At 74.0% G+C, this 461,373-nt stretch carries 344 protein-coding genes, 1 tRNA gene and 8 pseudogenes (2 of these 353 only partly in view); 207 read left to right on the top strand and 146 right to left on the bottom strand.

The features are described from left to right. The 14 genes from VM636_RS05115 to VM636_RS05050 all read right to left on the bottom strand — a co-directional run. On the bottom strand, positions 1-1,050 hold the 5' portion of the coding sequence (locus VM636_RS05115) for a methyltransferase (protein WP_030421862.1). Its footprint begins 492 nt before the window's first position; the window shows 1,050 of its 1,542 coding nt (coding positions 1-1,050); it begins with the start codon at positions 1,048-1,050; the stop codon falls past the left edge of the window. A gap of 42 nt (positions 1,051-1,092) precedes the next feature. Beyond that, positions 1,093-2,478 carry an aldehyde dehydrogenase family protein gene (locus tag VM636_RS05110; protein WP_053913804.1) on the bottom strand — a complete coding sequence of 462 codons (1,386 nt, stop codon included), beginning with the start codon at positions 2,476-2,478 and terminating at the stop codon, positions 1,093-1,095. Continuing rightward, positions 2,478-3,584, bottom strand: coding sequence for a phenazine antibiotic biosynthesis protein (locus VM636_RS05105; RefSeq protein WP_030421864.1), 1,107 nt, complete (start codon positions 3,582-3,584; stop codon positions 2,478-2,480). Before VM636_RS05105 ends, VM636_RS05110 begins: the two co-directional genes overlap by 1 nt. Before the next feature lie 13 nt (positions 3,585-3,597). Beyond that, complete coding sequence (locus VM636_RS05100) at positions 3,598-4,626, bottom strand: 3-oxoacyl-[acyl-carrier-protein] synthase III C-terminal domain-containing protein (protein WP_030421865.1); 1,029 nt, start codon at positions 4,624-4,626, stop codon at positions 3,598-3,600. Further along, a complete protein-coding gene (locus tag VM636_RS05095) occupies positions 4,623-4,904 on the bottom strand; it encodes a phosphopantetheine-binding protein (protein ID WP_053913805.1) in 282 nt (93 codons plus the stop codon). Before VM636_RS05095 ends, VM636_RS05100 begins: the two co-directional genes overlap by 4 nt. Beyond that, complete coding sequence (locus tag VM636_RS05090; protein WP_053913806.1) at positions 4,901-6,484, bottom strand: amino acid adenylation domain-containing protein; 1,584 nt, start codon at positions 6,482-6,484, stop codon at positions 4,901-4,903. Before VM636_RS05090 ends, VM636_RS05095 begins: the two co-directional genes overlap by 4 nt. After that, positions 6,481-7,116 (bottom strand): flavodoxin family protein, encoded by a 636-nt coding sequence (locus tag VM636_RS05085; protein WP_053913807.1) that lies wholly within the window; start codon positions 7,114-7,116, stop codon positions 6,481-6,483. The genes VM636_RS05090 and VM636_RS05085 overlap by 4 nt, the downstream gene beginning before the upstream one ends. Positions 7,117-7,213: 97 nt before the next feature. Further along, positions 7,214-7,867: a phenazine biosynthesis FMN-dependent oxidase PhzG gene (gene phzG, locus VM636_RS05080; protein WP_030421869.1), complete on the bottom strand. Its 654-nt coding sequence runs from the start codon at positions 7,865-7,867 to the stop codon at positions 7,214-7,216. 14 nt (positions 7,868-7,881) lie between these two features. Next, positions 7,882-8,721: a PhzF family phenazine biosynthesis protein gene (locus tag VM636_RS05075; protein WP_030421870.1), complete on the bottom strand. Its 840-nt coding sequence runs from the start codon at positions 8,719-8,721 to the stop codon at positions 7,882-7,884. 62 nt (positions 8,722-8,783) lie between these two features. After that, positions 8,784-9,113 (bottom strand): hypothetical protein, encoded by a 330-nt coding sequence (locus VM636_RS05070; RefSeq protein WP_030421871.1) that lies wholly within the window; start codon positions 9,111-9,113, stop codon positions 8,784-8,786. Beyond that, the gene (locus VM636_RS05065) at positions 9,107-10,999 is read right to left on the bottom strand and encodes an anthranilate synthase family protein (protein ID WP_053913809.1); all 1,893 of its coding nucleotides are present in this window, start codon (positions 10,997-10,999) and stop codon (positions 9,107-9,109) included. The genes VM636_RS05070 and VM636_RS05065 overlap by 7 nt, the downstream gene beginning before the upstream one ends. Then, the gene (locus VM636_RS05060) at positions 10,996-11,619 is read right to left on the bottom strand and encodes an isochorismatase family protein (RefSeq protein ID WP_053913810.1); all 624 of its coding nucleotides are present in this window, start codon (positions 11,617-11,619) and stop codon (positions 10,996-10,998) included. Before VM636_RS05060 ends, VM636_RS05065 begins: the two co-directional genes overlap by 4 nt. 33 nt (positions 11,620-11,652) lie before the next feature. Continuing rightward, positions 11,653-12,861: an acyl-CoA dehydrogenase family protein gene (locus tag VM636_RS05055; RefSeq protein WP_199825485.1), complete on the bottom strand. Its 1,209-nt coding sequence runs from the start codon at positions 12,859-12,861 to the stop codon at positions 11,653-11,655. Between the two features lie 22 nt (positions 12,862-12,883). Then, complete coding sequence (locus VM636_RS05050; RefSeq protein WP_234340429.1) at positions 12,884-13,702, bottom strand: SDR family NAD(P)-dependent oxidoreductase; 819 nt, start codon at positions 13,700-13,702, stop codon at positions 12,884-12,886. Positions 13,703-13,982: 280 nt separating this feature from the next. On the opposite strand from VM636_RS05050, the gene VM636_RS05045 reads away from it, so the two are divergent. The 3 genes from VM636_RS05045 to VM636_RS05035 all read left to right on the top strand — a co-directional run bounded on the left by VM636_RS05045 (position 13,983) and on the right by VM636_RS05035 (position 16,280). Further along, positions 13,983-14,687, top strand: a complete 705-nt coding sequence (locus VM636_RS05045) for a class I SAM-dependent methyltransferase (RefSeq protein ID WP_030421876.1) — start codon at positions 13,983-13,985, stop codon at positions 14,685-14,687. After that, positions 14,684-15,058: a VOC family protein gene (locus tag VM636_RS05040; RefSeq protein ID WP_030421877.1), complete on the top strand. Its 375-nt coding sequence runs from the start codon at positions 14,684-14,686 to the stop codon at positions 15,056-15,058. Before VM636_RS05045 ends, VM636_RS05040 begins: the two co-directional genes overlap by 4 nt. Before the next feature lie 469 nt (positions 15,059-15,527). Then, positions 15,528-16,280 carry a hypothetical protein gene (locus tag VM636_RS05035; protein WP_051821472.1) on the top strand — a complete coding sequence of 251 codons (753 nt, stop codon included), beginning with the start codon at positions 15,528-15,530 and terminating at the stop codon, positions 16,278-16,280. Between the two features lie 53 nt (positions 16,281-16,333). On the opposite strand, the gene VM636_RS05030 is transcribed toward VM636_RS05035, so the two are convergent. The 3 genes from VM636_RS05030 to VM636_RS05020 all read right to left on the bottom strand — a co-directional run bounded on the left by VM636_RS05030 (position 16,334) and on the right by VM636_RS05020 (position 20,535). Continuing rightward, positions 16,334-17,713 (bottom strand): FAD-binding oxidoreductase, encoded by a 1,380-nt coding sequence (locus VM636_RS05030; protein ID WP_051821473.1) that lies wholly within the window; start codon positions 17,711-17,713, stop codon positions 16,334-16,336. A gap of 122 nt (positions 17,714-17,835) precedes the next feature. Continuing rightward, positions 17,836-19,371: an MFS transporter gene (locus VM636_RS05025; RefSeq protein ID WP_338483561.1), complete on the bottom strand. Its 1,536-nt coding sequence runs from the start codon at positions 19,369-19,371 to the stop codon at positions 17,836-17,838. 156 nt (positions 19,372-19,527) lie between these two features. Further along, positions 19,528-20,535 (bottom strand): LysR family transcriptional regulator, encoded by a 1,008-nt coding sequence (locus VM636_RS05020; RefSeq protein ID WP_338483559.1) that lies wholly within the window; start codon positions 20,533-20,535, stop codon positions 19,528-19,530. Positions 20,536-20,833: 298 nt separating this feature from the next. On the opposite strand from VM636_RS05020, the gene rsgA reads away from it, so the two are divergent. The 3 genes from rsgA (at position 20,834) to VM636_RS05005 (ending at position 24,195) form a co-directional block, all read left to right on the top strand. Then, positions 20,834-21,988: a ribosome small subunit-dependent GTPase A gene (gene rsgA, locus VM636_RS05015; protein ID WP_030421882.1), complete on the top strand. Its 1,155-nt coding sequence runs from the start codon at positions 20,834-20,836 to the stop codon at positions 21,986-21,988. 174 nt (positions 21,989-22,162) lie between these two features. Beyond that, complete coding sequence (locus tag VM636_RS05010; protein ID WP_338483557.1) at positions 22,163-23,572, top strand: AlkA N-terminal domain-containing protein; 1,410 nt, start codon at positions 22,163-22,165, stop codon at positions 23,570-23,572. Between the two features lie 77 nt (positions 23,573-23,649). Then, positions 23,650-24,195, top strand: a complete 546-nt coding sequence (locus tag VM636_RS05005) for a methylated-DNA--[protein]-cysteine S-methyltransferase (RefSeq protein WP_053913889.1) — start codon at positions 23,650-23,652, stop codon at positions 24,193-24,195. Here VM636_RS05005 and VM636_RS05000 read toward each other — a convergent pair. Next, positions 24,158-24,640 carry a DUF456 domain-containing protein gene (locus VM636_RS05000; protein WP_053913815.1) on the bottom strand — a complete coding sequence of 161 codons (483 nt, stop codon included), beginning with the start codon at positions 24,638-24,640 and terminating at the stop codon, positions 24,158-24,160. The genes VM636_RS05005 and VM636_RS05000 overlap by 38 nt on opposite strands. A 70-nt stretch (positions 24,641-24,710) precedes the next feature. Next, positions 24,711-25,694, bottom strand: coding sequence for a LuxR family transcriptional regulator (locus VM636_RS04995; protein WP_053913816.1), 984 nt, complete (start codon positions 25,692-25,694; stop codon positions 24,711-24,713). 258 nt (positions 25,695-25,952) lie between these two features. Here VM636_RS04995 and VM636_RS04990 point away from each other — a divergent pair, with 258 nt between their 5' ends. The 3 genes from VM636_RS04990 to VM636_RS04980 all read left to right on the top strand — a co-directional run bounded on the left by VM636_RS04990 (position 25,953) and on the right by VM636_RS04980 (position 30,611). Next, complete coding sequence (locus VM636_RS04990) at positions 25,953-28,160, top strand: protein phosphatase 2C domain-containing protein (RefSeq protein ID WP_338483552.1); 2,208 nt, start codon at positions 25,953-25,955, stop codon at positions 28,158-28,160. A 65-nt stretch (positions 28,161-28,225) separates the two neighbouring features. Beyond that, on the top strand, positions 28,226-29,968 hold the full coding sequence (locus tag VM636_RS04985) for a pyruvate dehydrogenase (protein ID WP_030422917.1): 1,743 nt from the start codon (positions 28,226-28,228) through the stop codon (positions 29,966-29,968). A 226-nt stretch (positions 29,969-30,194) separates the two neighbouring features. Continuing rightward, positions 30,195-30,611, top strand: coding sequence for an ATP-binding protein (locus VM636_RS04980; protein WP_030422916.1), 417 nt, complete (start codon positions 30,195-30,197; stop codon positions 30,609-30,611). An 87-nt stretch (positions 30,612-30,698) separates the two neighbouring features. Here the strand turns inward: VM636_RS04980 and VM636_RS04975 are convergent, their stop codons facing one another. Together VM636_RS04975 and VM636_RS04970 are read right to left on the bottom strand one after the other, a co-directional pair. After that, a complete protein-coding gene (locus VM636_RS04975) occupies positions 30,699-31,751 on the bottom strand; it encodes a DUF2637 domain-containing protein (protein WP_030422915.1) in 1,053 nt (350 codons plus the stop codon). Positions 31,752-32,033: 282 nt separating this feature from the next. Beyond that, positions 32,034-32,879: a (2Fe-2S)-binding protein gene (locus tag VM636_RS04970; RefSeq protein ID WP_053913817.1), complete on the bottom strand. Its 846-nt coding sequence runs from the start codon at positions 32,877-32,879 to the stop codon at positions 32,034-32,036. Positions 32,880-33,092: 213 nt separating this feature from the next. Here VM636_RS04970 and VM636_RS04965 point away from each other — a divergent pair, with 213 nt between their 5' ends. Further along, complete coding sequence (locus VM636_RS04965) at positions 33,093-33,923, top strand: GntR family transcriptional regulator (RefSeq protein ID WP_037859701.1); 831 nt, start codon at positions 33,093-33,095, stop codon at positions 33,921-33,923. 95 nt (positions 33,924-34,018) lie between these two features. Here VM636_RS04965 and secD read toward each other — a convergent pair whose 3' ends face one another. The 4 genes from secD to VM636_RS04945 all read right to left on the bottom strand — a co-directional run bounded on the left by secD (position 34,019) and on the right by VM636_RS04945 (position 39,152). Beyond that, complete coding sequence (secD, locus tag VM636_RS04960; protein ID WP_234312807.1) at positions 34,019-36,283, bottom strand: protein translocase subunit SecD; 2,265 nt, start codon at positions 36,281-36,283, stop codon at positions 34,019-34,021. Positions 36,284-36,462: 179 nt separating this feature from the next. Next, positions 36,463-37,236, bottom strand: a complete 774-nt coding sequence (locus VM636_RS04955; RefSeq protein ID WP_053913818.1) for a hypothetical protein — start codon at positions 37,234-37,236, stop codon at positions 36,463-36,465. Positions 37,237-37,458: 222 nt separating this feature from the next. After that, positions 37,459-38,196 (bottom strand): response regulator transcription factor, encoded by a 738-nt coding sequence (locus VM636_RS04950; protein ID WP_030422910.1) that lies wholly within the window; start codon positions 38,194-38,196, stop codon positions 37,459-37,461. 2 nt (positions 38,197-38,198) lie between these two features. Beyond that, positions 38,199-39,152, bottom strand: a complete 954-nt coding sequence (locus VM636_RS04945) for a HAMP domain-containing sensor histidine kinase (RefSeq protein WP_053913819.1) — start codon at positions 39,150-39,152, stop codon at positions 38,199-38,201. Positions 39,153-39,529: 377 nt separating this feature from the next. Between VM636_RS04945 and VM636_RS04940 the strand changes: the two genes are divergently transcribed. The 4 genes from VM636_RS04940 to VM636_RS04925 all read left to right on the top strand — a co-directional run bounded on the left by VM636_RS04940 (position 39,530) and on the right by VM636_RS04925 (position 41,889). Further along, positions 39,530-39,862, top strand: a complete 333-nt coding sequence (locus VM636_RS04940; protein ID WP_030422908.1) for a TraR/DksA C4-type zinc finger protein — start codon at positions 39,530-39,532, stop codon at positions 39,860-39,862. A gap of 46 nt (positions 39,863-39,908) precedes the next feature. Then, positions 39,909-40,280 (top strand): TraR/DksA C4-type zinc finger protein, encoded by a 372-nt coding sequence (locus VM636_RS04935; protein ID WP_030422907.1) that lies wholly within the window; start codon positions 39,909-39,911, stop codon positions 40,278-40,280. After that, positions 40,277-41,101, top strand: a complete 825-nt coding sequence (locus tag VM636_RS04930; protein ID WP_030422906.1) for a rod shape-determining protein — start codon at positions 40,277-40,279, stop codon at positions 41,099-41,101. Before VM636_RS04935 ends, VM636_RS04930 begins: the two co-directional genes overlap by 4 nt. Positions 41,102-41,256: 155 nt before the next feature. Next, entirely contained in the window at positions 41,257-41,889 is a 633-nt protein-coding gene (locus tag VM636_RS04925; RefSeq protein ID WP_053913820.1) for a hypothetical protein, read from the top strand. Between the two features lie 196 nt (positions 41,890-42,085). On the opposite strand, the gene VM636_RS04920 is transcribed toward VM636_RS04925, so the two are convergent. Next, entirely contained in the window at positions 42,086-42,874 is a 789-nt protein-coding gene (locus VM636_RS04920) for a hypothetical protein (protein WP_030422904.1), read from the bottom strand. A gap of 152 nt (positions 42,875-43,026) precedes the next feature. Beyond that, entirely contained in the window at positions 43,027-44,730 is a 1,704-nt protein-coding gene (locus tag VM636_RS04915; RefSeq protein WP_030422903.1) for a PucR family transcriptional regulator ligand-binding domain-containing protein, read from the bottom strand. A gap of 358 nt (positions 44,731-45,088) precedes the next feature. On the opposite strand from VM636_RS04915, the gene VM636_RS04910 reads away from it, so the two are divergent. From VM636_RS04910 to VM636_RS04890, 5 genes are all read left to right on the top strand, one after another. Next, a complete protein-coding gene (locus VM636_RS04910; protein WP_053913821.1) occupies positions 45,089-45,979 on the top strand; it encodes an FAD binding domain-containing protein in 891 nt (296 codons plus the stop codon). Continuing rightward, positions 45,979-46,566: a (2Fe-2S)-binding protein gene (locus VM636_RS04905; protein WP_030422901.1), complete on the top strand. Its 588-nt coding sequence runs from the start codon at positions 45,979-45,981 to the stop codon at positions 46,564-46,566. Before VM636_RS04910 ends, VM636_RS04905 begins: the two co-directional genes overlap by 1 nt. A 1-nt stretch (position 46,567) precedes the next feature. Then, positions 46,568-48,952 (top strand): xanthine dehydrogenase subunit D, encoded by a 2,385-nt coding sequence (gene pucD / locus VM636_RS04900; protein ID WP_030422900.1) that lies wholly within the window; start codon positions 46,568-46,570, stop codon positions 48,950-48,952. 195 nt (positions 48,953-49,147) lie between these two features. Beyond that, complete coding sequence (locus tag VM636_RS04895; RefSeq protein WP_053913822.1) at positions 49,148-50,605, top strand: NCS2 family permease; 1,458 nt, start codon at positions 49,148-49,150, stop codon at positions 50,603-50,605. A 227-nt stretch (positions 50,606-50,832) separates the two neighbouring features. After that, the gene (locus VM636_RS04890; protein WP_338483535.1) at positions 50,833-51,990 is read left to right on the top strand and encodes an XdhC/CoxI family protein; all 1,158 of its coding nucleotides are present in this window, start codon (positions 50,833-50,835) and stop codon (positions 51,988-51,990) included. Between the two features lie 177 nt (positions 51,991-52,167). Here VM636_RS04890 and VM636_RS04885 read toward each other — a convergent pair whose 3' ends face one another. After that, positions 52,168-52,608 carry an SRPBCC family protein gene (locus tag VM636_RS04885; RefSeq protein ID WP_053913824.1) on the bottom strand — a complete coding sequence of 147 codons (441 nt, stop codon included), beginning with the start codon at positions 52,606-52,608 and terminating at the stop codon, positions 52,168-52,170. Between the two features lie 73 nt (positions 52,609-52,681). After that, on the bottom strand, positions 52,682-53,494 hold the full coding sequence (locus VM636_RS04880) for a polysaccharide deacetylase family protein (RefSeq protein ID WP_051821559.1): 813 nt from the start codon (positions 53,492-53,494) through the stop codon (positions 52,682-52,684). A gap of 538 nt (positions 53,495-54,032) precedes the next feature. Here VM636_RS04880 and VM636_RS04875 point away from each other — a divergent pair. From VM636_RS04875 to VM636_RS04820, 12 genes and pseudogenes are all read left to right on the top strand, one after another. Next, positions 54,033-55,022, top strand: coding sequence for an NAD-dependent epimerase/dehydratase family protein (locus VM636_RS04875; protein ID WP_078856297.1), 990 nt, complete (start codon positions 54,033-54,035; stop codon positions 55,020-55,022). A 993-nt stretch (positions 55,023-56,015) separates the two neighbouring features. Beyond that, a complete protein-coding gene (locus VM636_RS04870) occupies positions 56,016-57,650 on the top strand; it encodes a carbamoyltransferase C-terminal domain-containing protein (RefSeq protein WP_030423250.1) in 1,635 nt (544 codons plus the stop codon). After that, positions 57,647-58,681 carry a glycosyltransferase gene (locus VM636_RS04865; protein ID WP_030423249.1) on the top strand — a complete coding sequence of 345 codons (1,035 nt, stop codon included), beginning with the start codon at positions 57,647-57,649 and terminating at the stop codon, positions 58,679-58,681. Before VM636_RS04870 ends, VM636_RS04865 begins: the two co-directional genes overlap by 4 nt. Beyond that, a pseudogene (locus tag VM636_RS04860) lies at positions 58,678-59,187 on the top strand (HAD family hydrolase); the annotation flags it as partial. The gene VM636_RS04865 and the pseudogene VM636_RS04860, both read left to right, overlap by 4 nt. A gap of 302 nt (positions 59,188-59,489) precedes the next feature. Then, complete coding sequence (locus VM636_RS04855; RefSeq protein WP_053913826.1) at positions 59,490-60,479, top strand: glycosyltransferase family 9 protein; 990 nt, start codon at positions 59,490-59,492, stop codon at positions 60,477-60,479. After that, positions 60,476-61,426, top strand: a complete 951-nt coding sequence (locus tag VM636_RS04850) for a glycosyltransferase (protein ID WP_338483527.1) — start codon at positions 60,476-60,478, stop codon at positions 61,424-61,426. The genes VM636_RS04855 and VM636_RS04850 overlap by 4 nt, the downstream gene beginning before the upstream one ends. Then, positions 61,423-62,640 (top strand): glycosyltransferase, encoded by a 1,218-nt coding sequence (locus VM636_RS04845; protein ID WP_053913828.1) that lies wholly within the window; start codon positions 61,423-61,425, stop codon positions 62,638-62,640. The genes VM636_RS04850 and VM636_RS04845 overlap by 4 nt, the downstream gene beginning before the upstream one ends. After that, positions 62,640-63,257: an SIS domain-containing protein gene (locus tag VM636_RS04840; RefSeq protein ID WP_051821601.1), complete on the top strand. Its 618-nt coding sequence runs from the start codon at positions 62,640-62,642 to the stop codon at positions 63,255-63,257. Before VM636_RS04845 ends, VM636_RS04840 begins: the two co-directional genes overlap by 1 nt. Further along, complete coding sequence (gene rfaE2 / locus VM636_RS04835; protein WP_338483524.1) at positions 63,250-64,626, top strand: D-glycero-beta-D-manno-heptose 1-phosphate adenylyltransferase; 1,377 nt, start codon at positions 63,250-63,252, stop codon at positions 64,624-64,626. The genes VM636_RS04840 and rfaE2 overlap by 8 nt, the downstream gene beginning before the upstream one ends. A gap of 143 nt (positions 64,627-64,769) precedes the next feature. Continuing rightward, positions 64,770-65,780 (top strand): glycosyltransferase family 9 protein, encoded by a 1,011-nt coding sequence (locus VM636_RS04830; RefSeq protein WP_338483522.1) that lies wholly within the window; start codon positions 64,770-64,772, stop codon positions 65,778-65,780. Beyond that, the gene (locus VM636_RS04825) at positions 65,777-66,697 is read left to right on the top strand and encodes a glycosyltransferase (RefSeq protein ID WP_078962687.1); all 921 of its coding nucleotides are present in this window, start codon (positions 65,777-65,779) and stop codon (positions 66,695-66,697) included. Before VM636_RS04830 ends, VM636_RS04825 begins: the two co-directional genes overlap by 4 nt. Then, positions 66,694-67,590: a glycosyltransferase gene (locus tag VM636_RS04820; protein ID WP_030422998.1), complete on the top strand. Its 897-nt coding sequence runs from the start codon at positions 66,694-66,696 to the stop codon at positions 67,588-67,590. Before VM636_RS04825 ends, VM636_RS04820 begins: the two co-directional genes overlap by 4 nt. A 100-nt stretch (positions 67,591-67,690) precedes the next feature. Here the strand turns inward: VM636_RS04820 and VM636_RS04815 are convergent, their stop codons facing one another. From VM636_RS04815 to VM636_RS04795, 5 genes are all read right to left on the bottom strand, one after another. After that, a complete protein-coding gene (locus tag VM636_RS04815; protein WP_030422997.1) occupies positions 67,691-68,011 on the bottom strand; it encodes a DUF3040 domain-containing protein in 321 nt (106 codons plus the stop codon). Positions 68,012-68,069: 58 nt separating this feature from the next. Next, a complete protein-coding gene (locus tag VM636_RS04810) occupies positions 68,070-68,990 on the bottom strand; it encodes a polysaccharide pyruvyl transferase family protein (RefSeq protein WP_338483516.1) in 921 nt (306 codons plus the stop codon). A 43-nt stretch (positions 68,991-69,033) separates the two neighbouring features. Next, complete coding sequence (locus VM636_RS04805; protein ID WP_053913831.1) at positions 69,034-69,762, bottom strand: MgtC/SapB family protein; 729 nt, start codon at positions 69,760-69,762, stop codon at positions 69,034-69,036. A gap of 914 nt (positions 69,763-70,676) precedes the next feature. After that, positions 70,677-73,481 (bottom strand): LuxR family transcriptional regulator, encoded by a 2,805-nt coding sequence (locus tag VM636_RS04800; protein ID WP_030422994.1) that lies wholly within the window; start codon positions 73,479-73,481, stop codon positions 70,677-70,679. A gap of 145 nt (positions 73,482-73,626) precedes the next feature. Beyond that, a complete protein-coding gene (locus tag VM636_RS04795; protein WP_030422993.1) occupies positions 73,627-74,454 on the bottom strand; it encodes a helix-turn-helix transcriptional regulator in 828 nt (275 codons plus the stop codon). Positions 74,455-74,571: 117 nt separating this feature from the next. Here VM636_RS04795 and VM636_RS04790 point away from each other — a divergent pair, with 117 nt between their 5' ends. Beyond that, positions 74,572-76,245 (top strand): AMP-binding protein, encoded by a 1,674-nt coding sequence (locus tag VM636_RS04790; protein ID WP_030422992.1) that lies wholly within the window; start codon positions 74,572-74,574, stop codon positions 76,243-76,245. Continuing rightward, the gene (locus VM636_RS04785; protein WP_338483511.1) at positions 76,242-77,846 is read left to right on the top strand and encodes an AMP-binding protein; all 1,605 of its coding nucleotides are present in this window, start codon (positions 76,242-76,244) and stop codon (positions 77,844-77,846) included. The genes VM636_RS04790 and VM636_RS04785 overlap by 4 nt, the downstream gene beginning before the upstream one ends. Positions 77,847-77,906: 60 nt before the next feature. Here the strand turns inward: VM636_RS04785 and VM636_RS04780 are convergent, their stop codons facing one another. Next, positions 77,907-78,587, bottom strand: coding sequence for a hypothetical protein (locus tag VM636_RS04780; protein WP_053913833.1), 681 nt, complete (start codon positions 78,585-78,587; stop codon positions 77,907-77,909). Positions 78,588-78,798: 211 nt separating this feature from the next. Here VM636_RS04780 and gcl point away from each other — a divergent pair, with 211 nt between their 5' ends. Beyond that, positions 78,799-80,583: a glyoxylate carboligase gene (gene gcl / locus VM636_RS04775; RefSeq protein WP_030422989.1), complete on the top strand. Its 1,785-nt coding sequence runs from the start codon at positions 78,799-78,801 to the stop codon at positions 80,581-80,583. A 915-nt stretch (positions 80,584-81,498) separates the two neighbouring features. On the opposite strand, the gene VM636_RS04770 is transcribed toward gcl, so the two are convergent. Both VM636_RS04770 and VM636_RS04765 read right to left on the bottom strand, forming a co-directional pair. Further along, positions 81,499-82,389, bottom strand: a complete 891-nt coding sequence (locus tag VM636_RS04770) for a 2-hydroxy-3-oxopropionate reductase (RefSeq protein WP_053913834.1) — start codon at positions 82,387-82,389, stop codon at positions 81,499-81,501. 36 nt (positions 82,390-82,425) lie between these two features. After that, complete coding sequence (locus VM636_RS04765; RefSeq protein ID WP_030422987.1) at positions 82,426-83,283, bottom strand: TIM barrel protein; 858 nt, start codon at positions 83,281-83,283, stop codon at positions 82,426-82,428. Positions 83,284-83,571: 288 nt separating this feature from the next. On the opposite strand from VM636_RS04765, the gene VM636_RS04760 reads away from it, so the two are divergent. The 11 genes from VM636_RS04760 (at position 83,572) to VM636_RS04710 (ending at position 93,987) form a co-directional block, all read left to right on the top strand. Beyond that, positions 83,572-84,201 carry an ABC transporter ATP-binding protein gene (locus tag VM636_RS04760; RefSeq protein WP_234340427.1) on the top strand — a complete coding sequence of 210 codons (630 nt, stop codon included), beginning with the start codon at positions 83,572-83,574 and terminating at the stop codon, positions 84,199-84,201. Continuing rightward, complete coding sequence (locus VM636_RS04755; protein WP_030422985.1) at positions 84,198-85,043, top strand: hypothetical protein; 846 nt, start codon at positions 84,198-84,200, stop codon at positions 85,041-85,043. The genes VM636_RS04760 and VM636_RS04755 overlap by 4 nt, the downstream gene beginning before the upstream one ends. A 155-nt stretch (positions 85,044-85,198) precedes the next feature. Beyond that, the gene (locus tag VM636_RS04750; protein WP_338483506.1) at positions 85,199-86,482 is read left to right on the top strand and encodes a polyprenyl synthetase family protein; all 1,284 of its coding nucleotides are present in this window, start codon (positions 85,199-85,201) and stop codon (positions 86,480-86,482) included. Between the two features lie 127 nt (positions 86,483-86,609). Continuing rightward, positions 86,610-87,836 carry an L-2-hydroxyglutarate oxidase gene (gene lhgO / locus VM636_RS04745; protein WP_030422983.1) on the top strand — a complete coding sequence of 409 codons (1,227 nt, stop codon included), beginning with the start codon at positions 86,610-86,612 and terminating at the stop codon, positions 87,834-87,836. A 179-nt stretch (positions 87,837-88,015) separates the two neighbouring features. After that, positions 88,016-88,267, top strand: a complete 252-nt coding sequence (locus VM636_RS04740; RefSeq protein ID WP_107091367.1) for a thiamine-binding protein — start codon at positions 88,016-88,018, stop codon at positions 88,265-88,267. Then, on the top strand, positions 88,264-88,632 hold the full coding sequence (locus VM636_RS04735) for a helix-turn-helix domain-containing protein (protein WP_030422981.1): 369 nt from the start codon (positions 88,264-88,266) through the stop codon (positions 88,630-88,632). The genes VM636_RS04740 and VM636_RS04735 overlap by 4 nt, the downstream gene beginning before the upstream one ends. Before the next feature lie 150 nt (positions 88,633-88,782). Then, positions 88,783-89,292, top strand: coding sequence for a 2-oxo-4-hydroxy-4-carboxy-5-ureidoimidazoline decarboxylase (gene uraD, locus VM636_RS04730; RefSeq protein ID WP_030422980.1), 510 nt, complete (start codon positions 88,783-88,785; stop codon positions 89,290-89,292). A 62-nt stretch (positions 89,293-89,354) separates the two neighbouring features. Further along, entirely contained in the window at positions 89,355-89,756 is a 402-nt protein-coding gene (gene uraH, locus VM636_RS04725; RefSeq protein ID WP_030423164.1) for a hydroxyisourate hydrolase, read from the top strand. A 4-nt stretch (positions 89,757-89,760) separates the two neighbouring features. Further along, positions 89,761-90,687 carry a factor-independent urate hydroxylase gene (gene pucL, locus VM636_RS04720; protein ID WP_338483502.1) on the top strand — a complete coding sequence of 309 codons (927 nt, stop codon included), beginning with the start codon at positions 89,761-89,763 and terminating at the stop codon, positions 90,685-90,687. 232 nt (positions 90,688-90,919) lie between these two features. Further along, entirely contained in the window at positions 90,920-92,305 is a 1,386-nt protein-coding gene (locus VM636_RS04715; protein ID WP_053913838.1) for an 8-oxoguanine deaminase, read from the top strand. Between the two features lie 296 nt (positions 92,306-92,601). Then, positions 92,602-93,987, top strand: coding sequence for a nucleobase:cation symporter-2 family protein (locus tag VM636_RS04710; RefSeq protein ID WP_338483498.1), 1,386 nt, complete (start codon positions 92,602-92,604; stop codon positions 93,985-93,987). Between the two features lie 241 nt (positions 93,988-94,228). Here VM636_RS04710 and VM636_RS04705 read toward each other — a convergent pair whose 3' ends face one another. The 4 genes from VM636_RS04705 to VM636_RS04690 all read right to left on the bottom strand — a co-directional run bounded on the left by VM636_RS04705 (position 94,229) and on the right by VM636_RS04690 (position 97,258). Next, the gene (locus VM636_RS04705; protein WP_338483495.1) at positions 94,229-94,873 is read right to left on the bottom strand and encodes a hypothetical protein; all 645 of its coding nucleotides are present in this window, start codon (positions 94,871-94,873) and stop codon (positions 94,229-94,231) included. Between the two features lie 47 nt (positions 94,874-94,920). Beyond that, complete coding sequence (locus tag VM636_RS04700) at positions 94,921-95,520, bottom strand: histidine phosphatase family protein (protein ID WP_338483493.1); 600 nt, start codon at positions 95,518-95,520, stop codon at positions 94,921-94,923. A 56-nt stretch (positions 95,521-95,576) separates the two neighbouring features. Beyond that, positions 95,577-95,987 (bottom strand): Scr1 family TA system antitoxin-like transcriptional regulator, encoded by a 411-nt coding sequence (locus VM636_RS04695; RefSeq protein ID WP_338483491.1) that lies wholly within the window; start codon positions 95,985-95,987, stop codon positions 95,577-95,579. Between the two features lie 62 nt (positions 95,988-96,049). After that, positions 96,050-97,258, bottom strand: a complete 1,209-nt coding sequence (locus VM636_RS04690; protein WP_030423171.1) for a pyridoxal phosphate-dependent aminotransferase — start codon at positions 97,256-97,258, stop codon at positions 96,050-96,052. 87 nt (positions 97,259-97,345) lie between these two features. Here VM636_RS04690 and VM636_RS04685 point away from each other — a divergent pair, with 87 nt between their 5' ends. After that, positions 97,346-97,984 carry a helix-turn-helix domain-containing protein gene (locus VM636_RS04685; RefSeq protein WP_338483488.1) on the top strand — a complete coding sequence of 213 codons (639 nt, stop codon included), beginning with the start codon at positions 97,346-97,348 and terminating at the stop codon, positions 97,982-97,984. A gap of 76 nt (positions 97,985-98,060) precedes the next feature. Here the strand turns inward: VM636_RS04685 and VM636_RS04680 are convergent, their stop codons facing one another. The 3 genes from VM636_RS04680 to VM636_RS04670 form a co-directional block, all read right to left on the bottom strand. Next, positions 98,061-98,897 (bottom strand): hypothetical protein, encoded by an 837-nt coding sequence (locus VM636_RS04680; protein WP_053913841.1) that lies wholly within the window; start codon positions 98,895-98,897, stop codon positions 98,061-98,063. Further along, positions 98,897-100,162 carry a VWA domain-containing protein gene (locus tag VM636_RS04675; RefSeq protein WP_030423174.1) on the bottom strand — a complete coding sequence of 422 codons (1,266 nt, stop codon included), beginning with the start codon at positions 100,160-100,162 and terminating at the stop codon, positions 98,897-98,899. Before VM636_RS04675 ends, VM636_RS04680 begins: the two co-directional genes overlap by 1 nt. Before the next feature lie 156 nt (positions 100,163-100,318). Next, complete coding sequence (locus tag VM636_RS04670) at positions 100,319-101,881, bottom strand: IucA/IucC family siderophore biosynthesis protein (RefSeq protein ID WP_338483484.1); 1,563 nt, start codon at positions 101,879-101,881, stop codon at positions 100,319-100,321. 96 nt (positions 101,882-101,977) lie between these two features. Here VM636_RS04670 and VM636_RS04665 point away from each other — a divergent pair, with 96 nt between their 5' ends. Beyond that, a complete protein-coding gene (locus VM636_RS04665; protein WP_338483481.1) occupies positions 101,978-103,492 on the top strand; it encodes an IucA/IucC family protein in 1,515 nt (504 codons plus the stop codon). 15 nt (positions 103,493-103,507) lie between these two features. Here the strand turns inward: VM636_RS04665 and VM636_RS04660 are convergent, their stop codons facing one another. Beyond that, a complete protein-coding gene (locus VM636_RS04660; protein ID WP_030423177.1) occupies positions 103,508-103,876 on the bottom strand; it encodes an SgcJ/EcaC family oxidoreductase in 369 nt (122 codons plus the stop codon). A gap of 397 nt (positions 103,877-104,273) precedes the next feature. After that, positions 104,274-105,452, bottom strand: a complete 1,179-nt coding sequence (thiI, locus tag VM636_RS04655; RefSeq protein ID WP_338483475.1) for a tRNA uracil 4-sulfurtransferase ThiI — start codon at positions 105,450-105,452, stop codon at positions 104,274-104,276. 633 nt (positions 105,453-106,085) lie between these two features. On the opposite strand from thiI, the gene VM636_RS04650 reads away from it, so the two are divergent. Continuing rightward, positions 106,086-107,021, top strand: a complete 936-nt coding sequence (locus tag VM636_RS04650) for a LysR family transcriptional regulator (RefSeq protein ID WP_030421506.1) — start codon at positions 106,086-106,088, stop codon at positions 107,019-107,021. Positions 107,022-107,314: 293 nt separating this feature from the next. Here the strand turns inward: VM636_RS04650 and VM636_RS04645 are convergent, their stop codons facing one another. Then, positions 107,315-109,174: an APC family permease gene (locus VM636_RS04645; RefSeq protein WP_234340430.1), complete on the bottom strand. Its 1,860-nt coding sequence runs from the start codon at positions 109,172-109,174 to the stop codon at positions 107,315-107,317. Positions 109,175-110,243: 1,069 nt separating this feature from the next. Here VM636_RS04645 and VM636_RS04640 point away from each other — a divergent pair. Continuing rightward, complete coding sequence (locus tag VM636_RS04640) at positions 110,244-111,059, top strand: hypothetical protein (protein WP_158786477.1); 816 nt, start codon at positions 110,244-110,246, stop codon at positions 111,057-111,059. Between the two features lie 47 nt (positions 111,060-111,106). Here the strand turns inward: VM636_RS04640 and VM636_RS04635 are convergent, their stop codons facing one another. Continuing rightward, positions 111,107-111,439, bottom strand: coding sequence for a helix-turn-helix transcriptional regulator (locus tag VM636_RS04635; RefSeq protein ID WP_051821441.1), 333 nt, complete (start codon positions 111,437-111,439; stop codon positions 111,107-111,109). Positions 111,440-111,500: 61 nt separating this feature from the next. Next, complete coding sequence (locus VM636_RS04630; protein WP_338483468.1) at positions 111,501-111,743, bottom strand: hypothetical protein; 243 nt, start codon at positions 111,741-111,743, stop codon at positions 111,501-111,503. 58 nt (positions 111,744-111,801) lie between these two features. Between VM636_RS04630 and cpt the strand changes: the two genes are divergently transcribed. After that, positions 111,802-112,335, top strand: coding sequence for a chloramphenicol phosphotransferase CPT (gene cpt, locus VM636_RS04625; protein WP_338483466.1), 534 nt, complete (start codon positions 111,802-111,804; stop codon positions 112,333-112,335). 261 nt (positions 112,336-112,596) lie between these two features. After that, complete coding sequence (locus VM636_RS04620; RefSeq protein WP_030421500.1) at positions 112,597-113,100, top strand: MarR family transcriptional regulator; 504 nt, start codon at positions 112,597-112,599, stop codon at positions 113,098-113,100. A 305-nt stretch (positions 113,101-113,405) separates the two neighbouring features. Here VM636_RS04620 and VM636_RS04615 read toward each other — a convergent pair whose 3' ends face one another. From VM636_RS04615 to VM636_RS04590, 6 genes are all read right to left on the bottom strand, one after another. Next, positions 113,406-114,674, bottom strand: a complete 1,269-nt coding sequence (locus tag VM636_RS04615; protein ID WP_030421499.1) for an FAD-dependent monooxygenase — start codon at positions 114,672-114,674, stop codon at positions 113,406-113,408. Between the two features lie 184 nt (positions 114,675-114,858). Continuing rightward, positions 114,859-115,785 carry an FAD binding domain-containing protein gene (locus VM636_RS04610; RefSeq protein WP_338483462.1) on the bottom strand — a complete coding sequence of 309 codons (927 nt, stop codon included), beginning with the start codon at positions 115,783-115,785 and terminating at the stop codon, positions 114,859-114,861. After that, a complete protein-coding gene (locus VM636_RS04605; protein ID WP_338483460.1) occupies positions 115,782-118,562 on the bottom strand; it encodes a molybdopterin cofactor-binding domain-containing protein in 2,781 nt (926 codons plus the stop codon). The genes VM636_RS04610 and VM636_RS04605 overlap by 4 nt, the downstream gene beginning before the upstream one ends. Next, the gene (locus tag VM636_RS04600) at positions 118,559-119,383 is read right to left on the bottom strand and encodes an aspartate/glutamate racemase family protein (protein ID WP_030421496.1); all 825 of its coding nucleotides are present in this window, start codon (positions 119,381-119,383) and stop codon (positions 118,559-118,561) included. Before VM636_RS04600 ends, VM636_RS04605 begins: the two co-directional genes overlap by 4 nt. A gap of 177 nt (positions 119,384-119,560) precedes the next feature. Then, positions 119,561-120,607, bottom strand: a complete 1,047-nt coding sequence (locus tag VM636_RS04595) for a leucyl aminopeptidase (protein ID WP_030421495.1) — start codon at positions 120,605-120,607, stop codon at positions 119,561-119,563. 115 nt (positions 120,608-120,722) lie between these two features. Then, complete coding sequence (locus VM636_RS04590; protein WP_051821439.1) at positions 120,723-121,883, bottom strand: XdhC/CoxI family protein; 1,161 nt, start codon at positions 121,881-121,883, stop codon at positions 120,723-120,725. Positions 121,884-122,424: 541 nt separating this feature from the next. On the opposite strand from VM636_RS04590, the gene VM636_RS04585 reads away from it, so the two are divergent. From VM636_RS04585 to VM636_RS04560, 6 genes are all read left to right on the top strand, one after another. Further along, positions 122,425-123,066: an isochorismatase family protein gene (locus VM636_RS04585; RefSeq protein WP_338483454.1), complete on the top strand. Its 642-nt coding sequence runs from the start codon at positions 122,425-122,427 to the stop codon at positions 123,064-123,066. Next, positions 123,063-123,998 (top strand): alpha/beta hydrolase, encoded by a 936-nt coding sequence (locus VM636_RS04580; protein WP_078856065.1) that lies wholly within the window; start codon positions 123,063-123,065, stop codon positions 123,996-123,998. Before VM636_RS04585 ends, VM636_RS04580 begins: the two co-directional genes overlap by 4 nt. After that, on the top strand, positions 123,995-124,546 hold the full coding sequence (locus VM636_RS04575; protein ID WP_030421491.1) for an isochorismatase family protein: 552 nt from the start codon (positions 123,995-123,997) through the stop codon (positions 124,544-124,546). The genes VM636_RS04580 and VM636_RS04575 overlap by 4 nt, the downstream gene beginning before the upstream one ends. Before the next feature lie 288 nt (positions 124,547-124,834). Then, complete coding sequence (locus VM636_RS04570) at positions 124,835-126,499, top strand: cytosine permease (protein WP_338483449.1); 1,665 nt, start codon at positions 124,835-124,837, stop codon at positions 126,497-126,499. A 228-nt stretch (positions 126,500-126,727) separates the two neighbouring features. After that, entirely contained in the window at positions 126,728-129,073 is a 2,346-nt protein-coding gene (locus VM636_RS04565) for a molybdopterin-dependent oxidoreductase (protein WP_338483446.1), read from the top strand. A 304-nt stretch (positions 129,074-129,377) separates the two neighbouring features. Next, the gene (locus tag VM636_RS04560; RefSeq protein WP_030421488.1) at positions 129,378-130,292 is read left to right on the top strand and encodes a HipA family kinase; all 915 of its coding nucleotides are present in this window, start codon (positions 129,378-129,380) and stop codon (positions 130,290-130,292) included. A 73-nt stretch (positions 130,293-130,365) separates the two neighbouring features. On the opposite strand, the gene aceB is transcribed toward VM636_RS04560, so the two are convergent. Together aceB and VM636_RS04550 are read right to left on the bottom strand one after the other, a co-directional pair. Continuing rightward, positions 130,366-131,988 carry a malate synthase A gene (gene aceB / locus VM636_RS04555; RefSeq protein WP_053913853.1) on the bottom strand — a complete coding sequence of 541 codons (1,623 nt, stop codon included), beginning with the start codon at positions 131,986-131,988 and terminating at the stop codon, positions 130,366-130,368. 231 nt (positions 131,989-132,219) lie between these two features. Next, complete coding sequence (locus tag VM636_RS04550; protein ID WP_030421486.1) at positions 132,220-132,819, bottom strand: nucleotidyltransferase family protein; 600 nt, start codon at positions 132,817-132,819, stop codon at positions 132,220-132,222. Between the two features lie 203 nt (positions 132,820-133,022). Here VM636_RS04550 and VM636_RS04545 point away from each other — a divergent pair, with 203 nt between their 5' ends. After that, complete coding sequence (locus VM636_RS04545) at positions 133,023-133,337, top strand: DUF5955 family protein (RefSeq protein ID WP_051821442.1); 315 nt, start codon at positions 133,023-133,025, stop codon at positions 133,335-133,337. Between the two features lie 112 nt (positions 133,338-133,449). On the opposite strand, the gene VM636_RS04540 is transcribed toward VM636_RS04545, so the two are convergent. The 4 genes from VM636_RS04540 to VM636_RS04525 form a co-directional block, all read right to left on the bottom strand. Further along, positions 133,450-134,832 carry an FAD-dependent oxidoreductase gene (locus VM636_RS04540; protein ID WP_338483439.1) on the bottom strand — a complete coding sequence of 461 codons (1,383 nt, stop codon included), beginning with the start codon at positions 134,830-134,832 and terminating at the stop codon, positions 133,450-133,452. A gap of 118 nt (positions 134,833-134,950) precedes the next feature. Continuing rightward, positions 134,951-136,294, bottom strand: coding sequence for an MFS transporter (locus VM636_RS04535; protein WP_053913855.1), 1,344 nt, complete (start codon positions 136,292-136,294; stop codon positions 134,951-134,953). 131 nt (positions 136,295-136,425) lie between these two features. Then, positions 136,426-138,030, bottom strand: coding sequence for a hydantoinase B/oxoprolinase family protein (locus tag VM636_RS04530; RefSeq protein WP_051821438.1), 1,605 nt, complete (start codon positions 138,028-138,030; stop codon positions 136,426-136,428). A 3-nt stretch (positions 138,031-138,033) separates the two neighbouring features. Beyond that, positions 138,034-140,040: a hydantoinase/oxoprolinase family protein gene (locus VM636_RS04525; RefSeq protein WP_338483434.1), complete on the bottom strand. Its 2,007-nt coding sequence runs from the start codon at positions 140,038-140,040 to the stop codon at positions 138,034-138,036. 179 nt (positions 140,041-140,219) lie between these two features. Here VM636_RS04525 and VM636_RS04520 point away from each other — a divergent pair, with 179 nt between their 5' ends. Then, positions 140,220-142,031, top strand: a complete 1,812-nt coding sequence (locus tag VM636_RS04520; protein WP_030421480.1) for an ABC transporter substrate-binding protein — start codon at positions 140,220-140,222, stop codon at positions 142,029-142,031. A 56-nt stretch (positions 142,032-142,087) separates the two neighbouring features. Here VM636_RS04520 and VM636_RS04515 read toward each other — a convergent pair whose 3' ends face one another. After that, entirely contained in the window at positions 142,088-142,891 is an 804-nt protein-coding gene (locus tag VM636_RS04515) for an IclR family transcriptional regulator (protein WP_030421479.1), read from the bottom strand. Positions 142,892-143,385: 494 nt separating this feature from the next. Between VM636_RS04515 and allB the strand changes: the two genes are divergently transcribed. From allB to VM636_RS04500, 3 genes are all read left to right on the top strand, one after another. Then, positions 143,386-144,726 carry an allantoinase AllB gene (gene allB / locus VM636_RS04510; protein ID WP_030421478.1) on the top strand — a complete coding sequence of 447 codons (1,341 nt, stop codon included), beginning with the start codon at positions 143,386-143,388 and terminating at the stop codon, positions 144,724-144,726. Positions 144,727-144,809: 83 nt separating this feature from the next. Beyond that, entirely contained in the window at positions 144,810-145,940 is a 1,131-nt protein-coding gene (gene alc / locus VM636_RS04505) for an allantoicase (RefSeq protein ID WP_053913857.1), read from the top strand. Between the two features lie 229 nt (positions 145,941-146,169). Beyond that, positions 146,170-146,778, top strand: coding sequence for a dihydrofolate reductase family protein (locus VM636_RS04500; RefSeq protein WP_030421476.1), 609 nt, complete (start codon positions 146,170-146,172; stop codon positions 146,776-146,778). 80 nt (positions 146,779-146,858) lie between these two features. Here the strand turns inward: VM636_RS04500 and VM636_RS04495 are convergent, their stop codons facing one another. After that, a complete protein-coding gene (locus VM636_RS04495) occupies positions 146,859-147,902 on the bottom strand; it encodes a Gfo/Idh/MocA family oxidoreductase (protein ID WP_051821437.1) in 1,044 nt (347 codons plus the stop codon). A 114-nt stretch (positions 147,903-148,016) separates the two neighbouring features. Between VM636_RS04495 and VM636_RS04490 the strand changes: the two genes are divergently transcribed. From VM636_RS04490 to VM636_RS04400, 19 genes and pseudogenes are all read left to right on the top strand, one after another. Continuing rightward, on the top strand, positions 148,017-148,766 hold the full coding sequence (locus tag VM636_RS04490) for a GntR family transcriptional regulator (RefSeq protein WP_338486295.1): 750 nt from the start codon (positions 148,017-148,019) through the stop codon (positions 148,764-148,766). 329 nt (positions 148,767-149,095) lie between these two features. Next, positions 149,096-150,100 (top strand): sugar ABC transporter substrate-binding protein, encoded by a 1,005-nt coding sequence (locus tag VM636_RS04485; protein ID WP_030421473.1) that lies wholly within the window; start codon positions 149,096-149,098, stop codon positions 150,098-150,100. Further along, positions 150,097-151,161 (top strand): ABC transporter permease, encoded by a 1,065-nt coding sequence (locus VM636_RS04480; RefSeq protein ID WP_051821436.1) that lies wholly within the window; start codon positions 150,097-150,099, stop codon positions 151,159-151,161. Before VM636_RS04485 ends, VM636_RS04480 begins: the two co-directional genes overlap by 4 nt. Beyond that, the gene (locus tag VM636_RS04475) at positions 151,158-152,039 is read left to right on the top strand and encodes an ATP-binding cassette domain-containing protein (RefSeq protein WP_078962690.1); all 882 of its coding nucleotides are present in this window, start codon (positions 151,158-151,160) and stop codon (positions 152,037-152,039) included. The genes VM636_RS04480 and VM636_RS04475 overlap by 4 nt, the downstream gene beginning before the upstream one ends. A 167-nt stretch (positions 152,040-152,206) precedes the next feature. Further along, positions 152,207-153,355 (top strand): ROK family glucokinase, encoded by a 1,149-nt coding sequence (locus VM636_RS04470; RefSeq protein ID WP_030421470.1) that lies wholly within the window; start codon positions 152,207-152,209, stop codon positions 153,353-153,355. Beyond that, a complete protein-coding gene (locus VM636_RS04465; protein WP_030421469.1) occupies positions 153,352-153,933 on the top strand; it encodes a hypothetical protein in 582 nt (193 codons plus the stop codon). Before VM636_RS04470 ends, VM636_RS04465 begins: the two co-directional genes overlap by 4 nt. Before the next feature lie 274 nt (positions 153,934-154,207). After that, positions 154,208-157,162: a DEAD/DEAH box helicase gene (locus tag VM636_RS04460; protein WP_338483421.1), complete on the top strand. Its 2,955-nt coding sequence runs from the start codon at positions 154,208-154,210 to the stop codon at positions 157,160-157,162. Next, entirely contained in the window at positions 157,159-159,702 is a 2,544-nt protein-coding gene (locus VM636_RS04455) for an SWIM zinc finger family protein (protein WP_338483418.1), read from the top strand. The genes VM636_RS04460 and VM636_RS04455 overlap by 4 nt, the downstream gene beginning before the upstream one ends. 114 nt (positions 159,703-159,816) lie before the next feature. Continuing rightward, positions 159,817-160,809, top strand: coding sequence for a hypothetical protein (locus tag VM636_RS04450; RefSeq protein WP_338483416.1), 993 nt, complete (start codon positions 159,817-159,819; stop codon positions 160,807-160,809). A gap of 272 nt (positions 160,810-161,081) precedes the next feature. Then, entirely contained in the window at positions 161,082-162,929 is a 1,848-nt protein-coding gene (locus tag VM636_RS04445; protein WP_030421465.1) for an HSP90 family protein, read from the top strand. Between the two features lie 2 nt (positions 162,930-162,931). Then, the gene (locus VM636_RS04440) at positions 162,932-165,865 is read left to right on the top strand and encodes a hypothetical protein (RefSeq protein WP_338483414.1); all 2,934 of its coding nucleotides are present in this window, start codon (positions 162,932-162,934) and stop codon (positions 165,863-165,865) included. Between the two features lie 252 nt (positions 165,866-166,117). Then, on the top strand, positions 166,118-167,035 hold the full coding sequence (locus tag VM636_RS04435; protein WP_030421463.1) for a ribokinase: 918 nt from the start codon (positions 166,118-166,120) through the stop codon (positions 167,033-167,035). Then, positions 167,032-168,069, top strand: a complete 1,038-nt coding sequence (locus VM636_RS04430) for an ABC transporter permease (RefSeq protein WP_338483411.1) — start codon at positions 167,032-167,034, stop codon at positions 168,067-168,069. Before VM636_RS04435 ends, VM636_RS04430 begins: the two co-directional genes overlap by 4 nt. A gap of 215 nt (positions 168,070-168,284) precedes the next feature. Next, positions 168,285-169,316, top strand: a complete 1,032-nt coding sequence (locus tag VM636_RS04425) for a substrate-binding domain-containing protein (RefSeq protein ID WP_338483409.1) — start codon at positions 168,285-168,287, stop codon at positions 169,314-169,316. Beyond that, the gene (locus VM636_RS04420) at positions 169,316-170,884 is read left to right on the top strand and encodes a sugar ABC transporter ATP-binding protein (protein ID WP_030421460.1); all 1,569 of its coding nucleotides are present in this window, start codon (positions 169,316-169,318) and stop codon (positions 170,882-170,884) included. The genes VM636_RS04425 and VM636_RS04420 overlap by 1 nt, the downstream gene beginning before the upstream one ends. Before the next feature lie 59 nt (positions 170,885-170,943). Then, complete coding sequence (rbsD, locus tag VM636_RS04415; RefSeq protein ID WP_030225626.1) at positions 170,944-171,399, top strand: D-ribose pyranase; 456 nt, start codon at positions 170,944-170,946, stop codon at positions 171,397-171,399. A 119-nt stretch (positions 171,400-171,518) separates the two neighbouring features. Then, positions 171,519-172,232, top strand: coding sequence for a deoxyribose-phosphate aldolase (deoC, locus tag VM636_RS04410; RefSeq protein ID WP_030421459.1), 714 nt, complete (start codon positions 171,519-171,521; stop codon positions 172,230-172,232). A 106-nt stretch (positions 172,233-172,338) separates the two neighbouring features. Beyond that, positions 172,339-173,097: a GntR family transcriptional regulator gene (locus tag VM636_RS04405; protein WP_338483402.1), complete on the top strand. Its 759-nt coding sequence runs from the start codon at positions 172,339-172,341 to the stop codon at positions 173,095-173,097. Positions 173,098-173,271: 174 nt separating this feature from the next. Next, positions 173,272-174,039, top strand: a pseudogene (locus VM636_RS04400) (hypothetical protein); the annotation flags it as partial. Positions 174,040-174,820: 781 nt separating this feature from the next. Here VM636_RS04400 and VM636_RS04395 read toward each other — a convergent pair. From VM636_RS04395 to VM636_RS04370, 6 genes are all read right to left on the bottom strand, one after another. Beyond that, on the bottom strand, positions 174,821-175,810 hold the full coding sequence (locus tag VM636_RS04395) for a UbiA family prenyltransferase (protein ID WP_030422211.1): 990 nt from the start codon (positions 175,808-175,810) through the stop codon (positions 174,821-174,823). A 5-nt stretch (positions 175,811-175,815) separates the two neighbouring features. Then, complete coding sequence (locus tag VM636_RS04390) at positions 175,816-176,751, bottom strand: methyltransferase (RefSeq protein ID WP_338483399.1); 936 nt, start codon at positions 176,749-176,751, stop codon at positions 175,816-175,818. Further along, a complete protein-coding gene (locus tag VM636_RS04385) occupies positions 176,742-178,352 on the bottom strand; it encodes a class I adenylate-forming enzyme family protein (RefSeq protein WP_338483397.1) in 1,611 nt (536 codons plus the stop codon). The genes VM636_RS04390 and VM636_RS04385 overlap by 10 nt, the downstream gene beginning before the upstream one ends. After that, positions 178,349-179,719 (bottom strand): NAD(P)/FAD-dependent oxidoreductase, encoded by a 1,371-nt coding sequence (locus tag VM636_RS04380; RefSeq protein WP_030422208.1) that lies wholly within the window; start codon positions 179,717-179,719, stop codon positions 178,349-178,351. Before VM636_RS04380 ends, VM636_RS04385 begins: the two co-directional genes overlap by 4 nt. A gap of 71 nt (positions 179,720-179,790) precedes the next feature. Continuing rightward, positions 179,791-180,948 carry a DegT/DnrJ/EryC1/StrS family aminotransferase gene (locus tag VM636_RS04375; RefSeq protein WP_053913866.1) on the bottom strand — a complete coding sequence of 386 codons (1,158 nt, stop codon included), beginning with the start codon at positions 180,946-180,948 and terminating at the stop codon, positions 179,791-179,793. After that, positions 180,945-182,102: a DegT/DnrJ/EryC1/StrS family aminotransferase gene (locus tag VM636_RS04370; protein ID WP_234312743.1), complete on the bottom strand. Its 1,158-nt coding sequence runs from the start codon at positions 182,100-182,102 to the stop codon at positions 180,945-180,947. The genes VM636_RS04375 and VM636_RS04370 overlap by 4 nt, the downstream gene beginning before the upstream one ends. Positions 182,103-182,496: 394 nt before the next feature. Between VM636_RS04370 and VM636_RS04365 the strand changes: the two genes are divergently transcribed. Genes VM636_RS04365 through VM636_RS04345 form a run of 5 tightly spaced genes read left to right on the top strand, consistent with a single transcriptional unit; the run spans position 182,497 to position 188,761 of the window. Next, on the top strand, positions 182,497-183,510 hold the full coding sequence (locus VM636_RS04365) for a Gfo/Idh/MocA family oxidoreductase (protein WP_053913867.1): 1,014 nt from the start codon (positions 182,497-182,499) through the stop codon (positions 183,508-183,510). Continuing rightward, a complete protein-coding gene (locus VM636_RS04360) occupies positions 183,497-186,172 on the top strand; it encodes a M20/M25/M40 family metallo-hydrolase (RefSeq protein ID WP_338483392.1) in 2,676 nt (891 codons plus the stop codon). The genes VM636_RS04365 and VM636_RS04360 overlap by 14 nt, the downstream gene beginning before the upstream one ends. Further along, complete coding sequence (locus VM636_RS04355) at positions 186,169-187,287, top strand: Ldh family oxidoreductase (RefSeq protein ID WP_030422203.1); 1,119 nt, start codon at positions 186,169-186,171, stop codon at positions 187,285-187,287. Before VM636_RS04360 ends, VM636_RS04355 begins: the two co-directional genes overlap by 4 nt. Further along, entirely contained in the window at positions 187,284-188,255 is a 972-nt protein-coding gene (locus VM636_RS04350; protein WP_030422202.1) for a Gfo/Idh/MocA family oxidoreductase, read from the top strand. The genes VM636_RS04355 and VM636_RS04350 overlap by 4 nt, the downstream gene beginning before the upstream one ends. Continuing rightward, complete coding sequence (locus tag VM636_RS04345) at positions 188,252-188,761, top strand: hypothetical protein (RefSeq protein ID WP_234312740.1); 510 nt, start codon at positions 188,252-188,254, stop codon at positions 188,759-188,761. Before VM636_RS04350 ends, VM636_RS04345 begins: the two co-directional genes overlap by 4 nt. A 65-nt stretch (positions 188,762-188,826) precedes the next feature. Here VM636_RS04345 and VM636_RS04340 read toward each other — a convergent pair whose 3' ends face one another. From VM636_RS04340 to VM636_RS04315, 6 genes are all read right to left on the bottom strand, one after another. Then, positions 188,827-189,369, bottom strand: a complete 543-nt coding sequence (locus tag VM636_RS04340) for an EF-hand domain-containing protein (protein ID WP_030422200.1) — start codon at positions 189,367-189,369, stop codon at positions 188,827-188,829. A gap of 112 nt (positions 189,370-189,481) precedes the next feature. Then, entirely contained in the window at positions 189,482-190,738 is a 1,257-nt protein-coding gene (locus tag VM636_RS04335; protein ID WP_338483385.1) for a nucleotide sugar dehydrogenase, read from the bottom strand. Positions 190,739-190,772: 34 nt separating this feature from the next. Next, a complete protein-coding gene (locus tag VM636_RS04330) occupies positions 190,773-191,078 on the bottom strand; it encodes a hypothetical protein (protein WP_030422198.1) in 306 nt (101 codons plus the stop codon). Positions 191,079-191,105: 27 nt separating this feature from the next. Then, positions 191,106-192,869 (bottom strand): class I adenylate-forming enzyme family protein, encoded by a 1,764-nt coding sequence (locus tag VM636_RS04325; RefSeq protein WP_338483383.1) that lies wholly within the window; start codon positions 192,867-192,869, stop codon positions 191,106-191,108. After that, on the bottom strand, positions 192,866-194,725 hold the full coding sequence (locus tag VM636_RS04320; protein ID WP_234312739.1) for a CoA transferase: 1,860 nt from the start codon (positions 194,723-194,725) through the stop codon (positions 192,866-192,868). Before VM636_RS04320 ends, VM636_RS04325 begins: the two co-directional genes overlap by 4 nt. Before the next feature lie 574 nt (positions 194,726-195,299). After that, positions 195,300-198,002 (bottom strand): LuxR family transcriptional regulator, encoded by a 2,703-nt coding sequence (locus tag VM636_RS04315; protein WP_078856154.1) that lies wholly within the window; start codon positions 198,000-198,002, stop codon positions 195,300-195,302. Positions 198,003-198,475: 473 nt separating this feature from the next. Here VM636_RS04315 and VM636_RS04310 point away from each other — a divergent pair, with 473 nt between their 5' ends. After that, entirely contained in the window at positions 198,476-199,090 is a 615-nt protein-coding gene (locus tag VM636_RS04310; RefSeq protein ID WP_030422194.1) for a TetR/AcrR family transcriptional regulator, read from the top strand. A 52-nt stretch (positions 199,091-199,142) separates the two neighbouring features. Here VM636_RS04310 and VM636_RS04305 read toward each other — a convergent pair whose 3' ends face one another. The 4 genes from VM636_RS04305 to VM636_RS04290 all read right to left on the bottom strand — a co-directional run bounded on the left by VM636_RS04305 (position 199,143) and on the right by VM636_RS04290 (position 202,480). Then, positions 199,143-199,412 (bottom strand): hypothetical protein, encoded by a 270-nt coding sequence (locus VM636_RS04305; protein ID WP_030422193.1) that lies wholly within the window; start codon positions 199,410-199,412, stop codon positions 199,143-199,145. Between the two features lie 325 nt (positions 199,413-199,737). Beyond that, positions 199,738-200,502: an alpha/beta fold hydrolase gene (locus VM636_RS04300; protein WP_030422192.1), complete on the bottom strand. Its 765-nt coding sequence runs from the start codon at positions 200,500-200,502 to the stop codon at positions 199,738-199,740. A gap of 75 nt (positions 200,503-200,577) precedes the next feature. Next, positions 200,578-200,808, bottom strand: coding sequence for an acyl-CoA carboxylase epsilon subunit (locus VM636_RS04295; protein ID WP_030422191.1), 231 nt, complete (start codon positions 200,806-200,808; stop codon positions 200,578-200,580). Between the two features lie 61 nt (positions 200,809-200,869). Beyond that, the gene (locus tag VM636_RS04290) at positions 200,870-202,480 is read right to left on the bottom strand and encodes an acyl-CoA carboxylase subunit beta (protein WP_030422190.1); all 1,611 of its coding nucleotides are present in this window, start codon (positions 202,478-202,480) and stop codon (positions 200,870-200,872) included. Between the two features lie 484 nt (positions 202,481-202,964). Here VM636_RS04290 and VM636_RS04285 point away from each other — a divergent pair, with 484 nt between their 5' ends. The 12 genes from VM636_RS04285 (at position 202,965) to VM636_RS04230 (ending at position 235,331) form a co-directional block, all read left to right on the top strand. After that, positions 202,965-203,831 carry an ACP S-malonyltransferase gene (locus VM636_RS04285; protein ID WP_078962700.1) on the top strand — a complete coding sequence of 289 codons (867 nt, stop codon included), beginning with the start codon at positions 202,965-202,967 and terminating at the stop codon, positions 203,829-203,831. Between the two features lie 115 nt (positions 203,832-203,946). After that, a complete protein-coding gene (locus tag VM636_RS04280; protein WP_030422188.1) occupies positions 203,947-204,810 on the top strand; it encodes a TIM barrel protein in 864 nt (287 codons plus the stop codon). Between the two features lie 46 nt (positions 204,811-204,856). Continuing rightward, a complete protein-coding gene (locus VM636_RS04275) occupies positions 204,857-206,086 on the top strand; it encodes a cytochrome P450 (protein WP_053913871.1) in 1,230 nt (409 codons plus the stop codon). A gap of 13 nt (positions 206,087-206,099) precedes the next feature. Continuing rightward, positions 206,100-206,294 carry a ferredoxin gene (locus VM636_RS04270; RefSeq protein WP_030422186.1) on the top strand — a complete coding sequence of 65 codons (195 nt, stop codon included), beginning with the start codon at positions 206,100-206,102 and terminating at the stop codon, positions 206,292-206,294. Between the two features lie 278 nt (positions 206,295-206,572). Next, positions 206,573-208,108 (top strand): AMP-binding protein, encoded by a 1,536-nt coding sequence (locus VM636_RS04265; protein ID WP_030422185.1) that lies wholly within the window; start codon positions 206,573-206,575, stop codon positions 208,106-208,108. Then, positions 208,105-209,367, top strand: a complete 1,263-nt coding sequence (locus VM636_RS04260) for a decarboxylase (protein ID WP_053913872.1) — start codon at positions 208,105-208,107, stop codon at positions 209,365-209,367. The genes VM636_RS04265 and VM636_RS04260 overlap by 4 nt, the downstream gene beginning before the upstream one ends. After that, positions 209,364-209,864, top strand: coding sequence for a cobalamin-dependent protein (locus tag VM636_RS04255; protein WP_030422183.1), 501 nt, complete (start codon positions 209,364-209,366; stop codon positions 209,862-209,864). Before VM636_RS04260 ends, VM636_RS04255 begins: the two co-directional genes overlap by 4 nt. Beyond that, on the top strand, positions 209,861-211,246 hold the full coding sequence (locus VM636_RS04250; protein ID WP_053913873.1) for a methylaspartate mutase: 1,386 nt from the start codon (positions 209,861-209,863) through the stop codon (positions 211,244-211,246). The genes VM636_RS04255 and VM636_RS04250 overlap by 4 nt, the downstream gene beginning before the upstream one ends. A gap of 111 nt (positions 211,247-211,357) precedes the next feature. Next, complete coding sequence (locus VM636_RS04245) at positions 211,358-227,716, top strand: type I polyketide synthase (protein WP_338483371.1); 16,359 nt, start codon at positions 211,358-211,360, stop codon at positions 227,714-227,716. A gap of 8 nt (positions 227,717-227,724) precedes the next feature. Further along, positions 227,725-233,025, top strand: a complete 5,301-nt coding sequence (locus tag VM636_RS04240) for a type I polyketide synthase (protein WP_338483368.1) — start codon at positions 227,725-227,727, stop codon at positions 233,023-233,025. 28 nt (positions 233,026-233,053) lie between these two features. Next, a complete protein-coding gene (locus tag VM636_RS04235; protein ID WP_053914805.1) occupies positions 233,054-234,256 on the top strand; it encodes an FAD-dependent oxidoreductase in 1,203 nt (400 codons plus the stop codon). 313 nt (positions 234,257-234,569) lie between these two features. Continuing rightward, positions 234,570-235,331, top strand: coding sequence for a TetR/AcrR family transcriptional regulator (locus VM636_RS04230; RefSeq protein ID WP_234312862.1), 762 nt, complete (start codon positions 234,570-234,572; stop codon positions 235,329-235,331). 84 nt (positions 235,332-235,415) lie between these two features. On the opposite strand, the gene VM636_RS04225 is transcribed toward VM636_RS04230, so the two are convergent. From VM636_RS04225 to VM636_RS04210, 4 genes are all read right to left on the bottom strand, one after another. Continuing rightward, entirely contained in the window at positions 235,416-237,008 is a 1,593-nt protein-coding gene (locus VM636_RS04225) for an MFS transporter (protein WP_030423362.1), read from the bottom strand. Between the two features lie 164 nt (positions 237,009-237,172). After that, positions 237,173-238,729, bottom strand: a complete 1,557-nt coding sequence (locus VM636_RS04220; RefSeq protein ID WP_338483363.1) for an AMP-binding protein — start codon at positions 238,727-238,729, stop codon at positions 237,173-237,175. Then, positions 238,698-239,693, bottom strand: a complete 996-nt coding sequence (locus tag VM636_RS04215) for a helix-turn-helix domain-containing protein (RefSeq protein ID WP_338483360.1) — start codon at positions 239,691-239,693, stop codon at positions 238,698-238,700. The genes VM636_RS04220 and VM636_RS04215 overlap by 32 nt, the downstream gene beginning before the upstream one ends. Before the next feature lie 77 nt (positions 239,694-239,770). Next, positions 239,771-240,007: a phosphopantetheine-binding protein gene (locus VM636_RS04210; RefSeq protein WP_030423365.1), complete on the bottom strand. Its 237-nt coding sequence runs from the start codon at positions 240,005-240,007 to the stop codon at positions 239,771-239,773. A 564-nt stretch (positions 240,008-240,571) separates the two neighbouring features. Between VM636_RS04210 and VM636_RS04205 the strand changes: the two genes are divergently transcribed. The 17 genes and pseudogenes from VM636_RS04205 to VM636_RS04125 all read left to right on the top strand — a co-directional run. Continuing rightward, on the top strand, positions 240,572-251,188 hold the full coding sequence (locus VM636_RS04205; protein WP_338483357.1) for a type I polyketide synthase: 10,617 nt from the start codon (positions 240,572-240,574) through the stop codon (positions 251,186-251,188). Positions 251,189-251,288: 100 nt separating this feature from the next. Beyond that, on the top strand, positions 251,289-256,139 hold the full coding sequence (locus VM636_RS04200; RefSeq protein ID WP_338483355.1) for an SDR family NAD(P)-dependent oxidoreductase: 4,851 nt from the start codon (positions 251,289-251,291) through the stop codon (positions 256,137-256,139). A 48-nt stretch (positions 256,140-256,187) separates the two neighbouring features. After that, complete coding sequence (locus tag VM636_RS04195; protein WP_338483352.1) at positions 256,188-266,942, top strand: type I polyketide synthase; 10,755 nt, start codon at positions 256,188-256,190, stop codon at positions 266,940-266,942. Between the two features lie 8 nt (positions 266,943-266,950). After that, positions 266,951-278,356: a type I polyketide synthase gene (locus tag VM636_RS04190; RefSeq protein ID WP_338483350.1), complete on the top strand. Its 11,406-nt coding sequence runs from the start codon at positions 266,951-266,953 to the stop codon at positions 278,354-278,356. 131 nt (positions 278,357-278,487) lie between these two features. Beyond that, a complete protein-coding gene (locus VM636_RS04185; protein WP_338483348.1) occupies positions 278,488-279,393 on the top strand; it encodes a proline iminopeptidase-family hydrolase in 906 nt (301 codons plus the stop codon). Positions 279,394-279,691: 298 nt separating this feature from the next. Further along, on the top strand, positions 279,692-280,474 hold the full coding sequence (locus VM636_RS04180; RefSeq protein WP_338483346.1) for a CoA transferase subunit A: 783 nt from the start codon (positions 279,692-279,694) through the stop codon (positions 280,472-280,474). Position 280,475: 1 nt separating this feature from the next. Beyond that, entirely contained in the window at positions 280,476-281,138 is a 663-nt protein-coding gene (locus VM636_RS04175) for a CoA transferase subunit B (protein WP_030420276.1), read from the top strand. A gap of 178 nt (positions 281,139-281,316) precedes the next feature. Further along, positions 281,317-282,855: a PHB depolymerase family esterase gene (locus VM636_RS04170; protein WP_107091405.1), complete on the top strand. Its 1,539-nt coding sequence runs from the start codon at positions 281,317-281,319 to the stop codon at positions 282,853-282,855. Between the two features lie 176 nt (positions 282,856-283,031). After that, positions 283,032-284,444 (top strand): tannase/feruloyl esterase family alpha/beta hydrolase, encoded by a 1,413-nt coding sequence (locus VM636_RS04165; protein ID WP_338483343.1) that lies wholly within the window; start codon positions 283,032-283,034, stop codon positions 284,442-284,444. 152 nt (positions 284,445-284,596) lie between these two features. Further along, positions 284,597-285,394: a 3-hydroxybutyrate dehydrogenase gene (locus VM636_RS04160; protein WP_338483341.1), complete on the top strand. Its 798-nt coding sequence runs from the start codon at positions 284,597-284,599 to the stop codon at positions 285,392-285,394. A gap of 101 nt (positions 285,395-285,495) precedes the next feature. After that, complete coding sequence (locus VM636_RS04155) at positions 285,496-286,884, top strand: MFS transporter (RefSeq protein ID WP_053914251.1); 1,389 nt, start codon at positions 285,496-285,498, stop codon at positions 286,882-286,884. A 133-nt stretch (positions 286,885-287,017) separates the two neighbouring features. Continuing rightward, entirely contained in the window at positions 287,018-288,961 is a 1,944-nt protein-coding gene (locus VM636_RS04150) for a GAF domain-containing protein (RefSeq protein WP_338483339.1), read from the top strand. A gap of 241 nt (positions 288,962-289,202) precedes the next feature. Beyond that, positions 289,203-290,600 (top strand): 4-carboxymuconolactone decarboxylase, encoded by a 1,398-nt coding sequence (gene pcaC / locus VM636_RS04145; protein ID WP_053914264.1) that lies wholly within the window; start codon positions 289,203-289,205, stop codon positions 290,598-290,600. 44 nt (positions 290,601-290,644) lie between these two features. Next, positions 290,645-291,283, top strand: coding sequence for an MBL fold metallo-hydrolase (locus VM636_RS04140; RefSeq protein ID WP_053914249.1), 639 nt, complete (start codon positions 290,645-290,647; stop codon positions 291,281-291,283). A gap of 60 nt (positions 291,284-291,343) precedes the next feature. Then, complete coding sequence (locus VM636_RS04135; protein ID WP_030418703.1) at positions 291,344-292,129, top strand: exodeoxyribonuclease III; 786 nt, start codon at positions 291,344-291,346, stop codon at positions 292,127-292,129. Between the two features lie 72 nt (positions 292,130-292,201). After that, on the top strand, positions 292,202-292,609 hold the full coding sequence (locus VM636_RS04130) for a DUF6278 family protein (RefSeq protein WP_338483335.1): 408 nt from the start codon (positions 292,202-292,204) through the stop codon (positions 292,607-292,609). Positions 292,610-292,760: 151 nt separating this feature from the next. Next, positions 292,761-292,914: pseudogene (locus VM636_RS04125) on the top strand (IS630 family transposase); the annotation flags it as partial. Positions 292,915-293,082: 168 nt separating this feature from the next. Here the strand turns inward: VM636_RS04125 and VM636_RS04120 are convergent. The 6 genes from VM636_RS04120 to VM636_RS04095 all read right to left on the bottom strand — a co-directional run bounded on the left by VM636_RS04120 (position 293,083) and on the right by VM636_RS04095 (position 298,551). After that, positions 293,083-294,057 carry an ABC transporter permease subunit gene (locus VM636_RS04120; RefSeq protein WP_053914247.1) on the bottom strand — a complete coding sequence of 325 codons (975 nt, stop codon included), beginning with the start codon at positions 294,055-294,057 and terminating at the stop codon, positions 293,083-293,085. Next, the gene (locus tag VM636_RS04115) at positions 294,054-294,983 is read right to left on the bottom strand and encodes an ABC transporter ATP-binding protein (RefSeq protein ID WP_338486293.1); all 930 of its coding nucleotides are present in this window, start codon (positions 294,981-294,983) and stop codon (positions 294,054-294,056) included. The genes VM636_RS04120 and VM636_RS04115 overlap by 4 nt, the downstream gene beginning before the upstream one ends. 4 nt (positions 294,984-294,987) lie before the next feature. Then, the gene (locus VM636_RS04110; RefSeq protein WP_030418707.1) at positions 294,988-295,425 is read right to left on the bottom strand and encodes a GntR family transcriptional regulator; all 438 of its coding nucleotides are present in this window, start codon (positions 295,423-295,425) and stop codon (positions 294,988-294,990) included. 421 nt (positions 295,426-295,846) lie between these two features. After that, positions 295,847-296,998, bottom strand: a complete 1,152-nt coding sequence (locus VM636_RS04105; RefSeq protein ID WP_338483330.1) for a hypothetical protein — start codon at positions 296,996-296,998, stop codon at positions 295,847-295,849. A gap of 444 nt (positions 296,999-297,442) precedes the next feature. Continuing rightward, a complete protein-coding gene (locus VM636_RS04100; protein ID WP_030418709.1) occupies positions 297,443-298,030 on the bottom strand; it encodes a TetR family transcriptional regulator in 588 nt (195 codons plus the stop codon). Further along, positions 298,027-298,551 carry an FBP domain-containing protein gene (locus VM636_RS04095; RefSeq protein ID WP_030418710.1) on the bottom strand — a complete coding sequence of 175 codons (525 nt, stop codon included), beginning with the start codon at positions 298,549-298,551 and terminating at the stop codon, positions 298,027-298,029. Before VM636_RS04095 ends, VM636_RS04100 begins: the two co-directional genes overlap by 4 nt. A gap of 359 nt (positions 298,552-298,910) precedes the next feature. Between VM636_RS04095 and VM636_RS04090 the strand changes: the two genes are divergently transcribed. Beyond that, positions 298,911-300,023 carry a hypothetical protein gene (locus tag VM636_RS04090; protein ID WP_338483327.1) on the top strand — a complete coding sequence of 371 codons (1,113 nt, stop codon included), beginning with the start codon at positions 298,911-298,913 and terminating at the stop codon, positions 300,021-300,023. Further along, positions 300,013-300,720 (top strand): hypothetical protein, encoded by a 708-nt coding sequence (locus VM636_RS04085; RefSeq protein ID WP_338483325.1) that lies wholly within the window; start codon positions 300,013-300,015, stop codon positions 300,718-300,720. Before VM636_RS04090 ends, VM636_RS04085 begins: the two co-directional genes overlap by 11 nt. A 503-nt stretch (positions 300,721-301,223) precedes the next feature. Here VM636_RS04085 and VM636_RS04080 read toward each other — a convergent pair. The 4 genes from VM636_RS04080 to VM636_RS04065 form a co-directional block, all read right to left on the bottom strand. Continuing rightward, positions 301,224-301,577: a cupin domain-containing protein gene (locus tag VM636_RS04080; RefSeq protein ID WP_030418713.1), complete on the bottom strand. Its 354-nt coding sequence runs from the start codon at positions 301,575-301,577 to the stop codon at positions 301,224-301,226. Continuing rightward, complete coding sequence (locus VM636_RS04075) at positions 301,574-303,193, bottom strand: N,N-dimethylformamidase beta subunit family domain-containing protein (RefSeq protein WP_234340461.1); 1,620 nt, start codon at positions 303,191-303,193, stop codon at positions 301,574-301,576. Before VM636_RS04075 ends, VM636_RS04080 begins: the two co-directional genes overlap by 4 nt. Positions 303,194-303,264: 71 nt before the next feature. After that, positions 303,265-305,775 carry a CehA/McbA family metallohydrolase gene (locus VM636_RS04070; protein ID WP_338483321.1) on the bottom strand — a complete coding sequence of 837 codons (2,511 nt, stop codon included), beginning with the start codon at positions 305,773-305,775 and terminating at the stop codon, positions 303,265-303,267. 6 nt (positions 305,776-305,781) lie between these two features. Next, positions 305,782-307,263 (bottom strand): APC family permease, encoded by a 1,482-nt coding sequence (locus tag VM636_RS04065; protein ID WP_158786383.1) that lies wholly within the window; start codon positions 307,261-307,263, stop codon positions 305,782-305,784. Between the two features lie 294 nt (positions 307,264-307,557). On the opposite strand from VM636_RS04065, the gene VM636_RS04060 reads away from it, so the two are divergent. Beyond that, positions 307,558-308,448 carry an Lrp/AsnC family transcriptional regulator gene (locus VM636_RS04060; protein ID WP_030418717.1) on the top strand — a complete coding sequence of 297 codons (891 nt, stop codon included), beginning with the start codon at positions 307,558-307,560 and terminating at the stop codon, positions 308,446-308,448. 88 nt (positions 308,449-308,536) lie between these two features. On the opposite strand, the gene VM636_RS04055 is transcribed toward VM636_RS04060, so the two are convergent. Beyond that, the gene (locus tag VM636_RS04055; RefSeq protein WP_051821205.1) at positions 308,537-308,965 is read right to left on the bottom strand and encodes a hypothetical protein; all 429 of its coding nucleotides are present in this window, start codon (positions 308,963-308,965) and stop codon (positions 308,537-308,539) included. Positions 308,966-309,922: 957 nt separating this feature from the next. Here VM636_RS04055 and ggt point away from each other — a divergent pair. Beyond that, positions 309,923-311,725 carry a gamma-glutamyltransferase gene (gene ggt / locus VM636_RS04050; protein WP_030418719.1) on the top strand — a complete coding sequence of 601 codons (1,803 nt, stop codon included), beginning with the start codon at positions 309,923-309,925 and terminating at the stop codon, positions 311,723-311,725. A 6-nt stretch (positions 311,726-311,731) separates the two neighbouring features. Here ggt and VM636_RS04045 read toward each other — a convergent pair whose 3' ends face one another. Both VM636_RS04045 and map read right to left on the bottom strand, forming a co-directional pair. Continuing rightward, the gene (locus VM636_RS04045) at positions 311,732-314,260 is read right to left on the bottom strand and encodes an ATP-dependent Clp protease ATP-binding subunit (RefSeq protein ID WP_053914242.1); all 2,529 of its coding nucleotides are present in this window, start codon (positions 314,258-314,260) and stop codon (positions 311,732-311,734) included. A gap of 132 nt (positions 314,261-314,392) precedes the next feature. Further along, positions 314,393-315,169, bottom strand: coding sequence for a type I methionyl aminopeptidase (gene map, locus VM636_RS04040; protein ID WP_338483314.1), 777 nt, complete (start codon positions 315,167-315,169; stop codon positions 314,393-314,395). 62 nt (positions 315,170-315,231) lie between these two features. On the opposite strand from map, the gene VM636_RS04035 reads away from it, so the two are divergent. The 5 genes from VM636_RS04035 (at position 315,232) to VM636_RS04015 (ending at position 320,434) form a co-directional block, all read left to right on the top strand. Then, entirely contained in the window at positions 315,232-315,498 is a 267-nt protein-coding gene (locus tag VM636_RS04035) for a helix-turn-helix transcriptional regulator (RefSeq protein ID WP_053914240.1), read from the top strand. Between the two features lie 341 nt (positions 315,499-315,839). Further along, positions 315,840-316,682 (top strand): nitrilase-related carbon-nitrogen hydrolase, encoded by an 843-nt coding sequence (locus tag VM636_RS04030; RefSeq protein ID WP_053914239.1) that lies wholly within the window; start codon positions 315,840-315,842, stop codon positions 316,680-316,682. After that, positions 316,679-317,962: an aspartate aminotransferase family protein gene (locus VM636_RS04025; protein WP_030418724.1), complete on the top strand. Its 1,284-nt coding sequence runs from the start codon at positions 316,679-316,681 to the stop codon at positions 317,960-317,962. The genes VM636_RS04030 and VM636_RS04025 overlap by 4 nt, the downstream gene beginning before the upstream one ends. 34 nt (positions 317,963-317,996) lie before the next feature. Beyond that, entirely contained in the window at positions 317,997-319,400 is a 1,404-nt protein-coding gene (hydA, locus tag VM636_RS04020; RefSeq protein WP_030418725.1) for a dihydropyrimidinase, read from the top strand. A gap of 11 nt (positions 319,401-319,411) precedes the next feature. Then, complete coding sequence (locus tag VM636_RS04015) at positions 319,412-320,434, top strand: TIGR03842 family LLM class F420-dependent oxidoreductase (RefSeq protein ID WP_030418726.1); 1,023 nt, start codon at positions 319,412-319,414, stop codon at positions 320,432-320,434. Between the two features lie 19 nt (positions 320,435-320,453). Here the strand turns inward: VM636_RS04015 and VM636_RS04010 are convergent, their stop codons facing one another. The 3 genes from VM636_RS04010 to VM636_RS04000 all read right to left on the bottom strand — a co-directional run bounded on the left by VM636_RS04010 (position 320,454) and on the right by VM636_RS04000 (position 323,400). Continuing rightward, positions 320,454-321,119 (bottom strand): hypothetical protein, encoded by a 666-nt coding sequence (locus tag VM636_RS04010; RefSeq protein WP_338483307.1) that lies wholly within the window; start codon positions 321,117-321,119, stop codon positions 320,454-320,456. Between the two features lie 208 nt (positions 321,120-321,327). Further along, positions 321,328-322,392: a biotin/lipoate A/B protein ligase family protein gene (locus VM636_RS04005; protein WP_030418728.1), complete on the bottom strand. Its 1,065-nt coding sequence runs from the start codon at positions 322,390-322,392 to the stop codon at positions 321,328-321,330. A gap of 42 nt (positions 322,393-322,434) precedes the next feature. Beyond that, positions 322,435-323,400, bottom strand: coding sequence for a HAMP domain-containing sensor histidine kinase (locus tag VM636_RS04000; protein ID WP_030418729.1), 966 nt, complete (start codon positions 323,398-323,400; stop codon positions 322,435-322,437). A 561-nt stretch (positions 323,401-323,961) separates the two neighbouring features. Here VM636_RS04000 and VM636_RS03995 point away from each other — a divergent pair. Together VM636_RS03995 and VM636_RS03990 are read left to right on the top strand one after the other, a co-directional pair. Next, positions 323,962-325,260 (top strand): ArsB/NhaD family transporter, encoded by a 1,299-nt coding sequence (locus VM636_RS03995; protein WP_030418730.1) that lies wholly within the window; start codon positions 323,962-323,964, stop codon positions 325,258-325,260. Between the two features lie 108 nt (positions 325,261-325,368). Further along, the gene (locus tag VM636_RS03990) at positions 325,369-325,659 is read left to right on the top strand and encodes a DUF3040 domain-containing protein (RefSeq protein ID WP_030418731.1); all 291 of its coding nucleotides are present in this window, start codon (positions 325,369-325,371) and stop codon (positions 325,657-325,659) included. A gap of 131 nt (positions 325,660-325,790) precedes the next feature. Here the strand turns inward: VM636_RS03990 and VM636_RS03985 are convergent, their stop codons facing one another. Then, a complete protein-coding gene (locus VM636_RS03985) occupies positions 325,791-326,102 on the bottom strand; it encodes a hypothetical protein (protein WP_053914237.1) in 312 nt (103 codons plus the stop codon). A gap of 209 nt (positions 326,103-326,311) precedes the next feature. Between VM636_RS03985 and VM636_RS03980 the strand changes: the two genes are divergently transcribed. The 3 genes from VM636_RS03980 to VM636_RS03970 all read left to right on the top strand — a co-directional run bounded on the left by VM636_RS03980 (position 326,312) and on the right by VM636_RS03970 (position 329,397). Then, positions 326,312-327,172 (top strand): inositol monophosphatase family protein, encoded by an 861-nt coding sequence (locus VM636_RS03980; RefSeq protein WP_030418733.1) that lies wholly within the window; start codon positions 326,312-326,314, stop codon positions 327,170-327,172. A gap of 306 nt (positions 327,173-327,478) precedes the next feature. Continuing rightward, positions 327,479-328,888, top strand: coding sequence for an NAD(P)/FAD-dependent oxidoreductase (locus VM636_RS03975; protein ID WP_030418734.1), 1,410 nt, complete (start codon positions 327,479-327,481; stop codon positions 328,886-328,888). Then, on the top strand, positions 328,885-329,397 hold the full coding sequence (locus VM636_RS03970) for an O-acetyl-ADP-ribose deacetylase (RefSeq protein WP_030418735.1): 513 nt from the start codon (positions 328,885-328,887) through the stop codon (positions 329,395-329,397). The genes VM636_RS03975 and VM636_RS03970 overlap by 4 nt, the downstream gene beginning before the upstream one ends. Positions 329,398-329,532: 135 nt before the next feature. On the opposite strand, the gene VM636_RS03965 is transcribed toward VM636_RS03970, so the two are convergent. After that, complete coding sequence (locus VM636_RS03965) at positions 329,533-330,372, bottom strand: MHYT domain-containing protein (protein ID WP_030418736.1); 840 nt, start codon at positions 330,370-330,372, stop codon at positions 329,533-329,535. 361 nt (positions 330,373-330,733) lie between these two features. On the opposite strand from VM636_RS03965, the gene VM636_RS03960 reads away from it, so the two are divergent. From VM636_RS03960 to VM636_RS03920, 9 genes are all read left to right on the top strand, one after another. Then, complete coding sequence (locus VM636_RS03960; protein WP_338483299.1) at positions 330,734-332,326, top strand: ABC transporter substrate-binding protein; 1,593 nt, start codon at positions 330,734-330,736, stop codon at positions 332,324-332,326. Between the two features lie 20 nt (positions 332,327-332,346). Next, a complete protein-coding gene (locus tag VM636_RS03955; protein WP_030418738.1) occupies positions 332,347-333,315 on the top strand; it encodes an ABC transporter permease in 969 nt (322 codons plus the stop codon). A 5-nt stretch (positions 333,316-333,320) separates the two neighbouring features. After that, positions 333,321-334,232: an ABC transporter permease gene (locus VM636_RS03950; protein ID WP_030418739.1), complete on the top strand. Its 912-nt coding sequence runs from the start codon at positions 333,321-333,323 to the stop codon at positions 334,230-334,232. Continuing rightward, on the top strand, positions 334,229-335,203 hold the full coding sequence (locus VM636_RS03945) for an ABC transporter ATP-binding protein (protein WP_030418740.1): 975 nt from the start codon (positions 334,229-334,231) through the stop codon (positions 335,201-335,203). Before VM636_RS03950 ends, VM636_RS03945 begins: the two co-directional genes overlap by 4 nt. Beyond that, entirely contained in the window at positions 335,196-335,876 is a 681-nt protein-coding gene (locus VM636_RS03940; protein ID WP_338483293.1) for an ATP-binding cassette domain-containing protein, read from the top strand. Before VM636_RS03945 ends, VM636_RS03940 begins: the two co-directional genes overlap by 8 nt. A 215-nt stretch (positions 335,877-336,091) precedes the next feature. Next, positions 336,092-337,687, top strand: coding sequence for an alkaline phosphatase D family protein (locus VM636_RS03935; protein WP_338483291.1), 1,596 nt, complete (start codon positions 336,092-336,094; stop codon positions 337,685-337,687). Between the two features lie 251 nt (positions 337,688-337,938). Continuing rightward, the gene (locus VM636_RS03930; RefSeq protein WP_053914236.1) at positions 337,939-341,856 is read left to right on the top strand and encodes a glycoside hydrolase family 2 TIM barrel-domain containing protein; all 3,918 of its coding nucleotides are present in this window, start codon (positions 337,939-337,941) and stop codon (positions 341,854-341,856) included. Positions 341,857-342,023: 167 nt separating this feature from the next. Continuing rightward, entirely contained in the window at positions 342,024-343,523 is a 1,500-nt protein-coding gene (locus VM636_RS03925; RefSeq protein ID WP_338483288.1) for an AlkA N-terminal domain-containing protein, read from the top strand. 13 nt (positions 343,524-343,536) lie between these two features. Continuing rightward, positions 343,537-344,025 carry a methylated-DNA--[protein]-cysteine S-methyltransferase gene (locus VM636_RS03920; RefSeq protein WP_030418745.1) on the top strand — a complete coding sequence of 163 codons (489 nt, stop codon included), beginning with the start codon at positions 343,537-343,539 and terminating at the stop codon, positions 344,023-344,025. 71 nt (positions 344,026-344,096) lie between these two features. Here VM636_RS03920 and VM636_RS03915 read toward each other — a convergent pair whose 3' ends face one another. Both VM636_RS03915 and VM636_RS03910 read right to left on the bottom strand, forming a co-directional pair. After that, positions 344,097-344,828, bottom strand: coding sequence for a Sir2 family NAD-dependent protein deacetylase (locus VM636_RS03915; RefSeq protein WP_030418746.1), 732 nt, complete (start codon positions 344,826-344,828; stop codon positions 344,097-344,099). 40 nt (positions 344,829-344,868) lie between these two features. Then, a complete protein-coding gene (locus tag VM636_RS03910) occupies positions 344,869-345,372 on the bottom strand; it encodes an NUDIX hydrolase (RefSeq protein ID WP_338483283.1) in 504 nt (167 codons plus the stop codon). Positions 345,373-345,542: 170 nt separating this feature from the next. On the opposite strand from VM636_RS03910, the gene VM636_RS03905 reads away from it, so the two are divergent. Beyond that, positions 345,543-346,694, top strand: coding sequence for a glycerate kinase (locus VM636_RS03905; RefSeq protein ID WP_338486290.1), 1,152 nt, complete (start codon positions 345,543-345,545; stop codon positions 346,692-346,694). Between the two features lie 159 nt (positions 346,695-346,853). Here the strand turns inward: VM636_RS03905 and pssA are convergent, their stop codons facing one another. From pssA to VM636_RS03860, 9 genes are all read right to left on the bottom strand, one after another. Further along, positions 346,854-347,672 carry a CDP-diacylglycerol--serine O-phosphatidyltransferase gene (gene pssA, locus VM636_RS03900; protein WP_030418749.1) on the bottom strand — a complete coding sequence of 273 codons (819 nt, stop codon included), beginning with the start codon at positions 347,670-347,672 and terminating at the stop codon, positions 346,854-346,856. A gap of 22 nt (positions 347,673-347,694) precedes the next feature. Continuing rightward, on the bottom strand, positions 347,695-348,351 hold the full coding sequence (locus tag VM636_RS03895; RefSeq protein WP_030418750.1) for a phosphatidylserine decarboxylase: 657 nt from the start codon (positions 348,349-348,351) through the stop codon (positions 347,695-347,697). 170 nt (positions 348,352-348,521) lie between these two features. Then, positions 348,522-349,727: an acyl-CoA dehydrogenase family protein gene (locus VM636_RS03890; protein ID WP_030418751.1), complete on the bottom strand. Its 1,206-nt coding sequence runs from the start codon at positions 349,725-349,727 to the stop codon at positions 348,522-348,524. After that, positions 349,728-350,240, bottom strand: a complete 513-nt coding sequence (locus VM636_RS03885; protein ID WP_030418752.1) for a MaoC family dehydratase — start codon at positions 350,238-350,240, stop codon at positions 349,728-349,730. Positions 350,241-350,245: 5 nt separating this feature from the next. Then, the gene (locus VM636_RS03880; protein WP_051821206.1) at positions 350,246-351,250 is read right to left on the bottom strand and encodes a CoA ester lyase; all 1,005 of its coding nucleotides are present in this window, start codon (positions 351,248-351,250) and stop codon (positions 350,246-350,248) included. Continuing rightward, the gene (locus VM636_RS03875) at positions 351,247-353,274 is read right to left on the bottom strand and encodes a protein meaA (RefSeq protein ID WP_030418754.1); all 2,028 of its coding nucleotides are present in this window, start codon (positions 353,272-353,274) and stop codon (positions 351,247-351,249) included. Before VM636_RS03875 ends, VM636_RS03880 begins: the two co-directional genes overlap by 4 nt. Positions 353,275-353,283: 9 nt before the next feature. After that, complete coding sequence (ccrA, locus tag VM636_RS03870) at positions 353,284-354,621, bottom strand: crotonyl-CoA carboxylase/reductase (RefSeq protein ID WP_030418755.1); 1,338 nt, start codon at positions 354,619-354,621, stop codon at positions 353,284-353,286. Between the two features lie 386 nt (positions 354,622-355,007). Beyond that, entirely contained in the window at positions 355,008-355,823 is an 816-nt protein-coding gene (locus tag VM636_RS03865) for a TetR family transcriptional regulator (protein ID WP_037857521.1), read from the bottom strand. A 136-nt stretch (positions 355,824-355,959) separates the two neighbouring features. Then, positions 355,960-357,765, bottom strand: coding sequence for a 3-hydroxybutyryl-CoA dehydrogenase (locus VM636_RS03860; protein WP_338483276.1), 1,806 nt, complete (start codon positions 357,763-357,765; stop codon positions 355,960-355,962). Between the two features lie 425 nt (positions 357,766-358,190). Between VM636_RS03860 and VM636_RS03855 the strand changes: the two genes are divergently transcribed. Beyond that, on the top strand, positions 358,191-358,775 hold the full coding sequence (locus VM636_RS03855; protein WP_030418758.1) for an adenylosuccinate lyase: 585 nt from the start codon (positions 358,191-358,193) through the stop codon (positions 358,773-358,775). A gap of 21 nt (positions 358,776-358,796) precedes the next feature. Here VM636_RS03855 and VM636_RS03850 read toward each other — a convergent pair whose 3' ends face one another. From VM636_RS03850 to VM636_RS03835, 4 genes are all read right to left on the bottom strand, one after another. Beyond that, on the bottom strand, positions 358,797-359,300 hold the full coding sequence (locus tag VM636_RS03850; protein ID WP_078855747.1) for a GNAT family N-acetyltransferase: 504 nt from the start codon (positions 359,298-359,300) through the stop codon (positions 358,797-358,799). Positions 359,301-359,320: 20 nt separating this feature from the next. Further along, positions 359,321-359,719 carry a RidA family protein gene (locus VM636_RS03845; RefSeq protein WP_338483272.1) on the bottom strand — a complete coding sequence of 133 codons (399 nt, stop codon included), beginning with the start codon at positions 359,717-359,719 and terminating at the stop codon, positions 359,321-359,323. 55 nt (positions 359,720-359,774) lie between these two features. Further along, positions 359,775-361,358, bottom strand: coding sequence for an alpha/beta hydrolase (locus VM636_RS03840; RefSeq protein ID WP_030418761.1), 1,584 nt, complete (start codon positions 361,356-361,358; stop codon positions 359,775-359,777). 296 nt (positions 361,359-361,654) lie between these two features. After that, positions 361,655-362,719: an Rv2578c family radical SAM protein gene (locus VM636_RS03835; RefSeq protein ID WP_030418762.1), complete on the bottom strand. Its 1,065-nt coding sequence runs from the start codon at positions 362,717-362,719 to the stop codon at positions 361,655-361,657. A 195-nt stretch (positions 362,720-362,914) separates the two neighbouring features. Here VM636_RS03835 and VM636_RS03830 point away from each other — a divergent pair, with 195 nt between their 5' ends. Then, positions 362,915-363,361 (top strand): SRPBCC family protein, encoded by a 447-nt coding sequence (locus VM636_RS03830; protein WP_030418763.1) that lies wholly within the window; start codon positions 362,915-362,917, stop codon positions 363,359-363,361. A 154-nt stretch (positions 363,362-363,515) separates the two neighbouring features. After that, positions 363,516-365,933, top strand: a complete 2,418-nt coding sequence (locus VM636_RS03825; protein ID WP_053914230.1) for an MFS transporter — start codon at positions 363,516-363,518, stop codon at positions 365,931-365,933. Positions 365,934-365,984: 51 nt separating this feature from the next. On the opposite strand, the gene VM636_RS03820 is transcribed toward VM636_RS03825, so the two are convergent. Further along, the gene (locus VM636_RS03820; RefSeq protein WP_338483268.1) at positions 365,985-366,914 is read right to left on the bottom strand and encodes a hypothetical protein; all 930 of its coding nucleotides are present in this window, start codon (positions 366,912-366,914) and stop codon (positions 365,985-365,987) included. 396 nt (positions 366,915-367,310) lie between these two features. Between VM636_RS03820 and VM636_RS03815 the strand changes: the two genes are divergently transcribed. The 5 genes from VM636_RS03815 to VM636_RS03795 all read left to right on the top strand — a co-directional run bounded on the left by VM636_RS03815 (position 367,311) and on the right by VM636_RS03795 (position 373,086). Then, positions 367,311-368,144 carry a M55 family metallopeptidase gene (locus VM636_RS03815; protein WP_030418766.1) on the top strand — a complete coding sequence of 278 codons (834 nt, stop codon included), beginning with the start codon at positions 367,311-367,313 and terminating at the stop codon, positions 368,142-368,144. After that, complete coding sequence (locus VM636_RS03810) at positions 368,137-369,507, top strand: M20/M25/M40 family metallo-hydrolase (RefSeq protein WP_338483265.1); 1,371 nt, start codon at positions 368,137-368,139, stop codon at positions 369,505-369,507. Before VM636_RS03815 ends, VM636_RS03810 begins: the two co-directional genes overlap by 8 nt. Positions 369,508-369,604: 97 nt before the next feature. Continuing rightward, positions 369,605-371,557, top strand: coding sequence for an LpqB family beta-propeller domain-containing protein (locus tag VM636_RS03805; RefSeq protein ID WP_234312514.1), 1,953 nt, complete (start codon positions 369,605-369,607; stop codon positions 371,555-371,557). Then, positions 371,554-372,474: an LD-carboxypeptidase gene (locus tag VM636_RS03800; RefSeq protein WP_030418769.1), complete on the top strand. Its 921-nt coding sequence runs from the start codon at positions 371,554-371,556 to the stop codon at positions 372,472-372,474. The genes VM636_RS03805 and VM636_RS03800 overlap by 4 nt, the downstream gene beginning before the upstream one ends. A gap of 66 nt (positions 372,475-372,540) precedes the next feature. After that, complete coding sequence (locus VM636_RS03795; protein ID WP_030418770.1) at positions 372,541-373,086, top strand: GNAT family N-acetyltransferase; 546 nt, start codon at positions 372,541-372,543, stop codon at positions 373,084-373,086. A gap of 49 nt (positions 373,087-373,135) precedes the next feature. Here VM636_RS03795 and VM636_RS03790 read toward each other — a convergent pair whose 3' ends face one another. Together VM636_RS03790 and VM636_RS03785 are read right to left on the bottom strand one after the other, a co-directional pair. Beyond that, positions 373,136-373,486, bottom strand: coding sequence for a glyoxalase/bleomycin resistance/dioxygenase family protein (locus tag VM636_RS03790; RefSeq protein ID WP_030418771.1), 351 nt, complete (start codon positions 373,484-373,486; stop codon positions 373,136-373,138). Positions 373,487-373,571: 85 nt separating this feature from the next. Continuing rightward, on the bottom strand, positions 373,572-374,534 hold the full coding sequence (locus tag VM636_RS03785; RefSeq protein WP_030418772.1) for an LLM class F420-dependent oxidoreductase: 963 nt from the start codon (positions 374,532-374,534) through the stop codon (positions 373,572-373,574). Positions 374,535-374,760: 226 nt separating this feature from the next. Between VM636_RS03785 and VM636_RS03780 the strand changes: the two genes are divergently transcribed. The 13 genes from VM636_RS03780 to VM636_RS03720 all read left to right on the top strand — a co-directional run bounded on the left by VM636_RS03780 (position 374,761) and on the right by VM636_RS03720 (position 384,873). After that, positions 374,761-376,272, top strand: coding sequence for an NAD(P)/FAD-dependent oxidoreductase (locus tag VM636_RS03780; RefSeq protein ID WP_053914227.1), 1,512 nt, complete (start codon positions 374,761-374,763; stop codon positions 376,270-376,272). Between the two features lie 53 nt (positions 376,273-376,325). Then, positions 376,326-378,173 (top strand): transketolase, encoded by a 1,848-nt coding sequence (locus tag VM636_RS03775; RefSeq protein WP_338483256.1) that lies wholly within the window; start codon positions 376,326-376,328, stop codon positions 378,171-378,173. Continuing rightward, positions 378,170-379,096, top strand: a complete 927-nt coding sequence (ligD, locus tag VM636_RS03770; RefSeq protein WP_338483254.1) for a non-homologous end-joining DNA ligase — start codon at positions 378,170-378,172, stop codon at positions 379,094-379,096. Before VM636_RS03775 ends, ligD begins: the two co-directional genes overlap by 4 nt. 228 nt (positions 379,097-379,324) lie before the next feature. Next, complete coding sequence (locus tag VM636_RS03765) at positions 379,325-379,690, top strand: gas vesicle protein (protein WP_234312516.1); 366 nt, start codon at positions 379,325-379,327, stop codon at positions 379,688-379,690. A 101-nt stretch (positions 379,691-379,791) separates the two neighbouring features. After that, positions 379,792-380,223 carry a gas vesicle structural protein GvpA gene (locus tag VM636_RS03760; protein WP_030418777.1) on the top strand — a complete coding sequence of 144 codons (432 nt, stop codon included), beginning with the start codon at positions 379,792-379,794 and terminating at the stop codon, positions 380,221-380,223. After that, positions 380,220-381,008 (top strand): GvpL/GvpF family gas vesicle protein, encoded by a 789-nt coding sequence (locus VM636_RS03755; protein WP_030418778.1) that lies wholly within the window; start codon positions 380,220-380,222, stop codon positions 381,006-381,008. The genes VM636_RS03760 and VM636_RS03755 overlap by 4 nt, the downstream gene beginning before the upstream one ends. Positions 381,009-381,012: 4 nt before the next feature. After that, positions 381,013-381,276, top strand: a complete 264-nt coding sequence (locus VM636_RS03750; protein ID WP_030418779.1) for a gas vesicle protein GvpG — start codon at positions 381,013-381,015, stop codon at positions 381,274-381,276. Then, complete coding sequence (locus VM636_RS03745; protein WP_338483251.1) at positions 381,273-382,061, top strand: DNA primase; 789 nt, start codon at positions 381,273-381,275, stop codon at positions 382,059-382,061. The genes VM636_RS03750 and VM636_RS03745 overlap by 4 nt, the downstream gene beginning before the upstream one ends. After that, complete coding sequence (locus VM636_RS03740; RefSeq protein WP_338483250.1) at positions 382,058-383,257, top strand: SRPBCC family protein; 1,200 nt, start codon at positions 382,058-382,060, stop codon at positions 383,255-383,257. Before VM636_RS03745 ends, VM636_RS03740 begins: the two co-directional genes overlap by 4 nt. Then, on the top strand, positions 383,254-383,586 hold the full coding sequence (locus tag VM636_RS03735; protein WP_030418782.1) for a gas vesicle protein: 333 nt from the start codon (positions 383,254-383,256) through the stop codon (positions 383,584-383,586). Before VM636_RS03740 ends, VM636_RS03735 begins: the two co-directional genes overlap by 4 nt. Beyond that, positions 383,583-384,383, top strand: coding sequence for a GvpL/GvpF family gas vesicle protein (locus tag VM636_RS03730; RefSeq protein WP_053914224.1), 801 nt, complete (start codon positions 383,583-383,585; stop codon positions 384,381-384,383). The genes VM636_RS03735 and VM636_RS03730 overlap by 4 nt, the downstream gene beginning before the upstream one ends. Continuing rightward, positions 384,380-384,568 carry a gas vesicle protein gene (locus tag VM636_RS03725; RefSeq protein ID WP_030418784.1) on the top strand — a complete coding sequence of 63 codons (189 nt, stop codon included), beginning with the start codon at positions 384,380-384,382 and terminating at the stop codon, positions 384,566-384,568. The genes VM636_RS03730 and VM636_RS03725 overlap by 4 nt, the downstream gene beginning before the upstream one ends. Then, positions 384,565-384,873 (top strand): gas vesicle protein K, encoded by a 309-nt coding sequence (locus VM636_RS03720; RefSeq protein WP_030418785.1) that lies wholly within the window; start codon positions 384,565-384,567, stop codon positions 384,871-384,873. Before VM636_RS03725 ends, VM636_RS03720 begins: the two co-directional genes overlap by 4 nt. A gap of 209 nt (positions 384,874-385,082) precedes the next feature. Here the strand turns inward: VM636_RS03720 and VM636_RS03715 are convergent, their stop codons facing one another. Then, positions 385,083-385,925 carry a class I SAM-dependent methyltransferase gene (locus VM636_RS03715; RefSeq protein WP_053914223.1) on the bottom strand — a complete coding sequence of 281 codons (843 nt, stop codon included), beginning with the start codon at positions 385,923-385,925 and terminating at the stop codon, positions 385,083-385,085. Between the two features lie 115 nt (positions 385,926-386,040). After that, positions 386,041-387,567 carry a phosphatase PAP2 family protein gene (locus VM636_RS03710; protein WP_338483242.1) on the bottom strand — a complete coding sequence of 509 codons (1,527 nt, stop codon included), beginning with the start codon at positions 387,565-387,567 and terminating at the stop codon, positions 386,041-386,043. Positions 387,568-387,691: 124 nt separating this feature from the next. Here VM636_RS03710 and VM636_RS03705 point away from each other — a divergent pair, with 124 nt between their 5' ends. Continuing rightward, positions 387,692-389,311, top strand: a complete 1,620-nt coding sequence (locus VM636_RS03705) for an ATP-binding cassette domain-containing protein (protein WP_053914221.1) — start codon at positions 387,692-387,694, stop codon at positions 389,309-389,311. A gap of 96 nt (positions 389,312-389,407) precedes the next feature. Here VM636_RS03705 and VM636_RS03700 read toward each other — a convergent pair whose 3' ends face one another. Then, positions 389,408-390,529: a Vms1/Ankzf1 family peptidyl-tRNA hydrolase gene (locus VM636_RS03700; RefSeq protein ID WP_030418789.1), complete on the bottom strand. Its 1,122-nt coding sequence runs from the start codon at positions 390,527-390,529 to the stop codon at positions 389,408-389,410. A gap of 59 nt (positions 390,530-390,588) precedes the next feature. Between VM636_RS03700 and VM636_RS03695 the strand changes: the two genes are divergently transcribed. After that, positions 390,589-390,870: a DUF6158 family protein gene (locus tag VM636_RS03695; RefSeq protein ID WP_030418790.1), complete on the top strand. Its 282-nt coding sequence runs from the start codon at positions 390,589-390,591 to the stop codon at positions 390,868-390,870. Between the two features lie 80 nt (positions 390,871-390,950). On the opposite strand, the gene VM636_RS03690 is transcribed toward VM636_RS03695, so the two are convergent. Together VM636_RS03690 and VM636_RS03685 are read right to left on the bottom strand one after the other, a co-directional pair. Continuing rightward, positions 390,951-391,499, bottom strand: a complete 549-nt coding sequence (locus VM636_RS03690) for a type 1 glutamine amidotransferase domain-containing protein (RefSeq protein ID WP_030418791.1) — start codon at positions 391,497-391,499, stop codon at positions 390,951-390,953. A gap of 212 nt (positions 391,500-391,711) precedes the next feature. Then, the gene (locus tag VM636_RS03685) at positions 391,712-392,119 is read right to left on the bottom strand and encodes a DUF2795 domain-containing protein (RefSeq protein ID WP_030418792.1); all 408 of its coding nucleotides are present in this window, start codon (positions 392,117-392,119) and stop codon (positions 391,712-391,714) included. A 193-nt stretch (positions 392,120-392,312) separates the two neighbouring features. Here VM636_RS03685 and VM636_RS03680 point away from each other — a divergent pair, with 193 nt between their 5' ends. From VM636_RS03680 to VM636_RS03660, 5 genes are all read left to right on the top strand, one after another. Beyond that, the gene (locus VM636_RS03680; RefSeq protein WP_338483235.1) at positions 392,313-392,609 is read left to right on the top strand and encodes a hypothetical protein; all 297 of its coding nucleotides are present in this window, start codon (positions 392,313-392,315) and stop codon (positions 392,607-392,609) included. A gap of 361 nt (positions 392,610-392,970) precedes the next feature. Further along, the gene (locus VM636_RS03675; protein ID WP_030418794.1) at positions 392,971-393,765 is read left to right on the top strand and encodes a SigB/SigF/SigG family RNA polymerase sigma factor; all 795 of its coding nucleotides are present in this window, start codon (positions 392,971-392,973) and stop codon (positions 393,763-393,765) included. A gap of 200 nt (positions 393,766-393,965) precedes the next feature. After that, positions 393,966-394,826 carry a hypothetical protein gene (locus VM636_RS03670; protein ID WP_338483233.1) on the top strand — a complete coding sequence of 287 codons (861 nt, stop codon included), beginning with the start codon at positions 393,966-393,968 and terminating at the stop codon, positions 394,824-394,826. Positions 394,827-394,979: 153 nt separating this feature from the next. After that, positions 394,980-396,224: an aminotransferase class I/II-fold pyridoxal phosphate-dependent enzyme gene (locus tag VM636_RS03665; RefSeq protein WP_338483231.1), complete on the top strand. Its 1,245-nt coding sequence runs from the start codon at positions 394,980-394,982 to the stop codon at positions 396,222-396,224. Further along, the gene (locus tag VM636_RS03660; RefSeq protein WP_030418797.1) at positions 396,221-397,267 is read left to right on the top strand and encodes an MBL fold metallo-hydrolase; all 1,047 of its coding nucleotides are present in this window, start codon (positions 396,221-396,223) and stop codon (positions 397,265-397,267) included. Before VM636_RS03665 ends, VM636_RS03660 begins: the two co-directional genes overlap by 4 nt. Before the next feature lie 139 nt (positions 397,268-397,406). On the opposite strand, the gene VM636_RS03655 is transcribed toward VM636_RS03660, so the two are convergent. Together VM636_RS03655 and VM636_RS03650 are read right to left on the bottom strand one after the other, a co-directional pair. Then, positions 397,407-398,033: a VTT domain-containing protein gene (locus tag VM636_RS03655; protein ID WP_030418798.1), complete on the bottom strand. Its 627-nt coding sequence runs from the start codon at positions 398,031-398,033 to the stop codon at positions 397,407-397,409. Next, positions 398,030-398,803: an MBL fold metallo-hydrolase gene (locus VM636_RS03650; protein ID WP_030418799.1), complete on the bottom strand. Its 774-nt coding sequence runs from the start codon at positions 398,801-398,803 to the stop codon at positions 398,030-398,032. Before VM636_RS03650 ends, VM636_RS03655 begins: the two co-directional genes overlap by 4 nt. Before the next feature lie 81 nt (positions 398,804-398,884). Between VM636_RS03650 and VM636_RS03645 the strand changes: the two genes are divergently transcribed. From VM636_RS03645 to VM636_RS03635, 3 genes are all read left to right on the top strand, one after another. Continuing rightward, complete coding sequence (locus VM636_RS03645) at positions 398,885-399,286, top strand: hypothetical protein (protein WP_030418800.1); 402 nt, start codon at positions 398,885-398,887, stop codon at positions 399,284-399,286. Between the two features lie 156 nt (positions 399,287-399,442). Beyond that, positions 399,443-401,668: an alkaline phosphatase family protein gene (locus VM636_RS03640; protein ID WP_338483227.1), complete on the top strand. Its 2,226-nt coding sequence runs from the start codon at positions 399,443-399,445 to the stop codon at positions 401,666-401,668. A 218-nt stretch (positions 401,669-401,886) separates the two neighbouring features. Further along, complete coding sequence (locus VM636_RS03635; RefSeq protein WP_030418802.1) at positions 401,887-402,312, top strand: OsmC family protein; 426 nt, start codon at positions 401,887-401,889, stop codon at positions 402,310-402,312. A 38-nt stretch (positions 402,313-402,350) separates the two neighbouring features. On the opposite strand, the pseudogene VM636_RS03630 reads toward VM636_RS03635, so the two are convergent. From VM636_RS03630 to VM636_RS03605, 6 genes and pseudogenes are all read right to left on the bottom strand, one after another. Next, positions 402,351-402,509 (bottom strand): annotated as a pseudogene (locus VM636_RS03630) (respiratory nitrate reductase subunit gamma); the annotation flags it as partial. A gap of 12 nt (positions 402,510-402,521) precedes the next feature. Beyond that, positions 402,522-403,019 carry a nitrate reductase molybdenum cofactor assembly chaperone gene (gene narJ, locus VM636_RS03625; protein WP_030418803.1) on the bottom strand — a complete coding sequence of 166 codons (498 nt, stop codon included), beginning with the start codon at positions 403,017-403,019 and terminating at the stop codon, positions 402,522-402,524. After that, positions 403,016-403,228: pseudogene (gene narY, locus VM636_RS03620) on the bottom strand (nitrate reductase subunit beta); the annotation flags it as partial. The gene narJ and the pseudogene narY, both read right to left, overlap by 4 nt. A gap of 11 nt (positions 403,229-403,239) precedes the next feature. Further along, positions 403,240-403,656 (bottom strand): annotated as a pseudogene (locus VM636_RS03615) (nitrate reductase subunit alpha); the annotation flags it as partial. 122 nt (positions 403,657-403,778) lie between these two features. After that, positions 403,779-404,642, bottom strand: coding sequence for a helix-turn-helix transcriptional regulator (locus tag VM636_RS03610; RefSeq protein ID WP_030418805.1), 864 nt, complete (start codon positions 404,640-404,642; stop codon positions 403,779-403,781). A gap of 97 nt (positions 404,643-404,739) precedes the next feature. Next, positions 404,740-405,579 carry a helix-turn-helix transcriptional regulator gene (locus tag VM636_RS03605; RefSeq protein ID WP_030418806.1) on the bottom strand — a complete coding sequence of 280 codons (840 nt, stop codon included), beginning with the start codon at positions 405,577-405,579 and terminating at the stop codon, positions 404,740-404,742. Positions 405,580-405,715: 136 nt separating this feature from the next. On the opposite strand from VM636_RS03605, the gene VM636_RS03600 reads away from it, so the two are divergent. Both VM636_RS03600 and VM636_RS03595 read left to right on the top strand, forming a co-directional pair. Further along, positions 405,716-406,021, top strand: a complete 306-nt coding sequence (locus VM636_RS03600) for a 4a-hydroxytetrahydrobiopterin dehydratase (RefSeq protein WP_030418807.1) — start codon at positions 405,716-405,718, stop codon at positions 406,019-406,021. 5 nt (positions 406,022-406,026) lie between these two features. After that, the gene (locus VM636_RS03595) at positions 406,027-406,797 is read left to right on the top strand and encodes a class I SAM-dependent methyltransferase (protein WP_030418808.1); all 771 of its coding nucleotides are present in this window, start codon (positions 406,027-406,029) and stop codon (positions 406,795-406,797) included. Positions 406,798-406,832: 35 nt separating this feature from the next. On the opposite strand, the gene VM636_RS03590 is transcribed toward VM636_RS03595, so the two are convergent. After that, entirely contained in the window at positions 406,833-407,453 is a 621-nt protein-coding gene (locus VM636_RS03590; RefSeq protein ID WP_338483206.1) for a PASTA domain-containing protein, read from the bottom strand. Between the two features lie 346 nt (positions 407,454-407,799). Between VM636_RS03590 and VM636_RS03585 the strand changes: the two genes are divergently transcribed. Then, positions 407,800-408,429, top strand: coding sequence for an antibiotic biosynthesis monooxygenase (locus VM636_RS03585; RefSeq protein ID WP_338483204.1), 630 nt, complete (start codon positions 407,800-407,802; stop codon positions 408,427-408,429). A 491-nt stretch (positions 408,430-408,920) separates the two neighbouring features. On the opposite strand, the gene VM636_RS03580 is transcribed toward VM636_RS03585, so the two are convergent. After that, on the bottom strand, positions 408,921-411,842 hold the full coding sequence (locus tag VM636_RS03580; RefSeq protein ID WP_338483201.1) for a glycoside hydrolase family 48 protein: 2,922 nt from the start codon (positions 411,840-411,842) through the stop codon (positions 408,921-408,923). A gap of 874 nt (positions 411,843-412,716) precedes the next feature. On the opposite strand from VM636_RS03580, the gene VM636_RS03575 reads away from it, so the two are divergent. Further along, a complete protein-coding gene (locus VM636_RS03575) occupies positions 412,717-414,453 on the top strand; it encodes a glycoside hydrolase family 6 protein (protein WP_030418812.1) in 1,737 nt (578 codons plus the stop codon). A gap of 197 nt (positions 414,454-414,650) precedes the next feature. Further along, positions 414,651-415,583 carry a class I SAM-dependent methyltransferase gene (locus VM636_RS03570; RefSeq protein ID WP_030418813.1) on the top strand — a complete coding sequence of 311 codons (933 nt, stop codon included), beginning with the start codon at positions 414,651-414,653 and terminating at the stop codon, positions 415,581-415,583. A gap of 144 nt (positions 415,584-415,727) precedes the next feature. Here the strand turns inward: VM636_RS03570 and VM636_RS03565 are convergent, their stop codons facing one another. The 3 genes from VM636_RS03565 to VM636_RS03555 form a co-directional block, all read right to left on the bottom strand. Then, complete coding sequence (locus VM636_RS03565; protein ID WP_030418814.1) at positions 415,728-416,567, bottom strand: aldo/keto reductase; 840 nt, start codon at positions 416,565-416,567, stop codon at positions 415,728-415,730. 102 nt (positions 416,568-416,669) lie between these two features. Beyond that, positions 416,670-418,496, bottom strand: coding sequence for an AMP-dependent synthetase/ligase (locus VM636_RS03560; protein WP_030418815.1), 1,827 nt, complete (start codon positions 418,494-418,496; stop codon positions 416,670-416,672). 444 nt (positions 418,497-418,940) lie between these two features. Next, positions 418,941-419,822, bottom strand: a complete 882-nt coding sequence (locus tag VM636_RS03555) for a LysR substrate-binding domain-containing protein (protein WP_053914259.1) — start codon at positions 419,820-419,822, stop codon at positions 418,941-418,943. Between the two features lie 185 nt (positions 419,823-420,007). On the opposite strand from VM636_RS03555, the gene VM636_RS03550 reads away from it, so the two are divergent. Next, positions 420,008-421,114: a bile acid:sodium symporter family protein gene (locus VM636_RS03550; RefSeq protein WP_030418817.1), complete on the top strand. Its 1,107-nt coding sequence runs from the start codon at positions 420,008-420,010 to the stop codon at positions 421,112-421,114. A gap of 138 nt (positions 421,115-421,252) precedes the next feature. On the opposite strand, the gene fdhD is transcribed toward VM636_RS03550, so the two are convergent. Beyond that, the gene (gene fdhD, locus VM636_RS03545) at positions 421,253-422,101 is read right to left on the bottom strand and encodes a formate dehydrogenase accessory sulfurtransferase FdhD (protein ID WP_030418818.1); all 849 of its coding nucleotides are present in this window, start codon (positions 422,099-422,101) and stop codon (positions 421,253-421,255) included. 269 nt (positions 422,102-422,370) lie between these two features. On the opposite strand from fdhD, the gene VM636_RS03540 reads away from it, so the two are divergent. From VM636_RS03540 to VM636_RS03445, 20 genes are all read left to right on the top strand, one after another. Beyond that, the gene (locus VM636_RS03540; RefSeq protein ID WP_030418819.1) at positions 422,371-423,687 is read left to right on the top strand and encodes an OFA family MFS transporter; all 1,317 of its coding nucleotides are present in this window, start codon (positions 422,371-422,373) and stop codon (positions 423,685-423,687) included. After that, positions 423,677-423,820, top strand: coding sequence for a hypothetical protein (locus VM636_RS03535; protein ID WP_199809338.1), 144 nt, complete (start codon positions 423,677-423,679; stop codon positions 423,818-423,820). Before VM636_RS03540 ends, VM636_RS03535 begins: the two co-directional genes overlap by 11 nt. Before the next feature lie 216 nt (positions 423,821-424,036). Continuing rightward, complete coding sequence (locus VM636_RS03530; RefSeq protein ID WP_030418820.1) at positions 424,037-424,984, top strand: beta-ketoacyl-ACP synthase III; 948 nt, start codon at positions 424,037-424,039, stop codon at positions 424,982-424,984. A gap of 218 nt (positions 424,985-425,202) precedes the next feature. Continuing rightward, positions 425,203-425,880: a GntR family transcriptional regulator gene (locus VM636_RS03525; protein WP_030418821.1), complete on the top strand. Its 678-nt coding sequence runs from the start codon at positions 425,203-425,205 to the stop codon at positions 425,878-425,880. 232 nt (positions 425,881-426,112) lie between these two features. After that, positions 426,113-427,294, top strand: coding sequence for an ROK family transcriptional regulator (locus VM636_RS03520; RefSeq protein ID WP_030418822.1), 1,182 nt, complete (start codon positions 426,113-426,115; stop codon positions 427,292-427,294). 376 nt (positions 427,295-427,670) lie between these two features. Next, complete coding sequence (locus tag VM636_RS03515; RefSeq protein ID WP_338483193.1) at positions 427,671-429,188, top strand: sugar ABC transporter ATP-binding protein; 1,518 nt, start codon at positions 427,671-427,673, stop codon at positions 429,186-429,188. After that, the gene (locus tag VM636_RS03510) at positions 429,185-430,204 is read left to right on the top strand and encodes an ABC transporter permease (RefSeq protein ID WP_338483191.1); all 1,020 of its coding nucleotides are present in this window, start codon (positions 429,185-429,187) and stop codon (positions 430,202-430,204) included. Before VM636_RS03515 ends, VM636_RS03510 begins: the two co-directional genes overlap by 4 nt. A gap of 17 nt (positions 430,205-430,221) precedes the next feature. Next, the gene (locus VM636_RS03505; RefSeq protein ID WP_030418825.1) at positions 430,222-431,265 is read left to right on the top strand and encodes a substrate-binding domain-containing protein; all 1,044 of its coding nucleotides are present in this window, start codon (positions 430,222-430,224) and stop codon (positions 431,263-431,265) included. Positions 431,266-431,348: 83 nt separating this feature from the next. Next, on the top strand, positions 431,349-432,605 hold the full coding sequence (locus VM636_RS03500) for a Gfo/Idh/MocA family oxidoreductase (RefSeq protein WP_030418826.1): 1,257 nt from the start codon (positions 431,349-431,351) through the stop codon (positions 432,603-432,605). 15 nt (positions 432,606-432,620) lie between these two features. Further along, positions 432,621-433,619 (top strand): sugar phosphate isomerase/epimerase family protein, encoded by a 999-nt coding sequence (locus VM636_RS03495; protein WP_338483185.1) that lies wholly within the window; start codon positions 432,621-432,623, stop codon positions 433,617-433,619. Positions 433,620-433,704: 85 nt separating this feature from the next. Beyond that, the gene (locus VM636_RS03490; RefSeq protein WP_030418828.1) at positions 433,705-436,215 is read left to right on the top strand and encodes a PQQ-dependent sugar dehydrogenase; all 2,511 of its coding nucleotides are present in this window, start codon (positions 433,705-433,707) and stop codon (positions 436,213-436,215) included. 17 nt (positions 436,216-436,232) lie between these two features. Further along, entirely contained in the window at positions 436,233-437,675 is a 1,443-nt protein-coding gene (locus VM636_RS03485; RefSeq protein WP_338483183.1) for a ThuA domain-containing protein, read from the top strand. Positions 437,676-437,782: 107 nt separating this feature from the next. After that, positions 437,783-439,228, top strand: a complete 1,446-nt coding sequence (locus VM636_RS03480; protein ID WP_338483181.1) for an inositol-3-phosphate synthase — start codon at positions 437,783-437,785, stop codon at positions 439,226-439,228. Beyond that, entirely contained in the window at positions 439,225-440,169 is a 945-nt protein-coding gene (locus VM636_RS03475; RefSeq protein WP_338483180.1) for a UbiA family prenyltransferase, read from the top strand. The genes VM636_RS03480 and VM636_RS03475 overlap by 4 nt, the downstream gene beginning before the upstream one ends. After that, complete coding sequence (locus VM636_RS03470; RefSeq protein ID WP_338483179.1) at positions 440,166-441,095, top strand: sugar phosphate isomerase/epimerase family protein; 930 nt, start codon at positions 440,166-440,168, stop codon at positions 441,093-441,095. The genes VM636_RS03475 and VM636_RS03470 overlap by 4 nt, the downstream gene beginning before the upstream one ends. Beyond that, a complete protein-coding gene (locus VM636_RS03465; protein WP_338483178.1) occupies positions 441,092-441,925 on the top strand; it encodes an EboA domain-containing protein in 834 nt (277 codons plus the stop codon). The genes VM636_RS03470 and VM636_RS03465 overlap by 4 nt, the downstream gene beginning before the upstream one ends. Then, the gene (locus VM636_RS03460) at positions 441,925-442,776 is read left to right on the top strand and encodes a TatD family hydrolase (protein ID WP_030418834.1); all 852 of its coding nucleotides are present in this window, start codon (positions 441,925-441,927) and stop codon (positions 442,774-442,776) included. The genes VM636_RS03465 and VM636_RS03460 overlap by 1 nt, the downstream gene beginning before the upstream one ends. A gap of 2 nt (positions 442,777-442,778) precedes the next feature. Continuing rightward, a complete protein-coding gene (gene eboE / locus VM636_RS03455) occupies positions 442,779-443,948 on the top strand; it encodes a metabolite traffic protein EboE (protein ID WP_030418835.1) in 1,170 nt (389 codons plus the stop codon). Further along, positions 443,945-445,333 (top strand): nucleotide pyrophosphatase/phosphodiesterase family protein, encoded by a 1,389-nt coding sequence (locus VM636_RS03450; RefSeq protein WP_030418836.1) that lies wholly within the window; start codon positions 443,945-443,947, stop codon positions 445,331-445,333. The genes eboE and VM636_RS03450 overlap by 4 nt, the downstream gene beginning before the upstream one ends. Before the next feature lie 239 nt (positions 445,334-445,572). Next, positions 445,573-446,742 carry a sugar phosphate isomerase/epimerase family protein gene (locus tag VM636_RS03445; RefSeq protein WP_030418837.1) on the top strand — a complete coding sequence of 390 codons (1,170 nt, stop codon included), beginning with the start codon at positions 445,573-445,575 and terminating at the stop codon, positions 446,740-446,742. Positions 446,743-447,069: 327 nt separating this feature from the next. On the opposite strand, the gene VM636_RS03440 is transcribed toward VM636_RS03445, so the two are convergent. Further along, the gene (locus VM636_RS03440; RefSeq protein ID WP_030418838.1) at positions 447,070-448,461 is read right to left on the bottom strand and encodes an OFA family MFS transporter; all 1,392 of its coding nucleotides are present in this window, start codon (positions 448,459-448,461) and stop codon (positions 447,070-447,072) included. 297 nt (positions 448,462-448,758) lie between these two features. On the opposite strand from VM636_RS03440, the pseudogene VM636_RS03435 reads away from it, so the two are divergent. Beyond that, a pseudogene (locus tag VM636_RS03435) lies at positions 448,759-449,382 on the top strand (ATP-grasp domain-containing protein); the annotation flags it as partial. A 237-nt stretch (positions 449,383-449,619) separates the two neighbouring features. Next, a tRNA-Leu gene (locus tag VM636_RS03430) sits at positions 449,620-449,704 on the top strand. A gap of 720 nt (positions 449,705-450,424) precedes the next feature. Here VM636_RS03430 and VM636_RS03425 read toward each other — a convergent pair. The 5 genes and pseudogenes from VM636_RS03425 to VM636_RS03405 all read right to left on the bottom strand — a co-directional run. After that, positions 450,425-451,480, bottom strand: coding sequence for an iron-siderophore ABC transporter substrate-binding protein (locus VM636_RS03425; RefSeq protein ID WP_338483175.1), 1,056 nt, complete (start codon positions 451,478-451,480; stop codon positions 450,425-450,427). Positions 451,481-451,671: 191 nt separating this feature from the next. Continuing rightward, entirely contained in the window at positions 451,672-452,553 is an 882-nt protein-coding gene (locus tag VM636_RS03420) for an ABC transporter ATP-binding protein (protein WP_051821209.1), read from the bottom strand. Further along, positions 452,550-453,704 (bottom strand): iron ABC transporter permease, encoded by a 1,155-nt coding sequence (locus tag VM636_RS03415; protein WP_078855745.1) that lies wholly within the window; start codon positions 453,702-453,704, stop codon positions 452,550-452,552. The genes VM636_RS03420 and VM636_RS03415 overlap by 4 nt, the downstream gene beginning before the upstream one ends. Continuing rightward, on the bottom strand, positions 453,701-454,702 hold the full coding sequence (locus tag VM636_RS03410; RefSeq protein WP_053914205.1) for an iron ABC transporter permease: 1,002 nt from the start codon (positions 454,700-454,702) through the stop codon (positions 453,701-453,703). Before VM636_RS03410 ends, VM636_RS03415 begins: the two co-directional genes overlap by 4 nt. 307 nt (positions 454,703-455,009) lie before the next feature. Continuing rightward, positions 455,010-455,290 (bottom strand): annotated as a pseudogene (locus VM636_RS03405) (transposase); the annotation flags it as partial. A gap of 93 nt (positions 455,291-455,383) precedes the next feature. On the opposite strand from VM636_RS03405, the gene VM636_RS03400 reads away from it, so the two are divergent. Continuing rightward, complete coding sequence (locus tag VM636_RS03400) at positions 455,384-455,989, top strand: class I SAM-dependent methyltransferase (protein WP_030418851.1); 606 nt, start codon at positions 455,384-455,386, stop codon at positions 455,987-455,989. 19 nt (positions 455,990-456,008) lie between these two features. On the opposite strand, the gene VM636_RS03395 is transcribed toward VM636_RS03400, so the two are convergent. Together VM636_RS03395 and VM636_RS03390 are read right to left on the bottom strand one after the other, a co-directional pair. Beyond that, positions 456,009-457,298 (bottom strand): MFS transporter, encoded by a 1,290-nt coding sequence (locus VM636_RS03395; RefSeq protein ID WP_078855746.1) that lies wholly within the window; start codon positions 457,296-457,298, stop codon positions 456,009-456,011. A 63-nt stretch (positions 457,299-457,361) separates the two neighbouring features. Beyond that, the gene (locus VM636_RS03390) at positions 457,362-457,853 is read right to left on the bottom strand and encodes a hypothetical protein (protein WP_338483172.1); all 492 of its coding nucleotides are present in this window, start codon (positions 457,851-457,853) and stop codon (positions 457,362-457,364) included. Between the two features lie 471 nt (positions 457,854-458,324). Here VM636_RS03390 and VM636_RS03385 point away from each other — a divergent pair, with 471 nt between their 5' ends. The 7 genes from VM636_RS03385 to VM636_RS03355 all read left to right on the top strand — a co-directional run. After that, complete coding sequence (locus tag VM636_RS03385) at positions 458,325-458,795, top strand: pyridoxamine 5'-phosphate oxidase family protein (protein ID WP_338483171.1); 471 nt, start codon at positions 458,325-458,327, stop codon at positions 458,793-458,795. Between the two features lie 87 nt (positions 458,796-458,882). Further along, positions 458,883-459,179: a helix-turn-helix domain-containing protein gene (locus VM636_RS03380; RefSeq protein ID WP_199809467.1), complete on the top strand. Its 297-nt coding sequence runs from the start codon at positions 458,883-458,885 to the stop codon at positions 459,177-459,179. Next, positions 459,158-459,364, top strand: a complete 207-nt coding sequence (locus VM636_RS03375) for a hypothetical protein (protein ID WP_199809468.1) — start codon at positions 459,158-459,160, stop codon at positions 459,362-459,364. Before VM636_RS03380 ends, VM636_RS03375 begins: the two co-directional genes overlap by 22 nt. 314 nt (positions 459,365-459,678) lie before the next feature. Beyond that, positions 459,679-459,981, top strand: a complete 303-nt coding sequence (locus VM636_RS03370; RefSeq protein ID WP_338483169.1) for a hypothetical protein — start codon at positions 459,679-459,681, stop codon at positions 459,979-459,981. Between the two features lie 90 nt (positions 459,982-460,071). Further along, positions 460,072-460,437 carry a hypothetical protein gene (locus tag VM636_RS03365; RefSeq protein WP_030423459.1) on the top strand — a complete coding sequence of 122 codons (366 nt, stop codon included), beginning with the start codon at positions 460,072-460,074 and terminating at the stop codon, positions 460,435-460,437. Positions 460,438-460,483: 46 nt separating this feature from the next. After that, complete coding sequence (locus tag VM636_RS03360) at positions 460,484-460,930, top strand: hypothetical protein (RefSeq protein WP_338483167.1); 447 nt, start codon at positions 460,484-460,486, stop codon at positions 460,928-460,930. Positions 460,931-461,037: 107 nt separating this feature from the next. Then, positions 461,038-461,373: the start of a DUF6571 family protein gene (locus VM636_RS03355; protein WP_338483165.1), read on the top strand. 1,923 nt of this gene lie beyond the right edge of the window; only the first 336 of its 2,259 coding nucleotides appear in the window; its start codon is at positions 461,038-461,040; its stop codon lies beyond the right edge, outside the window.

Here is a 461,373-nt window from a genome sequence, read left to right as displayed (position 1 = left end):
GCCGGTCACACGCAGCGGCAGTGAGGTCGTCCTGAGCCTGCCGGCCAGGTCGTCCGGGTCGGTGACGTCCTCGCCCCAGGCCGCTGTCGGGCAGCCGGACACGTCGGTGACCTCGGCGGGGGACTTGCGCAGGACCACGTCGTAGCGGTGCCGCGACATCTCGTTGTGGAAGGGGGTCTTCTGCAACTGGATGTCGACCGACGCGACGGCGGGTTCGGTCGCGGCCAGTGCGTCGAAGAAGCCGGGGTGGACGAGGAGTTCCTCGTCACGGAGGAGGCTCCTGCGCGCCGCCAGGGCCAAGGCGGCCGCGTCGTTGCCCTTGCGGCGGTGCAGGGTGACGGCCGTGTGGAGGTACTCGACGGTCCGCAGGTCGCGTACGTCCCCGAGGAAGAGGGCGCCCCCGGGGACGAGCAGTCCCAGGGCCCTGCGGACGACCTTGCGGAGGTACTCGCCGCTGGGGAAGCACTGGCTGACGGAGTTGAGGACGACGGTGTCGAAGTACCCCTCGGGCAGCCCGTCGACGACGTCGGCGGGCTGGGTGCGCAGCGTGACCCGTCCGCAGAGTCCGGGGCGCTCCTCGACGTGCCGGCCGAGTTCGTCGATGGCCGGACCGGAGAAATCCGTTCCCCAGTAGCTCTCGCAGTCGGCGGCGAGCCGGGCGAGGAGCAGCCCGCTGCCCACGCCGATCTCCAGGACACGGCGCGGCCCCAGTTCCCGGATGCGGTCGACGGTCGCGGCGCGCCACCGTTCCATCTGGCCGATGTCTATCGGCCGCCCGTCGTAACTGCTGTTCCAGCCGGAGAAGTTCTCGCCGAAGAGCCGGCCGGGTGCCGAGGTGTAGACCCGGTCGAAGATCTGTTGCCACTCCTCGACCTGGGCGGCCTCCCGCCCCTCCTCGCCGGACGAGGCCGGCACGACGTAGGCGACGAACTCGGTGTCCCCTGGACGGCCGGGGCGCGGCCGGACCACCACGGCCGCCCGGGCGACCGCCTCGTGCCGGGTGACGATGTCCTCGACCTGCCTGGGTGAGACGTGCGGTGTCGCGGTCATGCCTCTCGCTTTCCTGGTGCCGGAGTTGCGGACGTCCGGTGGTCAGTCGCGGATGACGGTCTTGCTGCGCATGAGGAACTCCCCGAGGTAGCCGTCGTGCGGAAGGCCGGGGTCCATGACGTAGGTGCGGTGGCCGCCCACGTAGACGTTGGCGATGCCGGGTTCCGCCAGCAGCCGGTCGACCAGCGAGGCGTCCCGGGTGAGCGCCGTGAGCGCCAGGCTGTCCCGCAGGGGGGCGATGCCGTCCCGGGGGGTCCACGGGGCGACCCAGACACAAGGGAAGGGCAGTTCCACGGCGGCCTGCGGGGCGTCGGGCCGGGCGAGCTGGTGGACCGCCGGGAGCAGGGCGGCGCTGCCGTCGCCCAGGTCCTGCACGATCCCCTCCCCTCCGAGCCACGGACGGGCGCCTACGGCCGTACGCAGCAGGTGGGCCTCGATCGCCCGGGCGGTCTCGACGGGCCGGACCGGCAACACCGCCTCGTCGTTCTCGGGCGGGAGACCGGTCAGGGCACCGAGCCGCTCGGCCAGAGCGGCGCACAGCCCGGAGGGGTCCCCCTCGACCAGGACGGTGGTGGCGTTGACGCACCCGGCGCCGCCGTGCGCGCTCACCGAGTCGACGATGACGTCGAGGTGTTCGCGCCAGTCCGTGTCGGCGGTCACCAGAATCTTCGTACGGCCGGGCCCCTGGAGGAGCGTGGCCGGATCACCCGCGTAGCGGCGAACGACGTCCGCCCCGCCGTACACCAGACTCCGGTCGGCGCCTTCCCGCAGGCTGCCCGCCAGGTCGTGCTCGGTCGGCAGCAGCGTGACCTGGTCGTGCCCGAACCCGGCCGTGTGCAAGGCGGTGATCAGCCGGTGCGGGGTGAAGGGGTCGCGGCGGGAGGGCCGCACGGCGACCCGGTAGCCGAGGGCCAGGGCCTGGGGCCACAGGCTGTGCGTCCCGGGGTGGTTGCCGGGCGCGTGGACGGCGAGGACCTCGCCCCGGCGGGCCCAGACGGCGGCTCCGGACCGCGCGCGGACGTCGCGCCAGTCGTCGACGGCACCGGCGGGCCGCGCCTGCCGGACGGACTCGTGCACACGGCTCAGCCGCTCGGCGGTGGAACGCAGTGCCGCGCGGACCACGCCGACCGGCGTGCCGCCCACCCGGCTGACCACCCGGGCGTAGGCGTCGGCCGGCAGTCCGGCGACGGTGTCCTCGGCGAAGACGCGGGCCGCCCGCACGATCGCGGCCGTCCGCTCGTCGGCGGGCAGCGGTTCGGCCCGACGCATGGCCCGCAGGGTGCGGCCGACGAACAGCCGTGGCACGAGGCTCAGTTCGGCCATCGGCCGGCCGCTGACGTCGGTGACCGCGGTGCGGGCCAGGGCCCGGTAGGGGCCTCGTGCGCCGAGCGCGTCGATCCGGATCGGCCCGTAGGGCGGAGCCGCCATCAGTAGACTCCTTCGATGACGGTCTCCTGTTCGAACACCCCGACGGGGGCGAGGTCCGCGACCGAGTCGCCGGCGGAGCCGTCCGGAGGGGCGACGCGGGTGGCCAGGTCGCGTTCGAGGTTGTTCGGGAGCAGGAACGACTTGCTGACGTGGTGGACGACGATGCGCCCTCGCCGGCCGTACTCGACCGGGGCCAGCGTGTCCGGGTCGACCACCGCGAAGGTCACCTCGGGCCCGGGGGGATCGAAGACGCAGGGCGTGTCGGGGGCCAGACCGGGACGTTCGCCGGCCGTTCCCAGCATCATCGTGCTGCCGTAGTTGCCGACGAAGACCACCCCCGGGAAGACCTCGGTGCGGTACAGCAGCCGGGAGTCGGGGTCGAGCCGGGTGCCGCCCCAGCGGATGGCGCGCACCTTCTCGTTGACCAGGTCCACCAGCTCGTCCCGCCGGGAGAGGCGTTCGAGCAGGGGCGGGGTGATGGTGAGCACTCCGACGTCCTGGGTGCGCAGCACGTGGGCGGCCTGGTCGACGAGGTGTTCGGCGTACGCGTCCGCCTCCTCGTGCGCCCCTCGGGCCACGAGCCGCTTCACCCAGCGGGGGTCCAGGTCGACGGCGAAGCCGTGGCGGCCGTGGGTGGTGGCCTGCCGGCGGAAGAGCTCGCCCACGAGGTGCGGGCCGCCGGGGACGACCCCCAGCCAGTCGGCGCCGCGCGGGAACCCGTGGGCGTCCAGTTCGGCGTTGCTCGCGGCGAGGGCGCGCTCCAGCCGGTCGCGCAGCAGCACCACCCGTTTGGGCAGCCCGGTGGTCCCCCCGCTCTCGAAGATCCCGACCACGTCCGGGCGGGGGCCGTAACCGCGCGGAACCAGGTCCTCGACGCGGACGTGCCTCAGTTCGGCGGCCACATTGGGGAAGAGGGCGAGGTCCCCGAGGGTGCGCACGTCCTTGCGCGGATCGAAGTCGAGCCTCCTGGCGCGGTCGAGCCAGAACGGACTCCCGGTCTCCTTGCCGAAGTGCCATTCCATCGCCGCCCTGACGAAGGTGTCGGGGTCGGGCCGCTCGTCGCCCGAGGCGTCCAGCGTGTGTGCGGCGTCCGTCGCCGTGGTCATGCCGTCCCTCTCCTCAGATGCGGATGATGGTGGCGCCCCAGCGGCCGGCGGAGATGCCGCAGAGGACGACCACGTCGCCGGCCTCCACCTCGCCCCGTTCGAGCTGGAGGCCCAGGGACAGCAACTGGTCCGCGGCCCCCATGTGCCCGTGGTCGGGCGCGAGCGCCGCGTTGGTGCGCTGCAGGGGGATGCCGAGCGGTTCCGCGATGGCGGAGATACTCGCCGCGCTGTCGTTGAGGTAGATCAGATGCGCGAGGTCCTCGCGTCCGACCCCGGCCCGTGCGCAGGCCGCGTCGATCGCCTCGGCGAGCAGGGCGTACCGGTCCTCGATGAACCGTTGCAGCTTCTCGGGCCGGTCGGCGAACTGCTCACGGATCCTGTCGTGCCCTCCCGGGGCCTTCCGGCTGGACCAGCCGGGAGGAGGCAGCGGGGACACCGCGCCGCCGAAGTCGACGCGCAGGATGTCGCAGTGCTCCGGGTCGGTGAACTGCGCGGTGGCCAGCCACCGGTTGGCGGGGTGCCCGCGTCTGACCACGGCGGCCACCGCGGCGTCGCTGAGCACGGTGTTGACCAGGTTCATGCGGTTCCGGTGGAACTCACTGGTCCGGTTGACCGCCACGAACAGCGCGGTGCGCGTCTCCGGCTGGAGCGCGAGGGTGGACGCCACGTAGTGCAGACCGTGCACGCCGGCCCCACAGCCCTCGTGCAGCACCAGCGTCTGGGTACGGCCGGTCCCCAGGGCGCGGGCGAGCGCCGCGGCGCCGTCCCAGGCCGGGTACTCGGGGATGTCCGGCCCGGCGAGGACGAGGACGTCGACGCTGCCGGGGGCCACGTCCGCCTGCTCCAGGGCCTGTCGGGCCGCGTCGGCGGCCAGGTCGGTGGCCTGGACGCCTTCCGGCGCCCGGTGGAAGGTCCGGTAGCCCCAGTGAAGGACACGCGAGGGGTTGTCGACGTACTCGTGGGCGACGGCCGCCACCTCGGTGTCCTCGCCGAACGCGTAGCCGAAGGCGGCGATGCCCATGTCGACGGCGGGCCCCGTCATCGTCCCCCCTCCTCGGCGCCGGCGGCGGACACACGGGAGGCCAGGTCCGCCGCCGCGGCACCGAGGTCCTTCTCGAAGAGGATCATCAGGTCGTAGTCGGCGCCGAACAGGTCCATGGCCTTGCGGGTGAGCCGGACGGCGAGGATGGAGTGCCCGCCGAGGTCGATGAAGTTGTCCTCCGGGGTGACGTCCGGCTCCTCCAGGAGCTCGGAGACCCATTGCAGGGTCATTTTCCGGACCACCTCGGTCATCCGGCCGGCGGTCTGTCGTCCGCTCATCGGGCACGCCCTCTCTTCTCTTCCCACAGCCGGGCGGTCTCCGCCCGGTCGACCTTTCCGTTGGTGGTCCGCGGCAGCCGCTCGACGGCCTCGAACCCGGTGGGCTGCATGTAGCTCGGCAACAAGCCCTTGACGTGCCGCCGCAGTGACCGGGCGTCGGGCGGGGGTCCTCCCGCGACCGGGACGAGGGCGCAGACCAGCCGGTCGTCGCCCGGCCCGTAGCCGCGCACCCACACCACCGCGTTCGCCACCAGGGGGTGCGACCGGACGGCCGCCTCGACGTCGCTGAGTTCGACGCGGTAGCCGCGCAGCTTGACCTGGAGGTCCGCCCGGCCGTGGGAGACCAGGTCGCCCGCCGCGTCCCGGCTCACCAGGTCGCCGGAGCGGTAGTAGCGCAGGGCGGGACCTCCGCCCGGAGCCGGTCCGTCGACGAACCGCTCCGCGGTCAGCTCGGGCCGGTTCAGGTAGCCCCGGCTGACCTGCGGGCCGGCCAGCCACAGTTCGCCCTGCTCCCCGGGCGGCACGTCACTCCCGTCGTCGGCGACGACGCGGAAGGCGAAGCCCGGCAGGGGGCGGCCGATGACGGACCGCCCGCCGTCCACGTCGTCCTGGGTCACCTCGTGGTAGGTGGAGTGCACGGTCGTCTCGGTGATCCCGTACATGTTGACCAGCGTGGGCCGGGCGAGGCCGTGCCGGTCGGTCCACGGCCCGAGGGAGGCCGGCAGGAGCTTCTCCCCGCCGAACACCACGTAGCGCAGCGCGGGCAGGGCCGCGCCCGTCGCGCAGGCCGCGGCGGACAGTTCGCTGAAGGCGGTGGGGGTCTGGCTGAGCACGGTGATGCCGTGACCGGCGACGAACCGCAGGCACTCCTCGGGCGAGCGCGCCGTCCAGTGCGGCATGACCACCAGCCGGGCGCCCGTGGACAGCGCGCCCCAGATCTCCCAGACGGACACGTCGAAGGCGAGCGAGTGGAACAACAGCCAGCGGTCGTCCGGGCGGAACGAGAACCGCTGCCCGGCACCCGCGAGCAGGGCCAGCACCGCCCCGTGGTGGATCGGGACCCCCTTGGGGCGGCCGGTGGTGCCGGAGGTGTAGATGACGTACGCCTCGTCGTCCCGCCCCGGGCGCGGCACGTCGGCCGGCGGCACGTCGGGCGCCGGTTCGTCGAGCAGCGCGGCGATCTCCTCCGCGCCGACGACCGGCATCCCCTCCCCGGCAGCGCCCTCGGGGTCGCCCACGAACGCCGTCGCCTCCGCGTCGCGCACCACGAACTCGTTGCGGGCCCGCGGGTTGCGGATGTCGAGGGGCACATAGGCGGCCCCCGCCCGCAGGATGCCGAGGACCGCCGCCACGGCCGCGGCGGTGGGGGGCATCCGCAGGGCGACACGGTCGCCGGGGCGCACTCCGCGCGACCGCAGCAGCGCGCCGACGGCCCGGGTCCACTGCTCCAGGCGGCGGTAGGTGAAGGTTCCGTCCTCGGCGACCAGGGCCGTCGCGTCGGCACGCCGGGCGGTGCTGCTCTCGAATGCCTCGGTGAGGCTCGCCCACGCTCCGCGGCCGGTGGCGTCCCGGCCCGTCACCGGACCTCCCGCGAGGCGCCGGCCCGCACGGCGGCGGCGAGCCGCACCACGCGCCGGGCCTGGACCCGCGCCGCGTTCCTGGTGACCGCGTCCACCGGCCGGGTGCGGCCCTCGGTGCTGTGGGCCGTCCCGTAGGGGTTTCCGTCGACGAACTTCTCCGGACTGGTGTAGCCCGGGGCCACGACGATCCCGCCGAAGTGGTGGAAGGACGTGATCAGGGCGAGCAGGGTGGCTTCCTGGCCGCCATGGCGGCTGCTCGTGGCGGTGAAGGCGCTGTACACCTTGTCGGCGAGCAGTCCCCTGCGCCAGGGATCCCCGAGGCCGTCGAGGAAGTGCTTGAGTTGCGCCGAGACGTTCCCGAACCGCGTCGGCGAGCCGAGGATGACCGCGTCGGCCCAGAGCACGTCGTCCACCGCCGCGGGAGGGTCGGCGAGAGCGGCCTTCGGGGGGCCGTCGGCCGTCGTCGCGGGGCGGGGGCCGTCGGGCACCGGGCCCTCCCCGATGCCGGCGACTCTCCGCAACCGGACCTCGGCACCGGCCTTCTCCGCCGACTCCGCGAGTTCGCGGGCCACTTCCGCCACGGTCCCGGTGGCCGAGTGGTACACGACCGCCAGGTGCACTGGCCTGCTCATGAGGTGACTCCGTTCGAGGGGACGGCGGGTCGAAGAGGCGGGCGGACGGGCGGTTTCCGAGGGCGGGAGGCGCCGGGTCGCGTCGGCCGGCCAGGCGTCAGGGCTGCAACCGTGTGACCTGCCACGCGCCCGCCTCCTTCCGGTAGCCGAGCCGGCGGTGCAGCCGGTCGGGGGAGGGCGCCCAGAACTCGGTCTCGGCCGGACGCAACAGGTATCCGGCGAAGCCGCTCGGGCGCGGCAGCGCGCCGCCCGCGCGGGCGAGCCGCAGCGCCTCCTGGCGGAGCACGGACACGTCGGAAAGCGGTTCGCTCTGGCGCGAAGCCGTGGACATGGCGTGCAGCGGTGCGGGCCGGGCGGCCCACAGCGCGTCGCACTCCTCGGCGGACAGCTCGGAGACCGGGCCGGCGAGGGACATCTGGCGGCCGGTCTCCCGCCAGTAGAAGAGCGCGGACGCCCAGTCGTTGACCGCCAGCTCGCGGCCCTTGCGGCTGCCCCGGTGGGTGGTGAACGTCAGCCCGCGGGCGGAGAGCCCGACGAAGGTGATGACGCGGGTGGAGGGCCGTCCTCCGGCGTCGGCGGTGGCCAGGGCCAGGGAACGGGGCTCGCGGGCACCGCTGCGAACGGCGTCGTCCATCCAGCGCAGCACCAGCCCCATGGGTTCCGGCGGAGGGGACAGGTACTCGGGGAAGCCGAGGTCGGTGTCGGCGGTCAGCGTCTCGAAGCGGGCGCTGCCGGCGTGGTCCTGCTGCATCGTGTCGCTGCTCCCTAGACCCGGAGGGTGCCGTGGGCGGTGACGACGCCGTGGCCGGTGACGTGCACCGTCTCCACGTGGTCGTCCGTGCCCTCGGCGGTGGCGGTCATCAGTGAGGGCCGGCCCATCTCGACGCCCTGCCGGATCTCGATGTCCTGGCCGTACTTCGCGTGGCCGTGCCGCGCCAGGTGGATCGCCAGGGGGCCCGCGGCCGACCCGGTGGCCGCGTCCTCCACCACGCCGTAGGCCGGGGAGAACATGCGGGCGCGCCAGGAGGCGCCCTCTCCCGCGAAGCAGTTGGCGGCCATGTCGGGGAACCGGGAGAGCGCCTTGTGGTCCGGGTGCAGGGCGGACAACGCGTCCACGCAGGGCAGGCCCACGAAGACGTGGCGCGGTCCGTTGCGGTAGATCTCCACGGGAGTCGTCGAGGACTCCACACCGAGCGCCCGCAGGAGTTCGCCGGCGTGCCGGTACGGCTCCCAGGTGGGCACGGGCTGGCGCATCCGCACCGCCACGGGACCGTCGTCGCGGGTGCCGTCGAGGTCGCAGGGGACGCTCCCCATGGCCGTCTCGACGGTGAGCCGGTTCCGCTTGCGCGTCACCCCGAGGGCGACCGCGGTGCCGAGCAGGGGGTGGCCGGCGAAGGGCAGTTCGTTGACCGGGGTGAAGATCCGGATCCGCGCGTCGCCGGACCCCTCCGGCGGCAGCACGAAGGTGCTCTCGGAGAGGTTCATCTCGCGGGCGATGGCCTGCATCGTCCTCGTGTCGAGGTCGGCGCAGTCGAAGAAGACGGCAACGGGATTGCCCTCGAGCGGTGTGCGCGCGAAGGCGTCGACGACGAGGTAGTCACGCATGGGTACTCCCGGTGGGGGAAGGGGAACGAGAGCCGCCGGTGAGCGGCGGGCCGGACCTGCCCTCAGATGAAGACCGGCCCGAGACCGTGCAGGGCGGGCAGCGAGTGCACCCCCTCCACCGTCGCCTCGACCGCGAACCGTTCGCGTCGCGTCGGAGGAGCGCCGATCAGTTCGGCGGCCCTGTTGGGCGGAAGCACCTCGGCCGGGCGATCCGTCTGCCAGAGCATCACGGCGCCCCAGCGGTTGCCCGCGCGGTCGGCCATCCACGTCTTCAGCAGCAGTCCGGGTACCTCCGCCCAGGCCGCGGTCGCCTCCTCGCGCAGGTGCGCGCGCAGCGAGTCGACGGTCTGGCCGGAGCCGTCCAGCTCCCACCACGCGATGTCGATCAACACGCTCCCAGCACCCCCCGGAGGGCCTCGGCGACGATGCGAGGGCCGTCGACGGTGAGTACGGACTCCGGGTGGAACTGCAGGGAGGCGAAACGCTCCGCCCGCAGAGCGTGCACCTCCCCGGTGGTCCGGTCCCGGCTCACCTCGACCGGGCCCACCCCGGCGGGATCGATCTTGTCCTCGGCGCTCCGCGCGGCGTAGGTGTTGTAGAAGCCGACCCGTTCCGTCCTGCCGAACAGATCGATCTCCCGCTGAACACCTTGGTCGGGACGGGCTCTGGCCACCACGTCGAGCCCCAGGCGCAGGCTGAGCACCTGGTGGCTGAGGCACACGGCGAGGAAGGGGCGTCGTCCGGCGAGCAGCGTGTCGACGGCGCGTCCCAGAGCGGCGATCCTCGGGTCCCGCGCCGAGCGCGGATCACCCGGGCCCGGTCCCAGCACGACCACGTCGGCAGCCAGGAGATCGCCGGCGTCCTCGCACCGCCGGACGCTCACCTCGAGGCCGAGCGCGGCGAGCTGCCGGGCCATCATGGCGGTGAAGGCGTCCTCGGCGTCCACCACCAGGACCTTCCGCCCGGCCAGGCCCTCGGTCCTCCAGCCCCTGCCGGGCGCGTCCCGCAGCCAGAAGTCCGCGATGCGCGCGTTGCGCCGGGCCAGTGCCTCGCGGACCCGCGGGTGGCCGGAGAAGCGCGCACCGGGCTCCGGTGTCCAGGCGGAGAGCAGACCGGCTGCCTTGGCGCGGGTCTCCGCGACCTCGGAGGCGGGGTCCGAGTGCCGCACGAGCGTGGCCCCCACGCCGATGCGCATCCCCCCGTCGGGGCCGATGTCGGCGGTGCGGATGAGGATGGCGGAGTCGAGTTCCCTCTCCCCGGCGGCATCGCGGCCGATGAGGGCCGCCACGCCCGCGTAGTAGCCGCGCCCGGCCGGCTCGTGGCGCCGGATCACGCGGGCCGCGTTCTCCAGCGGGCTGCCGGTCACGGTCGGGGCGAACAGGGTCTCGCGGAGGATCTCGCGGACGTCGCGCCGGGTCCGGCCCTCGATGAGATATTCGGTGTGCGCGAGCCGGGCCATCTCCTTCAGGTAGGGACCGACCACGCGCCCTCCGTCCTCGCAGATCCGGGCCATCATCTTGAGTTCCTCGTCGAGCACCATGTAGAGCTCCTCGGTCTCCTTCCGGTCGGCGAGGAACGCGGTGACGCCGTCCAGCGTGGGTCCCGTGTCGGGGTAGCGGTAGGTGCCGCTGACGGGGTTCATCACGGCGGTGCCCCCGGTCAGCGAGAGGTGCCGTTCGGGGGAGGCGCCCACCAGGGTCCTGTCCTCGGTGCGGACGACGAAGGTCCAGTAGGCGCCCTGTTCGTGGCTGAGCAACCGCCGGAACAGGGTGAGCGCGGTGCGCGGCGACGGGTCGTCGAGTTCGGCCACGAAGGAGCGGCGGATCACGAAGTTGGACCCGGCCCCGGTGCCGATCTCGTCGGCCAGGACCCGCCGGACGATGCCGGCGTACTCCTCGTCCGGCGGCTCGAAGCGTCCGCCGGTGATGCGCACCGGCTCCACCGGCAGACGCCTCAGCACCTCCCCGACCGGCAGGGTGTCCTGCCGGCCGACGGTGACGGCGACCAGGGGCACGCCGTCGTCGTGCGCGGCGTACCCCCTCTCGCCGATCTGCCGGTACGGAACGAGGACGAGCGCCTCGTGCCGGGGGCGGCCGGGAGCGGAGGGCTCCGGCAGGGGGATGTGCGCGAGGCTGCCGGGCGTGCTCGCCTCGCCGGTCAGGACGTCGACGGCCCCCGGTGTCCCCGACTCCGGCCGTCGCAGCAGGGCGAAGACCGGGGCCTCCTGAGCGAGGACGCGGTCGAGGAGGTCACCGCCGGCCGGGGAGGCCGCGCTCACCGGAACACCTCCTCGGTGAGCCGCAGCGCCCCGCAGCGCCGGGCGACGTAGTCCAGGGCGAGCCGGTGCCGGCCGGCGGAGAAGTCGCCCACCGCGTCGGCCGCCACGAAGACCTGGATGTCGTGGGTGAACGCCTCGAGCGCGGTGGCCAGGATCCCGACGTGGGCGTAGACACCGCACAGCACGAGCTGGTCGCGGCCCTTCCCCGCCATCCACTCCAGGAGGCCGGAGCGGTGGAAGGCGCTGTAACGCCACTTGACGAACCGCCGGTCCGCGGCGGCGGGGGCCAGCTCGGGCACCACGTCGCGGTCGGCGGCTTCGGAGCGCATGCCGGGGCCCCAGAAGTCCTTGAGGAGACCACGCTCCTCGTCGGTCATCCGCCCCGGCTGCGCGGTGTAGGCGACGGGCACGTCGAGCGAGGCGCAACGCCCGCGCAGCAGACCGGCGTTGGCGACGAGGCCGGAGCGCAGCGGCTCGGGGAAGGCTTCCAGGAAGTAGCCCTGCATGTCGTGGACGAGCAGCGCCGCCCGGCGCGGGTCGAGCGTCCAGTCCACGACGTTCGCCGGGAGGGTCTCCCGGGTGGGCAGGGCATAGGACTCGATGGGCGGAATACCGGGCACGCGGCCCTCCTTCGTCGGTCGTCGGCCGGTCGCTCAGACGAGGAGACTGATGTCACGGGGGTCCCGGCCGACCAGGGCACTGCCGTAGACCTGCTGCGGGATCCCCATGCCGAAGCCGGCGTGCCTGCTGCCGACGTTGACATCGCGCCAGATGCGCTGCAGCGGACTGGACTCGGCGAATGCGGAGGAACCGTAGGCCGTCATCAGGATGTCCACGGCCTCCCGGCACAGTTGTGTGACGTGGGTGGACTCCATCCGGGCGCGCGCCCGGGTCACCAGGTCGGGGTTCTTCCCGGCGGCGGCGTGGGCGTCGATCCGGTCGGTCACGGAGAGGGCCAGCAACCGGGCGGTCTCGATCTTCGCCGCGGCCTGGGCGAGATCGGCCTGGAAGGCCGGGGAGGCGGCCTGGCTGTCGTAGGAGGAACCGGCCACGGGCCGGTGGGGCGCACGCTCGCGCACGTGGCGGAATGCCTCGTCGGCCCCGCCCACGAGGGACCCGATCAGGCCGATGGAGAAGATGCCGGTCAGGCTGTTGCGGTAGGCGTGGCCCGGGTCCACCAGGCCGTCCGTCTCCCCGTGCAGGACCGGCAGGTACGGCAACAGGCGGTGCCGGGGCACGAAGACGCGGTCGGCCACCACGGTGTTGCTGCCGGTTCCGCGCATGCCGGTGAACCGCCAGTCGTCCTCGACGGTGAGTTCGCCCATGGGCATCAGGGCGAAGTGCGGGGCCGGCCGGCCGGAGCCGTCGTCGGCGAGAACCAGGCCGCCCATCCAGTCGGCGTGCAGGCAGCCGGAGGCGTAGCCCCACCGGCCGTCGACGACGATGCCGCCGGCGGCGTTCTCGACGGTGGTCACCGGCCGGCCGAGCACCAGGGCGGTGCGGGCGTCGGGGTTGTCGCTCCACACCTCTTCCCGGGTCCGCTCGGGGAACAACGACACGACGAAGTTGCCGGCGTTGACCACTCCGGTGATCCAGCCGGAGGCGCAGCATCCGCGGCCCACCTCGATCGAGACCTCGAGCAGCGTACGGGCGTCCCCCTGGTACCCGCCCAGTCGCCGTGGCGTCATGAGCCGCATCAGTCCCGCCTCGGTGAGGCCGAGGACGCTCTTCTCGGGCAGCCGGCCCTCGCGGTCGGCCTCCTCGGCGCCCTCCCGGAGCACGTCCCGCAAGGCGGCGGCGCGTGCGACCGGTCCCGCGCCGTCTCCGGACGGGGGCGCCAGGCTCTCTTCGTTGTTGCCCACGTTGCCCAACCCATTCTTCCCTTCACTCGCCCTGGGCGGCGCGCGCCAAGGAGCTCCAGCGTTCCCAGGTGCCGAGGCGGTCCTCGTACACCGATCTGACGGTCTGCAGCACCGTGCCGCCGAAGAGGACCCGCAACGGCGGGTTCGGCGCGTCGACGATGTCGAGCAGGGGCCCTGCGGTCGCCCCGGGGTCCCCGGGCAGGGAGCCGGCCGAAGGTGGCTTCGCCACGTCGGCGTAGACCGGACCCGGGTCGGCCCACACCGCCGAGTCCCCTCGCCAGTCGGTCCGGTAGGGACCGGGTTCCAGCAGGGTGACGCGGATGCCGAAACGCGCGACTTCCTGGGCGAGCGCCTCGGAAAGGCCCTCGATGGCCCACTTCGACGCGTGATAGAGGCCCAGCATGGGCCAGGAGGCGAGCCCCGCGATGCTCGAGACCTGCACGAGGTGACCGGAGCCCTGCCTCCTCATGACGGGCAGCGCGGCCTGGGTGGCCCAGAGGGTTCCGAAGAAGTTCGTGTCGAGCTGATCGCGCGCCTCCTCCTCGCCGATGGTCTCGACGGGGCCGAAGAGGCCGTATCCGGCATTGTTGACCAGGACGTCCAGCCGTCCGAAGTGTTCGACCGCCGCGGCGACCGCGTCCCTGACGGCCGCACGGTCGCGGACATCGAGCCGCAGAAGCAGCACGGCATCCCCGAAAGCCTCGGAGAGGCCGACGATGTCGTCGACGTTCCGGGCGGTGGCGGCGACCCGGTCACCGCGTTCCAGCGCGGCCTGCGCCCACACCCTGCCGAATCCGCGGGATGTCCCGGTAATGAACCACACCTTGCCGGACAAAGAAATCCTCCTGGGACGGGAACCGAATACGGATGTCTCCCGGCCTCGGGGCCGGCCGGAGGGGCAGCAGCCATTCAGCAGCATGGCCGCCGCCCTGTCCACATCGGCCTCGCAGTCGCCAAACACCGGGGTGCCGTCCGTGTCCGACTGGGGAAGTTCCCCAGTCGGACAGCGCACCCGCCTCTTTCCACGGGGGAGCGGAGGAGATATCCATGAGTGGGTGAAGGAATGTGTCCCCGTCCGGTACGGCGTCCTGTGGCATCCGTTTACCGAGAGGCTCTCGACCGTGAGTGGTTACGACTTCGCGAAGGCCGACTTCAACGCGGTCTACAGGGGCGGTGACCTGCTCCCCGGCGCCGCCATCAAGAGCGTCCCCTGGGACATCGGCGAGGTGCAGCCCGCCGTGGTGCGGCTGGAGGAGGCCGGCCGCTTCCGCGGTGAGGTCCTCGACGTGGGCTGCGGGCCCGGGGACAACGCGGCGTTCCTGGCCGGCCGGGGCCACCGGGTGACCGCCCTGGACGCCGCCTCGGCCGTCGTCGAGCAGGCACGGATCCGCACCAGGGGGTTCGACATCACGTTCGTCGTGGCGGACGCGACGGTGCTGGAGATGTTCGAGGGCCGTTTCGACAGCGTGCTGGACAGCGCGCTGTACCACACGCTGGACCCGGCGGGCCGGCGCGCCTACCTGGCGGCACTGCACCGGGCCACCCGGCCGGGAGCGCTGCTCGGCATGCTCTGCTTCGCGGACGTTCCGGGGGGCATGCCGACCCCGCTCGCGGTGTCCGAGGACGATCTGCGCGCGGGACTGCACGAGGCGGGTTGGGAGGTCACCCACCTGTCCCCCGACGTGTACGCGGGGGCCGCGGCGCCGATGACGACGTTCTTCGAGAAGACGGGCATGCGTCCGGAACTGGACGCGAAGGGCCGGACCCGGCTGCCGGTCTGGAGGGTGCACGCGCAGCGGTCGGCCGTGGCGGGCTCGGGCTCATGACCCTGCGCGCCTTCCCCGTCCTGCGCTCCACCCGTGTCGAGGCTCTCGCGGAGTTCTACGGACGCCTCGGCTTCGCCCCGCGTCACAGGCACCCGGCCGAGGGAACGCCGTCCTTCGTGGCGCTGCGGCGCGGCGAGGCCGAACTGGCGATCACCTCGGAGGCGGCGGACGGCCCCGCGGAGGTGGACGGTGCGCCCCGGTGGCACATGTTCGTCTTCGTCGAGGAGGTGGACGCGGTGGTCGAGAGCCTGGCCGCCGCCGGCGTGGCCGTCCTGCGCCGGCCGGCGGAGACGCCGTGGGGCGAGCGGGTGGCCCTGGTCGCCGACCCGGACGGCAACCCCGTCGCCCTCGCGTCGGCGACCGACGCCTGACACCGGCCGGCCGGCGGCGCCCGCGCCCGCCGCGGAGTGTGGGCGCGAGGCGCGGCGGCGGGCCGGAAGAGGTGGGCCGCTCCGTCGGCACGTCATCCAGCCAACGGTTTACCGCCCCCTTGACGCACTAGTTCGTGTTCGATGAAATGACCTCCGCGGGAAGCCAGGAAGACCTATTCGTAAGCGTCGGGAACTCTGCATGCCACCACTCATGCAGGGATAAGGAGTTCCGCACGTGCCTACCGAAGGAAGTCGAGTCGTTCGCTGTGTGAATCCTGATGAGATATTCGGAACGGTAGCCACTTCCCGCCGTAGAGGAACCGGCTACGGTCCGGTGTACCGCGTTCCCACGGAATCCCTCGTCAAAGGTGATTCCCCGCGTTCGGCCGGAATTGACCGGGAACACGTCCGGATCTTATCCACATCCGGGGAGGGAACGCTGCCCCCGCTACTCGTCCACCGTCCCACCATGACGGTGATCGACGGCCTTCACCGGCTGGAGGCGGCCAGGCTGCGGAGATCTCCGGTCATCGATGTCGAGTATTTCGACGGGTCCTTGCAGGAGGCGTTCCTCTTGGCCGTCGAGTCGAACGTGCGTCACGGCCTCCCGCTCTCCCTCCAGGACCGCAAGGCCGCGGCGGCGAGGATTCTCGGCATCTTCCCCGAATGGTCGGACCGTGCCGTCGCCCGACGGGTCGGCCTGGACCACAAGACGGTCGGTGCCCTGCGCGGCCGGCAGCCGGGTGGGGCGGCCGGGACGGGGGCCAGGATCGGCCTCGACGGGAAGTCCCGGCCCGTCGACGCGTCGGGGGGAAGGATCCGGGCACAGGAGATCATCGCGGAGAACCCGCAAGCCTCCCTCCGGGAGATAGCACAAGCCGCGGGGATCTCGGTGGAGACCGCCCGGGACGTCCGCAAGCGTATGCAGCAGGGTGACATGCGCCAGGCCGGCGGGCGGCGGACCACCCTGGGCCCGTCCTCGCAACTGGAGATCGGCATCGCGCTGAAGTCGCTGAAGAGGGACCCGGCGGTCCGCTACAGCAACGACGGCCGTGCGCTGGTCCGCTGGCTGGAGTCCCGGCTGGTCCACACAGAGGACGCCGATCGCTTCCTGCGGATCCCCACGCACCAGGTGGCGACGGTCGCGACCATGGCGAGGGCCGTCGCCGCCCGGTGGAGCGAGATCGCCCGCCGGCTGGAGGACCGTCACGACGCGTCGTGACCTGGGCGTGAGGCGGAGGTGCGGGAGTGCCGGGGCGATGGCGCCCCGGCTCCTCACGGGGCGGGTTCGATGTTCTGGTTGTGGCGGAAGACGTTGTCCGGGTCGTGCACCGCCTTCACGGCGGACAGCCTCGCCAGGACGGCGTCCTCGTACAGTTCGGACCGGAAGTCGCCGGCGGCCCTGGTGCCGTAGACGAAGTTCATGGACCGGCCCCTCGTCCACGGCGCGACCGCCTTGTCGATCCGTTCGTGCGCCGCCCGGACCTCGGCCAGTCCGATGCCGTCGGGCGAGGACAGGACGCGCAGGATGTACCGCGCGTCACGGAAGGACACCGCGTTCGGCGTCTCGGGCTCCCGGCTCAGCGCGCCGCCGAGGTGCCGGAGATCGACGATGCACGGCACCGGCGCGTCCGCGCCCGCGAGTTCCCGCACCACGTCGAGCACGTCGGGAGCGAGTTCGCCGAGCAGGACGCTGTTGCCGTCGTAGGCGTGGGAGAAGTTGGGCTCCCGGTAGATCGACCCCGCCTCGCTGTAGGGGAGTTCACCCAGGTGGTCCAGGAGGACGGGGGCGACCGTCCGCCACGGCTCGACGAGTTCCGGTCCGGCCGCGAGGTCGGTGGTGGCGAACCGGACGTGTACGACGTGCCGGCCGCGCAGCACCTCGGGGAAGGCGGGGATGGGCGGGTAGCCGATCATCCCCACGGAGGAGGTCATCGTGTCCGGCAGCCGCGCCGTCCACCTCCGGAAGAAGTCGAAGAGTTCTCCGGCGTGCTCCGAGCCGAAGAAGAGTCCGCCGCCGTAGATGCGGCGGACGGGCTGCAGGGCGATTTCCAGAGAGGTCACCACTCCGAAGTTGTCCCGGCCGCCGCGCACGGCCCAGAACAGGTCGGGGTCGCTGTCGGCGGTGACGTGGCGCAGTTCGCCGTCGGCCGTGACGATGTCGAACGCCCGGACATGGTCGGCCGCGTATCCGAACTCGCGGGCCAGCAGCCCCAGTCCGCCGGCCAGCGTGTAGCCGGCCACTCCGACGTGCCCCGCGGAACCGCTGGGCGGCACCAGACCGTGTGGCTCGGTCGCCTCGACGACCTGCTCCCATCGAGCGCCCGCCTGGATCAGGGCGCTGCCGCTCTCGGGGTCCACCGTCACCCGGTCCATCCGACCGGTGGAGATCACGACCCCGCCCTCGTTGACGACCGTGATCCCGTGCCCGGTGGCGCGGACGGCGACGGGCAGGCCGTGGGCCACGGCGAAGCGCACGGCCTCCTGGACGTCCTCGGCCGTCTCCGCCCCGACGACGACCCGCGGCCGGTGCCGGAACCCGGCCTGGAAGCCGCTGAGTTCCTCCTCGTAGCCCTCCTCGCCGGGGACCGACACCGGTCCCCTCACCCGCCGCGTCAGCCCGGAGACCTCGTGCCGCATCTCGTCAGTCGTCATTCCGGATTCCTCAGATCGATACCGTGCCGGTGCGCAGCGCAGCCGGCCTGCCCGCGTTCTCCTCGCCGGCACCAGGCCGCCGGCGGAACGAGGTCCTGTGGGGTGGCGGGGGGAACCGGTGACTACGCACCGGTCGTGTCCGACCCGCGATCGCCCCCCGGCCCGCCGCCCGCCCCCACCGGCGCTCCCTCCTCCCGGCCGGTCCCGGCCGGGGCCCCGGCCGCGACCCGCTCGGGCGACACCATCGCGAGGCAGGCCACCGCACCCGCCAGCAGGACCGCGGCCAGCATCAGGAGGGTCGCGGACGAGGCGTCCGCCAGGGCGGCTCGGAAGGCTCCCGCACCCGGACCGTCGGGCAGTCCTGTGGTCGCGTCCTCGGCGGAGGCGTACCCGGATGCCGACAACCGCGCTTGGAGCAGCACGCTGGCCGCCGCGCTGCCGATCACACAGCCCACCTGGCGGAGCGAGTTGTAGGCGCCGGAGGCCGCCCCGAGCAGGGCGGGCGGCGCCCCCCGCATGGCGACGTTGGCCAACGGGGCGAAGGCCGACCCGCTTCCCGTTCCGCAGACGAACAGCACGACGGCCAGGAGCCACGGTTCGACCCCCGCCTCGGACACGGCGGCGAGCATCCCGATGCCGGCCGCGAAGACCAGGAAGCCGCCGAGCACCACCCACTTGCCGCTGATCCGGTCGGAGAGGGTGCCGGCGAGTGGGCCGGCGACACCGCCGGCCACCGCCATCGGTACCAGCATGAGCCCGGCCTCGCGGGGCGACAGGCCGGCCACCGGCTGCAGGACCAGCGTCAACGGCAGGTAGAAACCGGTCAGCGAGAACCCGATGCAGGCGGTCGCGACGGCGGCGGCGGAGAAGTTCCGCACGCGGAACAACGAGAGCGGCAGCAACGGCTCCCGGCTGTTGTGCCGCTGCCACCACAGGAAGGCGGCCAGCAACACCACCGCAGCGACCAGGACACCGGTGACGGTCACCGGACCCCGGACGACACCCCAGTCGTAGTACTGGCCGTTCTGGAGGCCGAAGACGAGGGCCAGCAGGCCGAGACCGGACAGCAGGGTGCCCAGGACGTCGAAACGGCGGCTGTTCCTCGGCTGGCCGCCGGGCACCATCCGCACCGTCATCAGCAGTCCCGCGACGCCGATCGGCACGTTGAGCAGGAAGATCCACTGCCATCCGGCGGAGTCGACGAGCAGGCCGCCCAGCAGCGGGCCGACCACGGTGGCCACCCCGGCGACGGCGCCCCAGACGCCCAGCGCGGCGCCCCGGCGGTTCTCCGGGAACAAGGTGGTGATGAACGCCATGGACTGCGGCGCCATCAGCGCGGCGCCGACACCCTGCACGGCGCGTGCCGCGATCAGCATCTCGACGCTTCCCGACACACCGCACCAGAGGGAGGCGGCGGTGAAGACGGCCATGCCGGCCAGGAACACCGGCTTGCGCCCGAGGTGGTCCCCGAGCCGACCGGTGACCAGGAGCGGCGCCGCATAGGTCAGCAGATACACGCTGTTGACCCACGTGACCCGGTTCAGATCCGTGTCCAGGTCCGCCAGCATGCCGGGAATCGCGACACTCACGATGGTGGTGTCCATCATGATCAGGAAGAACCCGACGCACAGGGCGGACAGCGCCGCCCAGGGGTTCACCGGTCTTCCGGAGGAGAGCGCTCTGCGGTCCGAGGGCACGTAGCCAGCCTTTCTCGACGCCGGTCCCCACACACCGGTCCGGCCTTCGAGATCAACTCTTGGGGAGTACGGAACGAAAGTCCAAGAGCGGGCTCTGCTGACGTGCAGAAGCGGGAGTTATACCGCCGTCACGACCGCCCCAGGCCGTGCCGCCTCGGACCGCTGCGTCTCGGTTCGCGCCGCCTCGGACCGCTCCGTCTCGGACCGCTCCGTCTCGGACCGCTCCGTCTCGGACCGCTGCGGCGAGGGAAGGACCACACGGGCGTGCTCGACGAAGGCGCGGGCCGCCGGACTGACCGGCCCCTCCGAACGCCAGGCGAGCGCCATCCGGCCACGGAACCACGGGGAGGCGACGGCGACGGCGCGGAGCCGCGCGGCGTGCAGGGCTGCGAGCGACTCGGGCACGATGGCCGGACCGAGCCCGCGGAGGGCGAGCTGCGCGAGCACGTTGGGGTCGCTGGCCTCGAAGGCGACCCGGGGCTCGAACCCCCCCTCGGCGCAGGCCCGGTCGAGACAGGCGCGCATCCCGGTGCCGCGGGGAAGACTGATCAGCGGACGGTCGCGCAGTTCCGCGACGGGGACCACGTCCCGTTCGGCCAGGTCTCCGCCGGGCACGGTCACGACCACCAGCGACTCGTCGGCGATCACATGGAGGTCCACACCCGGTGGCGTCTCCGTCGTCAGCGCCACGACCGCCGCGTCGAGTTCACCGTCGAGCAGGCTCTTCACGAGCCGGTCGGTGTTCTCCTCGGTGAGGGTGATCTCCACCGCGGGGTGGGCCTTGTGGAAGTCCGCGAGCAGTTCGGGCAGGTCGAGAGAGGCGCAGGAACGCACCATGCCGACGGAGACCCGGCCGCGCATCAGCCCGGTGAACTCGTCGACCACCAGGCGCATATGGGACACCCGGTCCAGCGCGCTCCGGGCATGGGCGAGAACGGCGGCGCCCACCTCGGTGAGCCGCACCGTACGCCCCGATCTGTCGAGCAGCGGCTGACCGAGCTCCTGCTCCAGACGGCGGATCTGCGCGCTCACACCTGGCTGGGCCACGTATAACCGCGCTGCCGCCCTGGTGAAGCTCGCCTCTTCCGCCACGGCGACGAAGTACTCGAGTTGGCGCAGTTCCATGGCGTTCGATGCTAGCAAGCAGCCGGCCGGGGGAGCCCGCTGGGAAATGCGATGGCGTCCGGTCACCGGCGGCCCTAGGCTGTGCCGTGCCGGCGAAGCGCTCGGAGAGTCGCTCGGAGAGTGCTGTTCGTTCACGTCGTGGTGCTGGGGAGGTGTGACCGATGACTGTTCCTGTGACGGGCCTTGCCCGTGTCCAGCGGTTCGTTTCGTTCACCTCCGTGGCCTGCGGCTGACACTCCTCTCTTCCTCGCGCGTCGACGAACGCGCGCTGCCGGGGCCGCCCTTCGAAGGGTCTCCCTTGAATCTCTCTTCTCTTCCGGCTTCGTCGCACCCTCTTGCCCCTCTCGGTTGGGACGAGGGGTGGGAGGCCGAGTTCGCTCCGTTCGCCGTGCGGGGTCTGGTGCCGGGCCGGGTGGTCCGGGTCGACCGAGGACTGTGCGACGTCGCCACCCCGGACGGTGTGATCCGCGCGGACACCGAGTTCGTCGTTCCGCGTGACCCGCTGAAGGTCGTGTGCACGGGGGACTGGGTCGCCGTCGACCCGGGGAGCGCCGACCCCCGTTACGTACGGACGCTGCTGCCGCGGCGGACGGCGTACGTGCGGTCCACGTCCTCGAAGCGGTCCGAGGGCCAGGTGCTGGCCACCAACATCGATCACGTCGTGACCTGTGTGTCGCTCGCGGCCGAGCTGGACCGGTCGCGGATCGAGCGGTTCCTGGCGCTGGCCATGTCCTGCTCGACGGGTGAGGCACTGCTGCGCAAGGCACCGGATCCCCGGGAGTCCGGCGCCCGGCCCGTGGTCGTCCTCACCAAGGCCGACCTGGTCACCGACCCCGTCACCCTGGCGCACCTCGTGCGGGACGTGGAGACCAGCGCGCCCGGCGTGCCGGTGCTGCCCGTCAGCGCCGAACACGGGCAGGGCCTCGACGCCCTGTCCGCGGTCGTCACCGGCAGCAGCACCGTGCTGCTCGGCCAGTCCGGCGCCGGCAAGTCCACCCTCGCCAACGCGCTGCTCGGCACGGACACCCAGACCGTGCGGCGCGTCCGCGACGTCGACGGCAAGGGACGGCACACCACCACCACCCGGAACCTGCTGCCCCTGCCCGGCGGGGGAGTCCTCATCGACACGCCCGGACTGCGAGGCGTCGGCCTCTTCGACGCCGGCGCCGGCGTCGGGCAGGTCTTCGCCGAGATCGAGGAACTGGCCGGCCGCTGCCGGTTCCAGGACTGCGCCCACACCGGCGAACCCGGCTGCGCGGTGCTCGCCGCCGTCGACGCGGGCCGGCTGCCGCCGCGACGGCTGGACAGCTACCGCAAGCTGGTCCGGGAGAACCAGCGCATGGCCGCCAAGTCCGACGCCCGCACGCGGGCCGAGATCCGCAAGGAGGGCAAGCGCCGGCACGCCGAGGGCCGCGCCGCCCTCGCGGCCAAGAGGGGGCACCTCCGGTACTAGGGCCGCGACAGGCCCGGAGGCCGTCGGTCCGGCCCCGGCCGTCTCCGGGGTGCCCTGTGCCCCGCCGCTCGGTGCCGCCCCCGGGGCCACGACTGCGCCGGTCTCTCCGGGCCGGGGCAGTGTGATGTCCGAATTCCGCCAGCCGGGGGTTGCCGGCGGGCGGAGACTGGAGGGGTGACGCAGCACGAGGACACCAGGTACGAGGCCGTACGCAGCAGGGACGCCCGCTTCGACGGGGCGTTCTTCTTCGCCGTGCGGACGACCGGCATCTACTGCCGGCCGAGCTGCCCCGCGGTCACCCCGAAACGGGACAACGTACGGTTCTTCCGCACCGCCGCCGCCGCGCAGGGCTCGGGCTTCAGGGCCTGCCGGCGGTGCCGTCCGGACGCCGTGCCCGGCTCCGCCGAATGGGACGCCCGCGCCGACACCGTCGGCCGGGCCATGCGGCTCATCGGCGACGGCGTCGTCGACCGCGAGGGCGTCCCCGGTCTCGCCGCCCGCCTCGGCTACAGCGCCCGCCAGGTGCAGCGCCAGCTCACCGCCGAGGTCGGCGCCGGACCTGTCGCCCTCGCCCGTGCGCAGCGGGCCCACACCGCGCGCATCCTGCTCCAGACCACCACGCTGCCGGTCACCGAGATCGCCTTCGCCTCGGGCTTCGCCAGCGTCCGCCAGTTCAACGACACCGTCCGCGCCGTGTACGCGACCACCCCGAGCGGGCTGCGGGCCGGGGCCCCGGCCCGCGACCGGCGCCGGGCGGGCGCCCCCGCCGCCGGCATCCCGCTGCGGCTCGCCCACCGGGGCCCCTACCAGGCCGGACCCGTCTTCGACCTGCTCCAGCGCGAGGCCGTCCCCGGCATCGAGGAGGTCACCGGCCCGCCCGGCCGGCGCACCTACCGGCGCACCCTGCGCCTGCCCCACGGCACCGGCACCGCCGCCGTCGACGAACGCCACTCCGCCCCCGCCGCCCGGACCGGCGGCTGGCTCGACGCCCGCCTCCACCTCACCGACCCGCGCGATCTGACCGCCTCCGTCCGGCGGCTGCGACGCCTGTTCGACCTGGACGCCGACCCGTACGCCGTCGACGAGCGACTCGGCGCCGACCCCCGGCTCGCCCCGCTGGTCGCCGCCCGCCCCGGACTGCGCTCGCCCGGCACCGCCGACCCCGAGGAACTCGCCGTCCGCGCCCTCACCGGCCGGGCCGGCGCCGAACGCCTGGTCCGCCGCCACGGCAAGCGGCTCGACGCGCCCGACGGGACCCTCACCCACCTCTTCCCCGATCCGGTCGCCCTGGCTGGGGAGCGCGGCACCCTGGGCGCGCTCGCCGCCGCCCTCGCCGACGGCACCGTCCGCCTCGACCCCGGCGCCGACCGGGAGGAGAGCACCCGGGCCCTGCTCGTGCTGCCGGGGCTGGACGCCGCCACGGCCGCCGTCATCCGCACCCGCGCCCTCGGCGACCCGGACGTCGCCCCGCCCGGCGAGGACGTCCCCGACACCTGGCGCCCCTGGCGCTCCTACGCCGTCCGCCACCTGCGCACCGAACGGAACCGGCGGGACCCGCCCCCGGCACCGCGCCCCGCGCCATGAACCCGTCCCATCCGGCCCATCCGGCCCATCCGGCCCATCCGACCTACCCGACCCACCCGACCGGAGCGAACGAGACCATGACCCGCACCCCCGCCACCCCGGCCCCACCCGCACCCGGCACGGCGTACTGGACCGAGACCGACAGCCCCGTCGGCCGGCTCCTGCTCACCGCCGACCCCGACGGCGCCCTGACCGCGCTCGCCGTACCCGGCGGCAGGACCGTCCCCGACCTCACCGGCGCCCGCCGGGACCCCGGGCCCTTCCGGGAGGCCGAGGCCCAGCTCGCCGCGTACTTCGCGGGCGACCCGAAGCGGTTCCGGCTGCCGCTGCGCGGACGCGGCACCGCCTTCCGCGAACGCGTCTGGGCCGCCCTCGACGAGGTCCCGTACGGCACGACGACCACCTACGGCGAGATCGCGGCCCGCGTGGGCGCCTCCCGCGCCGCCGTACGGGCCGTCGGCGGCGCCATCGGCGCCAACCCGCTGCTCATCCTGCGCCCCTGCCACCGGGTGATCGGCGCCGACGGCTCCCTGACCGGCTACGCCGGCGGCCTCGACCGCAAGACCCGCCTCCTGGCGCTGGAGGCTAACCCGCCAGTACCGCCCCCAGCCACGCGCCGGTGACCAGCAGACACGCGAACAGCTCCGTGAGCAGCCGCAGGCCGCCGGAGCGCATCGCGGTCCGCAGCGCCGCCATCGCCTCGCCGTGCCCGCCCAGCCGCAGCCGCTCGGCGAGGTAGACGCCGCCCAGGAAGCCCGGCACGGCCCCGAGGACCGGCACGACCACGAAGCCGACCACCGCCCCCGCTCCCGCGTACGCCGAGACCCGGGGTGTCAGGCGGCGGCCGCGGGGCCGCCGGGGAGGCAGCGTCCAGCGCACCGCCTGGGCCAGCAGCAGCACCGCCGTCGAACCCATCAGCACCGTCCACGACAGCGTCCGGGGGTCCTTCAGCGCCCACCACAGGATCCCGGCCCACACCAGCCAGACCCCCGGCACGCCGGGCAGCAGCACGCCGCACAGGCCGAGCAGGATGACCAGGCCGGACAGCAGGAGGTCCCACGCTCCCATCCGTCCAGGGTGCCCGAGTCCGGCCCGCTCCGCAGAACTCGCCGCCGCCCCGGCGGGCACGGGGGGCGGGTCAGCGGCCCCGGGCCACCCAGCCCCGCTCGTAGGCGTGCCAGCCGAGCTGGAGCCGGGTGGTCACCCCGGTCAGCTCCATCAGCCGCTTCACCCGCCGCTGGACCGTCCGCAGTCCCAGGTCGAGCTGTTTGGCCACGCTCGCGTCCGTCAGCCCGGCCAGCAGCAGCGACAGGATCTCCAGATCCGTGCCGTCCGGCCCCTCGGGCCGCTGCTCGCGCAGGCCGGAGGCGCCCAGGCGCAGCGGCAGCGCGTCCCGCCACACCACCTCGAAGAGCCCCGACAGCAGCTCCAGCAGCCCGTCCGCGTGCACCACCAGTGCCGCCGGCTCCGCCGAGTGGGTGGTGAGCGGCACCAGGGCCAGCGCACGGTCGGCCATCACCAGCTTGGTCGGCACCCGGTCCGCCACCCGTACCTGCTCCTCGCGGTCGAGCGCCGCCGTCAGCTCCGCGATGCCCGCCGGCTGGTCCAGCACGTCCCGCTCCACCACCACCCGGTAGCGCACCCCGCGCCCCACGGCCTGCTCCTCGGCGTGGTTCTCCACCCCGGTCACGGCCACCGGGTCACCCGTGACCAGCGCGCACACCTCCTCGCTCGCGCCCAACTGGAGCTGGAGGAAACGCCGCGCCACCGCCGCCGTGCCGACCACGACCTCCACCAGGTCGTGCACCGCGGGCTCCGCCGCCACCGCCCGGTACTCCTCCGCCAGCAGGGCCGCCGCCAGCTCCGCCTTCTCCAGTTCGTGCCGCTGCTGGGTGAGGAGCGCGCCCAGCGCCACGCCCGGGGGAGCGGCCACCCAGCGGCCCGGCCGGGCCGGGGACTGCGCGGCGAGCCCGCTCTGCTCCAGCCGGCGCAGCGCCCGCTCGGTGTCCCGTTCGCCGAGCGCCAGGCGTCGCGCCAGGTCGGAGACGTCCGCCGCCCCCACGGACACCAGCGCCCGGTACGCCGACTCGTGCGCGTCCTCCAGCCCCAGCACTCCCAGCATCCGGCGACGTCCCTCCCGACAAGCCCATGATCCGTACGGGCGCGCCGGCCACCGTGGCGGAAAACGGCCACGGCGCAAACCCGCCCATGGACATCATCGCCGTACCGGTGGTCACTCTGCCAAGGTGGCGGGGCCGGGCGGTCCTCCCGTGGGGGGTGGGGCCGCCCGGCCCCCCGTGTACGACCGGCCGGCGGGGAAGTCCGGCCGGATTTCGCGATGCCGGTTTTCCGGACGCCTTCGCGGTGGACAATCAGGGACATGAGCCAGCAGGGGGGAAGGCCCACCGGTCCGGCGGACGACTGGTGGACGCGGTTGTACGACGACTCCACCGGTGACACGGGCCCCACGCCCGCGCCGGACACGCTCGACGACCGCTTCACCTCGGCGTCCCGCACGGTCCGCCCGGCCGGGGCAAGCTCCGGTACGGGGGCGGCCGCGCGGGGCGCCGGCCCGGCGGACGCGGACCCGAGCACACCGCCGGCGCCGTCGCCGAGGGGGACGCCGGGGGCGCGGCCACCCGTTCCGCCGGGCGGCGACGGCCCGGCCGGGCCGCCCGGCGACGCCCACCCCGACGCGGCGGCGCCCGCCGCCCACCCGGGCCCGGTGGCTCCGCCGGTCGACCGCCTTGGCGGGGACGCGGCTGTGGAGCGGGCCGGTGAGGTCGCGCCGTCCGGCGACGGGGCCGGCCCGGTGGCTCCCGGGGAGCGCCCCGGCGGGGCTCCGGCCGCCGACCGTCCCGGTGCGGCGGGGCCGTCCGCCGAGCGACAGGACGCCAGGCCGCTCCGCGTGAACGGGACGGCCGGGCCGCACTCACCCGGTGACGGCGGGGCGGCCGGTCCCCGGCCCGGCGGCGACCCCGACGACCCGGCTCCGCCCCGGCCGGCCGGGCGTGCCGCGGCCCCTTACCCGACGGACCGGCACGGCGCCGCGCCCTTGCCCACGGACCAGCGTGCCGCCGCCCCCGCACCGGACGGCCGCAGCGACGACGCCCCCTGCCCGCCGGACCCGCGCGGGCCGGTTCCGTCTCCCGGCGGGTCCCGGACCGGGCCGGTCCCGCCCGCCCCGGCCGCTGGGAACCCGGCCGGGCGCGGCGAGCCGCCGCACGCGCCGGGGGCGCCCGACAGCGCTCCGCCCTGGTGGGCGACGCCCGAACCGCCCGCCTTCACCGACCCGCGCCTCCCCGACGACGGCACCCGTCCACCGGCCCGCCCCACCCCGAAGCCCGCCGACGCGCCCCGCCCCGACGCGCCCCCGGCGGACGCCCGTCCCGCGGACGCACCCCGAAGCCCCGGGCCACCTCCCGAGACGCCCCCTGCGGACGCGCCTCCCGCGGACGCGCCCCCGCCCCCCGCGGACGCGCCCGCGCCGCGCGGTGCCGGGCCCACTCCGCCGCGGGCCTTCGGGGTGTGGGGCGGGCCGCCGGTGCCGCCGCCGGAGGCCGGGCCGCCGTTGCCGCCCCCGCCGCCCCCGTTCGTGCCCGCCCAGGCCCCCGCGCCCCCCGCCGCCGGCGGCCCGGCCTCCGTGCGGGGACGGGACCACGTGGGGTCCGGCCCGCCCACCTACGACCCCGAACCGACCGCGCTGCCGCCCGCCCACCCCGACCACCTGGACACCCTGGTGCCGGACACGGTGCTGGACGGCGCCCGGTACGGGCCCTGCACGCTGCGGGCCGTCTCGGTGCGCGGGGACTCCGCCCGCTACCGGGGCGTCCCGCGGCGCGACGCGCTGCTCGTCGCCCGGTTCGGCGCCGGCGAGCAGGGGCTGCTGCTCGTGGCGATGGCGAGCGGCACCCGCGCCTGCGGGGTCGCGCACCTCGCGGCGGCCGAGGCGTGCCGGTGGATCGGCCGGGCCGTGGGGCACAGCCAGGCCCGGCTCGCCGAGGACCTGCGCGCCGCGCGCCGCGGGGACCTGAAGTCGGGCCTGCACCGCCTCACCGACCGCAGCCTCGGCCGGCTCCGCGCGGGCGCCGCCGAACAGGGCCTGGACCCGGAGGAGTACACGGCGAGCCTGCGCTGTCTGCTGCTGTCCGCCGACCCGGCGTGCCGGACGCGGGTGTTCTTCGGCGTCGGCGACGGCGGGCTGTTCCGGCTGCGGGACGGCGCCTGGCGGGACCTGGAACCGTCCCCCGCCACTCCCGCCGGCACCCCCGGCGACGGCCGGCCGCGCAGCGACCCGCGTCTCGCCCCGCCCCCGCCCCCACCGCCACCGCCGGGCGGCCCCGCCGTACCCCCGCCCCGCGTGCCCTTCCGGTTCCGCGCCTCCGTAGCCCGCCCGGGTGACGTCCTGCTGATGTGCGGCGCGGGCCTCGCGGAGCCCCTGCGCGACGAGCCGGAACTTCGCGAACTCCTCGCCCGGCGATGGTCCGCGCCCACCCCGCCCGGCCTCGCCGGCTTCCTCGCCGACACCGGCGTACGGGTCAAGGGCCACGCCGACGACCGCACGGCAGCGGCGCTCTGGGAGGCGTGACGCCTGCCGCTGTGCCTCCATGGAGCCGGGGGATCGACGGCGACCGAAGGGGCACACGGACAGTCATGGCCAAACAGAACGTCGCGGAACAGTTCGTCGACATCCTCACCCGTGCCGGAGTCGAACGCCTCTACGGGGTGGTCGGCGACAGCCTCAACCCGGTGGTGGACGCCGTGCGCCGCAACCCCGCCATCGAATGGGTGCACGTGCGGCACGAGGAGACCGCCGCCTTCGCCGCCGGCGCGGAGGCCCAGATCACCGGGAAGCTGACCGCGTGCGCCGGCTCCTGCGGCCCCGGCAACCTGCACCTCATCAACGGGCTCTACGACGCCCACCGCTCCATGGCCCCGGTGCTCGCCCTCGCCTCCCAGATCCCCTCCAGCGAGATCGGCCTCGGCTACTTCCAGGAGACCCACCCCGACCAGCTCTTCCGCGAGTGCAGCCACTACAGCGAGCTGATCTCCAGCCCGCGGCAGATGCCCCGGCTGCTCCAGACCGCCATCCAGCACGCGGTCGGCCAGGGCGGCGTCAGCGTCGTCTCCCTGCCCGGCGACATCGCCGGGGAGCCCGCGCCGGAGAAGTCCGCCGAGACCGCGCTCGTCACCTCCCGGCCCACCGTCCGCCCCGGAGACGAGGAGATCGACCGGCTGGTGCGGCTCATCGACGATGCCGACAAGGTCACTCTGTTCTGCGGCAGCGGCACCGCGGGCGCGCACGCGGAGGTGATGGAGTTCGCCGGGAAGATCAAGTCCCCGGTGGGCCACGCCCTGCGCGGCAAGGAGTGGATCCAGTACGACAACCCGTATGACGTCGGCATGAGCGGACTGCTCGGCTACGGCGCCGCCTACGAGGCCACCCACGAGTGCGACCTGCTGCTCCTGATCGGCACCGACTTCCCGTACAACGCCTTCCTGCCCGACGACGTGAAGATCGCCCAGATCGACGTGCGGCCGGAGAACCTGGGGCGGCGGTCCAAGCTGGACCTCGCGGTGTGGGGCGACGCGAAGGAGACCCTGCGCTGTCTGATCCCGCGGGTGAGGGAGAAGAAGAACCGCCGCTTCCTCGACCGGATGCTGAAGAAGCACGCCGACGCGCTGGAGGGCGTGGTCAAGGCGTACACCCGCAAGGTCGACAAGCACGTGCCGATCCACCCGGAGTACGTGGCCGCCGTCCTCGACGAGGTCGCCGCCGACGACGCGGTGTTCACCGTGGACACCGGCATGTGCAACGTGTGGGCCGCCCGCTACATCTCGCCCAACGGGCGCCGCCGGGTGATCGGTTCCTTCTCGCACGGCTCGATGGCGAACGCGTTGCCGATGGCGATCGGCGCCCAGTTCACCGACCGGCACCGCCAGGTCGTCTCGATGTCCGGGGACGGCGGATTCACCATGCTGATGGGCGACTTCCTCACCCTCGTCCAGCACGACCTGCCGGTGAAGGTCGTCCTCTTCAACAACTCCTCCCTCAGCATGGTCGAGTTGGAGATGCTGGTCGCGGGCATGCCCTCGCACGGCGTGGTCAACAAGAACCCCGACTTCGCCGCCGTCGCCGAGGCGTGCGGCGCCTTCGGCGTGCGGGTGGAGAAGCCCAAGGAACTGGCCGGGGCGCTGAAGGCGGCGTTCAAGCACCGGGGCCCGGCCCTCGTGGACGTCGTCACCGACCCCAACGCGCTGTCCATCCCGCCGAAGATCCGCAGCGAGATGGTCACCGGGTTCGCCCTCTCCGCCTCGAAGATCGTGCTGGACGGCGGGGTCGGCCGGATGCTCCAGATGGCCCGCTCCAACCTCCGGCACGTACCGCGCCCGTAGCGGGGCCGGCACCGCACGGAACCGGCCACTTCGCCCCGGCCGTGGCCGAGCAAACGTGTGCCGCCGCCCCGGCAGGACTGCCGGGCGCCCGCTTCGGGCAGGGATCTCCCCGGGTACGCGTACGAGTTCGAGAAGGACCCGACGAACTCCGAGGGCGTCCGGGAGACCCCGGGGCCCGGGGAGGCCGACGAGAAGGGACACCGACATCGCCACGCGGACGGGGGACATGGAGAGGCAGGCGGTAGCACACCTCAGGCGCAGACTGGGCCGGGAGGACCCGCGGGCGGTGCCCGAGGCCCGCCGGGCGCTGCGCGAACTGCTGCGGCACTGGGGCAAGCCGGGCCGGTCGCAGACGGCGGAACTGCTCGCCAGCGAACTGGTCACCAACGCCCTGGTGCACACCGGCGACGACGCGGTGCTCACGGCCGCCGTCGGCCCGCGCGGACTGCGGGTGGAGGTACGGGACTTCGCCGGGGCGCCGCCCCGGCCCCGGCCCGCGGGACCCCACGAGGGCACGGGCGGACGGGGACTGGTGCTGGTGCGCTCCCTCGCCGGTTCCTGGGGGGTGCGGCGGCATCCGGTCGGCAAGTCGGTCTGGTTCGAACTGGACCCGGAGGAACCGGAGCCGGAACCGGCCCCGTGACCGGGGGCCGGGAACGCCGAAGGGGCGTGACAGGTGGTCACGCCCCCTCGTGGCGGCCGTGCGCGGCGACGTCGCCGCCGGGTCGTCCTAGCCGAACTGCTGTTCCAGGTCCTTGAGCTTGCGCTCCAGGGAGTCCAGGCGCGGCAGGGCCTGGGTGTCGTCCTCCGCGGTGAGGTCGACGGTCATGGCGTCAGCGGCTCCGCTGCGCACCGGCTGGAGGGAGGGACGCTGGGGTACGGGCGGAAGCTGTTCGGACGCCTGTATGGCAGGCTCCGCTGCGGTGCGGTCCGAGCCTCGCTCCACCGCCTGCACCTCCACCTCGACCTGGCGCCCGCCCCGGCCCGGCCAGCCCCGGTGGCCGCGGCTGATCGCCTTGATGCGGGCCCGCTCCAGACGCTCGTGGTCGCGCCGGCGCTGCCGGTCCTCGTCCTTGCGGCGCCGGTCGTCGCGCACCTCCTCGACCGCCTCGTCCAGACTGCGCACGCCCTCCAGCAGCATCAGCGACCAGGCGCGGTAGGTCTCGCGGGGGGCCCGCAGCCAGCGCACGATGCGGATCTGCGGCAGCGGGCGCGGCACCAGGCCCTGCTCGCGCAGCGCCGCCCGGCGGGTCTGCTTCAGGGCGCGGTCGAAGAGGACCGCCGCCGAGAGGGACATGCCCGCGAAGAAGTGCGGGGCGCCCGCGTGCCCGAGACCCCTGGGCGCGTGCACCCAGTTGAACCAGGCGGCGGCGAAGGCGAAGGTCCACACGAGTATGCGGGAACCGAGCGCCGCGTCACCGTGGCTGGCCTCGCGCACCGCGAGCACGGAGCAGAACATGGCCGCTCCGTCCAGCCCGAACGGCACCAGGTACTGCCAGCCGTCGCTCAGGCCGAGGTTCTGCTCGCCGAAGCCGACCAGACCGTGGAAGGAGAGCGCGGCGGCGACCGCCGCGCAGCAGAAGAGCAGGATGTAGGAGACGGTGCCGTAGAGCGCCTCCTTGCGCCGGCGCCGCTCCTCGGCGCGCTCCCACGAGTCTTCCGCGCCCGCGTCCTTGCCCGAGGATCGCTTGCCGCGCGCCAGCACCGCCACCGCCGCCAGCATGCCGAGGAGCAGCACGGCTCCCGGCAGCAGCCAGTTCAGCGATATGTCGGTCAATCTCATCTGGGGGTCCCTTGCATTGGGATAGGGCGTAACGCCCGCCATGGTGGCCCAAACCCACCGGCCCTCAGGGGGTTTCGGGACAAGAGGCCGCCAAGGGGGTGCGAGGGGGCGCCCAGGGCGGCGATCTGCTCGAACTGCCGCATGAGGGGCGGGAGTTGAGTTCGAATAAGACTACCCGTACGGGTGGTTCCGCAGAAAGTTCCCGCGACGCGTGGGAAAGTTGTGAAACAACCCGGACGGATCCTAGCGGACCCCGGTCCCGCCCGCGTACCCGAGGGTCCGTCAGCCGGTCGCGGCCGGCAGCTTGTTGACCCGGTCCGTGTCGCAGGTCCGCGGGCAGGTGGCGCACGTGTCCTCGGGGCGCACCGTGTAGAACATGCAGCAGCTCGCCCGGTCCCGCGTGTGCAGCGGTTCGCCGTCCGGCCCGGTCAGCTCCCGGAAGGCCGCCGTGCCGACGTACGGCGCGGTCGCCCCCGGCAGCAGCAGCTCCAGTTCCCGCCGGGCGCGCTCCTGCTCGCCGAGCAGGTGGGCGACGTACCAGAGCCCCTCGACCACCTCGTCGGTGGCCATGCCCCACAGGGCGCGTCCCCGCCGCCGCATCCGCGGGCCGAACCCGGCGAGCACCGGCTCCAGGTGCTCGGCGACCGCCGTGCGCACCTCGGCGCGCAGCGCCTCCTCGTCGGCGACCACCCGGGCGCCGGGCAGCGCGGCGGCCGGATCGCCGGGCAGGCAGGCGAAGCCGGACGGGCGCGCGGCCAGCCGGCCCAGCGCGAGGCCCGGGGCGGTGCGGTCGTAGGCCACGTCCGCGACCGGGTAGCGCGGGACCCTGCGGTGCAGGAACCATGGCACGGTGATCAGCAGACAGGCCGGCCAGGCGTACCGGTGCAGACCGAAGCTCGCGACGACGTCCGGCCGGGCCCGCCGCCCGTAGTCCCGCAGCACCTGGGCCTCGTCCCAGGCCAGGAAGGACTCCAGGACCGCCCCGCCCGCCGCGAGGTCCTCGGCCGCCGCCCAGCCGCCGCCCGCCGGGAGCGCGTCCCCGGCGGCCGGCTCCGTCACGGCCAGCCCCGGCAGCACCTGCGACAGGCGCGCGTACGACGCCGCGACGGCCGAACGGGGGAGAGGCATGCGGACCACCGATCCACGTCAGGGGCAACGGAGCAGACGGACACCACGACGGACGGTCGGCGACAGGCCCGACAGTCAGAGGTAAGCCTTACCTTACCGGTAATGCGTGCGAGGTGAAGAGTCGGGCGCCGTGCCCTTATCGTGCTTGACGCGGGAGAGACAACCCGCCGTAATGACCCCAAGTACCGAAACGTCCGTTCACAGGAGGACGCCGTGAAGCCGAGCACGCAGGTCCCCGCCCCGCCGGGGACCGAGCGGAGCCGTACCCCGGCACCGGTCCGGGTCCCGGCCCAGCCCGGCGCCACGGACCGCGGCCCGGTCCGCTGCCGCGACGAGGGCGGCGCCGAGGGCCCCACGGCCGGCGCCGCCCGCGGCGAACACGTCCACGCGGAACCGCCGCTGCCCGACCCGCGCCCCCCGGTCCGGCGCTCCTCCGTGCGCGGACAGGTCCTCGCGGCCCTGCGCACCGCGCTCACCGCCGGCGAACTGCGCCCCGGCGAGGTCTACTCGGCGCCCGCGCTCGGCGAACGGTTCGGCGTCTCGGCCACCCCCGTGCGCGAGGCGATGCAGCAACTCGCCCTGGAGGGCGCCGTCGAGGTGGTCCCCAACCGCGGCTTCCGCGTCGTGCTCCGCGGCGCCCGCGAACTGGCCGAACTCGCCGAGGTCCGCGCCCTGCTCGAGGTGCCCGTCCTGCTGCGGCTGGCCCGGACCGTGCCCGCCGAACGCTGGGCCGCACTGCGCCCCCTCGCCGAGGCCACCGTCCGGGCCGCCTCCGCCGGCTGCCCGGTCGCCTACGCCGAGTCCGACCGCGCCTTCCACCACGCCCTGCTCGCCCTGGCCGGCAACGACCAGCTCGTCCGCATCGCCGCCGACCTGCACCGTCGCGCCCAGTGGCCGCCCGCGGGCACCCCCACGGCCCGCGCCCGGGCCGAACTGGTCGCCGACGCCCACCAGCACACGGCCCTGCTGGACGCGCTCGTCGCCGGCGACCCGGACCTGGTGCGCACCCTGGCCGCAGACCACTTCGGCGCCCCGATGTCCTGACCCCGCGTCGCCGCGCCGGGACGCGGTGACCGCGAAGGCCGCGGCCGGCCCCCGAGGGGCGCGACCGCGGCCTTCGCGTCGTGGGTGCCGGTCCGCTACGACACCTCCTGCCGCTCCGCCCGGCGCGGCGGCGTCTTCGCCGCGGGCCGGTCCTTGCCCCCGCCCGAGGCGCGGCGGGCGGCCCGCTGGTCCAGCTCGACCGCGAGCGGCGCCGCCATGAACACGGAGGAGTACGTACCGACCACCACGCCGATGAGCAGCGCGAGGGCGAAGTCGGTGAGCGAGTCCTTCGCGAGCACCGCCAGCGAGGCGAGGATCAGGATCGCGCCCATACCGGTGTTGACCGTCCGGGGCAGGGTTTGCAGGATCGCCTGGTTCATCAGCCGGTCCATCGGCGTCTTGCGATGGGTCCCCAGAAACTCCCGGATGCGGTCGAAGAGGACCACGGAGTCGTTGACCGAGTAGCCGATGACGGTGAGCAGCGCGGCCAGGAACACGCCGTCGATCGGCTTGCCCAGCCACGCGAACACACCGACGAGGATCACCGCGTCGTGCGCGAGCGCGCTCACCGCCGCACCGCCGAACAGCCAGCGGAAGCGGAACGCGAGATACAGCAACTGCGCGCCGAGCGCCAGGCAGAGCGCGATGAGCGCGTCCCGGCGCAGCTCGTCACCGAGGCTCGGGCCGATCAGCTCGTCGCGGATCAGCTCGGCCTCGCCGCCCAGTTCGTTCACCGTCTTGGTGACGGTGGCCGCCTCCGCGTCGGAGAGCGGCTCGGTGCGTACGGTCAGGCCGTTGTCGCCGGAGGTCTGGACGACCGCCCGCGGGAAGCCCGCCTCGGTGAGGGCGTTGCGCGCCTTGCCCGGGTCGACCTGGGTGGACGTCGAGTACTCGATGAGCCGTCCGCCGGTGAACTCGATGCCCCAGTTGAGCCCGCGCACGAAGATGCCCGTACCGGCCACCACCAGGACCACCGCGGAGACGGCCAGCCAGCGCCGCGGGTACTTCATCATGAACGGGTTGCGGCGCAGCAGCCGCTCGCGGATCGGGCCGATCGAGGCGATGCCGGTGATCTTCGGGCGGCGGTAGACGATCGGCCGGCTCGCGGCGAAGTCGGCGAGCACCCGGGTGATGACCAGGGCGCTGACCATCGAGGCGAGGACACCGATGCCGAGCGTGACGCCGAAGCCCTTGACCGGGCCGGACGCCAGGAAGAACAGCAGCGCCGCGGCGATCAGGGTGGTGATGTTGGAGTCCGCGATCGCGCTGAGGGCGCTGCGGAAACCGGTGGTCAGCGCCGAGCGCGGGCTCGGACGGCTGCGGGCCGCGTGTTCCTCCCTGGCCCGTTCGAAGACGAGGACGTTGGCGTCGACCGCCATGCCGATGGCCAGCACGAAACCGGCGAGACCGGGCAGGGTCAGCGTGGCCCCGATGGCGGCCAGCGCGGCGTAGGAGATGACGCCGTAGCAGATCAGGGCCAGGGTCGCCAGGATGCCCATCAGCCGGTAGATCACGATGATGAAGATCGCGGTCAGCGCGGTGCCGATGATGCCGGCCAGGGCCGCGGCCTCGATGGCCTCCTCGCCCAGCGTGGCGCCGATGGTGCGCTGTTCCACCGTCTCGACCGGCACCGGCAGGGCGCCGCCCTTGACCAGCAGGGCCAGGTCACGGGCCTCGGTGTCGCTGAAGGAGCCGGTGATCTGCGTGGAACCGCCGGCGATGCCGGTGTTGCAGCCCACCGACGGGTCGACCTGCGGCGAAGAGATGATCTTGTTGTCGAGGACGATGGCGACACGGCGCTGCGGGTCGCCGGCCGGGAAGCAGGCGGCTGCGCCGGTCACCTTCGCCCAGCGGTCGCTGCCCTTGTCCTTGAAGTCGATCGTGACGAGCCAGCCGGCGCCGCCCTGCTGGTCGAAGACGGCGTCGGCGCCCTTGACGTCCTGTCCGGTCAGGTCGGCGGCCTTCAGCCGCAGGGCCAGCCCCGACTCGTCCTTGAGCACGCGCTCGGCGGCGGGGTCGGCCGGGTGCTTGGCCTCCTCCTTGCCGGACTCGTCCACGCCGACCACCGAGTGGACGGTGAGCTGCGCGGTGCGGCCCAGCACGTCGGCCGCCTTCTTCGGGTCCTGCACGCCGGGCAGTTCGACCACGACGCGGTTCTCGCCGGAGCGGACGATGGTCGGCTCGGCCACGCCGAGCGCGTCGATCCGGCCGCGCAGCACCTCCACGGTGCGGTCGGTGGCCTCGCGGTCCGCCTTGGCGGTGGGGGTGGAGCGGGTCTCCAGCACGATCTGGGTGCCGCCGCGCAGGTCGAGCCCGAGCCGGATGGGCGTGGTCAGGGCGATGGCCACCGAGGCGGCCATCACGGCGAGCGCGATCAGTGCGCGGATACGGTTCGCCCGGGTCTGGGCACGGGACTGCGTACGGGGTTGCGTACGCGACTGGTTACGGGAACGGGAGCGTGTCAACACGGCCTCCGACGGCCACGCCACGGCGGCGGCCTGCGCGGCCGCGGCGGAGTTGGGGGTAGGGACGGGTTCTCTCAGGTGCCGGAGGGGGCGGGAGGCGCGCGCCCGCGGTCGTGGGCGGACCGGCCGGGGGAGACCGGGACGGGCACCGGGGCGGCCGAACCGCGGCCGTGCACGGCGCGGGTGGCGCTGCCCGGGTGGCGGGCGACGGTCGCGTGGTGCTCGGGCGGGGCCGGGCGCTCCACGAGCTGGTCGTGGCGGGGCCGGGCCTGGGCACCGCAGGTGGCGGTGCAGCCGTCGTCGGGGTGGTAGCCGCTGTCCGGGCGCGGCACGGCGGTCGACGAGTGCGCGGGCAGCGGCCCGCCGGGGGCGACGCGCGCACCGGCCTGGGGCCACGAGGGAAGCAGGGTCAGCAGGACGGCGAGCAGCGTGCCGACGGCGGCCGATGGCGCCGCGGCCACGGCGAGCCCCCGGCCGCGCCGCCGCGCGCGCCCGGCCGCCGGGCGACGGCCCGGTACGGGTACGCGGGCGGCGGCGGTGCGGGCGCCGAGGCCGGTGTGGCCGGCCCGAACCCGGATCGGGTGACGGGTGGGGGCGCCTGACATGCCGGGCAGGTGAAGGGCGCGGGGGGCGCCGAGAGCGCCGGGCGCGCCGGCACCGTCCTGGGTGCCGGTGCCGGTGCCGGTGCCGGTGCCGGTGGCGGTGGCGGTGGTGGTGTCCCGGACGGGCGGTGTGCCGGTCTCGCCGGGCCGCCGTCCCGGGTCCGGTGGGCGGGCGGGCACCCCGCCGTGCCGCGGGCCCGGCAGGCCGGCGTACGCCAGGGGCCGGCCGACCGCGGCTTGGGGCACGGCCCCCGCCGCGCCCCGCTCCGGCCCGCCGGGGGCCGGAGGGAGCAGGACGCGCGCACCCGTCGCCGAGGGCCCCGGGCGTGCCGGGAGCGGGACCCTGGGTACGGGGCGCATGGTGCGTCCCCCTTCGTGGTGGGTGCGCGGACGGGTGGCGGACGGAGACCCGGGGCGCCGGCCGGGGAGTGGACGACCAGGGCCCCGGGCGCTTCGGGGCGGGTGGGGTCAGGGCTCGATCAGACCGGCCCGGATGGCGTAGCGGGTCAGCTCCAGCCGGTCCCGCAGCCCCAGCTTCTGCAGCAGGTTGGCGCGGTGCCGCTGGACGGTCTTGATGCTGATGAAGAGGATCTCCGCGATCTCCTTCGAGGAGTGGCCCTCCGCGACGAGCTTCAGGACTTCCTCCTCGCGGGGCGTCAGGATGTGGTCGGCGGTCTCCTCACCGTGGCGCACCCGGTCCAGGTAGTTGCGGATGAGCGCGGTGACCGCACCAGGGTAGAGGAAGGGTTCGTCGCGCATGGCGGCCCGGCAGGCGGCCACCAGGTCCCGGTCGGCCACCGATTTCAGGACGTATCCGCACGCGCCCGACTTCAGTGCCTGGAAGAGGTACTGCTCGTTGTCGTGCATCGTCAGCATCAGGATGCGCAGGTCCGGTTTGAGCGCGGACAGCTCCCGCGCCGCCTGCAGCCCCGTCAGCCGGGGCATGGCGATGTCCAGGACGGCGAGGTCCACGGTGTGGGCGCGCGCCATCTCGATGGCCTCCGCGCCGTCCCCGGCCTCGGCGACCACTTCGAGGTCCGGCTCACGGTCGAGGATGAGGCGCACGCCGCGGCGCACCAGCGCGTGGTCGTCGGCGAGCAGGATCCGGATGGGGGCCGGACCGGCCTCGGGCGGACCGGACGCGGACGCCTCGCAGGAGCCGGGCGGACCGGACGGGGACGGCTCGGACAGGGACGGGTCGGGCATGGTCAGGGCTGCTTCCTCGGTACGGGTGCGATGAGCCGGACCCGGGTGCCGGCGCCGGGTGCCGAAAGGATGTCGAGGGAGGCCCCGATGAGCAGGGCCCGCTCCCGCATGCCGCGGATGCCGGCGCCCTCGCACGCCACCTCGATGCCGCGGCCGTCGTCGGCGATGGACAGCTCCACCCCGCCCTCGGCACGGGTGAGGCTCACCTCCAGCCGTTCGGCGTCCGCGTGACGTGCGGCGTTGGTCAGGCCCTCCTGGGCCACACGGTAGAGGACCAGTTCGGTCTCGTGGTCCAGCGCGGGCAGGTCGGAGGCGAAGCGGCGGACCACCCGCAGCCCCGTGTGCGTGGCGAAGTCGTGCGTCAGCGAGGTCAGGGCGCTGATCAGACCGAGGTCGTCCAGCACCCCCGGACGCAGCCGGCGCACCAGGCGGCGGACGTCGTCCAGACTCTCCCGGGTGATCTCCTGCGCTTGGTGCAGTTCCCCCCGCAGCGGCTCCTCGGCGTCGTCCGCGGAGCGCCCCAGCACCAGCAGGATCGCGGTCATGCTCTGCCCGACCTCGTCGTGCAGCTCCTGCGCGATGCGGCGCCGCTCGGCCTCCTGCGCCAGCAGCACCCGGGCGCTGCTCGTGGCCCGCTCGTGCTCCAGCCGGTCCAGCATGGCGTTGAAGGTACGGATCAGCTCCGGCACCTCGCCGCCGCCCGCGACCGGCAGCCGCTGTCCCGGACGCAGCAGGTCGACCGTGGTCATCAGCTTCGTCAGCCGGTCCAGCGGGGACAGGCCCCAGCGCAGCAGGGCCGCGTTGGCCACCAGCATGATCCCCATGCCGACCACCAGGATCACGGCCTCGGTCAGCACCACCGGGACGGAGACGGTCACCGGCGCCCACAGCAGCAGCGCCGTGGCCGAGCCGAGCACCACCGCGTTGAGACCGAAGATCCGCCAGAACAGGGACACCGGGGGTACGCCTCCTTCCACGACCTGGTACGCCTCCACTGTCGGTCATCGCGCACCCCGGCGGGGAGCTGCGGTCCTCGATCACGACCGAGCCGACGACCACCCTGCATGTCCCCCCGCGCGAGGTCGATGGGGCACGGCCCCCATTTCGGGGGCGCCGCATACCCATACCACCTCGCCCTCCCGGGCGCAGTGGATGCTCCAGCCCCGCACAAATGGGGCCTGCGCCCGATGGGAATCCGCGCGGCCGGCGTCCATGGTTGAGGATGACCGGTCCTTATCGGCTCCGGCACCCCGACGCGTCCCCGGGCCCCCTCCCAGGAGCCCGGGGCCTGACGCGTACCCACTTTCCGTTTCTCCTGAGAGAAGGACTCACCGTGTCGCTCGACGCCTCCCGCATCGAACCCCGCCCCGAGCGGCTGACCGCCCACGAGGCCCGCCAGCGCCTCGAACACGCGCGGAACACCCGCATGACCCAGCTCCAGGCGCTGGGCGAGAACTCCGGCGCCCTGTCGGTGGACGACCAGCTCATGTCCGCCCAGCGGGACGCCATCCAGCGGGTGCTCAAGGAGATCGAGGAGGCGTTCGCGCGGGTGGAGGACGGCACCTACGGCACCTGTCTCGGCTGCGGCAAGCCGGTCCCGGGCGAGCGCCTGGAGATCCTGCCGTACACCCGGTACTGCGTCGGCTGCCAGCGCCGCGCCACCTGAGCGCGCTCCGTCCCGCCTTCCTCTCCCGCCCTGCCCAAGGGGTGACGTGGTGAACAACCAGACCATCGGCGACCGCGACACACACCTGTCGCCCGAGGACCTCGCCGCACTCCAGGAGAACCTGCACGAACAGCGGCTGTTCCGCCAGGAGCAACTGCGCCAGATCGCGAGCCTGCCGACCCGGGCCGACGAACTGATCCAGCGGCGCTCCGCCGCGCAGACCGAGGTCCGGGTCACACTCGCGGCCTCCGCGCGCATGGTCCTCGCCGACGTGGAAGCGGCCCTCGTCCGCCTGGCCGAGGGCCGCTACGGCACCTGCCACCTGTGCCGGCGCCCCATCGACCGCGACCGCCTGGCCATCGTGCCGCAGGCCCGCTACTGCGCCCGCTGCCAGCAGGTGCGGGAGGCCGGCCGATGACCGTGACCCGCGGGCCCCGCTCCGGCCGCGCCCGGCCCCGGCGCTGGCCCCTGCACCGCGCGTACACCGGTGTCGCCCTCGACATGGGCAGCGCCCGCACCCGCGCCTGGGTGGCCGGCCGCGGCATGATCCTCGACGTGCCGACGGTGACCTTCCCGGGCGCCGGGGCGGTCTACCCCATCCAGCGCGGCTCCATCGTCGACACCCAGGGCACCGCCCGCATGCTCGACCGGCTCCTCGGCCACCGCCTGCCCCGCTTCAGCCGGCCCCTGATCGTGGTGACCGCGCCCGTCCTGGACGGGTACGCCTACCGCACCGAGGCCCGTACGGCGGTGGAGGTGCTGCGCCCGCGCAGCGTGCTGACCGTGCCCAGCGCCCGCGCCGTCGCCCTCGCGGCGGGCGCGGACCTGTCCCGGCCCCTGCTCGTGGTCGACATCGGCGCCCACCTGAGCGAGGTGGTGCTGCTGGTGGACGGCGCCGTGTTCGACGCCCGCCGCACCGCGCTCGGCACCGGCGACCTCGACGACGCGACCACGGCCGCGCGGATCGCCGAGGCCGTCGTCGAGATGGTCACCTCGATGCTGCGCCAGGACGGCACCTCGCTCACCCTGGACGCGCTCGGCCGCGGTCCGCTGCTGGCCGGCGGGGGAGCGCTGCGGCCCGAGATCACCTGCCACCTCACCGACGGGCTGCACGCCCCGTTGCGCGCCGTGCCCGCGCCGCACACCGCCGCGGTGCGCGGGGCCGCCAAGCTCCTGGAGGCCGTGCACACCCGCGCCCTCCCCGCGGACCCGGACCCGCCGGACCCCGCCCGCCGCTGACCCGGCCCGCCCGGTACGGCACCGGCCGCCCGGCCCGCCGGACCGGCCCCCTACCGCCCCCGTCCCCCCGCTCCGCCGCCGGCGCCCCCCTGGTCACCGGCGGCGGAGCACCAGCCCCCGACCCTCCGGCTGCCCCGACCGAGAAGGAGGCGCACGTGGCCGGCGACACCCCGCACGCACCGCCGCCCCCCGGCCGCCGGGGAGCCCGCCCGCACCCCCTGCTGTGGCGCTGGCGGCGCAACCCCCTGCGCCGGCCCAGCGACCGGCTCCAGGCGTGGATCGCCCTCGGTCTCGCGCTGGCCGTGCTGGTGGTGGCGCCGTACGCCGGCCTCGCCGCCGGCGACGCCGCCCACCGGCACTACCGCGGCACCGCCGAGCGGCAGGAGCGGTCCCGCGCCCACGTGCCCGCGGTCCTCGTCCACGACGCGCCGAGCCACCCCGAGCCCGGCTCGCCCGAGGCGCGCGAGAGCCGCTATCCGGTGACCGTCCGCTTCACCGGCCCCGACGGCGTGCCCCGCACCGGCACCGCCCAGGTGGAGCCGGGGCTCACCGCCGGGAACACCGTCCACGTCTGGACCGACCGGAGCGGCGGCGTCACCGAACCGCCGCTGGACGCCGGTCAGATCCGCAGCCGCGCCATGGGCTGGGGGATCCTGGCCCTCCTGGCCGTCGTGCTCACCGGCCTCGCCGCGTACGGGATCACCGGGCGGACGCTGCACCGGCGCAACCTGACCGGCTGGGACACCGACTGGGCCTCCACCGAACCCCGCTGGAGCCGCTCCCCCTGACGAGCACCCCGGCCCCTCCGCGGCAAGCGCGGGCTGTGCCGGGTGTGCCGGCCGCGTGCCGGGTGCGGCCTCCGCGGGGTCGCGACCCGGGCCGTGCCCGCGTGCCGTGTGCCCCCGCTCGGGGGCGACCCGGGCCGTGCCCGCGTGCCGGGCATCGCTTCGGGGACGTGAGCCGGGCCGCGGCACCCGGCGTGGGTCACGCCGTCGCCGCGCCCGCGGCCGGCGGGGCGAGGTGGCGGGCCAGCCACGTCGGGACCCCGCCGAGCAGCCGGAACAGCCGGCGCGCCTCCTCCCGCAGCCGTGACGCCTCCGGCTCGGTCTCCGCGTCCGCGAGCGACACCAGCGCGGGCGCCGTGCCGACCAGGTATCCCAGTTCCTCGCGCAGCCGCAGCGACTCGGCGAAGCCGTGCCGGGCCTCGGCCAGTTCGCCCTCCCGCAGCGCCAGCCCGGCCAGGTGCCGCCAGGTGAAGGACTGCAGCAGCGGATCGCCCTGGGAGAGCGCCGCCGCGTGCGCCCGCCGGTACGCGGCCCGCGCCGCCTGCGGGGAACGCGTGACGTTCTCGGCGAGCAGCCCCCGCCGGAAGTCCAGCACCGCCCGCTCCCGCGCGCCCGGCGCGATCAGCGCCGCCGCCCGGCCCAGCGCGGCCCGCGCCTCGTCGGCCCGGTCCCGTACGCCGTGCACGGTGGCGGCGTAGGCAAGTTGCCCGCGTTCGCAGGCGGCGGCGCCGCGCTCGTCGTCGGTGTCGGCCAGCGCCTCGGCGGCGCGCAGCGCCTCCTCGGCCTCGGCCCAGCCCTGCTCGGTGTAGAGGCACCGCTCCACCAGGAGCGCGGTCCGCTGCAGCGCGGCGGCGGCGGTCGCGGGCCGCAGCAGTTCGGCGGCGTCGGCCCAGCAGGCGCGCGAGCGCAGCCGCCATACCGCGGTCTGGAGCGGATCGTCCCCACCGGTCGTTCCCGAACCAGCACCAGCCATGGCGGAATGCGCCACATCGCCCTCCCAAGCACGCCGTCGAGCCGTCGAGTGGTGGCGGCATCTCAGCATGGATCACCGGGCCCGGCCAAGAGGATGGGTGAAAAATTTCACAAAGTCGTGGGACTTCAGGCCACCCCCGGCGACGGCGAAACGGGCCGCCGCGCGGCTCAGCTCATCCGCAGCGCCAGGAAGAAGTCCAGTTTGTCCTCCAGGCGCGCGAGGTCACGGCCCGTCAACTGCTCGATCCGCCCGACGCGGTAGCGCAACGTGTTGACGTGCAGGTGGAGCCGGGCGGCGCACCGGGTCCAGGAGCCGTCGCAGTCGAGGAACGCCTCCAGGGTCGGGATCAGTTCCGCGCGGTGGCGCCGGTCGTAGTCGCGCAGCGGGTCCAGCAGCCGCGCGGTGAAGGCCCGCCGCACGTCGTCGGGGACGAAGGGGAGCAGCAGTACGTGCGAAGCCAGCTCCTGGTGGCCCGCCGCGCAGACCCGGCCCGGCCGGGCCGCGGCGACCCGGCGGGCGTGCCGGGCCTCCTCCAGGGCGCCGCGCAGCCCCTCCGCCGAGTGCACCGCCGCGCTGACGCCGAGGGTGACCCGCCCGTCGTCGCCGAGCCCGGCCGTGAGCGGTTCGCGGACGGACTCCAGCAGGGCGTCGGCCTGGACGCCGGTCGCGGAGCCGTCGTGCCCGGAGCCGACCGAGGGCAGCGGCACGAGGGCGACGGCCTCCTCGCCGGCGTGGGCCACCGCGATCCGGTCCCCGTGGCCGGGCCCCGCCGGGACGCCGGCGCGGGGCCGCCCGGCCGGCGCCGGGTCGACGAGGATCTCCTCCAGCAGCCGCTGCGCGGCCCGGCCCGGCTCGTCCCGCCCGCCGTCCGCCCACTCGACGCGGGCCACCACCACCTGCCAGTGCGGGGCCGCGCCCAGGCCGGGCAGCAGCACCGGCGCCGCGACCCGGAGCCGGGCGGCGATCTCGGCGGGCGGGGCGCCGGACTGCACCAGCTCCAGCACCTCCTGGGCGAGCCGGCGCCGCACGGTGCGGGCGGCGTCGCGCCGGTCCCGGTCGACGGCGATGAGCTGCGTGACGCCGTACAGCAGGTCGAGCCGTTCCCCGGGCCAGTCCCCGGCGTCCGCCTCCACGGCCAGCAGCCACTCGCTGAGCGCGGTCTCGCCCGCGTCCCGCCCGGTGCGCGGCGCCCGGCCGCCGCCGCGCACCGGGAAGAGGCTGTACGCCGTCGTGCCCACGGTCACCCGGTGCGGCGCCGGACGTCCGGCGCGGGAGGCGGCGAGGTGTTCGGCGGCGAGCCGCGTACGGACCTCGGCGGGCAGCGCGGGCCCCGCCGACCTGGCCCCGGCCACCAGGCGGCCGGTGGGGGAGAGGACCCAGGCCCGCAGGTCCAGGTCGGAGCCGAGCAGGTCGAGGACGACGTCGGGGCCGCCGCCCGCCGGTCCCGAGGTCATCATCCGGCGGTGCCGGTCGACCACGGCCGCCAGGTCCCCGGCGCGTTCCCCGGAGACCTGGCGCACCACGTGCTCGGTCACCGTGGCGAAGGCCACCGACTCGTTCACCGCGAACAGCGGCAGCCGGTGCCGTGCGCAGGCCACCACCAGGTCCTCCGGCACCTCGCCCAGTTCGGCCTCGCCGGCGGCGAGCGCGGCCACCCCCGACCGCACCAGGATGCGGACGAACGATTCGGAGTCGGCGGGGCCGCTGCGCCAGGCCAGCCCGGTGAGGACCAGCTCCCCGCCGTTCAGGTAGCGGCTGGGGTCCCGCAGGTCGGTGGTCATCACGCCCCGTACGGAACGCTCCAGCTCGCCCTCGCCGCCGAGCAGCCTGAGGCCCAGCGCATCGGTGTCCAGCAGTGCGCGCAGCCGCATTCTCGTCGCCGCCGTTCTGTGTCTCGAAATACCGTGTGATCGTGGAGGTCCGGTGCGGGAGCCCGTCCGGGGCCGGCGGACGGCACGCGCCCGCGGAGGGGCCGCGTTCCAGGTCACGCGGCCGGAACGCCCGTTTCCAGAGGAAGACGCGGAGGGAACCCCTGCCCTCCTTTCATACGAATCTACAAGATGTGCGCCCTGGCCAGCCAACTCCTTCATGGTTTCCGCGACTGACCCGGTTGGTGCACCGGGCGGTGTACTTGGCCCACTTCGTGAGAAGAGCACAGGAACGAGCCCTGCCCGCCGCACCCGGATTGGCTCGATCCGTACGCCCACGAGACGAAGAAGAGAGCCGGTCATGGACTTCCTTCGCCCCGCTACCTGGGAGGAGGCGCTCGCCGCCAAGGCGGAGCACCCCGACGCCGTCCCCCTCGCGGGCGGCACCGACGTGATGGTCGAGATCAACTTCGACCACCGCCGTCCCGCGTACCTCATGGACCTCACCCGCATCGGCGACCTCGCCGCCTGGGAGACCGGCGCGGACTCCGTCCGCCTCGGCGCCGGCGTGCCCTACACCCGCATCATGGAGAACCTGCGCACCGAACTCCCCGGGCTCGCCCTCGCCGCCCACACCGTCGCCTCCCCGCAGATCCGCAACCGCGGCGGCGTCGGCGGCAACCTCGGCACCGCCTCCCCGGCCGGCGACGCCCACCCCGCCCTCCTCGCCGCGGGCGGCGAGGTTGAGGCCGAGTCGGTGCGCGGGGTGCGCCGCATCCCCATCGACGCCTTCTACACCGGGGTGAAACGCAACGCGCTCGCCCCCGACGAACTGATCCGCGCCGTCCACGTCAAGAAGGCCACCGGACCCCAGCAGTTCTCCAAGGTCGGCACCCGCAACGCCATGGTCATCGCCGTCTGCGCCTTCGGCCTGGCCCTGCACCCCGACAGCCGCACCGTCCGCACCGGCATCGGCTCGGCGGCCCCCACCCCGATCCGGGCCCACACCGCCGAGGAGTTCCTCGGGGCGGCCCTCGACGAGGGCCGCCTCTGGGAGGGCGGACAGGACCTCCCGCCGTCCCTGGCCGCCGAGTTCGCCCGGCTGTGCGCCGGCGCCTGCCACCCGATCGACGACGTGCGGGGCACCGCGCGCTACCGCCGGCACGCCGTCGGCGTCATGGCCCGCCGGACGCTCACCTGGGTCTGGGACTCCTACCGCGGCGAGTGCCGCACCACGAAGGGAGCGGCGTGATGCGCGTCCACCTCACCGTCAACGGGCGCCCGTACGAGGCCGACGACGTGTGGGAGGGCGAGTCCCTCCTGTACGTGCTGCGCGAACGGCTCGGCCTGCCCGGCTCCAAGAACGCCTGCGAACAGGGCGAGTGCGGCTCCTGCACCGTCCGCCTGGACGGCGTCCCGGTCTGCTCCTGCCTGGTCGCCGCCGGCCAGGCCGAGGGCCGCGAGGTCGTCACCGTCGAGGGCCTGGCCGACCACGCCGCCCGCCGCGCGGCCGGACCGGGCGCCCGACCCGGCAACGCCCCGGGCACCCCGCCCGAGGAGGCCCGGCGATGGCAGCCGGGCGGCCCCGACTCCCGTACCGGCGAGGGCACCGGACTCGCCCCGATCCAGCAGGCGTTCATCGACGCCGGCGCCGTCCAGTGCGGCTTCTGCACCCCGGGACTGCTGGTCGCCGCCGACGAGATGCTGGAACGCAACCCCAGCCCCGGCGACGCCGACATCCGCGAGGCGCTCTCCGGCAACCTCTGCCGCTGCACCGGCTACGAGAAGATCATGGACGCGGTCCGCCTCGCGGCCGCCCGGCAGTCCGAGGGGGCCTGACATGACCGCCGACGGGGTACCCACCACCCTCACCCAGGGCACGCGCACCAAGGGCGGCATCGGCGAGTCCACGCTCCGCCCGGACGGCATCCTCAAGGTCACCGGGGAGTTCGCCTACTCCTCCGACATGTGGCACGAGGACATGCTGTGGGGCCAGATCCTGCGCTCCACCGTCGCCCACGCCGAGATCGTCTCCATCGACACCTCCGCCGCGCTCGCCCTGCCCGGCGTCCACGCCGTCCTCACCCACGACGACCTGCCGACCGACGTGCGCTCCTACGGACTGGAGATCCGCGACACCCCGGTCCTCGCCCACGGCAAGGTCCGCCACCACGGCGAACCCGTCGCCGTCGTCGCCGCCGACCACCCCGAGACCGCCCGCCGCGCCGCCGCCCTCATCGCCGTCGAGTACGCCGAACTGCCCCTCGTCACCGACGAGTCCTCCGCCACCGCACCCGGCGCCGTCCTCGTCCACGAGAACCGCGACGACCACCACGCCGGCCACGTCCCGCACCCCAACATCGTCCACCGCCAGCCCATCGTGCGCGGCGACGCCGACGCCGCCGCCCGCCGGGCCGACGTGATCGTGCGCGGCGAGTACCACTTCGGCATGCAGGACCAGGCCTTCCTCGGCCCCGAGTCCGGCCTCGCCGTCCCCGCCGACGACGGCGGCGTCGACCTGTACGTCGCCACCCAGTGGCTCCACTCCGACCTGCGCCAGATCGCGCCCGTCCTCGGCCTGCCCGAGGACAAGGTCCGCATGACCCTCTCCGGGGTCGGCGGCGCCTTCGGCGGACGCGAGGACCTGTCGATGCAGATCCACGCCTGCCTCCTCGCCCTGCGCACCGGAAAACCCGTCAAGATCGTCTACAACCGGTTCGAGTCCTTCTTCGGCCACGTCCACCGCCACCCCGCCCGCCTCACCTACGAGCACGGCGCCACCAAGGACGGCAGACTCACCCACATGCGGTGCCGCATCGTCCTGGACGGCGGCGCCTACGCCTCCGCCTCCCCGGCCGTCGTCGGCAACGCCGCCTCCCTCTCCGCCGGCCCCTACGTCATCGACGACGTCGACATCGAGGCCCTCGCCCTCTACACCAACAACCCGCCCTGCGGCGCCATGCGCGGCTTCGGTGCCGTCCAGGCGTGCTTCGCCTACGAGGCCCAGATGGACAAGCTCGCCGACCGGCTCGGCATGGACCCGGTCGAGTTCCGCCGGCTCAACGCCATGGAGGAGGGCACCCTCCTGCCGACCGGGCAGCGCGTCGACTCCCCGGCACCCGTCGCCGAACTGCTGCGCCGGGTCAAGGCGAGGCCGATGCCCCCCGAGCGCCAGTGGGAGTCCAGCGAGGGCGCCGACGTACGGCAGTTGCCCGGCGGCCTGTCCAACACCAGCCACGGCGAGGGCGTGGTGCGCGGGGTCGGCTACGCGGTCGGCATCAAGAACGTCGGCTTCTCCGAGGGCTTCGACGACTACTCGACCGCCCGGGTCCGCCTGGAGAGCGTCGGCGGCGAGGCCGTCGCCACCGTCCACACCGCCATGGCGGAGGTCGGCCAGGGCGGCGTCACCGTCCACGCCCAGATCGCCCGCACCGAACTCGGCGTCGCCCAGGTCACCCTGCACCCCGCCGACACCCGCGTCGGCAGCGCCGGCTCCACCTCGGCCTCCCGGCAGACGTACGTCACCGGCGGCGCCGTCCGCCACGCCTGCGCCCTCGTCCGGGAGAGGGTGCTGGAGCGGGGACGCCGTAAATTCGGCGCGGGGCACCCGGCCTGGGCCACCGCCGAACTCGTCCTGGAGGACGGCAAGGTCGCCACCGAGGGCGGCGAAGTCCTCGCCGCCCTCACGGACGTGCTCGGCGACGAGGCCGTCGAGGTCGAGGAGGAGTGGCGGCACCGCCCCACCGAACCCTTCGACCTGCGCACCGGCCAGGGCAACGGCCACGTCCAGTACTCCTTCGCCGCCCACCGCGCCGTCGTCGAGGTCGACACCGAACTCGGCCTGGTCAAGGTCATCGAACTGGCCTGCGCCCAGGACGTCGGCAAGGCCCTCAACCCGCTCTCCGTCGTCGGCCAGATCCAGGGCGGCACCACCCAGGGCCTCGGCATCGCCGTCATGGAGGAGATCGTCGTCGACCCGGCGACCGCCAAGGTCCGCAACCCCTCCTTCACCGACTACCTGATCCCGACCATCCTCGACACCCCGACCATCCCGGTCGACGTGCTCGAACTCGCCGACGAGCACGCCCCGTACGGGCTGCGCGGCATCGGCGAGGCCCCCACGCTGTCCTCGACACCGGCGGTCCTCGCGGCCATCCGCGACGCCACCGGACTGGTCCTCGACCGCACGCCGGTCCGCCCGGAGCACCTGACCGGAACGGCGTGAGACGCCCTCCGGACGGCGGGAGCGGCCCACCCGGCGCCCCGCCCGCCGCCCGGAGCGCACCACGGCGACCGCACCGCTCGCGGTCCCCCGCACCCCTCGTCTCGGGCCGTCCCCCGGGTCGTGCACATCCCTTCGCCCCCGCGCGCGCCGACGCGGCGCCCGCGGGTGCCCTCGTGACCCTTGGGAGACGGCACCATGACCCAGCAGTCGACGGGGCCACGGACCACCGCCGAGGACGCGGGCGCGGGCTCCCGCGTCCCGGCCGGACGGTCCTGGCTCGACCGGTACTTCCACCTCTCCGACCGGGGGAGCACCCTCGCGCGCGAAGTGCGCGGCGGCGTCACCACCTTCATGGCGATGGCGTACATCCTCCTGCTCAACCCCGTGATCCTCTCCGGCGCCGACGCCGCAGGGGACCGCCTCGACAGCCGCGCGCTGATCACGGCCACCGCGTTCGCCGCGGCCCTGACCACCCTGCTCATGGGCGTCGTCGGCAAGGTGCCCCTCGCCCTGGCCGCCGGACTCTCCGTCTCCGGCGTCCTCGCCTCCCAGGTCGCCCCGCAGATGACCTGGCCGCAGGCGATGGGCATGTGCGTCGTCTACGGCGTCGTGATCATGCTGCTCGTGGTCACCGGCCTCCGCGAGATGATCATGAACGCGATCCCGGTCGCCCTGAAACACGCCATCACCATGGGCATCGGCATGTTCATCGCCCTCATCGGCCTCTACAAATCCGGCTTCGTGCACCAGGGCGAGGCCACCCCGCTCACCCTCGGCCCCGCCGGACAACTCGCCGGCTGGCCGGTGCTGCTCTTCGCGGGCACCCTCCTGCTGATCGTCATGCTCCAGGCGCGGCGGGTCCCCGGCGCCCTCCTCATCGGCATCGTCGCCGGCACGGCCGCCGCCGCGCTGCTCCACGCCGCCGGGGTCGTCGACCCCCGCCAGTGGGCCGGCGGCGCCCCCGCGCTGCGCGGCTCGGCGCTCTCCCTGCCCGACTTCTCGCTCTTCGGCCGGGTCGAGTTCGGCGGCTGGGGCGAGGTCGGTGTGATGACCGTCGGCCTGATCGTCTTCACCCTCGTCCTCGCCGGCTTCTTCGACGCGATGGCCACCATCATCGGCGTCGGCACCGAGGCCGGACTCGCCGACCGCGAGGGCCGGATGCCGGGACTGTCCAAGGCCCTGTTCATCGACGGCGCCGGCGGCGCGGTCGGCGGACTCGCCGGCGGCTCCGGCCAGACCGTCTTCGTCGAGTCCGCGACCGGCGTCGGCGAGGGCGCCCGCACCGGCCTCGCCTCCGTGGTCACCGGTGTCCTCTTCGCCGCCTGCCTGTTCTTCACCCCGCTCACCGCGATCGTGCCCCAGGAGGTCGCGTCCGCGGCCCTCGTGGTGATCGGCGCCATGATGCTGCGGAACGCCCGGCACGTCGACTGGGCCGACACCGGCACCGCCGTGCCGGTCTTCCTCACCGTGGCCCTCATGCCGTTCACGTACACCATCACCACCGGGGTCGCCGCCGGTGTCGTGTCCCACGTCGCCATCCGCACCGCCCAGGGCCGGGCCCGGCAGGTCGGCGTGTTCCTGTGGGTGCTGACCGCCGTCTTCCTCGTCTACTTCGCCCTCGGCCCGATCGAGAGCGGGCTGGGCGTGCGTTAGCGGGGACGGGCGGCGCGGCGCGGCCGGGGGTGCGCGGTGCCGCCCCCGTGGAGCGAGTGCCGGGGGCGCGTGTGCCGCCCGGTGTGAGCGTGCCGGGCGTGCGTGTGCCGCCCGGCCCGGAGAGCCTGCGGGGCGTGCACGTGGCGCCCGGTCCGGAGAGCCTGCGGGGCGTGCACGTGGCGCCCGTGCGGGAACCCTTTTCCCATCACCGCCGTAAGGAGCGACAGATGCTGGACATCGCCGAAGAGCTGCACCGGTGGGTCGAGCAGGGCCGCGACGCCGCCGTGGCCACCGTGGCCGCCGTCTCGGGCAGCGCCCCGCGCCGCCCCGGCGCCGCCCTCGCCGTGGACGCCGACGGCACCGCCATCGGCTCGGTCTCCGGCGGCTGCGTCGAGGGCGCCGTCTACGAACTGTGCCGCCAGGCCCTCGACGACGGCGCGACCGTCCTGGAACGCTTCGGCTACAGCGACGAGGACGCCTTCGCCACCGGCCTGACCTGCGGCGGCGTCATCGACGTCCTCGTCACCCCGCTCCGGGCCGCCGACCCGGCCCGCCCCGTCCTCGCCGCCGCCCTGGCCGCCGCGGCGCGCGGGGAGGCCGCGGCGGTGGCCCGCGTCGTCACCGGACCCGCGGAACTGAGGGGGCGCGCGCTGCTCGTGGACGCCGCCGGCGCCCGCAGGGGCGGTTTCGGCGCCCACCCCGCACTGGACGCCACCGTCGCCGCGGAGGCCGCCGCCTTCCTCGCCGCCGGCCGTACCGGCATGCTGGAGATCGGTGAGCGGGGCTCACGCTGCGGGGCGCCGCTCACCCTCCTCGTGGAGTCCTCGGTGCCCCCGCCCCGCATGATCGTCTTCGGCGCGGTCGACTTCGCCCAGGCCCTCGCCCGCGTCGGCCGCTTCCTCGGCTACCACGTCACCGTGTGCGACGCCCGCCCCGTCTTCGCCACGCGCGAGCGCTTCCCCGAGGCCGACGAGATCGTCGTGGAGTGGCCCCACACCTACCTGCGCCGTACGCGGGTCGACCGGCGCACGGTGCTGTGCGTGCTCACGCACGACGCCAAGTTCGACGTCCCCCTGCTCACCCTCGCCCTGCGCCTCCCGGTCGCCTACGTCGGCGCGATGGGCTCCCGCCGGACCCACCTGGACCGCACCGCCCGGCTGCGCGAGGCCGGCCTCACCGACCGGGAACTGGACCGCCTCAGGTCCCCCATCGGCCTCGACCTCGGCGCCCGGACCCCCGAGGAGACGGCCCTGTCCATCGCCGCGGAGATCGTCGCCGCCCGGCACGGCGGCAGCGGGGCCGCGCTGACCGGCACGGGCGTCCCCATCCACCGCGACGGACCGGAGCCGGCCGGGATGGCGGGGGCGGCGGGCCGACCGGGGTGACGTCCGCGTGGGCGGAGCCGGCGGGCCGGTACGGGGTGAGGGCCGGTCGGCCGGCCGGCGTGCGGGCGGGCCTGAGGGGACGAGCCAGAGGGGCGGGCTTGAGGGGGCGGGCCGATCGTCAGCGGGGGTGGGCGGGCGTCAGGGGGTGCCGGAGGAGGTCAGGGGGCGCGGAGGGCGTCACGGGGTGCGGAGGAGGTGGTTGACGGCCCGGCCGAAGACGTGGCGTCCGGCGGCGCGCAGGGCCCCGTCGGCCGCCGGGGGCAGGAGGCGCACGCCCAGTTCCTCGGTCCACACCACGCGGGACCGGCCGCCGGGGCCCGGACGGACCTCGATCTCGGCCCATCCCCGGACCACCCGTCCCCGTTTCTCCAGCCGGCACCGTCCGCCCCCGCCGTCGCCCGGCGGTTCCCAGACGGTCACCTCCATCCGGTCGTCGAAACCGAACGGCCCGATCCCGGTACGCGCCACCACGACCGTCCCCCGGCCGGTGGGTGGCGGCGTGACCTCGTCGACCCGGGTCAGCGGCACGGTGTCGCCGTGGCGCCGCCAGCGGGTGAGCCGTCGCCACGCCTCGGCCGGGGGGAGCGGCGCCGTGCGTTCGATACGGAAGGTGACCACGCCCCGATCGTAGGGAACCGGTGCAGCACCCTGCCGCCCCCGCCCCGCCGGGCGCGGCCCCCGCGCGCGGTGTTCAGCGGTAGACCTCGCCCGGCTCGGCGGCGCCCGGCGCCAGCAACTGGGGCACGGTCACGAAGACGTAGCCGCGTTCCTTGAGCGCGTCGATGATCCCCGGCACGGCGGGCACGGTGCCGTCGTAGATGTCGTGCAGCAGGATGATCCCGTCGCGGGCCACCTGGTCCAGGACGCGTCGGGTGATCAGGTCGGAGTCGGTCGTCTTGTAGTCCTTGGCGGTCACGCTCCAGAGGACCTCCGCGAGGCCCAGTTCCCGGCAGATGTCGTGCACCGTGTCGTCGGTACGGCCCTGCGGCGGGCGCATCAGCGTCGGGCGGGTGCCGGTCAGGCGCTCTATCTCCTCGTTGGGCCGGGTCAGCTCCGCGCGTATCTCCTCCGGCGCGAGGTCCGTGAGGATCCTGTGCGTCCACGTGTGGCTGGCCACCTCGTGGCCCTCGTCGGCCATCCGCTTGACCAGCTCGGGGTACGTGTCGATGTGGCGTTTGCCGAGCAGGAAGAACGTCGCGGGCACCTGCTTCTCGCGGAGGATGTCCAGCAGCCGGGGGGAGTTCTCGCTGGGCCCGGCGTCGAAGGTCAGCGCCACGCACCGCGCCTTGCGGCAGTCGACGGTCCCGAAGCCGTGCCCCGAGGGACCGCCGCCGGCGGCACCTGCCTCGGCGCCCGCGGCCCGCACGGTACTGGGGGACGTGGTCTCCAGCCGTGTGCAGCCGGTCAGCGCCGGGAGCAGCGCCAATGCCGCTGCCAGCGCGAAAGCCGCGCTGCCACGCAACCCCGTACCCAGTGTGATCGTCTTCCTGCTCAGCGAAGGCATGCGGTGACTATACATACAGTGTATAGCGGCTTCGCGGGCGCCTCTCGAATGCCAGTTCGGGGATAGTGGGGGCCGTCTCCGGTTACTCAGCCGACACGCACCCGACGGCGAGAACAAGGAGGACGCCGTGAGCGAGAACCCCGTGAGCGAGAACCTCGTGAACGGACCGGCCGCGGGCCTGCGGGCCGGCAGCGGACCCCCGGAGACAGCACGGGCCGGGGGTGCGCGGGCCGGTGACGCTCGGGCCGGGGGAGGGGCGGTGGGGAGTGCGCGGGCCGGGGCTGGGGCGGCCGGGGCCCTGAGGGCCGGCGGAGGGGTGGCCGGAGAAGGGCGGGGCGGGGACCCGCGGGGCGGGGACGGGCGGGGCGAGGGCGAACGGGGCGGGTACGTGCCGGACCGGGGCTCGCGGTCATGGGGCGACGGCGCGCGGGACCGGGGCTCGCAACTCCGGGGTGGAGAGGGCCCGGACGGGTGGGGCGGAGGCTGGTGGGCGGGGGGCGGGCAGTCCAGGGAGGGGTGGCCGGGGCCCGAGAGCGCCGTGGGCTTGTTCGGGGGAGTGAACGGCGGTGGGAGGGCCTGGCGCCGGGCCCTGGTCACCGGCGGAGCCGGTTTCGTGGGCTCGCGGCTGTGCCGCCGGCTCCTCGACGCGGGGACCGACGTCGTCTGCCTGGACAACCTGGCCACCGGCGACCGCGCCAACATCGCCGCCCTCGAACCCGTCCGCGGCTTCCGTTTCATCCCGGCCGACGCCACCGACCCGGCCGCCCTGCGCCGGCTCTCCGGACGCTTCGACCTCGTCCTGCACTTCGCCTGCCCGGCGTCGCCCGCGGACTACCTCCGGCTGCCGCTGGAGACCCTCGACGTCGGCAGCACCGGCACCCGCAACGTCCTGGAACGCGCCCGCGCCGACGGTGCCCGCTGCGTCCTCGCCTCCACCTCCGAGGTCTACGGCGACCCCCTGGAGCACCCCCAGCGGGAGAGCTACTGGGGCAACGTCAACCCCGTCGGCCCGCGCAGCGTCTACGACGAGTCCAAGCGCTTCGCCGAGGCACTGGTCACCGCCGACCGCCAGGTGAACGGCACCGACACCGCCATCGTCCGCATCTTCAACACCTACGGCCCCCGCATGCGCACCGGCGACGGCCGCGCCGTCCCCACCTTCATCGCCCAGGCCCTCGACGGCATGCCGCTCACCGTGGCGGGTGACGGGAGCCAGACCCGCTCCCTGTGCTACGTCGACGACACGGTCGACGGCGTCCTCGCCCTCGCCGCCTCGGGCGAGCCGGGGCCGGTGAACATCGGCGGCGCGGACGAGATCACGGTGCTCGAACTGGCCCGGCACATCGTCGAACTGACCGGCTCCGCCTCCCGGATCACGTTCGTCGAGCGCCCCGTCGACGACCCCTGCCGACGCCGGCCCGACACGACGCTGGCCCGGGAGTTGCTGGGATGGGAGCCCAGGGTGCCCTGGCGGGAAGGACTGGAGCGCACGGTGGAGTGGTTCGCGAGGGAGGTCGCGGTCGCGTGACGGGCGGATGGTGGAGCGTGGGGGCTGGGGCGGGGCGGGGCGGGGTTTCGGGCGGGGCGGTGTTTCGGGCTGGCGGAGTGTGAACTCAGCCCCTGCTGTGAATCGGTGACGGAGTATTCACACTGAAAACACCCTGCCTCGCGGCTTGTTGTGTAACTGAGGTGATTGTGAACCCGCCGCTTCGCGTGAACTGAAGTGTCTGTGAACCTGTCGCTGCATGTGAACTCTGCCAGGTCTGCACGGCTGTGAACCCTCCGCGCTATGTGAACTGCTTCAGGCGTGCGCCGCCCGGTGTGAACCGGTCGCTTCGTGTGAACTCCTCGGGTTCGGTGCCGTCTGTGAATCGACCGGGTCGCTGTGAACTGCCGCGGCGGCGAGGCGTCGTACTCGGGTGACGTCACCCCGTCCCGCCGGGTGGCCCGCGCGCGGGGCCGGCGCGCGCGTCCTGTGAACTCCCCGGGGCGTGTGAACCGGCGGCACGGCGTTCACAAGCGGCCTACCGCGACCCCGCACCTTCTGTGAACCCGCAGCGGCCTCGTGAACCCCCAGCTCCTGTGAACCCGCGCGCCCGTGGGCCTCCGCCCCTCCCTGTGAACCCGCAGCCGCCGCTGTGAACTCGGGCCTCCTGTGAACTCACGCACGGCGCGTCCGTCTGCATCCCCGGCCACCCGCTGCGTCACCCGTGAACATCCACGGTCCATGCTGCCCAACGCCCTTGCCGTCCCACCCCGAACCCCTACGCACGGTCACAAGTCCTCTCATGTCCGGAACCAGGCTGGCTCCAAGTGTTTGAACCAGCCGCCCGTCGGCACCCGTCTCCCCGAGTCACCTGAAGCACTCGAACCGCATGAAGAACTCGAACCGCCTGAACCGCTCGAACGGCTTGAACCGCTGGCGGTACCCGCCCCCCACTCGCAGCGCCCGAACCCCCGCAGTACCAGCAGCAGCACCCGAACACCCGCAGGACCACGAACCGCCCGGGACGGAGCCTCCATGCGCATCCTTGGGATCAACGCCCTGTTCCACGACCCGGCCGCCGCGCTCGTCGTCGACGGACGAACCGTGGCGGCAGCCGAGGAAGAGCGTTTCAGCCGGCGCAAGCACGGCAAGCGCCCCGTGCCCTTCTCCGCGTGGGAGATGCCGGAGCTGTCGGCCCGGTGGTGCCTGGAGCACGCCGGGGTACGGCCCGGCGAACTGGACGCCGTCGCCTACTCCTTCGACCCGCGGCTCGCCCGGCCCGCCGAGGCCATGGGGCTGGACGACCCCTGGGACCCGCTGCGGCTGGAGTACGCCCGCCGCGCGCCCGAGTTCCTCGCCGAGGCACTGCCCGGACTCGACCCCGGCCAGGTCGTCTTCGTCCCGCACCATGTGGCGCACGCCGCCTCCGCCGGACCGGCCTCGCCCCATCCCGACAACGACGTCCTCGTCCTGGACGGCCGCGGCGAATGCGCCTCCCACCTCGCGGGCCGCTACCGCGACGGCAAACTCGACACCCTCGCCACGCAGGCGCTGCCGCACTCCCTCGGCCTGGTCTACGAGGAACTCACCGAACACCTCGGCTTCCTGCGCAGCAGCGACGAGTACAAGGTGATGGCCCTCGCCTCCTACGGCACCCCTCGCTTCCTGGACCGGGTGCGCGAGCACGTGCACGCCACCGGCGACGGAGGGTTCCGCGCCCACGGCGTCGACTGGGCCGCCCTCGCCCCGCCCCGCGCCCCCGGCGAGGACTGGACCCGCGACCACGCCGACCTGGCCGCCAGCACCCAGGCCGCCCTGGAGGAACTCCTCCTCGACCTCACGCACTGGCTGCACCGCGAGGCCGGCGGCGACGCCCTCACCATGGCCGGCGGCGTCGCCCTCAACTGCGTCGCCAACTCGGCGATCGCCGCCCGCGGCCCCTACCGGCACGTGTGGGTGCAGCCCGCCGCCGGCGACGCCGGCACCGCCCTCGGCGGCGCCCTGCACCTCGCCGCCGACGAGGCCGTCCCCGCCCCCATGCCCGGCGCCGACCTCGGGCGCGGCTGGAGCGACGACGAGATCCGCGCCCGGCTGGAGACGGCCGCCGTCCCCTACGAGGAACCGGACGACATCGCCGAGACGGTCGCCGAGGAACTCGCGCGGGACGGCGTCGTGGCCTGGTTCCAGGGGCGGAGCGAGTTCGGGCCGCGGGCGCTCGGCCACCGTTCCCTGCTGGCCCACCCGGGCCGGGCGGAGAACCTGGAACGCCTCAACCACGTCAAGGGACGCGAGGAGTTCCGGCCCGTCGCGCCCATGGTGCTCGCCGACCGCGCCGCCGACGTCTTCGCCGGTCCGGTGCCCAGCCCGTACATGCTCTTCGTGCACGAGGTGGCGGCCGCTTGGCGCGACCGCATCCCGGCCGTCGTGCACGTCGACGGCACCGCCCGCATCCAGACCGTGGCGGAACGCCGCGAACCGCTCGTCGCCCGCATGCTGCGCGGCTTCGAACGGCGCACCGGACTGCCCGTGGTGGTCAACACCAGCCTCAACACCGCCGGCCGGCCCGTGGTCGACAACCCGCGCGACGCGCTGGAGTGCTTCGGGTCCGCGCCCGTGGACCTGCTGGCGATCGGGCCGTTCGCGGTGCGCAGGGGGAGGGCGTTCGGATGACCGACCGCGCCCTGACCGATCCCGCCCTGACCGGGTACGCCGTGGTGATCCCCACCCTCGTACGGGACACGCTGGCCGACTGCCTGGCCGCGCTGGCCGCCTCGACCGGACCGGGACCGGACGAGATCGTGCTCGTCGACGACCGCCCCGGCCCCCACGAGGACCCCGCCGCGCTGGAGCACCCGATGAGTGTCCTCGGCGACCTGCGCGAGCGCACCGTGGTGCTGCGCAGCGGGGGCCGGGGGCCCGCCGCCGCCCGCAACACCGGGATGCGCGCGGTGATCGCGCCGTGGACCGCCTTCCTGGACGACGACGTGCAGGTCGGGCCGCACTGGCGCGCCCAGTTGGTGCAGGACCTCGCCGAGGTGGCCCCCGACACGGGCGCCGTCCAGGGCGTGATCGCCGTGCCGCTGCCCGGCGAGCGCCGGCCCACCGACTGGGAACGCGGCACCGCGGGCCTCGCGCGGGCCCGCTGGATCACCGCCGACATGGCCTACCGCACCGACGTCCTCAAACAGGTCGGCGGCTTCGACGAGCGGTTCACCCGGGCCTACCGGGAGGACGCCGACCTCGCGCTGCGCGTGCTCGACCAGGGCTGGCGCATCCGCCGTGGCCGGCGCACCACCCGGCACCCGGTCCGGCCCGCCTCCCGCTGGGTCTCCCTGCGGCAGCAGCGCGGCAACGCCGACGACGCCCTCATGCGGCGCCTGCACGGTCCCGACTGGTGGGCCAAGGCGGTCGCGCCCCGGGGCCGTATCCGCCGCCACGCCGCCGTCACCGCGGCGGGCCTCGCCGCGCTCGTGCTGGCCGCGGCCGGCCGGCCCCGGGCCGCGGCGGTCGCCGGGCTCGGCTGGGCGGCGGGCACCGGCGAGTTCGCCTGGGCCCGCATCGCGCCCGGACCGCGGAACCGGGAGGAGGTCGCCGCCATGGTCGTCACCAGCGTGCTCATCCCGCCGGCCGCCACCTGGCACCGGCTGAGCGGGCTGTGGCGGTACCGCGCCGCCCCGGCCTGGCGGGAGGTGGCCGCATGAGCCCCCTCAAGGCGGTGCTCTTCGACCGCGACGGCACCCTCGTCCACGACGTCCCCTACAACGGCGACCCGGACCGGGTGCGGCCCGTCGACGGCGCCCGCGAGGCGGTCGCGCTGCTGCGCGCGCACGGCATCCGCACCGGCGTGGTCACCAACCAGTCCGGCATCGCGCGCGGACTGGTCACCGACGCCGGGGTCCGGCACGTCAACCGTCGCGTCGACGACCTCCTCGGCCCCTTCGACGTGTGGGCCGTCTGCCCGCACGGCCCCGACGACGGCTGCCACTGCCGCAAGCCCCGGCCCGGCCTGGTGCTGTGGGCGGCGGGGCGGATCTGCGTCCACCCGGCCGACTGTGTGGTCATCGGCGACATCGGCGCCGACATCGAGGCGGCGGAACGGGCCGGCGCACGGGGCGTCCTCGTCCCGAACGACCGGACCCGTCCGGCGGAGACGTCGGCCGCGGACCACGTCGCCCCGGACCTGCCGACCGCCGTACGCGCCCTCCTCACCGCCGACACGCCGGGGCAGCCCGACACGCCGAGGCGCCCCGACCCCGGCACGCCGACGGCGCCCGACACGCGCGAGGTGCCCCGCTTCCGTCTGACCGCCGACACGCCGGGGCAGCCCGACACGCCGAGGCGCCCCGACCCCGGCACGCCGACGGCGCCCGACACGCCCGAGGCTCCCCGTTCCCGTCTCACTGCCGACACGCCGACGGCGCCCGGCGAGACGCCCTCCCACCCCTCGACCACCCTCCGCCCCTCGACCGCCCCCCAGACCCCGCCCCCGGCGACCTCCCGGAGGCTTCGATGAAGGCACTCGTCACGCGGCTCGACAGTTTCGGCGACGTCCTGCTCGCCGGGCCCGCCGTGCGCGCCGTCGCCGCCCGCGCCGACCACGTCACCCTGCTGTGCGGACCCCGGGGCGCCCCCGCCGCCCGCCTGCTGCCCGGCGTGGACGAGGTGCTGGTGTGGGACGCGCCCTGGGGCGGTTTCGACCCGCCCCTCGTCCGCCGCGAGGACATCGACGCGCTGGTCGGCCGGATCGACGCGGACACGGCGCTGATCCTCACCTCGTTCCACCAGTCCCCGCTGCCCACCGCCCTGGTGCTGCGCCTGGCCGGCGTCGGCCGCATCGCCGCGGACAGCGTCGACTACCCCGGCTCCCTGCTGGACGTGCGCCACCGGCGGGCCCCCGGCGCCCACGAGGCCGAGGCGGCGCTCGACCTCGCGGGAGCGGCGGGTTTCCCCCAGTCCGACGACGGGCGCCTGCGCGTCCATCCACCGCCCCGCACCGGTCGCTTGACGGGACCGGGACCGTACGTCGTGCTGCACCCCGGCGCCAGCGTGCCCGCGCGGGCCTGGAGCGCCGCGCGGGCGGCCGAGGCGGTGCGTGAACTGGCCGCCGCCGGGCACCGGGTGCTGGTCACCGGCGGCTCCGGCGAACGGGACCTGACCGCCCACGTCGCCGGCCGGCACGGCACCGACCTCGGCGGCCGTACGGGCGCCCCGGAACTGGCCGGCGTCCTCGCGGGCGCGGGGGCCGTCGTCACCGGCAACACGGCACCGGCGCACCTCGCCGCGGCGGTCGGCACCCCCGTCGTCTCGCTGTTCGCGCCGGTCGTGCCGGCCGGGCGCTGGCGGCCCTACGGCGTGCCGTCCGTGCTGCTCGGAGACCAGGACGCGCCCTGCGCGGGCAGCAGGGCCCGGGAGTGCCCCGTCCCCGGCCACCCCTGCCTGGACTCCGTCACCGGCCCCGACGTGGCGGCGGCCGTCGAGAAACTGCTGGGGGAGGCATGAGGATTCTCCTGTGGCACGTGCACGGCTCGTGGACCACGGCGTTCGTGCGGGGCCCGCACACCTACCTCGTCCCCGTCACCCCCGACCGCGGGCCCGACGGCCTCGGCCGCGCCCGCACCTGGCGCTGGCCCGACTCGGTCGTCGAGGTGCCCCCGGAACGGCTGCGGGACGCGGACGTCGACGTCGTCGTCCTGCAACGCCCGCACGAACTCGCCCTGGTCGACCGGTGGCTGGGCCGCCGACCGCCGCTGGTGTACCTGGAGCACAACGCGCCAGACGGCGACGTGCCCCGCACCCGTCACCCCGCCGCGGACATCCCCGGCGCCACCCTCGTCCACGTCACCCACTTCAACCGGCTGATGTGGGACGCCGGCCCCACGCCCGCCACCGTCGTCGAGCACGGCATCGTCGACCCGGGCCACCGCTGGACCGGCGAGCTGGAACGGGCCGCGGTCGTCGTCAACGAACCGGTGCGGCGCGGCCGGACCACCGGCACCGACCTGCTGCCCGAGTTCGCGCGGGCCGCCCCGCTCGACGTGTTCGGCATGCGCACCGACGGCCTCGCCGGCCACCTGGGCCTCGCCCCGGACCGCTGCCGCACCGAGGACGTCGTCCAGAGCCGGCTGCACACCGAACTGGCCCGGCGGCGCGTCTACGTCCACCCCGTGCGCTGGACCTCGCTGGGCCTGTCCCTGCTGGAGGCGATGCACCTGGGCATGCCCGTGGTCGCGCTCGCCACCACCGAGGTCCCCGAGGCGGTGCCCCCCGGCGCGGGGGTGGTCTCCCACCGCGTCGACGTCCTGACCGACGCCGTAGGGGACTTCCTGGCCGATCCCGGCCACGCGCGCGCCGTCGGCGAACGGGCCCGCGCCGCAGCCCTGTCCCGCTACGGGCTGCCCCGCTTCCTGGACGACTGGGAGCGGCTGCTCAAGGAGGTGGCCCGATGAGGATCGCCCTGGTGTCCGAACACGCGAGCCCGCTCGCCGCGCTCGGCGGGGTCGACGCGGGCGGCCAGAACGTCTACGTGGCCCGCCTCGGCGAGGAACTGGCCCGGCGCGGCCACGACGTCACCGTCTACACCCGCCGGGACGATCCGGACCTGCCGGACCGGGTGCCGCTGCCCGGCGGCGCGGTCGTCGAGCACGTGCCGGCCGGCCCGCCCGAGGGCGTGCCCAAGGACGACCTGTTCCCGTACATGCCCGCCTTCGGCGCCCGTCTGGCGCGCGCCTGGGCGGTGGAGCGGCCCGACGTGGCGCACGCCCACTTCTGGATGTCCGGCCTGGCCTGCGGGGTCGGGGTGCGCCCGCACGGCATCCCGCTCGTGCAGACCTTCCACGCCCTCGGCACCGTCAAGCGGCGCCACCAGGGCCCGCGCGACACCAGCCCCGCCGAGCGCGTCGGCGTCGAACGCCGCCTCGGCCGCGGCTGCGAACGCGTCCTGGCCACCTGCACCGACGAGGTCGTCGAACTCGCCGCCATGGGCGTGCCGGCCCACCGGGTCTCCGTGGTGCCCTGCGGTGTCGACGCGGCGCACTTCCGGCCCGGCGCCGTCGGCGCCCGCACCCCCGCGCGGCGGCGGCGCCACCGGCTGCTCGCCTGCGGCCGGCTCGTCCCGCGCAAGGGGTTCGACCAGGCCGTCCGCGCCCTCGCCGCGCTGCCCGACACCGAACTCCTCGTCGCCGGCGGGCCCCCGGCCGCCGACCTCGGCGCCGATCCCGAGGCCCGGCGGCTGACCGGCCTCGCGCACCGCGCCGGCGTCGCCGACCGGGTCCGGCTGCTCGGCGCGGTCGACCCCGGGGACATGCCGGCCCTGCTCGGCAGCGCCGACCTGGTGCTGTGCACCCCGGTCTACGAGCCGTTCGGCATCGTGCCGCTGGAGGCGATGGCCTGCGGCGTGCCCGTCGTCGCCACCGACGTCGGCGGCCACCGCGACTCCGTCGCCGACCGGGGCACCGGGCGCCTCGTCCCGCCCGGGGACCCGGCGGCGATCGCCGGCGCGGCCCGGGAACTCCTCGCCGACGGTGCCCTGCGCCGCCGCCACGGCGCGGCCGGCCGGGCCCGCGTCCTCGCCCACTACACCTGGCGGAGCGTCGCCGACAGAGCCGAAGAGGTCTACCGGCTGACCGTCGCCGACCACGCCCTGTCGAAGGAGGTGGCGTGATGACCGTCCACCCGCCCGTCCTCGGGCACTGCGACCGGCTCCAGGAGGCGCTGGGGGCCTTCCGCGCCCGCGCGCACCGCACCGAGGACTGGGGCCGCGGGCTCGCCGCCGTCCTCTCCGGCGGCGGACGGCTGCTCGCCGCGGGCAACGGCGGCAGCGCCGCCCAGGCCCAGCACCTCACCGCCGAACTCGTCGGCCGCTACCGCGACGACCGGCCGCCCTTCTCCGCCCTCGCCCTGCACGCCGACACCTCCAGCACCACGGCGATCGCCAACGACTACGGCGTGGACGAGGTGTTCGCCCGCCAGGTCCGCGCCCACGGGCGCCCCGGCGACGTGCTGATGCTGCTGTCCACCAGCGGTGCCAGCGCCAACCTGCTCTCCGCGGCCGACGCGGCCCGCGCCGCCGGGGTCCGCGTCTGGGCGCTCACCGGCCGCGCCCCCAACCCGCTCATGGCGGGCAGCGACGAGTCCCTGTGCGTCGAGGCCCTCTCGACGGCCACCGTCCAGGAACTCCACCTGGTCGCCGTGCACATGGTCTGCGCGGCCTTCGACGCGGCCCTGCACGAGGGGCCCGGGGCCGCCGGGCCCGGGGAGAGCGAGGGCACGCATGCCTGACCGCACCCCCCTGACCGTGGTCGGAGACGCCCTGCTGGACCGTGACGTGACCGGTTCGGCCGACCGGCTCGCGCCCGACGCGCCCGTGCCGGTGATCGCCGAGTGCGCGGAACACCTGCGCCCCGGGGGCGCCGCGCTCGCCGCCTGCCTCGCCGCCCGCGACGGCCGCGAGGTCACCCTCATCACCGGGGCCGGTGACGACGAGGCGGGCCGTGCGCTGCGCGAACTGCTCCCTCCCCGGGTGCGGTTGGTGGCGCTCCCGCTGGACGGACCGCTGCCCGAGAAGACCCGGGTACTGGCGAGCGGCCGGCCCGTCGTCCGCCTCGACCGGGGCGGCGGCCGGGCCCGCGAGGCCACCGCCGAGGCCCGCGCCGCGCTCCGCTCCGCCCGCGCCGTCCTCGTCTCCGACTACGGGCGGGGCGCCGCCGAAACCCTGCGGGACCTGCTGGCCGAACGGCCCCCGCTCGTCTGGGACCCGCACCCGCGCGGCGGACCGCCGGTGCCCGGCACCCGCCTGGTCACCCCCGCCGAGAAGGAGGCGCACGGCTTCGCCCCGCCCGAGGGCCGCCCCGACGGCGGCCTGCGCGCCGCCGCGCACGACGCCGCCGCGCTGGTGCGGCGGTGGCGGACCGCCGCGGTCGCGGTGACCCTCGGCCCGCGCGGCGCGCTGCTGTCGTACGGGGAACACCCGCTGCTCTTTCCCGCGTCCGCCGCCCACGCGGGCGACGCCTGCGGTGCCGGGGACCGGTTCGCGGCGACGGCGGCCGGGCTGCTCGCCGACGGGGCGCTGGTCGGGGAGGCCGTCGAGGGCGCGGTGGGCGCGGCGGGGGCCTTCGTCGCCGCGGGCGGTGCCGGGGCGCTGCCCCGCGCCGACGCCGCACCGGCGGCGCCCCCGCCGGACGGGCCCGGCCCGGACGACCCGTACGCGGTGGCCGCCCGGGTCCGCGGCGCGCACGGCACCGTCGTCGCCGCGGGAGGCTGCTTCGACCTGCTGCACGCCGGGCACGTCGGCCTCCTCCAGGCCGCGCGGCGACTCGGCGACTGCCTGGTGGTGTGCGTCAACTCCGACGCCTCGGTACGGCGCCGCAAGGGCGCGGGCCGTCCCGTCAGCCCGCTCGCCGACCGCGCCCGGGTCCTGCGGGCGCTGGCCTGCGTCGACGCGGTCGCCGTGTTCGACGAGGACACCCCCGAACGCCTCCTCGGCGACCTGCGCCCCGACGTGTGGGTCAAGGGCGGCGACTACGCGGGCGCCGACCTCCCGGAAGCCGGGCTGCTCGACGAGTGGGGCGGCCAGGCGGTCCTGCTGCCCTACCTCGACGGCCGTTCCTCCACCACCCTGCTGACCCGAGCCGCCCAGGAAACCCCATGACACACCCCCACCCCCCGTCGCCCCGCCTTCCCGCCCGCCCCGCCCCCGCCCGCGTATGGTCCGGGGCCGGTACGGAAGGGCCGCCGGCCACCGGCGTCCCCGTGCACCCGGCGCACGCCGGGACCGTCCGGCCCCTCCCGTCCGTGCCCGACGCCCGGGGCACGCCGGAGGGGAGGGAGGGCCGGTCGCCGGGCACGACGGCGCCCCGGCTGCTCGTCCTGCGTGCCCTCGGCCTCGGCGACCTGCTCGCCGGGGTGCCCGCGCTGCGGGCGCTGCACCGGTCCCACCCCGGTCACGAGCTGGTCCTCGCCGCCCCGGCCGAACTCGCCCCCGTCGCCGCGGCCACCGGCGACGTCGACCGGCTGCTGCCCGCCTCCGCGCCCGGCCGCGCCGTCCCGCACGCCCTCGACTGGACGGGCCCGCCCCCCGACGTCGCCGTCGACCTGCACGGCGACGGCCCGCCCAGCCACCGGCTGCTCCAGCGCCTCGGGCCGCGCCGGCTGCTGGCGTTCGCCCACCCGGGCACCCCGGAGATCGACGGCCCGCTCTGGTACGCCGAGGAACACGAACGCGTCCGCTGGTGCCGCCTGCTGACGGCGTACGGCATCGCCGCCGACCCCGACGACCTGCTGCTGCCCCGCCCCTCGGTGCCGTCCCCGGCGCCCGGGGCCGTCGTCCTGCACCCGGGGGCCGGCGCCCCCGCCCGGTGCTGGCCGGTGGAGCGGTACGCGGCCGTCGCCGAGGTGCTGCGCGCCCGCGGCCGGCGGGTCGTGGTGACCGGGGGAGCGGACGAGGCCGACCTCGTGGCGCGGCTCGCCAAGCTGGCCCGGCTGCCCGACACCGACGTGTTCGGCGGCGGCCTGCCCCTCGACCGGCTCGCCGCCCTGGTCGCCGACGCCGGTGCCGTGGTGAGCGGCGACACCGGCCTCGCCCACCTCGCCGCCGCCCACGCGGCGCCCTCCGTCACCCTGTTCGGCCCGGTCCCGCCGAGCCGCTGGGGCCCGCCGGACCACCCCCGCCACCGTGTCCTGTGGCATCCGGGCCCGGACGGCGACCCGCACGGCACCGAGCCCGACCCCGCGCTGCTGCGCCTGCGCGCCGACGACGTCCTCGACGCGCTCGACGCACTGGACGCCCTCGGTGAGGACCCATGACCCACGGCCCGCCCCCCGCGCCCGGCCGGGCCCCCGCCCCTCAGGGCCGCCCGGCCCCCGCCCCCGTCGGCGTCGTCATCGCCACCCGGGACCGCTCCGCGAGCCTCGCCCGCACCCTGCGCCGGCTGCTCGCCCTGCCCGAGCGCCCCGAGATCGTCGTCGCCGACAACGCGTCCACGGACGGCACCCCCGCCCTGCTCGCCCGCGACTTCCCCCAGGTCCGGGTGGTGCGGCTGCCGTCCAACCGCGGCGCGCTCGCCCGCACCCACGGAGTGCGCGCCCTCGACACCCCGTACGTGGCCTTCAGCGACGACGACTCCTGGTGGGCGCCGGGCGCGCTCGGCACCGCCGCCCGCCTCTTCGCCGAACACCCCCGGCTCGGCCTGCTCGCCGCCCGCACCCTCGTCGGCCCCGGCCGGGACGCCGACCCGCTCAACGGGCGGCTGGCCGCCTCCCCGCTCGGCACCGCCGCCGACCTGCCCGGCACCCAGGTCCTCGGCTTCCTCGCCTGCGCCTCGGTGGTCCGCCGCGAGGCGTACCTCGACGCCGGCGGCTACCACCCCCTGCTCTTCTTCGGCGCCGAGGAGACCCTGCTCGCCTACGACCTCGCCGCCCGCGGCTGGGGGGTCACCCACTGCCCGGACGTGGTCGCCCACCACCACCCCGACCCCGCGCCGCGCACCGGCCGCCCGGCCAGGGTCCGGCGCAACGAACTCCTCACCGCCTGGCTGCGCCGCCCCCTGCCGCACGCCCTCGCCCGCACCCGCGCCCTCGCCGCCGACGCCCGCCGCGACCGGCAGGCCCGGCACGCCCTGCGCGAGGCGCTGGCCCGCCTGCCCGCCGCCCTGCGCGACCGCAGACCCCTGCCGCCGCACGTGGAGCGGGCCGCCCGGCTCCTGGACGGAGACCCCCCGTGACCGATCCCCGGACCACCGTCGTCGTCATCACCCACGACCGGCGCCGCGAACTCCTGCGCACCCTGGACCGCCTCGCCGCCCTGCCCGAACAGCCCCCGGTGATCGTCACCGACAACGCCTCCACCGACGGCACCGCCGCCGCCGTCGCCCACCACCACCCCCGGGTCCGGCTGCTGCGTCCCGGGCGCAACCTCGGCGCCGTCGGCCGCAATCTGGCGGTGCGCCACGTCCACACGCCCTACGTGGCCTTCTGCGACGACGACTCCTGGTGGGCGCCCGGCTCCCTCGCCGGGGCCGCCGACCTGCTCGACCGGTATCCCGCCCTCGGCGCGGTCACCGCCCGCATCCTCGTCGAACCGGACGGCACCGAGGACCCCATCGTCGGCGAACTGCGCGACTCGCCCGTGCCCGCCCCGGCGTGGCTGCCCGGACCGGCGCTCGGCTCCTTCCTCGCCGCCGCCACCGTGCTGCGCACCGGCGCGTTCCGCACGGCGGGCGGCTTCCACCCCCGGCTCTGGCTGGGCGGCGAGGAGGAACTGCTCGCCGCCGACCTGGCGGCGGACGGCTGGTGGCTGACGTACGCCGACACGCTGACGGTCCACCACCACCCGTCGGTCGTACGTGATCCCACGCTGCGCCGGCAGCACGGCATCCGCAACACCCTGTGGTTCACCTGGCTGCGCCGGCCCGCCCGCCGCGCGCTGCGCCGCACGCTGTTCCTGGCGCGTACCGTGCCACGCGACCGCGCCTCCCTGCGCGCCTTCGCCGAGGCGGCGGCGGCCCTGCCCTGGGTGCTGCGCGAACGCCGGGTGCTCCCGCCGGAGGTCGAGGCCCGCCTGCGGGCCCTGGAACCGTCCCAGCGCGCCTCGACCGCCCGCGACTACACGGGCTGAGGGCCGGGCGCCGGGACAGCGCCCGCGGCCCCCAGCGGGGGCGCCGGCGCGCTCCTCCCCGGCCCGCCGCGGGGCAGCCGCGGGGGCGCTGCGGCGGCCGTCACCTCTCGGGCTCCTCGCCGGTCCGGCGGCACAGCAGCCGGAACACGGCGAACAGCGTCACCGGCCAGGACAGGGCGAAGGCCCAGATCACGCCGGGTACGGAGGTGGCGATGCCGGTGGCCATCAGAGTGAGCGAGACGGCGAGGAGCAGGGCGGTGGTCAGCGGGCGCGGCCGGCAGGCCGCGAGCCGCGACAGGTCGGGAAGGCGGCTGAGCCGCATGGTGCGCAGCCTCCGGTCGAGGCGGCGGTCGTGGCGCAGCGCCCGTTCGACTTCGTCGAGGACGCGCTGCTCGCGTGCGGAGAGCCGGCCGATGGTCACGGTGTCTCCCTCGGGGCCGGGGACCGACGCTCCGCCGAGTGCCCGCGCGGCCCGCGGGCTAACCGTTCCGGTCCCCGAGCGCCGCCCGCAGCCCGTCCGCCGCGTCCGGCCCGCCCGCGCGGAACGCGTCCCGGGCGTGCCGCGCGGCCTCCCGGCCCTCGGTCAGGCACCAGTCCCACCAGCGTTCCAGCGCGTGTGCCGTCAGCCGTTCGGCGGGCACCAGCGCCGGCCAGCCGCAGGCACGGGACTGCGCGGTCACCTTGGCGCCGCCCGCGACCGGGTCGACGGCCAGCGCGGGCGTCCCGGCGCGCAGCGCCAGCACCAGGCCGTGCAGGCGGTCGGTGACGACCACGTCCAGCCGGGACAGCACGGCCTCCAGTTGCTCCGGCGTGGCGCACAGCCGCCAGTCGCGGGTGTCGAGGCGGGTCTCCAGTTCCAGGCGGGCGCAGTCCCGCCCGGCCAGCCAGCGGGTCACCTCCGCCGCGACCGCCCCGTGCCGTCGGCGCCGCCCGTACTCGTGCTGCCCGTGGGTGAGCACCACCCCGGCCACCGGCGGGACCGGCCACACGGGGGCGTGGGCGGCGAGGTCGGTGCCCGGCACGGTGTGGGGCGCGTCCCGGGGCAGCACCCGGTGGAAGCCGGCGGCGGCCGGGTCGCCGGGGTCGAGGACCGAGACGCCGACCGCGATCCGCAGGCAGTGCGCGAACCGCCGGTGCAACTCCGCCACCTGCCGCCCACGCACGGGGCCGCACACGAAGACCAGACGCGTGTACGCGGCCGGGTCGAGGTCCGCGAGGTGGGTGTCACCCGGCCGGAAGCCGGGGCTCCACGCCACGTCGTACGCGGTGCCGGTGCGCCGGAGCCGGTCCTCCACCCGCCGGAGCGCCAGCAGGTCCCCGGCGGTCGCCTCCCCGTCCGGGAAGCTGAACCAGCCGGTCACCAGGGTGCGCGGCCCCGCCGGCGCGTCTCGTCCCTGCACGTGCCCCGGGTTCCCCGGCGCCGCGCGGGCAACCCCGGCGCGGTCACTCCTCCTCGGCGGCGACGTTCATGTCGGCGTCGAGCACGCCGTCGGCCTGGAAGAGGTCGGAGGTCAGCCGGACGGCGTCGCCGGTGCCCTCCAGCCGCAGCAGCACCCGGGCCGCCGAGTCGGTGCGGCCGGGCAGCCGGTCGGCGGTCACCCGCAGGATGCGGAACCCGCGCCGCGTGCACGTCTCCATCAACTGGGGCAGCAGCGCCTGCCCGATGAGATAGGTGATCCGCAGCTCGACCGTGGTGGTGACGGTCTTGACGAGGCGTCGGGACAGCGCCGGATAGCCGCGTACGACGAGGAAGTGGAGGATCGTGACGGCCACCGCGAGGATCGGCAGCCCGCCGCCGCAGGCCATGCCGACCGCGGCGGTGAGCCAGATGGTGGCCGCGGTCGTCAGGCCCCGCACCGCGTCCCGGCGTACGAAGATCAGCCCGCCGCCGATGAAACCGATGCCGGAGACGATCTGGGCGGCCACCCGGGACGGGTCCAGGCCCACGCCCTCCATGCCCAGCACGGCGGAGAAGCCGTGCTGGGAGATCTCCATCATGAGCGCGCTGGCGACACCGACCAGGGTGTGGGTGCGCAGGCCGGCGCTCTTCTGCTGGGCCTCGCGCTCCCAGCCGATGAGACTGGACAGGACCAGCGCGAGTGCCAGCTCGGCCAGTTGGCGCGGGCCCTGCCCGCTGTCCAGGTCCCACAGCGCCATCGCCACGTCGCGCATCCACGGCCTCCCTCACAGTCGGGCCATCCTCCCACCGCACCCGCGGCGACCGGGGGTGCTCACGCCGGAGGGACCCCTTCGGGTGTTACCCGGCAGGGCCGCCCCCGCCGGGACGTGACCCGGGCGCGGGGGAGGGAGGACACGTGGAGAGGGGGCGTTGCGGGCCGCTCGTGGTGGCTCGCAACGCCCCCTGGACTGGGCCCGAGCGGTGCTCAGGGCGACACGGGAACCGTGCGGGGTGCGGAGGGTGATCCCTGCCAGGACGCCCCGTGAACCCGGGGAACCGCCGCTGTCGTCCTGGCAGGTGTACGTGTCGCCGGGCGGCTCCCCGGCGTACGGGCGGTGCGGGCGGGCACCGCGGACGCCGCCCGGCGGCGGGCGGCCCGGGAGGCGGGCGGCGCGGCGGCGGTGGGCGGTCTGGCGCGGGTGAGGCCGGACATGGGTCTCCTCGAAGGCCGGTGGGGGGTCGCCGGGCGTGGGGGGTACGGAGGCTTCGGGAACCGCCTCCGTGTGCCCGGCGAGCGGCACGTGTTCACGCTATGACCGGCACGACGGGCGGCCCAATGAGGGAGTCCCCTAGGGGAGTTCGGGCAGGGAAAACCCTCGGTCCGGTCACGGGAGGGGGAGCCGGCGTCCCCCGGGGGCCCGCCTCCCCGGGCCCGGCCGCGGCCTTCCCGGCGGGACGTGCGGGCGTGCGGGCGGGCCGGAGCCGGCCGTGCGGCCCAGCAGGGCGCGGCATGCGCCCCGGCCGGACCCGGCCGTGCGGCCCCCACCGGTCCCGGGCGTGGAGCCCCGCGCCAGACGTACGGCCCACCAGGACCGGGCATGCGCCCCGGCCGGACCCGGGCGTGTGGCCCCGCCCCGGACCGGGCGTGCGGTTCGCCCGCCGTCCAGGGCGCGGGCCGCCCCGTCGTTCACTCCCCGCGGCGGCCCGCGGCCAGGCGGACGAGGTCCACCCGGGAGCGTATGCCCAGCTTGCGGTAGACGCGGGTCAGGGTGGCCTCGACGGTCTTGACGCTGACGAAGAGCCGGGCGGCGGCCTCCCGGTTGGTGGCGCCCTCCATCACCAGCGCGGCCACCTGACGCTCCATCGCGGCGAGCCCGGCCAGCCCGTCCGGCGCGGCGGCCCGCGCCGGGGGCGGCCCGGCGGCCCGCTGCGCGGCGGCGGCCTCCACCTGCCGCAGCCAGGGCAGCGCCCGGCAGCGCCGGAAGAGCCGCACCGCCTCGTCGTACGATCCCGGACCCGGCCGGCCCTCGCCCAGCTCGGCCAGCGCGAACGCGGTCCGCGCCTCCTCCAGCCCCTGCCCGAGCGCCGCCAGCCGGTCCCGCGCCGACACCAACTGCTCGACGGCCGCCCGGCGTTCGCCCCGCGCGGCGCGCACCAGCGCCTCGGCCCGGTCCAGGACGGCGAGGACGCTCTCCCGGCCGAGCCTGAGCGCCTGCGCCCGGCTGGTGTCGACGACCTCCTGCGCCTCGGCGGTCCGTCCGGTGCGCACCAGCGCCTCGGCCAGATCGCCCTGCCAGCGCCCCCGCGCCGGGTCGGTGATGCCCGCGCCGGCCTCCAGCTTCCGCACCCGGCCCAGCGCCCGGACCGCCGCCTCCGCCTCGCCGGCCACCAGGTGGGCGTGGCCGAGCGCGGCCAGCGCCCGCGACAGGTACACGGCGTCGCCGTCGGCCTCGGTGTGGCGCACCGCCTCGTGCCCGAGGGCGAGCGCCTGGGCCACGTCGCCGCCGGCCGCCTCGGCGAGGGAGGCGAGCATCACCCCCGCGCCCTCCCCGATGCCCGCGTCCCGGGCCAGTGTCAGGCTCTCGCGGGCCAGCTCCAGGGCCCGCCCGCAGTGCCCGGCGTACAGCTCCGTCTCGGCGAGGGAGCGCAGGTAGTGCACCTCGCTCTCGGCCATGCCGCGGCGCCGCACCTCGCGCAGCAGCCCGGTGAGGATGGTGCGCGCCTCGGCCAGCCGGTCGCTCATCACCAGCCAGCGGAACCGGGTGGAGCCGGCCCCGTTGTGGTGGCAGGCCACCCGCGGGTCCTGCGGTTCGCGCTGCGCCCGCTCGATGGTCGACGCCGCGTCCGGGTGGCCCATCAGCGTCTCGGCCTGGGCCTGGAAGGCGAGCGCCAGCAGTTCCGTGCGGCGGTCGCCGGCCCGCGCCGCCAACTCGGCCGCGTGCGCCGCCTCCTCCCGGCCCTGCGCGAAGTCGCCCTGCACCACCAGTCCGCGCCAGGCGAGCTGGTAGTGCACGAGGGCGAGCAGCCGCGGGTCGTCGCCCGCGTCGGCCAGGGCCTGTGGGAAGACCGCGTCGACCTCGCCGATGGCCTGCCCGGCGGCCTCGATCACCACCATCCAGGCGCGCACCCGGCGGCCGGGCGTGGTGTCCCGGGCCAGCACCTCGCGGGCGACCTCGCGGGCGAGGTCGGCCTCCCCGGCGGTGATGGCGTCCTCGGCGGCCCGGAGCCGGTACTCGTCCGGGCAGGGGTCGCCGTCCGGCGGGGTGTGCCGGGCCGCGAGCAGTCCCAGCGAGGCGGCGACCGAGGGCGCCCCCCGGTCCCGGGCCAGCGCGGCGGCCTCGGCGAGCCGCGCCGCGACGCCGGGGTCGGTGCCGGGGGTGGCCAGGGCCAGGTGCCGGGCCCGTTCGATCGGGTCGGAGGCGGCCGTGGACAGCGCCGCGTGCGCGGCCCGCCGCTCCGGGGCGGGGGCCTCCGCGTAGAGCGCGGCGGAGATCAGCGGGTGCGCGAAGCGCAGGGTGGGCTCCTCCGGGTCGGAGGCGAGCAGGCCCAGCTCGGTGGCCTGCGCGGTCTCCGCCTCGGCGTTCTCGCGGCCGGCCGCGTGCAGCAGGGCCGGGGTGGGCCGGGCGCCGGCGCTGGCCACCAGGAGGGTGTGGCGGGCCTCGGGGGACAGCATCTCCAGGCGGCTGAGGACCAGCGCCCGCAGCGAGGTCGGCACCGGCAGCGGTTCGCCGGGCCGGGGCGGGGTGGGGCTCTCGGCCAGGGCCCGGCCCAGTTCCAGGGCGAAGAGCGGGTTGCCGCCGCTGGTGCGGTGGATGTCCCGGACGGTGGAGCGCGACAGTTGCGGGAAGCCCTGGCGGGCCAGCAGCTCCGCGACCTGCGGCCGGGTCAGCGGGCCCAGCCGTATGGCGCGGGTGTCGGGCGGGCAGGCGCGCAGGTGGCGGTCGTACTCCTGGTCGTCGGTGCGCACCGCGCACAGCAGCCGCACCGGGGTGTCGCCCAGGCGGCGGGCGGCGAAGCCGAGCAGTTCGGTGCTGGCCGGGTCCAGCCACTGGAGGTCGTCGGCGACGACGAGGACCGGACCGTCGGCGGCGAGGGCGCGCAGCGCGGAGAGGACCGCGAGCCGCAGCGCGAGCCCGTCGCGGCGCAGCGTGGACTCGCCGCGCCCGGTGAGCGCCGACTCCAGTGCGGTGCGCTGCGCGAGGGGGAGGGTGCCGGAGACCCGGTCGAGGACGAGCCCGAGGAGGTCGGCGAGGGCGAGGAAGGGCAGATGGGATTCCGACTCGGTCGCCGAGCAGCGCAACACGGTGCTCGCCGTGCGGGCGTATTCCGCGGCCAGTGTCCGCAGGACCGTCGACTTTCCAATTCCGGCCGGGCCGTGCAGGAGCACACTGCCGCCCCCGACGAGCTGTCCCCGTGCCGCCTCGAACGGCTCCTCCCTGCCGATGACCAGGTCGGAGCGGTTCCCGGCAGACTTCGTGACGTCCCGTCGCACGGTGACCGCTCCCTCCGATGGTGTGTAGGGGCCAATATTAGGCTTTGGCCCATTGCATAACGGAGCGGAGAGCCCGCGGGCGGAATCGACAACGCTGTCGGTGGCGAATACAAATGTCCGCGGCGGAAAAACCGGGGCCCCGCCGCTACGGGAGCAGGCCGGCCCGGCGGGCCGCGACGACCGCCTCGCCGCGGGTGGCGGCGCCGAGCTTGCGCATCGCCGAACGCAGGTACCCCTTGACCGTTTCGGGCCCGACCCCCAGCCGTTCGGCGGCCCTGGCGTTGGTCGCGCCCGCGGCGACGCAGGCGAGCACGTCCAGCTCGCGCGGCGCCAGCCGGACCCCCGGGCCGGGCCCGTGCCCGGCGGCGAGAAGCCCGCAGGCGCGCAGCAGCTCGTCGCGGAGCGCGGCGTCCTCGATCCGCGGCGCCAGCGCCCGCAGCGCCGCGTGCGCCTCCCGCACCTGCTCCCACGCCGCGGCGTCCGCCGGCTCGCGGGCCGGCTCCGGCCGGGCCGCCGCCAGCAGCTCGCCCGCCTCCTCGCGCAGCAGCAGGGCCTCCGCCACGTCCCGGGCCGCGTCCACGGCCGCGCTCAGCGTGCGGTCGCCCAGCGGGTGCGCCGAGCGCAGGGCGCCGTAGAGCACGCCGCGCACCCGGCGCCGTACCACCACGGGTACGGCGAGCACGGAGCGCAGGCCCTCGGCGGCGACCGGGAGGTCGTACTCGTGGCTGATCTGCCGGGAGGCCGAGTAGTCGGTGACGGCGCAGGGCCGGGTCAGCGCGATCGCCTTGCCGCCGAGGCCGTTGCCCGAGGTCACGGCGAGGGCGCTGAGCGCGCCGGTGGCGGTGCCGCTCAGCTCGCTGATCCGCACCTGCCGCCGCCCGGACTCGACCAGGCCGCCGAAGGCGACCGGGAGCCCGGTCGTCCGCCGCATCCGCCCCAGCGCGTTGCGGATCTCCACCACGTCCGTCGCCACCCGTTCGCCCTCTCCTCGACGCCTCCCGAGGCGTACACCCCCGTTCGGGGGTAGTGAGACCTGCATCACGGATTACACGATGGCAGAGAGCCGCCCTGCAAGGCCCCAGGAGGACAGATGACGACGGCGACGGAGCTCTTCCGCGAGGCGCGGGACTTCCTGCTGGAGCACCGCGAGGACTACCCGGCCGCCTACGAGGGCTTCGCCTGGCCCCGGCCGGCGGAGTTCAACTGGGCGCTGGACTGGTTCGACGTCATCGCCGAGGACAACACCCGCACCGCCCTGCACATCGTGGAGGAGGACGGTTCCGAGGTCCGGGTCTCCTTCGCGGAGATGGCCGAGCGCTCCGACCGGGCCGCGAACTGGCTGCGGGCGAACGGGGTGCGCGCCGAGGACCGCATCCTCGTCATGCTCGGCAACCAGGCCGAGCTGTGGGAGACGGCCCTGGCGGCGATGAAGCTGCGCGCCGTCGTCATCCCCGCCACCCCGCTGCTGGGCCCCGCCGACCTGCGCGACCGGGTGGACCGCGGCCGGGTCCGGCACGTGATCGTGCGCGCCGGGGACACCGGCAAGTTCGACGGCGTGCCCGGCGACTACACGCGGGTCGCGGTCGGCGGCACCGGCGCCCCCGGCTGGCTGCGCTACGAGGACGCCGCCGCGGCCCCGGCCGCCTTCGTCCCGGACGGGCCGACCGCCGCCGGCGACCCGCTGATGCTCTACTTCACCTCCGGGACGACCGCCCGGCCCAAGCTGGTCGAGCACACGCACACCTCCTACCCGATCGGCCACCTGGCCACCATGTACTGGATCGGGCTGAAGCCGGGGGACGTGCACCTGAACATCTCCTCGCCCGGCTGGGCCAAGCACGCCTGGTCCAACCTGTTCGCGCCGTGGAACGCCGAGGCGACCGTGTTCCTGCACAACTACACGCGCTTCGACGCGGGCCGGCTGATGGCGGAGATGGACCGGGCCGGGGTGACCACCTTCTGCGCCCCGCCCACGGTGTGGCGGATGCTGATCCAGTCCGACCTGCGCCGGCTGGCCACCCCGCCGCGCGAGGTCGTCGCCGCCGGCGAGCCGCTCAACCCCGAGGTGATCGAGCGGGTCCGCGACGCCTGGGGCGTGACCATCCGCGACGGCTTCGGGCAGACCGAGACCGCGGTGCAGGTCTCCAACAGCCCCGGCCAGGTACTGAAGACCGGCTCGATGGGACGCCCCAGTCCCGGGTACCGCGTCGTGCTGGTCGACCCCGTCACCGGGGCGCCCAATGTCGCGGAGGGCGAGATCTGCCTCGACCTGTCCGACCGCCCCGTGGGCCTGATGACCGGCTACCACGGCGACGCCGACCGCACCGCCGAGGCGATGGCCGGCGGCTACTACCGCACCGGCGACATCGGCGCCCGCGACGCCGACGGCTACCTCACCTACGTGGGCCGCGCCGACGACGTGTTCAAGGCGTCCGACTACAAGATCTCCCCGTTCGAGCTGGAGAGCGCGCTGCTGGAGCACGAGGCGGTCGCCGAGGCCGCCGTCGTCCCCGCCCCCGACGAACTGCGGCTCGCGGTGCCGAAGGCGTACGTCGTCCTGGCCGCCGGCTGGGAGCCCGGACCGGACACGGCCAAGGTGCTGTTCGAGCACTCCCGTGAGGTGCTCGCCCCCTACAAGCGCCTGCGGCGCCTGGAGTTCGGCGACCTGCCCAAGACCGTCTCCGGCAAGATCCGCCGCGTCGAGCTGCGGGAGGCCACGGCGGCCGGCTCGCCCCACGAGTACCGCGAGGAGGACTTCCGGTGACCCCGTCCTACGCCCACGGCACCAGCACCACCCCGCTGCTCGGCGACACCATCGGCGCCAACCTGGCCCGCGCCGTCGCCGCCCACCCCGGCCGCGAGGCCCTGGTCGACGTCGCCTCCGGACGGCGCTGGACCTACGCCGAGTTCGGCGCCGCCGTCGACGAGGTGGCGCGCGCCCTGGTGGCCCGGGGCATAGCCAAGGGCGACCGGGTCGGCATCTGGGCCGTCAACTGCCCCGAGTGGGTCCTCGTCCAGTACGCCACCGCCCGTATCGGCGCGGTCATGGTCAACGTCAACCCGGCCTACCGCGCACACGAGTTGGAGTACGTCCTCCGGCAGTCCGGCATGGTGATGCTGGTCGCCTCCCGCACCCACAAGGGCAGCGACTACCGCGCCATGGTGGACGAGGTCCGCGGCCGGTGCCCCGCGCTGCGCGAGACCGTGTACATCGGCGACCCGAGCTGGGACGCGCTGACCGCCGACGCCGCCGCGGTGCCCGCCGAGCGGCTGGAGGCGCTGGCGGCGGAGCTGAGCTGCGACGACCCGGTCAACATCCAGTACACCTCGGGCACGACCGGCTTCCCCAAGGGGGCCACGCTCTCCCACCACAACATCCTCAACAACGGTTTCTGGGTGGGCCGTACGGTCGGCTACACGGAGCGGGACCGGGTCTGCCTGCCGGTCCCCTTCTACCACTGCTTCGGCATGGTCATGGGGAACCTGGGCTCCACCTCGCACGGCGCCTGCATCGTCATCCCGGCCCCGTCCTTCGACGCGAGGGCCACCCTGGAGGCGGTCCAGCAGGAGCGGTGCACGTCCCTGTACGGGGTGCCGACGATGTTCATCGCGGAGCTGAACCTCCCCGACTTCGCCACGTACGACCTGTCCTCGCTGCGCACCGGCATCATGGCCGGCTCGCCCTGCCCGGTGGAGGTCATGAAGCGGGTCGTCGCCGAGATGCACATGGAGGAGGTCTCCATCTGCTACGGCATGACGGAGACCTCCCCGGTCTCCCTCCAGACCCGGCGGGACGACGACCTGGAGCACCGCACCGGCACCGTCGGCCGGGTCCTGCCGCACATCGAGGTCAAGGTCGTCGACCCGGCGACCGGCGTGACCGTGCCCCGCGGCACCGCCGGTGAACTGCGCACCCGCGGCTACAGCGTGATGCTCGGCTACTGGGACGAGCCGGAGAAGACCGCCGAGGCGATCGACGCCGGACGCTGGATGCACACCGGGGACCTGGCGATGATGCGCGAGGACGGGTACGTCGAGATCGTCGGCCGCATCAAGGACATGATCATCCGCGGCGGGGAGAACGTGTACCCGCGCGAGATCGAGGAGTTCCTGCACGGACACCCCAAGATCGCGGACGTCCAGGTCGTCGGCGTGCCGCACGAGCGGTACGGCGAGGAGGTCCTCGCCTGCGTCATCCCCGCCGACCCGGCCGATCCGCCGACCCTGGAGGAGCTGCGCGCCTACTGCGACGGGCAGTTGGCCCACTACAAGGTACCGAGCCGGCTCCAGGTGCTGGACTCCTTCCCGATGACGGTCTCCGGCAAGGTCCGCAAGATCGAACTGCGGGAGACCTACGGGGCGTGAGGGCAGCGGGTCCGGGGCGGCGGCGCCCCGGACCGTCCGCCCGCCTCCCGGCGGCCCCGGTCATCCCGCCCGCGCGTCCAGCGTGACGGCCGCCGCGTTGACCGGGCGGCACCGCCCGCCCGGTTCGAGGACGAACAGCGGGACGCCCAGCCGGTCCGCGCCGGCCAGTGCCCCGTCGGTGTACCCGCCCCGCGAGAAGTGGACGCACTCCGCCGACTCCGCCATGGCGCCCAGCCACAGGCACTCCACGTCCCGTGCCGTCGCCGCGCGGCGCGGCACCGGGTCCACCTGCGCCACGATGCCGCGTGCCGCGAGCGCGATCCCCGGCGCCGTCCGCCGGTCCGCGCGCCGCACGTCGCGGTGGCCGAGCCCGCGCAGGTGCAGCACGGCCGCCGTCACCGCGTCCCGCGCGGTCCGCACCGGCACCGCCCGGTGCGCCGGGACCCGCGATCCGGGGACGGGGCCGGTGCGCCCCGGCGCCGACCGCTCGACCGGGACGCTCGTCACCGTCCCGCAGGGGCAGCCCACCTCCGGGCGCGGCCACTGGCTCTCGGTCCCGCAGGCGGCGCAGCGCACGCCGACCCACTCCTCGTCCCAGACCCGGCGGGTGACCGCCGCGGGTGACCCGCGCGGGTCGAGCGGCGCGGCGACGGGCGCCCCGCACACGCACGGGTACGACGGGGGCGTGTAGCGGTGCCGGCGGCCACAGGCCGCGCAGCACACGAGGACGCTGTCGGTCATGGCGCCATCGTCCCCCGGGGCGTGCTCCGTTGTCCCCGGCTTCCCGGTCTCGGCGCGGGGCCCGGTACGCGTCTTGACGGCTCGGGATCAGCCCGCTTACCTTACTTCCAGATAGCAGAAGTCCAGTTTCACTATACGGAAAAGCGATCGGACTTGGCTCACCGCGGGGCGCGACGGGAGGGCGAATCCGGCAGTCGGACCAGGAGACTCCATGGCTCGAATGACCGCTGCCCGCGCGGCAGTTGAGATTCTCAAGCGGGAAGGCGTCACGGACGCGTTCGGTGTGCCCGGCGCGGCGATCAACCCCTTCTACGCGGCGCTCAAGGCGTCCGGGGGCATCGCGCACACCCTCGCCCGCCACGTCGAGGGCGCCTCGCACATGGCCGAGGGCTACACGCGCACCCACGCCGGCAACATCGGGGTCTGCATCGGCACCTCGGGCCCGGCCGGCACCGACATGATCACCGGCCTCTACTCGGCCACCGGCGACTCCATCCCGATCCTGTGCATCACCGGACAGGCGCCGACCGCGGTGATCCACAAGGAGGACTTCCAGGCGGTCGACATCGCCTCGATCGCCAAGCCGGTGACGAAGATGGCCGTCACCGTCCTGGAGGCCGCCCAGGTGCCCGGCGTCTTCCAGCAGGCGTTCCACCTGATGCGCTCCGGCCGGCCCGGACCCGTCCTCATCGACCTGCCGATCGACGTGCAGACCACGGAGATCGAGTTCGACCCGGACACGTACCAGCCGCTCCCGGTCTACAAGCCGGCCGCGAGCCGGGCCCAGGCCGAGAAGGCCCTCACGATGCTCAACGCCTCCGAGCGCCCCCTCATCGTGGCCGGCGGCGGCATCATCAACGCCGACGCCTGCGACCTGCTGGTCGAGTTCGCCGAGCTGACCGGCACCCCGGTGGTGCCGACCCTGATGGGCTGGGGCGTGCTCCCCGACGACCACGAGCTGAACGCCGGCATGGTCGGCCTCCAGACCTCGCACCGCTACGGCAACGCGACCTTCCTGGAGTCGGACTTCGTCCTCGGCATCGGCAACCGGTGGGCCAACCGCCACACCGGCCGGATCGACGTCTACACCGCCGGCCGCACCTTCGTCCACGTCGACGTCGAACCCACCCAGATCGGCAAGATCTTCGCCCCCGACTACGGCATCGCCTCCGACGCCAAGGCCGCGCTGGAACTGTTCGTCGAGGTCGCCCGGGAGCTGAAGGCCGAGGGACGGCTGCCCGACCGCTCCGCGTGGGCCGCCGCCACCCAGGAGAAGCGGGCCACGCTCCAGCGCCGCACCCACTTCGACGACATCCCCATCAAGCCGCAGCGCGTCTACGAGGAGATGAACAAGGTCTTCGGCCCGGAGACCCGGTACGTCTCCACCATCGGCCTCTCGCAGATCGCCGGCGCCCAGATGCTGCACGTCTACCGGCCGCGGCACTGGATCAACTGCGGCCAGGCCGGCCCGCTCGGCTGGACCGTCCCGGCCGCGCTCGGGGTCGCCAAGGCCGACCCGCAGGCCCGCGTCGTGGCGCTCTCCGGCGACTACGACTTCCAGTTCATGATCGAGGAACTGGCCGTCGGCGCGCAGCACAAGATCCCCTACGTGCACGTCCTGGTCAACAACTCCTACCTGGGCCTGATCCGCCAGGCGCAGCGGGCGTTCGACATCGACTTCCAGGTCAACCTGGAGTTCGAGAACATCAACTCGCCCGAGCTGGGCGTCTACGGCGTCGACCACGTCAAGGTCGCCGAGGGGCTGGGCTGCAAGGCGATCCGGGTCACCGACCCGAACGAGCTGGGGGCGGCCCTCGAACTGGCCGGCAAGCTCGCCGCGGAGCACCGCGTCCCGGTGATCGTGGAGGCCATCCTGGAGCGCGTCACCAACATCTCCATGTCGGGCACCAACGACATCGGCAACGTCGTGGAGTTCGAGGAGGTGGCCACCGAGCCGGGGCACGCCCCGACCTCGATCCTGCCGCTGAAGGGCTGACGCCCGGCGCGGTCCCGTGAGGGGCGGTCCGTCTCACCGACGGGCCGCCCCTACGCGCGTGCGCGGGGGCATCCACCGGAGGGAACCGTGCCGCCCGGCGCGGTGGACCGGCCCGGGGCGGCACGGCCCCCTCGGCCCCCTCGCCCCTTGTCTCGCAGCCTCGCCGTTCCGCCGTTCCGCCGTTCCGCCGTTCCGCCGTCCCGCCGGACGGCGAGGCGGCCGGTGACCCCCGGGGGAACACCTCCACGTCCCTCCCGTACGGGGCGCGCACCCGTCCGCCCCCTGCCGCCGGCCGCGCCGACCCGTCGGCGTCGTCGGCGTGGCGGCGGCGGGGGGCCCGGGAACGCGCGAGACGCCGGACGCGGGTTTCCGCGTCCGGCGTCTCGTCCGGGTACGTGGTGTCCGTCCGGCGGCGCGGGGCCGGGCGCGACGGATCGTCCACGCCGCCGGACGGGGTCTGTGGGCCCGCCCTCACGGGCGGGCGGTGGACGGAGGGACCGCGGCGGGCCGCGAAGGGAACGCGGGCCCCTCCCCTCAGGTCGTAGGAGGAGTCCCGTTCCTTTCACCACCGCACTGGCTCGCGGGCCGCCGCGGTCCGTGTCCCGCCCGCTCCGGCGGGGATCGGCCACCCCTCATCCGGGCCGTCCCCGCTGGGGCGGGCAGCGCACCCGGGCCCGACCTCCCCGTCGGGTCCCGTGTGCGAGCTGGTGTCTCCCTCTCCTCGCGGGCCGTGTCACCGGCCGGGCGTGTCGGCGCCCGGCCGGTGACACGGCTCCCGCGAGGCCGTGCTCCGCGTCCCGGGCCCGCGGGGGGTCACCGGGGCCGGGGAGCCGTGGTTCCCGGGCGGCGCCGCCGCTCGGGCGCGACTGAACAGGTGTCAGCGGCGCCGCCGCCCGGAGTCTGTGCGGGCCCGCCTCAGACCTGGGCGCCGGAGAGGCGCTCCACGGCCCGCAGCAGCGCCGAGTGGTCGAGGCCGCCGTCGCCCTGTTCGCGCAGGGAGGCGACCAGTTGGGCCACCACGGCGCCGACCGGCAGCGCGGCGCCCACGGTGCGGGCGGCGTCGGTGACGATGCCCATGTCCTTGTGGTGCAGGTCGATGCGGAAGCCCGGCTTGAAGTCGCGGGCGAGGAAGTTGTCCTTCTTCCGCGTCAGCACGGTCGAGCCGGCCAGGCCGCCGTTGAGCACGTCGAGCGCGGCCTTGAGGTCCACGCCGGACTTCTCCAGGAAGACCACGGCCTCGGCGCACGCCTGGATGTTCACGGCGACGATGAGCTGGTTGGCGGCCTTCACCGTCTGCCCCGAGCCGTGCGGCCCGCAGAGCACGATGGTCTTGCCGAGCGCTTCCAGGAGCGGCTTCGCCGCGTCGAAGTCGGCCTGCTCGCCGCCGACCATGATGGACAGCACGGCCTCGATGGCCCCGGCCTCGCCGCCGGAGACGGGGGCGTCCAGGACGCGGATGCCCTTGGCCTTCGCGGCCTCGGCCAGGTCGACCGAGGTCTGCGGCGTGATCGAGGACATGTCGATCAGCAGGGCGCCGGAGCGGGCGTTCTCCAGGATGCCGTCGGGACCGTAGGCGACGGCCTCGACCTGGGGGGAGGCGGGCACCATCGTGATCACGACGTCCGCGTCCCGTACCGCCTCGGCGATGGAGGCGGCGGCGGTCCCGCCGGCGGCGGCCAGCCGGTCCCGCTTCTCCCGCTCCAGCGTGTAACCGGTGACCGGGTAACCGGCCTTGACCAGGTTCTCGGACATGGGGGAGCCCATGATGCCGAGCCCGATCCAGGCGACCTTGGGGAGGGTGCTCATAGGAAGTGCCTCTCTCACTGCTCTCGAAACCTGTGGTCAGCGGGGTGCGCGGGCGTCGGCGGGCAGCCAGCCGAAGGCTTCCGCGCTCGGGCGGTCGCCCGGCTTGTACTCCAGGCCGACCCAGCCGTCGTATCCGGCCGCGCGCAGCCGGCCGAGCAGCTCCTCCAGCGGGAGCGAGCCGGTGCCGGGGGCGCCGCGGCCGGGGTCGTCGGCGATCTGGACGTGCCCGGTGCGCGCGACGTAGGCGTCGATCACCTTGGGCAGGTCCTCGCCGTTCATGGACAGGTGGTAGAGGTCCATGAGGAACCGGGCGTTGCCGAGTCCCGTCGCCCGGTCGACCTTCTCGACGACGTCCACGGCGGCCGGGGCCGACAGCAGCGGGTAGTGCGGCGACTCGGGCCCGTTGAGCGCCTCGATCAGCAGGACGGCGCCGATCCGGTCGGCGGCCCGCGCGGCCAGCACCAGGTTCTCCAGGGCCAGCGCGTCCTGCTCGGCCGGGTCCACGCCCGCGACGCGGTTGCCGTAGAGGGCGTTGAGGGCCGTGCAGCCCAGGGACCGGGCGAAATCGGCGGCGACGTCGACGTTGGCGCGGAAGCGCTCCGACTCCGCGCCGGGGATCGACAGCGCGCCCCGGTCGGGGCCGGGCAGCCGTCCGGCGTAGAAGTTCAGCCCGGTCAGGCGGACGCCGGCGTCCTCGATCGCGCCGCGCAGGGCGTCCAGTTCCGACCGCTCGGGGACCGGGGCGTCGACCCAGGGCCACCACAGCTCCACGGCGCCGAAACCGGCCGCGGCGGCCGCCGCGGGGCGCTCCAGCAGCGGGAGCTCCGTGAAGAGTATCGACAGGTTGACGGTGAAGCGCTGGTCTGCGGCGGTGCTCCACGCGATACCGGGCATCGGATGCCGCGCCCCCTTCCAGGAGAGTTCCGCGAATTTCATATCGTGGAAAGTCATTTCTGCGTACTGGAAGATTGCCGCCGGGGGGTCAGGCTTGTCAAGGGGGGTGAGCGGGCCGGGGCGGGCGGCGCCGCCCGGCCGCCCCGCGGAGCGCCGCCGCCCGGGGGCGGCGCGGGCCCGCCCGCCCGGCGGCTGACCTGCGGAAGATCGTCCGCAGGGTGCGGTGTCCGGACGCCGCCCCGCTCGTTGAGCCCTGCCGTAGACAAGGCTCCAGGTGGGGAGGTGCCGGTGCGCGCATCCGAAGGGGAACCGCGGCTGGTGTTGAGCGGGGTGGCGAAGTCCTACGGACGCCGACGCGTCCTGAACGGCGTCGACCTGACGGTCCGGGCGGGCTCGCTCGTCGGCGTCGTCGGCGAGAACGGCGCGGGCAAGAGCACGCTGCTGCGGATCATGGTCGGCGAGCTGACACCCGACGGGGGAGAGGTGCGGCGCGGCGGCGAGGTGGGCTACTGCCCCCAGGAGACGGTCCTGAACCCGCTGCTCACCCTCGCCCAGCACCTCGAACTCTTCCGCGTCGCCTACCGGTTGCCCCAGGTCACGCGGGCGCGGGAACTGCTGGCCGAGTTCGGCTGCGCCGACCGCCTCGACCAGCGCGCCGGCACGCTCTCGGGCGGCACGCGGCAGAAGCTCAACCTCGTCCTCGCGCTCATGCACGACCCGCCCCTGCTCGTGCTGGACGAGCCCTACCAGGGCTTCGACTGGGACACGCACCAGCGGTTCTGGCGGCTCGCCCGCGCCCTGCGCGACCGCGGCCAGTCCGTCGTCGTGGTCTCCCACCTGGTGCACGACCTGGGCCACTTCGACGCGGTCCACCACCTCCGGGACGGCGTCCTGCACGAGGGGGTGCGGGCCGCGTGAGCGGGCAGTGGACCGGGTTCACGACCGCGCTGCGGTTCACCCTCGCGGCACACGGCCGCAACCGGCTGGCCCTCGTGCTGGCCGTCACCTTCATCCCCCTGTGGATCCACCTGGTACGGATCTGCGCCTACGACGCCGTGCTCCACTTCCGGGTGCACGCCGCGGGCGGGGAGATCGCCGCCTCCAACAACCACGCCACCCAGGTCAACAGCGCCCTCAACGCGGTGACCGTGATCGTCGGCTTCATGATGTTCATGGAGGCGTTCCAGTCCGGACCGCTCGACCGGCGCCTGGTCCTCGCCGGCTACCCGCGCCGCCACCTCATGGCCGGCAAGGTCCTGGCCCTGGTCGCCATCGCCGCGGTCCTCGCCGTCTACACCGCCGCGCTGCTGCGGCTGTCCTTCCCGCAGGAGCAGTTCTGGCAGCTCGCCCTCGCCGTCCTCACCGCGAACCTGGCCTACGGCGGCATCGGCGTCATGCTCGGTCCGCTGCTCCGGGGCGAGCTGGAGGGCTTCTTCCTCATCATCATGACAAGCCTGGTGGACGCCGCCCTCCAGAACCCGGGCATGAACCCCCTCGCCGACCAGCCCGGCCTGCGGTTCCTGCCCATGTACGCGGCCTCCCAGCTCGCCTACACCTCCGCCTTCACGCCCGAGCGGGCCGCCTCCTACGCGACGGGCGGCCTGGTCTGGTTCGCCCTGTGCACCACGGCCGGCCTGCTCTTCTTCTCCCTGCGCACCCGCGCCTTCCGGCGCCCGGGGGCCCGGGGGCCCGCGCTGCCGGGTCAGCGCGGGGCCGGGCGCCGCACGGAGGAACGGTCACGGCCCGGTGCCGGGGCGTGAGGGGCCTGGGGGTGCCCCGGCCCCGTGCGTGCCGCCCAACGGGGGCTGGGGGTGCCCCGGCCCCGCGTGTGCCGCCCAACGGGCCGTGCCCGGCGCACCGTTGCACTCGGGTGGCCGGGGCGTGTCCTCGGTCGCGGGGCCTCGTTAGCCGACGCGTGAACGAGGTCATCTTCTCCGCGGCCGGCCCGCCGGCGGCGGCTCCGGGCGCGCACGCGGCCCCCAGTGCCCCGGTCCCCGCCCCGGCCACCCCGGACGGCGGCACGGCGGCCCGCCCGGCCGTCCCGGACCCGCCGCCCGCCGGGAGGGACGCGGCGCCGCCCGCCGCGACGGACGTCGCGGGGCGGTTCCGGCGCGCGGCGCTGCGGATCGAGGAGCACCTCGCCCGCCTCTACCCGCCCGCCCCGGCCGGCGCCGAGCGCTGGATGTGCCCGCGGGCCGCGTCCGGCCTCGCCCCCGGCACCGCCGACCTCGTCGCGCGGCGCCTGCACCGGACGCTCGCCGCCCCGGTGCGGCACCTGGTGGACGCGGGCGGCCGGCGCTGGCGGCCCGGACTGATCGCGGAGGCGATCGACCTGCTCGGCGGGGACAGCGAGCACTACGGCCCGCTGTGCGCGGCGATGGAGGTCACCCACACCGGATCGCTCATGGTCGACGACGTGCAGGACGGCTCCCCGCTGCGGCGCGGCATTCCGGCCGTGCACAGCGTCCTCGGCGTGGCGGCGGCGCTCAACGCCGGGACCAACGCCTACTTCGCCCTGGACCGCGCCATCACGCTGACCACGGCGGGCGACCCCGCGCTGGCCGGGCGGCTCAGGGAGGTGTACCTGGCGGCGCTGCGCTCGGCGCACGCCGGGCAGGCGCTCGACATCGAGGGCCACCGCGCCGAGATGCAGCACGCCGTGGCCACCGGCGACGCCGGCCCGGTCCGGGAGCTGGTGCTGCTGACCCACCGGCTGAAGTCGGGGGCGCTGGTGGCCGCGGGCTGCGAGGCCGCCGCCCTGGTCACCGGCGCCGGCCCCGGGGCGCGCGGGGCGCTGGCCGACTTCGGCGAGGCGGTCGGCACCGCCTACCAGATCACCGACGACGTGGCCGACCTGCTCGGCGTCACCCGGGACGGGGCCGCCACCAAGCGGGTCGCCGAGGACGTGCGCAACGGCAAGGTGACCATGCCGCTCGCCCTGGCCGTCCCCCGGCTGCCCGCCCCGCGGCTGCGGGAGCTGTGGCACCTGGTCCGGGACCCCGGCGCCGGCGGCCGGCGGCTGGACGAGGTGCGCGACGTCCTCACCGGATGCGGCGCCACCGACGCCTGCCGGCGCGAGGCCGACGCCCTGCTGGAGCGGTCCTGGCGGGAACTGGAACCCCTCCTGCCGGCCGGTCCCCGTGCCCGGACCCTGCGCGACATGGCCTGGTACACCGTGCACGGCGACCGGGTCGCCTGACCGCGACGCGGGGGTGCAACGGTCACGCCGTCGAGCCCGGAGCGCCGTTTCGCGCATGCTGGTCCGCGGGTAGTCCGCCGGACGGGCCGGGTGCCCGTCAAGCGGGCCTGCCACCGGGAGGAAGCGCATGGGCCAGAGGCGACGTCTCGCGGTCGTCGGCGGCGGCATCATCGGTGCCGCGGTCGTCCGGGAGGTGAACCGGCGGCTGCCGGACGCGGAGGTGGTGCTCTTCGAGAAGGAGCGCGCGCCGGCCGCCCACCAGAGCGGGCACAACTCCGGTGTCGTGCACGCCGGGCTCTACTACGAACCCGGCGGGCTGAAGGCCCGGCTGTGCCGCCGCGGCGTGCGCCTCCTGGCGCAGTACACGGCCGAGCGAGGCATCCCCTATGAGCGCTGCGGCAAGGTCGTCGTCGCCCTCGACGAGACGGAACGCGGGCGCCTGGCGGCGATCCACGAGCGGGCGAGGCGCAACGGCGTCCCCGGCGTCCGCCTCGTCGACGGGGCCGGACTGCGCGAGATCGAACCGGAGGCACGCGGGATCGCGGCCCTGTACTCGCCGGACACCGCGATCGTCGACTACGCCGCGGTCACCCGCGCGCTCGTCGCCGACGCCGAACGCGCCGGGACGCGGGTCCGGCTCGGCGTCGAGGTCGTCGCCGCCGGGGCGGCGCCCGGCGGGGGCGCCACCGTCCGCACCCGGCAGGGCGAGGAGCGCTTCGACCACGTGATCGCCTGCGCGGGACTCCAGTCCGACCGGCTGGCCCGGCGCTCCGGGGCCGGTCCGTCCCCGTCGATCGTGCCCTTCCTCGGGCAGTACCTGCTCCTCGAACCCCGCTTCGGCGCCCTCACCCGCGGACTGGTCTACCCCGTGCCCGATCCGGCGTACCCGTTCCTCGGCGTCCACCTCACCAAGCGGGTGGACGGCGCGATGACCGTCGGCCCGAACGCCTTCCTGTCCTTCTCCCGGGAGGTCTACCGGGGGCTCGGCGTCGACGTCCGCGACACGCTGGCGGTGGCCGCCGACCCCGGCTTCTGGCGCTTCGCCGCGGGCAACCTCGCCGGGGCCCGGCGCGAACTGCGCGGCGTGCTCTCCACGGGGCGCTTCCTGCGGGAGGCGGCGCGTTACGTCCCCGCCGTCGAGGGGGCCGCCTTCACCCGCCTGCCACGCGGCATCCGCGCCCAGGCCCTCGGGCGCGACGGACGTCTCGTCGACGACTTCGTCGTCCAGCACACCGGGCCGGTCACGCACCTGCGCAACGCCCCGTCGCCCGGGGCGACCTCGTCCCTGGCGATCGCCGAGCACATCGTCGGGCACGTGATCGAGCGGCACGGCCTCGCCTCCCGGGGCCGGTGAGCCGCGCGCGGCGCCCCCGACCGCCGGCATCGGGGCGGAAACTCCCTTCCGCGTACCGGATTCGAGACCCCGGGGGAGTCCGTTAAGGTCGTGCCCCAGCGGCCGGGGAACGCCCCGGGCGCGCCCGCTCGGCCACCCGGCCGGGGAGCAGTGCAGGCCGGTCCAGTGATGGGGGCGCAGTGCGTTTGAGAGTGGAGTTCACGACCGAACCCTTCGACCTCGACGAGGCGCCCGCGCACGCGGTGGTCGCCCGCGAGGTCGTGGAGACCGCCGGACTGGACGCCGTCGACGTCGGCCCCTTCGGCAACACCGCCGAGGGCGAGGCCGACGCGGTCCTCACCGCCGTGGACGCGATGCTCCGCCGCTCCCTGGGGGCCGGCGCCACCCGCATCTCGCTCCAGGTCAACGTGGCCGAGGAGGACGGACGGTGACCGGCCCCGGGGAGGAGTCCTTCATCGCCGCCGTGAAGCCCCTGGTGGACGCGATGGGCGGCGAGATGCTCCCGCCGGACGAGGCCGGCCGCGACGACGTCGTGCTCTCCTGGCAGGGCGCCGACGTCGTCGCCGTGCGGCTGCCGCAACTCGCCGACTCCCTGGACCACATCCTGGCCGCGATGGAGCGCCGCAAGGGCAGACCCCTCGCCGAACTGGACCGCAAGGCCAAACAGGAGGTCGTACGGAGCCTGGAGGCGCGCGGCGCCTTCTCGGTGCGGCACGGCGTCGAGACCGTCGCGAGCGCCCTCGGCGTCAGCCGCTTCACCGTCTACAACTACCTCAACCGCGAAAAGGGCAACTGACCAGCGAGAACGCGGAGATGACGGCGCCGCCGCCCGGACCCGGGGCGGCGGCGCCGCTGTTTCCGAGTTTTCAACAAACTGTTGACGGGTCGGGTCGGAGGGCGTTAGCTATCGGCACGCCCGTTCAGCACCCCGCCACGGAGGATTCCCGTGACGTCCTTTTCCCTGCCACCGGGCCTGGCCCGGTTCAACGCCCTCGACGAGTCCGCGGCGGAAGCCGAACTCCGCGAGGCATGCGCCTGCACCGCCTGGGTCCGGCGACTGCTCGACGCCCGGCCCTGCACCACCCCGGAAGACCTGTACACCGCCAGCGACGCCGCCACGGCCGACCTGACGAGGGACGACCTCGCCGAGGCGATGGCCGCCCACCCGCCGATCGGCCGCCCCGCCCCGGGCGACCCGGTCTCCGCCCGGGAGCAGTCGGGCATGACGGGGGCCTCCGCCGCGCTCAAGGCGGAGATGCTCGAACTGAACCTGGCCTACCAGGAGAAGTTCGGCCACGTGTTCCTGATCTGCGCCACCGGGCGGACCGGTGAGCAGATGCGGGACGCCGCCCGGGAACGGATCGGCAACACGCCGGACCGGGAACGGGACGTCGTCCGCGCCGAACTCGGCAGGATCAACCGCGTCCGGCTGGCCCGGCTCCTGGGCACCGCCTGACCCGGCCCGGCCCGCCCCCGCCCACCCGCCCGATCCACCGTCGTACGAGGGAACCGCACCGCATGAGCACCGAGACCACCGCCTCCGTGTCCACGCACGTCCTGGACACCAGCACCGGAAGCCCCGCCCGCGGCGTCGCCGTCCGCCTCAGCGCCCGGACCGGCCGGAACGCGCCCTGGCAGGACCTCGGCGGTTCCGCGACCGACGCGGACGGGCGCTGCAAGGACCTCCCGGCACCGCCGGAGGGCACCACCCACGTACGGCTCGGCTTCGCCGTGGAGCCGTACTTCGTCGAGAAGAAGCGAGCCGATCCACAGCAGGACGCCCCCGCGCATCGGGACAGCGGTGCCGACGACGTGTTCTTCCCGGAGGTGGACGTCGCCTTCGCCGTCCGCCCCGGCGAGCACTACCACGTACCGCTGCTGCTCAACCCGTTCGGCTACTCCGTATACCGAGGGAGCTAGCTACATGACCGTCCAGTCCCGCTCGTCCAGCCCTGTCGTCCTGGGCCAGAACCAGTACGGCAAGGCCGAGAACCGAGTCGTCAGGATCACGCGGAACGGCGCCACCCACCACATCCGGGACCTCAACGTCTCCATCGCCCTCTCCGGGGACATGGAGGACGTCCACCGCTCCGGCTCCAACGCCCACGTCCTGCCGACCGACACCACCAAGAACACGGTGTTCGCCTTCGCCAAGGAACACGGCGTCGCCTCTCCCGAGCAGTTCGCCATCCACCTCGCCCGGCACTTCGTCACCTGGCAGGACGCCATCCACCGGGCCCGCGTCCGCGTCGAGGAGTACGCCTGGGAGCGCATCGGCGCCGGCGGCGACGAGGCCGGCGGCCACTCCTTCGCCCGCCGCGGCCAGGAGGTCCGCCTCGCCCAGGTCACCTACGACGGCGACCGCTGGGAAGTCGTCTCCGGCCTCAAGGACCTCACGGTGATGAACTCCACCGACTCCGAGTTCTGGGGGTACGTCAAGGACGACTACACCACCCTCAAGGAGGCGTACGACCGCATCCTCGCCACCTCCGTGCACGGCCGCTGGCGGTTCAACTGGACCGGCGACGACCAGGAGGCGCCCGACTGGGACGCGTCCTACGCCGCGGCCCGCACCCACCTGCTCCAGGCGTTCGCGGAGACCTACTCGCTCTCCCTGCAGCAGACGCTGTTCCAGATGGGCACCCGGATCATCGACCACCGCGCGGAGATCGACGAGGTCCGCTTCTCCCTCCCCAACAGCCACCACTTCCTGGTGGACCTGGAGCCCTTCGGCCTCAAGAACGACAACGAGGTCTACTTCGCCGCCGACCGGCCCTACGGCCTGATCGAGGGCACCGTGCTCCGTGAGGGCTGCGAGGCCCGCATCCCGTCCGACCTCACCAACCTCTGACCCCGGCCGGCCCCGGCCGACGACCCGGCCGCGCGTCCCCGGCCCGCCAGCCCTCCCGGCACCGGGGGCGCGCGCCCCACCGCCCGTCCTCCCCGCCCGCACCCCTTCGCCCTGTCCCCTTCGGCACCCGGAGTCGCAGCACGGTTCCGGCACTCAACTCCACCAGGGTCCTGCCGTGCCCTCCCCGTGGACCCACACACCACGGGCCCCCACCGAAAGACAAGGAAGCGCCATGGCCCCATCGGCAGCCGAGCGCACCGTCATCGAGAACGGCGCCGTCGCGACCGTCGACGCGGACGACACCGAGTACGCCTCGGGCCACGTCGTCGTCGCGGGCAACAGGATCGAGTCCGTCGGACCCGGACCGGCCCCCGCGGACCTGGAGAACGTGGTGGAGCGGATCGACGCCACCGGTCACCTGGTCACCCCGGGCCTCGTCAACACCCACCACCACTTCTACCAGTGGCTCACCCGCGGCCTCGCCACCGACCACCACCTCTTCGACTGGCTGGTCGCGCTCTACCCCACCTGGGCGCGGATCGACGAGCCCATGGTCCATGCCGCCGCCCAGGGCTCCCTGGCCATGATGGCCCGCGGCGGCGTCACCACCGCCATGGACCACCACTACGTCTTCCCGCGCGGCGCCGGCGACCTGTCCGGCGCCCTGGTCCGCGCCGCCCGCGAGACCGGCGTCCGCTTCACCCTCGCCCGCGGCTCCATGGACCTCGGCGCCTCCGACGGCGGGCTGCCGCCGGACTTCGCCGTGGAGAGCCTGGACGGCGCGCTCGCCGCCACCGAGGACACCGTCCGCGCCCACCACGACCCGTCCCCGGACGCCATGGTCCAGGTCGCCGTCGCCCCCTGCTCGCCCTTCTCCGTCTCCACCGACCTGCTGCGCCACTCCGCCGAACTGGCCCGCCGGCTCGGCGTCCGCCTGCACACCCACGGCTCGGAGACCGTCGAGGAGGACGCCTTCTGCCGGGAGCGGTTCGGCATGGGGCCCACCGACTACCTCGCCTCCACCGGCTGGCTCGGGGAGGACGTGTGGATGGCCCACTGCGTCCACATGAGCGACGCCGACATCGCCGCCTTCGCCCGCACCGGCACCGGCGTCGCCCACTGCCCCTCCTCCAACGCCCGCCTCGCCGCCGGCATCGCCCGCGTCCCCGACCTCCTCGCGGCCGGCGTCCCGGTCGGCCTCGGCGTCGACGGCACCGCCTCCAACGAGTCCGGCGAACTCCACACCGAACTGCGCAACGCCCTGCTCATCAACCGGCTCGGCGCCCACCGCGAGGGCGCTCTCACCGCCCGCCGCGCCCTGCGCCTCGGCACCCACGGCGGGGCACGGGTCCTCGGCCGGGCCGCCGACACCGGCTCCCTCGAACCCGGCAAGCTGGCCGACCTCGTGGTGTGGCGGATGGACACCCTCGCCCACGCCTCGATCGCCGACCCGGTGGCCGCGCTCGTCCTCGGCGCCGCCGCGCCGGTCACCGCCTCCTTCGTCGACGGACGGCGCATCGTGGCCGACGGACGCCTCCTGACCGTGGACGAGGACGCCGTCGCCCGTACCACCCGCGACCAGGCGCGGCGCCTGGCACGCGTCGCGGCGGGGGACTGACGGGAACCCGCACCCGCGCGGCCGACGCCGCGCGACCGCACCCGCGGACTCCGGCCGGGAGGGACGGCTCCCGGCCGGCAGCCCTGGACCCGAGCGGGGTCCTCGGCGGCCGTCTCCGGAGGCGTGCGCCCGCACGCGCTCCGGAGCCGGTCCCCGTTCCGCCGGAACGGGCCGTCCCGGGCCCTCCCCGCGCCCCGGCACCCGCCGGAAGCGGGAGGCACTCCCTCATGCCCACCGCACCACCTCCCTGACACCCACGTCGACGACGACGTGTAACCGACCGGAGGGACGCCGCCGTGGCCGACCACCCTGTTGACGAAAAACTCCCCGCCCTGAAAATGGCGACGACCGGCCTCCAGCACGTGGCCGCCATGTACGCCGGAGTCGTCGCACCGCCCCTCATCGTGGGCGCCGCGATCGGACTGTCCGCCGGCGAACTGACCTTCCTCACCGGCGCCTGCCTGTTCACCGCGGGCCTCGCCACCTTCCTGCAGACCCTCGGCATCTGGAAGATCGGTGCCCGCCTGCCCTTCGTCAACGGCGTCACCTTCGCCGGGGTCGCCCCCATGACGGCGATCGTCGCCGCCACCGACGACCCGTCCGACGCGCTGCCGGTCATCTTCGGCGCGGTCATCGTGGCCGGGCTCCTCGGCTTCCTCGCCGCGCCGGTCTTCTGCAAGGCGATCCGCTTCTTCCCGCCCGTCGTCACCGGCACGGTGATCACCCTCATCGGGATATCCCTCCTGCCCGTCGCCTTCGGCTGGGCCCAGGGGGCCAGCGCCACCGCCGCCGACTACGGCTCGGCCACCAACCTCGGCCTCGCCGGGATCACCCTGCTCATCGTCCTGCTGCTGCGCCGCTTCACCCGCGGCTTCGTCAAGCAGATCGCCGTGCTGCTCGGCCTGGTCGCGGGCACGGTGATCGCCATCCCGTTCGGCGCGACCGACTTCGCCCCGGTCGCCGACGCCGCCCTCGTCGGCTTCCCGACGCCGTTCCACTTCGGCGCCCCGCAGTTCCAGATCGCCGCCGTCGTCTCGATGTGCGTGGTGATGATCGTCTCGATGACCGAGTCCACCGCCGACATGCTGGCGCTGGGCGAGATCGTCGACCGGCCGGCCGACGAGAAGACCATCGCCGCCGGGCTGCGCGCCGACACCCTCGGGTCCGCGCTCAGCCCCGTCTTCAACGGCTTCATGTGCAGCGCCTTCGCCCAGAACATCGGCCTGGTCGCCATGACCCGCATCCGCAGCCGCTTCGTGGTCGCGGCGGGCGGCGGCTTCCTGGTGCTGATGGGCCTGTGTCCCGTCGCGGCCTCGCTCATCGCCGTCGTCCCGCGCCCGGTGCTGGGCGGCGCCGGGGTCGTCCTCTTCGGCTCCGTGGCGGCCAGCGGCATCCAGACCCTGGTCCGGGCCGGCCTGGACAAGGACAACAACGTCCTGGTCGTGGCGGTCTCCCTCGCGGTGGGCATCGTGCCCATCGCGGCGCCGGAGTTCTACCACGCGTTCCCGGAGAACGCGAAGATCATCCTGGATTCGGGCATCTCGACCGGGTGCCTGGCCGCCGTCCTGCTCAACCTGGTCTTCAACCACATCGGCCGGGGCCGGGAGGCGCAGGACGTGACCCATCCGATGGAGGCGGCGGAGGACATCGCCGGACCGGGACGGGCCGCCGCGACCCGGTAGCCGGCCCGGCACCGCGCCGTCCGCCCCGTGGCCGGGCCGTCGCCCCACGGCCCGGCCACGGGGCGCCGGCGTCCCCTCGGACCGCCCACTCCCGCGACCTCGGCGACGACGCCGTCCGCCGTCCGCCGTCCGGATCACCGGTCCCGAGGGATGGGGGCGCAGGGGGACAAGGCTCGGTCGCGGCCTCCCCGGGACGGTCGGCGAACGGCGCGCGCACGATCCCGGCTCACGCCCTCGCCCGCTACGCCCGCCGGGGCGACGCCAGCAGGTACCGCGCCCTGGTGCGCGGCTCGGTGTGCTCCCCGGCCTGCCAGCCGGCCTCCGCCAGCGTGGCCGCGCAGGCCGCGAGCGCCGCCGGGTCCTCCTCGTACACCGCGACGGCCTCCGGCTGCGGCGTCGCCCGCACCCGGTACCCGGGCCCGCCGCCGGGGCGCGCCGGGGTGTGCCCGGCCGCCTCCAGCGCGAGCGCCGCGGCCCGTACGAGGTGGGTCCGCTCCCAGTCGCAGGGCCGGTCCGTGGCGCCGTCGGCCCGGGTCATCCGGCGCAGTTCCCGCAGCCCCTGCCAGGCGCCGCGCACCTCGCGCAGCCGGGCCGCCGCCGCGTCCCCGGACAGCGGCTCCTCGCCGCCCACCCGCGCCGCGAACACCCCGCCCGCCGCCCCGTCCTCCGCCGGTACGGGCGCCGGGGTCTCGGGGGCGTCGGCGGCCTCGCGCAGACGGTGCCCGGCCGGGGTGAGGAAGTGGTCGTGCGGCGGCCGGGGATGGCGGAAGACCAGGCCGCGCCTGAGCAGCGCGGCGAGCTGGGCGGGCGTCCCGCGCACCCGTCCGGTGACCGGGTCGGCGGCGTCGACGATCCGCCGCTGCGCGGCGCTCGGCGGCCCTGCCATGGCGTCCTCCCTCCCTCGCCGGGCCCGTCGAGGGCCCTGTCCGAAGGCTACGACGGGGGTCGGACGTTCCAGGCGGCGATCACGGGCCGCCCGTGCTCCGTGCCCAGCCGGCACAGGGTCCCCGTGGCGAGCTGGAACATGGCCCCGGCCGACGGGCCGAGCCCCAGGTGACGCGCGGTCAGCACGCGCAGGAAGTGCCCGTGCGAGACGAGGACGACACAGCCCTCGGTGTCGGCGAACGGGGCCTCCACCCGGGCCAGCACCCGGTCCGCCCGCTCGCCGACCTGCTCCGGGCTCTCCCCGGGGTGCCCCGGCGGGCCCGGCACGACCCCGTCGGTGAACAGGAACCAGTCCGGCCGGCTCCGGTGGATCTCGACGGTGGTGACGCCCTCGTAGCCGCCGTAGTCCCACTCGTGCAGGTCCGCGTCGACCTCCGCCTCGTCCAGACCGATCAGCTCGGCGGTCTCCCGGGTGCGCTGGAACGGACTGACGAACGCGGCGCCGATACGGTGCGAGCGGATGAGGGGCATGAGGGAGCGGGCCTGGTCCCGGCCGTGTCCCGTGAGGGGGACGTCGCTGAGTCCGGTGTGCCGTCCGCCGCGTGACCAGGCGGTCTCGCCGTGCCGGACGAGGAAGAGATCACCCATGGCGTCAGGCTACGAGCCCGGGGCCCCGCGCCGGGTCGGGCGCGGGGCCGTACGGGTCAGTGTCCGGCGGCGTAGGACACGAAGGTGGCCCACTGGGGACCGTCCAGCCCGCCGTTGTCCTCGCACCCGAGGGGAAGCACCTGGACGGCCACGTTGCGCCACTGCCCGACCTCCAGGAGCCGTTCGAGCTGTCTGCGCGACACCATCCCGCCCCCGATGCGCCGCCGCAGCGTCGCCTCGTCGTGGACGAAACCGAAGGCGGGTGTCATCCGGTCGCGGTCGAGGATCGACTGACGTGCCAGGCGAGCCTCGACGCGCCTCTCCAGCTCCTCCTCGGAGAATGCCGGACGGGGAGGCCCACCGTACGGCGGCCCTGCCTGCCGCCCCCGGGGGCCTCGGACGTCCCGGGGGCGTCGCGGACACCGGCCGCCGGCTGAGGGACCGCCGCGGAGTGACGGGTGCGCCAAGACCGTGTGGTGCGAGACGGTCCTCGCCTGACCGGCGGTACGGGCCGGCCGGGCGGGGTCGCCTACTGCCGGTAGCCGCTCAGGAAGCGGCCGATGCGGCCGATGGCGGCCTCCAGGTCCTGGGCGTGCGGGAGCGTGAGGATGCGGAAGTGGTCGGGGGAGGGCCAGTTGAAGCCGGTGCCCTGGACGACCTGGATCTTCTCCCGCAGCAGCAGGTCCAGGACGAACTTCTCGTCGTCGTGGATCGGGTGCACCTTCGGGTCGATGCGCGGGAACGCGTAGAGCGCGCCCTTCGGCTTCACGCAGGAGACGCCCGGGATCTCGTTCAGCTTCTCCCAGGCCACGTCCCGCTGTTCGCGCAGCCGGCCGCCGGGCGCGGTCAGGTCCCGGATGGACTGGCGCCCGCCCAGCGCGGCCTGGATCGCGTACTGGGCGGGCGCGTTGGCGCACAGGCGCATGGAGGCCAGCATGGTCAGCCCCTCCAGGTAGTCCCGCGCGTGCTGCCGGGGGCCGGTGACGACCAGCCAGCCGGAGCGGAAGCCGGCCACCCGGTAGGTCTTGGAGAGGCCGCAGAAGGTGAGGACCACCAGGTCCGGGGCGAGGGCGGCGGCCGAGTGGTGCACGGCGTCGTCGTAGAGGATCTGGTCGTAGATCTCGTCGGCGAAGACCATCAGGCCGTGGCGGCGGGCCAGGTCGAGGATGCCCTCGACGATCTCCTTCGGATAGACCGCGCCCGTCGGGTTGTTGGGGTTGATCAGGACGACCGCCTTGGTGCGGTCGGTGACCTTGGCCTCCATGTCGGCGAGGTCCGGGTACCAGTCCGACCCCTCGTCGCACAGGTAGTGGACCGCCGTGCCGCCGGCCAGCGTGGTGACCGCCGTCCACAGCGGGAAGTCGGGTGCGGGGATGAGGACTTCGTCGCCGTCCTCCAGCAGCGCCTGCACGGCCATGGAGACCAGTTCGGAGACGCCGTTGCCGAGGTACACGTCGTCGACGTCCACCTCCAGGCCGAGGGCCTGGTACCGCTGGGCGACGGCGCGGCGGGCGGAGAGGATGCCCCGCGAGTCCGTGTAGCCGTGCGCCTGCGGCAGCATCCGGATCATGTCCTGGAGGATCTCCTCCGGTGCCTCGAAGCCGAACACCGCCGGATTGCCCGTGTTGAGGCGCAGCACGCTGTGGCCGGCCTCCTCCAGGGCGTTGGCGTGCTCGATCACCGGGCCGCGGATCTCGTAGCAGACCTCGCTGAGCTTGTTCGACTGCCGGAACTCCATGCGCGGCTTCCCCTCCGGTATCCGTTGATGCTTGGTTTTACCAAGTGGGCGCTTGGAAAGTCCAACAACATGTCTAGACTGCGTCGCATGTCACCTCGCCGACGCTACGACCAGTACTGTTCCGCCGCCCGCGCGCTCGACGCCGTCGGCGACCGCTGGACCCTGCTGATCGTCCGGGAACTGCTCGCCGGACCGCGGCGCTACACCGACCTGCACGCCGACCTGCCGGGCGTCAGTACGGACGTCCTCGCCTCCCGCCTCAAGGACATGGAGCGCGAGGGCCTGGCGACCCGCCGCCGGCTCGCCCCGCCCGCCGCGGCCACCGTCTACGAACTCACCGGACGCGGCCGGGCCCTGCTGCCCGTGCTGGACGCGCTGGGCGCCTGGGGCGCGGACGAACTGGGGGAGCGGCGGCCCACCGACGCGGTGCGCGCCCACTGGTTCGCGCTGCCCCTGCTGCGCGCCCTCAGGGTGGCCGGAGCCGACCGGGGCCTCGTCGAAGTCCGGCTGGCGGAGGGCGACTTCCACCTGTACGCCGATGCCGTGGAGGGCCCGCTGTACGGGGACGGGCCGGCCCCCGGGGAGCCCGGCGCGCGGCTGGTGCTGGACGCCGGGGTGTGCGCGGAGGTCTGCCGAGGGGAACTGTCCCTGCGCGAGGCCGTGCGCGCGGGGCGGGCCGGGCTCAGCGGGGAGGGACCGGCGGCGAAGGCGCTGCGCGAGGGGTGAGGACGGCGGGAGGCCCCGCCGGTGTCCGGCGGGGCCTCCCCCTGGTGATGCCGTGCCGTCTTTCCTGCCGGGCGTGTCAGACGCCCGGCGGGACCCGTGAGGGCCGCCCGGAGCCCCGGGTGAGCACGTAGCCGCCGATGCCCGCGAGCGCGGCCAGCGCCGCGCCGACGCCGGTCCACACCCACCGGTCGGACCACCAGCCGGTGGCCCAGCCGTCCTCGGGCTCGATCGCGGACAGCAGGGCGTTCTTGCGCTTGCCCTCGCCGTCGGCGGCGTTCTCGGCGGTCTCCTCGGCGGCCTTCCTCGCGGCCTCCATGGCGATGCCCGGCACCAGCGGCTCGGAGAGCCGGCCGTCCACCGCCGCGGCACCGCCCATGTCCTTGGAGTCGACGCGGACCTCCGCGCCGATCCGCGAACCCAGGTCGCCGGCCGGCAGGTTGGCCACCGTCAGCCGCAGGTAGTACGTGCCCGGCAGCGGGTCGTTGGCCCACGGCTCGGCCCAGGCACGGACCGTGCGCAGCACGCAGGCCAGTTCCACGCTCGGGGAGTTGGCCGGGGCGGTGCGGATCTGCGCGCCGTACTGGCACGCCTGGTGGCGGCGGAGCCCGTCGTACACGTCGATCCGCCAGGTCTGCGCGGCGTGCGACTCCGGCAGGGTGACCGTGGCCTTCACGGTGGCGCGCTGGCCGACGTCGGCCGGGAAGGACCAGTACAGGTAGTCGCCGGCGGAGCCGTTGGCGGTGGCCCGCTGCCCCTGCTCGATCTCCGTCGCGGTGCGGAAGGACGTGCCGGCCAGGGTCGGCCCGGCACCGTCCTCGGACGGGCTCGCGGAGGGCGAGGAGTCGGCCGCGGCGGGGGACACCGAGAGGCCGAGCACCAGGAGGGCGGCGCTCACCGTTCGTATGAGACGCATCAGTTGGTCCTCCAGATCGCGAACCGCCAGCGCGAGAGCCAGCCCCACAGCAGACCGGCGAGGAAGCCGGCGACGACCAGGACGCCCAGCAGCCACCAGCCGCGGCCGAGGCCGAAGGAGGCGACGTCGTCGGCCTGGCTCGGGCCGTCGACCACGTCGACGGTCAGCTCCAGCGGCAGTCCGGGCGTGGTCTGCACACCGGAGGCGGCGGAGAAGGAGTGGGTGACCTGGAGGCACACGGTCTCCGCGGGCGCCTCTTCCTCGTCGCTCGGGGGCTTCGGGTAGCGCAGGCCCGTGGAGAGCACGTCGGTACGGCCGTTCTCGGCGGCCTCACCGCGCACGATCTCCCGGCCGTGCACCGTGACGGCGCGCAGCAGCACCCCGTAGGACGGGGTCACGGCCCGGTCGGCGCCCACGCTCAGCGAGGCGCGCAGTTCCTGGCCCGGCTTGACGTCCACCCGGTACCAGCGCTGCTTCCCGAACTCCTCGCGGTCGGTGTACAGACCGGAGGTGAGGGTCGGCGCCTTGGCGCAGGAGGCGGCCCCCTCGGTGGCCACCGGCGTCACCACGGGATCGGCCGCCCGGTCCACCAACTGGTTCACCCGGTCGGTGAGTTCGTCGGTGTGCTCGACCGAGGCGTAGGTGCCGCCGGTCGCCTCCGCGATGCAGCTCAACTGGCGGCGCAGCTTGGTGTTCGGGACCAGCCCGAGGGTGTCGATGGTCAGCCCGATGCCGCGGGCGGCGATCTCGCGGGCCACCTCGCACGGGTCGAGCGGGGCGCAGGTGTCCTCGCCGTCGCTGATCAGTACGATCCGCTTCGAGCCGTCGCCCTCGGCGAGGTCGTCGGCCGCCTCGAGCAGCGCGGGGCCGATCGGGGTCCAGCCGGTGGGCGACAGGGTCGCCACCGCCGCCTTCGCCTCGGTGCGGTTCAGCGGGCCGACCGGGTAGAGCTGCGCGGTGTCCTTGCAGCCGGTCTGCCGGTCGTCGCCCGGGTAGTCGGCGCCCAGCGTGCGGATGCCGAGCTGGACCTCCTCGGGCGTCGCGTCGAGCACCTCGTTGAACGCCTGCTTGGCGGCGGCCATCCGCGTGCCGCCGTCCATGTCCCGCGTCCGCATCGAACCGCTGACGTCCAGCACGAGGTTGACCTTCGGCGCGTCCTCGCCGGTGGGTTCACCGGCGGACGCGCCGGCCGGAAAGGCCACTCCGGCGGTCAGCGCGGCGAGCAGGGCGCACACGCCCGCCGCCAACCGTTGTCTTGTGATCATCGGCGGATCCTATTGATCAAAGGTGCCGGGTTCCAAAACGGCGGGTGACCGTCGCCCGGACGGGCGGACCTCCCCGCCGTCTCCTGACACCCTTTTCGCAGTCGTCTCCAACCCGCCTGCGGGGCAACGGGAATGTTCCCCGTGCCCGACGCACGATCAGCCCGCGGCCCCCGGGACCGGGCGGCCCGTCACCGGGTTGGGCAGCTCGGTCCACAGGTCCCCGGCACGGCCCGGGGAGAGGCGCATCAGGGTCAGCGCCTTCACCGGCAGCGGCTCCCGCGCGAGCGCCCGCGCGTCGTCCGTGCGGGGCGCGTCGCGCAGCGCGGGCTCCAGCGCGGCCCGCAGTGCCTCGCCCGAGCCGAACGCACCGGCCAGCGCGCCGCCCACCAGGGAGCCGAACAGCTTGCGGCGCAACGCCACCGGGTCGTCCGTGAGCATCCGCGCCGGCAGCGCGGGCGCCGACAGCCCGTGCCGGGCGAGCCGCGCGGGGCTGACCCGGATGTCGGCCAGGTCCCGGTAGACCAGGCGCAGCGGCTCGCCGGACGCGGAGAGCACCACCAGCAGGTTCTGGCCGTGCGCCTCCAGGGCCACCCCCAGCTCCAGCAGCCGCAGCGCCACGGTCAGCGCCAGCCGGGCGAACCGGGGCGCCCACCCCGGTGCCGCGGGCAGTCCCGTGGTGGCCAGCGCCGCCACCGGCACCACGTGCTCGCCGGGCGCCGCGTACTCCCGGGGCGATGCGCGCAGGACGGCCGCCAGGTCGGGGGAGTCCGCCGTCGCCGCGCCCAGCGTCCGCGTGACGCGCAGCAGCCCGTCCGTGTGCGCCGCGAGCCGCTGACCGAACACGGACACGGCGGCCGACGAGGTGACCGAGGTGACCGAGATGTCCCGCACCGAGGAGGTCAGCCGGGCGCTCAGCGCGGTCTTGACGTGCGGCCCGCCCGGCACGGCCAGCGTCCGCAGCGACATCAGCGGACGCGCGGCCAGGTTCCCGTCCGGGCCCTCCCCGGCCCACCGGTCGTGGGGGTCCTTGCCGGGCCGCCGCCTGAGCACGTGCGCGGCCTGCCACGGGTGCACCGGCAGCAGCAGCCGCCCGCCGTCCCGCAGCCCCTCGGGCCAGTCCCCGCTCACCAGGCACCGGCCCGCCTCCACCGGGAGCAGCGCCAGCTCCACCACCGGCGCGTGCTCGGGACCGTAGGCGAGCTGTTCGGCCACCGAGAATCCGGGCCGGGCCCGGCAGCCCGGATGGAACGGATGCCCGTCCACCACCCGCTGCTCCCACCCCCAGTCGGTCGCCGGCCACTCGTCCGGGTGAATTTCCGGTGCCCCCGCCCGCGCCAGCGCCAACGAGGCGGCGCTGTGGTCCAGTTCGGCGGCGAAGGCGGCCGAACGCGGTACGGCGAGGTCCGTCATCAGGCGCGCCGGATCGTCGTAGGCCACCTCGTCGAGGCGGACGACGGGGGCGTACGCCCCCGTGCGGTACGGGTCCGCCGCCGGGCCGCTCAGCACCCGGCCGTCCCGCAGGCGCAGCACCAGCGCGTCCCCGGCCGCCCGCCGCCCGGCGATCCACGGCAGCGGCTCGTGGGCGAGCGCCCGCCACAGGCGCGACAGCACCGCCGCGCGGGCCCCGGCCAGCCCGGCCAGGAAGGCCGGTACCAACTCCGGGCGTACGCCGGCCAGTTCTTCGGCGATCTCGGCCTCGGCGGTGGGCGGACGGCGCACGGGCGGGCTCCTCGGGGTACGGGACGGACGTCACGGCGGCCGGACGACGCCAGACATACTGATCGTCTCCGCCACTGGATTGACCGTAGGGAACGAGTGGAACGCGTGGATCTCCTGCCCCCGCCCACCGGCGCCGACCCCGCCGCCCGTGACGACATCGCGGCGCGGGCCGACGCCTACGCGGCGGCCCCGCTGCTGAACTGCCTGCTGCGCGAGGTCGCCCAGCCCCTGCCGGGCCCCGCCGAACGCCCCGTCTACCGGCTCCCGGACGGCCGGCTGCTGCGCGTGCGCGCCGGCCGCCGCCCCGCCGAACCGGAGGTGTACGCGGACGCCGCCTGGCAACCCCTCGGCCACGACGCCCTCGTGAGACTGGTCACGGAGGAACTCCACCGCCACACCGGCCTGTCCAACCGCGAACTGCCCGTCGAGATGGCCGACAGCCGCGACGCCGTGGACGCCCTGCTGCGGGCCCGGCAGCGGGCCCTGCCGCCCGACGACCCCTACCTGCGCTCCGAGCAGTCCCTGCTCACCGGCCACACCCACCACCCCGCCCCCAAGGCGCGCGGCGGCGGCCCGCACACCGGCTGGCTGCCCTACGCGCCCGAGGCGCACGCCCGGTTCCCGCTGGTGCTGCTCGGGGTGCGCGAGGACACCGTCGTCGAGGAGGGCGACACCCGCGCCCTGGACGCGCTCGCCGAGGCCCCGCCCGGCTACCGGACGCTGCCCGCCCACCCCTGGCAACTCGACCTGACGCGGGCCGCGCTGGAGGCGGCCTTCGCCGACGGCCGCCTCGTCCGGCTCGGCACGACCTCCTTCCCGGCCTGGCCGACGGCGGCGATCCGCACCGTGTACGCGCCCGAACGGGACCTCTTCCTCAAGTTCAGCCTGGACGTGCGCATCACCAACGACGTCCGCCGCCTGTGGCGCGACGACCTGCTGCGGCTGCGGCGCACCGACACAGCGGTCGCCGAGGCGTTCGCCGCGATCGGCCCGCCCGCCGCCTGGCTCGACGACCGCGGCTACCGCACCGCCGACTTCGCCTTCGAGGAACTGGCCGTCGTGGTCCGCGACGGACTGCGCGGCCGGCTGCTGCCCGGCACCACGGCGCTGATCGCCGCCTCCCTGGTGGAGGCCGACAGTCCCCTGGAGCGCGCCGCCGACCCGGCCGCCTGGTGGACCGCGTACCTGGCCGCCGTCGTCCCGCCGGTCCTCACCGCCTTCGCCGACGACGGCGTGGTGCTGGAGGCGCACCTCCAGAACACCCTGGTCGCCGTGGACGCGGACGGCACCCCCGTCCAGGCGCTGTTCCGGGACGCCGAGGGCGTGAAGCTGCTCCCGGAGACACCCCGCGCGGCCGGCTGGGAGCGGCTGGTGTACTGCCTGGTGGTCAACCACCTGCACGAGATCGCCGGGGTCCTCGCCGAACACCACGGCCTCGACCCGTGGCCCGCCGTCCGCCGTGAACTGGCCCGCCACGACCTCCCCGAGATCCCGACCCTGCTGGCCTCGCCCACCCTGCCCGGCAAGACCAACCTGCTCCTGCGCTGGACCGGGGCCGACGGCGCCGCCGCCCGCTACCGCCCCCTGCCCAATCCGCTCTGCCGCGCGTGAACCCGCGCGTGCCGCTCAGCCGTCGGTGGGCGGGCGGAACTCGGGCTGGTCGAGGACGCGCAGCCAGCTCCCGTCGGCCTGCCGGCGCACGACCTGCGCGCGGGCACCCGAGCCGTCCTTGGGCGGGGTCGAGGTCAGGGCGAGGTCGCCGCTGACCAGCGTGGGCAACGGCGCCTCGGGCTCGAAGCGCGGGGCGCCGGCCAGCACCTCCTCCCAGAGCCGGCGGATGGCGTCGCGGCCCCTGGTGACACTGCCGGGCGGGTAGGCCATCACCGCGTCCTCCTCGTAGAGCGCGGCGAGTCCGGCGGCGTCACCGGCGTTGGCCCGTTCGACGAACAGCCGGGTGAGGTCCTCGGGGCGCATGGCCTTCTCGTTCTCGGACACGGTGGATCGGGTCCCTTCGTCTGGTCCGGCACGGGGGTGCGGAGTGTGGTCCGGCACGGGGGTTGCCGAGGGTGGTCCGGTACGGGGTCCGGGCTCCGGAACCCTCGCCTCCATGCTGCGCGCCCAGCCCCCATCAGTCCAATCAATGGTTCTGATCGGCTCTATCACCGAAAGGTATGGAGAGCGGCCGGCTCAGGTACTTCCGCGCCGTGGTCGAGGAGGGCGGGCGGGTTCACCCGGGCCGCGGAGCGGGTGCGGACCAGCGGACCGCCCGGCCTTCGGCCCGGCCCCGGGCGAGCAGCCCGCCCCGGGCACGGACGGACGCGCGCTCAGGCCCCGGCGCCGCGACCGTCGGGGAAGCGGGTCGTCCACCGCTCCTTCCGGGCCGGGGTGGGGCTCAGGCCGGGGCGGGATCGTCCTCGCCGGGGTGCATCAGGCGGGCGCTCGCGAGGAGGGTTTCGACGACGTCGTCGAGGTCGAGGCGTCGTTCGACCGAGTGGAGTTGGGGGAGTCCGGCGCGGGTGCTGACGCGGGGTGGGGCGAGGAGGCCGCAGCAGTCCTCGTCGGGGAGGACGGAGATGCCGGCGGTGCCGATGGTGCGGGCCTCGTCGATGATCTCCTGTTTGTCCCAGGCGAGGAGGGGGCGCAGGAGGGGGAGGGTGGTGGCGTCGTCGACGGCGGTGAGGTTGGCGAGGGTCTGGCTGGCGACCTGGCCGAGGCTGTCGCCGGTGACGAGGGCGTGGGCGCCGGTGGTGGTGGCGAGGGCGGTGGCGGTGCGGATCATGAGGCGGCGCTGGGCGACGACCTGGAGGCGTCCGGCTCCGGCGACGGCGAGTTGTTTCTGTGCCTTGCCGAGGGCGATGACGTGGAGGTCGCCGGGGGGCTGGTAGCGGTTGAGTTCGCGGGCGAGGGCGTAGGCCTTGTAGACGGAGGAGGGGTTGGTGTAGGGGGCGCCGTTGAAGTGGACGAAGTCGCAGGCCAGTCCGCGGCGCATGGCGCGGTGGGCGGCGACGGGGGAGTCGTAGCCGCCGGAGAGCAGGACCAGCGCGCGTCCGCTGGAGCCGACCGGCAGCCCGCTCAGGCCCGGCAGCCGCTCACAGGAGAGGTACGTCTCCTTCCGGTCGATCTCCACCGTCAGCGTCACGTCGGGCGCCGTGAGGTCGACCGACGGCCCGGCGACCGCGCGGAGCACCCGGCCGCCGAGGTACGCCTCCATCCGCGACGAGGTCAGCGGGAACCCCTTGTCCCGCCGCTTCACCCGCACCGCGAAGCCGCGTATCGGCCGCTCGGCGTGCAGCGCGCCCAGCAGGTCGCCCGCGGCACGCGTGATGCCGTCCAGATCGCTGGGGACGCGCACGGCCGGCTCGACCGCGTTGAAGCCGACCACCCTGCGCGCCCGCTCCACCAGGACCTCCCGGGGGACCTGCCCGCCGAGCACCGTGACGTTCTGCGCGGTCTTGATCCACGTCGAGCCGCCCACCCCGCGCAGCGCGGTCCGCAGGTTGTCGTGCAGCCGCTCGGTGAACCGCCGGCGGTTGCGTCCCTTCAGGAAGACCTCACCGTGCTTGAGCAGCACGCAGGGACCGTAGGAGGGGGCGGTGCCGGCGGCGGCCCGGGGAGCCGGCAGGCGGGGGTCGTGGGACACGTGAACCTCTCGGACCCGGCGGCTGGAGAACTGACCGCAGTAGCCTAACCGCGGCGCGAACGGGCTCTCCAGCCGCCCGGATGCCGCGGCGGGCGGCGGCCCAGCCCGCGCCGCAGGTGTCGTGGACGGGGAGGCCGCGGCCGGTCTCGCGGCCCCGGAGCCCCGCCTCCACCGTGCGGCACGGCGGGGCGGGGCCGTGTACAGCGGCTCCCGGAACTCGTCGTCCGGCGACCGGGCGAGCGAGGCGGCGGCGTCCAGGCCGACCGGGTCCGAGAGCCGCGGCGGGCCCGTCGGGTGGGCGCGGCCCGGCTCCGCGCCGGTGCCGACGTCGTCCCCAAAGGTGGCGAAGCCGGACCCGGCCGTCCGCACCGCCGCCGGCGGGGAGCCGACCGGCGGAACCGGTCCCGCCCCGCCCCGGCCACCCCCGTCGGCGCGTGCCGCCGGGCCCCGCGAGCCCGGCGTGATCCACACGAGAGGCCCTAGCATGCGGGGACGCGATGCCGCCTGGCATCCGCGAGAGGCGGGGCAGCGGCACCCGCCCGCCGAGCCGCGGGGAGGCCGGGCGTGCAACTGCGCCAACTCGAATACCTGGTCGCCCTCGCCCGCGAGCGGCACTTCGCCCGCGCGGCGGCGGCCTGCCACGTCTCCCAGCCCTCGCTGTCCGCCGCCATCCGCCGCCTCGAACAGGAACTCAAGGTGCCCCTCGTCCGGCGTGGCCGGCGCTACGAGGGGCTCACCCCCGAGGGCGAGGTGGTCCTCGCCTGGGCGCACCGCATGCTCGCCGAAGGCGACGCCCTGCGCCAGGAACTGTCCGCCCTCGGCGACGGACTGGAGGGCACGCTCAGGCTCGGCGTCGTACCGACCGCGCTGCCCGCCGCCTCCCTGCTGACCACGCCCTTCTGCGAACGCCACCCGCGGGCCCGGGTGAGCGTCGAGTCGCTGTCCTCCGCCGACATCGCCCAGGGACTGGCCGACTTCGCCCTGGACGCGGCGATGACCTACCTCGACGACGCCTTCCCCCGCGCGGTGCGCCGGCTCCCGCTCTACGAGGAGCGGTACGTGCTGCTCACCCCGGTCGACGGCCCCCTCGGCGGGGCGGGCACGGCGACCTGGGCCCAGGCGGCCGGGGTGCCGCTGTGCCTGCTCAACTCCCGGATGCGCAACCGCCGCATCATCGACGGGTGCTTCGCCGCCGACGGCGCGGCGGCGGCGCCCGCGATCGAGTCGGACAGCGTGGCCGGCCTCTACGCGCACCTGCCGGGAGGGCGCTGGTCGAGCGTCATCTCGCACGCCTGGCTGCACACCTTCGGCGTCCCGGACGGCATGCGGGTGGTCCCGCTGGACGGTCCGGCACGAGGGCCGCGGGTCGGTCTGGTGACCGGCCCCGACGATCCGCCCTCCGTCCTCGCCGCGGCCCTGCTGACCGAGGCCCGCCGGGCCGGCGTCCGGGAGTCGCTGGACGTCCTGCTGCGCCGCTACCTCGGCGGCCAGGGCGGCTGATAGGCCCCGGCTATGAGCGCATAAGGACATTCGCTTTGACCCCCTGCCCCGCCATGACCCACGGTGGGTACACCACCCGATCACCCGGGCCTCCCCGCCCCCGATGGCCGGCGCCGCCGTGTCCCGGCGGCCGTCCGGCACCCCGTGACCGGGGAGGCCACCGCTCGGAGGGCGCCCGCCCCGGCGCCCTCCGGCCGGTGACCTCCCCACACCCGGCCCCCGCGCCCCGCGCCGTCCCCGCGGGGCGCGGCGCCCCGCCCCTCTCCTCCCCGCCGGCCCGCCGTGACGGCGGGTCAGGGGACGTGGAAGGGGACGCTCGTGACGACGATCCCGGGCAGCGGCCGCAGCGCGCGGCGCAGGCGGGCGGCGTCCTTGCTGTGCAGGAGCCGGTGGCGCAGCCGCCGGGTGACGATCTCCGGGACGATCACCGTGATGGTCAGGCCGGGGTTCTGGCGGTGCAGCGCCTCGATGTAGTGGATGAGCGGCGCGACGATCGCGCGGTACGGGGAGAGGACGACGTGCAGCGGCACGTGGTCGCCCCACTGGTCCCAGTGGTCCCGGAAGCGTTGGGCCTCCTCCTCGCTGGGGCTGATGTGCACGGCGAGGGTCGGCTGGCGGACCGACGCGGCGTAGGCGAGGGCGCGCAGACCGGCGAGGTCCAGGGCGGCCAGGGTGACGACGGCGAGGTGGTGGAAGGACTCGGGCGTCTCCTCCGCCTCCCCCTCGCCCCCTCGGCCGTCGGGCCGCACGGCTTCCGGCCGGGCGGACACGGGCGCCGGCGCCGGCGGCACGGGGGCGATGCCCGGAGCAGCGGCCGCCTCGACGGCCTCAGGGCGCAGCCGGAGCGCCGCGCCGACCGTCCGGTAGTGGTGGCGGATGCGGGTGGCCAGCAGGAAGAACAGGCCGATGGCCACGAGGGCGACCCACGCGCCCGCCGCGAACTTGGTGATGGCGGCCGTGATCAGGACGAGGACGGAGAGCACCGCCCCCGTGGCGTTGAAGGCGAGGCTCTTGCGCCAGTGCCGGGTGCGGACGCGACGCCAGTGCACCACCATGCCGGCCTGCGACAGGCTGAAGGCGAGGAAGACGCCCACGGCGTACAGCGGGATCAGCGCGTTGGTCTTCCCGGCGAACGCCACGAAGACCAGGGCGGCGGCCGCCGACAGCAGGGCGATGCCGTTGCTGAACGCCAGGCGGTCGCCCTGGCGGAGGAAGACGCGGGGGGCGTGGCCGTTGCGGGCGAGCAGGAACAGCACCCGGGGGAAGTCGTTGTAGGCGGTGTTCGCCGCGAGGAGGAGTACCGCCGCGGTGGCGGCCTGCACGAACACGTAGAGCGGGCCGGAGCCGAAGGTCAGGTGGGCGAGCTGGGACAGGACCGTCTCACCGGTGCGGGGGACGATGCCGCGCAGGTGGACGATGGCGACCACACCGGCGAACAGGGTGACGAGCAGTCCCGTCATCCAGGTGAGGGTGGTGCGCGCGTTGCGCCACCGGACGGGCCGGAAGGCCGGGACGGCGTTGGAGATCGCCTCGATGCCGGTCATGGCCGTGGCCCCGGAGGCGAAGGCGCGCATCACGAGCAGCACCCCGAGACCCTCGGTGGCGGGCGTGGGAGGGGTCGCGCGCGCCGCGAAGCCGTCCCCGGCGGCGTCCACCAGACTGCCGGCGATCAGCGCGAACATGGCCAGGACGAAGGCGTAGGTCGGCGCCGAGAACAGGACGCCGGCCTGCCGGACGCCGCGCAGGTTTCCGACGAACAGCAGCGCCATCACGGCCAGCCCCAGGGGGACCGCCGCCGGCGCCAGCGAGGGGATCGCCGAGGTGATCGCCGCGATGCCGGAGGCGATCGAGACCGCGACCGTGAGGACGTAGTCGATCAGCAGGCCCCCCGCCGCCGCCAGTCCGGGCAGCAGGCCCAGATTGTCCCCGGCGACGATGTACGAGCCGCCCCCGTGCGGGTAGGCGCGGATCGTCTGGCGGTACGACAGGCCCACCACCAGCATCAGGAAGGCGATGGTGACGGCGATCGGCAGGGAGTACGACAGCCCGGCCGCGCCCGCGAGCACGAGCACCGCGAGCATCGCCTCGGGCCCGTAGGCCACCGAGGACAGGGCGTCGGCCGACAGCACCGGCAGCGCCACCAGCTTGCGCATGCTCTCCCGGACGACGGCGGTGCTCTTCAGCGGCGAACCGAGCGCCACCCGGCGCGCACGCCACCCGAAGCGGCCGATCCCCGGGCGGGCCAGTTCGTCGGCGCCGTCCGCGTCCGGCGCCGCGACGTGCGCGCCGAGGAACCCGACGTGCGTCAGCCGGCTGTACCGGGTGGGGCGGACGGCCGCCGCCGACGGGAACGTCCCCGCGTCCGGGTCCACGGGCAGCGCCCGGTTCGCCGCCTCGGACCCCGGCGCGGCCCGGTACCACTGCCGGCCGACCTCGCGCAGCACCCGCAACTGCTCCTCGTCGAGACCGGGCAGGGCGTCGGTGGGGCTGGGCGCGGCGGACCCCGGGTCGTTCTCCTCGCCACGGTCCTCGGAACGAGCGTGCTTCACACCGCCCAGTCTGGCCACCCCGGCCCCCCTTCCCCTCCCCCCGACCCGCCCACCACGCCATCCGGGTGAACGGCCGACGGGACGGCCCGGTCGCCGGGTGGTCTTCCGGCGAGCCGGTCACGGGAGCGTGCGGGCGCAGGCGGAGCCGGCGCTGCCCCGTCCGTGACCCGCGGCCACCCGCGGCGGCGCCGTGGACCGGCTCGTGCCGGGCTCCGGCCCAGGGGTCGAGGAGGGCACGGTGACCCGGGACGGTGCCCACGTGCCGCCCGTCCTCGTGCGACGTCCCCGCGGAGGGCGGGGCCGCGTACCGGGATTTCGCCGGCCGCCACCGCGCCTTCCACCCGTTCTCCCACTGCGGCCCCTCCGGTCGGCCGACACGGGCTGACGCGGGGTGACACCGGCCGCCACCGGGCCGACGGCAGCCGCCACCGGGCCGACGGCAGCCGGGACCGGCGGCGACGACAGCAAGTGACCGGTCGACACCGGCTGGCCGGAAGTGTCGTCACTGCGCCGCGATGAGTGACATCATCGGCTTCACTCGCGGCCGCCACCGGTGACAGGTGCGCGGCGAGAGGGCTGTGCGTCGGTGTGACACGCCGAGGGGGAAGTCTGCCGGATCGGTGCGTGCCGGCGACGGTCCTGCCCGTTCGTGGACGTCATGGGAGCCCCGCCAGTGAGTTGGTATGAGCACGCCTGGTTGGTCGACTACGCGTTACCGGCCCTCGTGAGCGCCGGGATCGCGTGGGTGGGGCTGACCCGGGAGTTCTCCGGCAAGGGGCGGCTGTTGGGCAGTTGGGCGTCGGCCGGCCTGGTGTGCGTCGTCCTGGCGCTGATGGGGGCGGTGGCCGTGGGCACCGTGGCGCTGTTGCCGCACGCGGCGTCCGTCCCGCCGCTCCTCGCGGGCGCGGCGACCGGCGCGACCGCGTTGCCGCGCCGCAGGCAGGACGAGACGGTCCAGCCGTACGTCAAGTTCATGACCCTGGGCATCGCCCTCGCCCGGGAACGGTTGCAGCAGCGGGTCCACCTGGACGCCTGCACCTGGGCGGACCGCTTCCTCGCCGCCGTCGAGTCGTCCACCCAACTGCGCGTCTTCGTCTACGACCTCAAGCTCTACCTGCTGGAGCGTCACCCGCTCGGCGGCGACACGAAGACGATCAACGCGATCTACGCGGAGGTCGAGGAGGCCATCGACGCGGCGCTGGACGTGCAGACCCGCGTCGACGAGGCGTGCCGCCGGACCGACGCCGGGCCTCGGCAGCCGACCCCCGCCGAGGTCATCGCCCGCCGCCAGGCGTTCGGCACCGCCCTCGCCCACTGCTCACACCTGCTGCGCTTCGCCTACACCCGTGGCCGCAGGAGCGAGCACGGGGAACTGGAGGCGCTGCGCGCGAAGGCGGTGTCGGAGGACGTGTTCCGTTGCCGCGCGCTGCCGGAGCAGTCCACCTGGCTCGACCGTTGGCGGAGCCGGAAGGACACGACGCACCGTTGAAACCCGTGCGGGTGGGCGTCTTTCGGTCAAAGAGGAGGGCGCCGGACTCACCGACGGGACGTGAGCGAACCGTCCCTGACCGGAGTGGAGTCCGTGCCGTCCAGGGTGCCGGCCCCGCCGGGCGCGGGCCGCGGACGGAAGGTGATCTGCACCTCGGCGTCGAGCGCCTCCGCCGCGGCGGCGAGCGTGCGCACCGTCAGGTTGGCTTCGCCCGACAGGATCTGGCTCACCCGGCCCGGACTGACGCCCATCGCCTTCGCGAGATCCGAACGGCTCTTGCCCAGCCCGGCCAGCAAACCGGCCAGAGAGGCCGTGGCCTGTCGCGTCACCTGGCCGGCCGCCACCTCGGTCCGGTCCTCGTATCGAGCGAAGAAGCCCATGGATCAACCCCCAACTCACGCGGCGACGACTTCTGCCGACGCTGTCCTCAGCATGCCACCTTTAGCTGTAGCTAAAAACACGGTGAGGGCAGAAACCACCGGCGACACCCTCGCCGGGGCCTGCGGCGTCGCTGCTGACCTGCGATGTCATCGCGATCGAAACTGACGCGAAGTCACCCCGTCGGCGGAGGTGCCGGCCGTCCAGGCCGATCACCAGGTCCCGTACGGCGTGCGGGGCGGGAGCGTCGCCGTTCGCCCGCCGGGCGGCGACGCGTTCGGCGGGCTCCCCCTCGATGCCGTCCACCGCGGCTCGCGCGGAAATCCGTTTCCCGGGGGTGCGGGGGCTGCCCTACGGTGGCGCGGTGAAGACTGACGTGATCGTGCTCAACGGCGGGTCCAGCTCCGGGAAGTCCGGGATCGTCCGGTGTCTGCAGGCGGTGCTGCCGGATCCGTGGCTGGCGCTCGGGACCGACACGCTGATCGACGTGATGCCCGCGTCCCTGCAGGAGTCGGAGGGCGGGATCGCGTTCGCCCCCGACGGAGGGGTGAGCGTCGGGCCGGAGTTCCGGGCGCTGGAGGCGGCCTGGACCGCGGGGGTCGCCGCGATGGCCCGTGCGGGTGCCCGGGTCGTCCTCGACGAGGTCTTCCTCGGCGGGGCGGACTCGCAGCAGCGGTGGCGGAAGGCCCTGGGCGACCTGCGGGTGCTGTGGGTCGGCGTCCGGTGCGACGGCGCGGTGGCCGCGGGCCGCGAGGTCGCACGCGGCGACCGGATCGTCGGGATGGCCGCCTCCCAGGCCGAAGCGGTCCACCGGGGCGTGGTCTACGACCTGGAGGTGGACACCACACGGGCGGAGTCGATGGAGTGCGCGCGGGCCATCGCCGCCCGGGTCGGATGACGGCCGGTCCCGCCGTCTGCCACGGGGCGTGACGAAACCCGCCCCGGCCGTCATCCGCGGGGCCGTGACGAAACCCGCCCGCCCCCGCGGATCTCACGCGCGTGGCGCGCTCACGCGCACCGCGCGCTCGCGCGGCCGGGCGGGAGGGAGGAGGCATGTGCCATGACTCCGGGATATGTCGGGCCGGGCGGCTCGGATTCGGGGGCGTCGTCCTTCGGACCCGGGGACCTGTGCCCGGCTATCCGTGATGGAATGAGAATCATGACTGAGGGGAAGGGTAGGAACGGCCGGGCGGGCGGGAAGGCGGCAGGGGGCTCCGAGCTGCCGGCGCCGCCGGATCTGCTCAACGCACCCGGCTATGTGGCCCGGCGCCTGAATGCCGCGTACGTGGCGGCATGGCAGCGCCATGTCGACCCGGTGCTGACCGGCGCCCAGTTCGCGGTATTGACGGCTGTCGACGCCTACCCCGGTGTGGAGCAGGGTTTCCTCGCGCGAGCGGTCGCGCTGGACAGGTCGACCATGGGCAGCCTGGTCGGGCGGCTCGAGGCGCGCGGGCTCATCACGCGGTCGACTCCCGCCGAGGACGGCCGCAAACGTCTGCTGCATCTCACGGACGACGGCGCGACGACGCTGCGGGACGCGTACGCGCGGGCGAGAGCGCTTGACCGGCTCTTGATGAAGGGCTGTACGGAAGCGGAGCAAGAGGCGCTTCTGCGGCAGCTCAACGCGTTGTCCGAGTACTGGGAAAGCCTGGTCGAGGACTGAACGCCGGGCGGCTCGGAGTGCGCCGGGCGGGGCGCCGGTTGACCACAGCAGTGATCAACCGGACCGGTTGGGCTGATCGCCGGTCGTCACCCGGCCGCACCACGCCGGTGTCCGGAGACGGCACCGCGGCATCGCCGTGATGCCCTCGGAAGGCTCGGGCGAGGGCGGGCGAGGAGGCGTCACCGCCGAAACCCGAAACCCGAAACCCGAAGCCACAGCCGCTCGCGAGGGCGGGGCTGTGGCTTCGTGGCCGGCGACGGCGACGGCGACGGCGACGGCGCGGCGCCTGGACGCGGCGAGGTGACTCAGCGGGCGAACGGGTAGGCGTGTGACTCGACGTCGTGGTCGTTGAGCGGGGTGCCGTTCCACAGCCAGTCGTACGAGACGTCGGACTCGCCGTTGAAGTCGCGCAGGAGCTGATCGCGCCGAAGCTGCTCGGGGCCGTCGGGCAGATGGTAGAAGCGCATGTTCTCCAGGGAGGCGTCCTGCACCATCCCGGCGTGTGTGGCGCGGCGTGAGACGTAGCGCACGAGGGCGGCGTCGATTCCCTCGCGGGTGACCGCGCCCAGTTCCTCGGCGAGCACGGCCGCGTCCTCCATGGCCTGCGAGGCGCCCTGGGCCTGGTAGGGCAGCATCGCATGGCAGGCGTCACCGAGGAGCGCGATGCGCCCGTCGACCCACACCGGGTCCCGGCGGCGGTGGAACAGCGCCCACTTCGTGGCGTCGCCCTCGGCCTTGGACAGCATCGCCGCCACCCGGTCGTCCCAGCCGGGGAAGGCGGCCACGAGTTCGTCCGCGGTCGCGGGGAGAGTCCAGGCGCCGCTGGTGTCCAAGGTGTTGGGCACCACGGCGACCACGTTGAGGAACTCGCCGCCGCGGATGCAGTAGTGCACCAGATGGCGGTCCGGCCCGTACCAGATCGTGGAGTGGTAGCGGTCGAGCAGGAACCGGGTCGCCGGGTCGGCCGCGATCTTGTCCCCGGGTATCAGCGCGCGGAAGCACATCTCCCCGGAGAACTCGAGGGTGTCGTCGAAACCCGCGGCGTCCCGCACGGCCGAGCGGATGCCGTCCGCGCCGACCAGGACGTCCCCGGCGAAACGGCGCCCGTCGGCGGTGACCGCGACGGGGCGGGTGGCGTCGGTCCGGTCGATGCCGGCGACCTGCGCCCCCGTGTGGATCTCGGTGACCGGCCCGGGACCGCCGGGGTCGACGCAGGCGTCGAGCAGGATCCTGTGCAGATCCGCCCGGTGGTAGTGCCAGTAGGGGGCGCCGTATTCGCGCTTGACCCGCTCACCCAGGGGCAGCGAGGCGATGATGCTGCCGTCCTGCCAGCGTCGCCGGACCTGGTCCTGGGGTTCGGTCTTGATCGCCGCCATGCGGTGGCGCAGGCCGAGCCCGAACAGGATGCGGCTGGCGTTGGGCGCCGTCTGGATGCCGGCGCCGACCTCACCGAGCTGTGGCGCCTGCTCCAGCACGACTGTGCGCAGGCCGCGCCGGCGCAGGGCGAGGGCGGTGGTCAGACCTCCGAGTCCGCCTCCGACAACGGTGACCGTGAATGACTGACTGGCTGCCATGGGTTCTCTCCTGAGGCGATGTTCATGGTGGGGCGATAGGGAGGCGGGGCACGCGGGAAGACGGTGTCCCGGTGGCGCGCCCGGACACCCTCAAGATAGTCCGAACACTGACTATCGGGGAAGGGGGTGGCCGGGGAAGACTGTGATCAGCGAAGGCGTCCGCGAAGCCGCGGGGGCGCGTGGTTCACCCGACCGCGGCGGTCAGGAGGTGGCACACGGCCACGGCGGCTTGCGTACGGCGGTACTCCGCGTCCGCCCGGTGATCGGACAGCGGGGTCAGCCCGGTCAGGTCGCCCTCTCCGATCTCCAAGGAACGGCTCAGACCGTTCCGGTCGGCCCCGGTGAGACGCTTCTCGAGTGCGGTGAGCCGGACCGGCAGGGGAGCGGCTCCGCCGATCGCCACGGCGATCCGTTCGACCCTCGCGTCCGGCGTCCAGTCGACGCGGAGCGCGGCGTTGACGACGGCCACCGTCGACCCCGTCGTACGGCCGAGCTTGAGGAAGCCCGACCGGGTCGCGGACGAGGGGCGCCGCACGATCACGGCGGTGAGCAGTTCCCCGGGGCCGAGCCGGGTGGTGTGTTTCGTGACGAGGAACTCGCTCAGCGGAAGCCGTCGGACACCCGCGCGCGAACGGAGTTCCACGTCGGCCTCCAGCGTCAGCAGAGGCGGAATGCCGTCGGAGACCGGTGACGCGGTGCAGAGGTTTCCGCCCAGGGTGCCGCGGGTCCGGACAGGGACGCTCCCGACCCGCCCGGCGGCCTCTCGCAGGCCCCACAGTTCGGGAGGCAGTTCGGCGCGCTCCAGCGCTCCCCACGTCGTGCTCGCGCCGATACGGACCGTGTGCGCGCTGATCACGACTCCCCGGAGGCCCGCCACCCGCGTGACATCGACCACGCTCCTGCCGGTCAGAGGCGCGTCGCCCCGCGCCAGCAGGTCGGTGGCCCCCGCCAGGACGAGCCCGCGTCCGTCGGCGAGCACGGCGCACGCCTCCTCGACCGAGGCGGGCAGGACGTACGACGGCGTGTCGCCGGGGCGGCCACCGCCCCGGCCGGGGGGCTCCTGTGGACCTCGCGCGGCCGGGTGTCCGGCGCCGGGATTCCCGTGCGTCATGACCGGCCTCCCCCCGAAGCGGCGACCGCGTGATCCGCCAGCGCCGCGAGCACCCGCCGGGGACTGGCCGGCGTGCTGCGGACGCGGCCCCCGATCGCGTGACTCAGCGCGTTGAGGACCGCGGCCGGGGTGGGGACCAGGGCCGGTTCGCCGATGCCCTTCGCGCCGAAGGGACCCAGGTCCGACGGCGACTCGATGAAGAGCGACTCGACCGACGGCATCTGGGTCGCGCGGGGAATCTCGTAGTCGTAGAGGTTGTCGGTCTGTCCCGGCACGTAGTCCTCGACCAGTGCCATGCCGATGCCCTGGGCGATGCCCCCCTCCAACTGCCCCTCCAGCAGGGTGGGGTTGACGGCGCGCCCCACGTCGTGGGCCGCGGTGACCCGGCGGACCTCCACCTGTCCGGTCTCGGTGTCGACCTGGACCTCGGCGAGGTGGGCGCCGAACGCGTAGACCGCATAGGGCGAGCCCTGCCCGTCGCCGTCGAGGGTCGTGGTGGGCGGGTCGAAGGTCTCCTCCGCCCTGAACACGTAGCCGAACTCGTCTCGCGGGAGCGACCGCAGGTCGACATCGACGCAGCGGAAGTCGTCGCGCAGGCGCAGTGTGCCCTCGCCCGGTTCCAGGAGGGCGGTTGCCGCGATGTCGCGGCCCTTGAGTATCTGTTCGCGCAGCGCCCGGCCGGCGTCCTTGGCGGCCCGTCCCGTGACGAACGTCTGGCGGGACGCCGAGGTGCGCCCGCAGTCGGGGGTGCGGGAGGTGTCCGGGCCGATGATCTCCAGGGAGGTGACCGGCACGCCCAGCGCGTCCGCGGCGATCTGGGGGATCACGGTGTTGGCGCCCTGGCCGGCGTCCACGGCGCCCTGGTGCAGCACCGGGGTCCCGTCGGGCCGGATCCCGAACCGGATGGTGGACGGGTTCGACAGGGCGGTGTTGCCGCAGCCGTAGAGGAACGCGGCGATCCCGGCGCCCCGCCGGAACCTGCCACCGTGCCGGTTGAACGACACGCACGCGGCCCGCGCCCGCGACCACCGGGGCCGCAGGGCCTGGAGGCATTCGACGATGCCGACGCTGTCGCGCAGGACCTGTCCGGTGACCGTGGTGTCGCCGGGCCTCAGCGCGTTGCGGATCCGGAACTCCAGGGGGTCCACGCCGCACGCGTCGGCCAACTCGTCGATCAACTGCTCCTGGCCGACCAGCGTCTGCGGGACGCCGAAGCCGCGGAACGCTCCCGCCGGTGTGATGTTGGTGTGCACGGCCCGGGTGCGGGCCCGGTAGGCGGGCACCACGTAGGGGCCGGCGGCGCTGATCGGGACGCGGGTCGCGACCGCGCTGCCCCAGGAGGCGTAGGCCCCGGTGTTGTAGTCCCCGTCGAACTCGATCCCGGTGATCCGGCCGTCGGCCGTGGCCCCCATCCGGGCACGCAGCACGGCAGGGTGACGTTTGGTCGACGTCGCCATCGACTCCGCGCGCGTGTAGACCATGGCCACCGGACGTCCCGTCGCCAGCGCCGCGAGCGCGACGAACGGCTGGGTGGTCAGATCGAGTTTGCCGCCGAAGCCGCCCCCGACCGCGGTGGGCACCACACGCACCTGCTCGGGGTCGAGGGCGAGGATGCGCGCGAGATCCGCGCGGTGTGCGTGCGGTGCCTGGGTGCAGGAGTACACCGCGACGCCCGTGCCCTCCGCCACGGCCCAGCCGGCCTCGGGTTCGAGGTAGGCGTGCTCGACGAACTGTGTGGTGAAGCGGCCTTCGACCAGCACGTGCGACGCGTCGAGGGCCGCCGTCGCGTCCCCGGTCCGGCAGCCGCCCTCGATCAGGACGTTGTCCGGCCGGTGGGAGTGGATCGGCGGCGCCCCGGCGCGCAGTCCGTCGGCGACGGTGCGGATCGGTTCGAGGGGGGTCCAGACCACCGGGAAGCGGTCGAGGTCGAGTGCCTCGACGACGGCGCGTTCCCCGACCACCAGGGCGACCGCCTCGCCCCGGAACCGGGTGTGCTCCTCGGCGAGGACCGGCTGGTCGGCGAAGGCCGGGGCGACGCCGTGCAGGTTCCGCCCGGGAACATCGGCGGCCGTGAGCACGAGCGCGAGGCCGGGATGCGCGGCGCGATAGGCCGCCAGGTCGCCGAGTGCGAACCGTGCGCGGTCGTGAGGGGACCGGACCGCCCGTGCCAGCAGGGCGTCCCGGGGGATCCCGTCGGCCGCGAAGAGGTCGGTCCCGGCCGTCTTCGCGGCGCCGTCGAGCCGGCGCAACGGGGACCCCACCGCGCTCCCCGCCTTCGCCGTGCGGGGGGCGGAGGGCGGTGGGGCACCCGACGCGACGGCGGTCACCGCGTCGACGATCTTGTGGTATCCGGTGCACCGGCACAGGACGCCGTCGAGCGCCGTACGGACCCGCTCCGCGGTCACCTCGGCGCCGTCCTCGAGCAGCGCCGCGGCCGTCACGAGCATCCCCGGCAGACAGAACCCGCACTGGACCGCCTGGTGAGCCAGCAGCGACTCCTGCAGCGCCGCCCCGGTGCGGGTGCAGCCACCCAGGCCCTCCACCGTGACGACCTCGCGCCCGACGACCTGGCCGACGGGTACCAGGCAGCTGTAGGCCGGCTGCCCGTCGATCATCACCGTGCAGGCCCCGCAGTCCCCGGTCCCGCAGCCGACCTTCGTCCCGGTCAGCCCGAGCCCGCGGCGCAGGTGGTCCGACAGGCGTGCGGCCGGGTCGTCGGGACCGGGATGGGCCACGGCGTTCACCCGCAGCACTCGCGGCGCCCTCTCCCCGGTCACGGTGCCTCCGTCTCCCGGCCCGGCGCACCGTGGGCGTGCGCCGTCCGGGACGAGGCCGGCGCGGTGTCGTTCAGCAGGCTTCCCGCGCCGGGCACCCGGGGCGGCAGGCCGAGTTCGGTGAGGATCCTGTGGGCCGTGGCCGTGGCCGCGGACAGCACCGGGATTCCGGCCTCGTCCTCGACCGCCTGGATCGAGGGCAGCGAGGGCATCTGCACACAGGCCGAGAGCACCAGGGCGTCGGCACGGGCGAGGTCGAGCTTCTGGTAGTGCGTGCGGAGGTCGGCGGGGTCGAGCCGGGCCACGGCGAGGTTGTCCGGAACCTCCAGGGACAGGGAGTCGACCACCTCGATGCCCCCGTCCTCCAGGTACTCCACGACAGCCTGGGTGAGGGGCTTCATGTACGGCGTGATGATCGCCACGCGTCGGGCGCCGAGGGCGGCGATGCCGGACAGCAGTGCTCCCGCGCTGGAGACGACCGGCGCCGTGCTCCCCTCGGCCCGCAGCGCCGAGGCGATCGACTCCTCCGCGGTGCAGTGGTATCCGGGGCCCTGCGCCATGATCGCCACGAGGCAGGCGGTGGCGACGACGTCCGGGCGCGCGTCGGCCAGCTCGACCGCGGCCCGCTCGGCCTGGGCGTTCATCGCGCGCAGTTGCTCGGGGGTGACGTGCTGCATCCGGGCCCGCGCCGAGTGGAAGACGAATCGGTTGGCCGGATCGTCCTCCTCCCGGGCGCGCAGCATCCTGGGCAGTTCGGTCTCCATCGTCAGGTTGGAGCTCGGGACGATCAGGCCCACGTGGTGGTCACGGTACTGGTCGGTCATCAGGGACACCATTTTCCTTGTGCTGGGTCGGCGGAGGGAACCGGGGGCCGGTGGGGCGCACCCGGGGGGAAACCAGGCGGAGGGGTCCGGGTCCTTGCCGCTCACCCCGCTGCCCGCGGCGCGTCACTTCCCCGTCGGCGGGACGACGCGTCCGGGCAAGGCCCCCGGAGCGTGCCGTCAGGGCTTGGCCGCGGGGCGCATCTCGGGGACGGTCAACTCGCCGGCGTCGACGATCAGCTCGTCGTCGAGGTGGAGGGAGCAGCCGCGCATCGGGATGTCGAAGTGGCAGGCGGTGTCGTTGGGGCCGCCGAGTTCGTTGTTCGGGCCGATGGAGAACATCACGTTGCCGTAGAAGCTGCGCAGTTCCATGCCCATCCCTCCGCCGAACTGGGTCAGGCCGTGCCAGTGGGCGCGTTCGTCCAGCCCCCAGCCGACGTGCGACATGCCGTAGCCGCGGGGGTCGTCGAAGGACTTGATGTACGAGGAGAGCAGGTCGGCGTCCAGGCCGGAGTGCCCGTCCAGCCCCCGGATGTCCCTGATGAAGCCCTGTTCGATGGTGAGCTTCACCGGAGTCTGCACATAGGTGTTGAACGGCAGCAGCACATCGCCGGGGGCGAGCACGATCGTCCCGTCGACACCGTCGTCGGCGCCACCGGTGAACACGAACGCCGCCGGCCAGTGGTCCCAGCGGCCGGGCTCGTCGGTGTAGCCGTACTCGCTCACCGTGGGATAGACGCCGAGGCGGTAGGTGACGTCGGTGCCGTGCGGGCTGGTGATGCGCATCGTCTGCGCCTTGGCCAGCAGCTCGGCACCGACCTCGACGCGCTCCCTCAGCTCGCGCGTGGGCATCAGGCGGGCGAGCAGGGGCGCGGGCTCGACGGCCGTGAGGATGCGGGTGCCCGCGGCCTGGATCTCGAACTGCTCCTCGCTGAAGAGCAGGAAGGCGCAGTCGACGAGCATGTCGACGCCCTTGAGCGCCTCCACCGCGCGCGGGTTGCCGGCCAGACCGGAATCACCGACCGCCCAGGCCCCGGAGACGGACGACGGCGCGGGCATCCGCAGGTGGAACCCCTGCGCGCCAAGTTTCCGCACCGCCCACAGGAACGCGTCGGCGTACTCCAGCCGCTCCGCGCCCCGGGTCAGCACCGCCACGGTCTCGCCCTCGTGGACACCGGACAGCGTGAGCTGTTGCAGGCATATCTCGTTGAACAGGTTCTGATCCATGACGCGGGATACCTCCGTCACTCCCAGGGGGATAGTCCGAACGCTGACGATTGCCGACCGGGAGCGGTAAGTCAACCCTGGGGAACGAACCGCCCGCCGCGCGGCCGGGCGCCGGTCAGGCTTCGCCGTGTACGGCGGAGGGCCCCTGTCTGGCGGCGTCGTCGCCGTCATGGTGGATCGGCAGACGTGCGCCGACGAGCGGCGCGCCACTGCCGCCGCGCCGCTCGGCGATGATCTCGGAGGCGATCGACAGGGCCGTCTCCTCGGCCGTGCGGGCGCCGAGGTCGAGCCCGATCGGAGACCTCAGGCGGGCCAGTTCCGAGTGGGTCACGCCGGCCTCCAGCAGCCGGCGAAGGCGGTCGAAGTGGGTGCGGTGCGAGCCCATCGCGCCGACGTAGGCCACCGGGAGTCGCAGCGCCAGTTCCAGCAGCGGAATGTCGAACTTGGCGTCGTGGGTCAGGACGCACAGCACCGTCCGGGCGTCGACCTCGGTACGGGCGAGGTAGGCGTGCGGCCACTCGACGACGATCTCGTCGGCCTCCGGAAAGCGTGCCCGGGTGGCGAAGACCGGCCGCGCGTCACACAGGGTGACGTGGAATCCGAGGAACCTGCCGATGCGCACGAGCGCCGAGGCGAAGTCGATCGCACCGAAGACGATCATCCTGGGCGGGGGAGCGACCGCCTCGACGAGGAGGGTGACCGGGGTGCCGGGGCGCGAGCCGGACGCGACGATCTCCCGCGTGCCGGTGTGCCCGGCACGCAGGAACGCGGCCGCCTCGTCCACCACGGTGCGATCCAGCCCGGAGGGGCCGTCGAAGCCGCCTTCCGTGGAGCCGTCGGGGCGGATCAGCATGGCCCCGCCCGTCAGCCGGGCCGGACCCGAGACGATCCGGGCCAGGGCCACGGCCTCCCCGCGCGCCGCGGCGGCCAGCGCGGAGGCGGCCGGGGCGCGGACCGGATCGCCGGACCGTACCGGGGTGACGACGATGTCGATGACGCCCCCGCATGTCAGACCGGCCTCGAAGGCGTCCTCGTCGCTGTAGCCGAAGCGCTTCAGGACCGTTTCGCCGTCGGCCAGCGCCTGCCGGCACAGTTCGTAGACGGCGCCCTCCACGCAGCCGCCGGAGACCGAGCCGATGGCGGTGCCGTCGGCGTCCACCGCGAGGGCGGCGCCCGGCGGGTGCGGCGCGCTGCCCTGAACGGCCACCAGGGTGGCCACCGCGAAGTCCCGGCCTCGCTGAACCCACCGGTCCAGTTCCTCGGCGATTTCCAGCATCCGTCGGTCTCCTTCCTTCCCGCCGCCCGGAAGCGGGTTCGCGGCGGGTCCGGGTCCGGGTCCGTCCGCTCCGCGGCCCGAGCGGCGCTCACGCGCCGGCCCGTCCGCCGCGGCGTCGGACCCGTGCGCGAAACGTTCGCATGCCGTGGACCACGCGTCTTCCCCCGGGGTGCGAGGCCGGAGTGCGAAGGCCGGGCGGCGGAAACTTCCGGGTGGCCAAGGGCATTGTTCGGGCTCGGGGAGCTGTGTAGCCTAATCATCAGCGTTCGGACTAGATTCCGCTCCAGGCGGGAAGGAGTTCCGTCGACCCTGCCCGTTCCACCCCCCTCGGGGTGGGCGGGTCTCCCCGGACGCCCTCCCCGCGCACCGGACACGCGCCGGGTGACGAACCACCCGGAGCCGGCCCCTTCCGCCGGACCGCGCACGCCCACCGGGCCTCCACGGCCCTCGTCCGGGCCTGGAGAGGATTCCCGGTGCTTCCCCGAGTGGCAGCGCTCGCCTCGCGCGCCCTCGCTTGAGATCACCTCAACAGGAGAACTGCATGAGCCAGTACGGTGAACCCACCGACCAGACGTACACCCGGGCCGGATTCGGTGCTCCGGTCCACCGTGGCGAGCGGCCGGCGATCATCGTCGTCGACCTGACCAACGGGTTCACCGACCCGGAGTATCCCAGCGGTGCGGACCTCTCGGACGTCGTCGCCGCGACCGGCCGGCTCGTGGAGTCGGGCCGGACGGCCGGGGTCCCGGTCGTGTACACGAACATCGCCTACACGCCGGCCGAGCGGTCGAGCGTCGTGTGGCTGCGGAAGGCCCCGGGCATGGCCTCCATGGAGATCGGCTCTCCCGCCGTCGCGTTCGACGCCCGCCTGCCCCTCACCGACGAGGACCACGTGATCACGAAGAAGGGCGCGTCGGCGTTCTTCGGTACCGGACTGTCCGCGCTGCTGACCGCGATGGCGGTGGACACCGTGCTGATCTGCGGTGCCACCACGAGCGGCTGCATCCGCGCGACCGCGGTCGACGCGGTGCAGTCGGGCTTCTCGGTCCTGGTGCCGCGCCAGTGTGTGGGCGATCGCGCCGAGGGCCCCCACGAGGCGAACCTGTTCGACATCAACGCCAAGTACGGCGATGTCATCGAGTTGCAGGACGCCCTCTCCTACGTCACCGGGGGGAAGGCGTGACCACTGCCCCCGCACCCGTTCGCGCCGTCCGGCAGGACGCGCTCGCAGATCTCGCCGACGTCCCCGCCGTCAGCCGATGGGCGCGCAACGGTGCGCTGCGCCTGCACGTCCTGGACTACGGCGGACCCGGCGTCCCCCTGGTCGTGCTGCCCGGGATCACCAGCCCCGCCGTCACGATGGACTTCGTCGCACGCCCCCTGCGCGACCTCGTCCGCCCGGTCGTCGTCGACGTTCGGGGGCGCGGGCTGTCGGACGCCGGGACGGACTACACGCTGGAGGCCTACGCGGACGACACCGTCGCGGTCATCGACGAGCTGGGCCTCGACCGCCCGCTGCTGCTCGGGCACTCGATGGGCGCCCGCGTCGCCGCCGTGGCCGCGGCCCGGGGCGTGCCGTCGCGGGGGGTGGTCATGGTCGATCCCCCGATGAGCGGGCCGGGCCGCGGGCCGTACCCGACGAGCCTGGAGGCGTTCCTCGGCCAGCTCGCGCGGGCCCGGCGGGGCACCGACGCCGACGAGGTCGCCAGGGACTGGCCTCGCTGGCCCCGGACGGAACAGGAGCTGCGCGCCCGGTGGCTCTCCAGTTGCGACGAGGACGCGATCGCCGCGACACACGCCGGGTTCGAGAGCGAGGACTTCTTCGACACCTGGCCCGCCTTGAGGGTGCCCAGTGTCCTGATCTACGGTTCGGACAGTCCCGTGGTCACCGCCTCGGGCGCCGAGGAAGCCCGCGAGACCAACCCGGACGCGAGGCTGGTCGCGGTTCCCGACGCGGGCCACATGGTGTTCTGGGACAACCCCGGCCCCGCCGCCGACGTGCTCCGCGCAGCGCTGGACTCCCTGCTGTCGCCGGCCGCGGTACCCCCCTCGAACGCGGTGACGAGGAGTTCCGCGGTCCCGCGGATCCGGCCGGCCAAGGAGGACCTGCCATGAAGAAGGCCCTGATCGTCGTCGACGTGCAGAACGACTTCTGCGAGGGCGGCTCCGTACCGGTGGCCGGCGGCGCCGCCGTCGCCGAGGGTCTGACCACCTACCTGCGGGACGCCGACTACGACCACGTCGTCGCCACGCGCGAGTGGCATATCGAGCCCGGCGCGCACTTCAGCCCGGTCCCCGACTTCGTCGACACCTGGCCGCCCCACTGCCGCGCGGGAACCCCCGGGGCGGCGTTCCACCCCCTGCTGGACACCTCGCGCCTCGAGGCGTACTTCGACAAGGGCCAGTACGGAGCGGCCTACTCGGGATTCCGAGGGGTCGGCCCGGACGGGCTGCCACTCGCGGAGTGGCTGACCGCGCGGCGCGTGGGAGCGGTGGACGTGGTCGGACTGGCCACGGACCATTGTGTGCGGGCCACCGCCCTGGACGCGCGGGGCCTCGGCCTGGCCACCACGGTCCTCTTGGAGCACTGCGCCGGGGTGTCGGCCGACCGCACGCGGCGGACCCTGGAGGAGTTCCGCTCGGCGGCCGTGACCCTGGGCTGAGCCCTGGGCGCCGCACGGCGCCCCCGTCCGCACCGCGCGCGGCACTGCGCTCGCCCTCGGTGTGGAGCGGCGCTCCCGGCCCGCCCTCCGGGCGCAGACCGGGAGCGCCCAGGTTTCGCCGGCCCGGGACAAAGGCCGAGGACGACCCCTTGCGCCCCACGGGTCGTCAGTGTTCGGATTTTCCTGCCGAGGGTGTGTCACCGGATCCACGCAAGAATCCGCCCCTCCCATGGCATTTCGTGACACCCACCGAATGCACTGAACCCACCCGTCCAGGGAAGGACGATCATGGCCCCTGAAGTGCCCCGCAGCGCCCGTGCGGCCCTCGATGTCAGCACCTTCGACGACCCCGATCCCGCCAAGGCCGCGGCGTCGGAGGACTACTCCTCCCACATCGTTCCCCTGACCGGGCGGGTCACCCGCCGCTCGCTGCCGATGGCGTCCTGGTCACTGTTCAGCGCCATGTTCTGGCTCTACGTGGCGGTCTCGGCGAGCCAGGCGGTCGGCAGTACCGACGCGATCATCGGGATGCTCCTGGCCACGGCCACTTTCGGGGTCGTGGGCAGCATCCTGTGCCGGCACGCCGCGCGTACGGGCCTGACCGTGGCGATGCTGTCCCGTCGTCTGTTCGGCTACCTGGGCGCGGCACTGGCCCCGCTGCTGTTCGCGGCGATGTGCCTCTACTACGCGGTGTTCGAGGGCTCGATCATCGCGGTCGCGCTCCAGCGCTGGTTCGCCCCCGGGAGCGATATGCGGCTGTGGTACGCGCTGGTCGTGGCCTACGCCGTACCGCTGGCGATCGGCGGGGTCCAGGCATGGCTGGACAAGCTGAACGGCTGGCTGCTCCCCTTCTACGTGGCGGGCATCGCCGCGCTGGTCGTGGTGGCCGGCGTGCGGCACGGGTTCAAGGCCGAGTACCTGCACGTGGCACCGCCGGAGGTGGTTTCCGGATTGCCCGGCTGGCTGTATGCCTACTGCATCTTCCTCAGTGTGGCGGCCACGATCATGTCCACGATCGACTTCGCCCGGTTCGGCAAACCGCAGGACTCCCGCTTCCACGGGCTGTTCACCTTCGGCCCGGCCTTCTACGCCGCCACCTTCCTGGTCAACGGGGTCGTCGGGATCTTCCTCATGTCCGCCGTCCTGCCCGACCAGGCGGCCTCGGAGACGGGCGTCGTCGACGCGGTGCTCCAGACACTCGGCTTCTCCGGCCTGTTGCTGATCATCGTCAGCCAGACCCGGATCAACTCCGCCAACTACTACCTGGCGTCCTCGAACCTGGAGGCCTTCGGCTCCCTGGTGTTCAGACTGCGCTGGCCCCGGCTGACCTGGGTCCTCGTCTCCGGTGTCGTCATCTATCTGTTCATGCTCACCGACGTGCTGTCCTACCTGCTGGTCGCACTCGCCTGGCAGGGTGTCTTCGTGGCCGCCTGGGTCGCCATCGCCCTGACCCACGTCCTGCTCGGCCGTGGCGAACGGGACGGGGTGCCGGAGTTCCGGCCCGGACGTCTGCGCCGGGTGTCTCCGGGGCTGTTCGCCTGGATCGTGCCCTCCTCGGTGGGTGTCGCGCTCATCCATTTCGGCACCCCGGACTCCTGGTACGTGCAGGGAGCGCTGCTCCTGGTGGCCGTTCTCGCCTCGGGCCTGTACGCGGTGGCGCTGCGCTGGGGGCGCAGCCCCGTCCTGAGGCGTGGCGGTGACCCGCGCGACGAGGTCGACGACGCGTGGAACACACGCATCCGGTGCCATGCCTGCGAACGCCACTACACCACCTGGGAGATGGACCGCGACCCGACGGCCGAAGGCGCGGCCATCTGCGCGGGCTGCGCGACGACGAGCCCCGGGTTCTACACGGCCGCCCTGCTGGACGCACGACAGACGGCCGGGCCGGCCACCGCGGCACCCGAGGCGCACCCGACGGCGGCGGTCACCGCGGACGCCGCCGAGCGGTAGGCTGCGCGTGGCCCGCGGGCGGCGGCCCGCACCCACCGGCCGCCGCCCGTCCGCGCCGACGGCAGGTGCGGTGGGGCAGAGGTCGCCCCCTCGCGAGAGGGGGCGTACGGGACGGTGACCCCGTCGGCCGAAGCCCGCGACCCCGCCCCGGGACCCTCCCGGAGCGAACCGTGCCGGACCTCCCCGGACCGGACCGCCGCGCCGGTCCCCGACCAGGCAGGGCACGTCATGACTCGACGACGCGGACGAACGGCCAGTCATTGGGGCACCTACCTCGTGACGGCCGAGGACGACGAAGTCGTCGACGTGCGGGGCGCCGAGGCCGACCCCGATCCGTCACCCCTGGGCGCGAACTACCTGGGAGCCCTGCGGCACCGCGCCCGCATCCGCCGCCCGGCGGTCCGTCTGGGCTGGCTGGAGGACGGACCCGGCCCGACCCGCACAAGGGGCTCGGACCCGTATGTGGAGGTCACGCACGAGACAGCCCTGGACCTCGTCGCCGGCGAACTGGACCGGGTGCGCCGCCAATACGGCGACGAGGCCGTGTTCGGCGGCTCGTACGGCTGGGGGAGCGCGGGACGCTTCCACCACGCCCAGTCGCAGATCCACCGGTTCCTCAACGCCACGGGCGGCTACACACGGTCCGTGAACACGTACTCGCACGCTGCCGGGGACGTCGTGCTGCCGCACATCGTCGGCGACCGGGAGTGGTTCCTGCGGTCGGTCCCCAGGTGGTCACAGATCGCGGAACACACCCGGCTCGTGGTGGCGTTCGGGGGCCTGCCCCGGCGCAGCGTGCAGGTCAATCCGGGGGGTGTGGGGGCCCACCTGAACGCCCGGCAGCAAGACGCCTGCGCCCGGGCGGGCGTGCGGTTCGTCGTCGTCAGCCCCTCCAGGGACGACTCGGCCCCCTCCCTGCGGGCCGAGTGGCTTCCGGTGCGTCCCAACACCGATGTCGCCATGATGCTCGGGATGGCTCACACACTCCTGCGGGAAGGCAGCTACGACCGCTACTTCGTCGAGAAGTGCTGCGTCGGCTTCGAGCATTTCGCCAGGTACCTGCGCGGTGAGACCGACGGAGTGGAGAAGACGGCCCGCTGGGCGGCCGGCATCTGCGGGACGGACGAGGCCGCGATCACCACCCTGGCGCGCCGGCTCGCCTCGGAGCGCTCGCTCGTGTCGGTGACCTGGTCACTCCAGCGCCAGCACCACGGGGAGATGACCTACTGGGCCGGGATCGCGCTGGCGGCGATGGCCGGCTCCCTGGGCAAGCCCGGTGGCGGATTCGGCAGCGGATACTCCTCGATGCACAACGCCCACCTGTACGACCGGTTCTCGCTGGCCGCCTCGCTTCCGCAACTGCGGCCCCCCGTCTCCGCCTTCATCCCCGTCGCCCGGATCAGTGACATGCTGCTCCACCCGGGACGGCACTTCGACTACAACGGCACGACACAGCCGTACCCCGACATCAAGGCCGTGTACTGGGCCGGTGGGAACCCCTTCCACCACCACCAGGACCTGAACCGCCTGCTCACCGCCTGGCAGCGGCCCGAGACCGTCGTGGTGCACGAACCGTTCTGGAACGCGATGGCCAAGCACGCGGACATCGTCTTCCCGGTCGCCACCTCCCTGGAACGCGAGGACTTCGCCATCGGCACGGCCGATCCGTGGCTGACCGCGATGGACCAGGTGGCCGAGGCGCCCGAGGGGGTCGTCACCGACTACGAGATCTTCGCGGAGCTGTCCCGGCGCCTGGGCGCGTGGGAGGAATTCACCGAGGGGCGGGACGCGTCCGAGTGGGTCCGGCATCTGTACGACCGCACGGTGGACAGATGCGCGGCCCGCGGTATCGCCCTGCCCGACTACGACACGTTTCGCAAGGCCGGTCAGGTGGAGGTACCGATGCCGTGGGAGCATCCCGTGGCCTTCTCGGAACTCCGGGACGATCCCGACGCACACCCCCTCACCACCCCCTCGGGCAAGATCGAACTCTTCTCCGAGACCGTCGCCGCCTTCGGGTACGACGACTGCCCGGGGTTTCCCCGCTGGATGGAACCGGCGGAGTGGCTGGGATCGCCGCTGGCCCGGAAGTACCCCCTCCACCTGATCTCGACCCAGCCGGACACCAAGCTCCACAGCCAGTTCGACCACGGCGCGCACAGCCTCTCCGGCAAGGTCCGAGGGCGGGAAGTCGCCCGTCTGCATCCGCGGGACGCGGCCGAGCGGGGCCTCGCCGACGGGGATCTCGTCCGGATCCACAACCGGCGGGGCGCGTGCCTGGCCGCGGTCGAGGTCACCGAAGGTCTTCGCCAAGGTGTCGTCCAACTGCCCACGGGCGCGTGGTACGACCCGGTGTCACCGGGTGGGGCCGGCTCGCTCGACAAGCACGGAAACCCCAATGTCCTCACCCCCGACCTCGCCACCTCGAAGCTCGCGCAGGGGCCTTCGGCCCACACCTGCCTCGTCGAGGTCGAGCGCTTCACCGGTGCGGTACCACCGCTGACCGCGCACGAACCACCCGAGTTGAGAAAGTCTCCCGGTTCCGGCCCGGCGCCGCGTCCCGGGAAGCGGTGACACGTCGGGGCCTCCTCGCCGGACGACCTCTCGGCATGCCGGAGGCGGAGGACTGCGCGGTGACATCGGCCCGATGACCCGGGCGTTCCCCGCCGGCCGCCACGGTTACCATGCTCCCTTCGGGCCGGAGGCGGGAAGCAGGGGACGCGCCGGCGTCGACGGGCCGCCGGGAGGACAGGCGGACCGACTCGCCGGCCGCGACGTCCCCGAGGCCGTCCCGGGCTGATCGGGGAGATCCCCCGCATCGCGTCGCACGGGAGCCGGCCGTGGAATGCGAGGTGACACAACTTTGGAGCCTGGGAAGATGCTGACCGAGGTCACCGCGACCCACTACGTCGCCCCCCTGCGCTCCGGCGGCTCCGTCCCCGGGATCGTCGAGGCGGACGACCTGGGGACGTACGTCGTGAAGTTCACCGGGTCCGCGCAGGGGCGCAAGGCGCTGGTCGCCGAGGTGATCGTCGGGGAACTGGCGCGGGCGCTCGGGCTGCGGGTGCCCGAGCTGGTCCTCGCCCGGTTCGACCCGGAGATCGCCGCGCACGAGCCGCACCAGGAGGTGCGGGAACTGTTGGACGCGAGCGCCGGGCTCAACCTGGGCATGGACTACCTGCCGGGCGCCGCCGACTACACGCCGGAGGTCGCCGAGCGGTTCCCGGTCGGCCCCGAGGAGGCCGGGCGGATCGTCTGGCTGGACGCGCTCACCGTGAACGTGGACCGCACCGTGCACAGCTCCAACCTCATGGTCTGGCCCACCTTCGGCACCGCCCCCGCGCGGCTGTGGCTCATCGACCACGGCGCCGCCCTCGTCTTCCACCACCGCTGGGACACGTCCGCGCCCGAGAAGGCGTACGACTTCCGCCACCACGCCCTCGGCCACAGCGCCCCCGACGTCCGGGCCGCCGACGCCGAGCTGGCCCCCCGGGTCACCGACGAGCTGCTGCGCGCGGTCCTCGCCGAGGTGCCCGACGCCTGGCTGGCCGGTGAGCCGGGGTTCCCCGGCCCCGAGGAGGTGCGCGCGGCCTACGCCGGCTACCTCTCCGCCCGGGTGAAGGCGTCCGCACAGTGGCTGCCCACCGAGTTCCCGGACCGCGAGGAGCTGGCAGCCGAGGAGGGCCGGCGCGCGGAGCGGACCCGGCGGGGCCGCCCGGACTGGCTCCAGCGCGTCCCCGACCTGCACGGCCGGCCCGCCGCCGAGGCGGACTGGTCGGCCCACCTGGGCTGACGCCTCCGACGCCGGGGCGGGTACGGCCGGGCCGCCCCGGACCCCGGCCCGGCGCCGCCCCGCAGCGGTGGGCTCAGCCCCGTAGCCGCTCGTACGCCGGGACCGTCAGGAAGTCGGCGTAGTCCTCGTCGAGGGAGACGGTCAGCAGCAGGTCGTGGGCCTCCTGCCAGTGGCCCGCGGCGAACGCCTCCTCGCCGGCCTCGGCGCGGATGGCCGCCAGTTCACCGGCGGCGACCTCGCGGGCGAGGTCGGCGGTGACCCGCTCGCCGGTGTCGAGGACGACGCCCGCGTTGATCCACTGCCAGATCTGCGAGCGGGAGATCTCCGCGGTGGCCGCGTCCTCCATGAGGTTGAAGATGGCGACCGCGCCGAGGCCGCGCAGCCACGCCTCGATGTAGCGGATGCCGACCTGCACCGCGTTGACCAGCCCGGCGCGGGTCGGCCGGGCGTCGAGGGAGTCGACGGCGAGCAGGTCGGCGGCCGTGACGTCGACGTCCTCGCGGAGCCGGTCCTTCTGGTGGGGCCGGTCGCCGAGCACCTTGTCGAAGCACTCCATGGCGATCGGGACCAGGTCGGGGTGGGCGACCCAGGAGCCGTCGAAGCCGTCGCCGGCCTCGCGGTCCTTGTCGGCGCGGACCTTCTCGAAGGCCACCCGGTTGACCTCGGCGTCCCGGCGGGAGGGGATGAACGCCGCCATGCCGCCGATGGCGTGCGCGCCGCGCCTGTGGCAGGTGCGCACGAGGAGTTCGGTGTAGGCGCGCATGAACGGGGCCGTCATGGTGACCGCGTTGCGGTCCGGCAGCACGAACTTCTCGCCGCCGTCCCGGAAGTTCTTGACGATCGAGAAGAGGTAGTCCCAGCGGCCGGCGTTCAGCCCCGAGGCGTGCTCGCGCAGTTCGTAGAGGATCTCGTCCATCTCGAAAGCGGCCGTGATCGTCTCGATCAGGACGGTGGCGCGGACCGTGCCCCGCGGGATGCCCAGGTGGTCCTGGGCGAAGACGAAGACGTCGTTCCAGAGGCGGGCCTCCAGGTGCGATTCGGTCTTCGGCAGGTAGAAGTACGGGCCCTTGCCCAGCTCGATCAGGCGGCGGGCGTTGTGGAAGAAGTACAGGCCGAAGTCGACGAGGGCACCGGGCACCGGCGTGTCGCCGTCCCGCAGGTGCCGCTCGTCCAGGTGCCAGCCGCGCGGGCGCATGACGACCGTCGCCAGCTCCTCGTCCGGGCGCAGCGCGTACGACTTGCCGGTCCGCTCGTCCGTGAAGTCGATGCCCCGGCGGTAGGCATCGCTCAGGTTGAGCTGGCCCAGGACCACGTTCTCCCAGGTCGGCGCGGAGGCGTCCTCGAAGTCGGCGAGCCAGACGCGGGCGCCCGAGTTGAGCGCGTTGACGGTCATCTTGCGGTCGGTGGGGCCGGTGATCTCGACCCGGCGGTCCTCCAGCGCGGGCGGCGCGGGGGCCACCCGCCAGGAGTCGTCCTCGCGGATCGCGGCGGTCTCGGGGAGGAAGTCCAGGGTGGCGGTGCGGGCGATCTCGGCGCGGCGCTCCGCGCGAAGGGCCAGGAGTTCGTCACGCCGGGGCGTGAACCGCCGGTGGAGTTCCGCCACGAAGGCGAGCGCGGCGTCGGTCAGGACCTCCTCCTGCCGGGGCAGGGGCTCGGCGTCGACGAGGGCCAGCGGGGACGGCGCTGGTGCGGACATGAGCGGTCACTTCCTTCAGCGGCGGCACCGGATGCCACCGCGGACGAATGGGATGTTCCGCACCCGGGGAGCGGCCGGGTGCTTCTACTCAGTGGATAGTAGTTTCCTCATCGTGGAATCTCAACGGTGTGTTGATGTCGAGAATCTCCGGGTCGAGGCAGTCCGCGGGCCCGGAACGGCCGGCGCGGACGCGGCGGCGGGACGCCGGACGGGGGCGCCGGACGAGCGCCCTCACTCCAGTCGCCCCAGGTCGGCGGGGGTGTCGATGTCGTACGGCCGTGCCACGTCCCCGCACTCGACCAGCGTGATCCGCCCTTCCCGCTCGCGCAGGTAGCCGCGCGCCCCCCGGTCGCCGGTCGCGGAGGCGATCACGCCCTGCCAGTGCGCCGCCCCCAGCAGCACCGGGTGCCCGCGCACGCCCGCGTACGCCGCCGCGGCGAGCGACCTCTCGTCCCGGTACGCGGCTCGCACGCGCGCCGTCGCCTCCGCCCCGATGCCGGGCTGGTCCACCAGCGCGACCAGCGCCGCCCGTGCCCCCGTGGAGGCCAGCGAGGCCAGCCCGGCGCGCAGCGAGGAGCCCATGCCCTCCGGCCAGTCGGGGTTGTCCACGAGGACGCACCCCTCCAGCGCCGCCCGCTCCCGTACCTCCGGCGCCCGCGCCCCCAGGACCACGTGCACCCGGGCGCATCCGGCGGCGCGCAGGACACCGGCCGCGTGTTCGACGAGCAGGTGTCCCCGGTGTTCGAGCAGGGCCTTCGGCCATCCGCCGAGTCGCCGGCCGCCCCCGGCGGCCAGCAGGACCCCGGCGACCTGGCATTCGTACTCCGTCATGGCTCCTGCATACCCCGAGCGGCGGTCAAACCCCCTGCCGTACAACGGCTTTCGGGAGGCTGAATTTCCGTCCCGGCGGTGGCGCCCGAGGCGCTCGGTGGCGTTTACTGACCGGCGTCCCCGGAGCCTGGTCCATACCGCGGGGACGCTCGACACGTTCCCTGCGTAGGGGCGCACGACGGAGTGCGAGGGGGAGGGCTGTGGTGCGAAGCAGTGTGGGGCGGCGCCGGCCGGCCGCCGACGACCAGGACGTGCGCCTGGTGGCGCTACGGGCCGCGGTGGCCAGGCTGCGCCGCCGGCTCGCGGTCCTGCCGGCCGACTTCCCGGACCGCGCCATAGCCGAGGAGGCGCTCGCCGACCTCGCCGCGATGACGGCGCACGGAGTGCCGGAGGTGGCCCGGCTGCGCCGCTCCCTGCTGCTGGTCGCCGGGTCCATCGGCTCCGTCAGCGCCCTCTTCCCGTACCTGGCCGAGGTCCGTGACGCGGTCGACCTGTTCGGCGGCCCGCCGGGACGGTGAGACGGGAGGCGGGCACGCCCACGCCGGCGACCCCCGGGGCGCGTCCCCCCGACGGTCGCCGGCGTCCCGCTGTCCCCGGCTCACCGGCCGGGCGGCTCGCGCAGGGCGGCGCTCACCGCGACGCGATGACGTCCGCGATCCGGGCCAGCGGCGACGTCGTCGTCCGCGCGTCCTCCTCCTGGCGGTCGGCGGCGCGGTAGGCCGCGTACATGCCGTGCACCCCCAGCCAGCGGGCCGGCTCCGGCTCCCACCGGCGTGACCCGCGGCCCGTCCAGGGCAGCCGGGTGCGCTCGGTGTCCTCACCGAGGACCAGATCGGTGAGCGTGCGCGCCGCCAGGTGCGAGGCCGTCACCCCCTGCCCCACGAACCCGCCCGCCCAGCCGAGCCCCGTGGCCCGGTCCAGGCGGACCGAGGGGCACCAGTCGCGGGGCACCGCCAGCACCCCCGACCAGGCGTGGGCCACCGGAACCGAGGCCGCCGCAGGGAAGAGCCGGGCCAGCGTCGCCGCCAGCGAGGCCACCGTCGACGCGCTGGTGCCGCCGGCCGCGTCCACCCGGGAGCCGAACCGGTACGGCACCCCCCGCCCGCCCAGCGCGATCCGGCCGTCGGCGGTGCGCTGGCCGTAGAGGTAGGCGTGGGTCTGGTCGCTGAACAGTTCCTCGCCCGCCCAGCCGATGCCGCGCCACACGTCCTCCGGCAGCGGCTCAGAGACGATCATCGAGGAGTTCATCGGCAGCCAGGTCCGCTTCTCGCCCGGCAACTGGGAAGTGAACCCCTCCGTGCAGCGCAGCACATGACGCGCCGTCACCTCTCCGAAGGGCGTGGTGACCGACCGGGGGCCGATCGCGGTGACCGGCGTCGACTCGTGGAGGCGGACGCCGAGCCGGACGACGGCCTCGGCGAGGCCGGTGACCAGCCGCGCCGGGTGGACGCGGGCGCAGTGCGGGTTGTACGCGGCGCCGAGGCCCCCGGCGACCTCGATCCGCTCCTTCAGCTCCGTCGCCGACAGCAGCACCTCGTCGGTGTTGCCCCACTGCCGGTTCCGCTCCACCGAGGCCCGCAGGCGGACCAACTGGGCCGGGGCGTGCGCCACGCGGAGGTAGCCGCTCTTGACCGCGTCCGCCTCGATGCCCTCGCGGTCCAGCGTGGCGAGCACCTCGTCGACCTCGCGGTTCATCATCGCCTGGAAGCGCAGCACGGACTCCTTGCCGCGCTCGCGGGCGAACCGCTCCGGGGAGCCGGGGATCTTCCCGGAGAGCCAGCCGCCGTTGCGGCCGGAGGCGCCGAAGCCGGCGAACTCGCGTTCCAGCACCACCACGTCCCACTCCGGCCGGGCCTTCTTGAGGTGGTACGCCGTCCACAGCCCGGTGTATCCGGCGCCGACCACGCAGACGTCGGCGTCGGTGGGGCCGTCGAGCGGCGCGCGCCGCGCCGGGAAGCCGGTCTGGCGGAACCAGAAGGACACCTGGCCGTTGACGGGGGCGGGTGCGGGCATGTCGGTACTCCGGGGTGAGGAAGGGCGCGGTGACGCGGGGCGGGACGGGTGCGGGCGGGACGGCCGCGGGCCGGGACGGAGGTGCCGTCCGGCCCGCGGGGCGGAAGGGGAGGGCCGGTCAGCCGGCCGCGGCCGGCGCGTCGGCGGGGGCCGCCGCGCGCGGGGTGCCGTCGGCGGCGGACCGGGGCAGCGCGACGCAGGCGGCGGTCATCAGCACCGCGACCGCGCCGGTCAGCACGGCCACCGGCGTGGTGGTGCCGAAGCGGTCGAGCAGGTAGGTGGACAGGCTGGGCGCGATCCCGCCGAGGGAGCCGGCGACGCCGTAGCAGAGGGAGGCGCCGGTGTAGCGGACCTCGGGGCGGAAGAGCAGGGCGACCTCGGCGGCGAGGACGCCGTAGCCGGCGCCGACGAAGGCCATGCTGACCGCGACGGCGAGGTAGAGCAGCCCGGGGTCGGCGGTGCCGACCAGGGCGAAGGCGGGCCACGCCCACAGCAGCAGTCCGACCGCGGAGACGATGGCGACCCGGCGGGCGGTGAAGCGCGGTGCCAGGAAGGCGCCGACCAGGACGAACAGGCCCTCGCTGACCGCGGCGACGAGGTTGGCCGGCAGGCTGAGGGACGTGCTCATGCCGAGCGTGCCGGTGGCGTAGACGAGGGTGAACGTGGTGAGCAGGTAGTAGGTGACGAAGACCCCCGCGAAGGCGCCGACGCCGATCAGGACGCGCCGCCAGTCCGCGCGCAGCACCTCGGCGACCGGCAGCCGGCGCGGTGCCCCGTCCCGCTCGCCGGCGCGGAAGTCCGGCGACTCGTGGATCTTCGTACGGATCACCAGGCCGATGGGGATGAGCAGCACCGAGGCGAGGAACGGGATGCGCCAGCCCCAGCCCTGCACCCAGGTCTCGGACCCGGCGGTGATGCCGAGGAAGACCACGGTGGCGAGGATCAGCCCGAGCGGGGAGCCGAGCTGGGCGAAGGCGCCGAAGAGGGTCTTGCGGCGCGGCTCGGCGTGTTCGATGCCGATGAGCGCGGCCCCGCCCCACTCGCCGCCCACCGCCATGCCCTGCACGATGCGCAGGAGCAGCAGCAGGAGGGGCGCGGCGGCGCCGATCGTGGCGTAGGACGGCAGCAGGCCCACGGCGACGGTGGCGCCGCCCATCAGCAGCAGGGTGGCGACGAGGGTGCGCTTGCGGCCCACGCGGTCCCCGAAGTGGCCGAAGACCACGGCGCCGAGCGGCCGGGCGAGGAACCCGGCGCCGAAGGTGGCGAGCGCGAGCAGGGTGCCGACCAGCGGCGGCAGGTCGGGGAAGAAGACGTGGTGGAAGACGAGCGCGGACGCGGTGCCGTAGATGAAGAAGTCGTACCACTCGATGGTGGTGCCGATGATCTGGGCCGCGGCGAGCCGGGAGGCGGACGGTGCCGGTCCGCTGCCGGTGGCGGGGGCCGGGGAGGCTCCGTGACGCATGACGTGACTCCTGGGGACGGGTGGGGGAGGGACGGGCGTACGGGACGAGCGGGCTGGGGTCTTTCGTTGGGATCAGGCCGGACTCCGCGAGCCCGGTGTGAGCCCAACGAAAGGCCCTGGGAGGCGGGGCGTCAGTTCGCTTCGGGAGCCGGGGTGCCCGCGCCGTGGCCGCCCCCGCCGCCGGTGACGACGCTGATGCGGTCCCCGGCGCCCAGCCGCTCGTGGAAGACGACGGGCAGGTCCACCACCGAGCCGTCGGCCCGGGTGATGGCGAAGTTGCCGGGGCGGCCCGCCTCGGCGCCGTCCAGTCCGGGGGCGCCGGCGCGGTGCCGGTCGGCGTACCCGGCGACGTCGACGCCGTCGGTGACGGCCTCGTAGGTGCGCCGGATGCCGTGGCCGCCGCGGTGGGCGCCGGTTCCGCCGGAGTCCTCGTGCAGGGCGTACTCGACGACGCGGAAGTGGGAGTAGTCCGACTCCAGGGCCTCCACGGGCGCGTTGGCGCAGTTGGAGACCGGGTTGTCGAGCGCGTCGGCGCCGTCGTGCGCGTCGCAGGCGCCCCAGCCGCCGCCCAGGATCTCCAGCACCACCTGGTAGTCGCCGGTGGAGCGGTCGAGGTGGCTCACCGTGAACGCGGTCGTGGTGTCGAAGCCGGTCGCCGCGGACCGTTCGGGGACCTGGGCGCCGAGCGCATCGACGACCGCGTCGAAGACCCGGCTGGCCGGGGTGAGGCGGCTGCGGACGGCGGCCGGGGAACGGGGGTTGAGGATGCTGCCGAGCGGGGCGTGGACGGTGATCGGCCGGTTGCAGCCCTCGTTGAACGGGATGTCCGGCTCGTCGAGCAGACAGCGCACGGCGCTCAGGGCGGCGGAGACGGTGGAGGCGGGCGGGCAGTTGACGTTGCCCTCGACCTGGTCGCCGGTGCCGGTGAAGTCGAGGTGGAGCCGGTCGCCGTCCACGGTGACGCGGACCCGGACCTCCACCGTGCCGGCGTCCCACGGGGAGGCGTCGAGGGTCTGCACCGAGGTGTAGACGCCGTCCGGGATGCGGCCGAGGGCGGCCCGGGTGCGCCGCTCGGCGTAGTCCTTGAGCTGTTCCATCGCGCTCAGGCAGTCGTCGGTGCCGAAGCGGGCGGCGGCCTCCCGCAGCCGGATGGCGGCCGTGCGGTTGGCGGCGAACTGGGCGTTGAGGTCGCCGACGACCAGGTCGGGCACCCGGACGTTGGCCCGGACCAGTTCCTCCACGAAGCCGCCGCGGCCCCAGTCCCGCGAGACGGAGAAGCGGCTCAGCGGCAGGCGCAGGCCCTCCTGGTAGATCTCGGTGGCGGTGGCGTTGAGACCGGGGCTGCCACCGCCGATGTCGACGTGGTGGGCGACGCTCGCGGCGAAGGCCGCCAGCCGTCCGTCCACGAAGACCGGCGTGAACAGGTAGATGTCCTGGAGGTGCTGGCCGCCGTTGAACGGGTCGTTCATGAGCAGCGCGTCGTCCTCGGTGAGGGTGGTGAGGTCGACGGCGTCGGCCAGCCCCCGGATGGCGAACGAGATGCCCGCCGTCATGATCGGGATGCATTCGGCCTGGTCGACCACCTCGCCCCGGGCGTCGGTGAGCGCCACCGAGTAGTCCCGGGCCTCCCGGACGATCGAGGAGAACGCGGCGCGCCGCAGGTCGGTGGCCATCTCGCGGGTGATGGAGGAGAACGCGGCCTGGATCAGGCCCAGCCGGGAGGCGTCGAGTGCCATGGGTCAGCTCCTGGTGAGGACGAGGTTGGTGGCCGGGTCGACCGTCGCGGTCCAGCCGCCGGGGACGTAGGCGGTGGAGGACGCGTCGGTGAGCACCGCCGGTCCGGGCAGGACGGCGCCGGGGGCGAGCGCCTCCCGGGGCAGGGTCACGGCGGCGCGCGGTTCGCCCTGCTCCAGCACCGTCGACGGCACGCGCGCGGCGTCGGGCCGGTGGGCGACCTCGGGCAGGGCGACGGAGGGGCGGGGCCGGGTGGTGCTCAGCCGCAACGTGACCACCTGGACCGCGGCGCCGGGGTCGGCGTGCCCGAAGCGCCGGGCGTGCAGGGCGTGGAAGGCGGCGACCAGCCGGCCGACCCGGTCGGGGCCGTCGTCCGGCAGCGGTACCGCCAGCTCGAAGCCCTGTCCGGCGTAGCGCATGTCGACGCTCCAGCCGTCCCGCACGGTGGCGGGGTCGACGCCCTGCCCGGCGAGTTCGGCGTGGGCCTCCCCGGTGACGGCGTCGAGCAGCGCGCGCAGCCGGTCCGCGTCGAGGGCGTCGGCGGGCACGAGGACGGTGCGGGCGAACTCCCGCCGGAAACCGGAGACCAGCAGCCCGTAGGCGGAGGCCAGTCCGGAGTGCGGGGCGATCACGACGCGGCGCATGCCGAGCTCGTCCGCCACGCCCGCGGCGTGCACCGGGCCGGCGCCGCCGTAGGCGAGCAGGGTCAGGCCGCGCGGGTCGTGGCCGCGTTCGACCGAGGCGACCCGGATGGCGCCGGCCATCGCCACGTTGGCCAACTGGTGGGCGGACCAGGCGGCCTCGCCCACCGTACGGCCCAGCCGGGCGGCGAGCGGGGCGAAGGCGGACTCGGCGGCCGGCAGGTCCAGCGGGAAGCGGCCGGCCATCATCGGCCGCGGCCCGAGCAGCCCGAGCACCGCGTCGGCGTCGGTGACCGTGGGCAGTCGTCCGCCCCGGCCGTAGCAGGCGGGACCGGGGTGCGAGCCGGCGCTGCGCGGGCCGACGGTGAGCAGGCCGCCGCTGTCCACGCCGACGACGCTGCCGCCGCCGGCGCCGACGGTGGTGATGTCGACCATCGGCACCCGGACCGGGAGCCCGTCGACGCTCACCTCGGGCGTCAGCCGCGGCGCACCGTCGACCACCAGGGCCACGTCGGTGCTGGTGCCGCCCATGTCCATGGTCACGACGTCGCCCAGCCCGGCGGACTCGGCGACCGCGACGGCGCCGCTGACCCCGGCGGCCGGGCCCGACAGCAGCATCGTCACCGGGCGCGCGGTCACCACGGGCACCGGTACGGCGCCGCCGTTGGACTGCATCACCTGGAGCCCGGCGATGCCGCGCCGGGCGGTCTCGGCGGCCAGCCGGTCCAGGTACCCGGCGACGGCGGGCCGCACGAAGGCGTCGACGGCGGTGGTGCTGGTGCGCTCGTACTCGCGGAACTCCCGCGCCACCGAGCAGGACAGCGACACCGGCAGCTCCGGTGCCAGCGAGCCGATCAGCTCGGCCACCCGGCGCTCGTGGGCGGGATTGCCGTAGGAGTGCAGCAGGCACACGGCGATCGCCGTGACGTCCCGGGCCAGCAGCTCCTTGACCGCGTGGAGCACGCTCTCCTCGTCCAGGGCCACGGCGACCTCGCCCGTGGCCGTGACCCGCTCGTCGACCTCGCGCACCAGCTCCCGCGGCACCAGCGGGGCCGGCTTGACGTACCGCAGGTCGTACATGCGGTCGCGGTCCTGGCGCTGGAGCGTGAGCAGATCGCGGAAACCGCGGGTGACCAGCAGGCCGAGCCGGGGGCCGCGGCGCTCCAGCAGCGCGTTGGTGGCGACCGTGCTGCCGTGCAGCAGCAGGGCCCCCTCGCGCAGCCCCTCGGGGAGGGCGTCGATCGCCTCGATCACCGCGTGCGACGGGTCCGCGGGCGTCGAGAAGACCTTCGCGGTGGCCCGCAGCGCGCCGTCGTCGTCCAGGACGACCAGGTCGGTGAAGGTGCCACCGCATTCGACACCAATGCGCATGAGACCCCTTTCCACGATGTGAGAGGACATACCGGTAGGGATTCCGGCCTTGAAAAGGGACGTTCCCATGGCCGACGATGCGCGGTAATACGTCGTTCTCCCCATGGACGCGGGGCGGCGTCGGTGCTGGTCGGACGCTTGGAGAAGCGGTGGGGCCACCGGGAGGAGAAAGGTGCGGCATGACGCGCGACCGTTCCGGGCCCACCGCGGCCATGGCCGAGAACACGCGGCGGGCCCGGCCGGGGGTGGCCCGTTTCGACACCCTGGGCCAGTGCGAGCGGCTCGACGTGCGCGGCTGCGACCTCGTGCTGCACGAGCGGGTGCGCCGCTGGGCGACCCTGATGCCGGAGACGGGCCGGACCGCCGTCTGCTTCGTGTGGATCACCGAGGACGGCGGCTGGGCCCGCGTCGACCTCGCCGCGCCGCCCACCGCCGAGGGCCGCCCCATCACCGTGACCGCCGCGGTGCGCCGCTGCGATCCGCCCTACGGGCTCACGCTGCGCGAACTGGACGTGCTCACCCTGCTCGCGGGCGGGCTGACCAACGGCTCCGTCGCCCACTACCTGGGCACCAGCCCCCGTACCGTCGGCAAGCAGGTCGAATCTCTGCTGGACAAGCTGGGCCAGCCGAGCCGCGCCGCCGCGGCGGCCTTCGCCGTGGACAGCGGCCTGCTGCGGCTGCCCGTGCCCGGCGGCTGCGCGGAACTGTCCGCGCTCGGCGCCGGCATGCTGGACGCGCTCGACCGGGGGCGCCCGGCCCCGCCCCGGTTCGCGGGCGCCCCGCGCCCCGGCACCCGCCACTTCGTGCCCCGACCCCTGACCGTCGGCCTCATGGCCCCGCTGCTCGGCGCCTACGGCGCCGACGGCGAGGAACTGCGCCGGGGCGCCGAACTCGCCGTCGCCGAGGTGAACGCGCGCGGCGGGGTCGCCGGACGCCCGCTGGAGCTGGCGTCCTTCGCGCTCGACAACCAGGACGCGGCCTCGGTCGACGCGGCCTTCCGCGCCGTCGCCGACCACGACCTGGCCGCCCTGGTCGGCTCCTACCTGCTGGTCGACGAACGCCCCAGCTACGAGCGGGCCGCCGCATACGGCCTCCCGTACCTCAACGTGGGCAGCAGCGACCTGCAGGCCGCCTGGGTCGCCTCCGAACCCACCGTCTTCGGCAACGTCTTCCAGGCGGGCCCGCGCCGCAGCAACTACGTGCGCGGCTTCCTGCGCTTCGCCGCCCACACCTCGGCGGCCGGGCTGTGGCGTCCCGGCCGGCGCACCGTCGGCGTGGTCGAACCGGGCGTCGCGGACGGGGAGATCCTCGGCGAGCGGGGCGCCGACCTCGTCGAGGCGGCCGGCTGGCGGGTGCAGTTCCGGATCAGGTCCGGACCGCCCTACGACGACTGGACGCGGGTGCTGGAGCAGGTGCGGCGCACCGCCCCGGACGCGCTGCTGCTCGGCAACCACCCGCCCGTGGCGATGGCCGCCTTCCAGCGTGCCTTCGCCCGCGACCCCTCACCGACCCTCGTCTACAACGTGTACACGCCGTCGGTGCCCGCCTACCTCGCGGAGGCGGGGGAGGCCGCCGAGGGCGTGGTGTGGGCCAGCGTCACCGGCCGCTACGGCGACGCCCGCGGCGCCGGGTTCGCGCGGGACTACGCCCGGCTGCACGGCCGCGCGCCCGGACACGGCCTCGCCGGCGCCGGGTACGACCAGGTCCAGGTCCTCGCGCGGGCCTGGAGCGGCCTCGACGCGCCGGGCCGGCCGGCCGAGACCGTGGCCGCGCTGCGCCACGTCGTGCACCGCGGTGTCAACGGGGCCTACTTCCTGGGGGCGGCGGGCCAGACCAACGCCGCCTACCCGGACGAGAGCCCGGACCCGTCGCTGTCCCAGGCGCCGCTGGTCTACCAGGTGCAGGGCGGGCGCAGCCGGGCGGTGCACCCGGCGCCCTACGCCGAGGCGTCGTTCCGCCCGCCCCCGTGGCTGGCGCGGGCGGCCCGCTGAGGCGGGCGCCCGACGCCGCGTCAGGCAGCGAAAGGCGGCGGGAGGCTGACGTCCTGTCAGGATGCCGAGGCGGCAGCCGAGTTGCGGAGGGACTCCGACAGTTCCGCGGCCACCTGCTGGAGCACGGGCACGATCCGCCCGGTCGCCTCCTCGGTGACGCGGCCGGCCGGCCCGGAGATCGAGATGGCGGCGGCGGTGGGGGAGTCGGGCACGGAGACGGCCAGGCAGCGCACGCCGATCTCCTGCTCGTTGTCGTCGATCGCGTACCCCTGGCGGCGCACCTCCGCCAGCGCGGCGACGAACCCGTCCGGCGTGGTGATGGTCTTGTCGGTCGCGGCCGGCATGCCGGTACGGCGCAGCAGGGCCCGCACCTCCTCCGGCGGCACGTCGGCGAGGAGCGCCTTGCCGACGCCGGTGGAGTGCGGCAGTACCCGCCGGCCGACCTCGGTGAACATCCGCATCGAGTGCTTGGACGGCACCTGCGCGACGTACACGATCTCGTCCCCGTCGAGCAGCGCCATGTTGGCCGTCTCGCCGGTCTCCTCGACGAGGCGGGCCAGGTGCGGCCGGGCCCAGGTGCCGAGGAGGCGGGAGGCGGACTCGCCGAGCCGGATCAGACGGGGGCCGAGCGCGTACCGCCGGTTCGGCTGCTGGCGTACGTAGCCGCAGGCCACGAGGGTGCGCATCAGACGGTGGATGGTCGGCAGGGGCAGGCCGCTGCTCGCGGACAGCTCGCTCAGCCCGACCTCGCCGCCCGCGTCCGCCATCCGTTCGAGCAGGTCGAAGGCGCGCTCCAGGGACTGGACGCCGCCCGGGGCGGGCCTCGCGGGGTCGGTGGTGCTGGCGCTGGACGTCGGCACGGCACGTTCCTTTCGGGACTGGCGGGAGGGCAGCAGCCTACCCGGCGGCCGGTTGACTCCCCGCTTGTCCAAAGCTACGTTCTGCGTGCTGGAAGTCTAATTCCGCTTTGTGGAAACGTCCAGGGCGGGCGCGTGCTCCGGGTCCGGAGATTCCGGCCCCCTTGACGGCTCCCGGCGGGGAGTGAAGACTCCTTCAACAGAACGTTGAAATCCGGTGGGTGGCGGTTCCTCCCGCGCCGCGCCACGACGGCTTCCGCGTGCGGTGACCACGGCACGGCACCGCCGCGCGGCGAGCCGCCACCCCGCCGGACCCGGCCGCGGCAGCGGCCCGACGAGGTGGACGCCCCGAAGGACGCGGACGACGCGGATGCCGCAGGGGCCGCGTGAACCGTGCGCGGGCGGCCACGCACACGACGCACGACCGACGTACCCGGCGCACGTGAGGCACCCGACACACGTGGCACCGGACGACGACCGACAAGGAAGGGGACCGGGTGTCCGAAGCTGAACTGGTGCTGCGCTCGACACGCGTGGTCACGCCCGAGGGGACGCGCCCCGCCGCGATCGCGGTGCGCGGCGGCACCATCACGGCCGTCCTGCCGCACGACGCCCCCGTCCCGGCGGGCGCCCGGCTGGAGGACGCCGGCGACCGGGCGGTCCTGCCCGGACTGGTCGACACCCACGTGCACGTCAACGACCCCGGGCGGGCCGAATGGGAGGGCTTCCCCACCGCCACCCGCGCCGCGGCGGCCGGCGGCATCACCACCCTGGTCGACATGCCGCTCAACTCCCTGCCGCCCACCACGACCACCGCCCACCTGGAGACCAAACGACGGGCCGCCGCCGGCCGGACCCACGTCGACGTCGGCTTCTGGGGCGGGGCCCTGCCCGGCAACACCAGGGACCTGCGCCCGCTGCACGAGGCCGGCGTCTTCGGCTTCAAGGCGTTCCTGTCGCCCTCGGGCGTGGACGAGTTCCCCCACCTCGACCAGGACCAGCTCGCCCGGTCCCTCGCCGAGATCGCCGCCTTCGACGGGCTGCTGATCGTGCACGCCGAGGACCCGCACCACCTCGCCGCCGCCCCGCAGCGCGGCGGCCCCCGGTACGCCGACTTCCTCGCCAGCCGCCCCCGCGACGCCGAGGACACCGCCATCGCGACGCTCGTCGCCCAGGCCGCACGGTTCGGTGCCCGCGTCCACGTGCTCCACCTCTCCTCCGCCGACGCCCTGCCGCTGATCGTCCGCGCACGGGCCGAGGGCGTGCGCCTCACCGTGGAGACGTGCCCCCACTACCTCACCCTCACCGCGGAGGAAGTCCCCGACGGGGCAAGCGAGTTCAAGTGCTGTCCGCCCATCCGCGAGGCCGCCAACCGCGACCTGCTCTGGCAGGCCCTCGCCGACGGCACCATCGACTGCGTGGTCACCGACCACTCGCCGTCCACCGCCGACCTGAAGACCGACGACTTCGCCACCGCCTGGGGCGGCATCTCCGGCCTCCAGCTCAGCCTCTCCGCCGTGTGGACCGAGGCCCGCGGGCGCGGCCACACCCTGGACGACGTGGTCCGCTGGATGTCCGCGGCCACCGCCCGCCTCGCCGGGCTCGACGGCCGCAAGGGCGCCATCGCGCCCGGCCACGACGCCGACTTCGCGGTCCTCGCCCCCGAGGAGACCTTCACCGTCGACCCGGCCGCGCTGCACCACCGCAACCGCGTCACCGCGTACGCCGGGCGCACCCTGCACGGCGTGGTCACCTCCACCTGGCTGCGCGGCCGGCGCGTCATGGCCGACGGCCGCCTCACGGGCCCGCAGGGCCGCCTCCTCACCCCCACCCCTTGACCACTGTCCGATCACCTTTCCCCACGGACCACCGGCCACCCGGCCCCGACACCCCGCCCCACCGAAAGGAACCCCTGATCACCGTGACGGCCCAGCACAGCGCACAGGCGGCCCGCTTCACCGGCGACGCGAAGCCGTACGGAGGCGGCGACCCGTACGCCGACTACCGCACCGGCGACCTGCCCTTCACCCGGTACGCCAACCTCGCCGACCGGCGGCTCGGCGCCGGGGCCGTCGCCGCCAACGACGAGTTCTTCGCCCAGCGCGAGAACCTGCTGGTGCCCGAGCGGGCCGAGTTCGACCCCACGGCCTTCGGGCACAAGGGCAAGGTCATGGACGGCTGGGAGACCCGCCGCCGGCGCGGCCCCGCCGCCGGGACGCCGTGGCCCGGCGAGGACGACCACGACTGGGCGCTGATCCGGCTCGGCGCGCCCGGCGTCATCCGCGGCATTGTCGTCGACACCGCCCACTTCCGCGGCAACTACCCGCAGTCCGTCTCGGTCGAGGCCACCACCGTGCACGGCTCGCCCTCGCCGGAGGAACTGCTCGCCGACGACGTCAAGTGGACCACCCTCGTCCCGCGCACCCCGGTCGGCGGCCACGCGGCCAACGGCTTCCCCGTCGACACCGAGCAGCGCTTCACCCACGTCCGCCTCAAGCAGCACCCCGACGGGGGCATCGCCCGCCTGCGGGTGCACGGCGAGGTGGTCCCCGACCCCGAGTGGCTCGCCGCCCGCGGCGCCTTCGACGTGGTCGCGCTGGAGAACGGCGGACAGGTCGAGGACGCCTCCGACCGCTTCTACTCGCCGGCCACCAACACCATCCAGCCGGGCCGCTCCCGCAAGATGGACGACGGCTGGGAGACCCGGCGCCGCCGCGACCGGGGCCACGACTGGATCCGCTACCGGCTGGCGGAGCGCTCCCGGTTCCGCGCCGTCGAGATCGACACCGCCTACCTGGTGGGCAACGCGGGCGGCTGGGCCGCGCTGTCGGTGCGCGACGGCGAGGACGGCGAGTGGCGCGAGGTGCTGCCGCGTACCCGGCTCCAGCCCGACACCAACCACCGCTTCGTCCTGCCCGAGGACGCCGTCGGCACTCACGCCCGCGTGGACGTCTTCCCCGACGGCGGCATCTCCCGCCTGCGCCTGTTCGGCTCGCTGACCGAGGACGGCGCGGCCCGCCTCACCGCCCGCCACCAGGAACTGGGCGGCTGACCCCGGGCCCCGGCCGCCCCGACCCCCCGGGGCGGCCGGGCCCGCCGCCGCCCGGCCGGCCCCGTGCCGGTGGCGGGCCCGGCCGCCGCGCGCGAGGGTGGACGCGGGGCCGCCCCGGACGATCCGGCCCGGCGGCACCGATGAGCCGGCGCCCTCCGCGGGGTCCACACCCGTGAGAGCGGGTCCGCCGGCCGCGGCGGACCCCGGACACGGAAGGCAGGCACCCGCCATGGGCAAGCTCGTCCTCACCTCGTTCGTCACCCTCGACGGCGTGTACCAGGCCCCCGGAGGTCCCGACGAGGACACCCGCGGCGGCTTCCGCCAGGGCGGCTGGAGCGTCCCGTACGGCGACGAGGACTTCGGCGCCTTCATGACCGGCGTCTTCGACCGCGTCGGCGCCTTCCTCCTGGGCCGCCGCACCTACGAGATCTTCGCCTCCTACTGGCCGGCGAAGACCGACCCGCAGGACCCCATCGCCTCCCGGCTCAACGGGCTGCCGAAGTACGTCGCCTCCACCACCCTCACCGACCCGTCCTGGGCGGGCACCACCGTGCTCGGCGGGGACCTCGCCAAGGAGGTGGCGGCCGTGAAGGAGCGCACCGAGGGCGAACTCCAGGTGCACGGCAGCGGCGACCTCGCCGCCTCCCTGTTCGACCTGGGCCTGGTCGACACCGTGCACCTGCTGACCTTCCCCGTGGTCCTCGGCGACGGCCGCCGGCTCTTCCCGCGGGGGGTGCGGCCCACCGCCTTCCGGCACACCGGCGGCCACGTCACCGCCGCCGGCGTCTGCGTCCAGTCGTACGACCGCACGGGCAGCCCCTCGTACGGCTCCTACTGACGCGCGCGGCCCCGCCGCGCACCACCGCCTCGCCCGGCGCAGGGCCGCTCCCGGTCCGCGGGACTGCGGCGTACCGTCCCCTACCGGCCGCCGAAGGTGCCGAGCCCCGGCTCCGGGAGGGGCGCCCCCGGGATCTCCGCCGGACGCACCGCGCGGCGCTCCCGCCGGGAGACCTCGCACGCCTCGGCGACCCGGAGCGCCTGGAGGGCCTCGCGCCCGTCGCACGGGTTGGTCCGCTCACCGCGCACCACCTGCACGAACGCGGACAGCTCCGCCTCGTAGGCGGGGGCGAAGCGCTCCACGAAGCCGGTCCACGGCTTGTCGGCGGCGGGCGGCCCGGTCGGCTCGGTGGACGCGATCGGCGTGCGGTCGTCCAGCCCGACGACGATCTGGTCGCGTTCTCCGGCCAGCTCCATGCGCACGTCGTACCCGGCGCCGTTCAGCCGGGTCGCGGTGACCGTGGCCAGCGTCCCGTCGTCCAGCGTGAGCACGGCCGCGCCGGTGTCGACGTCGCCCACCGCCCGGAACACCGGGGGACCGGCGTCCGACCCGGCCGCGTACACCTCGGCGACCTCCCGGCCGGTCACCCAGCGCACCATGTCGAAGTCGTGGACGAGGGTGTCCCGGAAGAGCCCGCCGGACTGCGGGAGGTACGCCTCCGGGGGCGGCTCCTGGTCGCTGGTCACCGCCCGGACGGTGTGCAGCCGCCCCAGCCGGCCGGAGCGCACCGCCTCCCGGGCCCCGGTGTACCCGGCGTCGAATCGGCGCTGGAAACCCATCTGGAGCACCGTCCCGGCCGCCTCCACCTCGGCGATCGCGGCGAGGGTGCCGGGCACGTCCAGCGCGATCGGCTTCTCGCAGAACACGGGTAACCCGGAGCGGGCCGCCCGGCCGATCAGCTCGGCGTGGGCCGGTGTCGCCGTGGTGATCACCACCGCGTCCACGCCCCAGCGGAAGATCTCGTCCACCCCCGGCGCGGCCGTCTCGCCCAGCCGGTGGGCCAGCTCCTGGGCCCGGCCCAGGTTCGCGTCGGTCAGGATCAGGGATCCGACGTCGCGGTGGCGACTGAGTGTGTTGGCGTGGACGGTGCCGATGCGGCCCGTACCGATGATCCCGATGCGCATGGAAACAAAGTGGCCGCAAGGCCGGGCCCTGTCAATGTGTATGTCCGGACAATCGAACCAGGCGGGTTCGAACGGCGGCTCAGGAGCTACGCTCGTGGCGTGCCGAAACCAGTGGTGGACCCGACCGTCTCGCTCGATCTCGGCGTGGACCGCAGCAGCCCGGTCCCGCTGTACTTCCAGCTCGCCCAGAAGCTGGAGGCCGCGATCGAGCGCGGCGCCCTCACCCCCGGCAGTCTGCTCGGCAACGAGATCGAGCTGGCCGGGCGCCTCGGCCTGTCCCGGCCCACCGTCCGCCAGGCCATCCAGTCGCTCGTCGACAAGGGCCTGCTCGTGCGCCGCCGGGGCGTCGGCACCCAGGTCGTGCACAGCAAGGTCAGGCGCCCCCTGGAACTGAGCAGCCTCTACGACGACCTGGAGGCGGCCGGCCAGCGCCCCGCGACGACCGTGCTGGTCAACACCCTCGTGCCGGCCGGCGCCGAGGCCGCCGTGGCGCTCGGGGTGGCCGAGGGGAGCGACGTCCACCGCGTGGAGCGGCTCCGCTTCGCCCACGGGGAGCCGATCGCGTACCTGTGCAACATCCTGCCCACCGGCCTGCTCGACCTGGACACGGCCCAACTGGAGGCGACCGGCCTGTACCGGCTGATGCGCGCCGCCGGGGTCACCCTGCACAGCGCCCGCCAGTCCATCGGGGCCCGCGCCGCCACCGCCGCCGAGGCCGAACGGCTGGGCGAACGCGAGGGCGCCCCGCTGCTCACCATGGAGCGGACCACCTTCGACGACACCGGGCGCGCGGTCGAGTTCGGCACCCACACCTACCGGCCGGCCCGCTACTCCTTCGACTTCCAGCTCCTCGTCCGGTCCTGAGGGGCGTACGGGGTCCGGTCCCGAGGGGCGAACGGGGCCGGGCGGGCCGGGTCCGCCGGGTCCCGGGCCGGCCGTCCTGCCCGCCGGTTCGTCACATTGTCCTGACAAAGAGACGGGCTTCCCGCGCCCCGCCGCCGGGCGGCCCTGCGCGGTGTCCGACAATGGAGCGTTTGGGGTGGGTGAGGCCCTCGGCGCCGGTGGGGATTCCGTTCCCCGCCCGGCCGCCACGAGGGCCGGCACCGACCGCGCACCACGGCAGGACGCCCGCACGACCCGGCAGGGCGGCGGGACGGCAGGACGGCATGACACGGCAAGAAGGGCACGGCCTCGTGGCACGGTTTCGGACCTGGGTAGGCATCGCGTTGGCGGGGGCACTGACACTGTCCCTGGTCGGTTGCAGCAGCGCCGGCGGCAAGCGCGCCGAGGACGCCCGCAAGGCCGCGGCGGCCGGCGGGAGGGCCGCGGTGGACACCCCCCGCTGGACCTTCGCCATGATCACGCACTCGGGCGACGGCGACACCTTCTGGGACATCGTCCAGAGCGGGGCGGAACAGGCCGCCCTCAAGGACAACGTCAACTTCCTGTACAGCCACGACGACGAGGCCCAGCAGCAGGCGCAGCTCGTCGACGCCGCCGTCGACAAGAAGGTCGACGGCATCATCGTCACCCTCGCCAAGCCGGACGCGCTCAAGGCCGCCGTCGCCCGCGCCGGGAAGGCCGGGATACCTGTGATCACCGTGAACTCCGGCTCCGGCGAGTCCGCCCGGTTCGGCGCGCTCACCCACGTCGGCCAGGACGAGACCGTGGCCGGCGAGGCGGTCGGCGAGGAACTGAACCGGCGGGGCCGCGAGCGGGCCCTGTGCGTCCTGCACGAGCAGGGCAACGTCGGCCACGAACAGCGCTGCGACGGCGTGGAGAAGACCTTCGACGGCACCCTCCAGCGCCTCTACGTCAACGGCACGAGCATGCCCGACGTGCAGTCCGCGCTGGAGGCCAAGCTCCAGACCGACCGCCTGGTGGACGCCGTCGTCACCCTGGGCGCCCCCTACGCCGACACCGCCGTCAAGGCCCGGCAGGGCGCCGGCAGCGACGCGGAGATCGACACCTTCGACCTCAACGCCAAGGTGGCCGCCGGTCTGGAGGACGGCAGCCTCGGCTTCGCCGTCGACCAGCAGCCCTACCTCCAGGGCTACGAGGCCGTCGACCTGCTCTGGCTGTACAAGTACAACGCCGACGTCCTCGGCGGCGGCCGGCCGGTGCTGACCGGGCCGCAGATCCTCACCAAGGACGACGCCGCCGCGCTGGCCGCGTACACGAAGCGGGGCACGCGATGAGCGAAACGTTTCCGCAGGTGTCCCGGCCCCAACCGGAACCCCCCGCGGCTCCCGCGCGGGCGTACGCCTCCCGGCTGCGGACGCTGCTCGCCCGCCCCGAGCTGGGCTCGGTGGTCGGCGCGGTCGCGGTCTTCGCCTTCTTCGCGCTGACCGCCGACAGCTTCCTGCGCGCCGCCAGCCTCAGCACCGTGCTCTACGCGTCCTCGACGATCGGCATCATGGCGGTCCCCGTCGCCCTGCTGATGATCGGCGGCGAGTTCGACCTCTCCGCCGGTGTCCTGGTGACCTCGTCGGCCCTCGTCTCCTCGATGGTCAGCTACCAGGCGACCGCCAACGTCTGGGTGGGCATCGCCGTCTCCCTGCCGGTCACCCTGGCCGTCGGCGCCTTCAACGGCTTCCTGCTCACCCGCACGAAGCTGCCCAGCTTCATCATCACCCTGGGCACCTTCCTCATGCTCACCGGCATGAACCTCGGCTTCACCAAGCTGATCGGCGCCACCGTCTCCACCAAGTCCATCGCCGACATGGACGGCTTCCCGGCCGCCCGCGCCGTCTTCGCCTCGACGCTCACCGTCGGCGGCGTCGGCGTCAAGGTGACCATCCTGTGGTGGCTCGGCCTGGTCGCCCTGGCGAGCTGGGTCCTGCTGCGCACCCGCGCCGGCAACTGGATCTTCGCGGTCGGCGGCAACCGGGAGGCCGCCCGCGCGGTCGGCGTCCCCGTCACCCGGACCCGGATCGGCCTCTACATGGGGGTGGCGCTCGGCGCCTGGATCTCCGGACAGCACCTGCTCTTCGCCTACGACGTCGTCCAGTCCGGCGAGGGCGTCGGCAACGAGCTGATCTACATCATCGCGGCCGTCATCGGCGGCTGCCTGATCACCGGCGGCTACGGCAGCGCCGTCGGCTCGGCGATCGGCGCGCTCATCTTCGGCATGACCAGCAAGGGCATCGTCTTCGCCGAGTGGAACCCCGACTGGTTCAAGTTCTTCCTCGGAGCGATGCTGCTCCTGGCGACCCTGCTCAACGCCTGGGTCCGCAAGCGGGCGGAGGCCACCCGATGACCCCCACCACCGTCCGCACCCCGCTCGTCGAGCTGACCGGTGTCGGCAAGCGGTACGGCGGCGTCCACGCCCTGGCGGACGTCGGCCTGACGGTGCACGCCGGGGAGATCACCTGCGTCCTCGGCGACAACGGCGCCGGCAAGTCCACCCTCATCAAGATCATCGCCGGTGTGCACCCGCACGACGCCGGCACGCTCGCCCTCGACGGCGAGGAGACCCGCCTCGCCTCCCCGCGCGAGGCCCTGGACCGCGGCATCGCCACCGTCCACCAGGACCTGGCCGTCGTCCCGCTCATGCCGGTCTGGCGGAACTTCTTCCTCGGCTCGGAGCCCCGCAAGGGCAAGGGCCCCTTCCGGCGCCTGGACGTGGACCACATGCGCCGCACCACCCGCGCCGAACTGCTGCGCATGGGCATCGACCTCGGCGACGTCGACCGGCCCGTCGGCACCCTCTCCGGCGGCCAGCGTCAGTGCGTCGCCATCGCGCGGGCGGTGTACTTCGGCGCCCGGGTCCTCGTGCTGGACGAGCCCACGGCGGCCCTCGGCGTCAAGCAGTCCGGCGTCGTCCTCAGGTACGTGGCGGCGGCGCGTGACCGGGGCCTCGGTGTCGTCCTCATCACGCACAACCCACACCACGCCCACCTCGTGGGCGACCGGTTCGTCCTGCTGAAGCGGGGCGCGACGGCGGGCGACTTTACCCGCGACGGGATCACCCTGGACGAGCTGACCCGGCAGATGGCCGGCGGCAGCGAACTGGACGACCTGCGGCACGAACTGCGCGGCCTCCGGGACGCCCCCGGCACGGACCCGGGGGACGCGCCCGAAGGCCACGGACCCGGTCCGGTGACGCGCCCGGAGAACGGGGCCCCGGACCGATGACGAACCGGACGAACCCGGCGCCCGGACCGGCAGCGGACCCCGTCCCCGCCCCGCCCCGGCCCGGGCAAGCGGGGTCCGCTGCCGGGCCCGCGCCCGTCGGCCGGCCGCGGCGTCCCGGCCCCGTCCCGTTCGGCGCGGGGCAGGGGCGTGCGGCAGAATTCGCCCCGATGAGCACCTACCGCGACCTCACCGCCCCCATCGGCTCCCGCCGGGCGCCCGTACTGAGAACCGTCGGCACCCGGGAGCGCCGCTCTTACCTGACGGCACCCCGGGTCCCGACGGTGGGCATCGACATCGGGGGGACCAAGGTGATGGCGGGCGTGGTCGACGCGGACGGCAACATCCTGGAACGGCTCCGCACCGAGACCCCGGACAAGTCGAAGAGCCCCAAAGTCGTCGAGGACACCATCGTCGAACTGGTCCTGGACCTCTCCGACCGGCACGACGTGCACGCCGTCGGCATCGGCGCGGCCGGCTGGGTCGACGCCGACCGCAACCGCATCCTGTTCGCCCCCCACCTGTCCTGGCGCAACGAACCGCTGCGCGACCGCCTCGCCGGCCGGCTCGCCGTCCCCGTCCTGGTCGACAACGACGCCAACTCCGCCGCCTGGGCCGAGTGGCGCTTCGGCGCCGGCCGCGACGAGGACCACCTCGTCATGATCACACTGGGCACCGGCATCGGCGGCGCGATACTGGAGGACGGCCGGGTCAAGCGCGGCAAGTACGGCGTGGCCGGGGAGTTCGGCCACATGCAGGTCGTCCCCGGCGGACACCGCTGCCCCTGCGGCAACCGCGGCTGCTGGGAGCAGTACAGCTCCGGCAACGCCCTGGTCCGCGAGGCCCGCGAGCTGGCAGCCGCCGACTCGCCGGTGGCCTACGGGATCGTCGAGCACGTCAAAGGAGCCGTCGGGGACATCACCGGCCCGATGATCACCGAGCTGGCCCGCGAGGGCGACGCCATGTGTATCGAACTGCTCCAGGACATAGGGCAGTGGCTCGGCGTCGGCATCGCCAACCTCGCGGCGGCCCTCGACCCCTCCTGCTTCGTCATCGGCGGCGGGGTCAGCGCCGCCGACGACCTGCTGATCGGCCCGGCGCGGGACGCCTTCAAACGCCAGCTCACCGGACGCGGCTACCGGCCCGAGGCCCGCATCGTCCGCGCCCAGCTCGGCCCCGAGGCCGGCATGGTGGGCGCCGCCGACCTGGCCCGCCTGGTCGCCCGCCGCTTCCGGCGGGCCAAGCGGCGCCGGGTCGAGCGCTACGAACGCTACGAGCGGTACGCGCAGGCCCGCCGTACCGCCCGGGAGGCACTGTGACGGACTCGCTGCCGCGTCCCGCCGCACCGCCGCAGGGACCCGCGCCGCCCGCCGAGGACCGGCGCCACGTGATCCGGCGCCGGTCGCTGACCCTCCTCATCATCGTGCTGCTCATCGGCATCCCCGCCGGCTACCTGGTGATCTCCGCCAACCAGAGCCGGGACAGCGGCAAGGTCAAGGAGGCGAAGTACTCGGCGACCGGGCTCACCGAGGGCTGGCCGTCCAAGCTCCAGCGCCGCCTGTACGAGGTGCCGGTCCCGGTCCCCTCCTCGGAGGTCGCGTACTACGAGACGAACAACTGGAAGACCTCCCGCCTGTACGTCCAGTTCGAGACGACGAGCGCCGGGCTGGACGCCTTCCTCGGCGGGATCGACGTCAGCCGGGACGACCTGGAGCGGGACCGCGCCGCCATCGGCGACCGCGAGCGGCGCGTCACCGGCTGGCGCTTCGACGGGCCCGGCCCCTGGTGGGGCCTGGTGCGCGAACAGCCGGACCCGGCGCCCAGCCAGGAGGTCCTGGTCGACCTGGAGGACCCGGACCGGCCGATGGTGTACGTGGTCGCCCGGACGGTTCCCTAGCAGGCGGCCGGACCCGGACACCGGCGCCCCGCCGGGCGGAGGAACGGCCGGGACCGCCGGGCGCGGCGGGACGGCCGGGACCGCCGGGCGCGGCGGGACGGCCGGGACCGCCGGGCGCCGGGACCGTCGGGCGGCCGGCGGGGCCCGTTGTCGTACCCCGCCCGTAGAGTCGAAGAGGTCCGGACCCGGCGGTACGCCCGGTCCGGGGACACGGCATGCCGTGCGCGGGCGACCGCGGGCACGGCCACGGGCGGGACGGGAGGTGACAGGACGGATGAGCACGACGGACGGAGCGGCCGGCGCGGTCGCGGTGGCCGCACGCCCCGGCGACCGGGCGGGACACGGACGCCGGCCCGCGCCGGCGGTCCCCGGGCGGCTCGCCGCCGTGTTCCTGCCCGCCCCCCTGCCGCGCGAGGGCCGCGTCGCCTTCTGGGACCCCGACGGCACCTGGGACCCCGGCTCCCCGCCCCCGGCTGCCGAGCCCGCGGCGCCCGCCACGGACCCCGGCCCGGACCCGGGCACCGGGGAGCAGGGCGCCGACCGCACCGAGCTGACCGTCGTCCGGCGCCACGGCGCGGGCGTCCGGCGCCGCACCGTCCCCGCGCTCACGCTGCCCCTCGGCGAGGCACTGCCCCTGCTGGTCCGCGCCCGGCGCGATCCGGCCGCCCATCCCGCCACCGCCTGCTGGGGAGCCGCCGCGCTGCACGCCCTGCGGCTGACCGCCCGCGGCCGGCTGCTGCCCGGCCTGACCGCGACCGGACACGACGCCTGGCGGGCCGGTCCCCTCGACGCCGAGGACATCGCCCACCTGCGGGCCGTCGCCGCCGCGCTGCCCCCGGAGGGTCACGCGGTCCCGCTGGAGGGGTCCGGCCCGCTGCGGCTGCCCGAGCCGGAGGCGCTGACCCGCGCCTTCCTGGACGCCGTCGCCGACACCCTGCCCCGCACCCCGGCCGCGCCCCACGCCGCGGGCCGGCCCTTCGCCGCCCGCCCCGCGCAGTACCTGCCGGGCGCCCGGGACTGGGCCGCGGAGGTCGCCGCCGGGATGGACGCCGGGGTGCGGATCTCGCTCCGCCTCGACCTCTGCGCGCACGACCTCTTCGACGCCGGCGCGACCGGCGGGGCGCGGGGCGCGGGGGCCGCCGTCGTCCAGGTGCACAGCCTCGCCGACCCCACCCTCGTCGCCGACGCCGCCGACCTGTGGTCCGGCGCCGCGGACGCGGCCTTCGGACCCCGCACGCGGGTGGACACCGCCCTCGCGGTGCGGCGGGCGGCCCGCGTCTGGCCACCCCTCGACCGGCTCGCCGACCAGGACGTGCCCGACGTCCTGGCCCTGTCCGAGGACGAGGTCACCGACCTGCTCGGCGTGGCCGCCGGCCGCCTCGCCGCCGCCGGGGTCGCCGTGCACTGGCCCCGCGACCTCGCCCAGGACCTCTCCGCCGCCGCGGTGGTCCGGCCCGCCCCCGGCTCCGCGACCGACGGCACCGGTTTCTTCGAGGGCGGGGAACTGCTCCAGTTCCGCTGGCAGTTGGCGCTCGGCGGCGATCCGCTCACCGAGGCCGAGATGGACACCCTCGCCGAGGCGCACCGCCCGGTCGTCCGGCTCCGGGACCGCTGGGTCCTGGTCGACCCGGCCCTCGTCCGCCGCGCCCGCCGACGCGACCTGGGCCTCCTCGACCCGGTCGACGCCCTGTCCGCCGCCCTCACCGGCACCGCCGAGGCGGACGGCGAGACGGTCGACGTGGTGCCGGTGGGCGCCCTCGCCGCCCTGCGCGACAGGCTCACCGCCGGCCCCCTCCCGGCCACCGCCCCGCCGGGACTCCACGCCGTCCTGCGCGACTACCAACTGCGCGGCCTGGCCTGGCTCGACCTCATGACCTCGCTCGGCCTCGGCGGCTGCCTCGCCGACGACATGGGCCTCGGCAAGACGGTCACCGTCATCGCCCTGCACCTCCAACGGGCGCACGCCGCACCCACGCTGGTGGTCTGCCCCGCCTCGCTGCTGGGCAACTGGCAGCGGGAGATCGCCCGGTTCGCGCCCGGCGTCCCCGTCCGCCGCTTCCACGGCGCCGACCGCACCCTGGACGGGGTGACCGGCGGCTTCGTCCTCACCACCTACGGCACCATGCGCTCGGCCGCCCCCGAACTGGCCGGACGGGACTGGGGCCTGGTCGTCGCCGACGAGGCACAGCACGTCAAGAACCCGTACTCCGCCACCGCGAAGGCGCTGCGCACCATCCCGTCCCCGGCGCGCGTCGCCCTCACCGGCACCCCGGTGGAGAACAACCTCTCCGAGCTGTGGGCGCTGCTCGACTGGACGACCCCCGGGCTGCTCGGCCCGCTCAAGTCCTTCCGCGCCCGGCACGCGCGCGCCGTGGAGAACGGCGAGGACGAGCAGGCGGTGGAGCGGCTGGCCCGCCTGGTCCGGCCGTTCCTGCTGCGCCGCCGCAAGTCCGACCCGGGCATCGTCCCCGAGCTGCCGCCCAAGACCGAGACCGACCACGCCGTCCCCCTCACCCGCGAACAGGCCGCGCTCTACGAGGCGGTGGTGCGCGAGTCGCTGCACGCCATCGAGACCTCCGGGGGCATGGCCCGCCGGGGCCTGGTGCTCAAGCTGCTCACCTCGCTCAAACAGATCTGCGACCACCCCGCCCTCTACCTGAAGGAGGATCCGGGGCAGGGCGGCGCGGGGCGGCTCGTCGCCCGTTCCGGCAAACTCGCCCTCCTGGACGAACTGCTGGACACCCTCCTCGCGGAGGACGGCTCGGCGCTCGTCTTCACCCAGTACGTCGGCATGGCCCGGATCGTCGCCGCCCACCTGGCCGCCCGCGCGGTCCCGGCCGACCTGCTGCACGGCGGGACGCCGGTGGCCGAGCGGGAGCGGATGGTGGACCGCTTCCAGAGCGGCGCGACACCCGTCCTCGTCCTGTCGCTCAAGGCCGCGGGCACCGGCCTGAACCTCACCCGGGCCGGCCATGTCGTGCACGTCGACCGCTGGTGGAACCCGGCCGTCGAGGAGCAGGCCACCGACCGCGCCTACCGCATCGGCCAGACCCAGCCGGTGCAGGTCCACCGCCTCGTCACCGAGGGCACGGTCGAGGACCGCATCGCCGGGATGCTGGAGGCCAAGCGCGCTCTGGCCGACGCCGTCCTCGGCTCCGGCGAGGCGGCCCTGACCGAACTCACCGACCGAGAACTGGCCGACCTGGTGTCGCTGCGGAGGCCGTCATGACCCCCCGTCCCTCCGAGGAGGCCCGCCGCGCCCTGCGCGCCGCGCTGCGCCGGAGCGAGGCGGCCCGTGGCGACGACGGGGCGCCGGGCCCCGCCGCCCGGCGCGCGGACGCCGGGCCGGAGGCGGAGGCCAGGCCCGGCGACGTGGCACGCGCGGCCCTCCGCGAGGCCGCGGCGCGGCGGCGTACGGCGACCGGCCCCTCGGCGACCGGTTCCCCGGCGGTCGGCCCGGAGCGGACGGCGGGGGAGGGGGTGGAGCGCGCGGGGCCGGGTGAGCCGGAGGGCCCGGAGGCGTCCGGGGAGGCGCCCGCGCCGGGCACGGCCGCTCCCGAGCCGACGGGGGGCCAGGCCGGAGCGGGCCAGGCGGGAGCGGTCCGGGCCGGCGCGGGCCCGGCGCAGCATCCCGGCGAGGCCGACACCGAGGCCGACACCGAGGCCGACCCGGCGCCCGAGGCGGCAGTGCCCGCTCCTCCGTCTCCCTCCCCGTCCCGTACGCCGCCCGACGCCGACGACACCCCGGGTGAGCGGCCCGGGGACGTGGCGCGGGAGGCGCTGCGGGCGGCCCGCGAGGAGGCGCGGCGCTCCCTGGCCCGGGCCACGACCCGGACCCGCCGCGTCGGGTCCGTCGACGGCCCCTCGTTCTCCGCCGCGGCCCGGCCCCCGTCCGGCGACGCCCGGGTCCGCGCGGTCCGGGAGGCCCTGGCGGACTCCTTCCGCCTGCCGCCCGACCTGGACCGGACGCCGGACGTGGACGGGCCGCCGGACGTGGACCGGACACCGGACGGGCATCGGACGCCCGACCCGGCCCGGGAACTGGACCCGGCCCGGGAACTGGACCCGGCCCGGGAACTGGACCCGGCCCGGGAACTGGACCCGGACCGGGAACTCGACCCGGACTGGAAGCCCGAACCGGATCGGGAACCCGACTCGGAGGGGACGGCCGGCCTGCTGCGGGAGTCCGACCGGAGTGGGGCAACCGGCTCCGCCCGGGCGTCCGACCCGGACCGGGCGTCCGACCCCGGCCGGGCACCCGGGGCCGCCACCGCCGGTCACCGGCCCGCCCGCGGTGACCGCCGCGCCCCCACGGCCCGCCCCGTTCCCCCCACGCCCCCGCCCGCCCCACCGGAGGCCGGGTCCGCCCCCGTCGCGCCCCCCGGTGGCCGTCCGCACCCGCACCCGCCCGTCGAAGGCCCCTTTGCCGGCGAGCCCCCGCGCCAGGGCCGCGCGGGCGGCCACGAACCGGGCGGCGGCGACGCCCCCGCCGCACCCCCCGCCCCCCGTTCCATGGCGGCCCCGGGCCGGGACGGCGATCTGCGGCGTACCTTCCCGGCGCCGGAGCCCCGCGAGGGTGACGCCTTCGCCGCGACCTGGTGGGGGAACGCCTGGGTGACCGCCCTGGAGGAGGGCGCCCTGGACCCGGCCCGGCTGGCCCGCGGCCGGACGTACGCCGAGCGGGGACACGTCGACGCCATCACCGTGACCCCCGGCCTGGTCCTCGCCTACGTCCAGGGCAGCCGCCCCCGCCCCTACCGGGTGCAGATCCGGCTGCGCACCCTCGACGACGCGGACTGGCAGCGCTTCCTGGACACCGCCGCCGAACGCCCGGGACACATCGCCGCGCTCCTCGACAAGGAGTTGCCGCACTCCCTCGCCGACACGGGCGTGCCGCTGCTGCCCGGTCCCGGCGAGCTGACCCCGCAGTGCAGTTGCCCCGACACCGGCCGGCCCTGCAAGCACGCCGCCGCGCTCTGCTACCAGACGGCACGCCTGCTGGACGCCGACCCCTTCGTGCTGCTCCTGCTGCGCGGCCGGGGCGAACGCGCCCTGCTGGACGCCCTGTCCCGGCTCAGTGCCGCCCGCGCGGCCCGCGCCGCCCGCGACAAGGGACCGGCGCCCCTGCCCGGCGTCCGGGCCGGCGAAGCGCTCGCCGCGCGTACGCTGCCGCCGCTGCCGGAGCCGCTGCCCGCGCCCCCGCACCCCGAGCAGCCCCCCGCCTACCCGGCGTCCCCCGGCGGCCCGGACCCCTTCGCCCTGGACCAACTGGCCACCGACGCCGCCGCCCGCGCCCACGCCCTGCTCACCACCGGCCGGGACCCGGTCGGCGGACTGACCGACTGGCAGGACGCCGTCCGCCTCGCCGCCGCCCGCCCCGGCTCCGGACTCACCGCCGGCACCCGGGCCCTGTACGCCGCCCTCGCCGCCGCCTGCGACCGCACCACGGCCGATCTGGCCCGCGCCGTGGCCGCCTGGCGCCAGGGCGGAGCGGCGGCGCTCACCGTCCTCGACGAGGCGTGGGACCCGCCCGCCGGACGCTTCGACCGGGCCCGCCCGTTGCTGCTCGCCGCCGACCTCCCGGCCTTCCGCCCCTGGCGCAACCGCCTCACCCACCCCCGGGGCCACGTCCAGCTCCGCCTCGGCCGCACGGGCCTGTGGTACGCGTACGAGTCCGAGCCCGGCCGCGACGACTGGTGGCCCCGCGGCACCCCCGACCTCGACCCGGTGGGCGCGCTGACCGGTCTCGGTACCCCGGACGGCCTCTGACGCCCAACTGGCCCGTCCGGTTGTGAAGTCGGAGTGAAAACCCTGTGGAAGCACTGCTGTTGCCGGCGCATATGCTGCACCGGACGATCACCGGGATCAGGGGAGGGCACGGCATTGTTCGGCAAGCTGTTCGGCAGGGGCGCGGAACGACCGGCGGCGCACCCGTACGCCCTCCCCGCACCGGCCCGGCGGAGGAACGGCACCTACACGCTGCGGGCCCTCGGCGACACCCGCGTCCTCGCCCTGGTGGAGGCCGCCGAGGCGGGCGACTGGGCGGCGGTCAGGGCGGCCCTCGCCCCCTTCGACCTCGGCCGCCACCACCACGTGCTCGATCAACTCGCCCGGGTGGACGGCGTGGAGAAGTGGATCCCGCGGGCCGTCGAGGAGGACGGGGACGACGAGGGCCGGGCCGCCGCCCTGCTGATATCCGGCGCGCGCCACATCGTGTGGGGCTGGGAGGCGCGCACCGCCGACCGCGCGGTGAACGTGTCGCAGGAACAGTGGCGCGTCTTCCACGAGCGGCTGCGGATCGCCGAGGAGCACCTGCTGAGGGCGGCCGAGCTGCGGCCGGCGGCGGTCACGCCGTGGGAGCAGCTCCTGATCTCAGGCCGCGGCATGTCGCTCGGCACCGTCGTCAACGAGACCCGGCTGCGGGCCGCGCTACGTCGCGACCCGCTGTCGCCCGCCGTCCACCGGGCGTGGCTCTCCCAGTTGCAGCCCCGGTGGGGCGGAAAGCCGGGGGAGGCACTGGACTTCGCCCGGGAGGCGTTCGGCCGCGCACCGCGGGGCCACGGCCTGGGGTGCCTGATCGCGGCGGCGCACATCGAGGAGTGGGTCGAGGCCGAGAGCGGCGAGGTGCTGCAAACCCCAAAGACGCAGGCCGAGTTGCGGGCGGCGGCCGACCACAGCATCCTCCATCCCGACTACGGCTGGGCTCCGGGGTGGCAGTACGACTTCCACACCTTCGCCATGGCGCTGACGCTGGCCGACGAACGGCACACCGTCCGGCGGGTCCTCCACACTCTGGACGGGGCCTTCGTGCCCGGTACCTGGATCCACTCCGCGGACCCCGAGAAGAGTTTCGCCCGCGCACACCGCCGCGCCTGAGCCGCGGCGGGGCCCCTCCTCCGCCCGGCCGCCACCGGTGGCCGTCCGGCGCCGCCGGCGGGGGCCCGGTCCACGCGCCGCACGCCGCGGCCCGCGGACCACCCGCCCCGCCCGCCCCCGGCCCCGTGGCCCGTGATCCCGAGCGCACCGGCCGCCCCTCCGCACCTACCGCCCCTCCGCACCTACCGCTCTCACGCCCGTACGCCAGGCCCCGTACGCCCGGCCGCCGGGTCCGCCCGTCACCCGTCGCCCCTCCCACCCCGGACTGCCCGATGACTCTGCCCGACACCGCCACGAACCCGGCCGGCGCCGACCGCACCTTCCAGGTGGACCTGCGCGGCCTCGTCGACCTCCTCTCCCACCACCTGTACTCCAGCCCCCGCGTCTACCTGCGCGAACTCCTCCAGAACGCGGTCGACGCGCTCACCGCCCGCCACCGCCTCGCCCCGGACGTCCCCGCCGACGCCCTCGGCATCCGCCTGTACGCCGACGGCACCGCCGTACGCGTCGAGGACGACGGCGTCGGCCTCACCGAGGCCGACGTGCACACCTTCCTCGCCACCATCGGCCGCAGCAGCAAGCGCGCCGAGACCGTCGCCGAGCAACGTGCCGACTTCATCGGCCAGTTCGGCATCGGACTGCTCTCCTGCTTCCTGGTCGCCGACGAGATCCACGTCCTCAGCCGCTCCGCCCGCACCCCCGACGCGCCCACCGTGGAGTGGCGGGGCCGCGGCGACGGCGGTTACACCGTCCGCACCCTGCCCGCCTCCGCGCGCCCGCGCCCCGGCACCACCGTCACCCTCACCCCGCGCGCCGACGCCGGGGAGTGGACCCGCCCGGCCCAGGTGCACGCGCTCGCCCGGCACTTCGGCGCGCTGCTGCGCCACCCGGTGACCTTCGACGACGGCACCGGTGGCCCCGTCGTGCCCGTCAACCCCGAACCGGCCCCCTGGTCCCGCGTCCACCCCACGCCCGGCGCCCGCTCCCGGGCGCTGGCCGCCTACGGTGAGGAGGTCTTCGGCTTCACCCCGCTGGACACGATCGAACTGGACCTGCCGGCCGTCGGACTCAGGGGCATCGCCTGCGTGCTGCCCGAGACGGTGCCCGCCGGGCGCCGTCACGGGCACCGCGTGCACGTCAAGGGCATGCTCCTGTCCGACCAGGCCGACGAGATCCTGCCCGACTGGGCGTTCTTCGTCCGCTGCGTCGTCGACGCCGAGAGTCTGCGCCCGACGGCCTCCCGCGAGTCCCTGTACGAGGACGACACGCTCGCCGCCGTGCGCGACGCGCTCGCCGAACGGCTGCGCGACTGGATCGCCCGCGCCGCCGCCGGCGACCCGGACCTCCTCGGCCGCTTCCTCCAGGCCCACCACCTGGCCGTCAAGTCCCTCGCCGTGCACGACGACGAGATCCTGCGGATGCTGCTGCCGTGGCTGCCCTTCGAGACCACCGCCGGGCACACCACGCTCGACGAGTTCGCCCGCACCCACTCCACCGTCCTCGTCACCTCCAGCGTGGAGGAGTTCCGGCAGGTCGCCGCGATCGCCTCGTCCGCCGGGCTCGGCGTCGTCAACGGCGGCTACACCTACGACCGCGAACTGGTCCGCCGGCTGCCCGAGGTACGCCCCGGGACCACCGTCGCCGACCTCGACCCGGCCACCCTCACCGCCCACCTCGACCCCGTCGACCGGGACACCGAACTCGCCGCCGCGGCCTACCTCGCCCGGGCCCGCGACGCCCTCGCCGTCTTCGACTGCGACGTCGCGCTGCGCGCCTTCCAGCCCGCCTCCGCGCCCGCCCTCCTCGTCGACAGCCGCGAGGCCCGCCACGAGCGCACCCGCTCCCAGCTCGCCCGGGAGCAGGAGGGCGGTCTGTGGGGCGACATCCTCGGCGCGCTGCGCCAGGAGGCCCCGCGCGCCCAGCTCATCCTCAACCAGCTCAACCCGCTGGTCCGCACCGCCGTCGCCATCGACGAACCCGAACTGGCCCGCACCAGCGCCGAAGCCCTCTACGGGCAGGCCGTCCTGCTCTCCCGGCGCCCGCTGCGGCCCGCCGAGTCCAGCCTCATCAACCGCTCCTTCCTCGATCTTCTCGCCCACGCCCTGCGCAAGGACCGCTGACGATGCCGACCACACCCCAGACCACCGACGAGCTGTTCCAGGCGCTCCAGGAGAACGACCGGCGCCCCTACGGCCGCGCCCGCACCGTCACCGCCGAGGAACTCGTCGAGGCAGCCGAGCGGTTCGACGAGCCGGTCCCGCTCGTTCACGCTCTCCTCGAACTCCAGGAGGCCTACACCTACGGCGCCGAACCCCGGAAGTCGCCCGTCGTCTTCGCCCGGCTGCTCACCCTCTTCGACGAGCAGCCCGGCCTCTTCGACGAGCGGCTGCGGCATCTGCTCTTCTGGCGGTTCAAGTGGGTGGCCAACGCCCTGCGTTCGGTGCCGGAGATCCCCCTGGCCAGTCTGCGCCGGTGGCTGACCGAGATGCGCGACCGGTACGAGAAGGAGGGTCTCGGCCTCCAGCCGTACTACGGGCAGGCGTACCAGCTCGCCGTCCACACCGGCGAGGACCCCACGCCCGCCTACGAGTTGTGGGCGGCCCGCACCCGTACCCGGCTCAGCGACTGCGAGGCGTGCGAGACCTGCGAGCGCGGCCTGTACCACCTGGCGGCGGGTGACGACGCGCGTGCCCTCGACACGCTGGAACCCGTCCTGGACGGCGAGGAGTCCTGCCAGGAGGAGCCCGCCCGCTCGGTCTCCCACGCCCTGCTGCCCCTGCTGCGCACCGGCCGCACCGACCGGGCCCGCACCCTGCATCTGAGCGGCTACCGCGCCTGCCGCCGCAACCCCTCCATGGCCCCCGAGGTCGGCCGCCACCTGGAGTTCTGCGCGCTGACCGGCAACGAGGCGCGAGGACTGGAACTCCTCGCCGAGAACCGCGCCCTCTTCGACGAGGTCGACTCCCCGCTGGACCTCCTGGACTTCCTCACCGGCGTGGAGGTGCTCCTGCGGCGCGTCGAGGCGCTCGGCCACGGCTCCCTGCCCGCCTCCGGCTTCGCCGGCCGCACCTGGACGGCGTCCGCGCTGCGCGCCGAGGTGCGCGGCCGGGCCGCCGACCTCGCCGCCCGCTTCGACACCCGCAACGGGACCACCGCGCACACCGACCGGCGCACCGCCCGCCTCGACCGCGCGCCCCTCCTGGAGGAACTGGAGCTGAGCCTGCGCCCCCGGGGCCTCGACGACCTGGCCCCCGACGGGTCCCCCGCCGCCCCGGCCACGCCCCGCACGGCCGCCCCGCTGCCCGAGAGCCCGGCCGAACTCATCGTCCGGTCGCGGGCGCTGGACGCGGAGGGGCACCCGGACGCCACCGCCTGCCGGGCGCGGCTGCGTGCCCTGGTCGCCGAGCCCGGCTACACCCACCCCGACGGTCCGGACGTGGGCACGCTCGCCCTGCTCCGCGCCGACCTGCTGGCCGACGAGGCGGAACGGGCCGGTGACAAGGACGAGTCCGCCGAGGCCGCCGCCCTCTTCGAGGAGGCCGCGGGCCTCTACGAGGACGCCGGGGAGCCCGCGTGGGCGGTGCTCGCCCGCGCGTCCGCCGCGCTGGCCGGTGCCGGGGTCCCGCCCGGGGGCGAGCCGGACGCCGACGCCCAGGCCGCCGCGCTGACCGGCGCCCACGCCACGGTGGTCCGGCTGCACGAGCGGACGCCCGGACTCGCCCCGTACCAGGAGGCCCGCCTGCTGCGGATCCGGGCCACCGCCCTCGGCCTGCGCCTGCAGGCCACCGGAGCCCGGGAGCACGTCGCCCCGGTCCTCGCGGAGGCGGAACGGCTGGAGGAGTTCGCCACCCGGCACGACCTCGCCGTACAGGTCTCCGGCGCCCGGCTGCTGCGGGCCGGCACGCACGCCCTCGCCGGTGACCTGCCCGCCGCGCTGGCCGAGACCGACGGCCTGCTCGCTCGGCTGACGGAGCACGGCCCGGCCTGGCACCTGCCCCGCACGCTGGCCATGCGCGCCCGGCTGCGCCTCGGCCTCCAGGACACCGAGGGCGCGCACGCCGACCTCACCGAGGCCCTGCGGCGGGCCGCCGACTGGCCGGCCGGCCCCGCCACCTCCCGGCTCCACGTCGACATGGCCGAGGTCTCCATGCACCTGGGCCGCCATGAGGAGGCGCTGCGGCACCTGATCCGTTCCGCCGAGCTGGACCTGCGTCTGGGCAGCCGCGCGGACGCCTTCTGCGCCTACGCCAACGCCGCGGGGCTCAGCCTCGACCTGGGCCGCGTCGAGGAGTGCATCGCCCTGCTCGACTCCCTTCTCGCCGAGCCGGACGTGACCGCCGGTGAGGCGGACGACCGGCTGGTCGCCCAGCTCCGGCTGACCCGGGTCCGGGCCCTGCGCGCGGGGGAGGACCTGAAGGCCGCCACCGCCGAGTGCGCCGCGCTCGCCGCCGAGTCGGCCGCATGGGAGGACGACCCGGGCAGCCACGCCGTGATCGCGGCGGAGGCGGCGGTCCTGCTGGGCGAGTCCGGCGAGTACGACCGGGCCCGGCAGGCCGCCGACCAGGCGCTCGCCGCCCACGCCCGCGACCCGCGCCACGAACAGCTCAGCGGCTGCCTGCGCGAACTCGCCCGCCTCGGCGCGCAGCAGCGCGGACCCGACGGGCTGGCCGACGCGCGCGCCTACCTCGACGACGCCGCCCGTGTGGCCGAGGAGGCCCGCGCCGCCGGGTTCGCCCCGCGGGGCCGGTCCCTGGAGACCGCCCTGGCCTACGAGCACGGCCGGGTCAACGCCTACGCCGGTGCCTACGAGGAGGCGCTGACCGCCCTCGACCGGGCCCTCTCGCTGCTCGGCGCCCCGGGGGAGGAGAAGCGGCACGCCGCCGAGTGGGCCGAGTGCGTGCGCCTGGCCGGCGCGGTGGAGGGCATCTACCTGGAACGCCCGCTCGGCGCCCTCGCCCGCCTCCACGAGGCGATCGCCGTACTGACCTCCCTCGGCCACACCGAGGAGGGCGGGGAGTTGGAGGCCCTGGCCGGCCGGCTCCGCGAGGACGACTGACCGCCCGGCGGGGGCCGCGTCGGCTCCCTGGGCAGGCACGTCCTGCCGGCCGCCGTACACCACCCGCCGCGGTGAGAGGCCGGGCCGCCCGTCGGCCCGGCCTCTCGCGTGTCCGAGGGGGCGGGGCGGTGCCCCGGGAGCCGGGTGCCCTCCATGTCCGACATTCACTGTGTGCCCGACCATTGACTATGGACATCCCTATACCTACGATCTCGCTTGTCCATGGTTGTCCATACACAAAGTGGTGTGCCGATGAAGATCGCGGTTGTCGGAAGTTACGGAGCCGGCCTCACCATGCGGGTCCCCAAGGCGCCCGCGGCCGGCGAGACCGTCTCGGGTGGCCTCTTCGACTCGGGTGCCGGCGGGAAGGGCAGCAACCAGGCCATCGGCGCCGCCCGGCTGGGCGCCGAGGTCACGCTCCTCACCGCCGTGGGCGACGACGAGTTCGGCCGCTCGGCGCGCGAGCTGTGGCAGCGCGAGGGGGTGAGCGCCGAACACGTGGTCACCGCGACGGCGCCCACCATGGTCGGCTTCATCCTGGTCGAGCCGTCCGGGGAGAACCGCATCGCCATCGCCCCCGGCGCCCTGGACGAGCTGGACGCCGCCGCCGTCGAGGGTTTCCGCGCCGAGATCGCCTCCGCCGACATCCTCGTCGTCTCCATGGAGATCCCCGAGGAAGCGGTCGTCGCCGCGCTCCGCGCCGGACGCGAGAGCGGCACCCGCACCCTGCTCAACCCGGCCCCCGCCCGGCCGCTGCCCGACGCGTGCTGGCCGCTCATCGACGTGCTCACGCCCAACCAGACGGAGGCCCCCGTCCTCCTCGGCCTCGACGAGGGGCACGGACTCGGCGACGAGGACCTGGCCCGCGCGCTGCACGAGCGCACCGGCGGCACCGTCGTCATCACCCGAGGCGGCGAGGGCGCGCTGGTCGCCCAGGACACCGGCGTCGGCACGGTGCCCCCGCACCCGGCCCGGACGGTCGTCGACACCACGGGCGCCGGGGACTCCTTCACCGCCGCCTTCGCCGTCGCCCTGGCCGAGGGCAGGCCCGTCGACCAGGCCGTGGAGTTCGCCGCCGTCGCGGGCTCCCACACCGTGTCGATCGCGGGCGTCGTCCCCGCCCTGCCCACCAGAGCCCAGCTGAACGCCCTGATTGGAAACGCCTCGTGACCTCGACCACCACCAAGCCGCCCGCCACCGCGGCCCCGTCGTCCGACGCGAGCACCCGGCAGTTCCCGCTCGCGCTGCGCAGACTGCTGCACGCGCGGGAGGCCGGCGTCTTCGCCGCGCTCGTCCTGCTCTTCCTCCTGGGCACCGTGCTCTCGCCGACCTTCGCCCAGTCCGACAACCTCCTCTCGGTGGGCCAGCAGATCGCGCAGATCGGCATCATGGCCGTCGGGGCGACCTTCGTCATCCTCAACGGCGAGATCGACCTCTCGGTCGGCTCCACCTACGCGCTCTCCGCGATCTCCACCGGCATGCTCATCTCGGACGGCTGGAGCTGGCCCGCGGCCATGCTCGTCGGCCTCGCGGTCGGCGTCCTCGCCGGACTCTTCAACGGCCTGGCCGTGGTGGCCCTCGGCGTCCCGTCCTTCATCGTCACCCTCGGCACGCTCAGCGTCTTCCGCGGCATCGCCCTGCTCATCTCCGACGGCGCCCCGATCTCGCTCAGCTCCTCCCAGCCCGGCGTCGCCGAGTTCAACCTGCTCGGCCAGGGACGGCTGTTCGGCCTCGTGCCCATGCAGTTCGTCTTCTTCGCCGCCGTCGCCGCCCTCGGCGTGGTCCTGCTGGCCCGCTCCCGCTTCGGCTTCAACACCTACGCGGTCGGCGGCAACCAGGAGGCAGCCCGGCTCGTCGGCGTCAACGTCAAGCGGGTCAAGCTCACCGCCTTCGTCCTCTCCGGCTTCACCGCGGGCCTCGCCGGCGTCCTCGGCCTGTCCTTCCTCTCCTACGTGCAGGGCGTGACCGGACAGGGCCTGGAACTCACCGTCATCTCGGCCGTCATCATCGGCGGCGCCGCCCTCTTCGGCGGCTCCGGAACGATGTGGGGCACCGTCATCGGCGTCGCCTTCATCGGCCTGCTCCAGAACATCCTCAACATCAAGGGCATCTCGTCCTTCTGGCAGACCGTCGTCACCGGCCTCGTCATCGTCGCCGCCGTCGCGGCCGACACCTGGCAGCGCAAGCGCAAGACCCGCGCCTGACCCGCCCCGCACCTCCCCCCTCCCCGACACCCCGTACGCGCCGCGGAACGCCGCACCCCCGGCACCCGCACCCGCGTACCCCCTCCGCACCCCGCGGAAGCCGCACCCCCGCGGCCGGCGCCCCCGGCGGTTCGGACCGCCCCGCCACCGCCGCCCCACCGGCCCTTCCTCCCCCCGCCCGCCTCCCGACCCACGGACTCGACGAAGGAGCCCCCATGTCCCCGCGCACCCTCCTCAGAAGCCTCACCGCCGCCACCGCCGCCGCCGCGGCCCTCTCCCTCACCGCCTGCGGCGCCGTCACCTCCGCCGACGGCGGCTCCGGCGACTCCGGCGACGGCTCCTTCAAGCTCGCCTCGTACATCCAGCAGCGGATCGACGACGACAAGCCGATGCGCATCAAGCTCAGCTACCACGACCCGTCCCTCGCCTTCGCCACCCCGATCGGCGCCGGCATGAAGAAGGCCGGCAAGGAACTGGGCGCCGACGTCTCCCTCATCGGCCCCACCGGCGGCGACGCCGCCAAGCAGGTCTCCGAGATCCAGACGCTCATCCAGCAGAAGGCCGTGGACGGCCTCGCCGTCTCCTCCGCCTCCAGCGACGCCCTCAAGCCCGTCATCAGCCAGGCGTACAAGGCGGGCATCCCGATCATCTCCTTCAACACCGACAACCCCGACTCCGAGCAGATGGGCTTCGTCGGCCAGGACCTCAAGGGCTCCGGCAAGGCCCAGGCCGAACAGCTCCGCAAGGACCTCAAGGGCGACGTCAACGGCAAGTCCGTCGTGGTCTTCTCCGTCGACACCGGCGCCGGCTGGTCGCACGACCGCTTCAACGGCTTCAAGGAGGGCCTGGACGGCAGCGGGCTGAAGATCGTCGGCCCGGTCAACGTCGGCAACGAGCCCAACAGCGCCTACAACACCGTCGAGTCCACCATGTCCGGCCAGTCCAACGTGGTCGCCGTCGCCGGCCTCGACTGCTGCTCGACCACCGCCGCCGCCAAGTGGGTGGCCCAGTCCGGCAAGGCCGACGACATCACCATGGGCGGCTTCGACCTGCTCACCCAGACCGCCGAGTACATCGAGCGCGGCGTCCTGAACTTCAGCATCAGCCAGAACCCGACCGAGCAGGGCTACCAGGCCGTCAAGGTGCTGCACGACTTCCTCACCAAGGACACCGAGATCAAGGGCGTGGACACCGGCGCCCAGTTCGTCACCCGCGACAACCTCGCCGACGCGACCGTGGAGGACTGATGACCCCCGCACCCCGCGACGCCTCCCTGGGGGGCCCGGACCGCACCGCGGACCCGGGCACCGGCGGGCCGGCCGTCCAGATCCGCGGCCTCACCCGCAACTTCGGGCCGGTCCGCGCCCTGCGCGACGTCTCCTTCGACGTCCCCGCCGGCGACATCACGGCCCTCCTCGGGGAGAACGGCGCCGGCAAGTCGACCCTGCTCAAGATCCTGGCCGGCCTCCAGCCGCCCAGCGAGGGCAGCGTCACCGTGTTCGGCGAGGAGGTCACCTCCTTCGAACCGGCCAGCATGCTCAGCCGGCACGGCGTGGCGATCGTGCCCCAGGAACTGTCGCTGCTGCCCGACCGCACCGTCGCCGAGAACGTGCTCAGCGGCGTCGAACCGGGCAACCGCTGGTTCCCCTCCCGGCGCCGCATGCTGGAGCGCACCACCGAACTCCTCGCCGAACTCGACCTCCACCTGGACCCGAACGCCTCCGTCCGCACCCTGGACCTGGCGACCCAGCAGCTCATCGTGGTGGCCCGCTCCATCGCCCGGGGCTGCCGCGTCCTCATCCTGGACGAACCCACGGCGATGCTCACCCCCGCCGAGGCCGACCGCCTGTTCGCCCTCATGGACAAGCTCAAGGCCGCCGGGACGACCATGCTCTACGTCTCCCACCGCATGCCGGAGGTCTTCCGCCTGGCCGACCACATCCAGGTCCTGCGCGACGGCGGCCACGTCGCCTCCTGGCGCAGCGAGGACACCACCCCCGACCAGGCCGTCGCCGCCATGGTCGGCCGCGAACTGGGCCAGTTCACCCGCCGGGCCGGCGCCGCCGCCACGCCCACCGCCGAACCGGCCCTCAAGGTCCGCGGACTGAGCGGCAAGCGCCACCACGGAGTCTCCTTCGACCTGCGCCCCGGAGAGATCCTCGGCGTCGCCGGACTCCCCGACTCCGGCCGCGTCGAACTCCTCCACAACCTGTTCGGCGGGGACCCCGGCACCGGCGGCACCGTGGAACTGCTCGGCGAGCCCTACGAACGGCGCAACCCGATCGCCAGCGTCGAACGCCGTCTGGCGTTCGTCCCCGGCGAGCGCCGCGCCCAGGGCCTGCTGACCACCATGAGCGTCGGCGAGAACGTCGGCGCCCTCACCACGAAGGCGTTCAGCCGGCTCGGCCTGATCCGCCGCCGCGCCTTCGACGCGGCCGCCACCGAACAGGCCCAGCGGCTGCGGGTCAAGACCGCCACCATGACCCAGCCCATCACCAGCCTGTCCGGCGGCAACCAGCAGAAGGCCGTCCTCGGCCGCTGGCTCGCCATCAACCCGGGCGTGCTCATCCTCGACGAGCCCACCCGCGGTGTGGACATCGGGGCCAAGGCCGAGATCTACGCCCAGCTCACCGCGCTCGCCGACAAGGGCCTGGCGATCCTCTGCTCCTCGTCCGACCTGCCCGAACTGCTCACCCTGACCGACCGCATCGCCGTGATGAGCGAAGGCCGCCTGGCGGCCGTCGTCGACTCCGCCGACGCCACCGAGGAATCCGTGATGACCCTCGCCACCGGAGCGGCCCCGGCCGCGGCCTGACCCCGCCCGCACCCCGCAGACCCGCCGGTCCCCCAGGCCCCACCCGAAAGGAACCCACCATGAAGCGCTCCGGCATCCTCAACGCCGAACTCAGCGGAGTCCTCGCCACCCTCGGCCACACCGACCTGCTGCTCGTCGTCGACGCCGGCTTCCCCGTGCCGCGCGACGCGCACCGCATCGACCTGGCCCTCGCCGAGAACCTGCCCGACCTGCGCACCGTCCTCGGCCTGATCGCCGACGAACTGGTCGTCGAGGGCGTGGTGCGCGCCGAGGACGTCCCGAGCCACAACCCCCGCCTCGACTCCTGGCTCCACGAACGCTTCGCCGGCGCCGAGTTCACCACCCGCCCGCACGCCGAGGTCCTCGGCGACCTCGCCCGCGAGGCCAAGGCCGTGGTGCGCACCGGAGCCTTCGAGCCCTGGGGCAACATCGGCCTCTACTGCGGCGTCGACGCGCCCCGCTGGTTCGGCGGCGAAGGCGTCGTCGTCCCGGAGCAGTACGCCTCCAAGGTCTGAGCCGCCGGCCCGCACGCGGGCGCCGACGGCACCGTCAACTCGTGGCGGCAGCCCATGGAGAAGACCCGGCGGCCGATCCGCCGGGCTCCTGCCGCCACCCACCCAAGGGAGATCACCCCGTGTCCGAAACCACCGTCAATCCCGCCGAACTCGACCTCACCCCGGCCGAGTTGGCGCCCTTCATCCAGCACACCAAGATCGACCCGGATGCGACGCGCGACGAGATGATCGCCCACGCCCAGGAGGCCGTCACCCACGGCTTCAACGCGGCGATGGTCCCCGCCTCCTGGCTGCCGGTCGTCGTCGCCGAGCTGAAGGGCACCGGCGTCGAGGTGGCCTCCGCCCTGGACTTCCCCACCGTCGGCGTCATGACCAGCGCCGGGAAGGCCGCCGAGGCCGCCGAGATCGCCCGCCTCGGCGCGAACCAGCTCGACATGGGCGTGCAGGTCGGCTGGCTCAAGAGCGGTCGCTACGACGACTTCCGCGAGGACATCGCGGGCGTCGTGCGCGCCTCCGGCCTGCCCGTCAAGGTCATGCTGGAACTGCCGCTGCTGACCGACGCCGAGAAGGAGGCCGCGGTCGAACTCGCCATGGAGGCGGGCGCGTCCTTCCTGAAGAACGCCAGCAGCGGCCAGATCGAGACTGCGAATCCCACCAGCGTTCGTTACCTTGTTGACCGGGCGCGGGAAGGCGTCCGGGTGAAGGCGTCCGGCTCGATCAAGAGCTACCGCCAGGGCCTGGACCTCCTGCGGGCGGGCGCCTCCCTGCTCGGGACCAGCGCCGGCCTGGCGATCATCAGCGACACCGGTGACGCGTCCACCGTCAGCTACTGACCGGACACCACCGCCGTACCCCGGCCGCCCGCCGCGGCCGGGGTACGGCTTCCACGCCGGAGGGACACCCGTCCCCGGTGAGAGCGGAGAAGGAGATGCGACCACTGTGACGGCCGACAAAGGCGGACTCCCGGGCATCAGGCGGGATGTCCCCACGGCGATCCACGTCCAGGTCTCGGAGCACATCCGGCTGCGGATCGCCGGCGGCGAGTGGCCGCCGCACTACCGTCTCAAGAGCGAGCCGGAGCTGGCCCAGGAGTTCGGGGTCAGCCGGGGGACGTTGCGCAGGGCGCTGACGACGCTGATCGAGGAGGGGTTGCTGCGCCAGGTGCGGGGGCGGGGCACGTTCGTGACATCGACGACGATCGAGCCGGCGATCGCGCAGAAGCTGAGCACGCTGTCGGAGGATTTCGCCGATCAGGGTGTGGTGACCACGACGACGGTGCGTGAGTGCGCGCTGATCGCGCCGCCCAGGCCGGTGGCGGCGCTGCTCGACGTGGCGGCGGGGACGCGGGTGCTGCGTCTGGTGCGGGTGCGGCGTACCGAGCAGGGGCCGGTGGCGTTGTTGTCCAACTTCGTGCGGACCGACCTCGCGCCGGGGATCGAGGAGGTCGACTTCACCTCGGCGAGTCTGTTCGGTGTGCTGGAGGGGACGTACGGGCTGAAGATCGCGACGGCTCGCCGTACCTTCGGCGCGGAGGCGGCCGGTGCGGACGTGGCCGCTTCCCTGGATCTCGCCGAGGGCGCTCCGGTGCAGTACCTCCAGCAGGTGACCTACCTCGCCGACGACCGGCCCGTGGAGTACTCCGACGTCTGGATCCACAGCGGACGCCTCCGCGTGACCTCCCTCCTGCTCCGCCGCTGAGCGCGCGGCGGAGGCGGCCCGGCCCGCCGGGCGCACCAGGCCCCCGTCCACCCCGTCGCCCCGGGCAGGGCGGGGCCGTGCCGTCGGCCGGGCCCGCCCTCCCGCTCCCCGCGCACCCGGCGGGCTTGTCTGGGCAAGATGGGAGGAAGTGTCCGTCTGCCGAGAGGTGCGGTGATGCGTGGCAACGCCGAGGGCGAGGAAACGCCCACCGAGGAACACGAGCAGGAGCGGTACGACGGTGAGGACTCCGGCGAGTACGCCGAGGCCGAGCCGTACGACACCGAGGACGACGCCGAGGACGACGGCGCGCCCCGCCCGGTCCGGAGCGGGGAGGACCCGGACGTCTTCCTGGACGTCCCCGTGCTCAAGGTCGAGCAGATCGACCTGGACGTCGAGGATCTGCGGGCCCGCGTCTCCCTCCAGGCGGAGGTGCTGGACCTGCTGAAACTCAACGTCGGCGCCGACGTCGCCCTGGGCCGGGTGCACCTGGGCATCTCCGGCGTCGAGGCGCAGGCCCAGCTCAGGGTGCGTCTCGACAACGTCTCCGGGATCATCCACCGGGTCCTCACCACCCTGGACCGCAACCCCGAGATCCTCCGCGAACTGGCCCGGGGCGTCGGCTCCGCCGTGCGGGACGTCGGCGGCGGCGCCCGCGACACCCTCGGTGAGCTGGGCTCCGGAGCCGGACAGGCCGTCCAGGACGTCGGCCGGGGCGCGGGCAGCGCCGTCAAGGACGTGGGCGGCGGGGCCGGTGAGGCCGTGCGGGATGTGGGCGGTGGTGCGGGGGAGGCCGTGCGGGATGTGGGCGGTGGTGCCGGTGAGGCCGTGCGGGATGTGGGCGGTGGTGCGGGGGAGGCCGTGCGGGACGTGGGCGGAGGCGCCGGGCGGGCCGTGGAGGACGTCGGGGACGAGGCCGGTCAGGCGGTCGGAGGGGTCGCCGAGGGCGCGACCGACACCGCCAAGGGTGCCGTCGAGGGCGCCACCGACACGGCCAAGGGCGTGGCCCGGGACACCACCGACACGGCGAAGGGCGCGGTCGAAGACACCACCGACACCGCGAAGGGTGCTGCGGAGGACGCCACGGGCACGGCCCGGGGCGTCGCCGACGAGGCCACCGACACGGCGGGAGAGGCCGCCCGGGGCGCCGCGGACACCGCCGAGGGAGCCACGGCGGTCGCCGGGGACACCACCGGCACCGCCGGGGAGGGCGCCCGCGCGACCCGTGGTGACTCCGGGACGAAACGGGCGGACGACGACGCCCCCCGCCCCGAGCGGCGCGAGCACCGGGTCCGCCGAGGGCACCGCGAGCGGGCCGCCGAGCGGTCGGGCGCCGGCCGGGCGCGGCGCGTCCGCGGCGAGGACGGCAAGATCTCCGAGCGCCCCGCCCGTCGCCGCGCCGCCCACGACCGGGAGGAGCCGCCCTGAACGGCGGATGCCCCCGTCCCGGCGGATGCCCCCGTCCCGGCGGAGGTCCGGGACGGGGACATCTCCTTCCGGGCCGAGGTCCGCTCCGACCGGCTCCGCTTCGCGGACGAGCCCCGTACCGCCGTCCGCTTCCCCGGCACGGGCAGGCGGGAGTCGGTCAGCCACAGCGACCGCACCGCTCTCCCCGAGAGGGTCGTGCCGGGCCGCGAGTACCGCGACTCCACCGTCGTCTACCGCCTCGCCACCCGCCTCACCGGCGACGAGGACCCCGCCGGGGACGCCGGCCGGCCCGCCCGCCCTACCGCTCCAGACCCCACAGGAGGACGTGAGAGGCCACCATCAGCGCCACGCCGACGCGGTGCACCGCGAAACCGACCCGGCGGGCCCGCATGATGTCGCCCCGGCTAAAGCCCAGCAGGTACTGGCGCAGCCGCAGCAGGCTCGCCGGCAGCATCAGCGGCACGAACCACCACGGCGCGATCCCGGTCGCACCGGCGACCACGATGAGCAGGAACTCGGCCAGCGACAGGCCGGCGATGAAACGGGCGTTGCCGCGCGCGGAGAGCAGCGCGGCCACCGTGGGCCGGCCCACCGAGCGGTCGCCGTCGACGTCGTTGGTGTTGGAGTACACCCCGAACATCAGCGGGCCGAAGCCGAACAGCACCGCCTGCACCAGCAGGAACCCGGGAGCCTCACCGGTGATCATGCCGTACGGGAGGATCACCAGCGCGAAGCCGAGGGCGACCAGGTAGACCTCCTGGAAGCCGTGATAGCTGATCTTGACGCCGTACGAGTACTGGAGGGCGCCCGCCCAGAGCACGGCGAGCCCGGCGGCGGTCCAGGCCGGCCGGTGCGGGGCGAGCGCGTGGGTCACCGCGAACAGCAGCAGCGCGGCGAGCGCGCAGGACCACGCGAACCGCAGCGCCTGCGGGACGGTCAGCGTGCCGGCGACCAGCGGTTTGCGCTGGACGTTGCGCAGCGGGTGGTCGGGGCCGTAGTTGGTGATGTCGCTGCCGTCGCGGAAGCCGGTGACGTCGTCGAAGGCGACCAGCGCCATCAGCAGGCAGACCTGGGCGATCAGGAAGACGCCGAGCAGGGCGCCGGTGCGTGCGGTGAGGGCTCCCGCGGGCAGCAGGACGGCGGCCAGGACGATGAAGGTGCCCAGGTAGTAGTCGTAGACGTCGAGTTTGCCCAGCCGGGCGTAGAGGCGGAGCCTGCCGCCGGGGCGCGCGGGCGCCGCCGGGGCGGCCTCGGGCGCGGCGGTCCGGGTGAGCGTTTCGTCGGTCATCTGTCTCAGGTGTTCCTTCGGTCGCTGTCGGGTGTCTCCCGCGCGGGAGGGCGGCGGGCCTGCACGGAGTACAGGACGCCGGTGGCCGCGGCGAACCCCGGACCGGTCATGAGCCGGCGCAGCCGGGCGAGTTCGGCGGGCGTGAAGCCGTGCTCGGCGAGCCGGGGCGCGAGGTGGGCCAGGTGGTGCAGTTGCAGGCCGAGGGCGGGGGTGCCGGGGGCGCGCAGCAGGACGTGCGGGCGGATGTCGATGGCGGTGAACCCGGCCTCGCGCAGCGCGGCGGCGACCCGCCGGCCCCAGCCCGGATCGCCGCCCGAGGCGCGCATCAGCGCCGTCTTGGCCGCCGTGAACCGCCCGTACAGCCGGGCGTCGTCCTCCGTGGGCGCGAGCAGGCAGGGCTCGTGCTCGGCGTCGAACTCGTCGACCTGGATCAGCCCGCCGGGCCGCAGCGCTCCGGCCAGCCGGCCGAGGACGGTCTGCCGCTCGGGCAGGTGCTGGAGGACCAGCCGGGCCACGATCAGGTCGTAGCCCGTGTCCGGGAGCGGGTCGGTGACGATGTCGTGCGCGAGGACCGTCAGGCCCGGGGCGGGGGCGATGCGCCCGGGTTTGAGGTCGGTGGCCGTGACGTGCCCGCCGGGGGCGACGAGCGCGGCCAGGCGGCGGGCGACGCCGCCGGCCCCCGCGCCGATCTCCAGGCAGCGCATGCCGGGCCCGGCCCCGGCGTCCGCGAGCCGCCCGAGGGTGAGCGGGTCCAGGGCCTCTTCGAGGTACCGGTGGTGGTCGCCGCTGTGCGGGCTGTCGTTGTCGAAGACGTAGCCGTGGGCCGGTGCGGTGCCCGGCAGCGCCGGAAGTGCCTGAGGCCCCCCTTCCCGGGCCGTGCCGCCCCGGGCGTCGTCCGCCCGCGCGGGCCGCGCCGCCGGCGGCCCCCCGTTCAGGTCCACCGGCCCGTGCCCCCGGTGGCGGTCGTGCCGGTGAGCCGGTGGAGCAGGGCGGCGCGCATCACCTTGCCGGTGCCGGTGCGCGGGACCCGGTCCCAGGTCAGCACCTCGGGTTCGGCGAGCGGGGGCAGCCCGCGGAGGGCCCGGTCCCAGCGGGCGGGGTCGAGCCGGCCGTCCTCGGTGACGACGACCGGCAGCGGCTTGTCGTCGGGGCGGGCCAGGACGACGCACTCCAGGATTTCCGGGAGCCGTTCCTCCAGCACGTCCTCGGTGTGCAGGCAGCTCGTCCCGTCGCCGTGGTCGACCTCGCGGTCCAGGAGGCGGACGGCGCCGTCACGGCCGACGGCGCCGATGTCGCCGGTGCTCCACCAGTCGCCGTGCCGTTTGGCGGCCCACCGGCCGGACTCGCCCACGTAGTCGGGGGCCAGCGCGTTGGTCCGGCACAGGACCAGCCCCGGCGCGCCCGCCGGCACCGGGCGGAAGGTGTCCGGGTCGACGACCTTCAGACGGGTCTTGAGGGGCACCGGCCGGCCGAGCCCGCGCAGGGTCGTGGTGCCCCCGGCGGTCCGGGCGACGGAACGGCGGGTGTGGAAGGCGAAGGTGAGCGGACCGGTCTCGGTCTGTCCCCAGCCCTGCATCCACAGCGGCCGGCGCCGGGCGCTGGCCCCCAGGTAGGCGCGGACGACCGGCGGGTGCACGGCGTCGTAGGTGCTGATGTACGTGCGGACGTCCCGGAACGGGTTGTCCAGGCGGCCGGTGAGGGGCCGCATGCGGACGTAGCGGGAGGGCAGCGCCTCGACGACGGTGGGCGGATGGGCCCGCAGCAGCAGGTCGGCCGCCTCGGGCCGGTCCCCGGCGGCGAGCGAGATGTGCCGGGGGGCGAGGACAGGGGCGACGTTGGTCCAGCAGAAGGTGCGGCCGTGCGCGTAGGAGCTGGAGTTGAAGAGGCTGTCGTCGCGGCGGACGCCGAGCCGCGGCAGCGGCAGCGTCTCGAACCGGGCCAGGCCGTGGACGAGGGTGCGGGTGGTGTGGCAGACCAGCTTCGGGGTGCCCGTGGTGCCGCTGGTGTGGACGATGACGAGGGGATCGTCGTCGTGGCGGCGGCGCGGGCCGGGGTCCGGGTGGCCGCGCAGATCGTCCCACCGCAGCGCCCCGGGGGGCACTTCGCCGTCCGCGTCGAGGAGCACGGTCGTCCACGCCGGGCCGGTGAGGACGTCCGCGCCGACCCGGTCGACGATGGAGCGGTCGGTGACCAGCACCCGGGGCGCGGCCCGGTGCAGCAGGACCCGCAGCGACTCGCCCGGCAGGTGGCCGGAGAGCTTGACGGGGACGGCCCCGGTGCGGACGGCGGCGCAGGCGAGGAGGTCGTAGTCCCAGTGGTTGGCCTTGACGACGGCGACCCGCTCGCCCCGCCGGGCCCCCGCCGCGCCGAGGGCGCCGGCCATCTCCCGTACCAGGACGGCGAGTTCGGGCACGGTCCAGCGGGTCGTGGGGACGCCGGGGCCGCCCGGGGCCGCGTCCAGGGGCCGGTCGAGGTGGAAGTGGGTGGCGGTGCCCCGGTCGGTGAGGTCGTCGAAGAGGACCCCCGGGTCGGACGGCGTCATGCGGCGGTCTCCTGGAGGGGTGCGGGCGCGGTGCGCGGGGCGAGGCGGGCCAGCACGCGGGAGGCGGCGAGCGCCCCGGAGCGGGCGGCGCCCTCGCTGGAGGGGCGGGCCGCGAGCCAGTCGCCGGCGTACTCGACGCACCGCGCGGGCCGGCGCAGGAAGCCGCCGCGCAGGGCGAGGGCGTGGGGCGTCAGCTCGGGCATCGCCTCGGGCCAGTCGTGGACGTGGGCGGCGACGAGGGCGTGGCGCAGCCCCGGCACGTAGCGTTCGGCGGCCTCGGTCATCAGGCGTACGGCGTCCGGCTCGGGGGCGGCGGCGAGTTCGGGGACGCGTCGGGGCGAGGCGAGCAGGCTGATCAGTCCGCGTCCGGCGGGCGCCCGGTCGGGGCATTTCAGGTGGTCGGAGATGACGCAGGACAGGACCGGCTCCTCGCACTCGGGGGTGAGCAGCACATAGCCGCCGCCGCGCGGGGAGAGCGGCCGGTCCAGCGCGCAACTCACCTTGTACATGGGCCGGTAGCCGGAGGCGGCCAGGTACCCGGCGGCCTCCGGCGCCGGATCGGGCTGGAGCCGCAGCGCCGCCGGTGCGGGTACGGCGAGGACGACCGCGCGGGCGGTGAGGGTGGCCCCGTCGACGGTGAGCCGGGCGTGGCCGCCGTGGTCGGCGACCTCCTCGACGGCCCGGCCGTAACGCACGTGCAGCGGGGCGGCGAGGCGGCGGGTGAGCAGGTCCATGCCGCCGCGGTAGACGCGCCAGCAGGAGACGGGCCCGACGGCGAGGAGGAGGCCGACCAGGGGCGCGGCGGCGCTGCGTTCGGCGTCCCAGCCGAAGAACGCCGAGGACAGCGGCTGGAGCAGGCGTTCGTACAGGCCGGGGTGGTAGCGGCGGGCCAGGTCCGCGACGGTGTCCGTGCCGAGGGGGGTGTCCTCGGCGTGGTCGTGGTCGAGGGCGGCCCGGTGACGGGCGCTCCAGCCGAGGAAGCGGGCGAGGGAGAGCCGGGCGGCGGGCGGGAGGCCGGCGCCGGTGAGGACCGCGCGGGGGTCGCCGGCGCCGGTGTGGGGCCGGCCGTCGCGCCAGACGGCCATCGGGCGGCCGATGCGGGGCACGTCGTCGGGACCGAGGGCGGCGCGGCGCAGCAGTTGCCAGGTGGCGCGGTAGCCGCGGGCGGAGATCTGTTCGGCGCCGGTGTCCATCAGGTAGCCGTCGCGGCGGAGGCTGCGCATGCGTCCGCCGGGGGCGTCGGCGGCCTCGAAGACGTGCACCTCGTGTCCGGCGCGGCGCAGTTCGTGGGCTGCCGCGAGGCCCGCCAGTCCGGCGCCGACGACGGCGATGTCGAGATCAGGGAGATCAGGGGACTCAGGGGACATGGTGCGGCTCCGGGCGGTACAGGCGGTACGGGTGGTACGGGCGGGGTGCGGGACCGGCGCCGGCCCCGGGGTCAGCGGGTGCCGAGGGCATGGGCGCGGACGGTGTCGGCGATGTGCTCGGCCTGGGCGTCGGTGAGCCGGTGGTGGACCGGCAGCGACAGGTGCCGGGCGGCTGCGTGCCGGGCGTGCGGCCAGTCCTCGCCGTCGCGCCCGCCGGGCGGTCGCCGCCGGGCGGCGACGGGCGCGAAAGCCGCCTGGTCGGGCAGGACGCGCGGGTAGTAGACGTGGGTGGCGACGCCGTGGGCGGCGAGGTGGTCGCGCAGGGCGTCCCGGTCGTCGGCGAGCAGCGTGTACACGTAGTAGCAGCGGCCGTCGGTGCCGGGCGGGGGCGTGGTGATGCCGGGCAGGCCGGACAGGCGCTCGGTGTAGTGGGCGGCGATGCGGGCGCGGCGGGCGAGCCGGGCGGCGAGGCCGGGCAGCCGGTGGAGCTGGAAGGCGGCCTGGATCTCGTCGAAGCGGCTGTTGTGGCCGATGGTGTGGTGCAGGAAGCGCTCCCGGCCGTCCTGCCCGTGGTTGCGCAGCATGCGGACCCGGCGGGCGGTCTCCGCGTCGTCGGTGACCACCGCTCCGCCCTCGCCCGGCATCCCGAACGACTTGACCTGGACGAACGAGTAGACGCCCGCGTCGCCCCAGGTGCCGGCGGGACGCCCGCCGAGGCTCGCGCCCTGCGCCACCGCCGAGTCCTCGACCAGCCGCAGCCCGTGGGCGGCGGCCAGGGCGGTGAAGGCGGGCATGTCGGCCATGACGGAGAACACGTGGGCCGGCATCAGCGCGCGGGTGCGCGGCCCGACGCGGCGCGCGGCGTCGGCCGGGTCCAGGGTGAGGGTGACCGGGTCGACGTCGGCGAAGACCGGGACGGCGCCGGTGTGCAGGACGGCGGCGGCCGGCGGCGCGCAGCCGAAGGCGGGGACCACGACCTCGTCGCCGGGCCCGATGCCGAGGGCGGTGAGGACGAGTTGGAGGGCGCCGGTACCGCTCGCGCAGGCCACCACGTCGGCGACGCCGAGCCCTTCGGCGAGCGCGGTCTCGAAGCGGCGGGTGTGCTCGCCCAGGATGAACCTCTGCTCCCGGCCGGTGCCGATCTCGTACAGCAGGCGGAGCAGGGTGTCGCGGTCCTCGTGGAAGAGGTCGGGCGGGAAGAAGGGGATGGTGCCGGTGGCGCGGGTCATGCGGGGACCTTCCGGGTGAGGAACGCCGCCACGGCGTCGCAGACCCGGTCCACCTGGCTCTCGGTCAGGTCCGCGTGGAGGGGCAGGGCGAGGGCGCGGCGGGCCGCCGCCTCGGCCACCGGGAAGTCGCCGGGGCGGTGCCCGAGGGCGGCGAAGCAGGGCTGGAACGGCAGCGGGCGCGGGTAGTAGACCTCGGTCTCGATGCCCTCGCCGAGCAGGTGGGCGGCGAGCGCGTCCCGGTGGTCGGTCTCGACGAGGTACACGTAGAAGACCTCGTCGGGCGCGCCGGTCTGGCGGGGGAGCCGGGTGACGCCCGGCACCCCCGCGAGCCGCCGGCCGTAGTGCGCCGCCAGCCCGGCGCGGTGCCGGATGTCCTCGTCGAGGACCGTCAGCTTGGCGAGCAGCACCGCGGCCTGCAGGTCGTCCATCTTGCTGTTGTGCCCGCAGTACACGCTCTCGTGGGAGATGCCGGGGAAGTGGCCGAGGGTGCGGCCGGTGCGGCCGTGGTGGCGCAGCGCCGCGACGCGTCCGGCGAGGTCCGGGTCGTCGGTGAGGACGGCACCCGCGTCACCGAGCGCGCCCAGCGTCTTGCTCGGGAAGAAGGACAGCACCCCGCCCCGGCCGTGCAGCCCGGCGTGGACGCCGTGCTGCCGCATCCCGATCCCCTCGGCGCTGTCCTCCACCACCTGGAGCCCGTGGGCGCGGGCGAAGGCGGTGAGCGCCGTCATGTCCGCCATCCGTGAGAAGAGGTGCACCGGCATCACGAACCGCGTGCCCTCCAGCGCGCCGTCCGGCACCCGCGCCGGGTCCAGGGCGTAGGTCCGCGGGTCGATGTCGGCGAAGACGGGCTCGCCGCCGGCGAGGACGACCGAGGAGGCGGTGGCGACGAAGGAGTAGGCCGGTACGAGGACCCGGTCGCCGGGCCGCAGACCCGCGGCCCGCAGCAGCAGGACGAGGGCGTCGGTCCCGCTGTTGACGCCGACGACGTGCCGGGCGCCGGTGTACGCGGCGAGGGCGTTCTCCAGGGATTCCACGCGGGCGGAATGGGAGAACTTCCCATTGTCGAAGATCTTGTCCACTTCCGACCGGATGACCGGCCAGAGCTTTTCGAACGTCATGGCCTGGGAGAAGAAGGGAACGGTTGGTCGCGTCACGCGGAAACAATTCATCTCGGCCGACAGGGCGCCGGGGGCCACCTGCGGAAACGACGGAGAGCGAAGGGGAGGGGCGAGGACATGGCCGCCTCGGCACGGGGACACGGCCGCGTCGGGCGCGGGACGCGGCCGGGCAGCCGGGGCAAAGCCGGGGAAAGCCAGGGAAAAGCCAGAAGAGACGACGGGTCGGCGACGGAAAGGGAGGAGTTCCGGCCGGAAGGCCGAGGACTCCTCGGATTGACATCTCCGGGAACGTAACAGCCACGAGAGTCAAGTCTCAAATGACTGGAGGAACTTCATACCTTCCGGTGACTACCCCGCGGACTTTCTTGACCGGTGCCGCGACAGCGACGAGATTCGCACCTGCCCCGCCAGATTCACCGGATGGAATGCCATGAGACAGCCCCTGATCGTCGGACTGGGACGCTCCGGAGCCGGACTGCACACGCGGGCGCTGCACACCGCCCGTGCCGGCGCGCCCCGGCTGTGGAAGGGGCCGGTCGTCGCCGTCGACCCCCGGCCCGCCGCCGGGGGACCCGTCCCCGACGGGGTCGTCCGGACCCGCTCCCTGACCGAGGCGGCGGCACTGCTGACCCCCGCCGCCACCGTCGCGCACGTGTGCACTCCGCCGGACACCCGCCCCGCCGTCCTCGCCGGCCTCGCCGCGGCCGGGTTCCGCGACCTGATCGTCGAGAAGCCCCTCGCCACCGGCCTGGCCGACCTCGCCGCGGTGGAACGGCTGCGGGACGCCCACGGCCTGCGCATCACGGTCGTCGCCCACTGGCTCGCCGGCGAACTGGCCCGGCGGCTGCGCGAGACGGTCGCCTCGGCGGAGCACGGCCCGCTGCTGCGCGTCGAGGCGGTCCAGCACAAGCCCCGCTTCCTGCGCTCGCTGCGCCCCGGGGACGGCCACCCCACCGCGTTCGACGTGGAGATGCCCCACGCGCTGGGACTCGTACGCGACCTCGCCGGGCCCGCCGAGGTGACCGGCGCCCACCTCACCGACCTCCGGATCGGCGCGGTCGTGCGGCCCGGCATGGGCTCCGCCCGGCTCGACCTGCGCCACACCGGCGGCGTCCGCACCCGTGTCGTCTCCGACCTCGCCGCCCCCGTCCGCGAACGCAGCGTCACCCTCACCTTCGCCCGCGCCGCCGTCACCGCCCACTTCCCGCTCTCCGCCGACGACGACCACGCCCAACTCGTCACCGGACGAGGGCGGGAGGTGTTCCGCGACGACGCGCTCGCCGCCTTCCTGACCCGGACCTACCATCGCCACGCGACCCTGGACTCCGGCCACCCCTCCTGGCGGGCCGCCTTCGACGTCCAGGCCGACGTCGTGCGCCTGCTCGTCGCCGCCAAGGCCCACTGCGGCCACGGCACCGGGGAGGTCACCCGTGCGGCCGGGTGACGGCATCGCCGGCCGGATCACCGGCATCGGCGACGAGGCCGCCCCCGACCTGACCGGCCAGATCGACGTCGCCCGGGAACTGGGCTGGTCCACACTGGAGTTGCGCACCGTCGACGGGATCGCGCTGGCCGACCTGGACACCCCGGCCGTCCACGCCCTCGCCGACCGGCTGCACTCGGCCGGCCTCGGTGTGGTCTGCCTCGACTCCCGCATCGCCAACTGGTCCCGGCCCGTGACCGCCGACTTCGCCGCCGACCTCGCGGAGCTGGACCGGCTCGCCGCCCACGGGCGCGTCCTCGGCTGCCGCAGCGTCCGCATCATGTCCTGGCCCAACGACGGTCTGCCCGAGGACACCTGGGCCTCCCGGGTGATCTCCCGCGTGCGGCGCCTCGCCCGCCGCGCCGAGGACCTCGGACTGGAACTGCTCCACGAGAACTGCTCCGGCTGGGCCGGCGCCAGCGCCTCCCGGACCCTGCGCCTCCTGCACGAGGTCGACAGCCCGGTGCTGCGGGTCCTCTTCGACACCGGCAACGGCGTGGCCCACGGCTACGACTCCGTGTCCCTGCTCGAACCGCTGCTGCCCCACGTCGCCCACGTCCACGTCAAGGACGGCCTGCCCGGCGAGCGGCCCGGCGAGGCCGTCTACACCCTCCCCGGGGACGGGGCGGCCCGGGTCGCCGACTGCCTGCGGCTGCTGGAGGCCCACGGCTACCGGGGCGCGTACTCCCTCGAACCCCATCTGGCGGTCCTCCCGCACGAGGGGACGCGCCGTGAATCCGCCGACGCCAGGGGCCTGTTCATCCGCGCCGCACAGCGCCTCGCCGCCCTCCCGCCCGGGGCCGCCCCGGCGCCCGGACCCGGCTCCGCGTCGCGTTCGCGCCCGCCCGGCGTCGACACCGGACTGCTGTCGCACCTGCTGCACACCCCCACCGCCGGGCCCCTGGAGACCGGCCCCGGCGCCCCGCACGCCCTGCGCGCCGCCCTGCACTCCTACGCGACCGCCGCCGCCCGGTGCGGGCTCGACACCCTCTCCCTCGCCCCGCCGCGCGCCGCCGACGTCCTGCGGGAGGGCACCCCGGCCCGGGTGCGGGCCGCCGTCGCCGCCGACCCGGCCTTCCTCACCGGCCAGCCGAGCCTGCTGCTGCGGCTCGGCCCCGAACTGCCCCGCGAGCGCACGGTGATGTTCAACGTGCACCTCGACACCGTCGCCGGCGGGCCGCCGCCCGCGTTCGACGGGACCCGCTTCACCGGGCGCGGCGCCGTCGACGCCAAGGGGCCCGCCGTCGCGCTCCTGGCCGGGATCGCCGCGGCGGCCCGCGCCTGCCCCGCCGTCGGCCGGGACGTGTCGGTGCTCGTGCAGGCCGTCGCCGGGGAGGAGGGCGGCGCGCTCGGCACCTTCGGCACCCGGCCGCTGGTCGAGGCCGGGCACGTCGGCCGCGTCAACGTCTTCTGCGAACCGACCGGACTGCGCCACCTGCCGCGCGCCACCGCCGCCTCCACCGCCCGCATCACCGTCACCGGCGACGACGCCGTCGACGACCGGCCGGACGCCGGGCACAACGCCACCCTGCTGCTCGGCTTCCTCGCCCAGCACCTCGCCACCGCCCTCACCCCGCCGTCCCCCGGCGCCCCGCCGGCCACGGTCTGCCTGGCCGGGCTGCACACCGGCACCCTCCACAACAAGGTCCACGGCACCGGCAGCCTCGCCCTCAACCTCGCCCACACCTGCCCGGAGGACGGCGCCGCCACCGAGGCCGCCGTCACCCGCGCCCTGGCCGAGGGCCTGCGGGAGTTCACCGCCCGTTACCGCGCCGTCCCGCTCTTCGCCCGCACCGCCGCCGACGCGGCCCGCATCACCCGCCTCGACTGGGAGAAACGGGGACTGCCCGCGCTCGGTGCCCAGCCCGCCTGGGGTGACGCCCTGATGGAACGGGCGGGCATCGACCGGTGGCCCGACGAGGCGCCCGCGTTCACCTGCGACGCCATCTGGCTGCACGCCGTCCCCGGCACCTACACCACCGTGTTCGGCCCCGGCGGTCTGGACACCCACCACGCCCACGCGGACGGCGAGTTCGTCGACCTGACCGACCTGGAGCGGTTCGCGTCGCGCGTCACCGCCCTCCTGGTCGCCTTCGCCGCGGACGCGGCACCCGCGGCCTGGCCGGCCGGGCACACGACGCCACCCCCCGCCCAGGCCCCCGACCCGGCTCCGCCGGAGCGCACCGCCGTGCCCCGCGGCCCGGCCCCGGCGGCCTCCGGCCAGGGGCCCACGTCTGACCCGGGTGACCTCCCGGCTCCCGACGCCGCCCCCCTCACGGCCCAGGGCACCGACCCGGCCGCGGGCCCCGTGGACCGGGACCCGGCGCCGGACAGGGGCCCCGCCACGAGGACCGGCACCTCCTCCGGCGGCGTCCCGGCGCCCGTCCCCGGCACCGGCACCGACCCCGGCACCGACACCGCCGCCTCGGCCACCGACACGACTGCGGGTGCCGCCCCGGCCACGCCTCCCGGCGCCGCGCGGGCCCCGGCTCCCGAGGCGGGCCCCGCCGTGCCATCCGGCGGCGTCCCGGCCCCCGACGCCGCCCCCGGCACTCCTTCCGGGGCCGGGCGGGCGCCCGGCCCCGTCACCCCCATACGCACCGAGAAAGCAGGAACCGTATGACTGTCGCACCGTCCGTCGCCGGCCGCCGCGAGGAGGTGAGGGTTCCGTACACCGCCCTGCTCGGCGCGACGGCCGCCTGTTTCACCCGGCTCGGGGTGCCCCCGGCCCGGTCCCGTCTCGCCGCCGAGGCGTTGTGCCACGGCGACCTGACCGGCATGGACTCGCACGGCGTGTTCAACCTCGCCCGGCTCTACGTACCGCTGCTGGAGTCCGGCCGCGCCGACCCGGCGGCGGAGCCCACGGTCCTGCGCGACCTCGGCGCCTGCGTCCTCGTCGACCACCGGCGGGCCCTCGGCCTGTGGGCCGCCTCCGAGGGCATGGACCTCGCCGTGCGGCGGGCCGCCGACCACGGCATCGGCCTCGTCTCCGTGCGCGGCGCCACCCACTTCGGCTGCGCCGGCGTCCACGCCCTGCGGGCTGCCGCCCGGGGCATGATCGGCGTGGTGGCCTCCAACTGCGGGGGCCAGCGCATCGCCCGGCCCCCGCTCGGCGCCGCGGCGCTGCTCGGCACCAACCCGCTCAGCGTGGCCGCGCCCGCCGTCGAGGGCCGCCCCTTCGTGCTGGACATGAGCACCACCGTCGTGCCCACCGGCCGGGTCCGTACCGCCGCCCGGGACGGCCGCCCCGCGCCGGAGGGCTGGCTGACCGACGACGCCGGCCGGGCCGTGACCGACGCCGGAGCCTACGACCGGGGCGAGGCGTGGCTCGGCTGGCTCGGCGGCCGGCCCGAGACCGGCGCGTACAAGGGCTTCGGGCTCGGTCTCACCGTGGAACTGCTGGCCGGGCTGGTCTCCGGCGCCGCCACCGGCCCCACCCGCGCGGCGCTCGACGGGGACGGCCGCCCCGGCGGGAGCGACGACGACATCGGCTTCCTGCTGCTGGCCATCGCGCCCGGCATGCTGCGCGACGGCTTTCCCGACGACGCCCGGGACGTCTTCGCCACCGTGCTGGACTGCCCGCCCCTCGCCGGCCACGACCCGGTCCGCTACCCCGGACATCAGGAGGCCGAACGTGCCGCGCGCCGCCGCGCCGCCGGCGTCCCCCTGCCCGCCTCCCTGCACGCCGAGCTGACCGGCCTCGGGCTGGACCTGCCCGTCCTCACGGAGGCCCGGTGACCCGCCCCGGGCCCGCGGCCCGCCCGCCCCGCAGGCTCGGGCTCGTCGGCCTCGGCGTGATCTCCCGCTACTACCTGGCCGCCGCCGAACGGCTGCCCGAATGGACCCTGGCCGCCGTCTGCGACCTGCGCGAGGACGCGCTGGCCCCGCACCGCGGCCGGGTCGCCTGCCACACCGACCACCGTTCGATGCTGGCCTCCGCCGCCCTGGACGCGGTGGTCGTCGCCGTGCCCAACCACGCCCACGCCCGGGTCTGCGCCGACGCGCTGCGGGCCGGCGTACCGGTCTGCGTGGAGAAGCCGCTCGCGCTGGACCCGGCGGACGGCCGGGCCCTGGCCGCGCTCGCCCGGGAGCGGGGCGTCCCCCTCCTCACCGCCTTCCACCGGCGCCACAACGACCGGGTCCTCGACCTGGCCCGCAGCGTGCCGCCGCCCGACGCGCCGAACCCGGTCGCGTCCGTACGGGTGCGGTACCTGGAGCGGATCGAGGAGCACATCGGCGCCGACACCTGGTACCTCGACCCGGCCCGCTGCGGCGGCGGCTGCGTCGCCGACAACGGTCCCAACGCCTTCGACCTGGTCCGGCTGCTGCTGGGCGAGCCGCCGCTGACGGTCGCCTCCGCCGAGGTCGCCTGGGAGGCGGGCATCGACCGGCAGGCGCTGATCCGCCTGGAGTCGCCGTCCGGGGCCCGCGGCACCGTCGAACTCGACTGGTCCTACCCGGGGGAGACCAAGGACGTGGTGGTGCGGCTGGCCGACGGGAGCGAGCTGCGCGCGGACATGCTGGACGGCCGCCCCGGCTTCAAGGAATCGCTCTGGCACGAGTACGAGGGCATCCTCCGCGACTTCGCCCGGGTCTGCGCCGCCCCGCCGCCCGACGCGGCCGCCACCGGCGGAGTGGCCGCCCTGGACCTCGTCGCCGCCGCCTACGCCCGTGTCCGCCCGCCCGTACCGGAGGCCGTGCGATGAACCCCCGCCCCTCCCCGGGCCCCGCGCCCGCCACCGCCTCCGGTCCGCCCGCGCGTCCCTCGCTCGACGCCGGGCGGCACGAGGACGGGGCCAAGCGGGCCGTGCGCGGCGCCGTGGTGAAGGTGCTCCGGCACACGCGCACCGACCGGGGCATGACCCTGGAGCCGTTCGCGAGCCGCTGCGTGCGCCGCGGCGAGGTGCACGAGCTGGTCACCACCGACCACTGGAGCGAGGAGCCGGGCGCCCGGGTGGACCGGGTCGGTTTCCTCGGCTTCGCCGAACTGGACTGCGGGGGAGTCGTCGACCGCGGCGACACCCTGCTGATCGGTGGCGAACCGGTCGGCACGGTGCTCGGCTTCGACGGCTGCCACCTGCCCAACCACTACAACATCCTGATCCACACGCCCCGGCTGCTGACCGGCCCCTGCCTCTCCCTCGCCCCGGAGACCGGCGTCGTGTTCGCCCCCGCCGGGTGGCGCGGACCGGACGGCGCCCCCGCCGGGTGAACGCACGCCGGCCGGCGCCCCCTCGCGGGAGGAGGCGCCGGCCGGGTCCGTCCTGCGGGCGCCGCTCAGCCGAGCAGTTCGACCTCGAGCCGGCCGAAGTGGAAGTCGCGGATGGCCGCGAGCAGTTCCTGCTCGCTGAGCACGCCGTCGCCGTCGGTGTCGATCCGGCGGAACGCCTCGGCGGCCGACGACGCGTCGAGACCGCCGACGGCGCCGAGCCAGGAGCCGAACTCGGCGGCGTCGATGACGCCGTCCGCGTTGCGGTCGCAGAGACCGACGATGCCGTTGGCGACCGGGCCCAGCACCCGGTTGAAGGCGGCGTCGCCGCCCTGGAACAGCTCACCGGCGGCACCGAGGAACTGCTCCTGGGAGAGCGGACCCTGCGGGGAGACGCCGACGCGCTCCGCCAGGTTCTCGAACATGGACTGGAAGGCGTTCCGCAGGGCGACACCCTGCGGGGAGTCCGGGGACTGGCCGAGGGCGGTGGCGATCCGGGCGGCCTCGGCGACGAAGTCCGAGGGCTCCAGGACGCCGTTGCCGTCGCTGTCCCACTTCTCGAAACGCTTCGACAGACGGGCCTGGGCGGTGTTGTCGGCCACCATGGTCATGGGGGGATCTCCTTCTTTCGTGATGGCGCTCCGGACGGACGTCCGGGCGCCGCTTCCCACGGCGGGCGTGGACCGGGCCACACCCGCCGGGAGCTTTCGCGCCGGCGGCGGGTCAGAGGTGGGTGACCCGCCGGCCCCGGGCGGTTCCGCGGGTGTCGAGCACCGGGCACCCCGTCTCGTCCCACGGGAGGGACCCGTACTCCTGGTGGTCCTGGAGCAGCAGGACGAGGTCGCTGCCGGCGCACGCCCGCTCGGGCGTGAGGTGCCGGGGGACCGGTGTGCCGTCGACGGTGAACGCGTCGACCCGCGGGTCGTGGTAGGCGAGGGCGGCCCCCCGGGCGCGCAGGGCGCGGGCCACCGGGAAGGCGGGGGACTCCCGGACGTCGGCGACATCCGCCTTGTACGAGACGCCGAGCAGGGTCACCCGGGCCCCGGCCGGACCGGTGCCGTGCTCGCGCAGCAGCCGGCAGGCGCGGTCGGCCACGTGTCCCGGCATGGCGTCCAGGACCTCGCGGGCGGCGCGCAGGGTGCGGAACGAGAAGCCCTGTTCCTCGGCGTGGGCCATCAGATAGCGGGGGTCGACGGGGACGCAGTGCCCGCCGACGCCGGGGCCGGGCCGGAAGGGGGCGAACCCGAAGGGTTTGGTGCCGGCGCAGCGCAGCACGTCCCAGACGTCGATGCCGGCCTGCCCGCAGTAGAGCGCGGCCTCGTCGGCCAGCGCGATGTTGACGTACCGGTAGGCGTTCTCCAGCAGCTTGGCCATCTCGGCCTCGCGGGTTCCGGCGGCGACGACGACCTCGTCGACGAGCTGTTCGTAGAACGCCTCGGCGTGTTTGGCGCAGAGGGTGGTGCAGCCGCTGACGATCTTCGGCGTGGTGCGGAAGGAGAAGCGGCTGTTGCCCGGGTCGATGCGTTCGGGGGAGTAGGCGAGGTGGAAGTCCTCGCCCACCCGCAGTCCGCTCTCCTCCAGCAGGGGCCGGACGATCTCCTGGGTGGTGCCCGGGTGGCTGGTGGACTCCACGGAGACCAGCGTGCCGGGCGCGAGGTGCCGGGCGACGGTGCGCGCCGCCGCCCGTAACGGCTCCAGGTCGGGGGTCCGGTCGGCGGTGAGCCCGGTCGGCACGCAGATCACCACCGTGCGGGCCCGGTCGAGGACCGCCGGGTCGGCGCTGGCCCGGAACCCCCGGGCCCGCATCCGCCGCACCTCGGCGTCGCTGACGTCCCCGATGTGGGAGCGCCCCGCGGTGAGGCCCCCGGTCACCGCCGGACTGATGTCGTGGCCGACGGTGTCGAGTCCCGCCTCACAGGCCCGGCGGGCCAGTGGGAGTCCGACGTAGCCGAGACCGACCACGGCGAGTTCTGCGGGCATGTTCCCCTCGTTTCCCCCGGGTGTGGACGGCCGGTCAGGCGCTGAAGCTGCCGCTGCCGGGCGCCACGTGGGCCCCGTACCCCGGGGGGACGGTCACGGAGGGACCGAGGCAGAACGGGTCGCCGTAGATCCGCACCGGGCCGTCGGTCGCGTTGTTCAGCACGTGGGCGGCGGCCGGGAGCTTGTGGCAGCCGGCCGGGTCCCGGTAGACGGTCAGCGGCTGGAGTTCCGTCTGGAAGACGGTGACCTCCCCCTCGGCGGCGGCCGCGGCGGGGCCCGGTGTGAGGCCCACCCAGGCCACGGCCGCGAGGAGGGCGCAGGTGATGACCGAGCGACGCATGAGGTGTTCCCCGTTCTGGTGTAATGCTCAACTTCCGCTGTGGGAACGGAGGTTGGCGTGCCTTTCGACCTTGTCCCGTTCAGAGTGCCAGGCGGGATTCGCCCCCAGGAATTCCTTATGGGCAGATTGCCTCGAAGGGGTGAAAAGTGCTTGATCTTGCCCCCGGGGCCCCGGAAGCCGCCCCGCCTCCAGCGCCCGTACGGCGTCGGCGGTGACGGTGCGCCGGCAGATCTTGCCGGTCGGCCCGAGCGGCATACCGGTCACCGGCAGCACGTACTCGGGGAACTTCCGCCGTTCCAGGCCCCGTCGGCCCAGGTGGGCCGTGAGGTGGTCCAGGGTGGGGGCGGGCGCCCCGGGGGCCGGGCGGACGCAGGCGCAGAGCCGTTCCCCCAGTTCCTCGTCGGGCACCGGCACGCAGACCACCTCGGCGAGGGCCGGGTGGGTGCCCAGTTCGCGCTCCACCTCGGCCGGGCTGATGGTGTACCCGCCCCGGATGACGACGTTCTTCAGCCGCCCCCGTACGCGCAGCCGGCCCCGCGCGTCGAGCACGCCCAGGTCGCCGGTGCGGACCCAGCCGGTCTCCGTCCGGTAGCGCGCGTCGAGTTCGGGGGCGCCGACGTAGCACATCGGCGTCATCGGGCCGCGGGCCTGGATCTCGCCGGGCTCCCCGGCCGGGGCGGGGGAGCCGTCGGGCCGGACGATGCGCACGGCGGCCACGGCGGGGTCGGGGGTGCCGGCGGTGTCCCCGGCGGGCGCGCCGGGGGCGGCGGTGTGGCAGTTGACCCCGTCGGAGGACCCGTACACCGCGATCACGGGCCGGGCGAACCGCTCCCGGCAGGCGGTGGCGGTGGAGCCGGGCAGCGCCGCGCCGCTGGAGACGAACGCCTCCAGCGACGACGTGTCCTCGCCGGGGGAGCGCGGCAGGTCCGCGAGCCGGCGCAGCATCGTCGGCACGCCGAACACGAGGGCCGGCCGGTGGTCGCCCACCGCGCGCAGGGCGTCCGCCGCCTCGAAGCGCCGCCGCACGATCAGCGTGCCGCCCAGCGCCGCGAGCGTCACCGGCACGCCGAGTGAGCCGAAGGACGAGGCGAGCGAGACGAGGACCAGGTTGCGGGGGACCGCGGCCGGGTCCCGGGCGAGCGCGCGGACGTACGCGGCCCGTCCGCCGGCCATGGCCTGGTGGCTGTAGGCGACCATCTTCGGTTCGGCCTCGGAGCCCGAGGAGACGAGGATCCTCGCCGGTGCGGTGGGCGCGGCCGGGCGCGGGCCGGGCACGAGGGCGGGACCGGCCGGGGGCCGGCCGGGCATCAGGTCGTCCGGCCCGAACACCGCCCGCAGGAGCGGGAGCCGGCCCGCGGCCTCGCGGTCGGCCGGCTCCGCGAGGACGGCGCCGGCGGCCCGGGAGCGCCCGAGCAGGCCGAGGGTGTCCCGGACGCCCCCGCCCAGCGGATACGGCAGGGCCACCGCGCCGAGCGCGTAGACGGCGAGTTCCGCCGCGGCGGCCAGGCGACCGTTGGGCAGCCGCAGCCCGATCACGTCCCGCGGCCCGAGCCCCGCCGCCGCGAACCGCGCGGCCACGCGCAGGACGTCGGCGTACAGCGCGCCGTAGGACACCGTCCCGTCCTCGTCCACCACGGCGTCGCGCCCGGGATGCGCCCCCGCGTGCTCGCGGAACAGGGAGAACAGGTCCGCGTCGGGACACAGCCCCCGCCGTGCCCACTCCCGCCGGTCCGCGTACGGCACCCGGTCGGGGAAGTCCAGTCCGGCGGCCGACCGCCACACCCGCGTCACGCGCCCGCCTCCTCGAACTCCCAGGGGCGGGCGGGCCGGGCGTGCCGCACCGAGGCGTCCGGGGCCACGACGGCCCGCGCGAAGGCGGGGTCGGCGGGGAGCCCGGCGAGGTCGGTGCAGACCGGCACCGACGGCAGGCCGGCCTCGCGCAACCGCCCGAGCCACGCCCCCGTCCCGCCGGTGCGGAGCCGGGCCGGCACCGCCTCCGCGTTCCGGGCGCCGACGGCGTACGCCACCGCCGCCGGGTGGGAGCGGGCGTGGGCGCCCAGGCAGAGCAGGCCGTCGGCGGTGGGCAGCGGCAGGTCCAGCGGGGCGAGCGCGACCCGCCCCGGCGGCCGGGGGACCAGCGCGGCGGCCGACAGCAGCGACGACTCGGCGCGGCAGCCGTGCCCGGTCCGCTCCCGCACCGTCAGCCCGGCGAGGACGGCCTGCGCGAGGACGAGGCCGCCGAGCACGTCGGTGACGGTCATCAGGGACGGGGCGGGCGGCTCGCCCGCGGGACGCAGGGCGGCGGCGAGCCCGCCGTGCACCTGGGCGAGGTAGTCGGTGCCGATCGGGGGCGAGGCGCCGAGGGCGTCGCCGAAGCCGGAGGCGCAGGCGTACACCAGGCCGGGGCGCACGGCGTGCAGGGCGTGGGCGTCCAGGCCGTACGCGCCCGCCTTGCCCGGGGCCCAGTTGTGCACGAACGCGTCGGCGCCGGCGACCAGTTCGCGGACCGTCTCCCGGCCGCGGGCCGTGGTGAGGTCGGCCTGCGTCACCGTCTTGCCGAGGTTGAGCGCGGAGAAGCGGGCCGAACAGTCGCCGGCCATCGGCGGGAGCCCGCGCAGGGGGTCGCCGCCGGGCGGCTCGATCCGGACGACGTCGGCGCCGAGCAGCCGCAGCACGTGCCCGGCCAGCGGCCCCTGCACCCGCCGCGTCGACTCGACCACGCGGAACCCGGCGAGCGGCGGTGACTCCCCGCCGGCGGGGGGAGGTTCGTGCGGCGGACGGCCCGGCGGGGGGACGGGGCGGTGGCCCGCGGGCGAGAGGGTCCAGGGGACCAGGGCGGGGGCGGCGGTGGTGTCCGGGACCTCCGCCAGTGCCACGCCGCTCTCCGCGGCGGCCGCGGCGACCGCGCGCAGCGGGGTGCGGCGCAGCGCGGCCCGCAGTTCCCCGGGCAGCGGGCAGGCCGCGGTGCCGAACCGGCGCTGGAAGGGGCCCCAGCCGCGCCCCGCGGTCCGCGCGTCGACGCCGAGGCGCCGCCAGAAGCCGCTCCACGCGAGGGGGTCCAGCGTCTCGATCTCGACGCGCACCCCGTCGGCGGTGGTGAGCGTGGCGAGACCGTCGCCGGTGGCGTCGGGGCCGGCGTCCGGCGCGGTGGCGGCGGCGAGGTACTGGCCGACGGAGAGCAGCGCGCCCTGGGCGAGCGAGGTGCGCGCGCGCAGGCCCGGACGTCCGCGCAGCCGGGCGAGGAGGCAGGCGGTGGCGCCCTGGGCGGCGAGCACACCGGTCACCGTGGACACGTAGTCGGCGGTCAGCGGCCGGGGGGCGCCGGTGGCCCGGCCGTGCACGTGCATGACCCCGCACGCGGCCTGGACGGCGCGTTCGTCGCCGGCGTCGATCTCCACGGGGCCCGGGCCGCCGACGGACCAGGACGCCTCGCCGGCCCCGCCGTGCGGCGGGAACGTGCGGCGCAGCAGAGCGGAGGCCACCGCGACGGCCGTGCCCTCGGGCGCCGGTACCCGGGCGGCGGGGACCGGGGGGACCGGGACGGTGCGGGCCACTCCGGTGCGCTGCGCACCCGGGGCAGCCGCGCCGGGGGGCATGGTGCCGGGCGACGCGGTGCCGGGGGGCGTGGCGCCGGGGGGTTCCTGCACCGCCTCTCCCGGGGGTACGGGCACGGGGGACGGCCTCCTGTCGTGGTGGCCTCGCAGCATCGGGTTCTCCCTCACTCTCACGGCGTCGGTCGCCGGGGTGGAGAACCGGTACCGGAGGGCGCCGGACACGGTGGCCGGGTCCGTTCATCACAAAAGGCGATGGAAGAGCGGGGTCCGCGCGACGCCCGCGCCCCGCCCCCGCCACCGGACTGGTGCGGCGCGACCTCGGCGTTCCCTCACCCCGTGCCGGCCCCGGGCGCCCAGGGCCGGCGAGAGCCGGGGGGAATCCGGCCCGAAACGCGTTGGTGCCCCACCGCGCTCGCCGCTCAGTGGCCCCGTTTGCTCCCGTTGTCTTCCTTGGTGTCGGGGTGGCGCCGCACGCGGGGGCCCTGTGGACCGGGACCTCTCCTCGTGCCGATCGTGCCGATCGTGCCGATCGTGCCGACGGGACCCGCGGGCGAGAGCGGTGGTCCGGACGCGGCAGCGCGCCGCAGGGTCTGCGGCGCGCCGGGGTGCGGTGTGGGGGGGGGTGCGGGTCCGGAGGGTGTGAGCGCCGTGCGGGACCGGCCGGAGCTCAGACCGCCTCGGCCGTGGAGAACGTGAGCTGGAGGTCCACCGGCAGATCCTGTCGTCGCGTGATGTTGAGCTTGCGGTACACGCGCGTGAGGTGCTGTTCCACGGTGCTGACGGTGATGTGCAGCTTCAGGGAGATCTCCCGGTTGGTGTAGCCGCTCGCCGCGAGGGTGGCCACCCTGCGCTCGGAGTCGCTGAGCTTCGTGTCCACGTCCACGCGGCACTCCGCCGGGACGATCCGCTCCCGCATCCGGTCCTGTCGGTTGAGTTCGGGGCAGATCTCCTCGCGCAGCGACTCGGCGCCGCACTCCCGGGCCAGGTTCCAGGCCCGCCGGATCACCGCGTCGGCGCGGGAGGGTTCGCCTGTGGCCCGCAGGGAACGTCCCAGCGCCGCGAGGGAGCGTGCCAGCTCCACCCGGTCGCCGGAGCGGCTCAGTTCGTCGACGGACTGGTTGAGGAGCGAGAGCCGCCGGCGCGGGTCCGAGGTCACCGCGCGCAGACGCAGGCTGATGCCGCGCACCCAGGGCTTGCGCGCGTCGGGGTCGGTGAACTGCTGGTCCACGAGTGCCTTGGCGCGCTGCGTCTCGCCGAGCCGGAACAGCGTCTCCGCCGCGTCCGTGCGCCAGGGCAGCATCGCCGGCCGGTCCATGCCCCAGCTCCTGGCGAGCCGGCCCGCTTCCAGGAAGTCGCCCAGGGCGGCGTGCAGTTGGTGAGTCGCTATGAGGTAGAGGCCACGCGCGCGCAGGTAGGACAGACCGTGGGTGCTCTTGAACAGCGTGTCCGCGACCGGCTGGCGGAGCTGGCGGGCCACCGCCGCGTGGTCCCCCATGAGGGTGCGCGCCCTGATGAGCGTGGCCGTGGGACTCCCGATGAACGCGCTGCTGCTCTGTTCGGGCAGGCAGTCCAGCGCACGGCGTGCGTACTCCTCGGCGGCGTGCAGATCGCTCAGGCGCAGCAGGACCGTGGCGAGCGCCGAGGAGAACAGGGCCTGCCAGGCGAGGGCGTTCTGCCTTTGGGCCTCGGCGATCAGTTCACGGCAGCAGACGGCGGCGCGTTCCGGGTTTCCGGAGTAGATGAGGGACCGCAGGGCGCGCATGACCGGTTCCAGGGTGTCGTCGCTGAGGACGGTCGTGCGCAGGAACCGCTCGGCCGCCGTCGTCCAGGCGGCGCCGTCGGAGCCGGCCATGGGTCTTTCCTCGCCGTGCCCTCCCGGGTGGTCGATCCGCAGGTGGAGCGCGCCCGCCGGATCGTCCGTACGGGACCCGTACCCCGGGCCCTCGTGGCCACCGGGCTCGCTCGCCACGCTCACTCTGAGGATCTGGGCGCGGACCTCGGCCGCCTCGGCTATCCGGCCCTGGCAGGTGAGGAGTTCGGCCAGGGGCGCCAGGCGTTCGGCGGCCAGGCGGCCGGAGCGAAGCATGGCGAGCGGAGCGGAGAGGTGCTTCTCCGCCCGCCCCGGATTGACGCGCCAGGTGACGGCGGCGAGCCGGATCTTGATATCGGCCCGTTGCTGCTCGTCGTGGCTGAGCTCGTGAGCGAGTTCGAGCGCGTTCGTGGCACGGGCGGGGTCCTGGTGCGTCAGCAGGTCCTCGGTGGCCTCCCGCAGTACGTCGACGGCCCAGGGCACGTCGGCGGGCGAGCCGCCCAGCCGGGCGGCGGCGAGCAGGTGTCCGGAGACGGCCCTCGCGGACTCGCCCGCCAGGTGCAGGAGTTCGGCGGTGCCCAGGTGCAGGCTGGCCAGCACGTCGGCGGGCACCTGGTCCAGGATCGCGGTCTCGGTGTGCGGATGCGGGAACCGGTGCCCGTCCAGGATTCCGGAGGCGGCCAGCGAGGCCACGGACTGTGCGACGGCGACGGCCGGAACCTCCAGCAGCCGGCCTGCCCGTTCCGGTGTGTACCCGTCGCCCAGCACGGCGAGCGCCGCGCCGAGGTCGAGCATGTGCGGCCCGCTGTGCAGCAGGCAGGTGAGCACGGCCTGGGCGAACAGCCCGCCCTGCTCGGGCCGGAAAGCGCCGGTTCCGGTCGGGGCGGAGCGGTACTCCTCCAGGAGGGCCCGCAGCAGCAGCGGGTTGCCGCCGCTGATCGTGTGGAACTCGGCGGACAGCGCCTCGCACGGCGTGGGACCCGGGGAGCCGGCCGCGACGCGCCTGGAGCCCTCGGCGCTGAGCCGCCGCAGCCGGATGCGCCGGACGTTGCGGCTGCGGAGCAACTCGGTGCGGAAGGAGGCGTCCTGGCCGGCCTGGTGCGGCGGTGCGGTGAACACCAGCAGCATCCTGGTGGAGCGGCTGTGCCGGACGATGTGCTGGAGATAGCACAGGGAGGCGCTGTCCGCGTGGTGCACGTCGTCGACGGAGACGACCAGCGGAGTGGCGGTGCTCAACCGCTCCAGGGCCGTCTGGAACTCGCGCATCGCGCTGACCTGTGACCAGCCGTCAGGTGGCATGCGGACTTCGGGGAGTTCACCGGCCGGCGCGTCCGCGACGAGTTGCTGGATCAGGCCGAGCGGCAGATCCCGCTCGGCCGGGGAGCCGAACGCCCGCAGGGCCCGGTCCTCGCCCGCGTCGGTCCATTCGGCGAGGGTGTCGATCAACTCGCTCTTGCCGCATCCGGCGGCGCCCTCGATGAGGACGATACGGGCCGCGCCGTACCTGCACTCGTCCAGCGCGGTGCGCAACGCCTGGACTTCCGGCTCTCTTTCGGCCAATGCCACTCTGTCCCCCGTACCCCACACTGCAGATTGGTATGTCCCCGCCCGGGGAAGTGTCCCGGTGGAACGCGTGTGCCCTACATGAAACGCTTGTGCGTACCTCACACGCGATGAGTGTGGCGCACGCACGCCTCAACCTCTAGGGCTTGTCCGGCGGATCTTGGGACCGACGGCTTCCGGTTGTGGACGCGCGCAAGGGCCGGTGAGGCCGGACCCGCACGGAATCGGCCCCGTCGACGCCGTGCCCGCCCAAGTCCGCACGGCGCGGCGGAGGCTGGGACCGGCCACCGCGATGCCGCGGAGCCGCGCCGGTACGTCCAGGTCCGCACGAGCCCGCGTGCCCGCAGGCCGCACCCTCGCCGGGGCGGGGACGCGTGCGCCGGCGCGGGCAACGGTTCTGCGGACCTCGGGGAGTTCGATCGCTCCGGAGCCCTTAGGATGCCCAGACGGTTCGAGGCGAGGGTGGTGCTGTGGGTCACCGAGAAGATCTTCTGGAGGGCGCGAAGCGCTGCCTGCTGGAGAAGGGGTTCGCCCGGACGAGTGCACGGGACATCGTGGCCGCGTCCGGCACCAATCTGGCGTCCATCGGCTATCACTACGGCTCCAAGGACGCCCTGCTGGTCGAGGCGTATGTCCAGGCGATGCGGGAGTGGGGCGACGAGTTCGAGCCGGGCACCGCGGCCGGTGTCGACCTGGACTCCGCCTCCTCGCCGATCGAGCGCTTCGAGATGGTGTGGAACCACATCGTCGAGCTGTTCCCCGCGCGCAAGCCCCTGTGGGCGCTGAGCGTGGAGGTCGCGGTCCACGCGGAGAGTCTGCCCCAGATGCGTGAGGGCCTCGCCAAGGCGCAGCCGTTCGGCTGGTCCGCGCTGGTGGCGCTCTTCCACGGCGTGGACGAGAGCGAGGTCGACGAGCAGATGGCGGTCACCCTCGGCCGGTTCTACGCCGCGTTGCTCAACGGGGTGATGTCGCTCTGGATGTTCTCGCCGGAGACCGCGCCCTCGGGGCGCGACCTGGCCGAGGCGATGCGGGCCATCCTGGCGCTCCAGCAGGGCGCCACCACCGGCTCGGGTCCGTCCTCCTGAACGCGCTCGGTCGGGGCCGGGTGCGGGGTGCGGGCCCGGCTCGGCCGTCCGGTCAGGGTTCGTCGCGCACCAGGCAGGCGTCCTTCAGCTCGCCCACCCAGATGTCCATGTCGGTACGGGTGTTCTCCGGATCGGTGCTCCACAGCTCGGCCAGCATCTCGGCGGCCGGGCCGAGCCGCCCGCCGTGCTGACGCAGGGCGATCCACATGGCGGTGGCGACGGGGCCGCACCGGTAGCTGGTGCCGTTCGCCTCGGTGAGGAACTCCAGGCACCCGTCCTCGGTGACGTACGAGGTGACGCCGCGTTCTGGTCGTACCGGCATTCGGGCCTCCGTTGTCGATGGCCGGTCGGTGACAGCGATCCGTGAGGAGGAGGGTGACCGTGTACGCGGATGGGCTGGACGACTGTCCATCCGGCGACTCGCGGGTCCGACCGGGACTGCCTGGCACGTCGGCTCAGGAGGACAGGCCGCCCCTACGCCGCAATAGACGTTAGTCTAATACGGTCGTCTGAATTCTGGTGGGGGTAGCGGGACTCTGTCCGGAACGCATCCGTCCCGCGCCTCCGAGCACGCGGGGCCGGGGCCCTGGCGGCCCGCGTGCTCGGAGTCCCACACCGTCGGCGGTGAGCCGCCGCCCGAGAGCGGCTCAGGTGCCCAGGGCGGCCACGTCCAGGCGTCCGCGGATCAGGTCGAGGATCGCCGGCATGTGCGCGTCGAGGAAGAAGTGGCCGCCGGGGTACACCTTCAGCTCGAACGGCCCCGTGGTGTGCTCGCGCCAGGAGCCGGCCTCCTCGACGGTCACCTGCGGATCGTGGTCACCGACGAGCGCCACCACCTCCGAGCCGAGCGGCGGGCCGGGCCGGAAGCGGTAGGTCTCCGCGGCCTTGTAGTCGCTGCGGATCGCGGGAAGGATCATGCGCAGGATCTCGGGATCACTCAGCACCGCCGAATCCGTCCCGCTGAGCCGGGTGATGTCGTCGATGAGGCGGTCGTCGTCCGCCAGGTGCACGGTCTCCTCGCGCACCCGTGAGGGCGCTCGGCGCCCCGAGACGAAGAGCGCGAGCGGCGGTGTCCCCTCCGCCTCCAGCCTGCGGGCGACCTCGAAGGCCACCGTGGCCCCCATGCTGTGGCCGAAGAAGGTCAGCGGAACGTCCCCCCAGGGCCGCAGCTCCTCGACGATGAGACCGGCCAGCTCCTCGATGTCCTCGACACAGGGTTCGGTCCTGCGGTCCTGGCGGCCGGGGTACTGGATGGCGAGGACGTCCGTCGCCGGGGACAGCGCGTGCGCCACCGGGAAGTAGTAGGTGGCCGAACCGCCCGCGTGGGGGAAGCAGACCAGGCGGCCGCGGGCGTGCGGCGCCGGGTGGAAGCGCCGGATCCAGGCTCCGGTCTCCCGGAATTCGTCCGTCATCAGTGCTCTACATCCTTCTGTCGGAGGGGAGTTGTTCCAGGGCCGGTACACGTCCGGCGATCCCGGGAAACGGCTTCACCGCGCCGCCCAGCTTCCGGGCGGCCGGTAGGGGAGCGGCGCTCTCCACCGGGGCGCGGAACCCGGCCCGCCCGGCTCGCGCGCCGGAACGCGGCGAAGGCTCAGCAGCGCGGCGGTCACCGCGGCGATCTCCTCGGCGGACGGCGCACCGCCCAGGAAGCGCAGGGCCGGCTCGGTGCGGTCCGGACCCGCGGACGGGGTCGTCGGGGCGTCGGGGGAAGCGGTCATCGGCTTCGTCACTCCTGCCAGGTGGTGGTCGGGGGGTACGTGCCGGCCGGAGGCCGGAACCTCAGGTCGGGGGATTGCCGTGCTTGCGCGCCGGGACCGGGGCGTCCTTGGTCCGCAGCATCGCCAGCGAACGCACCAGCACCGCACGCGTCTCGGCCGGGTCGATCACGTCGTCGACCAGGCCGCGCTCGGCCGCGTAGTACGGATGCATCAACTCCTGCTGGTACTCCTTGATCCGCTGCTGCCGCGCCTCCTCCGGATCGGGCGCGGCGGCGATCTCCCGCCGGAAGACGACGTTCGCCGCGCCCTCCGCGCCCATCACGGCGATCTCGTTGGTCGGCCAGGCGAAGGACAGGTCCGCCCCGATGGAGCGCGAGTCCATCACGATGTACGCGCCGCCGTACGCCTTGCGCAGGATGACCTGGATTCGGGGAACGGTCGCGTCGCAGTACGCGTAGAGCAGTTTGGCGCCGTGCCGGATGATGCCCTGGTGCTCCTGGTCGGTGCCCGGCAGGAAACCCGGCACGTCGACCAGGGTGACCAGCGGGATGCTGAACGCGTCGCAGGTCTGCACGAACCGCGCGGCCTTCTCCGACGCGTGGATGTCGAGCACCCCGGCCTGCGCGGCGGGCTGGTTCGCCACGATGCCGACCGTGTGACCGTCCAGCCGGGCCAGCGCGCAGATGACGTTGGTGGCCCACTGCGCGTGGACCTCGAAGAAGTCCTCGTCGTCGACGATCTCCTGGATCACCTCGCGCATGTCGTACGACTGGTTGGCGTGGTGCGGCACCAGGCTCAGGAGGCTCTCGCACCGCCGGTCGGCGGGATCGCCGCTCGGTGCCTCGGGCGGCAGTTCGCGGTTGTTGGAGGGCAGCAGCGACAGCAGGTGCTTGACCTCCTCCAGGCACTCGGCCTCGTCGTCGTACACGAAGCCGGCCGCGCCGGAGACCGACGCGTGCACCTGCGCCCCGCCGAGTTGCTCATGCGTCACCCGCTCGTTGGTGACGGCCTGCACGACGTCGGGCCCGGTGATGTACATCTGTGAGATGTCGCGCACCATGAACACGAAGTCGGTGAGCGCCGGCGAGTAGGTGGCGCCGCCCGCGCACGGTCCGAGGATCACGCTGATCTGGGGGATCACCCCGGACGCCCGCACATTGCGGCGGAAGATCCCGCCGTACCCGGCGAGTGCCGTCACCCCCTCCTGGATCCGCGCCCCCGCGCCGTCGCTCAGCCCCACCAGCGGTGCTCCGGCCGCGATCGCCAGGTCCATCACCTTGTGGATCTTCTGCGCGTGCGCTTCGCCCAGGGAACCGCCGAAGACGCGGAAGTCATGGGCGTACGCGAACACCGTGCGGCCGTTCACCTGGCCCCACCCGGTGATCACCCCGTCCCCGCCCGGCCGCCGGTGCTCCAGGCCGAACCCCGTGGACCGGTGCCGCCGCAGCGGCTCCACCTCGTGGAAGGTGCCGGGGTCGAACAGGAGTTCCAGCCGTTCGGGTGCTGTCAGCTTGCCGCGGGCGTGCTGCTGTTCGGTGGAGCGCGGCCCCGTTCCCTGGCGTGCCGCGGTCTTCAGCTCCTCCGTCTGAGCCACCAGCGAGCGCAGATCCGGCCGGAGCGCCGCGGAACGGTCGCTCTCGTTGTCCGACGGGGCTTCCCGCATCACTGTCATGGTTCCACCCATCCAAGGGATCGACGGTGCGCGGCGGCTTCGCCCGCCGCGCCGGAATCCGGGTATCCGTCCCTCATTGAAGACCCGGCGCCGCCGCCGTGGACTCCCCTAAGTTGCCCGTCGCCCCCCTACGAGCGCGCCTCCCGCCGCCGGGCCCGCTCACCGACCCGGCCCGCGCGAAGCCGCGACCCTTAGGGGCTCTACGGGGGGCCCGCGAGCGGAAGAAAACTCCCTTGACACCGCACCGGCCGCAGGGCGCCGTCCTCCCGAACCCCGTGCCCGTCAACGGAATTGGAACCCGCAACCTTAGGGGTTTCGGCATCGGCCGGCAGACATCAGCCTGAGTCCCGACCGGTTCGGAGGCCGACCGCTCCGGGCCGCCGTGCTGAAGGGCAGGAACACCATGAGAGACGACTTCCGCGCCGGTGGCGCGCTGGTCTTCCCCGGCATGAGCCCCACCCGCTTCCAGGACTCGGCCAAGTTCATGCTGATCAATCCGGTGGCGCGCCGGCTGGTCGCCGAGGCCGACGACGTGCTCGGCTACTCGCTCGTCGACCGCTACCGGCAGACCGAGGGCGACTACAGCGAGTACGCGCAGGTCGCATTCCTGGTCAACTGCCTGGCCCTCGCCACCTGGGCGAGCGACCGGTTCGACCCGGAACCCACTCTCTGCGTCGGCCCCAGCTTCGGCGGGAAGACCGCGGCGGCCCACACCGGCGTCCTCGGCTTCGCCGACGCGGTGCGCCTGACCGCCGGCTGGGCCAGACTCCTGGAGTCCTGGTTCGCCGACCACCACCACGACGTCGTCACCCACTCCTTCACCCGTGTCCCGCGCCCCGAACTGGACCGGGTGCTCGCCGAACTCGACGAGCGCGGTGAGTGGTACGAGATCTCCTGCCACGTCGATGAGGACTTCTACATGCTGTCGCTGCGGGCGACCGTGCTGGAGTGGCTCGGCAAGCGGCTGCGGTCCGTCGGGGGCCTGCCGTTGTACACGATGCGCCCGCCCATGCACGCGAGCGTCTTCGGCCCGCTGCGCGAGCGGGCCGAGCAGGAACTGTTCGCCCCGCTCACCTTCCACGACCCCCGGACTCCGGTCCTCGCCGACCAGGACGGCGCCCTGCTGACCACCGGCGACCAGGTCCGCACCATGTTGCTGGAGGGCTTCGTCCGCCCGGTGCGCTGGCCCGCCGTCGTCGACGCCCTGCGCCGCCACGGCGTCGGCAAGCTGTACGTCGCCGGCTCGGACAGCCTCTTCGGCCGGGTTCCCGTCACCACCAGGAACTTCGAGGTGGTCGCCGTGGACCCGAGGACGGCGCTGCGGCCCGTCCGCCGGAGCCTGGCCGCCTGAGCGCGGCCCGATCGCCCCGCCCTGACGCACCACCGGTGGGACGCGCCCAGGCCGGCGCCGCGTCCCGACCCCACCGGCACCAGCACCGGTCGCGGCATTCCGAGAGAGGTACACCATGACCCTTCTGACCAGGACGGACCTGGCATTCTCCTACCTGCAGCTGACCGGATCGGCGTGGCAGGAGCCGGTGCGGTACACGCTGGAGGAGCGGCTGGCGGCGCTGGCCGAGAACGGCTGCGCCTCCATGGGCATGAACGTCGAGGAGCTGGAGACGTTCCTGTCCGGCAACTCCGCGGACAAGCTGCGCGGCCTGCTGTCCGAGTACGGGGTGGGGCTGCAGGAACTGGAGGTCCTCTTCGGCTGGAACGCCGGACCGGAGGACGGCGGCCCCGGCCCGGAGGCGGAAGCCCACTTCTTCGATCTGGCCGTGGCGGCCGGTATCCCCGCGGTCAAGTCCTGTGCCGTCTACCCGCCCGGGACCGAGATGCCTCCCCTGGAGGTCCTCACCGAGCGCTTCGGCGCGATGTGCGACCGCGCCGCCGCGCGTGGCCTGAACGTCTCCCTCGAAGCCATGGCCGTGCTGCCCGGATTCACCTACCAGGTGGCCTCCGACATCATCGTCGCCGCCGACCGTCCCAACGCGGGTCTGCTCATCGACATGTGGCACCTCTTCCGCGACCCGACGGGCATCGGCGCGATCGAGCAGCTCACCGGCGCCCAGATCGCCGGCGTGGAGTTCGCGGACGGCCCCAGCGCCCCGTCCCCCGACCTCATGGACGAAGCGCTCGGTGGCCGCCTCCTGCCGGGCGAGGGCGACTTCGACATCACCGCACTGCTGCACACGCTGGACGCCAAGGGCGTCGACCTGGCCCCCTCGGTGGAGGTCCTCTCCACCGACCTGCGTGCCCTGCCGCTCAGCGAGAACATCGCCCGTACCGCCGCCGCCGTCCGCGCCTGCCTCGACAAGGCCCGCGGCTGAGCGTCCCGAAGCCTCGCACCGCCCAGAGACCTCTGGAGAAGAAACCGTGTCCGACATCGCCGACGCCTGCCCCCGCTCCCAGCCCCGCCCCTTCCCCCTGGAACGCACCGGCTGCCCCCTGGACCCCGCGCCGGAGTACGCGGTCCTGCGGGAGACCGAGCCCGTCTCCCGGGTCAAGCTCAAGTTCAACGGCCGTGAGGCGTGGCTCCTCACCCGCTACGAGGACGTCCGGCAGATGCTGGTCGACCCCCGGTTCAGCTCCAACATGGCCGACCCCGGCTACCCGCTCCAGTTCGCCTTCCCCATGGAACTCCTCGGCAAGGTGAAGCCCGCCCTGCTGCACATGGACCCGCCGGAGCACACCACGCACCGCATGATGCTGATGCCGGAGCTCAGCGTGAAGCGCGTCGAGGCGATGCGGCCGCGCACCCAGGAGATCGTCGACGAGTGCATCGACAAGATGCTGGCCCAGGGCGGCCCGGTCGACCTGGTCTCCATGCTGTCGATGCCCGTGCCGTCCATCGGCATGTGCGAGCTGGTGGGTGTCCCGAACGAGTCGAGTGACCTGTTCACCCGCTGGGTCACCCTCCTGGTCACCCAGGGCAGCGCCGAGGAACACGCCTCGGCCAACGCCGAGGTCGAGACGCTGCTCTACCAGCTCATCGCCGAACGCCAGAAGAACCCCGGCGACGACCTGATCAGCAGCCTGCTGGAGCGCAACGCGCAGAAGGAGGAGCTGGAGCCGTCCGACATCAGCGCCCTGGTCCGGGCCATGATCGCGGCCGGTCACGAGAGCACCGTCAACGGCATCACCATCGGCGCGCTCGTCCTCCTCCAGCACCCCGAGCAGGCCGACTGGCTCCGAGAGCACCCCGAGCTGTCGGGCCAGGCCGTCGACGAACTGTCGCGCTACTCCAGCATCTCCGACCACGGTACGGTCCGGGTCGCGCTGGAGGACGCCGAGATCGGCGGCCAGCTCATCCGCAAGGGCGAGGGGGTCATCTGCTCGCTGTCGGCGTCCAACCACGACCCGGCGGTGTTCAAGAACCCCAACACCCTGGACCTGACCCGCCGCGAGGCACGCCTCAACGTCGCCTTCGGTTTCGGACGCCACCAGTGCGCCGGCCAGATGCTCGTACGCATGCAGCTCCAGGTCGTCTTCACGACCCTGCTGCGCCGCATCCCCGGACTGCGTCTCGACGCGGCCCTGGACGAACTGCCCTTCAAGGCCAACGCCCTCATCGACGGCGTCCACGAACTGCCGGTGACCTGGTAAAGGAGTTTTCCCCATGCGTGTGATCGTCGACAAAGAGCGTTGTGTCGCCGCCGGTTCCTGTGTGATCACCTCTCCCGCCGTGTTCGACCAGAACGACGAGGACGGCAAGGTGGTACTGCTGATCGAGACGCCGGAAGAGAAGCTGCGCGACGAAGTCCTGGAGTCCGTCATGGTCTGCCCGGTCGCGGCGCTGAGCGTCGTCGACTAGGCAGCGGGACTCCTCCCCGACCGCCGGGGCACGGGACCACCACCCCCCCTCCGGTCCCGTGCCCCGGCTCCGCCGGACCCCCACGTTCCCGGAGAACCCGGAGAACCCGGAGAACCCGGAGAACCCGGAGAACCCGGAGAACCCGGAGAACCCGGAGAACCCGGAGAACCCGGAGAACCCGGAGAACCCGGAGGGCCCGGACGGCCGCAAGGACCCGCCCCCGTCCTGCGAGGACTCCAGCCCACTCGCCACCCACACCCGAAAGCGACGTTGGAACCGTGGAGAATCAGAACACGACGTACGCGCCGACGGCGCACGGGAACGGCGCGACGGTCCATTCCCTGCTCGACGACGCGACCGCCGACACCCCGGAAGGGCTGTGCCTGCACGACTCCGCCGGCGAGGTGACCTACCGGCGGATGGCCGAGCTCAGCCACGGGTTCGCCGCCTGGCTCGCCCGGCAGGGCGCCGCTCGCGGCGACCGGCTGGTCGTCCAGCTCCCCAGCAGACGCGAGCTGGTGGCCATGGTCTACGGGGCCTCCCGCCTCGGCGTGATCCTGGTGCCGCTCAACCCGGCGATGAAGGAGTACCACCTCCGCTCCGTCATCGAGGACGCCGAACCCTCCCTGGTCATCGGCGACGGCCCCACCACCGAGGTCCTCGGCCGGGCCACCGGCCTGACCGTGCACGACCTCCAGGCGATCTGGCCCCACGTCGAGGAGGCGGCCGGCCGCCCCGCCCCGCGGCCCGCCGACATCAGCGCCGACGACATCGCGTTCCTCGTCTACACCTCCGGCAGCACCGCCGCCCCCAAGGCCGTCGTGTGCCCGCACGCGCAGGTGGTCTTCGCCTCCCGCGCCATCCAGGAGGTGCTGGCCTACCGCCCGGACGACGTCGTCTTCTGCCGCTTCCCGATCTCCTGGGACTACGGCCTGTACAAGGTGCTGCTCGCCTGCCTGGGCCGTTCCCGACTGGTCCTGGACGGCGGCGAGTCCGACCTCGTCCTGCTGCGGCGCATGCGCGAGACCGGCACCACCGTGGTGCCCATCGTCCCCTCACTGGCCACGATGATCGGCTCCCTCGCCCGGCGCGACACCCAGGACCCGCCCCCGGTGAGGATGTTCACCAACACCGGCGCCGCCCTGCCCGCCCACGCGGTCACCGCGCTGCGCGAGGCGTTCCCCGGCGCGCGGGTGGTCCGCCAGTTCGGGCAGACCGAGTGCAAGCGCGTCACCATCATGCCGCCCGGGCAGGAGCACGAGCGTCCCCACTCGGTGGGCCTGCCGCTGCCCGGTACCACGGTCCTGATCCTCGACGCCGAGGGCCGCCCCCTCCCGGCCGGCGAGACCGGCGAGATCGTGGCCGTGGGACCGCACGTCATGCCCGGCTACTGGCGCCGCCCCGAACTGAGCGCGCGCACCTTCCGCCGCGACCCCGCCACCGGGGCCCTCCGGCTCCACACGGGCGACTACGGCCGGCTCGACGAGGACGGCTACCTCTACTTCGAGGGCCGTCGCGACGACATGTTCAAGCGCAAGGGCATCCGGATGAGCACGGTCGAGATCGAGGCCGCCGCCATGGACATCCCCGGTGTGCGCACCGCCACCGCGTTGCCGCCCACCGAAACCCACGACCTGATCGTCTTCGCCGAGACCGAACTCGCCCCGCACACCGTCCTGAAGGAGCTGGCCGAGCGCCTCGAGCCGGCCAAGGTGCCCGCCCTGTGCCGGGTCCTGGGCGAACTGCCGCTGAGCCTGCACGGGAAGAACGCCCGGCAGGTCCTGGCCGAGATGATCGACGGGGAAGAGAGATGAGCCGCTACAAGGCACTGGCCGAACGCTTCGGCACACCGCTGTACGTCTACGACCTGGACGAGATCGACGCGGCCAGACAGCAGCTTCTCGACGCGCTGCCCGAGGAGTTCACCCTCTTCTACGCCCTCAAGGCCAACCCCCATCCCGGCCTCGTCCGGGCGCTGCGGGAGGGCGAGGGCCGCCCCTGCCGGCCCGAGATCAGCTCCACCGGCGAGCTGGAGTCCGCCCTCGCCGCGGGCTTCGACGGCGCCGACTGCCTCTACACCGGCCCCGGCAAGACCGCCGGTGAACTGGACGAGGCGATCCGCCGGGGCGTCCGCCTCTTCTCCACCGACTCCGTCTCCGACGTCCGCCATGTCGCCGACGCCGCCCTGGCGCACGGTGTGAGCGCCGACTGCCTGCTGCGCGTCAACAGCGCCACGGCCAGCGCCACCAGCAGCATCCGGATGACCGGCACGCCCTCGCAGTTCGGCTTCGACAGCGAGACGCTGGCCGACATCCTGCCCGAACTGCGGACGGTGGACGGTGTCCGCGTCGCCGGGATGCACTTCTTCCCGCTGAGCAACGCCAAGGACGAGGACAGCCTGGTCGGCGAGTTCCGGCACACCATCGAGCTGGCCGCCCGCCTCCAGCGCGAACTGGACCTCCCCCTGCGCTTCCTCGACATCGGCGGCGGCTTCGCGGTGCCGTACGCCGTGCCCGGCAGCCGGGGCTCGTACCCCGGACTGCGCGGCGAACTCGCGGACGCACTGGACACCCACTTCCCGCGGTGGCGCACCGACGGCCCCGAGGTGGCCTGCGAGTCGGGCCGCTACCTCGTCGGAGCGAGCGGCACCCTGGTCGCCTCCGTCAGCAACATCAAGGTCAGCCGGGGCCGCAGGTTCGTCATCCTCGACGCGGGCATCAACACCTTCGGCGGTATGTCCGGCCTCGGCCGCCTGCTGCCGGTCGCCGTCGGCCCCGAAACGGGGGAGTGCGTCGAATCGGCCACCCTGGTGGGCCCGTTGTGCACCCCCGGTGACATCCTCGGCCGCGAGATCGACGTGCCCGCGCTCGCCCCCGGCGACCTGGTGACGATTCCCAACGCCGGAGCGTACGGGCCGACCGCCAGCCTGCTGATGTTCCTGGGGCGCCCGGCCCCCGTCGAGGTCGTGGTCCGGGGCGACACGGTGCTGTCCGTCTCCCGGATCGAGCACAGCCGCAGCTACGCGGCCGTGGACGAACCGTCCGCCCGCACCGTCACGGGAGCAGCCGAATGAGCGCCGACCTCAGCCACCGCCCCACGGGCGCCGTGCGCCCGGTCGACGGCCGGCGCGGCACCGTCGTCGTCACGACCGTGGCCTCCGACTCCCACACCTGGAACCTCGTCTTCCTCCAACTGCTCGTCGAGGAACTGGGCTACGAGGTGATCAACCTGGGCCCGTGCGTGCCGGACCGGGTCCTCGTGGACGTCTGCCGGGAGGTCGGGCCCGACCTGGTGGCGATCAGCAGCGTCAACGGCCACGGCCACCAGGACGGACAGCGCGTCATCGGCGCCCTGCGCGCCTGCGCGGAACTCGCCGCGACCCCGGTGGTCATCGGCGGCAAGCTGGGCGTCGCCGGGCAGCAGAGCGACGCGGCGATCGACGAACTGCTCACCGCCGGGTTCGACGCCGTCTTCGACGACGCGTCGACCGCCACACGGGCATTCAGCCGGTTCGTCGGCGCACTGCCCACGGGCAGGCGCTCCCCGCAGCGCACCGAGGTCGTGGCGTGAGACCGGGCGCGCGCCTGTCCCGGCGGCCGGCCGAGGGGGCGCGCCCGGTGGACTTCGGAGCCTTCGTACGAGCCCGACGCCGGTCAGGGGAGCTGGTGGTGCAACCCCGCATGGGGTTCAGCGACCCCGGCACCATGCGCGCCGGGCTGGCCGCCACCCGTGCCGCCAACGCCGCGACGGTCGGCACCCTGACCCTCGACAGCTACACCCGGATCGGTGAACTCGGCTCCGTAAAGGACGCGTTGCGCGCCGGGACCGATCTCAACGGCTACCCCATCGTCAGCTACGACCCGGCCGTGACCGGGCAGGTGCTGGCCGGCATCCGGGACGAGACGTTCCCGGTGCAGGTCCGTCACGGATCGGCCGTCCCCCACGACATCTTCACCGCGCTGCGCAGGACGCTGATCAACGCCACCGAGGGCGGCCCCGTCTCGTACTGCCTCCCCTACGGACGTACTCCGCTGGACGAGTCCGTACGGAACTGGGTGCGCTGCACCGAGGATTTCGCCCTGCTGCGGGAATCCGGTGTGGAACCGCATCTGGAGACATTCGGCGGATGCATGCTCGGCCAATTGTGCCCACCGAGCCAACTGGTGGCGATCAGCGTCCTCGAAGCGCTGTTCTTCTGTCAGCACGGAATGCGCAGCGTCTCGCTCAGCTACGCCCAGCAGACCCACCCGGAGCAGGACCGGGAAGCGGTCGCGGCGCTGCGGCGGCTGTGCGGCGAGTTGCTTCCCACGCCCAACTGGCACGTGGTCATCTACGCCTACATGGGCGTCTACCCGACCACGGAGGAAGGCGCCTACCTGCTGCTCGACCAGGCGACCCGCCTCGCGGTGGACTCCGGCTCGGAGCGGCTCATCGTCAAGACGGTGGCGGAGTCCCGCCGGATCCCGACCGTCGCGGAGAACGTCGCCGCGCTGGAGTCGGCGGCCCGGACCGCCCGCAGCGGCCCACCCGCCGGCGCGGTCCCCGCCGAAGCCGACTCGCAGACGTACCTGGAGGCCAGGGCGCTGGTCGAGGGCGTACTCGAACTGGCCCCGGACATCGGACGCGCTCTCGGGCTCGCCTTCAGACAGGGCGTCCTGGACATCCCCTACTGTCTCCACCCGGACAACCACGGCCGGGCCCGCAGCTACATCGACGGCGACGGGAGACTGCGCTGGGCCGGCATCGGGCGGCTGCCCCTGGGCGGGCTCGTGGACCGGGCCCCTGCCCGGGAGGTCACCTCGGCGGGGCTGCTCGCCGATCTCTCCTACGTACAGAGGGCGTTCGACCAGCGGGCGAGGGGAGCCGGGCAGGCCCCGGACCCCGACGGTGCGGGCATCGGCCCGGCCGGATACCGGGCGTTTCCGTCCGGCGGACGGCAGAAGAGGTCTTAGGGGGGCGATAGGGGCTGTGCGCGGCCTTTCGCCTTCATAGCGTGACCCGCAAGTGCTGCGGTTTCTTGGTGACTTCCGTCCAGCGACGGGCGACAAGTGTGTGGAGTGCAGATGACCGAGTCGGGAAACTTCGTCTCTGGCACCGACGGTGTGCTGGATGGGGGCACGGTGCAGCAGGCCGCACTCGTGCGTGAGCTGGAATCCCTCCCCACCTCGGAGCAGACCCGGGTGCTGCTCGGCCTGGTGCGCGAGAGCACCCTCGCCGTGCTGCGGCAGGCCCGGCCGGACGCGGCGCCGCCGGTGGACCCGGCACGCGCCTTCCGCGAGCTGGGGCTCGACTCCGTGGCCCTGCTGGCCCTGCACGCCCGGCTGGTCGCCGCCACCGGGCTCCCGCTGCCCCCTACCGTTGCCTTCGACCACCCCTCACCGGTCGCCCTCGCCGCGCACCTGCGTACCGAGGCCCTGGGCCTGCCCGACCTGCCCGACCCGGTCGTGGCCCACCGCTCCGCGGACGAGGACGATCCGATCGCCGTTGTCGGAATCGGCTGCCGCTACCCGGGCGACGTGGCGTCCCCCGACGACCTGTGGCGGCTGGTCGCCGAGGGCACCCACATCCGCGACGCGTTCCCCACCGACCGCGGCTGGAACCTGGACCGGCTCTTCGACGACGACCCGGCCACCCCCGGCACCACGTACGCCCGCCACGGCGGCTTCCTCGCCGGAGCCGCCGAGTTCGACGCGGACTTCTTCTCGATCAGCCCCCGCGAGGCCCTGGCGATGGACCCGCAGCAGCGGCTCGTGCTGGAGACCGTGTGGGAGGCCCTGGAGCGGGCCGGGATCGACGCGGACACCCTGCGCTCCAGCCGCACCGGCGTCTTCGTCGCGGCCGAGCCGCAGGAGTACGGGACGCGCCTGCACGAGGCGCCGGACGGCCTCGACGGATACCTCCTCAGCGGCAACGCCCCGAGCGTGGTCTCCGGCCGCGTCGCCTACACGCTCGGCCTCGAAGGCCCCGCGCTGACCGTCGACACCGCTTGCTCGGGTTCGTTGGTCGGCCTCCACCTCGCCGTCCAGTCACTGCGCAGCGGCGAGTGCGCCCTCGCGCTGGCGGGCGGTGTCGCCGTCATGGGCAGCCCCGGGGTGTTCACCGCGTTCAGCAGACAGCGCGGTCTCGCGGCCGACGGCACGGTCAAGGCGTTCGCCGCCGCCGCCGACGGCACCGCCTTCGCCGAGGGCGCCGGTGTGTTCGTCCTCGAGCGACTCTCCGACGCACAGGCCAACAACCACCCCGTCCTCGCGGTCGTGCGGGGCACGGCCGTCAACCAGGACGGCGCCTCCAACGGCCTGACCGCGCCCAGCGGCCGGGCCCAGCGCCAGGTCATCCGCCAGGCCCTCGCGGACGCCGGACTCACCGCCGGCGAGGTCGACGCCATCGAGGCACACGGCACCGGCACCACCCTCGGTGACCCCATCGAGGCCCAGGCGCTGCTGGCCACCTATGGTCAGGACCGCTCCGACGGCCCGGCGTGGCTCGGTTCGGTGAAGTCCAACATCGGACACACCCAGGCAGCGGCGGGCTCGGCCGGCCTGATCAAGATGATCATGGCGATGCGGCACGGGGTCCTCCCCGCGACGCTGCACGTGGACGACCCCACGCCCAACGTCGACTGGACGGCCGGCGACGTCCGCCTGCTGACCGAGCCCGTGCCCTGGGCGCCCGGTGACCGGCCCCGCCGGGCCGCCGTCTCCTCCTTCGGCGTCAGCGGCACCAACGCCCACATCGTCGTCGAGGAACCGCCGCTCCCGACGGCGGAGTCCGCGGCGGCCGGGGACGAGGGCGTGCCCACCGGCACCGAACGGCTCGTGCCCCTCACTCTGTCGGCCCGCGGCGAAGCCGCCCTGCGCGACCAGGCGCGGCGCCTGCTGGCCCGGGTCGAGGACGACCCCGCCGTCCGCCCGCTCGACCTCGCCTACTCCCTGGCGACCACCCGTGTCGCGCTGCCGCAGCGCGCCGTCGTGCTCGCCGAGGACCTCGCGGGCCTGCGCGACGGGCTGCGCGCCGTGGCCGACGGCGACGACGCCCCGCACGTGCTCACCTCGGCCATCGCGGGCGGTACCGCCTTCCTCTTCACCGGGCAGGGCAGTCAGCGCCTCGCCATGGGCCGCCGCCTCCACGACACCTACCCGGCCTACGCCGATGCGCTCGACAAGGTCATCGGCCATCTCGACGTCCAGCTCGACCGCTCCCTGTGGGACGTCCTGTTCGCCGACGAAGGCACTCCCGAGGCGGCCCTGCTGGACCGCACCATGTACGCGCAGGCGGCCCTCTTCGCCACCGAGGTCGCCCTGTTCCGGCTCCTGGAGTCCTGGGGCGTCCGGCCCGACTACGTGGCCGGGCACTCCATCGGTGAGCTGACCGCCGCCCACGTCGCCGGCGTCCTCTCCCTCGACGACGCCGCCACCCTCGTGGCCGCGCGCGGCCGGCTGATGCAGGCCCTGCCCGAGGGCGGCGCGATGATCGCCGTCGAGGCGGCCGAGGAGACGGTGGAACCGTACCTGGCGGACTGCCGCGACACGGTGGGCATCGCCGCCGTCAACGGCCCGCACTCCGTCGTCCTGTCCGGGGACGCGGAGGGGGTCACCACCGTCGCCGGCCGCCTGGAGGCCGCCGGGCACCGCACCAAGCGGCTCCGGGTCAGCCACGCGTTCCACTCGCCGCTCATGGCCCCCATGCTCGACGACTTCCGGCAGATCGCGCAGATCCTCACCTACGCCGCCCCGAAGATCCCCGTCGTCTCCGCCCTCACCGGCCGGCTCGCCACCGCCGGGGAACTCGGCGACCCCGAGTACTGGACGCGCCACGTCCGCGATGCCGTCCGCTTCCACGACGCCGTCGGGACGCTCACGGACCGGGGCGTCACCACCTTCCTGGAACTCGGCCCCGACCCGGTGCTGTGCGCCCTGGGCCGTACCAGCGCCGACGCGGGCGCCGTGTTCGCCCCGGTGCTGCGGCGCGGACACGACGAGCCGCGCCAGGTGCTCTCCGCGCTCGCCACCGCCCACACGCGCGGCACCCGCGTCGACTGGCACGCCTTCTTCGCCGGCAGCGGCTCCCACCGGGTCGACCTGCCCACCTACGCCTTCCAGCGCGAGCGGTACTGGCTGAACGCCCCCGACACCGCCCAGGACGCGGCCGCGCTCGGTCAGGTCGCCGCCGACCACCCCCTGCTGGGCGCGGTCGTCGGCCTCGCGGACACCGGAGGCGCCGTCCTCACCGGGCGGGTCTCGTTGCGCTCGCACCCCTGGCTCGCCGACCACGTCATCGCGGGTACCGTCCTGCTGCCCGGCACCGCCTTCGTCGACCTCGCGGTCAGGGCCGGTGAACAGATCGGCTGCGACCGCCTGGACGAACTCGTCATGGCGGCCCCGTTCACCCTGCCCACCACGGGCGGCGTCGCCCTGCAGATCGTCGTCGACGCCCCCGGCACCGACGGGCGCCGCGCCCTCGCCTTCTACTCCCGCGACGAGGACGCCCCCGCCGACGCGCCGTGGACCCGGCACGCCACGGGCCGGCTGGCCCCGCAGGACCCGTCCGGCCCACAGGCCGCCGACTTCGCCCGGGGAAGCTGGCCGCCCCCCGGCGCCGAGCCCGTCGACGTCACCGGCCTCTACGAGGACCTGGCCACGCGGGGCTACGGCTACGGCCCCGCCTTCCACGGTCTGCGCGCGGTGTGGCGGGCGGGCGAGGGCGAGGTGTTCGCCGAGGTACGGCTGCCCGACGCGGCCGGCGATCCGGCGTCCGCGTTCGGTCTGCATCCCGCGCTCCTGGACGCCGTCCTGCACGCCACCGACTTCGCCACCGAGGCGACCTCCGACGGTCCCGACGACCGCGTCCTGCTGCCCTTCGCGTGGACCGGCGTCACCCTGCACGCCACGGGCGCGACCACCCTGCGGGTACGCGTCACCGCCACCGGCGCCGACGAGGTCGCGCTCGAACTGGCCGACGCCACCGGGGCCGCCGTGGCCTCCGTCGACTCCTTCGTGGTCCGCCCCGTGGCCCCCGGCCAACTGGCCGCCACGGCCCATCCCGACGCGCTCTACCACGTCCACTGGACCCCGCTGCCGGCCCCCGCCCCCACCACACCGGCCACCGACACCGCGGTCCACGTCCTCACGACCCCGTCCGGCACCGACCCCGCCGCCGGCCTGCGCGCCGCCCTCGGCACCACGGTCACCGCCGTACGGTCCTGGCTCGACGACGAACGCTCCGCCACCGCCCGGCTCACCGTGCTGACCCACGGTGCGGTCGCCGCCGCCCCCGGCGAGCGGGCCGCACTGGCCCAGGCGCCCGTCTGGGGCCTGGTGCGCTCGGCACAGGCCGAGCACCCCGGCCGCTTCCTCCTGCTCGACACCGACGGCTCGCTCGACACCGACACGCTGCTGCGCCTCACCGCCGACTCGACCGAGCCGGAGATCGCCCTGCGCGACGGCCGGCTGTACGTACCCCGGCTGACCAGGACCACCCAGGCCCCGGCGACCGGCGCCGCCCCCTGGCGCACCGACGGCACCGTCCTGATCACCGGCGGCACCGGCGGCGTCGGCGCCACCCTCGCCCGCCACCTGGTCACCGCACACGGCGTCCGGGGACTGCTCCTCACCAGCCGCCGGGGCGCCGACAGCCCCGGCGCCGGGGACCTGCGCGCCGAGCTGACCGCGCTCGGCGCCGAGGTCACCATCGCCGCCTGCGACGCCGCCGACCGCGACGCGCTGGCCCGCCTCCTGGCCTCCGTACCGGAACGGCTCCCGCTCAGCGCGGTCGTCCACGCGGCGGGCGTCCTGGACGACGGACTGATCGACTCCCTCGACGACGCACGCCTGGACACCGTCCTGCGTCCCAAGGCCGACGGCGCCTGGAACCTGCACGAACTCACCCGTGACAGCGACCTGTCGGCGTTCGTCCTGTTCTCCTCCACGGCCACCCTCCTCGACGGCGCCGGACAGGGCAACTACGCCGCCGCCAACGTCTTCCTCGACGCCCTGGCCACCCACCGCGCCGCCCTCGGCCTCCCGGCCACCTCGCTCGCCTGGGGACTGTGGACCGGCACCGGCGGCATGGGCGGCTCCCTCGACGAGGCCGCGCTGCGACGCATCGAACGCCTCGGCCTCCAGCCCCTGTCCGTCGCGGAGAACCTCGCCCTGCTGGACCGCGCGGTCACCACCGACGCCCACCCGGCCGTCGTCCCCGTCCGGCTGAACCTGCGCGCGCTCCACGCCCGCGCCGACGACGTACCGGCCCTGCTGCGCGCCCTGGTACGACCGCCGCGCCGCGCCGTGGGCGCCGGCGGCGTCAGCGTCGACCAGTCCCTCGCACGCGGTCTGACCGGCCTGACCCGGTCCGAGCGCGGCGACATCCTCCTCGACCTCGTCCGCACGCAAGTCGCCGCCGTCCTCGGCCACGACGGGCCGGAACGCGTCGCCCCCGCCAGGGCGTTCAACGAACTGGGCTTCGACTCGCTCGCCGCTGTCGAACTCCGCAACCGGCTCGGCTCCGCCACCGGCCTGCCGCTGGGCGCCACCCTCGTCTTCGACTACCCCTCGCCCGGCGCGCTCGCCGACCACCTCGCCTCCCGCCTCGGCGGCGACCCGGAACACCCTGCCCGCCACCACACCCCGGCCGCCCCCCTCGCGTCCGACGACGACCCCATCGCCATCGTCTCCATGGCCTGCCGCTATCCCGGCGGCGTGACGACGCCCGAGGAACTGTGGCGCCTGGTCGAGGAGGGACGCGACGTCATCTCGGCGTTCCCCACCGACCGGGGCTGGGACACCGACATCCACGACCCGGAGATGAGCGTCCCGGGCAAGAGCCGCACCGACCAAGGCGGCTTCCTCTACGAGGCGTCCGGCTTCGACGCCGAGTTCTTCGGCATCAGCCCCCGCGAGGCCCAGGCCATGGACCCCCAGCAGCGACTGCTGCTGGAGGTCGCCTGGGAGACCCTCGAGCGGGCGGGCATCGACCCGCACTCCCTGCGCGGCAGCGACACCGGTGTGTTCGCCGGGGTGATGTACCACGACTGGGGCCTGCGGCTGGGCCCGCTGCCCGAGCAGGTGGCCGGCTACCACGGCAACGGCAGCCTCGCCAGCGTCGCGTCCGGACGCGTCGCCTACACCCTCGGCATCGAGGGGCCCGCCGTCACCGTCGACACGGCCTGCTCGTCCTCCCTGGTCGCCCTGCACTGGGCCGCCCAGGCCCTGCGCCGGGGTGACTGCTCCCTCGCCCTCGCGGGCGGCGTCACCGTCATGTCCACCCCCGACACGTTCGTCGACATGAGCCGGCAGCGCGGTCTCGCCGCCGACGGCCGGTGCAAGTCCTTCGGCAGCGGTGCCGACGGCACCGGCTGGGGCGAGGGCGTCGGCATGCTCCTGCTGGAGCGCCTCTCCGACGCCGAACGCAACGGCCACCGGGTCCTCGGCATCGTCCGGGGCTCCGCAGTCAACTCCGACGGCGCCTCCAACGGCCTCACGGCACCCAACGGGCCCGCGCAACAGCGCGTCATCCGCCGCGCGTTGAGCGTCGCCGGGCTCACCCCCGCCGACGTCGACGCGGTCGAGGGCCACGGCACCGGCACCACCCTCGGCGACCCGATCGAGGTCCAGGCACTGCTGGAGACCTACGGCCAGGAGCGCTCCGAGGACGGTAGCCCGCTCCTGCTCGGCTCCATCAAGTCCAACATGGGCCACACCCAGGCCGCGGCCGGTGTCGCGGGCGTCATCAAGATGGTGCAGGCGATGCGCCACGGCACCCTGCCCGCGACCCTGCACGCCGACGAACCCTCGACCCAGGTGGACTGGGACGCGGGCGCCGTCGCCCTGCTGACCGAGCCCACCGCCTGGCCCGCCCACGGCCGCCCGCGCCGCGCTGGGGTGTCGTCGTTCGGCATCAGCGGCACCAACGCACACGTGATCATCGAGGAGCCGCCCGCCACCACACCGCAGGACGCGCCCGCGCCGGCGCAGGCGCGGCCGACGTCCGGCCCGGTCGCCTGGCCGCTCTCGGCCAAGACCCCGGACGCGCTCAGCGCGCAGGCGACGCGCCTGCTGGACCACCTCGCGACGATCCCGGACGACGTCCTCGCGGCTACGGGCCACGCCCTCGCCACCACCCGCGCCGCCCTGGACCACCGCGCCGTCGCACTCGGCGCCGACCGCACCGAACTCGCCGCCGCCCTGACGGCGCTGGCCGCCGGAACGGGGCCGGTGCGGGACAGGGCCGGCGAGGGCAAGACCGCCTTCCTGTTCACGGGGCAGGGTGCGCAGCGGTTGGGGATGGGCCGGGAGTTGTATGGGGCGTTTCCGGTGTTCGCGGCGGCGTTTGACGGTGTGGTCGCGGAGTTGGATGCGTTGTTGGGGTGTGGTGTGCGGGAGGTGGTGTGGGGTGCGGACGCGGGTTTGTTGAGTGGGACGTTGTTCGCGCAGGCGGGGTTGTTCGCGGTGGAGACGGCTTTGTTCCGGTTGGTGGAGTCGTGGGGGGTGCGTGCGGACTTCCTGGTGGGTCATTCGGTGGGTGAGGTTGTGGCGGCGCATGTGTCGGGTGCGTTGTCGTTGCGGGATGCGGCTGTGTTGGTGGTGGCTCGTGGGCGGTTGATGCAGGGGTTGCCGGCGGGTGGGGTGATGGTGGCGGTGGAGGCGTCGGAGGCTGAGGTGCTTCCGTTGCTGGGTGCGGGGGTGGGGATCGCGGCGGTCAATGGTCCGCGTTCGGTGGTGGTGTCGGGTGCGCAGGCCGCGGTTTCTGGTGTGGTGGCGGTGTTCGAGGGGCGGGGTCGGCGGACGAGTGTGTTGCGGGTGTCGCATGCGTTTCATTCGCCGTTGATGGAGCCGATGCTGGCGGAGTTCGGTGAGGTGGTGGCCGGGTTGTCGTTCGGTGCTGCTTCGGTTCCGGTGGTGTCGGGGGTGTCGGGTGAGGTGTCCGAGGGGTGGGGTTCGGCGGAGTACTGGGTGCGGCATGTGCGGGAGGCGGTGCGGTTCGCGGACGCGGTGGCGTTCGCGGAGTCGCGCGGTGTGACGACGTTCATCGAAATCGGCCCCGACGCCGTGCTCAGCGGCATGGGCCAGGACTGCGTCCAGGACGCGGACGCGGTGGCGTTCGTCCCGACACTGCGACGCGACCGGCCCGAGACCCGTGACGTCCTGACCGCCGTCGCTCGCGCCCACACGCGAGGCGTCACCGTCGGCTGGGACGCCCTCTTCGGCCTCCGCGGCATCGGGCGGGGCCCCGACCTGCCCACGTACGCCTTCCAGCACCAGCGCTACTGGCTCGACCTCCCCACCGCCCCCGGCGACCTCGACGCGGCGGGCCTCGAAACCGTCGTCCACCCCCTGCTGAGCGCCGCCGTGGCGACGCCCGACAACGGCGGAGCCGTCCTCACCGGACGGCTCGCCACCGGCACGCAGCCGTGGCTCGCCGACCACGGGGTCCTGGGCAGCGTGCTGATGCCGGGCACCGGCTTCGTCGAACTCGCGGTGCGCGCGGGCGACCACGTCGGCTGCGGCCGGATCGAGGAACTGCTCCTCGAAGCGCCGCTCACCCTCCCCGCCCGGGGCGGAGTCGCCCTGCGCGTCGTCGTCGGCGCACCCGACCCCTCCGGCGCCTGCTCCGTCGCCATCCACTCCCGCGGCACCACGGACCCCGACGCGCCCTGGACCCGGCACGCCCACGGCACCCTGACCCGTGAGGCACCCCACCCGGCGTTCGACCTCACCCAGTGGCCACCGCCCGGCGCCACCCCGGCGGACACCGCCTCCGCGTACGAGCGGCTGAGCGCGCGCGGATACGCCTACGGTCCCGCCTTCCAGGGGCTGCGAGCCGCCTGGCGGCGCGGCGACGACGTGTTCGCCGAGGTCGCCCTCGACGACCCCGCTCGCGGTGAGGCAGCGGCATTCGGACTGCACCCCGCGCTCCTCGACGCCGCCATGCACGCCGACCTGCTCACCGACCCGGCCCCCGATGCCGCGACCCTGCTGCCCTTCACCTGGAACGGCGTCACCCTGCACAGCGCGGGCGCGCCCTCGCTGCGCGTCCACATCCAGCGGATACGCGGCGACGAGGTGTCCGCCATCATGGTCGCGGACGAGAACGGCGCACCGGTGGCGACCGTGGAGTCCCTGGTCTCCCGACCGGTCTCCCCGGAGCAGATCGCGGCTGCCTCCGGCGCCGCGTCCGCCGCCCTCCACCGCGTCCTCTGGCAGCGGACGGCGCCCGTCGCCGCGACGGCCGGCGCCACCACCCCCGCGTTCACCGTCCTGCGCTGCCCGGCCGCACCGCGGGGCACGGACGTCCCGGACGCGGTGCGCGTCCTGACCCACCACGTGCTCGGCGCGGTGCAAGACCGGCTCGCCGAGCCCGAGCACGCCACCGGCCCCCTGATCGTGGTGACCCGGCGCGCCATGCAGGTCGTGCCCGGCGAGGACGTGGACCCGGCCCAGGCCCCCGTATGGGGCCTGGTGCGGGCCGCGCAGGCAGAGAACCCGGGCCGCTTCCAACTCGTCGACGTGCACGACGACGCAGAGGCGAGCGAAGAGGCGCTTGCCGCCGCCGTCGCCTCCGGCGAACCCGAGTCCGCCCTGCGCGACGGCGAGGTGTGGGTACCGCGCCTGGGCCGGGCCACCGGGCCCGACCCCGCGCCTCGCGCCCCGTGGGACCCCGAGGGCACGGTGCTGATCACCGGAGGCACCAGCGGCCTCGGCGCACTCGTCGCCCGCCACCTCGTCTCCGAACACGGCGTCCGGCACCTCCTGCTGGTCGGCCGGCGCGGCGCGGAGGCACCCGGCGCCGGCGCGCTCACCGACGAGCTGACCGGCCTGGGCGCCCGGGTCACCGTCGCCGCGTGCGACGTGGCCGACCGCGACGGGCTCGCCGCCTTGCTCGCGGGGATCGACGCCGGCCACCCGCTGCGCGCCGTCGTGCACGCGGCGGCGGTCGCCGACGGCGGCCTGGTCGGCAGCCTCACGCCCGAGCGGTTCGACGCCGTCCTGCGACCCAAGGCCGAAGGCGCCTGGCACCTGCACGAACTGACCCAGGACCTCGACCTCACCGCGTTCGTGATGTTCTCCTCGGCGGGCGGACTCGTCCTGGCCGCCGGACAGGCCGACTACGCGGCGGCCAACGTCTTCCTCGACGCGCTCGCCACCCACCGCGCCGCCGCCGGACTGCCCGCGACGGCGATCGCCTTCGGCATGTGGGAGGTCAGCACCGGTCTCGGCGGCGACCTCACCGAAGCCGACCTGGACCGGATGCGGCGGCTCGGGCTGCCCGCGCTCCCCGCCGACCGCGGCCTGGCGCTCTTCGACGCCGCCCTCGGTGCCGAGGAAGCCGTCGTCGTCCCCCTGACCGTCGACGCGGCGGCGCTCGCCGCCCGCCACGACGAACTGCCCGCCCTGCTGCGCGGCAGGGCCCGCACCCCCGCGCGCCGCACCGTGCGGGCGACGGACACCGGCTCCGCCCTGGAACGGCGCCTGGCCGGCGCGAGCCCCGAGGAGCGCGCACGCGTCCTGCTGGACACCGTCCGCACGCAGGTCGCCTCCGTGCTCGGCCACCCCTCGCCCGAGGCGGTCGGCCCCGACACGGCCTTCCGCGACCAGGGATTCGACTCCCTGGCCGCGGTCGAACTGCGCAACCTGCTGGTCGGCTCGACGGGCCTGCGGCTGCCCGCCACCCTCGTCTTCGACTACCCCAACTCCCGGGCCGTCTCCGGATACCTCGACACCCTGCTCACCGGTACGGCCACCGACGGCCCCGCCCCCGCCGCGCCGGCCGCCGCCCTCGACGACGACCCGATCGCCGTGGTGGCCATCGGCTGCCGCTTCCCCGGCGGAGTCCGCTCGCCCGAGGACCTGTGGGACGTCGTCGCGGACGGCGTCGACGTCATCGGCGGCTTCCCCGCCGACCGCGGCTGGGACACCGACGCCCTCTACGACCCCGAACCGGGGCTCCCCGGCCGCACCTACGTACGCGAGGGCGGCTTCCTCCACGACGCCGCCGAGTTCGACCCCGAGTTCTTCGGCATCATGCCGCGCGAAGCCCTCGCGATGGACCCGCAGCAACGACTGCTGCTCCAGTGCGCGTGGGAGACGTTCGAGCGTGCCGGCATCGACCCGGAGACGCTGCGCGGCAGCCAGACCGGTGTGTACGCCGGTGTGATGTACCACGAGTACGGCAGCCGGGTCACCGACGTTCCCGACGACCTGGCCGGCTACCTCGGCAACGGCAGCGCGGGCAGCATCGCCTCCGGCCGCGTCGCCTACGCGCTCGGCCTCGAAGGCCCCGCCGTCACCGTCGACACCGCCTGCTCCTCCTCCCTGGTCAGCCTCCACATGGCCTGCCAGGCACTGCGCGCCGGCGAGATCGATCTCGCCCTCGCGGGCGGTGTCACGGTCATGCCGACGCCGGAGATCTTCGTCGAATTCAGCCGCCAGCGCGGCCTCGCCGCCGACGGACGCTCCAAGGCGTTCGCCGGTGCCGCCGACGGCACGAGCTGGGCCGAAGGAGTCGGCCTCCTGCTGGTCGAGCGCCTCTCCGACGCCCGCCGCAACGGGCATCCCGTCCTCGCGGTCGTCCGGGGCAGCGCCATCAACCAGGACGGTGCCTCCAACGGCCTGACCGCGCCCAACGGCCCTTCGCAACAACGCGTCATCCGCCGGGCCCTGTCGACCGCCGGGCTCACCCCGGCCGACGTGGACGCGGTGGAGGGACACGGCACCGGAACCCGGCTCGGCGACCCGATCGAGGCACAGGCGCTGATCGCCACGTACGGCCGGGACCGCCCCGCCGACCGCCCGCTGTGGCTCGGCTCGGTGAAGTCGAACATCGGCCACGCGCAGGCCGCCGCCGGTGTCAGCGGAGTCATCAAGATGGTGATGGCCCTGCGCAACGGCCTGCTGCCCCGCACCCTGCACGTCGACGAGCCCTCGCCACAGGTGGACTGGGAGGCCGGCGGCGTGCGGCTGCTGACCGAACCGGTCACCTGGGCACCGCGCGAACGGCCCCGCCGGGCCGGAGTCTCCTCCTTCGGACTCAGCGGCACGAACGCGCACGTCGTCCTCGAGGAAGCCCCCCTCGACGACACCGCGGCCCCCGCACCGGACGGCCCGCACGGCACCGCCGAACCGGCCGGGCCGTTGCCCGTCGTACCGCTGCCGCTGTCCGCGCGGAGCGCCTCGGCGCTCCCCGCCCAGGCGGCCCGCCTCCTCACCCACCTGGCGGACAACCCCGACCACTCCCTCACGGACATCGCCCTCTCGCTCGCCACGACCCGTGCCGTCCTCGACCACCGAGCCGTACTGCTGCCCCCGGACCGCGAAGCCGCCGTACGCGCCCTGACCGACCTGGCCGAAGGCCGGGAGAACGCCGACGTGCTCACCCCCACCGGTACGTCACCGGAGGGTCTGACGGCGTTCCTGTTCACGGGGCAGGGTGCGCAGCGGTTGGGGATGGGGCGGGAGTTGTATGGGGTGTTCCCGGTGTTCGCGGGGGCGTTGGATGCGGTGGTGGGGGAGTTGGACCGGTGGTTGGACCGGTCGTTGTTCGAGGTGATGTGGGGTGAGGACGAGGGGTTGTTGGGCCGGACGGTGTATGCGCAGGCGGCGTTGTTCGCTGTCGAGGTGGCGTTGTTCCGGTTGGTGGAGTCGTGGGGTGTGCGGGCCGATGTGGTGGCCGGGCATTCGATCGGTGAGGTGAGTGCGGCGCATGTGGCGGGGGTGTTGTCGTTGGGGGACGCGGCCGAGTTGGTGGCGGCGCGTGGGCGGTTGATGCAGGGGTTGCCGGCGGGTGGGGTGATGGTGGCGGTGTCGGCGTCGGAGGACGAGGTGGTGCCGTTGCTGGGTGCGGGGGTGGGGTTGGCGGCGGTGAACGGTCCGTCGTCGGTGGTGGTGTCGGGTGTGGCGGACGGGGTGCTGGCCGTCGCGGAGCACTTCGCCGGGCTGGGGCGCCGTACGAAGCGGCTGAACGTGTCGCACGCCTTCCACTCGCCCCTCATGGAACCCATGCTGAAGGAGTTCCGGAAGGTCGCCGAGGGGCTCTCGTACACCGCTCCGTCGATGCGTGTCGTCTCCCACGTCACCGGTGCCGAGGCGACCGCCGAACAGCTCACCTCACCCGGGTACTGGGTACGGCATGTGCGCGAGGCCGTCCGGTTCGCCGACGGGATCGCCCACCTGTCGGGTCAGGGCGTCACCCGCTTCGTGGAACTCGGACCCGACGCGGTGCTCACCGCGCTCACCGAGGCCGCCGTGCCCGAGGCGTCCGACCTCCTCACGGTGCCGGTCCTGCGCAACGGCCGCCCCGAGGTACCCACCCTGCTCGCGGCGCTCGCCCGGCTGCACATCGCCGGACGGGGCCCCCGCTGGGCCGACGTCCTGGACGGTCGCGGCGGACACAAGGTCGAGCTGCCCACGTACGCCTTCGACCGCACCACGTACTGGCTCGACGCCCCCGCCCCCGTCGGCGGGGACGCGACCGGCCTCGGCCAGAGTGCCGCCGCGCACCCGCTGCTCAGTGCGGTGATCGCCTCACCGGAGGCCGGCGGCGTGGTGCTCACCGGGCGCCTCTCCGTGCGCACCCACCCCTGGCTCGCCGACCACGACGTCCTCGGGACCGTGCTCCTGCCCGGCACCGGCTACGTCGAACTGGCCATCCGGGCCGGTGAGGAAGTCGGCTGCGAGGTGGTCGAGGAACTCACCATCGAGGCCCTGATGCCGCTCCCGCCCCACGGCGGACTCGCGATCCAGGTCGTCGTCGACGCACCCGACGCGGGCGGACGCTGCTCCTTCGCCGTCTATTCCCGCGCCGACGACGCCCGGACCGACGCCCCCTGGAGCAAGCACGCCAGCGGCGTACTCGCCCCCGGAACCACCCAGGCGCCGCCCGCCGGCACCCCCGCCCCGGACGCCGCCGACTGGCCGCCCACGGGCGCGACCGAGGTCGACATCTCCGGCGTGTACGACTACCTCACCGGCCAGGGCTACGGTTACGGACCCATGTTCCGGGGCCTGCGCGGCATCTGGTCCCGGGGCAAGGAGACCTTCGCGGAGGTGTCCTTGCCGGAGGACTCGCTGGACGTCGGCAAGGACTTCCGTCTCCACCCGTCCATCCTCGACGCGGCCCTGAGCGCCACCGACTTCATGGACGGCCGCCGCCCCCAGGACGTCGGCGGAACCCAACTGCCGTTCTCCTGGTCCGGTGTCACCCTGCACGCGGCCGGTTCCTCCCGGCTGCGGGTGCGCATCACCGCCGTCGAGTCCCACCGGTCACAGGGTTCGGACGCGGTGCGCCTGGAACTCACCGACCCCGCGGGCACCCCGGTCGCCACCATCGACTCGCTCGTGGTCCGGCCCGTCACGGCAGCCAAGGTCAACGCCGCGGCCGCGGCCCGGGGCGGCGAGCGCGAGGCGATGTTCCACCTGGTCACCCAGCAACTCCCGCTCGGCGCGGCCGTCGCCGCGTCCGCCGACCGCTGGGCGCTGGTCGGCGCCGACACCGGCCTCGCCCCCGGAACCCCCCACCCCGATCTCGCGGCACTGGGCGCCACCCTCTCCGACGGGGCCCCCGCACCCGAGGTCGTCGTCCTGCCCGTACCGTCCGGCGGACTCCCCGGCGACTCCTCCGGCGCTCACGAGGACATCCCGGCCGCCGTCCGCTCCGTGACCCGGCACGTCCTCGCCACGGTGCAGTCCTGGCTGGCGGACGAGCGGTACGCCAACTCCCGTCTCGTCGTCGTCACCCGCGACGCCCTCCCCGCCAAGGAGAGCGACGCCGTGCCCGCGGACCTCGTCCAGGCACCGGTGTGGGGGCTCCTGCGCTCCGCACAGGAGGAGTACCCGGGCCGGTTCGTGCTCGTCGACACCGACGGCAGCGCCACCGCCCGCGAGTCGCTCCCCGCCGTGGTCGCCTCCGGTGAACCGGAGGCGATCCTGCGCGGCGCCGAGGTACGCGTACCCCGCCTCGCCCGGGTAGCGGCGGCGGCCCCCACCGCGCCCTCGCCCTGGGACGCCGACGGCACCGTACTGATCACCGGAGGGACCAGCGGCCTCGGCGCCGTCGTCGCCCGCCACCTGGTGGAACAGCACGGCGTACGCCATCTCCTGCTGGCGGGCCGCCGCGGCGAGGACGCCCCCGGCGCCACCGAACTCCGGGACACGCTGCGCGGACTCGGTGCCCACGTCACCCTCGCCGCCTGCGACACCGCCGACCGCGCGGCCGTCGACGGCCTCCTGGCCGGCGTGCCCGCCGCACACCCGCTGACGGCGGTGGTGCACGCGGCCGCCGTCATGGACAACGCACTCCTCGCCGGCCTCACTCCCGCACAGGTCGACGCGGTCATGCGCCCCAAGGTGGACGCGGCCTGGAACCTGCACGAGGCGACACGTGGCCTGGACCTGAAGGCGTTCATCCTCTTCTCCTCCTGCGCCGGACTCGTCGTCGGCGTGGGCCAGGGCAACTACGCCGCCGCCAACCGCTTCCTGGACGCCCTCTCCGTCCACCGCCGTGCCGCCGGACTCCCCAGCACGGCACTGGCGTTCGGGCTGTGGGAGACGAAGACCGGCCTCGGCGGCGGCGTCGGACACGCGGACCTGCGACGCATGCGCATCATGGGCATGCCCGCCCTGCCGACCGACGAGGGCCTCGCGCTCCTCGACGAGGCCCTGGAACTCGACCAACCGGTCCTCGTCCCCCTCCGGGTGCGGCGCGATGAGCACACCACGGCCGAACCGCCGCACCTGCTGAAGGACGTACTGGGCGCTCCCGAACGGCCCACCGTCCAGGCGGAGGTACGTGCCCCCGCCGTGGCCACGGTGAGCACACCGGCCGCACGACTGCCCCTGGAACAAAGGCTGTCCGGTATGAAGGCGGCCGAACGCAAGCGCACCGTGCTGGACGTCGTCCGCGAGGAGGTCGCCGGCGTCAGCCACCGCGTCCCCGCCACGATCGACGTCTCCAAGGGTTTCACCGAACTCGGCCTCGACTCGCTCGCCGCGATCGACCTGCGCAACCGGCTGCAGAAGGCCACCGGCCTCCGCCTCCCGGCGACCCTCATGTTCGACTACCCCAGCCCCATGGTGCTGGCCGACTTCCTGCTCGACGAACTCCCGCCGGGCATCGAGGAGACCACCCCCGAGACCACCCCCGAATCCGCCTCCGCCCGGAGCGCCACGGGGGCGGAGGCGGACCGGGACGATGCCTCCATCCGGCAGGCGCTCAGCACCATCCCGGTCGACACGCTCCGCGCCTCCGGCCTGCTGGACGACCTGCTGAAACTGGCCGATCACCCGGCGGCCCCCGCCGCCGCGTCCGGGACGCCCGCCCTCCAGGGCGAGGCCGGGCAGGCCGGCGAGGCGATCAGGACCATGGACGTCGACGACCTGGTGCGGGCCGCGCTCGCGGCCGCCGACCCGACCCGGAACACGAGCGAGGGCTGAGGAACATCATGGAAGCATCTGTAGAGCAGCTCGTCGCCGCCCTCCGGGCGGCCATGGTCGAGAACGAACGCCTCCGCTCGCACAACGACCGCCTCACCCAGGACGCCGGCGAGCCGATCGCGATCGTGGGGATGGCGTGTCGTTATCCGGGTGGGGTGGCTTCTCCGGACGAGTTGTGGGATCTGGTGGTCGAGGGCCGGGACGGGGTGTCGGCGTTTCCGGTGGATCGTGGCTGGGACGTGGACGGGATCTACGATCCGGAGCCGGGGAAGCCGAACCGCACGGTGACGCGTGAGGGTGGGTTCCTGTACGACGCGGCTGATTTCGACGCGGGTGCGTTCGGTATCTCACCGCGTGAGGCGTTGGGGATGGATCCGCAGCAGCGGTTGTTGCTGGAGACGTCCTGGGAGGCCGTGGAGAGCGCGGGGATCGACCCGCTGTCGCTGAAGGGCAGCCGGACCGGCGTCTTCGCCGGCGTCATGTACCACGACTACGGGCCCGGAACGAGCGACGGCAGCCTGGTCTCCGGCCGCGTCGCCTTCACCCTCGGCCTCGAGGGCCCCGCCGTCACCGTCGACACCGCCTGCTCGTCCTCGCTCGTCGCCCTCCACTGGGCCGGCCAGGCACTGCGCAAGGGCGACTGCGCGATGGCGCTGGTCGGTGGCGTGACCGTGATGACGACGCCGGACATGTTCCTCTACTTCAGCCACCAGCGGGGCATGGCCAAGGACGGCCGGTGCAAGTCCTTCGCCGCCCATGCCGACGGCACCGGCTGCTCGGAAGGCGTCGGCGTCCTGATGCTGGAACGCCTCTCCGACGCCCAGCGCAACGGCCACCCGGTGCTCGCCGTGATCCGGGGCAGCGCGATCAACCAGGACGGTGCCTCCAGCGGCATGACCACCCCCAACGGTCCGTCGCAGCAGCGGGTGATCCGCGCGGCGTTGGCGGACGCGCGGGTTTCGTCGGATCAGGTGGATCTGGTGGAGGCGCATGGTACGGGGACGCGGTTGGGGGATCCGATCGAGGCGCAGGCGTTGCTTGCGACGTATGGGCAGGGTCGGGTGGGCGATCCGTTGTGGCTGGGGTCGTTGAAGTCGAATCTGGGGCATACGCAGGCGGCCGCGGGTGTGGGTGGTGTGATCAAGGCGGTGCAGGCGATCCGTCATGGGGTGCTGCCGAAGACGTTGCATGTGGATGTGCCGACGCCGGAGGTGGACTGGGCGTCGGGGTCGGTGGAGTTGTTGACGGAGTCGCGGGTGTGGCCGGACCGGGGTCGTCCGCGGCGTGCGGGGGTGTCGTCGTTCGGTCTGAGTGGGACGAACGCGCACGTGATCGTGGAGCAGGCCCCGGTGGTGGAAGAGGACCCGGCGGAGGATGAGGGCCTGGGTTTGCCGGTGGTTCCGGTGGTGTTGTCGGCGCGGTGTGGGGGTGGTTTGTCGGGTCAGGCGGCGCGGTTGCTGGACCGGCTGGAGGGGTTGGAAGAGCCGGTTCCTGGTGCTGGTGCTGGTGCTGGTGCTGGTGTTGGTTTGGTGGATGTGGGGTTTTCATCGGTGGTGTCGCGTGCGGTGTTGGAGCATCGTGCGGTGGTGGTGGCGGCGGACCGTGAGGGGTTGGTGCGGGGGCTGGGGGCGTTGTCGGGGGGTGTGCGGGATGTGTCGGTGGTGCGTGGGGTGGTGCGGCCGGCGGGGGCGACGGCGTTTCTGTTCACGGGGCAGGGTGCGCAGCGGTTGGGGATGGGCCGGGAGTTGTATGGGGCGTTTCCGGTGTTCGCGGCGGCGTTTGATGGTGTGGTCGCGGAGTTGGATGCGTTGTTGGGGTGTGGTGTGCGGGAGGTGGTGTGGGGTGCGGACGCGGGTTTGTTGAGTGGGACGTTGTTTGCGCAGGCGGGGTTGTTCGCGGTGGAGACGGCTTTGTTCCGGTTGGTGGAGTCGTGGGGGGTGCGTGCGGACTTCCTGGTGGGTCATTCGGTGGGTGAGGTTGTGGCGGCGCATGTGTCGGGTGCGTTGTCGTTGCGGGATGCGGCTGTGTTGGTGGTGGCTCGTGGGCGGTTGATGCAGGGGTTGCCGGCGGGTGGGGTGATGGTGGCGGTGGAGGCGTCGGAGGCTGAGGTGCTTCCGTTGCTGGGTGCGGGGGTGGGGATCGCGGCGGTCAATGGTCCGCGTTCGGTGGTGGTGTCGGGTGCGGAGGCCGCGGTTTCTGGTGTGGTGGCGGTGTTCGAGGGGCGGGGTCGGCGGACGAGTGTGCTGCGGGTGTCGCATGCGTTTCATTCGCCGTTGATGGAGCCGATGCTGGCGGAGTTCGGTGAGGTGGTGGCCGGGTTGTCGTTCGGTGCTGCTTCGGTTCCGGTGGTGTCGGGGGTGTCGGGTGAGGTATCGCAGGATTGGGGTTCGGCGGAGTACTGGGTGCGGCATGTGCGGGAGGCGGTGCGGTTCGCGGACGCGGTGGCGTTCGCGGAGTCGCGTGGTGTGACGTCGTTCGTCGAGGTGGGTCCGGATGGTGTGCTGAGCGCGATGGCACGGCAGTCGACGGAGTCGGAGTCCGCGCTGTTCGTTCCGTTGATGCGTAAGGGCCGTGACGAGGTGCCGACGGTGGTTTCCGCTCTCGGTGAGTTGCATGTGGCGGGGGTGGGGGTCGACTGGGCCCGGTACTTCGACGGCTCGGGTGCCAGGCGTGTGGATCTGCCGACCTACGCGTTCCAGCGTGAGCGGTACTGGCTGGAGTCGGTGGGTGCTGGGGATGCTGGTGGGCTGGGTCAGGTGGGGGTGGATCATCCGGTTTTGGGTGCGGCGGTGGCGTTGCCTGATTCGGGTGGTGTGGTGTTGACGGGTCGGTTGTCGGTGGAGGGGATGTCGTGGTTGGCGGATCACGATGTGCTGGGTTCGGTGTTGTTGCCGGGTGCGGCGTTTGTGGAGTTGGTGGTGCGGGCTGCTGATGAGGTGGGTTGTGGGGTGGTGGAGGAGTTGACGTTGCAGGCTCCGTTGGTGCTTCCGGAGCGTGGTGGGGTGGCGTTGCAGGTGGTGGTCGGTGGTCGGGACGAGGTGGGGTCTCGTTCGGTGCGGGTGCATTCGCGGCCGGAGAGTGGTGGTGCGGGGGCCGAGTGGGTGCTCCACGCGGATGGTGTGCTGGGCGCTGGTTCGGCTCAGGCGGCGCCGGCCTTCGACCTCAGCGCATGGCCCCCACCGGGCGCCGAAACCGTACGGACCGAGGACTCCTACGCGTTGCTCCGGAAGCAGGGCTACGCCTACGGGCCCGTCTTCCAGGGGCTGAAAGCCGTGTGGCGGCGCGGGGACGACATCTTCGCCGAGGTCGAACTGCCCGAGCAGGCGCATGCCGACGCCGAGCGTTTCGGTCTGCACCCCGCTCTCCTCGACTCCACCATGCACGCCCTGGGAGTCGGCGAGGACGTCACGGGCGACGAACCGACCGAGCTGCCCTTCTCCTGGACGAACGTTTCCCTGCATGCCGCCGGTGCCCGCGCGCTTCGGGTTCGGATCTCGCCCCAGGGCGTCAACGGCCGCACGCTGAGCCTGGCGAACCAGGATGGCTCACCGGTGGCCACGATCGGTGGCCTGACCTTCCGTCCGGTGTCGGTGGGGCAGTTGGGTGGTTCGGCTGGGGTGGGTGGTCTGCATGAGGTGGTGTGGCGGCCTTTGGGGTCGTCTGCCTCTGCCTCTGCCTCTGCGTCTGCCTCGGTGTCTGAGGCTGTTGTGTCTGTGTCTGGGTCTGGGTTTGGGTCTGGGTCTGCTGTGGTGCCGGCGGTGTTCGAGGTGCCGTTGTTGTCGGTGGGTGTGGATCCGGTGCGGGGTGTGCGGTCGGTGTTGGGTGGGGTGTTGGAGGCGGTTCAGGGGTGGTTGCGGGCTGAGGGTGAGGGTCCGTTGGTGGTGGTGACGCGTGGTGGTGTGTCGGTGGGTGAGGGGGAGGGGGTGGATGTGTGCCAGGCTCCGGTGTGGGGTCTGGTGCGGGCGGCGCAGGCGGAGAATCCGGGTCGGTTTGTGCTGGTGGATGTGGATCCTGGGGGTGGGGTCTTCGGGGATGTGGCGGCGGCTGTGTTGGCGTCGGGTGAGCCTGAGGTCGCGGTGCGGGGTGGTGAGGTGCTGGTTCCGCGTCTGGTGGAGGTGGGGGCTTCGGCTGTCGCCGACGTGGTGCCGGATGGTGTGGTGCTGGTGACGGGTGGTACGGGTGGTCTGGGTGGTCTGGTGGCCCGGCATCTGGTGGAGGTGCGGGGGGTGCGGCGTCTGGTGTTGGCGGGGCGTCGTGGGCCGGATGCTCCCGGCGTGGATGTGCTGGTGGGGGAGTTGGAGGGGCTGGGTGCCGAGGTGTCGGTGGTGGCCTGTGATGTGTCGGATCGTGGTGCGGTCGCGGCGTTGGTGGAGGGTGTGGGTGCGGATCTGGTGGGTGTGGTTCATGCGGCGGGTGCGGGTGACAATGGTCTGATCGGGTCGATGGACGTGTCGCGTCTGGATGGGGTGTTGGGGCCGAAGGCTGATGCGGCGTGGTATTTGCATGAGGTGACGTGTGAGCGTGATCTGGCGTTCTTCGTGATGTTCTCGTCGGCGGGGGGTTCGGTTCTCGCGGCGGGGCAGGCCAACTATGCGGCGGCCAATGTGTTCCTGGACGCTCTTGCCGTGCATCGGCGTTCGCTGGGTCTGCCCGCCACCTCGCTCGCCTACGGCCTGTGGGACGTCGCCACCGGACTGACCGAAGCCCTCGACGAGGACGTCCGCCTCATGGCGGCGCGCGGTCTCCCCGCGCTCGGTGTCGCCGACGCCCTCCGCCTCTTCGACGCCGGAATCGACTCCGGTCGCGCCGCGCTCGTGCCCCTCGCCGTCGACGTACCGGCACTCAGGGCCAAGCCCGGCGAACTGCACGCGTTCCTGCGGGACATGGTGCCCACAGAGGGCAGGACCGTGGAGCGCACCCGCACCAAGGGCTCCGACCCCGCCGCGCTGGTGGCCCGCCTCACGGGACTGAGCACCGAGGACCGTGAACGGGCCCTGCTGGACCTGGTACGCGGTCACGCCGCCGCCGTCCTCGGTCACTCCGGTGCCGAAGACATCGCGGCCGAGCGGGGATTCCTCGACATCGGCTTCGACTCGCTGACCGCGCTGGAACTCAGGAACCGGCTCAACGAGGTCACCGGCTGCCGGCTCGCGCCGACCCTGATCTTCGACTACCCCTCGGCCGCCGAGCTCGCCACGCACCTGAGGCTGACGCTCTTCGGCGAGGACGCATCCCCAGACGACCTGAGCGCGGCGACCGCGGATGAGCTGTTCGACATTCTCGACGGCGGGGCCGAGGCATGGGCATGAGGGCCGACCGACCGCATGAGGAGCGAGTGTGCTGAACCGGATAGTCGTCGTGGGCGCGGCGGCCGCAGGGCTGACCGCGGTGGAGACGCTGCGGGCCAAGGGGTACGAGGGCGGCCTGACACTCGTCGGTGCCGAGCGCCATCCGCCCTACGACCGGCCGCCCCTGTCCAAAGAGCTGCTGGGCGAGAGGTGGGAGCCGTCGAGCACCTGGCTGCGCCAGGAGGACGCGCTCGCCGCCGTCGACGTCGATCTGCGTCTCGGCTGCCGGGCCACCGGCCTGGACCAGGCGGCCCGGCACGTCACCCTCTCCACCGGTGAGCGGCTGCCCTACGACGCGGCCGTCATCGCGACCGGACTCCGCCCGCGCCGGCTTCCGTACGGGGACGGCCTGCGGGGCATCCACGTGCTCCGCTCGCTGGACGACGCCGTCCGCCTGCGCCGGGCGCTCGCAACGGCACCCACAGTCGCGGTGATCGGGGCCGGATTCCTTGGTACGGAGATCGCCGCCACCGCCCGTGAGGCCGGGCTCGACGTGACCCTCATCGCTGCCCACGACCAGCCCCTCGAGCGCCAGGTGGGCGCCGGAATCGGCGAACTGGTGGCCGGCCTGCACCGGGACCACGGAGTACGGCTCGTCCTGGGTGCCCAGGTCGTGGGCACGGCCCAGGACCGGGGTGACGTCCGCGCCGTCCTGCTGGCCGACGGCACCCGGATCGACGCCGATCTGGTCGTCGTCGCGATCGGCTCCGTCCCGGCCGTGGACTGGCTCGCCGACTCCGGACTGGCGCTGGGCGACGGCGTCCTGTGTGACGCCTACTGTCGCGCCGCCCCCGGCGTATGGGCGGCCGGCGACGTCGCCAACTGGCCCCACTCGATGCTGGCCGGGGCCCGGGTCAGGCTGGAACAGCGGACCAACGCCTCCCAGCAGGCCATGGCGGTCGTCTCCAACCTGCTCGCGGGTGACGCCGGCGGCCGGCCGTACGCGCCGGTGCCGTTCGGCTGGACCCAGCAGTTCGGGGCGAAGATCCAGACCATCGGCTGGTGCCCGCCGGACGCGCGGACGGAGATCATCAGCGGGTCGACGGCCGACCGGGAGTTCGTCGCGGCGTATCACCGGGGCGGGATGCTGGTCGGCGCGCTGGGCTGGAACAGCGCGCGCGGCCTGCGGCGGTGCAGGCTCCTGGTCGGCCTTCCGTCGTCCGAACTCGCCGCCGCGGCGGCAGGCGTCTGAGAACCCGGGGCCGGTACGGACCGGCCCCCCGAGGATCCGGTGCTCATCGGGCTGGGAGAGGGCGGCGATCCGGATCGCGTGAAACCAGGAGGCGTCGCCTCCGCGGAGAACCAGGGGACGCCGGAGTACGATTCCATTCCCCTCAAGGTCCGGAGCGGGCACGCGGCACACCGGACCTCACCGAGCGCGGTGCTACACCGTCTCCCCACCTCAGTGTCACCCCCACTTCGCACACGGCGGCCCTCCGGGCGAATACGATGCTCTATGCGTGCGTCATACGCATGGGAAGGCTTCCGATGAAGACAGGCACGAGATGAGTACTGGTGAAGGAACGAGCAAGGAAGGCGCTGGCCTGCCGAACAGTATCGAGGTGCTGTGGGAGCTGCGTAACCGCGAACAGCGCACCGCGCGGATCGGACTGAGCGTCGAGCGGATCGTGGCGGCCGCCATCGAGTCCGCGGACGCCGACGGTCTGGCCGGGCTGTCGATGTCCCGCGTCGCCAAGAGCCTCGACTTCGGCACCATGTCGCTCTACCGGCACGTGTCGAGCAAGGACGAGCTGTGCCAGCTGATGCTGGACATGGCCTACGGCACCCCGCCGCACATCGACATGGTGGAGGGGGACTGGCGGGCCGGCCTGGAGCAGTGGGCCCGCGCCTTCCAGGAGGTCTTCCGCCGGCACCCGTGGATGCTCCAGATCTCGGTCAGTGGCCCGCCCCTGGAGCCAGGCCAGCTGAGCTGGCTGGAGTGCGGCCTGCGCACCTTGGGGGGCACGAGCCTGAGGCCGGACGAGAAGCTCTCCGTGATGATGCTGATGATCGGCTACGTCCGCAACAACGTGCAGTTGGCGCTCGGCGTGGTCACCCATGGCGTCAGCGAGGAGGACCTGATGGCCAACTACGTGCGCGCGTTGGCCAAGTACGTCGACTCCGCTTCCTTCCCCGCGCTCGCGGAGTTGCTGGAGGCCGGGGCGTTCGAGGAGCCCGAGGACGACTTCGCCTTCGGCCTCCAACGCGTGCTGGACGGGGTCGAGGTGCTCGTGCGGACCCGCGACGGCGAGGAGCCCCTGACCTGACACGGTCGGGGCCTACGCGAAGGGGGCCGGTTCCCTACCCCGCGGGGTGGGGAACCGGCCCCCTTTCCGTCCGTGCCCGGCGGCTCAGACGGTGGACTGCACGTGTCCCGAGGCGGGGACGGTCGCCGGTGCGTCGATGTCGTACGGGTCGACCCGCTCACCCGTCTCGATCGGCACCTTGCGCAGCAGCATCGCGACGATCGCGGCCACCACGACCATGGCGGCGGCCCCGGAGAGCGCGGCCACCTGGAGACCGTGGGTGAACGCAGCCCGGCTCGCGGAGAGCAGTTCGGCGGCGATCGCGGCCGGCTGCTGGGAGGCGATGGTGTGGGCACCGCCGATGGTGTTGCGCACCGCGCCCAGCGCCTCGCCGCCGAGACCGGCCGGACTTACCGCGTTCATGTCATGCCGGTAGATGGCGGAACCGATGCTGCCGATGACCGCGAAGCCGAACGCGCTGCCGAACTCGGTGAAGGTCTCCGAGGTGGCCGTGGCCGACCCGGCGTGCTCCTTCGGCGCCGAGGTGACCACGATCTCCGCCGTGAGCGTCTTCGAGGCGGTCATGCCGGCCGCCATCAGACCCACGCCCGTGAGCAGGAGGGCGACGTTCGATTCCACGGTGAGACGGCTCAGGACACCGAAGCCGACGGCCATCGTGAGCATGCCGCCGGCGACCAGGTGGACCGGCTTGATCTTGCGGGACAGGGCCGAGACGAGACCGACCGCGATGCCGATCGCGGGCATCACGGCCATGGACCACAGGGCCGCCCGGAACGGGGTCATGCCCAGCACCATCTGGAGGAACTGGTTGGTGAGGATGCTGACGCCCATGAACGAGAACATCACCATCAGGTTGGTGAGGATCGCCCCGGTGAAGCCGCCGTAGCGGAACAGCGAGACGTCGATGAGCGGGTGGGGCGACGTGCGCTGGCGCTGCACGAAGGCGACGAGCAGGACGGCGCCGGCGGCGGCCCAGATCGCGGAGTCGCGGGCCCAGCCGTCCACGGCCAGCTCCTTGAGGCCGTAGATGAACGGCATGATGCCGGCCATCGACAGGACCGCGCCGAGTACGTCCAGCTTGCCGCGGGAGGAGTCGCGCCGCTCCGGGAGCAGGATCGGGGCCAGGATCAGCACCAGCACCATCACCGGAATGTTGATCATGAAGACCGAGCCCCACCAGAAGTGGTTCAGCAGCAGGCCGCCGACGACCGGGCCGAGGGCCGCCCCGGTGGCGAGCGTGGCGCTCCAGGCCGCGATGGCGGACTTGCGCTGCTTCGAGTCCTGGAACATGTTGCGGATCAGGGCCAGCGAGGTCGGCGTCAGCGTCGCGGCGCCGAGCCCCAGCAGGGCCCGCGCGCCGATCAGCATCTCGGCGCTCTCCGCCGTCGCGGCGATCGCGGAGGCGACGCCGAAGACCAGGGCGCCGATGATCAGGAGCTTGCGGCGGCCGAACCGGTCGCCCACCCAGCCCATCGTGATCAGCGCGCCGGCCAGCACGAAGCTGTAGGTGTCCATGATCCACAGCAGCTGGGTGGCGCTCGGCTTCAGCGACTCGCTGATGGGCGTGAGCGCGAAACCGAGTACCGAGATGTCAACGGCGATCAGCAGGGTGACCAGGACGATCACCACGAGGCCGAGCCATTCCTTGATCCCCGCCCGGGGCTTGTTTTCTGTCATGGCGAACGTCCATGCCTTCCTGCGTCATGTCGCCGAGTACGTAACACGCTGAGCGTACCAGGTACGCGCGTATCGCATACGCATCGCGTGTCACGTACTCGGAACGAGATGTGCGCCGCGTCCGCGGGTGCCTCCGCGCGGTCGCCGCGGGGCTGCCCCGCCTCTCAGTGCCCGTCGTCGAGCAACTCGAGCGCGCGACGCAGCAGGGCTCGGCGGTCGATCTTCCGGTTGGCGTTGAGAGGGAACTCCGCGAGGTGGAAGAAGTGCTGGGGGAGCACGGCCCGGGGGAGCGTGCGGCTCAGCTCGCGGGCCAGGGTGACCGGCGGGACGCGGTCCCCGGTGTGGAACGCCGCCAGGCTGATGCCCTGCTCGGACGGCAGCGGCACCGTCACGGCGTCGTCCACCCCCCGGCAGTGGCGCAACGCCTCGTCGATCTCCGCGAGTTCGATGCGCACGCCCCGCACCTGGACCTGCTGGTCCAGCCGTCCGAGGTAGAGCAACTGGCCGTCCCGGCCCAGCCGGACCCGGTCGCCCGTCCGGTAGTAGCGCGTGCCCTCCCGCTCCAGGAACCGGCCCACGTCGTCGGACGGGTCCAGGTAGCCGGCCATGAGCTGCGGACCGGCGACGCACAACTCACCCTCCTCCGGGTCCGGTTCCCCGTCCGCGCCGAGCAACAGCCACGCGTGGCCCGCGTGCACCGGCCCGATCGGTACGACACCCGCGGCCGCGATCCGAGGCGAGGACTCGGACGACCAGCGGTGCCGGGTGATGGTGATGGTCAGCTCCGTGGGCCCGTAGAGGTTCTCGACCACCGACCCCGTCGCCGCGTGCCGCCAGTCCGTCACGTCCTGGCACGTCACCGCCTCACCGGCGAAGAAGCTCCAGCGCAGGGACGGCAGCGCGCCGTCCGTCAGTCCGCCCGTGCGCCGGAGCAGGCCGACCACGCTGGGGGTGGAGAACCACACGGTGATGCCCTGCTCGGCGACGAACCCGGGCAGATCCCGATAGGCGGCCGCCGGCACGGCCACCAGTGTGGCGCCCGCCCCCCACGCGCAGAACAGGTCGAACATCGCGCAGTCGAAGTTGAGGTCGAAGTTCTGCGAGAACACGTCGTCGGGTCCGAAGTCGTACCGCTCGTCGAGCAGACCGAAGTAGTGGGCGCCGTTGGCGTGCGTGACCGGTACCCCCTTCGGGCGGCCCGTCGACCCGGAGGTGAACAGCACGTAGGCGATGTCGTCGGCCGCGACCGGGTGGGGACGCGGCAGGCGCCGCGCCGGATCCGGCGCGATCAGCCCCTCGCCGGACGGATCGTCGCCGTCCCCGTCCAGCAGCGCGGGAAGGGCGACCCCGTCCGCGCGCAGCTTTCCCAGTACCGTGGCGGCCTCGCCGTCCACGATCAGCGCCTCGACGCCGGCGGCTTCGAGCATCCGACGGGTGCGGAGCACGGGAAAGGAAGGCTGCAAGGGCACCATCGGCACCCCGGTGAACAGGCAGGCCAGGATGGACGTGTACGCGTCGACACTCTTGCCCGCCAGCACACCCACCGCCGCGGGGCGCTCCGGGAGCGCGGCCAGCAGCGAGCCCGCCCAGGTCAGCGCCCGGTCGTACAGCTCCTGGTACGTCAGCGCCGTGCCGTTCGCGCGAATCGCCACTCCGTGGGGTGACCGCGCGAGTCCGCGCAGGAAACGGTCATAGAGGGCGTGGGCCGGTGTCTGGTCCATGAGTGGTCCCCGGGTGGCGGTGGATGAGTGAGGTGGAGCTGTTCCTGTCGCGCGCGAGCCCCTCGCCGGACCCCAGGACGAGAGGCCCGTGCCGGGAGCTTCGACGGGGCTCGGTCAGGACGTGCGGAGACTGGGCCTCGACCAGGGCGTGCAGTGAAAGGCCCGGAGCCGGGACGCTGGTGAACGCACCGTGGAGCGTGGCCGCCGGGCCACCGACCCGCAGCAGGACTTCGGCGAGATCGCTCCAGCGACAGCCGGCCGGCGCGTGGTGCAGGGTGACCTGCGGGTTCCTCGCCAGCCACGCCCGCACCTCCCGGGAAGGCGCGGGGCCCTCCCCGTCCGTGAGGACGTGCAGTCGCGGATAGGGGTGCGTCCGGGCGACCGCGTTCAGGAAGTTCAGGAAGGCGGGCAGGGCGTACGCCCGGGAGGTCCCCGGCCGGGTACGACCGAACAGCAGTGGCCGGAGCCGCTCTTCGGTCCGGGAGCCGTGCCCGTCGTCCGCCCTGAGCACCACGGCGTTCCACGGCGGAGTGAGACAGACCCCGACGACACCGCGCTGGGCGCCGGGGCCCAGCGGCGGGACGGCGGGCAACTGGAAGGACTCGGGACGCCGGGGCTGCACGCTCCACTTGCGCCACACGCGCGAGACCGTGGAGTGGGCGATCCCCAACTCACCCGCCAGCAGCCGCGACGTCCAGTACCGGGCCCGCAACCGGGCCGGCGGCGTACCACCGTCGGCGAGCGTGGCCACCAGGACCGCCACCTCGTCCACCGTCGAAGGACGGCCCGGACGCGGCAGGTCACCCAGTGAGGCCATCCCCGACTCCGCATAGCGGGCACGCCACTTGATGACCGTGGGGCGGGAGACCCGCAGCGCGGCGGCGATCTCCGTGTTGGAGACGCCGTCCGCGGCGAGGAGGACGATCCGCGCCCGCCGCACGAGACCGGCGGGCGCGGTCGTCATACGGGTGAGCGTCTCCAGACGTGCTCGGTCACCCTCCCGCAGGCACAGCGTCGGGACGCGTCGCATGGTCGCGGCCCTCAGCGCAGGCGCTGCAGCGAGTTCCAGAGAGCGTCCGGCGTCTCGAAGATCTCCAGGGAGAGCGCCTCATCGCGGAAGTGGACGGCGTAGGCGGATTCGAGCCCCGCGAGCAGCTCGATCATGCCGAGCGAATCGAGTCCGAAATCGCGCAGCCGCATGTCGCCGGTGATCGGCTCGCCCGGCGGAAGAAAGGAAAGCTGCTTCCGCAGGAGAATGTCGAACTGCTCATCCCACATGATGACTCCGGTTCAGACGCAAGGTGGATGATGACGCCGGGATTCCGCACCGATGCCGGCACGCGGAACCGCACTGCGGACAGCGACGGAAAGACGAGCAGGCCGACCGAGGCGCCAGTGCGGACAACGAACGGGGACGGGCGGAAACAGGACGGGAAAACAGCCGCTCGCCCACCTGCCCGGCGAGAGGGGTCCCCGGAGCCAGACGCTAGTCCCGGCGCGCCTGATTCCCTACCCCTACCCGCCCCTATGAAAGCGCCGCGACGAACCCCCCCGGCCGCGGGGCAGAGCGTTCGCCCCCCACCACCGCACACGGAACCGCAGGTGGGGCCGGGGGGAGAGGTGCCCGCGACCGCCACGTGGCGGCCCTGTCGCGGGACGGGCCGGCGCGTCCCGGCTCTGGGGTCGTCGGGGTGGGGCAGGGGCGCGATTGTGGGGACCCGGCGCCCGACTAAGGGGTGGGCAGCCGTCGGCCGACGCCGTAATTTTCCAAGTGACCCACTCTTCATTTCCGCCACCGCGTCGGCGGTCCGCTGAACGTCACGACACAGGAGGGCATGCTCGGTGAACAACGAGGCGAAACTTCTCGAGTATCTGCGCCGGGCGACAGCCGACCTGCGCGACACACGCAAAAGGCTCGCCGCCGCCGAACGCAAGTCCAACGGCGAGCCGGTCGCGATCGTGGGGATGGCGTGTCGTTATCCGGGTGGGGTGGCTTCTCCGGACGAGTTGTGGGATCTGGTGGTCGAGGGCCGGGACGGGGTGTCGGCGTTTCCGGTGGATCGTGGCTGGGACGTGGACGGGATCTACGATCCGGAGCCGGGGAAGCCGAACCGCACGGTGACGCGTGAGGGTGGGTTTCTGTACGACGCGGCTGATTTCGACGCGGGTGCGTTCGGTATCTCACCGCGTGAGGCGTTGGGGATGGATCCGCAGCAGCGGTTGTTGCTGGAGACGTCCTGGGAGGCCGTGGAGAGCGCGGGGATCGACCCGCTGTCGCTGAAGGGCAGCCGGACCGGCGTCTTCGCCGGCGTCATGTACCACGACTACGCGCTCGGCACCGAGTCCGCCGCGACCACCGGCGGCAGCCTGGTGTCCGGCCGGGTCTCCTACACGCTGGGACTCGAAGGCCCCTCCCTGACGGTCGACACCGCGTGTTCGTCCTCGCTCGTCGCCCTGCACCTCGGAGCCCAGGCGCTGCGCTCCGACGAGTGCGCGATGGCGCTGGTCGGTGGCGTGACGGTGATGACGACGCCGGACATGTTCCTCTACTTCAGCCACCAGCGGGGCATGGCCAAGGACGGCCGCTGCAAGGCCTTCGCCGCCGATGCCGACGGCACCGGCTGCTCGGAAGGCGTCGGCGTCCTGATGCTGGAACGCCTCTCCGACGCCCAGCGCAACGGCCACCCGGTGCTCGCCGTGATCCGGGGCAGCGCGATCAACCAGGACGGTGCCTCCAGCAGCCTCACGGCCCCGAATGGTCCGTCGCAGCAGCGGGTGATCCGTGCCGCGTTGGAGGGCGCGGGGCTCACGGCTGCGGAGGTGGATCTGGTGGAGGCGCATGGTACGGGGACGCGGTTGGGGGATCCGATCGAGGCGCAGGCGTTGCTTGCGACGTATGGGCAGGGTCGGGTGGGTGATCCGTTGTGGCTGGGGTCGTTGAAGTCGAATCTGGGGCATGCGCAGGCGGCTGCGGGTGTGGGTGGTGTGATCAAGGCGGTGCAGGCGATCCGTCATGGGGTGCTGCCGAAGACGTTGCATGTGGATGTGCCGACGCCGGAGGTGGACTGGGCGTCGGGGTCGGTGGAGTTGTTGACGGAGTCGCGGGTGTGGCCGGACCGGGGTCGTCCGCGGCGTGCGGGGGTGTCGTCGTTCGGTCTGAGCGGGACGAACGCGCACGTGATCGTGGAGCAGGCCCCAACCGTGGAAGAGCCCCAGGCGGGGGATGAGGGGCCGGTGGGTCAGGCTCCGGTGGGACTGTCGGTGGTGCCGGTGGTGTTGTCGGCGCGGTGTGGGGCTGGTTTGTCGGGTCAGGCGGCACGGTTGCTCGACCGGCTGGAGGGGTCGGTCCCTGGTGCTGGTGCTGGTGCTGGTGCTGGTGTTGGTTTGGTGGATGTGGGGTTTTCGTCGGTGGTGTCGCGTGCGGTGTTGGAGCATCGTGCGGTGGTGGTGGCGGCGGACCGTGGGGAGTTGGTGCGGGGGCTGGGGGCGTTGTCGGGGGGTGAGCGGGATGTGTCGGTGGTGCGTGGGGTGGTGCGGCCGGCGGGGGCGACGGCGTTTCTGTTCACGGGGCAGGGTGCGCAGCGGTTGGGGATGGGCCGGGAGTTGTATGGGGCGTTTCCGGTGTTCGCGGCGGCGTTTGATGGTGTGGTCGCGGAGTTGGATGCGTTGTTGGGGTGTGGTGTGCGGGAGGTGGTGTGGGGTGCGGACGCGGGTTTGTTGAGTGGGACGTTGTTTGCGCAGGCGGGGTTGTTCGCGGTGGAGACGGCTTTGTTCCGGTTGGTGGAGTCGTGGGGGGTGCGTGCGGACTTCCTGGTGGGTCATTCGGTGGGTGAGGTTGTGGCGGCGCATGTGTCGGGTGCGTTGTCGTTGCGGGATGCGGCTGTGTTGGTGGTGGCTCGTGGGCGGTTGATGCAGGGGTTGCCTGCGGGTGGGGTGATGGTGGCGGTGGAGGCGTCGGAGGCTGAGGTGCTTCCGTTGCTGGGTGCGGGGGTGGGGATTGCGGCGGTCAATGGTCCGCGTTCGGTGGTGGTGTCGGGTGCGGAGGCCGCGGTTTCTGGTGTGGTGGCGGTGTTCGAGGGGCGGGGTCGGCGGACGAGTGTGCTGCGGGTGTCGCATGCGTTTCATTCGCCGTTGATGGAGCCGATGCTGGCGGAGTTCGGTGAGGTGGTGGCCGGGTTGTCGTTCGGTGCTGCTTCGGTTCCGGTGGTGTCGGGGGTGTCGGGTGAGGTGTCCGAGGGGTGGGGTTCGGCGGAGTACTGGGTGCGGCATGTGCGGGAGGCGGTGCGGTTCGCGGACGCGGTGGCGTTCGCGGAGTCGCGTGGTGTGACGTCGTTCGTCGAGGTGGGTCCGGATGGTGTGCTGAGCGCGATGGCACGGCAGTCGACGGAGTCGGAGTCCGCGCTGTTCGTTCCGTTGATGCGTAAGGGCCGTGACGAGGTGCCGACGGTGGTTTCCGCTCTCGGTGAGCTGCATGTGGCGGGGGTGGGGGTCGACTGGGCCCGGTACTTCGACGGCTCGGGTGCCAGGCGTGTGGATCTGCCGACCTACGCCTTCCAGCGTGAGCGGTACTGGCTGGAAGCGGAAGCGGAAGCGGGCGGCGGCGACGCCGGCTCGTTCGGCCTGGAAACCACCGATCACCCCCTTCTCGGCGCGGCCGTCGCGCTCCCCGGCGACGACGGGACCGTGCTGACGGGTCGGCTGTCCCTCGACACCCATCCGTGGCTTGCCGACCACCGGGTGGGGGAGTCGGTGGTGTTCCCCGGATCGGGACTGGTGGAGCTGGCGCTCCGTGCCGGGGCCCAGGTCGGGTGCGACGCGCTCGACGAACTCACCCTCCAGGCGCCCCTGGTGCTGCCGGCCCACGGTGGTGTCCAGATCCGTGTCCGGGTGGGCGCCGACGATGGGTCCGGCTCCCGGAGCGTCACCGTGCACGCACGGGACGAAGCCGACGACACGGCCGACGCCCGCTGGACACCGCACGCCGAGGGCGTCCTGCTCCCGGATGCCCCGGTGTCGGCCTTCGATACCGCCGTATGGCCCCCGGAAGGTGCCGTCGCCGCCGAACTGGACGGCTCGTACGAGCGGTTGCTGACCCAGGGCTACGCCTACGGGCCCGCTTTCCAGGGCCTGCGCGGCGCCTGGCGGCGGGACGGCGAGATCTACGCGGACATCGCGCTGCCGGAGACCGCGGGTGCCGACGCCGAGCACTACGGCCTGCACCCCGCCCTGCTCGACGCCGCGCTGCACGCCTCGCTCCTCGACGAGCCCGACGCGAACCCCGGTGAACGGGGTGTGGCCCACCTCCCGTTCGCCTGGCGGAACGTCTGCGTCCGTGCCACGGGCGCGACCCGGCTCCGGGTGCGCATCAAGCCGTCCGGTACCGACAGCATCACCGTGGACGGCGCCGACGCCGACGGGCGCCCCGTGTTCTCCGTGGGCGCTCTCGTCACCCGGCCAGTGGCCGTGGAACCCGCGGCCGTGACGCAGCGCGGTTCCCTGTACACCGTCCGGTGGACCCAGGTCGCGCCCCCCACGTCCGCCGCACCCGCGGCCACCACCGTGACCTGGGGAGACCACCACAACGGCGTCCTCCCGGAGGGGGCCGTGCTGGTCTGGGAGTGCCCGGCGTCCGACGACGACATGGTGTCAGGGGCTCACGAACTGACCGCTCGCGCCCTCGGCGTCGTCCAGGAATGGCTGACGGACGAGCGTTTCGCGTCGTCCAGGCTGCTGGTCCTCACCCGGGGCGCCGTGGCCCTGCCCGGCGAGACGGTCACCGATCCGGCGGCAGCGGCCGTCGCCGGCCTGGTGCGGTCCGCCCAGGCCGAGAACCCCGGCCGCATCCTGCTCGCCGACACCGACACCGACACCGACACCGACACCGACACCGACGTCCCTCTCGACCTCGCCGCACTCCTCGCCTCCGGCGAACCCGAGACGGCGCTGCGGGACAGCGGTGTGTGGGCGCCCCGACTGGTGCGCGCCCGGCCCGCACCGGACACGGCGGACCGGCCTTCCCCCCTCGCCACCGCCGACGCCGACGCCGTCGTCCTGGTCACCGGCGGCACCGGCACCCTCGGCGCCCTCGTCGCCCGGCATCTGGTCACCGCCCACGGGGTACGCCGGCTGGTGCTGACCAGCCGCCGAGGTCCCGACGCGCCGGGAGCCGAGGCACTGGGCGCCGAACTGACCGGCCTGGGTGCCGAGGTGACCGTCGTCGCGTGCGACCTCGCCGACCGGGACGCCGCCCACGCCCTGCTGGCCCTGCACCCGCCGACAGCCGTCGTCCACTGCGCGGGCCTGCTCGACGACGCCACCCTCGGATCGCTCACCGCCGCGCGACTGGCTCGCGTCCTGCGGCCGAAGATCGATGCCGCCTGGAACCTGCACGCGCTCACGGCACCGCTGAACCTCTCCGCGTTCGTCCTCTTCTCCTCCGTCGCCGGTGTCCTCGGCAACCCCGGCCAGGCCAACTACGCCGCCGGCAACGCCTTCCTGGACGCCCTCGCCTCCCTCCGCCAGGGACAGGGCCTGCCCGCGCAGTCGCTCGCCTGGGGGCTGTGGTCCGACGACGACGGCATGGCCGGCGGCCTGGACGACACCGACCTGCGACGCATGAACAAGTCCGGTGTGCAGCCGCTCGCCGCCGCCCACGGCCTGTCCTTGCTGGACGAGGCCGGGCGGCTGGACGACGCGCTCCTGCTGCCGATCCACCTCGACATCAAGACCCTGCGGGCGACGGAACCGCCGGCGCCGATCCTTTCGGGCCTGGTCCGCCGCAAGGCCCGCGCCGCGTCCGCCGCACCGGGTGATCAGCCGCGTACCGCACTCGCGGCCCTGGCCCCGAAGGAGCGCTCGCGTACCCTGCTCGATCTCGTACGGGAGCAGGTGGCCTCCGTGCTCGGCCACGGATCGGCCGCCGACGTCGAGCCCGACCGCGCCTTCACCGAGATCGGCTTCGACTCGCTGACCGCGATGGAGCTGCGTAACCAGCTCACCACCGCGACCGGGCTGCGTCTGCCCGCCACCCTGGTCTTCGACCACCCCAGCGCCCGCGCCGTCGCCGCACACCTGGACTCCCTGCTCGCGGGCGACAGCCGTACCGCCGCCGCGACGGTCGCCGCGCCGTCCACCGACGACGACCCCGTGGTCATCGTCTCCATGGCCTGCCGCTACCCCGGAGGCGTGCGCTCGCCCGAGGACCTGTGGCGGCTCGTCGACGACGGTGTCGACGCCATCACCGAGTTCCCCCGCAACCGGGGCTGGGACCTGGAGCGGCTCTACGACCCCGAGTCCACGCGCCCCGGCACCTGCTACGTCCGCCACGGCGGATTCCTGCACGACGCCGCCGACTTCGACCCCGGGTTCTTCGGCATCAGCCCGAACGACGCGCTCACCACCGACCCGCAGCACCGGCTGCTGCTGGAGGTCGCCTGGGAGGCCATGGAACGCGCGGCGATCGACCCGGCGTCGCTCAAGGGCACGTCGACCGGCGTCTTCACCGGCACCATGTACCACGACTACGCGGGCAACAACGCCGCCGGATCGCTGGGCCCCGGACGCGTCTCGTACACCTTCGGCTTCGAGGGGCCCTCGCTCGCCGTCGACACCGCGTGCTCGTCGTCCCTGGTGGCGCTGCACCTGGCCGCCCAGGCCGTACGGTCCGGCGAATGCGCGCTCGCCCTGGTCGGCGGGGTGACCGTCATGTCCACCCCCGAGACGTTCGTCGAGTTCGCCCGTCAGCGCGGTCTCTCCCGCGACGGCCGGTGCCGCTCGTTCTCCTCGGCCGCGGACGGCGCCGCCTGGTCCGAGGGCGCGGGCATGCTCGTCATCGAGCGGCTCTCCGACGCCCGCCGGAACGGCCACCCGGTGCTGGCCGTCCTGCGCGGCAGCGCCGTCAACCAGGACGGTGCCAGCAACGGCCTCATGGCCCCCAACGGTCCCTCCCAGCAGCGTGTCATCCGCCAGGCCCTCGCGAACGCGCGCCTCGCCCCGGCCGACGTGGACGCCGTCGAGGCGCACGGCACCGGCACCACCCTGGGCGACCCCATCGAGGCCCAGGCACTCCTCGCCACCTACGGCCAGGACCGCGCGGAGGGCAGGCCGCTGTACCTCGGCTCGATCAAGTCCAACATCGGCCACGCCCAGGCCGCCGCGGGAATCGCCGGAGTCATCAAGATGGTCGAGGCGATGCGCCACGGGGTCCTGCCGAAGTCGCTCCACCTCGACGAGCCCTCACCGAAGGTCGACTGGGAGACGGGTGACGTCGCCCTGCTGGCGGCCGCGCGCCCGTGGCCGGAAGGGGACCGCCCGCGTCGCGCGGGGGTGTCGTCGTTCGGCATCAGCGGCACCAACGCCCACGTCATCATCGAAGCGCCCCCGGCCACCCCCGAGGCCTCCGCCGACGCGCGCGTGGACACCGCGCCCGCCCCCTGGCTGCTGTCCGCCCGTGACCCGGAGGGCATCGCCCGCCAGGCCGAACGCCTCCTCGCCCACCTGCAAGCGCGTCCCGGTGCGAGCACGCTCGACGTCGCCTACTCCCTGGCCACCACCCGCACCCCGCTCGAGACACGCGCCGCCCTCCTGGTCACCGACCGCACCCAGGCCCTGCGTGACCTGGCGACCCTCGCCGCCGGCACCCCGCCCGCCTCCCTCGTCGGCGACGCGGACACCGTCTCGCCCGGCGGCGCCACCGCCTTCCTGTTCTCCGGGCAGGGCGCGCAGCGTCTCGGCATGGGCGCACGACTGCACCGAGCCCACCCCGTGTTCGCGGACGCCTTCGACGAGGTGGTCGCCGCCCTCGACGCCCATCTCGACCGGCCGCTGGCAGCCGTGATCCGCGAGGATGAGGCCGCCCTGAACCGCACCGCGTACACGCAGGCCGCGCTGTTCGCCTTCGAGGTGGCGCTGTTCCGGCTGGTGGAGTCCTGGGGCGTGCGCCCCGACTTCCTCGCCGGTCACTCCATCGGGGAACTCGTCGCCGCCCACGTGTCCGGCGCCCTGTCCCTCCCCGACGCGGCCCGCCTGGTCGCCGCGCGCGGTCTGCTGATGCAGGCGCTGCCCGAAGGCGGGGCCATGACCGCACTGCGAGCGAGCGAGGAGGAGGTGGCGCCGCTGCTCACCGCCGAGGTCGCCATCGCCGCCGTCAACGGTCCGCGGTCCGTCGTCGTGTCGGGCGCCTCCGCAGCCGTGCGGGCCGTGACCGACCATTTCACCGCGCTGGGCCGCACGGCGAAGCCGCTGCGGGTGTCGCACGCCTTCCACTCACCGCTGATGGAACCGATGCTGGCCGACTTCGCGAAGGCCGCCGCCGGCATGACGGTCACCGAACCCTCCGTCCCCCTGGTCTCCACCCTGACCGGACACCCCGTGACGGCCGCCGACCTCGCCGACCCCGCCCACTGGGCGAGGCATGTACGCGAGGCCGTACGGTTCGCCGACGCGGTACGCACCCTGGACGCGGCCGGCGTCACCACGTACCTGGAGGTCGGGCCGGACGCGGCCCTGTCCGCCCTCGGGCCGGCCTGCCTGCCCGAGACGACGAGGGCCGCGTTCCTGCCGCTCTCGCGCCGCGACCGCGACGAGACGGAGGAACTGACCGGCGCCCTCGCGCACGCCCACGTGCGTCATGTGCCGGTCGCCTGGGCGGAGTTCTTCGCCGGGAGCGGAGCGCGCCGGATCGACCTGCCGACGTACGCCTTCCGCCGCGAGCCGTTCTGGGCGCTGCCCGAGCGGGCCGGGGCGGATCTCACCGCCGCCGGACTCGGCGCGACGGACCACCCCCTGCTCAGTGCGGTCGCGGCCCTCCCCGACGGCGGCGCCCTCCTCACCGGCCGGGTGAACCGTGCCGAGCGGCCCTGGCTCGACGACCACGACCTGCTGGGAACGGCCGTCCTGCCCACCGCCGCTTTCGTCGACCTCGCCCTGCGCGCCGGAGCCGAGACGGGGTGCCCCCGCCTGGACGAGCTGACCGTGACGGCGCAACTGCCGCTCCCGGCCGGTCCCGGCGTCGCGCTGCGGGTCACCGTCTCGGCGCCGGAGCACGACGGCCGCCGCACCGTCGCCATCCACTCCCGGGCCCACAGCCCCGGTCCCGACGACGAGGCGCCCTGGACCCGGCACGCGGAAGGCGTCCTCACCCCGGCCGTCACGACCCCGGCCGATGACGCGGCGGCCTGGCCACCGCCCGGCGCCACGCCCCTCGACCCCGAGGCCCTCTACGACCGGCTGTTCGCCCTCGGCCACGGACACGGCCCCGCCTTCCGCACCCTGAAGGCCGCCTGGCGCCGCGGGGACGAACTCCTCGCCGAGGCCGTCCTCGACGAGGACACCGTCCGCGACCAGTGCCCGCTGCACCCCGCCCTGCTCGACGCCGCCGTCCAACTGACCCGCTACGGCGCCCTGCCCGAGCACACCGAACCCGGCGACGCGCCCCTGAGCCCCACGACCTGGACCGGCGTCGAGATCCACCGCACCGCCCCCACCCGGGTGCGCATACGGGTCCGGCCGGCCGGACCGGACAGCGCGGCGTTCACGATCGCCGACGACCAGGGGGAGCCCGTGCTGAGCGCCCGGGACGTCACCTGGCGGACCGTCCCCCCGGCCGAGCTGACCACCGGCGCACCCGTGGGCGCGCTGTACCGCCTGGAGTGGACCCCGGCGCCCGTCGACGTCGCGGACCTCGGGACCAGGACCGCGGTGCTCGCCTCCGCCGGACCGCTCGACGACCCCCGTACCGGCCGCCCCTTCCCGGCCTACGACCCCGCCGACCCCGCCGAGGGGCCTGCCCCCGACTTCGTCCTCCTGCCCCTGCCCGACCCCGCCGGCGACCTGCCCGCGGCACCTGGCACCGCCGCCGCCCACACCCTGGCGCGGCTTCGGGAATTCCTCCGCCACGCACCGGAGGAGGGCGGCCCCCGCCTGGTCGTCGTCACCCGCGACGCCGTCGCGGCGGGTGACGCGGCGCCGAACCTCGGACACGCACCCGTGTGGGGCCTGGTCCGGGCGGCGCAGAGCGAACACCCCGGCCGGTTCGTCCTCGCCGACGTGGACGGCCTGGACGCCTCCGCGACCGCGCTGCCGGACGCCGTTGCCACCGGAGCCGACGAACTCGCCGTGCGCGGCGGCACCGTACTCCTGCCGAGGCTGGTACCGGTGGAGCCCGGCACCGAGCCGACGCCGCCCCCCGCCGGCGGCACCGTCCTGGTCGCCGGCGACCTGAGCGCGCGGGGCGCCGCACTGGTCCGTCACCTCGCCACCGCGCACGGCGCCGCCCGGATCGTGCTCACCGGCGAAGCCGCCGCACCAGGAGCCGTGGACGGCACCGCCGCGGAGGTGGTCGCGAGCGACTGCGACCCCGCCGACCGCGGCGCGCTCGCCGCCCTCCTGGCCGCCCTCCCCGCCGACCAGCCGCTCACCGCCGTCGTCCACACCACGGGCCCCGGCGAGAGCACCCCCCTCGGCGAGGACACCGCGCACCTCCTGGAGGCGGCACTGCGCCACCACGCCGGCGCCGCCTGGAACCTGCACGAACTCACCGCCGGTCACGACCTGTCGGCCTTCGTGCTGATCACCTCGACCCAGAGCCTCGTCCACGGAGCCGGAGCGGCCCACACCGCCCCCGCCCACACCTTCCTGGACGCCCTCGCTCGCCACCGGCACGCCCTCGGCCTCCCCGCGACCTCCCTCGCGCTCGCGCCGGGAGAGCCGGACGAACAGGCAGTGGCCGGACCCGGCCCCCTGCCCCTGACCGCCGAGCGGACGACCGCCCTCCTGGACGAAGCGCTGCGCGCCGAGGCCGCCTCCCTGCTCGCCCTCCACCTCGACCAGGGCGCCCTGCGCTCCCTGGCCGGCCACCTTCCCCCGGTACTCGAAAGCCTGGTCCGCGCCCCCGGCCGCCCCGGCCCGGCTCGCGGCGTCTCCGCAGCCGCCGACCTGCGCCGGCGCCTCGCCGGCCGGAGCGAGGAAGAACGGAGCCGGATCCTGCTCGACCTGGTCCGCTCGTACGTCGCCGTCCTGCTCGGCCACCCCACCCCCGATGCCGTCGGGGCCGACCGGGCCTTCCAGGACCTCGGCTTCGACTCGCTGGCCGCCGTCGAACTCCGCCGCCGCCTCGGCAACGCCACCGGGCTGAGCCTGCCCGCCAGCCTCGTCTTCGACCACCCGGACTCCCGCGCCGTCGCCGCCCACCTCACCGGCCTCCTCGGGGACGGAACCGGCGAACAGGACGACGCCACCGGCCTGCTGAGCCTGCTCGACCAGCTCGACGCGACCCTCACCACCGCGCTGCCCGATGCCGGGGACCTGCCGCGCATCACCTCCCGCCTCCAGGCGCTGATGCGCCGCTGGCAGGACACCCACGACGACACCACCCGCACCGGGCCGGAGGACGACGACCTCGGCACGGTCACCGACGACGAGCTGTTCGACGTCCTGGACAAGGAGATCGGACTCCTCTAGCGCCCCCGCGGCACGCACCACCCCCTCGCACACGGCCGGCCACGGCACCGGCTCCCACCCGGCACCGCTGACGCACGCTCCGAGATTGGTAGAGGTACAGATGGCAACCGAGGACAAGCTTCGCGACTACCTCCAGCGGGCCACTGCCGACCTGCGGCACGTGAAGCGACGCCTGCGGGACGCCGAGGCCCGGGAGCGCGAGCCCATCGCGATCACCGGCATGAGCTGCCGCTACCCCGGCGGCGTGACCACCCCCGACCAACTATGGGAACTCGTGGCCGAGGGCCGGGACGGCATCTCGGCCTTCCCGCTCAACCGAGGCTGGGACGTCGAGGGGCTGTACGACCCCGAGCCCGCCACCCCCGGACACACCTACGCCCGCGAGGGCGGCTTCCTCCACGAGGCCGACCGGTTCGACGCCGACTTCTTCAAGATGAGCCCCAAGGAGGCCCGCGAGACCGACCCCCAGCAGCGCCTGCTGCTGGAGACGTCCTGGGAGGCGCTGGAGCACGCCGGTGTGGACCCGCTCTCCCTCAAGGGCAGCCTCACCGGTGTGTTCGCCGGCGTCGTCTACCACGACTACGCCACCGACGGCGGCACCGGCGGCCTCGCCAGCGTCGCCTCCGGACGCGTCTCCTACACGCTCGGCCTCCAGGGCCCGGCGGTCACCGTCGACACCGCCTGCTCCTCCTCGCTCGTCGCCCTCCACTTCGCCGTCAAGTCGCTGCGCGCCGGCGAGTGCGACCTCGCGCTGGTCGGCGGCGTCACCGTCATGGCCACCCCCACCTCCTTCGTCGGCTTCAGCCAGGAACGCGGCCTCGCCCCCGACGGTCGCTGCAAGTCCTTCGCGGCCGCCGCCGACGGCACCGGATGGGGCGAAGGCGTCGGCATGCTCGTCGTCGAACGGCTCAGCGACGCCCGCCGCAACGGCCACCCCGTCCTCGCCGTGGTCCGGGGGAGCGCCGTCAACTCCGACGGTGCCTCCAACGGCCTCACCGCGCCCAACGGTCCCGCCCAGCAACGGCTCATCCACCAGGCCCTTGCCGCCGCCCAGCTCACCGCCGACCAGGTCGACGCGGTCGAGGCGCACGGCACCGGCACCACCCTCGGCGACCCCATCGAGGCGCAGGCCCTGCTCGCCACGTACGGCCAGGGGCGCCCCGCCGGGCAGCCGCTGCACCTGGGCTCGGTGAAGTCGAACATCGGGCACGCGCAGGCGGCAGCAGGCGTCGGCGGCGTCATCAAGATGGTGCAGGCCATGCGTCACGGCATCCTGCCCCGCACCCTCCACGTGGACGAGCCGACGCCCGCCGTCGACTGGTCCACGGGCAACATCTCCCTGCTCACCGAGGCCGTCGCCTGGCCCGCTCTCGGACGCCCCCGCCGTGCCGCCGTCTCCGCGTTCGGCCTCAGCGGCACCAACGCCCACGTCATCATCGAAGAGGCACCGGCACCCGAGGAGAGCGAACCGGCCACCCCGCCCGCCGTCACCTCCTCACTGACCCCGCTGCCGCTCTCCGCGAAGACCCCGGACGCCCTGCGCGACCAGGCGTCCCGGCTGCTCGCCCACCTGACGACGGGCCCCGGCACCGGCACCTCCGTAGGCGACCTCGGCTTCTCGCTCGGGACGACGCGTGCCGCGCTGGACCACCGCGCGGTGCTGCTGGCCGGAGACCGCGAAGCCGCCGTACGCGCCCTGAGCGACCTGGCCGAAGGCCGGGAGAGCGCCGACGTGCTCACCGGGTCGGGCGCCGCTGTGGAGGGTCTGACGGGGTTTCTGTTCACGGGGCAGGGTGCGCAGCGGTTGGGGATGGGGCGGGAGTTGTATGGGGTGTTCCCGGTGTTCGCGGGGGCGTTGGATGCGGTGGTGGGGGAGTTGGACCGGTGGTTGGACCGGTCGTTGTTCGAGGTGATGTGGGGTGAGGACGAGGGGTTGTTGGGCCGGACGGTGTATGCGCAGGCGGCGTTGTTCGCTGTCGAGGTGGCGTTGTTCCGGTTGGTGGAGTCGTGGGGTGTGCGGGCCGATGTGGTGGCCGGGCATTCGATCGGTGAGGTGAGTGCGGCGCATGTGGCGGGGGTGTTGTCGTTGGGGGACGCGGCCGAGTTGGTGGCGGCGCGTGGGCGGTTGATGCAGGGGTTGCCGGCGGGTGGGGTGATGGTGGCGGTGTCGGCGTCGGAGGACGAGGTGGTGCCGTTGCTGGGTGCGGGTGTGGGGTTGGCGGCGGTGAACGGTCCGTCGTCGGTGGTGGTGTCGGGTGTGGCGGACGGGGTGCTGGCCGTCGCGGAGCACTTCGCCGGGCTGGGGCGTCGTACGAAGCGGCTGAACGTGTCGCACGCCTTCCACTCGCCCCTCATGGAACCCATGCTCGACGCCTTCGCCGAGACGGCCGCCCGGATGACATACCACGCGCCCCGGCTGCCCATCGTCTCCAACGTGACGGGCCGGCTCGCCGGGCCCGGCGAACTCACCACCCCCGACTACTGGGTCCGCCACGTCCGCGGAACGGTCCGCTTCCACGACGCCGTCCGCACCCTGCACACCGAAGGCGCCCGCGTCCTCATCGAGATCGGCCCCGACGCGGCGCTCACCCCCCTGACCGCCGACTGCCTGCCGGACACCGGCGACACCCTGTGCATCCCCGTCCTGCGCCGCGCCCGCGACGAGGAACGCTCCCTGCTCACCGCCCTGGCCCACGCCCACGCGCACGGCACGGCCGTCGACTGGCACGCCTTCCACGCGGACCGGGGCGCCGGCCGCGTCCCCCTCCCCACCTACCCCTTCCAGCGCCGCGCCTACTGGGCGGAGCGCCCCGACGCACACAGCGCTCCCCGGCCCACCGACCCGGCCGGAGCCGCGTTCTGGGAAGCCGTCGCCCACCAGGACATCCCCGCCCTCGCTGACCGCCTCGACGTCACCGAGACCGCCCTCGGCGAGGTCCTGCCCGCGATGTCCCGTTGGCACCGTCTCCACCAGGAACGCGCCGCACTCGACGACCTCCGCTACCGTGTCGTCTGGCAACCGGCCACCCTCCCCTCCGCCGCCGCGTTGGACGCCCCCTGGATCGTCGCCGTCCCCGAAGGCTCGACCGACACCCCCACCGTCGGCGCGCTCCTGGCCGCACTCGGCGAACGCGGCGCCTCGCCCCGCGTCATCGAAGCCGTGTCCGGCCAGAGCCGCGCGGACCTCGCCGCCCGGATCGCCGCGCGGCCCGCCGCCGGCCTCCTGTCCCTGCTCGCCCTCGACGAGCGCCCCGAACCCGCAAACCCCCACCTCACCCGGGGACTGACGGCCACCGTCACCCTCGTCCAGGCCCTCGCCGACACCCCGGACGCCCCCACGCTCTGGTGCGCCACGCAGGGAGCCGTCGCCACCTCCCGCTCCGCCGAACTCACCTCCCCGGCGCAGAGCCAGCTCTGGGGCCTCGGATGCGGCCTCGCCCTCGACCACCCCGACACGTGGGGCGGCATCGTCGACCTCCCCGCCGAGCCCGGCCCCGCCGACCTGCACCGCCTCTGCGACATCCTCTCCGCCACCCTGGGCGAGGACGCGGTGGCCCTGCGCGGCGACGGCGCCCTCGCCCGCCGCCTGGTCCGCGCACCCCTGGGCGACCGCGCCCCCGGGCGCTCCCGGGCGACGCACGGCACCGCGCTGATCACCGGCGGCACCGGCGGCCTCGGCGCGCACGTGGCCCGCATGCTCGCCGCCGACGGCGCCGAACACCTGATCCTCCTCAGCCGGAACGGCGACGCGGCCGCGGGCGCCCGCGAACTCGCGGCGGAGCTGGAAGCCACCGGGACCCGTGTCACCCTCGCGGCCTGCGACGTCACCGACCGCGCCGCGCTCGCGGCGGTCCTCGACGCCGTACCCGGGGAGCTGCCCCTGACCACCGTCGTCCACGCGGCGGGTGCCGCGCAGCGCATGGCCCCGCTCACCGACCTCACCCACGAGGAGTTCGCCGCCGTCGGCCACGCGAAGGTCACCGGCGCCCAGCACCTCGACGACCTCCTCGGTGACCGCCCGCTCGACGCGTTCGTCCTCTTCTCCTCCGGCGCCGCCGTCTGGGGCAGCGCCGGACAGGCCGCCTACGCCGCCGCCAACGCCCACCTCGACGCCCTTGCCCACCGCCGCCGCGCCCGCGGACTCACCGCCACCTCCGTGGCCTGGAGCTCCTGGCAGGGCGGCATGGTCGACGCCGAACTCGGCGCCGTGATGGAACGCATCGGCGCACCCGCCATGGACCCCGGCCTCGCCATCGGCGCCCTGAAGCAGGCCCTCGACCACGACGAAAGCCACCTGGTCGTCGCCGAGTTCGACTGGTCCCGCTTCGCACCCACCTACACGCTCGCCCGCCCCCGCCCGCTCCTCGACGCCCTCGACGACGTGACCCGGGTCCTCACCGCCGAGCCCGACTCCACCGGCTCCGACGCGGACACCCTGATGGCACGCCTCGCCGCCCTCTCCACCGCCGAGCGCGGCCGCGCCCTCCTCGACCTCGTACGCACCCGCGTCGCGACCCTCCTCGGATACGACGCGCCCTCCCAGCTCGACCCCCAACGCGCCTTCGAAGACCTCGGCTTCGACTCCGTCGCGGCCGTGGAACTGCGTCAGGCACTGACCGCCGCCACCGGCGCCCCACTGCCCGCCACGCTGGTCTTCGACTACGCCACCCCCACCGCACTCGCGGACCATCTGCACACCCGGCTCTTCCCCGACGGCGACGACGACGCGACCCCGCTCCTCACGGAGGTCGAGCGGTTCGAGGAACTGGTCGGCAGGCTCGGCCCCGAGGAGATCCGCAGCAGCCGCATCACCTCACGGCTGCAAACCCTCCTCGACACCCTGACCACCCTCCAGAGCGGCGCAACGGGAGCGGCGGTGCGCGACACGCTCGACGACGCCTCCGCCGACGACGTCCTCGCCTTCATCGACCAGGAACTCGGCCTCGCCTGACACGGGCACGCTGCCGGCATCTGACCCTAAGGACTCGGTGAGACCGATATGGCCAACGACGACAAGATCCTCGACTACCTCAAAAAGGTGACCGCCGACCTGCACCGCACCCGGCGCCGCCTCCAGGACGCCGAGGCCGCCGCGCGGGAACCCATCGCCATCGTGGCCATGGGCTGCCGCTTCCCCGGCGGAGTGACCACCCCCGAGGAACTGTGGCAGCTGGTCGCCGAGGGCCGCGACGCCGTCACCGGCATGCCGGACGACCGGGGCTGGAACCTCGACGAGATCCTGGGCCAGGACGCCTCGCGGCCGGGCACCAGCTACGTCCACCAGGGCGGATTCCTCCAGGGCGCCGCCGACTTCGACGCCGGCTTCTTCGGCCTCAGCCCCATGGAGGCGGAGGCCACCGACCCGCAGCAGCGTCTCACCCTCGAAGTCGCCTGGGAGACGTTCGAACGGGCCGGAATCGACCCGGAGACCCTGCGCGGTGGCCGCGTCGGCGTCTACATGGGATCCGGCATCCAGGACTACGGCGACTTTCCCGAGGGCGTTCCCGAGGCCGTCGAGGCGTACATGGCCACCGCCCGCGCCGCCTCCGTCATCTCCGGACGCATCTCCTACACCCTCGGACTCGAAGGCCCCTCCTTCACCGTGGACACGGCCTGCTCGTCCTCCCTGGTCGCCCTCCACCTCGCCGCCCAGTCCCTGCGCCAGGACGAATGCGCCCTCGCGCTGGCCGGCGGCGTCATGGTCATGTCGACGCCCGCGCCGTTCGTCGCCTTCAGCAGGCAGCGTGGCCTCGCACCCGACGGACGCTGCAAGGCGTTCTCGGACACCGCCGACGGAACCGGCTGGTCCGAAGGGGCCGGCATCGTCCTGCTGGAACGCCTCTCCGACGCCCGTCGCAACGGGCACCCCGTACTCGCCGTCATCCGCGGATCCGCCATCAACTCCGACGGCGCCTCCAACGGCCTCACCGCACCCAGCGGCCCGTCCCAGCAACGCGTCATCCGCCAGGCCCTCGCCAACGCCCGCGTCCCCGGCGCCCACGTCGACGTGGTCGAGGCCCACGGCACCGGCACCACCCTCGGCGACCCCATCGAGGCACAGGCCCTGCTCGCCACGTACGGCCAGGACCGCACCGCCGAGGACCCCCTGCGGCTCGGCTCGCTCAAGGCGAACATCGGCCACGCCCAGGCCGCGGCCGGCGTCGGCGGCGTCATCAAGATGGTCATGGCCCTGCGCCACGCGACGCTGCCCAGGACCCTCCACGTCGAGCGGCCCTCCCGCCACGTCGACTGGACCTCGGGCCACGTCAGTCTCCTCACCGAGGCCGAACCCTGGACCCTCCGCGACCACCCCCGCACCGCGGGCGTCTCGGCGTTCGGGCTCAGCGGCACCAACGTCCACGTGATCCTCCAGGAGGCGCCCGCACCGGAACCCGCCCCGGACACGGGAACGGCCGAACCGGCCACCGACCGCCGACCCGCCCCCTTCACCTCCCCCCTCACCCCCTTCCTCGTCTCCGGACGCAGCGCCGCCGGCCTGCGCGCCCAGGCGGAGCGCCTGGCTTCCTTCGTACGCGCCGGAGCGGGCGCGACCGCACGGCCCCGGGACATCGGCCGCGCCTTGCTCGCCACCCGCACCGCGTTCGAGCACCGCGCCGTGGTCCTGGACACCGCCCCGGACGGCGACAGCGGCGAGCCCGACACCCTCCTCGCCGGCCTGGACGCGGTCGCGGACGGCACCAAGGCACCCCAGGTGATCCGCGGCACCGCCACCGGCCCCGCCCAGGTCGCCTTCGTCTTCCCCGGGCAGGGCTCCCAGTGGGCCGGCATGGCCGTCGAACTCCTGGCCTCCTCACCGGTGTTCGCCGACCGGATGCGCGAGTGCGCCGAGGCGCTGGCCCCCTTCACCGACTGGGACCTCCTCGACGTCGTCCACCAGCGCCCCGGCACCCCCACCTTCGAGGAGGTCGACGTCGTCCAGCCGGTCCTGTGGGCCGTCATGGTGTCCCTCGCCGGCCTCTGGCGCGCCTGCGGTGTGGAGCCCGCCGCCGTCGTCGGACACTCCCAGGGGGAGGTCGCGGCGGCCTGCGTCGCCGGAGCCCTCTCGCTGGAGGACGGCGCCCGCGTCGTCGCGCTCCGCAGCAAGATCATCCGCCAGGACCTGGCCGGACGCGGCGGCATGATGTCGGTCGGACTCCCCGCCGCGCAGGCCGAGACGGTGATGAGCGCCTGGGGCGAACGCCTTCAGATCGCCGTGGTCAACAGCCCCTCCTCCACGGTCGTGTGCGGAGAGGCCGAAGCCCTCGACGAGCTCTACGCCCACCTGGAGACCCAGGGCGTGCAGGCCCGCCGGATACCGGTGGACTACGCCTCCCACTCCGTGTTCGTCGAGGAGATCCGCGACCGCCTGCTGGCCGAGATCGCCGATGTCACGCCCCGCCCGTCGACCACGACGTTCTACTCGACCGTCACCGGCGGCCCCTTCGACACCACCGGACTCGACGCCGGCTACTGGTACGAGAACCTGCGCCGCACGGTGCGCTTCGAGGACACCACCCGGGCCATGCTCGACGACGGGTTCACCCTCTTCGTCGAGGCCAGCCCCCACCCGGGCCTCTTCATCGCCCTCGGCGAGACGGTCGCCGCCACCTCGGCGTCCGCCACCGCCGTCGGCTCGCTGCGCCGCCACAAGGGCGGCACGGACCGGTTCGCCACGTCGCTGGCCGAGGCGTACGTGCACGGGGCCCCGGTCGACTGGAGCCTCTTCCTCGACCCCACCGCCTCCGAGGGACGCGTCGAACTGCCCACGTACGCCTTCCAGCGCGAGCGCTACTGGGCCACCGCACCCACCGGCGCCGGGGACGTGCTCACCGCCGGCCTGGAACCGGCCGGCCACCCCCTGCTCGGCGCCCGCGTCCCGGCCCCGGACACGGACGCGCTCAGCCTGACCGGCCGCCTCGCCCTCGGCACGCACCCCTGGCTCGATGACCACCGGGTGGGCGATGCCGCCTTCTTCCCCGGCACCGGACACGTGGAACTCGCCGTCTACGCCGGCGACCAGGTCGGCTGCCCGGTCCTCGACGAACTGACGCTGGAGACACCGCTGATCGTCCCCGAGCGGGGCGGCGTCGCGGTCCGCGTCACGGTCGGCACGGCAGGCACCGACGGCCGCCGCCCGGTGACCGTGCACGCCCGCGCGGAGGACGGCGACGAGCCGTGGACGCGCCACGCGACGGGCGTCCTGGCGCCGGACACCGCGACACCGACCGCGGCCGGCACCGAAGACGCGGCCTGGGCATCCGGGCAGTGGCCTCCGGCGGGTGCGGAGCCGGTGGACCTGGACGGGTTCTACGACGGCATGGCGGAGGCGGGCCTGCGCTACGGACCGGCCTTCCGCGGACTGGACGCGGCCTGGCGCGCGGACGGCGACGTCTACGCGGAGGTCACCCTCCCCACGGGAACACCCGCCACCGACTTCCAGCTTCATCCGGCGTTGTTCGATGCGGCGTTGCATGGGGTGGCGTTGTCGGGTGCGGTGGGTGAGGGGGCGGCGTTGCCGTTCGCTTGGTCGGGTGTGTCGTTGGGTGTGGTGGGTGCGTCGGTGGTGCGGGTCCGGGTCTCGGTGGTGGGTGAGGGCCGGGTTTCGGTGGTGCTGGCGGATGCGGGTGGTGGTGTGGTCGCGTCGGTGGGTTCGCTGGCTTTGCGGTCGGTGGGCGGGGAGCGGCGTGCGGTGGCGGAGTCGGGTGTGTGGGGGTCGTTGTTCGGGGTGGAGTGGCCTGAGGTGGGGCTGCCGGAGGCTGGTGGCTTCGGGGGTCTTTCGGTGGGTTTGTGGGGTGAGGTGGCGGGTTCGGCCGGTGGTGTGGTGCCGGATGTGGTGGTGTTCGATGCGGTGCGTGCCGTCGGTGGGGTGGGCACGGCTGGTGGGGTGCGGGATGCGGTGTGTGAGGTGTTGGGGGTGGTGCGGGAGTGGCTGGGTGAGGAGCGGTTCGGTGGGTCGCGGTTGGTGGTGCGGACGGTGGGTGCTGTCGCGTTGCCGGGTGAGGTTCTGACGGATGTGGCCGGGGCCGCGGTGTGGGGGTTGGTGCGGTCGGCGCAGTCGGAGAATCCTGGGCGGATCGTGCTGCTGGACGGGGACGTGGACGGGGTGTCCGATGCGGTGGTGCGGGTGGCTGGGTTGGGTGAGTCGCAGGTCGTGTTGCGTGGGGGCCGTGCGTTCGTGGGCCGGTTGGTGCGGGTGGTGCGGCCGGCTGGGGAGAGTGGCGGGGTCGTGTTCGGTTCCGCGGGGACGGTGTTGTTGACGGGTGGTACGGGGACGCTGGGCCGGGTGTTCGCGCGTCATCTGGTGGTGGAGCGTGGTGTGCGTCGGCTGGTGTTGACGAGTCGTCGTGGTGGTGAGGCCGAGGGGGTCTCGGAGCTGGTCGGGGAGTTGGAGGGTTATGGGGCGGAGGTGGTGGTCGAGGCGTGTGACGCGGCTGACTGGGTGGCGTTGGAGCGGGTGCTGGGGGCGATTCCGGTGGATCGTCCGCTGGTGGGGGTGGTGCACCTGGCGGGTGTCCTGGATGACGGGGTGGTCGGGTCGTTGACGCCGGAGCGGGTGGCGTCGGTGCTGCGTCCGAAGGTGGACGCGGCGCTGAACCTCCACGAGCTGACCCGTGACATGGACCTCACCGCCTTCGTCCTCTTCTCCTCGGTGGCAGGCACCTTCGGCAACGCGGGCCAGGGCAACTACGCCGCCGCGAACGCGTTCCTGGACGCGCTGGCCACGTACCGCGGAGCCGAAGGACTCCCCGCGCACTCCCTGGCCTGGGGCTTCTGGGACGAGGCCAGCGGGATGACCGGCAAGCTGTCCGACGCGGAGCGCACCCGGATCTCGTCCGTCGGCGGTGTCTTCCCGATCTCCTCGGAGCACGGCGTCGCCCTGTTCGACGCCGCGCTGCGGACGACGGAACCGGTGGTCGTGCCCGTGCGGCTCGACCTCTCCGCCATACGGGCGCAGGGCGACAGCAGCCGCGAACTCTTCCGCACCCTGGTCCCGGTCGTCACCCGCCGCAAGGCCACGGGCAACACCGAGACGAACAGCCTCCAGCGGCGCCTGGCCGGCCTGGCCGAGCCCGAGCGCGAGACGGCCATGCTGGAGGTGGTCCTCGAACAGGTCGGCTCGGTCCTCGGATACAGCTCGATCCAGGCCATCGAGCCGGAGAAGGCGTTCAAGGACCTGGGCTTCGATTCCCTGCGAGCCGTCGAGTTCCGCAACGGGCTCGCCGAGGCGACCGCGCTGCGTCTGCCCGCGACCGTCGTCTTCGACTACCCCACCCCCGTGGCCCTGGCCCGCCACCTGCTCGGCGAAGTATCCGGAGCCGAACCCGCCGTGACGGCGACTCACCACCCGGCGACGCCGTCCGGCGCCCACGACGACCCGATCGCGATCGTCGGCATGGCCTGCCGCTACCCGGGGAATATCGGCTCGCCCGAAGACCTCTGGCAGGCCGTGAGCGACGGAGCCGACCTCATCACCGACTTCCCGTCCGACCGGGGCTGGGACCTGCGCAAGATCTACGACCCCGCGGGCCTGCGACCGGACACCAGCTACGTGGCCCGTGGCGGGTTCCTCGACGAGGCCGCCGGATTCGACCCGGCCTTCTTCGGGATCAGCCCGAACGAGGCTCTGATCATGGATCCGCAGCAGCGGCTCCTGCTGGAGACGTCGTGGGAGGCGTTCGAGCGGGCCGGCATCGACCCGCTGTCCCTCAAGGAGAGCCGCACCGGTGTGTTCGCCGGGATGATGTACCACGACTACGCGCACAACGCGAGCACGGGCGGCATCGCCTCCGGCCGGATCTCCTACGTCCTCGGTCTGGAAGGACCGTCGATGACCGTGGACACGGCCTGTTCGTCGTCGCTGGTGGCCCTGCACCTCGCGATCCAGGCGCTGCGTTCCGGCGAGTGCTCCCTCGCCCTGGCGGGCGGCGTGGCCGTCATGTCGGAGCCCGAGGTCTTCGTGGAGTTCAGTCGGCAGCGGGGGCTGGCGAAGGACGGCCGGTGCAAGTCGTTCGCGGGTGCCGCGGACGGTGCCGCCTGGTCGGAGGGTGTCGGTGTTCTGCTGGTCGAGCGGTTGTCGGACGCGCGGAGGCTCGGACACGAGGTGCTGGCCGTGGTCCGGGGCAGTGCGGTGAACCAGGACGGTGCGAGCAACGGGCTGACGGCTCCGAATGGTCCGTCGCAGCAGCGGGTGATCCGCGCGGCGTTGGCGGATGCGCAGGTTTCGTCGGATCAGGTGGATCTGGTGGAGGCGCATGGTACGGGGACGCGGTTGGGGGATCCGATCGAGGCGCAGGCGTTGCTTGCGACGTATGGGCAGGGTCGGGTGGGTGATCCGTTGTGGCTGGGGTCGTTGAAGTCGAATCTGGGGCATGCGCAGGCGGCTGCGGGTGTGGGTGGTGTGATCAAGGCGGTGCAGGCGATCCGTCATGGGGTGCTGCCGAAGACGTTGCATGTGGATGTGCCGACGCCGGAGGTGGACTGGGCGTCGGGGTCGGTGGAGTTGTTGACGGAGTCGCGGGTGTGGCCGGACCGGGGTCGTCCGCGGCGTGCGGGGGTGTCGTCGTTCGGTCTGAGCGGGACGAACGCGCACGTGATCGTGGAACAGGCCCCCGTGGTGGAAGAGCCGGTGGAGGAGCAGGCCCCGGTGGGGGATGAGGGACCGGGTTTGCCGGTGGTGCCGGTGGTGTTGTCGGCGCGGTGTGGGGCTGGTGTGTCGGGTCAGGCGGCGCGGTTGCTGGACCGGCTGGAGGGGCTGGAAGAGCCGGTTCCTGGTGCTGGTGCTGGTGCTGGTGTTGGTTTGGTGGATGTGGGGTTTTCGTCGGTGGTGTCGCGTGCGGTGTTGGAGCATCGTGCGGTGGTGGTGGCGGCGGACCGTGGGGAGTTGGTGCGGGGGCTGGGGGCGTTGTCGGGGGGTGTGCGGGATGTGTCGGTGGTGCGTGGGGTGGTGCGGCCGGCGGGGGCGACGGCGTTTCTGTTCACGGGGCAGGGTGCGCAGCGGTTGGGGATGGGCCGGGAGTTGTATGGGGCGTTTCCGGTGTTCGCGGCGGCGTTTGATGGTGTGGTCGCGGAGCTGGATGCGTTGTTGGGGTGTGGTGTGCGGGAGGTGGTGTGGGGTGCGGACGCGGGTTTGTTGAGTGGGACGTTGTTCGCGCAGGCGGGGTTGTTCGCGGTGGAGACGGCTTTGTTCCGGTTGGTGGAGTCGTGGGGGGTGCGTGCGGACTTCCTGGTGGGTCATTCGGTGGGTGAGGTTGTGGCGGCGCATGTGTCGGGTGCGTTGTCGTTGCGGGATGCGGCTGTGTTGGTGGTGGCTCGTGGGCGGTTGATGCAGGGGTTGCCTGCGGGTGGGGTGATGGTGGCGGTGGAGGCGTCGGAGGCTGAGGTGCTTCCGTTGCTGGGTGCGGGGGTGGGGATCGCGGCGGTCAATGGTCCGCGTTCGGTGGTGGTGTCGGGTGCGGAGGCCGCGGTTTCTGGTGTGGTGGCGGTGTTCGAGGGGCGGGGTCGGCGGACGAGTGTGTTGCGGGTGTCGCATGCGTTTCATTCGCCGTTGATGGAGCCGATGCTGGCGGAGTTCGGTGAGGTGGTGGCCGGGTTGTCGTTCGGTGCTGCTTCGGTTCCGGTGGTGTCGGGGGTGTCGGGTGAGGTGTCCGAGGGGTGGGGTTCGGCGGAGTACTGGGTGCGGCATGTGCGGGAGGCGGTGCGGTTCGCGGACGCGGTGGCGTTCGCGGAGTCGCGTGGTGTGACGACGTTCATCGAAATCGGCCCCGACGCCGTGCTCAGCGGCATGGGCCAGGACTGCGTCCAGGACGCGGACGCGGTGGCGTTCGTTCCGTTGATGCGCAAGGGCCGTTCCGAGGTGCCGACGGTGGTTTCCGCTCTCGGTGAGCTGCATGTGGCGGGGGTGGGGGTCGACTGGGCCCGGTACTTCGACGGCTCGGGTGCCAGGCGTGTCGATCTGCCCACCTACGCCTTCCAGCACCAGAACTACTGGCTCGTCGGCGAGCAGCGTGGCGCCGATCTCGAATCGATCGGGCAGGAGTCCGCCGATCACCCCCTTCTCGGCGCGGTCGTCGCCTCGCCCGACGGGGACAGCGTGATTCTGACCGGACGTCTGTCCACCGGAGCCCAGACCTGGCTGGCCGATCACGCGGTCGGCGATTCCACCCTCTTCCCCGGCACGGGCTTCGTGGAACTGGCACTGAGAGCGGCACATGAGGTCGGCTACACGGGGATCGAGGAGTTGACCCTGGAAGCGCCGCTGGTGCTCCCGGAGCACGGTGGCGTGGCCCTCCAGGTCGTCGTCGGCACCCCTGACGACTCCGGCCGCCGGCCGGTGACCGTGCACTCGCGAGGCGAGGCGACGGACCTGCCGTGGGTGCGCCACGCCACCGGCTCGCTCATCGCCGTCCCCGACGCGCCTGGTGCCCGGGAAGTGGCGTGGGCATCCGGGCAGTGGCCTCCGGCGGGTGCGGAGCCGGTGGACCTGGACGGGTTCTACGACGGCATGGCGGAGGCGGGCCTGCGCTACGGGCCGGCCTTCCGCGGCCTCAGCGGCGCCTGGCGGACCGACGATCACCTCTTCGCCGAGGTGGGACTCCCCGAAGGCACCGAGCCCGGGACCTACGCCCTTCATCCGGCGTTGTTCGATGCGGCGTTGCATGGGGTGGCGTTGTCGGGTGCGGTGGGTGAGGGGGCGGCGTTGCCGTTCGCTTGGTCGGGTGTGTCGTTGGGTGTGGTGGGTGCGTCGGTGGTGCGGGTCCGGGTCTCGGTGGTGGGTGAGGGTCGGGTTTCGGTGGTGCTGGCGGATGCGGGTGGTGGTGTGGTCGCGTCGGTGGGTTCGCTGGCTTTGCGGTCGGTGGGCGGGGAGCGGCGTGCGGTGGCGGAGTCGGGTGTGTGGGGGTCGTTGTTCGGGGTGGAGTGGCCTGAGGTGGGGCTGCCGGAGGCTGGTGGCTTCGGTGGTCTGTCGGTGGGTTTGTGGGGTGAGGTGGCGGGTTCGGCCGGTGGTGTGGTGCCGGATGTGGTGGTGTTCGATGCGGTGCGTGCCGTCGGTGGGGTGGGCACGGCTGGTGGGGTGCGGGATGCGGTGTGTGAGGTGTTGGGGGTGGTGCGGGAGTGGCTGGGTGAGGAGCGGTTCGGTGGGTCGCGGTTGGTGGTGCGGACGGTGGGTGCTGTCGCGTTGCCGGGTGAGGTTCTGACGGATGTGGCCGGGGCCGCGGTGTGGGGGTTGGTGCGGTCGGCGCAGTCGGAGAATCCTGGGCGGATCGTGCTGCTGGACGGGGACGTGGACGGGGTCTCCGATGCGGTGGTGCGGGTGGCGGGGTTGGGTGAGTCGCAGGTCGTGTTGCGTGAGGACCGTGCGTTCGTGGGCCGGTTGGTGCGGGCGGTGCGGCCGGCTGGGGAGAGTGGCGGGGTCGTGTTCGGTTCCGCGGGGACGGTGTTGTTGACGGGTGGTACGGGGACGCTGGGCCGGGTGTTCGCGCGTCATCTGGTGGTCGAGCGTGGTGTGCGTCGGCTGGTGTTGACGAGTCGTCGTGGTGGTGAGGCCGAGGGGGTCTCGGAGCTGGTCGGGGAGTTGGAGGGTTACGGGGCGGAGGTGGTGGTCGAGGCGTGTGACGCGGCTGACCGGGTGGCGTTGGAGCGGGTGCTGGGGGCGATTCCGGTGGATCGTCCGCTGGTGGGGGTGGTGCACCTGGCGGGTGTCCTGGATGACGGGGTGGTCGGGTCGTTGACGCCGGAGCGGGTGGCGTCGGTGCTGCGTCCGAAGGTGGACGCGGCGCTGAACCTCCACGAACTGACCCGTGACATGGACCTCACCGCCTTCGTCCTCTTCTCCTCGGCTGCCGGAGTGATCGGCAACCCGGGCCAGGGCAACTACGCCGCCGCGAACGCGTTCCTGGACGCGCTGGCCACGTACCGCAGAGCCGAAGGACTCCCCGCGCAGTCCCTCGCCTGGGGGCCCTGGACCGAAGGAGGCATGGCGGACGGCTTGCAGACGGCCGACGCCCAGCGGATGCGCCGCACCGGCATCGAACCGCTGTCGGACCAGGAGGGAACCGCCCTCTTCGACGCCGCCGAGACCTCCGGAGCCCCCGCCCTGGTCACCATGAGCCTCGACCTCACCGGACCGGGAGCACCAGGTCCCGACGACCTGCCCGACCTGTTCCGAGGACTGGTCAGGCCCAGCGCCCACCCCACTGTCGACTCCTCGTCGTCCGGCGCCGCCTTCCGGCAGCGGATGGCCGCGCTGCCCGACGACGAGCGCGAACAGCAGGTGCTCGACCTCGTACGTGCCCACGCGGCCGCCACCCTCGGATTCTCCGGACCCTCGGCCATCGAACCGGACCGGGCCTTCAAGGAGATCGGGTTCGACTCGCTGGCGGCGGTGGAGTTCCGCAACAGCCTCGCCCAGGCCACCGGAATGCGCCCGCCCGCCACGCTGGTCTTCGACTACCCGAACTCGCGCACGCTCGCGCAGTACCTCGCGGAGGAACTGCGTCCCGATTCCCCGGCGGGCGAAGAGGCGGCGAGGGAGGAGCGGATCCGGCGCATCCTGCAAGGGATACCGCTGAGTCGGCTCAGGGACGCCGGGCTGATGGAAGTGCTCTTCGAACTCGCCGGTGCTCACGAGGAGCCGGCGGACCCGACGGAGAGCGCGGAAGAGTCCGCGATCGACTCGATCGACGCGATGGACACCGAGAGCCTGATCAGCATGGCGTTCGACGGTTCTGGCCTTGACGACGCGACACAGGGAATGTGAGAGCCCCGATGAGTAATTCCGAGCAGAAGCTTGTCGCCGCGCTGCGGGCGTCGCTCAAGGAGAACGACCGTCTGCGCGCTCAGAACCGGAAGCTGTCTTCCGTGGCCCGCGAGCCCATCGCGATCGTGTCGATGAGCTGCCGCTTCCCGGGAGGCGTCGCGTCCCCTGAGGCCCTGTGGAAGCTGGTGGACGACGGCGTGGACGCCATCTCCGCATTCCCCGGGAACCGCGGCTGGAACGTCGAGGACCTCTACGATCCGGAGGGCGAACGACAGAACACCAGCTACGTCAACCAGGGCGGGTTCCTGCACGCCGCGGACATGTTCGACCCGGCCTTCTTCGGCATCAGCCCGAACGAGGCTCTGATCATGGACCCGCAGCAGCGGCTCCTGCTGGAATGCTCGTGGGAGGTGTTCGAGCGGGCGGGAATCGACCCGACCACCCTGAAGGGCAGTAAGACCGGTGTGTTCGCCGGGATGATGTACCACGACTACCAGCACAACAGCGCCACGGGCTCCATCGCCTCCGGCCGGGTCTCGTACGTCTTCGGCTTCGAGGGGCCCTCGATGACGCTGGACACCGCCTGTTCGTCGTCGCTGGTCGCCCTGCACCTGGCGGCGCAGGCGCTGCGTTCGGGCGAGTGCTCGATGGCGCTGGCGGGGGGTGTGGCCCTCATGTCGACGCCTGAGGTCTTCGTGGAGTTCAGCCGGCAGCGGGGGCTGGCGAAGGACGGCCGGTGCAAGTCGTTCGCGGGCTCCACCGATGGCACCAGCTGGTCGGAGGGGGCCGGCGTCCTGCTCCTGGAGAAGCTCTCCGACGCCCGCGCCAACGGGCACCCGGTGCTCGCGGTGATCCGGGGCAGTGCGGTGAACCAGGACGGTGCGAGCAACGGGCTGACAGCTCCGAATGGTCCGTCGCAGCAGCGGGTGATCCGCGCGGCGTTGGCGGATGCGCAGGTTTCGTCGGATCAGGTGGATCTGGTGGAGGCGCATGGTACGGGGACGCGGTTGGGGGATCCGATCGAGGCGCAGGCGTTGCTTGCGACGTATGGGCAGGGTCGGGTGGGTGATCCGTTGTGGCTGGGGTCGTTGAAGTCGAACCTGGGTCATGCGCAGGCGGCCGCGGGTGTGGGTGGTGTGATCAAGGCGGTGCAGGCGATCCGTCATGGTGTGCTGCCGAAGACGTTGCATGTGGATGTGCCGACGCCGGAGGTGGACTGGGCGTCGGGGTCGGTGGAGTTGTTGACGGAGTCGCGGGTGTGGCCGGACCGGGGTCGTCCGCGGCGTGCGGGGGTGTCGTCGTTCGGTCTGAGCGGGACGAACGCGCACGTGATCGTGGAGCAGGCCCCAACCGTGGAAGAGCCCCAGGCGGGGGATGAGGGCCCGGCGGGGGATGAGGGGTCTGGGCTGCCGGTGGTTCCGGTGGTGTTGTCGGCGCGGTGTGGGGCTGGTTTGTCGGGTCAGGCGGCACGGTTGCTCGACCGGCTGGAGGGGTCGGTCCCTGGTGCTGGTGTTGGTTTGGTGGATGTGGGGCTTTCGTCGGTGGTGTCGCGTGCGGTGTTGGAGCATCGTGCGGTGGTGGTGGCGGCGGACCGTGGGGAGTTGGTGCGGGGGCTGGGGGCGTTGTCGGGGGGTGAGCGGGATGCTTCGGTGGTGCGTGGGGTGGTGCGGCCGGCGGGGGCGACGGCGTTTCTGTTCACGGGGCAGGGTGCGCAGCGGTTGGGGATGGGCCGGGAGTTGTATGGGGCGTTTCCGGTGTTCGCGGCGGCGTTTGATGGTGTGGTCGCGGAGTTGGATGCGTTGTTGGGGTGTGGTGTGCGGGAGGTGGTGTGGGGTGCGGACGCGGACTTGTTGAGTGGGACGTTGTTCGCGCAGGCGGGGTTGTTCGCGGTGGAGACGGCTTTGTTCCGGTTGGTGGAGTCGTGGGGGGTGCGTGCGGACTTCCTGGTGGGTCATTCGGTGGGTGAGGTTGTGGCGGCGCATGTGTCGGGTGCGTTGTCGTTGCGGGATGCGGCTGTGTTGGTGGTGGCTCGTGGGCGGTTGATGCAGGGGTTGCCTGCGGGTGGGGTGATGGTGGCGGTGGAGGCGTCGGAGGCTGAGGTGCTTCCGTTGCTGGGTGCGGGGGTGGGGATTGCGGCGGTCAATGGTCCGCGTTCGGTGGTGGTGTCGGGTGCGGAGGCCGCGGTTTCTGGTGTGGTGGCGGTGTTCGAGGGGCGGGGTCGGCGGACGAGTGTGCTGCGGGTGTCGCATGCGTTTCATTCGCCGTTGATGGAGCCGATGCTGGCGGAGTTCGGTGAGGTGGTGGCCGGGTTGTCGTTCGGTGCTGCTTCGGTTCCGGTGGTGTCGGGGGTGTCGGGTGAGGTGTCCGAGGGGTGGGGTTCGGCGGAGTACTGGGTGCGGCATGTGCGGGAGGCGGTGCGGTTCGCGGACGCGGTGGCGTTCGCGGAGTCGCGTGGTGTGACGTCGTTCGTCGAGGTGGGTCCGGATGGTGTGCTGAGCGCGATGGCACGGCAGTCGACGGAGTCGGAGTCCGCGCTGTTCGTTCCGTTGATGCGTAAGGGCCGTGACGAGGTGCCGACGGTGGTTTCCGCTCTCGGTGAGCTGCATGTGGCGGGGGTGGGGGTCGACTGGGCCCGGTACTTCGACGGCTCCGGCGCCCGGCGTGTCGATCTGCCCACCTACGCGTTCCAGCGTGAGCGGTACTGGCTGGAAGCGGAAGCGGAAGCGGGCGGCGGCGACGCCGGCTCGTTCGGCCTGGAAACCACCGATCACCCCCTTCTCGGCGCGGCCGTCGCGCTGGCCGAGGCCGACGAGATGGTGCTGACCGGACGGCTCTCTCTGGCGAATCAGGCATGGCTCGCCGACCACGGGGTCCTGGGCAGCGTGCTGCTGCCCGGCACGGCCTTCGTCGAGCTGGCCATCAGAGCGGGCGACGAAGTCGGATGCGCTCTGCTGGAAGAACTCGCGTTGCAGGCACCGCTCGTGGTGCCCGAGCAAGGCGGCATCGCGATACAGGTGACCGTTGGCGCCGCCGACTCGGCTGGACGCCGCTCGGTCAGCGTCCACTCGCACAGTGAGGACGCCGGCCCCGGACAGTGGACACGTCACGCGGAAGGGATCCTGGCGCAAGGGGCGGGCACACCGGCCTCGGGTCTGACCGAGTGGCCCCCGGCCGGGGCCACGGCGGTGGACGTGACGGGCGCCTACGACCTGCTGTCGGAGCGTGGATACGGCTACGGCCCGGTCTTCCAGGGTCTCAAGGCCGCCTGGACCTCCGGGGAGGAGCTGTACGCGGAGGTCGCGCTGCCCGAATCCGTCCACCAGGATGCGGAGCACTTCGGCCTGCACCCCGCGTTGCTCGACGCGGCGATGCACGTGGCGCTCATCGACGACGGTTCACGGACCGACGAGTCGACCGTCCTGCCGTTCGCTTGGACCGACGTCGCCCTGCACGCGGCGGGGGCATCCGCACTCCGCGTCCGGATCGCACCGGCCGGGCCGGACAGCGTGTCGGTCCTGGTGGCGGACGGGGCAGGGCAGCCCGTGCTCAGCGTCGGGGCACTGGTGTCGCGTCCGGTGTCGGTGGGGCAGTTGGGTGGTTCGGCTGGGGTGGGTGGTCTGCATGAGGTGGTGTGGCGGCCTTTGGGGTCGTCTGCCTCTGCGTCTGTCTCTGCGTCTGCCTCGGTGTCTGAGGCTGTTGTGTCTGTGTCTGTGTCTGGGTCTGGGTTTGGGTCTGGGTCTGCTGTGGTGCCGGCGGTGTTCGAGGTGCCGTTGTTGTCGGTGGGTGTGGATCCGGTGCGGGGTGTGCGGTCGGTGTTGGGTGGGGTGTTGGAGGCGGTTCAGGGGTGGTTGCGGGCTGAGGGTGAGGGTCCGTTGGTGGTGGTGACGCGTGGTGGTGTGTCGGTGGGTGAGGGGGAGGGGGTGGATGTGTGCCAGGCTCCGGTGTGGGGTCTGGTGCGGGCGGCGCAGGCGGAGAATCCGGGTCGGTTTGTGCTGGTGGATGTGGATCCTGGGGGTGGGGTCTTCGGGGATGTGGCGGCGGCTGTGTTGGCGTCGGGTGAGCCTGAGGTCGCGGTGCGGGGTGGTGAGGTGCTGGTTCCGCGTCTGGTGGAGGTGGGGGCTTCGGCTGTCGCCGACGTGGTGCCGGATGGTGTGGTGTTGGTGACGGGTGGTACGGGTGGTCTGGGTGGTCTGGTGGCCCGGCATCTGGTGGAGGTGCGGGGGGTGCGGCGTCTGGTGTTGGCGGGGCGTCGTGGGCCGGATGCTCCCGGCGTGGATGTGCTGGTGGAGGGGCTGGAGGGGCTGGGTGCCGAGGTGTCGGTGGTGGCCTGTGATGTGTCGGATCGTGGTGCGGTCGCGGCGTTGGTGGAGGGTGTGGGTGCGGATCTGGTGGGTGTGGTTCATGCGGCGGGTGCGGGTGACAATGGTCTGATCGGGTCGATGGACGTGTCGCGTCTGGATGGGGTGTTGGGGCCGAAGGCTGATGCGGCGTGGTATTTGCATGAGGTGACGTGTGAGCGTGATCTGGCGTTCTTCGTGATGTTCTCGTCGGCGGGGGGTTCGGTTCTCGCGGCGGGGCAGGCCAACTATGCGGCGGCCAATGTGTTCCTGGACGCTCTTGCCGTGTATCGGCGTTCGCTGGGTCTGCCCGCCACCTCGCTCGCCTACGGACTGTGGGCGGGTGCGGGGATGGGGGAGTGGCTGGGTGAGGCGGATCTGGAGCGGATGAGGCGGCAGGGGCTGCCGGCGCTGGAGCCGGCCCAGGGCCTGGCGCTGTTCGACGCGGGCCTCGCCTCCGGCCGGCCGGCGCTGGTGCCCCTCCCCGTCGACGTGAACGCCCTGCGAACCCGTACCGACACGATCCCCGCGCTCCTCCGCGACCTCGTCCCCACCACCAGGCGAGCCGCCGTGCGCGCGGCGGCCGGCCCGGCGGGCGGACAGGAACTGGTGCGCAGCCTGACCGGGCTGTCTGACGACGAGCGCGCCCGCAAGGTATTGGAGATGGTCCGAGGCCGGGTGGCCAAGGTGCTGGGACATGCGTCGGCCACGGCGATCGAGGCGGACCGGCCCTTCCAGGAACTCGGCTTCGACTCGCTCAGCGCCGTCGAACTCCGTAACGAACTGAACCTGACGACCGCACTCCGGCTCCCGGCGACCCTGGTCTTCGACTACCCGACGTCCCGGGCCGTGGCGGCGTACATCGACGACGCCCTCGACGGCAGCGGTACGCGAGACGCGGCGGAGCGGCAGAGCAGCCCCGCCGTGCGTGGCCTGGAGGACGACCCGATCGTCATCGTGGGCATGGCGTGCCGCTACCCGGGCGGAGTGACCTCGCCCGAGGAACTGTGGGACCTGGTGGCGGAGGGCCGCGACGCGGTCTCGGCGTTCCCCCGTGACCGGGGCTGGGACATCGAGGGGGTGTACGACCCCGAGCCCGGCGTGCCCGGCAAGACCTACGCGAACGAAGGCGGCTTCCTGTACGGGGCCGGCGATTTCGACCCGGCCTTCTTCGGGATCAGCCCGAACGAGGCTCTGATCATGGATCCGCAGCAGCGGCTCCTGCTGGAGGCGTCCTGGGAGGTCTTCGAACGTGCGGGGATCGACCCCCGTTCCCTGAAGGGGACGAAGACGGGTGTCTTCGCCGGTCTGATGTACCACGACTACGGTCAGGGAACGGAGGCCGCCGCGACCACGGGCGGCAGCCTGGTCTCGGGCAGGGTCTCCTACACGCTGGGACTCGAAGGCCCCTCCCTGACGGTCGACACCGCGTGTTCGTCCTCGCTGGTGTCCCTGCACCTCGCGATCCAGGCGCTGCGTTCCGGCGAGTGCTCCCTCGCCCTGGCGGGCGGTGTGGCCGTCATGGCGACCCCGGACATGTTCGTGGAGTTCAGTCGGCAGCGGGGGCTGGCGAAGGACGGCCGGTGCAAGTCGTTCGCGGGTGCCGCGGACGGTGCCGCCTGGTCGGAGGGTGTCGGTGTTCTGCTGGTCGAGCGGTTGTCGGACGCGCGGAGGCTGGGACACGAGGTGCTGGCCGTGGTCCGCGGCAGTGCGGTGAACCAGGACGGTGCGAGCAACGGGCTGACGGCTCCGAATGGTCCGTCGCAGCAGCGGGTGATCCGTGCCGCGTTGGAGGGCGCGGGGCTCACGGCTGCGGAGGTGGATCTGGTGGAGGCGCATGGTACGGGGACGCGGTTGGGGGATCCGATCGAGGCGCAGGCGTTGCTTGCGACGTATGGGCAGGGCCGGGTGGGCGATCCGTTGTGGCTGGGGTCGTTGAAGTCGAACCTGGGGCATACGCAGGCGGCTGCGGGTGTGGGTGGTGTGATCAAGGCGGTGCAAGCGATCCGTCATGGTGTGCTGCCGAAGACGTTGCATGTGGATGTGCCGACGCCGGAGGTGGACTGGGCGTCGGGGTCGGTGGAGTTGTTGACGGAGTCGCGGGTGTGGCCGGACCGGGGTCGTCCGCGGCGTGCGGGGGTGTCGTCGTTCGGTCTGAGCGGGACGAACGCGCACGTGATCGTGGAGCAGGCCCCGGTGGTGGAAGAGGACCTGGCAGGGGATGAGGGGCCGGGGGGTCAGGCTCCGGTGGGACTGTCGGTGGTGCCGGTGGTGTTGTCGGCGCGGTGTGGGGCTGGTTTGTCGGGTCAGGCGGCACGGTTGCTGGACCGGCTGGAAGAGTCGGTACCTGGTGCTGGTGCTGGTGCTGGTGCTGGTGTTGGTTTGGTGGATGTGGGGTTTTCGTCGGTGGTGTCGCGTGCGGTGTTGGAGCATCGTGCGGTGGTGGTGGCGGCGGACCGTGAGGGGTTGGTGCGGGGGCTGGGGGCGTTGTCGGGGGGTGTGCGGGATGTGTCGGTGGTGCGTGGGGTGGTGCGGCCGGCGGGGGCGACGGCGTTTCTGTTCACGGGGCAGGGTGCGCAGCGGTTGGGGATGGGCCGGGAGTTGTATGGGGCGTTTCCGGTGTTCGCGGCGGCGTTTGATGGTGTGGTCGCGGAGTTGGATGCGTTGTTGGGGTGTGGTGTGCGGGAGGTGGTGTGGGGTGCGGACGCGGGTTTGTTGAGTGGGACGTTGTTTGCGCAGGCGGGGTTGTTCGCGGTGGAGACGGCTTTGTTCCGGTTGGTGGAGTCGTGGGGGGTGCGTGCGGACTTCCTGGTGGGTCATTCGGTGGGTGAGGTTGTGGCGGCGCATGTGTCGGGTGCGTTGTCGTTGCGGGATGCGGCTGTGTTGGTGGTGGCTCGTGGGCGGTTGATGCAGGGGTTGCCTGCGGGTGGGGTGATGGTGGCGGTGGAGGCGTCGGAGGCTGAGGTGCTTCCGTTGCTGGGTGCGGGGGTGGGGATCGCGGCGGTCAATGGTCCGCGTTCGGTGGTGGTGTCGGGTGCGGAGGCCGCGGTTTCTGGTGTGGTGGCGGTGTTCGAGGGGCGGGGTCGGCGGACGAGTGTGCTGCGGGTGTCGCATGCGTTTCATTCGCCGTTGATGGAGCCGATGCTGGCGGAGTTCGGTGAGGTGGTGGCCGGGTTGTCGTTCGGTGCTGCTTCGGTTCCGGTGGTGTCGGGGGTGTCGGGTGAGGTGTCCGAGGGGTGGGGTTCGGCGGAGTACTGGGTGCGGCATGTGCGGGAGGCGGTGCGGTTCGCGGACGCGGTGGCGTTCGCGGAGTCGCGCGGTGTGACGACGTTCATCGAAATCGGCCCCGACGGCGTGCTCAGCGGCATGGGCCAGGACTGCGTCCAGGACGCGGACGCGGTGGCGTTCGTTCCGTTGATGCGCAAGGGCCGTTCCGAGGTGCCGACGGTGGTTTCCGCTCTCGGTGAGCTGCATGTCGCGGGGGTGGGGGTCGACTGGGCCCGGTACTTCGACGGCTCCGGCGCCCGGCGTGTCGATCTGCCCACCTACGCCTTCCAGCGTGAGCGGTACTGGCTGGAGTCGGTGGGTGCTGGGGATGCTGGTGGATTGGGTCAGGTGGGGGTGGATCATCCGGTTTTGGGTGCGGCGGTGGCGTTGCCTGATTCGGGTGGTGTGGTGTTGACGGGTCGGTTGTCGGTGGAGGGGATGTCGTGGTTGGCGGATCACGATGTGCTGGGTTCGGTGTTGTTGCCGGGTGCGGCGTTTGTGGAGTTGGTGGTGCGGGCTGCTGATGAGGTGGGTTGTGGGGTGGTGGAGGAGTTGACGTTGCAGGCTCCGTTGGTGCTTCCGGAGCGTGGTGGGGTGGCGTTGCAGGTGGTGGTCGGTGGTCGGGACGAGGTGGGGTCTCGTTCGGTGCGGGTGCATTCGCGGCCGGAGAGTGGTGGTGCGGGGGCCGAGTGGGTGCTCCACGCGGATGGTGTGCTGGGCGCTGGTTCGGCTCAGGCGGCGCCGGCCTTCGACCTCAGCGCATGGCCCCCACCGGGCGCGGCCCAGGTGGACGTCACCGACCTGTACGACCAGCTGTCCGAGCGTGGATACGGATACGGCCCGGTCTTCCAGGGGCTCAAGGCCGCCTGGACGGCAGGCACCGACATCTTCGCCGAGGTCGAACTGGACGACTCCGCGCACGCGGACGCCGCACGCTTCGGAATGCACCCCGCTCTCCTCGACTCCACCATGCACGCCCTCGGCGTCCGGGCCGCAGCCCCCGAATCCGATGCGGCGGGGGGAGACGGTCCCGCACTGCCCTTCTTCTGGAAGGACATTCGCCTCCACGCGTCAGGGGCGACCACGCTGCGCGTACGTCTCTCCGGATCGAGCGACGACACCGTGTCGCTGGCGATGGCGGATGCGACCGGATCACCGGTCCTGTCGGTCGATGGCCTGACCTTCCGTCCGGTGTCGGTGGGGCAGTTGGGTGGTTCGGCTGGGGTGGGTGGTCTGCATGAGGTGGTGTGGCGGCCTTTGGGGTCGTCTGCCTCTGCGTCTGTGTCCGCCTCGGTGTCTGAGGCTGTTGTGTCTGTGTCTGGGTCTGTGTCTGGGTTTGGGTCTGGGTCTGCTGTGGTGCCGGCGGTGTTCGAGGTGCCGTTGTTGTCGGTGGGTGTGGATCCGGTGCGGGGTGTGCGGTCGGTGTTGGGTGGGGTGTTGGAGGCGGTTCAGGGGTGGTTGCGGGCTGAGGGTGAGGGTCCGTTGGTGGTGGTGACGCGTGGTGGTGTGTCGGTGGGTGAGGGGGAGGGGGTGGATGTGTGCCAGGCTCCGGTGTGGGGTCTGGTGCGGGCGGCGCAGGCGGAGAATCCGGGTCGGTTTGTGCTGGTGGATGTGGATCCTGGGGGTGGGGTCTTCGGGGATGTGGCGGCGGCTGTGTTGGCGTCGGGTGAGCCTGAGGTCGCGGTGCGGGGTGGTGAGGTGCTGGTTCCGCGTCTGGTGGAGGTGGGGGCTTCGGCTGTCGCCGACGTGGTGCCGGATGGTGTGGTGCTGGTGACGGGTGGTACGGGTGGTCTGGGTGGTCTGGTGGCCCGGCATCTGGTGGAGGTGCGGGGGGTGCGGCGTCTGGTGTTGGCGGGGCGTCGTGGGCCGGATGCTCCCGGCGTGGATGTGCTGGTGGGGGAGTTGGAGGGGCTGGGTGCCGAGGTGTCGGTGGTGGCCTGTGATGTGTCGGATCGTGGTGCGGTCGCGGCGTTGGTGGAGGGTGTGGGTGCGGATCTGGTGGGTGTGGTTCATGCGGCGGGTGCGGGTGACAATGGTCTGATCGGGTCGATGGACGTGTCGCGTCTGGATGGGGTGTTGGGGCCGAAGGCTGATGCGGCGTGGTATTTGCATGAGGTGACGTGTGAGCGTGATCTCGCGTTCTTCGTGATGTTCTCGTCGGCGGGGGGTTCGGTTCTCGCGGCGGGGCAGGCCAACTATGCGGCGGCCAATGTGTTCCTGGACGCTCTTGCCGTGCATCGGCGTTCGCTGGGTCTGCCCGCCACCTCGCTCGCCTACGGACTGTGGGCGGGTGCGGGGATGGGGGAGTGGCTGGGTGAGGCGGATCTGGAGCGGATGAGGCGGCAGGGGCTGCCGGCGCTGGAGCCTGCCCAGGGCCTGGCGCTGTTCGACGCGGGCCTCGCCTCCGGCCGGCCGGCGCTGGTGCCCCTCCCGGTCGACGTGAACGCCTTGCGAACCCGTACCGACACGATCCCCGCGCTCCTCCGCGACCTCCTCCCCACCACCAGGCGACGCAGTTCCGCGTCCAGGACTGACGTGACCTCGCTGCGGCAGCGGTTCGCACAAGCCGACGCGGCTGGCCAGGAGGCCCTCCTCAAGGCGCTCGTCATGGAACGTGCGGCCGCCCTTCTCGGGCACAGCGGCGCGGACGCCCTCGACGCCCAACGGGACTTCCTGGAAACCGGGTTCGACTCACTGAGCGCGATGGAACTCCGTAACGCGCTGATGAAGGACACCGGACTCCGACTCCCCCCGATGGTCGTCTTCGACAGCAAGAGCCCTGCGGAACTGGCCCGAGTGCTGCGCACGGAACTCCTGGCGTCCGGCCCCCTCGCGACCGACGACACCGACACGGCCCCGGCGGCAACCCCGGACGCGCCCGGCGACCACGACCCGACGGTCTCCAACGGGGCGGCGGCACCCGCCTCCTCTCCCGGCAGGTCGCCCGAGACGCTCCGTGACCTGTTCCACTCCGCCGTCGTCTCCGGCCGGGCGGACAAGGGATTCGCCCTCCTCCAGGCGGCTGCCGACGTCCGGCCGGGCTTCGACTCCCCGGACGAGATCGACCGGCTGCCCGGCGCCGTACGTCTCGCCGACGCCACGGACGGACCGCACCTCATCTTCCTGAGCACGCCGATGGCCACCGGCGGCGTGCACCAGCACGCTCGACTCGTGTCCCACTTCGGCGGCAAGCACAAGATCTCGGCACTGCCGGTACCCGGATTCGTCGCGGGAGAGAGCCTGCCCACCTCGCCGGACGCGGCCGTCCAGGCCCTCGCCCGCAGCGTGCTGGAGGCGGCGGACGGAGAGCCGTTCGTCCTGCTCGGCTACTCGTCCGGCGGCACCCTCGCCTACGCCACCGCCGGGTACCTGGAGCGTGCGTACGGAGTGCGCCCGGCGGGCGTCGTCCTGCTGGACACGTTCAAGGTGCACGACGGCGGAAGTGACGGCGTCCCCCTCGACGGACTCGCGCTCGGCATGTTCGACAAGGAAGCGGTGTTCGGCCGGTTCGACAGCAGCAGGCTCTCCGCCATGGGCCGCTGGGTGGAACTGGTCCCGGGACTCCCGCTCACCCCCGTCGACGCCCCGGTCCTCTTCGTCCAGTGCACCCAGTCCTTCGTACCGGCCGGCGACGACCCGTCGCCCGAACTGGTCAGCGGTCGCGCCGAGCCCTGGGAGACCGGACACACCCTGCGGACCGTGCGGGCCAACCACTTCACCCTCGTCGAGGACCGGGCCGAGGACACCGCGCGGGTCATCGACGAGTGGCTGGCGTCGGACGAGATGTCCGCGGCCGAGGAGACCGGCTGACGCGAACGGCCCGCCCGGCCCGGACGACGGCCCGCCCGGCCCGGACAACGGGCCGGGCGGGCCGACGCACCGACTGGACAACCCCCCAGCACACAGCGTGAACCCCAGCGAGCGAAGCGAGGCGAAGTGACGTGACCGTGGCACCCAGCGCCAAGGGGACCCTGCCGTTCGGCGAGCACGAGACGTGGTACCGGGTGACGGGCGACCTGCGCTCCGACCGGCCCACCCTCGTCGTCGTCCACGGCGGCCCGGGCTCCACCCATGACTATCTGCAGAACCTGTCCGACCTCGCCGAGAACGGCTGGTCCGTCGTGCACTACGACCAGATCGGCAACGGAGGCTCGACCCACCTGCCCGACCGCGGTGCGGACTTCTGGACGGTGGACCTGTTCGCCGCCGAACTCGACAACCTGCTCACCGGCCTCGGGATCGCCGACAACTACGCGCTGTTCGGCCAGTCGTGGGGCGGCCTGCTCATCACGCACCACGCCGCCGCCCGCCCCGCCGGGCTGCGCGGCCTGGTCATCGCCAACTCCCCGGCCTCATACCCGCTCTGGCTCCAGGAGGCCAAGATCCTGCGGGACCGGCTCCCGCCCGGCGTCAACGACACCCTGCTCCGGCACGAGGCCGCCGGAACGACCGAGAGCGACGAGTACCACGAGGCGATGCGCGTCTTCTACGAGCGCCACGTGTGCCGGCTCAAGCCGTGGCCCCGCGACTACCTGGCCTCCTTCTACGAGGTGTACAACGACCCCACGGTCTACTACGCGATGAACGGCCCCAGCGAGTTCCACGTGAACGGCACCCTGCGCGACTGGTCGGTCATCGACCTCTGCCCCGACATCGACGTACCGACCCTCCTGATCTCGGGACGCCACGACGAGGCCACCCCCGCGACGGTGCAGCCCTTCCAGGACCACATCCCGGGGGCGCGCTGGGAGATCTTCGAGGAGTCCAGCCACCTGCCCCACCTGGAGGAACCGGAGCGCTTCCGCCAGGTCATGCGGACGTTCCTCGACGAACTGGACCGCGCCTGACCGGCCCGCCCCCGGCTCGGGGAACGGGGCGCGGGCCGGACCCGCCCCGACGGGCACCCCGCAGGCGCGGGCCGGCCCCCCCGCGGGCGCCCGGCGTCCGCGACCGCCCGTGCCGCTCCGCCGCGCCTGGTCACGAGCCATACCCGGCCCCGCCGAAAGGTGTCGGAAGCGGCCATACCGGTCGGCTGCCGTGCGTCCTTAGGGTCGTCGCGTCGTGGAAGTCCAGGGCGCACGGGTCGGACGATGCGCGCGGCCGGGCGGTTCGGGGCGTACGCGCCCTTTGGCGGAGAGGGGCGGTATGGGGCTGGACAAGACGCTCGACACCATGGACGAGGCGGTGGCGGACATCCCCGAGGGGGCGTCACTGGCTGTCGGCGGGTTCGGGTTGTGCGGCATACCGAGTGCGTTGATCGCCGCTGTGTTGAAGCGGGGCACGGGCGGTTTGAAGGTCGTCTCCAACAACTGTGGAGTGGACGACTGGGGGCTGGGGCTCCTGCTGCGGGCCGGCCGCATCGCGCGCATGACCAGTTCGTACGTGGGGGAGAACAAGGAGTTCGCCCGCCAGTACCTGAGCGGGGAACTGGAGCTGGAGCTGGTGCCGCAGGGGACGCTGGCGGAACGGCTGCGCGCCGGCGGGGCGGGCATCCCGGCGTTCTACACGCCGGCCGGGGCCGGGACGCAGATCGGACACGGCGGGCTGCCCTGGCGGTACGGCCCGGACGGGCAGGTCGCGGTGGCGTCGCCGCCGAAGGAGACGCGGACGTTCGACGGTCGTGAGTACCTGCTGGAGGAGGGCATCAGAACCGATTACGCCCTGGTGCGGGCCACCGTCGGCGACCGTCACGGCAACCTGGTGTTCCACTCCGCGGCCCGCAACTTCAACCCGCCGGCCGCGATGGCCGGTCGCGTCACCATCGCCGAGGTCGAACACCTGGCGGAGCCGGGTGAACTGGATCCGGACCAGGTACACCTGCCGGGGGTGTTCGTGCAGCGGGTGGTCCGGGTCGTCCCCGGCGACCCGGCCGCGGAACGGCGGATCGAACGCCGGTGTGTGCGTGCCGAGCGCGAAGGCGGTGCCTGAGATGGCGCTCACCCGCGAACAGATGGCGGCCCGGGCCGCACGTGAACTGGTGGACGGCACGTACGTCAACCTCGGCATCGGCCTGCCCACCCTCCTCCCGAATCACCTGCCGCCGGGCGTCGAGGTGGTGCTGCACTCCGAGAACGGCGTCCTCGGCGTCGGCCCGTACCCGCTCGACGGCGAGGTCGACCCGGACCTGGTCAACGCGGGCAAGGAGACGGTGACGGCGCTGCCCGGGGCGTCCTTCTTCGACTCCGCGCTGTCCTTCGGCATGATCCGTGGCGGCCACATCGACACCGCCGTGCTGGGGGCCATGCAGGTGGCGTCCTCGGGGGACCTGGCCAACTGGATGATTCCGGGAAAGATGGTCAAAGGCATGGGCGGCGCCATGGACTTGGTGCACGGGGCGCGCCGGGTGATCGTGTTGACGGAGCACACCGCCAAGGACGGCAGCCCCAAGCTCGTCGCGCGGTGCGACCTGCCGTTGACCGGCACGGGCGTCGTGCAACGCGTCATCACCGACCTCGCCGTCATCGACATCACCCCGGGCGGCTTCTCGCTGACCGAACTCGCCCCGGGAGTCGGTGTCGACGACGTGCGCGCCGCGACAGGCGCCGATCTGCTCGTGCCCGCACCGCTGGAGGCGCCCGCCGGCATCGGATGAGCAGACCTCCCCCCGGCGGTACAACCCCGCCGCGCTCCCCTCGTGGCCGGCGGACTGTGGGGCTTCCCGCCATACCGCGGCCCGCCGGTCACCCCTATGGTGCCGGACACCGAGTCGCTCCGGCCGCACCAGGCCACGGAGCACCCGGCCCCCCACAGACGACACCGAGGGAGCCGCCATGCAGTCGCCGCCATGCCGGGGAACCGCCGCCCCCCTGTCCCGTATCCCGTCCGTACCGCCCGCCGATCCGGTGCCGCGCACGCCGGGGCGTGCGCCGCGCGGGCCGGCGTCCCGTCTCGTGGCCGTCCTGGCGCTCGTCCTCGTCGCGGCCCTGGCCGGCCCCGCGCCGGCCGCCCACGCCGCGGCCGGCCTGACCCAGGTCACCGGTTTCGGAACCAACCCGGGCCGGCTGAACATGTACGTCTACCGGCCCGCGTCCCTGCCCGCCCGGCCGGCGGTGGTGATCGCGCTGCACGGCTGCACCCAGGACGCCCAGACGTACGCGGACAACTCCGGTCTGCCCGAATCCGCCGACCGGTACGGATTCCTCGTGGTGTTCGCCGAGACGACGACGTCGAACAACCTGAACAAGTGCTTCAACTGGTTCCAGAGCACCGACAACCGCAGGGACCAGGGCGAAGCCGCGTCGATCCGCCAGATGGCCGCGCACACGGTGTCGGCCCACGGCGCGGACCCCCGGCGGACCTACGTCACCGGACTCTCCGCCGGCGGCGCCATGACGTCGGTGATGCTCGCCACCTACCCGGACGTCTTCCAGGCCGGCGCGGTCGTCGCGGGGTTGCCCTACGGTTGTGCCGACGATGTCACCGGCGCCTACGGGTGCATGAACCCCGGAACCGACCTGACCCCGGCCCAGTGGGCCCAGCGGGTCCGCGACGCCCATCCCCCGTGGTCCGGCCCCTGGCCGCGGGTGGCCGTCTGGCACGGCGACAAGGACACCACCGTCGTGCCGCGCAACGCCGACGCACTGCGTGACCAGTGGACCGCACTGCACGGCCTGCCCCCGACACCGACCCGCACGTCCCTCATCGGGCCGAACTCCACCCGGCACGAGGAGTACGCCGTCGCGGACGGCGCGGTGGCCGTCGAGGTGAACCGGGTCCCCGGCATCGGGCACGGCACGCCGGTCGACCCCGGCAACGGGACCCAGCAGTGCGGCGGCACCGGCGCCCCCTACTTCCTGGCCTCCATCTGCTCCAGCCACTGGATCACCCGGTTCTTCGGCCTGCAGGGCCCCGGCCCCGAGCCCGGTACCCTGCCCGCCCCGACCGGCCTGACCGTGACCGGAGCCACCGACACCACCATCCGCCTGACCTGGAGCCCCGTCGACGGCGCCGACGGCTACACCGTCCACCGCGACGGCGCCCCGCTCGCCGCGGCGGACTCCACGTCCTACACCGACGCCGGCCTGACCGCGGGCTCCTCCCACACCTACGCGGTCGCCGCCCGCGACGCCGACGGCAGGACGGGACCGCTCTCCGGCACGGTCACCGCGCGGACCACCGGCACCGTGACCGCCTGCTGGACCGCCACCAACTACGCCCATGTCCAGGCGGGACGCGCCACGACCAGCGGCGGCCACACCTACGCCAAGGGCTCCCAGCAGAACATGGGCCTGTACAACGTGTTCGTCACCCACACGCTGAAGGAGTCACCCGCCGGCTACTTCACCGTCGCGGACCGGACCTGCCCCTGAGCGGGACCGGCCACGGCCGCGGACGCGCCCCTCGGCACTGACGGTCGGGTGCCCGCGATGGCGGCGGCCCACCGGAGAGAAGCCGCCGCCGTGGCGGGCACACACATGTTCCCGCGCGGGGCTCGCCGCCTAGCCTCCAGCCCGTCCGACCACCCCCGGCCCGCTGGAGGCTCTTCATGGCTCTGCCCATCGGCGTCACGCCGAACCGGCGAGGGCGCACCGCACTCGGTGCTCTCGCCCTGGCCACCGCCGCGGTCCTGCTTCCCGCACCGGCCTCCGCCCGCGCCGCCGGCCACTGCGCCAACCAGTCCTCCCTGCGCGTACCGGGCGCCGCTCATCAGCGGGCCGACTGCCTGGAAGAGCTGACCACGGCGGGAACCGTGGACTCCGGCCACACCGACCCGGCCGACTGGGCCGGCCTCACTCCCCGGGACCTCTCGGTGCCCGCAGGGGTGCCGGGGATACAGATCGACGGCTACTTCCCCGACTCGTCGACCACCAACACCCACCACGGCTGGAACCACGACGCGCAGTTCGTCATCCGGCTGCCCGACCGCTGGAACGGCGGCCTGGTCGTGGCCGGCACCCCCGGCAACCGCGAGCAGTACGCCAACGACCGGGCCATCGCCGACTGGGTGCTCGCCCGCGGCTACGCCTACGCGGCCACGGACAAGGGCAACACCGGCCCCGGCTTCCACCGCGACGGCTCCCGGCCCGGTGACGCCGTCGCCGAATGGAACACCCGGCTCACCCAGCTCACCCGAGCCGCCCGCGCGGTGGTCGCCCAGCGGTACCACCGGCCGCCCACGCGCACCCTGGCCACGGGCATGTCCAACGGCGGCTACCTCGTGCGGTGGCAGTTGGAGAACCACCCCGAGCTGTACGACGGCGGCGTCGACTGGGAAGGCACCCTATGGCACGCGAAGGGCCCCAACCCGCTCACCTTCCTGCCGCCCGCCCTGCGCCACTACCCCGTCTACGCGGCCGGCGGTCCCGCCGCCGACACGGCACGGCAGGAACTGCACCGCGCGGGCTTCCCGGCCGGCTCGGAGTTCCTGTGGTCCTTCCACCACCAGGTCTACTGGGACCTGACCCAACGCCTCTACCGTGAGGAGTTCGACCCCGCCTACGACGGCGCCACGGAGGCCGGCACACCGTACTGCGCCCCGAAGACCCCGGCCTGCGACGCCGATTACGACTACGCCACCCGACCTGCCGAGGTCCACGAGGCCGTGGAAGGCATCGCGCTGACCGGCCGCATCGGCAAACCGCTGATCACCCTCCACGGCACCCTGGACGTCCTGCTGCCCATCAGCCAGGACTCCGACGTCTACTCCCGCATGATCCGTGAGGCGGGCCGCGGCCACCTGCACCGCTACTACCGCATCGAGGACGGCACGCACACCGATTCCCTCGTCGACAGCTTCCCCGGCCGGCTCCGGCCCCTGCTGCCGTGCCACCGCTCGGCCTTCACCGCCCTGGAGAGCTGGCTCACCACCGGGCATCGCCCGTCCGCGGACCACACCGTCGTACGGCCCGAGGGCGCCACCCCGGCGAGCCTGCTCACCCGTTGTCGTCTCGACGGGTGAGCACCCGGCGCCCGCGGCCGCACGCCGTGGCCGCCGCATGCCCCGCCCGACCGAACACCCCGGTCCATGGTGGCGTCCACCACGGACCGGGGCCGCATTGTGTGCGTCCCGCACATAGGTGTCACGTGACGGCGTCCCTACTGTTTCCGGCCATGACAAGCGAATCCCGACCTCCCACCGCCCGCCCGGCACTCACGGGCGCCGGCGTGGACCTGACGTCCCGGGCCGCCCTGGTCACCGGCGGCGGCAGCGGTATCGGCAAGGCGTGCGCCGCGGCGCTGGCGGCAGCGGGCGCCAGGGTGTACGTGGTCGACCGGGACGCCGAGGCGGCCGAGGCGGTCGCCGCCGAGACCGGCGGCGAGGCGTACGTCGCCGACCTGGCCGACCCGGCCGCGATCGACACGCTGCCGACCGAGGTCGACATCCTGGTCAACAACGCCGGCCTGCAGCACGTGGCGCCCGTGACGGAGTTCCCGCCGGAGCGGTTCGCCCTCATCCAGCAGGTCATGGTGACCGCCCCGTTCCTGCTGATGCGCCGCAGCCTGCCGCACATGTACGCGCGCGGCTGGGGGCGGGTGATCAACATCTCCAGCGTCCACGGCCTGCGGGCCAGCGCCTACAAGGCGGCCTACGTCGCCGCCAAACACGCGCTGGAGGGCCTGAGCAAGGTGGCCGCGATCGAAAGCGCCCCCTACGGCGTGACCAGTAACTGCGTCAACCCCGGTTACGTCCGCACCCCCCTGGTGGAGAACCAGATCCGCGACCAGTCCACCGCCCACGGGATCAGCCCGGACGACGTCCTGACCGAGGTGCTCCTGACCCGCTCACCCATCAAGCGCCTGCTGGAGGCAGAGGAGGTCGCCGTCGCCGCCCGGTGGCTGTGCGCCGACCACAGCGGCTACATCAACGGCATCTCCCTGCCCCTCGACGGCGGCTGGGGAGCCCACTGACCCGGCGCCTCAACGGCGCCCGCGCGCCACTGCGTCCCCACGACCGCCCCCACGACCGTCCCCACCCGTCCCCGCGACCGCACCCGAGAATCGGTGAATCGATGACCGAGACCACAACCGCCAAGCCGGGCGAGCCCCGCTCCGGCGGCATCGCCCGCATCGTCAGCGCGAGCCTGATCGGCACCACCATCGAGTGGTACGACTTCTTCCTCTACGGTTCCGCCGCCGCGCTCGTGTTCAACACCCTCTTCTTCCCGACCAGCGACCCGCTGGTGGGCACGCTGATCGCGTTCGTCACCTACGCGATCGGGTTCCTGGCCCGGCCGCTCGGCGGCGTGGTCTTCGGGCACTTCGGCGACAAGATCGGCCGGAAGAAGCTGCTCGTGCTCAGCTTGATGCTGATGGGCGGCGCCACCTTCGCCATGGGCCTGCTGCCCACCTACGGCACCATCGGCGTGGGCGCCCCGATCCTGCTCACCGTCCTGCGCCTGATCCAGGGCTTCGCCCTGGGCGGCGAATGGGGCGGCGCCGTGCTGATCGTCTCCGAGCACGGCGGCGAGAGACACCGCGGCTTCTGGGCGTCCTGGCCGCAGTGCGGCGCCCCCGGAGGCAACCTGCTGGCCACCGGTGTTCTCGCGCTGCTGGCCGCCGTCCAGCCCGAGGAGGCGTTCCTGTCCTGGGGCTGGCGCATCCCCTTCCTGCTCTCCGGTGTCCTCGTCGTGATCGGCCTGTGGATCCGCGCCTCGGTGTCCGAATCGCCGGTCTTCCTCGCCGCCCAGGCCGAGGCGGAAGCCGCCGAGGGGACCAAGGAGAAGGCGCCCGTCGTCGAGGTCTTCCGCCGTAGCTGGCGCGAGGTGCTCGGGGCCATCGGCACCCGATTCGGCGAGAACGTCTCCTACTACATCCTCACCTCCTTCGTGCTGGTCTACGTCACCACCCACCTGGAACTGCCGAAGAGCACCGCGCTGAACGCCGTCCTGATCGCCTCCGCCATCCACTTCTTCACCATCCCGCTGTGGGGGGCGCTCTCCGACCGCCTGGGCCGCAGGCCCGTGACACTGATCGGCTCGATCGGCATGGCCGTCTGGGCGTTCGCCTTCTTCGCCCTGCTCGACACGGAGTCCTTCGCCGTGATCACCTTCGCGGTCACCGCGGGTCTGCTGTTCCACGGCGCGATGTACGGACCGCAGGCCGCCTTCATCTCGGAGATGTTCGACACCAAGGTCCGCTACTCCGGCGCCTCCATGGGCTCACAACTCGCCTCCATCGTCGCCGGCGCCCTCGCTCCCATCGTCGCGGTCGAACTCCTCAGGAGCTACGGGTCCTCGACGCCCATCGCCCTGTATCTCTGTGCCGCCGCGGTGGTCACCACCGTCACCGTCGCCGTCATCAAGGAGACCCTCGGCCGCGACCTGACCCGGTCGACGACGGACGCGACGCGGGCACCACGACGACAGGAGCCGCCGGTGGCCAGTACCGACCGGGTCTGAGGGGTACGCCATCGAGTGCGGTCCGGTCTGCCGTGGGCAGGGCGGACCGCACGCACGCCGGCCCACCGCGCCCCGCACAGCGCCTCGGCCCATCCGCGAACCAGCCGCGCGGCCGCACGGGAGGACTGCCACGATGACCGACGTGACCACCGCGAACGGACCCACCAACGCGGCGACGGCGGCACTCCGGGAGCTGCTCGACCTGCTCGCCGCCGACGCCTCGGCAGGCCAACTGGCCCAGCCCGCCGCCCAGGCCGGTGCCGCCGGCGCCGACCCGCACGAACAGGACGTCATAGCCGAGGCGACGCGGACCGCGCTGACCATCCACCGGACCCTGGCCCAGCGCCGGCGGCGGGAGACCGAACTCGCCGCCCTGTTCGACACTGCGAGCGACCTGGCCGCCCTGCGCGACCTGGACTCCGTGCTGCGCGCCATCGTGCACCGGGCCCGCACCCTGTTGGGCACCGATGTCGCCTACCTCACCCTCAACGACCCCGCCGCGGGCGACACGTTCATGCGGGTGACCGCCGGCTCGGTCTCCGCCACCTTCCAGCAACTGCGCCTCGGCATGGGGGAGGGTCTCGGCGGTCTGGTCGCCCAGACCGCCCGCCCCTACGCGAGCCCCGACTACCGCACCGACCGCCGCTTCAAGCACACCGGGGCCATCGACGAAGGAGTCGACGAGGAGGGCCTGCGCGGCATCCTCGGCGTGCCCCTGCGCGTCGGCCGGCGCGTGATCGGTGTGCTGTTCGCCGCGGACCGCACCCCGCGCGACTTCACCCCGGAGGCCATCGCCCTGCTCGCCTCCCTGGCCGACCACGCCGCCGTGGCCATCGACAGCGCACGCCTGCTGGAAGAGACCCGCTCCGCCCTCGTCGAACTGAACGCCGCCAACGAAACGGCTCGCGCCCACGGCGACGCCCTGCGCCGCGCGGCCGACGCCCACGACCGGCTCACCGACCTCGTCCTCAGAGGAGGTGCCGTCGACGAGGTCGCCCGCGAGATCGCGGCCCTCCTCGACGGGGGCCTGGCCGTCCACGACGCGGACGGCACCGAACTCGCCCGAGTGAGAACCGGCCCCGTCCTCCTGCCCGAGCAGGGGATCGACGCCTCCCGCAGAGGCGGGCGGGCCGTCCCCGTCGACGGAGACTGGGTGTGCGCCGTCCTGGCGGGCCCGGAAGTCCTCGGCAGTCTCGTCCTCACCGGCCGGGCCGGTCTCACCGACGCCGACCGGCGCCTGTTCGAACGAGCCGGTCTGGTCACCGCCCTGCTGCTCCTGCTGCGCCGGTCGGTGGCCGAGGCGGAGGACCGCGTCCGCGGCGAACTCCTCGACGACCTGCTCACCGCCCAACAACCGGGTGACCACCGCGACACGGGCAGCGTGACGCTGCGCGCCAGACGGCTGGACGTCAATCTCGCCCGGCCCCACGCGGTACTCGTCCTCACCTGTGACCCGGCCCTGCGCTCACGCCTGCTGCCCGAGGCCGTGCGCCGCGCACGCGCGCTCGGTGGCCTGGCCGGCACGCGCAACGGACACACCGTCCTGCTCGCACCCACCTCACGTCCGGGCGCACTCGCCCAGGAACTCGCCCACGACCTGACCCGCGGCCTCGGCACCCCCGTCACGATCGGCGCCGCAGGCCCCGCGACGGGCCCGGAACACCTTCCCCACACCCACGACGAGGCACGCCGCTGCCTGCGGGCACTCGAAGCACTCGGCCGCACCGGCGACGGCGCCGCCCTGGCCGACCTGGGCTTCCTCGGGGTCCTCCTCGGCGACCGGACGGACCTCACCGGGTACGTGGACCGCGTCCTCGGCCCCGTTCTCGCCTACGACAGCCAGCGCGGCACGGAACTCGTCCGCACCCTCACCGCGTACTTCGACCACGGTGCCAGCCTCGCCCGCGCCAAGGACGCCCTCCACGTCCACGTCAACACCGTGGTCCAGCGCCTCGACCGCGTCGCCCACCTCCTCGGCCCCGACTGGAACACCCCCGGCAACACCCTCGAAATCCAGGTGGCCCTACGGCTGCACCGCCTCGCCCAGCAGGGCACGCCCGGCCACCGGCCCACCTGACGAGGCGACCACGTGTCGCCACAGTGCCATCCGGACCAGGGCCAGGCCGTCTCGGCGGCCCCGTCCGGCGCGGTCCCGTCGCCCGTGCTGTCGCGAAGGCCCCGGAGCGTGGGACCATCACGAGGCGGTCCGTCAAGCCGGACGTGGAGGATCTTCGCGAAGTCGCCACAACGTGGGACGGCTCGCGTGGGGCCCCGACCCAGGTACGTGGGAAATGGTGAGATGTGAGAACGTGCGGGGCGTGAGCGAGACATCACCGAACACCCTGCAATACCGCTGTGACGGGCCCGAAGACGCCCCGGTCCTGATCCTCGGGCCCTCGCTGGGCACGACCTGGCACATGTGGGACCGCCAGGTTCCCGACCTCGCCCAGCAGTGGCGGGTCTTCCGGTTCGACCTCCCCGGACACGGCGGCGCCCCCGCGCACCCGGCCGCGTCCGTCGCCGACCTCACCGCGCGCCTGCTGGCCACCCTCGACGGCCTCGGCGTGCAGCGCTTCGGCTACGCGGGCTGCGCCCTCGGCGGCGCCGTCGGCATCGAACTGGCCCTGCGCCACCCCGAGCGCCTCGCCTCCCTGGCGCTGATCGCCGCCTCGCCCCGGTTCGGCACCGCCGACGAGTTCCGCCAGCGCGGCGTGATCGTCCGCACCAACGGACTCGACCCCATCGCCCGCAGCTCGCCCGAGCGCTGGTTCACCGGCGGGTACGCCGCGGCCCAGCCCGCCATCACCGAGTGGGCCGTGCAGATGGTGCGCACCACCGACCCCGGCTGCTACATCGCGGCCTGCGAGGCGCTCGCCGCCTTCGACGTCCGCGAGGAACTGGGCCGGGTCGGCGTGCCCACCCTGGTCCTGGTCGGCTCGGACGACCAGGTCACCGGCCCCGCCGAGGCCCGCACCCTGGTCGCCGGCATCCCCGACGCCCGCCTCGCCGTCGTCCCGGGCGCCTCCCACCTGGTCCCGGTGGAGCAGCCGGCCGCCGTCACCGACCTGCTGGTGCGGCACTTCACCTCCGCCTGGCAGCCCGCCCACGACGTCACCACCGGCCAGATGGCCATCCCGGCGGTCCAGCCGGCGCCCCCGGTCCCCGCCGTCCCCGCCGTCCCCGCCGTCCACGTCGCGCCCGTACCGCCGCAGGCCCAGGGGCCGGTGCCGCCGCACGCCCCGCCGGCACCGCCCGTACCGGCCCCCGTGCCGCAGCAGGCCGGGCCCATCGCCGAGATCGCCCCGCCGGCCGTGCCGGCCCAGCCCCAGGAGCGGCCCGACCCGTACGAGGCCGGGATCAAGGTGCGCCGCGACGTGCTCGGGGACGCCCACGTCGACCGGGAGCTCGCGCAGGCGGACGCCTTCTCGGGCGACTACCAGGAACTGGTGACCCGGTACGCCTGGGGCGAGGTCTGGGACCGGCCCGGACTGGACCGCCGCACCCGGAGCTGCGTCACCCTCGCCACCCTGGTCGCCGGCGGCCACCTCGACGACCTGGCCGTGCACACCCGGGCCGCGCTGCGCAACGGACTCACCCCCGACGAGATCGGGGAAGTGCTGCTCCAGACCGCCGTCTACTGCGGCGTCCCCGCCGCGAACGCCGCCTTCCGGGTGGCGCGGCAGGTCATCCGGGAGGAGACGACACCGCCGCAGTGAGCCCGCGTCCGCCGCCGGGCGGGGTCCGGCGGCAGGATGGGGACATGAAGCTCACCAAGAAGTCGCACGCCTGCGTCCGCCTCGTCAAGGACGGGCAGACGCTCGTCCTGGACCCCGGTGGATTCAGCGAGGAGGACGCCGCCCTCGGCGCGGACGCCATCCTCGTCACCCACGAGCACCCCGACCACTTCGACGAGCTGCGGCTGCGTGCCGCGATGGAGGACAACCCGGCCGCCCGGATCTGGACCCTCGCCTCGGTGGCGGAACGGATCTCGGCGGCCTTCCCGGGCCGCGTGCACACCGTCGGACACGGCGACACCTTCACCGCCGCCGGCTTCGACGTGCAGGTCCACGGCGAACTGCACGCCGTGATCCACCCGGACATCCCCCGCGTCACCAACATCGGCTTCCTCGTCGACGGCGGGAAGGTCTTCCACCCCGGCGACGCCCTCACCGTGCCGAACACCCCGGTCGAGACCCTGATGCTGCCGGTGATGGCCCCCTGGAACAAGATCTCCGAGGTGATCGACTACGTCCGCGAGGTCCGCCCGCGACGCGCCTACGACGTCCACGACGCGCTCCTGACCGACCTCGCCCGCCCGGTCTACGACCGCCAGATCGGGGAGCTGGGCGGCGCCGAGCACCTGCGCCTGACCCCGGGCGACTCGGTCCGCCTGGGATGACCCGGCCCCCGGCGACCGGGCCGGAGGGCACTGTCGGTGCCGCCGGGTAGGTTGGGGTGCATGCGCATCGCCACCTGGAACGTCAACTCGATCACCGCCCGCCTGCCCCGGCTGCTGGCCTGGCTGGAGAGCAGCGGCACCGACGTGCTCTGCCTCCAGGAGGCCAAGGTCGCCGAGGAGCAGTTCCCCTTCGACGCCCTGCGCGAGCTGGGGTACGAGGCGGCGGTGCACGCCACCGGCCGGTGGAACGGCGTGGCGGTCCTCTCCCGCGTCGGCCTCGACGACGTGGTCAAGGGCCTGCCCGGCGACCCCGGGTTCGAGGGCGTCACCGAGCCCCGTGCCCTCTCCGCCACCTGCGGCCCGGTCCGCGTCTGGTCGGTCTACGTGCCCAACGGCCGCGAGGTGGAGCACGCGCACTACGCGTACAAGCTCCAGTGGTTCGAGGCGCTGCGCGCGGCCGTCGCGGGCGACGCCGCGGGCAGCCGCCCCTTCGCCGTCCTCGGCGACTACAACGTGGCGCCGACCGACGACGACGTCCACGACCCCGCCGCCTTCGAGGGATCCACCCACGTCACGCCCGCCGAGCGCGCCGCCCTCGCCTCGCTGCGCGAGACCGGGCTCTCCGACGTCGTGCCGCGCCCGCTCAAGTACGACCAGCCGTTCACGTACTGGGACTACCGCCAGCTCTGCTTCCCCAAGAACCGCGGCATGCGCATCGACCTGGTCTACGGCAACGCGCCGTTCGCGAAGGCCGTCACCGACGCCTACGTGGACCGCGAGGAGCGCAAGGGCAAGGGCGCCTCCGACCACGCCCCCGTCGTGGTGGACCTCGACGTCCCGAAGTGAGCCCGGCCACGCTGCGTGCGCCCTCCCGCGCGCCGGGTGCGCGCGGGGCGGGACAAATGACAGTGTGGAGGTATGAAAGTCCCCTTCCCGGGCAAGCGGCGCACCGAGCGCACGGCCCCCGACCTCGACGGCGTCGCCGAACTGCTCGCGGAGTGCGACCTGTTGCGCGATCAGGCGGCGCGAGAAGGGGTCCGACTCGACGACACGGCGGCCTCGTTGGAGCGGCTCGACCAGATGCTGCCGCGCTGGCGGACCGATCCCGACATCCTGCCGTGGCTCGGCAGCGACGCCGGGCTGTACCTGGGCACGGTCATCGTGCGCACGGTCCCCGGCGCGGTCTGGGCGCTGCGCCATGACGGGCAGTTCGTGGTCCGGCTGCCCTCCGGGCAGGAGTGCGACGTGGTGACGTCCGGCCTGGAGTGGGCCGTTGACGGTGTGCCCGAACTCTCCCAGTTCTACGCCTCGGTGGCCGGCCCCTGACCGGCCACGGGGGCGTGAGCCCGCCCGCCCCGCCCTCCGGCCCGCCCGACCCGGACCGGGACGGATGGTGAAGTGACCGTATGGGTTCGCCGGGTCGGTGGGCGGGGCGGTTGGATGTGTGGGGATGTCCGGTCAGACCGCTGGAGGTGCGGTGGCCGAGCCTGTCCGGGTGCGCGGGCCGACCGACCAGGAGGGACGGAAGCCGCAGCAGATCGTGCGCCGGGGGCAGCACCGACTCGGTGCGCTACCGGCGGGCGATGCTGTTGTCGGCCTCGGCAGGCGGGACCCGGGTGCCAGTGATCGCGTAGCTGGTGCAGGCCGGCGAGGACACCGCCCGGGACGTGATCCGCTGAGAGCGGTGTGGGCCCCGATGTTCATGGTGGTGCCGGTGGTGCCGGTGGTGCGAGCCCACCACACGGTGACTTCTCGGTACGCCCGAGCGGTGCGAGCCCCGCACAGACCAGGGGCGGGTCTCAGGCGAGGCGCTTACGGCCCCAGAAGAAGAGGAACACCGTGACGGCGGCGGTCAGGGCCAGCAGGATCGACGCGCCGAACCACTGCATGCCGTTCATCTGGGAGATCGGCAGGTAGTCGACCGACCAGCCCACGACATCGGCCCTCTGCAGGCACAGCTCACGTGCCTGTTCCGTCTGCGCGTCCGCACAGGTGTCCCAGCCGAGGAGTTTCCCGTCGCCGGTGAGGTACGGGTTCGCCCCGTCCATCCGGTGCGCGCCTGTGGGCAACGTCTGGATCGCGGTTTCGGCGATGACACCCCTGCTCGTCGTGCTCGTGACGACGTTGCCGAGCGACAGCAGGAAGTGGGACCAGACGAGTTGGACGACGACGGTGAAACCGAGGGTGACCACCATGGCCGTCAGCGTGCGGCGCAGCACCACACCGATCGCCACCCCGCCGAAGACGGAGAGGAGGGCGAGGGCGACGGGCACGGGTCCCGTGTTGTTGAAGGTGGATTCGGAGATCCACTCCGTGGCCGTGACCTCGGACTCGTAGAGGCTCCACCACCAGCCGAACGCGAGCGACAGCGCGACCGTGCTCACCACGACCACCAGTGCGGTCAGGGCCAGTTTCGTGGTCAGCCAGCGGGTCCGGCTCACGGACTGGGTGACGACCAGCTTGGCGGTGCCGTTCTGCAGGTCGCCGGCGAACAGCGGGGCACCGAGGAAGACACCGAGCAGGATCGGTATCAGCCGCAGTCCCGTGGATATGTGGGTGTACCCGTCGATCTGCAGCCGGGAGCGCTGGAAGACGATGCACGCCACGGCGAGCGCGGAGGCGCCGAGGATGGTCCAGAACGCGGCCCGGTGCTGGCGCCAGACCAGCCAGGCCATGCCCTTGAGGGGCTGGGGGAGTTGGGGGAGTCGGCCGGTGCCCGTGGTGCCCGGGGCCGTGGACTTGGTCGTCGTCGAGGTGCTGGTGAGAGAGCTCATGCTGCCACCGTCCGGGCGTTGTACGCCTGGTCCCGGACCTGGGCGGTGGGGGTGAGCAGAGGCGGTGCGTCGGGTGAGCGGAGATAGGCGAGCAGGACTTCATCCAAGCTCGGGCTGTCCGTCTCCCAGGGGCCGGCGACCGGACCCTCGGGGCGGATCAGGGCGGTGAACTGCCGTCCGCTGATCCGGGACTCGACGAGGGGGTGGTGCGCGAGGGAGGCGGGCAGGCCCTCGCCCTCCTTGGCGCCGGTGACCATGGTGTGTACGGACAGCAGCTCGTCCACGTCACCGGCGAGGCGTACTCCGCCGTCGGAGAGGACGACGAGGTAGTCGCACACGTTCTCCAGTTCGGCCAGGACGTGGGTGGACATCAGGACGGTGGTGCCGCGCTCGGCAGCCTCGGCGAGGAGGGCACCCACCAGTTCCTGGCGCGCGACCGGGTCGAGGCCCGCCATCGGCTCGTCGAGCAGCAGCAGATCGGGGCGCTTGCCGAGGGCGACGGCGAGGGCGACGCGGGTGCGCTGGCCGCCGGACAGCGTGCCGATCTTCGCGTCGAAGGGCACATTGCCCGCGCGGACAATGTCCTCGGCGGCGCGCTGGTCCCAGCCGGGGTTCAGTTCCCGCCCCAGCCGCAGGGTCTCGGCCACGGTGAACCGGCGGAACAGGGGCTTCTCCTGGGCGAGGAACGAGGTGCGCCCCGAGTCCACCGAGCCCGGTGCCGCGCCCAACACGCTGAGCGTGCCCTGTGTCGGCTCCAGGACGTGGGCCACGATGCTCAGCAGCGTGGTCTTGCCCGCCCCGTTGGGACCGACCAGCCCGCAGATCCGTCCCGCCGGGAGCCGGAAGGAACAGCCCTTCAGTGCCCATCCCCGCCGGTAGCGCATCCCCAGGCCGCGCGCCTCAAGTGCCGACTCCCCCGCGTACATACCGTCACTCACCAGTGCTCCTAGTTGTCGTGACCGCCCGCTCACTGCCGGCGGCGTACTGCTTCTCCACGGCCGAGGCGACCAACGCGGCCACGTCTTCCTCCTCCAGACCCGCCTCGGCCGCCCGGGACACCCACGCCACCAGCTCCCCGTACAGCAGTGAGTCGGTACTTGCCGAGGGGCGGGCCAGTGTGCGGCGTACGAACGTGCCCTGGCCGGGTCGCGGTTCCACCAGGCCCTCACGCTCCAGCTCGCGGTACGCCTTGAGGGTGGTGTTCGGGTTGACCGCGCTGACCTCGGCGACGTCCTTGGCGGTCGGCAGCCGGTCGCCCGGCACCAGTACGCCCAGCCGCAGGGCCTGCTTGGTCTGCTGCACGATCTGCAGGAAGGCGGGGACTCCGTTCCGCCTGTCGATGCGGAACTCCACGATGACCACCACCATTTAACTACGCGATTAGTGGAATGATGATGGAGGGGTGCGCGGGTGGTTGTCAACAGCAATCGGAGGGGCCTCCTGGGCAGGATTTCAGCCGCCGGCCGCGGCCTCCGTCACGTCGGCGTCCACTTCGCTGCCGTATGCGTCGCGAGGGTGTGCGCGTTGACCTGGCCGTCGCAGCGGAAGTCGGCGCCGTCGCTCGAAGCGCCGTTCGTGGAGGCGGGGTTGCTGAAGGACTTGCCACACGATGTGCCGGGTTACGCGATCGGTGCCCGGCGCGCGATCTGCTGCGGCCGCTGCCCTTCCTGGTCGGTCAGTCCGGGCACACGGACAGGCTCGGCCACCCCGCCTCCACCGGTCGGATCGGACGTCATTCCACATCCAACCGCCACGACCACCGACCCGGCGAACCGATACGGTCACGGCACTAGGCGAACACGGAGACGCCGTAGAGGGCGAACAGCAGCAGGTGCGCCGCTCCTTGGGGGGCGGTCACCCGCCGTCCGGAGAACGTGACGAGCGTGAGCAGCAGCGTCGCCCCGAGGAGGAGGAGGTCGACCGGGCTCTCGGCGAGCACGACGGTCTGTCCGGTGAGCAGGCCGATCGTCAGCACGGACGGGATGGTCAGGCCGACGGTCGACACCAGGGCGCCGTGACAGAGGTTGCTCACCCGCTGGATCTCCCCGCCCAGCGCGGCACGGATCGTGGTGATCGTCTCGGGCAGGAACACGATCATGGCGATGAGGACGCCCGTCGTCGCCACCGGCGCCCCGGCCCGGCCGAGTCCGTCGTCGAGCAGGGCGGTCATGTCGTGGGAGAGCAGCACGATCGGCACCACGGTCGCCACGAGCAGCACGGTCCGGGCGACGATCTCCGACCGGTGGCGGGCCAGCACGTCGAGGGGCCCCGCCCGGCCGGCCTCCCCGGTGTCCGGGGCGCTCACGGAGCCGGCCGGACCGACCTCCTGGAAGTCGGCGCGCCGGGCCCCCGTCTGCCGGTGGAGGAAGAACCCGTACACGACCACCGTGACGACGACGACCGGCACCGCCTGCCACGGCGTGTAGCTGCCGTGCGTGCCGACGAGGTGGGGGAGCGCGAAGGCCACGGTGAGGAGGAGCAGGAGCAGGGCCAGATAGGCGGAGACGCCGGCGCGGTTGGGGCGCAGGCCGCGGTGGCGCAGCCCGCCGGCGAGCAGCGCCGCGCCGATGACGAGGTTGAGGATGATCATCGAGACGGCCATGACGGAGTCGCGGGCGATGGTGCCGTGCTCACCCGGGCCCAGCATGACGGCGGAGATGAGGATGACCTCGATCATCACGATCGAGAGGGTGAGCACCAGCGTGCCGTACGGTTCGCCGAGCCGGTGCGCGAGGTGCTCGGCCTGGGTGACCACCCCGAAGGCGCAGACGACGATCACCGAGACGATCGCCGCGAGCACCGCCCACAGCGCCGGGGTCGGCAGGGGGCCGGAGAGCGCGGGGGCGGCGAGCAGGACGGTGAGGAACGCGCCCCATCCGAGGACGAGCCGGAAGACCGACGTCGGCGTGAGGACGGTGCGGAGAGTGGAAGGCGCGGGCACGGAGATCAGCCCGTTTCTGCTGGGTCGTCCCTGCTCGCAACGTACCGACGGGTCGTCCCGCCGGCATCTTCCCGCCCCATCCTACCTCCCGGCCCCCACGCCCTCCCCGGCGCCCACGCGGTGCGGTCCGGCAGTAACCGCACGTCGGCGGCCGGCCCCGCCCGTCCGCCACGTCGCTGCCGCGGGGGCGGGTCGTGTGGCCGTGGTCCTCACCGGGCCCTCGCTCCGCCTCGGGCAAGGGACCTTCGGCGGGGCCGGGGTGCACCTCGGCCCCGGGGAAATCCCCATCGGTGACGACCCGGCATGCGGTCATCCTGTCCGCTTGGTCGGTTCCACCACCCCGATCCCTGGAGTGCGGGTTTCCCGCAGCGCGCTGCCCGATGACTCGTCGCCTGCCTGCCACCGTGAGCGGGATGTTCCGTTCGTGGTGCACGCGCAGGCGGGTCATCTCCGCCCGGTCTCGGGCCGGCTGGTCTCGGTCTGGATCGCGGACCGCATCACGTCGCGGACCGGGACGGGCGGGGTTCCCTGGATGCGGGTCGTCCCGGCGAGTCCGACGCCGAGCATGAGCAGACGACCGGCGGCATGGCGCGCGTCTGCCGGGTCGGCGTGGCCGGGGGCCAGGACGTCGGCGAGCACGTCGGTGAGGTGGGCCAGGGTTTCCAGGTAGCCGGCGCCGACGAGCGGTCGTAGCTGGGCGTGCGCCCCCGCCTCGGCCCATCGGGCGAGAGCCGTGCCTTCCTGGCCCTCCTCGCCCAGCAGGTCGCCGAAGAACAGGCCGAGCGCCGCGCTCGGGTCGAGACCGGCGATCTCGTGCCGGTAGGTCTCGATCTCCGCCAGTGCGTAGTGGCGCCACGCCTCTGCGGCCAGTTGGTCGGTCGAGGCGAAGTGGTGATGGATCTGTCCCGGGGACCCCTGGAGTTCCTCGGCGACGATCCGGGCGGTCACGGCGCTCAGGCCGTCGCGGGCCACGACGGTGGCCGCCGCTTCCACGATGGACTGGCGCCGCGCGGCGCGGGCCAGGTAGCTCATCGGCTCGGTCCTCGGGCCACGCCGGCGGTGTCGGGCACCGAGCGCAGGAAGTCGATGGTGCGTGCGCGCAGTCCGCTGCGTCGGTTCTCGATGATCTGCTCCGGTGGTGGGTCCTGGGGGCCGCTCGTCGGCGTTCGGTGCACATTGAGGACGCAATCGAGGTCCGTGCACAACAAGAGTCCCACAGCACTCAGACGCCGGCGCTGGTCCTTGGACGCGCGCGGTGCGGTGAACAGCGAGACCTCGTTGAATCTGCGGGTGAACCGGCACAGATCGCACATGACCGCGCGCGAGGCCAGGGCCGCCTGGCTGGGGCTCTGCCGCAGGAGGACTCCATGGGCCTCGCCGTCGATCTCCGAGACCAGGTAGGCGCGCTGGTTCGCCCGGGTGTCTCGCCAGCCGAGGTAGTCGATCCGCTCCCACCGTGTCTCGTCGAAGGACGCGGGCAGGCGAACCTTCGCGGTGGCCGGATACAGGTTGACGATGGAGCCCCGCACCTCATCGCGGGTCAGGGGGCGCATGGTGTTGTCTCCTCCCGTGAATTGGACATCGATACAAATTGTATCAGTGTACAACTTTGCTTCGGGCGTGCGCGGCGTGGACGAGGCGGGAGAGTGCGTGGCGAGACGGGGAGCCGGACTCCCCGAGCCCTGCCCGCTCCTCATCCCCGCGTGGCATGGACGACCGAGGTCGGCGCAGCTCGACGGGGACGCCCCGGTCACACCGTCACGCCGGGGCTCCCCGGGGCCCGGTCCGTACTCCTGGTCTTCACGGTGTGACCGCAGGCGCGTTGGCTAGGCTGTGCTGTCGCGTCAGGTGTGCGGGCCGGCGCACTTGCGACGGGGCGGGAGGGGTTCACGCGATGACCGGCAGTGGCGGCTTGAGCACGGCCGCTTCCTGGCTGGCCGTCTTCACCGAAGAGGACCGGGGCCTGCAGAGCCTCACGGCCGGCGCGCTCTTCGCCGGGGTCCCGGTAGGGCTGTTCGGCCTCGGTGTGCTGCTGATCCGGCAGTTGTACGTCGGGCTCGACCTCCGTCGCCGGGTCGCGCCCGCCTCGCTCGCCGCCGCGGTGCTGATCGGGGTGGCCGCGCCGTTCGTCTGGCAGGTGCCCGACGACGCCCAGGGCCCGATGCCACCCCTGTACTCCGGCGACTTCGGAGCCGGCGCCTTCCTCGGCCTGCTGCTGGCAGGTTTGGCACTGGCGCTGCTGTCCGTCCTCTTTCACTACTACGTCGAGTTCACGGACGTGGTGTTGTGGAGAATCGGGAGAAGGCTGAGGAGACGGGCCCGGGAGCGCCTGGGACCCACGCAGCCCTCCACGGACTGGCTGTTCAAGATCGCCGTACGGGAACACCGCCGACTGAGCAGACGGCTGACGTCCCGTCAGCAAGCGGGTCCGGAACCGCCGCCGGGGGAGGGGCCGCCCCGGCGGGCCGGGCCGGGCCGGGACCGGGCGCTGGCGGCCCGCCGGGCCAGGGAGTCGGCCGCCGCCGCGAGGGAACGGGAGTACGCGCACGCCTGGGACTGCCTGGACGCCGCCACACTGGTACTCGACCAGCGCGCCGACGACCGCATCGACCCGGACGCCGAGCCGGTGGCCATGACGATAGCCATCGCACTGCTGAGGTCGGGCACCGAAGGGCTCCGGCCGCGGGGCAGGCGCTCGGGCATTCGCAAGCTCGCGTACGTGTGCGCGCTCAACCCGCTCCACGGCCCCGCTTCCAGGGAGACCAACATCCCGTGGAACGACGGCCCGCCCAGCTACGACGATCACCGCTACGTCTGTGACGACTGCTTCGACCAGCTCTTCACCGGTGGCGGCGGCCCCCGCCTCCTGCGTACCCACCAGTTGGTGCTGCGGCTCCGGCCCCGGGGCGTTCAGGAGGCCCGCCCCTACCAGGAACTCCCCAGTCCGCTGGCCGGGGAGGGACTGCCGCAGGTGGTCGTCAAGGAATTGATCGGCAAGGTACGGGAGGACCGAGGTGTTTTCTGAGGCCGACGGAGGGACGGCCGCCGTCACGGTGCTCCTCCTCGTGGTCGCGTCGACCGCCGTCGGCCTCCTGACCCTGACGCTGTACCTGCGCCGCCGCCGACGTCGACTCGGCCCCCGGTACCACCTTCCCCGGGCCGTCCACGCGGCAGCACTCACGGCGACCGAGGAGGAGGTGCGGGCCACGGCGCAGCGTGAGGTGGTGGAGCTGGGCGAAACCCTGGCCGCCGATCAGGACGAGCGCGCTCCGGAGCGGCTCCGGCACGCGCTGGACGCCTACGCCGCCGCCGGGACCGTGTTGGAGAGGGCCCGTTCACTGGCTGACCTGGCGGGGGTACTGGCGCTGGTCGCCGAGGGCCGGGACGCGCTGGAGGCCGGGCCGGAGGCCGAGCCACTGCCACTCTGCTTCTTCCAGCCGCTCCACGGCCGGGGCCAGGAGCGGGTGGGCTGGCGCCCGGTCGGGTACCGGCAGACGCTGACCGTCTCCGCCTGTGCCGTCTGTGCGGGCGTCGTCCGGGCCCGTCGTGCTCCCGAGGTGCTGATCGACCGCTACCGGGGCCGTGAGATGCCGTACTTCCAGATCCCGGCGGAATGCAGCGTCTGGTCCGCCACCGGTTACGGCTCCTTCGGCGGCGACTCGCTCACCGCCCGCGTCCGGCGCGGCGACTTCTCCCGCGGGCTCCGCCGGTCGGGCCCCTGAGAAGTCACCTCCGTCGGCTCGGGAGGCGGGGCTGTTGTGCGGCTGGTGCCGGACGAACGGGGGTAGTTCCAGCAGGTGGTACCGGCGGGTTCGGTCCCGGGGGAGTGGAGCGGTCGAGCTGCGCGCTCGGTTCATGAGGCCGGCGCCCGGGGCCGGTCGGCCCCGGGCGCCGCTGACCGGGCTGCATCCGGCGGCCAAGCAGGACTGGTGGCGGGCGAACCCGACCGGCCGCACCCACGCTCGCAGCGTTCATCGACGAGTACCCGGACCGCTGCGACGGCGTCGAGCCGATCCGCCGGGTCCTCACCGACGGCGACGCCCGCCCGATGTCCGCGCAGCGTCCCCGACCCGGCCGCCCCACCCGGCCGCAGGTCGTGCGGCCGGAGCAGACGGGACGCCCGGCCGGGACCTCCCGGCCGGGACCTCCCGGCCGGGCGTCTCGCGGGGAACGCTCGGCGAGGTTCCCGAGTGGCTCCCGAGCGGTCACCACGGGCGGGTCCCGGTCAGCGCATCGCCACGAAATACTTGACCGACGGCTCGATCGTCTCCCACGTGCCGCGGAAGCCGCGGGGCACGACGAACGCCTCGCCGGCTCCGAACTCGCGGCGCCCGCCGTCCGCGTCGACGACCGCCACCCGGCCGCTGATCATCACGCAGAACTCCGTGTAGGGCCAGGAGTCGAACGAGACGCTGCCCGGCTCGCCCTCCCACAGCCCGCCCAGCGAGTCCTCGGCCAGTTCGACGGCCCGGTACTCCGTCTCCGACCAGCGGCCGCGGACGTCGTCGTAGCCGGCGGGGTCGGGGACGACGGCCCGGCCGGTGTCGCGGCCGACGGCCTTCACCGCGTCGATGTTCATCGGTTCTCCTCGGCTGCGAAGCGGTCCAGGACGTTGCGGACGATCCGGTCGACGAACGGGTCGCCGACCTCCAGCGCGTGCGGCCACTCGGTCGAGCCGCCGTTGAAGACCTCGCCGGCCCCGCGGGTGAAGGCGGCGATCATCCCGGCGCCGCGCATCTGGTTCTCGTGCACGTAGTCCGGCAGGTCGTCGCCGAGTTCGGCGTTGTAGGCGTAGACCTCGGCCTCGGGGCCGCCGATGGGGTGCCGCCCGCCGAACCGGTCCTCCTCGCCCTTGGCGGCCGGGCAGATCGCGAGGATCTCCAGGGTGTCGGGGGCGCCGTCCTCGAAGGTGGGGTACGGCAGGCCGCGGCGGAACGTGTACTCGACCGAGTCGACCTCGAAGGCGGCCAGGAAGGCGGGCGGACCGCCGAGCAGGTCACCGTAGTAGAGGTCGGTCCCGGCGAACGCCCAGTGCTCGGGCCGGTAGACGGTGAATCCTCCCGAGGAGCGCGGGACGGCGGTGCCGTACCGGTTGTAGATGCCGCCGAGGCCATTGAGGCCGGTCGTGGTGGCGCCGGGACGGCCCACGCTCTTGGCCTCCCAGTTGGTCGTGGCCAGGTGGGGCGTGGCCGCCGCCTCCGGGTCCAGCGAGGGCAGCCGGTAACAGTACTGGGTGGTGCCGTCCTCGCTGAGCCGGACCTGCCACTGGTAGTTCCCGGCGAACCGGGCGAAACCGCCGCCGCGCTCGACGAACGCGTCGACGACGTCCCGCATCTGCCACGTCCAGTACTCGTCGTGGCCGACGACCACCGCGCACGCGTAGTCGTCGAGCGCGGACGGGTCCTGGTGCAGGTCGGTCTGGGTGAGGTAGTCGAGCCGGTAGCCCGCCCGCTCCGCCCAGACCACGAAGGGCCTCTCGTACGTCGCCCAGAACGCGTCGGCGTGGTGGCGGCTGTAGCCGTTGTACCGCGCCCATTCGTAGGAGTCGTAGCGGGGCACCCAGCCGATGCCGGGGGTGTAGGGGTGGTACTCGCGCGGTGCGCCGGGCGGCTTGCGCAGCATGCCCCGGCCGACGGGCCGCTGCGTCGAGGAGACCGGGGAACCCGAGTCGTTGCGCGGGTCGTCGCCGATGCCGCGGTAGTGGTTGGCGCCGCCCCAGTCGTTGTAGGCGCTGAGCGTGCCGGTGGTGAGGACGAGCGCGATGCCGGCGCGCCGGCCGGGGGCGCCGCGGACGACGAAGAAGTGCTCGCGCTCCCAGACGCCGTGCGGCATCGGGTTGCGCACCACCACGAGGTAGAGGCCCGACTCCAGGTCCTCGGGCACCTGCCAGCCGTGGGTGACCTCCCAGCCGCAGCCCGCGGCGTAGGCGTCCTGCGGGGTCTCCTGCCGGGGGGCGGTGAGACCGTGCTCGTGGTGGACGGTCCGGGGTTCGGCACCGTCGCGGATGATCTCCAGCTCGAACTCGTCGGCCGTGGAGGAGACGTGGAAGTCGACCCGCTCGCCCGGGGCGTAGGAGTACCGGCCGGTGTAGAGCCAGGTCTCCGGAGTACGCGGGTCGGTGAAGGGGCGCTCGGAGGGCCACCCCTTCGGGGACCAGGCGAAGGGCGGGGCGGGTGTGTTCGTCAACGCGCTCATGGCGTCGGGGTTCAGTGTCACTGCGGCTCTGTTCTCCGGGGGTGAGGGGGGATTCCTGCTTGCGGGGTCCGTCACCCGTGCCGGTCGAGGCGGTCCCGCAGGGCCGCGCTCGCCTCGTCGAAGGGACGGGTGAGGTAGGCGAGGTGGTCGCCCTCGCCGTGGCGGTGGCGCACGGTGCCGGCCCACCGGGTGCGCGCCTGCTCCGTGACGTGGCGCCGGGCGCCGTCGATCATGGCGAGCATGGTGGTCAGCACCTCGGCGTCGTGGCGCTCGTAGACCGGGCGTGACGACACGTAGACCGGCGAGGTGTGGGCGAAGACCGGCCGGCTCCAGGTGTCGGCGTGCCGCGGGCCCGCGTCGGCGGCGCCGAAGCACCGTGCCGCGAACCAGTCCGATCCGTCCGTCTCCACCGTCAGGCCGAACCGGTGGCCGGTGGCGCCGGAGCCGACGGGCTCGGTCCTGATCACCTCCCCGTTGCGGACCAGTTCGATCCGCTCGACGGGGAAGATCGTCTCCAGTTCGACCTCGACGTGGACGGAGGCACGGCCGGTCAGCAGGGTCCCGGGTGGCTGCCCGTCGACGCGCAGCCACAGCAGCGGTCCGCTGGAGACCATGGTGTCGCCGCGCCTGATGCCCTCGCACCACGACTCGTAGTCGCCGCCGCCGGCCGCGGCGTAGGTGCGCACCAGGCCGACGGGGACCTCGCTGGTCATCTTGTCGGTGCCGCCGACCAGTGGGACGCGGAATCCGGCGTTGAGGTACCGGTAGTACTCGGTGATGTTGTACTCGTCGTAGGCGATCGTCTCCACCGCGTCGAGCCGGCCGGTGGCCAGCAGCGCGGCGGTCTCCCCGTACGGGACGGGGAAGTGGGCCAGGACCACCGTCCCGCCCTGCGCGTGGCACTCGTCGGCCCAGTGCGAGAGGGTCGTCGCCAGCCCGCCGCCGAGTTCGTCCTCCTCGGAGCCGCCGGTGGACCAGGGCATGATCGGCTTGCGCAGGCCCAGGAGGTTGATGTGGCCGAGCATGTTGGTGCGGTTCTCCTGGCCCGCGTAGACCGTCGTCCGGCGGTCGTGCGAGACGTGCGGGCGGCCGGTGAACTCCTCGGTGTTGGTGAAGTGTTCGCCCCACTGGGCCAGGAGCAGGTTCGCCACCTGCAGGTCCTCGGCCCGTGCCTCCAGTTCGGCGCCCTGGGTCGACATGAAATGCACGTGGGTGTCACCGCTGAGGTAGCCGCGGTCGCGGGCGCTGAACCGCCGGGTCAGCACCAGGTCGAGTTCCGTCTGGTCCGGGGCGATCGTCACGGTCTCCCGGATCGGCTCGTACTCGAAACCCCGGGCGACCTCCACCTGGACGGGACCGGTGGGCAGCCAGCCCTCGCACGCCCCGTCGATCGCGGCGTACGTGTAGCTGCCGAGGCGGACGTCGCCGCCGATGTCGAGGTTCCACGTCCCGCCGTCGGAGTTGATGTGGGCGTGGTGGCCGTAGGGGGCGAGCGGGATGCCGTCGGTGCTCTGGAACCGGATGCGGCAGGCCACCGGTTCGCCGGTCTCGTCCCGCACGGTCGTCCTGACCCAGTTCTGGTCGGCGCCGGGCAGCCGGACGGTGCACCGGTCGAGGGTGAGGACCCCGCGCTCGACGAGGTCGCCCCACCGCAGGGTGCCCAGGACCGTGTCGCCGTCGCGGACGGTGACGGTCGCCGAGGGGGAGGCGGAGACCTTGGTGTACCCGGTGCTCCAGACCTCGGGGCGGCTGCGGCCCCAGCCGCCCGGCAGCTCGGGGGCCGCCTCCACGTCGGGGACGGTGCGCAGGACGTAGGAGGCCGTGCCCCGGTCGACCCGGAGTTCCAGCGACTCGGTGACGCCGCCGTCGCGCACCTCGACCAGCACCTCGCGGGCGACGGTGCGGGTGAACGGCTCCTCGTCGAGGTCGCTGAGGGTGAGGGCGCCGAGGATCAGCGAGGCGCCGCGGGCCTCGGCCACCAGACCGGTGAGTTCCAGGTCGGGCCGCGGGTTCTCCATGGCCCAGAGGTAGAAGCGGTAGGGCAGCACGTAGGGAACGCGCGACTGCGGGTCGTCGATGCCCACCAGGCGGGCCCCGGCCTCGTCGTACCGGCCGCAGGAACGGTTCATCAGAACGTGTTCGGCGTCGTTGCGGGCGAGCAGCGGCGTCTGGCCCCAGTCGAGGGGGAGCGGGCGGTCGTCCCAGCGGCGCGGTGTCGGGCCGATCTCGAAGCGCTGGCGCAGGGGCCGGGTGACGGTCGTGCCGTCGGCGTACTCCAGCCGGTAGGCGCCCACCTCCTGCCCGACCCGCCCGCCCTCGAAGAGTTCCGGCTCCAGGAGCGCGTGGGCGAACACCAGCCAGGTGGGCCGGCCGTCGACGGGGACCCGGGCCGAGCCGGCGGGCGGGACGAGGAGCACGGCGCGCTCCCGGTCCCCGAAGCGGAACGGCAGACCGTGCAGCACGCGGGTGCCGAGCCGTACGTCGTCCGGGTCCTCGAAGACGTCGACCGCGGTGTCGGCGACGCCGGTGAGGTCCAGCGGCCGGTAGTCGGGGGCACCGCCGCGCGGGAGCGAGGGGGTCATGGCGGATCAGTGTCCTTCCGTGTCGTCGGCCGAGGCGGCGTTCGTCGTGCCCATCAGCGCGTAGGTCTCCGGTGAGCGCGCCCGCAGGTACAGGGCGCGCGCCACGCCTCCCACCACGGAGAGGGCGGCGAGCGTGAAGAGCACGGTGTTGACGGCCGGCGTGCCGCCGGAGAAGAGGTCGAAGTGGGCGACGACGATGACCGAGACGACCGCGAGGGCCAGACTGGCCAGCAGCGGGGCGATGAGGGTGCGCCACAGGCCGGCCTCGCGGTGGTGGCGTCTCATGTGGACGACGATGGCCAGCGCGCACAGCGCCCACAGGGCGATGATGCCGAGGAAGCCGAGCGCGCTGCCCCAGAGCAGCAGACCGAGGTAGGGGTCGACGTCGAGGACGGCGCAGACCGTCAGCACGACGACCGCGAGGACGCACTGGCCCAGGCCGGCGACCCACGGGGACCTGGTCGTCGGGTGTGTCCGCGAGAAGACCGAGGGGATGAGCCGCTCCCGGCCCAGGGCGTAGGTGTACCGGTTGCTGGCGTTGTGCAGGGCGACGAGCGCGGCGAAGGCGCTCAGGAGCAGCAGGAGCGAGACGACCTCGCCGGACCAGGAGGGCAGGTACCGGTCGAAGAGCACCAGCACCAGCTCGGAGGGGTTCTCACCCGCCGCGGTGGCGATCCCGCCCGCGCCGTACGCGGTCACGATGGCGTAGGCCATCATGGCGTAGAAGACCCCGATGATCGCGACCACGACGTAGGTGGCCCTGCGCACGGTGCGGGCACCGCCCGAGGTCTCCTCGGAATAGATCACCGTGGATTCGAAGCCCATGAACGCGCCGAAGATGAGCCCGTACATGGCGCCGTTGCCCGGGTCGAGCACCGTGGAGGGCGCGAACGGCTCGGCGGAGAATCCCGACGGCCCGCTGTCCACGAAGATCGCGACGGCGAGAATCAGCAGGACCAGCATTTCCAGGCCGAGGACGACCGTGAGCACCTTGGCACTGGCGGTGATGCCGCGATATCCGAGAACGCCCACCCCGGCCAGAGCGACCCCGGCGTAGAGCCACCAGGGCGCGTCGATGCCGAGCAGCCGGCCGGCGAAATCGCCCGCGTACAGGCCGAGGGCCCCGTAGGTCGAGATCTGCAGCGCGTTGTACGCCATGACGGCGAGCAGCGCGGCGGCCGAACCCGCTTCCTTGCCGAGCCCCCGCGTGATGATCGAGTAGAAGGCGCCCGTGCTGCGGACGTAGCGCGTGATCGTCGTCAGCCCGACGGCGAACAGGCCCATCACGGCCGCGGCGACCAGGTAGCCGCCCGGCACCGAGGCTCCGCCGACGAAGAAGTGGAGCGGCATGACGGCCGCGACCAGGGTCAGGGGAGCCAGGGCGGCCATGGCGGTGAAGACGAGTTCGGGAAGGTTGAGCGCGTTGCGCGCCAGGCCGGTGCCGGAGCCTTCCTGTCTCTGGTGCGCGTCCACTGTTGCTTCTGCCACGGTCGGGCTCCTCAAGCGGTTCGGGGGCCGGGGCGGGCGAATGCGGAGCCAGTTCTGCCGCCCCTCGCGGGGCCGGTCCCCTCGCCCCGTCCGGCAGTGCGATGCCGTGAGACTAGGAACAGCCCGGGGGGTTGGCAAGCAATTCGATCCGCGTCATCCTGGTGGCAGTCACGAATTGCCGAATGTCATGGCCAGTCAGCGTCACTTCTATCGCCAACTGCCGTATCTGTGTATGGTTCGGCAGCCCAGGGAAGCCAAACTGGCGTCGAGGAAATTTCGCGGGGGAGTGAAGTCATGGACATGGCCGACGAGGCGATCCTCCAGCTGCTGAAGTCCGACGGCCGCCTCGCCCACCGCGAGATCGCCCGCCGGTCCGGGCTGTCCCGGTCGACCGTGGCGGCCCGGCTGCAGCGCCTGCTCACCTCGGGCGAGGTGGAGGTGCGGGGCGTGGTCCACCCCGCGGTGATCGGCCGCGGTTCGCTCGCCCACGCCAGCCTCTCGGTCACCGGCCGCGCCGAACCCGTGGCGGCCCGGATCGCCGAACGCGACGACGTCCCCTTCGTGTCGCTGACCAGCGGACTCGCCTCCATCATCGCCGAGATCCGGGCCGGCTCGACGCTGCGCGTCGACGAGGTGGTCGGGGCGCTCCGGTCCCTGGACGGCGTGCGCACGGTCGAGACGCTCCCCTACACCGAGGTGCTCCGGGACGTCATCGGCCCGGTCGGCGAGGTCACCCACGAGGTGGACGAGGTCGACATCGCGCTGCTCCGGGCGCTGCAGGACGACGGCCGGGTCCCGTACGTGGAGCTGGCCCGGCTGGTGGGGCTCTCCCCGGCCGGCGTGCGCCGCCGCGTGGTGCGGCTGCTGGAGGGCGAGGTGGTGCGGGTCGGCGCCCTCGTACGTCAGTCCGGGGAGGACAACCAGCTCTCCATGGGGCTCGGCATCCAGCTGGACGGCGGCCACCGGGAGGTCACGCGGGCGCTCCTCGACATGCCGGCGATCAGCTTCCTGGCCCGCACGCTGGGCCGCTTCGACCTGCTGGCGACCGTGCGCACCTTCATGCACGGCCAGCTCACGGAGACGCTGGAGACGGTCCGCTCACTGCCCGGCGTCAGCGCCGTCGACAGCTGGAGCCACCTGCGCTTCGTCAAGGAGACCTACGCGGTGGCGGAACTGGGCGGCTGACCCTGTGCGAGCCTGTCGCGAGCACTTCCGGGTACTGCCGGAACGGTGCCTCGGGCCGGCCGGGGCCGTGCGTGGCTACCCGGCGGGGTCACCGCTCTTCGAGCTTGGCCAGCTCCGCACGCAGTCTCGTGATCCCCTCCTCGGCGACGTCGTAGGCGCTCGGCACACCCGGAACCGGCTCGTCACCCATGGGGATCCAGAACTTGCGCCGTGTCAGCCGCAACGACGTGAGGAACGCCGGGATCGCGTTGAAGACTTCGATGAGCAGCGGCCCGTGGTACACGGGCAGGACGGGTTCGAGGAACGTACGCCAGGGGATCCAGCTGTCCGCGACCTCGCCGCGGTCCGGCGGGGACACCTGCACGTAGTGCAGGCGCCGCTGGTCGGCGGCGTCCCGGATGTCGCGGCGGTACGCCTTCGGGCCGCTGCTGCCGAGGACGACGTGGGAGCTGTCCACGCACACGCCGATGTGCGGGCTGCGCACGCCGGCGAGGAAGTCGAGCACGTCGCGCACCATGTTCGGGGCCGGTGTCTCCCAGCCCGTTGGCGATCCCGCCGGCCGCCTGGACCGGTGGCGGTCGAATGACCATCGAGGGCCCGCCACTGCCACGGGCGAAAGAGGTCCGGCTCAGCATGCGAGTTCACGCCGGAGAACCAAGGCAAGTAAGCAATAAGCTGCCCACCGATGAGCCGCTGAGGGCTTCGCGTGACCCCCAGCGGGTTCCGCCGCCAATTGCGGCCACTCGCCGCGTGTCGGATCGTCCGCCTGCACCGCATAAGGGGACCCCCGCCGCTTTGCGATCGACCACCTCCGACGCCGCTCGCTGCTCCGCTGGGGATCGCGGGAAGAGCCTCGGTACGAGGCTGGCATACGGCGCTGCCGTGACGCACCACCGCAGCGGGGAGCTTTTCGGTAAACCCATCGTTCGGGTGTAGTCGGTCAGCCTGTCCCAACCCGGCGGCAGAACAGGCCGGTTGGGCCGGCAAACAGGTAAAGCCGCCGGTGGTTGAGTTTTCGATCAGGAAATCCGTCTGCGTCACGGATTCGTGTGCTTGTCCGTCCTTCCGTCGACGTGTCGGGCTCCGCCCCGCGCCACCCGTCCGCCCGGCACCGCCGATACCGCCCAGGAACCCGGCACCCGGGGACACCGCCTGGGCCCGGCCGGACGACTTCAGCAGAGTGACGTGCTCACCGGGGAGTCGGCATCGACGGTCCGAAATGGCCGGTTCCCGCGTGGGCGCACTCTCCTGTTCGTTGCATTGTCGATGTCCGTCCACAGTCCGGTTGGGAGATGCGAGGCGTGTGCCGAGCCGGTGGTGACCGGCGGGATCCCTGACGGCGACGGTCACGAGTCGGTCGCGGCGCGGCACCGTTGCCATCCGGCGGGCACCGTCCGGCGTGTCTTCGGTGCCCTCCTGACGGGGTCATGGCGATGAATTAGGCTGCCCGGACCGGCTGCCCCTGGAGGTGCGGATGCGTCGCCCTGTCGCACGGAATCTGACGGTCCTGGCGGTCTCGGCCGCCATGCTCTCGGTGGGGGCCGCCGCCCCGCCGGGCGCGCCACCCGGCCCCGCCCTCCCGAAGACCCCGGTCGCCGTCGGCCACGGGGGCGCGGTCTCCAGCGTCGACGCGGACGCCTCCGCGGCCGGGATCGAGATCCTGCGCAAGGGCGGCAACGCCGTCGACGCCGCCGTGGCCACCGCCGCCGCGCTCGGCGTCACCGAGCCCTACTCCGCCGGCGTCGGCGGGGGCGGCTACTTCGTGTACTACGACGCCCGCACCCGCGCCGTGCACACGATCGACGGCCGCGAGACCGCCCCGCTCGACGCGGACGAGGACCTGTTCCTGGAGGACGGGAAACCCCTCGCCTTCGCCGACGCCGTCACCAGCGGCCTCGCCGTCGGCACCCCCGGCACCCCCGCCACGTGGCAGAAGGCGCTCGACACCTGGGGCAGCCGCTCGCTCGCCTCGGTGCTGAAGCCGGCCGAACGGCTGGCCTCCGACGGCTTCACCGTCGACGAGACCTTCCGCTCCCAGACCGCCGCCAACGAGGAGCGGTTCCGTCACTTCCCGGACACCGCCGCGCTGTTCCTGCCCGGCGGGCGGCTCCCGGCCGTCGGCTCCACCCTCAAGAACCCCGACCTGGCCCGCACCTACCGGCAGTTGGGCCGCGAGGGCGTGCGGTCCGTCTACCGCGGCGCGATCGGCGAGGACATCGTCGCCACCGTCGCCAAGCCGCCGGTCGACCCGGCCTCCGGCTGGAACGCCCGCCCCGGCACGCTGGACCGGGCCGACCTCGCCGCCTACCGCGCCAAGCTCCAGGCGCCCACCCGTACCGACTACCGCGGCCTGAGCGTCCACTCCATCGCCCCCTCGTCCTCGGGCGGCACCACCGTCGGCGAGGCCCTCAACATCCTGGAGCGCACCGACCTGAGGGCCGCGAGCCAGGAGCGGTACCTGCACCGCTTCATCGAGGCGAGCCGCATCGCCTTCGCCGACCGCGGGCGCTGGGTCGGCGACCCCGCCTTCGCGCCCGTGCCCACCCGGGAACTGCTCTCCCAGCGGCACGCCGACGCCCGCGCCTGCCTCATCAGGGACGACGCGGTGCTCACCAGCCCCCTGGCCCCCGCCGACCCCCGCCACCCCGTCCCCTGCGCACGCGGCGGCCGGGCCGCCCCGACGACGTACGAGGGCGAGAGCACCACCCACCTGACGGTCGCCGACCGGTGGGGCAACGTCGTCGCCTACACGCTCACCATCGAGCAGACCGGCGGCAGCGGCATCACCGTGCCCGGCCGGGGCTTCCTGCTCAACAACGAGCTGACCGATTTCTCCTTCGCCCCCGCGGACCCCGCCGTGCACGACCCGAACCTGCCCGGCCCCGGCAAGCGGCCCCGGTCCTCGATCGCGCCGACCATCGTGCTCGACCGGCACGACCGGCCCGTCCTCGCGCTCGGCTCGCCCGGCGGCGCCACCATCATCACGACCGTGCTGCAGACGCTCACCGGCGTCCTGGACCGCGGGCTGCCGCTCGTCGACGCCATCGCCGCCCCGCGCGCCAGCCAGCGCAACGCGGCCCGCACCGAACTCGAACCCGGCCTCTACGACAGCCCGGCGCGCCCCCGGCTGGAGGCGCTCGGGCACGTCTTCACCCGCAACCCGGAGATCGGGGCGGCCACCGCGGTGCAGCGGCTGCCGGACGGCAGGTGGCTGGCGGCCGCCGAGAAGGAACGGCGCGGCGGCGGTGCGGCGATGGTGGTCCGGCCCACCCGGTAGCCGGGGTCAGGAGGCGGGGACGGACGGGTCCTCGGTGCGGAACGCCAGCCGGCCGTCCTCGACCTCGACCGTGACCCGGCCGCCCTCGGTGATCCGCCCGTCCAGCAGCAGCCGGGAGAGCTGGTTGTCGACCTCGCGCTGGATGGTGCGGCGCAGCGGCCGGGCCCCGTACTCGGGCTGGTAGCCGCGCTCGGCGAGCCAGTCGACGGCCCCGTCGGTGAAGTCGACGGTGATGTCCTGGGCGCGGACCATGCGCCGGGTCCGCTCCAGCAGCAGGCCGGTGATCTGCCGCAGTTGCTCCCCACTGAGCCGCCGGAAGACGACGATCTCGTCGATGCGGTTGAGGAACTCGGGCCGGAAGTGCTCCCGCAGCGGACGCAGCACCTGCTCGCGCCGGGCCTCCTCGTCGGCGTCCGAGCCGCCCGCGCCGAAGCCGATCCCGGCCCCGCGCCGGCCGATGACGTCCGAGCCGAGGTTGCTGGTCATCACGACGACCGTGTTGGAGAAGTCGACGGTGCGGCCCTGGGAGTCGGTCAGACGCCCGTCGTCGAGCACCTGGAGCAGGATGTTGAAGACGTCCGGGTGCGCCTTCTCCACCTCGTCCAGCAGGAGCAGCGAGTACGGGTGCCGGCGCACCACCTCGGTGAGCTGGCCGGCCTCCTCGTGCCCGACGTAGCCGGGCGGGGCGCCGACGAGGCGGCTGACGGTGTGCCGCTCCTGGTACTCGCTCATGTCCAGGCGGACCATGCGGTCCTCGCTGCCGAACAGGGCCTCGGCCAGCGCGCGGGCCAGTTCGGTCTTGCCGACGCCGGTGGGCCCGAGGAAGAGGAAGCTGCCGATGGGCCGGTCCGGTCCGGAGAGGCCGGCGCGCGAGCGCAGCACCGCGTCGGAGACGACCCGGACCGCCTCGTCCTGGCCGACGACCCGTTCGTGCAGGTGCTCCTCCAGGCCGAGCAGGCGGTCCTTCTCCTCCTGGGTGAGGCTGCTGACCGGGATGCCGGTCAGCCGGGACACCACCTCGGCGACGGCCTCCGTGCCGACCACCAGGTTCAGGCCCTCGTCGGCCTCCGCGTCGCCGGTCTCCTCCGAGATCCGCCGGCGCAGTTCGGTGACCCGGTCGCGCAGCCGCGTGGCCTCCTCGTACCGCTCGTCCGCGACCGCCTGGTCCTTGTCCCGGGCGAGCTGCTCGGCCTCGCGTTCCATGGCCCGTACGTCGCTGCCCCGGGTTCGGGCGCGCAGCCGCACCCGGGCGCCGGCCTGGTCGATGAGGTCGATGGCCTTGTCGGGCAGGCGCCGGTCGGTGAGGTAACGGTCGGACAGCGCGACGGCCGCCACCAGGGCCTCGTCGGTGTAGCGGACCTGGTGGTGGGCCTCGTAGCGGTCGCGCAGCCCGCGCAGGATCTCGACGGCGTCCTCGGGGGTCGGCTCCGGCACCAGGATGGGCTGGAAGCGGCGGGCGAGGGCGGCGTCCTTCTCGATCCTGCGGTACTCCTCCAGGGTCGTGGCGCCCACGATGTGCAGTTCGCCCCGGGCGAGGGCCGGCTTGAGGATGTTGCCCGCGTCCATCGACCCGCTCTCGCCGCCCCCGCCGGCGCCGACCACGGTGTGCAGTTCGTCGATGAAGACGACGAGCCGGTCGGAGTGGGCGCTGATCTCGCCGACGATGGTGTTCAGCCGTTCCTCGAAGTCGCCCCGGTAGCGGGTGCCGGCGACCACGCCGGTCAGGTCCAGCGCGACGACCCGGCGCCCGGTCAGCACGTCGGGCACGTCGCCGTCGGCGATGCGCTGAGCCAGCCCCTCGACGACGGCGGTCTTGCCGACCCCGGCGTCGCCGATCAGCACGGGGTTGTTCTTGCCGCGCCGGGACAGCACCTCCACGGTCTGCTCGATCTCGTCGTCCCGTCCGATCACCGGGTCGATCCGGCCCTGCCGGGCGAGGTCGGTCAGATCGCGCCCGTACTTGTCCAGGGTCGGCGTGTTCGTGGCGCGGGCCCCCTCGGCGCGGGCCCGCGCCGCGTCCGGCGTCTCCTGGGGCAGGGCACCGGGCGCGAACCGGGCCGCGTTCAGGATGTGCCCGGCGGCCGAGTCCGGGTTGGCGGCCAGCGCGCTGAGCACGTGCTCGGGGCCGATGTGCCCGGTGCCGGACGCGCGGGCCAGCTCGTGCGCGTCCAGCAGGGCCCGCTTGACCGCGGGGGTCAGCGACAGCGAGGTCGGCGGCGGGGCATCGCCGGGCGCGTGCTGCGCCGGGCCGGTCCGCTCGTCGATCTGCGTCGCCAGCGAGTCGGGGTCGGCGCCGGCCCGGCTGAGCAGGCTGCGGGTGGGCTCGGCGGAGAGCGCGGCCCGCAGCAGGTGCTCGGTGTCCAGGTCCCGGCTGCCGTGCTCGGCCGCGTACTGGGCGGCGCCGCGCACCAGTTCCCGGGCGGGCTGGCTGAGCAGCCGGCCGATGTCGATCTGCCGGGGGCGCGGCCCGCCGAAGAAGCGTGCCAGGAATTCCGCGAACGGGTCGCCCTCCGGGCCCATGAAGCCGCTGGTCATCGTCTCCGGTCCCTCCGCTGCCTCGCTGATCGGCGTGCCGGGGCCGGGTAACCCGGTCGGGCCGCGCCCATGCCCAACATGACACGGTCCGTGCCGCCGGGCACGCCGGGCGGTGGGCGGTGCGGTGCCGGGTCAGTCGTCGGCGCGGGCCGTCAGCACCCGGGGGCCGGCCTCGGTGACGGCCACCGTGTGCTCGGCGTGGGCGGCGCGCGAGCCGTCGTCGGTGCGCAGCGTCCAGCCGTCGGGGGCGGTGTGCCAGGCGTCGGTGCCGCCGCCGATGAGCATGGGCTCGATGGCGAGGACCATCCCGGCGCGCAGCGGCAGCCCGCGGCCGGGCCGGCCCTCGTTCGGGACCTCGGGGTCCTCGTGCATCCGGCGGCCGATGCCGTGCCCGCCGAAGCCGTCGGGCACGCCGTACCCGGCCGCGCGGCAGACGGTGCCGACGGCGTGGGCGATGTCGCCGATCCGGTTGCCGACGACGGCGGCGGCGATGCCCGCCGCGAGGGCCCGCTCGGCGGTGGCGACGAGGTCGAGGTCGGCGGGGCGCGGGGTGCCCACCACGAAGCTGAGCGCCGAGTCGCCGGCCCAGCCGCCCAGGGTGGCGCCGCAGTCCAGGGAGAGCAGGTCGCCGTCGCGCAGCCGGTAGTCGTCCGGGACGCCGTGGACGATCGCGTCGTTCACGGAGGCGCAGAGCACGGCGGGGAAGGGGACCGGCGCGAAGGAGGGCCGGTAGCCGAGGAAGGGTGATCCGGCCCCCGCCTCGCGCAGCACCTCTCGGGCCACCTCGTCCAGCTCCCGCAGCGAGACGCCGACCCGGGCGGCGTGGCGTGCGGCGGTCAGGGCCCGCGCGACGACCTGGCCGGCCTCGTGCATGGCGTCGATCGATTCTTTCGTCTTCAGTTCCACCATGCCGATTACTATACCGGTATTTGAATTGGGAGCCGGGCGGTGGCCGGTATTAGAATGACGCCATGGTGCGTACCCCCCTGACCCCGGAAGAGCGTGAGCGCGGCGAGCGGCTGGGCCGGCTGCTGCGGGCCGCCCGCGGCGACCGCAGCATGCCGTGCGTGGCGGCCGAGGCAGGGCTCTCCGCCGAGACCCTGCGGAAGATCGAGACCGGGCGGGCGCCCACGCCCGCCTTCTTCACCGTGGCGGCCCTGGCCCGCGCCCTCGGCCTCTCCCTCGACGAACTGGCCCTCGCCTGCGCCCCCGCCGAGCCGGACCGCCTCTCGGCCTGAGCCGTCCGGCCGCACGACGCCGGGCCGGGCCGATGCGACGCGGGTGCCTTCCGGCGCGGCGCGGGCGCCGGCCCGCACGGCGCCGGGGCCTTGCCCGCCCGGCGCGGGAAGCCCCCGCCCGGCCGCGCCGCCCTTCGTCCGGCCGCGCCGCCCTCCGTCCGCCCGATGGAGCAGGGGGCGTGCTCCCGGCGGCCCAGCGCTCGGCCACCGGGGTGTGAAATCCGGCCGACACCGCGGCGTGGCGGCGATGGTCTTGGCAAGCCCGCCCGTTGCGCCTACGTTCGTCCCTCTACGGCCCGCCCACGGGCAAGGCTCTGGCGTCGTGTCGAAGGGGCACCCTCATGGCCAACGTCGTACGTGCCGCCCTGGTCCAGGCGACCTGGACCGGGGACACCGAGTCCATGCTGGCGAAACACGAGGAGCACGCCCGTGAGGCCGCCCGGCGCGGCGCGCGGGTCATCGGCTTCCAGGAGGTCTTCAACGCCCCCTACTTCTGCCAGGTCCAGGACCCCGCGCACCACCGCTGGGCCGAGGCCGTCCCCGACGGGCCCACCGTGACCCGCATGAGCGCGCTGGCCCGCGAGACCGGCATGGTGGTGGTCGTGCCGGTCTTCGAGACCGAGCAGCCCGGCTTCCACTACAACACCGCGGCCGTGATCGACGCCGACGGCACCTACCTCGGCAAGTACCGCAAGCACCACATCCCCCAGCTCCCCGGCTTCTGGGAGAAGTACTACTTCCGCCCCGGCAACCTCGGCTGGCCCGTCTTCGACACCGCCGCAGGCCGGATCGGCGTCTCTATCTGCTACGACCGGCACTTCCCCGAGGGCTGGCGCCAACTCGGCCTCGCCGGAGCGCAGTTGGTCTACAACCCGTCCGCCACCCACCGCGGGCTCTCCGCCCACCTGTGGCGGCTGGAACAGCCCGCCGCGGCCGTCGCCAACCAGTACTTCGTCGCCGCCATCAACCGCGTCGGCGTCGAGGAGTACGGCGACAACGACTTCTACGGCTCCTCGTACTTCGCCGACCCGCGCGGACGCCTCGTCGGCGACCCGGCCTCCGACACCGAGGAGGAACTCCTCGTCCGCGACCTCGACTTCGGCCTCGTCGACGAGGTGCGCCGCGAATGGGCCTTCTACCGCGACCGCCGCCCCGACGCCTACGAAGGGCTGGTGCGCCCGTGAACCGCGACCTGCTCGGCCGCCACCGGGCCGTCCTGCCCGACTGGCTCGCCCTCTACTACGAGGAGCCCCTGGAGATCACCCACGGCGAGGGCCGCCACGTCTGGGACGCCGCCGGCCGCCGCTACCTCGACTTCTTCGGCGGCATCCTCACCACCATGACCGCGCACGCCCTGCCCGAGGTCACCAAGGCCGTCGGCGACCAGGCCGGACGCGTCCTGCACACCTCCACGCTCTACCTCAACCGCCCCATGGTCGACCTCGCCGAACGCGTCGCCCACCTGAGCGGCATCCCCGACGCCCGCGTCTTCTTCACCACCTCCGGCACCGAGGCCAACGACACCGCCCTGCTGCTCGCCACCACCCACCGGCGCAGCAACACCGTCCTCGCGATGCGCAACAGCTACCACGGCCGCTCCTTCTCCTCCGTCGGCGTCACCGGCAACCGCGGCTGGTCCCCGACCTCCCTCTCCCCGCTCCAGACCCTCTACGTGCACGGCGGCGTCCGCACCCGCGGCCCCTTCGCCCACCTGGACGACCGGGAGTTCATCGCGGCCTGCGTCCGGGACCTGGAGGACCTGCTCGGCCACACCCGCGCCCCGGCCGCCCTGATCGCCGAGCCGGTCCAGGGCGTCGGCGGCTTCACCTCCCCGCCCGACGGCCTCTACGCCGCCTTCCGCGAGGTGCTGCGCGAACGGGGCATCCTGTGGATCGCCGACGAGGTGCAGACCGGCTGGGGCCGCACCGGCGACCACTTCTGGGGCTGGCAGGCCCACGGCCGCAGCGGCCCGCCCGACATCGTGACCTTCGCCAAGGGCCTCGGCAACGGCATGTCCGTCGGCGGCGTCATCGCCCGCGCCGAGATCATGAACTGCCTCGACGCCCACAGCATCTCCACCTTCGGCGGCACCCAGGTCACCATGGCGGCCGGCCTCGCCAACCTCGCCTACCTGCTGGAACACGACCTCCAGGGCAACGCCCGCCGCGTCGGCGGACTGCTCATCGAACGGCTGCGGGCCGTCGCCGCCCAGGTGCCCCACGTCCGCGAGGTGCGCGGGCGCGGACTGATGATCGGCGTCGAACTGGTCCGCCCCGGCACCGACGAGGCCGACCACGAGGCCGCCTCCGCCGTCCTGGAGGCCGCCCGCGCCGGCGGACTGCTCATCGGCAAGGGCGGCGGCCACTCCACCAGCGCCCTGCGCATCGCCCCGCCGCTCTCCCTCACCGTCGCCGAGGCCGAGGAGGGCGCCGCCGTCCTCGAATCCGCCCTGCGCGGCCTGTGACAGCCCGCCGCCGTCCCGACCGGAGGCACGAGCCATGAGCAGCAGCACCCTCGTCCGCGGCGGCCTCGTCGTCACCGCGAGCGACGAGACGCACGCCGACGTCCTCGTCGAGGACGGACGCGTCGCCGCCCTCGCCGCGGCCGGCACCCCGGCCGCCGCCGCCCTCACCGCCGACCGCGTCATCGACGCCACCGGCAAGTACGTCGTCCCGGGCGGGGTGGACGCCCACACCCACATGGAGATGCCCTTCGGCGGCACCCGGGCGTCCGACACCTTCGAGACCGGCACCCGCGCCGCCGCCTGGGGCGGCACCACCACCATCGTCGACTTCGCGATCCAGACCCCCGGCCGCGGCCTGCGCGAGGGACTCGACGCCTGGCACGCCAAGGCCGAGGGCGTCTGCGCCGTCGACTACGCCTTCCACATGATCGTCTCCGATGTGCGCGAGGACACGCTCGCCGAGATGGACCTGCTGGTCGCGGAGGGCGTCACCTCCTTCAAGCAGTTCATGGCCTATCCCGGCGTCTTCTACAGCGACGACGGCCGCATCCTGCGCGCCATGCAGCGCGCCGCCGGCAACGGCGGGCTGATCATGATGCACGCCGAGAACGGCATCGCCATCGACGTCCTCGTCGAACAGGCCCTCGCCCGCGGCGACACCGACCCGCGCCACCACGGCGAGGTCCGCAAGGCCCTGCTGGAGGCCGAGGCCACCCACCGCGCCATCCGCCTCGCCGAGGTCGCCGGAGCGCCGCTGTACGTCGTGCACGTCTCCGCCCGCGAAGCGCTCGCCGAACTGGTCCGCGCCCGCGACCGGGGCCTGCCCGTCTTCGGCGAGACCTGCCCCCAGTACCTCTTCCTCACCGCCGACCGGCTCGCCGACCCCGGCTTCGAAGGCGCCAAGTACGTGTGCAGCACGCCCCTCAGACCCCAGGAACACCAGGACGCCCTGTGGCGGGGGCTGCGCACCGACGACCTCCAGGTGGTCTCCACCGACCACTGCCCCTTCTGCTTCGCCGGCCAGAAGGAACGGGGCCGCGACGACTTCTCCCGCATCCCCAACGGCATGCCGGGCGTCGAGAACCGCATGGACCTGCTCCACCAGGCCGTCGTCGAGGGCCGCATCACCCGCCGCCGCTGGATCGAGATCGCCTGCGCCGCCCCGGCCCGCATGTTCGGCCTCTACCCGCGCAAGGGCACCCTCGCCCCCGGCTCCGACGCCGACCTGGTCGTCTACGACCCCCGCGCCGAACACGTCGTCTCCGCCCGCACCCACCACATGAACGTCGACTACTCGCCGTACGAGGGCCGCCGGCTCACCGGACGGGCCGAGACGGTCCTCTCCCGCGGCGAGCCCGTCGTGACCGCCGGCCGCTGGACCGGGCGCCCCGGCCACGGCGTCTACCTGCCGCGCTCCACCTGCCAGTACCTCGCCTAGGAGCGGTGCCCATGGACTTCGGACTCGTCCTGCAGACCGACCCGCCGGCCTCCCGGGTCGTCTCCCTCATGCGGCGGGCCGAGCGCAACGGCTTCACCCACGGCTGGACCTTCGACTCCTGCGTGCTGTGGCAGGAACCGTACGTGATCCACAGCCAGATCCTGGCCCACACCGACCGGCTGACGGTCGGGCCGATGGTGACCAACCCGGCCACCCGCGCCTGGGAGGTGACCGCCTCGACCTTCGCCACCCTCAACGACATGTACGGCAACCGCACCGTCTGCGGCATCGGGCGCGGCGACTCCGCGATGCGGGTGGCCGGCCGCAGGCCCGTCACGCTGGCCACCCTCAGCGAGGCCATGAAGGTCATCCGCGCCCTGGCCCGGGGTGAGCGGGCCGACCTCGGCGGCGGCACCGTCGTCTCCTTCCCCTGGGTGCGCCCCGGCGCCGAACTGCCCGTGTGGATGGCCGCGTACGGGCCGAAGGCGCTGCGGACCGCCGGCGAGGAGGCCGACGGGTTCATCCTCCAGCTCGCCGACCTCTACCTCACCGAGTCCATGGTCCGCACCGTCCGCGAGGCCGCCGCCGCGGCCGGACGGGACCCGTCCGAGGTGACGGTCTGCGTCGCCGCCCCCGCCTACGTCACCGAGGACGACTCGCCCGCCGCGCTCGCCCACGCCCGCGAGCAGTGCCGCTGGTTCGGCGGCATGGTCGGCAACCACGTCGCCGACCTCGTCGCCCGCTACGGCACCCACTCGGCCGCCGTCCCCGGCGAACTCACCGACTACATCGCGGCCCGCGAGGGCTACGACTACGCCCACCACGGGCGCAGCGGCAACCCGGACACCCGGTTCGTGCCCGACGCGATCGTCGACCGGTTCTGCCTGACCGGCCCGGTGGAACGCCACATCGAGAAGCTGACCGCGCTGCGCGCCCTCGGCGTCGACCAGTTCGCCCTGTACGCCATGCACGACGCCCGGGAAGCCGTGATCGACGCCTACGGCAGCCGGGTGATCCCGGCCGTGGGCGGCTGAGCCGCGGCCGGGCGGCGGGTCAGGCCGAACCGGCCGACAACGCGGCCACCGCCTCCTTCGCGGCCTGGATGGCCCCCTTGTTGATCACGTCGGTGGCGGGGGCCCGCCCGCTCTCGAAGTCGCTGCCGTTGTACGTGATCATCACCAGCGCGTTGGCCGCGCGGACCAGCACCGTGCCCTCGCGGGTCTCCTGCTTGTCCTCGGTGGTGAGGTTGACCACCGAGTACGCCTCGTCGCCCAGGCCCGGGACCTCGCCGCCGCCGCCGCGGTCGGCGACCCGCTCCTTGTACGACTTCCCGGCCGCCTCGTCGGTGGCCATCACCTCGTAGGAGACGTCGAGCCAGCGGTAGTCGAACCCCTTGAGCGCGTTCCACGAGCAGGTGCGGCGCACCTTCGTGTCGGTGGACGGGATCTCCTTGCCCTCGGTCTTCACGCCCGGCACCAGCGACGTGATCGTCTTCTCGGCGAGCACCTCGCACGGCGCGGGCGCGGCGGCATGGGTCTTGGTCACCGCCTCCGTCGCCGGGGCGGACGGGGACTGCGAGGCCCCCGGCTCGGGCGGCCGCTCGCGCTCGGCGACCGGTCTCGTCTCCGGCCCGGACGACAGGGCCCAGCCCGCCGTGGCGAGCACGGCGACCGGGGCCAGACGCGCGGTGAGGGCGAGGGGCAGGGGAAGGGGACGCACGGCGCACTTCTCGTGGGGGACGGTGCGGAGAGGGGTCCGCACAGCGGACGGGGACGTCAGTCTCACACGAGAGGCGGTGCGGCGGAAGGGCCAACTCGGACCGTGCCCGCGCGGTGACGCAGACGCACCGCAAAGCCCCCGGACGGATGCCCCCGGACCACCACAGACCAGCGAAAACACCGCCGCGACGGCCGGCGGCGGGTGCCTGTCAGGGGACCCGGGCGGTCCACTCGGGGGAGGAGAACTTCTCCCGCGCCAGCTCGTGGGCCCGCGTCAGCTCGTCCTCGCCCACCTTGCCCTCGGCCAGCCCGTACCGCGCCGCGAAGGAGGCGACCATGCGGTCGATCACCGCCTCGCGGGACAGGCCGGTCTGCCGGCGCAGCGGATCGACCCGCTTCCTCGCGCTGCCGATGCCCTTGCCGGACAGCTTCTCCCGCCCGATGCGCAGCACGTCCAGCATCTTGTCCGCGTCGATGTCGTACGACATCGTCACGTGGTGCAGCACCGCGCCGGGGCGGCCCGCGTGCCCCACCATCCGCTTCTGCGCCGCCCCCGCGATCTTGCCCTGGTCGGTGGCGATGTCGTTGAGCGGCTGGTACCAGGCGCGGACGCCCATGTCGGCGAGGGCGCCGAGCACCCAGTCGTCGAGGTAGGCGTAGCTGTCCTGGAAGGAGAGGCCCTGCACCAGGGACTCGGGCACCGACAGCGAGTAGGTGATGGTGTTGCCCGGTTCCACGAACATGGCGCCGCCGCCGGAGATCCGGCGGACCACCTCGACGCCGTGGCGGGCGGCGCCCTCCGGGTCCACCTCGTTGCGCAGCGACTGGAAGCTGCCGATGATCACGGCGGGGGAGGCCCACTCCCACACGCGCAGCGTCGGCGGGCGCAGGCCCGCGGCGACCTCGGCGGTGATCACCTCGTCCAGCGCCATGTGCAGCGCGGGCGGCTGCGGGCCCTCGCGGACGAGCTGCCAGTCGTAGTCGGTCCAGTCGGTGGCCTCGGCCAGCGCGCGGCGCACCGCGACGGCGACGCCCTCCGCCGTCAGCCCGTACATCACGGTGCCCTCCGGCAGCGCCGCCTCGATCCGCGCCGCCAGCCCCGCGGCGTCGGTGCTCGCCGGCACGCCCTCCAGCGCCCGGTCGACCGCGTCGAGCGCCTCGTCCGGTTCCAGGAAGAAGTCGCCGGCCACCCGCACGTGCCGCAGCACGCCGTCCTCGACCTCCACATCGACGACGACCAGCTTGCCGCCGGGGATCTTGTACTCACCGTGCACTGTCCTGCCTCCGTTCCGCACCCCCCTCAACCGCGCGGGCGATCACGGTGTTCCCGCGGGCTCCGCCTCCAGGTCGGGCACGGGCACGGTCAGCCGGACCTCGGTGCCGCCGCCCGGCACGGCCCGCAGCAGCAGGTCGGCGCCGATCAGCAGGGCCCGCTCGCGCATGCCGCGGATGCCCGCGCCCTCGGCGGTGTCGTCGATGCCGCTGCCGTTGTCGCGCACGCTCAGCTCCACGGCGCCCTCGGTGCGCTCCAGGGTGAGGTCGACGCGGGTGGCGCCGGCGTGCCGGGCGGCGTTGGTCAGGCTCTCCTGGGCGACCCGGTACAGGACCAGGTCGGCGTTGTCGCCGAGGGCGGGCAGCCGGGGTTCGATGTGGTGCCGCACGGAGAGCGACGGCCCGGTGAACTCGGCCGCGAGGGAGCGCAGCGCGCTGGCCAGCCCCAGCTCCTCCAGCACCCCGGGCAGCAGGCGGCGGGCGATGCGCCGGATCTCGTCCAGGCTGGCGCGGGTGGACTCCTGCACCTGGTGGAGCTGTTCCCGTACGGGGTCGGGGGCGCGGTCGGCGACCCGCTTGAGGTCGAGCAGGACGGCGGCGAGGGTCTGGCCGACCTCGTCGTGCAGTTCCTGGGCGACGCGGTGGCGCTCGGACTCCTGGGCGGTGAGGGCGCGGGCGGCGCTGGAGGCGCGCTCGGCCTCCAGCCGGTCGATCATCGTGTTGAAGGTGGTGATCAGCTCGGCGATCTCGCCGTGGCCGTCGGCGGCCGGCCGGGCCCGGGGCCGCAGCAGGTCGGTGGTGGTCATGGTGCGCGCGAGCTGCCGCAGCGGGCCGAGGCCGATGCGCAGCAGCACCGCGTTGGCGATCAGGATCACGGCCAGGCCGACCGTGAGGATCGCCGCCTCGGTGAGCAGAACGGGCGTCGACACGGTGACCGGTCCCAGCAGCAGCGCGGTGGCGGTGACCAGCACCACCGCGTTGAAGAGGGAGATCCTCCAGAACAAGGGCACCTCGTACCGCCTTCCCTGACACGTCCCTGCTCCGACCGCCGCCTGCGCGACGGTCCGACCCAGACTGGGTGCCGGGGGCGCCGGGGTCCATCGGTCCTGGTACCCATTTCTCCCCGTTTTCGCTGACCACGGCCCTGATCTACAGGTCGGGTCCGGACGTAATTGGGTGGCGTCCCCAATGGCCGGGTGTGGGGGCCTCGGGCGAGGGTGTAGGCAATCCCCCTTTCCGGCCCAGTGAGTGTCCCTGCGGCGGCCGCCGCTTCGTGACGCCCTCGTCTGGTGCTCCCCGGTCTCGACGGTCGTACCGCCCGCGGCCGTCCTCCCCTCGCGGGAGGCGCGCGGGCGCGGCTCGCCGGCGGGCGTGAGACGCCGTCGGCCGGTCGTGCACGAGAGGAGCTGGGCCATGAAGACAACGCCGCAGAAATCGGGGTGGACCGAGGCGGTAGACGAACCGGGGCCGCGCCGCGCGCGGTCCCGCCGTGTCACGCCCGCGCCCGGCGTGCGCCCGTCCGGCGCCGTGACGGCCCGTTCGATCAGGGTCCGCGCGGGGGAGGACACTGGGTGAACGTCACGACATGGCTCGCCGTGGCGGTGTTCGCCGTCGTCTTCGTCCTGATCGCGACCGAGTGGGTGCACCGGGTCGCCGCCGCGCTGGGCGGCGCGGTCGCGATGCTGCTCATCGGCGCGACCGAACCCGATCACGCCTTCTTCTCCGCCGACTCCGGCATCGACTGGGACGTCATCTTCCTGCTGCTCGGCATGATGCTGATCGTCGCCGTGCTGAAGCGGACCGGTCTTTTCGAGTTCATCGCCATCTGGGCCGCGCGCAAAGCGCGCGGCAGACCGTACCGGCTGATGGTGTTGCTGATCCTGGCGACGGCGATACCGTCGCCCTGGCTGGACAACGTGACGACGGTCCTGCTGATCGTGCCGGTGACCATCTCGGTCTGCCGGCAGCTCGGACTGCCCGTCATCCCTTATCTGATCGCCGAGGTGATGACCTGCAACATCGCCGGAGCCGCCACCCTGATCGGTGACCCGCCCAACATCATGATCGGTTCCCGGGCGGGACTGTCCTTCAACGACTTCCTGATCCACATGACGCCGATCGTCGTCGTGCTGACGATCGTTTTCATCCTGATGAGCCGGTTCCTGTTCCGCGGCGCCTTCCACCACGACCCCGAACGCGCCGCCGCCGTCATGGAGATGAACCCCCGCGAGGCCATCAAGGACTCCCGGCTGCTGGTCCTCAGCGGTGTGGTGATGGCCGCGGTGATCGCCGGCTTCGTCCTCCACACCCATCTGGACATGGAGCCCTCCGTCGTCGCGATCAGCGGTGGCCTGGTGCTGCTGGCCGCCTCGCGGCTCAACCCCACCGAGGTCGCCAAGGACGTCGAGTGGGACACCCTGGCCTTCTTCGCCGGTCTCTTCGTCATGGTCGGCGCGCTGGTGCAGACCGGCGTGATCGGCGAGTTGGGGCGGGCGGCGGCGGAGGCGGCCGACGGCAGGCTCTTCGGCACCGCGATGGCCCTCGTCTTCGGATCCGTCGTACCCTCCGGACTGATCGACAACATCCCGTTCGTGGCGTCGGTCAGTCCGATCGTCGCCGAGATCGTGGAGTCGGCGGGCGGCCTGGAGGAAGCGGGCATGCTGTGGTGGGCCTTCGCGCTCGGCGCGGACCTCGGCGGAAACGCCACGATCATCGCCTCCTCGGCCAACGTCGTGGTGGTCGGGATCGCCGCGCGCGAGGGACACCACATCTCGTTCTGGCAGTTCAGCCGCTACGGCCTGGTGGTCACCGCCACCACGGTCAGCATCGCGGCGGCCTATGTGTGGTTGCGCTACTTCGTACTGGTGTGACGTGATGCCGCCTACCCCGCGAGGAGAACAGATGGCCCGCAAAGAAGACCGCCCCACTCGCCTCACCCGCCCCGCCTGCCTGCGGCCCCGCGCCGGAAGGGAGGAGCCATGCCCCGATCACCTGACGACCGGCTCGCCGAGATCGAGGCGCGACTGCGCCGTGAGGACCCCCGTTTCGCCGACGCCCTGGCGAGCGGCCTGCCCCGCAGGCCCCGCGACCGGCGCCGCCGATGGCTCTGGCTGCTGCTGGTCGCCGCGCTCGCGGTGTTCGGCGCCGGCATCGTGCTCCCGCACGGTCTGCTCATCGCCACCGGGCTCGTCCTGGCCGGTGTGGCGGGGGAGTTGCTGGCACCGGGACCCGACCCGCCGCCCCGGCGCACTTCCTGGCCGAGGCACTGACCGGAGCGGCGCGCACGGCGCCCGCGCCGCGGGGCCGGACGCCCCGCGTCCGCCCCTGCCGCCGGAACACCCCTGGAGGCACGCCTCCTGAAACGCCGCCCCGCCCGGCCGCACCGGCCGGGCGGGGCGGCTCACCGGCGGCCGGTGCGGCCGTCCCGGCCGCCCCCGCGCCGTCGTACCGCCTGAACCCCCGTCAGGACGACCGTGAGCAGGAGGAAGAGCACGACGAGCGGCACCGGGTTCCCGGTGCCGGCGGTCATGCTGAACCCCCCGTCGCTATCCCGTGCCGAACGGAACACCATCGAGCCGAAGAACGCGCTGCGGTCGACGTCCCCCGCGGTGTCCGCGGTGAACGCCAGGACGCCCAGGGTGACCACCACGGTGCTCACCGTCAGCGCCGCCGCCCCCGCCGCGGACCTCCCCACCGACCGTACGGTGATCATTCCTTCGCTCCTCCCCGTCGTAGGTCCCGGGCGCCCTGCCCGCGGAACCGGTCCGCGAACCACGGGCCCCCGCCGCCCCGCCCCGGGGACGGCCGGAAACACCCTCTCGCACCCGCCGGGACCGCCCGCGGGCAGGGTGTTCACCTCGATTCCACCCGCCGTACACGGTCCGGGTGGGGTTTGTCAGTCCCTCGTGCTCTCATGGAGGCATGATCGAGGACTACGAAACCATCGACGAGTTTCTCACCCGGCACGCCGGCGACGTGGAGGAGGCCGTCCGCAAGGCGGCCGCGCAGGAGATCATGCCCCGCTGGCGGCGGCTCGCCGACGACGAGGTGGACCAGAAGTCCGGCCCGCACGATCTGGTGACCGACGCGGACCGGCAGGCCGAGCTGTACCTCACCGAGGCCCTGCGGCTGCTGATGCCCGGCTCCGAGGTCGTCGGCGAGGAAGCGGTGCACGACAACCCGGCCACCTACGAGGCGATACAGGGCGACGCCCCGGTGTGGATCGTCGACCCCGTCGACGGCACCCGCCAGTTCGTGCGCGGGGAGACCGGCTTCTGCACGCTGGTCGCGCTCGCCCGGCACGGCAGCGTGCTCGCCTCCTGGACCTACGCCCCCGCGCAGGACCGTTTCGCCACCGCCCGGCGCGGCCAGGGGGCCTTCCTGGACGGCGTACGCCTGCACGCCGGACCGCCGGAGCCGGGCCGTGACCTGCGCGTCGCCACCTCCCACCCGGACTACACGACCGACGACCAGAAGCGCGCCCTGCTCGGCCTGCGCGTCCCGGGCGTGGCCCCCCGCCCGTGCGGTTCGGCCGGCCTGGAGTACCTGGACGTCGCCCTCGGCCGCGTCGACGCCACGGCCTTCTCGTGGGAGGCGGCCTGGGACCACGCGGCGGGCATCCTCCTGGTCGAGGAGGCGGGCGGCATCCACCTGACCCGTGACGGCGAGCCCTTCCGCATCACCGGCGGCAACGACCTGCCGTTCACCACGGCCCGCGACGCGGCGACCGCCCGCCAGGTGGCGGCACTCCTGGCGGGGGACCCGGGGTCCCAGCCGGGCTGACCGGTCCCCGGCCGGGCGGCGCACGCGAGCGGCGCGTCCGCCCGGCCGGGCCGGCCGCTCGCCCCGGGCCCGCCGGGGCCCCGCGCCGGGCCCGCGCCCGCCCTGACCCGCCGCCCCTGCCCCGCCCCGGATGGCGCCCTTCGCCGGCGGACCCGCTCCCCGCCCCGGACCCGCCCCGGCCGAGGAGAGACCCCTTCCCCGGACTCGGGCCAGTACCGGCCCCCGCGACCGGAACATGTCAGCGCCGGCGCCTATCCTGGACAACCAGTGCCCGTCGGCTGACGAAGGGGTCGCAAGGTGGCGTCGATGCTCGATGCGGTCGTGGTGGGAGCGGGGCCGAACGGGCTGACCGCTGCCGTGGAACTGGCCCGGCGCGGCTTCTCCGTCGCCGTCTTCGAGGCCCAGGGCACCGTGGGCGGCGGCGCCCGCACCGCTGAGCTGACCCTGCCCGGCTTCCGGCACGACCCCTGCTCCGCCGCGCACCCCCTCGCCGTCAACTCTCCCGCCTTCCGCGACCTCCCCCTGGAGCGGTACGGACTGCACTGGCTGCACGCCCCCCTCCCGATGGCACACCCCTTCCCCGACGGCTCGGCCGCCGTGCTCTCCCGCTCGGTGGGCGAGACGGCCGCCTCCCTCGGACCGCGCGACGCGGGCACCTACCGCCGTCTGGTCGGCCCCTTCCTGCCCCGGTGGGACACGCTCCTGCGCGACTTCATGTCCCTGCCCGGCACGGCGCTGCCCCGCGACCCGGTCACCCTCGCCCGTTTCGGACTGGCCGCGCTGCCCCCGTCCACCTGGCTCGCCCGGCGCTTCCACGACGAGAAGGCCAGGACGCTCCTCGCCGGTCTCGTCGCCCACGTCATGGCCCCCCTCGGCGGCCTGGCCACCAGCGGCGTCGGCCTGGTCTTCGCCCTGGCCGCGCACGCCCGCGGCTGGCCCGTGGCGCGTGGCGGCTCCCAGGCCATCTCCGACGCCCTCGCCGCCCTCCTCACCGACCTCGGCGGTGCCGTCCACACCGACTACGAGGTCAAACGCCTCGACGACCTGCCGCCCGCCCGCGCCTACGTCTTCGACACCTCGCCCACCGCCCTGGCCCGCATCGCCGGCCTCGGCAACCACTACGCGGGCTACCGGTACGGACCCGGCGTCTTCAAGATCGACTACGCGCTGGACGGCCCCGTCCCGTGGACCGCCGAGGCCCCCCGCAGGGCGGGCACCGTGCAGATCGGCGCGGACAGCGCGGAGATCGGCGCGGCACTGCACGCCGTCTCCCGCGAGGGCCGCGCCCCCACCCCGCCCTTCCTCATCACGGTGCAGCCCAGCGTCGCCGACCCCACCCGCGCCCCGGCGGGCAAGCACGTCTTCTGGGCGTACGGACACGTCCCGCACGGCTGGACGGGCGATCTCACGGACGCCATCGAACGCCAACTGGAGCGCTTCGCCCCCGGGTTCCGGGACCGCGTCCTCGCCCGCGCCACCGCCGGCCCACGCGAACTCGCCGCCCACAACGCCAACTACGTCGGCGGGGACATCGCCACCGGCGCCGTCTCCGGGCTCCAGACCCTGCTGCGCCCCAAGCTCTCCCCGACCCCGTACGCCACCCCGCACCCGGCCGTCTTCATCTGCTCCTCGGCCACCCCGCCGGGCCCCGGCGTGCACGGCATGCCGGGACACAACGCGGCCAAGGCGGTCTGGCGGAGGCTGAGGCGGTCGTGAGCCCCCGCATCACGCTCGTCCGGGGCGACATCACGCGCGAGAGCGCCGACGCGCTCGTCAACGCCGCCAACTCCTCGCTGCTCGGCGGGGGCGGCGTCGACGGCGCCATCCACCGGCGCGGCGGGCCCGCGATCCTGGCGGAGTGCCGCCGGCTGCGCGCCTTTCGGTATCCCGAGGGCCTGCCCACCGGGGCGGCCGTCGCCACCACCGCGGGCGACCTGGACGCCCGCTGGGTCATCCACACGGTCGGCCCGCGCTTCTCCCGCCGGGACGACCGCTCGGCACTGCTGGCCTCCTGCTACCGGGAGTCGCTGCGCGTGGCGGACGAACTCGGCGCCCGCAGCGTCGCGTTCCCGGCGGTCTCCGCCGGTGTCTACGGATGGCCGATGGACGGCGCCGCCCGGATCGCCGTGCAGACGGTGCGCGCGTCGCCGGCCTCGGTGGAGGAGGCGCGGTTCGTCCTCTTCGACGAGGACGCGTACGAGGTGTTCGCCGCCCGGCTCGGCTGAGCCGCCCGGGGCCCGGCCGCCGAGCGGCGCGGGGACGTCACCCGCCCGGAGCGGGGACGTCACCTCTCATCCGGCGCGGGGATGGCCCCTCGCGCCCAGCGCGGGGCGCCTTCCGTACGGGCGCGGCGCGGTCCCTCATCCGCCCGGTCGCCGGTGGGTGAACGGCGGTTCGGTGTCCCGCCCGGTGCCCGCGCCGTGCGCGGCGCGCCCGTGGCGCGGGCCCCGCTCCGCCTCGCTCTCCCCGAGCACCATCTCCGGGTCGAACATGACGACCACCGCCGCCACCACCAGCACCGCCAGCGGCCCGGCGATCATGGCCAGCAGGAAGGAGAGCAGACCGGCCGAGGAGTGGTGCGCCGGTGCCGTGTGGGTCAGGTGGACGCTGACCGCGGCCATGCCGGTGTAGTGCATGCCGCTCACCGCGACGCCCATGACGAGGCTCGCCACGAGGGTCGCCCAGAACCCGCGCACCGACACCGCCGCCCACAGCGCGGCCGTGGCCGCCACCACCGCGATCACCACCGAGAGCGCCACGAGCGCCGTGTCGTAGCGGATCTCGCCGCCCGTGTGCATCGCGGCCATCCCGATGTAGTGCATCGCCGCGACGCCGAGCCCGGTGAAGACGCCCGCCGTGCCCAGCGTCACCGGGCCCGAGCCGCGGTAGCCGACGAGGAACACCCCGACCGCGACGACGGCCACCGCGACCAGCAGGCTCAGCACGGTGAGCCGGGTGTCGTACTGGAGGACGGCGCCCTCCACGCTGAAGCCCATCATGGCGATGAAGTGCATGGACCAGATGCCGCAGCCGATGGAGACGGCCCCCAGGGTGAGCCAGCCGGCCCGCCGGCCCTGGGGGCCGCGGCGCATCGAGCGCACCGTGCAGCGCAGGCCGAGCGCCGATCCCAGGCAGGCCATCAGGTAGGCGGCGACGGGGGTCACGGCCCCGTAGTGGAAGTCGGTCACTGTGGCGTTCACGTCCACATGCCTTTCTCGACGCGCGGCGTGCGCACCACGGCGCGGAACGTCGTGTCACGAAGCGAAAGAAGAAGGAAAGAACCCGCAAGGGGGTGAAGAGGGATGAAGGAAATGAAAGGGGTGAAGCGGGCAGGGGGTGAAGGGGTCGATCTGGTCAAACGGGGTCGGTCCGGTTGATCGGCCGATCGGCCAGTCGGCGAAATCGCGCCATATGGCTGAATCAATCACACGCGTGTAGTTCCGGTGAAGGTCGGGTCTCTGTGGCTTCTGTCACGAACCGGATGGTTCAGGCGTCCGCTTGACCTTCAAATGCGACTGATGTGCAATAGCCGTTCACCAGCAACAATCGCGTGGGGGAGACATGACGACCCGTCGGATACGAAGCGCCGCCGCGGCCGTGGCGTTGGCCGCCGGGGCAGCGGCCTGCTCGGCGCCCGGCAGCGGCGGCGAGCCGGACGGCACCAAGGCGGCCGAGTCCGTCGTCATCGGGGTCGGCACCGAACCGGACACCCTCAGCCCGCTGCTGGGCTACGGCAAGGACGGCAACTCCAAGATCTTCGACGGGCTGCTCGCCCGCGACGCCGACATGAGCCTCAAGCCGGCCCTGGCCACCGCCCTGCCCGAGGTCGCCGACGACGGGCGCACCTACACGTACACCCTGCGCGAGGGCGTCACCTTCAGCGACGGCGAGCCGCTGACCGCCGAGGACGTGGTCTTCACCTACCGCACCGTCCTCGACCCGAAGACCAACAACACCGCCCGCAGCGAACTCGACGCCATCCGCGAGGTGCGCGCCGACGGCGACGACAAGGTCGTCTTCTCCCTGAAGTACCCCTACGCGCCGTTCGCCTCGCGGACCGTGCTCCCCATCGTCCCCGAGCACAAGGCGGGCGGGCAGGACCCGAACACCGGCTCCTTCAACACCCGCCCGATCGGCACCGGCCCCTACGTCCTGGCCGGCTGGAGCAAGGGCGAGAAGCTCACCTTCAAGGCCAACCCCCACTACTGGGGCGGCACCCCCAAGGTGAAGTCCCTCACCATGGCCATCATCGCCGACGACAACGTCCGCGCCACCCGGCTGCGCTCCGGCGACCTCGACGGCGCCGTGCTGCCCCCCAACCTCGCCGCCACCTTCGACAAGGACCGCGGCAAGCGGCTCCACGAGGCCAGGTCGTACGACTTCCGCGCCGTCACCCTGCCCACCGCGGGCAAGGTCACCGGCGACCTCGACATCCGCCGGGCGCTGGACGCCGCCGTGGACCGCCAGGCCATGGTCGACAAGATCCTCGACGGCGCGGGCACCCCCGCCTACGGGCCGCTGCCCGCCGACGACCCCTGGTACGCCGAGGGCATCGAGCGCCCCCACGACCTCGAGGGCGCCACCGACCGCCTCGACCGGGCCGGCTGGAAGTCCGGCGCCGACGGCGTCCGCGTCAAGGACGGCACCCGTGCCTCCTTCACGCTCTTCTACCCCTCCGGCGACAAGGTCCGCCAGGACCACGCGCTCGCCTACGCCTCCGACGCCAAGAAGGCCGGCATCGAAGTCAAGGTCGAGGGCGCCACCTGGGAGGTCATCGAACCGCGCATGGGCAAGGACGCCGTCCTGGCCGGTTTCGGCAGCGTCGGCGACCCCGACTTCGGCCTCTACACCCTGCTGCACTCCTCGCTGGCCGGCGACGGCTTCAACAACATGCCGGGCTACCGCAACCCGGCCGTCGACCGCGCCCTGGACACCGGGCGCCGCGCCCACGACGACGGCGAACGCCGCACCGCCTACACCGCGCTCCAGAAGGCCCTGGTCGAGGACCCCGGCTACACCTTCCTCACCCACATCGACCACCTCTACGTCCTCGACGACCGCTGGGACGGCCTGACCACCCAGCTCGAACCGCACGAGCACGGCTTCGCCAGCGGCCCGTGGTGGAACATCGAGGACTGGCAGCCGAAGAAGTGACCCCGATCCCCTGGGGGGCGATGGCCCGCATGACGGGACGGCGGGCACTGTTCGCCGTCCCCGTCGTCCTCGTCGTCACCTTCGGCGTCTTCGCCATCGCCGCCCTCTCCCCGTTCGACCCGGTGAAGGCGTACGCCGGCAGCGCGGCGCTCGGCGCCGACCAGGAGACCCTGGACCGGCTGCGCGCCAACCTCGGCGTCGACCAGTCCGTCGTCGCCCGCTGGTGGCACTGGCTGACCTCGGCGCTCGGCGGCGACTTCGGTCACTCCACCGTCATGCGCCAGCCCGTCACCCAGGTGATCGGCGAACGCCTCGTGTGGAGCGCCCTGCTGTGCGCCGTCGCCTTCGCCGCCGCCGTCGTGGCCGGGGTCGTGCTCGGCGTCCTGGCCGCCCGCCGCCCCGGCTCGCTCACCGACCGCGCCGTCACCTCGCTCGCCTACTCCCTGGAGGCCGCGCCGGTCTTCTGGACGGCGCTCCTCGCCGTCTGGCTCTTCGCCCTGCACTGGGGCGTCCTGCCGGCCGGCGGCCTCACCGACACCGGCAGCGAACTGGTCAGCGCCGGGCAGGTGGCGAGCCACCTGGTGCTCCCCGCCGGGGTGCTCGCCGTCTCCCAACTGCCCTGGTTCACGCTCTACGTCCGCCAGGGCGTGACCGACGCCCTCGCCGAGGACCCGGTACGCGGCGCCCGCGCCCGCGGCATCGGGGAGGGCACCGTCCTGTTCGGCCACGCGCTGCGCTCCGGACTGCTCCCGGTGCTCACCCTGATCGGCTCCCGGGTACCCGAACTCATCACCGGCGCCCTGCTGGTGGAGTCCGTCTTCAGCTGGCCCGGCATCGCCGCCGCCACCGTGGAGGCCGCCACCGCCGTCGACTTCCCGCTGCTGGCCGCGCTCACCACGCTCGCCACCGCCGCCGTGCTCGCCGGCAACCTCCTCGCCGACCTGCTCTACGGACTCTTCGACCCGAGGGTGAACCTCCGTGACATGTGACGCCCATGGCTGAGACCACGGTCGAGAAGACCGCCCCGCCCGAGCCCGGACCGGCCACCGGCCCCTGGCGCTCCCGGACCGGCGCCCGCCGCTCCACCCGCACGCTGCGCCTGTACGCCTCCGCCGCGCTGACCGGCCTGACCGTGCTCGCCGTCCTCGTCGTCCCCCCGCTGGTCCAGCTCGACCAGCAGGCCGTCGATCTGGCCGCCAAGCTCCGGCCGCCCGGCGCGGACCACCCCTTCGGCACCGACGACGTCGGCCGCGACCTGCTGCTGCGCTGCGTCTACGGACTGCGCGTCTCCCTGCTGGTCGGTGTCGCCGCGGCCCTGACCGCCACCGTCGTCGGCACCGCCGTCGGGGCCACCGCGGGCGCCCTCGGCGGCTGGGTCGACCGCGCCGTCATGCGCGTCGTCGACGCCTTCTCCTCCGTACCGCACCTGCTCCTCGGCGTCTTCATCGTCGCCATGTTCCGGCCCGGCGTCTGGCCCGTGGTGGCCTCCGTCGCGCTCACCCACTGGCTGTCGACCGCGCGGATCGTCCGCGCCGAGGTGCTCTCGCTGCGCGCCCGGCCCTACGTCGACGCCGCCATCTCCGGCGGCGCCTCCCGCCGGCGGGTGGCCGTACGCCACCTGCTGCCCGGCGTCCTGCCGCAGGCCGCGCTCGCCGCCGTCCTCATGGTGCCGCACGCCATGTGGCACGAGTCGGCACTGTCCTTCCTCGGGCTCGGACTGCCCACCCACATGGCGAGCCTCGGCAACCTCATCCAGAGCGCCCGCGGTTCGCTGCTCGCCGGACAGTGGTGGCCCACGCTCTTCCCGGGCCTGTTCATCATCGTCCCCACCCTCGCCATCGCCGGCCTCGCCGGCGTCTGGCGGGAGCGGATCAACCCCCGCCGCCGATCGGAGCTGATGCTGTGACCGGGCGAGCCCCCGTGCTGTCCGTACGCGGTCTGTCGGTGCGCTTCCTCATGCCGGGCGGGCGGCACGTCGCCGCCGTCACCGACGCCCACTTCGACGTGGCCCCCGGCGAGTGCCTGGCCCTGGTGGGGGAGAGCGGCTGCGGCAAGTCCGTCCTCGCCTCCGCCCTGCTCGGCCTGCTCCCGGGCAACGCCCAGACGGCGGGACAGGCGCTGCTCGGCCCGCTCGACCTGCTCGGCGCCGACGAGCGCACCCTGGCCCGCACCGTACGCGGCCGGCTGGTCGGACTGGTCCCGCAGAGCCCCGCCGCCCACCTCACCCCCGTCCGCACCATCCGCTCCCAGCTCGCCGAGACCCTCGCCGCGCTCACCCCGGTCCGCGGCCGGACCGCCCTGCGCGAGGCCACCCGGGCCGCCGCCGAACGGGCCGCCTTCCCCGCCGACCACCTCGACCGCCACCCCCACCAGCTCTCCGGAGGGCTCGCCCAGCGCGCCGCCACCGCCCTCGCCCTGGCCGGCGACGCGCCGCTGCTGCTCGCCGACGAACCCACCACCGGCCTCGACCGCGACCTGGTCGACCGCACCGTCGACGAACTGCGGCGCCACGTCGACGCGGACGAGGGCCGCGCCCTGCTGATGATCACCCACGACCTGGCCGCCGCCGAGCGCATCGCCGACCGGGTCGCCGTGATGTACGCCGGCCGGATCGTCGAACTCGCCGACGCCGCCGCCTTCTTCGGCGCCCGCGGCCCCCGCCACCCCTACAGCCGCGGTCTGCTCCAGGCGCTGCCCGACCGCGCTTTCACGCCCATCCCCGGACTGCCGCCGGAACTCGGCGACCTGCCCGCCGGCTGCGCCTTCGCCGCCCGCTGCGCGCGGGCCGACGACGCCTGCGCCGCGCTGCCGCCGGCCGGCCCGGTCCTCTGCCACCACCCGCACACCGCCGTCCCGGAGGCCGCCGACCGTGCTTGACCTGCGTGCCGTCACCGCCGGATACCCGGGCCACCCCCCGGTGTTCCGCGACGTCTCCCTGACCGTCGCCCCCGGCGAATCGGTCGGCCTGCTCGGCCCCAGCGGCTGCGGCAAGTCCACCCTGGCCCGCGTCGCCGCCCTGCTGCACCGCCCCGACGCCGGCACCCTGCACCTCGACGGGGAACGGATACGCCACTGGCGCCACCGCGCGCCCCGCGCCCAGCGCACCGCCTTCGGTGTCGTCTTCCAGCAGCCCCGCCTCTCCGCCGACCCCCGGCTGACCCTCGCCGACCTCGTCGCCGAACCCCTGCGCGCCACCGGCGACCGCGAGCACCTGAGCGAACGGGTCGCCGAACTCGCCGCCCGGGTGGGCCTCACCGGCGACCTGCCGGCCCGCCGCCCGCACGAGGTCAGCGACGGGCAGTTGCAGCGGGCCTGCCTCGCCCGCGCGCTGGTGCTGCGCCCGCGCTGGCTGGTGTGCGACGAGATGACCGCCATGCTGGACGCCTCCACCACCGCCGCGCTGGTCGGCGTCGTCGAGGAGTACCGCGCCGAGACGGGGGCGGGACTGCTCGCCGTCGGCCACGACCGCGTCCTCCTCGACCGCTGGTGCGAGCGGACCGTCGAGTGGGCCTCCCTCACGGCGCCCGCCGAGGAGACGACCGCGCAGTAGCGCCGGACCGGGCCGGCCGAGCGCAGGACGGGGCGACCGCGCGGGCGAGCGGCCGGGCCGCGCCGCGCGGACGCCGTACGGGGGCGGCGGTCTCCGCCCGCCGGACCGAAGCGACATGTATCGGTCAAGCTCGGGTCACGGGGGCAGCGGCCGGGGTTCATCCGCCGCCGCTTGGCTGGACGCGGCCAGCCAGCCCCTCGCCGCCTGGAGGTTCGATGACCCCGCCGCGCACCAGCATGGCCGGCCCCCTTCGCAGAAGGGGGTTCCTCGGCATCGCCGGGGCCGGCGCCGGTGCCCTGCTGCTCGGCAGCGGACCCGCGCCCGCCGCCGTCGCCGCGCCCCCGGCCCGCGCCCCCCGTGACCCCTTCACCCTCGGCGTCGCCTCCGGCGACCCGCTCCCCGACGCCGTCGTCCTCTGGACCCGCCTCGCCCCCGACCCGCTGGAACCCGGCGGCGGCGTGCCCGCCCGCCCCGTCGCCGTGCGCTGGGAGGTCGCCCTCGACGAACGCTTCCGCACCGTCGTGCGCCGGGGTGTGGAACACGCCGTCCCCGAGGAGGCCCACACCGTCCACGCCGACGTCCGCGGCCTCGAACCGCACCGCGAGTACCACTACCGCTTCCGCGTCGGCGACACCCTCTCGCCCGCCGGACGCACCCGCACCGCCCCGGCCCCCGGCACCGCCCCCGCCGTCGACTTCGCGTTCGCCTCCTGCGCCAACTGGGAGGCCGGCCACTTCACCGCGTACCGGCACATGGCGGAGGAACGCCCCGACGTCGTCTTCCACCTCGGCGACTACCTCTACGAGTACGCGGCAGGCGCCAACGGCGACGTGCGCACCCATGTCGGCGGCGAGATACACACCCTGGACGACTACCGCCGGCGCCACGCCCAGTACAAGACCGATCCCGACCTGACGCTGCTGCACTCCGTCGCCCCCTTCATCGTCACCTGGGACGACCACGAGACCGACAACAACTACGCCGGCCTGACCCCCGAGAACCGCGACCCCGCCCAGGGCAACGACACCACCGAGCACTTCGCCGCCCGCCGCCGGGCCGCCTACCAGGCGTACTGGGAGCACATGCCGCTGCGCCGCTTCCGCAAGCCGGTCGACACCGGACTGCCCCTGTACCGGCGGTTCGTGTACGGGGACACGGCCACCTTCAGCGTGCTCGACACCCGCCAGTACCGCACCGACCAGCCCTACGGAGACACGTGGCAGGTCTCCGGACCCGACCAGTGGGACCCGGAGGCCACCATCCTCGGCGAGGAGCAGCACGCCTGGCTGGAGGAGAGCCTCACCCGGTCCCGCTCCACCTGGAACGTGCTGCCCCAGCAGATCTACTTCGCCAACTGGGACGCCGTCGCCGGCCCGGACGACGGCGGCTACAACGACGGCTGGGACGGCTACCGGATCTCCCGCGACCGGGTCCTCGGCCACGTCGCGGAACGCGGCATCGACAACTTCGTCGTCCTCACCGGCGACGTCCACGCCAACTGGACCAACGACCTGCGCCGCGACTTCGAACGCCCCGAGACCCCCGTGCTCGGCAGCGAGTTCGTCTGCACCTCGATCACCTCCGGCGGCGACGGCACCGGCTCCCACGACCCGGGCCGCGTCTACTGGGACGAGAACCCGCACACCAAGTACTACAGCGACCGCCGCGGCTACGTCCGCTGCACTGTCTCCCGCGACACCTACACCGCCGACTACCGGGTCGTCGACCGGGTCACCCGGCCCGGTGCCCCCGTCCGCACCGACCGTTCCTTCGTCATCGAGGCCGGGGTGCCGGGCGTGCAGACGCCCTGACCCGCCCGCCACCGGCCCCGCCCCGCGCCCACGCCCCGCACCCGGGGGCGTGGGCGCCGCGCGTGGCCGAACCACACCACCAGGAACCGACAGAGACCGACGGGGTAATTGATTCGGTTGTGTTCGGGTCCTAGGGTGACCCTGGCTCAGCAGCGCTCCCCCCACCGGCAGTTCGCCCCACGGACCGCTCTCCCCAGCCGTCCCCGCACCGCACGCCGAGCCGCCTCGGCGCCCCACGGAAGGCCACGGTCATGCCGCACACTCCCGTGTCACCCCACGCCCCCGCCCCGGTCCCCCGCTCCCGGCCGCTCGTCAGCCGGCGCCGCCTCCTGGAAGGGGGAGCCGCCGTGTTCGGTGCCCTCGCGCTGTCGGCCTCCACCGTCCAGGCCCGCTCCGCCGGACGCCGCGCGGACGCCGCCCGGGACCCGGAGTGGAACGACTTCGGCGTCCACAGCGTCGGCACCGAGCCCCCGCACACCACGCTCATGCCCTACGCCGACCTCCCGCAGGCCCTCGCCGGCGACCGCACCCGCTCCCCGTACCGGCTGAGCCTCGACGGCACCTGGAAGTTCGCGCACGCCGACCGCCCCGAGGACCGCGACCCCGACTTCCACCGCACCGACCTCGACGACTCCGGCTGGGACACCCTCCCCGTCCCCTCCGTCTGGCAGCTCCACGGCCACGACCTGCCCGTCTACCTCAACATCACCTACCCCTACTGGGGCGCCAACGGCCACGGCGAGGAACCGCGGCCGCCCGCCGCCCCCACCCGCTACAACCCGGTCGGCCAGTACCGGCGCACCTTCACCGTGCCCCGCGACTGGTCCGGCCGCCGCACCTTCCTGCACTTCGAGGGCGTCAAGTCCGCCCACTACGTGTGGATCAACGGCACGCTCCTCGGCTACGACGAGGACTCCTACACCCCCTCCGAGTACGACGTCACCGACCACCTGCGCCCCGGCACCAACCACATCGCCGTGGAGGTCTACCGCTACGCCGACGGCGACTGGCTGGAGGACCAGGACATGATCCGGCTGAGCGGCATCTTCCGCTCGGTCTACCTGTACTCCACGCCCACCGTGCGGCTGCGCGACTTCCGGCTGGAGACCCCCCTCGACGCCGCCTACCGCGACGCCGAGCTGAAGGTCACCGCGAGCGTCCGCGCCCACGGCACCCCCGCCGCCGGTGCCCACACGGTGGAGACCCAGCTCCACGACGCCGCCGGCCACCCCGTCTGGCCCCGGCCGCTGCGCCAGCGCGTCGACCTCGCCGCCGCCCCCGCCGGCCAGGACGTCACCGTACGGGCCGCGAAGGCCGTCACCGCGCCCCGCCTGTGGTCGGCCGAACACCCCTACCTGTACACCGCCGTCCTCACCCTGCGCGATCCGGCGGGCACCGTGATCCAGACCCTCTCGCACCGGGTCGGCTTCCGCGAGTTCGCCCTCAAGGACGGGCTCATGCGCATCAACGGCCGTCCCGTCTCCCTGCGCGGCACCAACCGGCACGAGATGCACCCCGCCCGCGGCACCGCGCTCACCCGCGCCGACATGACGGAGGACATCCGGCTCATCAAGCGGATGAACATGAACAGCGTCCGCACCTCCCACTACCCCGGCAACCCGCTCTGGCTCGAACTCGCCGACGAGTACGGGCTCTACGTCGTCGACGAGACCAACCTGGAGACCCACGGCATCCGCGACCGCTTCCCCGGCGACCACCCCGACTGGTCGGCGGCGTGCGTCGCCCGCGCCCGCAACATGGTGCACCGCGACAAGAACCACGCCTGCGTCGTCATCTGGTCCCTCGGCAACGAGGCCGGCGGCGGCAGCACCTTCGTCGCCATGCACGACTGGATCCGCTCCTACGACACCACCCGCGTCATCCAGTACGAGGGCGACGACCGCCCCGGCGTCAGCGACATCCGCTCGGCCATGTACGAGACGCCCCAGCGCGTCGAACAGCGCGCCGCGGACACCGCCGACACCCGCCCGTACGTCATGATCGAGTACTCCCACGCGATGGGGAACTCCAACGGCAACTTCCGCGAGTACTGGGACGTCGTCCGCCGCCACGACGTGCTCCAGGGCGGCTGGGTCTGGGACTTCGCCGACCAGTCGCTGCACTGGCCGGTCCCCGCCCGCACCCTGCTCACCGAGACCGGACCGGCCGCCCTGCGCGGCGAGATCCTCGCCCCCGGCGGCTCCTTCGACCGCGAACGGGGCCTGTCCGGGGGCACCGTCTTCGCCCGCGACGAGCGGCTCGACCTCACCGGCTCGCTCACCCTGGAAGCCTGGGTCACTCCCGGCGTGCCCGGCTACCACCAGCCGATCATCGCCAAGGGCGACACCCAGTACGCCCTCAAACAGAACCACCGCACCCTGGAGTTCTTCCTCTACTCCGGCAGCCAGTGGATCACCGCGACCTGGGACCTGCCGGACGACTGGACCGGCAGAGAACACCACCTCGCCGGCGTCTTCGACGCCGACGCCGGCACCCTCACCCTGTACGTCGACGGCACCGTGCGCGCCACCCGCGCCACCACGCTGCGGCCCGCCGCCAACACCGCCCCCCTCTCCCTCGCCACCGACGCCGACAACCAGACCCGCGAGTTCAGCGGCACCATCCGCCGCGCCCGCGTCTACGCCCGCGCCCTCGGCGCCGCCGACCTGGCCTCAAAGCGCCGCGGACCCGGCGACGACGGCGTGCGCTTCTGGTTCGACGCCGAGACCGTCCGGACCTCCCGGGAACAGCCCGGCGCGAAGACCTTCCTCGCCTACGGCGGCGACTGGCGCGACAACCCCAACGACGGCGCCTTCTGCGCCGACGGCATCCTCACCGCCGACCGGCGCCTCACCGGCAAGGCCGCCGAGATCACCCGCGTCCTCCAGGCGGTCGGCGCGAGCCGCACCCCCGGCGGCGGACCCGGCGCCGTCACCCTCGTCAACGAATACCTCTTCACCAACCTGCGGGAGTTCGCCGGCAGTTGGCGCCTGGTCGCGGACGGCGAGGCGGTGGGGGAGGGGAAGCTCACCCGCGACCAGCTCGACGTGGCGCCGCTCGCCCGCAAGGACATCACCCTGCCCGTCCGGCTCCCCGCCCGGCCCGCCGCCGGCACCGAGTACTTCCTCGAACTCTCCTTCGCCCTCAAGGAGTCCACCCCCTGGGCGAAGGCCGGTCACGAGATCGCCCGGCACCAGCTCCCGCTGCCCTCCGACGCCCCCGCCGTCACGCCGGTACGCCTCGCCACGGTCCCCGCCCTGCGCCTGGAGGACCGCGACGGCAAGGTCACGGTCCGCGGCGAGGACTTCGGCCTCACCCTCGACCGGCGCTCCGGCACCCTCACCTCCTACGAGGCCCACGGCACCCGCCTGCTCACCTCGGGGCCGGTGCCCAACTTCTGGCGGGCGCCCACCGACAACGACAAGGGCACCGGCCAGCACACCCGCAACCAGACCTGGCGCGACGCCGGCGCCCGCCGCACCGTCACCGGCGTCACCGTGCGCGAACTGGGCGACCGGGCCGTCGAGATCGCCGTCGCGGGCACCCTGCCCACCCGGGTCGCCTCCGCGTACACCACGACCTACACCGTCTTCGGCAACGGCGAGATCAAGGTCGACCACACCCTCCACCCCGGTGCCCCCGACCTGCCCTACCTCCCCGAGGTCGGCTCGCTGCTGTTCCTGCCGCGCGGCCTGGACCGGCTGCACTACTACGGGCGCGGCCCCGAGGAGAACCACTGGGACCGCCACACCGGCACCGACGTCGGCCGCTACTCCGGCACCGTCGCCGAGCAGTGGACCCCGTACATCCGCCCGCAGGAGAACGGCAACAAGACCGACGTGCGCTGGGCCGCCCTCACCGGCCGCGACGGCGTCGGACTCCTCGCCACCGGCGAACCCCTCCTGGAGGTCAACGCCTCCTTCTTCACCCCCGAGGACCTGTCCACCGGCGTCCGCCACGACTACCAGCTCACCCCCCGCGACCAGGTCGTCCTGCGGCTCAACCACCGCCAGATGGGCGTCGGCGGCGACAACAGCTGGGGCGCCCCCACCCACGACGCGTACAAGCTCCTCGCCGACCGCGACTACGCCTACACCTACCGGCTCCGCCCGATCACGGACATCGCGCAGGCCCCGGCCGCCTCCCGCCGCCCCACCGCGACGACGTAGCCGGGGGAGCGGGCGGGCACCGGGTCGGGACGCGTAGCCCGGCCCTCCGGGCCCGGCCCGCGGCGCCGGGGCGGGGACCCGCCGCTCCGGGGCCGGGCCCGCGGGAAGGGGACGTCCGTGTCGGATTCCCGCCAGACCCGGCCCCGCCCGTACCGCATCCTGGACCCATGCCGACCGGGATGCACACCGACACCGAGCGCTGCGTGCGCGCCGTCCAGTCGAAGGACGCGCGGTTCGACGGCTGGTTCTTCACCGCCGTCCTGACCACCCGCGTGTACTGCCGCCCGAGCTGCCCGGCCGTCCCGCCCAAACCGGGCAACATGACCTTCCACCCGAGCGCCGCCGCCTGCCGACGGGCCGGTTTCCGCGCCTGCCGCCGCTGCCGCCCCGACTCCAGCCCCGGCTCGCCCGAGTGGAACCACCGCGCCGACCTGACCGCCCGCGCCATGCGGCTGATCGCCGACGGCACCGTCGACCGCGAGGGCGTCCCCGGACTCGCCGCCCGGCTCGGCTACAGCACCCGCCAGATCGAACGCCAACTCCTCGCCGAGGTCGGCGCCGGGCCCCTCGCCCTCGCCCGCGCCCAGCGCGCCCAGACCGCCCGCCTGCTGATCGAGACGACCCCGATGCCCATGGCGGACGTCGCCTTCGCGGCCGGCTTCTCCTCCGTACGCACCTTCAACGACACGGTCCGCGAGGTCTTCGCCCTGAGCCCCGGCGAGCTGCGCGCCCGCGCCCCGCGCGCCGGCCGCCCCACGGCCCCCGGCACGCCCGCCACCGCCGGCACCCTCGCCCTGCGGCTCCCCTTCCGCGCGCCGCTCCACCCCGACAACCTCTTCGGCCACCTCGCCGCCACCGCCGTACCCGGCGTCGAGGAGTGGCGCGACGGCTCCTACCGCCGCACCCTGCGCCTCCCGTACGGCCACGGCACGGTGGCCCTCACCCCGGGCGCCGGCCACATCGCCTGCCGCCTCACGCTCACCGACCCGCGCGACCTCACCGTCGCCATCAGCCGCTGCCGCCGCCTGCTCGACCTGGACGCCGACCCGGCCGCCGTCGACGACCGGCTGCGCGCCGACCCGCTGCTCGCCCCACTGGTCGACGCCGCACCGGGGCGGCGCGTGCCGCGCACCGTGGACGAGGCCGAGTTCGCCGTGCGCGCCGTCCTCGGCCAGCAGATCTCCACCGCCGCCGCCCGCACCCACGCCGCCCGCCTGGTCACCGCCCACGGCGAGCCGGTCGACGACCCCGAGGGCGGACTCACCCACCTCTTCCCCGCCGCCGAGGCGCTCGCGGCCCTCGACCCGGAGCGGCTGGCCCTGCCCCGCGCCCGCCGGACCACGCTCACCACCCTCGCCGCCCGCCTCGCCGACGGCACCCTGACCCTCGGCGCCGGCAGCGACTGGGCGCGGACCCGGGAGCGGCTGCTCGCCCTGCCCGGCTTCGGCCCCTGGACGGCCGGGGTCATCGCCATGCGCGCCCTCGGCGACCCGGACGCCTTCCTCCCCACCGACCTCGGCGTCCGCCGCGCCGCCCGCCGCCTGGGCCTGCCCGCCACCCCGGCCGCGCTCACCGCGCACGCGGCGGCCTGGCGGCCCTGGCGGGCGTACGCGGTGCAGTACCTGTGGGCGACCGACAGCCACCCGATCAACCAGCTCCCCGCCTGAGGAAGGCCCCGCAATGAAGCGGCACACCGTCACCGACAGTCCCTGCGGCCCGCTCACCCTCGTCGCCGAGGACGGCGTCCTGTGCGGCCTGTACATGAGCGACCAGCGCCACCGCCCGCCCGAGGAGACCTTCGGCGTTCCCGACGAAGCGCCCTTCGCCGAGGCGAAACGGCAACTGGCCGCCTACTTCGCGGGCGAGCTGCGCGAGTTCACCCTCGCACTGCGCCTTGACGGCACCCCGTTCCAGCGCTCCGTCTGGCAGCGCCTGCGCACCATCCCGTACGGCGAGACCCGCACCTACGGACAGCTCGCCGCCGACCTCGGCACCCCCGCCGCCTCCCGCGCCGTCGGCCTCGCCAACGGACGCAACCCGGTCGGCATCGTCGTCCCCTGCCACCGGGTCGTCGGCGCGAGAGGCGCCCTCACCGGCTACGGCGGCGGCCTGCCCCGCAAACGCCGGCTCCTCGCCCTCGAACAGGCCGGGCCGCGACCCCTCTTCTGACCACCCACGACGCCCTCCCCGCCCACGGCCCGCCCCGGGAGCCGTTCCGGGCCCGCCCGGGGCGTTCGCGGTCATGTCTCGGTGGCCAGGCGGCGCAGGAGGGTGGGGAGGGCGGTGCCGAGGGGTTCGCGAACGACCTCGTCGGCGAGGTCGTCGTACGGGGTCGGTTCGGCGTTGACGATGATCAGGCGGGCCCCGTGGCCGGCGGCGACGCCGGCGAGGCCCGCGGCGGGCTGGACCTGGAGGCTGGTGCCCGCCGCGACGAACACGTCGCACGCCTTGCTGATGGCGAGGGCCTGCCCCAGCACCTCGGGGTCGAGGGACTCGCCGAACATCACGGTCGCCGACTTCAGGATGCCGCCGCACTCCTCGCAGGGCGGGTCGGCCTCTCCGGCCTCGACCCGGGCGAGGGCGTCCGCCATCGGCCCGCGCGCCCCGCACCGGGTGCACACGACACCGCGCACGCTGCCGTGCAGCTCCAGCACCTTCCGTTCGGGCATCCCGGCGAGCTGGTGCAGCCCGTCCACGTTCTGCGTGATCACCCGGACCGGTACCCCGGACCGCTCCAGCTCGGCCACCGCCCGGTGGGCCGCGTTCGGCCCGGCCCGCAGGGCGAGGCCGCGGCGTCGCATCTGCCATGACCGGCGCCGGATCTCCGGGTCGTTCATATAGAAGTCGTAGGTCACGAGCTTCTCGGCCTCGGGATCCTCCCGCCACAGCCCGCTGGGCCCGCGGTAGTCGGGGATGCCGGAGTCGGTCGAGACACCGGCCCCGGTGAGGAGGGCGACGAGGGGCCTGTTCATGGGGCGAGGGTAGGCCGCCGGGACCGGCGGGGCGAGTGGATTAGCCTCCCTGGTGCCCGACGCGCCGGCCGTTCTCCAGCTCGGCGGTGCCGGCGCCGTCGGCGAGGACGTCCAGGGCGGTCAGCACCCGGCCGCACAGCGCGCCCCGCAGGTGGCCGGGGATCTCCGCGCGGCGCACCAGCCGCCAGGACAGCAGTTCCTCCTCCTGGAGCTGGATCGCGCCGAACCGCGCCTCGTCCAGCACGCCGCCGTCGTACACGTACGCCACGATCGGGGGCCGGCCCTCGCCCGGCACCCAGTCCACCGTGAGCAGCCGGCCGAGCGGCACGTCGAGGCCGATCTCCTCGGCCGTCTCGCGCCGGGCGGCCTGGCGCGGGGTCTCCCCGTCGTCGGACTCGACGGTGCCGCCGGGCAGCGTCCAGCCGTCGCGGTAGTTCGGCTTGACGAGCAGGACCCGGCCGTCGGCGTGGCGGAAGAGGGCGGCGGAGGCGACGAGGACCCGGGGGAGGCCCGCGATGTAGGCCGCGTAGTCGGCGGTGCTCATCCACGCAGCGTAACCGGGCGCCGGGGCCGGGGCGGGCCGGTGCGGCTTCCACGGTGTGGGCGGGGGCATGACGGGGCGGCGGGGCCGCGGTTAAGGTCGCTGCGGCGCGACTGCCTTGACATGCGCAAGGCTCGGACGAGCAAGGGGAGAACAAGGTGGCTGACGCTGCTGTGGACGGGACCCGCGGGGTCCTCGTCGCCGCGGACAAGTTCAAGGGGTCGCTGACGGCCGTCGAGGTCGCCCGGCGGGTCACGGCCGGCCTGCGCCGGGTACGGCCCGACCTCGTGGTGGAGGCGCTGCCGGTCGCCGACGGCGGCGACGGCACCGTCGCCGCGGCGGTCGCGGCCGGTTTCGCGCGCCGCACGGTGCGGGTCGCCGGTCCGCTCGGGGACGAGGTGACGGCCGCGTTCGCGCTGCGCGGGTCGACGGCGGTGGTCGAGATGGCCGAGGCCAGCGGGCTCCAGCGGCTGCCGGAGGGCGTCCTCGCCCCGCTGACGGCCTCCACGCACGGCTCCGGCGAACTGCTGCGGGCCGCGCTGGACGCGGGCGCGCGGACCATCGTCTTCGGCGTCGGGGGCAGCGCGACGACGGACGGTGGCGCGGGGATGCTCTCCGCGCTGGGCGCGCGGTTCCTGGACGCGGCGGGGGAGCCGGTGGCGCCGGGCGGCGGGGGTCTCGCCGCGCTCGCCTCGGCCGACCTGTCCGGGCTGGACGCCCGGCTGTCCTCCGTCGAGCTGGTGCTCGCCAGCGACGTCGACAATCCGCTGACCGGGCCCAAGGGCGCCCCCGCGGTCTACGGGCCGCAGAAGGGCGCCTCGCCCGAGGACGTGGCGCGGCTCGACGCGGCCCTCGCGCGCTTCGCCGAGGTCCTGGGGACGGCGGTCGGCCCACGGGCCGCCGAGTACGCGGCCTCGCCGGGGGCCGGGGCGGCGGGCGGCCTCGGCTACGGGGCGATGCTGCTCGGGGCGCGGTTCCGGCCCGGCATCGAGGTGATGCTCGACGTGCTGGGCTTCGCCCCGGCGCTGGACCGGGCGGACCTGGTGATCACGGGGGAGGGCTCGCTGGACGCGCAGACCCTGCACGGGAAGGCCCCCGCCGGGGTCGCGGCGGCGGCGCGGGCCGCGGGGAAGGAGGTCGTCGCGGTGTGCGGGCGGCTGGCGCTGACGCCGGAGGTGCTGGCGGGCGCGGGCATCGCGCGGGCGTACGCGCTCACCGACGTGGAGCCGGACGTGGCCCGGTGCATCGCCGAGGCGGGGCCGCTCCTGGAGCGCGTCGCCGAGCGGATCGCCCGCGACCTGGACGGAGCGGGCGGCCCGCGCTGAGCGCCGGCCCCGCCGAGCGTCCGCCCGGCCGAGCGTCGGCCCCGGCTGAGCGCCACCCCGCGCTGAGCGCCGCCGCGCGCTGAGCGGGCGGCCTCCCCGGCACCGCGAGAACGCGAAGGGCCCGGACCGTCCGACGGTCCGGGCCCTTCGTACGGCGGGCTACGGAAGCTGCGCGGCACGCGCCTCACGGCGGTTGTCGCGGAAGTTGTTCACCCGGCGGGCCGTGGCGAACAGCGGGATCACCGCGCCCATGACCAGTTGCAGCGCGCACCCGGTCTGGAGGAGGAGCTGCCCGCTCGGCGCGTCGAAGGCCCAGCCGGCCAGCAGGCCCATGGACAGCACGATCCAGGACAGCATCGCGATGGCGAGGCGGCCCCGGGGCTTCGGGTACTCGACCCGGCTCACCATCAGCCAGGCGGTGCCGATGATGGCGAGCAGCGTCGCCACGAACGGCAGCTCCAGCAGCACGATGGAGACGACCGTCAGCGCGCCGAAGGGTGACGGCATCCCCTGGAACGTGCCGTCCTTCACGGTGACGCAGGAGAACCGCGCCAGTCTCAGCACCACCGCCAGCAGCACCACGATCGCGCCCACCGCCGCCACCCGCTGGTGCGCGTCGTCGGCGACCATGCCGTAGACGAGGACGAAGTACGCCGGTGCCAGCCCGAAGCTGATCAGGTCGGAGAGGTTGTCCAGTTCGGCGCCCATGGGGGAGGAGCGCAGCTTGCGCGCCACCAGGCCGTCGAAGAGGTCGAAGACCGCCGCGCACAGCATGAGGATCACGGCCGTGGCCGCGCTGTGCCGGGCCATGCCGGTCTCCTGGCTGCCCGTGAGGTGCGGGATCAGGATGCCGGTGGTGGTGAAGTACACCGCCATGAAGCCGCACGTGGCGTTGCCGAGCGTGAGGGTGTCCGCTATCGAGAGGCGGAGGGAGAGGGGCATCTCCTCCTCGTCGTCCGCCTCGTCCGCGTCGGGCACCCAGCCCGTCTGGGTCTGGGGATCAATCACGGTCAATTCGAGTCACCCCAGCCACCGTCTTCTGACCCACCTCGACGTCGACCTCCACGCCCTCGGGCAGGTAGAGGTCCACGCGGGAGCCGAAGCGGATCAGTCCGATCCGGTCGCCCTGCTCGACCTTGGTGCCCTGGGGCACGTAGGGGACGATGCGGCGGGCGACCGCGCCGGCGATCTGGATCATCTCGATGTCGCCGAGTTCGGTGTCGAAGTGCCACACGACCCGCTCGTTGTTCTCGCTCTCCTTGTTGAAAGCGGGAACGAAACCTCCCGGGACGTGCTCGACGGACGTCACGGTACCGGCCAGCGGGGCCCGGTTGACGTGGACGTTGAGCGGGCTCATGAAGATCGCGACGCGGGTCCGGCCGTCCTTCCACGGCATGATGCTCTGCACCACACCGTCGGCGGGCGAGATGACCCGGCCCTGGGCGATCTCGCGCTCGGGGTCGCGGAAGAACCACAGCATCCCCGCCGCGAGCGCGGTGGCGGGGACGGCGACGGCCTTGGCGGCACCCGAGCGGCGGGCGCGGACCAGGCTGAGGGCTGCGGTGGCGACGGTCGGCAGGAGCCACGGCGAGGCCCCGCGCGCGAGGCGTACGCCGGTGAGGCTGTCGCGAGGTGCAGAGGTTTGGCTGTGGGGCATGGATGACCTTCGTAGCGGATGAGGCCGCGCTAGGACGGGGGACGGCGGCTTTCGGGCGATCGTAGCGGCTTCGCGCCGCAACTGGGTAAGCCAGGAAGCCGAGTCGACGGCTGGACCATGCCTACGGGGTGTGACCTTGTTCTCCAAGAAAACACCCCGTATCCGGACATCTAACCCTGGAATCGATACTCTTCGAGCAGTCTGCGGCCGATGATCATTTTCTGGATCTCGGCGGTGCCCTCCCCGATCAGGAGCATCGGTGCTTCGCGGTAGAGTCGTTCGATCTCGTACTCCTTCGAGAAGCCGTATCCACCGTGGATCCGGAAGGCGTCTTCCACGACCTCCTTGCAGTACTCGGACGCGAGGTACTTGGCCATCCCCGCTTCCAGGTCGTTTCGTTCGCCGGAATCCTTTTTGCGTGCGGCGTTCACCATCATCGCATGCGCCGCCTCGACCTTGGTGGCCATCTCCGCGAGCTTGAACTGGATGGCCTGGTGGTGGGCGATCTGGCGGCCGAAAGTATGGCGCTGCTGGGCATAGCGGACGCCGAGTTCGAAGGCACGCTGCGCGACGCCGCAGCCACGGGCCGCGACATTGACGCGTCCCACCTCCACGCCGTCCATCATTTGGTAAAAACCTCGTCCGGTGGCGCCGCCGAGCACCCGATCGGCCGGAATGCGCAGTCCGTCCATGATCAGCTCGGTGGTGTCGACGCCCTTGTACCCCATCTTCTCGATCTTGCCGGGGATGGTCAGGCCGGGCCGCACCTCCCCGAAGCCGGGCTCCTTCTCCACCAGGAACGTCGTCATCGACTTGTGCGGCGCGGTGCCCTCGGGGTGACCCTCGTCACTGCGGACCAGGACCGCGACCAGGGAGGAGGTGCCCCCGTTGGTCAGCCACATCTTCTGCCCGGTCAGGACGTAGTCGTCGCCGTCGCGGACCGCCTTGGAGGAGATCGCCGACACGTCCGAGCCGAGCGCCGGCTCCGACATCGAGAACGCCCCCCGGATCTCGCCGGCGGCCATCCTCGGCAGGAAGTGGTCCTTCTGCTCCCGCGTGCCGTGCTGCTTGAGCATGTACGCCACGATGAAGTGCGTGTTGATGATGCCGGACACCGACATCCAGCCCCGGGCGATCTCCTCCACGCACAGCGCGTAGGTCAGCAGCGACTCGCCCAGCCCCCCGTACTCCTCGGGGATCATCAGCCCGAACAGGCCCAGCTCGGTCAGTCCGTCGACGATGGCCTGCGGATACTCGTCACGGTGCTCCAGGTCGGTGGCGACCGGCAGGATCTCCTTGTCCACGAAGTCCCGGACGGTGGAGAGGATCTCCCGCTGGACGTCCGTGAGGCCGTGGGTCTGGGCGAGACGGCTCATCTACTTCTCCCGCGTCTTCGGCTCCGGGCGGCCGGGCTGCTCTCCGCCGCGCTCCTTGATGTACGTCTGGGTCGGCACCATCACCTTGCGGCGGAAGACGCACACCAGCGTCCCGTCCTGCTTGTACCCGCGGGTCTCGACGTGGACGATCCCGCGGTCGTCCTTCGACGACGAGGGCCGCTTGTCCAGCACGGTCGTCTCGCCGTAGAGGGTGTCCCCGTGGAAGGTCGGCGCCACGTGCCGCAGCGACTCGATCTCCAGGTTGGCGATCGCCTTGCCCGAGACGTCCGGCACGGACATGCCCAGCAGCAGCGAGTACACGTAGTTGCCGACGACGACGTTCTTCCCGAAGTCCGTCGTCTCCCCGGCGTAGTGCGCGTCCAGGTGCAGGGGGTGGTGGTTCATGGTCAGCAGGCAGAACAGGTGGTCGTCGTACTCCGTGACCGTCTTGCCCGGCCAGTGCTTGTACACCGCCCCGACCTCGAACTCCTCGTACGTACGTCCGAACTGCATGGCGCTCAGCCCTCCGGGATCTCGAACTTGCCGGTCCGGCGCATGCCCGCTGCACGCCCCTTGCCCGCGATGACCAGCGCCATCTTCCGGCTCGCCTCGTCGATCATCTCGTCGCCGAGCATCGCCGAGCCCTTCTTCCCGCCCGCCTCGGAGGTGCAGTAGTCGTAGGCGTCCAGGATCAGCTCCGCGTGGTCGTAGTCCTCCTGGGAGGGCGAGAACACCTCGTTGGCGGCCTCCACCTGGCCCGGGTGCAGCACCCACTTGCCGTCGAAGCCCAGCGCGGCGGCCCGGGTGGCCACCTCCCGGAAACCGTCCACATTGCGGATCTGCAGGTAGGGACCGTCGATCGCCTGCAGATCGTTGGCGCGGGCGGCCATGAGGATCTTCATCAGGATGTAGTGGTAGGCGTCCGCCGGGTAACCCGGCGGCTGCTCACCCACCACCAGTGACTTCATGTTGATGGACGCCATGAAGTCCGCCGGCCCGAAGATGATCGTCTCGGTGCGCGGCGACGCCTGCGCGATCTCGTTGACGTTGTTCAGGCCCCGCGCGTTCTCGATCTGCGCCTCGATACCGATGCGGCCCACCTCGAAGCCCATCGTCTTCTCGATCTGGGTGAGCAGCAGGTCCAGCGCCACCACCTGCTGCGCGTCCTGCACCTTCGGCAGCATGATGCAGTCCAGGTTCTGCCCGGCGCCCTCGACGACGGTGACGACGTCGCGGTAGGTCCACTCGGTGGTCCAGTCGTTGACCCGCACCACCCGGGTCTTGCCGCTCCAGTCGCCCTCGTTGAGGAACTTCACGATCGTGTGCCGCGCCTCCGGCTTGGCCAGCGGCGCGCACGCGTCCTCCAGGTCCAGGAAGACCTGGTCCGCCGGCAGCCCCTGCGCCTTCTCCAGGAAGCGCGGGTTGCTCCCGGGGACCGCCAGACAGGAACGGCGGGGGCGGAGGCGGTCGACGGGCCGGGCGGCGCCGGGCAGGGCGGCTTCGGGGGACGAGTGGGCGGTCATGCGGGGACCTCCAGGGGGTCGAGCTTGTTCGCGTTGCGGATCTCGTCGACGATACGGCCGATGATCCCGGTGATGTCGAAGTCCTTCGGGGTGAAGACCGCGGCGACTCCCGCGGCCCTGAGCTGCTCGGCGTCGCCGTTCGGGATGATCCCGCCGGCGATCACCGGAATGTCGGCGGCGCCCGCCTGGCGCAGTCGTTCCAGCACGTCCGGCACGAGCCGGGCGTGGGAGCCGGAGAGGATGGACAGGCCCACCGCGTGCACGTCCTCGGCGAGCGCGGCGTCCACGATCTGCTCCGGGGTGAGCCGGATGCCCTGGTAGACCACCTCGAACCCGGCGTCGCGGGCCCGTACGGCGATCTGCTCGGCGCCGTTGGAGTGCCCGTCCAGGCCCGGCTTGCCGACCAGGAAGCGCAGCTTGCCGACGCCGAGGTCGCGGGCGGTCAGATCCACCTTGCCGCGCACCCGGGCGAGGGCCGAGCCCCGCTCGGCGGGGACCGCGACCGGCGCCGAGGAGACCCCGGTGGGGGCCCGGAACTCGCCGAAGACCTCGCGCAGCGCCCCCGCCCACTCGCCGGTCGTGACCCCGGCGCGGGCGCAGTCGAGGGTGGCCTCCATCAGGTTCTCGGTGCCGCGGGCGGCCTCCTTCAGCCGCTCCAGGGCCTTGCAGGGGCGCGGGTGGTTGAAGGGCGGCTGGTAGCGCGTGTCCCGCCAGGTGCCGAGCGCGGCGATGACCCGGGCCTCGACCGCCGGGTCGACGGTCTGGATCGCGGTGTCCAGGTCGGCGGTGAGCGGGTTGGGCTCGGTGGTCTCGAAGGCGTTGACGCCGACGATCCTCTCCTCGCCGGACTCGATCCGGGCCCGGCGCTCGGCGTGCGAGGCGACGAGCCGGGACTTGAGGTAGCCGGACTCGACGGCGGCCATCGCGCCGCCCATCTCCTCGATCCGGGCCATCTCGGCCGTGGCCGCCTCGACCAGTTCGTCCACCTTGGCGCCGACCACCTTCGAGCCGTCGAAGAGGTCGCCGTACTCCAGCAGGTCGCTCTCGTAGGCCAGCACCTGCTGGATGCGCAGCGACCACTGCTGGTCCCAGGGGCGGGGCAGGCCCAGCGCCTCGTTCCAGGCCGGGAGCTGCACCGCCCGCGCGCGGGCGTCCTTGGAGAGGGTGACGGCCAGCATCTCCAGCACGATCCGCTGGACGTTGTTCTCCGGCTGCGCCTCGGTCAGGCCGAGGGAGTTGACCTGGACGCCGTAGCGGAAGCGGCGGTGCTTGGGGTTCTCGATGCCGTACCGCTCCCGGGTGACGCGGTCCCAGATGACGCCGAAGGCACGCATCTTGCACATCTCCTCGACGAAGCGGACGCCCGCGTTCACGAAGAAGGAGATGCGGCCGACCACGTCGCCCATGCGCTCCTCGGGCACCTGCCCGGAGTCGCGCACCGCGTCGAGCACCGCGACGGCGGTGGACATCGCGTACGCGATCTCCTGGACGGGCGTGGCGCCCGCCTCCTGGAGGTGGTAGCTGCAGATGTTGATCGGGTTCCACTTCGGCAGGTGGGACACCGTGTACGCGATCATGTCCGTGGTCAGCCGCAGCGACGGTCCGGGCGGGAACACGTGGGTGCCCCGGGACAGGTACTCCTTGACGATGTCGTTCTGCGTGGTGCCCTGGAGCTTGGCGAGGTCCGCGCCCTGCTCCTCCGCGACGACCTGGTAGAGCGCCAGCAGCCACATGGCGGTGGCGTTGATCGTCATGGAGGTGTTCATCTGCTCCAGGGGGATGTCCTGGAAGAGCCGGCGCATGTCGCCGACGTGCGCCACGGGCACGCCGACCCGGCCGACCTCGCCGCGGGCGAGGACGTGGTCGGAGTCGTAACCGGTCTGGGTCGGCAGGTCGAAGGCGACCGACAGGCCGGTCTGGCCCTTGGCCAGGTTGCGCCGGTACAGGGCGTTGGACGCCTCGGCCGTGGAGTGCCCGGCGTACGTGCGCATGAGCCACGGCCGGTCCTTGTGACGCTCGCTCATCCCGCGGCCTCAGACGTTCCGGAAGCGGTTGATGGCCTCGGCGTGCACGGCGCGCAGTTCGGGGTCGCGGACGCCGAGCCCCTCCTCGGGGGCGAGGCAGAGCACGCCGACCTTGCCCTGGTGCGCGTTGCGGTGCACGTCGTGGGCGGCCTGGCCGGTCTCCTCCAGGGGGTAGACCTTGGAGAGCGTCGGGTGGATCTTGCCCTTGGCGACCAGGCGGTTGGCCTCCCACGCCTCGCGGTAGTTGGCGAAGTGCGAGCCGACGATGCGCTTGAGCGACATCCACAGGTAGCGGTTGTCGTAGCTGTGGTCGTAGCCCGAGGTGGAGGCGCAGGTGACGATGGTGCCGCCCTTGCGGGTGACGTAGACGCTGGCGCCGAAGGTCTCGCGGCCGGGGTGCTCGAAGACGATGTCGACGTCCTCGCCGCCGGTGAGTTCGCGGATGCGCTTGCCGAAGCGCTTCCACTCCCGGGGGTCCTGGGTGTGCTCGTCCTTCCAGAAGCGGTAGTCCTCGGCGCTGCGGTCGATGATCAGCTCGGCGCCCATGCGCCGGCAGATCTCGGCCTTGCGCTCGCTGGAGACGACGCAGATCGGGGTGGCGCCGCCGGCCAGCGCGAACTGGGTGGCGTACGAGCCGAGTCCGCCGCTCGCGCCCCAGATCAGGACGTTGTCGCCCTGCTTCATCTGGGCGCCGTTGCGGGAGACGAGCTGCCGGTAGGCGGTGGAGTTGACCAGGCCGGGGGCGGCGGCCTCCTCCCAGCTCAGGTGGGCGGGCTTGGGCATGAGCTGGTTGGACTTGACGAGGGCGATCTCGGCGAGGCCGCCGAAGTTGGTCTCGAAGCCCCAGATGCGCTGCTCGGGGTCGAGCATCGTGTCGTTGTGGCCGTCGCTGGACTCCAGCTCCACCGAGAGGCAGTGGGCGACCACCTCGTCTCCCGGCCGCCAGGAGTTGACGCCGGGGCCGGTGCGCAGGACGACGCCCGCGAGGTCGGAGCCGATGACGTGGTACGGCAGGTCGTGCCGGCGGGTCAGGTCGCTGACGCGGCCGTAGCGCTCCAGGAAGCCGAAGGTCGACAGCGGCTCGAAGATCGAGGTCCAGACGGAGTTGTAGTTGACCGAGGAGGCCATCACGGCCACCAGGGCCTCGCCGGGGCCCAGTTCGGGCACCGGCACCTCGTCCAGGTGCAGGGACTTGCGGGGGTCCTTGTCGCGGGTGGCGAGCCCGGCGAACATCTCCGTCTCGTCCTTGTGCACGGTGATCGCGCGGTACGACTCGGGCAGCGGCAGGGCGGCGAAGTCGGCCGGTGTGGAGTCGGGCGACTGGATCGCGTCCAGGATGTCCTTCACGGTCACGGTGTTGCCTCCGGCGGTGAGCGCCCTGAGGGAGGGGCGCTGAGAGGGGTGTGGCGGTGCTGCTGAGGGTGGGTGAGGTGCCGAGGGTGTGCGGCTGTGGTGCTGTTCGGCGGCGCTGGGTGGCGCGGGAGGGTGCCTGTGACGCAGGCGTCCGGACGCGCGGGCGATCGCTCGCGGGGACAGCCCGGACACCTTCAACGTATGACACGGCGTGTCACCCCGCAAGGCACTGAGTGCCAGAGAATGCACTCAGATGAAATCTTTACCCTTCAGATGAGCGATGATCGATCGAAAGGGCCCTCCGGCGCGCCCCAAAAGGGGCGCTGACATGCAAAAACGGCCACCCGGAGGGTGGCCGTCATCACAGGGCGGAAAGGCGCTCAGCGGTCCCTGAGCGCCTGCTCGATGGTGCGCATGACCTCGTCCAGCGGCGCGTCGGTGCGCGCGACCGTCACCAGCACCTCGCCCTGCGCCGTCGCCGAGGCCGACGGGGAGGAGGCGCGTACGGAACTGCCGCGCCCCGCGCCGATGCCGGTGCCGAAGGTGCGCCGCACGATGGCGAAGGCGTGGTCGAGCTGTGCCTCCACGTCGCCCTGCCCGTCCGCCCTGAGCCAGCGCCGCAGCACATGGTTGTGGGCGGTGACCACGGCGGACGCGGCGACCTCCGCCAGCAGCGGGTCGTCGTTGGCGTCGTCGTCGTGCGCGTGCTCGTCGAAGTGGCCGAGCAGGTACCGGGTGAAGAGCCGCTCGTAGCGGGCGACCGAGGCGATCTCCGCCTCCCGCAGGGTGGGCACCTCACGGGTCAGCCGGTAGCGGGCGACCGAGATCTCCGGCCGGGCCGCGTACATCTTCATGACCTCTTTGATGCCGCGGCACACCGTGTCGAGCGGATGCTCGTGCGCCGGGGCCGCGTTGAGCACCGCCTCGGCCCGCACCAGGGTGTCGTCGTGGTCCGGGAAGATCGCCTCCTCCTTGGAACGGAAGTGGCGGAAGAACGTGCGGCGGGCGACGCCGGCCGCCGCCGCGATCTCGTCGACGGTGGTCGCCTCGTAGCCCTTGGTCGCGAACAGCTCCATCGCCGCGGCCGCCAGCTCCCGGCGCATTTTCAGCCGCTGCGCCGCGGCTCGGCTGCCGGCCGCGCTCTCGGGCGCGTCGGACGTGGCGGGGGTACGTGGGGTCCTGGCGGGCTGGGACATGCCCCGAACGTACTGCATGCGCGCCCGGCGGTGCGCGCGACCGGGCTCTCCCCCGCCGCCGCGGGGCGGGGGAGAGCCGGCCGGGTCGAGCAGTCCGCCCCAGTCCTCGGCGGACCGGAACCAGGCGCCCAGCCGGTCAGCGGCGGGCATGCTCGCGGAAGCCCCGGCCGGACTTGCGGCCGAGGCAGCCCGCGGCCACCAGGTGCTCCAGCAGCGGCGCCGGGGCCAGCCCGGGGTCGCGGAACTCGCGGTGCAGCACCTTCTCGATGGCGAGCGAGACGTCCAGCCCCACCACGTCCAGCAGTTCGAAGGGGCCCATCGGGTAGCCGCCGCCCAGCTTCATCGCCGTGTCGATGTCGTCCATCGACGCGTAGTGCTCCTGCACCATCTTGACCGCGTTGTTGAGGTACGGGAACAGCAGCGCGTTCACGATGAACCCGGCCCGGTCCCCGCAGTCCACCGGGTGCTTGCGCAGGGTCGCGCAGACCTCCCGGACGGTGGCGTGCGCCTCGTCCTCGGTCAGCACGGTGCGGACCACCTCGACCAGCTTCATCGCCGGGGCCGGGTTGAAGAAGTGCATCCCGATCACGTCCCCGGGACGCGAGGTGGCGCGGGCGCACGCCACCACCGGCAGCGAGGAGGTGGTCGTCGCGAGGACCGCGCCGGGCCGGCACACCTTGTCCAGGGTGGCGAAGAGCTGCCGCTTCACCTCCAGGTCCTCCGCGACCGCCTCCACCGCGAGGTCCACCTCGGCGAAGTCGTCGTAGCTCCCGGCCGGCGTGATCCGGGCCAGCGTCCCGGCGGCGGCCTCGTCGCTCAGCCGCCCCCGGGCCACCGACCGCGCCAGGGAGGCGCCGATACGGTCCTTCGCCGCCCGCGCCTTCTCCGCGCTGCGGGCGGCGAGGACGACCTCGTACCCGGCCTTCGCGAACACCTCGGCGATGCCGGATGCCATCGTGCCCGAACCGGCGACACCGACGGTGCGCACCGTACGCCCCCGCACCACGACCTCCGTCTCGCGCGGGGAGACGGCGTCCGGCACCACCGTCGCGCTGCCCGGCGCCTCGTAGGTGTAGAAGCCGCGCCCCGCCTTGCGGCCCGTCAGGCCCGCCTCGCTGAGCTGGCGCAGGATCGGCGCGGGGGCGTGCAGCCGGTCGTGCGAGGCCGCGTACATCGCCTCCAGGACGGTGCGCGCGGTGTCCACCCCGATCAGGTCCAGCAGCGCCAGCGGGCCCATGGGCAGCCCGCAGCCCAGGCGCATCGCGGCGTCGATGTCCTCGCGGGTGGCGTAGTGCGACTCGTACATCGCCGCCGCCTGGTTGAGGTAGCCGAAGAGCAGCCCGTCGGCGACGAAACCGGGCCGGTCGCCCACCGCGACGGGCTCCTTGCCGAGGTCGAGGGCGAGGTTGGTGACCGCCGTGACGGCCGCCGGCGAGGTCAGCACCGAGGAGACGACCTCCACCAGCCGCATCGCCGGGGCCGGGTTGAAGAAGTGCATGCCGAGCACCCGCTCGGGCCGGGCCGAGTCGGCGGCCAGCCGGGTCACCGACAGGGCGTTGGTCCCGGTCGCCAGGACGGTGTCCGGGCGCACGATCCCGTCCAGCTCCCGGAAGATCCGCTGCTTGACCTCGTACGACTCCGGGGCGACCTCGATCACCAGGTCGGCGTCGGCCGCCGCCCGCAGATCGGTGGCGGTGCGCAGCCGGGCGAGCGCCTCCGCGCGCTCGTCCTCGGTCAGCCGGCCGCGGGCGACGGCGCGGGCGGTGGAGGACTCCAGCGCGGCGACGGCACGCACGGCCTGCGCCTCGCTGATGTCGATGCCGACGACGTCGCGGCCGGCCGTGGCCAGGACCTCGGCGATGCCGGTGCCCATGGTGCCGAGGCCGACCACGGCGACGGTCCGGAGCGGGGACAGGGGGGTGTCGGACAGGGGAGCGGCCATCGCGGGACTCCAGGAATGAGGGGTGACGACGGGAGGCGCCCGGATGCGCCGGACGGCGCACCGGGTGCGGGAAGTGCGGGAGAGCACAGTGAGGGAAAAGAGGGTGCTGGTGGTGCCGTGCCGGGCGCACGCGCCCGGTGCCGTCGGGGCGGACGCGCACACGTCCGCGCCACGGCGCCGTACCGGCCGGCCCTGTCCCGGAGCCGGGTCGCACCGCGGTGCCCGGGGGCTCCGCGCCGACGTCCCCCGCCGTCGGACGGCGGAGCACGTCCCGTCACGGCCGGCCGCGTCACCAGACCGCCGTGCGGAGTGCGGCGAGTGGGTAACTCGCTCGTCTGAGCTTAACCACCCGGTAACGAGCGCGCCAGCCCCCGGTGTTCGTGATCTGCGTCCCAGAGGTGGCGTGAGGTGTCTAACCTCCTGTCATGGACGAAGAGCTGCGCGTGCTCACGGAACGCTCACGGGCCGAGGCGGACGCCTCGGGCGCCCGCGCGGTCTGCGACCGCCTGGCGGAGGGCGCGGGACCGGACGAACTGGCGGCCGTGCTCACCGAGCCCGGACACCCCCTGTGGGCCCGCGAACTGGCCGCGTTCCGGCTGGGCTCGGCAGGGGACCGGCGGGCCTTCGAGTCCCTGGTGCTGCTGCTCAACCACCGCGACCCGCCCCGCTGCGCCGCCGCCGCCGAGGCGCTGGCGCGGCTCGGCGACCCGCGTACCGCACGGGCCGCCGCCGCCCTCGCCACCAACGAACTGCGCGTCGCCTACGCCCTCGAGCCGGTGCGCCTGCTGACGGTGTTACGGGCCCCGGAGTCCGTGCCCGCGCTGATCACGACCCTGGAGCGGAGACTGCGCCCGCACGATCCGTACCGCCGGGTCGCGCTCGCCTGCGTCGAGGGCCTCGGCGCCCTCGGCGACGCGCGGGCGGCACCGGTGCTCCGCGAGGCGCAGGCCCACCCGGCCCTCGCGGAGGCGGCGACGGGGGCGCTGGCGCGCCTTGCCGGGCGGGGCTGAGGCCGTGACGCGGCGCCCGCCTCAGCCGGCCGGCGCCCGCGCGTACCGCACCTCCGCCACCGCCGCGCCGTCCACCTCGAAGGACTCCTCGGCGCCGTCGGCGCGGAAGCCCGCCCGTGCGTAGAAGCGGCGGGCGCGGGCGTTGCCCTTCAGCACCCACAGCAGGACGCGCGGGTACCCGGCGGCGGCGCACCGGTTCAGGGAGGTCTCCAGCAGGGCCCGGCCTATGCCGGTGCCGGCCCGCCCGGGGTCGACGTAGAGCGCGTACACCTCGGCGTCGGCGGTGGTGGCGTCGCCCTCGCGGTACGGGCCGTGGCAGATCCAGCCGGTGACCGTGCCGTCCGGGTCCGCGGAGACCAGGTTCTCCACGCCGGGCGCCGCCCCGGCGAGCAGGGCGCGGCGCCGTTCGGCGTCCTCGGCGGGGTCGAGCCCGTCGAGGTAGGACCGGGCCACGAGGCCCCGGTAGGCCCACTGCCAGCCGCGTACGCGGATCTCGCCCACCCGCTCGCAGTCCGCGGGTGTCATCGCGCGCACGGTGGGACCGCTCACGGGGCGACCACCGCCAGCGCCTCGATCTCCATCAGGAACTCGGGGCGGACCAGGCCGGCCACCCGCACCGCCGAGGCGGCGGGCAGCCGCTCGTCGGGGATGTGCGCGGCGCGGGCGGCACGGATGGCCGGCATGTGCGCCATGTCGGTGACGAAGTAGGTCAGCTTCACCACGTCGTCGAAACCGGCGCCGGCCGCGGCCAGACAGCGGCGCAGGTTCTCGAAGACCCGCTCGGCCTGCGCCGCCGCGTCGCCCTCGCCCACGATCCGGCCCTCCTCGTCCAGCGAGAGCTGGCCCGAGACCGCGACGAGGCGGCCGGTCGCGGAGACGACGTGGGCGTACTGGGCGGCGGGGGCGACGCCGTCGGGGGCGGGAATCCTGGTCAGGTCGCTCATGAGGGCATCATGTCCCATGGTTCCGGCCGGAGTCCCGCCCTTTTCGGCCCGCCGGTCAGCCGCGCGGAGCGAGCAGCCCGTGCAGGGCCGCGCCGCGCGAGGAGGCCGGGGCGGCCTCGGACCCCAGCGGCCGCGGATCGGGCAGCGCCGGACAGACCGCGTCCGCCTCGCCGCTGCCGCTCGGCAGGGTGCCGTCGGCGAGATAGGCCGTCAGGTGCCGGTCCAGGCAGGCGTTCCCGCTCAGCGTGACGCCGTGGTTGCCGCCGCCCTCCTCGACGACGAGGCGCGAGCCGCGCAGCATCCGGTGCAGGGTGACCGCGCCGTCGTAGGGGGTGGCCGCGTCGCCGGTCGCCTGGAACAGCAGGGCGGGCGGCAGCGCGCCGTTGGTGACGTCCACGGGCCTTCGCGCGGGGACCGGCCAGAACGCGCACGGCGCGTTGTACCAGGTGTTGTTCCACGTCATGAAGGGCGCCTCACGGTGCGTCGCCCAACTGTCCGCGCGCCACCGCCCCCAGCTCCGGGGCCAGCCGGCGTCCCGGCACTGCACGGCGGTGTAGACGCTGTACCCGTTGTCGTCGGAGGCCCCCGCGGCCCCGAAGTCCTCGTACGCCTCGACCAGCGGTCCGCTCTCCCCGTCGCGGGCGTACGCGGCGAACGCCTCGGCCAGGGCGGGCCAGTAGCCGTTGTAGTAGCCGCCCGGCAGGAAGGTGTCCTCCAGCTCCGCCGGGCCCACCCGGCCCTCGGCGGGCTCGCGGGCGAGCGCCGCGCGCATCGCGTACCAGGCGGCCTCGACGCGGTCCGGGTCGGTGCCGAGCCGGTACACGCCGTCGTGCTTGGCGATCCACGCCATGAAGGCACGGTGACGGTGTTCGAAGGCGCGGTCCTGGCCGAGGTTGTCCTCGTACCAGACGCCGGTGGGGTCGACGACGGAGTCGAGCACGAGGCGCCGTACGCGGTCGGGGTACCGCTTGGCGTAGACGGCGCCGAGGTAGGTGCCGTACGAGTAGCCGAAGTAGTTGAGCCGCTGCGCGCCGAGCGCCGCGCGGAGGGCGTCCATGTCGCGCACGGCGTCGGTGGTGCCCATGTGCGGCAGCAGCTCGCCGTGCCGCTCGCCGCAGGCGGCGGCGAAGGCGGCGGCCCGGTCGAGGTTGGCCTCCTCGACGCCCGGGGCGGAGGGCACCGGGTCGGGGCGGACGGGGCCGAAGTGGCCCGGCAGGCAGTCCAGCGCCGGTTCGCTGCGGCCGACGCCCCGGGGGTCGAAGCCGATGACGTCGTACTGGGCGGCGACCTCGGCGGGCAGCGCGGACGCCACGAAACCGGCCAGCGTCAGCCCGCTGCCGCCCGGCCCGCCGGGGTTGACCAGCAGGGGACCCTGGTACGTCGCGGAGGTGTGGGGCACGCGGGAGAGGGCCAGCGTGATCTTCTTGCCGCCCGGACGGTCGTGGTCGAGGGGCACCGTCAGGGACGCGCACTGGAGCGTCGGGTGGCCGGGGGTGCCGCACGCGCGCCAGTCGGGCGCCGCGCTCGCGGGGGGAGGGGTGGCCGCGGCGTGCGGCGCGCTCGCCTGGGCGGGCAGGGCGGTGACGGATCCGGCGGCGATGACGGCGGCCCCGCACAGCACGGCTGCGCGTTGTCTCATGGAGTCTCCCGGGGACGGAGAGGCAGGGGACCGCGCGGCTCGCGGTCCCCGCCGCATCGTCCCGGACTCCGCCGCCGGGGCGACGCCCCCGCCGCCGACGTGGCCCGAACGGCCCCCCGGATGCCCCCGAATGCCCGCGGCCGGTCAGCGGCGGCGGGCGGGAGGCCACGGGACGTCAGGGCCGGTCGCGGGCGCCTCGGCCCGGCCGGCACCCGCGGCGGCCGGGCGCCCGCGGGTTCCGCCGGGCGTCCGGCCGCGCCTCACCCGGACGGCCCGGAGTCCTCGCGGCCGGGTCTTCACAGCAGGGAGAGCTGCACCGGCTCCGGGGGCGTCTGGTCCTCCGGTGCCGCCGGTGCCGCCGGTCCCGTCGGGGACGGTCGGTGGGGGCGGCGGGGTCCGGCGGGGGTGGTGGGGCCCATGCCGTACTCGCGGGCGAGTTCGTGGACCTGGCGGGTGACCCGGCGCTGGTACCACGTGGGGGCGTAGGCCCCGTCCGCGTACAGGCGCTCGTAGCGGCGGACGAGGTGAGGGCGGTGGCGGCCGAGCCAGGCCATGAACCACTCGCGGGCCCCCGGCCGCAGGTGCAGCACCAGCGGCGTCACCGAGGTGGCCCCCGCGGCGGCGATCGCCCGGACCGTCGCCCGCAACTGGGCCGGCTCGTCGCTCAGGTAGGGCAGGACCGGCGCCATCAGCACCCCGCAGCCCAGACCCCGCGCGCCCAGCGCGCGCACCACCTCCAGCCGCCGTTCCGGGGCGGGGGTGCCCGGCTCCACGGTGCGCCACAGCTCGGTGTCGGTGAAGCCGACCGAGACGGAGACGCCCACGTCCGTCACCCGCGCGGCCCGCGTCAGCAGGTCGAGGTCGCGCAGGATCAGCGTGCCCTTGGTCAGGATCGAGAAGGGGTTCGCCCGCTCGGTCAGGGCGGTGACGATGCCCGGCATCAGGCGGTAGCGGCCCTCGGCGCGCTGGTAGCAGTCGACGTTGGTGCCCATCGCCACGTGTTCTCCCCGCCATCCGGGGGAGGCCAGTTGCCGGCGCAGCAGTTCCGGCGCGTTGACCTTGACGACGATCTGGGTGTCGAAGCCGAGGCCCGTGTCGAGGTCCAGGTAGCCGTGGGTCTTGCGGGCGAAGCAGTACACGCACGCGTGCGTGCAGCCCCGGTAGGGGTTCACCGTCCACTCGAACGGCATGCGCGAGGCGCCCGGCACCCGGTTGAGGATCGAACGGGCCCGCACCTCGTGGAAGGTGATGCCCTGGAACTCGGGCGTGTCGACGGTACGGACCGTCACCGCGTCCGCGCCGAACAGCGCGGCGTCGGCGGTCCTGGTGTGGCCGGAGTCCGTGAGGTTCTCCCAGCGCATCGGCGCCTCCTCGGTAGCACTGCGCGCCACAATAGAACATCTGTTCCCATGATCGTGCGCGCGTGTCCCCCGGCCCGCGCGCCCGACGGCCCCCGGGGCACCCGGTCCGCCCGCCGCGCGCCCCCCGATTTGGAGGCCGGGCAGCGGGGTGGTTGGCTTGCCCCGACCCCGAGAAACAGGCCCTGGAGGAACCCGATGGCGCAGGTCGAGGCGACGACGGAGCGGATCGTGGCGGCGGACGCGGAGACGGTGTTCGACACCCTCGCCGACTACGCCGGCACGCGCGCGAAGCTGCTGCCCGAGCACTTCAGCGAGTACGAGGTCCGCGAGGGCGGCGACGGGGAGGGCACCCTCGTCCACTGGAAGCTCCAGGCCACCAGCAAGCGCGTCCGCGACTGCCTGCTGGAGGTCACCGAGCCGACCGACGGCGAACTGGTCGAGAAGGACCGCAACTCCTCCATGGTCACCGTCTGGCGGGTCACGCCGGCCGGCGAGGGCTCCTCCCGGGTCGTCGTCACCACCACCTGGCAGGGCGCCGGCGGCATCGGCGGCTTCTTCGAGCGGACCTTCGCCCCCAAGGGCCTCGGCCGGATCTACGACGCGATGCTCGCCAAGCTGGCCGCCGAGGTCGAGAAGAAGTAGTCAAGAGGCCGTGACCCGGGGCGCGTTGGCCCGCCGCCCTCACCGGTTCGAGTGATCCTCAGGTGTTCACGTCCCGCACCGTAACTTGTCGCACTCGCTCGCAGTTGTCGCCGCAGGCGGCAGAAGTGCGCAGGCGCGACGAGGGGAGCGATACGTGGGCGGGATCACTCTGGTGCAGGACGAGCCGGTCTCCGCGCCCCCGGACACCCCGGACGCGGACCCGCCCCGGGGGCCGTCCGCACCCGCGCCGGAGCCCGGCGCGGAACTGAGCCCGCGCCGGGTCCGGCTGGTCTTCCTCGGGCTCATGCTCGCGCTGCTCCTCGCGGCGCTGGAGCAGATGATCGTCGCCACCGCCCTGCCGAAGATCGTCGGCGAGCTGCACGGCCTCGACAAGATGTCCTGGGCGATCACCGCCTACCTGCTCACCGCCACCATCGGCCTGCCGGTCTACGGCAAGCTCGGCGACCTCTTCGGCCGCAAGGGCGTCTTCCAGTTCGCCATCGTCGTCTTCATCGTCGGCTCGGCACTGGCCGGGCGCGCGCAGACGATGGACCAGCTCATCGCCTTCCGCGCGGTGCAGGGCGTCGGCGCGGGCGGGCTGATGATCGGCGTCCAGGCGATCATCGCGGACATCGTGCCGCCCCGGGAACGCGGCCGGTACATGGGCCTCATCGGCGCCGCCTTCGGCCTCGCCTCGGTGGCCGGGCCGCTCCTCGGCGGCTACTTCACCGACCACCTCTCCTGGCGCTGGTGCTTCTACATCAACGTCCCCTTCGGCCTGGTCACCCTCGCGGTCGTCGCCGTCGTCCTGAAACTGCCCCGGCCCCGCACCCGGGCCCGCCTCGACGTGGTCGGCGCCCTCCTGCTCGCCGCCGCCTCCACCTGCCTGGTGCTGCTGACGAGCTGGGGCGGCACCGAGTACGCCTGGGACTCCGAGGTCATCCTCGGCCTCGCCGCCGGGGCCGCCGTCTCCACCGTGCTCTTCCTGGTCGCCGAGCACTTCGCCCCCGAACCGCTGATCCCGCTCCGGCTCTTCCGCGACTCCGTCTTCAACGTCACCGGGCTGATCGGACTCGTCGTCGGCGTCGCCCTGTTCGGCGCCGCCAGCTATCTGCCGACCTTCCTCCAGATGGTCGACGGCGCCTCCGCCACCGCCTCCGGCCTGCTCATGCTCCCCATGATGGGCGGCATCGTCGGCGCCTCGATCGTCTCCGGCCAGCTCATCAGCCGCACCGGGCGGTACAAGGTCTACCCGGTCCTCGGCGGCCTGCTCTCCGCCGTCGGCATGTGGCTGCTCTCGCTGCTCGACGCCGACACGCCCCGGCTGCACTACAGCCTCTGGATGGCCGTCCTCGGCGCCGGCATCGGCATGGTGATGCCGGTCCTGGTCCTCGCCGTGCAGAACTCCGTGCGCCCCGCCGACCTGGGCACCGCCACCAGCGCCAACAACTACTTCCGGCAGATCGGCGGCAGCGTCGGCGCCGCCGTCTTCGGCACCCTCTTCGCCAACCGGCTCACCGACGCCCTCGCCGGCCGGCTGCCCGCCGGCGCGGAGGCCGGACCCGGCGCCGAGTCGGTCACCCCCCAACTCGTGCACGGCCTGCCGCCCGCGCTGCGCGACGCCTACGTCGCCGCCTACGCCGAGGCGATGCCGCGCATCTTCCTGTACCTGGTGCCGGTGCTCGTCGCCGGCCTGATCATCGCCTTCTTCCTCAAGGAGAAACCCCTGGTGTCCCACAACGCCCCCGTCTCCGCGCCGGAGACCCCGCGGCACGCCACCGCACAGGTCCCGCAGGCCCGTTCGCCCTACGCGGCCGGCATCCCGGTCTGCGGCACGGTGCAGCACCCGGACGGCACCGTCGTACCGCGGGCGGCGCTCACCCTCATCGACGTCGGCGGGCAGCAGATCGGCCGGGGCGCCAGCGGGGACGACGGACGGTACGCGCTGTCCACGCCCGGCTCCGGCTCCTACGTCCTGATCGCGGCCGCCGGCGGGCACCAGCCGCAGGCCGTGTCGGTCACCGTCGGCGAGCGCCCGGTCGAGCTGGACGTGGTCCTCGGCGGCGCGGGCCGCCTGGCCGGCAGCGTGCTCACCGCCGACGGCAGCCCCGTGCGGGACGCGACCGTCACCCTCACCAACGTGCACGGCGAGGTCGTGGCCACCACCCGCAGCGGCCGGGAGGGCGGGTACGTCATCACCGAGCTGGTGGCCGGCGAGTACACCCTCGCCGCCAGCGCCCCCGCCTTCCGCCCCGCCGCCCTGCCGGTCAGCGTCCAGGCCGCCCGCGAGACCCGCCAGGACGTGGAGCTGGCCGGCGGCGCGGTGCTGCGCGGCACGGTACGGGCGAACGGCGGCCGGGCCGTGGAGGACGCCCGCGTGACGCTGCTCGACGCCGCCGGGAACGTGGTGGACACGCTGACCACCGGGCCCGACGGCACCTTCCGCTTCATCGACCTGTCGTCCGGCGAGTACACCGTCATCGCCGCCGGCTATCCGCCGGTGGCGACCGTGCTCCAGGTGGCCGGCGGCGGCCGTACCGAACGCGACCTCCAGCTCGGCCACGAGGACTGACGCCCCGGCGCCCCGCCCGCCATGTGCGCCACCACCCGTCCCGGCCGCCGGTCAGATGTGCCCGGCGACCGGCTGTCCGGGCGCGCGGCGGGCGTCCCGCGCCCGTGCGGCGACGGCCTGCGCGACCACCGGCAGGGAGGCGGGCCGCACGAACAGGAAGAGGTTGGGCTCGATCAGCTCCAGTTCCATCACCACCGGCCGGCCCGCGTCGTCGTCGACCAGGTCGACCCGGGCGTAGAACACGTCCTCGGCGTGGGGGACCACCGCGAGGGCGCGCTCGGCCACCTCGCGCTCGCGCGCCGTGGGCACCCACGGTTCGAGGCTGGGGTGGGCGACCTTGCGGTGGTCGAAGGGCACGCCGGTGCCGAGGACCGCCTTCTTGCGCACGGCGTGCAGGAAGGTGCCGCCGAGGAAGACCAGGGCCCGTTCGCCGCCGGTCTCGATCCGCGCCATGTACGGCTGCACCATGGCCGTGACGCCCTCGGCGTGCATGTGGCCGATGTGCCGTAGGGCGGTGTCCCGGTCGCCCGCCCGGTAGCGCGCCGCGTACCGGGCGCCGGCGCCCACCGCCGGTTTGATCACGTACTCGTGGTCGGCCGGCAGCACGGCGGCGGGCTCCACGGCGGCGCCGGGGGCCAGGTAGCGGGTGCGGACGGCCGGGACCCCGGCCTCCGCGAGCCGGGCGAGGTAGAACTTGTCGGAGCTCCAGCGCACCACCGGCGGCGGGTTGAGCAGCGTCGTCATCCGGGCGCACCGCTCCGCCCAGTCGAGGAACGCCTCCCTGCGCCAGGTGTAGTCCCAGGTGGAGCGGATCAGCACCAGGTCGAAGCCGGCCCAGTTCACGTCGGGGTCGTCCCATGCGGCGGACTCCGCGGCGACGCCGGTCTCGTGCAGGGCCGCCAGGAGCGGCGGCAGATCGTGATCCGTGGCGATTTCCGGGCGTGGCCCGGTGGTGACCAGCGCGACCCTGGCATCCGGCATGGGCCATTCCTCACTCGGGACGATGTGTCGGGAGCAAGCTAGCAGCGGGAACCGTCGCCCGAGGCGCCCCGCGGGCGCACCGCTCCCCGTACCGGCCGCCGTCCGGGATGCCGGCGCAGGCGGCCCCGGACACCGATGCGCCTCCGGTGGAACGGGCCGGATCGACAGGCCGGATCGACGTCCTTCCGGCGTGAGGTCCCGTTTCGGCGCGTGATCACACACGGCCGATCGTCCGGCGGATACGCGCTGTTCCCGTGATCAGGAGTCGGGGGACGGCTTCCCTGACCTCCCGTTCCTTCGTGCGGGGGCGTGCGGGGGCCGGGCGGCGGGCCGCCCGGGAACGGGGGCGGGGGCGCTCCTGGCAGGCCCTTGCACCGGGGCGTAACGTGGCGCATCATGAAGATCCTCATCAGCGCCGACATGGAGGGCGCCACCGGTGTCACCTGGCCGGCCGACGTGCTGCCCGGGACGCCGCAGTGGGAACGGTGCCGTCCGATGTTCACCTCGGACGTCAACGCCGCCGCGCTCGGCTTCCTCGACGGCGGCGCCGACGAGGTCCTCGTGAACGAGGCCCACTGGTCCATGCGCAACCTGCTGCTGGAGCGGCTCGACGAGCGGGTGCAGATGCTCACCGGACGGCACAAGGAGCTGTCCATGGTGGAGGGCGTGCAACACGGCGACGTGGACGGCATCGCCTTCATCGGCTACCACGGCGGCGCCGGCATGGAGGGCGTCCTCGCCCACACCTACCTCGCCAACCAGATCACCGGCGTCTGGCTCAACGGCGTCCGCGCCAGCGAGGGCCTGCTCAACGCGCACGTCGTCGCCGAGTACGGGGTGCCCGTCGTGCTGGTCACCGGCGACGACGTGGCCTGCGAGGACGCGCTCGGCTACGCGCCCGAGGCGATGAAGGTCGCCGTCAAGGACCACGTCTCGCGCTACGCCGCCGTGTGCCGTACCCCGGCCCGGACCGCCGCCGACATCCGCGAGGCGGCCGCACGGGCGACCGCCCTGGCCGGGCGGCGGGAGCCGGTGGCCGGCGGGCCGTTCACCGTGGAGGTCGAGTTCGACGCGGAGCACCTGGCGGCGGCCTCGACCGTCGTGCCCGGCGTGGCTCGCAGCGGGGAGCGCCGCGTCGCGTACACCCACGAGACCATGTTCGAGGCCATCCGGACCTTCAAGGCGGTCACCACGATCGCCTCGGCCGCCGTGGAGGAGCAGTATGGCTGAGCAGCAGACGCCGACCCCGACGACCCCCGCAGGCCCGGCACCGGACGCGCGGGCGCTCGACGAGGTGGTCCGCTTCACCTCCGACCTGATCCGCATCGACACCACCAACCGGGGCGGCGGCGACTGCCGCGAACGGCCCGCCGCCGAGTACGCCGCCGCACGGCTCGCCGAGGCCGGGATCGAACCGACCCTGCTGGAGCGCACCGAGGGCCGCACCAACGTCGTCGCCCGCATCGAGGGCACCGACCCCGGCGCCGACGCGCTGCTGCTCCACGGTCACCTCGACGTGGTGCCCGCCGAACCGGCCGACTGGAGCGTGCACCCCTTCTCCGGGGAGATCCGCGACGGCGTCGTCTGGGGGCGCGGCGCGGTCGACATGAAGAACATGGACGCCATGATCCTCTCCGTCGTACGGGCCTGGGCCCGGCACGGCGTGCGGCCTCGCCGGGACATCGTGATCGCCTTCACCGCCGACGAGGAGGCCAGCGCCGAGGACGGCTCCGGCTTCCTCGCGGACCGGCACGCCGGGCTGTTCGAGGGCTGCACCGAGGGGGTCAGCGAGTCCGGCGCCTTCACCTTCCACGACGGCGCGGGCCGCCAGATCTACCCGATCGCGGCGGGCGAGCGCGGCACCGGCTGGCTCCGGCTCACCGCCCGCGGCCGGGCCGGGCACGGCTCCAAGGTGAACCGCGAGAACGCGGTCACCCGGCTCGCGGCGGCCATCACCCGCATTGGCGACCACTCCTGGCCACTGCGGCTGACCCCGACCGTGCGGGCCGCTCTGGAGGAACTGGCCGCCCTGTACGGCATCGAGACCGGCCCCGACGGCGTCGGCGCCGACCCGGCCGAGGTGGACGTCCTGCTGCGCAAGCTCGGCCCCGCCGCCGCCCTGGTCGAGGCCACCGTCCGCAACAGCGCCAACCCGACCATGCTGGACGCCGGTTACAAGGTGAACGTGATCCCCGGCGAGGCGGTGGCCCACGTCGACGGACGCTTCGTGCCCGGCGGCGAGGACGAGTTCCGCGAGACCCTGGACCGGCTCACCGGCCCCGACGTGGACTGGGAGTTCGACCACCGCGAGCCCGCCCTGTACGCGCCGGTCGACTCGCCGACCTTCGCGCGGATGCGCGCCGCCGTCGAGGAGTTCGCCCCCGAGGGGCACGTCGTCCCGTACTGCATGTCGGGCGGCACGGACGCCAAGCAGTTCTCCCGCCTCGGCATCACCGGCTACGGCTTCGCGCCGCTCCGGCTGCCGGAGGGCCTGGACTACCAGGCCCTCTTCCACGGCGTCGACGAACGCGTCCCCGTCGAGGCGCTGCACTTCGGTGTCAACGTCCTGGACCGGTTCCTGCGCACGGCTTAGCGCACGGGACCGCAGACGGCAGCGCTCGCGCGGAAGGCGAGCGGCGCGCGCGGGTGCAGTGACGCGCGCGGGTGGAGTGAGAGGAGTGGGACGGACAGTGCAGACCCTGGCGTACGGATCGTGGCCTTCGCCGATCGGCGCGGAGACCGCCGCCGCGCACGACGGGCGCCCCGAGGACGTCGGCTTCGTCGGCGACGAGGTGTGGTGGAGCGCGCCCCGCCCGGCCGAGGGCGGCCGGCGCACCCTGGTGCGGCGCCGCGGCGACGGCACGGAGGAAGCGGTGCTCCCCGCCCCGTGGAACGTGCGCAGCCGCGTCATCGAGTACGGCGGCCGGGCCTGGGGCGCCTTCACGGCGGACGACGGGCCGCGGGCGGTCTTCGTTCACTTCGACGACCAGCGGCTGTACGCCTGGTCGCCCGGGACCGAGCCGCGCCCGCTGACCCCCCTCTCCCCGGTGGGCGGCGGACTGCGGTGGGCCGACCCGCAGCCCCGTCCGGAACGCGGTGAGGTCTGGTGCGTCCTGGAGGAGTTCACCGGCGAGGGCCCCGGCGACGTGCGCCGTGTCCTGGCCGCCGTCCCCCTCGACGGCTCCGCCGCCGACGACCGGGCCGCCGTCCGCGAACTCACCGACGACCGCCACCGGTTCGTGACCGGGGCCCGCGTCTCGCCCGACGGGCGGCGCGCGGCCTGGATCGCCTGGGACCACCCGCGCATGCCCTGGGACGGCACCGAACTGCTCGTCGCCGGGATCGGCCCCGACGGCGTCTTCGGGGAACCGCGGGTTGTCGCCGGCGGCCCCGAGGAGTCCGTCGCCCAGGCCGACTGGACCGCCGCCGGGGAACTGCTCCACGCCTCCGACCGCACCGGCTGGTGGAACCTCTACCGCGACGGGACACCGCTGTGCCCCCGCGAGGAGGAGTTCGCCGACGCGCTGTGGAAGATCGGCCAGCGCTGGTTCGCCCCGCTCGACAACGGGCTGATCGCCGTCGTGCACGGCCGTGGCGCCGCCGCCCTCGGCATCCTCGACCCGGAGACCGGCGAGGTCGTCGACGCGCCCGGCCCCTGGACCGAGTTCGCGCCCACGCTGGCCGCCCACGGCGAGCGGATCGCCGCCGTCGGGGCGGGCCCGCACCGCGGCTACGAGGTCGTCGAACTGGACGCCCGCACCGGCCGCACCCGCGTGATCGGCGCACCGCACCACGACGCCGTCGACCCCGCGCACTACCCGCGGCCCGAGGCCCGCACCTTCACCGGGCCGGGCGGACGCGAGATCCACGCCCACCTCTACCCGCCCCACCACCCCGGCTGCACCGGCCCCGCCGGCGAGCTGCCGCCGTACGTGGTGTGGGCGCACGGCGGGCCCACCCACCGCTCGCCACTCGTCCTCGACCTGGAGATCGCCTACTTCACCTCGCGCGGCATCGGCGTCGTCGAGGTCGACTACGGCGGCTCCACCGGGTACGGCCGCGCCTACCGCAACCGGCTGCGCGGACAGTGGGGCATCGTCGACGTCGAGGACTGCGCCGCCGTCGCCCTCGCCCTCGCCGGCGAGGGGCTGGCCGACCGGGACCGGCTCGCCGTACGCGGGGGCAGCGCGGGCGGCTGGACCGCGGCGGCCTCGCTGGCCTCCACCGACGTGTACGCCTGCGGCACGGTGATCTACCCGATCCTGGACCTCGCCGGATGGGGCAGCGGGGAGACCCACGACTTCGAGTCCCGCTACCTGGAGACGCTGGTCGGCCCCTACGCCGAGGTGCCCGAGCGGTACGCGGAGCGCTCGCCCGCCGAGCACGCCGACCGGATCACCGCCCCGTTCCTGCTGCTCCAGGGACTGGACGACGCGATCTGCCCGCCCGTGCAGTGCGAGCGCTTCCTGGAGCGGATGGCGGGCCGCGGGGTGCCGCACGCCTACCTCGCCTTCGAGGGCGAGGGCCACGGCTTCCGCCGGGCGGAGACCATGGTGCGTGCCCTGGAGGCCGAACTCTCCCTCTACGCCCAGGTCTTCGGCCTGAACCCGCCCGGCGTGCCGACGCTGGAGCTGTCCGGATGAGGGAGCTGACCCGCCCGGCCCGGCTCGCCCCCGGCGCCCGGGTCGCGGTCGTCGCGCCCAGCGGGCCCGTGCCCGGGGAGCGGCTGCGGGCCGGGGTCGAGGTGCTGCGCGGCTGGGGCCTGGACCCGGTGGTCGCCCCGCACGTCCTGGACCGGCACCCCCGTTTCGGCTACCTGGCCGGCACCGACGCCGACCGGGCCGCCGACCTCCAGTCCGCCTGGTGCGATCCCGCCGTCGACGCCGTCCTGTGCGCGCGCGGCGGCTACGGCGCCCAGCGGATGGCCGACCTGCTCGACTGGGAGGCGATGCGGGCGGCCGGGCCGAAGGTCTTCGTCGGCTTCAGCGACATCACGGCGCTGCACGAGGCGTTCGCGACCCGGCTCGGGCTGGTCACCCTGCACGGTCCGATGGCCGCCGGGGTCGACTTCCTCGGCACCGAGCGGGCCCGGGAGCACCTGCGGGCCACGCTGTTCGCCCCGGAGTCGGTGCGCACCCTCGCCTGGGCCGGCCGGGCCCTGGTCCCCGGGCGGGCGCGCGGGGTCACCCTCGGCGGCTGCCTGACCCTGCTCTCCTCCGAACTGGGTTCCCCGCTCGCCCGCCCCTCGGCGCGCGGCGGGCTGCTCTGCCTGGAGGACGTGGACGAGGAGACGTACCGGCTGGACCGCTGTCTGACCCAGTTGCTGCGGGCGGGCTGGCTGGACGGGGTCCGGGGCGTGCTGCTCGGCTCCTGGGAGGGGTGCGCGGAGGCCGGGCTGCGGGAGATGCTCGCCGACCGGCTCGGCGCGCTGGGCGTGCCGGTCGCCGAGGGCGTCGGCTTCGGGCACGGGGCGGGGGCGCTGACGGTGCCCTTCGGCACGGCGGCCGAACTCGACGCCGGCGCGGGGACGCTGACACTGGACGCGCCGGCGCTGCGCTGAGGGCCCGCCGGGGTGGCGGGGCGGGGCTCGCGGAGCGTGGCCGGGGGGCCGTCGTAGGGTGGCGGGATGCCGCATTCCGCTCCCCGCCACCTCGCCGAGGGCCCCCGCGTGGTCCTGCGGCACCTCACCCACGAGGACGGCCCCGAGTTCACCGCGCGGGTACGCGAGAGCCGGGACCTGCACCGCCCCTGGCTCTTCCCGCCGGACCGCGCCGACACGTACGCCGCCTACGCCACCCGGCTGACCGGGGACCCCACCCGGGCCGGGTTCCTGGTCTGCGAGAAGGACGGCGGCGGCATCGCCGGCTTCATCAACATCAACAACATCGTCGAGGGCGGCTTCCTCAGCGGGGCGCTCGGCTACGGCGCCTTCGCCCACGCGGCCGGCCGGGGCCTGATGCGCGAGGGACTGGACCTGGTGGTCCGCCACGCCTTCGGCGCGATGGGGCTGCACCGGCTGGAGATCAACGTGCAGCCGGGCAACGCCGCCTCGGCCGGCCTGGCCCGCGCCTGCGGTTTCCGGCTGGAGGGGTTCTCCCCGAAGATGCTCTTCGTGGACGGGGCCTGGCGCGACCACCAGCGCTGGGCCCGTACCGCGGAGGGCCCCGCCTGAGCCCGGACGTCCGGCGGCCGGGCGGAACGGGCCCGCCCGGCCGCAGGGTTCACCCGGCGCGGCGGTCCACGTACTCGTAGACCACGCCGTCCGGGTGACGGGCGATCAGGTTGCGTCCCGCCGGGGTCACGACCGGGCCGGCGACGATGTCGGCGCCGAGCCCGGCGAGGACCCGCCCGGTCTCCTCCACGTCGGTGACGGCGATGGTCGCGGAGACCGCGCGCAGCACCGAGATCTGGGATTCGGGCCCGCTCATGAGCAGGAAGCAGCCGACCGCCGCGACCTGGACGCCGCCGCGTTCGAAACGCTGCGCGGGACCGCCCGCCAGCCCCTCGTAGAACGGGATCGCCCGGTCCAGGTCGTCGACGTAGATGCGCAGTGTGGCTCCCAGAATGTCCATGCGGACGAGCCTAGTTGGCCCTCCACACCGGCGGCCCCACCCGCCCCGGGGCCCGGACGGCGGCGCACGGCGGACCGTCGTCCGGTCAGACCGGCTCCTGGAGCTGCGGCAGCACCTTGGTGCGGTAGAAGTCGAAGAAACCGCGCAGGTCGGGGCCGATCTGGTTGACGTAGATCCGGTCGAAGCCGGCGTCGGCGAACGCCTTCAGCTCGGCGACGTGCTCGTCCACGTCGTCCCCGCAGACCCGGTTCGCGCGCACCATGTCCTCGGTGACCAGTTCCTGCGCCTGCTCGAAGTGTTTCGGCGACGGCAGCACCTGGCCCAGCTCGCCGGGGAGCAGTTCGTTGGGCCAGAGCCGGTGCACCTCGCGCACCGCGGCGTCCCGGTCGGTGTCGTAGCAGACCTTGGTTCCGCCGCTGACCGGCTTCCCTCCGCCCCCGCCCTTGCGGTACTGCTCCACCATCGAGGCGTCCGGCGCCATGGTGACGTAGCCGTCGCCGACCCGGGCCGCCAGCTTGGTCGCGCTCGGGCCGAAGCCCGAGATGTCGATCGGCACCGGCCGGTCGGGAACCGTGTAGAGGCGGGCGTTCTCCACGGTGTAGTGCGTGCCGTGGTGGTTGACCTCCTCGCCGGCCAGCAGCCGGCGCATCACCAGGATCGCCTCCTCCAGCATCTCCAGCCGCACGTGCGCGGGCGGCCAGGCGTCTGCGAGGATGTGCTCGTTGAGCGCTTCGCCGGTGCCGACGCCGAGCCGGAAGCGGCCCTCCGTCATCACCGCGCTCGTCGCCGCCGCCTGGGCCACCACCGCCGGGTGCATCCGCACGGTCGGGCAGGTCACCGCCGTCCCGACGGGCAGCGAGACGGCTTCCGAGAGGGCGCCGATCACCGACCACACGAAGGGGCTCTGGCCCTGCTCCCCGTTCCAGGGGTGGTAGTGGTCGGAGATCCACAGGGCGTGGAAGCCGGCCTGCTCGGCCATCCGCGCCTGCTCGATCAGCTCCGCCGGGCCGTACTGCTCGCACGAGAGGAAGTAGCCGTACTCGGGCATGGGGGTGCCTCCGGGGGGACGCGGGCTGGGACCCGGGCCGAGTACCCGGCGCGGCGGCGGGCAACCGGGGCCGTCGGCGCACCGGCCGGCCGGTACGGCGGGTGCCCGGCCGGCCCGGTGCGCACCGGGCCGGCCGCCGGCCGGGGAGGGCCCGGCGGACGTTTGGGTGCCCCGGCCACGGGGACGCGGAAGGCTCACGCGTGACGCGAGAGCCCGGAGGCGAACCGTGAGCCGACCCCGGATCGTGATCGTCGGTGCCGGCTTCGCCGGGTACCGGACGGCCCGCTCCCTGTCCCGGCTGACCCGGCGGCAGGCCGACATCGTGCTGCTCAACCCGACCGACTACTTCCTCTACGTACCCCTGCTGCCCCAGGTCGCCGCCGGCGTGCTGGAACCGCGCCGGGTCAGCGTCTCCCTCTCCGCCACCCTGCCCCGGGTGCGGCTCGTCCTCGGCGAGGCCGACGGCATCGACCCCGGCGAGCGGACCGTGCGCTACACCGGCCCCGAGGGCGAACGGGGCACGCTCCGCTACGACCGGCTGGTGCTCGCCGCCGGCAGCGTCAACAAGCTGCTGCCCGTGCCGGGGGTCGCCGAGCACGCCCACGGCTTCCGGGGTCTGCCCGAGGCGCTCTACCTGCGCGACCACGTCACCCGGCAGATGGAACTCGCCGCCGCGGGCGAGGACCCCGAGGAGAACCGCGCCCGCTGCTCCTTCGTCGTGGTCGGCGCCGGGTACACCGGTACGGAGGTCGCGGCGCACGGCCAGATGTACACCGACTCGCAGGTCCGGCGGCGCCCGCTGCCGAACGGCCTGCGGCCCCGCTGGACCCTGCTGGACGTCGCCGACCGGGTACTGCCCGAGATGGACGAACGGCTCTCCCGCACCGCCGAGCGGGTGCTGCGCCGGCGCGGCGTCGACGTGCGGACCGGTACCTCCGTCCGGGAGGCCACGCACGACGGGGTGGTCCTCAGCGACGGCACCTCCCTTGCCACCCGCACGCTGGTGTGGTGCGTGGGGGTGCGTCCCGATCCGCTGGTGGAGGCGCTGGGGCTGCCGCTGGAGCGGGGCCGGCTGCTGGTGGACCCGTACCTGCGGGTGCCCGGGTGCGAGGCGCTGTTCGCCTGCGGTGACGTGGCCGCGGTGCCCGACCTCGCCCGGCCCGGCCGGTACACGCCGATGACCGCGCAGCACGCCTGGCGGCAGGGCGCCGTCTGCGCCCGCAACGTCGCCGCGTCCCTGGGCCTCGGACCGTGGCGTCCCTACCGCCACCGCGACCTGGGCTTCGTCGTCGACCTGGGCGGCACCCGGGGCGCCGCCGACCCGTTCGGCGTCCCGCTCTCCGGCGCCGCGGCGGGCGCGGTGGCCCGCGGCTACCACCTGGCGGCGCTGCCGGGCGGCAACCGGGTGCGGGTCGCCGCGGACTGGCTGCTGGACGCGGTGCTGCCACGCCAGGCCGTGCAGTTGGGGCTCGTACGGTCCTGGTCGGTGCCGCTGGAGTCGGCGTCGCCCGAACTGGCCCGGGTACCCGGGGGCGCGGCGGCCCGTGAGGGCGGCGACCCCGCGGGCCCCCGGGCACGTTCCGGCGAAGGGGCCCCGGAGCCCGGCGCCGCGCGGCGGCCCCCGCCGGGCCCAGGCGTCGCCCCCGGCCCCGTCCGGCGCACCGACGCCCACGCCCCCGACGCACCGGACCGCACGTCGGGGCCCGACGACCCGCACGAGCCGGGAGGACCGGGGTGACCCGGGACGCCCGCGAAACCGGGGCAACGAGCAGAACCCGAGGAAGGAGCCTCATGAACACCGGTGAACTCGCCGAACTCGGCCAGCAACTGCGCGTGGACAGCGTCCGCGCCTCCGCCGCGGCGGCCTCCGGACACCCGACGTCCTCCATGTCGGCCGCCGATCTGATGGCCGTCCTCCTCGGCCGCCACCTGCGCTACGACTTCGAGCGTCCCGACCACCCCGGCAACGACCGCTTCGTCCTCTCCAAGGGCCACGCCTCCCCGCTGCTGTACTCGGCGTTCAAGGCGGCCGGCGCCGTCGACGACGGGGAACTGCTCACCTTCCGCAAGCTGGGCAGCCGGCTGGAGGGCCACCCCACGCCCCGGCGGCTGCCCTGGGTCGAGACGGCCACCGGCTCGCTCGGCCAGGGCCTGCCCATCGGCGTCGGCATCGCCCTGTCCGGCAAGCGGCTGGACCACGACGGCCACCGCGTCTGGGTGCTGTGCGGCGACAGCGAACTCGCCGAGGGCTCGATCTGGGAGGCCGCCGAGCACGCCGGGTACGAGCACCTGGACAACCTCACCCTCATCGTGGACGTCAACCGGCTCGGCCAGCGCGGGCCGACCCGGCACGGCCACGACCTGGACGCGTACGCGCGCCGCTTCCGCGCCTTCGGCTGGCACACCGTCGAGGTCGACGGCCACGACGTCGACGCCATCGACCGCGCCTACGGCGAGGCCCTGTCCACCAAGGGGCAGCCCACCGCCGTCCTCGCCCGCACCCTCAAGGGCAAGGGCGTCGCCGCGGTGGAGAACCGCGAGGGCCGGCACGGCAAACCGCTGCCGGACACCGAGGAGGCCATCGCCGAACTCGGCGGCCCCCGCGACCTGCACATACGGGTGCAGGAACCGCCCTCGGGAGAGTTTCCGCGCCGCGCCGGCACCGGCCGCCTCGACCTGCCCCGCCACGACCGCGGCGAGCGGATCGCCACCCGCGACGCCTTCGGCCGGGCGCTGGCCGCGCTCGGTACCGCCCGCGGCGACGTGGTCGCCCTCGACGGCGAGGTCGGCGACTCCACCCGCGCCGAGTTCTTCGCCAAGGAACACCCCGAGCGCTACTTCGAGTGCTACATCGCCGAGCAGCAGATGGTCGCCGCCGCGGTGGGCATGGCCTCCCGCGGCTGGACCCCGTACGCCACGACCTTCGCGGCCTTCCTCACCCGGGCCCACGACTTCGTGCGCATGGCCTCCATCAGCGGCTCCGGCATCAACCTCGTCGGTTCGCACGCGGGGGTCGCGATCGGCCAGGACGGGCCCAGCCAGATGGGCGTCGAGGACCTGGCGATGATGCGGGCCGTCCACGGCTCGACCGTGCTCTACCCGTGCGACGCGCACCAGACCGAGCGTCTGGTCGCCGCGATGGCCGACCTGGACGGCATCCGCTACCTGCGCACCTCGCGCGGCGAGAGCCCGGTGATCTACGGGCCCGACGAGACCTTCCCGGTCGGCGGGAGCAAGGTCCTGCGCTCCTCGGACCGGGACCGGCTCACCGTCGTCGCCGCGGGCGTCACCCTGCACGAGGCGCTGGCCGCGGCCGACGCGCTGGCCGCCGACGACATCCCGGTCCGGGTGATCGACCTGTACTCGGTCAAGCCCGTCGACCGGGAGACCCTGCGCCGGGCGGCCGAGGAGACGGGGTGCCTGCTGACCGTGGAGGACCACCGGGCCGAGGGCGGCCTCGGCGACGCGGTCCTCGACGCGTTCACGGACGGACGGCCGATGCCGCGCCTGGTCCGGCTGGCGGTGCGCACCATGCCGGGCTCCGCGTCCCCCGCGGAGCAACTGCACGCCGCCGGGATCGACGCGGAGAACATCGCGGCGGCCGGCCGGCTGCTGGTCGGGGAGGCGCTCGTCGCGTGAGCACCGGTGGCGTACGGAGCGTCCGGGCCGGCGGGCGGCGGGTGGAGGTCCACCGGCCGGACAAGGTCCTCCTCCCGGGCCTGGAGGGGGCCCGCCCGTACACCAAGGGCGACCTGGTGGAGTACCACCGGGCCGTCGCCCCGTTCATGCTGCCGCACCTGCGGGGGCGTCCCCTCATGCTGGAACGCCGTCCGGACGGGCTCGACGGGCCGACGTTCATGCAGAAGAACACCCCGGAGGGCTATCCTGGCTGGATCACGCGGGCCGAGGTCGCCAAGGAGGGCGGCACCGTCGTCCACACGGTCTGCGACGACACGGCGACGCTGCTGTTCCTCGTCGACCAGGCCGCGCTCACCCTGCACCGCTGGCTGTCGCGGACCGCGAGTCCGCGGCGGCCGGACCGTCTGGTCTTCGACCTCGACCCGTCCGGCGACGACTTCGAGCAGGTCCGCACGGCCGCCCGGCTCCTGGGCGACCTCCTCGGCGAGCTGGAGCTGCCCTCTGGCCTGATGACCACCGGCTCCCGCGGGCTGCACGTCGTCGTACCGCTGACCGGCCGTCAGGACTTCGACGAGGTACGGGAGTTCGCCCGCGAGGTCGCCGAGACACTGGCCGGGCGGCATCCGGGTCTGCTCACCACCGCCGCCCGCAAGAAGGACCGCGGCGACCGGCTCTACCTCGACATCCAGCGCAACGCCTACGCGCAGACCGCCGTCGCCCCCTATACGGTGCGGGCCCGCCCCGGGGCGCCCGTGGCCACGCCCGTCGCCTGGGACCGGCTCGACGATCCGGCGCTGCACGCCCGCCGCTGGACCGTCGACGACGCCGTCGAGCAGGCGCGGACCCGGCCCTGGGAGGGGATCATGAGCCGCCCGCGCTCCCTGGGACCGGCCCGGCGCAGGCTGCGGGCGCGGGGCGGCTGAGCCGGGGCCGGCGGGATGGCCGACAACGGCCGGGCCGGTACGCCGACGAGGTTTGGCCGCCCCGCACGCGGCCACCCGGGTGACGAGGTGGCCATGTCCAACGCGAAGAACACGTCCGCATCAGGGAGCGGGCACGAGAGCGCGCCGGAGCCGCGGACACCGCGGGGTTCCGGCGCCGAGAAGCCACACAAGAGCCATAAGCCACAGCAGTCACAGAAGCCAGAGCAGATACAACAGTCACAGAAGTCACAGCAGTCACAGAAGCCAGAGCAGTCAGAGCAGTCTCATGAGCGACAGGAATCACGGAGTTCCCCGGAACCGCGTCGGCCGAAGCCGATGGAGGTGCTGCGCGAGGCGCGCGCCCAGTTCGCGGAACTGACCGGCACGGCGGCCGAGGCGGTCTCGTCCTTCGAGCGGACCGAGGAGGGCTGGTCGTTGGAGATCGAGGTCCTGGAGCTGGAACGGGTGCCCGACACGATGAGCCTCCTGGCGACCTACCAGGTGACGCTCGACGCCGAGGGCATGCTCACCGGCTACCGGCGCGTGCGGCGCTACGAGCGCGGACGCTCCGACCGGGGACCCGGCGGACGCTAGGCCGCCCGGCCGGCACTCGTCGCCGGGACCGGCGCGAGGCCGCGGGGACCCGCGGTTGCCTCCCGCATCCACCCACATGACACGAAGGAGGAACAGCTCGTATGACAGTCGTACCGGCACAGCAGTCCGGTGGCGGAGGTGGCAGCAGCGGCCTCTACGACGTGCTTGAGCTTGTACTGGACAGGGGACTCGTCATCGACGCCTTCGTGCGCGTCTCTCTGGTCGGCATCGAGATCCTGAAGATCGACGTACGCGTCGTCGTCGCCAGCGTCGACACCTACCTGCGCTTCGCCGAAGCGTGCAACCGGCTCGACCTGGAGGCCGGGCCCCGCAAGGAACCGGGCCTGCCCGACCTGGTCGGCGAGATGACCGAGTCCGGCGCCCGCGGCAAGTCCAAGGGCGCGCTGTCCGGCGCGGCCGAGACCATCTCCGACGCCTTCCAGCAGGCCCGCGACGAAGGCTCCCAGCGGGAGACCTCGCGTCCGCGCACCCGCAAGGCGTCCGCCTCGCGCCGGAAGGAGGAGCAGGAGTGAGCACCTACGTGTACGCCATCGGCGCCCGCGCGCACCCCGCACTGCCCGAGGGGATGGGCGGGGTCGGCGACCCCCCGCGCGAGGTGCGGATCCTGGAGGCGGGAGACCTCGTGGCGATCGTCAGCGACGCGCCCGAGGGGCTGCGCCCCAAGCGCCGGGACCTGCTGGCCCACCAGGGCGTGCTGGCCGAGGCGGGCGCCGCCGGCTGCGTCCTGCCGATGCGCTTCGGCAGCGTCGCCCCCGACGACGACACCGTCACCGCGGTGCTCGCCGAACGCGCCGAGCACTACCGGGAGCGGCTGCGCGCCCTGGACGGGCGGGTCGAGTACAACGTCAAGGCCAACCACGTGGAAGAAGCCGTCCTGCACCAGGTGATGGCCGAGAACGCGGAGATCCGCGCCCTCGCCGAGGCCAACCGCCAGGCCGGGGGCGGCAGTTACGAAGCGAAGATCCAGCTCGGCGAGATGGTCGCCGCCGCCGTGCGGACACGGGAGGCGGAGGACGCCACGGCCCTGGAACGTGTCCTGGAACACGTCGCCGAGGCGGTGAGCACGGGCCCGGAGTCCACGGGCTGGCTCGCCAACCTCTCGTTCCTGGTCGACCGGGAGGCCGCCGAGCGGTTCCTGGCCGCGGTGGAACGCGTCCGTGCCGAGCTGCCGCACCTGGAGGTGCGGGTCAACGGCCCGCTGCCGCCGTACAGCTTCGTCGAACCGGGGCCCGCCGAACCGGCGGCCACCGCGGCCGGCGGCGCCGGCGCCACGGCGGCGGAGGCCGGATCGGGGTGAGGACATGGGACTGATATCCGAGGTGCTGCTCCTGCCGCTGGCACCGGTGCGCGGTAGCCGCTGGGCCATCGAACAGGTGCTTCGCGAGGCGGAGCGGATCTACTACGACCCCGCCACGGTCCGGGCAGAACTGGGCCGTCTGGAGGAGCAGTTGGAGGCCGGTGACATCACCGAGGAGGAGTTCGACCGACAGGAGGACGCGCTCCTCGACCGGCTGGAGATCGCTACGCGCACGAGCGCGGGATGGGGCGACGGTACGGCACCATGAATCGAACCGGACTGGGCCTCGCGGTAGGGGCCGGATACCTGCTGGGACGTTCCAGGAAACTCAAACTGGCCATTGCCGTGGGCACGTTGGCCGCCGGGAAGAAACTCAATCTGACCCCCAGGGGCGTGGCCGAACTGGTCGCCACCCAACTGCGGGAGAACCCGCAGTTCAAGGAGATCGGGGACCAGCTCCGCACCGACCTGCGCGGTGTCGGCTCGGCGGCCTCCGGTGCCCTGGTCGAGCGGCAGATCGACGCGCTCGCCGACCGCCTGCACGGCCGCACCGCCCAGTTGCGCGACGGGCTCTTGGGAGCGGCGCCGGAGGAGCAGGCGACCGACGAGACCGACGAGACCGACGAGACCGACGAGACCGGCGAGACCCGTGATGACGGTGATGCCGACGAGGCCGGTGACACGGACGAGGCGGCCGGGCGCGGCGGAGCCGGGGAGCCCGAGGACGCCGAAGACGCGGAGGACGCCGAGGGCGACGGCGGGAGCGAGGAGCCCGAGGGTGCCGACGGCTCGGCGGCTCCCGGACGCGAGCACCGGCGGCGTCCCGAGCGCCGCGAGCCGCGTGGCGGGCAGGGGGCGGGAAAGAGCGCCCCGGCCCGGAAGCCCGCCGGCTCGGCGCCCGCGAAGAAGGCCACGGCCAAGGCCCCCGCCCGGAGGGCGGCGGCGAAGAAGGCGCGGCCCGCCGCGAGGACGGCGGGCGAGCGGAAGGCGGAGACCGGGAGGGCCGCGCGCTCCGCCCGGTCCGGGCCCGCGAAGGGCGGCGACGAACGATGACGGACACTCTCGGATCCGCCGCCTCGGCGGCGGGCAAGGCGGCGGGCAAGGCCGCGAAGGACAACCCGGTCGGCGACCTGGCCCGCAGCGAGGCGGTCGACCGTCTCAAAACGGAGGTGCAGGACTACCTGGCCGCCCAGGCGCAGCGCCTGGTGGCCGGGGCGGGCCGCAAACTGGGCGAGACCACGTCCCGGCTGAACGACATCGCCGAGGGCGAGAGCCCCGGCTTCGCCAAGCTCGCCCTGGAGGGCGGACGGAAGATCGCCGAGGGCAAGGGACCACTGCGCAGCGCGCTGGAGGTCGGCGCCTCCGGTGCCAAGGACAAGGTGACCGGCGCGATGAAGAACCTGGGCGGTGGCGGCAAGGACAAGGACAAGCGCCAACCCGGCGGCGGATCGAAACCGACCGTCATCATCGAGTCGGTCGACATCGGCGTACCGTTGCGCACGGCCTATGACCAGTGGACGCAGTTCGAGGAGTTCAAGACCTTCGCCAAGGGCGTCCAGAGCGTGAAGCTCAGCGACGACACGACCTCCGACTGGCAGCTCAAGATCCTGTGGTCCAACCGTGCCTGGAAGGCGACCACCACCGACCAGGTGCCGGACGAGAAGATCTCCTGGACCTCGGAGGGCGCCAAGGGCACCACGCGGGGCGTCGTCTCCTTCCACCGGATCGCCGACCGCCTCACCCGCATCGTGCTGGTCATGGAGTACTACCCCCAGGGCTTCTTCGAGAAGACCGGCAACATCTGGCGGGCCCAGGGCCGCCGTACCCGGCTGGACCTCAAGAACTTCGTCCGCCACCTCACCCTCATGGGCGAGGCGGAGGACGGCTGGCGCGGCGAGATCCGCGACGGCGAGGTCGTCCGCGAGCACGAGGACGCCGTCGCCGAGGAGGAACGGGAGGCGCAGGAGTCCGAGGAGTCCGGCGAGCACGACGAGCACGCCGATGGAGGGGACGAGGAGCCGGAGGACTCGTACGAGGACGAAGGTGACCGCGAGCCCCGGGACGAGGACGACGCGTACGGGGAAGACGAGGAAGCCGACGACGAAGAGGACGACGAGGGCGAAGGGGACGACGAGCGGTACGAGGACGAGGACGACGACCGGGAAGGGGACGACGACTACGACGAGGACGAGCCCGAGGACGCGTACGTCGACGAGCCCGAGCGTGAGGAGCGGGGGAACCGTCGATGACCACGCCGAGCCGGCTGCCCGAACCGTACGGCCAGGGACAGAGCGCGAACCTCGCCGACATCCTGGAGCGGGTGCTGGACAAGGGCATCGTGATCGCGGGCGACATCCGCATCAACCTGCTCGACATCGAACTGCTCACCATCAAACTGCGGCTCATCGTCGCCTCCGTCGACAAGGCGAAGGAGATGGGCATCGACTGGTGGGAGAGCGACCCGGCACTGTCGTCGGGTGCCCGGCGCGATCAACTGACGAGGGAGAACGCCGAGTTGCGCGAGCGCTTGCGGGCCCTGGAGTCCGGCCACGTGCCGAGGGAGGAGCAGGCGCCATGACGGGACTGCGCTACGTGTACGCCGTCTGCCGGCCCTTCGGCGCCGCCCTCCAGGCCCAGTTGCCGGGTGTGGCCGGCGCCCCGCCGAGGCTGCTGACCCACCACGGCCTGGTCGCGGTGGTCAGTCACGTGCCCGAGGCCGACTTCTCGGAGGAGGCGCTGCGGGCGCACCTGGAGGACATCGACTGGCTGGCCGGCACGGCCCGGGCCCACCAGCAGGTCGTCGACGCGCTCACCGCCGTGACCACCCCGCTGCCGCTGCGGCTGGCCACCGTCTTCCGGGACGACAGCGCGGTCCGCGTGATGATGGAGCGGCGTGAGGAGGACTTCCTGCGCGGCCTGGACCGGCTGGCGGGCCGTGTGGAGTGGGGCGTCAAGGTGTACGTCGACGTGCCGGAGGAGCCGGCCGAACCGGAGGAGCCGGCGTCCCGGCCCGCCTCCGGCCGCGACTACCTGCGCCGGCGGCGCCGGGAGACCCGGGCGCACGAGGACCTGTGGTCGCGGGCCGAGGAGTTCGCCACGGGGCTGCACGCCTCGCTCTCCGCCCGCGCCGACGACGCCCGGCTGCACGCGCCGCAGAACCCGGCCCTGTCGGGCGCGGCCGGCCGCAACGTCCTGAACGCGGCCTACCTGGTGCGCCGGGACGCCTCCGAGGAGTTCGTCGAACGGGTGGACCGCACCAAGGACGACGTCCCCGGCCTCCGTGTGGAGCTCACCGGACCGTGGGCCGCGTACTCCTTCGCGGGGGAGGGCACGGCCGAGCCGGAGTCCGGGGAGAACGCGGGTGAGCGGGCATGACCGTCGTCGAACGCCGTGAGATCGCCCTCGTCGACCTGCTGGACCGGCTGCTGGCCGGCGGCGTCGTCATCACCGGCGACATCACCCTGCGCATCGCCGACGTGGACCTGGTCCGCATCGACCTCAACGCGCTGATCAGCTCGGTCAACCGCAACGTCGGCTCGCCCTTCGAGGAGCCGACGTGAGCGACGCGGGAACGGACCGGCCCCGGCGCCGCCGTAACCACCTCGACCTCGACCCCGACACCGTCGAGCGGGACCTGGTCAAACTGGTGCTGACGGTGGTGGAGCTGCTGCGCCAGCTCATGGAACGTCAGGCCCTGCGCCGGGTCGACGAGGGCGATCTGAACGAGGAGCAGGAGGAGCGGATCGGGCTGACCCTGATGCTGCTCGACGACCGCATGACCGAACTGCGCGAGCGCTACGGGCTCCGGCCCGAGGACCTCAACCTGGACCTCGGCCCGCTCGGCCCCTTGTTGCCCCGCGAGTGAACCGGAGCCGGACCGGACCGGAGCGGACCGGAGCCGGACTGGAGCGGACCGGACTGGAGCGGGCCGGACTGGAGCGGGCCGGACTGGAGCGGGCCGGGGCGGGCCCCCGGGCCTGCCCGACCGGTCCACGGTGGTTCGCCGGAGCGGTCCGAGCGGTCCGCCGGGGCGAACCGCCGCCGGGCCCGCCGGGGCGACCGTGGCCCGGCCCCTCAGGTGCGCTCCGCGTCTCCCCGGCCGGGCTCGCGGCACAGGATCTCCCCGTGCAGCACGGCGAACCAGCCCTCGGGCCGTTCCCCCCACCGCCGCCACGCGGCCGAGACGGCCCGCAGTTCCGTGTCCGTCGCGTGGCCGCCGGACGTGGCCCGGCCGGCGTACGCCGAGGCCACCGTGCGCTCCGCCCACAGGCCGCTCCACCACCGCCGTTCCTCCGGCGTGGCGAAGGTCCACGTGGCGGAGGTCGCCGTGACGTCGGTGAAGCCCGCCTCCAGCGCCCAGGCCCGCAGACGTCGCCCGGCGTCCGGCTCGCCCCCGTTGGCGCGGGCCACCCGGCGGTAGAGGCCGAGCCAGTCGTCCAGGCCGGGGATCTCCGGATACCAGGTCATGGCGCCGTAGTCGGCGTCGCGGACGGCGACCAGTCCGCCCGGCCGGACCACGCGGCGCATCTCGCGCAGCGCCGCCACCGGGTCGCCGACGTGCTGGAGCACCTGGTGGGCGTGGACCACGTCGAAGGAGTCGTCCGGGAAGCTCAGGGCGTGCACGTCCCCGGCCGTGAAGTCGACGTGCCCGAGGCCCCGTTCGGCGGCGCCGGCGCGTGCCCGCTCCAGGATGGCCGGCTCCCGGTCCACGCCCGTGACGCGGCCGTCCGGTACCAGTTCGGCCAGGTCGGCGGTGATGGTGCCCGGTCCGCAGCCGACGTCCAGGACCCTCATGTCCGGGCGCAGCGAACCGAGCAGGTAGGCGGCGGAGTTGGCGGCGGTGCGCCAGGTGTGCGACCGCAGCACCGACTCGTGGTGCCCGTGCGTGTAGACGGCGGTCTCCCGCGGTGTCGGCATGGTGGAACCCCTCTCCCGGCGACTGGGCGCACCGGCGCGCGGGGGTCTCGCCGGCCCCCGCCCGGCGCCGGGACCACCGTACGCCCGCCGGCCGTATGGTGAGACCGGCGTGTCATCATGCGGACGGCCGGGGTGTGGCGGCGCAGGGGCGGGCGCCGGAGAGCGGGCGGTAGACGGTGAGCGCCTCCGGCAGCTTCTCCAGCGTGAGGTCGCCCCGGGTCTCGGTCAGCTCCCCGTCGTACGCCAGCAGCGTGCCCGGCGCGACCCCGGTCAGCCGCAGCCGCGTCACGCGCACCGCCGCGTGCGCGGGGGAGCGGGTCAGCGGACCGGCGAGGGCCGCCGACAGCAGGCGCAGCGCCGGCCGCCGCCCGCCGTGCACCACCCGCACGTCCAGCCGCCCGTCCGCCAGGTCCAGCCGCCGCCCCGGCGCCAGGCCCCTGCGGTGGTAGGTGCCGTTGCCCGCGAACAGCATCCACAGCGGGCGCCGCCGCCCGGACACCCGGGCCTCCAGCGGATGCCGGTCCGCGCGCAGCACCCGTACCGCGGCGAGCACCCCGGCCGGCCAGCCGCCGATCCGGTGCGACCGGCGCTCCCGCTCGCGCACCAGTTCCGGGTAGACGCCGAGGCTGAAGGTGTTGAGGAAGATCCCGGTCCGCCCGCCCGAGGCGAACCGGCCCACGTCCACCCGGACCCCCTCGCCCCGTTCCAGCGCCCGGCACAGGTCCCGGACGTCCTCCACGCCCAGGTCGTAGGCGAAGTGGTTGAGCGTGCCGCCCGGCAGCACCGCCAGCGGCAGCCCGTGCCGCAGCGCGACCTCGGCGGCGGCGTTGACCGTGCCGTCGCCCCCGCACACCCCGAGCACCCTCGCCCGGTCCGCCGCCCGCTCCAGTTCGGCCGCCACCTCGCCCGGTTCGCACTCCACGACCTCCGCCAGGGGCAGTTCCTCGCACAGCGCCCGCACCCGGTCGGCGGTGCCCGAACCGACGTTGGCCACCATCACCAGCCCGTCGCCGCCCGACAGCGCCGGCACCCGTGCCCGCGGCCGGGCCGGCGGCAGGAGCTGGGCCCGCGTCGGCACCATGCCCCGCACCGCGAACGCCGCGACCGTGCCGAGGGCCGCGCCCGCCACCACGTCGCCCGGGAAGTGCACGCCGGTGTAGATCCGGGAGACCGCGACGGCGGCGGCCAGCGGTGCCACCGCCGCTCCCCACGCCGGGGACTCCAGCGCAACCCCCACGGCGAACGCGGCGGCCGACGCGGCGTGCCCCGACGGGAACGACGTGGTGATCGGCTGCCGGCGCAGCCGCCGCACCAGCGGCACCGGGTCCAGGGCGGGCCGCGGGCGGCGCACCGTGCGCTTGCCGAGGGTGTTGATCGCCAGGGAGGCCACGCCGAGGGAGGCCAGACCCCGGGTGGCGGCCCGGCGGGCCCGGGGGGTACGGGAGGCGGCCAGCGCCGCCGCCGCGGCGCACCACAGCACGCCGTGGTTCGCGGCGCGGCTCAGGGCGGGCAGCAGCGGATCGGCGCCGGGCCAGCGCCGGGCGGCGACGGCCTCGAACACGCGCCGGTCCAGCCGCAGGAGGGCGGTGCGCAGCGGGCGCGGGCCGGTAACCGGGATGGTGAGGTCTACGTCGGGGCTCATGGACCCCGTTTACCCCGAGGGCGCCGATTCCTGCGGGCCCGGTCCCGCCGCCGGGCACCGGCCGGTGGGGCGGGGCGGAAATCGGTTTGCGGCGAGCGGTGCCGGGCCCACAGAATCCGGTCCCATGGGTCATCTCGAAGCCGCGCACCTCGAACACCACCTCCCCGACGGCAGGCCGCTCCTCGGCGACGTCTCCTTCCGGGTGGGGGAGGGCACCGTCGCGGCCCTCGTGGGGCCCAACGGCGCCGGCAAGACGACCCTGCTGCGCCTGCTCGCCGGTGAGCTGACCCCGCACGGCGGCAGCGTCACCGTGGGCGGCTCCCTCGGCGTGATGCGGCAGTTCGTGGGCTCCGTCCGCGACGAGACGACCGTCCGCGACCTGCTGGTCTCCGTCGCCCCGCCGCGCATCCGCGAGGCCGCCCGCGCCGTCGACACCGCCGAACACGCGATCATGACCGTCGACGACGAGGCCGCCCAGCTCGCCTACGCCCAGGCCCTCGCCGACTGGGCCGAGGCCCGCGGCTACGAGGCCGAGACCCTGTGGGACATCTGCACCACCGCCGCCCTCGGCGTCCCCTACGAACGGGCCCAGTGGCGGCAGGTCGACACCCTCTCCGGTGGTGAGCAGAAACGCCTCGTCCTGGAGGCCCTGCTGCGCGGCACCGACGACGTGCTGCTCCTCGACGAACCGGACAACTACCTCGACGTGCCCGGCAAGCGCTGGCTGGAGGAGCGGCTCGCCGAGACCCGCAAGACCGTCCTGTTCGTCTCCCACGACCGCGAACTGCTCGCCCGCGCCGCCGACCGGATCGTCTCCCTCGAACCAGGACCGGCGGGCGCCGACGCCTGGGTGCACGGGGGCGGCTTCGCCACCTTCCACGAGGCCCGCCGCGAACGCTTCGCCCGCTTCGAGGAACTGCGCCGCCGCTGGGACGAGAAGCACGCCCAGTTGAAGAAGCTGGTCCTGACGCTGCGTCAGGCCGCCGCGATCAGCCACGAGATGGCCTCCCGGTACGCGGCGGCCCAGACCCGGCTGCGCAAGTTCGAGGAGGCCGGACCGCCGCCCGAGCCGCCCCGCGAGCAGGACATCCGCATGCGCCTGAAGGGCGGACGCACCGGCGTGCGCGCCCTCACCTGCGAGGCCCTGGAACTGACCGGCCTGATGAACCCCTTCGACCTGGAGGTCTTCTACGGCGAACGCGTCGCCGTCCTCGGCTCCAACGGCTCCGGCAAGTCCCACTTCCTGCGGCTCCTCGCCGGCCAGGACGTGGCCCACACCGGGCGCTGGAAGCTCGGCGCGCGCGTCGTCCCCGGGCACTTCGCGCAGACCCACGCCCACCCCGAACTCCTCGGCCGCACGCTCCTGGACATCCTCTGGACGGAGCACTCCCAGGACCGGGGCGCCGCCATGTCCCGGCTGCGCCGCTACGAGCTGACCCGGCAGGCCGAGCAGACCTTCGACCGGCTCTCCGGCGGCCAGCAGGCCCGCTTCCAGATCCTGCTCCTCGAACTCCAGGGCGTGACCGCCCTGTTGCTCGACGAGCCGACCGACAACCTGGACCTGGAATCGGCCGAGGCGCTCCAGGAGGGCCTGGAGGGCTTCGAGGGGACGGTGCTCGCGGTCACCCACGACCGGTGGTTCGCCCGCTCCTTCGACCGCTACCTCGTCTTCGGCGGCGACGGCCGGGTACGGGAGACCAGCGGACCGGTGTGGGACGAACGCCGTGTGGAACGGGCGCGGTAGAAAGCGGCGGCGGTGGGAGCGGTGGACACGGCGTCGTCCCCCTTCCGGCGCGGCCGTTCCCCTTCCGGGGGACCGTGCGCCTCTGGCGCGGCCGTCCTACTTCCAGCGGAGCAGGGCGCCGAGGCCGCCGACCGGGACGTCGTGCGCCGCCTCGTGCGGCAGCGCGGGCACCACGGAGATCGCCGGTGCGCCCGTCATCACCGCCGAGCGCAGCAGCGCGTCGTCCGCGCGGGCCGACCAGGCGTCCTGTTCGCCGAGCGTCCGCAGCTCCGTACGGCGCACGGCGAGCTGGTCCGGGTCCTCGCCGATCCACACCTCGCGGTGGGTGTCCGGCGCGTCCGGGATGACCAGCAGCTCGTCGATCCGGTGCTCCCGGGCCGCCTCCACCAGCGCCGGCACGCCCTCGGCCGCGCCGGTGCGCCCGTCGTCGTCCGGCGAGCGGGCGGCGAGGAACCGTTCCAGGTCCTCCCGGGCCCGTTCGCGCACGTGGTCGTCGCGCAGCCGCTCCACCTCCTCGTCGAGCAGCCGGCTGCCGCTGCCCCGCCGGGTCTCCACGATCCGGTCCTGGAGCCGCTTGGGCAGCCGCTCGTGCACGGAGCGCCGCTCCCGGTCGTCGCCCACCAGGATCAGCAGGTCGGCGCCGGTCTCCTCCTGGCAGGCGGCGAGCGCGTCGGCGACCTCGGCGGCGTTGTGCTCCCAGGTGTTCTCCACCTTGAGCTGGAAGTGCCGCTCGGACCAGTCGACGGTGCTGGTGCGGTGCAGCGGCCACTGCCGGCCGCTCACCCCGCCCGCGTCCCGGCTGCCCAGCGCGCTGCGCAGTTCGAAGTCGGCGCCCCGGCGGTCCACGTAGGCCACCACGCACAGCGGGTCCTCGCCGGCCAGCTCCAGCAGCGGGGCCACGTGCGGCAGCGGCGCCCAGCGCGCCGCGTCCCCGGCGCGCGGGGGGCGGGCCAGCGGCGGGTCGAGGATGACCTGACCGGCCCGCGCGAACAGTGCCCGTCCGTGCGGGTCGGTGGCGTGGCGCAGCTCCGTCAGCGCCTCCCGCACGGCGTCGCAGGTCGCGTCGTCCGCCCCCTGCGACGCCAGTTCGCGGGCGAGCGCGGCGGCCGTCAGCTCCCGCTCGTGCGGGGTGTCCTCCGTGTGCCGGGACAGATCGGCGTAGACGGAGGCCCAGGGCCCCGGATGTTCGTAGAGCGGGTGCAGAAACGCGAGATCCATGGCTCCCTCCCGGGTGCCGCTCGGGGGTGGCAGTGCTGCGGGGCGGGTACCCGGGCCGCATGAACGAACACGACACGCGGGACGACACCATGACCGGAGTGGACCCGGGGCGCCTGGACGACCAGCAGCTCATGAAGGAGCTGGAGAACATCCACCGCACGCGCCACGACACGCTGCTGTACGGGTCGGACGACGCGCTGCGGACCCACAACGCGCGCATGGCCCAGTTGGAGGGCGAGTGGCTGCGCCGCAATCCGCGCCGCCCGGTCGCCGCGGGCCGCACCCGCGAGGGCGCCCGCGAGCGCCGCTCCGGAGAGAGCGCCGCCCCCGCCGCCGGCTGACCGGCCGGCGGCGGGGGCGGGGACGCGCGGTCCGGGCCGGACGTGCGGTCCGGACCGGACCCGAGCCTGAGACGGGGGCCTCAGACGTGGGCCTGGGTCTTGGCGAACTCCGCGAGGAAGGTCGCGCAGAACGCGTCGAGATCGTCCGGCTTGCGGCTGGTGACGAGGACGTTCGGCCCGTGGTCGCAGACCTTGACCCGTTCGTCCACCCAGGTGGCGCCCGCGTTGCGCAGGTCGGTGCGCAGGCTCGGCCAGGACGTCATCTCCCGGCCGCGGACGACGTCCGCCTCGATCAGCGTCCAGGGGGCGTGACAGATCGCGGCCACCGGACGGCCCCGGTCGAAGAACCCCTTCACGAACGACACCGCCGACGCGTCGGTGCGCAGGAAGTCCGGGTTCGCGACGCCGCCGGGCAGCACCAGCGCGCCGAACGCGTCGGCGGAGGTCTGCCCGGCCACCTCGTCCACGGGGAAGGTGTCCGCCTTGTCGAGGTGGTCGAAGGCCTGGATCTCGCCGGAGCGGGTGGAGACGAGCACGGGTTCGTGCCCCGCGTCCCTCGCCGCCTGCCACGGCTCGGTCAGTTCGACCTGCTCCACGCCCTCGGGCGCGGTCAGAAAAGCGATGCGCATGGGGTTCGTCATCCTTTCGTGGCATGTTGTGGGCATGTCGTGCGTCGTGTGGTTCTCGGGGGGCCGGCGCCCTTCCCGGTGAGGCCGCGGCGTGTCGTGGGTGCGTACCGGCGTGTCGGGGCGCTCCGAGGCGCCGCCTCGGCACGTCCGGGCGTGTCACGGCGCGCCGCCCGCGCGGGGGTCCCGCCCGCCACCGCGCTGCTCACGGCCGTCTACGCGGCGCCGGGCGCGGGAGGTCCGGACCGGCCGCTCTCGGTCAGGGCCAGGGCCAGTTCCTGCACGTTGTCGTAGCGGGCCTTGTGCGGCAGCCGCCGCAGGCCCTCGACGAGGGCGTCGGGCGCGTTGCCCCGGCGCAGGGCGCGGCCCAGTTCCCGCGGGCCCGCGGGAAAGGTGCCGCGGGTCAGGTTCCGGGCCAGTTCGAGCCGGAGCGCCTCCAGGTACGAGGGTCCGCGACCCGGCGTCACGGGACCGTACACGACGTCGGGATCGTCCTCGGCGGCCGGCTCCGGGTCGTTCCACTCCTCGGTGCGCGTCGGGTGCCCGGACCGGAGCAGGCCCTGCAGTTCGTGCTTCATCTCGTCGTCGCGGTGGACGCTCAACCGGTCACTGCCTCGCTGCATGTCTCCCTCCACATCCTCAGGGGTGCCGACCGCGTACCCGGCCACCGCGGCCCGACACGGATTCCCCCGGATGGGCACGCTCCGTTTTCCGGAAGCTGTCCTGTCTGTTCGAGTAGGTGGCGGTTTGTCCGGGTCTGTTGGGGAACCCGGCCCCCCGTCACCCCCACGCCCACCCTGTCGGGAAGGACGGATCATGGCGGTGCTCGCTGTGTTCATCCCGGTCCTCATGCTCGGCGTGGTGCTCGCCCTCGGCCGGTACGAGGACCTGATGCTGCCGCGACCCGACCCCGCGCCCCCCGAGGACCCGCCCCCCGCCCCCGCCGCACCCACGCCCGCCGACCCGGCCGGCACCACCTCCGCGCCACCGGCTCCTCCCTCGGCCGAGCCCGCGCCCCCCGCCGCGCCGACCGCCTCCCGGGTCGCCACCCCCGCGTCCGCCCCGTCCGCCGCCGCGCACCCCGCGCCGGCCGACCTGCCCGCGGGCCGCTGACCCGGAGCCCCGCGCCCGTACGGGCCCGACAGACCCCAGGGCCGCCGCTCCCCGGCGACACGGCGCCCGCCGCGAGCGATCGGCAGCGCCGGCGGAGGTTTGGCGTCCGCTTGAGCGGGCAGGGGCAACGCCAGTGCTTCGGACAGGAGGCACGTCCGTGGGAGAGGCGCCACGTCGGCCCGGACGCGTCCGTCCCGGACCGGAACGCCCTCCCGCGGTGACCGCCCGAACCGAGGGCCGTGCCGTCGCACCCGCCGGCGCCCGCCCCGCACCCGGCCGGCCGCCGTGCCGCGCGAGGGTGCCGCCCGCGCCGCCCCGGTGTGCGCCGGCCGGCCCGCCCCGAAGGAAGTGGCGAGGCACCATGCAGACCGCAGCGGGCGCGAAGCACCCGCACGACGACGCCCCCGACACCGCCGACGCCTTCCGCCGCCTGGCGGCCCTGCCTCCCGGAGCGGAACGGGACGCGCTCCGCGACCGCGTCGTGGCCGCCTGGCTCCCGATGGCCGAACGGCTCGCCGGACGCTTCCGCGACCGCGGCGAGAGCATCGAGGACCTCCGCCAGGTCGCCGCCCTCGGCCTGGTCAAGGCCGTCGACCGGTACGACCCCGGTCGCGGCAGCGCCTTCGAGAGCTACGCCGTGCCGACCGTCACCGGCGAGATCAAGCGCCACTTCCGCGACCACCTGTGGACCCTGCACGTACCGCGCCGCGCCCAGGAACTGCGCCGGCAGGTCCGCAACGCGCTCCACGACCTCGCCCAGAGCGACGCGGGCCGCCGGCCCACCGTCCCCGAACTGGCCGAGCACACCGGGCTCGGCGAGGACGACGTCCGCGCCGGGCTGGAGGCCCTGGAGAACCTCACCGCCCTCTCCCTGGACGCCGGGCCGCCCGGCACCGAGGACGGCTCCTCGCTCGCCGACGCCCTCGGCGCGCCCGACCCGGCGCTGGACACGGTCGTCGACCGCGAGGCCGTCCGGGACCGGCTGGCCGCCCTGCCGGAGCGCGAACGCGCCATCCTCTACCTGCGCTTCTTCGACGACATGACCCAGAGTCGCATCGCCGAGCGGTTCGGCATCTCCCAGATGCACGTCTCCCGCCTGATCACCCGCTCCTGCCACCGCGTCCGGGACCAGGTCCTCCGCGACCCGGCGGCCTGACGGGCCGTACGCCCGCCACCCGGCCCCGGCCGCCGCACCGCCCGCCCCCGCCCAAACCGCCCCCGGGCCGGATGTCACCCGCTCGGCCGGACGGGTCCCGCCAACGGCGCACGGTGACGGGCGCCGGACGCCGGGGCGGGCTGTGATGGCGTGGGGCGCGAGGACCGCGCCCCACGGCCGTCGCCCGAAGGAGCCCGTCCATGCGCCGCACCGCCGGACCCGCGCGCGGCACCGCCCGCGCCCTCGTCACCACCCTGCTTGCCGGCGCCGCCCTCGGCGTCTTCGCGGGCACCGCGCCGGCGGACACGGGCCCTTCCGCGCACCAGGCCGACGCCGCCGTCCCCGGCCCGGCCGCCACCGACCCGCTGCCCTGCGCACCGGTCCCCGCGATCCCCGACGCCGATCCGCCCGCACCCGGCGAGGACCCCGCCGCCTGGCGCACGCTCCCCGGCGCGGACGGCGCCGCCCCCGCCCGCGCCGGCACCCCCCGCGCCCTCGCCGCCGGCACCGCGGCCGGCCCCGGGGCCGCTGACACCGCCGCGCCCGACCCGGACACCGGCGCCCCGGACGCCCGAGCCTGCGACGCCTACGGACTGCCCGCCGACGACGACGAGAACGACGGCCTCCTCACCCCCGGCGCCCCCGGCCCCGACCGGGCGGCCGACGGCGGTTGCCCGCCCGTACCCGGCGACGACGCCTGGGGCACCGAACCCGAGGACGCCCCCTGGAGCGCCACCTCCACCCTGCCCCAGGGCACCACCCGCCCCACCTGCCCCGCGCACCCCACCCCCGGCGAGCCCTGCGGCACCCCGGAACCGCCCTGCCCCACCGCCCCGCACGGCCAGTCCCACGCCACCCCCGCCCCGCACGGCAGGTCCGGCGGAGCCGCCCCGGACGGCTCCTGTGCCACGGCCGGCCCGGAACACGGCGTCCGCGCCGGACAGGGCGGCGCCTTCGAGGGCTCCGTACCCGCCCTCGCCGCCGGGGGAGTGCTGATCGCGGGCGCGCTCGGCGGCGCCGCGCACCGGCTGCGCCCGCGCCGGGGCGGCGGGGAGCACTGAGCCGGAGCGGGCGCTGTGACCCACGCGAAGCGGAGCGCGGCCATGAGGGCGCGGCACGGTGGGTACCCGGAACACGGCCGGCGCCTCGATCACCACCCCGATCACCGCCGGACGGCGCCGGGTCAGGGCACCACGGACGGTGTGGAGGTACGCATGCGGCGGACGGACCCCGAGGGGCACGGCCCCGTCCGCTACGGTCCGCCGCCCCCCTGCGACGGACTCCCCGTGCTGCCCGAGGCCGCCGCCGTCCTCGCCGCCGCCGCGGGCCGGGGCGAGGACGAGCCCGTCGGCGGCGCCCCCGTGCTCCTCGACGCGGCCCACGGCTACTGGGAACGGCGCGGGCTGCCCGCCGGGACCGGCCGCGTCGCCGCCGCGCCCGGCGCCAACGCCCTGCTCGTCGCGCTGACCGCCGCGCTCGGCGGCGACGTCCTGGTGCCCCGCCCCTGCGCCGCCTGGTGGGCCCCGTACGCGCGGCTGCTGGGCCGGCCCGTCTTCCACGTGCCGACGCCGGCCGAGTCCGGGGGCCTCCCCGACCCCTTCGCCCTCCTGGAGACCGTGCGCCGCGTCCGCGCCGAGGGCGGCGACCCCCGTCTGCTGGTCCTCTCGGTGGCCGACGACCCCACCGGCACCGTCGCCCCGCCCGACCTGCTCCACGAGGCCGCCCTCGCCGCCGCGGACGCGGGACTGCACGTGGTCAGCGACGAGACCTGGCGCGACACCCTGCACGACCCGCGCGCCACGGTGCTGCTCAGCCCCACCGAGATGCTCCCCGAGGCGGTCACCGTCGTCACCGACCTGGCCGGCGCGCTGCTCCCCGCCGGCTGGCCCGCCGCCGTCGCCCGCCTCCCCGACACGCCGGGCGGAAGACGGCTGCACGCGCGCGTGCTGGACGTGCTCACCGCGCTCGGCGCCCGCCTCGCCCCGCCCGTCGCCGCCGCGGCCGGGTACGTCCTCGCCGAACCCGAGGCGGTGACCGCCCGCCGGTCCGCCGCCGTACGCCTGCACGCGCGCCTCGCCGCCGCCCTGCACACCGCGGTCACCGGCGCGGGCGCCACCGCCCGGCCCCCGCAGGCCGGCCGCCAGCTCTACGCCGACCTCGCCCCGCTGCGCGACGCGCTCGCCGCCCGGGGCGTCGGCGACGCGCAGGAACTGGAGGACCACCTCACCGCACGGCTGGGCATGCCCGCCCCGGGCGGCCACCGCTTCGGCGACGACCTGCCGGCCCTGCGCGTGCGCCTGTCCACCGGACCGCTCACCGGCGCCACCGACGCGCTGCGCGCCCGGTGCCTCACCGCGCCCGACCCCCTGGAACTGCCCCACGTGCACGACGCGTTGACCGCCGTGCAGTCGGTCTTCGACGATCTCCGCGACGCTCGGCGATGGGAGCCCCTCCGATGACGCAGCAGTCCCGGCCGGCCCCGAGCGGTGCCCTGCCCGCCCCCGAGGGCGCGGCCGGCCCCCCCGCCCCCTTTCCGCCGCTCGCCGAGCCCCGGCCGCCGGCCGAACGCCGGGTGTGGCCCCGGGCCTTCCACGACCGGCTCACCGCGCCGCTGCCGGGACTGCGGGCCTTCGCCCGGTTCGCCCGCGAGGGCGCGGTCAGACCCGGCGCCGAAGGGCTCGCCGACATCCCCCGGCTGCCGTACGAACCCGGGCCGCTGCCCCGCGTCGGCACCCGCGCCCTCGCCGTCACCTGGGCCGGGCACGCGAGCTGGGTGGTGCGCATAGGCGGGCTCACCGTGCTCACCGACCCCGTGTGGTCCCGGCGTATCCTCGGCACCCCCGCCCGCGTCACCCCCGTCGGCGTCGCCTGGCAGGCCCTGCCGCGCGTCGACGCCGTCGTCATCAGCCACAACCACTACGACCACCTGGACGCGCCCACCCTGCGCCGGCTGCCCCGCGACACGCCGGTGTTCGCGCCGGCCGGACTCGGCCGCTGGTTCCGCCGCCGCCGCTTCACCCGCGTCACCGAGCTGGACTGGTGGGAGGCGGCGGCGCTCGGCGGGGTCCGGTTCGACTTCGTGCCCGCCCACCACTGGTCCAAGCGCGGCCTCACCGACACCTGCCGCACCCTGTGGGGCGGCTGGGTCCTCACCGCGCCCGACGGCCACCGCGTCTACTTCGCCGGCGACACCGGGTACGGCCACTGGTTCGGGCGCATCGGCCGCCGCTACCCCGGCATCGACCTCGCGCTCCTGCCCATCGGCGCCTACGACCCCCGCTGGTGGCTGCGCGACGTGCACTGCGACCCGGAGGAGGCGGTCCGCGCCGCCCGGGACGTCGGGGCCCGCCGGATGGCACCGATGCACTGGGGCACGTTCGTCCTCTCCGCGGAACCGGTCCTGGAACCGCTCGTGCGCGTGCGGGCCGCCTGGGAGGCAGCCGGGCTGCCCCGCGAGGACCTGTGGGACCTCCCCATCGGCGCCTCCCGCGTACTCAAGTAGCGCGCGCCCGCGCCCCGGGGCCCCCGCACCACCCCCGGTGCCCTCGCGCCCCCACACCACCCTCGCTGTCCCGCCCCAGGAGCCGAGGCCGCGCGCCCGGCCGTCCCGTGCCGGCCCCGGCGGTCGGGCCCGCGGCGGCCTACGACGCCTTCGCCGGCTTCCGCAGCCGCCGCCACACACCCGGCGCCGCGCCGACCACCACGGCCAGCCCGACCGCCGCGGCCACCCCCTCCCAGGGCTTCCCGAACAGCGACCCGCTCAGAATGCCGATGAGCTGGTACGTCACCGCCCACGCCAGGCACGCCGGGAGGTTCCCCCGGGCGAAGCGCCGCAGCGGCCACCCGGCCAGCAGGCACGCCAGCATCACCGGGATCCGCCCTCCCGGCACCAGCCGGGAGAGCACCAGCACGCCCACCCCGTGCGCGGCGAGCTTCTCCCGCGCCTGCGCCAGCCGGTCCTCCGGCGCCCGCGCCCGTATCGCCTCCAGCCAGCGCGAGCCGTTCCGCGAGCCGACCCCGCGCCGCCCCAGCCAGTACAGCGCCAGGTCCCCGAGGAAGGCGGCCAGCGACGCCGTCACGAAGACCACCGCCAGCGCGAAGGGCGCCGTCTGGTGCACTGCCACCACCGCCGCCGAACTGACCAGCGCGCCCGTGGGCACCACGGGCACCAGCGCGCCGATCAGCACCAGCAGGAACAGCGAGGGATAGCCGAGGGCCTGCTGGGTCGGTTCGGGCGGGATGCTCGCGGGCACGCCCAGCCAGCTCACCGCGGGACCTCCACCCGTGTGCTCTCGCCGTGCCCCAGCCGGTGCACCGCCACACCCGGCGCGCGCCGCGCCGACAGGCGCACGAACTCGTCACCCGGCGTATGGAACTCGTGGGGGCGCACGGCGTCGAGACCGATGGGCCAGAACGTGCCGTAGTGCACCGGGACCGCGCTGCGCGGCGCCAGCCGCGCCACCGCCTCGGCAGCCCGGCCCGCGTCCAGGTGGCCCTGGCCGAGGTACGGGCCCCAGCCGCCCACCGGCAACAGCGCCGCGTCGACCGGCCCGACCTCCTCCTCCATGCCCTCGAAGAGACCGGTGTCCCCCGCGAAGTACGTGCGCGCCTCGCCCTCGATCACATAGCCGAGCGCGGGCGCGCGATGCCGCCCGAGCGGCAGCCGCCGCCCGTCATGCCGGGCCGGCACGGCACGTACCCGCAGGTCACCGATGGTGTCCTCGTCGCCCGGCGCCATCTCGCGCAGGTGCAGATGACCGAGCCGGCGCAGCCCCGGCACCGCCTGCGGCGCGCCCCGGGGCACGAGGAGGCGCGTGCCCGGCGCGAGCAGCGCCAGCGACGGCACGTGCAGATGGTCGGCGTGCAGGTGCGACACGACCGCCACATCGGCCCGCCGGGCCTCCGCCGGCGGTACCTCGCCGCGTCTGCGTCGCAGGTGGGCCAGCCTGCGGGCGAAGAGGGGATCGGTGATCACACGTGTGTCCGAGTCCTCTACCGTGCAGGTGGCGTGACCCCACCAGGTGACCTCCACCGGCACCCCGTTGCCTCCTTCGCGCGACTCCCCGAAGCGTACGTCCAGGAGTAGGGTCGGCGGCGAAACGGGAGGTGAAGGGGGACCATGAGCCCGCTGCGGGTGACGGCGATCGCGAGTCTGACACCGCTGGAGCGGCTGGAGGACGACCCCTTCCTGGTCGATTCCCGCAGCCAGCACGCCATGTGCGCGCGCTGGGCCGCCGAACGCGGCCTGGCCGTCGCCCGCGAGCTGCTGGTCTGCTCGCTGCGCATCGACCACGACGCGCTGTGGGACGGCGTCCGGCCCGGCCGTGACCTGTTCGTGGCGCCGAGCCTGCGCGTCCTGGAGTGCGCGCTCTCCTCGGTGGCGGAGTTCACCGCCGAGTGCGCGCGGCGCGGGGTCCGCGTCGAGACCGTCGGCCGCGCGGAACCGGCCTACGACGCCCGGATGAAGGCGTGCGTGCACCGCAGGCTGTCCATGCCGACGGCCGGGTACGACGGCCGCTGACCGGGAGCGCGCGGGTACCGCGGGGCCCGACCGGAGGGGACCGGGCGGGCGGGGGAGGGACCGGACCCAGGGGGACAAACGGGCACACCGGGGCGTTGTGACAGGGTGGTGAGGGCCCGAGCCGACCACGGGCCGGGACGTGAGGTGTGCGCAGCGATGGGTGGAGCGCGTTGGCGCCGGGCCGCCAGCCAGATCGGGCGGAGTGTCACGGTGTGGGCCGTCTCCACCGTGACCATGCTCGTGCTCGCCGGCATCCTGCCGGACTTCCGGCTCCAGTCCGCCGACGGCGACAGCGCGACCCAGATCGCGGTGACCGCCGCCTTCGGCGCCGGGGCCTTCGGCGTGCTCTCGGCGCTGGTGTGGCCCTTGCTGGTGCGGCTGCTGCTCCTGGTGCCGGCGCTCGTCCTCGCGCTGCTGGTCTTCTTCCTCAACGGCGGCCTGCTGCTGCTCGCGCTGCACGTGAACCCGGCCGCGCGCGGCGGGGTCGCCCCGGAGACCGCGGTGGTGGTGGCCGCGGTGATGTCCGCGGTCGCCTCCGCGACCGGCGGCGCCCTCGCCGTGCGCGACGACGACGCCTACCGGCGCCGGCTCTACCGCCTCGCCGACCGGCGCCGCCGCCGGGCCCGCCGGCCCGCTCCCGCCGGTCCGGGCACGGTCTTCCTCCAGCTCGACGGGGTCGGCCACGACGTGCTCACCGACGCGGTCGAGCGGGGCCTGATGCCGACCCTGGCCCGCTGGCTGGGCCGGGACGGCGCGCCCGCCTCCCACCGCCTCGACCTCTGGCGCACCGACTGGTCCAGCCAGACCGGCGCGAGCCAGCTCGGCATCCTGCACGGCAGCAACCACGACGTGCCCGCCTTCCGCTGGTACGAGAAGCACAGCGGCGAGGTGATGGTCTGCAACCGGCCGTCCAGCGCCGCCGAACTCCAGCGCCGCGCCGCCCGGTACGCGGGCCACCCCGGGCTGCTGCACACCGACGGCGCCAGCCGGGGCAACCTGTTCGGCGGCGGCGCCGACGAGCAGGCCCTCGTGCTCTCCATCGCGGCCCGCCGGCGCAGCCGCGAGACCCGCTCCCGGGCCGGCTACTTCGCCTACTTCTCCGACCCGGCCAACGCCGTCCGCACCGCCCTGTCCTTCGTCGCCGAGGTGGGCCGGGAGATCACCCAGTCGCTCCGCGCCCGGCTGCGCGAGGAGCGCCCCCGCGTCTCGCGCGGCGGCCTCTACCCCTTCATCCGGGCCTTCGCCACCGTCGTCGAACGGGACGTCGTCGTCGCCGCGGTCATGGGCGACCTGCTCGCCGGCCGCACCGCGGTCTACGCCGACCTGGTGGCCTACGACGAGGTGGCCCACCACTCCGGGCCGCGCAGCCGGGACGCGGCCAAGGTCCTCCAGCGGCTCGACCGGGCCGTCGCGCTGATCGAGAAGGTCGCCGAACACGCCCCGCGGCGCTACCGGATCGTGCTCCTGTCCGACCACGGCCAGAGCCCCGGCGAAACCTTCCGCTCCCGCTACGGGCTGACCCTCGGCGACCTGGTGCGGGCCGGCTGCGGACTGCCCGTGCCGCGCCGGGCCCGGCGCACCCGCAGCGGCGCCGAGGCGCGGGCCGCCGTCCGGGCCGCGCTGCACCGGCCGGTCGAGGAGGGCGAGGAACGCTACCGCCCGGAGGGCCGCCGTTCGGAGCCGGTCGTACTGGCCTCCGGCAACCTGGGCCTGGTCTCCTTCCCGGCCGTGCCGCACCGGATGAGCGAGGAGGAGATCCACGCCCGGTACCCGGCGCTGCTGCCGACCCTCGCCAACCACCCGGGCATCGGCTTCCTGCTGGTGCGCAGCGAGGAGCACGGCGGGGTGGTGCTCGGGGCGCGCGGGGCGCGGGTGCCGCTGGACCGGCTGGACGAGGAGCCGGGCCCCCTCGCGCCGTTCGGTCCCGGCGCCGCCGACGCGGTGCGCCGCACCCACTCCTTCCCGAACACCGCCGACATCATGGTCAACTCCATCCACGATCCGGCCGACGGCGAGGTGCTGGCCTTCGAGGAGCAGATCGGCTCGCACGGCGGGCTCGGCGGCGCCCAGTCGCGGGCCTTCCTGCTCTCCCCGCTGACCCTGTCGGCGCCCACCGCGCGGACCCCGGACGGCCCCGACGGCGCCGACGCCCCCGGCCCGCGGGACGCGCGGGCGGACGGGGCGGGGATCGTCGGCGCCGAACAGGTCCACCGGGTGCTGCGCCGCTGGCTGCGCGAGGCGGACCTGCCCCGCACGCCCCCGGGCGGCGGCGCCCCGGCCGCCGTGCCGGAGGCCGGGGGGCCGGAGGCCGCCGTCCGGGAGACCGCCGCGTCGGAGGCCGCCGTCCGGGAGGCACCGGTGCCGGACGACCACCCGAGCTGACACCGGACCAGCCGGACCAGCCGGACCCGCCGGACCCGCCGGACCCGCCGGACCAGCCGAACCCGCCGGACCAGCCGAACCCGCCGTCCGCGCCGCCGCGTTCAGAGGGCGGCGGAGCGGTCCTGCGGGTGCGCCGGGCCGGAGTGTGATCGGATGGGTGCGGGAACCCGGCCCCGGGTCCCCACCCGCACACCGCCCGAAAGCGAAAGGAATCCGCCGTGGCAACCACGCGCTCCGCACACACCGTCTGGGAAGGCAACCTGCTGGAGGGCAACGGCGTCGTCACCTTCGACTCCTCCGGCATCGGCCAGCAGCCGGTGTCGTGGCCCTCGCGCGCCGAGCAGGCGAACGGGAAGACCAGCCCGGAGGAGCTGATCGCCGCCGCCCACTCCAGCTGCTTCTCGATGGCGCTGTCGCACGGTCTGGCCGGCGCCGGCACCCCGCCCACCAAGCTCGTCACCTCGGCCGACGTGAGCTTCCAGCCCGGTGAGGGCATCACCGGCATCCACCTCACCGTCGAGGGCACCGTCCCCGGCATCGACAACGACGCGTTCGTCGCCGCCGCCGAGGACGCCAAGAAGAACTGCCCCGTCAGCGCCGCCCTGACCGGCACCACCATCACCCTGTCGGCGAAGCTCGCCTGAGCGCCGCCGGCCCGCCGGCGGGGGAGGGAGCGGACCGGCTAGGACCCGGTCCGCTCCCAGCCCCGCCGGTCCGGGCGCGGACCGAGCTGCCGCGGGTCACGCGAGCGGTAGACGACGTACGGGCGGAACAGGTACCGCACCGGCGCGCCGACCATGTGCACCAGCCGCGTGTACGGCGCCGGCGCGATCAGCACCATAGAGGAGGATCGTCACGCGTCGGCTCCCGGGGAGGCGGGCGGCAGGGTCGCGCACACGGCGTCCAGGACGCGCGCGTAGGGCGTTCCGGCGGCGGCGAGCCGGGTGCGGAGCCGCTCCAGAGCGTCGCGGTGCTCGACGAGCGGGCCGCGTTCGCCGGTGCGGGCGGTGAACTCCAGTACCGCCGGCAGGAAGTCGGGCAGCTCCTCGCCGGTGAACTCCAGGCCGTGGGCGCGGTACAGCTCCTTGAAACGCACCAGCGACATGCCGCGCCGCCGGGTGTCGCCGTCGGTCCACCAGCTCAGGTAGAGGCTGTGCCGGTTCCTGAAGTCGAAGACCTCCACGTAGTGCGCCCGCAGCTCCTCCGGCGCGGCGCGCGCCGCGTGCTCGGTGAACCCCCGCAGTTGCGGAGCGGCCTCGCGCAGCAGCGGCAGCCGGGCGCGGAAGTCCTCGTCGGGATAGGTGAGGCAGAGCGCGGCCGCCTGGTAGAGCACGTCGAGACTCCCGGTCATGGCACCTCCCTCTCGTCGTCGGCGGCCTGCCGGCGGCGCAGCACGTGGAAGTTCTCCACCGGCACCAGCGGCAGCCGGCGGCGCCCCGAGTCCACGCCGAACGGACCGTCGCCCATACCGGGCCCGCCCTCGTGGTCCAGGCCGCACGTGTCCGGCGGCGCCGACTCCTCCAGCCGCCGCGCGTCGCCGACGGCCGCCGTCGGGACCAGCACCGGGTCGCCAGCCGTTCCCGGGCCTCCCGGTACATCTCCAGCAGCACTCCGCGCACGTAGGGGTAGCGCACCCGGGTGGGCGAGTAGGTGTACCAGGAGAACGCCGCGCCCCGGGGGCAGCCGCGCGGCTCGTACTCGGGGCGGTCCGGGCCGACCGACGGGTAGTCGGTGGCCTGCGCCTCCCACGTGATGATCCCGTCCTTGACGTACACCTGCCAGCGGCAGGAGCCGGTGCAGTTGACGCCGTGCGTGGAGGTGACGACCTTGTCGTGGCTCCAGCGGTCCCGGTAGAAGGTGTCCGCCTCCCGGCCGCCGGCCAGACCGATGCTGTGCAGGTCGGGCGAGGCCGTGACGGACCGGAAGAACCGCCCCGCCCGCAGCAGGGCCGCGCCCGGCTCGGCGGGCGGTGTCCGCGTGTCCGTCACGAGTGCTCCCTCGGTCGCCCTGAACCCCGAACCTAGGGGCGGGGGCGGAACCGCACCCGCCCGCGGGGCCCGTACGGGTCAGGGGGCGGGAGCGGCCGGGCGGGGGCGCGGCGGCCGAGCGGTCAGTAGCGGTCGCGGTACTCGCCGAGGAGCTTCTCGGTCCGCTGGGCCGAGGCGGCCCGTGCCGTCATGTGGTCCAGCACCTCCAGGTGCGCCGAGACCTCCGTGCGGGAGTCCAGGTACAGCGCGCCGGACAGGTACTCGGTGAAGACCAGGTCGGGCAGTTCCGGCTGGGCGAACCGGAAGAGCGTGAAGGGCGCGTACGTCCCCGGGTGCGGGCCGTCCTCGAACTCGGCGACCTGGAGCGTCACCCGGTGCCGCGAGGAGAACTCCAGCAGCTTGTCGAGCTGCCCGCGCATCACGGAGCCGTCGATGCTGACCGGGCGGCGCAGCACCGTCTCGTCCATCACCACCCACAGGTGGGGCGGGTCGGACCGCTCCAGCAGCCGCTGGCGCTCCATCCGCAGCGCCACGTGCCGCTCGACGGTCTCCTCGCCCACGTTGCCGATGGTGCCGCTCTCCAGCACCGCCCGCGCGTACTCCTCCGTCTGGAGCAGTCCGGGCACGAAATGCGGTTCGTAGGAGCGGATGATCCGGGCGGCGCCCTCCAGGCTCACGTACAGGCTGAACCACTCGGGCAGCACGTCGTGGTAGCGCTGCCACCAGCCGGGCCGGTTGGCGTCCTCGGCCAGCTTCACGAAGGCCCCGACCTCGTCCTCCGGCACGCCGTACGCCGTCAGCAGCACCTGCACGTACGGAATCTTCAGGGCGACCTCGGCCATCTCCATCCGCCGCACCGTCGCCGCGGCCACCCGGAGCACCTTCGCGGCCTCCTCGCGGCGCATGCCGGCCCGTTCGCGCAGCTCCTGGAGCCGTCTGCCCAGCACCACCTGGCCCACCGTGGGTGCGGCCCGCCGCTCACTCACGCCACGCCTCCCCAACGTGCCCAAGTCCGTCGGCAGTGTGCCATGTTCCGCGTGGGGAGGACAGCGACGGGACGACGGAACCGGGACGGACGGGACATCAGTCCTCCAGCGCGCGCAGATGGGCGGCGGTGGCCGGATCGGCCGGCAGCAGCGCCTCGATGGCCAGCTCGGCGACCGTCATGTCCATCGGCGTGTTGAACGTGGAGACGGACGACACGAAGGACAGGGCGCGCCCGCCGTGCGCGATCCGCAGCGGCAGCGCGAAGGGCACCGCCGGCACCTCCGGTTCCCCGGCCGCAGGGGTCTCGCCGGGCCCGTACGGCGCCGGATCCGGCGCCGGGTAGGCCGCCACCTCGTCGTACAGCTCCCGCAGCGGGCGCGAGCGCAGCAGCGCGGCCTGCCGCTCCATCTGCGCCAGCAGGTGCGCCCGCCACTCGGGGAGGTTGCGGATGCGCGGCGCCAGCCCCCGCGGATGCAGCGCCAGCCGCATCGCGTTCGGCGCCGCCAGCAGGTGCTCCGCGACGCCCTCCAGCAGCATCCCCACGCCCCGGTTGACGGCCAGCACCCGGTACTCCGCGTCCACCACCAGCGCCGGGTACGGCTCGTAGCCGCGCAGCAGCCGCTCCATGCCCGAGCGCAGCCCGTCCAGCGCCGGATCGTCCAGCGGGGTACGCGCGAAGCGCGGGGCGTACCCGGCCGCGAGCAGCAGCGCGTTGCGCTCGCGCATCGGCACCTCCAGATGCTCCGCCAGCCGCAGCACCATCGCCTCGCTGGGCCGCGACCGGCCGGTCTCCACGAAGCTGATGTGCCGGGCGGAGGAACCGGCCCGCAGCGCCAGCTCCAGTTGGCTGACCCGCCGCCGCTTCCGCCAGGCCCGCAGCAGCGGACCCACCCCCGGGGCGGCGGGCCGGGCGTCACCGGACGCGAGTGAGGTCATGGCCGGAACGGTAGTCGACGGCCCCACCCGGACGCCGCCCGCCCGCGGGGCCCCCGCGGCCCCGCTGTGGCAGGGTGGGCACACGGGGCCGCCCCGCCCCGCGTCACCCCCACCCCGCAGACGAGGAGCGCCGCCCATGCCCGTCGAACCGCTCTCGCCGCAGCGCCTGGAGGAACGCCTCGCCGAGCTGCCGGGCTGGTCCGCCGACGGCGGCCGGCTCACCCGCTCCTACCGGCTCGCCTCCCACTTCGCGGCCACCGCCATGACCGTGCACATCGCCCAGGTGCAGGAGGAGCTGAACCACCACTCCGAGCTGACCCTCGGCTACGACACGGTCTCCCTGGCCGTCTCCACCCACAGCGCGGGCGGCGCCCTCACCGAGAAGGACATCGAGCTGGCCCGCCGAGTACGGGACCTGGCACCCGGTCACGGGGCACACTGACGGATGTGCTCGACTACGACCAGGAAGCCGAAGGCTACGACGCCTGGCGCGGCGGAGAGCCCCGCGCCGAGGCCGCCGCACGCGCCGTCCTGAGCCTGCTGCCCCGGCCGCGCACCCTGCTCGACGTCGGCTGCGGCACCGGCATCGTCACCCGCCGGCTCGCCGCGGGCCCCGGGGCGCCCCGGGTGACCGGCGTCGACCGGTCCGTCGCCATGGCCGGCCGCGCCGCCGCCCGACTCCCGGGCGCCGTCGTCCGCGCCGACGCGGCCCGGCTGCCGTTCCGGGACGCGGAGTTCGACGCCGTCACCAGCGTCTGGCTGCTCCACCTGGCCGGCAGCGCCCGCGCCACCCGCGCCATCGTGGCCGAGTGCGCCCGCGTGCTGCGCCCCGGCGGAGTCTGGGTCACCACGGTCGACAAGGGCGCCGCGCACAACGTGGGCAGCGACATCGACGCCGTGCTCGCCGCCCGTCCGCCGGCCGCCGTCTACGACACCGCCGTCCAGGTCGAGGCGCACGCCCGCGCCCACGGGCTGCTGCCGGCGGGCGAGGCCCGCTTCACCGGCCTCGGCCAGGGCCGCTCCCCCCGCCGTACGGTGGCCGACCTGCGCCGCGGCTGGTTCGGCACGCTGCCGCCGGGCAGCGCGCTCGCCGACCGTTTCGCCGAACGGCTCGCCGCCCTGCCCGACCAGGACCGGCCCCGTCGCGACCCCGTCTTCACCCTGCGGGCCTTCACGAAGGCCCCGGCGGTCCCCACGCCGTCGGCCCCGCCCCCCTGACGCGGTCCGTGCCGCCGCCGGGGCCCCGGGGCCGCTCAGGGGCAGGACTCGCCGTACTTGACCGCCCGCAGTTCGACGGGACGGCCCTTGATCTCGGTGCCTGCCGCCGGATCCTGCGCGCACACCCGCCAGTTGCTCTCCACCAGCACCCAGCGGCCCTGCCCGGAGACGTCCTCGACGGTGAGCGAGGTGGCGCTGTCCAGCGCCGCGCGGGCGGCCTTGACCGACCCGCCCGTGAAGTCGGGCATCCTGCCGTCCGCCGTGTCGGGGGAGGGGCGCTCCTTGGCGGGGCAGGACTCCTCCAGCTTCACCGCGCCGAAGTCGAGCGGGGTGTCGGTCGGCACGCTCCGCCCGGCGGCCACGCTCTGGCCGCACACCTTCCAGTTGCGGTCGAGGACCTGCATCCGGTCCCGGCCCAGGGCGTCGTGCGAGGTCAGCACGTGGAATCCGGCCTCCTGGGCGGTGTCCTGGGCCGACTGGAGCCCCATGCCGACCACGTCGGGCACGGCCGCCGGGGCCTCGGTGGCCAGTTTGTCGTCAGCCGGCCGGGACACGGCGGGGGAGCCCGCGGGACCCGCGCCCCCGTCGGGCTCGCAGGCGGTGAGACAGCCGGCCAGGACCGCCGAAGCGACGACGGCCGGCACACGGACACGCATGACGGCCGGCACACGGACACGCATGGAAATCCCCCCGGGTGACGCTGCGGTGAAGCCACCCAGCGTAGTCCCCGGGGGGACAAAGCGGGAGACGAACGGACGAACAGAGGCGGCGACGGACCGGCGAACACCGCGTCGCCATCTCACATATGAGGCCCCGTCGGCGGCGGCCGAGTGTTTGCTGACGTTCAGTGGTCGTCGGCAATCAGGGACCGGTGGCGGGTTGGCCGGTGGCGAGGCAGCCCCACCGGACGCAGACGGGGCCCTGGAAGAGTTGCGTCGTCAGTCGGCCGGCGTGCTCGGGTCCGCTTGACGTGAAGCGTGGTTGAGGTTTGACGATGGTGCGGTGACTGACGACGGAATCACCCTGATCGACGCGTGGGAAGTGCCCGAGGACCGGATCGACGAGTCCCTCGCACGCTGGCGCGAGCGCGTCGGGCTCATCCACACCGCCCCCGGTTTCAGGGATGCGCGGCTACACCGCGGACTGCACCCGGAGTCCCGGCTCGGTCTGGTCAATGTGGCGCACTGGGACAGCGTCGAAGCCCGGGACGAGGCGCTGGCCCATCCCGCCTTCACCGCGTCGGCGGCCACCGCGGCCGGCTATGCCACCGTGCACGGCGGCTGGTATCAGGTGGCAGCCGCATTCCGCACGGAGAGGAACGGTTCGGGCGGAGGACCGGGAATCACCTTCGTGAACGCCTTCGAGGTGCCCGCCGAGCGGATCGATGACTTCCTGCCGCACTGGCTCGGCCGGGCCGAGCTGATGAGCAAGGCGCCCGGTTTCCGGGACGACCGACTGCACCGCGCGGTGGCCCCGGACACGCGCTTCCAACTGGTCGGCATCGCGCACTGGGACAGCCCCGAAGCATGGCGCACGGCAGTCAACGACCCCCGCTTCCAGCAGCCGTTGTCCGCTTCCCCTGACTTCGCCGTCGCCCATCCCGCACTCTTCCGGGTTGTCGCCGAATTCTGAGCGCGAGTGGGGAACGCCCGCGACTCGTACGTCTTCAGACGCGAGTCGTAGGCTCCCGAGCCCTTCTCCCCGGTGTCGGATCGGCAGTGCGGGCCCGCGGGACGCGTGAATCACCATGCCGATGGTGGGTCCGGGAACGCGGGCAGGGTGTCCAGGATCGTTCGGTGACAGGCGACCTGGACACCCTGCTCACCGCGCGGCACGTGACGAGCGCCGACGAGACACGAGACGCCGACGGCTGGGCCGGCCGCCGCGGTTGCCCCTGCCCACGGAGGCGCCGGGCCTGTTGCGAGTGCTGCGGGAGGCCGGTCCCGGCGCGAGGCCGGGTGGCAGAGGGGACGGACGCGGGCGGTCGGCACCCGGGTGAGGCGTGGACGCGGGGAGGGGACGCGCACGGCGGGGGCCTCCTCCGGGCCGGGAGGGGGACGCGCGAAGACCGGGCGGCCCCACTGCGGGAGGGGCCGCCCGGCCCGGTACGCGGAGAGCGGGGGCTATTCGAGTAGCTCCGCGTACGAGCCCATGGCGAGGGCGATGTCCGCCTGGGCCCAGAACCGGTGGTACGTGAACGTGGGCGCGGCACCGCCCGCGAGGTAGCCCTCGATCTTCGACCAGTTCGGGTCGTCCCGGTAGAAGGAGCGGATCGACGCGAAGGTCGACGACGCGTCGATCCGGTCGCCGTTGGGCATCGTGCCGCTCCAGCCGTTCGGCACGTACACCGGGTCGTCGAAGCGCTGGTAGTCGGCGCGGGTCTCCGGGACGGCGATGCCGAGCGCGTCCTGGTCGTGCTCCCACATGCCGTCCAGCAGCGCCTTGGCCGTCGAGGCGGCCCGCGCGTCACCGGAGCGGTCGGCGTAGTACGTCAGGGTCTTGGCGTACGCCGCGGCCACGCCCACGTCGTCCGTGTAGTCGGCCACGGTGACGTGCAGGGAGGCGTTGGCGCCGGGGGAGGCGGCGTTCCAGGTGTCGGGGCGGCCCGACCACTGGAGCGTCGAGGGGAACCGGAAGGTGCCGTCCGGGTTGACGGTGGTCTCCGACAGCGCCCACGAGACCCACTTGTCCAGGACCGCCTTCGCCTTCGCGTCGCCGCTCTGCCGGTAGTACTCGGCGACCCGCTCCATCGACCACGCCTGGAAGCCGAACCACTGGTTGGACGGCGGGTCGTGGTAGACGGGCTTCTCGTCGTAGTACATGCCGTGGAAGGTCGGCGTGCCGGCCGGCGGCGTCGCGTACCGGCCCGCCCAGCTGTTGGTCGCGCCGCCCGCGATGGCGCCCTCCGCGGACTGCAGCCAGCGGTAGAACTCCACCTGCCGCTCCAGCGACTTCGCCCAGTCCGCCGCGCCCGTCGCCGACTTGGGTTTCAGGTCGGCGTGGGTGCTCAGCGCGTAGGCGGCCAGCGGGTTCTGGTAGCCGCCGTGCGCGTGGCTGGAGCCGATGCGCCAGGCCCAGCCCGCCGAGGGGTCGGTGGCTCCGCCCCAGGCGTAGTACCAGGAGAGCAGGTAGTGCGAGGAGTCCTTGCCGGAGCCCGCCGGGCAGCTCGCCGGCCCCACGCAGTCGCCGGCCTTCTTGAAGTACTTGTCGTACATGGCGTAGCGCAGGTAGTCACCCATCTTGGCGGCCTTGGCGACGGTCCCGGAGACCTCGGCGCCCTTGCCCTGTTCCTTGGCCCAGATGTCCGCCCAGTACGCGGCCTGCACGGCCCGCGCGTCGGCGTCCGGGGCGTTGGTGAACTTCCACTGCCTGGCGTACGAGGAGTCGCCGGTGAACAGGTCCAGGTAGCCGTTCCTGCCGCCGTACACGAAGGCGTCGCAGGTCGGCTGCGGCACCGTCTCCCACACGGACTCCTGCGCGCCGCGCTGGAAGGTGTTGATGTACGACGGGCCCGTGTCCGAGGGCCCGGCCTCGCACTTGCCCGGCGAGTTGCCGTAGCCGTAGACGTTGTCGACGTCCTGGAGCCAGTGCATGCCGTACACGTCGTCCGTGCCGTACGCCGACTTCAGCTCGGCCGCGATCGGGTCCCGGCCCACGGACACCGTGCCGTCGAGCGCGGCCGGGTACTCGTTCGGCGTGTCCAGCTCGGGGGCGTAGGTGGCCGGCTTGGAGGCGTCGTAGAAGGAGTTGCCCGGCTGGTCCGCGTGGGTCGGGATCATGTACTTCTCCATGATCGACCAGGCGTTGTTGAACGCGGACCAGTCACCGCTGACCTTGCCGTACATGGCCTGGAGCCACAGCAGGTAGCTGTACGCCTCCGACGTGGTCTCGTGGCCGTGGTCGGGCGCCTCGACGATCAGTGTCTCCACCGAGTGGTACGGCACGCCCTCGGGCGAGAAGTAGCCGTTCGCCGGGTCGGTGATCTTCCCGTACAGCTCCAGGAAGCGGGCGTCGTAGCTCTTCGAGGCGGCGAGCTGGGTCACGGTGACCGCGGCCTCGCCGTGGCCCGGGGCGGTGGACTCGAAGACCGCCGAGCCGGTGCCCGAGGTGGCGGCGGTGACGGTCACCTTCTGGGCGGTGGACCAGTTCGCCGGGGTGAAGGTGAGGCTCGCGCCGCCGGACACCGACAGGCCCGGGTTGCCGCTCGCGCGGGCCGTCGTCACCGTCACGTTCGCCGTCGGCCGGGTCGAGAGCCGGACCTCGTAGGTACCCGACGTGCCCTGGCGGACGCCGAGCTGGGCCGGCGAGGCGACCACGACGGGGCCCGGTGCGACGGTGATGCCGACCGGGGTGGAGGTGGCGGAGGCCCCCAGGCTGTCGTACGCCTTCGCCACCAGCGAGTGGCTGCCCACCCCGAGTCCGGTGGCGGTGTGGGTGAAGGGGGCGCTGGTGTCGGTGCCCAGCAGGGTGGTGTCGTCGTAGAACTCCACCTTCGTGATGGAGGCGTTGTCGGCGGCGGCCGCCGTGGCGGCGAGCGGCACCGCCTCGCCCCGGGAGTAGACGGCGCCCGGCTCCGGGCTGGTCAGCACGGTGATCGGCGGCTGGTGCGCGCCGGTGCACGGGGTGCCGTTGACCGCGAAGGAGGCCGGGGCGGTGTTGACGCCGCTGTAGGTGAACTGGCCGCCGGCGGTGACGGCTTCGCCCGCCGCGATCCGCGCGTTGTACGGCGCGTTGCGCACGGTGACGTTCCGGCCGGACTGGGACCAGGTGCCGTTCCAGCCGCTGGTCAGCGTCTGGTCGCCGGTGTACGCGTAGGTGAGGGTCCAGCCGTCGATGGCGTCGGTGCCCCGGTTGGTCAGGGTGAGGTCCGCCGTGAAACCCGAGCCCCAGTCGTTGGTGTGGTAGTCCACGCTGCACTGGAGTGCCGCGGCACGGGCGGGTGTCGTGCCCGTGCCCACCATGGTCAGGGGAAGGGCCAGGGCCGCCAGGGCGGCCGTCCACAGTAGCCGCGCGCCGCGGCGTCCGGGCCTGCTGGGAGGGTGCATGGTGCTGGTTCCTCCTTGCGCTCGGGGAGGGAGTGGGGGAGGAGCAACAAGCCTTGAACCAGTGGGAGCGCTCCCATATTGGGGAGGGGGGCCGGGGCGGTCAAGGTGCTTGAAGAGTCGAAAAGATTCGACGGGGGCGCGGAGGAGAAAGTCGGTTACTCCTCTGTTCTTCTCCGTCACTTGACGCTACCTTCGCTGAACCAGTGGGAGCGCTTCCACAGTTGACGTGTGCCTGACGGCATGCCCGGACTGCGAGGAGTCGCTCATGCGCCACCCGTTGCCCCGCTCGTAGCGCCACCCGTGCCGCGCCGCCCGCGACCTGGGCTTCCGGCCGCTCACGCGGTCCTGACGGCACCGCTCCACCTGTGTTTCCCGCCCGCCGGACGGCGTACCGAGCCGTCCGCGGCCGGGGCCGGCCGTCCCCGCGGCCAGGCCCCGGCCGGAGGCACGGGACGCCGGTGCGCCGCGCCTCCGTCCGCCGTGGACGCGGCCCGCGGCGGACAAGCCCCGAAGGCACGCACGGGACCGGCCGGGGCACGGACGGACACGCCCGAGGTACCACCGGCCCCACCACGGCACGGCCAGGCACTGCGACGGCGCACCCGGCGCACCCGGCGCACCGACGCACCGACGCGCCGCCAAGGGACCAGGGCACGGCCGGGGCGCACCCCGGACCGCCAGCAACCACGAAGGCGCCGCTGGACGCACCCCCGGACCACCGAGGCACGACCCGCGACACCAAGCACCACCGGGACAGCACCACCGAGACGGCACCACCGAGACAGCAATTCCGAGACCGCACTTCCGAGACCGCACTTCCGAGGAACGCACCGGATCACCGGATCACCCCCGAAGGAAGAAGGAACCCGCAGTCATGACCCGTTCGAGAACCGCGATGCTCGCCGCCCTGGCGCTGGTCGCCGGCGCCTCCGGCACGGCGTTCGCCGCCCACCCGGCGGCCGTCGGCGCGGCCGCCGCCCCCTGTACCGTCGACTACCAGGTGCAGAACGACTGGGGCAACGGCTTCACCGCCAACGTGACCGTCACCAACAACGGCGCCGCCAAGTCCGCCTGGTCCGTGAAGTGGACGTACGCCGGAAACCAGAAGGTCACCAGCGGCTGGAGCGCGAAGGTCAGCCAGAGCGGTGCCGAGGTCACCGCGGCCAACGAGTCCTACAACGGGGCGCTGCCCAGCGGCGGTTCGGTGAGCTTCGGCTTCCAGGCCGGCTACAGCGGGAGCAACGCCGTCCCGGCCGCGTTCACCCTCGACGGGGTGACCTGCAACGTCGACGGCGGCCCCACCGACCCCACCGATCCGACCGACCCCACGGACCCGACCGACCCCGGCGGACCGGGCGACCGCGTCGACAACCCGTACGCCGGAGCCAAGGTGTACGTGAACCCGGAGTGGTCCGCCCTGGCGGCGGCCGAGCCCGGCGGGAGCCGCATCGCCAACCAGCCCACCGGTGTCTGGCTGGACCGGACCGCCGCCATCGCCGGCGTCAACGGCGGCATGGGCCTGCGCGACCACCTGGACGCCGCGCTCCAGCAGAAGGGCACCGGCGAACTGGTCGTCCAGCTCGTCATCTACAACCTGCCCGGCCGCGACTGCTCCGCCCTCGCCTCCAACGGCGAACTGGGCCCGAACGACCTCGGCCGCTACAAGACCGAGTACATCGACCCGATCGCCGAGATCCTCGCCGACCCGAAGTACTCCGCGCTGCGGATCGTCACCACCGTCGAGATCGACTCCCTGCCCAACCTCGTCACCAACACCGGCAGCCGCGCGACGGCGACCCCGCAGTGCGACACCATGCTCGCCAACGGCAACTACGTGAAGGGCGTCGGCTACGCCCTGAACAAGCTCGGCGACGTCGCCAACGTCTACAACTACATCGACGCCGGGCACCACGGCTGGATCGGCTGGGACGACAACTTCGGCGCCAGCGCCGACGTCATCCGGCAGGCCGCCGGCGCCGAGGGCGCCACCGTCGCCGACGTGCACGGCTTCATCACCAACACCGCCAACTACAGCGCCCTGAAGGAGCAGAACTTCGCCCTCGGCGACCAGGTCAACGGCACGTCCGTGCGCCAGTCGAAGTGGGTGGACTGGAACCAGTACGTGGACGAGCTGTCCTTCGCCCAGGCATTCCGCAACGAGCTGGTCTCCAAGGGCTTCGACTCGCGCATCGGCATGCTGATCGACACCTCCCGCAACGGCTGGGGCGGCTCGGCCCGGCCCGCCGGACCGGGTCCGACGACCAGCGTGGACGCCTACGTCGACGGCGGGCGCTTCGACCGCCGCATCCACCCGGGCAACTGGTGCAACCAGTCCGGCGCCGGCCTCGGCGAACGCCCGCAGGCCGCCCCGGCCCCCGGTATCGACGCCTACGTGTGGATGAAGCCCCCGGGCGAGTCCGACGGGGCGAGCCAGGAGCTGCCCAACGACGAGGGCAAGGGCTTCGACCGCATGTGCGACCCGACGTACGGCGGCAACGCCCGCAACGGCAACAGCCCCTCGGGCGCGCTGCCCGACGCCCCTGTCTCCGGGCACTGGTTCTCCGCCCAGTTCCAGGAGCTGATGCGCAACGCCTACCCGCCGCTCTCGTGAGCGGACGCCCCGGATAGGCGACCCCGCCGGGGCCCGGACCCGACCGGTCCGGGCCCCGGCCTCCCGCGGCACCCGGCGCCGGGTACCGCGGGAGGCCGCGCGGACGCGGGGCCGTTTTGCGGTTACGGCAACAGAAGTGGCCGCCCGACGGTGTGCCGTCGCACGCTGGCACCTCCGCGAACGGAAGGCTGACCGGCATGGCGCACGAGCACCCGGGGCACCGCGCCCCCGACGACCACCCGCACCCGCACGGACACCACCACGGGCCCGGCCACCACGACCACGGGGACATGGACTGGGCCGGGATGTCCCCCCTGCTGGAGGCGCAGGCCGAACTGTTCGCACCGCTCTACGGGCAGGCCATGGCCTGGCTCGCCGGGCAGGTGCCCGCACCGGGGCTGGTGGTGGACGTCGGCAGCGGACCGGGAGTCGTCGCCTGCCAGTTCGCGGACGCCTTCCCCGGGGCCCGGGTCGTGGCCGTCGACGGTGCCGCACCGCTGCTGGAGCGGGCCCGCGACCGCGCCGCCCGGCTCGGCGTCGCGGGCCGCCTCGACACCCTCGCCGGGGACCTGCCGGAGGTGCTCGGCGAACTCGGCCGCCCGGCCGACCTGATGTGGGCCGGCCAGAGCGTGCACCACCTGGGGGACCAGCGCGCGGCCCTCGCCTCCCTCGCCGGGCACCTGGCGCCCGGCGGCACGCTGGCCGTTCTGGAGGGCGGGCTGCCCGCCCGGTTCCTGCCCCGCGACATCGGCATCGGCCGCCCCGGGCTGGAGGCCCGGCTGCGCGCCGCCGAGGAGGACACGTTCGCCGGGATGCGGGCCGACCTGGCCGGTTCCGTCGCGGAGGCGGAGGACTGGCCGGCGATGCTGACGGCGGCCGGACTGCGGCACACCGGCACCCGCAGCTTCCTGCTCGACCTGCCCGCGCCCCTGGACGAGGGGGCCCGCGCCTACGCCGTCGCCTCGCTGTCCCGGCTGCGGGACGGGCTCGCCGGCGTGCTCGACGCGGTCGACCGGGAGACGCTGGACCGGCTCCTCGATCCGGAGGACGAGGCGAGCCTGCACCGGCGGCCGGACGCGTTCGTCCTGGTGGCGCACACGGTGTACGCGGCGGCTCGACCTGCCGGCTGATCCGCGCCCCGGTGCTTCCGGCGCCGGGTCGGGGCGACACGCCCGGGGCGCCCCGGGGCCGTACGTCCCGTGATCACCCGGCGTGTCGTCCGACACGCCGAGCCCGGCCCCGTGGACCGGGCCCGGCGCGTCGTGCGCGTGCGCTCAGGCGCCGACGTTGAACTCGGCCGGGTCCGGGCCCAGGCGCCGGCCCTCGTCGAGGGCGCTGACGGCCGCCAGGTCCTCGGCGTCCAGTGCGAAGTCGAACACCGCGATGTTCTCCGCGATCCGGGACGGCGTCACGGACTTGGGAATCACGACGTTGCCGACCTGGAGGTGCCAGCGCAGCACCACCTGGGCCGGGGTGCGGCCGTGCTTGCGGGCGATGGCGACGATCGCCGGGACCTCCAGCAGTCCCTTGCCCGAGCCGAGCGGCGACCACGCCTCGGTGGCGATGCCCCGCTCCTCGTGGAAGGCGCGGGCGGCACCCTGCTGGAGCTGCGGGTGCAGCTCGATCTGGTTGACGGCGGGGACGACGGACGTCTCGCCGGTCAGCCGCTCCAGGTGCTCCGGCAGGAAGTTCGACACGCCGATGGCACGCACCCGGCCGTCGGCGTGCAGCTTCTCGAACGCCTTGTACGTGTCGACGTAACGGCCGAGCGCCGGCACCGGCCAGTGGATCAGGTACAGGTCCACGTAGTCGAGGCCCAGCTTCTCCAGCGAGCTGTCGAAGGCGCGCAGGGTGGAGTCGTACCCCTGGTCGCTGTTCCACAGCTTGGTGGTGACGAAGAGGTCCTCGCGGGCGATGCCCGAGGCGGCCACGGCCCGGCCGGTGCCCTCCTCGTTGCCGTAGACCGCCGCGGTGTCGATGCTGCGGTACCCGGCCTGAAGCGCCGTGGCGACGGCCCGCTCGGCCTCGTCGTCCGGCACCTGCCACACGCCGAAGCCGAGCTGGGGCATCTCGACGCCGTTGTTCAGGGTGATCGGGGGGACCTTGCTGCTCACGGGCTTCTGATCCTTAGGGTCGTGGACGGTCGTACTCCCATGGTCAACGATCAGGTGCCCCCGCGCATTCCTGACCGGGAAAACTCCTGCCCGGCCCGGGGATCAGGCCCGGTACAGCGCCCCGATCTCGTCGGCGTACGCCTGCTCGATGGCCTTGCGCTTCAGCTTCAGCGACGGCGTGAGCAACCCCTGCTCCTCGGTGAACGGCTGGGCCAGGATGCGGAAGGTGCGGATCGACTCGGCCTGGGAGACCAGGGTGTTGGCGGCCAGGACCGCGCGCCGCACCTCCGCCTCCAGATCGGCGTCGCGCACCAGGCGGGCCGCGGGCAGGCGCGGCTTGTTGCGCATCGTCAGCCAGTGCTCGACAGCCTCCTGGTCGAGGGTGACCAGCGCGGCGACGTAGGGCCGGTCGTTGCCGACGACGATGCACTGGTGCACCAGCGGATGGTCGCGGACGCGTTCCTCCAACGGCCCGGGGGACAGGCTCTTGCCGCCCGAGGTGACCAGGATCTCCTTCTTGCGGCCGGTGATGGTCAGGTGGCCGTCCTCGTCCAAGGCGCCGAGGTCGCCGGTGGCGAGCCAGCCGTCGCGCAGCGCCGCGCCGGTCGCCTCGGGGTCGTTGAGGTAGCCCCGGAAGACGGTCGGACCGCGCAGCAGGATCTCGCCGTCGTCCGCGATGCGCACGGTGACGCCGGGGACGGGTACGCCGACGGTGCCGTAGCGGGTCCGGCCGGGCGGGTTGGCGGTGGCCGCCGCCGTGGACTCCGTCAGCCCGTACCCCTCGTAGACCTGCACGCCCGCGCCGGCGAAGAAGAGACCGAGCCGGCGGTCCATCGCCGAGCCGCCCGACATGGCGTTGCGGAGGTGTCCGCCCAGCGCCGCCCGCACCTTGGCGTAGACGAGCCGGTCGAAGAACTGGTGCTGCACGCGCAGCGCCGCCGACGGGCCGGGGCCGGTGCCCCACGCGCGGGCCTCCAGCGCCTCCGCGTAGCGCACCGCCACGTCGACGGCCTTCTCGAACGGGCCGGCCTTGCCCTCCCTCTCCGCCTCGCGGCGGGCCGCGTGGAACACCTTCTCGAAGATGTACGGCACCGCCAGGACGAACGTCGGCCGGAAGGCGGCCAGGTCCGGCAGCAGCGCCGAGGCGTCGAGCCGCGGCTGGTGGCCGAAGCGGACCCGGCCGCGGATCGCCGCGACCTCCACCATCCGCCCGAAGACGTGGGCCAGTGGCAGGAACAGCAGGGTCGCCGCCTCGTCGCCCCGGCGGGAGTGGAACACCGGCTCCCAGCCGGCGATCACCGTGTCGGCCTCCACCATGAAGTTGCCGTGCGTGAGCACACAGCCCTTGGGCCGGCCCGTCGTCCCCGAGGTGTAGATGACGGTGGCCACCGAGTCCGGGGTGACGGCCCGGCGGTGCCGGTGCACGACCTCGTCGTCGAGGTGCGCGCCGGCGTCGTAGAGCCGTTGCACCGCGCCCGTGTCGAGCTGCCACAGTCCGCGCAGGCGCGGCAGGGTGTCGATGACGGTGGCGATCGTCATCGCGTGGTCCTCGTGCTCGACGACCGCGGCGGTCACCTCGGCGTCGTGCAGCATCCAGCGGCACTGCTCGGCCGAGGAGGTCGGGTAGACGGGCACGACTTGGGCGCCGACGGTCCACAGGGCGAAGTCGAAGAGGGTCCACTCGTAGCGGGTACGGGACATGACGGCGACCCGGTCGCCGAAGCGGACGCCCTGGGCGAGCAGGCCCTTGGCCAGGGCCAGCACCTCGTCACGGAAGGCCGCCGCGGTGACGTCCCGCCAGTGACCCGAGGCGTCCTTGCGGCCGAGGGCGATCCGGCCGGGATCCTCCTCGGCATGGCGGAAGACCACGTCGGCCAGACCGCCCACGGGCGGGGCCGACGCCGACGGAGGGTTGGTGAACTCGCGCAAACCCCGCTCCCCGTTCCTGGTGGCACCCCGCACGGCGCCGTGAAAGCTACCCCACCCGTTCCGGGGGTGGGAGGGGTCGCGGCGCCCCGCGCCGCACGGGGGCGGTCGGGACGCGGAGGGGAAAAGCGGCCACATGCGGAGGGAGCGGACACTTTCGCGGGGATCGGGCGTTTTTCGGTGCCGTTTTCTCCACCGAATCCCTACGACCTGCTTACCGGCGGTAGGAACTCGTGTGGGCGGGACGGGGTCGTGGGGCGCGCGGGCCGGGCCGTGGCGGTGCGGGGCGGGTGCGGGGCGGGTGCGGGGTCGTGCCGGACCGCGGGCATGGCGGGGACCGCGGGGCCGCGCCGGATGGCGGGGACCGCGGGGCCGCGCCGGATGGCGGCGGCCCGGCCTGGCCGCGGGCGCCGGTGCGCGACGGTGTGCGCCGGTCGGGCCGGACGGCTACAAGGGTCCCGGGCGCTGGGGGCGGTGCAGGCGGTCGCCGCCGGCCAGGATCGCCGCCGCCAGGGCGTCCGCCGCCTGCTGCGCGGAGGGGCGGCGCCGGCCGTGGACCAGGACGAAGTCGACCCGTCCGAGGTCCGGCAGACCCGCCCGGTCCGGCACCCGGACCAGGCCCGGCGGCACCAGTCCCCGGGTGTGCGCCATCACCCCGAGCCCGGCACGGGCCGCCGCGACGAGGCCGTTGAGGCTGCGGCTGGTGCACACCACGCGCCAGGGCCGGCCGTGCCGCTGGAGGACGTCGAGGGCGCGGGCGCGGGTGATGCCGGGCGGCGGGTAGACGATGAGCGGCACGGGGCGGTCGGGGTCGAGGCGGAGCCGTTCCGCGCCGATCCACACCAGCCGGTCGTGCCAGACGGGCTCGCCGCGCGGGTCCTCGGGCCGCCGTTTGGCCAGCACGAGGTCCAGCTTCCCGGCGGCCAGCTCTTCGTGGAGGGTGCCGGACAGTTCGACGCTCAGCTCCAGGTCGACCTCGGGGTGCTCGTGCCGGAAGCCTTCCAGGATCTCCGGGAGCCGGGTCAGCACGAAGTCCTCCGACGCCCCGAACCGCAGCCGGCCGCGCAGCCGCGTGCCACCGAAGAAGGCCGTCGCCTGCTCGTGCACCTCCAGGATGCGGCGCGCGAAGCCGAGCATCGCCTCGCCGTCCTCGGTCAGTTCCACGGAGTGGGTGTCCCGGGTGAACAACTGCCGCCCCGTGGCGTCCTCCAGCCGCCGCACGTGCTGGCTCACCGTGGACTGGCGCAGCCCGAGCCGCCGGGCGGCCCGCGTGAAGCTGAGCGTCCCGGCCACGGTGAGGAAGGTCCGCAGGTGCGATGGGTCGTACACGGACCCCACCCTACCGGTCATCACGAAACATGATGGCAGTCAGAGCGGTATACGGGATTCCCGATTGCCGCCGGGAGGAGCAGGATGGGGCGGGGACCTCCGGCCCTCGTCCCGGACCCGGCCGCGGACGGTACGAACCGGCCCGGACCCGCACGAAGCACGTACGAACAAGCAAGTGGAGCACCGTGACACGCCTGCGTTGGCCGCGCTGGATGCCGATCGACCCCTACATCCTGTTGCTGCTCGCCACGGTGGGCCTCGCGGCACTGGTCCCGGCGCGGGGCACCGGCGCGGACGCCGCCTCCGGCGCCTCGACCGCCGCGATCGCCCTCCTCTTCTTCCTCTACGGGGCCCGGCTCTCCACCCGGGAGGCGATGGACGGACTGCGCCACTGGCGGCTCCACGCCACCGTGCTCGCCTGCACCTTCGTCCTCTTCCCGCTGGTCGGGCTCGCCGCCCGCGGGCTCGTCCCGGTCCTGTTGACCCAGCCGCTCTACCAGGGCCTGCTCTTCCTCACCCTGGTGCCGTCGACGATCCAGTCGTCGATCGCCTTCACGTCCATGGCGCGCGGCAACGTGCCCGCCGCGATCTGCGCGGGCTCCTTCTCCTCACTGGCCGGCATCGTCGTCACGCCGCTGCTCGCCGCGGCCCTGCTCGGCGGCGGCGGGGGCGGCTTCTCGGCGGACTCGCTGCTGCGGATCGTGGCGCAACTGCTGGTGCCGTTCGTCGCCGGACAGGTGCTGCGCCGGTGGATCGGCGGTTTCGTCGCGCGGCACAAGAAGGTGCTCGGCCTCGTCGACCGGGGCTCGATCCTGCTCGTCGTCTACACCGCGTTCAGCGAGGGCGTGGTCGAGGGCGTCTGGCACCAGGTGAGCCCGGTGCGGCTGGCCGGTCTGATGGCGGTGGAGGCCGTGCTGCTCGCCGTGATGCTGCTGGCGAGCTGGTACGGGGCGAAGGCGCTGGGGTTCGGCCGGGCGGACCGGATCGCGATCCAGTTCGCGGGCTCGAAGAAGTCCCTCGCGGCCGGACTGCCCATGGCCAGTGTCCTGTTCGGCGCGCAGGCGTCCCTGGCCGTGCTGCCGCTGATGCTGTTCCACCAGATGCAGCTCATGGTCTGCGCGGTCCTCGCCCGGCGCAGGGCGGACGACCCGGAGACGGCCGCGCCCGCCGAGACCGCCGCGCCGCCCGGTGGTTCGGGGGCGGGGAAGGCCGCCGGATCGCGCGGGACGGCGCGACCGGGGCCGGGCGAGACCGCACGGACGGCGGTCGGCGCGGGGACCCGCGGACGCTGACCGGGACGGCCCTGGGCGCCCCACCGGGCCCGTCTCGACCGTCCGCCCCGGGGGCGGGAGGTCGAGACGGGGCCCCTCCGGCGCAGGGGGCGCTCCCCGCCGGTCGGGGCCCCGCCGCCGTGTCGCGGGGAGGCGGGGTCAGCCCTGGACGGCCGCGGCCCGCAGGGCGATCCGTTCCTCGCCCGCGTACACGTTCATGGAGCTGCCCCGCAGGAAGCCCACCAGCGTCAGTCCCGTCTCGGCCGCCAGGTCGACGGCGAGCGACGAGGGCGCCGACACGGCCGCCAGCACGGGGATGCCCGCCATCACGGCCTTCTGGGCCAGCTCGAAGGAGGCCCGGCCCGAGACCAGCAGGACCGAGCGGGACAGCGGCAGGCGGTCGTCCTGCAGGGCGCGGCCGACCAGCTTGTCGACCGCGTTGTGCCGGCCCACGTCCTCGCGGACGTCGACCAGTTCGCCCTCGTCGGTGAAGAGGGCCGCCGCGTGCAGCCCTCCGGTCCGGTCGAAGACGCGCTGGGCCGCGCGCAGCCGGTCCGGCAGCTCCGCCAGCAGCTCCGGGGTGATCCGGACCGGGGGAGTGTCGGCGATGGGCCAGCGGGCCGTCGTGCGCACCGCGTCCAGGCTGGCCTTGCCGCACAGGCCGCAGGACGAGGTGGTGTAGACGTTGCGTTCCAGGGTGATGTCGGGCAGGACGACCCCGGCGGTGGTGCGGACGTCCACGACGTTGTAGGTGTTGGAGCCGTCGGCGGTGGCGCCCGCGCAGTAGACGATGTTCTGCAGTTCCCTCCCCTCTGCCAGCACGCCCTCGCTGACCAGGAATCCGGCGGCGAGCGCGAAGTCGTCGCCGGGCGTGCGCATGGTGATCGCCAGCGGTTTGCCGTTCAGCCGGATCTCGAGTGGTTCCTCGGCGACCAGCGTGTCCGGGCGGCTGGAGACCGCCCCCTCCCGTATGCGGAGCACCTTGCGTCGTTCCGTGACTCGTCCCATGTCCCGTGTCCCGTCGTGCCGGTCAGTCCCGGTTCCGTCCGTTCCGATGGCCGAGGCGGCCCTTGATGCAACGATCTCATTGTCCTGCACATGGGGGACGAGGCCGGGGCCGCTCCGTTCGCCGCCGACCGGCGTCGTTCACCGGCTTCCTGTCGACGAAATACTGTCTACAGTATGGGAGTCGGCACGGCAAGGCTTTGTGCAGTACCGGTGGTTGTCTGCTCAACAGTCTTCTCAACTCCCTTCCGCCTCCCTACGGTGAGGGACTCATGAGTCCCCCCATCGCCCCCGCCGGGTGGAGCCGCTGGCTCGTGCCCCCGGCGGCGCTCTCGGTCCACCTCTCCATCGGACAGGCCTACGCCTGGTCCGTGTTCAAGCCCCCACTGGAGTCCGCGCTCGGCCTCAGCGGCACGCAGAGCGCGCTGCCCTTCCAGCTCGGCATCGTCATGCTCGGCCTCTCGGCGGCCTTCGGCGGCACCCTCGTCGAACGCCACGGCCCGCGCTGGGCGATGAGCGTCGCCCTGGTCTGCTTCTCCTCCGGCTTCCTGCTCTCCGCGCTGGGCGCCTACGCGGAGCAGTACTGGCTGATCGTCCTCGGCTACGGCTTCGTCGGCGGCATCGGACTCGGCATCGGCTACATCTCGCCCGTCTCCACCCTGATCAAATGGTTCCCGGACCGTCCCGGCATGGCCACCGGCATCGCCATCATGGGCTTCGGCGGCGGCGCGCTGATCGCCTCGCCCTGGTCGGCGCAGATGCTGGAGTCCTTCGGCACCGGTTCCTCCGGCATCGCCCTCGCCTTCCTCGTGCACGGGCTGACCTACGCCGTCTTCATGCTGCTCGGCGTACTCCTGGTGCGGGTGCCCCGGGGCGCGGCACGGGCCGACGGCGCCGCGGCGACGCTCGGCGGCGTCCAGGTCTCGGCGCGGGCCGCGATGCGCACCCCGCAGTTCTGGCTGCTGTGGATCGTGCTCTGCATGAACGTCACGGCGGGCATCGGCATCCTGGAGAAGGCCGCGCCGATGATCACGGACTTCTTCGCGGAGACCTCGGCGCCGGTCTCGGCGACGGCCGCCGCCGGGTTCGTCGCCCTGCTGTCGGCGGCCAACATGGCCGGCCGGATCGGCTGGTCCACCACCTCCGACCTGATCGGGCGCAAGAACATGTACCGCGTCTACCTCGGCGCCGGGGCGGTGATGTACGCGCTGATCGCGCTCTACGGCGACTCCTCCAAGCCGCTCTTCGTGGTGTGCGCCCTCGTCGTCCTCTCCTTCTACGGCGGCGGTTTCGCCACCGCCCCCGCCTATCTGAAGGACCTCTTCGGCACCTACCAGGTCGGCGCCATCCACGGGCGGCTGCTCACCGCCTGGTCCACCGCGGGCGTCCTCGGGCCGCTGATCGTGAACTGGATCGCCGACCGGCAGGAGGAGGCCGGACGGCACGGCTCGTCCCTGTACGGGCTCTCCTTCGTGATCATGATCGGCCTGCTGGTGGTCGGCTTCGTCGCCAACGAACTGGTCCGGCCGGTCCACGCCCGCCACCACGTCCCCGCCCCGGCACCCAAGGAGGCCGCCGATGTCGCCTGACGGCACCCAGGGCCCGCCCGTCGCCTCCGGCCGGCGCCCGCTGATCGCCTTCACCTGGCTCTGGGTGGGCCTCCCGCTCGCCTACGGGCTCTACGAGCTCGTGCGCAAGGCGACCCAGCTCTTCACGGGCTGAGGGGCGACGGGCCCCGCGCCCTCCGGCACGGGGCCCCGCCCGGACCGGCGGCCTGCGGGGCGGCGTGGCGACCGCCCCCGGCATCCCGGAGCCCCGGGGCCGCTGCCGGAAGCGACAAGCGCGGCGCTCGTTTCCTGTCGCTTCACCTGCCGCCGTACCCGCCGGTCACTGATCACACTGGTGGACCCGCATCCCAGGAGACGAGGGAGTCCACCCATGCACGGCACACGCATCACCGCCGTCGGCCACTACCAGCCCGCCAGGGTTCTCACCAACGAGGAACTGGCGGGCATGGTCGACACCAGTGACGAGTGGATCACGAGCCGGGTGGGCATCCGCACGCGCCACATCGCCGGCCCGGACGAGCCGGTGGACGAACTGGCCGCGCACGCCGGTGCCAAGGCGCTCGCCTCGGCCGGGCTCGCCCCCGCCGACGTCGACCTCGTCCTCGTCGCCACCTCCACCGCCATCGACCGCTCCCCGAACATGGCCGCCCGCGTCGCGGCCCGGCTCGGCATGACGGAACCGGCCACCCTGGACCTCAACGTCGTCTGCGCCGGCTTCCCGCACGCCCTCGCCACCGCCGACCACGCCGTCCGCGCCGGTTCCGCCCGCCGCGCCCTGGTCATCGGCGCCGACAAGATGTCCGAGGTGGCCGACTGGGAGGACCGCACCACCTGCGTCCTGGTCGGCGACGGGGCGGGCGCCGCCGTGGTGGAGGCGTGCGCGCCCGGGGCCGAGCCGGGGATCGGGCCGGTGCTGTGGGGGTCGGTGCCCGAACTGGGACACGCGGTGCGCATCGAGGGCACCCCGCCGCGCTTCGCCCAGGAAGGCCAGAGCGTCTACCGCTGGGCCACCACACGTCTGCCCGCCATCGCGCGCCAAGCCTGCGAGCGGTCGGGACTGGACCCCGCCGACCTCGCCGCGGTCGTCCTGCACCAGGCCAACCTGCGCATCATCGAGCCGCTCGCCGCGCGCATCGGCGCCGTCAACGCCGTGGTCGCCCGCGACGTCGTCGACTCCGGCAACACCTCGGCCGCCAGCGTCCCCCTCGCGCTGTCCAAGCTGGTGGAACGGGGCGAGATCGGCAGCGGCGACCCGGTCCTGCTCTTCGGCTTCGGCGGCAACCTCTCGTACGCGGGACAGGTCGTCCGCTGCCCCTGACCGCCCCGCCACCGTCCCCGACGGCCCCGCCACCGCCCGTGCCGGCACCCGCCGGGGTGCCGGCCGCGGTGTGACATGGACGACTCCGCGCCCCTTTCCGCCCCCGCATGTCTCTTTCCCGCCGTAGACTGTAGACGAAAGACAATCGATACTCGTCTTGTCACGTATCGCCGTACCGTCATGCCACGCAACGCTCGTGCCGGCTGCGAGGGGGACCGATGTTGTCCGCAGGACTGCCGCAGGGCGCGGTGCCCAGGCTCGAACGGCCGGGCCCGCTGAGGGACCGTGTCTACGAGGCACTGCTCGAACTCATCACCACCCGTGCGCTGCGCCCCGGCCAGCACCTGGTCGAGAGCGAGCTGGCGGGGCACCTCGGGGTCTCCCGGCAGCCGGTGCGGGAGGCCCTGCAACGGCTCGACACCGAGGGCTGGGTCGATCTGCGCCCCGCCCAGGGCGCCTTCGTCCACGAACCGACGGAGCGGGAGGCCGACCAGCTCCTCACCGTCCGCACCCTGCTGGAGGCCGAGGCCGCCCGGCTCGCCGCGGCCAACGCGGACAAGGCCGGCATCGCCGCCCTGGAGGAGCTGTGCGCGGAGGGCGAGGAAGCCGTCTCCGCCGACGACGTGGACGCCGCCGTCGCCCTCAACGCCCGCTTCCACGCCAAGGTGATGGAGCTGGCGAGCAACGCGGTCCTCGCCGAACTCGCCGGCCAGGTCGACCGCCGGGTGCGCTGGTACTACACGCCCGTCGCCCGGCAGCGCGGCCGGCAGTCCTGGATCGAGCACCGGGGGCTGATCGCCGCCATCGCCGAGCGGGACGAGCAGCGGGCGATGCGCCTGATGCGCGAGCACACCGAGCACACCCGCCGCTCGTACCACGCCCGGTCCGCGGCGTAGCGCACGAGAAGTCCCAGGCCGTCCGGCATCCGTGCCGGGCGGCCTCGACGTGTGCGCACCCCTCGGCCATCCGTGTCTTTGTCCATTCAGTGGGGAAAGTTGGCACGGATTCCTGCGCGACTTCTTCCCCTCCCCGGCATCCACTGCTACGTTCCCTCCGAAAGCAGGCCACCGAAGGCGTCCGGAGACCGGCGCCGCAGCCGATCGAGGCGGGGAGGGGACCGTGAGACGCATGACCGCGCGACCCGCGAACGCCCATCAGGCCCGGCTGCTGCGCCTGTTGCGCGACGGCGGCCCCAACTCCCGCGCCCAGCTCGGCGACCAGGTCGACCTGTCCCGGTCCAAGCTGGCCGTGGAGGTGGACCGGCTGCTGGAGACGGGCCTCGTGGTGGCCGACGGACTCGCCGCCTCGCGCGGCGGACGCCGCTCCCACAACGTCCGGCTCCACCCCGAACTCCGTTTCCTCGGCGTCGACATCGGCGCGACCTCGGTCGACATCGCGGTCACCAACGCCGAACTGGAGATCCTCGGACACGTCAACCAGCCCCTCGACGTCCGCGAGGGACCGGTCGCGGTCTTCGAGCATGTGCTGTCCATGACGGCGAAGCTGCGGGCCTCCGGCCTCGCGGACGGTTTCGACGGCGCCGGCATCGGCGTCCCGGGACCCGTCCGCTTCCCCGAGGGCGTCCCGGTGGCCCCGCCGATCATGCCGGGCTGGGACGGCTTCCCCGTGCGGGAGGTGCTCAGCCAGGAACTGGGCTGCCCGGTCATGGTCGACAACGACGTGAACCTGATGGCGCTGGGGGAGCAGCACGCGGGCGTCGCCCGCACCGTCGCCGACTTCCTCTGCGTCAAGATCGGCACCGGCATAGGCTGCGGCATCGTCGTCGGCGGTGCCGTCTACCGGGGCACCACGGGCAGCGCCGGCGACATCGGGCACATCCAGGCCGTGCCCGACGGACGCCCGTGCGCCTGCGGCAACCGGGGATGCCTGGAGGCCCACTTCAGCGGTGCCGCGCTCGCCCGCGACGCCATGGAGGCCGCCCGCCAGGGCCTCTCACCCGAACTGGCGCACCGGCTGGAGGCGAACGGGGCCCTGAGCGCCGTCGACGTCGCCGCCGCTGCGGCCGCCGGCGACGCCCCCGCCCTGGAACTGATCCGGGAGGGCGGCCGGAGCACCGGCCAGGTGATCGCCGGACTCGTCAGCTTCTTCAACCCCGGCCTGGTGGTGATCGGCGGCGGGGTGACCGGCCTCGGCCACAACCTGCTCGCCGCGATCCGCACCCAGGTCTACCGCCAGTCGCTGCCGCTGGCGACCGGCAACCTCCCCATCGTCCTCGGCGAACTGGGCCCCACCGCCGGCGTCATCGGCGCGGCCCGGCTCATCAGCGACCACCTGTTCTCCCCCGCCTGACCGCCCACCTCACCCGTACGACGTACGACCGCACCGCACCTCCCCACCCGGTGCGCGCCGGGAAAGTCCGGCGCCCGCACCCGTGACACCGCGGCCCACCCCGCGTTTCCGCCGCACCGCCGCACCGCCGCACCGCCGCACCGCCGCACCGCCGCACCGCCGCACCGCCGCACCGCCGCACCGCCGCACCGCCGCACGTCACGGTGCGACCGCAAGCGTCCCCCCACGTCGCTCTACAGCGCCACCCCGCTGCCCGCACCGCCGCACTCCGCCCCCACCTCACCCCACCCCAGCCCACCTCACCGCGTCGGCTCCGCCCGCCCCGTGCTCCGCCCTGCCCTGACACCGGCCCGCATGCCCGCCGAGGGGACCTCACATGGCACCTGAACCACCGCTGCTCAGCATGACCGGCATCACCAAGTCCTTCCCCGGAGTCCGGGCCCTGGACGGCGTCGACCTCGACGTCCAGGCCGGCGAGGTGCACTGCCTGCTCGGCCAGAACGGCGCCGGCAAGTCCACCCTCATCAAGGTGCTGGCCGGAGCCCACCAGCCCGACACCGGCACCATCCGCTGGCGCGGCGACGACGTCACCCTGCGCTCCCCGATCGCCGCCATGCGCCTCGGCATCGCCACCATCTACCAGGAACTCGACCTGGTGGAGCACCTGTCCGTCGCCGAGAACGTCCACCTGGGCCACGAGCCCACCACCGCCGGATTCGTGGTCCGCGCCCGCGCCGCCCGGGAGTCCACGGCCGCGCTCCTCGGACGGCTCGGCCACCCCGAGATCGACCCGGGCCGGCTGGTCGGCGACCTCTCCGCCGCCCAGCAGCAGATCGTGTCCATGGCACGGGCCCTCTCGCACGACGTCCGGCTGATCGTGATGGACGAACCCTCGGCCGCGCTCGACCCCGACGAGGTCGACAACCTCTTCCGGATCGTCGGCGACCTCACCGCCGCCGGCGTCGCCGTCGTCTACATCTCGCACCGCCTGGAGGAGATCCGCCGCATCGGCGACCGGGTCACCGTCCTCAAGGACGGCCGCGCCGTCGCCGGCGGACTGCCCGCCCGGTCCACGCCCACCCGCGAGGTGGTCGCCCTGATGACCGGCCGCACCGTCGAGTACGTCTTCCCCGGACGCCCGTCCGCCCCACCGGCCGGCGAACCGGTCCTCAGCGTGCGCGGACTCTCCCGTGCGGGCGAGTTCGCCCCGCTCGACCTCGACGTGCGCGGCGGCGAGATCGTCGGCCTCGCCGGACTCGTCGGCTCCGGCCGCTCCGAGATCCTGGAGACCGTCTACGGCGCCCGCCGCCCCGACGCCGGCGGCGTGTACGTCGACGGGCGCCCGCTGCGCACCGGCAGCGTCCGCGCCGCCGGCCGCGCCGGACTCGGCCTCGCCCCCGAGGAACGCAAGGCCCAGGCCCTGCTCCTGCTGGAGTCCGTCACCCGCAACGTGTCGGTCTCCGCCCTGTCCCGCTTCTCCCGCGCCGGCTGGATCGACCACCGCGCCGAACGGGGCGCGGCCCGCGCCGCCACCCGCGAGCTGTCGCTGCGCCCCGACAACCCGTCCGTGCCCGTGCGCACCCTGTCCGGCGGCAACCAGCAAAAGGCCGTCCTGGCCCGCTGGCTGCTGCGCGGCTGCCGGGTCCTGCTGCTCGACGAACCCACCCGCGGCGTCGACGTCGGAGCCCGCGCCGAGCTGTACGCGGTCGTGCGCCGCCTCGCCGACGAGGGCCTCGCCGTCCTGCTGGTCTCCAGCGAGGTGCCCGAGGTGCTCGGCCTCGCCGACCGCGTGCTGGTGCTGCGCGAGGGCCGCGTCGTGCACGAGGCACCCGCCCGCGACCTCGACGAACACCGCGTACTCGACCTCGTGATGGAAGGAAGCCCGGCGTCATGACGCAGCACGTGTCCCCGCCGCGGGGAGGCACCGGCAAGGTCGTCCCGGCCGGCGAGCCGCCCGCCTGGCGCGGCCTGGCCGCCCGCGCCGACGTCCGCACCCTCAGCCTGCTCGGCGTCCTCGCCGTCCTGGTCCTGATCGGCGGCGTCACCCAGCCCGACGCGTTCCTCGACACCCGCAACCTGCAACTGGTGCTCACCCAGGCGTCGGTGATCGGCGTCGTCACCGTCGGCATGACCTTCGTGATCGTCTCCGGCGGCATCGACCTGTCCGTCGGCGCCGTCGTCGCCCTCGCCTCGGTGTGGGCCACCACGGTCGCCACCCAGGACTTCGGCTTCGGCGGCATCCTCTTCACCGCCGTCCTGGTCGGCGTCGGCTGCGGGCTCGTCAACGGCGTCCTCGTCGCCTACGGCGGCATGGTCCCCTTCATCGCCACCCTCGCCATGCTGGCCTCGGCCCGCGGGCTCGCCCTCCAGATCACCGACGGCCGCACCCAGGTCGTCACCGTCGACTCCGTCCTCGACCTCGGTGAACGCGAGGCGTACCTGTTCGGCGTGCCGCCCCTGGTCCTGGTCTTCGCGGCCGTCACCGTCATCGGCTGGCTGGTCCTCAACCGCACCACCTTCGGCCGCCGTACCGTCGCCGTCGGCGGCAACGCGGAGGCCGCCCGCCTCGCCGGCATCGACGTCCGCCGCCAGCGGCTCTACCTCTACCTGCTGTCCGGACTGTGCTGCGGCATCGCCGCCTTCCTGCTGATCGTGCTGGCCGGCTCCGGCCAGAACACCAACGGCAACCTCTACGAACTCGACGCCATCGCCGCCGCGATCATCGGCGGCACGCTCCTGACCGGGGGCCGCGGCACCATCACCGGCTCCGTCCTCGGCGTCCTGATCTTCACCACGATCACCAACATCTTCGCCCTGAACAACCTGCAGACCGACGTCCAGCAGATCGCCAAGGGCGCGATCATCGTCGCCGCCGTGCTGGTCCAGCGCCGTACCGCGAGCACCACCTGAGGAAAGGGAACCCCACCATGCCAGAGCACATCGCGAGCCGCAGAGGACTGCTCTTCGGAGCCGCCGCCGTGTCCGCCGGTGCCTTCCTCACCGCGTGCACGAGCAACGAGTCCGCCGACGACGAACCCGCCGCCGGCGACCGGCCGGTCGCCGACGACCAGCCCGGCAGACAGGTCACCATCGGCTTCGCCGGACCACAGGCCGACCACGGCTGGCTCAACGCCATCAACGACAACGCCAAGAAGCGCGCCAAGAAGTACTCCGACGTCACCCTGGAGAGCACCGAGGGTTCCAACGACACCGCCCAGCAGATCGGCCAGATCGAGACCCTCATCAACAAGAAGGTCGACGTCCTGGTCGTGCTGCCCGCCGACGGCAAGGCGCTCACCCAGGTCGGCCTGAAGGCCATGCGCGCCGGCATCCCCGTCGTCAACCTGGACCGCGTCTTCAACTCCCCCCAGGCGTACCGCTGCTGGATCGGCGGCGACAACTACGGCATGGGACTGAACGCCGGCCACTACATCGGCGGGAAGCTCAAGGACAAGCCCGGCGCCCGCGTCATCGAACTGGCCGGACTGGACAACCTGGAACTCACCAAGCAGCGCACCCAGGGCTTCGACGACGCCCTCAAGAACTACCCGAACATCAAGAAGGTGGCCCGCCAGGCCGCCGACTTCACCGTCGAGTCGGGCCAGGCCAAGATGGCCCAGCTCCTGCAGGCGCAGTCGTCCTTCGACGCCCTGTGGAACCACGACGACGACCAGGGCGTGGGCGCCCTGCGCGCCATCGAGCAGGCCGGCCGCGACGACTTCCTCATGGTCGGCGGCGCCGGCGCGCTCTCCGCCTTCCAGGCCATCAAACGGGACGACGGCGTCCTCAAGGCGACCGTCCTGTACCCGCCGTCCATGGCCGCCTCCGCGATCGACCTCGCCCGCGCCCTCGGCCAGGGCAAGGGCGTCGGAGGGCTCGCCGAGTTCGAGATCCCGACGTCGCTGACCTGCTACTCGGCCGTCGTCGACAAGGACAACGTCGACCAGTACATGTCCACCGGCTTCGAGTGAGGCGCCGCCCCCGCGGGCCCGACCAGCCCGCCGGGACGGACCGACGCCGACACCGTGCCACCACGAACGAGGAGGACATCCGCATGGGACAGCCGCAGCAGCCCGAGGGGGCCGAGGTGGACTCGACAGCCACCGGCACCGGGGCCACGGGGGCGTCCGCGACCAGACCACCGCTGCGGGTCGGCATGGTCGGCTACGCCTTCATGGGCGCCGCCCACTCCCAGGGCTGGCGCACCGCGGGGCGCGTCTTCGACCTGCCGCTCGACCCGGTGCCCGCCGCCATCTGCGGCCGGGACGCCGACGCGGTGCGGGAAGCGGCCGTGCGGCACGGCTGGGAGAGCGCCGAGACCGACTGGCGCGCCCTGGTCGCACGCGACGACATCGACCTCGTCGACATCTGCACCCCCGGCGACAGCCACGCCGAGATCGCGCTCGCCGCGCTCGCCGCCGGCAAACACGTCCTGTGCGAGAAGCCCCTCGCCAACACCGTCGACGAGGCCGAGGCCATGGCGCGGGCCGCCGAGGAGGCCGCCGCCCGCGGCCAGGTGGCCATGGTCGGCTTCAACTACCGCCGGGTGCCCGCCACCGCGCTCGCCCGGCGGATGGTCGCCGAGGGCCGCGTCGGCCGGCTGCGCCACGTGCGGGTCGTCTACCTCCAGGACTGGCTGGTGGACCCGCGGACCCCCATGACCTGGCGGCTGCGCCGGGAACAGGCCGGCTCCGGCGCGCTCGGCGACCTCGGCGCCCACATCGTCGACCTGGCGCAGTACCTCACCGGCGAACGCCTCGCGGGCGTCTCCGCGCTCACCGAGACCTTCGTCCGCGAACGCCCGCTGCCCGGCGCCGCCCGCGGCCCGGACGGTGGCCCCGCCACCGGCCAGGTCACCGTCGACGACGCCGCCGTCTTCACCGGCCGCTTCCCCTCCGGCGCCCTCGCCTCCTTCGAGGCCACCCGCTACGCCACCGGCCGCAAGAACGCCCTGCGCATCGAACTCAACGGCGAGCGCGGCTCGCTCGCCTTCGACCTGGAACGCCTCAACGAACTCCAGTACCACGACGCGACCGAGCCCGGCGAGCGCGCCGGCTTCCGCCGCATCCTCGTCACCGAACCCGAACACCCCTACCTGGACGCCTGGTGGCCGCCCGGCCACGGACTCGGCTACGAGCACACCTTCGTCCACCAGGCCCGCGACCTCGTCCACGCCATCGCCGCGGGCCGCCGCCCCGACCCCTCCTTCGCCGACGGACTGCACGTGCAGCGCGTCCTGACGGCGGTGGAGGAGAGCGCCGGGAAGAACTCCCTCTACACCCCGGTCGCCGCCGACCCGACAGCCGTCTGAGGAGACCACGAGCCCATGCCGCGCACCTTCACGCTGTTCACCGGCCAGTGGGCCGACCTCCCGCTGGAGGAGGTCTGCCGCCTGGCCCGCGACTTCGGCTACGACGGCCTCGAACTCGCCTGCTGGGGCGACCACTTCGAGGTCGACAAAGCCCTCGCCGACCCCTCCTACGTGGAGTCCCGCCACCGACTGCTCGACTCCTACGGCCTGGTCTGCCGGGCCGTCTCCAACCATCTCGTCGGCCAGGCCGTCTGCGACGCCATCATCGACGAACGCCACCGCGCCATCCTGCCCGCCCGCGTCTGGGGCGACGGCGAGCCCGAGGGCGTGCGCCGGCGCGCCGCCGCCGAGATGCGGGACACCGCGCGGGCCGCCGCCCGCCTCGGCGTCGACACCGTCATCGGCTTCACCGGCTCCGCGATCTGGCACCTGGTCGCCATGTTCCCGCCCGTGCCCGAGACGATGATCGAGGGCGGCTACCAGGACTTCGCCGACCGCTGGAACCCGATCCTGGACGTCTTCGACGCCGAGGGCGTGCGCTTCGCCCACGAGGTCCACCCCGGAGAGATCGCCTACGACTACTGGACCACCCACCGCGCGCTGGAGGCCGTCGACCACCGGCCCGCCTTCGGCCTCAACTTCGACCCCTCCCACTTCGTCTGGCAGGACCTCGACCACGTCGGCTTCCTGTGGGACTTCCGCGACCGGATCTACCACGTCGACTGCAAGGAGGCCCGCAAACGCCTCGACGGGCGCAACGGCCGGCTCGGCTCCCACCTGCCCTGGGGCGACCCGCGGCGCGGCTGGGACTTCGTCTCCGCCGGCCACGGCGACGTCCCCTGGGAGGACGTGTTCCGGATGCTGCGCTCGATCGACTACCAGGGCCCCGTCTCCGTGGAGTGGGAGGACGCCGGCATGGACCGGCTCCAGGGCGCCCCCGAGGCCCTGGCCCGCCTCAAGGCGTACGACTTCGACCCGCCGGCCGCCGCCTTCGACGCGGCCTTCGGCAACTGATCCGACCGACCCACCCTCCGGGATGACGGCGCATCCCGGCGTTCGCCCCCCGCCCCGTACAACCGGCCCTCTTCTGGAGGCATTCGTGCACGGGAACGACCGCACCACCCCCACCGCCACCGAGTTCCGCAGACGGCGCCTGTCCTTCCGGCAGTCCGTCGCCCTGTTCAGCGGCGCCCTGCTCGCGGGCACCTCGCTCACCCTGGCCGCCCCGCAGGCGGGCGCCGCCGCCGACCCGGGCCAGGCCGCCGCGCCCGCCCCGGCCGCCGAGGACTTCCAGCAGATCACCCTCGCCAAGGGCGAGGCGGAGGTCGGCGAGCCCATGTCGCTCGCCGTGCTGCCGGACCGCTCCGTCCTGCACACCTCCCGCGACGGCACCCTCCGCGTCACCGACGCCTCCGGCACCACCACGGTCGCCGGGAAGCTCGACGTCTACACCCACGACGAGGAGGGCCTCCAAGGCGTCGGCGTCGACCCCGGCTTCGAGCAGAACCGGTTCATCTACCTCTACTACGCGCCCCCGCTGGACACCCCCGACGGCGACGCCCCCGAGAACGGCACCGCCGCCGACTTCGCCCCCTTCGACGGCGTCAACCGGCTCTCCCGGTTCGTGCTGAAGGAGGACGGCACCCTCGACAAGGCCAGCGAGAAGAAGGTCCTCGACGTCGAGGCATCCCGAGGCACCTGCTGCCACGTCGGCGGCGACATCGACTTCGACGCCGAGGGCAACCTGTACCTGTCGACCGGCGACGACACCAACCCGTTCCAGTCCGACGGCTACACCCCGATCGACGAACGCGCCGGGCGCAACCCGGCCTTCGACGCCCAGCGCACCTCCGGCAACACCAACGACCTGCGCGGCAAGATCCTGCGCATCAAGGTCCAGGAGGACGGCTCCTACACCGTCCCCGAGGGCAACCTCTTCCCGCCCGGCACCGACCGGACGCGGCCCGAGATCTACGCCATGGGCTTCCGCAACCCCTTCCGCTTCAGCGTCGACCAGCAGACCGGCATCCTCTACGTCGGTGACTACGGCCCCGACGCCGGCGCCGCCGACCCCGCCCGCGGCCCCGCCGGCCAGGTCGAGTTCGCCCGCGTCACCGGCCCCGGCAACTTCGGCTGGCCGTACTGCACCGGCGACAACGACGCCTACGTCGACTTCGACTTCGCCACCCGGAAGTCCGGCGCCGCCTTCGACTGCGACGCCCCGAAGAACGACTCCCCGAACAACACCGGCCTCACCGACCTGCCCCCGGCCCAGCCCGCCTGGATACCGTACGACGGGCCGTCCGTGCCCGAGTTCGGCGACGGCTCCGAGTCCCCGATGGGCGGCCCTGTCTACCACTACGACGCCACACTGGACTCCCCGGTCAAGTTCCCCGAGGCGTACGACGGCGACTTCTTCGCCGGCGAGTTCGGCCGCCGCTGGATCAAGCGGATCTCCTCCGACGCGGACGGCACCGTCCGCTCCATCGACGACATCCCCTGGAGCGGCACCCAGGTGATGGACATGGCCTTCGGCCCCGACGGCGCCCTGTACGTCCTGGACTACGGCACCGCCTGGTTCGGCGGCGACGAGTTCTCCGGGCTCTACCGCATCGAGAACGCCACCGGCGGCCGGTCCCCCTCGGCCCGCGCCACCGCCGACCGCACCTCCGGCCAGGCCCCGCTGAAGGTGGCCTTCTCCGCCGACGGCACCACGGACCCGGACGGCGACACCCTCACCTACCACTGGGACTTCGGCGACGGCACCACCTCCACCAGCGCCAACCCCAGCCACACCTACCGCGCCAACGGCACCTACACGGCGACCCTGACCGCCGAGGACCCCACCGGCCGCACCGGCAGCGCCGGCGTCCGTGTGGTGGTCGGCAACACGGCGCCCGTCGTCACCCTGGAACTGCCCCGGGACGGACAGCTCTTCAGCTTCGGTGACGCCGTGCCCTTCAAGGTGAAGGTCACCGACCGCGAGGACGGCAAGAAGATCGACTGCTCCCGCGTCAAGGTCACCTTCGTCCTCGGCCACGACACCCACGGCCACCCGCTCACCTCCGCCAACGGCTGCTCCGGCACCATCCAGACCAGCGCCGACGGCGGACACGACGAGAACGCCAACATCTTCGGCGTCTTCGACGCGGAGTACACCGACAACGGGGGCGGCGGCCAGGCCCCGCTGACCACCCACGACCAGAACGTCACCCAGCCCCGGCAGCGGCAGGCCGAACACTTCGGCGACTCCTCCGGCGTCTCGGTGATCGCCAAGGAGACCGCGCACGGCGCCAAGACCGTCGGCGACATCCACGACGGCGACTGGATCTCCTTCACCCCCTACGTCCTGGACAACGCCGAGAAGATCACGGCACGCGTCTCCTCCGGCGGCTCCGGCGGCACCCTCGAGGTCCGCGCCGGCTCGGTCGGGGGCAAGCTGCTCGGCAAGGCCACCGTGCCGGTGACCGGCGGCTGGGAGACCTTCCAGGACGTCAGCGCCAAGCTGTCCCACGCCCCGAAGGGCACCACCACCCTCTACCTGGTCTTCAGGGGCAGCGGCGGCGGAGCACTCTTCGACCTGGACGACTTCACCTTCACCACGCGCTGAGAGGCGGTGACGACCCGATGACACCCTTCGCACGACCCCACACCACGACCCAGGGACCACCCCACCGCACCGCGCGGCGCCGCGCCCCGTGGCCCGGCGGCGGGCGGACGGCGACCACCGCCCTCGGCGCGGCCCTGGCCCTCGGCTGCGTCTTCGGCCCCGCCGCCTCCCAGTCCGGCGCGCACCCGGCGGGCGGCTGGAAGGACGGCAAACGCGTCCTGGTCTTCTCCAAGACCGCCGGCTTCCGCCACGACTCCATCCCCGAGGGCATCGCCGCGATCCGCGAACTCGGCGCCACCGGCGGCTTCGCCGTCGACGCCACCGAGGACGCGGGCGCCTTCACCCCGGGCAACCTCAAGAAGTACGACGCCGTGGTCTTCCTCTCGACCACCGGCGACGTCCTCGGACCGGCCCAGCAACGCGCCTTCGAACGCTACATCCGCGACGGCGGCTCCTACGTCGGCGTGCACGCCGCCGCCGACACCGAGTACGACTGGGAGTTCTACGGGGGCCTGGCCGGCGCCTACTTCCGCTCCCACCCGGCCGTCCAGAGCGCCACCGTCGCCGTCGAGGACCGGGCACACCCGGCCACCTCGGGCCTGGAACGGGCCTGGAACCGCACCGACGAGTGGTACGACTACCGCACCAACCCGCGCGAGCGGGCCCGTGTCCTCGCCTCGCTCGACGAGTCGACGTACACCGGCGGCACGATGGGCGAGGACCACCCGATCGCCTGGTGCCAGGAGTACCGCGGCGGCCGTTCCTTCTACACCGGGGGCGGCCACACCAAGGAGTCCTTCGCCGAACCCGCCTTCCGGAGCCACCTGCTGGGCGGCATCCGCTGGGCGATCGGCGACGCCCAGGCCGACTGCCGCCCCGAGAACGGCTACCTCCCGCTCTACGACGGAACCTCCCTGGACGGCTGGCGCCAGGCCGGTCCGGGCTCCTTCGAGGCGGACGCCGACGGCACGCTCACCACCTCGGGCGGCATGGGCCTGCTCTGGTACGCCGCCCGGGAATTCGGGGCCTACTCCCTGAAGCTCGACTGGCGCATGTCGAGCGAGTCCGGCGACGACAACTCGGGCGTCTTCGTGGGCTTCCCGCCCTCCGACGACCCCTGGTCGGCCGTGGACCACGGCTACGAGATCCAGATCGACGCCACCGACACCCCCGACCGCACCACCGGCTCCGTCTACGGCTTCCAGTCGGCCGACCTGGCGGCGCGCGACCGCGCGCTGAACCCGCCGGGGGAGTGGAACACGTACGAGATCCGGGTCGAGGGCGAACGGCTCCGCATCTGGCTCAACGGCGTGCGGATCAACGATTTCACCAACACCGACCCGTCCCGGAGCCTGCGGGACGGACACATCGGCATCCAGAACCACGGTGCCGAGGACCGGGTGTCCTTCCGCGACATCCGCATCAAGGAACTGCCCGCGGCGACCGCCACGGGCGACTGAACGGCGGCGGGCGGAGGACGCCGGACCTCCGCCCGCCGTCTCCCTCCCCCCACGGGGAGCGCACCGCTGGGACTACGTGTACGACGCGCTCGACAAGGAGGCTGCCCATGTCCGCGTCCCGTTCTGGTTCCCGTACCGCTTCTCACCCCGCCGCCCGCACCGGTGTCTGGCTGATCGGAGCCCGCGGCTCCGTCGCCACCACGGTGGTGGCCGGCTGCGCCGCCGTGACCGCCGGGCTCCACCCGGCCACCGGCATGGTGACCGAGACCCCCGCCTTCGCCGACGCCGCCCTGCCCGCCCTGACCGACCTCGTCTTCGGCGGCCACGACACCGTGGACTGCCCCCTGCCCAAACGCGCCGAGGCGCTCGCCGCGGGCGGTGTGCTGCCGCCCGGCCTGCCCGCCGCCGTCCACGCCGAACTGGCCGCCGCCGACCGCGAGATCCGCCCCGGCGGCCCCCTGCCCGGCGACCACCGCGACGACGCCGCCCTCATCGCCGCCTTCGCCGCCGACCTGCGCGACTTCGTCGACCGCAACGGTCTCGACCGGGCGGTCGTGGTCAACGTGGCCTCCACCGAACCGGCCGCGGCCGACGGCGCCCTGCCACCCAGCACCCTCTACGCGCTGGCCGCCCTCGACGCCGGCTGCCCCTACGTCAACTTCACCCCGTCGGCCGGGCTCCACCACCCCGCGGCGGCCCGGCGGGCGGAGCGCGGCGGCCTGCCGTACGCGGGCCGCGACGGCAAGACCGGCCAGACGCTGCTGCGGGCCGCGCTGGGCCCGATGTTCGCCCAGCGGGCGCTGGCCGTCCGCGCCTGGTCCGGCACCAATCTGCTCGGCGGCGGCGACGGCGCCGCCCTGGCCGACCCCGAGGCCGCCGCGGCGAAGAACGCCGGCAAGGAACGCGTCCTCACCGACACCCTCGGCACCCCGGTCGAGGGCACCGTGCACATCGACGACGTGCCCGCGCTCGGCGACTGGAAGACGGCCTGGGACCACATCGCCTTCGACGGCTTCCTCGGCGCCCGCATGATCCTGCAGACCACCTGGCAGGGCTGCGACTCCGCGCTCGCCGCGCCGCTCGTCCTCGACCTGGCCCGCCTGAGCGCCCGCGCCCACCAGGCGGGCCGCTCCGGCCCGCTCTCCGCCCTCGGCTTCTACTTCAAGGACCCGGTGGGGGAGGGTCCCCCGGGGCTCTCCGAGCAGTACGCGGACCTGCTCCGCTTCGCCCGGACCCTGGTCCCGGCGGAGCCGGCCGGCCCGGCCCGGGGTGAGACCGCCGACCACGGTGGTGGCGGGGGCGAGGGCTCCCCCCGGGACGGCGCGGGCGGTGGCGCCCGGGGCTCCGGTGACTCCGGGCGGGGTGCCGCCCGGAGCTCCCGGGACGGTGGGGCGGACGGCGCCCGGGGCTCCGCCGGCGGCGGCGCGGGCGGTGGTGCGGGCGCCGGTGCGCGGGGCTCCGCCCGGGACGGCGCCCGGGGCTCCGGGGACGGCGCGGGCGGTGGTGCCGCTGCGGGCCGGGACCGGGACGGCAGGCCGGGGGAGGGCCGGTGAGCCCCCGCGGGCCGGCGCGGCTCGCCGCCTGGGCCGAACTCCTGCGCCTGCCGGCACTGTTCACCGTCCCCGGCGACGTCCTCGCCGGGACCGCGGCCGGCGGCGCCCCGGCCGGCCCCCGCACCCTGCTCGCCATCGGCTCCTCCGTCTGCCTCTACGAGGCCGGCATGGCCCTCAACGACTGGGCCGACCAGGACGAGGACGCCGCCGAACGCCCGCACCGCCCCCTTCCCTCCGGCCGGATCCGCCCGGCCGCCGCCCTCACCGCGGCCTGCGCGCTGACGGCCGCCGGGCTCGCCCTCGCGGCCCGCGCCGGACGGCCCGCCCTCACCGTCGCCGCCCCGCTCGCGGCGACCGTCTGGGCGTACGACCTCGGGCTGAAGCGGACCCCCGCGGGCGCCCCGGCCATGGCTCTCGCCCGCGGCCTGGACCTGCTCCTCGGCGCCGCCGCGACCGGCGGCCGGGTCCGTACGGCGCTACCGTCCGCGGCCCTGCTGGGCAGCCACACCCTCGCGGTGACCGCCGTATCCCGGGAGGAGACCCGGGGCGGCTCCTCCCGCGCCCCGCTGGCCGCCCTCGCCACCACCGGCCTCCTCACCGCCCTGCTGACCCGACACCGCCCCACCCGACTCCCGGCAGGCCGAGGGGTAGCAGCCACCCCCGGCCTGCCGGGCCCCGGCCGGCCCCGGCCCTCGGGCGCCGAGGCACTCACCGCCGCCCTCGGCGCCGGCTACGCCCTCACCGCCGGACGCCCCTACCTCCACGCCGCCCTCAACCCCTCACCCCCGCTCACCCAACGCGCCGTCGGCGGCGGCATCCGCGCCACCATTCCCCTCCAGGCCCTGCTCGCCGCCCGCGCCGGCGGACCCGCCCGCGCCCTGCTCGTCGCCGCCCTCGCCCCGCTCGGCCGCGCCACCGCGAAGAAGGTGAGCATCACATGAGCCCCGGCCCCATCACCCCGCCGCGCACCCCGCTCCGCTTCGGCTACGGCACCAACGGCCTCACCGACCTCCGTCTCGACGACGCCCTCGCTCTCCTCGCCGACCTCGGTTACGACGGCGTCGGCCTCACCCTCGACCACATGCACCTCGACCCGCTCGCCGCCGACCTGCCCGCCCGTACCCGCCGGATCGCCCGCAGGCTCGACGCGCTCGGGCTCGGCGTCACGGTGGAGACCGGCGCCCGCTACGTCCTCGACCCGCGCCGCAAACACGGCCCCTCCCTCCTCGCCCCGGACCCCGACGACCGGGCCCGCCGCACCGGCCTCCTGCTGCGCGCCGTCGAGATCGCCGCCGACCTCGGCGCGCACGCCGTGCACTGCTTCAGCGGCATCACCCCGCCCGGCACCGGCACCGACACGGCCTGGAAGCGGCTGGCCGACTCCCTCGCCCCCGTCCTCGACGCCGCCGCCCACGCCGGCGTCCCCCTGGCCATCGAACCCGAACCTGGTCACCTCCTCGCCACCCTCGCCGACTTCCACCTGCTGCGCGGCACCCTCGGCGACCCCGCGCCGCTCGGCCTCACCCTCGACATCGGCCACTGCCAGTGCCTCGAACCGCTCCCTCCCGCCGACTGCGTACGCGCCGCCGGCCCCTGGCTGCGGCACGTCCAGATCGAGGACATGCGGCGCGGCGTCCACGAACACCTCCCCTTCGGGGACGGCGAGATCGACTTCCCGCCCGTCCTGGCAGCCCTCGCCGCCACCGGCTACCAGGGCCTGACCGTCGTCGAGCTGCCCCGCCACTCCCACGCCGGGCCCCACCACGCCGCCACCTCCCTCCCCTTCCTGCGCGCGGCGGCGGCCGGCCGCCGCCCGGACCACCCGGGCGATCCCTCCGCCACCCCCCGAAGGGAGCCACAGCCATGACCCACCGCGACGCCACCCCCACCACCCCGGGCGCGGACGCCACCCCGCGCCCGGACGCCACCCCAGGTCCGGAGGCCGTCCCGCTCCCGGACGCCACCCCCGCGGCGGCCACTTCCGCGGGCGGTGCGGCCCCCGTGGACGGCACAGCCCCCGCCCCGCGGGACCCGCCGGGCACCACCCCCGCCCACGTCCCGCCGGACGCCCTGCGCACCGCCCTCTCGGGCCGACTCGCCCCCGCCGCCCGCGACTGGCTCGACCACGCCCTGGACGAGGCCGCCGACCACCCCGGCACCCACGGCCCCATCGCCGCGTGGGAACTGCGCCTCGCCGAGGCCGGCCGCCGCTGCGGACCCGACCACGCCGACGCCGCCCGCGTCCTCATCCTGCACGCGGCCCGCGCCGACACCGACGCCCTCACCCGTGCCTACCGGCAGGGCACCGCCGACGAACGCCGCGCCGTCCTGCACGCCCTGCCCCACCTCATACCCGGCCCCGGCGCCCTCCCACTGATCGAGGACGCCCTGCGCACCAACGACACCCGCCTCGTCGCCGCCGCCGTCGGCCCCTACGCCGCCCGGCACCTCGACGCCCACTCCTGGCGCCACGCCCTCCTCAAGTGCCTCTTCACCGGCGTCCCCGTGGACCACGCCGCCGGCCTCGCCGCACGGGCCCACGCCGACACCGAACTCGCCCGCATGCTCACCGACTACGCCGCCGAACGCACCGCCGCCGGCCGCACCGTCCCCGAAGACCTACACCGCGTCCTGGCCCTGACCGAGTCCGGGACCGCCGCGCCCGGCCCGGCCACCCCCCACGCCGAGGAGTCCTGATGCGCATCTTCGACCCCCACATCCACATGACCTCCCGCACGACGAACGACTACGAGGCCCTGTACGCGGCCGGCGTCCGCGCCGTCGTCGAACCCTCCTTCTGGCTCGGCCAGCCCCGCACCTCGCCCGCCTCCTTCCGCGACTACTTCGACGCCCTCCTCGGCTGGGAACCCTTCCGCGCCGCCCAGTACGGCATCGCCCACCACTGCACCATCGCCCTCAACCCCAAGGAGGCCAACGACCCCCGCTGCACCCCCGTCCTCGACGAACTCCCGCGCTACCTCGTCAAGGACCGGGTCGTGGCCGTCGGCGAGATCGGCTACGACTCCATGACCCCCGCCGAGGACACCGCCCTCGCCGCCCAGCTCCAGCTCGCCGCCGACCACGGGCTGCCCGCCCTCGTGCACACCCCGCACCGCGACAAGCTCGCCGGGCTCCGCCGCACCCTCGACGTGGTCCGCGAGTCCGCCCTGCCCACCGACCGCGTCCTCGTCGACCACCTCAACGAGACCACCGTCAAGGAGGCCAAGGACAGCGGCGCCTGGCTCGGCTTCTCCGTCTACCCCGACACCAAGATGGACGAGGTCCGCATGGTCGCGCTGCTCCGCGCCCACGGACCGGAACGGGTCCTCGTCAACTCCGCCGCCGACTGGGGCCGCAGCGACCCCCTCACCACCCGCAAGGTCGGCGACCTCATGCTGGCCGAGGGCTTCACCGACGACGACGTCGACCGCGTGCTGTGGCGCAACCCCGTCGACTTCTACGGGCTCAGCGGACGCCTCACCCTCGACCCGGCCGGCACGGGCGAGGCCACCCACGAGGGCAACTCCATCCTGCGCGGCGGGGAGTGAGCATGCGCTTCCGGCACCCCGACGGCACCACCGTCCACCTCGCCTACTGCACCAACGTCCACCCCGCCGAAACCCTCGACGGCGTCCTCGCCCAGCTCCGCGACCACTGCGAGCCCGTCCGCCGCCGCCTCGGCCGCGACCGGCTCGGCATCGGCCTGTGGCTCGCCCACGACGCCGCCCACGCCCTGGTCACCGACCCCTCCGCGCTGCGCCGGCTGCGCACCGAACTCGACCGGCGCGGACTGGAGGTCGTCACCCTCAACGGCTTCCCCTACCAGGGCTTCGGCGCCGAAGAGGTCAAGTACCGCGTCTACCGGCCCGACTGGGCCGACCCCGAACGCCTCGACCACACCACCTCCCTGGCCCGCGTCCTCGCCGGCCTCCTGCCCGACGACGTCACCGACGGCACCATCTCCACCCTCCCGCTCGCCTGGCGCACCGCCTACGACGACACCCGCGCCGAGAAGTCCCGCACCGCCCTCCTCACCCTCGCCGAACGCCTCGACGCCCTCGCCGAACTCACCGGCCGCTCCATCCGCGTCGGCCTCGAACCCGAACCCGGATGCGTCGTCGAGACCACCGGCGACGCCATCGCCCCCCTCACCGCCATCGGGCACGACCGCATCGGCATCTGCGTCGACACCTGCCACCTCGCCACCTCCTTCGAGGACCCGCACACCGCCGTGGACGCCCTCACCGCGGCCGGCATCCCCCTCGTCAAGTCCCAGCTCTCCGCCGCCCTGCACGCAGAACACCCCCATCTCCCCGAGGTCCGCGAGGCGCTCGCCGCCTTCGCCGAACCCCGCTTCCTGCACCAGACCCGCACCGTCACGGCCGCCGGCCGGCAGGGCACCGACGACCTCGCCGAGGCCGTCAAGGGCGGCGCCCTGCCCGACACCGCGCCCTGGCGCTCCCACTTCCACGTCCCCCTCCACGCGCCCCCCGCCGCACCGCTCACCTCCACCCTCCCCGTCCTGCGGACCGCCCTGGCCCGCCTCGTCGGCGGCCCCCACCCGCTCACCCGCCACCTGGAGGTCGAGACCTACACCTGGCAGGCCCTCCCACCCGAACTGCGGCCCCGCGCCCGCGCCCAGCTCACCGAGGGGATCGCCGCCGAACTCACCCTCGCCCGCGACCTGCTGACCGACCTCGGCCTCAAGGAACTGCCATGACCCGGCCCGACCGACCCACCCCCCTCCTGGTCCTGGACGTCGTCGGCCTCACCCCCCGCCTCCTCGACCACATGCCCCACCTCAAGGCCCTCTCCCGGTCCGGCTCCCACGCCCCCCTCGGCACCGTCCTGCCCGCCGTCACCTGCGCCGCCCAGACCACCTTCCTCACCGGCCTCCCCCCGTCCGGGCACGGCATCGTCGGCAACGGCTGGTACTTCCGCGAACTCGGCGACGTGCTCCTCTGGCGCCAGCACAACGGCCTCGTCTCCGGCGACCGGCTCTGGGACGCCGCCCGCCGCGCCCACCCCGGCTACACCGTCGCCAACATCTGCTGGTGGTACGCGATGGGCGCCGACACCGACATCACCGTCACCCCCCGTCCGGTCTACTACGCCGACGGCCGCAAGGAACCCGACTGCTACACCCGCCCCCCGGACCTCCACGACGAACTCACCGCCAAGCTCGGCACCTTCCCCCTCTTCCACTTCTGGGGACCCGGCGCGGACCTCGTCTCCAGCCAGTGGATCATCGACGCCACCCGCCACATCCAGCGCACCCGCCGACCCGACCTGACCCTCTGTTACCTCCCCCACCTCGACTACGACCTCCAGCGGTACGGCCCCGACGACCCCCGCTCCCTTCGCGCCGCCGCCGACCTCGACGCGGCCATGGCCCCGCTCCTGGACGACGCCCGCGCCGAGGGCCGTACCGTCGTCGTCCTCTCCGAGTACGGCATCACCCCCGTCAGCCGGCCCGTGGACATCAACCGCGCCCTGCGCCGCGCCGGCCTCCTCGAGGTGCACACGCAGGACGGCATGGAGTACCTCGACCCGATGGCCTCCCGCGCCTTCGCCGTCGCCGACCACCAGATCGCCCACGTCTACGTGCGCCGCCCCGAGGACCTCGACGCCGTCCGCGCCGCCCTCGACGGGCTCCCCGGCATCGAACGGCTCCTCGACGACGCGGGCAAGAAGGCCCACCGACTCGACCACCCCCGCGCCGGCGAACTCGTCGCCGTCGCCGAACCCGACGCCTGGTTCACGTACTACTACTGGCTCGATGACGCCCGCGCCCCCGACTTCGCGCAACTCGTCGAGATCCACCGCAAACCCGGCTACGACCCGGTCGAACTCTTCATGGACCCCCACGACCCCTACGTGAAGGTCAAGGCGGCCACGGCACTCGCCCGCAAGAAGCTCGGTATGCGCTACCGCATGGCGGTCGTGCCCCTGGACGCCTCACCCATCCGGGGAAGCCACGGCCGCCTCCCCGCGAGCGACGACGACGGTCCTCTCCTCATCTGCTCCACCCCCCGCTCCCTCGGCGACCGCGTCGCGGCCACCGACGTCAAACAACTCCTGCTCGGGCTCGCCGGACTCGGCTGACACCACGGCCCGCACCGCCGCGCCGTACCGCCACGACGGACTCACGATCCGTGAACTCCGCCGGAATCCCGCTACAGAGAGTGAAACACGCGGCACTGACAACGGCCCGCTCCCCAGCGCCCCCGAGGCATCGGGACGGGCCACGACACGGAAGGCAGGCACTCGTGACCCCGTACCCCGACCCGTCCCGCACCGACGCCACCCCGGACGGACCCGCCCCCGACGGCGCCGCCGCAGGAGTGGACGACGGCCTGCGCCGCGCCCTCGGCATCGACCGCAGACGTCTCCTCGGCACCTGCACCGCCGTCGCGGCCGGCGCCATCGCCGCCCCCGTCTTCGGCGCCGGCCCCGCCCTGGCCCACGGTGGCGGAGACCAGGGCCAGGACCACGACGACCAGGGCCACGGCCACGGCCGCGGCGACGCCAAGGACGTCCTCGTCCCCGCCGCCAGGCGCGGCATCATCCTCTACACCGTCCGCGACGCCACCGGCCGCGACCCCCTCACCACCGACCTGCCCTCCGGCTTCCGCGAGGTCTTCCGCCAGCTCGCCCGCTTCGGCTACCGCCAGGTCGAGTTCGCCGGCTACGGACAGCACCCCAACGCCCCCGGCGGGGCCGGCCTGGAGTCCGTCGAGGGCGCCAAGCTGCTGCGCCGCTGGCTCGACGAGTACGGACTGCGCGCCCAGGGCAACCACGGCTTCATCCCGCCCTCCTGGCCGCTGACCACCGCCGACCTGGACACCTTCAAGAAACACCTGGAGATGGCCAACATCCTCGGCATGGGCCACATGGGCACCGGAGGCGACCCCACCGGCAGCTCGTACCGCGCCGACTGGGACGTGGCCGCCGACAAGTGGAACACCCTCGGCCGGATCGCCCGGCGGGAGGGCATCAAGCTCTACACCCACAACCACGACGGCGCCTACGGCTTCCTGCTCGACGGCGGCCCCAAGGACGACCAGGGCCGGCCCACCCGCAGCTCCGGCATCCGCAAGCTGGAGTACTTCCTCGACATCACGGACCCGAAGTACGTCTGGCTGGAGATGGACGTCTTCTGGGCGCACGTCGCCCAGTACAAGTTCCACACCTACACGGCGCACGACGGCTCCACCCGGCGGAACGTCTTCGACCCCGCCGGCCTCGTCGTCCGCCACAACAAGCGCTACCCCCTCTTCCACGCCAAGGACGGCGTCGTCTCCACGACCAACGGCATGGGGTACGAGATGGTGCCCTTCGGCACCGGCGTCATCGACTACACCGGCTTCTTCTCCCGGGTGGGGGAGCGCGACTACCACCACCCGATGGTCGAGGACGACAACGCCCCGAGCGCCACCGACCCGGGCCAGTCGCTGCGCTACGCGAAGATCAGCTACGACAACATGGCGGCCCTGCGCAGGCGCCGCCGCTAGACCGCGTCCGCGAGACGGCCCGGCCCGCCGCTCCTCGGAAGGCCGGGCCGCACGCCGTGCCGTTCGTGCCGTGTCCCCCGTGCCGTGTCCCCCGTGCCGTGTCCCCCGTGCCGCCCCCCCCGTGCGGTGGTTCTGGCACCGTGGGCCGCAGAGCGTGGGCCGGGACGCGGACCGGAAGCGGCGGCCGGATCGGCCTTCCGCACAGGAGGGCGGCACACGCCGGCCGCACACGACGGCGGCCCTCCCCGCGCGCGTGGAACACGCCCTCGGGAAGGGCCGCCGTCGTGTCGCGGGGCCGTCCGGCGTGCGGCCGGCCCCGGCGTCACCTCACGCGCCCTCCTCCCCGAGGGCACGGGTGCCGGACGTGCCCGCCGGTGTCGCCTTCGACCTGCCCGGGGCCTTCAGGAACACCGCCAGCACCGCCGAGGCCAGCCCGATCGAACCGGCCAGGACGAACGCCCCCTCGTAGTCCCAGACGGAGACGACCACCGCGCCCATCCCGGAGCCGACCAGCCCGGAGATCAGCTTCGAGCTGTAGACCATGCCGTAGTTGGTGGCGTTGTGGTTCTCGCCGAAGTAGTCGGCCGTCATCGCCGCGAACAGCGGGAAGATCGCCCCGCCGCCGAAGCCGGAGATCATGGAGCAGACCAGGAAGAACGGCATGACGCCCATCTGCCCGGAGATCAGCACGCCGTACTGGGCGCTGCCCAGCACCACGCAGACGATGATCAGCGTGTTGCGACGGCCGTAGCGGTCGGAGATCCAGCCGATGACGCCACGCCCGGTGCCGTTGACGATGGCCTTGAGGGACATCGCCGTCGCCACGATGCCGCCCGCGAAGCCCATGTCCTTGCCGAACGGCACCTGGAAGGCGATGCCGAAGATGTTGATCCCGGCCGTGCAGAGCAGACAGAACCACATCATCCACAGGACGGGGGTGCGCGCGGCCTCCCTCGGGGTGTACTGCTTCACGGCGGGCGGGTTCTTCTCCAGTGCCCGGCGGATCTTGGGGTTGTCGGTCTGCCGCAGCGGGTCGATGTGCGAGGGCCACCAGTTCTTCGGCGGGTCGCGGAAGAACCAGCCGGCCACCGCCACCACCAGACAGAGGAAGACGCCGACCGAGGCGAGCACCACCCGGTAGTTGCCGAGGTCCATGTAGGAGGCGAAGAGGAACACGAACGGGACCGAGCCGTAGGCGAAACCGCCGTTGACGAAGCCCGTCTTGCCGCCCTTGCGCTCCGGATACCACTTGCCGACCATGTTCACGCAGGTCGCGTAGACAAGACCGGCGCCGATGCCGCTGCCCATGCCGAAGCCCAGGTAGGCGACGGTCACGTGCGGCGCGTAGGCCAGGGACAGGTAGCCCAGGAGGGTTCCGACCGCGCCGAGCAGCATCGCCGTGCGGGCCGGGAGCTTGCCGCTCTCCCGCAACTGCCCGGCCGGGAAGGCCACGGCCGCCTGGAAGAACACCCAGACGCCCATCAGCCAGAAGATGTGCCCGCTGCTCCACAGATGAGCCTTGTGGAGTGTGTCCTCCGCCGACGTGAACGCGTACTCGGCGGAACTGATGCCCATCATGCCGACCCAGGGCAGGATGACCATCCACTTGCGAGGTCGTCCCATGAGGTCGATGTCGGACTCGCCGATCCGGTACACCCGGCCGTTGTGGTCCCTCACCTCCTGGAAGGGGACCGAGGTCGTGAGATCCGTGGTTGTCATGTAGGTCAACACCCCTTGCGTTCGAAAGATCTGGCCAGCGCCCCCTGTCCATGTCCTTTCGTGCGCGCACGGGTCTCGGGGCGGGCTGACGCGCACCGTCGGCCGGCCCCGCTCTCGCTCATCTCATGAACCGCCCCCCATCGGGCTCGTACATTGCATACAGTCGACGCATACTGTATGAAGCTCGTTTATCCCGCATCCGGTGGGTGGTGTCCAGGGGTTGTGCGCCACTTTCGTGCGCGAAGCGCCCGGTGGGGTGGCCCCGAGACGGCGCGGCGCACCGGCAAGGAGCCAGAGATGGACCTGTACGAACACCAGGCGAGGGAGCTCTTCGCGCGGTACGGCATCGTCGTGCCCAGAGCCGAGGTCACCGACACGCCGCGACGCGCACGCGAGATCGCCCGGAGCCTCGGCGGGCGTGTCGTCGTCAAGGCGCAGGTCCGTACGGGGGGCCGGGCCAGAGCCGGCGGCATACGCCTCGCCGCCGACCCGCCCGCCGCCGAACGCGCGGCCCGCCGCATCCTCGGCATGGAGATCAACGGCCACCCCGTGCACTCCGTGATGCTGGCCGAAGCCGTCGACATCGACCGGGAGTTCAGCGTCTCCTACGTCCTGGACCGCGCGGCCGGCCACGTCCTCGCCGCAGCCTCCGCCGAGGGCGGCACGGAGATCGGGGAACTGGCGGCCGAGCGTCCCGAGGCCGTCACCCACGTCCCCGTCGACCCCGCCGAGGGCGTGACCGCCGCCGCGGCCTGCCGGATAGCGCGGGCCGCCGGACTGCCCCCGCGCACCGTCGACGTCCTCATACGGCTCTGGCGCGTCCTCGTGCGCGAGAACGCCCTCCACGTCGAGATCAGCCCCCTCGCCCGGACGGCCCGGGGCGCGTTCACGGCCCTCGACGGCAAGATCACCCTCGACGACACGGTGCTCCCCGGCCGCCCCGCCCCGGCCCCGCCCGGTGACCCCCTGAAGACACTTGCCGCCCGGGGCCACGCCCGGATCCGGCCGGCACGCGAAGGAAGCTGACCGGGGCGCGTGCGGAGAGACCGGGGACGGGCGCCGGAGCGAAGGAAACGCAGGTGAAAGGCACTGCGAAACCTTGGTACAGTTGTCTTCGTCACCGCGGGGAACGCCCCGGGAAACGGCGACAGACACCTGGTCCGGGTGGCGGAATGGCAGACGCGCTAGCTTGAGGTGCTAGTGCCCTTTATCGGGCGTGGGGGTTCAAGTCCCCCCTCGGACACTCACCACAGCGGTACCACGACGAGGACCCGGCCGACGGCCGCGGTCCTCGTTTCCGTCATGCGGCTTCACGAGGACGGTCCGGACAGGACGGCCACCCGCCCGCCGGTACGCACCACCGCGCCGGCCGGTATCGGCACCGTGACGATCCCCGCCGCCCACGTCGGCCCCTCGGACAACGGCACCCACCACGCGGTACGGCGGCATCGCACGCGTCGGCGAGTCCGCGGTCGCGCAGCCGACCCAGGAGGCGCGCACGGGTAGGACCACTGTCGGACCGATACCCGGGACGGGCCCCGGCGGCGCCCCTCTGGGGCGCCACACCACGAGTCGAGCCGGACCGGCCGGGTCCGCGTGCCGGTAGCGGGCCGGCTTCCGGTGTGAGGGCGCGATGCAGACGTCGTCTCGTGTGGCGAGGCGGCGGGAGCGGATCAGGGCGCGGGCGATGCCGGTGACGGCGAGGAAGTGGCCTGCCGTGCGCTCGTAGAGGCGGTGAAGCCGGCGGCATCCGGCCGGCCAGGGCATCGACCGCTCGACGAGCCGGCGGTGTCGTCCGAGGTGGGCCGAGGACTCGAGGCCGCGGCGGGCCAGGCGGGGGATGATGCCCCGGCCGCGCGGCCATTGCCGCGGGCGTCGGCCGTCCCAGCCCTGAAGCGGACGAGCACGTGGCCGGGCCGGGCGCCCGCGGGCGTCCTCCTCGATCCCGTCCTCCCGGCCGGGCCTACTTGGTGAGGTGCTCCTCCAGGTCGGCGAGCACTTCCTCGGCGGCCGTCACACCGAGGCCGAGGTACCAGGTCTCGTCCGGGACGTCGTAGGCGTGCCCCGCCTTGACGGCGCCGAGGCTCTTCCAGAGCGGGTTGTTCTGCGCCGTGGACTTGTCGGTGGCCTTCGGGTCGCCGTAAACGCCGGTGAAGATGTAGTCGGCGTCGGCCTGGTCGATGTTCTCGGCGCTGACCTCGGCGGCGAGGTCGTTGATGTCCTGGTTCTTCGGCCGGGGGATGCCGGCGTCCTTGAGGATCGTGCCGATGAACGAGGCGTTGGCGTACAGGCGGATGACGCCGTCGGGCAGGTAACGGACCATCGAGACGGTCGGCTTGTCGGCGCCGAGCTTCTTGCCGAGGGCGCCGGCCCTCTCCTCGTAGGCCGTGAGTTTCTGCTTCGCCTGCGCGGTCTTGTCGAGGGCGGCGGCGTTGAGCTGGTAGTTCTCCTTCCAGGTGAAGCCGGGGCGGAGGGAGAAGACGGTCGGCGCGATCTGGGACAGCTCGTCGTACTTGTCGGCGGCGCGGAGCTGGCTGCCGAGGATGAGGTCGGGCTTGAGCGCGGCGATCGCCTCCAGGTTGAGGCTGTTGATCGTGCCGACGTTCTTCGGGGTGCCCGCGTCCTTCCTCAGGTACGACGGGAGTGCGGGGGAGCCCTCGGTGGGCGCGAGGCCGACCGGCTTGATGCCCAGGGACACGACGTTGTCGAGTTCACCGACGTCGAGGACCACCACGCGCTTGGGCTGGGCCTTCAGCTCGGTCGTGCCCATGGCGTGGGTGATGGTGCGCGGCCACTCGCCCGGTGCCGCGTCGGTGCCCATCGCGGCCGTCTTCTTCGCCGCGTCGCCGAAGTCCTCCCCGCCCTGGGCGACGGACTTCTTGCCGCTCGCCCCGCCCTCGGCCGAGGACTTGGCGTCCGTGCCCTCGCCGTCGGCGGCGGATCCGCCGCAGGCTGTCAGGGCGAGTGCGGCGGCGAGAGTGAGGGCTGCGGCAGCGGTGCCGCGGCGTCGGACAGACATGGGGAGGGCTCCTGTCGTGAAGAGGGAGTAGGGGAAACGCGGGGAACGCCGAGGGCGAGAGCCCAGGGGACCCACAGAAGTCTTAGGTGAGCCTTACCTTATGAGAAGCCTGTGTGCTCGATACATTCAGGGTGTGTGCTTCCGCTCACATGCCGCCGGGTCGGCTCATTGTCGAGGGGCCGGTTCACGGGTCACCGGGCGGCATCCCGCGCTGCCGGGACGGTCGCTTCTCCCTCCTCGCCCGCGCTCGTGCCGTCCGCCGGCCGCGGAGGGCCGGGTACCACCATGGGCCCGCCCGTGACCGGGTCCGGCACGATGACCGACGCCAGCCCGAACACCTCCTGGACCAGTTCGGCGGTGACGATGTCGCCGGGCGCCCCCTGCGCGACGATCCTCCCCGCCCGCATGGCGATCAGATGGTCGGCATAGCGCGCCGCCTGGTTCAGGTCGTGCAGCACCGCCACCACCGTCCGGCCGCGTTCCCGGTTGAGCCGGCGCACCAGGTCCAGGACCTCCACCTGATGGGCGATGTCCAGATACGTCGTCGGCTCGTCGAGCAGCAGCAGATCGGTGTCCTGGGCGAGCGCCATGGCGATCCACACCCGCTGGCGCTGCCCGCCCGACAGCTCGTCGACCGGACGCTCGGCGAGACCGGAGGTCCCGGTGCGCTCCATCGCCTCCGAGACGGACGTCTCGTCCGTCTCGGACCACTGCTGCCACCACTTCTGGTGCGGCTGGCGCCCGCGCGCGACCAGATCCCCGACCGTGATCCCCTCCGGCGGCACCGGGGTCTGCGGCAGCAGTCCGATCACCTGGGCGATCCTCTTGGTGGGCAGGCGGGCCAGTTCGGTTCCGTCCAGCAGGACGGCCCCGCGCCGCGGCTTCAGCAGCCGGCCCAGGGCGCGCAGCAAAGTGGACTTGCCGCAGGCGTTGGGGCCCACGATGACGGTGACCTCACCGTCCGGGACGTCCAGGTCCAGCTCCTCGACGACCGTACGGTCCTCGTAGGCGAGGGTGAGCCCCCGCGCGGCGAGGCGGGAGGGCCCCGGGGCAGGGGAATGGTTGCCAGTCACGCGGTTCCTCCGGAACGGCTGCTACGGGTGCGGACGATCAGCCACATCAGATAGGGGGCGCCCACCAGGGCTGTGAACACGCCGACCGGAAGCTCCAGCGGCGAGAGGAGCCTGCGGGCCAGCAGATCCCCGACGACCACGATCAGTGCGCCCATCAGCGCGGAGCACACCAGCGGAATGTGCGAAGCGCGGGTGAGCCGGCGGGCGATCTGCGGGGCGAGCAGGGCCACGAAGTCGACGGGGCCCGCCGCCCCGGTCGCGACGGACGCCAGCACGACACCGAGGACGCTGAGCCCGACCCGGACGCGGCCGAGCCGGATACCGAGGGCGGTGGCCGTGTCGTCGTCGAACGCCGAGCCGCGCTGCGCGCGGGCCGCCCACAGCAGGAACGGCACCAGCAGCACCAGGACCGTCGCGAGCGGTGCCGCCTGGTCGTAACCGCGACCGTTGAGTGATCCGGTGAGCCAGGTCTTGGCCTGCTGGGCGACCAGATAGTCGCCCTTGGTCACCAGCAGCCGGGTCAGCGAACCGAGTGCCACCGAGATGCCGATGCCGATCAGGACGAAGCGGGAGGCGGCCACCCCACCCCGCCAGGCGAACAGGTAGACGAGCAGCGCGGCGAGCAGACCGCCCGCCACGGACACGTAGGGCAGAACGGCGTGCGAGGCGAGCCCGAACGTCATCGCGGCGACCGTCGCCGCACCCGCGCCGTGCGTAACGCCGATGACGTCCGGGCTGGCGAGCGGGTTGCGAGCCATGGTCTGGATCAGCGCGCCGGACAGGCCGAAGGCGATGCCCACCAGCAGCCCGGTCACCAGGCGCGGCAGCCGCAGCGTGCCGACCACCAGTTGGTCGGGGCTGGGCAATCCCAGCAGGACGCGGACCACCTCGCCCGGCGCGACGAACGACTCACCGACGCACAGCGACGCCACCACGGCACCCGCGAGCAGCACGGTGAGGACGACACCCACCACCAGGGCCCTGCGGTGCACCAGGAAACTGCCCCGCCCGGCCCGCAGCACGACGTGCCCGGCGGGCCGGGCACGCGGACGCCCGCCCCCGGCGTCGCCGGCGGCATCGTGTCCGCCGCGTCCGGCATGTTGTGCCTGCTCCCGGTGCGTCGCGCGCTCCCCGTGACCGATCCGCGTCATGCCGCCACCGTCTTCCGGCGGACCAGCACGACCAGGAACGGCACACCGGCCAGCGCGGTCATCACGGCCACGGGCACCTCAGCGGGCCGCACCACGACCCGTCCGAGCACGTCCGCCAGCAGCAGCATCACCGGCCCGAGCAGCGCGGCCACGGGCAACAGCCAGCGGTGGCCCGGTCCGACGAGGGCGCGGGCCATGTGCGGCACGGCGAGACCGATGAAGGCGATGGGACCGGCCGCGGCGACCGCGGCGCCGGTCAGGATGGTCGCGCCCAGGGCGCCGGTCGCCCGCAGCAGTGCGACGTTGCGACCGAGGCCCCGGGCCATGTCGTCACCGAGCGCGAGCGCGTCGAGGCCGCGCGCCATGGCCAGCACCAGCAGCAGGCCGGCGAGGAGGAACGGCCAGACCTGCCCGGCGATCGTGGCGTCCCTGCCGCTGAGGGAACCAACGTCCCAGAACCGGAACTCGTCCAGGGCGCGAGCGTTGGTGGTGAGGATGGCCGAGATCAGCGAGGCGAGGAACGCGTTCATCGCGGCACCCGCCAGCGCCAGCTTGACCGGCGACGCCCCACCCCGCCCACTGCTGGCGACGGCGTAGATCAGGACCGCCGCGACACCCGCGCCCACGAACGCGTACCAGACATACCCGGTCAGGCTGTGCACCCCGAGAAAGGCGATGGCGCAGACGACGCCCATCGATGCCCCCTGGCTGATGCCCAGGATGCCGGGCTCCGCGATGGGGTTGCGGGTGATCCCCTGCAGAACCAATCCGGCAACGGCGAGCGCGGCCCCGACCATCACCCCGATGACCGTCCGCGGCACCCGCATCGACCGTACGACCTGCGCGTCGGCGCTGGTCCCGCCGTGCAGCAGGGCGTCCCAGACCACCGAGGGGGCCACCGCGCGACTGCCCACCGCGAGACTGAGCAGCACCGCCAGCAACAACAGGAGAAGGATGGCGACCAGCCACCCGAAGCGGCGTCTTGCGGCTCCTGACATAAACCCTTCCCCGTATCACTTAGCTAAGGCTCGCCTAAGCGTACGGGGTGTCTCAAACTCTCCCCCGCCCGCCTCCGGAAAACGGCACAGCCCACACCCGCACCGAACACACCCGGGCTCCTGCCGGGAGGCGGCCCCGGACCTGTGCCCGCGGCTCGGCCCTGACTCCGATGCCGGCCCAGAGTTCCCGTCGTGTCGAACGAGGCCGGTCACGGAACCGGGGCGTCACGGACCGGTCCTCGTAGGGCGGGGAGCGCCTCGCCCGGTGACTGCGTCGCCGGGGGTAAGACGTCGTCTCATGCGGCGAGGCGACCGAGTCGACCGCGCACCGGGACCAGTCCCGCTCACCACACCCGAACTCGTCCAGCACCAGGCGGTGCGGCCTGGCCCAGACCCGGGCGTGGGTCCACTCGGTGAACCGGCGGTGGACGGTCGGCCCGGAGTGCCCGAACGACGGCGGCAGCGGCGTCCAGGTGCACCCGGACGTGGCCACGAACACGATCGCGGCCGGCACCTCCCGGCCGCGTAGCGGCGTCGGCCGCCGCCCTCTGGCCGTGTCGGGGCGGGCGGCACCACCCGCTGGAACATCTCCCACAACCCGCCCGGCACCAAGCGCTCTACGATCCCCACGGCCGCGGAATCGGGAACTCCCCCAAGGAGACGACGTCTTATAGTGGCGCCATGAGTCGATGGAGGCAGCTCACCGGAGAGACGTCCGGGCAGGACTACGCGGAACGGTTCGCGGAGCTGGCCCGCAGCGGCAAGGACACGCACGGCGAGGCACGGTTCTGCGCCGCTCTCCTGCCCGACGGTGCCCGGGTGCTCGACGCCGGGTGTGGTACGGGGCGGGTCATGATCCGGCTCGCCCAGCTCGGTCACGACTGCGTCGGCGTGGACCTCGACGCCTCCATGCTCGCCGTCGCCCGCGAGCAGGCCCCGGAACTTCCCTGGCACCAGGCCGACCTCGCCGGTTTCGACCCGGACCGGCTCGGAATCACGGCCGACTTCGACCTCGTCGTCGCCGCGGGCAACGTGCTCCCGCTGCTCGCCCCCGGTACCGAGGCCGAGGTAGTTCGCCGACTCGCCTCCGTGCTGCGCCCCGGTGGCCTGTTCGTCGCCGGCTTCGGCCTCGACGAGGCCCACCTGCCCGTCCCGCCCGGCCTCACCCTGGCCCAGTACGACGACCACTGCGCCGCGGCCGGCCTCACCCTCGTCGACCGGTTCGCCACCTGGGACGCCGACCCCTACGACAACGGCGGCTACGCGGTCACCGTCCACCGCCGCTGAGAGGGCCGCCCCCGTCCCGTCAGCCCACCGCCTCGCCACCCGCGGGCCGGGCGTCCGCGGAGCCCGGCGACAGGGGCACGGGGCCATCGTGCGGGACGCGGGTGCGGAGCCCGCGAACCTGTGGGGCGGCCAGAGCCCCCAGCGTGGCGACGACGATCACGCCGGAACAGACGACGAGGGCCGGGCCCGTGCCCCAGACCGCGGCGGCCGGGCCCGCCACCAGCAGGCCCAGCGGCGCGAAGGCGAGGGAACCGAACCAGTCGTACGAGATCACCCGGGACAGCACCTCCTCCGGCACCTCCCGCTGGATGGTGGTCGACCACAGGACGGAGAAGACGTCCGTCGAGAGCCCCGAGGCGAACATCGCCGCCGCGATCAGCCACACCGGGGCCCCCGCCCCCATCAGGGCCATCGGCACGGCCATCGGCAGCGTCGCCAGCACCGCGACCAGGACCGGCCGCCCCACCCGCACCCGGGCCGCCAGGCCCGCGCCCACCACGGCCCCGAGTGCCTGCGCGGCGACGATCACCGACCAGACACGCGCCCCGCCCCGTCCGTCCTGGGTGGCCAGCGGGCCCAGCACCCCCGCGAAGGCGTTCAGCGCGGCCACCACGAGGGTGTACTGGCCGACGACGACCCACAGCCACTGGCGTGAGGAGAACTCCCGCCAGCCCTCCCGCAGGTCCGTCCACCCCGACGACGCCCTCGGCGGACGCTCGCCGATGCGCAGCAGCCACGTCAGGACCGCGCTGACCGCGAAGGAGAACGCGTTCAGGGCGAGCGCCCAGCCGGCGCCCATCGAGGCGACCGCCACACCGGACAGGGCGAGCCCCAGCAGCAGGGAGATGTTGGTGCCCACCCGGAGCAGACCGTTGGCCTCCTGGAGCCGCGCGGCCGGCACGACCAGGGGCACGGCACCGTCCATCGCGGGGGAGAACAGTGCTGTGGCGGTGCCGGCGGCCACGGTGAGCGCGCAGAGGAGGAACAGTGGCGCGTGCCCGGCGAGCACCAGCGCCGCCAGCCCGCCGTACGCGGCGGCGCCGAGGACGTCCGCCATCGCCATGAGCCGGGACCGCGACATGCGGTCGGCGAGGACGCCGCCCCAGAAGATGAACAGCAACTGGGGCACGGTCTGGCAGGCCAGCACCAGCGACAGCCGCCCCGGACTCGCGCCCGGCAGGGACAGGACGGCGAAGGCGAGCGCCACCCGGGCGAAACCGTTCCCCATCACCGAAACGACCCGGGCCGAGGCCAGGAGGACGAACTGAGGGTTGCGCCAGAGCGAGGGCCGGGCCAGGGAATCGGGCATGGCCCGGGACTATACGGCGGCCCACTCACCCGGGGACCGCATCCGGCCAAGGCGCTCCACCGGTCAGTTCGCCGCGGTGCCCCGCGCCGTACTCCGCCGTCCCGGTTCCGGCCGCTCCCCGGCGTACCGCGCCCCCACCGCGAGCAGCGCGGACGCCACGGCGGAGGCCGCGGCCAGATGGTTGAGCCATGCGTAACTCGGCGAACTCGGGTACGTCGTCCCGTCGTCGAGCACGCAGTCGAAGGCCGGGGGCAGGTAGGACATGCGGTGGCCGACGAGGCGGGCCACGAGGTCGGGCGCGGCGTCGCGGCGGGCGGGCGCGGGGGAGGAGTCCGTCCCCGACCGGGACTCGTGGTCGGACATCTCGGCGTTACCGAGCGCCAGCACCAGGAGCCCCGCCGAGGCCGCCGCCAGCATTCCGGCCCCCCAACGCGGCAGCCGCACACGCCAGTCGGGCCGCCGCCCCGGCAGTGCGACGGACACCAGCCTGCACACGACGGCGACGACCCACACGGGAACGGCGAACAGCGCGGGAAGCGCCAGCAGAGCGAACATGTGTCGGTTCCCCGTTCTGCGCCGAGCCCCACGGGACATCGGAGCCGTCGAGTGTGCAGAGTACCCGTGGGGCCGTGGGGCCTCATCTGCTCGCCCTCGCCTACCAGGCCGCTCCGCGTCTCGCCGCGGTTCCGATTCGCGGCTGGGCGCCGTGGGCCCACCGGCTGCCCGGTTGAGTACCCGGTGCTGCGGCTGGGTGACATCGATCCCGGCCATGGCGTCACGCGGGCGCGGCGTGACTGCCTCGCGGATGAGGCGGGCCCAACAGCCGATGGGCCGCCGGCGAGCACGTCGTCCGAACTCCGCCTCGACCACTGCACGGCACGGCAGGACGCACCGGAAGGCCGGCAGGTGCCGCCGACGCATCCCGGCTCGCCTGTGGTGCGCATCGCTTCCCTGATGACCGAAGAGACGGACTCTCGTTCCGCCGCAGCCGGATGAGCCAGGCGTTGCACGTCATATCCTCTTCATATGACGGTAGTTGACGCTCATCCCGGCGGGCCCCGTGGCCCGGAACAGCGCAAGCGTGAGGCGCTCGAGCGGCTCACGCGGGACAACGACGTATGGGTCGCCACGGCGGACGCCACCGGCGAGCCGTGCCTCGTTCCGCTGGCCTTCTGGTGGGACGGCGAGGCGGTGTGGCTGTCCACCCTCGACACCAACCCGACCGGTCGCAACCTGTGTGCCTCGGGCCGGGTACGGCTCAGCTTCGGCCACAGCCGGGACGTGGTCCTGATGCACGGCACCGCGCGCATGCTGACCCGCGAAGAGCTTCCCGCCGAGGTCGGCGACGCCTTCGCCGCCAAGGACGGCTGGGACCCTCGCGAGGACCACCCCTCGTACGTCTTCTTCCAGGTCACCCCGCACGTGCTGCAGGCATGGGGAACGGTTCCCGAGATGACCGGACGGACCCTGATGCGCGAGGGGAAGTGGTTGGTCTAGTGGCTCGTCACGCAGCCTTGGCCTGGTAATCGACCTGCTGTTCGTCGGTCAGCAGACTGTCTCCAAGACCTGATCTTGGAGGTGGTCGTGGGACGTCGACCAAGCGTGTTCGTCCGGCCGGTGAGCATGGAGGAGGGCCGGAAGCTGCAGCGGATCAGCCGGACCGCGAAGGACCCGGTGAAACTCCGCCGGGCGATCGTGGTGCTGATGTCCGCCCAGGGCCAGACGGTCAAGGACATCACCGTGCTGATGCAGGTCGCCGAGGACTACGTCCGCGATGTCATCCACGCCTTCAATGAGCGGGGGCTGGACGCGCTGGACCCAAAATGGAGCGGGAACGCCCCCAGACGATCAGTGACCAGGTGCGTGAGCGCATCTGCCTGATCGCCCGGACGTCCCCCGCCGACTGGAGGATCACCGCGTTCTCCACCTGGAGCCTGAGCAAGCTCGCCGAGCACCTGGTCAAGCAGAAGGTGACCGCGGCCATCAGCCGGGAGACGCTGCGCCGGATCCTGCACGCCGGCAAGGTCTTTTTGGCAGACCACCACCACGTGGAAGGCGTCCACTGACCCGGAGTTCATCGCCAAGATGCACCGCATCCTGGCGCTGTACGACACCCCGCCGACGGATGTACGGGTGATATGCGTCGACGAGTTCGGGCCGCTGAACCTGATGCCCCGCAAGGTCAAGGCATGGGGCCCGGTGCGGCGTCCGAGCAGGCTGCGGGCCACCTACAACCGATACAACAGCGTAATGCACATGCTCGCCGCCCTCGACCTGGCCGCCGGCAAGCTGTACTACCGCATCCGCCCGCGCAAGCGCTGGCGCGAGTTCCTCGCTCTCCTCAAGGCCCTGCGCGCCCGCTGGCCCGGTCAGAAGCTGTATGTGGTGCTGGACAACTTCTCCCCGCACAGGCACGCCAAGGTCCGCGCCTGGGCGGGCGGCCACGACGTCGAGCTGGTCTTCCTGCCGGCCCTACGGCTCCTGGCTGAACTGGATCGAGGCCGAGTTCGCCGACCTGCGCTACTTCGCCCTCAACGCCACCGACCACCGCAGCCACGACGAACAGAACGCCGCCCTCGCTGCCTACATCCGCTGGCGCAACACCCGCACCGAACCGAAGACAGCCTTCGCGTCCGACTCACCCATCCGCGCCTGGATCGATTACCCGACGAAGGCGGCTTGAGGAGGCTTCCGCGGAAACCGAGGACCACCGCTCGACGGCCCCGACGATCTCTGCCAACCGGGCTTCGAAGACCGCCGCGTCGATCCCGCCGTGCGCATACGCCTGCCACAGCTCAACAAGCTGATCTTCCAGTTCACCGCGGCTGATCAGCTTGTCCGCCAGCGTGAAGCCATCCAGGTGTGGTTTCCCTACCTCCAACACCCAACGGGTCGCAGCCGCGTCTGCGGCGATGCCGCGTCCCGCCAGTTCGACAAGGGTAAGCGGCACCCTGAGGAAGCGGCCACTGCGAGGAACACCCCGAGCGACACCGAGTTCCGCACGCTCACCCCTCGCGCGCTGCTGGACAGGTCGACCTTGCACCGGATGCCGACCCGCTACGGCCTGACCGACCCGGAGGGGCCGTCGGTCATTCCGGCATCTGGCCAGCTCAGAGGGTGGGTGACGGACCCTCGTTGATAGTCTGGCGGGTGCACGCCAATCGAGGGGAACGGGGAGAGGGATCATGGCGGAGCCGGTCGCGGAACAGTACGGCGAAGGGGCCGGGCAGCCGGTCGGGACGAGGCTGAATCAGTACCCCGCGGAGCCCGGCGGCCCGCCGGTTCCCCTGGGCGGCGGCACGGCGGACCTCGCCTCCAGCCCCGCGCAGAAGAAGGCCGCGGCGAAGGCCATCGAGGAGCACCTCGAACCGGACACCCGCAAGGCCGGCGAGACGGCGGACGAGCCGACCGGCGCCGCGGTCAAGGCGTTCGCCCCGAAGGACGGCGAGGGCTGGGTCACCTCCTCGGCGCTGAAGAAGGCGCACAAGGCCTGGGGCGAGCAGGTGCAGAACCTGATGAACCGGCTCGGCGGCGAGAAGGAAGCCCTGCGGAGCACCAACATCCTGTTCCAGAACACCGACTTCGGCGTCGGTCAGGGTGTGCGCCAGTCCTCCAGCCTCGACGGCTACTGAGACACCCGTACCGCGCCACCCGCCGGGGCGTCCCCCCGGCACAGCACCGCTTCGTCCACGTCCACGCGCACGCACCACGGGGAACCATGCCGACGTACCACGAGATCATGACGACGGACCTGGCCACGCTCACCACGGCCGCCGAGGGCTGGGACGACATGGCCAAGGAGTTCCAGAAGCAGGAGAAGGCCTACAAGCGGGACGTGCACGGCATCACGATGGGACCGCTCTGGCTGGGGCTCAGCGCGGACGTCGCCAACCGCCGCTTCGACATCACCCTCAAGGAGTACCAGAGCGCCCAGACCGAGGCGAAGGCCATCGCCTCGCTGCTCCGCGACGCCCACACCCAGTTCGTCGACCTGCGCGGCAAGCTCACCAGCGCCCGCCAGGACGCCATCAACGACGGGATGAAGGTCTCCGACCAGGGGATCGTCGCGTTCGAC

Origin of the sequence: Streptomyces sp. SCSIO 75703, assembly GCF_036607905.1 — a bacterium.
Taxonomy (GTDB): domain Bacteria; phylum Actinomycetota; class Actinomycetes; order Streptomycetales; family Streptomycetaceae; genus Streptomyces.
Note: the sequence above shows the minus strand (reverse complement) of the source record. Positions and strands in the feature narration are given on the sequence as shown.

What these genes read in the sequence shown, in the direction of transcription:
- VM636_RS05110 (WP_053913804.1), bottom strand. Translation starts at nt 2,478, where the DNA reads ATGGCGGCTCCGCCCTACGGGCCGATCCGGATCGACGCGCTCGGCGCA.
- VM636_RS05105 (WP_030421864.1), bottom strand. Translation starts at nt 3,584, where the DNA reads ATGACCACGGCGACGGACGCCGCACACACGCTGGACGCCTCGGGCGAC.
- VM636_RS05100 (WP_030421865.1), bottom strand. Translation starts at nt 4,626, where the DNA reads ATGACGGGGCCCGCCGTCGACATGGGCATCGCCGCCTTCGGCTACGCG.
- VM636_RS05095 (WP_053913805.1), bottom strand. Translation starts at nt 4,904, where the DNA reads ATGAGCGGACGACAGACCGCCGGCCGGATGACCGAGGTGGTCCGGAAA.
- VM636_RS05085 (WP_053913807.1), bottom strand. Translation starts at nt 7,116, where the DNA reads ATGAGCAGGCCAGTGCACCTGGCGGTCGTGTACCACTCGGCCACCGGG.
- phzG (WP_030421869.1), bottom strand. Translation starts at nt 7,867, where the DNA reads ATGCAGCAGGACCACGCCGGCAGCGCCCGCTTCGAGACGCTGACCGCC.
- VM636_RS05075 (WP_030421870.1), bottom strand. Translation starts at nt 8,721, where the DNA reads ATGCGTGACTACCTCGTCGTCGACGCCTTCGCGCGCACACCGCTCGAG.
- VM636_RS05040 (WP_030421877.1), top strand. Translation starts at nt 14,684, where the DNA reads ATGACCCTGCGCGCCTTCCCCGTCCTGCGCTCCACCCGTGTCGAGGCT.
- VM636_RS05035 (WP_051821472.1), top strand. Translation starts at nt 15,528, where the DNA reads ATGACGGTGATCGACGGCCTTCACCGGCTGGAGGCGGCCAGGCTGCGG.
- VM636_RS05030 (WP_051821473.1), bottom strand. Translation starts at nt 17,713, where the DNA reads ATGACGACTGACGAGATGCGGCACGAGGTCTCCGGGCTGACGCGGCGG.
- VM636_RS05020 (WP_338483559.1), bottom strand. Translation starts at nt 20,535, where the DNA reads ATGGAACTGCGCCAACTCGAGTACTTCGTCGCCGTGGCGGAAGAGGCG.
- VM636_RS05005 (WP_053913889.1), top strand. Translation starts at nt 23,650, where the DNA reads ATGACCCGCACCCCCGCCACCCCGGCCCCACCCGCACCCGGCACGGCG.
- VM636_RS05000 (WP_053913815.1), bottom strand. Translation starts at nt 24,640, where the DNA reads ATGGGAGCGTGGGACCTCCTGCTGTCCGGCCTGGTCATCCTGCTCGGC.
- VM636_RS04995 (WP_053913816.1), bottom strand. Translation starts at nt 25,694, where the DNA reads ATGCTGGGAGTGCTGGGGCTGGAGGACGCGCACGAGTCGGCGTACCGG.
- VM636_RS04990 (WP_338483552.1), top strand. Translation starts at nt 25,953, where the DNA reads ATGAGCCAGCAGGGGGGAAGGCCCACCGGTCCGGCGGACGACTGGTGG.
- VM636_RS04985 (WP_030422917.1), top strand. Translation starts at nt 28,226, where the DNA reads ATGGCCAAACAGAACGTCGCGGAACAGTTCGTCGACATCCTCACCCGT.
- VM636_RS04980 (WP_030422916.1), top strand. Translation starts at nt 30,195, where the DNA reads ATGGAGAGGCAGGCGGTAGCACACCTCAGGCGCAGACTGGGCCGGGAG.
- VM636_RS04975 (WP_030422915.1), bottom strand. Translation starts at nt 31,751, where the DNA reads ATGAGATTGACCGACATATCGCTGAACTGGCTGCTGCCGGGAGCCGTG.
- VM636_RS04970 (WP_053913817.1), bottom strand. Translation starts at nt 32,879, where the DNA reads ATGCCTCTCCCCCGTTCGGCCGTCGCGGCGTCGTACGCGCGCCTGTCG.
- secD (WP_234312807.1), bottom strand. Translation starts at nt 36,283, where the DNA reads ATGGCCGCCTCGGTGGCCATCGCCCTGACCACGCCCATCCGGCTCGGG.
- VM636_RS04950 (WP_030422910.1), bottom strand. Translation starts at nt 38,196, where the DNA reads ATGCCCGACCCGTCCCTGTCCGAGCCGTCCCCGTCCGGTCCGCCCGGC.
- VM636_RS04930 (WP_030422906.1), top strand. Translation starts at nt 40,277, where the DNA reads ATGACCGTGACCCGCGGGCCCCGCTCCGGCCGCGCCCGGCCCCGGCGC.
- VM636_RS04915 (WP_030422903.1), bottom strand. Translation starts at nt 44,730, where the DNA reads ATGCGGCTGCGCGCACTGCTGGACACCGATGCGCTGGGCCTCAGGCTG.
- VM636_RS04910 (WP_053913821.1), top strand. Translation starts at nt 45,089, where the DNA reads ATGGACTTCCTTCGCCCCGCTACCTGGGAGGAGGCGCTCGCCGCCAAG.
- VM636_RS04905 (WP_030422901.1), top strand. Translation starts at nt 45,979, where the DNA reads ATGCGCGTCCACCTCACCGTCAACGGGCGCCCGTACGAGGCCGACGAC.
- pucD (WP_030422900.1), top strand. Translation starts at nt 46,568, where the DNA reads ATGACCGCCGACGGGGTACCCACCACCCTCACCCAGGGCACGCGCACC.
- VM636_RS04895 (WP_053913822.1), top strand. Translation starts at nt 49,148, where the DNA reads ATGACCCAGCAGTCGACGGGGCCACGGACCACCGCCGAGGACGCGGGC.
- VM636_RS04890 (WP_338483535.1), top strand. Translation starts at nt 50,833, where the DNA reads ATGCTGGACATCGCCGAAGAGCTGCACCGGTGGGTCGAGCAGGGCCGC.
- VM636_RS04880 (WP_051821559.1), bottom strand. Translation starts at nt 53,494, where the DNA reads ATGCCTTCGCTGAGCAGGAAGACGATCACACTGGGTACGGGGTTGCGT.
- VM636_RS04870 (WP_030423250.1), top strand. Translation starts at nt 56,016, where the DNA reads ATGCGCATCCTTGGGATCAACGCCCTGTTCCACGACCCGGCCGCCGCG.
- VM636_RS04865 (WP_030423249.1), top strand. Translation starts at nt 57,647, where the DNA reads ATGACCGACCGCGCCCTGACCGATCCCGCCCTGACCGGGTACGCCGTG.
- VM636_RS04855 (WP_053913826.1), top strand. Translation starts at nt 59,490, where the DNA reads ATGAAGGCACTCGTCACGCGGCTCGACAGTTTCGGCGACGTCCTGCTC.
- VM636_RS04850 (WP_338483527.1), top strand. Translation starts at nt 60,476, where the DNA reads ATGAGGATTCTCCTGTGGCACGTGCACGGCTCGTGGACCACGGCGTTC.
- VM636_RS04845 (WP_053913828.1), top strand. Translation starts at nt 61,423, where the DNA reads ATGAGGATCGCCCTGGTGTCCGAACACGCGAGCCCGCTCGCCGCGCTC.
- VM636_RS04840 (WP_051821601.1), top strand. Translation starts at nt 62,640, where the DNA reads ATGACCGTCCACCCGCCCGTCCTCGGGCACTGCGACCGGCTCCAGGAG.
- rfaE2 (WP_338483524.1), top strand. Translation starts at nt 63,250, where the DNA reads ATGCCTGACCGCACCCCCCTGACCGTGGTCGGAGACGCCCTGCTGGAC.
- VM636_RS04825 (WP_078962687.1), top strand. Translation starts at nt 65,777, where the DNA reads ATGACCCACGGCCCGCCCCCCGCGCCCGGCCGGGCCCCCGCCCCTCAG.
- VM636_RS04805 (WP_053913831.1), bottom strand. Translation starts at nt 69,762, where the DNA reads ATGCGCGACGTGGCGATGGCGCTGTGGGACCTGGACAGCGGGCAGGGC.
- VM636_RS04790 (WP_030422992.1), top strand. Translation starts at nt 74,572, where the DNA reads ATGACGACGGCGACGGAGCTCTTCCGCGAGGCGCGGGACTTCCTGCTG.
- VM636_RS04780 (WP_053913833.1), bottom strand. Translation starts at nt 78,587, where the DNA reads ATGACCGACAGCGTCCTCGTGTGCTGCGCGGCCTGTGGCCGCCGGCAC.
- gcl (WP_030422989.1), top strand. Translation starts at nt 78,799, where the DNA reads ATGGCTCGAATGACCGCTGCCCGCGCGGCAGTTGAGATTCTCAAGCGG.
- VM636_RS04770 (WP_053913834.1), bottom strand. Translation starts at nt 82,389, where the DNA reads ATGAGCACCCTCCCCAAGGTCGCCTGGATCGGGCTCGGCATCATGGGC.
- VM636_RS04765 (WP_030422987.1), bottom strand. Translation starts at nt 83,283, where the DNA reads ATGCCCGGTATCGCGTGGAGCACCGCCGCAGACCAGCGCTTCACCGTC.
- lhgO (WP_030422983.1), top strand. Translation starts at nt 86,610, where the DNA reads ATGGGCCAGAGGCGACGTCTCGCGGTCGTCGGCGGCGGCATCATCGGT.
- uraH (WP_030423164.1), top strand. Translation starts at nt 89,355, where the DNA reads ATGAGCACCGAGACCACCGCCTCCGTGTCCACGCACGTCCTGGACACC.
- pucL (WP_338483502.1), top strand. Translation starts at nt 89,761, where the DNA reads ATGACCGTCCAGTCCCGCTCGTCCAGCCCTGTCGTCCTGGGCCAGAAC.
- VM636_RS04715 (WP_053913838.1), top strand. Translation starts at nt 90,920, where the DNA reads ATGGCCCCATCGGCAGCCGAGCGCACCGTCATCGAGAACGGCGCCGTC.
- VM636_RS04705 (WP_338483495.1), bottom strand. Translation starts at nt 94,873, where the DNA reads ATGGCAGGGCCGCCGAGCGCCGCGCAGCGGCGGATCGTCGACGCCGCC.
- VM636_RS04700 (WP_338483493.1), bottom strand. Translation starts at nt 95,520, where the DNA reads ATGGGTGATCTCTTCCTCGTCCGGCACGGCGAGACCGCCTGGTCACGC.
- VM636_RS04690 (WP_030423171.1), bottom strand. Translation starts at nt 97,258, where the DNA reads ATGGAGTTCCGGCAGTCGAACAAGCTCAGCGAGGTCTGCTACGAGATC.
- VM636_RS04685 (WP_338483488.1), top strand. Translation starts at nt 97,346, where the DNA reads ATGTCACCTCGCCGACGCTACGACCAGTACTGTTCCGCCGCCCGCGCG.
- VM636_RS04680 (WP_053913841.1), bottom strand. Translation starts at nt 98,897, where the DNA reads ATGCGTCTCATACGAACGGTGAGCGCCGCCCTCCTGGTGCTCGGCCTC.
- VM636_RS04675 (WP_030423174.1), bottom strand. Translation starts at nt 100,162, where the DNA reads ATGATCACAAGACAACGGTTGGCGGCGGGCGTGTGCGCCCTGCTCGCC.
- VM636_RS04645 (WP_234340430.1), bottom strand. Translation starts at nt 109,174, where the DNA reads ATGCGCAAGCTGGTGGCGCTGCCGGTGCTGTCGGCCGACGCCCTGTCC.
- VM636_RS04635 (WP_051821441.1), bottom strand. Translation starts at nt 111,439, where the DNA reads ATGGGCTTCTTCGCTCGATACGAGGACCGGACCGAGGTGGCGGCCGGC.
- VM636_RS04620 (WP_030421500.1), top strand. Translation starts at nt 112,597, where the DNA reads ATGACTGAGGGGAAGGGTAGGAACGGCCGGGCGGGCGGGAAGGCGGCA.
- VM636_RS04615 (WP_030421499.1), bottom strand. Translation starts at nt 114,674, where the DNA reads ATGGCAGCCAGTCAGTCATTCACGGTCACCGTTGTCGGAGGCGGACTC.
- VM636_RS04610 (WP_338483462.1), bottom strand. Translation starts at nt 115,785, where the DNA reads ATGACGCACGGGAATCCCGGCGCCGGACACCCGGCCGCGCGAGGTCCA.
- VM636_RS04600 (WP_030421496.1), bottom strand. Translation starts at nt 119,383, where the DNA reads ATGACCGACCAGTACCGTGACCACCACGTGGGCCTGATCGTCCCGAGC.
- VM636_RS04595 (WP_030421495.1), bottom strand. Translation starts at nt 120,607, where the DNA reads ATGGATCAGAACCTGTTCAACGAGATATGCCTGCAACAGCTCACGCTG.
- VM636_RS04590 (WP_051821439.1), bottom strand. Translation starts at nt 121,883, where the DNA reads ATGCTGGAAATCGCCGAGGAACTGGACCGGTGGGTTCAGCGAGGCCGG.
- VM636_RS04585 (WP_338483454.1), top strand. Translation starts at nt 122,425, where the DNA reads ATGAGCCAGTACGGTGAACCCACCGACCAGACGTACACCCGGGCCGGA.
- VM636_RS04575 (WP_030421491.1), top strand. Translation starts at nt 123,995, where the DNA reads ATGAAGAAGGCCCTGATCGTCGTCGACGTGCAGAACGACTTCTGCGAG.
- VM636_RS04570 (WP_338483449.1), top strand. Translation starts at nt 124,835, where the DNA reads ATGGCCCCTGAAGTGCCCCGCAGCGCCCGTGCGGCCCTCGATGTCAGC.
- VM636_RS04565 (WP_338483446.1), top strand. Translation starts at nt 126,728, where the DNA reads ATGACTCGACGACGCGGACGAACGGCCAGTCATTGGGGCACCTACCTC.
- VM636_RS04560 (WP_030421488.1), top strand. Translation starts at nt 129,378, where the DNA reads ATGCTGACCGAGGTCACCGCGACCCACTACGTCGCCCCCCTGCGCTCC.
- aceB (WP_053913853.1), bottom strand. Translation starts at nt 131,988, where the DNA reads ATGTCCGCACCAGCGCCGTCCCCGCTGGCCCTCGTCGACGCCGAGCCC.
- VM636_RS04550 (WP_030421486.1), bottom strand. Translation starts at nt 132,819, where the DNA reads ATGACGGAGTACGAATGCCAGGTCGCCGGGGTCCTGCTGGCCGCCGGG.
- VM636_RS04540 (WP_338483439.1), bottom strand. Translation starts at nt 134,832, where the DNA reads ATGCCCGCACCCGCCCCCGTCAACGGCCAGGTGTCCTTCTGGTTCCGC.
- VM636_RS04535 (WP_053913855.1), bottom strand. Translation starts at nt 136,294, where the DNA reads ATGCGTCACGGAGCCTCCCCGGCCCCCGCCACCGGCAGCGGACCGGCA.
- VM636_RS04530 (WP_051821438.1), bottom strand. Translation starts at nt 138,030, where the DNA reads ATGGCACTCGACGCCTCCCGGCTGGGCCTGATCCAGGCCGCGTTCTCC.
- VM636_RS04525 (WP_338483434.1), bottom strand. Translation starts at nt 140,040, where the DNA reads ATGCGCATTGGTGTCGAATGCGGTGGCACCTTCACCGACCTGGTCGTC.
- VM636_RS04520 (WP_030421480.1), top strand. Translation starts at nt 140,220, where the DNA reads ATGACGCGCGACCGTTCCGGGCCCACCGCGGCCATGGCCGAGAACACG.
- VM636_RS04500 (WP_030421476.1), top strand. Translation starts at nt 146,170, where the DNA reads ATGGGCAAGCTCGTCCTCACCTCGTTCGTCACCCTCGACGGCGTGTAC.
- VM636_RS04495 (WP_051821437.1), bottom strand. Translation starts at nt 147,902, where the DNA reads ATGCGCATCGGGATCATCGGTACGGGCCGCATCGGCACCGTCCACGCC.
- VM636_RS04480 (WP_051821436.1), top strand. Translation starts at nt 150,097, where the DNA reads ATGAGCGAAACGTTTCCGCAGGTGTCCCGGCCCCAACCGGAACCCCCC.
- VM636_RS04475 (WP_078962690.1), top strand. Translation starts at nt 151,158, where the DNA reads ATGACCCCCACCACCGTCCGCACCCCGCTCGTCGAGCTGACCGGTGTC.
- VM636_RS04470 (WP_030421470.1), top strand. Translation starts at nt 152,207, where the DNA reads ATGAGCACCTACCGCGACCTCACCGCCCCCATCGGCTCCCGCCGGGCG.
- VM636_RS04460 (WP_338483421.1), top strand. Translation starts at nt 154,208, where the DNA reads ATGAGCACGACGGACGGAGCGGCCGGCGCGGTCGCGGTGGCCGCACGC.
- VM636_RS04455 (WP_338483418.1), top strand. Translation starts at nt 157,159, where the DNA reads ATGACCCCCCGTCCCTCCGAGGAGGCCCGCCGCGCCCTGCGCGCCGCG.
- VM636_RS04445 (WP_030421465.1), top strand. Translation starts at nt 161,082, where the DNA reads ATGACTCTGCCCGACACCGCCACGAACCCGGCCGGCGCCGACCGCACC.
- VM636_RS04440 (WP_338483414.1), top strand. Translation starts at nt 162,932, where the DNA reads ATGCCGACCACACCCCAGACCACCGACGAGCTGTTCCAGGCGCTCCAG.
- VM636_RS04435 (WP_030421463.1), top strand. Translation starts at nt 166,118, where the DNA reads ATGAAGATCGCGGTTGTCGGAAGTTACGGAGCCGGCCTCACCATGCGG.
- VM636_RS04425 (WP_338483409.1), top strand. Translation starts at nt 168,285, where the DNA reads ATGTCCCCGCGCACCCTCCTCAGAAGCCTCACCGCCGCCACCGCCGCC.
- VM636_RS04420 (WP_030421460.1), top strand. Translation starts at nt 169,316, where the DNA reads ATGACCCCCGCACCCCGCGACGCCTCCCTGGGGGGCCCGGACCGCACC.
- rbsD (WP_030225626.1), top strand. Translation starts at nt 170,944, where the DNA reads ATGAAGCGCTCCGGCATCCTCAACGCCGAACTCAGCGGAGTCCTCGCC.
- VM636_RS04395 (WP_030422211.1), bottom strand. Translation starts at nt 175,810, where the DNA reads ATGACCGACGAAACGCTCACCCGGACCGCCGCGCCCGAGGCCGCCCCG.
- VM636_RS04385 (WP_338483397.1), bottom strand. Translation starts at nt 178,352, where the DNA reads ATGACGCCGTCCGACCCGGGGGTCCTCTTCGACGACCTCACCGACCGG.
- VM636_RS04380 (WP_030422208.1), bottom strand. Translation starts at nt 179,719, where the DNA reads ATGTCCCCTGAGTCCCCTGATCTCCCTGATCTCGACATCGCCGTCGTC.
- VM636_RS04375 (WP_053913866.1), bottom strand. Translation starts at nt 180,948, where the DNA reads ATGACCCGCGCCACCGGCACCATCCCCTTCTTCCCGCCCGACCTCTTC.
- VM636_RS04365 (WP_053913867.1), top strand. Translation starts at nt 182,497, where the DNA reads ATGAGACAGCCCCTGATCGTCGGACTGGGACGCTCCGGAGCCGGACTG.
- VM636_RS04355 (WP_030422203.1), top strand. Translation starts at nt 186,169, where the DNA reads ATGACTGTCGCACCGTCCGTCGCCGGCCGCCGCGAGGAGGTGAGGGTT.
- VM636_RS04345 (WP_234312740.1), top strand. Translation starts at nt 188,252, where the DNA reads ATGAACCCCCGCCCCTCCCCGGGCCCCGCGCCCGCCACCGCCTCCGGT.
- VM636_RS04340 (WP_030422200.1), bottom strand. Translation starts at nt 189,369, where the DNA reads ATGACCATGGTGGCCGACAACACCGCCCAGGCCCGTCTGTCGAAGCGT.
- VM636_RS04335 (WP_338483385.1), bottom strand. Translation starts at nt 190,738, where the DNA reads ATGCCCGCAGAACTCGCCGTGGTCGGTCTCGGCTACGTCGGACTCCCA.
- VM636_RS04330 (WP_030422198.1), bottom strand. Translation starts at nt 191,078, where the DNA reads ATGCGTCGCTCGGTCATCACCTGCGCCCTCCTCGCGGCCGTGGCCTGG.
- VM636_RS04305 (WP_030422193.1), bottom strand. Translation starts at nt 199,412, where the DNA reads ATGCCGGTACGACCAGAACGCGGCGTCACCTCGTACGTCACCGAGGAC.
- VM636_RS04300 (WP_030422192.1), bottom strand. Translation starts at nt 200,502, where the DNA reads ATGACGGACGAATTCCGGGAGACCGGAGCCTGGATCCGGCGCTTCCAC.
- VM636_RS04295 (WP_030422191.1), bottom strand. Translation starts at nt 200,808, where the DNA reads ATGACCGCTTCCCCCGACGCCCCGACGACCCCGTCCGCGGGTCCGGAC.
- VM636_RS04290 (WP_030422190.1), bottom strand. Translation starts at nt 202,480, where the DNA reads ATGACAGTGATGCGGGAAGCCCCGTCGGACAACGAGAGCGACCGTTCC.
- VM636_RS04285 (WP_078962700.1), top strand. Translation starts at nt 202,965, where the DNA reads ATGCTGATCAATCCGGTGGCGCGCCGGCTGGTCGCCGAGGCCGACGAC.
- VM636_RS04280 (WP_030422188.1), top strand. Translation starts at nt 203,947, where the DNA reads ATGACCCTTCTGACCAGGACGGACCTGGCATTCTCCTACCTGCAGCTG.
- VM636_RS04270 (WP_030422186.1), top strand. Translation starts at nt 206,100, where the DNA reads ATGCGTGTGATCGTCGACAAAGAGCGTTGTGTCGCCGCCGGTTCCTGT.
- VM636_RS04260 (WP_053913872.1), top strand. Translation starts at nt 208,105, where the DNA reads ATGAGCCGCTACAAGGCACTGGCCGAACGCTTCGGCACACCGCTGTAC.
- VM636_RS04255 (WP_030422183.1), top strand. Translation starts at nt 209,364, where the DNA reads ATGAGCGCCGACCTCAGCCACCGCCCCACGGGCGCCGTGCGCCCGGTC.
- VM636_RS04245 (WP_338483371.1), top strand. Translation starts at nt 211,358, where the DNA reads ATGACCGAGTCGGGAAACTTCGTCTCTGGCACCGACGGTGTGCTGGAT.
- VM636_RS04240 (WP_338483368.1), top strand. Translation starts at nt 227,725, where the DNA reads ATGGAAGCATCTGTAGAGCAGCTCGTCGCCGCCCTCCGGGCGGCCATG.
- VM636_RS04230 (WP_234312862.1), top strand. Translation starts at nt 234,570, where the DNA reads ATGAGTACTGGTGAAGGAACGAGCAAGGAAGGCGCTGGCCTGCCGAAC.
- VM636_RS04225 (WP_030423362.1), bottom strand. Translation starts at nt 237,008, where the DNA reads ATGACAGAAAACAAGCCCCGGGCGGGGATCAAGGAATGGCTCGGCCTC.
- VM636_RS04220 (WP_338483363.1), bottom strand. Translation starts at nt 238,729, where the DNA reads ATGGACCAGACACCGGCCCACGCCCTCTATGACCGTTTCCTGCGCGGA.
- VM636_RS04215 (WP_338483360.1), bottom strand. Translation starts at nt 239,693, where the DNA reads ATGACGACCGCGCCCGCCGGTCTCGTGCGGCGGGCGCGGATCGTCCTC.
- VM636_RS04210 (WP_030423365.1), bottom strand. Translation starts at nt 240,007, where the DNA reads ATGTGGGATGAGCAGTTCGACATTCTCCTGCGGAAGCAGCTTTCCTTT.
- VM636_RS04200 (WP_338483355.1), top strand. Translation starts at nt 251,289, where the DNA reads ATGGCAACCGAGGACAAGCTTCGCGACTACCTCCAGCGGGCCACTGCC.
- VM636_RS04195 (WP_338483352.1), top strand. Translation starts at nt 256,188, where the DNA reads ATGGCCAACGACGACAAGATCCTCGACTACCTCAAAAAGGTGACCGCC.
- VM636_RS04190 (WP_338483350.1), top strand. Translation starts at nt 266,951, where the DNA reads ATGAGTAATTCCGAGCAGAAGCTTGTCGCCGCGCTGCGGGCGTCGCTC.
- VM636_RS04180 (WP_338483346.1), top strand. Translation starts at nt 279,692, where the DNA reads ATGGGGCTGGACAAGACGCTCGACACCATGGACGAGGCGGTGGCGGAC.
- VM636_RS04175 (WP_030420276.1), top strand. Translation starts at nt 280,476, where the DNA reads ATGGCGCTCACCCGCGAACAGATGGCGGCCCGGGCCGCACGTGAACTG.
- VM636_RS04170 (WP_107091405.1), top strand. Translation starts at nt 281,317, where the DNA reads ATGCAGTCGCCGCCATGCCGGGGAACCGCCGCCCCCCTGTCCCGTATC.
- VM636_RS04165 (WP_338483343.1), top strand. Translation starts at nt 283,032, where the DNA reads ATGGCTCTGCCCATCGGCGTCACGCCGAACCGGCGAGGGCGCACCGCA.
- VM636_RS04160 (WP_338483341.1), top strand. Translation starts at nt 284,597, where the DNA reads ATGACAAGCGAATCCCGACCTCCCACCGCCCGCCCGGCACTCACGGGC.
- VM636_RS04155 (WP_053914251.1), top strand. Translation starts at nt 285,496, where the DNA reads ATGACCGAGACCACAACCGCCAAGCCGGGCGAGCCCCGCTCCGGCGGC.
- VM636_RS04150 (WP_338483339.1), top strand. Translation starts at nt 287,018, where the DNA reads ATGACCGACGTGACCACCGCGAACGGACCCACCAACGCGGCGACGGCG.
- VM636_RS04140 (WP_053914249.1), top strand. Translation starts at nt 290,645, where the DNA reads ATGAAGCTCACCAAGAAGTCGCACGCCTGCGTCCGCCTCGTCAAGGAC.
- VM636_RS04135 (WP_030418703.1), top strand. Translation starts at nt 291,344, where the DNA reads ATGCGCATCGCCACCTGGAACGTCAACTCGATCACCGCCCGCCTGCCC.
- VM636_RS04130 (WP_338483335.1), top strand. Translation starts at nt 292,202, where the DNA reads ATGAAAGTCCCCTTCCCGGGCAAGCGGCGCACCGAGCGCACGGCCCCC.
- VM636_RS04120 (WP_053914247.1), bottom strand. Translation starts at nt 294,057, where the DNA reads ATGAGCTCTCTCACCAGCACCTCGACGACGACCAAGTCCACGGCCCCG.
- VM636_RS04115 (WP_338486293.1), bottom strand. Translation starts at nt 294,983, where the DNA reads ATGTACGCGGGGGAGTCGGCACTTGAGGCGCGCGGCCTGGGGATGCGC.
- VM636_RS04110 (WP_030418707.1), bottom strand. Translation starts at nt 295,425, where the DNA reads ATGGTGGTGGTCATCGTGGAGTTCCGCATCGACAGGCGGAACGGAGTC.
- VM636_RS04100 (WP_030418709.1), bottom strand. Translation starts at nt 298,030, where the DNA reads ATGAGCTACCTGGCCCGCGCCGCGCGGCGCCAGTCCATCGTGGAAGCG.
- VM636_RS04095 (WP_030418710.1), bottom strand. Translation starts at nt 298,551, where the DNA reads ATGCGCCCCCTGACCCGCGATGAGGTGCGGGGCTCCATCGTCAACCTG.
- VM636_RS04080 (WP_030418713.1), bottom strand. Translation starts at nt 301,577, where the DNA reads ATGAACATCGACGCGGTGAAGGCCGTCGGCCGCGACACCGGCCGGGCC.
- VM636_RS04075 (WP_234340461.1), bottom strand. Translation starts at nt 303,193, where the DNA reads ATGAGCGCGTTGACGAACACACCCGCCCCGCCCTTCGCCTGGTCCCCG.
- VM636_RS04070 (WP_338483321.1), bottom strand. Translation starts at nt 305,775, where the DNA reads ATGACCCCCTCGCTCCCGCGCGGCGGTGCCCCCGACTACCGGCCGCTG.
- VM636_RS04060 (WP_030418717.1), top strand. Translation starts at nt 307,558, where the DNA reads ATGGACATGGCCGACGAGGCGATCCTCCAGCTGCTGAAGTCCGACGGC.
- VM636_RS04055 (WP_051821205.1), bottom strand. Translation starts at nt 308,965, where the DNA reads ATGGTGCGCGACGTGCTCGACTTCCTCGCCGGCGTGCGCAGCCCGCAC.
- ggt (WP_030418719.1), top strand. Translation starts at nt 309,923, where the DNA reads ATGCGTCGCCCTGTCGCACGGAATCTGACGGTCCTGGCGGTCTCGGCC.
- VM636_RS04045 (WP_053914242.1), bottom strand. Translation starts at nt 314,260, where the DNA reads ATGACCAGCGGCTTCATGGGCCCGGAGGGCGACCCGTTCGCGGAATTC.
- map (WP_338483314.1), bottom strand. Translation starts at nt 315,169, where the DNA reads ATGGTGGAACTGAAGACGAAAGAATCGATCGACGCCATGCACGAGGCC.
- VM636_RS04035 (WP_053914240.1), top strand. Translation starts at nt 315,232, where the DNA reads ATGGTGCGTACCCCCCTGACCCCGGAAGAGCGTGAGCGCGGCGAGCGG.
- VM636_RS04030 (WP_053914239.1), top strand. Translation starts at nt 315,840, where the DNA reads ATGGCCAACGTCGTACGTGCCGCCCTGGTCCAGGCGACCTGGACCGGG.
- hydA (WP_030418725.1), top strand. Translation starts at nt 317,997, where the DNA reads ATGAGCAGCAGCACCCTCGTCCGCGGCGGCCTCGTCGTCACCGCGAGC.
- VM636_RS04015 (WP_030418726.1), top strand. Translation starts at nt 319,412, where the DNA reads ATGGACTTCGGACTCGTCCTGCAGACCGACCCGCCGGCCTCCCGGGTC.
- VM636_RS03990 (WP_030418731.1), top strand. Translation starts at nt 325,369, where the DNA reads ATGCCCCGATCACCTGACGACCGGCTCGCCGAGATCGAGGCGCGACTG.
- VM636_RS03985 (WP_053914237.1), bottom strand. Translation starts at nt 326,102, where the DNA reads ATGATCACCGTACGGTCGGTGGGGAGGTCCGCGGCGGGGGCGGCGGCG.
- VM636_RS03980 (WP_030418733.1), top strand. Translation starts at nt 326,312, where the DNA reads ATGATCGAGGACTACGAAACCATCGACGAGTTTCTCACCCGGCACGCC.
- VM636_RS03975 (WP_030418734.1), top strand. Translation starts at nt 327,479, where the DNA reads ATGCTCGATGCGGTCGTGGTGGGAGCGGGGCCGAACGGGCTGACCGCT.
- VM636_RS03960 (WP_338483299.1), top strand. Translation starts at nt 330,734, where the DNA reads ATGACGACCCGTCGGATACGAAGCGCCGCCGCGGCCGTGGCGTTGGCC.
- VM636_RS03955 (WP_030418738.1), top strand. Translation starts at nt 332,347, where the DNA reads ATGGCCCGCATGACGGGACGGCGGGCACTGTTCGCCGTCCCCGTCGTC.
- VM636_RS03950 (WP_030418739.1), top strand. Translation starts at nt 333,321, where the DNA reads ATGGCTGAGACCACGGTCGAGAAGACCGCCCCGCCCGAGCCCGGACCG.
- VM636_RS03935 (WP_338483291.1), top strand. Translation starts at nt 336,092, where the DNA reads ATGACCCCGCCGCGCACCAGCATGGCCGGCCCCCTTCGCAGAAGGGGG.
- VM636_RS03930 (WP_053914236.1), top strand. Translation starts at nt 337,939, where the DNA reads ATGCCGCACACTCCCGTGTCACCCCACGCCCCCGCCCCGGTCCCCCGC.
- VM636_RS03925 (WP_338483288.1), top strand. Translation starts at nt 342,024, where the DNA reads ATGCCGACCGGGATGCACACCGACACCGAGCGCTGCGTGCGCGCCGTC.
- VM636_RS03920 (WP_030418745.1), top strand. Translation starts at nt 343,537, where the DNA reads ATGAAGCGGCACACCGTCACCGACAGTCCCTGCGGCCCGCTCACCCTC.
- VM636_RS03915 (WP_030418746.1), bottom strand. Translation starts at nt 344,828, where the DNA reads ATGAACAGGCCCCTCGTCGCCCTCCTCACCGGGGCCGGTGTCTCGACC.
- VM636_RS03910 (WP_338483283.1), bottom strand. Translation starts at nt 345,372, where the DNA reads ATGAGCACCGCCGACTACGCGGCCTACATCGCGGGCCTCCCCCGGGTC.
- VM636_RS03895 (WP_030418750.1), bottom strand. Translation starts at nt 348,351, where the DNA reads ATGCCCCACAGCCAAACCTCTGCACCTCGCGACAGCCTCACCGGCGTA.
- VM636_RS03890 (WP_030418751.1), bottom strand. Translation starts at nt 349,727, where the DNA reads ATGAGCCGTCTCGCCCAGACCCACGGCCTCACGGACGTCCAGCGGGAG.
- VM636_RS03885 (WP_030418752.1), bottom strand. Translation starts at nt 350,240, where the DNA reads ATGCAGTTCGGACGTACGTACGAGGAGTTCGAGGTCGGGGCGGTGTAC.
- VM636_RS03880 (WP_051821206.1), bottom strand. Translation starts at nt 351,250, where the DNA reads ATGACCGCCCACTCGTCCCCCGAAGCCGCCCTGCCCGGCGCCGCCCGG.
- VM636_RS03875 (WP_030418754.1), bottom strand. Translation starts at nt 353,274, where the DNA reads ATGAGCGAGCGTCACAAGGACCGGCCGTGGCTCATGCGCACGTACGCC.
- VM636_RS03865 (WP_037857521.1), bottom strand. Translation starts at nt 355,823, where the DNA reads ATGTCCCAGCCCGCCAGGACCCCACGTACCCCCGCCACGTCCGACGCG.
- VM636_RS03860 (WP_338483276.1), bottom strand. Translation starts at nt 357,765, where the DNA reads ATGGCCGCTCCCCTGTCCGACACCCCCCTGTCCCCGCTCCGGACCGTC.
- VM636_RS03855 (WP_030418758.1), top strand. Translation starts at nt 358,191, where the DNA reads ATGGACGAAGAGCTGCGCGTGCTCACGGAACGCTCACGGGCCGAGGCG.
- VM636_RS03850 (WP_078855747.1), bottom strand. Translation starts at nt 359,300, where the DNA reads ATGACACCCGCGGACTGCGAGCGGGTGGGCGAGATCCGCGTACGCGGC.
- VM636_RS03845 (WP_338483272.1), bottom strand. Translation starts at nt 359,719, where the DNA reads ATGAGCGACCTGACCAGGATTCCCGCCCCCGACGGCGTCGCCCCCGCC.
- VM636_RS03840 (WP_030418761.1), bottom strand. Translation starts at nt 361,358, where the DNA reads ATGAGACAACGCGCAGCCGTGCTGTGCGGGGCCGCCGTCATCGCCGCC.
- VM636_RS03835 (WP_030418762.1), bottom strand. Translation starts at nt 362,719, where the DNA reads ATGCGCTGGGAGAACCTCACGGACTCCGGCCACACCAGGACCGCCGAC.
- VM636_RS03830 (WP_030418763.1), top strand. Translation starts at nt 362,915, where the DNA reads ATGGCGCAGGTCGAGGCGACGACGGAGCGGATCGTGGCGGCGGACGCG.
- VM636_RS03820 (WP_338483268.1), bottom strand. Translation starts at nt 366,914, where the DNA reads ATGCCGGATGCCAGGGTCGCGCTGGTCACCACCGGGCCACGCCCGGAA.
- VM636_RS03815 (WP_030418766.1), top strand. Translation starts at nt 367,311, where the DNA reads ATGAAGATCCTCATCAGCGCCGACATGGAGGGCGCCACCGGTGTCACC.
- VM636_RS03810 (WP_338483265.1), top strand. Translation starts at nt 368,137, where the DNA reads ATGGCTGAGCAGCAGACGCCGACCCCGACGACCCCCGCAGGCCCGGCA.
- VM636_RS03800 (WP_030418769.1), top strand. Translation starts at nt 371,554, where the DNA reads ATGAGGGAGCTGACCCGCCCGGCCCGGCTCGCCCCCGGCGCCCGGGTC.
- VM636_RS03795 (WP_030418770.1), top strand. Translation starts at nt 372,541, where the DNA reads ATGCCGCATTCCGCTCCCCGCCACCTCGCCGAGGGCCCCCGCGTGGTC.
- VM636_RS03790 (WP_030418771.1), bottom strand. Translation starts at nt 373,486, where the DNA reads ATGGACATTCTGGGAGCCACACTGCGCATCTACGTCGACGACCTGGAC.
- VM636_RS03785 (WP_030418772.1), bottom strand. Translation starts at nt 374,534, where the DNA reads ATGCCCGAGTACGGCTACTTCCTCTCGTGCGAGCAGTACGGCCCGGCG.
- VM636_RS03775 (WP_338483256.1), top strand. Translation starts at nt 376,326, where the DNA reads ATGAACACCGGTGAACTCGCCGAACTCGGCCAGCAACTGCGCGTGGAC.
- VM636_RS03760 (WP_030418777.1), top strand. Translation starts at nt 379,792, where the DNA reads ATGACAGTCGTACCGGCACAGCAGTCCGGTGGCGGAGGTGGCAGCAGC.
- VM636_RS03750 (WP_030418779.1), top strand. Translation starts at nt 381,013, where the DNA reads ATGGGACTGATATCCGAGGTGCTGCTCCTGCCGCTGGCACCGGTGCGC.
- VM636_RS03745 (WP_338483251.1), top strand. Translation starts at nt 381,273, where the DNA reads ATGAATCGAACCGGACTGGGCCTCGCGGTAGGGGCCGGATACCTGCTG.
- VM636_RS03740 (WP_338483250.1), top strand. Translation starts at nt 382,058, where the DNA reads ATGACGGACACTCTCGGATCCGCCGCCTCGGCGGCGGGCAAGGCGGCG.
- VM636_RS03735 (WP_030418782.1), top strand. Translation starts at nt 383,254, where the DNA reads ATGACCACGCCGAGCCGGCTGCCCGAACCGTACGGCCAGGGACAGAGC.
- VM636_RS03730 (WP_053914224.1), top strand. Translation starts at nt 383,583, where the DNA reads ATGACGGGACTGCGCTACGTGTACGCCGTCTGCCGGCCCTTCGGCGCC.
- VM636_RS03725 (WP_030418784.1), top strand. Translation starts at nt 384,380, where the DNA reads ATGACCGTCGTCGAACGCCGTGAGATCGCCCTCGTCGACCTGCTGGAC.
- VM636_RS03715 (WP_053914223.1), bottom strand. Translation starts at nt 385,925, where the DNA reads ATGCCGACACCGCGGGAGACCGCCGTCTACACGCACGGGCACCACGAG.
- VM636_RS03710 (WP_338483242.1), bottom strand. Translation starts at nt 387,567, where the DNA reads ATGAGCCCCGACGTAGACCTCACCATCCCGGTTACCGGCCCGCGCCCG.
- VM636_RS03705 (WP_053914221.1), top strand. Translation starts at nt 387,692, where the DNA reads ATGGGTCATCTCGAAGCCGCGCACCTCGAACACCACCTCCCCGACGGC.
- VM636_RS03700 (WP_030418789.1), bottom strand. Translation starts at nt 390,529, where the DNA reads ATGGATCTCGCGTTTCTGCACCCGCTCTACGAACATCCGGGGCCCTGG.
- VM636_RS03695 (WP_030418790.1), top strand. Translation starts at nt 390,589, where the DNA reads ATGAACGAACACGACACGCGGGACGACACCATGACCGGAGTGGACCCG.
- VM636_RS03690 (WP_030418791.1), bottom strand. Translation starts at nt 391,499, where the DNA reads ATGCGCATCGCTTTTCTGACCGCGCCCGAGGGCGTGGAGCAGGTCGAA.
- VM636_RS03685 (WP_030418792.1), bottom strand. Translation starts at nt 392,119, where the DNA reads ATGCAGCGAGGCAGTGACCGGTTGAGCGTCCACCGCGACGACGAGATG.
- VM636_RS03680 (WP_338483235.1), top strand. Translation starts at nt 392,313, where the DNA reads ATGGCGGTGCTCGCTGTGTTCATCCCGGTCCTCATGCTCGGCGTGGTG.
- VM636_RS03675 (WP_030418794.1), top strand. Translation starts at nt 392,971, where the DNA reads ATGCAGACCGCAGCGGGCGCGAAGCACCCGCACGACGACGCCCCCGAC.
- VM636_RS03670 (WP_338483233.1), top strand. Translation starts at nt 393,966, where the DNA reads ATGCGCCGCACCGCCGGACCCGCGCGCGGCACCGCCCGCGCCCTCGTC.
- VM636_RS03665 (WP_338483231.1), top strand. Translation starts at nt 394,980, where the DNA reads ATGCGGCGGACGGACCCCGAGGGGCACGGCCCCGTCCGCTACGGTCCG.
- VM636_RS03660 (WP_030418797.1), top strand. Translation starts at nt 396,221, where the DNA reads ATGACGCAGCAGTCCCGGCCGGCCCCGAGCGGTGCCCTGCCCGCCCCC.
- VM636_RS03645 (WP_030418800.1), top strand. Translation starts at nt 398,885, where the DNA reads ATGAGCCCGCTGCGGGTGACGGCGATCGCGAGTCTGACACCGCTGGAG.
- VM636_RS03640 (WP_338483227.1), top strand. Translation starts at nt 399,443, where the DNA reads ATGGGTGGAGCGCGTTGGCGCCGGGCCGCCAGCCAGATCGGGCGGAGT.
- narJ (WP_030418803.1), bottom strand. Translation starts at nt 403,019, where the DNA reads ATGACCGGGAGTCTCGACGTGCTCTACCAGGCGGCCGCGCTCTGCCTC.
- VM636_RS03605 (WP_030418806.1), bottom strand. Translation starts at nt 405,579, where the DNA reads ATGACCTCACTCGCGTCCGGTGACGCCCGGCCCGCCGCCCCGGGGGTG.
- VM636_RS03600 (WP_030418807.1), top strand. Translation starts at nt 405,716, where the DNA reads ATGCCCGTCGAACCGCTCTCGCCGCAGCGCCTGGAGGAACGCCTCGCC.
- VM636_RS03590 (WP_338483206.1), bottom strand. Translation starts at nt 407,453, where the DNA reads ATGCGTGTCCGTGTGCCGGCCGTCGTCGCTTCGGCGGTCCTGGCCGGC.
- VM636_RS03580 (WP_338483201.1), bottom strand. Translation starts at nt 411,842, where the DNA reads ATGCACCCTCCCAGCAGGCCCGGACGCCGCGGCGCGCGGCTACTGTGG.
- VM636_RS03575 (WP_030418812.1), top strand. Translation starts at nt 412,717, where the DNA reads ATGACCCGTTCGAGAACCGCGATGCTCGCCGCCCTGGCGCTGGTCGCC.
- VM636_RS03570 (WP_030418813.1), top strand. Translation starts at nt 414,651, where the DNA reads ATGGCGCACGAGCACCCGGGGCACCGCGCCCCCGACGACCACCCGCAC.
- fdhD (WP_030418818.1), bottom strand. Translation starts at nt 422,101, where the DNA reads ATGGGACGAGTCACGGAACGACGCAAGGTGCTCCGCATACGGGAGGGG.
- VM636_RS03540 (WP_030418819.1), top strand. Translation starts at nt 422,371, where the DNA reads ATGAGTCCCCCCATCGCCCCCGCCGGGTGGAGCCGCTGGCTCGTGCCC.
- VM636_RS03535 (WP_199809338.1), top strand. Translation starts at nt 423,677, where the DNA reads ATGTCGCCTGACGGCACCCAGGGCCCGCCCGTCGCCTCCGGCCGGCGC.
- VM636_RS03530 (WP_030418820.1), top strand. Translation starts at nt 424,037, where the DNA reads ATGCACGGCACACGCATCACCGCCGTCGGCCACTACCAGCCCGCCAGG.
- VM636_RS03525 (WP_030418821.1), top strand. Translation starts at nt 425,203, where the DNA reads ATGTTGTCCGCAGGACTGCCGCAGGGCGCGGTGCCCAGGCTCGAACGG.
- VM636_RS03520 (WP_030418822.1), top strand. Translation starts at nt 426,113, where the DNA reads ATGACCGCGCGACCCGCGAACGCCCATCAGGCCCGGCTGCTGCGCCTG.
- VM636_RS03515 (WP_338483193.1), top strand. Translation starts at nt 427,671, where the DNA reads ATGGCACCTGAACCACCGCTGCTCAGCATGACCGGCATCACCAAGTCC.
- VM636_RS03510 (WP_338483191.1), top strand. Translation starts at nt 429,185, where the DNA reads ATGACGCAGCACGTGTCCCCGCCGCGGGGAGGCACCGGCAAGGTCGTC.
- VM636_RS03505 (WP_030418825.1), top strand. Translation starts at nt 430,222, where the DNA reads ATGCCAGAGCACATCGCGAGCCGCAGAGGACTGCTCTTCGGAGCCGCC.
- VM636_RS03500 (WP_030418826.1), top strand. Translation starts at nt 431,349, where the DNA reads ATGGGACAGCCGCAGCAGCCCGAGGGGGCCGAGGTGGACTCGACAGCC.
- VM636_RS03495 (WP_338483185.1), top strand. Translation starts at nt 432,621, where the DNA reads ATGCCGCGCACCTTCACGCTGTTCACCGGCCAGTGGGCCGACCTCCCG.
- VM636_RS03485 (WP_338483183.1), top strand. Translation starts at nt 436,233, where the DNA reads ATGACACCCTTCGCACGACCCCACACCACGACCCAGGGACCACCCCAC.
- VM636_RS03480 (WP_338483181.1), top strand. Translation starts at nt 437,783, where the DNA reads ATGTCCGCGTCCCGTTCTGGTTCCCGTACCGCTTCTCACCCCGCCGCC.
- VM636_RS03470 (WP_338483179.1), top strand. Translation starts at nt 440,166, where the DNA reads ATGAGCCCCGGCCCCATCACCCCGCCGCGCACCCCGCTCCGCTTCGGC.
- VM636_RS03465 (WP_338483178.1), top strand. Translation starts at nt 441,092, where the DNA reads ATGACCCACCGCGACGCCACCCCCACCACCCCGGGCGCGGACGCCACC.
- VM636_RS03460 (WP_030418834.1), top strand. Translation starts at nt 441,925, where the DNA reads ATGCGCATCTTCGACCCCCACATCCACATGACCTCCCGCACGACGAAC.
- eboE (WP_030418835.1), top strand. Translation starts at nt 442,779, where the DNA reads ATGCGCTTCCGGCACCCCGACGGCACCACCGTCCACCTCGCCTACTGC.
- VM636_RS03450 (WP_030418836.1), top strand. Translation starts at nt 443,945, where the DNA reads ATGACCCGGCCCGACCGACCCACCCCCCTCCTGGTCCTGGACGTCGTC.
- VM636_RS03440 (WP_030418838.1), bottom strand. Translation starts at nt 448,461, where the DNA reads ATGACAACCACGGATCTCACGACCTCGGTCCCCTTCCAGGAGGTGAGG.
- VM636_RS03425 (WP_338483175.1), bottom strand. Translation starts at nt 451,480, where the DNA reads ATGTCTGTCCGACGCCGCGGCACCGCTGCCGCAGCCCTCACTCTCGCC.
- VM636_RS03415 (WP_078855745.1), bottom strand. Translation starts at nt 453,704, where the DNA reads ATGACGCGGATCGGTCACGGGGAGCGCGCGACGCACCGGGAGCAGGCA.
- VM636_RS03410 (WP_053914205.1), bottom strand. Translation starts at nt 454,702, where the DNA reads ATGTCAGGAGCCGCAAGACGCCGCTTCGGGTGGCTGGTCGCCATCCTT.
- VM636_RS03400 (WP_030418851.1), top strand. Translation starts at nt 455,384, where the DNA reads ATGAGTCGATGGAGGCAGCTCACCGGAGAGACGTCCGGGCAGGACTAC.
- VM636_RS03395 (WP_078855746.1), bottom strand. Translation starts at nt 457,298, where the DNA reads ATGCCCGATTCCCTGGCCCGGCCCTCGCTCTGGCGCAACCCTCAGTTC.
- VM636_RS03390 (WP_338483172.1), bottom strand. Translation starts at nt 457,853, where the DNA reads ATGTTCGCTCTGCTGGCGCTTCCCGCGCTGTTCGCCGTTCCCGTGTGG.
- VM636_RS03385 (WP_338483171.1), top strand. Translation starts at nt 458,325, where the DNA reads ATGACGGTAGTTGACGCTCATCCCGGCGGGCCCCGTGGCCCGGAACAG.
- VM636_RS03370 (WP_338483169.1), top strand. Translation starts at nt 459,679, where the DNA reads ATGTGGTGCTGGACAACTTCTCCCCGCACAGGCACGCCAAGGTCCGCG.
- VM636_RS03360 (WP_338483167.1), top strand. Translation starts at nt 460,484, where the DNA reads ATGGCGGAGCCGGTCGCGGAACAGTACGGCGAAGGGGCCGGGCAGCCG.